Genomic DNA, 451,458 nt, shown 5'->3' on the forward strand with positions numbered 1-451,458 from the left:
CGTTACTTGCCGTACCGCCCGAGGTGGAGCATTTCGAATCGGCCTGAGTGCCTTTGCTCATGACTCATTGCGGCAACCGGAGCGTGATGGTGGCGGCGATGGAGGTCGCCAAGGAGGTGAGGTGCGCGCAGCGATCGTAGCGGGTGCGGATGCGTGGCTCGCCGACGTCGAGACGCGCGGAGGCTGGTCGTGGCTGGTCGCCATACTCGATCCGGCGCCCCGCAAGACCGCGGGCTGGACGCCTGCCCGATGTTCGCCGATCTCGTCGTCGATCCAGTCGTGCCGCGATGCGTCGGCTTGGGCGCGGCTATGCAAGATGTGGGGGCATCACTCTGGCCGCACTGATCGATCGAAGGAAACAGATGATCGGGATATCGGGCACTTCCTGTCAGCCGCCGACGGGAGATCACATCCCGCGCCGAGTCAGGCACGATAGCGCTCGATCGCGTCGCCGAGCGCGTCGCGCAGCGGGCCGAGCCAGCGTTCGAAATGGCGCCACTGATCCAGCCCGTCGCGGAAGATCGGCTGGCGGACCTGCTCGGAACTCGGCGTGCGCACGCTGCGCTGGTTGCGGTGGAACTCCACGCATGCGGGCTCGAAAGCCAGTCCGCAGAAATCGAGAATGCGGCGCACGCTGCCCGCGAGATCGTCGACGACATCCTCATGCTGCACGCGCAGCACATGGCCGGGCAAGGTGGCGTCCCAATGCTCCATCAGATCGAGATAGGTGCGGTAGTAGCGGGCGATATCCTCGATGCTGTAGCTGAACTCCTGCCCGCTCGCGAACAACTGCTTCAGGTTGCTGAAGCAGCAGGACATCGGCTCGCGGCGCGCATCGATGATCTTCGCGTTCGGCAGGATCAGCTTGATCAGCCCGATGTGCCGGAAGTTGTTCGGCATCTTGTCGATGAAGAACGGCGGCCCCGATCGGAAGACGCGCGTATCGTCGACGTACCGGCGGCCGAGCGCGGCACAATCGCCGCGCGCGAGATCGGCCAGCACGCCCGGATAGCGCGGGTTCGCGAAATCAAGCTCGCGACCCTGCAGTTCGTGGACGATGCGCTGGATGTCGGCCAGTTCGTGCGTGCCCTCGACCTGCGAGTGAGACGCCAATATCTGCTCGATCAGGGTGGAGCCCGAGCGGGGCAGGCCGACGATGAAGATCGGATCGCGATCGGCCACGCCCCAGCCTGCCCGCGCGGCGAAGAAGGCCGGGGTGCAGACCGCGCGCTGTAGGCGGGTATTGGTCTCGATTACCTCCGGCCGGTAGCGGCTTTCCGCCCGTTGCAGCGCATTGCCGCGTTCGTAGTAGATCCAGGACTGATCATATTCGCCGCGATCCTCCAGCGCCTTGCCCAAGGCGAAGCACAGGTGGATGCGGTCGATCGTCGTCACCCGGTCGGACGATTCCTCCGCGCGCATCCGGCCGATCTCGTCCTCCTCGAAGCGGTAGCGCTTGAGGTTCGCGAGGCTCCAATAGGCGTCGCCGAAGCCGGGCGCCGCATCCGCCGCCGCCCGATAGGAGTCGATCGCCCGGGGCACCTGGCCGATCGTCTTCAGGGCATGCCCCATCCACAGATGCACCTCCGCCGATCCCGGCCGGTCGGCGAGCACGTCGTCGTAGAGGCCGATCGCCCGATCATAGTCGGCCAGGCCGATCGCGGCGGTGGCGGCCAGCGTGCGATAGTCCACGTTGCGCGGATCGATGGCGAGCAGCCGTTCCGCTTCGTCGCGCGCCGGCGCATATTTGTGCCGCAGCACGAGGCAGCGGGCATATTCGTAGCGCGCCGCGACATGATCGGGCACGAGCGTCAGCACGCTCGCCAGCAACAGCTCGGCATCGTCCAGCACGTCGCGCGCCATGCCGATCTTGGCGAGCAGCCGCATCGCTTCCGGATGGTCGCCGTGCCGGAGCAGGAAGGCGCGGACGATCTGCTCCGCCGGCGCGAGATCGCCGTCGGAGAACAGGGACGTCGCCGTCACCACCTCGGGCGGAAGCGATGCGAGCACGCTGCGATGCCCGGCCGCGCGGGCCGCATTCTCCGCATCGCCGGTCAGGCGGTACACGCCCTCCAGCATCCGCCAGCTCATCGGCAGCGCCGGGTTGATGTTGACCGCGCGCAGCAGGGCATCGATAGCGGCCGGCGCATCCTTGCGGACGACGTGGCACAGGCCGCGCTCCTGATGCATCAGGCTGAGGTTCGGCTGGAGTTCGCCGAGCGTCGCCAGGGTCGCCAGTGCCTGATCGATGCGACCCAGATGACGCTGGGAGATCGCGGCGAGCAGCAGCAGGTCGCGATTTCGGGGATATTCGGCGAGCAGCGGGCCGAGCTGTACCAGAACATCGGCATGGCGATCGTCGGCCGCCCACTGGCGCAGCCGCGCGATCCTCTGTTCGAGCGGCACGGGCGGGGCTTGCGTGTTCATGATCCGATCAACGGCAGGGGATAGAGCGGGCGACACCGTGGGAGAGTCGCCCGCTGATATCCAGCGTTATCGGCAGCCGGATACGATCAGAAATCGTAGCTGAGCCTCAGGCCGTAGGTCGTCGGCCGCACCACTACCTCGGACTTGATGAACTGCGCGGACGAGGTGAAAGTGCTGACATTGCTGTCCGTGAGGTTGTCGCCGAAGATCGAGGCGGTCCAGTTCTCGCCCTTTATGCCGATCTGGGCGTCGAGCAGCGCGTAGCCCTTCATCCTGTAGCGCAGCAGCGTCGTGGTCGGCTTCGTGATGTCGCCGGTGACGATATAATTCTGCGCGTTCGGGATATCGCCCGACGGGTAGGTCGAGGGTTGGCTGAACGTCTTGCCGGTGTACGTCACGCCGCCGGCTACCCAGAAGCCGAGGTTCGATCGTGCCTCCCAGTCATACCGCCCCCGAAGGTTGGCCTGAACCTTTGGCGAGAAGGGCAGCTCCGATCCCTTGTCGCCGAACGGGCTCTGGACCGGAGTGGCGACGCCGGCGCGGAAACGCTGGGTGATGCACTGGCCGAGCGTCGAGGAACCGGGATTGTTCGAGATCAGGCAGGGCGAGGAGACCTGCTTGCTGTCGTTGTAGGTGAAGCCCGCGTTGATGCTGATGCCCGGAAACGGCCGCGCCGAAAGCTGCGCCTCGAAGCCCTTGATGTCGAAGTCCGCTCCGTTCGTGACATAGGCCGTGTTGCCGAAGCCACCGTTCGGATTGAAGAACTGGATCTGCACATCCTTCCACTGCATGTAATAGCCGGAAACATTGAGCGTGACCTTGCGGTCGAACAGATCCGTCTTGATGCCGGCCTCATAGTTGGTGAGGTTGTCCGGACGATAGCTGGTCGGGCGTAAGAACTGGGCGACGCCGTTTGCGCCCGGCAGGATGAGGGCGGAAGACCGGTTGAAGCCGCCCGGACGGAAGCCCTGGCTGAACGTCGCGAACAGGATCATGGACTCGGTCGGCTTGTAGTTCACCGAGAAGCGGCTTTTGAAGCCGCTATACGTCTTCTTGTAGTTCTGGGCATCGATGTTGACGTTGCCCGGATAGGATCCGCCCGTAACCGGATTGGTGAAGTTGCAGACCAGCACCGCCTCGCAGGAGGCGGCCGTCGTCTGGAACTGCGAGCCGGTCTGGAAGGTCTTGTAATGATAGTAGCGCGTGCCGGCGGTGAACGTCAGGTTCGGGAAGAGGTCGAAATCGACCGAGCCGAAGCCGGCATACTGGTCGTAGCCGCGCTGCAGATCCTGGCCGAAGCCGACCTTCGGGCCGCGCGGCCCGGGATCGTTGGCGGTGGTGCCCGGCCCGGTCTGGACGAGACCGAGGCAGCGCCCGCCATTGGCGATCAGTTCCGCCGTGCAGACGGGCGTGGACTTATAGTTGAAGTCCATATTGTCATAGATCTTGAACCGCTCGTAGAAACCGCCCGCGATCACGCGGATACGCTTCTCCGCCGGCGTCGAGAGACGCACTTCCTGCGTCAGGTGGGTATTCCGGGTCTTGTCGGTCCAGTAGCTGTACGGATCGTAGCAGAATGGGGCGCCCGTGCCGATGCCGGTGCCGCTACCCACGCACTGATAATATTCACCGAAGGCACGCGAGTAGTTGGTGTAGTCCTGCCGTGCGTCGAGATGACGCACCATGTAGGCGCCGGTATAGACCGCACGCAGATCACCGATCTTGCCGTTCACGGTCAGGGCCGTGTTCCAGATTTCGTCCTTGCTGTAGCCCGGCACGAAGGTGACGGTCTGGAGCTTCTTCAGGGGCGTGAAATCGGGGCTGCTTGGTTCCTGGGCGAAACTGTTTTCCGTATCGAGCTTCTGGTACAATTGCGAGACGAGGACATCCCAGTCGTCGGTGATCTGCCACTTCGCCGATACGCGGCCACCGACATAGTCTGCGGGATTGTAGTTCTTTTCCGCCGTCGTGGTGTTGTTATACTGCCCCGCATTCGCCTGGTTGGCTGATGTCGGGTTGGGAAGATAGTTGGCATACTGGTCGAACTGCCCACGGGTGAACGTCCCGAAGACGTTGTCGATGTAGCCGCCACGGTGATCGTCGTAGATCACGGCGCGAACCGCCAGCTTGTTCTCGACGATGGGCACGTTGATCGTCGCGTTGAACGAACCATTTGCCGCGCCATGGCGCGTGCCGCCGGCGCTACCCTCGAAATGGCCGCTGAAGGCGTCGAGTTTCGGCTTGTTGGTGATGTAGCGCACCGCGCCGGCCTGTGCGCCGCCGCCGAACAACGTGCCCTGCGGCCCCTCAAGCACCTCGACGCGTTCGAGATCGGCGACATAGATGTCGGCATTGCGCCCGGGGAACTGCATGGACTGATCGTCCAGGTAAAGCGCGACGTTCGGGAAGGACGCGATCGACGCCGACGATTGCGTGCCCGAGAAACCGGTCGAGAGGCCGCGCAGGAAGATCGCGCCGGCACCCGGCCCATTATTTCCGAAAGTCACGTTCGGCGTATATTTGATGAGATCGTTGAAGTTCTTGACGTTGAGCTGTGTCAGCGTCGCGCCGGTGAAGGCCTGGATCGTCAGCGGAACCTTCTGGATGCTCTCGTTGCGCCGGGTGGCGGTCACGATGATGTCGCCCGGGCTCGCCTGCGCATCCTCCTGCGCGACGGTGCCGGCAGCGGGCTCCACTTGTGCCGCATGTGCGGCACTGCTCATCACGGCGGCGATAGCGCAGGATACGAGATAGCGCGATTTCATCTTTTTCCCCCTAAGGCAAAAGAACGCAACCTATTTAGCTGCCGGCCCCCGCCGACTCGCCGCTTTGTGCAGCTTTGATTAACCCACCCACGCTACCCGACGACTTTGAACAGGTCCATGTTGCGCCGCAGGGCGCAAGACTATCATGGAAACTATAAGAAAATCGTATCGAAGGCATGCGAGAGCGCCGCGGACTCGCTCACTGAAACTGATCCTGCGTGGGCGCTGGCGGCTGCGGCTCGGCCGAAGGGCCGGGCCACACCAGCCTGCCTTCCAGCCAGGGCAGTTCCCGCACCAGCGCCACCAGCCGGCTGCCGCGCAGGCTGTCCCGCGCCAAGGTGGCGATGTCCTGCGGCAGCGTGCCGAACTCGCCGCGGCGCGCGACCAGGTGAACCGTCCGCCGGAACTGCGCGCGGCTGATCGGCGCCACCCGGATCCTGGGGAGCAGATCGAGGTGGCTCGCCACGCATAGCGGCGTCGTGATGCTCCAGCCCAGGCCGGCCGCCACGATCGAGAGCTGCTGTTCGGTGGAGTCCACCTCCACCCCGTTCGGCAGGGCCAGCCGCATGCGCGCCAGCTGCCGCTCGATCCGCTGCCCCATCGCCGACAGCAGGGAGAAGCGGACGAAGGGAACGGTCGCCAGCGCCTGCAGATCGTCCAGCGGGCCGGCGTGGTCGGCCGGCGCGATAAGGATGAACTCCTCGGTCAGGATCGGGAAATGCTCCACGTCCGCCGAATTCTCGAGCTGGCTGCTGCCGGTGATGAGCATGTCGATCTTGCGCGTCAGGAACTCGTGATGCTGGAGCAGCGAGATGCCGGAGCGCAGCTGCCACCGCAGCGCGCGTCCGCCGACGCCGAGCAGCAGAGGGGCGGTGAGATGGTTGGCCAGGCTCTCGGCCAGCGCGATCGTCACGCATTCCGCCGGCCGCTGGCTGCCCTCGCGCACCTCGAGGGCAAGGCTTCTGGCGGCCGACAGCAGGCGGGCGCCATCCTGCAGCAGCAGCTTGCCGCTCGGCGTGAGCGCGAGCGGCCGCATCGTGCGGTCGAACAGCTTCACGCCCAGCGCCGCCTCCAGCTTGAAGATGGTCTGCGACACGGCCGACTGGGTCATTCCGAGATGCTGGCCACTCTGCGTCATGCCGCCGAGTTCCGCCGTGAGCATGAAGACTTCGAGCGAGCCGAGATCGAACCCCGTTGGCAGCCTCATGACCTTCCGGAAAGCCCCTCGAACCTGCCGCGCTGCGGCCTCCGGTGATTGCCGCATCCCCGCGGCAGGCACAAGGGGACCGCGCCGTGGCGATTAGAGATACTAATCCTGCATCCGGTCGTCGCGCCGCGCCACGTCTCGCGCTACTCCCGCAGCATGACATTCGATGGCCGCCACCACATACTCCTGTTCGCCTGCGAGGATCGCAAGGGCATCGTCGCCGCCGTGGCGAACTCGCTCGTCTCGCAGGACTGCAACATCGTCGAGAACGCGCAATATGGCGATGCCAGCACCGGCCGCTTCTTCATGCGGGTTCGGTTCGTCGCGCCTGACCGGATGACGCGCGAGATGTTCGCGGACGCCTTCGCGCCGGTCGCGACCGCGTGGCGGCTGGACTGGGCGCTGCACGACGTCTCGGTCAAGGCGCGGGCGATCATCATGGTGTCCAAGGGCGGCCACTGCCTCAACGATCTGCTCTACCGCACCCAGACCGGCCGTCTGCCTATGACCGTGACCAGCGTCGTCTCGAACCATCTCACATGGCAGCGACGCGTGGAGCATGAGGGCATCCCGTTCCACCACCTGCCGATCACGGCCGAGAACAAGGATGAGCAGGAGCGGGCACTGCTCCAGCTGGTGGAGGAGCAGCAGGTCGATCTCATCATCCTCGCCCGCTACATGCAGGTGCTGACGGATGCGCTGTGCCGCCGGCTGGACGGGCGCGTCATCAACATCCACCACAGCTTCCTGCCGGGCTTCAAGGGCGCGAACCCCTATCACCGCGCCTACGATCGCGGCGTGAAGATGGTCGGCGCGACGGCCCATTACGTGACGCCCGATCTCGACGAAGGCCCGATCATCGCGCAGGACGTGTCCATCGTCGATCATGCCGACAGCGTGGACGACCTGATCGCGCAGGGGCAGGATACCGAGAGCCGCGTGCTCGCCCGCGCGGTGAAGGCGCATCTGGAGCATCGCGTGCTGCTGAGCGGCAACCGCACCGTCGTGTTCCGCTGACGGCCGGAGGAGCAGGCGATGCATGACGAACCGGGCCTGCTGGCGGCGCTGGACGCGCTCGGCATCGCTTACGGCAACGTCGCTCATGACGCGGTGTTCACGGTGGAGGAGAGCGAGGAACTGCACCGCGCCATTCCGGGCCTCCACACCAAGAACCTTTTCCTCAAGGACAAGAATGGCCGTTTCTGGCTGGTGACGGTGGAGGCGCATGCCCGCGTCGACCTGAAGGCGCTGCCGGCCGCGATCGGTGCGGCGAAGGTCTCGTTCGGCAAGGCCGAGGATATGGAGCGCCTGCTCGGCGTGTCGCCGGGTGCCGTGACGCCGCTGGCGGCGATCAACGATGCCGACGGCGCCGTCACCGTGGTGCTCGATCCGGCCGTCGCCGGCGCGGCGCGCGCCAACGTGCATCCGCTGCGCAACACCGCGACACTCGGCATCACGGGCGCCGATCTGGTCGCCGCGCTCACCGCCTGGGGCCATGCTCCGGTGATCGCCGCAATTCCGGCGCCTGCCGGATAAGCAAGTTTAATCTCGCCAATCCCGGCATTCGGATTAACAAAACGGCGTGGCGGCCAGCGCCATTCCCAGCGAACGGTGGATCGATCCTTGAAGACGAGCGCGCGCGTGGTGGTCATCGGAGGCGGGGTCGTCGGTGTCGGCACGCTCTACCATCTGGCGAAGATGGGCTGGAGCGACGTCATGCTCATCGAGCGCAAGGAGCTGACGTCCGGCTCCACCTGGCATGCCGCGGGGCTGCTGCCGCTGTTCAATCTCAGCTATTCCGTCGGCAAGATGCACCAATATTCGGTCGGCCTCTATCCTGCGCTGGAGGCGGAGACCGGCCTGACGGTCGGCTTCTCGAACGTCTCGAACATCCGGCTTGCCTGCACGCAGGATCGGCTGGACGAGTATCTCTACTATATGGGCATCGCCCGCACGATCGGCGTGGACGTGGATCTGCTCACTCCGGACGAACTGAAGGCGTTCTGGCCGCTGTGCGATACCGGCGGCGTGCTCGCGGCGATCCGCCACCCGGCGGACGGCTATATCCAGCCCGCCGACCTGACCCAGGCGCTGGCGCGCGGCGCGCGCCAGCTGGGCGCTGCGATCCACCGCAACACCACCGTCACCGCGATCACCCAGCAGCCGAGCGGCGAGTGGCTGGTCTCCACCGACCAGGGTGACGTGCTGTGCGAGCATGTCGTCTCCGCGACCGGCAGCTTCGCCCGTCAGACCGGCGCCATGGTCGGTCTCGACGTGCCGGTGATCCCGGTCGAGCACCAGTATATCGTCACCGAGCAGCACCCCGCGATCATGGAGCGCAAGCGCCAGGGCCTGCCGGAGATGGGCGTGCTGCGCGAATCCGACGCCAGCTACTATATGCGCGAGGAGGCCGGCGGCCTGCTGCTCGGCCCCTACGAGATGGGCGCGCCGATCTGCTACCCGAACGGACCATCCGCCAACTCCGAATATGAGCTGTTCCCGGAGGATCTGGAGCGGCTCGAGCCCTATATGATGGCGGCTATCGCGCGCGTGCCGGCATTCGGGGAGGCGGGCATTAAGCGCGTCTACAACGGCGCCATCGCCTATACGCCCGATGGCAGCCCGATCGTCGGCCCGGCGGCGGGCCTCCGGAACTTCTGGCTCAACGAAGGCCACAGCTTCGGCATCACCGCGGCCGGCGGCGCGGGCTGGCAGCTCGCCCACTGGATCGTCGATGGCGAGCCGACCATCGACATGACCGGGGTCGATCCCCGCCGCTTCGGCGATTACGCCGGCTTCGGCTACCTGAAGGCGAAGAACGAGGAGGCCTACGCCAAGGTCTTCACCGTGCATTATCCGGACGAGGAGCGCGAGGCCGGGCGCGCCCTGCGTCGCGCGCCCTGCTACGATCGGATGAAGGCGCGGGGGGCGGTGTTCGGCACCGTGTTCGGCTGGGAGCGACCGAACTGGTTCGCGCCGGAAGGCTATGCGCTGACCGAGGAGGACATGGGCAGCGGCGAGGTGCTGCTCCAGCACAATTATCCGCTGCCGGACGGCGACGCGCCGGTGCTGGAGAAATGGTCGTTCCGCCGCTCCAACTATTTCGAGCATGTCGGCGCCGAATGCCGCCACGTCACCGCCAAGGCCGGGCTGCTCGACATGAGCGCCTTCGCCAAGTGCGAGATTTCGGGGCCGGGCGCCGCGGCATGGCTTGACGGGCTGCTGACCAACGCCGTGCCCAAGACGGTCGGCCGCGTGACGCTCTCCTATCTGCTCACCGCGCGCGGCGGCGTGCGGGCGGAGTTCACCGTCTACAAGACCGGCCCGCAGCGTTTCTATCTCGTCTCGGCGGGCGCGTATGAGAAGCACGATCATGATTATCTGCGCAAGCTGATGCCGAAGGACGGGTCGGTCAGCTTCGAGCGGCTGACCACGGCGATGGGCGTGCTGGTGCTGGCCGGGCCGCAGTCGCGCGAGATCCTCGGCCAGCTGACGGACACCGATCTGTCCACCGCCGCCTTCCCCTGGCTCACCGGCAAGCGGATCAGCATCGGCGCGGCGCAGGTGGATGCGCTGCGCGTCAACTTCGTCGGCGAGCTGGGGTGGGAGATCCATCACCCGATCGAGATGCAGAACTACATCTTCGACAAATTGTTCGAGGCGGGCGGCGACGACCTGAAGCCGTTCGGCATCCGGGCGATGGATTCGATGCGGCTCGAAAAGGGCTACAAGCTCATCCCGCGCGAACTCTCCGTCGAATATTCCGCCTTCGAGAGCGGGCTCGCGCGGTTCGTCAGCCTCAACAAGCCCGGCTTCTTCGGCAAGGAGGCGCTGCTCGCCCGGCGCGACGCCGGCGAGGCGAACGTGATGGTCACGCTGGAAGTGCACGGCGTTACCGAAGCCGACGCGCGGGGCGCCGAGCCGATCCTGCTGGGCGACGAGATGGTCGGCCGTGCCACCTCGGGCGGCTATGGCTGGCGTACGGGCAAGAGCCTCGCTCTGGCGATGGTGCGCCCCGATCTCGCGAGCGTCGGCACCGAACTCGCAATCATGATCCTCGGCCAGCGGCACGCCGCGACCATCATCCCGGATTCCCCGTTCGATCCCGAGAATGTGGCACTCAGGAGCTAGGCGCCATGTCTGCTTTCGAGAATATCGCCGCCCTGCTGCACAAGGAGCGGCCGGGCCATACCCTGCCCCAGATGCTCTATGTCGGGCAGGAGGCTTTCGAGTTCGACACGCAGGTGCTGCTGAAGTCGGTATGGCTCTACGCCTGCACGGTCGCGCATGTGAAGAAGCCGGGCGACTTCTTCCTGTTCGAGCTCGCCAACAACTCGATCATCATCGTCCGCGGCCGCGATGGCGAGGTCCGCGCTTTCCACAACAGCTGCCGGCACCGCGGCGCGCGCATCTGCCAGGAGCAGCAAGGCAGCACGGCGCGGCTGATGTGCCCGTACCACATCTGGACCTACGGGCTCGACGGGCGCCTGCTCGCGGCGCGCAACATGCCGGAAGGCTTCGACAAGTCGCAGCACGGCCTGCTGCCGGTGGCGATCGAGAATATCGGCGGCCTGCTGTTCGTCTGCCTCAGCGACGACCCGCCGCCGATCGACCGCGCGAAGGCGGACATCGCCGCGCAGGTGGCGATCTACGATCTCGAACACTGCAAGGTGGCGGTGCAGGACGACCTGGTCGAGGATGCCAACTGGAAGCTCGTGATGGAGAATAATCGCGAATGCTACCATTGCGACAGCAACCATCCCGAACTGATCGCCTGCCTGGGCACGAACGGCTTCGGCAAGGGCCTGCCGGAGGATCTTGCCGAGAGTGCGGCTGCCGTCGGCGCGGTGGACGACACCAAGTTCGTCGAGGTGATCGGGGCCGAGCGCGAGGAGTGGAAGCGGCTCGGCCTCTATCATGACCTGATCGAGTTTCCGGACGACTGGTGGCATCGCATCGCGCGGCTGCCGCTCGCCAACGGCGCGGTCTCGCAGACGATGGACGGCAAGGTCGCCAGCACGAAACTGCTCGGCCCGTTCACCGAGCCCAATGCCTCCAGCCTCTCGGTCTGGACCCAGCCGAACAGCTGGCACCATTTCTGCTGCGACCATATCGTCACCTTCTCGCTGACGCCGGTTGCGGCGGACCGTACGCTGCTGCGCACCACTTGGCTGGTGTGCGAGGATGCGGTGGAAGGCGTGGATTACGATGTCGAGGCGCTGACGGCGGTGTGGCGCGCGACCAACATCCAGGACGCCTGGCTCAGCCACATCAACCACCGCGGCATCAGCGGCGACGGCTATCGCCCCGGCCCGTATTCGGTCGAGGAGAAGCTGGTCGAGCGTTTCAAGGAATTTTACACCAGCCGCGCGCGGGCGGCGCTGGTGAGGACCGGGCAAGCGGGATGAACGATCTGAGCCTCCCCGTGGAACGATCGCAGGCGACGCCGCCATCCGCGGATTGGACGCCGGCGCCGGGCTCGCCGGGCTGGTCCGTCCGTGCGCTGCTGGAAGCGCCCGGCCTGTCGACGTCGCTGATGCGGGTCGAGCCGGGCACGATCACCACCCCGCACGCGCACGCGTGGGACGAGCAGGTCTATATCCTCGAAGGCAGCCTGTACGACGATGACGGCACCGAGCATCCGCCCGGCACCTTCATCGTCCGCGGGGCCGGCGCGATCCATTCCGGCGGCAGCCGGGGCGGCGCGACCATGCTGGTATTCTACAGCGAGCCGAGATGACGCGCTTCTCCTTTCCCAATCTCGTCGCCAAGGCGATCGGCCATCACAAGAACTGGCCGGAGCAGTGGCCGGATGCCGCGCCCAAGCCGTCCTACGATGCGGTGATCGTCGGCGCCGGCGGGCACGGGCTGGGCGCGGCTTACTATCTGGCGAAGAAGCACGGCATCACCAATGTCGCGGTGATCGAGAAGGGGTGGCTCGGTGGCGGCAATACAGGCCGCAACACCACGATCATCCGCTCCAACTACCTCTATGACGAGAGCGCCCACCTCTACGATCATGCCGTGAAGCTGTGGGACGGGCTCAGCCAGGAGCTGAACTACAACGTCATGTATTCCAAGCGCGGCGTGATGATGCTCGCGCACAACGTCCACGACGTGCAGAGCTTCAAGCGCCACATCCATTCGAACCGGCTGAACGGCGTCGACAACGAATGGCTGACGGCGGAGGAGGCGCAGGCCTATTGCCCGCCGCTCTCGATCGATTCGAACGCGCGCCACCCGGTGCTCGGCGCGGCGCTGCAACGGCGCGGCGGCACGGCGCGGCACGATTCGGTGGCCTGGGGCTATGCCCGCGCCGCCGCCGCGCTCGGCGTGGACATCATCCAGAATTGCGCCGTCACCGGTATCCGCCGAGGCCCGGACGGCGCGGTGACGGGGGTCGAGACGGAGCGCGGCTTCATCGCCACGAAGAAGGTCGGCGTCTCCGCCGCCGGCAACACCTCCGTGGTGATGGACATGGCCGGGCTGCGCTTCCCGCTGGAGAGCTTCCCCTTGCAGGCTCTCGTGTCGGAGCCGGTGAAGCCCTTCTTCCCCTGCGTGGTGATGTCGAACACGGTGCATGCCTATATGAGCCAGTCCGACAAGGGCGAGCTGGTGATCGGCGCCGGCACCGATGCCTATGTCAGCTATTCGCAGCGCGGCGCGCTTCACATCGTCGAGCATACGCTGGCGGCGATCTGCGAGATCTTCCCCGTCGTCCGCCGCATGCGGATGCTGCGCAACTGGGGCGGCATCGTCGACGTGACGCCGGATCGGTCGCCGATCCTCGGCAAGACGCCGGTGAAGGGGCTGTACGTCAATTGCGGCTGGGGCACCGGCGGCTTCAAGGCCACCCCCGGCGCCGCCGATCTGCTCGCCTGGACGATCGCGAAGGACGAGCCGCACGCGATCAACGCGCCCTTCAATCTCGATCGCTTCCGCTCCGGTCGGCTGATCGACGAGGCGGCCGCCGCGGCGGTGGCGCACTAGATGGCGATTCCGGGATGCTGCTGATCCACTGCCCCTATTGCGACGAGCGTCGCCCCGAGATCGAGTTCGGCTATGCCGGCGAGGCGCATATCGCCCGCCCGCCGAAGCCGGACGAGATGAACGACGCGGACTGGGAAACCTATCTTTTCCAGCGCACCAACGCGCGCGGCCGCCACTATGAGCGCTGGCGCCACATCCACGGCTGCGGCCGCTTCTTCAACGCCGTGCGCGACACGGTGACGGATCGTTTCGAGCGCACCTACAAGGCCGGCGAGCCGCGCCCCGGCGAGGCGGACAGCTGGACCGGCGAGAGCGAGAACATGTCGTGAGCGGCCATCGCATCGCCGGCCGTGGCCGGGTCGATCCCGCCCGGGCGATCGACTTCTCCTTCGACGACACGCCGCTGCGCGGCCTTGCCGGCGATACGCTCGCCTCCGCGCTGCTGGCGAACGGCGTTCGCCTCGTCGGGCGCTCGTTCAAATATCATCGTCCGCGCGGCCTGCTCGGCGCGGGCGTCGAGGAGCCGAACGCGCTGGTGGGCGTCGATCGCGGCCCGGGCCGCTACACGGCGAACGCCCGTGCCACCTCGATCGAGCTGCATGCCGGTCTGAAGGTGGAGTCGCAGAATCGCTGGCCGTCGCTGGGCTTCGATCTCGGCGCCGCCAACAACGTGCTGTCGCCGCTCTTCCCCGCCGGCTTCTACAACAAGACCTTCATGTGGCCCCGTGCCGCGTGGGAGAAGGTGTATGAGCCGGCGATCCGCCGCATGGCCGGGCTCGGCAAGGCGCCCGACGCGATCGATCCGGATCGCTATATGGCGAGCCACGACTTCGTCGACCTGCTGGTGGTGGGCGGTGGCCGGGCGGGCATCGGGGCGGCGCTCGCCGCCTCGGCCAGCGGCGAGCGGGTGATGATCCTCGACGAGCAGGCAGAGCTCGGCGGCAAGCTGCTGGCCGATCCGGCGCGCTGGGGCTGGCTCGAAGGGGCGATGGGGCTCCTGCGCGAGGGCGGCGTCACCTGCCTGCCGCGCACCACCGCGATCGGCCTCTACCATGACGGTTTCGTCGGCGCGGTGGAGCGGCTGACCGATCATCTGCCGCCCGCCGAGGCCGCCGGACCGCGCGAGCGGCTGCACCGCATCCGCGCCGGGCGGATCATCCTCGCGACCGGCGCGATCGAACGGCCGCTCGTCTTCGCCGACAATGACCGGCCGGGCATCATGCTGGCCAGCGCCGCGCGCACCTATCTGCATCGCTACGGGGTCGCGATCGGCCGCAGGGTGGCGCTGCTGGCGGCGCATGACGACGGCTATCGGGCGATCTTCGATCTCGCCGAGGCGGGCGTCGCCATCGCCGCGATCGTCGATGTCCGCCAGACGGTGAAGCCGCAGCTGGCCGCGCAGGCGCAGGCGCTCGGCATCGAACTGCTCGCCGGCCATGTCGTCTCCGGCACGCGCGGCGGCAAGGCGCTGGCCGGCATCACCGTCGCCGCGATCGGCGGCAAGGGGGAGCGTCACATCGCCTGCGACGCGCTGCTGATAGCGGGCGGCTGGACGCCGACCGTGCATCTCTGGAGCCACGGCAAGGGCAAGCTCGGCTGGGATGCCGCGCTCGGCGCGTTCGTGCCCGAAGGCGCGATGGAGCATGTCACCTGCGCCGGCGCCTGTTCGGGCGCGATCGATGCCGGCGACGGGCTGCACCAGGAGGCGCTGTGGAGCCCGCGCGATCCCGCCAGCTTCAAGGCCTTCGTCGATCTCCAGAACGACGTGACCGCCCGCGACATCCGGCTCGCCGTGCGCGAGGGGTTCCGCTCGATCGAGCATATCAAGCGCTACACCACCAACGGCATGGCGACCGATCAGGGCAAGACCTCCAACCTCAACGGGTTGCAGATCGCGACGGCGGCACTGGGCCATCCCGCGCCGATCGGGCACACCACCTTTCGGCCGCCCTACACGCCGACCACCTTCGGCGCGCTCGCCGGGATCGCCAAGGACGCGCTGTTCCAGCCGACCCGCAGGACGGTGATCGACGGCTGGGCGGAGGCGCACGGCGCGGTGTTCGAGAATGTCGCGCAGTGGCGCCGTGCCCGCTACTTCCCGCAGGGCCGCGAGGACATGGACGCGGCGGTGGCGCGCGAATGCCGGGCGGTGCGCGCCTCGGTCGGCCTCTTCGACGCCTCGACCCTCGGCAAGATCGAGGTCGTCGGGCCGGACGCGGCCGAGTTCCTCAACCGCATGTACACGAACCCGTGGAAGTCGCTGGCGCCCGGCCGCTGCCGCTACGGCCTGCTGCTGGGCGAGGACGGCTTCATCCGCGACGATGGCGTCGCCGCCCGCCTCGCCGACGATCGCTTCCACGTCACCACCACCACGGGCGGCGCCGCGCGCGTGCTCGGCATGATGGAGGATTACCTCCAGACCGAATGGCCCGACCTGAATGTCTGGCTGACCTCCACGACCGAGCAATATGCCGTGATCGCGGTGCAGGGCCCACGGGCGCGGGAGGTGATCGCGCCGCTGATCGAGGGTGTCGACCTGTCGCCGCAAGCGCTGCCGCACATGGCGTTCGCCAGCGGCACGATCTGCGGCGTGCCGATGCGCCTGTTCCGCGTAAGCTTCACCGGCGAACTCGGCTTCGAGGTCAACGTGCCGGCGGGCCACGGCCGCATGGTGTGGGAGGCGATCCACGCGGCGGGGCAGGCGTACGGCATCACACCCTACGGCACCGAGACGATGCACGTGCTGCGCGCCGAGAAGGGCTTCATCATCGTCGGCCAGGATACGGACGGCACCATCACGCCCGACGATGCCGGCATGGGCTGGGCTGTCGGCAAGAAGAAGCCCGATTTCGTCGGCAAGCGTTCGCTGGCGCGGCCGGACATGGCGCTGGCGGACCGCAAGCAGCTGGTCGGCCTGCTGACCGAGGATCCGCGGCTGGTGCTGGAGGAGGGCGCCCAGATCGTCGCCGATCCGAACCTGCCGGTGCCGGTGCCGATGATCGGCCACGTCACCTCGGCCTATTACAGCGTCACGCTCGGCCGTTCGATCGCGCTTGCGGTGGTGGCCGGCGGCCGGGCGCGCATGGGGGAGACGCTGTTCGTGCCGATGCCCGGCACAACGCACCGCGTCACCGTGACGGACATGCTGTTCTATGATCGTGAAGGCGCGCGCCTCGATGGCTGATCCCCTGCCTTCCGCCCCCGTCGCGCATCAGGGTGTGACGATCGCCGCCGCGCTGCCGGCCGTGCGCTACAGCCTGCGCACCCGCAACCCGGATGGCCTGCCCGCGATCCTCGTCGCCGCGCCGTTCGCGGGCGGCAACGCGCTGGGGCTGGGACCGGACGAGTGGCTGCTGATCCTGCCGGAGGGATCGCCACCGCCGGCCATCGCGGGCACCCACGCCCTCACCGACATCAGCCACCGCAACGTGGCGTTCCTTGTCGAAGGCCCGAAGGCGGCGGCGCTGATCCAGTGCGGCGTCGCGCTCGATCTGTCGCCCAAGGCCTTCCCGGTCGGCAAGGCCACGCGCACGCTGCACGAGGGTGTGGAGATCATCGTGTGGCGCACCGGCGAGGCCGCCTTCCGCATCGAGACATGGCGGTCCTTCGCCGATCACCTGTTCCGCGCGCTCGATCTTACCGCCGGCGATCTATAGCGCCGGGCAGGCGGGGTTCGCGCAGTCGCTGGCCGATGGCCATGGCGCCGACCGCCATCCAGATCACGCTCGTGAACACCGACGGCAGCGCGCCATGCGACCAGCTGTTCGCGATCATGCCCACCGCACCGCCGATGTTCATCGCCTGGTAGACGAACGACCGCGCGCTCAGGCGTCCGGTGGAGAGGAGCGCGTAGGCGATCAGCATCGTCACCGATCCGGCCCAGCCGACGAACTCAATCAGCATCTTCGCTCCCCGTCAGCGCTGCGTCGTCTCCCAGCCCTGTGCTTCATGATAGCCGGCGTTCGAGGCGGCCAGCATGCCACGTCCCAGGATGTGGTCGGCGCCCTTCTCGCCGATCATGATCGTCGGCGCGTTGAGGTTGCCGGTCGTCACCGACGGCATCACCGAGGAATCCACCACCCGCAGATTGTCGATGCCGTGCACGCGCAGCTCCGCATCCACCACGGCCATCGGATCGTTCGCCCGGCCGATCCTGCAGGTGCAGGAGGGATGGTAGGCGCTTTCGACATGATCGCGCACGAACGCGTCGATCGCCGCATCGCTGACGACGTCGGCGCCGGGCTGCAATTCGCGCCCGGCGAACGGCGCCATCGCGGGCTGGGCGAATATCTCGCGGGTCAGGCGCACGCAGGCGCGCATCTCCGTCCAGTCGTCCGGATGGCTCATATAGTTGAAGCGGATCAGCGGCTTGTCCGCCGGATCCGCGGACTTCAGCCGCACATCGCCCCGGCTCTTCGATCGCATCGGCCCCACATGCGCCTGGAAGCCGTGGCCTTCCGCCATCGTGCTGCCGTCATAGGCGACCGCCAGCGGCAGGAAATGGAACTGGATATCGGGATGGCGGATGCCGGGCCGGCTGCGGATGAAGCCGCAGCTCTCGAAATGGTTGGTCGCGCCCAGCCCGCCGCGCGTCAGCAGCCAGCGCGCGCCGATCGCCGCCTTGGCCAGCGGATTCATCACCGAGTAGAGCGTGATCGGCTGCGTGCATTCCACCTGGAAATAGAATTCCAGATGGTCCTGCAGATTCTCGCCCACGCCGGGCAGATCGTGCACCACGGGGATGTCCAGCGCGCGCAGTTCGGCGGCGGGGCCGATGCCGGAGAGTTTCAGCAGCTGCGGCGAGTTGATCGGGCCGCCGCTCAGGATCACCTCGCGCCGCGCCGTCACGCGATGCTCGGCGCCGCCCTGCCGATAGGCGACGCCGACGGCGCGCCGGCCCTCGAACAGCATCCGGCCGGCGAGCGCATGGGTGACGACGCGCAGGTTGGCGCGCGTCATCGCCGGCCGCAGATAGGCGTTCGCCGCGCTCCACCGTCGGCCCTTGTGGACGGTCATGTCCATGCGGCCGAAGCCTTCCTGCTGGCCGCCGTTGATGTCGTCGGTCAGCGGATAGCCGGCCTGCTCGGCGGCGGCGAGGAAGGCGGCGTGCAGCGGATTGCGCAGCGCGCCGTATTGCGTGTGCAGCTGCCCGCCATCGCCGCGATAGGCGTCGCCGCCCTCTTCGCGCGTCTCGGCGCGGCGAAAATAGGGGAGCACGTCGGCATAGCCCCAGCCGGCCGCGCCCTCGTCCCGCCACCGTTCGAAATCCAGCGGATTGCCGCGCACATAGACCATGCCGTTGATCGAGGACGAGCCGCCGAGCACCTTGCCGCGCGGCGTGTGCATGCGGCGCCCGCCGAGATGGGGCTCCGGCTCGGTCTCGTAGCGCCAGTTGTAGCGATCGCGGTTCATCGGGATCGAGAGCGCGCTTGGCATCTGGATCACCACCGAGCGATCCGATCCGCCATATTCCAGCACCAGCACCGTCGCCGTGCCGTCGGCGCTCAGCCGGTCCGCCAGCACGCAGCCCGCCGAGCCGGCGCCCACGATCACATAATCATATTCCTCGGCCATCAGTACGGACAGTCGATCGGCGCCATGGCGACATAGACGCTCTTGAGGCGCGTATAATGCTCGATCGCCGCCAACCCGTTCTCGCGGCCGATGCCGGATGCCTTGACGCCGCCGAACGGCATCTCGACGGGTGTGACGTTATACTGGTTGATCCAGCAGGTGCCGGCGTCCAGCCGCGCGATCACGCGGTGGGCGCGGGTGATGTCCTGCGTGAACACCCCCGCCGCAAGGCCGAAATCGGTATCGTTCGCGCGCGCTATCACCTCGTCCTCCTCATCGAACGCCAGCACCGTCATCACCGGGCCGAATATCTCGTCCCGCACGATGGCGGCGCGGTCGTCGGTCGCCTCGAAGATCGTCGGCTCGACATAATAGCCGTCGGCGAGCGCGCCTTCGGTCAGCCGCCGGCCGCCGGCGACCAGCCGCACGCCCTCGCCGCGCGCGCGGCCGATATGGCCGAGCACCAGATCCATCTGTGTGCGGGAGATCAGCGGGCCGATCTGCGTCGCCGGATCGAGCGGATCGCCGATCCGCAGCTGCGCCGTCCGCGCCACCAGCCGATCGAGGAAGGCGGCGAGGATCGGCCGCTGGACGAACACGCGCGTGCCGTTCGAGCAGACCTGGCCGGTCGAGTAGAAATTGGCCAGCATCGCGCCGGCGATCGCATTGTCGATGTCCGCATCGGCGAACACGATCAGCGGCGATTTTCCCCCGAGTTCGAGCGTGACCGCCTTCAGGTTGCGCCCAGCCGAGGCCGCCACCGCGCGCCCGGTCGGCACCGATCCGGTCAGCGACACCTTGGCGATCTCGGGATGCTCGCACAATGCGCGGCCGAGATCGCCATAACCCTGCACCACCTGGAAGACGCCGTCCGGCAGCCCCGCCTCGCGAAAGACGTCCTCCAGCTTGGCGGCGGTCAGCGGGGTCTGCTCGGCCGGCTTGAACAGCATGGCGTTGCCGCAGGCGAGCGCGGGCGCGGCCTTCCAGCAGGCGATCTGGAGCGGATAGTTCCACGCGCCGATCCCCGCGACCAGCCCCAGCGGCTCGCGCCGCGTGTAGCCGAACGCGGCCGCGCCGAGATCGAGATGCTGGCCGGCGATGGTCGCGGCGACGCCGGCATAATATTCCAGGCAGTCCGCGCCCGAGATCACGTCCACCGCCTCGGTTTCCTGGATCGGCTTGCCGGTGTTCAGCGTCTCCAGCCGGGCGAGTGCCTCGTTGTCGGCGCGCAGCAGGTCCGCCGCGCGCCGCAGCACGCGCCCGCGCTCGACCGGCGCCAGCGCCGCCCATTCCGCCTGACCGGCCTTCGCGCGCGCGATCCTGGTCTCCAGTTCGTCCAGGGTCGTGACGGGCAGGGTGGCGATCACCGCCCCGGTCGCCGGATTGACCGGTGTCAGTACGCCCGAATGGCGCACGCGCTCGGGGGACGCCTGCGGCAGGCTGGCGATGTGATTGTCGACGAAGCGGGTCAGCATCGCGCGCGCTTGCGTGCTGTCCGTCTCCGTCCAGCCCGAAAGCGCGCCGCGCAGCCACACGCCGTCGATCATCGCGGCGACCATCGCGGCGACCTGCGCCACCTCGTCGGCCGGCACCAGCGCGCGCAAGGCATGACGCAGGTTGGAGAGCATCCGCCGCTGGTAGATCTGCTGGATGCGCAGCAGCCGTGGCGCGTGCAGCACCTGCCCCCAATAGGCCAGCCACACCTTGCTGGTGCGATGATCCACCTCCTGCGGCGCGAGATTGGCGTCGATCACGGCCTGCAACCGGCCGCGCGCATCCTCCGCCTGCGCGAGATAGACGAGCATGCGGTCGCCTAGCCGGGCCGCCAGCAAGCGAAAGGCGGCTTCCAGCAGGCCATCCTTGTCGCCGAAGTAATGCGCCACCAGGCCCGGCGACACATCCGCCCGGCCGGCGACCTGCGCCAGCGTGGTGCCCGTGAAGCCCATCTCGGCCAGGCTGTCGATCGTCATCTCGATGAGCTGCCGCGATCGTGTATCGTCGCCGGAGGCCATGGCTGCTGTCCGCACGAAAGCGTGCTCCTGAATCGTCGTTCAACGCTGGAATAGGCCGGCGGAGTGCCGTTTGGAAGTCTCGACCCGGCATCCTGCTGTTCGGGCTTGCGCAACCGTTTAACTTACCGTCAACTGCGCTTCGGGGCGAGGGGAGCATGCCTATGGCGGTTCGCGGGGCAAGGCGGTGGCGTAGGGCGTGGGCGGTGGTGCTGGCGCTCGCCGCCGTGCTCACCACGCTGCTCGCCGGGCCGGCTCATGCCGCCGATCCGCCTTCCTGCCGCACGGTGCGCTTCTCCGACGTGGGCTGGGCGGACGTGACGGCCACCACCGGGCTCGCCGGCCAGATCGTCGCCGGCCTGGGCTACGAACCGAAGATCACCGTGCTGTCGGTGCCCGTCACCTTCAACGGGCTGCGCAACAAGGATGTCGACGTCTTCCTCGGCAACTGGATGCCGCAGCAGACCGAGGACCGCAAACCGTTCATCGCGGATCGCTCGATCGAGGTCGTTCGCGCGAACCTCGTCAACGCGCAATATACGCTGGCCGTCCCCGGCTACCTCTACGATCAGGGTCTGACCGACTTCAAGTCGATCCAGAAGTTCGCCGGCCCGCTCGGCCGGAAGATCTACGGGATCGAGCCCGGCAACGACGGCAACCGCCTCGTGCTCGACATGATCCGCCACAACACGTTCGGCCTCGGCGATTTCCGGCTGATCGAGAGCAGCGAGACGGGGATGCTCGCCGAGGTCGAGCGCGCGGTGCGCACCAAGGCGCCGATCGTGTTCCTCGGCTGGCAGCCGCACCCGATGAACGATCGCTTCAAGATGCGCTATCTAGAAGGCGGCGACGCCATCTTCGGTCCGAACTACGGCAGCGCCCGGATCTTCACCAACGTGCGCGCCGGCTATCTCCAAGCGTGCCCCAACATCGCCCGGCTGCTGCGCAACCTGTCGTTCGACGTGGCCGACGAGAATGCGCTGATGGAAGGCGTGGTCAAGACCGGCGACCCGGCGACCACCGCGCGGAACTGGATGCGCGCCCACCCGGCCAAGGTGCGCGCGTGGCTGGCCGGCGTCGAGACGTTCGACGGCAAGCCCGGCGCCCCGGCGGTGCTGGCCGGTCTGCGCCCAGCGGGCGGCAGCGGCTTCCTCACCGAACACAAGATCCCCGTCGGCGCGTGGATGAGCGATCTTGTCGATGCGGTGAAGGCGCATCACGGCATATTCGATTTCATCACCACGGCGCTTGGCTCGTCGATCAACGGCCTCACCCGGCTGCTGTCCGCGATCCCGCCGCTGGCGTTCGTGGCGCTCGTGGCGGGGCTGGCCTGGTATCTGCGGCGATCGATCCCGCTCGTGATCTTCGTCGCGCTGGCGCAGCTGTTCATCATCAACCAGGGCTATTGGGCGGCGACGATGGAGACATTGTCGCTGGTGCTGTTCGCCGCCTTCGTCTCGGCGCTGATCGGGGTGCCCGTCGGCATCTGGGCGGGCCATCGGCCGCGCGCCTTCCAGGTCATCCAGCCGGTGCTCGATCTGATGCAGACGCTGCCGACCTTCGTCTATCTGATCCCCACTCTGGTGCTGTTCGGCCTCGGCGTCGTGCCGGGGCTGATCTCGACGATCATCTTCGCGCTGCCGGCGCCGATCCGCCTGACCCAGCTCGGTATCCTCTCGGTCCCCCGACCGCTGATCGAGGCCGGCGAATCGTTCGGCGCCACGCCATGGCAGCTGCTCACCAAGGTGGAGCTGCCCGCCGCCGCCCCCTCGATCATCGCCGGCATCACCCAGTGCATCATGCTGAGCCTGTCCATGGTGGTGATCGCGGCTCTGGTCGGCGCCGGCGGACTGGGTGTGCCGGTGGTGCGGGCGCTGAACACCGTGCAGGTCGGCATGGGTTTCGAGGCGGGTTTCGCGATCGTGCTGGTCGCGATCATCCTCGATCGCATGACGCGCAGCGGAAAGGCCCGCGCATGACGGTCGCTCTCGAATTCCGCGATGTCGCCATCCTGTTCTGCTCGGCAACGGGCCGCCGCCGCCACGCGGACCTCGCCGCCGCGCAGGCACTGGCCGACGCAGGCGCCGATCGGGCGAAGATCAGCAGCGAGACCGGCGTCGTGCTCGGCGTCACCGGCGCAAGCCTGGCAGTGGAGGAAGGCACGATCTCGGTGCTGATGGGGCTCTCGGGCTCCGGCAAGTCCACCCTGCTGCGCGCCGCCAACGGCCTCAACAAGGTGACGCGCGGCCATGTGCTCGTGCGCGACGGAATGGGCGCGAAAGACGTCGCCGACTGTTCGGAGGGCGTGCTGCGCCACATCCGCCGCCACCGCGTGGCGATGGTGTTTCAGCAGTTCGGTCTGCTGCCATGGCGCACCGTGCGCGAGAATGTCGCGTTCGGGCTGGAACTGCGCGGCACCGCTCGCGCGGAAACCGCGCGGATCGTCGATGAGCGGCTCGCGCTGGTGGGGCTGGAGGGTTGGGCGAACCGCTACGCCAGCGAGCTCTCCGGCGGCATGCAGCAGCGCGTCGGCCTCGCCCGCGCCTTTTCCACCGACGCCGACATCCTGCTGATGGACGAGCCGTTCTCGGCGCTCGATCCGCTGATCCGCGCCAAGCTGCAGGACGAACTGCTCAGCCTGCAGCAGCAGGTGAAGAAGACGATCCTGTTCGTCAGCCACGATCTGGACGAGGCGCTGAAGCTGGGCGACCGCGTGACGTTGCTGGAAGGCGGCCGCATCATCCAGAGCGGCACCGCCGAGGACATCGTCCTCCGCCCGGCGACGCCGTATGTCGCCGAATTCGTCCGCCACATGAACCCGCTGAACGTGATGACCGGCGAGACGGTGATGCGCCCGGCGCACGCGCTGGCCACCCGTGACGGGGCGACCCTGCTCGACGACGAGGCGCGCTATCGGATCGCGTCCGCTGGCCCGATCGATACGGTGGCGATCGACGGCGTTCCGCATCCGGTGACGCACTTCACCGATCCCGACAATCAGGCGCAATTCCCGGCCGGGATCGTCGCCTGCCCGGCCGGCGTGTCGGTACGGACCCTGATCCGCGTCCTCTCGACGTCCGACCATCCCATCCTGCTGACCGAAGGTGGCCGGCTGGTGGGCGTCTGCGCGACGCGGGACGTGATGAGGGCGCTGGGGCCCAACGTGGCGCGGCAGTAGGCCAGCCTGCTTCCTTGTCGTCCCGGACCTGTTCCGGGGCGACGGGAGATCAGCCTGCGCCGCTCCTCACTCGCCCCGAACCCGCGGGAAGCGCGCCGAGGCCTCCAGCTCCTCCAGGTCCATGTGGCCGCGCACATAGTCGCGCGAGGCATCGCGGAACGGCTGATAGTCCCAGTGCTTGGCCGCGCCCCTGGACGTCGCCGCCGCGATCAGCCGGCGCCGCCGCTGGTTGGCCAGCACGTCCGCCTCGACCTGCGCAAGATCCCATCGCTCGGCGACCTCGCGACGAAATGACGCCACCTGCCCGGCATGGGCCGGATCCGCCGCCAGATTGTCCAGTTCGTCCGGATCCGCGGCGAGATCGAACAGCTGATCCGGGTCCACCGGCGAGTGGATGAACTTCAGCCTCCCGCGCCGGATCATCACGATCGGCGCGATCGCACCCTCGCCGAGATATTCGCCGATCGCCTCGTCCCGCCCCGCTTGCCCGAGCAGGTGAGGCATGAGGCTGACGCCGTCGGCGCACGGTGCCATCGCCTCCGGCATGTCGCCGCCGGCGAGATCGGCCAGCGTCGGCATCAGGTCGACCAGCGATACGCTGGCCGCCACCCGATGCGGCGCGAAGCGGCCCGGCGCATGCACGATCATGGGCACGCGCGCGCCGCCCTCGAAGAAGTTCATCTTGTACCAGAGATCGCGCTCGCCGAGCATCTCGCCATGATCGCCGATCAGCAGGACGATCGTGTTCTGCGCCATGCCGCTTTCCGCGAGCGTATCGAGCACCAGCCCGATCTGCTCGTCCACGAAGCTGATCGCGCCGTAATAAGCCCGCCGCGCCGCGCGGACCTGATCGTCGGTCACGTCGTCCAGGTCCATGCCGATCACGTGGCGCAGGCGCAGCGCGTGCGGATCCTGGTCCGCCTTGGCGATGCGGACGCGTGGTTCGGGGATGTCGGCGTCGTCGTACAGGTTCCAGTAGCGCGCGGGGATGGCGAACGGATCGTGCGGGTGGGTGAGCGACATCACCATGAAGAAGGGGCGTTCGTCCTTCCCCCGCGCGATCTCGTAGAGCTTGCGGCGGGTGACGAAGCTCACCTCCTCGTCATAGTCGAGCTGGTTGGTGCGCACGCAGGGGCCGGCGGTCAGCACCGAATCCATCGAGTGATACCAGCTCGGCCGATCGGCGAAGCGCGTCCAGTCCGGCGTCCAGCCGAAGTCGGCGGGGTAGATGTCGGTGGTCAGCCGCTCCTCGAAACCGTGCAGCTGGTCCGGCCCGACGAAGTGCATCTTGCCGGCGAGAATGGTGCGATAGCCGCGATAGCGCAGGTCGTGGGCGATGGTCGGCTGATCGGCCGGGAATTCGCAGGCATTGTCATAGGCGCCGATCCGCGACGGCAGCAGGCCGGAGAGGAAGGAGAAGCGGGACGGCGCGCACAGCGGGCTGTTGCAATAGGCGCTGTCGAACACCACGCCTTCCGCCGCCAGCCGCGCGATGTTCGGCGCCTTCACCAGCGGGTGGCCATAGACCGGCAGCGCGCTGGGCGCCATCTGGTCCGCCATCAGGATGAGGATGTTGGGCTGTTCGGAACGGACCACTCGGCATCTCCACGGTGCGTGGCCGATGGGTGCCGCATCGGGGGGCACAGGGGAAGCGACCGGCCTTGATGGCAACCATTAGAAGCGCTTCATATCTCCGCCGATCGATGCCGCGTAAGGAACAAGGCCCTATGCTCGGCGGCGTTTCCATCAGGCGAGGGTCCAGCGACCTATGAAGCACGTCACCGAACCGAGCCGCCGGGTGGATGTCGTCCGCGAGACGGACGTGCTGGTGGTCGGCGGCGGGCCGGGCGGCCTGGCCGCCGCGCTCGCCTCCGCCCGCGCCGGAGTCGAGACGACCCTGCTGGAGCGCTACGGCTGCTTCGGCGGCAACATGACGCAGGTCGGTGTCGAGGGGCTCGCCTGGTATCGCCATCCCGCAACGATCGACAGCGAGGGCATCGGCCCCGAGTTCGAGCAGCGCGCCATCGCGATGGGCGCGGCCCTGCCGGAGCCTCAGTCGACGAGCCACGCACTCGATGCCGAGCTGTTCAAGCATGTCGCGGACGTGCTGGTGCAGGAGGCCGGCATCCACCCGATGCTGCACCGGCTCTGCGTGGCGCCGATCATGGAAGGCGGCGAGATCCGCGGCGTGATCGTGGAGAGCAAGGCCGGCCGCGAGGCGATCCTCGCCAGGCGCGTGATCGATGCGACCGGCGATGCCGATATCGCGGCGCGCTGCGGCGCCCCGGTCCACAAGACGCCGCGCGAGGACATGATGGCGACGTCGGTGATGTTCTCGATGAGCGGCGTCAACAAGGCGCGCTTCATCGCACAGGTGAAGGCCGATCCGCAGACTTACGCCGACTGGGCCGGCAACGGCGAATGGGACATAGAGACCGACGGCAAGGAGGATGCGATGTTCTCGCCCTTTTTGCGCAAGCCGTTCAAGAAGGCGCTGGAAACGGGGCTGCTGCCGGCCAACCTCTCCACCATCGCCGGCACCTGGGGCACCGTGTCGGATCAGGGCGATCTCACCTATCTCAACCTCGTCCATATCGCGAACTGCGACGGCACCGATCCCGACGACCTCACCCGTGGCGAGATGGAGGGCCGCTGGCAGGCGATGATGGCGGTGGAGGCGCTCAAGCGCTTCATGCCGGGCTGCGAGGACGCCAAGCTGCGCAATTTCGGTATGACCTTGGGCGTGCGCGACACCCGCAAGATCGATGCCGCCTACAACATGACCGAGACGGACGTGCGCCAGCAGGGCCGCTTCGACGACAGCATCGGTATCTTTCCGGAATTCATCGACGGCTACGGCCTGCTCATCCTGCCGACCACCGGGCGCTACTTCCATGTCCCGTATCGCGCGATGCTGCCCAGGCAGGTCGGCAACCTGCTGGTCGCCGGCCGGGCGATCGGCGGGGACAGGATCTCGCATGCCGCCGTGCGCAACATGATGTGCTGCGCGGTCGCGGGGCAGGGGGCGGGTACGGCGGCGGCGATCTCGATCAAGACCGGCCAGCCGCTGGATCGGCTCGACATGGGCATGGTGCAGGCCGAATTGAGGCGACAGGGCGCGCGCATCCATTAAGCTGGCATCGTGGGGATCGCCGTGGAGCAGGACAGGCGTTTGAAGTGGCTGGTGCTCGCGCTGGCCAGCATCGCCATTTCCGGCAGCTATTATGCGTTCGATGCGGTGGCGCCGGTCGCCGACATGCTTCGTTCGCAGCGCGGGCTCAGCCAGTCGCAGATCGGCCTGCTGAACGCGGTGATGGGGCTGCCCAATATTCCGCTGGCGCTGGTCGGCGGCCTGATGATCGATCGGTTCGGCGCGTCGCGCGTCGTCGTCGGCACCGCCGCCTTCTGCTTCGTCGGCACCGCGCTCACCGCCGTGGGGGAGCCGTTCGGCCTGATGGTGTTCGGCCGCCTGCTGTTCGGGATCGGGCAGGAGACGTTGCTGATCGCGCTGCTGGCCGGCATCGCCGCGTGGTTCCATGCCGCGCGGGCCGCGCTGGCGATGGCGCTGCTGTTCAGCCTGGCGCGTGTCGGCTCCTATATGGCGGACATCTCGCCGCACTGGGCGCCGGGCCTCTATGCCGGCGGATGGCAGCCGCCGCTCTGGCTGGCGGCGGGACTGACCGGGATCAGCTTCGCCGGCGCGCTGGCCTATCGCGCGCTCGATGTCCGCCACGGGCCGGCCGCCGCCGCCGGCACGCACACGTGGCAGGGCATGTTCGCCTTTGGCGGCTTCGACCGCTCCTTCTGGTACATCCTCGCGCTCAACGTGCTGTTCGCGTCCGTCTTCTTCCCATTCCGCAGCACCTTCGCGATCGTCTACTTCCAGGATGCCAAGGGCCTCTCGCTGGCGGAGGCGGGTCTGCTCAACAGCTGGGTGTTCTTCACCGCCATCTTCGCCACGCCGGTCTTCGGCCGGATCGCCGATCGCTTCGGCCGCCGCGCGATGCTGCTGACCTTGGGCGCGGGCCTCATGCCGCTCACCTTCCTCACGCTCGGCGCGACCCACTGGAGCCTATGGATCTCGACGGTGATGATGGGGCTGAGCTTCTCGGTCGTGCCCGCCGTGATCTGGCCGGCCACGGCGATGCTGGTCGCGCCCAGGCGGCTGGGGACGGCTTTCGGCCTGATCAACATGTTGCAGAGCCTTGGCCTCACCGTCTGCAACATCGCGGCGGGCTGGCTGAACGACGTGAGCCGTGCCGGCCCCGCGCATCCGGCAGGCTATGAACCGATGCTGTGGCTGTTCGGCCTGCTGGCGACGATCGGCTTCGTCGCGACGGCGGCGCTGTGGATCCGCGAATCCGGTCCGCGCGGGCACGGCCTCAATTCCGCGATCCCGGCGACGCCGCACTGATCAGACGGCGAGCAGCGCCTGCTGCCAGAAATGAACCATTGCCGCCGCGTAGCTCGCCGGCACGTAAGCCACGCAGGACTGGTCGCTTTCCACCCACAGGCGCACGGCGACATGGTCGATGATCGTGGCGGCGCTGCATCCAACCGCGAAGGCCGGCGACTCGGCGTCGAACACGCCGCTTTCCATCAGCAAGGTCCGCCAGCCGGAACCGGCGATCCGCACCCGCACGATGCCCCCGCCGATCGCGGTGAGGGCGCCATCGTCGCCGAGGATGGCGGCGACCGGCGCGGCATCCCCCTCGACCAGCCAGACGGTGGGCTCGAACCGGATGAGGGTGACGCCGTCGACCGCGACCGAGTGCCCCATCGGCGGCAAGGCCGTGCCGAGAGCCGCCTCGAACCGCGCGGCGACTTCCTGCGGGCGGGACCAGATCTCCATCGCGTGGAGCGGCGCCGGCGGCAGCGTCTCGATCCTCGGCTCAGCCACGATAGCGCTCCCCGGCCGCATCGTAGAAGTGCGGCGCCGCCACCCGCACGCGCGTCGAGGCGCCGCGCATGGGCGATGACGCGATCAGCGTCTCGCCGTGGCGGGCGCGTCCGTCGCGCAGCAGCGCCAGCGCGATCGAACCCTCGTCCGCAACCCGCCGGCCGGCGGCGGTGACATGGCCGTGCGGCGTTTCGCCCTCGGCCGCTATCAGCATCGCGCCTTCCAGGATCGCGCCGTCCAGCGCCTCCAGCCCAACGAGTTGCAGCCGCCCCGTTTCGCTCAACGCCGGCCGTTGCAGCCCGGCCGCGCCGATATAGCCGCCGGCCTTGTTGAGCATCGTCCGCAGGCCCATATCGTCGGGCGTCGTCCGCCCGTCCACCTCGCCGCCGACGAGGACATGGCCCTTCTCGATGCGCAGCAGGTCCATCGCGTCGAGCCCGTATGGCCCGCCGCCCGCCGCCGCGACGGCCGCCGCGAGGGCGCTCCACACCGGCAGGGCAGCAGTGGCCTCCGCATAGATCTCGAACGCCCGCTCGCCGCTGTAGCTGGCCGCCAGCACCAGCACCGGCACGCCGGCCAGGGTGGCGCGGGCGGCGGACATGTGACGCGGCGGCTCGCCACCGGTCAGCGTCTCGACGATCGCCTTCGCGCGCGGCCCCGCCAGCGCCACCGCGGCATGATGCTCCTGCACGTTCACCACGGAGACGCGCATCTCCGGCCGCAGCGTGTTGCGCACGTAGGAGAGGTGCGTCGCCATCCGGTCCGCACCGCCGGTCGAGCTGGTCAGCAGGTAGCGGTCGTCGGCGATGCGCCACACGGTGCCGTCGTCGAACACCATGCCATCCTCGCGGAGCATGAAGGTGTAGCGCCCGCGCCCGGTCTTCAGCGTCGCCACGGCCGTCGCGCAGACCAGTTCCAGCAGCGCCGCCGCGTCCGGCCCCGACACCTCGAACTTGGCGAGCGTGGAAACGTCGGTGAGGCCCACATGCTGCCTAACCGCCTTCGCCTCGCGCATCGCCGCCGCCGTCGTCGTCTCGCCTTCCAGCGGGTAGGCGCGCGGCCGGAACCAGTGGCCGGTCGGCTGCCACACCGGCTTGTGACGCGCATGCGCGTCATGCAGCGGCAGGCGGCGGACATGGGCGCCGGCGGACTTCGCGGCCGTTCCCGCCAGCACGCCCATCGTCACCGGCGTGTAGGGTGGGCGGAAGGTGGTGACGCCCGCATCGGGCACCGCGACGCCCTGCTTCTCGGCCAGGCGCGACAGGGCGACGATGTTGCTCGTCTTGCCCTGATCGGTCGCCATGCCGAGCGTGGTGTAGCGCTTCAGATGCTCGACCGAGCGATAGCCCTCCTGCCAAGCGAGATCGACATCGGCGAGGGTCACGTCGTTCTGGAAGTCGACGAAGCTCTTCTTCGGCGCGCCTGCCGGCGTGACCGGCGGGGCAGGGGGCGGATCGGCCGCGCCGCCCACGGTGACGCACGCCTGCGCGATGGGGCCGGGCACGAACGCCTGCGCCGCTTCGTTCCAGTCCAGCTTGCCGCCAGCCTGCATGTGCAGGTGGACGACCGGCACGAACCCGCCCGATACGGCGAGAAGATCGGCCTCCCAGCCCTGCTCGCGCCCGCCGACCAGCGCCGTGACCCGCTTCAGGTGATGGCGCGTGCCGGAGACGCCGGCGGGGCGCGCATCGAAGTGGGTGGGGTAGGGGGATGCCGGCCCGCTGCCCGCCGGCCGGGCGTCGAGAATGGCGACGACATCGGCGCCCGCCTCCGCTAACGCGTCGGCCGTGCGATAGGCATCGTCGTTGTTGGTGGCGATCACGACACGCCGGCCCGGCACCACCCCGAAGCGCCGGACGTAGGTGCGCACCGCCTGCGACAGCATGACGCCGGGCCGGTCATTGTCGCTGAACGGGATCGGCCGTTCGAGCGCGCCGGTCGCGAGGATCACCTTGCCCGCGCGGACATGCCAGAGGCGCTGGGCGATGCCATGCGGCGGTATCGCGCCGGGTTCGACAAGCCGCTCGGCCAGGGTGACGAAATTATGGTCCCAGTAGCCGGAAGCCGTGGTGCGCGTCAGGATGCGCCCGCCGAGCGCGCGGATGCGGGCTGCGGCGGCTTCGATCCACGCCGGATCGCGGCCGGCCTCGGGATCGCGGATCAGTGACGCGCCGAGCACCGCGTCCTGCTCCACCAGCATCACCCGCGCGCCGCCTTCCGCCGCATCCAGCGCCGCCTTCAGCCCGGCCGGGCCGGCGCCCACCACCAGCACGTCGCAGAAGCCGGCGCGCTGCGCGAAGCCGTCCGGATCCCGCTCTGCCGGCGCCTTGCCCAGCCCGGCCGCCCGGCGGATCGGCACCTCGTAGCGCAGCCAGCGTTTCGCCGGGCCGAAGAAGGTCTTGTAGTAGAAGCCGGCCGGCAGGGCGCGCGATGCGAGCCCGATCACCGCGCCGGCATCGTGGGAGAGGCTGAGCCAGTGGTTCTGGCTTGTCGCGACCAGCCCGTCATACACGAACAGGTCGGTGGCGCGCGTGTTCGGCTCGGCGCGGCCACCCTCGCCGACCGTGACCAGCGCGTTGGGCTCCTCGACACCCGCCGCCATGATCCCGCGCGGGCGATGATATTTGAAGCTGCGCCCGACAAGGCCGATGCCGTTGGCGAGCAGGGCCGCCGCCAGCGTGTCGCCCGGCCGCGCCTTCAACGGCACGCCATCGAACGAGAAGGAGACGGTCTCTCCGCCATCGGCGGCGCGATATGGCCCCCTCATGGCAGCGCCTCCGGCCCGATCGTCCGCACCGCCGCGATCGCGTGGGTCAGGCGATCGCGTGTCAGCACCAGCCACGCCCGGCAGCCGTAGGTATGGCGCCAGATCTCGTCATCCATGCCCATCGGGTTGGCGCGGGTGAACAGCGTGCCCATCGCCGTCCCTACCGGCCCGGCCGGATCCACGACGGAGTCGGTCGTGCGCTCGTAGGTGAACTCGGCCTGCGCGCGCGGGCCGCAATGGGGGCAGGGGATCAGATACATGTCAGCGGTGGTTCGGCAGCGGGCCGGCGCCCGATTCGTCGATCGTCGCGCCCCGCGCGAAGCGATCGAGCGCGAACGGCATCGCCAGCGGATGCGGCGTGCCCGTCGCCAGCGTGTGCGCATAGGTGAAGCCCGAGGCGGGCGTCGCCTTGAAGCCGCCATAGCACCAGCCGCCGTTCAGGAAGAGGTTGGCGATCGGCGTGGTGCCGATGATCGGCGATCCGTCAAAGCTCATGTCGGTGACGCCGGACCAGGTGCGCAGCATCCGCAGCCGCGACAGCGCCGGCATCAGCGCGATCGCCTGCGCGATGGCGCCCTCGACGATCGTCGGCTGGCCGCGCCGCGCGTAGCTGGGCCAATTGTCCGGATCGCCGCCCATCACGATCCCGCCCTTGTCGGACTGGCTGATATAGCAGTGGATCGAGTGTGACTGGACGACGCTGCGCACCATCGGCTTCACGCCTTCCGTCACCAGCGCCTGCAGGGTCTGCGATTCGATCGGCAGGCGCAGGCCGGCCATGTCCGCCACATGGCCGCTATGCCCGGCGACGCAGATGCCCACGCGCCCCGCGCCGATTCGGCCGCGTGTCGTCTCGACGCCGGTCACTCTGTCGCCGTCGCGGACGAAGCCGGTCACTTCGCATTTCTGGATGATGTCGACGCCCAGCGCATCGGCGGCGCGGGCATAGCCCCAGGCGACGGCGTCGTGCCGCGCGGTGCCGCCGCGCCGCTGGATCAGCGCGCCCTCGATCGGGAAGCGCGCATCGCGCGACATGTCGAGCAGCGGCTCGATCTTCGCCACCTGATCGCGCGTCAGCAGTTCGGCGTCGATCCCGTCGCAGGCCATCGCGTCGCCGCGCTGCGCCAGCACGGTCATGTCCGCATCGGAATGACCGAGCACGAGAGAGCCGCGCGGCGAGAACATCACGTTGTAGTTCAGCTCGTCGCTCAGATGCTCCCACAGCTTGAGGCCGAACTCGAAGAAATCGTGCAGCGGCTTGAGCCGGTAGTTGGAGCGGACCAGGGTGGTGTTGCGGCCGACATTGCCGCCGCCGATCCAGCCCTTCTCCAGCACCGCCACGTTGCGCAGCCCGTGCACCTTCGCGAGATAATAGGCCGTGGCGAGGCCGTGGCCGCCGCCGCCGATGACGATCACGTCATAGGATGCGCGCGGTTCGGCATCGCGCCAGGCGGGTTGCCAATGCTTGTGCCCGCCAATCGCGCCGCGGATCAGGCCGAATGCCGAGTAGCGGTTCATGCCAGCGGCTGCCAGCCCTGCCGCTGCACCCAGTCCGGCGCCAGCCCGTCGAAGCGGGAGAGCGCGAGTTTGCCGAGGTCGGTGAAGGTGCACTCGCCCTCGATCACCAGATCGCGCACCGCGTGACCCGAGGCGGGCGACAGGCCGAAGCCGACGCTGGACATGGTGGCGACGACGACATTCTCGGGATCGCCCATCCGGTCGATGATCGGGCGGCCATCGGGCGTATTCTCGATGACGCCAGCCCAGCTGCGGATCACGTTGAGATGCGCCGCGCCCGGCAGCAGCTCCGCCACCCGACGGGCGAGATTGCGGGTGAGCGGGGAGGTGGGCCGCGCCGCCGGCCCTGCCTCGCCGATCTCGATCCATTCGTGCGGGCCGCCGCCATAAGCGAGATTGCCGCGCAAGGTCTGGCGCCCGTAGAGGCCGTTGCCGTCCACCCCGCCCAGCGGCATCCTCGGCGCGGGCTCGGTCACGATCATCTCCGCGCGCGCCGCCGCCAACGGCACGTTCACGCCGAGCTTGGCCATCAGCAAGCCGGTCTGCGGCCCGGCCGCGACCACCACCGCGTCGCACTCGTACCGCCCGGTCGCGCTCTCCACCGCGACCACCTTGTCGCCGCGTGTCTCGAACCCGCTCACCGGGCTGTGCTGCACGATCCGGCCGCCGAGATCCTGCAACGCCCACGCATAAGCCTGCACCGTGCGCTGCGGGTTGGCGTGGCCGCCGAAGCGGTACTGGATGCCGCCCAGGCAATTGTCGCCGGCCATCGGCACGCGGGCGCGGGCCTCGGCCGCATCGAAGATATCGACGCGGTAGCCCATGCCGACGATCATGGTCGCAAGATAATGATAGGCCGCGAGCTGGCGCTCGGTAACCGCGATGATGATGCGTTCCGGCTGGAATTCCGTGGGATAGCCGAGCAGCGCGTCCATCTGCGGCCACATGCGCTGTTCCTCGTCGAACAGCGGGCTGGCATAATGGGATGCGCCGCCGCCGTTGCGGCCGGAGGCTTCCCAGCCGACGATGAACTTGTCGAGCACGGTCACGTCCACGCCCGAGCGCGCCAGCCACCAGGCCGAGCTGAGCCCGGTGACGCCGCCGCCGACGATGACGACCTTCATCGCGCCCACAGGGTTTCCCCGGCCGTCAGGCGCTCCTGCTCGCGCGGGGTGCCGATATCGCGATAGGGGATCCACTGCGTCGGGATGCCGAACCACACGTCCCAGCCCGCGCGCATCATGTCCGCCTCCTCCCAATCGGCCAGGATCCGCAGCGGCAGCGGCCGGACGGGCGCGCGGTGCGAGGCGAGGGGGATCGCGCCGAACGGCTTGCCCGCCTCCAGCGCGAGGATCATCGCGACCTGATCGCGGCACCGCCGCCCCTGGCAGACGCCCATGGCGGCGCGCGTCAGCCGCTTGATCTGGTCCGGGTGGGGCAGGCCGTCGTCGATCAGCGTGCCGAGCGACCGCGCCGCCATCGCCGAAGGCCGGGCGAGGTAATTGGGCGGCTGCACGCCGATCAGATCGCCCCGCGTCACCTCCTCGCACTGGCACACGATCGTGTCGGCCGGGCTGACCGCCCCCAGTGCCGCCGCCCAGTCCATGCGGTAGGCGACATGGTCGAAGCCGGTATCGGGCAGGCCGGCGCAGTCGCCGACGAACCCGATCGTCTGGTCCGCGGCCGGAATGTAGCCGCCGCGCATCGGGTCGAGCGTCCGCCCGCCGCCCATCGCGTCGAGCAACTCGATACACGGCACGAGCCCGATGCCGAGGCAGATCGTGTCGCACGCGATCTCCGTGCCGGATCGCAGGATCGCCCGCTCGACGCCATCGATGCCGCCTTCCGCGCGCGCCACCACGTCGCCGGTGTGGATCGCGATCTGGGCCGATCGCACCGCTTCCACCAGATCGGCGCGGCCCTGCGGCGCATCGCGCACCTCGATCAGCCCGGCCACCGCGACACCCTTGTCGCGCGCGAGCAGGGCGGTCTCCAGCGCCAGATCGTGCGAGCCCACGAACAGCACGCGCTTGCCGGCGAAAGCATCGTAGCGCGAGAGCAGCATCGTCAGCGCGGCGGCGCCCATCACGCCGGGCTGGTTCCAGCCGGGAAAGCCGATCGCGAGATCACGCGCGCCGGTCGCCAGCACCAGCCGGTCGAAGCCGACCAGCCAGGAGCGGCCCGCATCGGCCAGGCCCACCACCTGCTGCGGCAGCGTGCCGAAGGCGGCGCCGTTGCGATACACGCCCCATGCGCAGGTGCCGAGCAGCAGCTCCACGCCCGCCTCCATCGCCGCCTCCAGCGCGGGCTCGCTCATGAACACCGTTTCCAGCATCCGCTCGGCATTCAGCGTCGCGGGGGTCATGCGTCCACCGAAGAACAGCGGCACGTCGTTGCCCATCGCCGCGCCCGGCACCGGATGCTCGTCGACGAGCAGGACGGAGCGACCCTCGCCTGCTGCCGCCACGGCGGCGGCGATCCCGCTCGGCCCGGCGCCGATCACGACGACGTCATAGTGCGCCTCGGGCGCCGGGAGCTTGCCGTTCAGGGCATGGGGATCGGTCGGTTGCACGGCACCCATCGTCATACTGCCTCAAGCGCTTGGGCCAGATCCGCGATCAGATCGTCGGGATGCTCGAGCCCGATGGACAGCCGCATCGTGCCGTCGGTGATGCCGCCGGCAATCCGCAGATCGCGCGGCACGGCATAATGGGTCGTGCTCGCGGAATGGCAGATCAACGTCTCCGATCCGCCCAGGCTGACCGCCAGCTTCAGCAGCCGCAGCCGGTCGAGCATCCGGAACGACTCCGCTTCGCCGCCGTGGAGATGGAAGGAGAAGGTGGAGCCCGCCCCGGTGCACTGGCGATCATAGACCGCGCGCGCCCTGCTGCCCTCTTCCAGGAAGCCCAGATAGGTGACGCCGGCGACCTTTGGATGTTCGCGCAGCCAGCCGGCCACGGCCCGCGCGTTCAGCATCGCCCGCTCGATCCGCACGCTGGCGGATTCGAGCGAGCGGACGACGAGCCAGGCGGTGAACGGATCGCAATGGTTGCCCCACGTGGTGCGCAGTGCCCGCAGCTTCTGGACCAGCTCCAGCCGGCCGCTGATGCCGCCGGCGAGAAGGTCGCTGTGCCCCGCGCAATATTTGGTCAGCGATGTCAGGCACAGGTCCACGCCATGCGCGATGGGGCGCTGGGCGAACGGACCGAGCAGCGTGTTGTCCACCACGACGAGCGGGCGCCGCCCCTGTCGCTCCGCCACCTCGTTCGCCACCGCGACCATGAGGCGGAGATCGACGAGCGCGGCGGTCGGGTTGGCCGGCGTCTCCGCGACGATCAGGGCGAGCGGCCCCTTGGCCATCGCCGCCGCCGCCGCCGCGCGCACGCCTTCCGGATCGGTGCCGTCGACATAGGTCTCCACCGACGCGCCGAACTCCGGCATCACCGCGCCGTAGAGCATGTCCACGCCGCCGTAGATCGGCCGCCCGTGCAGCACGCTGTCGCCGGGCCGCACGAAGGCGAGGGCGATCGAGGAATGCGCCGCCATGCCGCTGGCGAAGGCCGCTGCCGCCTCCGCCCCGTCGATCGCCGCGAGCCGGCTTTCGAGTATGTCGAGACCGGGATGGCCGAGCCGCGCGTAGATATGGCTGCCGCTGCCGACCAGCGGCCCCTCATTGTCGAAATAGGCGCGGTGGATGTCCTTGGCGTGCTGCGCCGACGGATAGATGAAGGTGGAGCTCAGATAGACCGGCGGCTTGACCGCGCCGAGCGCCTGCGCCGGATCGTAGCCGAAGGAGACGGCCAGCGTCTCCGGCCGGTAGTTCGCAGGGTGTTCAGGCGACATGGGCGAGATATGCCTGCGCGGTGTCGCAATACCAGTCGGTGAAGCGCAGGGCCAGGCTTTCCGCCTCGGCCGAGTAGGGGCCGGGCACGAAGCCGGGGCTGTTGACGCCGCGCTGATTGTTCTCCGCCAGTTCCTTGTCCTGCAGATTGGTGCGCGTCCACAGTTCGATCAGGCTCTCGACATCGTAATCGACGCCCTCGACCGCATCCTTGTGGACATACCATTTGCCGAACACGTGCGTCTCGGTCGGCGAGACGGGCATGGCGCTGAAGATGAAGACGTGATCGGCGGTGGCGTGCATGAAGCAGTGGGGATCGATCGCCAGCCGCATCGATCCGACATAGCCGTCATTATGGTCGCACATCAGCTTGCCGACGACATGCTGCCCCGTCATCGAGAGCGTCACCACATCGGGATTGAGGGCGAAGCGGGCGAGCTGCCACCAGCTGCCCTCGATCGCCTCGCTGGCCAGATCATGCTCCGTCATGGTGTTCAGGAAGGCAAGCAGGCGATCGTCCCCGTCCGCGTCGAAATGCTTCTTCACGCCGACGGGAAAGGTGCGCGCCAGCTCGGGATGGCCGATGGCGCAATGGTAGCATTCGCGGCCATTCTCCATCACCAGCTTCCAGTTGGCCGATTCCGAGATGACGCTGTGATGGGCGAGCTTGGCATTCTCCATCCGCTGCGGCCCGAGATAGACTTCCAGCTTCTCGGCGAAGTCGTCGAACGCCGGCGGCTCCTCCGCGAAACAGACGAACAGCGCGCCGGATACCTGCCGGAGGTGCAGTTGTCGCAGACCGTGCTCGGCCTTGTCGAAATCCTCGCCCATCCGCATCGCGGCGAACAGCGATCCGTCGAGGTCGTAGGTCCAGCGATGATAGGGGCAGACGATCTTCGGCGCGGTGCCGCTGCCCGGCTGGCACAGGATGGAGCCGCGATGCCGGCAGCTGTTGTGGAAGGCGCGGATCTCGCCGTCGCGGCCGCGCACGATCAGGATCGGCCAGGTGCCGATCATCTCGGACAGGTAGCTGCCCGGTTTCGGCAGCTCGCATTCGAAGCCGATCATGATCCAGCTGCGGCCGTAGATGGCCGTCATGTCGAACTCGAACGCCTCGGCGCCATTGTAGAGGCCCTGCGGCAGGCAGTGCCCCTCGCGCCGTTCGGCCACCAATGCGCCTATCCGATTCAGATCGATCATGCCGCCAGATCCTCGCGAGCCGGCCGCTTGGGTGCAGGAAGTGGCCCGCGCCAGCCAATCGGATTTGCTCATGCCCCCATGTGATAAACTGCGGCTGGGGCACCACTGCGAGAAAGCCGCGCGTTTCAGCCACTTCGTCGAGGCTGCGGCCCGTCAACAATCTTCGCCGCGCGAGTGGATTTCACAAAAGCATCACCATAAGCTGCCCGTCGGGCACCGCCGGACCTTTCCGCCGGGCTCGAACCGGATCGGCCCGCGCGTGGATCGGGACGGCACCAGGGGGCAGGTGACGCATGGCAGGCATCAACGTCGCGACCATGGGATCGGCACCTGCCGAAGAGAACACCGCATCGCCCGCGCTGCGCTGGTACGTGCTGTTCGTGATGATGCTCGCCTACACGATCAACATCGCCGATCGCTACGTGATGTCCACGGTGCTGGAAGAGATCCGGCTGGAACTGCACCTGACGGACGGCGGCGTGGCGTTCCTCACCGGCGTGTCGCTGGCCCTGTTCTACGTCGGCATGGGCTTCCCGCTCGCCTGGATCACCGATCGCTACAGCCGCCGCAACGTGCTGGCGGTGTCGCTGGCCGTATGGTCGTTGATGACGACGATGTGCGGCTTCGCGCGCAGCTATACCCAGTTGCTGCTGGCGCGCATCGGCGTGGGCATCGGCGAGGCCGGCGGATCGCCCGCCTGCACCTCGCTCGTCTGCGATTTCTTTCCCGCCGCGCGGCGTCCGATGGCGCTCACCATCTTCTGCCTGGGCGCGCCGCTCGGCGCCTGGCTTGGCGCGGACGTGGCGGGTGCGGCGGCCCACGCCTATGGCTGGCGCGGCGCGTTCCTGGTCCTCGGCGTGCCCGGCGTCCTGCTCGCGCTCGTCGTGCTGTTCACCATCCGCGAGCCGAAGCGCGGCTGCCTCGACAAGATCTCGCCCGAGGAAACGCCGAGCGTCATGGAGACGCTGCGCTTCATCTTCAGCCAAAAGGCGGCGCTTCACGTCTTCATGGCAAACGGCGTGACGACGCTCTGGGGATGGGGGCTGATGTGGTTCACCCCCACCTTCCTCCAACGCTCCTACCATCTCGACGTCGGGCAGGCCGGAAGCCTCGTCGGCCAGATCTACCTGATCGCGGGCGTCGCCGCATCCTTGCTGACCGCATGGATGCTGGCGCGGCCCTTCTTCGTCGACCCCCGGCGCATCCTGTACCTGCTCGCCGGCATCAACGCGATCGCCACCATTCCGTCGATCATCGCCTACTCGACCGACTCGCTTCCCGTGACGACGCTCTGCCTGTGGCTGTTCATCCCGGCGGTCTACATGATCCTCGGGCCGCAATGGGCGCTGACGCAGAACCTGTCGCCACCCAAGATGCGGGCGATGTTCAGCGTGGTCGGGCTGCTGATCGCCAACGTGTTCAACCTGATCGTCGCGCCGCAGGGCGTCGGCCTGCTCAGCGACTATTTCGCGGGCCCGGGCGGCGCCGACGCGGCGTCGCTGCGCACCGCCCTGATGTTCCTCGCGCCGACCGGGTTCTGGGCGGCGATCCACTATGTGCTGGCGGCCCGCACGATCGTCGCGGACCAGAGGCGGGCGATCGGCGGCGCCTGATCGGCATGGAAAGGGTTTGACCGGATTTCGGCCGGCGGGCAGACTGAAGCCCTTCCGGGAGACGCAGCGATAGCCTCCGACCGACCGATCAATCGCCGCTGGCTCCCCCTCAACGCCCTGCGCGCGTTCGATGCGGTGGGCCGGCACATGAGCTTCACGGCGGGCGCGCAGGCGCTCACCGTCACCCAGAGCGCGATGAGCCGGCACATCGGCACGCTTGAGGATCTGATCGGCAAGCCCTTGTTCGAGCGCGGACCGAGCGGCCTGAAGCTCACCGCGGCCGGCAAGACCCTGCTCCCGGTGGTGAACAAGTCGCTGGATCGCATGGAGTTCGCGCTCAACGGCATCCGCGACGAGCAGATCGAGACCCGCCCGCTGCGCGTGCATATCCCGCCATCCCTGCTGTACCAGAACGCGATCACGCTGCTGCGCGATTTCCACGCCGAGCATCCGGACATCCGCATCGACGTCCTGACCTCGAACGTCACCGGCGAGCCGCGCACCGACGTCGACATGGCGATCGTGTTCGATCGTCCGCGCGTGGACGACAAGGTCGCGGATCTGCTGCGGCTGGTGCGGGTGGCGCCGTTATGCTCGCCTGCCACGGCGGCCACGGCGGCCGACAAGTCGCTCGAACACTTCCTCCGCGACGGCGAACTGCTGCACGTCAAGCTGGAGGGCGAGCCGCGCTGCCTGCTGTGGAGCGCCTATGCCGACCAGCAGCGGCTTGATATCGACACGGCGGGCGGCATGGCGTTCGATACCGCCATCTCCGCCGCGCGCTACGCGATGGTCGCCACCGGCGTGGTCCTCGCCGATATCGACATGTTCGCGCAGGAGATTGCGGCGGGCCGGCTCGTCATGCCCTATGATCGGGTCTCGGCGGACGGGTTCGGCTATTATCTGAAGACCAACGTCGAGGATCTGGCGGACCCCGCCATCGTCCTGTTCCGTGACTGGATCATCCGACACTTCCGCGATCGGCCGCTGGACGCCTCGTCCCTCTAGCGACCGGCCGGGTGCCGCACCGGCTCCTTGGCGCGGAAGGCGAAGCGGCGAAGCACCTCGCCATACCCCCGATAGACATAGCCGCCGTTGATCCTGCGCCAGTCCGCACGGCGCTCCCGATAGGCGCGCGGCAGCGCATACCAGGGCAGCCGGGGCTCGGCATGATGGACGGAATGCAGATTGTTGTTCAGGAACAGCAGGCCCAGCCACGATCTCTCGACGATCACGATCCGATGCGCCGGCCGCTCCGCCCAGCGATGTTCGCAGAAAGACCGGACGGCGAGGATCGACAGCGCCAGATAGGCCGCGAGCAGATAGGCCCAGGCCCACATCGCGAAGCCCAGATGCACGATCGCGGCGACGATCGCGAGCCCGATCGCATGATGCGCCCAGGCCAGACGATCCCGGCGCCGCGCCTGGGGATCGGCCCGCCGAGACAGCGCCTTCATGTCCGCCCACAGGAAGGTCGCTGCCCCGATGAGGGGACCGATGACCATCCGGACGCACAGCATGTTGTTCCATGCCAGCAGCCTGCGCACGATCCACGGCAACCGCCGCCAGTCGCTGTGAGCCAGATAGAAGCTTTCCGGATCGTCGAAGGGATCGGTCAGCCGCTCGTCGACATGATGCAGCAGGTGCAGCGTGCGATAGCGGCGATAGGGGACCAGCAGACCGAGCGGGAGCCACACCAGCGCCTCGTTCCAGCCGGCCGATGGCGTGGGATGGCGGTGGATCGCCTCGTGCTGGAGCGAGGAGTGCAGCACGATCGTGATCGCCAGCAGCACCACCGACAGGAACGGCACCGCCGCGTAGAGCAGGCCGGCGACGAGCCACATCGCATGGCAACCGACGATCAGCCCCAGCGTGGGCCACTCGATCGCGGCGACGGCGACTTGCCGGCGGTTCGTGGGTCTCGCGTGCTGCGTGAGTTCGTACATGGTCGCTCGAAGGTCGCAACGTCTCTCCGTTGCATCAACGTGTCTATGGTGACGGGCCGTTGACGATGCGCATCGGGACGATCATCCTGTGACAATAGTCATCAGAGGTGATCTTTGGACAAGCGCGACCTTGCCGGGATATTCAGCCAGCGGCTCACCACGCTGTTCGACCGTTCACGCGGCAGCCAGGCGGCGTTCGCGCACTCCATCGGCATCGATCGTTCCGCATTGTCGCTGCTGCTCTCGTCCAGAACCGCGCGCCTGCCGCGCGTCGAGACGCTGCTGCACATCGCCGAGCGCCACGCGGTCACGCTGGACTGGCTGCTCGGCCTGTCGGAGGACGAGGGCGTCACCGGCGCGATGATCGCGAGCGGGGCGATCGAGACGGGCGAGGATGACGGCGCGAGCCTGCTCATGCGCTGGCATGCCGAGGCGAGCGGCATGAAGATCCGCTACGTTCCGGCCCGCATCCCCGATCTGCTGCGCACTACCGACGTGATCGCCTACGAAGCGTCGGCTTCCCACCAGAGCGCGGCGACCCAGGAGGAGGGGGCGGTCTTCCGGCTCGACTATAATCGCGCACCGGGCACCGACATGGAATCCTGCATGCCCTACCAGACGCTCCAGCAGTTCGCCGACGGTTCGGGTATCTGGAACGGGCTGTCGCCGGAGGTCAGGCGGGCGCAGCTGGACCATATGGCCGCTCTGATCGATGAGCTGTATCCTTCGTTCCGGCTCTTCCTGTTCGATGGACGCGCACGCTTCTCCATCCCCTATACGATCTTCGGATCGGCCCGCGTGGCGGTGTTCGCCGGGCAGATGTATCTGGTGCTGAACAGCGTGGAGACGATCCGCACGATGCAGACGCATTTCGAGGGACTGATCCGCCACACCCACATCCACGCCCATGAGGCGGCGGAGTTCGTGCGGTCGCTCCGTGTCGGCTGAGGCGGGGCCGGCGGGCCGCCTCGTCAGCCTTGCGATGTATGTCGATCCGCCGGCGGTGCGCGCCGCGACCCGGGCATTGTGGGCGCACCTGCGGGATGCCCTTCGGGCAGCCGGGTTCGCCGACGTTCCCGATGCGGCGGACGAGGCGATCGCCTACGATGCGGCGTGGCTCAGCCCCAATCTGCTCCTCGCACAGACCTGCGGCTACCCCTTTGCCACCCGGCTGCGCGGGCGCGTGCGGCTGGTGGCGACGCCCTGTTACGATCATCCGGGCTGCAGCGGGGCCTATGGCGGTAGCTTCATCGTCGTGCGGGCGGAGAACCGGGCCACGTCCGTGGCGGATCTGGAGGAGCGGCGTGCGGCGATCAACGATCGGGCCAGCAACAGCGGCTACAACCTCCTGCGCGCGACGATCGCGCCGTACGCCCGGAACGGCCGCTTCTTCGCCGATGTGATCGAGACGGGCGGACACGCCGCGAGCCTCGCCGCGATCGTGGACGGCGTTGCCGACGTTGCCGCGATCGATTGCGTCACATGGGGCAACATCCGGCGGCACGCGCCCGACCGGCTGGCGCCTCTCCGCATCCTCGCGGAAACCGCGAAGACGCCGAGCCTGCCGCTGATCACCCGCGCCGCCGCCAGCGACGCCGAGGTGACGGCCCTGCGCACGGCGCTGCATGGCGCGGCAGCCGATCCCGCGATGGCGGATACCTGCGCCACGCTCGGCCTGCGCGGCTTCACCGTGCTTGGCGACGCCGATTACGACGTCGTCCTGCGACTGGAGCGGGACGCGATCGCGCTGGGCTATCCCATCGTCGCCTGAGGCATCGCGGCCCGCAGGCGGTCACGTGACCGGTCGGCAGACCATCTACAGGCCGAGGGAGGCTATGGCCGCGGCTCGGTTGGCGTCACAAAAGACGATTTTCATGTTCTCGGCGAGCTTGGGCTCGGTCATGTCGAACATGCCGTTATTGCCCGAGACCCACTGGAAATCATGCTTGATGCGATTGATCTTCCACTCCTGGTCGACGCGCGTGAAATACACGTCGTACCAGCCATGCTGGTTGTACTCGGACGCACCGAGATCGCTCGATTTCCAGTGGCGCGCGGTCATGTAGACGATGGCGAACGCCTTGTCCCCGTCCACGCTGATGTCGAAGTTGGTGAAGACATGGTGTCGGCGCACGGGGGACAGGATCAGCTCGGCGAAGCGGGTCCAGTCGTCCGCATCCACCTGGATCTCCTCGAAACTGGTCAGCCGCTTGAAATCGATCAGGACCAGGTCGGTGAAGGTGGAGCGATAGAGCGGCCAGTCGCCGGTATCAAGCGCGCGGCCGAAGTTCAGCATCGTCTTGGTGATGGCACGCTCGTCCCAGATGAGCGCGAGCTTCTCGGCGTCGGTCATGTCAGTCCTCGATGGTCTTGGGCGTGAAGCGGACGTCGAGCGCGGGCAGGTAGCAATAGTCGCCCCCGCCGAACGCGAAGGGCGGAACCGGCTCCCCGATCGACAGATCGGGCAAAGTGTCGAGCAGCTCCTCCAGCAGAACCTTCAATTCCATCCGGGCGAGCGCCGCGCCGGGGCAGCTGTGGATGCCGAAGCCGAACGCCATGTGCCGGGTGGAGGCGCGATCGATATCGAAGCGGTCCGGCGCCTCGAACTGCGCCGGATCGCGGTTGGCGGCGGCCCAGCCCATATAGACGTCATGACCGGATGGAATGTCCACGCCGTTGACCTCGACCGGGCAGACCGTGCGGCGGAAGAAGCCGTAGAAGGGCGGGTAGAGCCGCAACGTCTCCTCCACCGCCTGCGCGATCAGGCTGCGATCCGCGGCGATGCGATCGCGCAGCGCCGGATCGGAGAAGACCGCCCACACGAGGCTGGCCATCGCCGACGTCGTCGAATGATGCCCCGCGCCGAGAAAAGCGGCGAACAGGACGACGAAGTCCTCGTCGTCCAGCACCCTGCCCTCGACCTCAAGGCCGACGAGGGTTGTCAGGAAATCGTCGCGCGGGCGGGCGGCGCGTTCGTGCACCTCGGTGACGGTCAGCGCGCCGAACGCGGCCTGGCGGTGGCCGAACAGCTCCGGATCGCCCTGCGCCGCGAACATCTCGATCGCGGCACGGCGGATCGCCGGCACCATCTCCTCGTCCACGCCGACGAGATGGCAGATCGTCTCGGCAGGGACGGGCTCGCACAATTCGGCGACGATGTCGCAGCCGCCCGAGGGCGCGAGCCGGGCGAGATGGCGCCGGATGTCGGCGCGGACGAACGGCTCCATCCGCACGTCCGTGCCGGGCGGCAGCGCCTGGCTGAAGATGGCCCGCCACGCGCCGTGGCGCGGCGGATCCATCTCCAGCGCCGGGATCGCCTTGCGCGGCAGCATGGGGCGCAGCACCTGCGGCTCGGACGAGAAGCGGCGATGGTCGGCCATCGCCTTGCGCACGGCCTTGTAGTCCAGCAGCAGGGTGAAGCCGTCATGGGCGTCGCTGTGCGCGACCGGGCAACCGCGCGCGGCCTCGAACAAAGCGAGGCTGTCGGCCGGGGTGGCGGTGTAGCAGCTCCAGTCGCGGAAGCCGGCGGACGTATCGTTCATGTCAGGCGACCGCCACGCCGGCCATCTCGGCCTGCGCGTCGCCCCAGCGGCGATTGCCCTCGACCACCTCGGCGAACACCTCCGCCTGATCGAGATAGGCGCGCTGCTCGCACAGAAGGCGGCCGCGCGTGCGGATCACGTCGCAGCACGGGACGGTGACGACCTTGCCGTCAAGCCGCTCGTAATCGACGTTCGCCTCGACGAAGATGAACTCGCCCGCCTCGGTAAGCCGCCAGATATTGTGGCGCAGCCGCCCGATCATCGTCCAGAAATGGTTGACCACGACGCGGGCATCGTCCTTGCCGATCACCGGCGGTCGCGCACCGAACACGAACCGGTGGTCGTCGGTCAGCATGTCGATGAACCCGTCGATATCCTTGCGATCGACGGCGCGGAACCGCTCCAGCACCCAATGATCCGGCACCATGTCGCTCTCCTGTCTCAGGGCGCGCGGTCCGCTCGCTCGGCGGCTCGCGCGGAGGTTCGGTTCACCAGGCGCGCACGCCGCCATCCACCGCCACGTCCGCGCCGGTGACGTAGGATGCATCCGCGCTGGCGAGAAAGGCGACGACGCTGGCCACCTCCTCCGGCTGGCCCATGCGGTTCATCATCGCGCGGCCCAGCTGCACGCGACTCCACTCGGCATCGTCGAGGATCATGCGCGTCTGGTTGGTCTCGATCGTGCCGGGCGATACGCTGTTGGCGCGGATGCCGTGGTGTCGGCCCTCCATCGCCAGCTGCCGCGTCATCGCCAGCACGCCGCCCTTGGCCGCTGCGTGGGCGAGGCCCGGCAGCCGCTCGATCCCCGCCCACGCGGACAGGGACGCGACGTTGACGATCGCGCCGCGGGTCTTGACCAGTTCCGGCCAGGCCGCCCGCGTCATCAGGAAGACGATGTCGAGTTCCTGGTTGATCGTCTTGTGCCAGGTCTCGTCGTCGATGGTGTCGATCCAGTCGAAATACGCCATCGCGCCATTGTTGAAGATCACGTCCACACCGCCGAACGCCTCGACCGCGGCGGCGATCACCCGCGCGCACTGGGCCTTGTCGGTCAGGTCTGCCGGGTGGATCGAGATCATCGTGCCGCCCCCCGCCTCGACCTGCGCGAGCGTTTCCGCCGCGCCCGCCGCCGCGATGTCGCAGCCGACCACGTTGGCGCCCTCGGCGGCGAAGCGCAGGCAGCTGGCGCGGCCGATGCTGCCGCCGGAGCCTGTGACGATGCAGGTCCTGCCCGCGAGACGCCGGGTGAGGTCCATCAGATCGCCACCTGGAACAAGGGGGCCATGTCGATGACGATCCACAGCCGATCGATCCTGCCCTCGCCCACCCGGCGCAGCTGGCTGGCGACCGGCATCGTCACCTCGCTGCCGTCGTGCCGCTTATACGTGACCTGGCTGAACTGCGCCGCCATCGCGCCATCGACGACCAGACATTCGCGGCCGTGGCGCATCCCCGAGATCGACGACCAGAAGCCGCGGAACGCCTCTTCGGCAGCGGCCTTGCCGACGATCGCCGGCGCGTTGCCGAAGCGGACCTCGACATCGTCGGCGAACCAGCCGACCAGCGTCGGCAGATCGAAACTGTCGGCATCGCGGAAAAAATCCGCCGCCCAATCGTCGGCTAGCACGGTCGCCATCGTCAGATCTCCCCGTCGCGCACCATCTGCCGCACGCGATCGAGCGTGGCGGCGACCGCGCCGATATACGCGCCCTTCATCTCGTCCCCCTTGGCCTTCTCGGCCGCCGATCCGGGCTCGGTGCCCGGGAAGTTCAGGCCGAAGGTGAAGGTGAGCTGCAGGCCGGCGTCGGAATCCGAGATGGTGTTCTGGATGAAGCCGTTCTCGCCCACCCGCTCGAACTGCACCTGCACCGGCTTGTGCAGCAGGATCTTCTCGCGATGCGAGTTGCCGGCGAACGTCACGTCGCGCAGGATCATGTCCTCGCCGCGCTCGACGACCTCGCACTTCGACATGCCGGGCACGAAGGGAAGCGCATTCTCGGCCTTCATCTCCAGCCCGCGCCACACCTGATCGCGGTCGAGCGTCGGCTCCGCCCCGGGCGGGTTGACGGGGATGGCGTGGGAGAGAGCGTACATGGGCAAGCCTCCAGTCAGATCGAGAGATAGCCGCCGTCCACGGCGATCGTGGCGCCGTTCACGAACGACGCCTGGTCGGACAGCAGCCATACCACCGCATCGCCGATTTCGCTCGGCTGGCCGAAGCGATGCATCGAGTGACGCAGCTTCAGCCGCTCGAACGTGGCGGCCAGTTGCGGGTCGCCACTCAGCCGTTCGATCATCGGGGTGGCGGTGATGCCGGGCAGCACCGCGTTCACGCGCACGCCGCGCGCGCCATAGTCCGCGCCCGCGGCGCGGGTCAGGCCGATCACGCCGTGCTTGGCGGCGCAATATTCGCTCGCCCCCGCCAATCCCACCTGGCCCAGCGACGACGCGGTGTTGACGATCGCGCCGCCACCGCCGCCCAGCATCGCCTTCACCTGATGCTTGATGCACAGGAACACGGCGGTCAGATCGATGCGGATCGCCAGATCCCACTCGTCCAGCGTCAGTTCGTCCAGCGGCTTGTTCCGCTGCTCGACGCCGGCATTGTTGAACGCGCCGTCCAGCCGCCCGTACATCTGCACCGTCTTCGCGACCAGCGCGGCGATCGCCTCCTCGGACGCGAGATCCGCCGCCACGAACACCGCTTCCCCGCCCGCGTCGCGCACCGCCTGGGCGGCCGCCTCACCGCTGGCGGCGTTGACATCGCTAAGCACCAGTCGCGCGCCCGCGGCGGCCAGCACCAGCGCGGCCGCCGCGCCGATCCCGCCGGCCGCGCCGGTGACGATGATCGCCTTGCCGTCCAGCGCGCCCATCAGAACTTGAACCCAGCGCGGACGCCATAGGTGCGCGGCGAGTCCAGATAGGCGGTCGCCGGGCCGGGGATGCCGGCGGCGGCGGTGGCGGCGATCACCACCTTGTCGGTCAGGTTGCGCCCCCAGATGCCGGCGTTCCAGCGGCCATCCTCTGAGTAATAGGTGATGCTCGCGTTGATCTTGGCATAGGCATCCTGCCGGGTGCCGGGATTGTGGACGAAATCCGCGAACCACTTGCTCTCGTAGCGCGCGTCCGCTTGCGCGCGGACATAGCCGGAGGTGAAGTGGAAATCGTGGCTGATGCCGCCGTTGATGGTCCAGTCCGCCGCATAGGGGCCGGACAGCCCGTTGTAGCTCACGCCGTCCGGCGTCACGAAATCCTTGTTGCGGTTCCTGATGTAGCTGACGGACAGGTTCAGTCGATCGTCGACCGTCGGCTGCCACAGGATGTCTAGCTGGTTGCCGGGGATCGTCACCTTGCCGGCGTTGAAGATCGGGTTGAACAGCTTGCTGGCGTCATAAGCCTGCTGCGCCAGGTTGCGATATTCGGAGTAGAAGATCTCGTCGTTGATCTGCAGCGTATTGTCGAAGAAGCGCGCCTTGAAACCGCCGGCGATCGCCTTCAGCGTGCCGGTGCGAACGCGGTTGGGCCGTCCGGGCAGATCCGCCACCTCGTTGAAGGTCTGCGGCTGGTAGCCGGTCTGATACTGCACGTAGAGCATGATGCGCGGCGCGACATCATATTGCGCGCCGATCTTGTAGTCGAAGCGCTTGATCGAATCGTTGAAGCGATAAGGTGTTACCTGATCGTCCAGCGCGATGCCGTTCGCATTCACATCGTCGATGCCGTAGCGGGCGCCGCCCGTCACGCGCAGCTGGTCGGTCAGCTCGTACGTCACCTGCCCGAACACCGCCGCGCCGCGCAGCCGGTTGCGCAGCACGTTGCTGGAGTGGAACGGGAACGGCGTGCCGGGGATCGCCGGCCCGCCCGGGCCGACGGCGGTGCCGACCAGCGCCTCGCCGCTCTGCACCGTGCGATAGCCGTAGAGGCCGACGAGGTAGTTGACCCGCCCGATGTCGCCCGCAAGCCGCAGCTCGTGGGTCGTCGCGTGATAGATGTCCTGCTTGTAGGCCGGCAGCACGCCCAGCCAATAGACGTTCACGGTGGAGTTCAAATAGAAGAAGCTGGGTATGTAGGTGAGCGTTGCGCCCTCGCCCAGCTTCACGTCCAGCTGCCCGCCCGTCACCCAGTTCTTATAGTCCTGCGTCGATGGCGTCGGCTGCCCGAACGGCGCGGTCACGGCGAGCGGACCGGGCCGCGAATCGTCGTACGGGTTCGGCCGCAGGAAGGCGTTCTCGTCGTAGGTGAAGCCGGTCAGGTTGCCGGCCGCATCGTAGTTGGGCCGCGAGCCCTTGTTGACCAGGTTGGGCGTATTGCCGTTCTTCTCGGCCGTATAACCCCAGACGTAGAGGGAAACGTCGTCGGTCGGCTGCCACAGGGCGCTCAGCCGCGCGGAGAAATCCTTCCGCGAGTCCGAGCCGCTGGTCATGTAACCGTCGCGATGAGTGTAGTCGATCGCGGCGCGGAACGCCAAGGTGTCGCTGGCGGCCAAATTGCCGACGACGGTGCCGTGGTAGAGATCGTAATTGCCGGCCTCGAACACGCCGCTGACGCCGTTCTTGAATTCGGGACGGGCGAAGCTGACGTTCACCGTGCCGCCGATCGCGCTGCGGCCGTAGAGCGTGCCCTGCGGGCCTGGCAGCGCCTCCAGTCGGTCGATGTCGTAGAGGCCGACGCTGGTGCCCTCGCGCGGGATGAAGATGCCGTTGAAGTTGAAGGCGACCGACGGCTGGACGTTGGCGAAATCGAGGTTCGAGCCCACGCCGCGCAGGAACACCTGCACGGTATTGCCCTCCTGATGGAAGCGCGCGGCGGGCACCAGCTCCTGCGCGGCGGCCAGGTTGGCGATACCGCGCTGGGTGAGTGCGATGCCGCTGACGGCGGTGACGGCGGCGGGGGTCTTCTGCAGGCTCTCGCTGCGCTTCTGCGCGGTGACGACGATGTCGGCGATGCCGGTATCCGCGCTGGCCGGCTCGCCGCCGGCATCGGTGGCGGTCGGCACCGGATCGGCGACGGGGGCGGCGTTGCCGGGCTGCGCCATCGGACCGGCGGTGGGCGGCGCCACGGCCGGCCCCTGCGCTACGGCCGGTGCCGCGGCAGCGAGTGCGCCGATCGCCGCCGTGCCGGCCAGCATGCTTTTGGCGGTGAGTCTCATGCCTGTCTCCCCTTCCTGAACCACGCTCGTCCACGGCGCGCTAAGTGGATACACGTCTGAGGCTTCCCAGTGTGCCTGTCAATATAGGACTTATACGCCCCTCCGCTTTTTCAGACGTGGCACCGTGCGAGGAAGTGGACCAAGCCGGACCGTAGATGCCGACGTAGCTTCGATCATCGGGGAGTTGCCAGCCGCCGCGTCGTGTGAAAGGAAAGCCGGCAAAGGTGTATCCAGCAGGGGGGAGTGATGCGGAACTTTGTATATGCGTGCGCGGTGATCGGATGCGGCACGGCGGCATCCGCGCAGCCATCGGGCGGGGCTGCGGACGCCGCCGCGCAGCAGGGCAGGGTGCCGGCCGAGCAGGTGCCGGCGAGCGACGCTGACGGCGGCATCCAGGACATCGTCGTCACCGCGCAGCGCCGCGCCGAGAATCTTCAGGACGTGCCGATCACGATGAGCGTGCTGGGCGCATCCGAATTGCAGGCCGCCGGCATCGCCAATGTCGAGCAGGTCGCCAGGCTTACGCCGGGTCTGTTCGTCGGCAAGTTCGATACGCTCCGCCCGCAAGTCTATCTGCGCGGCGTCGGCAGCCGCGTGTTCGATCCGGGCTCGGAAGGGTCCGTCGGCATCTTCACCGACGAAAGCTATATGGGCCGCTTCTCCGGCTCGCTCACCGACGTGCTCGATGTCGAGCGGATCGAGGTGCTGAAGGGCCCGCAGGGCACGCTGTACGGCCGCAACACCATCGCCGGCGCGATCAACATCATCACCCGCGCGCCCACCGACACGTTCGAGGGCTATGCCGAGGCGAGCTACGGCAATTACAACCAGTATGACGTGCGCGGCGCGGTGTCCGGCCCGCTCAGCGACACCGTGCGCTTCCGCATCGCCGCCCGCACCGGGCACCGGGACGGCTTCTCGCGCAACACCGCCAGCGGCCGGCGCGGCAACGGCGACGACGGAGACGTCATCCGCGCCCGTCTCGCCGCCGATGTGACGGAGCGTCTGACGGTCGACCTGATCGGCGAGTATCAGCATGCCAGCCTGCCCGGCCTGCTCCAGGAATCGACCGGCTCGCGCCAGTTCCTGCAGGCGGCGTCCTCGCCATCCTACACGCCGACGCCGGACAAATATTCCGAGGCCTATAATATCGACGGCTACAGCCGCCGCAGCATCTACAGCGGCGTCGGCAAGATCGCGTGGCGGGGCGATGCGGTGACGCTGAACAGCATCACCTCCTATCGCCGCAGCACCATCGGCCAAGCCTACGATCTCGACGCGACGCCGCGCAATATATGGACCTTCGACTATCGCGAACGCTCGCGCCAGTTCAGCCAGGAGGTGCGGCTATCCTCGTCCGACGACGGCGCGGCGACCTTCGGCGGCGCGATCGACTGGGTGCTGGGCGGCTATTACTATAACGAGCAGACCCGTCGCGCGGACCACTTCAATCTGGGTGCCGACTCGATCTTCGCGACAAACCAGGCCGCGACCGAGGTGAACACCTACGCCACGCGCATCAGCACGAAGAGTTATGCCGCCTTCGGGCAGATCACCGCGAACCTCACCGACACGCTGCACATCACCGCCGGCGGCCGCTACACGCACGACAGGAAGGCGGCGGTGATCACCACGACCACGACATCGACGATCCCGCCAAGCTACTATCCCGGCTTCACGGTGCGGCCGGGCAAGAGCTGGTCGTCGTTCGATCCGAAGCTGACGATCGATTACCAGCTCTCGCGCCGGATACTGGCCTATGCGACCGCAAGCCGCGGGTTCAAGAGCGGCGGCTTCCAGTATAACAGCACCAACGCCGCGCTGGCGGCGGTGGTGTTCAACCCGGAGCGTGCGTGGACCTATGAGGCGGGCCTGAAATCCCAGTTCCTCGACAACAAGGTGCAGTTGAACGTCGCCGCTTTCTATTACGACTACAAGAATCTGCAGCTGCCGCTGTTCGTGCTGCTGCCGCCACCCGCGCCGGCCGGTTCCGGCAGCAACGTGATATCGAACGCCGCCAAGAGCACGATCAAAGGCATCGACGCGACGACGCTGATCGCGGTCACGCCCGAGTTCACGCTGAGCGGCGGCGTCTCCTATCTCGACGCGAAATATGATCGCTACGTCACCGGCACCGCCAATTATTCGGGCAACCGCATGATCCGCAGCCCCAAGTGGCAGGCCAACGCCGCCGCAAGCTACGAGACGCCGCTGAACGATGCGCTGAAGCTGAAGCTGCGCGGCGACTGGAGCTATACCAGCCGTATCTTCTTCGAGGCGGACGAGGGCGCGCGGCCGTTCACCAGCCAGGAAGGCTTCAGCCTGTTCAACGCGCGCGTCGGCCTGGCGGAGATCGACGATCGCTGGGCGGTGGAGGGCTGGGTCAGCAACATCGCCGACAAGCACTACGTCAACACCGTCTTCTCGGTGCCCGTCACCGTGCTGCAGGTGTGGTCGCTGCCCCGCACCTATGGCGGCACGGTACGCTATCGCTTCTGAGCCGGCCGTCCTCGTCGTCGCCGGGCTAGGCCCTCGGCGACGACGGAGTCCCGATCAGAACGGCCCCTTCGGCTCCAGCCCGAAACGCTCCTGCCCGACCATCGCGTAGATGGCGGGCACGTCGAGGCTGGCGTGGCGCGCAGCCGCGTTGATGTCGCGCCAGTATCGCTGGATCGGGCTGTCCAGCGCCGCCGAAGCCGCGCCCGCCCCCTCGAACAGCAGATTGACCGCGTCGGAGGCGGCGCGCGCGGCGAAGGCGATGTCGCGACGGATGCGGATGCGTGCGGCGTCGCTCGGCGCCTCGCCCGCCGCGACCTGCGCCTCGAACGGCGCGAGATCGGCGAGGAGCAGCGCCATCGCCGCATCGATCAGCGCCGATGCCTGCCCCACACGCTGCTGCGCGTCCTGTCCCTGCGCGACGCCGACCGGCGCACCGGGCTTGAGCGAGGTCTTCACCTTGGCCTTCATCGCCTCCACGAACCAGTCGAGCGCACCCTGCGCCATGCCCAGCAGCGGTGCGACCAGCGTCACCGCGCCCAAGGTGGTGAAGGCGAACTCCGCCATCGGATTGTCCGGCACCGCGCGCCCCGGCATCGTCCGCTTGACCACGTCCGAGAACAGCAGGGTCCGCGCGGCGGGCACGAAGACGGGCGCGTCGGCGACCAGCGTCTTGCTGCCGGTTCCCTGCATGCCGGCCACGTGCCAGCTGTCCTGATCGATGGACAGGGCGTCGCGCGGCACCATGAACCAGCCGACGCCCTGACCCTCCGGCAGCAGGGCGGAGACGAACAGCCAGTCCGAATTGTCGCAATTGCTGGCGAACGGCCAGCGCCCGCTGATCGCGTAGCCGCCTTCGACCGCCGCACACGAGCCGGTGGGCACGAACGTTCCGGTGACGAGGTGATCGGGCGCGCGGCCCCAGATCGCCGCCTGCGCCTCGAGCGGCCAGTAGCAGGCGAGCCACGCGTTGACGTTGGCGATCGAGGTGCACCAGCTGGTGCTGCCGCACCCGCGGGCCAGCTCGAAGCCGACGCGCAGCATCGCGCTCGGCCCATGTTCGTAGCCGCCGAAGCGCTTGGGTTGGCCCAGCCGCAGCAGTCCGGCCTCGCGCAGAAGCGCGATCGTATCCGGCGATACGCGGCGATCGCGCTCGGTCTGCGCGGCACGCTCCGTCAGCACCGGGCGCAACGCGGCGGCGCGCGCGACGAGCTCGTCCACCGTGGGCACGTCGATCTCGATCCGTCGCATCACGTTCATGGCATCCTCCGCATCACATGTCCGAAGACGAGAATGACGCACATGCGGCGCGCTGAAAAATGCGTCGAGCCGATCGCAGCATCGGCAATCTCGATGATTGAGCCGGCTGGCATCGTCGTACAGAATGGCTCGTGGCTGATTTCGATCTCAACCTGCTCCGCCCGCTGGACGCGCTGCTGCGCGAGCGCAGCGTCACGCGCGCGGCGCACCTGCTCGGCATCAGCCAGCCGACGATGAGCGGGATGCTGGCGCGGCTGCGCGAGCAGCTACAGGATCCGCTGCTGGTGCGTGTCGGGCGCGCGATGGAGCTGAGCCCGCGCGCGGCCGGGCTGGCCGACGAGGTGCGGCAGACAATGCTGCGCGTCGGCCAGCTGACCACGCCGCTCACGCCGTTCGACCCGGCCGCGGCACGGCGTCACGTGCGGATCATGACGTCCGAGTTCGGCCTGTTCCTGGTGTTGCCGGACGTGTTCGCCCGCGCGGGCACGCTGGCCCCCGGCGTGACATTCGAGACCGTGCCGATCGATCGCCCGGTGCGTAGCGTCTTCGCCGGCGAGGTCGACCTGTGCCTCACCGGCGACATCCTGCAGGAGGTGGCGGGCGAGATGGCCGACGCGGTCCGCACCCAGGTGCTGGCGGAAGATCGCTTCGTCGCGGTCGTCGACGCGGATCACCCGCTGGACGGGGCCGCGACCCTCGATCAACTGCTCGCCTACCCGCACGTCGCCACGCAATTCCCGGGCAGTCGGTGGACGGTCGAGGACATCGGCATGAGCGGCCTGTCCGAACGGCATCCGCCGCGGGTGCGCGTCGCCAGCTTCCTGGCGATCGGGCGGATGGTGCGGGGGACGGATGCCGTGGGCATCATCCCCGCCCGCCTGGCCGATCTGGCGTTGGCCGGCGGCGGCCTGCGCACGGTGACGCTACCCGCCGGCTTCCGCGGCGTCTCGATCCGGCTGCTGTGGCACGCGCGCCTTGATGCCGATCCCGCGCAGACGTGGTTGCGCGGCCTGATCGTCGCGGCGTGCGCGAACCTCACACGATCGGCGTGATCAGCCTGCCGAGGCCGGCGATCTCGATGACTACCTCGTCGCCCGGCTTCAGATATTCGGGCGGCTTGCGCCCATGGCCGACGCCGGCGCCGGTGCCGGTGGCGATCACGTCGCCGGGCAGCAGCGTCATGATCGCGCTGAGATGCTCGATGATGGCGGCGACGCCGTAGATCATGTGGCGCGTGTTGGTGTCCTGCTTGGTCACGCCGTTGACGGTCAGGTGGACGTCGACATTCTGCGGATCGGCCACGAACCGCGCGGGCAGCAGATAGGGGCCGAACGGGCAGAAGCCGTCGAAGGCCTTGTGGCGCACCCAGTCCACGCCGATCGGCGGACGGCTCGCCAGCCAGTCGCGTGCCGACAGGTCGTTCAAATTGGCATAGCCGGCGATGACGTCCAGCGCCTCGGCCGCGGCCACGTGGCGGCATTCGGTGCCGATCACCACCGCCAGTTCGGCCTCATAGTCCATCAGGCTGACGCCGGGCGGCCTGGCGACGGGGTCGCCGGATCCGCGGATCGTGGTGTTGGCGGGCTTGAGGAAGGCGTAGGGATATTCGGGCACCATCGGGATCGGCATCTCGGCGACGTGATCGTGATAGTTGGCGCCGATGCAGACGATCTTGCCCGGCAGCGCCAGCGGCGCGCGGAACTTCGCCTCCCCGGCGGATCGGCCGCCCGAGAAGTTCGCCGCCGCCACCGCCGCATCCAGCGCCTGCGACGCCGCCGTCCAGTCCTGAAGCAGCGGCATCAGGTCCGTCCCCGCAGCCAGCGCGCCCGCATCCGCGCCCAGCACTTGTGCGAGCGGCAGCAGCCGCCCGCCTTGCTCCACCACGGGCAGCGCGACGCCGCCGTCTTCGATCACGGCCAGTCTGTAGACGTCACTCATATCGCTCCCCCCAAGCGCGCGGTCGCGTGCCGCCGCGCGTGTCTGCGTTCACGGCGGTCAGCCGTCGGCCTTGCTCTTCAGCCCGATGCCCCAATGCTGCGGCTCGACCTCCGTCAGGATCACGCGCACCGACTGTTCCGGCACGCCCAGCGCGTCGATCGCGGCCTGCGCCAGTCCGCGCATCAGGGCGCTCTTCTGATCCGGCGTCCGCCCGGCGAGGAGTTGCACGTTGATGAGTGGCATGGCGTGCTCCCTCAGGCGATGTGGCGCGCGGCGAGCGTGGCGACGTGGCGGCCGAGGAAGCGCGCCCCGTCGAGATCGGCGCTGCCCGGCATCCGGCTGCCGTCCGTATCGGACAAGGTGGACGCACCGTAGGGGCTGCCGCCTTTCACCGCCTCCAGCCCCATCTGCCCCTGGAAGCTGTAGGGCAGGCCGCTGACCATCATGCCGTGGTGCAGCAGGGTCGTCAGGATCGAGAACAGGGTCGTCTCCTGTCCGCCATGCTGGGTGGCGGTGGACGTGAAGGCCGCACCGATCTTGCCGACCAGCGCACCGCGCATCCACAGGCCCCCGGTCTGATCCCAGAATTGCGCCATCTGCGCGGGCACCCGCCCGAAGCGGGTGGGCGCGCCGACGATGATCGCGTCATAGTCCGGCAGTTCGTCCACCGAGGCGAGCGGGGCGGCCTGATCGAGCTTGTAGTGCGACGCCTGCGCCACATCGTCCGACACCAGCTCCGGCACGCGACGCACGTCGACCTGCGCGCCGCCTTCGCGCGCGCCGTCGGCCACCGCGCCGGCCATCGCCTCGACGTGCCCGTAGCTCGAATAATAGAGGACCAGCAGCTTCACCCGACGACTCCCGATAAGTGGACGCACTTTTGCGATGTCGCCTCCGGGCTGTCAAGGTGGCCACGAAGGCGATTCGCCAAGGTTCGGGATACAGAGCGACGATACCCCCTGCCGGTGCTTGACCGACGTGCATCCAGTGGTAGGGTTCTTGCCATGCCGTTGGGACCAGACATCCTCCAGCCGATCGACCGCGCCGACCGCCGCCGCACCGCCGTCGAGGTCTATGAGGCGCTGCAGTCGTCGATCCTCGCCGGGCGGCTGAAGCCTGGCACCGTGCTCAGCCAGGTCGAGGTCGCGCGCCTGCTCAACGTCAGCCGCACGCCGGTGCGCGAGGCGATGCGGATGCTGCAGGAAGGCGGCCTGCTGGTCGGCGAGCCGAACTATCGCAGTCGCGTTCTCGGCTTCGATCCCGAGGACATCGAGGCGCTCTACATGAAGCGCGTCGTGCTGGAGGCGATGGCCGTCTCGATCACGACCCGGCGGATGACGCCCGCCCTCCTCGCGGACCTGAAGGACGTCGTCGCGCAGCTGGAAAGCGACGAGGGCCACGAGGATTTCGAATGCTGGCAGCAGCTGCACCGCCGCCTGCATCATCTGATCGTCTCCGAAGCCGGCACGGCGCTGGTCGAGGAGCTGGCCTCGCTGGAACTGCGCAGCGGGCGCTACCAATCGGCCAGCAAGGGCGCGCACCTGCCGGGCTGGTGGATGCGTGGCGAGGCGGAACACCGCGCACTGCTCGATGCCATAGCGAAGGGCGATGCACTGGCGGCGGGCGAATTGTCGGCGCGTCATCTCGCGCGCACCGCGCTGGAACTGCTGGCCGCGCTCGCCCCGGAATATGATTCGTCGCGGCTGCGCGAGAGCCTGCGTTTCGCGATCAGCGGTGCGGCGGCATCGGGCAAGCGCCACTGAGATGAAATAGGACGTGCACGCACTTTCCAGTTGCGGCCTGCCGTGATGGGACGTATACAACCATTCACGAGAGGGAGAGGTATCCGATGGCGACCAAGACCGCCGAGCCGCCGGCCCACAGCCGTGTTCCGAACGGGCCGACTCTGCTGCGCAACTATATCGGCGGTCGCTTCGTCGATGGCGGCCGGCCGTTCGATGTCGTCGATCCGGCGACCGGCCGCGTGCACGCCATCGCGCACGAGGCGGATCAGGCGATCGTCGATGCGGCGGTGGCGGCGGCGCGCAAGGCGGTGGAGGGTGAGTGGGGGCGGATGACGCTGGCCAAGCGCCGTGCGATGCTGAACGCCGTGGCCGACGGCATCGAGCGCCGCTTCGACGACTTTCTCGAGGCCGAGATCGCCGACACCGGCAAACCGCACGAGCTGGCCCATCATCTCGACATCCCGCGCGGCGCGGCGAATTTCCGTGTGTTCGCCGATGCCATCGCCAACCTCTCCACCGAGACGTTCGAGATGGACACGCCGGACGGCGGCAAGGCGCTCAACTATGCGGTGCGCAAGCCGCTGGGCGTGGTGGGCGTGATCTCGCCGTGGAACCTGCCGCTGCTGCTGATGACGTGGAAGGTGGCTCCCGCGCTCGCCTGCGGCAATGCCGTGATCGTCAAGCCGTCGGAGGAGACGCCGTCCTCCACCACCCTGCTCGGCGAGGTGATGAGCGAGGTCGGCATGCCGGACGGCGTGTTCAACGTCATCCACGGGTTCGGCCCGGAATCGGCGGGCGAGATGCTGACCAGCCACCCCGGCGTGCGCGCCATCACCTTCACCGGCGAGACGCGCACCGGCGCCGCGATCATGCGATCGGCCGCTCCGAGCGTGAAGGCGCTGTCGTTCGAGCTCGGCGGCAAGAACCCGGCGATCGTGTTCGCCGATGCCGACATGGACGCGGCGCTCGCCGGCCTGTCGCGGGCGGTTTTCCTCAACACCGGGCAGGTCTGTCTCGCGCCCGAGCGCATCTATGTCGAGCGGCCGGTATTCGATGCCTTCGTCGCCGGCATGAAGGTGCGCGCGGAGGCGATGAAGCCGGGCCTGCCGCACGACGCGGGCGTCAATTTCGGCCCGCTCATCTCCGCCGAGCATCGCGACAAGGTGCTGGGATATTACAGGTCGGCGGTCGAGGACGGGGCGACGGTCGTCACCGGCGGCGGCGTTCCCGATCTGGCCGGCGAGGCGGCCGGGGGTTTCTTCGTCCAGCCGACGCTCTGGACCGGGCTGGCGCACGACGCGCGCGTCTGTCGTGAGGAGATCTTCGGCCCCTGTGCCGCGATCATCCCGTTCGATGGCGAGGAAGAGGCGGTCCGCATGGCCAACGATACCGAATACGGCCTCGCCTCCTCGATCTGGACCACCAACTTGTCGCGCGCCCACCGCGTCGGCAAAGCGATGGAGGTCGGCATCTCGTGGGTGAACTGCTGGTTCCTGCGCGATCTGCGCACGCCGTTCGGCGGCGCGAAGATGTCGGGCGTCGGCCGCGAGGGCGGCGAACATTCGATCAACTTCTATTCCGAGCCCACCAACATCTGCATCAAACTCTAGGAGACGGCGCGATGGCGACGATCACCGAAGTCCCGGCCAAGGCCGAACCCGTGCTCAAGACCACGCTCTATTCGCACGCCACGCTGGAATGTCGCGACATCGCGCGCACCCGCGCCTTCTTCGACGAGTTTCTCGGCTTCGAGACGGTGCAGATGGCGGCGGTGTCGTTCTGGGCGCGCAAGGGCGGCGACCAGATCATCGTCGTCGTGCAGAGCCCGACCAAGAACAAGGAGACGATGCCGTTCCTCAACCATAACGGGCTCGACGTCGGCACCGAGGCGGAGGTCGACGAGGCGTATCAGCTGGTGAAGCGCGATGCCGAGAAGTGGGGCCTGCACAAGATCACCAAGCCGGTGGTCCAGCACGGCACCTACTGCTTCTACTTCTGGGACATGGACGACAATGCCTGGGAGATCCTCTCCAATCCGCCGGGCGGCTACTCGTGGGGCTTCAAGCTCGGCGACCAGGAGGGGGTCGGCCACATGAGCCGCAAGTTCCAGCGGCCTGAATCCACGCTCACCAAGGGCAGCTGACATGGGGGCAGACCTGCACGACATCCGCTACGTCCGCATCGGATCGGAGGATCTGGACGAGAGCGTGCGCTTCGCGACGGAGATGCTCGGGCTGGAACTCGTCGGCCGCGATGCGAGCGCCGCCTATCTGCGCGGCGACGATCGCGATCACAACGTCGTGTTCACCAAGGGCGGCCGTTCGGGCCATGTCGTCGGTTTCGAGCTGCCGACGATGCAGGCGCTCGACGATGCCGCCGCCCTGTTCGAGCGCGCCGGCGTGGCCGTTCGCCACGGCACGGCCGACGAGCGCGAGCAGCGCCGCGTCCACGGCCTCATCACGATCCAGGATCCGACCGGCAACGTGATCGATCTGGTCGCGCGGCCGGCCGCCAGCGGCACGCGCTACTTCGGCAGCCGCGATGCGGGCATCACCTCGTTCAGCCATATCGGCCTGCGCACCGCCAGCCCGCGGGACGACGAGGCGTTCTGGATCTCGATGCTCAGCGCGAAGGTGAGCGACTGGATCGGCGAGGCGGCGCTGCTGCGCATCGACGAGGTGCATCACAAGATCGCCCTGTTCCCGTCGAGCTATGCCGGCATCCAGCACGTCAACTTCCAGGTGGAGAGCCAGGACGACATCATGCGGTCCTTCTACTTTCTCCAGAAGAACAACGTGAAGATCGTGTTCGGTCCGGGCCGCCATCCTACCTCCGGCGCGCGCTTCCTGTATTTTCAGGGGCCTGACGGGATGATCTACGAATATTCCACCGGCGTGCGGCTGATCACCGCCGAGGACGAGAAGACCTACGTGCCGCGCCAGTTCCCCAAGGCGCAGTCCAGCTTCTGCATGTGGGGGTCTGAACCGGATATTCCCGAGTTCCGCGTGCCGGCGCAGGCAGCGGACGCCGACCTGGCCCGTGCCGCCTGATCCTGCCCGCACGATGCGCCTGGCCGCGCGGGCGATGGGTCGGCACGGTCTCGCCCACGCCTATGGCCATGTCAGCACCCGGCTGGACGAGCAGCGCTTCCTCGTCTCGCCCGCGCAACCGCTCGGCACCGTGCCGGTCGACGCGCCCGGCGTGATCGTGGCGCTGGATGGCGAGTTGCCGGCCGGCGCGCTGCCGGAGGTGCGCATCCACCGCGAGATCTACCGCCGGCGACCCGCGATCGGCGGCGTCGCACGCGTGCAGTCCCCGGCGGTGGTCGCGCTGTCGGCGCTGGGCGAGACACCGCGCGCGCTGCACGGTCTCGGCACCTATTTCGCCCCCGCTCCGCCGCTGTGGCCCTCCGTCGCGCTGGTCCGCGACGACGCGGCGGCGACGCGCGTCGTCGAGATGATGGGCGACGCGGCGGCGATCGTGCTTGCCGGCAACGGCGAGGTCACTGCCGCCGAAACTCTTGAAGAGGCCGCCGCGCTCGCCTTCTTCCTCGAAGACGCCGCGCGGATCGAGCTGGCGCTGCTGCCGGCGCGCGGAGCGGGCCTCGACCCTCGCGAATATACCGCCGACGAGGTCGCCCGCCGCGCCATCAAGGCGGGCGGGCTGTTCGAGCGGATGTGGCATTTCCTTTGTGACGGAGACCCCGAATGGCCAGCCAGCTAGTCCTCGATCAGCCCGTCGGCGGGATCGAGGCGCACGCGGAACGCCTGCGCGCCTGCTATGCCGACGGCCGGCCGATGCCGCCGATCCGAGAGGCATGGCCCGAAGCGACGATCGCCGACGCCTACGCCATCCAGGCCGCCAACACCGCCTTCTGGGAAGCGGAAGGGCGGAGCGTCGTCGGCGCGAAGATCGGCCTCACCGCCAGGGCGGTGCAGGCGCAGCTGGGCGTCGACCAGCCCGATTTCGGCCAGCTGTTCGCCGACATGGCGATCAACGACGGCGACACCGTCGCGCCCGGTCGACTGCTGCAGCCCAAGGTCGAGGCGGAGGTCGCGTTCGTGCTCGGTCGCACGCCCGATCCGGCGCGGCTGACCACGGCCGAGCTGATCGACAGCGTCGCCTATGCGCTGCCCGCGATCGAGATCGTCGACAGCCGCATCGCCGACTGGAAGATCGGCATCGTCGATACCGTCGCCGACAACGCCTCCTCCGGCCTGTTCGTGCTTGGCACCAGCCCCGTGCCGCTCGCCGCGCTGGACCTGCGCCTGTGCGGCATGGTGCTGGAAAAGAACGGGGAGCAGGTTTCGTTCGGCGCGGGCGCGGCCTGCCTCGGCAATCCGCTGCACGCGCTGGGCTGGCTGGCGGCCAAGCTGGCCGAGGTCGGCCGGCCGCTCGCCAGGGGCGACGTCGTCCTGTCCGGCGCGCTGGGGCCGATGGTGGCGGTGGCGCCCGGCGACACGGTGGAGGCCCGCATCGCCGGGCTCGGCACGGTTCGCGTCCGCTTCGGGAAGGAAGACGCATGAAGACGAAGGTCGCGATCATCGGCTCCGGCAACATCGGCACCGATCTGATGATAAAGGTGATGCGCCTGTCCGAGGTGCTGGAGATGGGCGCGTTCGTCGGCATCGATCCCGAGTCCGACGGCCTGAAGCGCGCCGAGCGGCTGGGCGTGCCGATCACGGCGGGCGGGCTCGACGGGCTGCTGGCGTTGCCGGGCTTCGCCGACATCGCGATCGTCTTCGACGCGACGTCCGCCGGCGCGCACCAGCGTCACAGCGAGGTGCTGCTGGCCCACGGCAAGCGCGTGATCGATCTCACGCCGGCCGCGATCGGGCCCTACACCATCCCGCCGGTCAACGGCGACGCCAACCTCGATGCGCGCAACGTCAACATGGTCACGTGCGGCGGGCAGGCGACGATCCCGATCGTGGCGGCCGTGAACCGCGTCGCGCCGGTCCGCTACGGCGAGATCGTCGCCTCGATCGCGTCGAAGTCCGCCGGGCCCGGCACGCGCGCCAACATCGACGAGTTCACCGAGACGACGAGCGACGCGATCGTGAAGGTGGGCGGCGCGGAGCGCGGCAAGGCGATCATCGTGCTCAACCCGGCCGAACCGCCGCTCATCATGCGCGACACGGTCTACTGCCTGTGCGACGATGCCGACCGGGACGAGATCGCCGCGTCGGTCGACGCGATGGTGGCAGAGGTGCGCAAGTACGTGCCCGGCTATCGCCTGAAGCAGGCGGTGCAGTTCGAGCATATCGGCTCGAACCGCCGGCTCCACATTCCCGAGATGGGCGGCAGCTTCACCGGCCTCAAGGTCACGGTCTTCCTGGAGGTGGAGGGTGCCGCGCACTACCTGCCCGCCTATGCCGGCAATCTCGACATCATGACCTCGGCCGCGCTCCGTACCGCCGAGAAGATCGCGCTGCGCACGCGCGAGAGGATCGCGGCATGAGCTTCGATCCCGCCACGACCAAGCTGTACATCCAGGATGTCACGCTGCGCGACGGCATGCACGCCATCCGCCACCAATATGGCCTCGACCACGTCGTCGCGATCGCCAGTGCCCTCGATCGCGCGAAGGTCGACGCGATCGAGGTGGCGCATGGCGACGGCCTGTCCGGGTCGTCGTTCAACTACGGCTTCGGCGCGCACACCGACTGGGACTGGATCGGCGCGGTGGCCGAGGTGCTGGAGCACAGCATCCTCACCACCCTCCTGCTCCCCGGGATCGGCACCATCCACGATCTCAAGCGCGCGTTCGATCTCGGCGTCCGCTCGGTGCGTGTCGCGACCCACTGCACGGAGGCGGATGTCGCCCGGCAGCACATCGAATATGCCCGCAAGCTGGGCATGGACGTTTCCGGCTTCCTGATGATGAGCCACATGAGCGAGCCGGAACCACTGGCACGGCAGGCGCTGCTGATGGAAAGCTACGGCGCGCACTGCGTCTACGTCACCGACAGCGGCGGCGCGATGACGATGGATCAGTATGCCGCCCGGTGCCAGGCCTATGATCGCGTGCTGAAGCCCGAGACGCAGCGCGGCGTGCACGCCCACCACAATCTGTCGCTTGGCGTCGCCAACTCGATCGTCGCCGTGCAGAACGGCGCCATCCGGGTCGACGCCAGCCTGGCCGGCATGGGCGCGGGCGCGGGCAACGCGCCGCTGGAGGTCTTCATCGCCACGGCGGATGCCTATGGCTGGCAGCATGGCTGCGACCTGTTCGCGCTGATGGATGCCGCCGAGGAACTCGTCCGGCCCTTGCAGGACCGGCCGGTGCGGGTGGATCGCGAGACGTTGAGCCTGGGTTATGCCGGCGTCTATTCCAGCTTCCTGCGCCACGCCGAGAAGGCCGCCGAGGAGCACGGGCTGGATACGCGCGCCATCCTGATCGAGCTCGGCCGGCGCAAGATGGTCGGCGGGCAGGAGGACATGATCGTCGATGTCGCGCTCGACATGGCGAAGGCTCGGGAGGGACAGCATGCTTGAGGTGATGGATATCGCGACCCTGCTCGACGATGCCGCCCGCTACGCCCGGGCCACCCCGCAGCTGGATCAGCCGCTGACCCTGGAAGACGCCTATCGCGTGCAGGCCGCCTCGCTCGGCCGTCGCTACCAGCGCGGCGAGATCCGCGTCGGCATCAAGATGGGCTTCACCAGCCGCGCGAAGATGGCGCAGATGGGCATAGACGAGATGATCTGGGGTCGCCTGACCGATGGGATGCTGGTGGAGGACGGCGGCGCGATCGACTTCGCGGCCTATGTCCACCCCCGCGTGGAACCGGAAATCGCCTTCCTGCTCAAGGCCCCCCTCGCCGGGCGCGTCACGCCGGCCGCCGCGCTGGCGGCGGTCGGCGGCGTCGCACCCGCGCTGGAGATCATCGACAGCCGTTACGAGAATTTCAAATTCTCGCTGACCGACGTGGTGGCCGACAACAGCTCGTCCTCCGGCTTCGTGGTCGGGCCGTGGGCCGATCCCGCCACCGATCTGTCGAACCTGGGCATGATCATGGAGATAGACGGCGAGCCGCGGCAGATCGGATCCTCGGCGGCGATCCTGGGCAATCCGATCCGCTCGCTCGTCGCCGCCGCGCGGCTGGCGGACGATGCGGGGGAGGCGCTGAAGGCCGGCGACGTGGTCATGGCGGGGGGCGCCACCGCGGCGGAGCATCTCGCGCCCGGCAACCATGTGCGCCTGGTCGTCCAGACCCTCGGCCGGGTCGAGTTCAGGGTGCGGTCGGGCGCTTGAAAACGGCGGCGGTCCGCGCAACTGTGCCCGACCAAGCGCAGGAAGCTCTCTCGGACATGGATGCCATCGCGGAACGCCTGTCGCACTTCTCCCTGCTGGACGCGCCGGGGCACCTGCTGCGGCGCAATCACCAGAGATCCTATGAGATCTTCGCGCGCATCGTCGGCGACGACGTCACCCGCCAGCAGATCGCGCTGCTGATCGCGCTCGGCAAGCATCCGGGCGCCTCGCAGCGCGAACTGGTCGATCGCACCGGCATCGACAAGAGCACGATGAAGGAGATGGTCGGCCGGATGATCGCGCGCGGCTGGATCGCGCGCGAGAAGGACCGCACGGACAGCCGCGCGTGGACGATGCGGATCACCGAGGAGGGCGGCGCGCTGCTGCTCGATCGGCTGGAGCGGGTGGAGATCGCGCAGCGCGAGATCGTGGCGCCGCTGGACGAACCGGATCGCGTGACGTTCCTGCGCTGCCTGCGCGTGCTGGTCGGCCTCGACGGGTGCAGCGACGACGGCGTCGCCGAACTGCTCGCCACACCCTGACATCAGAGGATCAGCCTTGGCCTTTCTGCAACCTGATCGCCGGCTGCTCGGCATCGTGTCACCGGCCCGCGCCACGCATGGTGATGCCTTCAGCGCATGGCGGGTCGGCCGGTCGGAGCTCGGGGCGCAGGGCAATCCCTTCTTCAATCTCGACCATTTCTCCATGCGCGGCCCCACCTTCCCGCCGCATCCGCATGCCGGCTTCTCGGCGGTGACGTACGTTCTGCCGGAAAGCGCGATCGGCATGACCAATCGGGACAGCCGGGGCGATCGCAGCGCGATCCCGCCGGGCGGCCTGCACTGGACCGCCGCCGGATCGGGCATCGTCCACGAAGAGGTGCCGGACCTGCCCGGCGCGATGGTGGAGGGCATGCAGATCTTCGTCCGCCAGCCGCAGGATCAGGAGGTCGCGCCGCCGCGCATCCACCATGTCGACGCTGACGCCATCCCGCTCGCCTCGCTGCCCGGCGGCGGGTGGCTCCGCATCCTCGCCGGCCGCTACGAGAGCCTGCAGGCGGCGTTCGCGCCGCCCAGCCCGCTGGCGCTGATCGACGTGAAGCTCGCGCCCGGCGGCGGGATGACGTGGCCGGACAGCAGCCCGCAGGCGGCACCCGAGGCCCGCATGCCGTGGACCCTCCTCGTCTACCTGTTCCGGGGCGCCCTCGATCTCGGCGAAGGCTATCCTCGCGAGATCCGCGCTCCCGCCATGCTTATATGGGAGACCGGCCTGTCGCCCGTCGCGCTGCACGCGCTGGAGACGGACGCCCGCTTTCTGATCCTGAGCGGAGAGCCGCTGGATCAGCCGTCGATCGCCAACGGACCGTTCGTCATGTCCTCCGAAGATGCGCTGCGCGACGCCGTCAGCCGCTTCAAGGCCGGGGCGATGGGGCGCATCTAGCCGCTCGCCGGCCGCGCTTTCCACTTCGGCCGATCGCCGGACAGTTACAGCCAAGAGGGGCTTCGTATGATCGATTTCTACTATAACACCGGCCCCAACCCGATGAAGGTGGCGTTGTTGCTGGAGGAGCTCGGCGTGGCGTACCGGCCGGTGCCGGTGGACATGCTGCGCGGCGAGCAGTTCGATGCCGGCTTCGCGCGGATCAACCCCAACAACAAATTGCCGGCGATCGTCGACGAGGACGGGACCGCCGTCTTCGACAGCAACGCCATCCTTCTCCATCTCGCCGACAAGCATCGGCGGTTCGTACCTGTCGGCGTGGCGGAGCGCGGGACGATGCTGTCGTGGCTGATGTTCGTGGCGAGCGGCGTCGGCCCTTATTCTGGCCAGGCCGTTCACTTCCAGCATTTCGCACCCGAGCCGAAGGACTATGCGGTGACACGCTACCTCTTCGAGGCGAGGCGGCATTTCGAGATACTCGACAGGCGGCTGGCGGACAGCCAGTGGATGCTGGGTGACGATTACTCGATCGTGGACATGGCGGTGTGGGGATGGGGCCGCGTGATGGCGCGGCCTCTGGGCGACGATGCACCGGCGCGCTTCCCCAACGTCGCACGCCTCGTCGCGACGATCGATGCGCGCCCGGCGGCCGCCCGCGTCGCGACCCTGCGGGACACGCACGCCTTCTCGCAGCAGTTCGACCAGGCGGCGCAGCAAACCCTGTTCCGCCACCTGGCCCCTCGCGCCGACTGAACCTTCGAACGCTGCACTAAAGCTGTGTGACGGCGGCATTCGGCGGTAGGGCGATCGCATTGCGGACCGATCCAGGTCATCTCCCGGCTACAGCAGGCACCGCGCATTTCGTTTAAGACATCGCCTGTTCATGGCCACGCTCAGTCTGAACCAGGATCGACCGACGTTTCGAAAGTCGAAACAAAATCCTCTATATTATAGTATGACTTCTCCAGCATGTCGCGGAACTGCTCCTTTTCCGCCTCGGAGAAGCCGCCGACCGCCACCGCCTGAAACTTCGCGCGCATCTTGGCGACCTGTTTGCTGGCGGTCTTCCCCTTGCTCGTCAGAAAGACGAGCGCCTTGCGTCGATCCGTCTTGTCCTTCTTCCTGATGACGAGGCCGGCCCTCTCCAGCGCGTCCAGCGCCTTTCCGATCGCGGCGTCCTTGAGGTTGAGCCTGAGGCCCAGTTCGCGCTGGGACATGCCGTCCTCCAGCTGCAGGACGGTCAGGGGATACCAGGCGCTCAGCGAAAGGCCGATGGGCGCGAGCATGAGTTCGACGGCATATATCTCGCGCATGCGGATCATGCGGATAAGATAGTCGATCTCTCGGCGGAACAGCGGGTCGAGCGCCGAGCTGGCCGTCTTGTAGTCGTGCGGCTCGCGGAAGGCGCCGTCTGCCGGCGGTTTACGGAGGTTCGCCATGTTCACCGCACTTTCTTCGCCCCGCCGAGGCACGGCCAGATCCTGCCCGCCCTCTCCCCAAGGTGACTGGCGGGACATGCTCCTCTATCAGGAAGCGACAGCCCCGCAAGGCGGCGCGCCATCCGCGAGACGCAAGGGTCAGCGGGCCGGATCGACGTCCGGCCACGGATAATCCGCCGCGTTGCGCACCCATCGCCGCTTGGCGGAAAAGTCCGCGCGCGGCGGAGCGAAGATGTCGATGAGCCGTGCGTTCCCCGTCGACCAACTGGTGGTGTGGATCATGCGCGGCGGGATGACGACCAGCGAGCAGCCGGCGCATTCGAGGAACCGGTCGGGCCGCCAGGCGGATCGATCGGCCACCCAGGGCGTACGCAGGTAATGGACGAAGCTGCCTCCGAGCGTGAGCGATCCCTGTTCGAAATCGGCATGCTCGTGCGGGCTGAGCCTCGAAAGGTCGCGGGCGGCGGCCGACGGCTCGAAGATGTTGACCATCAGGTTGCTCGAACGAAAGATGCGGCCGAAGCCGACATCTTCGCTGTAGTCGCGCAATCGGTACAGGCGCAGGCGGTAGCCGTCGGGCGGCGGGGGGAGCGGCGTCAGCGGCGCGACATCGTCGACCGCGCCATAGTCGGCCGCGTTGACGGCGAGCGCGGCGAACGGCTCGGCGCGGATCGAGAAGATGCGCACGATCACGCCGCCCGAAGCCGCCACGATCCGCGTATCGCCGGGTGGAAGGATCGCCAGCGCCTCCTCCGTGACCGTCGCCTCATCCCCTGCCGCCGTGATGGCGACCGCGACGGCAGGCGTCAGAAGGAGCATCGATTCGTCGGGAATGCCGTGATGCGCCACGATGTCGCCCGCTTCGACCCGGCTCGCCGCGACGACGAAGTTCGCGCCGCGCGCGATCCACGTCGGGGCGCCGTTCGGCTCGATGCGCTGCGGCTCGCCCTCGAGCAGCTGGGCGAAGGAGGCCAGGCGGCACGGCCTCGCCAGCGAAATGTCGCGGTTCTGGCCGAAGCCGTCGTTCGCCGTCATCCCCTTCCTCCCGCTTGTTCCACCGCACGGAAGGCGCCCAGCTCCGCCACCGCCGCCGTGCGCATCAGGCCCTGGTCCGATCCGACGACGAAGGCGGTGACGCCCAGATCGAGCAGCCACGCGCCCGCCGCCACGCTGGGCGCGGTCGCCATCACCGCCTTGCCCTGCGCGTCCGCCGCGCGGCAGACCTTCTCGGCGGCGGCGCGCAGCACGTGCTGGGCGGGGAAGGGCTCCCCCATGGCGACGGCGAGATCGCCGAGGCCCAGGAACAGCGCGTCGATGCCGTCGACCGCGGCGATCGCCTCGACGTTCTCCAGCGCATCGGGATGCTCGATCATCACAGCCACCGAAACGCCGGCGTCGGCGCGCGCGACATAGTCGTGCAGCCCGACCGCGCCATAGTCGCCCGAGCGCGGGGAGGGCGAGCAGCCACGGGTGCCCCCGCGAAACCGGGCAGCCGCCGCGACCGCCCGCGCGTCAGCGGCGCTATCGACGTGCGGCACGAGGATGCCGTCAGCACCCATATCCAGGGCGGCAAGGATCGAGGCGGGGCCTGCCACGCGAACCATCCCTGCGATCTGGCTCGCCCGCGTCGCCAGCATCAGCAGATCGATCGTGCCGCGGTCAAACGGCCCGTGCTCTTCGTCGACGATCACGAAGTCGAAGCCGATCCCGCCCAATATCTCGATCGCATGGACGCTCGGCGTCTTGATGAAGCTGCCGAGCAAAGGCAGGCGTGCCGCAAGCTGCTCCCTGAACGATCCGAACCGCTTCGTCACCCTGGTTCTCCGGTTCAGAAGAAGGTCGTCAGGTTCTTGAACAGCATCTTGCTCTGATCGAGGAAGATGGAGCGTTTGCGGATCAGGAAGTCACCGCCGTGCGGGCGCAGCACGTCGGTCCGCTTGCCGATGAATAGCCGCACCTCCTCCTCCCGCCGGTTCACGTACACGAGGAAGCGGCACTTGACCGTGATCTCGGCGTCGCTCGCGGCGACGATGCGCAGGTTGGTGACCATGTGCGTACTGCGCGACAGCGGCTCCTCTGCCCAATGGTCGCCACCCTGGAGCTGCATGATCCGCTGGCGCAGCGTCGCCTTGCCCTCGTCGAACCAGGCGGCGTCGACGCCGGGCCGGCTATATTCATCCTGCGGACGGCCATGCTCGAAATTGCGGACCAGCGGCATCCAGTAGTGGATGTCCTCGTCCAGCAGATCCAGCCACGCGTCGAAGCGCCGCTCGTCTAGCAGTTCGGCCTCATGGGCGAGAAAATCCTCGACCCGCTCCTTCAGTGTCGGCGCGGTGGCGACAGCGGTGTCGGCTGGAAGGATGTTCTGACTTGCCTCGCTGGTCATTCCGCCGCCTCCTGCCGGAATGCCTGCGGCGTACCGCTCATCATCTCGGCCCAGCGATCGTAGAAGATGCGCTGGGCATGTTCGGACACGCCCTCGTCCACCAGCGCGCCTTCGCCGATCCATCGCTCCGGCCAGGCCCAGCGAGCATGGTCGCCGAGGCGAAGCTGGTAGTTCATCGGCAGCCGCCGCGCGAGAATGCTGTTCGCCCCGACCTGAGCGGAACCCCAATTCTCGAAATCGTCCTGCTCAACCATGCCGGCGGGGCCGGTGTAGCGGAGCAGGTAGTTGCGCATCGCGTCCTTCACCGCCTGCGGCGCCTTCTTCGGCACGAAGATCCACTTCCACACTTCGGTGCGCGAGGGGCCGCGCGGGATCCAGCTGGTGATCGAGGTGCGGTTCGCGGCGTTGTAGACGAAGTTGGGGAAGACGATGCCGCCGCGGTTCAGCAGCCGCTCCTTCTCGCCCAGCCGCTTCTGCCGCGCATAATGGGCGTCGCGGAAATAGGCGTCCACTTCCGGATCGGCGGCCCATTGCGACTGATAGTCGCGGCCCGGATTTTCGTAGAGGTTGCCGCGCACCGCATGGCCGCCCGCCGGAAAGGTGATGTTGAGCAGCTTGAACTTGGCGGGATCGGCGTCCCACGTGTGCCGCCCGCGCAGCTTGGTGAGCGCAAGGCCGACGCGCTGGACGGACTTGTGGCTGACATCGTGATAGAGATCGCCGGCCGCATTCTCGGCACCGAACTTCCAGTTGCTCGGGATCTCGCACTTGAGGATGCCGTCGACCACCTCCAGCCCGTCATCCTCACCGTCGGGCGCCATCATGAATTCGCGCAGCCAGAAGGCCATGTCTCCCAGGAAATCCTCGAAGCTCGGCGCGGCTTCGTCGAACGTCGCCCAGATCGAGCCGTAGTAGCGCGCGACCCGTGCCTTGATCAGGCCCCACTTGGATCGATCGAGCTGGGCGCCGTAGCCTTCGGCGCGCAACGGCACGCCGGTCAGGTCGCCGTTATTGGCGAAGGTCCAGCCGTGGTAGGGGCAGGTGAAGAGCTTCGCATTGCCGCGATCGTAGCGGCACACGGGCATGCCGCGATGGGTGCAGATGTTGAGGAGGACGTTCACCTCGTCCTTGGCGTCGCGCGTGACGACCACGGGCTCGCGGCCGAGCTGGGAGAGGAAGTAGTCGCCCTTGTCCGGGATCTGGCTCTCATGGCCGACGAACAGCCACGATTTCTCGAACACCTCGGCCATCTCTTTGTCGTAGATTGCCTGATCGGCAAAGATCGCCCGATCGACCAGACCCGAGTCGGTGTCGATCAGGCGCCTGCCCATATCCTCGTAGATCATCTGCCTCCCCTTCGTGGGACCGCCGCCGGCCTCGGCCGAAGCTGTATTGCCATCAGAAGATAAGTTATGCTAGCGCAGCTTTTATTGTCAAGCCACGACGGGAGAGGAACGATGCCGATCGTCGCGGGAGCGGGGCTGAGCTACTCCCCGCTTCTCTATCGGTCGCGCGACGCCTGGCCGCAGGTGGCGCAACTGCTGCGCGGTGACGCGATCCAGCCCCGGCGCGCGGCGGACGAGGACGCAGCGCTGCTCGACGGCTACGCCGCCCGCATCGCCGATGCGCTCGGCACGCTGGACAGGCATATCGCAAGCGCCGCGCTGGACGCGCTGATCCTGATAACCGCGGATCGCGGCAGCCAGTTCGACGTGGCCAACGTGCCGCAGCTTCACCTGCTCTCGGGCGGCGAGGCCTGGGGCGACCCCGCGCTGACCGCGCTTGGCGAGGCGCCGCGACGGACGAGCTTCGCGTGCGAAGGGCCAGTCGCCGCCTTGCTGCTCGAGGAATTGGTGCGCGCCGGCTTCGACGTTGCGGAGGGCAAGGATGTTTTCGCGCCGCAGGGAGATCCGGCGCAGGGCGTTACGCCCGCCGCCGTGGAGGCCATCGCCCGGCTTGCCGGCGGACTGCCGATCATACCGATCAGCATCAACTGTCATGTCGCCCCGCTGATCCCCGGCAAGCGGCTGCTCCGCTTCGGCGAGGCACTGGCGGCCGCCGCCGCGCTCACCGACAAGCGCGTGGGATTGCTGGTGAGCGGCGGCCTTTCGGGCGAGCCGGGCGGCGCGATGGCGGGATGGATCGACGACATATTCGACCGCTGGCTGCTGGCCCGGATCGAGCGCGGCCAGGCAGCGGACATCGCGCGCGCCTGGGCTCTCCCGTCACGCAACCTGCTCGCCGGCACCGCCGAGGCGCGGCTGTGGATGACGGCGGCAGCCGCGTTCGAGCGGGCGGGCTGTCGCGCCCGTGTCCATGACTATCTGGCGGTGCATCATGCCGCCGCCGGTCTCGGCTTCGTCACGTGGGAGGACGGCACATGCCGCTAGTCGCCGGAATGGCCTCGTCGCACTCACCGATCCTCTTCCAGGATACGTACCGGGGCTGGACGCGCTGGTTCGACCTGATCAACCGCGATCTGCCCCGGCCGGCGGCGCTGGCACGGCAGGACGAGGCTTGTGTGACGGCGTGGATCGCGCGCCGCCGCGGCGCTTTTGCCCGGCTGCAGGCGGCGCTGGAGGCGCACCGGCCGCAAGCGCTCATCATCGTCGGCGGCGACCAGTTCGAGTGGTTCTCGGCCGCCAACAATCCCAACATCATGGTTCACGCCGGCACCGAGGATCTCGTCGGCTTTCACAATTACGGCGACTTCGATCGCGAGCCGCTCGCCAAGTTCTGGGAGGAGCCCGATCGCTTCGGCGTGCGCCTGAAGGTGCACAGCGCCCTTGCCGAGCACCTGCTCGGCGAACTGGTCGGCCGTGGCTTCGACGTATCGATCAGCCGGCGGCAGAACCCCGAGGGGCGGCCCCATCTACGGGTGCCGCATGCCTTCACCCGGCCGATCCCGCTGCTGATGCCGAAGCTCGACATTCCCGTGATCCCGCTCGTCATCAAGACAACCGAGCGCACTTCGGCCGCCTTGTCGGGGGACCGCTGCGTCGCATTGGGCCGCGCGGTGGGCCGGATCTGCGCGGATATCGACGTGCCGATCGCGATCTACGGCAGCGGCGGCATGTCGCACGATCCGGAGGGGCCGCTTTCGGGTTGGGTGGACGAGCCGCTGGACGCATGGGTGCTGGACTGTCTGCGCGCCGGCGATCTCGATCGGTTGGACGCACTCTTCTCCTTCCGGTCGGCGGCGACCGATTCGGGAACGGGCGAGCTCCGCACCTGGCTGGTCGCGGCGGGGGCGATGGCCGAAACACGGCCGGCGCCACGCTGCGATGTGGTGGAATATTTTCCCGCGCACATGGCCACGGTGGGCGCGGGATGGGTGCTATGGGACACCAACGCCACTAACGCTATTATAGCATAACTTATGTCTTGATAATTAAAGTTGTCCGGTTCAGGGTGAGGCTCTGGCAAGACAGGGCGCAGGTCGCGGACAGCGGCCGCGCGACAGGGGAGAGCGGAGATGGTGCGAAGCGGGTTTCTGGTGTCGAGCGCGCTGTGGACGATCGTCGTGGCGGTGCCGGGTGCGGCCTTCGCGCAGGCGGGTGAGACGGCGGCGGAGACGCTTGCGCCCGACGAGATCGTCGTCACCGCGCAGCGCCGCGAGCAGAGCCTGCAGGACGTGCCGATCTCCGTGCTGGTCGCCACCGGGGACAGCCTGCGCCAGTCGCAGGTGACGGAACTGGGCGACCTCGGCAACCGGTTGAGCGGGGTGAAGGTCAACAAGGCGGGCGCGTCCGATTCGCTCAACATCCGCGGCATCGGATCGGGCTTCAACATGGGCTTCGAGCAATCGGTGGCTCTGTTCGTCGATGGCGTCTACCTGCCGCGATCGCAGGCGACGCGCGCCGGCTTCCTCGATCTGGAGCGGATCGAGGTGCTCAAAGGTCCGCAATCGACCTACTTCGGCAGCAACGCGATCGCAGGTGCGCTGAGCGCCACCACGCGCAAGCCCACCCAGACCTTGAACGGCTATGCATCCGCCCTCTACGCCTTCACCGATGGCGAATACGACCTGCAGGGCGCGGTGGGCGGCCCGCTGTCCGAGCAGCTTTCCGGGCGGATCGCCGCACGCGTCTCGGGTATGAACGGCTATATCAAGAACCGCCGCTTCGACGAGAAGGGACCGAATAACGACGATGTCCAGGGTCGCGTGGCGTTGCGCTACGAGACGCCCGGCGTACTCGATATCAACCTGAAGGTGGACTACGCCAAGTTCGACGACACCAATTCCGAACTGCAGGAGGTGCTCAACTGTCCACCCGCGCCCGGCTATCCGCTGCGTCCGGGTTGCGCGTCGGTGATCGCGGCGGGCAATGCCGACAACCGGCTGAACTACAAGACGAGCACCGGGCGTTCTCAGTTCAACCTCGAGTCGGTCAGCAGCGCGCTCAACATCGCGCTGACGCTGGGCGACCATACGCTGACCTCGACCACCGGCTTCTACCATCACCGCATCCGCCGCTTCACCGGCAGCCCCCTGCTGGTCAACGCGACCATCCTCGGCCTGGGATCGTCCAGCGGCCTGCCGATCACCCAGCGCGAGCGCTTCCGCTCGATCAGCCAGGAACTGCGCTTGGAATCGGACAAAGGCGGCTTCCTGGAATATACGCTGGGCGCCTATTATGACGACTCGCGGCTGAACGGCGGGCTGTCCTACGGCTTCTACTTCTCGCCCTTCGCGGCGCTGGTGCCTCCGCCCGGCACGATCGCGGCGGGTACTCCGATCGCCGAGCGCGTCGGTGCGATCCAGAACCAGGCGAACCGGTCTGTGTTCGGCGCCGCCACGCTCAACTTCACCAAGGCGCTGCGGCTCAATCTCGGCGCGCGCTACAGCTCGATCCGGAAGACCATCGCACGCAACGCGCTGGTCGGCGTGGGCGACGATTTCGGCGAGATTGCCGCCGGGCGACAATTCTCGCCGACGGCGCAGGCGGCATTCGCCGGCAGCGTCGGCTTTCCGCTTGGGGAATATCCCGTCACGCGGCGTACCGACGACAAGTTCATGCCTTCGGTCAACGTGCAATATGATCTCACGTCGAGCGTCATGGCCTTCGCCTCCTACACCACCGGCTTCAAGGCGGGTGGCTGGGCGATCGGCAACAGCCGCGACGTGTTCGGGCCGGAGACGGTGCGGTCGTTCGAGGGCGGGATAAAGGCGGGCTGGTTCGGCAATCGGCTCACCACCAACGTCGCGCTGTTCAACAGCCGCTACAAGGGGCTGCAGGAATCGACCACCATCGTCACCGCCGCAGGCGTGCCGCAATCGGTGATCGCCAATGTGGGCCGGGCGCGCGTGCGCGGCGTGGATTTCGAGCTGACCGCCCGGCCGGTACGCGGCTTCGACATAACGGCGACGGTCGGCTACCTCGACGCCATCTACCTGGAATATCCCAACGCGCCGTGCACCCAGCTGCAGCTGGTGACGACGCCTACCGGCTGCCGACAGAACCTGTCGGGGCGGACGAAAGCCTATGCTCCGGAGTGGAGCGGCAGCGTCAACGCCAACTACGGCTTCGACGTGACGCCGGATATCCGCGCCAAGCTGGGCTCATGGGTGTATTTCAGTTCGGGCTATTATCAGCAGGCGAGCATCGATCCGCTGTTCTACCAGCCCAACTACGCCAAGCTGGATCTTCGCGCGGCGATCAGCGGGCCGGGCGATCGGTGGGAAGTGGCGGTGATCGGCAAGAACGTGACCGACAGGGTCACCGCCGCCTATCGTTCGGTGATGACCGCCTCGAACGCGGTGACTGCGATCACCGATCGCGCGCGCTCGGTCGCGGTCCAGGTCTCGACCAAATTCTAGGGGCGCAGCGATGCCGAAACGGGAGGCGAGCGTGAACTTCACGGCCGAGATGCGCGACGGGCCGTTCCGCCCGCGGCAGGCGCTGGCGATCGCCGTGCTGGGCCTGCTAATCCTGTTCGACGGAATGGACACGCAGATGCTGGGGCTGGTGGCGCACGATCTGATGCGCGATCTCGGCCTGCCGCTCGCCCGCTTCGGCTTGATCTTCTCGATCGGTCTGCTGGGCGGCGTGATCGGTGCGATGGTGATGAGCCCGCTGGCGGATCGGGTGCTGGGGCGCAAGGCGATCACGGTGGGGGCGATGACCGTCGCCGGGATCGCGACTCTGGCGACGCCGCTGGTGGGCAATCTCCCTGAGCTGATCGCCGTGCGCCTGCTCGCGGGCATGAGCCTGGGCGCGGTGATCCCCAGCATCTTCACGCTCGTGTCCGAATATTCGCCGCAGCGCTACACGCGGCCGATCACGGCCGGGCTGGTGGCCTTCATGCCGCTGGGGTCGTTCATCGGCGGAGTGATCGGGCGGGCGGTGGTGCCGGCGTTCGGCTGGCAGGCCCTGCTCTACGTCGGCGGCGTGCTGACGCTGGGCCTGGCGCTGCTCGCGGCCCTCGCCGTGCCCGAATCGGTTCAGTTCCTGCTGCGGGTGAAGCGCGATGTGCCGCGCGCGCTGGCGATCGCGCGGCGATTGCTGCCGGACCGTCCCATCGCCACCGTCACGATCGACGACGAGGGCGCGGGCGAAGGCAAGCAGCCGATCGTCGCACTGTTCGTCGACGGGTTCTGGAAGTTCACGCTGCTGATCTGGGGCGCCTACGTCATCAACCAGGCGATCATCTATTTCGTGCTGAGCTGGACACCCGCCTTGCTCGCCAGATCGGGCATGGCGACCACGGCAGGGATGGACGCGGCCGCCACCTTCGGGATCGGCGGCGCGCTCGGCACGGCGGCGCAGGGCTGGCTCGCGTCGCGCTTCAACATCTACCGGCTGATGCTGATAGAGATGGCGCTCTACATGGCGGCGATGCTGGCGCTGCCGCTGCTGCTGGGCGACGCCTTGCTCGCGCCGGCGGCGGTATTCTTCATCGCCTTCGGCATCTGCGCCTATCAGTCGGGCTATATCCTGATCCTGGTCGAGACCTATCCCAACCATATCCGCACCACCGGCTTCGGCTGGGCGTTCGGCATCGGCCGTATCGGCGCGACGAGCGCGCCGGTGATCGCGGGCGCGCTGGTGGCGGCGGGCTGGAGCGCGGGCCAGATTTTCGTCGCGGCGGCGCTGCCGGGCGCGCTCAGCGCGCTGGCGCTGATGATCATCGCGATGCTGCTGCGCGCCCGCAGCGCGAGCGAACCCGCCGCGCCCGCCGCCCGCCCCGTACCGGCGCGCTAGGGTCCGGGCGATGCGTGACGCGCCGATCGTGGAAACGGACCAGGGCCGCGTCGTCGGCGCGTCCGCCGCGCCCGAGTGCTGGGCCTATCTCGGCATCCCCTACGCCGCCCCTCCGGTGGGACCCGGGCGGTGGCGCCCGCCCGCGCCTGCGGCGGCGTGGACGGGCATCCGCGACGCGACCGCCTTCGGCCCCGATCCGATCCAGCCGCCGGGCCTGCGGCGCTCACGCGCGCCGGCGATGGACGAGGACTGCCTGTACCTGAACGTCTGGACGCCCAAGGAGCGTCGCACGGGCGGCTGGCCGGTTCTCGTCTGGTCGTGCGGCGGGGCCTTCACCTTCGGCAGTGGCGCCTTCGCCGAGGAGGATCCCGCCCGGCTTGCCGCGCGCGGCGCGGTGGTCGTCTCGTTCAACGTGCGGCTGGGCGTGTTCGGCTTCCTCGCGCATCCCGCGCTCAGCGCAGAGGCGGCGCACGGCACGTCGGGCAATTACGGCCTGATGGATCAGGGTGCGGCGTTCGGCTGGGTGCGACGGAACGTGGCCGGCTTCGGCGGCGATCCCGATCGCATCACCTTTTTCGGCGAATCCGCAGGCGCCACGATGGGGGCGCTGCTGCTTGCCTCGCCGCAGGTGGCGCGGCCCTACGAGCGGGCGATCCTGATGTCGCCGGGATCGTTCAGCGCCTTGCTGCCGCGCGAGGAGGCCGAGCGTCACGGCGCAGGGCTGGGCGCGACCGCCGCGGAGATCCGCGCCATCCCCGCCGAAGCGCTGGCCGAGCGCGCGCGGGGCCTCGCGCCCGTCTCGCCCAGCCTGTGGCTCGCCCGGCCGCTCCGCCCGATCGCCGACGGTTGGTTCCTGCCCGCGGGGACGCGGTTCGCCGCCGGGCGCTTCGCCGCAGTTCCCGCGATCATCGGCACGAACGAGGACGAGGGGCATTTCTTCGGCCCGCGCATGGCGATCCGCACCGTGGCGGAGTATGAGGCGTTCGTCGCCGCGATCTTCGGGCGCAACGCGGGCGCGGCGCTCGCTTGTTATCCGGTGGCGAACGACGCCGAGGTGCCGGCGATGTTCGCGGCGCTCTACGGCGACCGCGGCTTCACCTATCCGGTCGATGCGCTGGCGCGCGCCTTCGCCGCCGAAGCACCGGTCTTCCGCTACGTCTACGCCTACCGCCACGGCCGGAGCGATCGGCCGCCGACCCATTCGGAGCAGACCGGCGTGCTGCTCGACACCCTGCCGCACGAGCGGCCCGAGGATGCGACCATGGCCGATCTGATGGCGCGATACTGGCTGGCCTTTGCTGCGGGCGGCGATCCGAATGCGCCCGGCCTGCCATACTGGCCGCGCTATGCCACCGGCGCGGAAGATCATCTCCGGCTGGACGCGCCGCCGTCGCGCGGGTCGGCATGGCGGGCGGAGGCGGTGCGGTTCATCGCCACGCACGCGACGGATCAGGGAGGGGAGGCGTGATGATGCCACGGCGGGATGTGCTTGCCGGCGCGGGGGCGATGGCCGCATCGGTCGCAACGGGGATGCGCGTGGAGGCACGCACGCCCGATCGCCGGGCGATCGCGGCGCTGCGCGGCCGCCTGTCGGGCGCCCTGTTCCTCCCGGGAGACGCCGCCTACCCCACCGTCCGGCAGGGCAAGGGCACGACGCCGGTGGAGGATCGCCGCCCGGCGGTGATCGTGCAGCCGGATAGCCCTGCCGACGTCGCCCGCGCGCTGGAGTTCGCGCGCACGCAGCAGCTCGGCGTGGCGGTTCGTTCCGGCGGGCACGATCTGCTCGGCGCATCGACGCCGGACGGGGGAGTGCTGATCGATCTGGCACGGCTCGACCGGCTTGCGCTCGACCCCGCGGCCCGCACGCTCCACGCCGGCGGCGGAGCGCGAGCGGGCGCGCTGACCGCGGCCGGCGCGCCGTACGGGCTGGTCCCGACCCTTGGCATGAATCCGAATGTCGGCATCGGCGGGCTGACGCTCGGCGGGGGGGTGGGCTGGCTGAGCGGAACGTGTGGCGCGACCGTGGACAATCTCCTGTCGGTCGACCTTGTCACCGCCGACGGGAGACTGCTGCGTGCGGATGCGGATGAGCATCCGGACCTGTTCTGGGCGCTGCGCGGCGGCGGCGGCAACTTCGGCGTGGCCACCGGCTTCACCTACCGGCTGCACTCCGTGCCGCAGGTGCTGGCGGGCGATATCGGCTTCCGGGCCGATCCCGCGGCGCTCCTGCGCTTCCTGCGGGACTATCTGGCGCGAAGCCCCGACGCGCTGGAGATCGGCGTCCTGTTCACGCTGGGCAAGACCCCGATGGCGATCGTGCGGCTGTGCTGGTCCGGCGAGCTTGCGGCGGGGGAGAAGGCGCTCGCGCCGCTGCGCGCCTTTGCGCCCGCGGTGATCGACACGGTGAAGGCGCAGGGCTTCGCCGCTTTCGCGGGCGCCGCGCCGCGGTTCGACACGATGTTCCTGCGCGGCGGCGAGTTCGCGGGGCTGAGCGAGCCGGTGATCGAGACCTTCGCCGGGATCGTAGCCGCAGGGGGGCCGCAGGACTGCATGATCGGCGTGCTCCACTACATCCATGGCGCGCTATGCCGCGCGCCGGCGGAGGCGACGCCGTTTCTGCGCGCCGAGGGCAACATCCTCTACAACATCGTGGCGCCGTGGCAGGGACGTGAGGCCGTACCCGACAAGATGGCCTGGGCGATCTCCGCCTCCGAAGCGCTGCGTCCGGTGAACGCCGCGCGCATCTATCCCAACTATCTGAGCTACGACGGGGAGGATTATGTGCGGGCGGCGTTCGGGCCGCATTACGACCGGCTCCGCGCGGTGAAGCGCCGCTACGATCCCGCCAATGTCTTCCGCAACAACCGCAACATCCGGGCCTGATCCGAGGAGCATGCCGTGAAGCTGAACGAACAGGACGAGGCGACCGCCACAGCGGCGACGCTGCTGATCGACGGCGCGTGGCGCGAAGCGGCGTCGGGCCAGACCTTCGCCAGCCTGAACCCCGCCGACGAGCGGGTGATCGGGCATGTCAGCGCCGGCGACGCACGCGACGTGGACGCCGCCGTCGCTGCGGCGCGCGCTGCCTTCGAGGAACGGCGCTGGCTCAGCCTGCCGCCGCCGCAGCGGGCGCGCATCCTGCACGCCGTCGCCGACCGGATCGAGATGGAGCTGGACACGCTGGCCGAGAACGAGGTGCGCGAGAACGGGATGCCGCTGACGATGGCACGCGCCACCATCGGTGGCGGCGCGCAGGCTTTCCGCTACTTCGCGGGCTGGATCGGCAAGATCCACGGCCAGACGGGCGAGATGGCCCAAGGCGAGCAATATTTCGGCTACACGCTGAAGGAGCCGGTGGGCGTGGCGGCGCTGATCGTGCCGTGGAACGGGCCGTTCATGATGGCCTGCCACAAGCTTGCGCCCGCGCTCGCGGCCGGATGCACCACCGTGCTGAAGCCGGCCGAGGATACCTCGCTCAACACGCTCAACCTGGTTCGGATCGTCCTGGACGCGGGCGTGCCGGCGGGTGTGGTGAACCTCGTCACCGGGCTGGGATCGGTCGCCGGCGCCGCGCTGGTCGCGCACCCTGATGTCGACAAGGTGAGCTTCACCGGCTCGACCCCGGTCGGCCGCCAGATCGTGCAGGCGGCGGCCGGCAACTTCAAGCGGGTAACGCTGGAGCTGGGCGGCAAGTCGCCCGTCATCGTGCTGGACGACGCCGATCTGGCGCTCGCGGTGCCGGCGGTGCTCAACGGGATCATGGCCAATTCGGGCCAAGCCTGCGTGGCAGGCTCGCGCCTCTATGCGCAGCGCGGCATCTACGACCGGCTTATCGCGGCGGTGGCGGAGGCCGCCGGCAAGCTCGTGATCGGCGACGGGCTGAGCGCGGGCACGCAGATGGGGCCGGTCATATCGGCGAAGCAATTCGAGCGCGTCATGGGCTATATCGAGGGCGGCGTCGCTGAGGGCGCGGAGCTCGTCTCGGGCGGCAAGCGCCGAGGCGAGACCGGCTTCTTCATCGAGCCGACCATCTTCTCGCACGCGCCGCACGACGCGACAGTGATGCGCGAGGAGATTTTCGGCCCGGTACTCTCCGCCACGCCGTTCGACGATCTGGGCTGGGCGATCGCGCAGGCGAACGACACGCGCTACGGGCTGGCAGGCGCGGTTTATACGCGATCGCTGGAGAAGGCGCACACCGTGGCGCGGGCAGTGCGGGCGGGCAATCTCTGGATCAACTGCTACAGCGTGCAGGATTTCTCGCTGCCGTTTGGTGGGTACAAGGAATCCGGCTGGGGCCGCGAACGCGGAGCGATGGGGCTGGAAGCGTTCATGGAGAACAAGTCGGTCGTCGCGCGCCTCTACTAGCGGCCAGTGCGGCGTCCGGCAGGGCCGCGACGCCGCGTTATCCGATCAGCGCATTTCCTGCCGGATCAGGCGGTCCAGCACGCGCCGTGCGAGGATCGCGCCGCTGTCGTTCGACAGGACCAGCGGCTCCATCTCCCAGAAGCCGCGACCGCCCATGTTGGCCTGGACGTCTTCCAGCATCACGCCGTCCTCGCTCTCGAACACCTTGAGCGCGAGCTGGAGCATCTGCTTGCGTTCCGCCTCGCCATTTTCGAAGAAATAGTGGGTCGTTCTGGCGGTCTCCGGCGTCATGATGTGCACGCCGGCTTTCTTCTTCAGCGATGCGGGATCGCCCGCCAGCTGCACCTCGTTGCGGATGATCATCACGCCGGCAGGATACCAGCTCACCTCGAAGCGGGTGTGGACGTCGGCATGGTCACGCAAGGGCCGCTGCAGCACCATGCCCTTCCCCTCGAACGCCCACTCGATGGTCACGGCGTCCCCGTGCAGCCGCGCCTTCGCCGGCGAACCCGCGAGTTCGCCCGCGGTGCCAAGCGTTGCGTGGTGCAGGAAATCCGAGTGGCTGAGATCGAGGATGTTGTCGGAGGCGAGTTGGTAGTTGGCCGGCGTGAGCAGATAGCCGGGGGCGCGATCCGCGGGCGACGGCGTGTCGAGAAACGAGAGGTCCGGAATGCTCGCGGGATCGGCCGCCTCCGCGTCACCCGGCCAGATCCACAGTGCGCCGTGGCGCTCCACCAGCGGATAGCTGTGGACCCGCGCCCGCTCCGCGATGCGGCCGTCGCCGTGCGGGTTGAGCACGCACCGGCCGGCCATGTCGAAGCGCAGACCGTGATAGGGGCACTCCACCAGCCCGTCCTGAAACCGGCCGGCGCTGAGCGATGCGAAGCGATGGGGGCAGACATTGCCGATCGCGGCCGCCCTCTCCTCCTCGTCGCGCATCAGCAGGATCGGGCGATCGAGCAGGATGCGCTTCATGTGCGTGCCCGGCGGAAGTTCGCTGCCCCAGGCCGCGACATACCAGCAGTTGCGCAGGAACGCAGGCGCCGCACCGTTGGCGTGCTTGGCGGAAGGTTGGTCTTTCATGTCCATGGCCATCGACTCGTCCGGGATTAGGGATGCCCGCGTCTGCGGGGGTGGATAAGGATGTGCGATCAGTCCTTGGCAGGGCTGCAGCGACGCTCTCGCCGTCGCCGTCGCGGGTCATGATGCTCGGTCGCGGGATTGCTCTTCCGTTCGCGGTCTTGCGGTCATGCCGCCGCTTCTTCGATCAGCATCGCGGCCAGCTCATCCGGCCGATCGATCATCACCTCATGGCCGCAATCGATCGTCCGCGTCCGCCAGTCGGCGCGATCCACGAGCGCGGCGTGGATGTCGCCCGAGCGACGGCGGGCGCGCAGGGCGTGGATGTAGGTTCGTGGCAGCGTCGGACCGCCGGCATGCTGGAACGATAGTGGCTCCGTGCAGGTCGCGAGCGGCTGCGCGGTCGTCAGGCTGTCTACCCAGGCGCGGTCGTCCGCCTGCTCGATGCCGAAACCTTCGGCGGAAATCGGCGGCACGCGATAGCCGTCCCCCTGCGCCCGCGCCTGGGCGATGACGGCCGCACCATTGCCCATCAGATCGAGGAAGCTCTGCCCGTGCTCGGGAACCGCGGCGTCCAGATAGATGAGACGCCGAACCCGCTCCCGCGCCCGATCCGCCACGCCCGTGATGACCATGCCGCCATAGCTGTGCCCGCACAGGACCGCATCGGTGATCGATTCCCACCGCAGCACATTGACGATGTCGTTGATGTGGGTGGTCAGATCGATGCCGGGCGCGAGCAGGTGAGACCGCTCGCCGAGGCCGGTCAGCGTGGGAGTCCAGACGCGATGTCCATGCCCGCGCAGGATGTCGGCAACCCTGCTCCAGCACCAGCCACCATGGAAGCCGCCATGAACGAGGACGAAGTCAGCCACGGCGGCGATGCTCCACCGTGATCGCGACAGCGGCGGACGCTCGGGCATCCGGCACGTCGAACAGGCGGCATGCTGAAAGGATCGGCATCATCTCCCTTTCTTTCTAGATCACTTGGTCGACCGCGATCTTGGCGTTCATGGTCCCTTCGATGGTCCGCTGCACGCCGGTTGGCACCGTCGCCGGGTGAACGACGCCGACCTCTTGCCGGCCCCGGCTAGCTGCGCATCAGCGCCGCACCCCAGCTGTTCAACGTACGCTCCTCATGCACCCAGTTCTTGATCGGTCTGGCGGCCTCGAGCCGCTCCAGCTCCGCCGAGAATTCCAGCCAGTTCCCGTCCGGATCGTTCACGAAGAAGAACAGGTTGTTGCCGGGGCCATGCCGCCCCGGGCCCCAGCGCAACTGCACGTGGTGGCTTGCGAAGCGATCGGCCCAGTCACGGATATTCGACCACGCCTCGATGTCGAAACAGAGGTGGTCCATGCGCTTGGCCGGTGCGCGGAACAGGGCCAGGCTGTGATGCTCCGGTCCGCAGTTCAGGAACGCTGACGTCAGATCACCGCTCGCGTCGCGTACATAATCCGACGCGGCGAAACCGATCACATCGCAGTAGAAGCGAACCAGATCGACCGTCGCATCGCTCGCGAAGACGATGTGCTGCAAACGGGCGGCGCCTCGCTCCTCGCCTACGGCCGGCGAGGCCGCTGCATACGAACCGAACAGCAGCCGGTTGCCGTCCGGATCGCGGAGCGCGATCGCCGCGCCGAGCCTGTCATCGGCCGCAATCTCCTCGAACGGGATCGACGCGTTCGCCAATCGGCCTCGGAGCCGGCCGACGCCGTCCGCTTCGGAAAGGGCGAATGCGACATGGTCGATGGTGTTGGCACGCCCCTCGACGATGGAAAGCCAGCGGCCGTCCATCCACCCGATCCATCCGCCCTGGTTCCATCCGCCCGAATATCCCATCACCTCGACATAGAACGCCGCTAGCCGCGCGATATCGGGCGAGGTAAGCGCGACGCCTGCGACATGGGCGGACAGGATGGGAGTGGTCCGGCCCGGCAGATCCGCCGCGATCGACACGCCTTCTTCGACCCTCATTCCGCTCTCCCTCACCGCGAACCGCGGCGCTTGACACTATTCACTCTGCTAGCATAACTTATGGCTTGGATGCAATGGTGTGTTGGACACCGATGAGGAGGGGCAAGGGTGCGCTACGCGACAGTGCTTATAGAGGGTCAGGCGCGCTGGGGACGTGTCGTCGACGACAAGATCCTTCTGCTCGATGCGCTCCACCCGACGCTGAAGGCGGCGATCGCCGCGGGGGCGCTGGCATCCGGCGAACTCGATCGCGCGGCGGGCGAAGCGATCGACCTGTCCGCCGTGCGCTTCCTTCCGCCCATAACAGAGCCCGGCAAGATCCTGTGCATCGGCTTGAACTACGAAAATCACCGGCGGGAAACCGGCAGAGCGGAGGTGGCCCACCCGACCGTGTTCACCCGCTTTCCGGATTCGCAGGTCGGGCATGAGGCGGCGATCCTGCGCCCGCCGGAATCGATCAAGCTCGACTATGAGGGGGAGCTCGCGGTCGTGATCGGCAAAGGCGGGCGGCGGATCGCCGCCGTCGACGCGCTGGACCATATCGCCGGCTACAGCTGCTACAACGACGGCTCGGTGCGCGACTGGCAGGCGCACACGATACAGTTCACGCCGGGCAAGAATTTCCCGCAGACCGGCGCGTTCGGCCCCTGGCTGGTGACGCCAGATGAGTTCGGCCCGCCGGCCACGCAGACCTTGCAGACGCGGCTCAACGGTCAGGTGATGCAGCATGCGCGGCTGGCCGACATGATCTTTCCGATCGATCAGCTGATCGCATATTGCTCGACCTTCACGCCGATCGCTCCCGGCGACGTGATCGTGACCGGAACGCCCGGCGGCGTGGGGGCGAAGCGCGATCCGCAGGTTTTCATGAAACCCGGCGACACGGTCGAGATCGAGATCGACGGTATCGGCGTGCTGGCGAACGTCATCGCCGACGAACCCGCCGCCAACTGACACGGGCGACGCGCCGGCCCGAGCGCCAAGGAAGGACTCCGATGTTTCTCCGCAACTGCTGGTATGTTGCCGCCTGGGCCGGCGATCTGCCCGACGCGGGACTGCTCTCCCGCCGCATCCTCGACCAGCCGGTGTTGCTGTACCGCACGAGCACCGGCAGGCCCGCGGCCCTGCTGGATCGATGCCCCCATAGGCTGGTTCCGCTTTCCGCCGGCAAGCGCAGCGGCGATCTCGTGCGATGCGGCTATCACGGGATGACGTTCGGACCCGATGGCGCGTGCGTCCACATTCCCGGCCAGTCGACGATCCCGCCGGCGGCGGCGGCGACCGCCTTCCCCGTGATCGAGCGCTTCGGGCTGATCTGGATCTGGCTCGGAGAGGCTGCCGCCGACGCAGAGCTGATCCCCGAAGTACCCTGGCTCGATTCGCCGGGCTGGGCCGCCTCGCGCGGCTACACGCACGTGGCCGGTGACTATCGCCTGCTCTCCGACAACCTCCTGGATCTCAGCCACGAGAACTACATCCATCAGTCGACGATCGGGAACGAAGAGGAAGAGCCGATCGCCGACTACCCCGTCCGCGTGAGTCTGGACGACAAGGTCGTCCGGGCGCACCGCGACATGCCGGACATCGTGCCGCCCCCGTTCTTCCGCCTCCTTACCGGCAGCGACGCCCGGATCGATCGCTGGCAGACCGCCATCTGGACCGCGCCGGCGATCAACATGACCGATGTCGGCGCACGCCCCGCCGGTCGTCGGGACGGCGCGGCCCTGGTGTCCCGCATCCTCCATCTGCTCACGCCCGAAACCGGGTGCAGCACCCATTATTTCTGGGCCCATACGCGCAATTTCCGGCAGGACGACCACCAGCTGACCGATCAGATCATCGCCGCGCACTATCGGACGTTCGACGAAGACAAGGAGATGATCGAGCTTCAGCAGAAGGAGCTGGACGCGACCGGCTCGTCGGTGCCGAAATTCGCCCTGCGTGTGGACGACGCTCCGCTCCGGGCGCGTCGCCAGTTGACGGGCCTGATCCGGGAGGAGCGCGAAACCAACGGCTCCGTGCTTGCCAAGCGCCAGACACTTCTTCCCAGAGCGGAGACGCCGTCGTCCGTGAACGCCTGACGATCATCTCACTTGCCTGTGACGAACAGGCACGGAAGGCTCTCGCCTGCCGGGTCTTTCGATCGACGTGCCATTCTCCACCAGCCGGGCGTGAGCGGCGGTTGAACGCGCAATGCCGGCATGGCGGCCGCCCTGAAGGAGCGGGCGCACGCGTGAAGACCGCGCTTGAGTTTGACGCGTACAATCTGGAAAAAGGCACTCTCGATCGAGGGTGACGAATGTTCGATGAACTGAGCCTGCCCATCCTCCTTGCGATCTTCGCCGCCTGTGCGGGGGTGATCTGGGTCGCCGGCGTGAAACTCGCCGACACTACTGACATCCTGTCGTCCCGCCTGCATCTCGGCACGGCGCTCGGCGGCATCGTCGTGCTCGCCATCGCGACCAACCTGCCCGAGATCGCCATCACCGTCAGCGCGGCGGTGGCGGGTAATCTCGGGGTCGCGGTCGGCAACATCCTCGGCGGTATCGCCATCCAGACGCTGGTGCTGGCGGCGATGGACGTCGCCATGAAGGAGAAGGTGCCGCTGACCTACCGCGCCGCCAGCCTCACGCTCGTGATCGAGGCGGTGCTAGTGGTGGCGGTGCTGATCGTGTCGATCATGGCGACGCAGCTGCCCGGAACCCTGATCGCGGCGCGATTGACCCCCGGCGCGGTAATGATCGCCCTCCTGTGGCTGATCGGCCTGTGGCTTTCCAGCAGGGCGAGCAAGGGCCTGCCCTGGCACGACGCGAGCGGCACCGCGCCCGATGGACAGGAGGAGCCCAAGGGCCACTCGCAGACGAAGAAGGACGGCGCCTCCAGCACACGCGGCGAGAGCACGGTGCGTGTCGCGCTGATCTTCCTCGCCGCCGCCATCGCGACGCTGGCCGCCGGCGTGCTGCTTGAACTGAGCGGTGACGCCATCGCCGACCATATCGGCCTGAGTGGCGTCCTGTTCGGCGCCACCGTGCTGGCGGCCGCCACCTCGCTGCCGGAACTGTCGACCGGGATCACGTCGGTCAGGATGAAGGACTATCAGCTGGCGGTCAGCGACATCTTCGGCGGCAACGCCTTCCTGCCTGTGCTCTTCCTGCTCGCCGTGGTCATCTCCGGCAAGGCGGTGCTGCCTGACGCGAAGGCAAGCGACATCTATCTCGCCGGTCTCGGCGTGCTGCTGACCTGCGTCTATGCCGCCGGGCTGATCTTCCGGCCCAGGCGGCAGATCCTGCGGATGGGCATCGACTCCCTTGCCGTCCTTATCCTCTATGTGCTGGGCGCGGCCGGCCTGTTCGCGATCTCCAGTACGCACGGCGGCTGACGGGCGGAATACGGCCTCTCCCAATCGTCCGGCCCTAACCGAAACTGAACGATCACCGGAGCCCAGGAGCCGCGATCAGGCTGTGAGTGGCAGAGTTCGGCTCTATCAAGCCGTTTTGCGCCCGCCGCCGCTCTAGCTGGAAGCAACCACCCGCACGGTGCGTTCGGACGGGTCCATGGGGTCGAGAAAGAACGCGCCCGCCTGGCGCTGCGCGACGAGCCAGTCGACGTGCGCGATGGTGATCCGCTGGCCGGGAACGAGGCGTGGAACTCCAGGCGGAGCGGGCGCTATCGTCTCGGCTGCGATGCGCCCGGCGGCATCCTCGATCCGTATCGCTTCGGTCCGCCCGGCAAAGGCACTGCGCGAATCCATCGCCATGTCGATGTCCAGCGTGGCGAGGCCGGGAGCGGTTGGCGCGAGCGGCAGGTCCGTGGTCCCGGCCGCGAGCCCTGCGACCATATCCTCCAGCGCGCGGGTCAACGCCCGCACGTCGGCGCGGCGGGTGCCGAGCGAGACCACCAGCAGCAGATGCCGCGCGTCCGACAGGCCGACGCTGACCCGATGCTTCGCCACCAGCCAGTCGTCGATCGCATAGCCCGACACGCCGAGTGCCGACACGTCGACCAGTATCTTGCTTGCGTCCAGCTCCGCGCCCGTCGGCACGTCACCTGCGTCGAATATGCGCAGGCCGTCGATCGCCGCGAGCCGGCGGCGCAGGTCGGCGGCGATATCGAGCACGTCCGCCCACAGTCGCTCACCGCCGAGCGCGTGGTCCCGCCGCGTGGCGTCCAGCGTGGCGAGGATCGGCACCGATGGGCTGGTCGTCTCGAACAACTCGTAAGACAGCGCCAGCCGCTGGAGATCGAGCACGCCTTTCCTGGCCAGGATCGCCGATCCTTGGGCGAGCGCTCCCATCGTCTTGTGCAGGCTGTAGACCGCCACGTCGGCACCCTTGGTCAGCGGGTCAGCCGGCAGTCGTTCCGAGAAGAAGAACGCGCCGCCCCAGGCGGCGTCGCAGATCAGCGGGATGTCGCGCTCGTGGCACAGGTCGGCCAGCGCCGCGATGTCGCTCGTCACGCCGAAGTAGGTCGGGCTCACTAGCAGGAAGGCCTTGGCGTCCGGATGGTCGGCAAGCGCGCGGGCAAGCGCCTCCGGGCGGACGCCATGCTCGACGTCCCACGCCGCGTCGATCGCGACCGGCACGATGCCGACGTTCAGCCCGCCCACCAGCGCATATGCCCGCTCCGCCTTGTGCGCGTTGGCGGCGAACAGCACCGTATCGCCCGGCCCGGCGACCGCCGCCAGGACGGTATGCAGGCTCTGCGTCGATCCGCCCGTGACGAAGCGGCAGAAGTCCGCGTTCCACGCCTCCGCCGCGATTTCATGCGCCCGCTGCAGCACGTGCGCGCCTTCGGTGCGGTCATCGAGACCCTTCGGCGTCAGTACGTCGGCACGGAACACGCGTTTGCCGAGCAGCGCGCGCGTCCCGCCCGGTATCGCCGCCCCCTGGTGATGCGCCGGCGCACCGAACCCGATCGGCGGACGCCGCTCCATCGCGGCCAGCGCGTCGAGGATCGGGGCTTCGTTCTGGTCCATGCGAATCAAGCGGGTGGCGCGTGCGATCGTTCCCGTGTCTAGCGGCCGACCCATCCGATCCGCGTCTGCGCCGGTCGACGTGTCTCGAGGCGCTGCAAGGCCTCTTCTCGTTCGGTCCGGACGATGGCATGTGCCGCCGGTGCCCCGCCGCATTCCCCAGCTCGCGCACGATCATGCTCCGGCCGGCACCGCGATCGTGCGCGTGGAGCGGATGTCGCCGGCCTTCATCAAATATCATCTCGACGATGGCCGCGCGCTGCATCGGTTCGTCCGGCCCGAACCCCACGCCCATCCGCACGACCACCCCTGGTCGTTCGAGACCACCATCCTGTCGGGCGGCTATATCGAGGAGGTGTTCACGTTCAACGCCGACGGCGGCTGGCAGAGCGCGTTCGTCGAACGGCAGCCGGGCTCGCGTCACCGGATCGAGGCCAGCCATATCCACCGCATCGTGGCCCTGCCGCAGGAGGAGTGCTGGACGATCGTTCGGGCCGGTCCGCATGAACGGAAAACCCTGTTCTGGCGCTTCGGCGACACGGTGCAGCGCCGCGCCTGGAACGTGAGGCGATGGAGCATCTGTCGGCGCCCTCCACGGCAGCATGCGACGGCGAGTGTCCGTCCCTGACTTTCCGGCAAAGGGACTGCCGGGTGACGCGGCGTCGTTCAGACCCGAGCCGTTTCAGGCTCCTATGCCCGTCGGCGCCATCGCGGCCTCTGGAGAAAGCGGGCGTGTTGACGCGCCAAGCGGTTTACCTCACGATCTCGCAATCGCAGCATGAGGATGCCGATTGCGGATCGTGATCGTCGACGACAGCGAATTGCGGGCCACGATCCTGGAGGACGGGCTGCGTGAAGCCGGTTACGGCGACATCAGCGTCGTGGCGCCGCAGGGCGGCTTCGTCGTCCGGCTGGAGCGGATGGCGCCCGACGTGGTGTTCATCAACCTCGGCAACCCCAGCCGCGACACGCTGGAGGAGATGCTCACCGTCAGCCGCGCTTTGGCGCGGCCGATCGCGATGTTCGTCGATCAATCGGACGAGGCGATGATCGGCGCCGCGATCGATGCCGGCGTGTCCGCTTATGTCGTCGACGGGCTGCGCAAGGAGCGGGTGCGCCCGGTGATGGAGCTGGCGATCCGCCGCTTCAACGCCTTCGCCAAGCTGCGCCATGAGCTGGACGAGGCACGCTCCGCCCTCGCCGAGCGCAAGACGCTGGACCGGGCGAAGGCGATCCTGATGACGTCGCGCGGCCTGTCCGAACCCGACGCCTATGCGATGCTGCGTTCCGCCGCGATGAACCAGGGACGCAAGCTGGTGGACGTGGCCGACGCCGTGATCTCGGCAAGCGCGCTGCTGGCGCCGCCCACCGGAGGATCGACGTGACGCCGCTCTCCATCGCCTTCCTGCCGCTGACCGACAGCGCGGTGATCGTCGCCGCGAAGGAGCGAGGATTCGCCGCTGCTGAAGGGATCGATCTCGCGCTCGTGCGCAACACGTCATGGGCCACAGTGCGGGATCGTCTGGTGTTCGGGCAGGTGCAGGCGGCGCACATGCTGGCGCCGCTGGCGGTAGCGGTGACGCTCGGCCTCAGCCAGCATCAGGCGGCGATCGCGGCCCCGTTCAAGCTGAGCGTGAACGGCAACGCGCTGACCCTCGCGGCCGATCTGGCCGCCGCGCTGGATCCCACACCCGCCAACCGCATCGCCGACCCGGTGGCCACGGCGCACGATCTGGCGGCGGCGATCGGGCTGCATCGCCGCAAGCCGGTGATCGGCATCGTCCACCGCTTCTCCAGCCACGCGCTGATGCTGCGCTACTGGCTGGGCTTCGCCGGGATCGATCCGGACCGTGACCTCACGCTGCGCACGTTGCCGCCCTCGCTGATGGTGGAGGCGCTGCGCAGCGGCGAGATCGACGGCTTCACCGCCGGGGAGCCGTGGGGCAGCGTGGCCGTGGCGGCGGGGCTGGGGCAGATGGTGTCGGTCGGCGCGAACATCTGGCAGCGCGGCGTGGAGAAGGTGCTGGGGCTGCGGGCCGACTGGTGCGACGCCAATCCCGATATCGTCGATCGGCTGCTGCGCGCGCTGGCCGCGTCCGCTGCCTGGTGCGAGGATCCGGCCAACCATGCGGCGCTGGCGGCGATGCTGGCGGACGACCGCTATGTCGGCCAGCCGGCCGAGATGATCCTGCCGGCGCTCACCGGGCGTCTGGTTCTGAGCCCCGGCGCGCCGCCCACCGCGGCCGCCGATTTCCTGCTGTTCCACCGCGAGGCGGCGAACTTTCCGTGGCGCAGCCAGGGTCTGTGGATCTATTCCCAGTTCGTCCGCTGGAAGATGATCGAGGCGGGCGCGGCCGCTGAAGGGGCCGCCGCCGAAGTCTTTCGATCCGACATCTACCGCCGCGCACTGGCCGGCACGGGCGCGGCGATGCCAGGCGCCAGTTCAAAGGTGGAAGGCGCGCTCGCCGCGCCGCAAGGCGTTGGATCGCGCGAGGGCGGGCTGACACTGGGTGCCGATCGCTTCTTCGACGGCCGCATGTTCGATCCGCAGGCGATCGCCGACTATGTCGCCGGCTTCGCCCCGGCGGCGGAGTAGATATTTTGCACTTGCGAACAAGATCGGGATAGGACAGACAACAGCGTCCGCGAAGATCGCGGACGAATATCGCTGGTGATTCCATCGGAGGAACCGCCGGCGCCAAATACAGCAAAGCCGCTGTCCGGTCGTCGCTACCACGCGATGGACTGGAACGCGGCTTTTTTCGTGTCTGCGCGCCGCGCGGGCCGGGGGAACCATGATGTCTTGGGGCTGCGATAAGGGATGGGAGACGTGTGCGCCCGGCGTTGAGCCGCTTCGTCCGTCAGGCCGCGCGCACCAGCGTGACGAGCAGGGCGATCGCCAGGGTCAGCGCCACGCCTTGCCAGAAACGCACCGGATGCCGCTCGATCAGGGGCGCGGCGCGGCGCACCGGCGCGGCGCGGGTGCTGCCCTGTTCGAGGCCGTGGATCAGCTCATCGACGTCGCCGAACCGATCCTTCGGCACCCTGGCGACGGCGCGCAGGATGGCGGCATCGAGCCAGGCCGGCAGATCGGGCCGAAAGCGGCTGGGTGGCGCCGGTTCACCGAATCTCGGCCGGCTGAACGCCTCCACCTCGCCGTACGGATAGCGCCCGGTGAACAGGCGGTAGAGCGTGACGCCCAGCGCATACTGATCGGTCGCCGCGTCCCCGACGGCGCCGTCGAACATCTCGGGCGCCATGTAGCTGGGCGTGCCGGGCCGTTCGGCCTCGGCGAAATCCTCGACGCGCGGCAGGCGGGCGACGCCGAGATCGATCAGCCGGCAGCCCGCGTCCGCGCCGACGATGACATTGTCCGGCTTGATGTCGCGGTGGACCAGACCCAGCCGGTGCAGCGCCGCCACGCCGCGCGCGATCTGGATGGCGATCGCGGTGCCGGCGGCGATGCCGATCGGGCTGCGCACCAGCCGCTGCTCCAGCGTCTCGCCGGGGTAGTAGGGCATGGCGATGTAGAGCCGGCTCTGCCGTTCAGCGGGCACCGCGATCGTGCGACCGACGAACGGGCTATCGATCCGCCGGCCGATGAAGCTCTCGCGCAGGAAGGCGGCGCGCGCGCCATGTTCGGACAGCAGGGCCGGCTTGGGGAACTTCATGACGATGGTGTCCGCCCCGTCCTGCGCCACGAACAGGCGGGTGTAGCGGCCGTCGGCCAGCAGGCGATCCAGCCGGTAGCCGTCGATATTGTCGCCGGCGGCGGGCGGCGGCAGGATCGGCAGACGCTCGGCCTCCGCGCCGATGATGTCGTGGTCGATCGCGGTGACGGCCACCACGTCGATCACGATCGCGGTGGCATTGTCGCGCGTGCCGGCAGCGCCCGCCGCGGCGACGATCGCGGCGGCATCGGCCCCGGCGCTCTGCCGCGCCGCCAGCAGCCGGCCGAGCGCGCGATCGTTCAGCACGCCGTGCACGCCGTCGCTCGCCAGCAGCAGGCGGTCGTGCGGCTCGATCGGATGACTGCGCACGTCCAGCCGCACGTCGCGCTCGATGCCGATCGCGCGGTAGAGGACATGGGCGAGATCGGGCTGCGGCAGCACATGATCCTCGGTCAGCCGGGTCAGCACGCCATCGCGGAAATGCCAGCAGCGGCTGTCGCCGACATGCGCCACCACCGCCTCCCGCCCGCGCAGGATGGCGGCGGTGAAGGTGGTGGCGGCGCCGCGCATCTGCGGATCGATTCGGCCGCGCTCGTGCAGCCAGCGATTATAGCCGCGCGCGGCGCGCGACGCTCCGGCGGCAATGCCGATCACCGGGTTCTGCGCACGATAGCCTTCGACGAACTCGCGCACGGCCAGCTCCGCTGCCACGCGGCCGGCCATAGCCCCGCCGACGCCGTCCGCCACCGCCGCGACGACGCCCTGCAGCGCGCGCTCCGTCTCGGTGCCGAGATGGACGCCGCCGAAATCCTGGTTGTCGGGCCGCGGCCCGCATGCGGTGGCGAAGCCGGCCGCGATCTCAAGCCTGCCGTCGCCCATCGCCGTCCTTCCGCTCGCGTCCGTTGTGCGCGGGCCGTCCATGTCGTCAAGTCGTCGGGGGAAAGAGCATGAACAAGAGTTTCTGGAACGCCGGCCACAGGCCCACGCTGATCGCCGCCTTCCTCTACTTCGATCTCGCCTTCATGGTGTGGGTGCTGCTCGGCCCGCTCGCGCCCGACATCGCCAAGGCGCTGGACCTGACGGCGGCGCAGAAGGGCCTGATGGTGGCGACGCCGACCCTGGCCGGCGCGATCCTGCGCGTGGTCAACGGCCTGCTGGTCGATCGCATCGGGCCGAAGCGTTCGGGCGCGATCAGCCAGCTGATCGTGATCTTCGGCCTGCTCTCCGCCTATGTGCTGGGAGTGGACAGCTTCGGCGGCACCCTGGTGCTGGGCGTGATCCTGGGCTTCGCCGGGGCGAGCTTCGCCATCGCCCTGCCGCTCGCCAGCCGCTGGTATTCGGGCGAGCATCAGGGAAAGGCGATGGGCATCGCCGGCATGGGCAATTCGGGCACCGTCTTCGCCTCCCTGTTCGCGCCGACCCTGGCCAAGCTGTTCGGCTGGAACGCCGTGCTGGGCCTGGCCGTGATCCCGCTGACGATCGTGTTCCTGATCTACATGGCGATGGCCAAGGATGCGCCCGGGGCGCCGCCGGTGAAGACGTTCGGCGCCTATCTGGAGCCGCTGCGGCAGGCGGACGCCTGGTGGTTCATGCTGTTCTACGCCGTCACCTTCGGCGGGTTCGTCGGGCTGGCGGCGTCGCTCTCGATCTACTTCACCGATCAGTTCGGCCTGACGGCGATCACGGCCGGCTACTGCACCGCCGCCTGCGTGTTCGCCGGATCGCTGGTGCGGCCGATGGGCGGGGCGCTGGCCGATCGTATCGGCGGCATCAAGACGCTCTCGATCGTCTATGTCGTCGCCGCCGCCGCGCTGGTGGGGGTGAGCACCGAGCCGAGCCACCTGGCGGCGGCGCTCGGCCTGTTCGTCGTCGCGATGCTGGCGCTGGGGACCGGCAACGGGGCGGTGTTCCAGCTGGTGCCGCAGCGCTTCCGCGCCGAGATCGGCGTGATGACCGGGCTGGTCGGCTTCGCCGGCGGGATCGGCGGCTTCTATCTCGCCTCCTCGCTCGGCTTCGCCAAGCAGATCACCGGCGTGTACCAGTCGGGCTTCCTCATCTTCGCCGGCTTCGCGCTGCTGGCGCTGGTGGGCCTCACCGCCGTGAAGCGCCGCTGGCGCACGACGTGGGGCGCCGCGATCCAGGGCGTGCGCATCTGAACCGACGTGTCGCCCTCCCGCCAAGGCGGGAGGGCCTGAGGGGGACGTGAAGATGAGATCGCGATATCTGCTGCCGGCGGCCGCCATGGTCGCCGCCGGGCCCGCATGCGCGCAAGGGATCACGCTGAAGCCGCTGGTCGACGCCCGCCTGCGCTACGAGACCGTGGATCAGGACGGCCTGGTGCGGAATGCCGATGCGCTCACCCTGCGCGTGCGCGGCGGCCTCTCCGCCGCCACCGGCCACTGGTCCGCCATCGTCGAGGGTCAGGGCACGCTGGGCATCGTCAACGACTATAATGATGGCCTGCACGGACCGGCCGACCGGCCGATCGTCGCCGATCCGCAGGATATCGCGCTGTACCGTGCGCAGATCCAGTACAAGTCGAAGGCGCTCACCGTCACGGCCGGGCGGCAGCGGATCGCGCTGGACGACGAGCGCTTCGTCGGCATCGTCAACTTCCGCCAGAACGGCCAGACCTACGATGCGGTGCGGGTGGAGCTGACGCCGCTCGCGAAGCTGAAGGCGGATGTCAGCTACGCGTGGAGCGTCCGGTCGATCTGGGGGATCGACGGGGCGGGCACGCGCCAGCAGGCGATCTCCGGCGACAATGTGCTGGCCAATCTCAGCTACCAGATGCCGGTCGGCACGCTGACGGGCTTCGCCTATCTGGTGGAACAGGACGAGGCGCCGGTCTTCGCCTTCCGCCAGTCGAGCCAGACCTACGGCGTGCGTTTCGCCGGCGCGCGGCCGCTGTCGAAGACGGTGAAGCTCTCCTACCAGGCCAGCTATGCGCGGCAAACGGACTATCACCGCAACCCGAACGACTACCGCGCGGACTATTATCTGATCGACGGCGCGCTCGATATCGCCGCGCTGCGGCTGAACGCCGGCTACGAGGTGCTGGGCGCGGCGGACGGGCGATCGGGCGGCGTGGCGCTCACCAGCTTCCAGACGCCGCTCGCCACCCTGTTCAAGTTCCAGGGCTGGGCAGACAAGTTCCTGACGACGCCGGCCAACGGCGTGCGCGATCTCTACGGCGGGGCCACCTACGGCTTCAGGAAGGTCGGGCCGATCGACCTGCTGTCGTTCCAGGGCGTCTACCACCGCTTCGACAGCGACAGGCTGGACCAGCATTATGGCACCGAGATCGACCTGCTGGCGAGCGCGAAGCTCGGCCGGTACGTCGTGTCGGCGCGCTATGCGGACTATCGGGCGAGGCGCTTCGCGACCGACACGAAGAAGGTCTGGCTGACGTTGGATTATGCGCTGTGACGGCCATGCTGCGCTGCGATAATCGATTGCCGGCGTCTCTGGATTGCGGCATGGTCTCCGCCGATGCACGCGACGCTGCGCGCATCGAACCACGCCGCGCCGCTTCACCGCCGAAGCAGCCGGCGCTCCGCCCCGCCAGCCGGGGCACAAGGAGCAGGCAGAGCCGCCACAGATCGTCCGCAAGGGCGATCCGGGCGGCTTTTTTCGTGTCTGGAGCAGATGCATGACGGGTTCCGACGACAGGCATAAGCGCGAGGTGTGGCTGGTCGGCGCCGGGCCGGGCGATCCCGAACTGCTGACGCTGAAGGCGGCCAGGCTGATCGCGGCGGCGGATATCGTGTTCCACGATGCGCTGGTGGGGCCGGCGGTGCTGGCGATGATCCCACCGGCCGCGCGTCGCGTCGCCGTCGGCAAGCGATCGGGGCGCCATTCGAAGGACCAGCGATCGATCAACGACCTGCTGGTGGAGGCGGGCGTGAGCGGCGCGCGTGTCGTGCGGCTGAAGGGCGGCGATCCTTCGGTCTTCGGCCGTTCGGGCGAGGAGATCGCGGCATTGTCCGCAGCCGGCATCACCGTGCGGATCTGCCCAGGCATCACCACCGCCTGCGCAGCGGCCGCGGCGGCGGGCGCATCGCTGACACTGCGCGGCCTCTCGCAGCAGCTCACCTTCGTCACCGCCCATGCCCGCGCCGGCGAGCCGCTGGAGCTGGACTGGGCGGCGCTGGCGGCGGAGCGATCGTCGCTGGCCATTTATATGGGTCGCGCCGCCGCGCCGCAGGTGGCCCGCGCATTGATCGCGGCGGGGCGTTCGGGCGCCACGCCGGCGATCGTCGCGGTCAACGTGTCGCTGCCGGACGAGCGGACGATCCATACGCGGCTGGATGCGCTGGCCTTCGCAGTGGCGACGATCAGCGGCGATGCGCCGACGATGCTGCTGGTGGGCGAGGCGTTCGGCGACGTGCCCGTCGTCGCCGCCGCGATCAGGCAAGCGGTCGGGGCCTGAGCGCGATGCGCGCCACCGATACCCACTGCCCCTATTGCGCGCTCCAGTGCGGCATGACGATCGTCGAGAGCGACGCGGGCGAGTGGTCGATCGAGGCGCGCGACTTCCCCACCAACAAGGGCGGCCTGTGCCGCAAGGGCTGGACGTCCGCCAAGCTGCTCACCGCGCCCGACCGGCTCACCACGCCGCTCGTCCGCGACGACAAGGACGGCGCGCTGCGCCCCGCCGGCTGGGACGAGGCGCTCGATCGCATCGCCGCCGGCATCATGGCTATCCAGCGCGCCAGGGGCGTGGATGCGGTGGCGGTGTTCGGCGGCGGCGGGCTGACCAACGAGAAGGCGTATCTGCTCGGCAAGTTCGCGCGGCTGGGCCTCGGCACCGCCAACATCGACTACAACGGCCGCTTCTGCATGGCATCGGCGGCGGCGGCGGGGCTGCGCGCCTTCGGCATGGATCGCGGCCTGCCGTTCCCGCTGGAGGATATTCCCGGCGCGGGCGCAGTGCTGATCGTCGGCGGCAATCCGGCCGAGACGATGCCGCCGATCATGCAATATTTCGAGGCGCAGCGGGCGAACGGCGGCAAGCTGATCGTCGCCGATCCGCGCCGCACGCCCACGGCGGAAGCGGCGGACCTGCATCTGGCGCTCACCCCCGGCAGCGATGCGGCGCTGGCGCTGGGCCTGCTCAACGTGGCGATCCGTGATCGGCTGATCGACGACGCCTATATCGCCACCCGCACCAGCGGGTTCGAGGAGGTGCGCCGCATCGCCGCCAGCTACTGGCCGGATCGGGTGGAGCGGATCACGGGCGTGCCGGCGCCGCGGATCCACGCCGCCGCGCACATGCTGGGCGAGTCATCGAGCGCGATGATCCTGAGCGCGCGCGGGCCGGAGCAGCAGAGCCACGGCGTCGACAACAGCCTCGCCTTCATCAACCTCGCGCTGGCGCTGGGCCAGCCCGGCCGCCCGAACGGCGGCTGGGGGTGCCTCACCGGCCAGGGCAACGGGCAGGGCGGTCGCGAGCACGGCCAGAAGGCGGATCAGCTGCCCGGCTACCGCAGGCTCGCCGACCCGGCCGACCGCGCCGCGGTCGCCGCCGTGTGGGGGGTGGAGCCGGACAGCCTGCCGCAGCCGGGCCTTTCGGCGAGCGAACTGCTCGGTGCGCTCGGCGGCCCGATCGGCGGGCTGATCGTCATGGCCTCCAACGTCCTCGTCTCCGCACCCGATACGGACCGGCTGCGCGAGCGGCTGAAGGCGCTCGACCTGCTCGTCGTGGCCGACATCTTCCTGTCGGAGACGGCGGCCCTCGCCGATGTCGTGCTGCCGATCACGCAATGGGCGGAGGAGGACGGCACCACCACCAATCTGGAAGGCCGCGTGATCCTTCGGCGCAGGGCCAAGCAGCCGCCCGAAGGGGTGTGGAGCGATGCCGCGATCCTCGCCGCGCTCGCCGAGCGGCTGGGCACGGCGGATCGCTACGGCCGGCTCGGCACCGCAGCCGCGTTCGACGAGCTGCGCCGTGCCTCGTCCGGCGGGGCGGCCGATTATGCTGGGATCAGCCATGCGCGCATCGCCGACGAGGACGGCGTGTTCTGGCCATGCCCGGACGAGGACCATGCCGGCACACCGCGTCTGTTCGCCGATCGCTTCGCCTTTCCCGATGGCCGCGCCCGCTTCCATCCCGTCCGCCACGGCGAGCCGGCGGAGAGCCCATGCGTCGATTATCCCTTCTGGCTCACCACCGGGCGGGTGATGGCGCAGTATCAGTCCGGCACGCAGACCCGCCGCGTGGCCGACCTGAACGATGCCGCGCCCGAGCCGTTCGTCGAACTGCATCCCGATGCCGCCCGCACGCTCGGAATCGCGCCGGATGTGCTGGTTGAGGTGACGACCAGGCGCGGCACCGCCGTGCTGAAGGCGCGCTACAGCCGCAAGATCCGCCTCGATACGCTGTTCGTGCCGTTCCACTGGGGCGGGCGCGGCAACGCCAACATCCTCACCTCCAACGCGGCGCTCGATCCGGTCTCGCGCATCCCGGAGTTCAAGGTTTCCGCCGCCCGCCTCGCCAGGGCGGCGGCCCCGTCATCCCCAACGAAGGAACAGCGACATGATCGAATCCACGCCCCGGTTCGTACAGGGCATCTTCGCCTTCACCGGCGCCGGCTACGAACGGCCGACCGCGCTGTCCGGCTACACCGTCGCGGCGAACAGGCGCGCGCAGCCCGTCTATCTGCGCGCCGGCAATTCCAGCGACGAGCTCGTCGTGCTGACCCTGAGCAAGGACGGCGCGCCGATGCGGCTGTTCCCGATCGGGGCGCGCTCCGCCGCGCATGTGCCGCTGGCCGTGGTCGAGGACATCGATCCCGACAGCCGCCTCGATGTCGCGATCGCCGGCCCGGCCGGCAGCAGCGGCACGATCATCCTCGATTTCGGCCTCGTCGAAGTCTGATCCCACACATCCAGCGGCAGGAGCGCGAGATGAAGCAGAAGCTCGTCGTCATCGGCAACGGCATGGCAGGCGCCCGCGCGGTGGAGGAAGTCCTCGCCCGCGGCGGCGCCGATCTGTTCGACATCGTAATGTTCGGTGACGAACCCTATGGCAACTACAACCGCATCCTGCTGTCGAACATCCTGAGCGGGGCGCAGGACGCGGCGGACATCTTCATGAACCCGCTGGACTGGTATGCGGCGAACGACATCGTGCTGCACGCCGGCGAGCGGGTGGTGGATATCGATCGCGCGGCGCGGCTCGTCCTGTCGGACAAGGGCACGCGGGCGCATTACGACGTGCTGCTGATCGCCACCGGCAGCCGCGCCTTCATCCCGCCGGTGCCGGGCATCCTCGACGGCGACGGGCTGCGCGCGGGCGTGTTCGGCTTCCGCACGATCGACGATTGCGATGCGATCGTCGCCGCGGCGAAGCAGGCGAGGAAGGCCGTCGTGATCGGCGGCGGCCTGCTGGGGCTGGAGGCGGCGCGCGGCCTCATCAACCATGGCTGCGAGGTGCATGTCGTCCATCTCGGCGCGCATCTTATGGAGGCGCAGCTGGATCAGCCGGCCGGCGCGATGCTGCGCAAGGGGATGGAGAAGATCGGCGTCACCGTCCACCTCGCCAAATCCACCACCGAGGTGCTGCATGGGCCGGACGGGCGGGTGAACGGGCTGGCGTTCAAGGACGGAAGCACGCTGGACTGCGATCTCGTCGTCGTCTCCGCCGGCATCAAGCCCAATGCCGAGATCGGCCGGCAGGCGGGCCTCACCGTGGAGCGCGCGATCGTGGTGGACGATCATATGCGCGCGCTGGACGATCGCCGCGTCTATGTGGTCGGCGAGTGCGCCCAGCATCGCGGGCGCGTCTACGGTCTGGTGGCGCCGCTGTGGGAGCAGGCGAAGGTGTTCGCCGAGCACGTCACCGACACCAACCTCGATGCGAGATATCACGGCTCCAAGCTCGCGACGAAGCTGAAGGTGATGGGCGTCGAGCTGGCCTCGATGGGCATCACCGAGCCGGAGCATCCGCACGACGAGCTGATCCAGTTCACCGAACCCGCCAAGGGCACCTACAAGAAGCTGATCGTGCGCGACGGCCGGCTGGTCGGCGGCATCCTGATGGGCGACATCTCGAAGGCCGCCTATCTGATGCAGGCGTTCGACCGCGACTCACCGCTGCCCGAGGAGCGCCTGTCGCTGCTGTTCGATCTCGGTGCGCCGGCCGAGGCGGTGACGTTGGACGAGATGCCCGCCGACACGCAGGTGTGCAACTGCAACGGCGTGACCAAGGCCGCGATCGGCGCGGCGGTGACGTCCGGCTGCAGGAGCGCCACATCCGTGATGAAGGCGACGCGCGCGGGCATGGGCTGCGGCAGCTGCAAGAAGCTGGTCGGCGAGGTGGTCGATTTCTTCTGCGGCGGCATGGCGGAGGAGGATCCATCGATCCATTACTATGTGCCCACGGTGCCGTTGAAGAAGCCCGACCTCGTGGCGGCGGTAAAGGCGCTGGGCCTGCGCTCGGTCTCGTCCGTGTTCCGCGAGCTGGGCGGCGGCATCGAGGATCCGATCGCCAAGCCCGCGCTCGCCTCGCTGCTCGCGACGATCTGGGCGGCGGACTATGATGACGAGCGGGACGCCCGCTTCATCAACGATCGCGTCCATGGCAACATCCAGAAGGACGGCACCTTCTCCGTCGTGCCGGAGATGGCCGGCGGGGTGTGCACGCCCGACGAGCTGATGCGGATCGCCACCGTGGCGGTGAAGTACAAGGTGCCGCTGGTGAAGCTGACCGGCGGGCAGCGGATCGATCTGGTCGGCATCGCCAAGGACGATCTGCCGGGCGTGTGGCAGGAGCTCGACATGCCGGCCGGCTCCGCCTGGGGCAAGAGCTACCGCACCTGCAAGAGCTGCATCGGCGATGCGCATTGCCGCTTCGGGCTTGGCGACAGCATGGGGCTGGCGCACAGGATCGAGAAGCGCTTCCGCGGCATCGACAGCCCCGGCAAGCTGAAGCTCGCCACCGCCGGCTGCCCGCGCAACTGCTCGGAGGCGATGGTGAAGGATGTCGGCGCCGTGGCGATCGGCGACGGCAAGTGGGAGATCTATATCGGCGGCGCGGCCGGCGCGCATATCCGCAAGGGCGATGTGCTGTGCACGGTGGAAGGCGAGGACGCGGTGATCGCCGTCTCCGGCCGCTTCATGCAATATTACCGCGAGAATGCGAAGTGGAAGGAGCGCACCTACGATTTCGTACCACGCATCGGGCTGGAGACGATCCGCGCGATCGTGATCGACGATGCCGAGGGGATCGGCGCGACGCTCGACGCCAACATGCAGGCCTCGATCGACGCCGCCTACGATCCCTGGAAGGAGGCGCTGGAGCCGAAGACGGCCAACCAGTTCGCCTCGCTCATATCCGAACCGGCGGAAGCGTGATCATGCAGGATGGCTATGACATCGGCCCGCTTGCCCAGATACCGCCGGGGGAGGGCCGGAACTTCTCGGTCGGCGGCACGCGGATCGCCGTCTTCCACACGCAGCAGGGCGAGGTTTACGCCACGCAGCCCGATTGCCCGCACCGCAGGGGGCCGCTGGCGGACGGCCTGCTGGGCGGAACGACACTGATCTGCCCGCTTCATGAGCGCGCCTTCGATCTGCGCACGGGCGAGGAAGCCGGCGCGAACTGCCGGATCCTCACTTACAGCGCGGAGGTGCGCGAGGGTTCCGTCTTCGTGAAAGTATAAGGCAATTATTGTGGAGTGACGCGATCTATAGTCGATTTTTGGCTTATGTCGTACTCGCTTATCGACGGAGGAAATTTAGCTCGTCGGCTTTCTTGTCTTGGCTCGGATAACTGGTGTGGAGTTCTTGTTGCAGCTGGAATTATCGATGCGTCGCCCCGCTCCGATCGAAGTTTCGACGGGGTCGACCGAGAGGCAGTTCGATCTGGCGGAACAGTCGCCGCAACGATGAACACGCGGGAGGTCGGCTCCGCCAGCTTGCCGCGCTTGCGCGGGCGCCTCTTTTCGGTCGCGCACATTCGCCCGTGGACGATGATGCCGACGCCTGGCGGTCACGACTCTCGATGCGCCCCACCTTGCCGCGCGCTTGCCGGAGGGCGCACGGCGAAGCCAGTGCACGCCCGCCTGTCCGCGCGAAGTGGCTGCGCAGTATGCTGCCAGCGGGAATGGTCTCCCTGCGGCTGGCGCTTCGAGCAGGCGGTGACGCGGCTCGGTGCCGGAGCCTCTGCCTCATGCATGTCCGAACGCCGTATGCATCGGTTTTAAGAAAGAAGAACCGGAGTAGTTAATCGGAATGCACATATTGTATAACGGTCGCATAACTCCTTAATTCACGATTATACCTGTATGATAGTCGATACTCTATCTATCTCAAGCAAAAGAGCCGCAACGCAACGCGGAGCATGTGATGATCGGGGTCAATCTTTCGGGTGCCGAGTTCGGCAAGATCGGGCAGAAGTACGGCTACGGCTATGTTTACCCTTCAGCCAGCGATATCAAGTTCTATGCCGATAAGGGCGTCGAACTGTTTCGTCTGCCGGTCAAGTGGGAGCGTCTTCAGCCGACCGCTGGAGGTCCGCTCGACCAGGCCGAGCTTGGTCGCCTCGTCAAGTTCCTGAAGGATGCCGACGCCGCCGGCACCAAGGTGATCGTCGACATCCACAATTACGGCACCTATAGCGGCGACAAGCTGGGCTCGGCCGATCTGCCGAACAGCCAGTTCGCCGATTTCTGGCAGAAGCTGGCGTCCGCGATCAAGGACATCCCGTCCGTCACCGGCTACGATCTGATGAACGAGCCGCACGATCTTGGCGGGCACGACGTCTGGCCGGCCGCCGCGCAGGCCGCGGTGGACGCGATCCGCACGGTGGACACCAAGACCGCCATCTACGTGGAGGGTTCGGGCTGGGCAAGCACGCGCAACTGGAGCTCGAACAACGACAAGCTCGACATCAAGGATCCGTCGAACAACATCGTCTACGAAGCGCATCTGTATTTCGACAAATATGGCGCCGGCATCTACCAGGGCAGCTACGATGCCGAGGGCGCGAAGCCCGACATGGCCGATGCCATGCTGGCGGACTTCGTCAACTGGCTGGACGCCAAGGGCGCCAAGGGCTTCATCGGCGAGATCGCCGTGCCGGACAACGACCCGCGCTGGCTGACCGTGCTCGACAACGCCTACAAGGCGATGGAGAAGAACGATCTGGACAGCACCTACTGGGGCGCCGGCCCGTGGTGGGGCAACTATCCGATGGCGCTGCGCAACAAGGACGGCAGCGACAGCGTGCAGCTGGCCGTGCTCGACAAGGCGATCAAGGCCGAAGCGGCGGCCACCGCCGCCGCTGCTGCCACCAAGGCCGCCGCTACCGATACGGCGGCGACGGTGACGGATCTGGTCCTCACCGGCACCGACAAGCATGACGTCATGCATGGCGGCGCGGGCGACGATCGCTTCATCTTCACCCTGGGCAACGACACCTATGACGGCGAGGGCGGCATCGACACGCTCGATCTCTCCGCCCAGACCGCTTCCGCGGTCGTCGATCTGGCGGCAGGCACGATCAGCGGCGCCGTGGGCAAGGGCGTGGTTCGCAATGTCGAGAACGTCATCGGCGGCGCCGGCGCCGACCGGCTGACCGGAGACGACAAGGCCAACGTGCTGATCGGTGGCGGCGGCGCGGACACGCTGGACGGCGGCAAGGGCGCGGACCGGCTGGTCGGCGGCACCGGCAACGACATCTACGTGGTCGACGATCTCGGCGACGTCATCGTCGAAGTCGATGGCGAGGGTACGGATACCGTCCGCTCTTGGGTGAGCGGCTATACCCTGCCGAACTTCGTGGAGAAGATGGTGCTCATGGGCACCGAGGCGCTGAACGGCACCGGCAACGCGATGGACAACACGCTGACCGGCAACGATGCCGCCAACATCCTCTACGGGATGGACGGCAACGACACGATCGACGGCGGCGCCGGCAACGATCAGCTCTACGGCGGCAAGGGGGTCGACATCCTGCGCGGCGGCCTCGGCGACGACCTGCTCGACGGCGGCGATGACAATGACACGCTGGATGGCGGCGAAGGTGCCGACCGGATGCTCGGCGGTGCGGGCAACGACATCTACTATGTCGACAATGTGGGCGATGTGGTCGTCGAGCTGCTGAACGAAGGCAAGGACACCGTGCGGTCCAGCCTTGCCACCTACACGCTGGGCGCGAACGTCGAGAATCTGGTGCTGCTGCGCGATACCGGCGCGACCGGCATCGGCAATGCGCTGGACAACGTGCTCACCGGCGGCGACGGCGACGACATCCTCTACGGCATGGACGGCAACGACTCGCTGAAAGGCGGGCTGGGCAACGACCGGCTCTACGGCGGCACCGGCAATGACAGCCTTGACGGCGGCGCGGGCGCGGACACGCTCTACGGCGGCACCGGCGACGACATCTATTATGTCGACGACGTCAACGACAAGGTGGTGGAGCTGCTCAACGAGGGCAACGATCAGGTGCGCAGCACCGCCGCCAGCTACACGCTGTCGGCCAATGTCGAGACGCTGATCCTGAACGGCACCGGCGATATCGCCGGCACCGGCAACGAGCTTGCCAACACGATCACCGGCAACGCCGGCGACAACGTGATCCGCGGCATGGGCGGCAACGACAAGCTCGACGGCGGCGCCGGCAACGACAGGATCGACGGCGGCGAAGGCGACGATACGATCATCGGCGGCCTCGGGCAGGACTGGCTGACCGGCGGCACGGGCAAGGACGTCTTCCGGTTCGCCACTATCGAGGACTCGACGGTGCGCGCGCCCGACACGATCACCGACTTCCTCTCTGGCACCGATCGCATCGACCTGTCGGGCATCGACGCGAGCGCCTCCAAGACCGGGAACCAGGCCTTCACCCTGATCGGCACCGGCGCGTTCACCCATGTCGAGGGGCAGCTGCGCTACGAAGTGGGGCGTGCGGCGGACGGCCACAGCTTCACGACCGTCCAGGGCGACGTGAACGGCGATGGCGTGGCGGATTTCGCCATCGTGCTCGACAACTTCAGCGCCGGGCTGAAAGCCCTCGACTTCGTCCTCTGATGTCCCATCGGCCGCCGTCGCAACGCTTGACATACCGCAGCGCAGCGAAGAATGACGGGCGGCGGCCAAAGGACCAGAACGGATGAGACTCGTCGATCCCGGCAACGGGCGCGTGCCGGAAGCGGCGATGGCTCCCCCTGCTCCACCACGCCGCACCTCGCTGAAGCGGGATGCGGCGTGGACCGCTATCGACACCATCGTCTCCGCAGGGCTCGCCTTTCTGTTCCGGCTGGTGATGGCGCGCTTCCTGGTGCCGGCCGAGTTCGGCGTGTTCGCGATGGCGCTGACCACCTTCGCGGTGGTGCAGGTGATCAACGAGTTCGGCATGGCCGCCACCGTGATCCAGCGCGCGGAGGACAAGTTCACCGACGCGGTGGTCGATACCGCCTTCGCCGCCTCCACCTTCGTCTCGCTCGGCCTGTTCGTCATCAATCTGGCGGTGATCGCCCCGATCTCCGCCTGGGTATATGGCAGCGAGCGGGTGGGTATCGTCACCGCGGTGATCGGCATCTCCTTCCTGTTCACGCCCACGGTCAGCATCGCGCGCGCTTTGCTGTTCCGCCGGCGGGACTATCGCGCGGTCACGATCGCCCGCATCGTCTCCACGATCGCCAGCATCGTCGTCGCCTCGATCGTGCTGGTGCTGCTGCGCAACGTGTGGGCGCTGGCGGTGCAGGTTGTGGCATCGCAGGTGTTCCTGGCGATCGCCATGCACTATGTCGGCAACTGGCGCCCCCGCTTCCGCTTCTCCCGCGGCGCCTTTCGCGAGATGATCGGCTATAGCGGGCTGGTGTTCGCGAACGATCTGTTCGTCTCGGTCGCGCGCAATTTCGACGTCATTACGCTGGGCCGGATGCTCAGCCAGAGCCAGGTGGGTCTCTACAGCCTCGCTTTCTATATAACGGACGTGGCGCGGCAGAACCTGATGTCCGTGCTCAACCGCGTCATGTTCACGCACTACGCCACGATCCAGAACGATCCGGCGGCGATGCGCTTCTATTACGTCCGCTCTCTCTTCTATAACTGCCTCGTCCTCTTTCCGGTGATGATTGCGATCATCCTGTTCGGCCCGAGCCTGACGGTGCATTTCCTCGGCGCGAAATGGCAGGCGATGGGCGTCACCCTTCAGATCCTCGCCGTCTCGGTGATGATCCACGCCTCGGGCGGAACCACGTCGACGGTCTACAAGGCTCTCGGCAAGCCCGGCCTCGATCTTGCTCTGTTCGCGCTTACCTCGGTCGTGTTCCTCCTGCCGGCCTTGATCGCGGGCACCTATCATGCCGGCATCATGGGAGCGGCGATCGCGATCGCCAGCAACAAGCTGGTGGCCACGGTCATTCGCCAATTCTACCTGAACCGACTGCTCGGGACGACGACCCACAAGGTCCTCCGCGCCGTCGCCCTGGCTCTTCTCTTCCAAGTGCCGATCGTGCTCCTCGCGCTGATAAGCCGGGCGGCTTGGCCATCCGGAGATTGGCTGCGCGAGCTGCTCGTCGGCGGCGTGGCGCTCGGCGGATATTTCGCGGCTCTTGGGGCCTATCTCTACCGCGCCAAGGGACGTGCCAATGCTTGATCTGCTGCTTGACCAGGCGCGGATCGCCTCCACTCTGCAGCACGCGTCCGGCGCGCTGCTGCCCGGTCGCAACGGTGCCTATGGCCATCCCGAAACGCCCGTACGCAACAGCGCGCACTGGCTGCTGAGCTTCTGCCTCGCGCATCATGCGAGCGGCGAGGCATCGTTCCGCGCCAATGCCGAGCGCGCGTTAGCATTCCTGCTCGCTTGCGTCGATCAGGTTCCGGGCGGCGTGCCGGTGCGCCACGCGCCGGGCAAGGACGTCACGAACGGCGTGCTCGGTCAGGCGCATGTCGTCGAGGCGCTGTTCTATGCCGCCGTCGTGCTCGGCCGGCCGGAGGCGTGGCAGGCGGGAATCGATCTGATCCAACGCCATCGCTTCAACCCGGCATGGCAGGGATGGGATCGGGTGACGCCATCCGGCAAGTATCTGACGCCCGACGACACGTTCAACCATCAGCTATACTTCGCCGCGACGATCGCCCTGTTCGCGATGCACGAACCTTCGCTCCGGCCCGATCTCGACCGTTTCGTCGCGGGGCTGCGCACGAGCCTTCGCATCAGGGACGACGGACGGATTGCGCACATGCTGCTCGAGTCCGGCGGTCTCGCCCGGCAGGCCAAGCGGCGTTTGCGCGAGCCGGCGCACGCGCGCGCCCTCGCGAGCAAGGAGGCCAACTATCACCTCTATAACATGTACGCCTTCGCACTCCTCGCGAGCACCGGCCTGCCGCTGCATCTGGAGGGACGCGCCGACTGGCTGCGCGCAGTGGCGTTCGTCGATGGCGCACAGGTGGCCAAGAGGCTGACGACGGCGATGTGGGCGGATGGCCTTCCCTCTGGCACCGAGACGGCGGCGGCCGACCTCGCTTTCTTCCGCCAGACGTTCGGCGATCCGGCATCCGCCGATCTGGCTTTGGCCGAGGCGCAGTTGCGCTTCACCGCCGGGCCGGACGGCAGCTTCTCGCTCTACTCGCCCGATCCGGTGACGCAGCGGGCACGCAGCTATCGCTACTGGCGCCTGCTGCCGGTCGACCAGGCGGTGCGCGGCGCGGCCGCGTCGTTCGCCGGAGCGGCGCGGTGAGCGCGCTGCGGCGGATCGCGCGGCTGCTGCCGTCGCGCCAGCGGGAGATGGTGCGATCGCGCATTCGCGGCACCCAGCGCTCGGTGCGGGATTTCCTGCTGCGCCGCGCCGTCGCCAACCGCTTCGCCGCCGCCGCTTACTACGCCTTCGCGAACCACGAGCTGCTGCGGGAGTCGCGGGCGGTGGCCGCAGGGCAGTTGCGCTATGCGGCGGACCACAAGAGTGGCGCTTCCAGCTACTTCCTCCTCCGGCGCAACATCCACAGGCTGGAGAAGGGGCTCATCATGCGCCCCCGGCGACCCGTCTTCGCCACCGACTTCATCGACGAGACGGTCGCGACCTTCGATCGCGCGATGACGGCGGCGGCGGGCGAGTGGAACAGCGAGCTCGTATGGGCGGACGATGTGCTGACCGACTATTTCGCCGTCGTCGATACGGCCGACCCTAAAGTGGCCGGCGCCTACGCCCGCTTCGTCGCGGTGGAGAAGGCGATGCGCGCGCCGGCGATGGAGGCGCGCTCGGTGCCCTATGCGCGCGATCTCTCGGGCCCCGCGCCCGTCGCTTTCGACGCATTCATGGCGCTCACCCGCCGCCGCCGGTCTGTGCGCTGGTATCTTGATCGGCCGGTGCCGCGCGATCTGGTCGATCGCGCGCTGGCCGCCGCCGGGCAGGCGCCCAGCGCGTGCAACCGCCAGCCCTTCATGTTCCGCATCTTCGACGATCCCGCGCGCGCGGCGGAGGTCGCGGCCATTCCGATGGGCACGCGCGGCTTCTCGCAGCAGTTGCCGGCGGTGGCGGTGGTGGTCGGCCAGCTGCGCGCCTACCCCTATGAGCGCGACCGCCACGTGATCTACATAGACGGATCGCTGGCGGCGATGAGCTTCATGCTCGCGCTGGAGACTCTGGGTCTCTCCTCCGTGCCGATCAACTGGCCCGATCAGGAGCCGCACGAGAGCCGGATGCGCGCGGCGCTGAACCTGGCCGAGGACGAGCGGGTGGTGATGCTGATCGGCTTCGGCTGGCCCGACCCGGACGGGCAGGTGCCCTATTCCACCAAGCGCCCGGTGCCCGAGATGCGGACCTACGGCTGAGCGGTCGATCGGAATGCGAAGATCGGCGCCGGCGACGCGCATGTGACATCTGGGATCAACACGAACGATTGTCGGCGTTTATGATCTGGCTGAGGTAGCCGCCGCACATGGTAGTGGCGGGTAGCGCGTCACTCGCACCGATCCGGACCATTTGCGCGTCGGCGGAGAGCGGGCTAGACGGGCCGGGACGCGTGGCGGCTTCTTTCGTTTGCAGAGGGACGAGGCGGGGCGTTGCACCGCCGGTTTCGGCATCCTGTGTTCGGGGACGATGATGGAAACTGTCTATGACTGGATTTCGCTTCTTGTCTTCTCGGGACTGGTCGTCCTCTTCCTCCAGCGTTCCACCGCCGACGAGCAGGTCGATACGATCTGGCACTATGCGCCGCCGTCGATCGGCTGCGCGGTGTGCAACTGGCTTGGCAATAACGGTCATGACGTCTTCGCGGTCGCCGTGCTGGTCGCCAGCCTCGCCTACATCTTCCTCGTGCTGAAACCCGTCCTGCCGACGCGCTGACACGGCTCCTGGCGCGGGCGGCGCCGGTCTATCGCCCCCGCGCGTGTCACCGCGGCGGACGACGGACGAGCGTCATGAGCAGCGGGTAATGATCCGATGCGGTTGCCGCCAGCCGCTCCGCCCGCACCCTCGCCCAGCCCGGCCCGGCATAGATCTGGTCGATGGGCAGGATCGGCGGCAGCAGGGTGCGCCAGCCGCCAGCCCGATAGGACGGCCAGGAGAACAGCCCCTGCGTCAGCCGCGTCAGCGGCGCCACCGCCGCGTCCTGCCGCGCCATCGCCACCGACCACGGCGTGAGGTTCATGTCGCCGCCGAGGACCAGATCGTGCTTGTCGACGAAGCGCAGACCCTTCACCAGCTGTCTGCGCTGTCGCTCCTGTCCGAAGCCCGGCAGCGGCCAGGTATAATGCAGGGTGGCAAGCGTCAGCGGCCCGCCGTCCGGCGCTGTGGTGTGCGCCACCACCAGGGTGGGCGCGATCCCGCGGCCGGCATCGTCGCGCACGCGGAAGGCCGTGTCGGTGAACGGCCGCTTCGAGAGGATCACCTCGCCGCAGCGCCGCCAGCATGGCGACTGGAACGGATAGAGGCCGCGCAACGCCTCCAGCCGCGCGCCGACTGCGCCGTCCGCCTCCTGGATCAGCACGACGTCGGCGTTCGCCGCCGCGATCGCCCGCAGCGTCTCGCGCGGCGCGGCATTGTCGCGCCACACGTTGAAGCTGAGCACCCGCAATTCGTTCCGCCTGTCGGCGGCGGCGCTTGGAACCGGCCGCAGATATTCAGGCGCGATGCGTGACGCGGCGGCCGCGATCCCGGCCAGCGTGACGATCGCGACCAGCCTGCGCCGACGGCTGCCGGCCGGCGCCACGCGATAGGCCAGCCCGCCGCTGGCGATCAGCGCCACCCCGAACAGCGGCGCCAGTGTGGCCAACACGTCCAGCGCCGCGCTCCCGCCGCCGCCCAGCATCAGCAGCAGCAGCGTCGCGCAGAGGAAGGCGCTTGCCGTGGCGGCGGCCGCGATCATGCGTCGGTCTCGCAAGATTCAGTCCGCTCCGGTGCAAAGGAGCGGCCTTGGTTGCGCCGCAGCATTGGTCAGGATCCCTCGTGGTGGCGGCCGACCCGCGAAAAACCGCGGCTCGTCCATGGCGGTGTGTGCCGCTTTCGGCCAGCCATGATCGCACCGCAATGAAGATATGGAATGTAAACTGCCGAGCCGATACACAGGCGCCGTCTCCGGCCCGCGCGGCGTGGGTGCCAAGGAAAGAGGATCATATGCGGATTGTCATGATCGGATCGGGCTATGTCGGCCTCGTCTCTGGCGCGTGCTTCGCCGATTTCGGCCACGACGTGACCTGCGTCGACAAGGCGCAGGACAAGATCGAGCGGCTGAACCAGGGCATCATGCCGATCTACGAGCCCGGGCTGGACGCGCTGGTCGCCAAGAACGTGGCGCAGAAGCGGCTGTCCTTCTCGGTGGAGATCGCCGAGTCGGTGCGCGCGGCGGACGCCGTGTTCATCGCCGTCGGCACGCCCTCGCGGCGCGGCGACGGCCATGCCGACATGTCCTACGTCCACGCCGCGGCCGAGGAGATCGCCCGCTACATCACCGGCTTCACCGTGATCGTAAACAAGTCGACCGTGCCGGTCGGCACCGGCGACGAGGTGGAGGCTATCATCCGCCGGGTGGCGCCGGAGGCCGAGTTCGCCGTCGTCTCCAATCCCGAGTTCCTGCGCGAGGGCGCCGCGATCGAGGATTTCAAGCGGCCGGACCGCGTTGTGCTGGGCGTGGAGGACGAGCGCGCCAAGGCCGTGATGAACGAGATCTACCGCCCGCTGAACCTCAATGAATCGCCGATCCTCTACACCGGCCGCCGCACCAGCGAGCTCATCAAATATGCCGCGAACGCCTTCCTGGCGATGAAGATCACCTTCATCAACGAGATGGCGGATCTGTGCGAGGTGGTGGGCGCGGACGTGCAGCAGGTGGCGCGCGGCATCGGGCTGGACAAGCGCATCGGCGGCAAGTTCCTCCACGCCGGCCCCGGCTATGGCGGCTCCTGCTTCCCCAAGGACACGCTGGCGCTGACCCGCACCGCGCAGGAGGCCGGCCGGCCCACGCGCCTGATCGAGACGACGGTGGCGATCAACGGCGATCGCAAGAAGGCCATGGCGGAGCGTATCGCCGCCGCCGCCGGCGGCGACCTGAAGGGCAAGAAGGTCGCGGTGCTGGGCCTCACCTTCAAGCCGAACACCGACGACATGCGCGATGCGCCGAGCCTCGACATCGTGCCCGCGCTTGTCGGCATGGGCGCCACCGTCCACGCCTTCGATCCCGAAGGCCGCAAGGAGGCGGAGCATCTGCTCTCCGGCATCACCTTCTGCGAGGGGCCGTATGAGGCGGCGGATGGCGCGGCCGTGCTCGCCATCCTGACCGAATGGGACCAGTTCCGCGCGCTCGACCTCAAGCGCCTGAAGGCGACGATGGCCGAGCCGGTGGTGGTCGACCTGCGCAACATCTACCGGCCGTCCGAAATGGCCGCCGCCGGCTTCACCTACACCGGCATCGGACGCGGCACCGCGTGATCTGGCCGGCACGCGCCTGACGCGTGCCGGCGGTCGCGCGCCGGAAATGAGGAAAGACGCCTGGCTATCCGCGCGAAGCGGCGGTGCCGGATGGTGCCCAGGGACGGGATCGAACCGCCGACACCGTGATTTTCAGTCACGTGCTCTACCAACTGAGCTACCTGGGCACAGACAGCGTCGGAGGTGCGCCTATAGAGGCGGGTCGCGTTCGCTGTCCACCCCGGTTCGGGGCTTTTCTGCGTCCTCGTCGTCGAACGCGCGACCCGGCACGCGATAGCCTTCGCCGAGCCACTGGAGCAGGTCGCGGTCGCGGCAGCCCTGGCTGCAGAACGGCGTGAATGCGGGCTGGGCGGGCTTGCCGCACACGGCGCAGCGGCCGCGCGCGGATCGGTCAGCGGAGGGGGTGGTCGGCCTGGACATGCCCGGCCGATATGGCGAGCGCGGGATCGGCCCGCAAGGCGAGCGGCGATCCCGTTCGCCTGCGCAATTGCTCCAGCCAGTCCGACCGACGCTCGATCGCGGCCACGATCGCCGGCGCGGCGTGGATCGTGCGGGTGCCGGCGCCGCGCACCCGCTCGGCCCGGCGCAGCAGCGCGCGGGCGGCGGTGCCGGCCGGATCGTCGCGCAGCAGTTCGGGCAGCGACGGGCGGGTGCGTCGGCGCACCGCCTGGAGGAAGCCGAAGCCGTTGACGGCGGTCCGCTCGAAGGGCTGCGGCAGGTGCGCGTCGAAGGCGGCGGCGGCGGCCTGCCGCGCGGCCCTGCTCTCGACGGTCGGCAGATCGATGCCGATCGATCCGCCGATATCCATCCGCCGGATCGCCCGCGCGGCGGCGGCGGCGCCGGCGATGGCGAGCTCGGCCACAGGCAGCGTGCCGTCCACGTCGAACAGCGTCATCGCCGGCGTCAATGACAGGCGTAGGCCGCCGCCGGCGAACGCGATCTCGCCGCCAGCCGCCTCCTCCAGCAGCTCGGACCAGCCGGCTTCCTCCAGCCGGTCGGGCACGTGCGGATCGAGCGTGGTCACGTCGCGGCCCAGCCGGTCGCGCAGGCGCAGCCCCGGGCGCGCGACGGCATCGGCGGCGGCCGGGCGCGCCTTCGCCCGCTTCGGCCGGCCGGGCTCGCCGATCGCCTCGCGCACGATCTCGACGAGCAGGTCGCGCCCCTCGCTCGTCCCCGCCGGGATCGGTTCGAGCAGCGCTTCCGCGCCGTCCTCCAGCCGCACGATGGCGCGGCGGCCCGGCACCAGCACCTTCGCCAGCCGCGCGGGCACGATCGCGCCGGCCCGCGGCCCGCCGCCCTCGATCTCGATCAGCGCCTCCAGGATGACGCCGCGCTCCACCAGCGCCGCCCGCACCTCGCCGATGCCGGCCTCGTAGAGCCACTCAGCCAAGCGCGATCCCGGCGGAGGCGAGCAGCGCCCGCGTCTCGAACAGCGGCAGGCCCACCACGCCCGAGTGGCTGCCCGAGAGGAACCGCACCCAGCCCTCGGCACTGCCCTGGATGGCGTAGCCGCCGGCCTTGCCGCGCCACTCGCCGGCGGCGACATAGGCGTCGATCTCGCGTGCTGTCAGCGCCTTGAACGCCACGATGCTGGTCGACAGGCGATGCCGCGCGGCGGCGCCCGGCACGACGAGGCTGACGGCGGTGTGGACGCGGTGCCGCCGGCCGGAGAGCAGGGAGAGGCACGCCCGCGCGGTCGCCTCGTCCTCGGCCTTCGGCAGGATGCGGGTGCCGGCGGCGACGACCGTGTCGGCCGCCAGCACCGCCGCGTCGGGGTGCCGCGCGGCGGCGGCGGCGGCCTTGGCGGCGGCCAGGCGGCGGGCGTGGGCGATCGGCGCCTCGGCGCGGGCGGGCGTCTCGTCTATGTCGGCGGGATCGACCAGATCGGGAGCGATCCCGATCCGCGCCAGCAGATCGAGCCGGCGCGGCGAGGCGGAGGCGAGGACTAGGCGCGTGGCCCAGGGGCCGCTCACCGGCGATGGCCGGTCATGGGCGGCGGCCGATCACTTGAAGCGATAGGTGATGCGGCCCTTGGTCAGATCGTAGGGCGTCAGCTCGACGAGCACCTCGTCGCCGACGAGCACGCGGATGCGATTCTTGCGCATCTTGCCGGCCGTGTGGCCGAGGATTTCGTGATCGTTCTCGAGACGCACGCGGAACATCGCGTTGGGCAGCAATTCCACCACGCTCCCGCGCATTTCGAGCAGTTCTTCCTTGGCCATCAAATCTCTTTGTTTGAGAGGAATCGCAAAAAATCGCGTCGCCTTAGCGCCAAGTGGCGGTTTTCGCAACCGATCGGCGGGCGGCGGATCGCCCTGCGCGCGGTTGCCCTGCGGTCGCCCGAGCGGCTAAGGCAGGGCCGCCGACTTTCCGCAATCATGGGACGCCCTTGATGATCCAGATCGCCCCTCGCGCTCGGAAGGTCCGCGTGCTGGCCACGCTCGGCCCGGCCAGCGCCGCGCCGGAGATGATCCGCAAGCTGTTCCTCGCCGGCGCCGATGCCTTTCGCATCAACATGAGCCACGGCGGCCACGCCGACAAGGCGGCGCTGGTTGCGGCGATCCGCGCGCTGGACAAGGAGCTCGGCCGCGTCACCACCATCCTGTTCGATCTGCAGGGGCCGAAGCTGCGCGTCGGCACCTTCGCGGACGGCATGGTGACGCTGAAGCCGGGCGAGCCGTTCGTCCTGGACCGATCGACGGCCCCCGGCGACGCCGGCCGGGTGGAGCTGCCGCACCGCGAGATATACGAGGCGCTGGAGCCGGGCACCCGGCTGCTGCTGGACGACGGCAAGCTGGTGTTGCGCGTCACCGCCGTGACAGCGGACCGGATCGATACGCTGGTGGAGGTCGGCGGCGCCCTGTCGAACCGCAAGGGCGTCAACGTGCCGGACGTGGTGGTGCCGCTGCCCGCGCTGACCGAGAAGGACCGCGCCGACCTGGCCTTCGCGCTGGAGCAGGGGGCGGACTGGATCGCCCTCTCCTTCGTGCAGCGGCCGGAGGACGTGGCGGAGGCGCGCCGGCTGATCGGCGGCAAGGCCGCGCTGCTCGCCAAGATCGAGAAGCCGGCGGCGGTGGAGCGGCTGGAGGGCATCCTCGAACTGGCCGACGCGGTGATGGTGGCGCGCGGCGATCTCGGCGTGGAATGCCCGCCCGAGAAGGTGCCGCCGGTGCAGAAGCAGATCATCGAGATGGCGCGGCGGATGGGCCGGCCGGTGGTGGTGGCCACGCAGATGCTGGAATCGATGATCCTTTCCCCCAGCCCGACCCGCGCCGAGGTGTCGGACGTGGCGACGGCGATCTACGACGGCGCCGATGCGGTGATGCTCTCGGCGGAGTCGGCCGCCGGCAGCTGGCCGGAGGAATCGGTCGCCATGATGGACCGCATCGCCATCTCGGTGGAGGCGGACCCCAGCTACGGCGCGCGCATCCACTTCACCCAGACGCGGCCGGATGCGACCACCGCCGACGCACTGGCCGAGGCGGCGGAATCGATCGCGCGCACCGTATCGGCGGCGGCCATCATCTGCTTCACGATGTCCGGCTCCACCGCCCGGCGCATCTCGCGCGAGCGGCCGGCGGTGCCGCTGCTGGTGCTCACCCCCAAGCTGGAGACGGCGAGGCGGATGGGCCTGCTGTGGGGCAGCCACGCCGTCCACACGCGCGACGTGGACAGTTTCGAGGAGATGGTCGGCAAGGCCAAGCGCATGGCGCTGCGCCACAACATGGCGAAGGCGGGCGATCGCATCATCGTGATGGCGGGCGTTCCGTTCGGCACGCCGGGCTCCACCAACGTGATCCATGTGGTTCGCTTGACCGGCAGCGAACTGAAGGGCCGGCGCTGACCTCGGCCACGTGAGTAGATCGCCGTGCCGACTCGATGAAATCCGTCACGTCTGCACGATTCGTGCGGTCATGCCGATTGGTGAGACGGAGCGGCCCGGGGTCGCGACGTGCCGCCCGTCTCGCCGGGCGGATAGCGGAGCCGCCAGAGCCCCACATCACCCGACCGGGTGAGGTCGACGAACCCGCCATTCCGCTACGGAAATGTCGTTTTCTACTTGTAGAATAGGGGTCGGGTACTCGATCAGTTGTGCGTGTCAGCCCACCTGATCGATCCTCGATCCGTAACATATTGTAATGGAGACGAACAGGATCGTCGCGGCCGTTACGCCTCCGAACTGCAAGTGAGAAACATCTTCGACCGTTAGACTCTGGTCGGATGGCGGATCGGGCCATGCTCGCCGGTAACAAAGCCTTTACCCCGATAAGGCGGGGTGCGCCCAGCAACCAGGGATGACACTCATGCTCGACTTTGCTTCTACTTCGATCCGCCCCGCGCTGTTCGCCGCGATTACGGCGATGGGCATGTTCGCGAACCCGGCCCTCGCCGACAGCAGCAGCGGCACGATCGCCGTCGCGCTGAACGTGACCAACGCCTGCGTGGTGAACGGCGCCACCGCCGTCCAGTCCAACGTCGGCGCGCTAGGCACGATCCAGTTCGCCGATCAGCCGGGCATCTTCGGCAATGTCGACGGCCAGCTCGTCGGCGCGCTCGGCACGCTGCAGGTGCTGTGCTCGCCCGGCGTCACGCCGTCGCTCACGATCGGCTCGGGCGCGAACGACGCCGCCGGCAAGCGCTACCTCGCCTCGAACGGCCATACCGTCCCCTACCGCCTCTTCTCGGATGCGGCGCGCACCAGCGAGATCACGATCGGCCAGCAGCTGGCGCTCGGCACCGCCACCACCTCGGCGATCAGCGTGCCGATCTTCGCGCGGGTCAACAGCGGCGGCGCGGTGCTGTCGGCCGGCAGCTATGCCGATACCGTCCAGGTGACGCTGGCCTGGTGAACGGGCGCGAAGGGTCGACCGCGATGCGCCGGATTCTCTGCCTCGCCGTCCTGCTCGCAGGCGCGCCGGCCGCGGCCGAGACCAGCCAGTCCTTCCAGGTCTCGGCCCGGATCGCCAGCGGGTGCGTGATCGCTACCGCCGCCGGCGGCCAGTGGGGCACGATCGATTTCGGCACCGTCTCCGGCGTGGCGCAGGGCAATGTGGAGGCGAACCTCGCCTCCAGCGCGGCGGCCGGCATCTCGATCGAGTGCACGCCCGGCATCACCGCCAGCCTCTCGGCCGATACCGGCGGCAATGCCGCGAACGGCGTGCGCCGGCTGGCGACGACGGGCACCGGCGGCACGCCGATCCCCTACCAGCTGCTGCTCGACAACGGCGCCACGGTGTGGACGACGCAGAGCGTGCCGCTGGCCTTCACCCCCGGCGCCACCAAGCGGGTGCTGCCAATCCGCGGACGGGCGCTGCTCGCCCGTCCGATGGCCGCCGGCGCCTATGCCGATACGGTCCGCGTCACGCTCAGCTGGTGACGCGCCCCTGCATTCCGGAGTGATCGATGAACCGCCTCGTTCCCCCTCTCGCCTTCGCCCTCGCCCTTGCCGGCGTCGCCCGGCCCGATGCGGCCTTCGCCGGCGCCGTCGTGATCTGGCCGGTGGATCCCACCATCGCCGGTACGGAGCAGGCGACCGCCCTGTGGCTGGAGAATAAGGGCGATCAGCCGGTGACGCTGCAGGTCCGCTCGCTGCGCTGGTCGCAGCCTCAGGGCGAGGACGTGCTGGAGCCGCAGGACGAGGTTGTCGCCAGCCCGCCGATCACCCAGGTCGCGCCCGGCCAGCGCCAGCTGGTGCGGGTGATCCGCCGCACCGTCGATGGCGGCGTGCCCGAGCGATCCTACCGCCTGTTCATCGACGAGCTGCCCGCGCCGCCGCCGGCGGATGGCAGCGCCGCGCCGACCGCCCGCCTGGCCGTGCAGATGCGCTATTCGATCCCTCTGTTCACCTATGCCGGCAAGGCGGAGGGAACGACGGCCAAGCTCAGCGTGCGGGTGGTGCCGAGCGCGGCCGGCCAGATGCTCGCCATCGCCAATGCCGGCACGATGCACGCGCGGCTGACGGACTTGCGGCTCGTCGCGAACGGCCGCGAGAGCGTCGTCAAGGCGGGGCTGGCCGGCTATGTGCTGCCCGGCGCCACGTTCCACGTGCCCCTGCCGGCCGGCGGCGGCGCCGGTTCGGTGCTGGTGGGCGTGAACGGCCGTGACACCACCCTCGCCCCCACCTTCTGAGCGGACGCGGCCACGCGATCGCCATGCGCCTTCGCGCTCTCCTCGTCGCGCTCGCGGTCTGTTTCGCGGCGCCGGCTCTGGCCGCGCCGGCGATCCCGGTCTCCGGTGATGTCGCCGGCCCCGCCTCGCTCTTCGTCGAGCTCGTCGTGAACCGGCAGGCGCACGGCGCGCTCGCCAACGTGGTGCAGGATGGCGCGCATCTGTGGATCGAGCCGCAGGCGCTGCGCGACGCGGGCGTGGCGGTGACGGGGGCCGGGCGGATCGATCTCGCCGCCCGCACCGATTTCACGGCCACCTACGATGCGCCCGGCCAGCGCGTGCTGCTGGACGTGCCGGCCGCCCTGCTGCCGACCCGCCACATCGCCGAGCCGCCGCGCGAGGCGGCGACCACGATCGTCGATACCGGCGCGATCCTGAACTACGATCTCTACGTGCAGCGCAGCGGCGGCCGGACCACCGCCTCGCTGTGGACCGAGCAGCGCCTGTTCGGCCGGCTCGGCAGCCTCTCGAACACCGGCGTCGTGCGGGTCGGCGCGCTCGGCCGCAACGGCTATGTCCGCTTCGACACGCGCTTCCGCCAGGTGGACGAGGCGCGCGCGCTGGCCTTCACCGCCGGCGACCTCATCACCCAGGCGCTGCCGTGGACCACGGCGGCGCGGGTGGGCGGCCTGCAGCTGGCGCGCAACTTCCGCGTGCGGCCGGACCTCATCACCGTGCCGCTGCCGAGCTTCGCCGGCCAGGCGACGGTGCCCTCGGGCGTCGACCTGTTCGTCAACGGCTATCGCCAGCAGCAGCAGGTGGACGTCGCGCCCGGCCGCTTCGTGCTGGATAGCGTGCCGGTGGTGAACGGCGCGGGCGAGGCGCGCATCGTGACGACCGACGCCGTCGGCCGCCAGATCGCCACCGTCATCCCCTTCTACGTGGCGCCCGAGCTGCTGCGCCCGGGCCTCACCGACTTCTCGGTGGAGGCGGGCGCGCTCAGGCGTGGCTACGGCGTTCGCGCTTTCGATTACGGCCGCCTCCTCGCATCCGCCTCGCTGCGCCACGGCGCCACCCCCCGGCTGACGATCGAGGCGCATGGCGAGACGGCCGGCGGGATGGTCGAGGGCGGGTTGGGCGCGGCCTGGTCTCCGGGCCTGTGGGGGGCGGTGCACGGCTCGCTCGCGGTCAGCCGGCGGCAGGGCATGACGGGCACGCAGCTGGCGGTCGGCTACGCCTATGCCAGCCGTCGCTTCAGCGTCGGAGTGGAGCATATCCAGCGCAGCGGCGCCTTCGCCGATGTCGCCAGCTTCGATCTGAGGACATGGCGCGGCCGCATGCGGATCGATCGCGTCAGCGGCAGCCTGGTGCTGGGCGGCATCGGCAGCGTCGGCTTGGCCTATATCGACAGCCGCACGCGCGACGGGCGCCGCGCCCGGCTCGCCTCCACCTCGCTGTCGATGCCGGTGGGCCGGCGCCTCTCGGTCTTCGGCGCGGTCGACTATGATTTCGACGCCCGCTCCGCCAGCGCCCAGCTGCGCCTGGTGCTGCCGTTCGGGCGCAACGGCACGGCCGGCGCCGGGCTCAGCCGCCAGCCGGGCGGCGTTCTGCGCGGCCAGGTGAACGTGTCGCGATCCGTGCCTACGGAAGGCGGGCTCGGCCTCTCGGCCGATGCCGCGGTGGACGGGCGGGGCACGTTCGCCGGCCAGGCGAGCGGCATCTGGCGCGCGCAGAGCCACCAGCTGGAGGCCGGCTACGCCCGCGCGCCGGGCGGCAGCTCCACCTGGATCGGGGCGAGCGGATCGGTGGCGATGCTGGACGGCGGCATCTTCCTGGCGAACGCGCTGCCCGATGCCTTTGCCGTCGTCTCGACCGGCACGCCCAAGGTCAAGGTGCTCTACGAGAACCAGTTGATCGGCAGGACAGGCGGCAGCGGACGGCTGTTCGTGCCGCGCGTGACCGCCTATCATCCGGGCCGCTTCGCCATCGACGCGCTCGATCTGCCGGTGGGCGCGCAGGCGCGGCTGGTGGAGACGCGGGCATCGCTGCGCGAGGGCGCCGGCGCCGTGATCCGCATGACCGTGACGAAGACGACCACCACCACCGCCCGCCTGGTCGACGCCGCCGGCGCGCCGCTGCCGCCGGGCACCGGCGTCAGCCTGCCGGACGGGCGGCGCACCGTGGTGGGCTGGGATGGCGTGGTGATGCTGGAGGATGTCACCGGCACGGCCGATCTCGCGCTGAACGGCCCGGCCGGCCGGTGCCGCGCGCATGTCGACGTGCCCGCCAATCCCACGTTGCTGCAGGATCTAGGGGTGGTGCGATGCCGGTGATCCTCCGCCTGCTGGCCGTGCTCGCCGGCCTGCTGCTGGCCGGGCCGGCGCAGGCCGCCTGCACGCTCGCCTCGGCCACCACGGCCATCTTCGCGCCGGCATCCTCCTACGATGTCCGCTCGGGATCGATCGCGACGATCACGGCGCCGCAGTCCTTCGCCTGCAACGGATCGATCATCAGCATCGTCGCGAGCAACTACGCCCGCGCGACGATGACGAGCACCAACGGCTTCAAGCTGCGGAACGCGAGCGGCGACACGATCGGCTACCGGCTGTCGGCCGATGCCGCCGGCACCACCACCTTCAACGGCGGCGCGACGGTGGATTACATGAACCCCACGCTGCTCTCGCTGCTGGGCATCCTGAACGGCGGCTCGTTCGCCCCGCCGATCTACGCCGCGATCGCCGAATCGCCGAACATCTCGGCCGGCGTCTACACCGATACCGTGCAGGTGAACTGGGCGTGGGACATCTGCCACGGCGTCGGCGTGGGCGGGGTGTGCGTGCTGGGCGAGATCGGCACGGGCACCACGACGATGACGGTGCAGCTGACGGTGAGCCGGGACTGTCGCATCAGCGCGCCGGCGGTGAGCTTCGGCACCGCGCCGCTCGTCTCGCAATTCAGCGGCGTGACGCAGGCGGTGGCGGTCGACTGCACGAAGGGATCGGCATTCAACGTGGCATTCACCAGCGGCGTCGCCAACGTGTCGCGACCGTGGCGGGCGATGAAGGACGCCGCCGGCAACGTGCTGCAATATAACATCTACCGGGCGGACGGTACGACCGTGTGGGATCAGCTGAACCCGCTGGTGGCGGCCGCCACCGGCACCGGCGCGATCACCGCCACGCAGATGATCCCCTATGTCGCCCGGATCAACCCGGCCCAGCAGACCCCGCCGGCCGGGCAATATACGGACAGCGTGAGCGTGGTCGTCACCTTCTGAGCCGAACGCCGGCTTTCGTCCGCGAAGACCAAGGCGGGCCGCACCAACGTCTGGCGCGATAATGCACGATGGCTATCATGGCGCGACGACGCGTAAGCCGCCGGCCGGCCTCACCCTGATCCTTTCTCGGATTCCGGAGCAAGGATCGGGGCGCGCCGCCGGTCGCCGGCTGCCACAGGGCTGTCGATCGAGGAGACGACAGATGCATCTTGCCTTCACCACCACGCCCTCGCCTGTCGGCGCGCTGACGCTCGTCGCCGGCGATGCGGGGCTCGCCGCCATCCTGTGGGAGAATGACGATCCGCGGCGGGTGCCCCTGCCGCCCTGCATCGAGGACGCCACCCACCCGATCCTGGTCGAGACGGCGCGGCAGCTCGCCGCCTACTTCGCCGGCGAGCGGCGGGCGTTCGCCGTGCCGCTCGATTTTCGCGGCACCGCTTTCCAGAAGCAGGTGTGGTCGGCGCTGCTCGCCATCCCGTTCGGCGAGACGCGCAGCTACGCCCAGATCGCCCGCGCCGTCGGCCGCCCCGCCGCCGTCCGCGCGGTGGGCGCCGCCAACGGCCGCAACCCCATCTCGATCATCGCGCCCTGCCACCGCGTGATCGGCGCGGACGGCCGGTTGACCGGCTTCGCCGGCGGGCTGTCGGCCAAGGCGCATCTGCTCGGCCTGGAGGGATGCCTGCTCGTCGCCTGACGGGCGCGATCGGGCCGACGCGGCGATGCCGGAAACGGGCCGCGACTCGACTTTCGTGGCGGTCGCGGCGGCGGGCTGGCCTGCGGCGATCTGTGCTGATATCACGATTAAGCATATTGTGTTCGCCGCGGCCGGCGCCGTTCATCCGGGAATGATCCAGCCCTATGTCGAGCTTCGCCGTCGCGGAACGATCCCGGATTCCGGCCGGCGGGCGGGCGCAGGGGGGTAGGGCGCGACAGCGCCGGTTCCTCGCCGGGGCTACCCCGGTCGGTCCATGATCCGGAAGTCGCCCGCCGCCTCCTCGATCGCCACCCAGCGGCTCGTTCTGAGAGCGATCGGCACGGTCGCCTTCGGCGTGGGCCCGGCATGGAGCGTGCGGGCGGAGAGCCTGCCCGAGGCGCTGGCGCAGGCGCTCGACAGCAATCCGGTGCTGCGCGGCGCGCGGGCCGATTTCCTCGCCGTCGCCGCGCGGGAGGATATCGCCCGGGCGGCCGGCCAGCCGAGCCTCTCCCTCGCGGCGCGGAGCGAGCGTTCGATCGGCAACCGCAACGCCTTCTCCGATCCCCGGCTGATCCGCACCGGCGGCTTGGACGTGGCGGTGCCGATCTTCCAGGGCGGGCGCGTGCGCGAGGCCGTGCGCGCCGCCGCGCTGCGGACGGAGGCGCGGGCCGAGCGCCTGCGCGGCGAGGAAGGCGACCTGATCCTGGAGGTGGTGCGCGCCTATCTGGACGCGATGCAGCGCCGGCGGCTTGTCGAGCTGCGCCAAGGGCTGGTCACGGTGCTGCGGGACGAGCTGGCCACCACCGTCTCCCTGAAGCGGCACGCCGAGGCCAGCCGCACGGACGTGCAGCAGGCGCGGGCGCGGCTCGCCGGGGCGGAGGCGCAGCTGGCCCTGGCAGAGGCGGACGGGGTGGCCGCGCAGGAGGCCTATCGGCGCGTCGTCGGCCACCTGCCCGCCTCGCTGGAGGAGCCGCCGCCGCTGCCCGATCTGCCCGCCGCGCCGGACGAGGCGGTGGACATCGCGATCGCCTACGGGCCGGAGATGGCTGAGGCGCGGGCCACCGCGCAGGCGGCCGACCGCGCCTACGCCGCGGCGCGGGCCAATCGACTGCCCAGCCTCGGCTTCGCCGGATCGGTGGACTATGGCAACGCAACGGGCAACGTGCGCGGCGACCATGTCGATGCACGGATCGGCCTGGTGCTGCGGGTGCCGCTGTTCCAGGGCGGCCGCGTGGGCGCGGCGGCGCGGCAGGCGGGCGCGCTGCGGCAGGCGGCGCGCGAGGACGTGATCGGCACGGAGCGCGCGATCGTCTCGCAGGTGCGCACCTCGTTCAGCCGGATGCGCGCCGGGCGGGCGATGATCGCCGCCACCGATGCCGCGCGCGTCGCCGATCGCGAAGCGGTGAAGGACGTGCGGATCGAGCGCAAGGCCGGCTTCCGCGACACGCTGGACGTGCTCGATGCCGAGCAGGAGCTGTTCGAGGCCGAGGCCGCGCACGTCGCCGCCCGCACCAGCACCTATGCCGCCGGTGCCGCCGTGCTGCGCGCGATGGGCCGTGCCGGCGACATCGCCGCGCCGGTGAAGCGGGCGCCCGGCGCGGAACCCGCCCGCAGCGCCGCCGCCGCACCTTCGGAGCGGGTGGATGGCGTTAAAATCCTGCGCGAGGGACTCGCCTTCGATCTGCGCAGCCTGCCGAAGCGGGCGGAGGCGGCGAGCCGGCTGCGGCTGGAATATGAGACGGCGAGCCTGGCGGTCGTCGCGGCGCGGCGGCTGGACTATGATATCGGCGGGCTGGCGCGGCCGGGCTGAGGCGGCGGCAGACCGGCGGCGGCGGCGCGGGCGAGCCGCGCGAACGCCTCGGGCAGGGCGGTTTCCAGCCGCGCGCGCAGCATCGGCAGCAGCATCTCCACCAGCATCGCCTCCAGCGATCCGGGCATGGCGGCGGCGGGCACTTCCGGCAGGATCGCCAGCGCCTGCACGCTGGCCGCGACCGCCTGGTCGGACAGCAGGGCATCGGCCCGCGCCGGTTCCGTCGGCGCCTCCGCCCGCTCGATCTCGCGCAGCGCGGCGGCGGCGGGGGCGATGCCGGCCAGCGCCGCACGGCGCAGCAGCGCCTTCGCGCGGACCGGATCCACTTCCACATGATCCCCGTTGAAGCAGGCGACGCCGAGCATGTAGCAGGCGCGCGGCTCGCCGGCATCGGCGGCGGACGCGATCCACGGCATCGCCGCCGCCCGATCGCCCCGCTCGAACAGACGCAGGCCGATATCGGCCTGCTCCTCCGGGCTCTCCTGACGGCGGGATTGCGTCGCGGCTGCCGTCATCTGCCTCTCGTCCCCTTCGGCGCCGCACCTGCTCGGGCTGGCCGCCGAATCGTAAACGATCCAGCCGCGAAATGTTAACCGTTTCGCGTGTCCGGCTGCGCCAGAGTGTTACGAGCCAATTCACTATCGATCGAAACCGTATCGCATGAGCGACCCGCTTATCGGAGGGCACGCGCCCGCTCCGACAAGAGGTTCCCAACTCGTGGATATTGCTGACGATTCGTCGACGACGGCGCTGCTGCGGGCAGGGGCCGCGATCGAGAGCGAGATCGAGACGGACGGCGACGTCGATCTGGTCCGGGTCGATCTGGCGGCCGGCGCGCACTATCGGTTCGATCTGGGCGGATCGTGGAACGATACCGGCCTCACCCTCGCCGATCCGACCTTGACCCTGCTCGATGCGAACATGATTGTGATCGCCTCGAACGACGATGGCGATGACGGGCTCGATTCGCGGATCGACTTCCTCGCCGCGGCGTCGGGCACCTACTACCTCGCCGCGTCGGCCTTTTCGGGCACGGGCACCTACCGGCTGAGCATGGCCGAGAGCGCGATCGTCGCCGACGATCACGGCCAGTCGCCCGCCACCGCCACCGCATTGGCGCCGAACGGGTCTGCCCGCGGCACGATCGAGGTGGGCGGCGACGAGGACTGGTTCGCCGTCCCGCTGGTCGGCGGCGTCACCTATCGCTTCACGGTCGCTGGCGTCGACGGCGGCGGCGGCACCCTCGCCGATCCGACACTGTCCGTCTACGATGCCGCCGGCACCGCCATCGCCGCGAACGACGATGCGAGCGCGACGACGCAGGATGCCGCGCTCGTCGTGACGCCACAGGCCAGCGGCACCTATTATCTGCGCGCCGCCGGCCATGATGCGGGCATCACCGGTTCCTATCTCGTCACCAGCGCCACGGCCGAGCCCGACATCGCCGGCGGCGCCGATACCGGCGCCACGCTGGCGCTGAACGGCACGATGACGAGCATGATCGACGCCGCCGACGATCGCGATGCCATCCGCGTGCAGCTGACCGCGGGCACGCATTATGTGTTCGACATGGCCGGGGCCGCGCATGATGACGGCCTGACGCTCGCCGATCCGATGCTCGCGCTGCTCGACGGTACGTTGGCCGCGGTGGCCGTGAACGACGACGATGGCGGCAGCCTGGATGCGCGCATCGCCTTCACGCCCACCACGTCCGGCACCTTCTATCTCGCCGCCATGTCGGCCGATCACGGCATCGGCAGCTACCGCGTCTCGCTGCGGCTGGCGGACGACCATCTCGTCGGCACGGCGGGCGACGACATGCTCTTCGGCGACACCGGCAACGACACGCTGGTGGGCGGCCCCGGATCCGACCTGCTGTACGGCGGCGAGGATAGCGATACCGCCGTCTATGCCGCGCTGGCGAGCAGCTATCAGCGGAGCATGTCCGGCGGCCACGGCACGGTGGCGGGCGGGCCGGAGGGCGGGGTCGACACGCTGGATTCGATCGAGACGCTGCAATTCGCCGACGGCTACCAGACCAGCGATGCGGACAGCCACGCCGCCCAGATCGCCCGCCTCTATTATCTGGTGCTGGAACGCGATCCGGACAGCATGGGGCTGAACTCCTGGGTGCACGGGCTGGATGCCGGCGGAAGCCTGATCGCCGCGGCCAACGGCTTCACCGGCAGCCAGGAATTCCAGGCGAAGACGGCGGGCCTCGGCACGGCGGATTTCGTCGAGTTCCTCTACAATGGCGCGCTCGGCCGGGCGTCCGATCCGGACGGCAAGGCCAATTGGATGAACGCGCTGGAGAGCGGCCACCTGACGCGCGGCGAGGTGGTGGTCGGCTTCTCGGAGAGCGCCGAATATCGCTCCGTCACCCACGCGCGCACCGATGCCGGCTTCTTCATCTACGACGAGACCTATGCGGCGATCAGCTCGCTGTACGACGCCTTCGCCGATCGCCTGCCGGATCGCGACGGGCTGGCGAACTGGGTGGCGGCGGCGCAGTCCCACACCCTCAGCCTCGATGCGATCGCCGACGGCTTCGCCGCCTCGGCCGAGTTCCAGGCCAAGATCGCCGGGCTGGACGAGCGCGGCATCGTCGAACAGCTCTACCGCAACGTGCTCGATCGCGATGGCGATCCGACCGGCATCGCGGCGTGGACCAGCAAGCTGCGGGCGGACCATGATCTCGGCGACCTGCTGCTGAACTTCTCGCAGAGCGCCGAGCATCAGGTGCTGATGCAGCCGTGGCTGGCGGACGGCATCATCGTCCTCTGACAGGCCGGCGCGCGGGCGCCCCGATCCCGTCATCGTTCCGAGACTAGGCTGCGCCACCGGGCCGGACCGGAGCGAGGTTGGCCGCATGGACGATACGAGGACGAGTGCGGACCACTGGAACAGGATGGCCGCGCCCGTGGGGGCGACACGCTGGTGGCTGCATCCTGCGATCGTGGCGCACGTCAACCGCCTGATCGGCGGCGTCGCCGGCACCGGCGTGGTGGACGGCGATATCGCGCTGCTGCGACGCCTGTCGCCGGGCGGCTTCCGCCGGGCGGTGTCGGTGGGCGCCGGCGCCGGCGCCAAGGAGATCGCGCTGGTCCGGAGCGGCCTTGTCGATCGGGTCGACATCCACGAGATTTCGGAGGTGCGGGTGGCGCAGGGGCGGCGGGCGGCGGCCGACGCCGAACTGGCCGATCGGATCGTCTTTCACAATGACATGGTGGACTTCGCCGCGCGGATCGCGGTGGATCTGGTCTACTGGAACAACGCGCTGCACCACATGCCTTCCGCTGCCGAGGCGATCGCGTGGAGCCGCCGCGCGCTGGAAGGTGGCGGCACCTTTTACATGAACGATTTCGTCGGCCCCACCCGCATGCAATATCCCGACGCCTGGCTTGATGCGGGGAGCAGGCTGCGCGCCATCCTGCCCGACCGCTTCTTCCGCTGGAGCGACGGCCGGCTAGGCACCATACCGCGCCGGGTGATGCGGCCGGACGAGCAGGCGCTGGTGGCGCTCGACCCGTCAGAATGTGCGGACAGCGGCGCGATCCTGCCCGCGCTCACCCGCATCTTCCCCGCCGTCGCCGTGCGCAACACCGGCGGCGTGCTGTACCATGAGGGGTTGAACGACATTCTCGCCAATTTCACCGGGGAGGACGCGCCGCTGCTCGAAACCATCCTGATGCTGGACGAGGCCCTCGCGGCGCAGGGCATGACCCATTATGCGGTGGCGCACGCGACGGTGTGACGGCGGCGGCGGTGCGGCGCCGGCGGGGTGGGCTATCGCAGCCGCAGCGCCGCCTTGATGTCCGCCCAGCGCACGATCTTGAAGTTCTGCGCGGCGGGCGCGTTGTCGCCGTCCTGCGCGATCATGATGCCGCCACGCCTGTCGCCGCCGAACGGGGCGGTGGCGATCTCGATGCCGTCCGTGTCGCTGGTGCCGCCGATCGTCGCACCCGGGCCGATGCGGAAGCGGCCGACATAGGCGATGTCCGGCAGGCGGTAGACCGCGTAGGCGCTGTCGCCCTGGCTGGAGGCGACGAGCCAGCCGCCGCGCCTGCCTCTGGCGGCGATCGCCAGCCCCTCCGCATCGGCGACCAGCCGCTGGCCGTCCGCCGCGGCGACGAGGTCGCCCGTCACCGCCGCCGTGGGCTCCGCGCCGAAGCGCCAGATGCCGACATCCTCCTCGGCGACGTACAGCGTGGCGGTGCGGTCGTCCGCCACGCAGCCCTCGCTCTGCGTCGCCAGCTTCATCCGCCGCACGATCGGGGCGGCGCTGGCGGCGAGGTCGACGCGCAGCTGGCTCACCAGCCCGTCCTTGTCCACGACGAAGGCGTAGAGCGGCCCGCGCCTCGGCTGGTAGAGACAGAGGCCGTAGGCCTCGCCCACCGCCGCCGGGTAGCGGCCGATCTCGGTCAGGCGGCCGGCCGCCGTGTCGAGTTCGAACAAGGCGAGCTTGCCCGCCGCGCGATCGTTGCGATCGCTGGCGGCGACGATCACGCGGTCGCGCCCGCCGGCGCGGACGACGCGGATATCGACATTGTTCACCCGCCCGGCCGGCAGCGAGGAGATCTGGCGCCCGTCGAGCGCGTAGACGTTGAGCCCGGCCTGCTTGTCGGTGGCGACGATCAGGCTGCGTTCCGGGTGGCGGCGATCGCGCCAGATCGCCGGATCGTCGGCGGCGTCGCGCGCGCTCGCCACCGCCTGCGTCTCGCCGACCGCGCCAACGATCGCCGTCGGCAGGGGTGAAGGCAGCGCCGTGGCGGCGATCGCGGCGGCGAACTGGGCGAACAACATGGCGCATCTCCCACGGCCGACGCGCAGGGCGGATAGGGGCGGGCCGATGCACGCGCAACCGCTAAATGGCCGTCAGAAATGTGGCTGAAAACCGTCATCCCGCTGTCATCGCGACCGCCTAACGGCAGCCGATAATTCATGACAATTTGTTCAGGGGGAACGATCGTGCGCGCCATCGGCGACCGTAACGTCGCGCTCGTCGCATTGGCGACGGCGCTTTCCGCAACGTCCGTGCCGGCGTTGGCGCAGACCGATACGCCCACCACGGCGCCGGTCGAGGCGGATGTCGGCGACCCGCTCGACATCGTCGTGACCGGTCAGCGCGAGGCGGAGATCCGCGCGATCGATGCCAAGCGGGCCGCCAACAACATCCAGGACAGCGTCGCCTCCACCGATGTCGGCAAGCTGCCCGACCAGAACGTCGCGGAGGCGGTACGCCGCCTGCCCGGCATCTCGGTGGCGAACGATCAGGGCGAGGGCCGCTACGTGATCATCCGGGGCGGCGATCCGAACCTCGCCAACGTCACCATCAACGGCCAGACCGCGGCCGCGCCGGAGCCCGAGGGCAGGCAGGTGAAGCTGGACGACATTCCCTCCTCGCTGATCGGCTCCGTCACCGTCGTGAAGACGCTCACCGCCGATCGCGACGCCAACGCCATCGCCGGCCAGGTGGACATCAACACGCTGACCGCGTTCGACCGCAAGGGCACCTTCTTCTACGCGCGCGGCGCATACGGCCTGAACGACCTGAGCGACCGCAAGCCCTATGAGGGCGACGCCACCTTCGGCACCCGCTTCGGCGCGAACCGCGATTTCGGCCTCGTCGTTTCCGGCAATTATTCGCGCCGACCGATCGAGTCCGAGAACGTCCAGGGATCGGTCAACTATCGCGTGCTGAACGGGCAGGTGGTGCCGGACGATTTCCGCCTGCGCGACTACAACCTCACCCGCCGGCGCTACGGCGCGGTCGCCAATCTCGACTGCCGGCCGAGCGACGACACCCAGTTCTTCCTCCGCACGCTCTACTCCGTGTTCAAGGACAATGAGACGCGCGACCAGTTCCGCATCGCCCTGCCGGGCGCGCGCGCCGCCAACGGCAGCGGCACCGGCATCTTCAACCAGGTAGGCGATACCGCCAGCTTCACCGGCGGCCGCGCCACCCGCTTCGTCCGCCGCCGCATCGAGGACGACGACACGCTGACGGTGCAGGGCGGCGGCAAGCTGGGCCTGGGCGGCGGCGCGAAGCTGTCGGTGGAGGGCACCTATTCCAAGGCGACGAAGAAGGATCCGTTGCGTTCCGAATTCCAGTTCCGCACCGGCAACAGTTTGGCGGCGGGCGTCGCCGGCACGATCGACCTCTCCGACACGCTGTTCATCGTCGACCCGACCGGCGCGCCGAACCGCTCCTATGATCCGAGCTTCTTCTCCGCGCTGCAGGTGAACTATGATCGCCGCCGCGCCAAGGAGGAACTCTACCAGGGCCGCGCCGATATCGAGATCCCGCTGGCGTTCGGCGACGACACCGTCATCAAGGCTGGCGGCAAGTTCCTGCGCCGCGACAAGACGAACGACCGGGCCTTCCAGCAGAACGACCTGAACGGGTTCAACCTGTCCGTCGCCGGCGTGAACGACGGCCTGTTCCTGTATGACGGGCGCTACCGTTTCGGGCCGCGCGTCGATTATGATCGCGCGCAGGCCTATGTCACCGCCAACCCCGCGCGCGCCGTCTTCAATCGGCGGCCTCGCTCACCAACAGCCTGATCGCCGATTACGACGTCAGCGAGGATGTCTACGCCGGCTATGCGATGGCGACGGTGAGGCTCGATCGGCTGACGATCATCCCCGGCGTCCGCGTCGAGCATACGGACGGCACCTACAAGGGCAAGTCGATTACCGCCGCCTCCACCGCCACGCAGGGCTTCGACATCGTCGGCCGCAAGAAATATACGGATGTCTTCCCCGGCCTGAACCTGCGCTACGAAGCGACGGACCGGCTCGTGATCCGCGCCGCCGGCACCACCGCCATCGGCCGCCCGAACTATGACGATCTCGCCCCCTTCGTGCAGGTGGATAGCGGCGCCAACACCGTCTCGCTGGGCAATCCGGACCTGAAGGCGCTGAAATCGCAGAATGGCGACGTCTCGGTGGAATATTACCTGCCGGGCAAGGGGCTGCTCTCGGTCGCGGGCTTCTACAAGCATATCGACGATCCGATCGTCGCCTTCAGCCGCGTCGCCAGCGGCACGTTCGGCGGCACGGTGCTGACCAACGCCGGCGTCACCCAGCCGATCAACGCCGGCTCGGCCGAGATCTACGGCGTCGAGGTGAACCTCCAGGCGCCGCTCACCTTCCTGCCGGCCCCGTTCGACGGCTTCGGCGTGAGCCTGAACTACACACGCACTGGCGGCAGCGCGCGCGGCGTACCCAACCGTGCGGGCAAGGTGGACAATTTCCTCCAGTCGAAGAACGTCGCCAGCGCCCAGCTCTACTACGAGAAGGACCGGCTGGCGCTGCGCGTCGCCTACTCCTACCGCTCGGCCTATCTCGACACGGTCGGCGCGACCCGCGCGACCGACCAGTTCACCGACCATAACGGCCAGCTAGACGCGCGCGCGAGCTTCGCCGTGATCCCGGAGGTGGTGCTGTTCGCCGAGGGCTCCAACCTCACCGACGCACCGTGGCGCCGGTACATCGGCAACAGCCGCCAGCTCGTGGAGAATGAGCGTTACAGCTATACGGTGCGCGGCGGCGTGCAGGTGGCGTTCTGAGCGGGCCTCGCCGACCTACGGCTTAGCTGCCACCCCACGCACGAATGAAAACGGCGCGCATCGGCCTCAGCCGATGCGCGCCGCAGATCCAAGCCAGCCGAATCAGCAGCCGTTCTTGGACTTGGTGTTCTTCTTGTCCAGGTGACGGCCGAGCAGGGCGCCGCCGACACCACCGGCGATCGTGCCGATCGTGCCGCCGCCCACGGCATTGCCGATCAGCGCGCCACCCGCACCGCCGGCCACCGTGCCCACGGCGCCGTTGCCGCCATCGCAGCGCCGGCGATAGTCGCGATCGCGGCCCCGATACGAGCGGTCATGCTTGTAGTCGCGGTCATAATGCCGGTCCGCCATAGCGGGGGCGGGCAGGGCGATTGGCCCGGCCACGATGGCGGCGAGGGCGGCGATTGCCAGCTTGTGCTTCATCTCATGATCTCCTTCGCGCACCGAACGCACGATTGCCGATGCGGTTGCCGGCATCGTCGTCCGCCGCGACCGGCCGGGCATGACGCCGGCCAACCGCAGCAGGCATTGCGTGGATTCCCCTGACCGGCGGGATCGGCTAGGCCGGTGGCGATGGCCGATGTCTTCCATGTCCTGAACGTGACCCGATCGATCCTGGGGCAGCCGTGGCGCTGGCGCGGCCTTGGCACCGACGGGCTGGATGCCGGCTTCCGCCCCGACGATCTCGTCACCGGCCTGCTGCTGGCGCGGGGCTGCCCGCGCGAGGGGATCGCCGATCATCGTGCCCCCACCATCCGCGCGTTCATGCCCGATCCGTCCATCTTCCGCGACATGGATCGCGCGGCCGAGCGGCTTGCCGCCGCCGTGCGCGGTGGCGAGCCGATCACCATATTCGGCGACTATGACGTGGACGGCGCCACATCGGCCGCCCTGCTGATCCGCCTGCTCCGCGCGCTGGGCGCGGACCCGCAGGCCTATATCCCGGATCGACTGATGGAAGGCTACGGCCCCAGCGGCGAGGCGCTGGTGCGGATCGCGGCCGGCGGCGCGCGGCTGATCGTCACTGTCGATTGCGGCGCGCAGGCGTTCGAGGCGCTGGCGATGGCGCGCGATGCCGGGGTCGACGTGATCGTCGTCGATCACCACAAGTGCGCCGCCGCCTTGCCCCACGCCCACGCGCTGGTGAACCCCAACCGGCTGGACGAGGCGGAGGGCGCGGCGCACGGCCACCTCGCCGCCGTGGGCGTCGCCTTCCTGCTCGGCGCGGCGCTGCTGCGGCTGCTGCGGCGCGAGGGCTGGTTCGCCACCCGGCCGGAGCCCAGGCTGATCGACCTGCTCGATCTGGTGGCGCTGGGCACGGTGGCCGATGTCGCGCAGCTGAAGGGGCTGAACCGCGCCTTCGTGGCGCAGGGGCTGAAGGTGATGGCGGCGCGGCGCAACATCGGCCTGGCCGCCCTGGCCGAGGCGGCGCGGCTGGAGCGGGCGCCGACCTGCCACGATCTGGGCTTCGCCTTCGGCCCGCGCATCAATGCCGGCGGGCGCGTCGGCAAGTCCGATCTGGGCGTCCGGCTGCTCACCACGGAGGATCCGGACGAGGCGCGGGCGATCGCAGCCGAGCTGAACCGGCTGAACGAGGAGCGGCGGGCGATCGAGGCCCAAGTCGCCGAGGCGGCCGGCGCCGCCGCGCTGGGGCAGGGCAACAGGGCGGTTGCCATCGTCGCCGGGCAGGGCTGGCATCCGGGCGTGATCGGCATCGTCGCGGGGCGGCTGAAGGAGTCGCTGGGTCGGCCGACGATCGTCATCGCGCTGGACGAGGCGGGTGTCGGCAAGGGCTCGGGCCGGTCGATCGGCGGCGTCGATCTCGGCGCGGCGGTGCTAGCTGCAAAGGATGCCGGGCTGCTGGTCGCCGGCGGCGGGCACGCGATGGCGGCCGGCATCACCATCGCGGCGGACGGCATCGCGGCCTTCGCCGACTTCCTCGAACAGCGCCTGGCCGCCGAGGTGGCGCGCGCGCGGGACGAGCGCGCGCTGTTGCTGGATGCGGTGGTGGCGCCGGGCGGCGTCGGCCCCGCCCTCGTGACCGCGCTGGAGGCCGGCGGCCCCTATGGCGCGGGCTGGCCGGCGCCGCGCGTGGCGGCCGGGCCGGTGCGGGTGGTGCGCGCCGACGTGGTGGGCAGCGGCCATGTCCGCGCGATCGTGGCGGGGGAGGACGGCCGATCGATCAAGACGATCGCCTTCCGCCAGGCGGAGAGCGCGCTGGGCCAGGCGCTGCTCGGCGCCGGCGGCACCCGGCGGCTGTGGCTGGCCGGACGCGCGCGGCTGGACGAGTGGGGCGCGCGGCCGGCGGCCGAGATGCATCTGGAGGATGCCGCGTGGGCCGATTGACCGACGCGACGCTTGACCCTGCCGCCCCTTCCCCCTAAGCGCCGCCTTCGCCGGCCCCATCGTCTAGCGGTCTAGGACGTCGCCCTTTCACGGCGAAAACACGGGTTCGAGTCCCGTTGGGGTCACCAGCGTTCAAATCGGTGGATCTTATCCAAGGGCGGTCCGGCCGGAGATTGGCGGCCGCCACACTTTCGGCTGCACCGTGGGCGATCCGACCCGAGAGCGTCGCCGAAGACGCACCCGCCGCCTTCCTCGTCGTCCGGCAAAGCATCACAGGCCTTGACGGTCTCGATCTCTCAGCACGGCAGGGTGCCGGCGGCGAACGATCGACGGGGATCGGAGCGCCTTGCTCACCGGCTCGACGCGGCCGCGACGACGATCGCGCTCAAGCCTGCGGGTGGGATGCCGCTGTCGTAAAATGCGGGTGCGGGTCACACCCGCGCCGGCTAATCGCGATCATCGTCGCGGTCGACGATCCAGCTGTGATTTTCCTCGATGACAGAGCGGACCGGGCGGCCGGTCTCGTCGCGCGAGGGGCGGTAGAAGAAACGCTGCTCGATCAGTCGGCACGTCAGATCGTCGAGCGCGCGGGTGCCGCTCGATCGCTCGACGATGCAATTGTCCACCCGGCCCGTCACCTCCACGCTGTAGCGAACGGAGACGGTGCCGGCGACGCCGGCCTCCCGCATCGCCGGCGGCATGTCGCTGAACTTCAGGCGGCCGCGCACCTGGCGCGGCGGGGTATCGCCGCCGCCGTCTCCCTCGCCGTCACCCCAGCCGCCGTTGCCGCGCCCGTCGCCGCTGCCGCCCGCGCCCTCGCCCAAGCCCGGTCGGTCGGCCGCGCCGGAGGATGGCGCCGTGCCGGTCGCGGGCTTCGCGGCGGCGATCACCGGCGGCACCACGGGCAGCGGGATGACGGGCGGCGGCGCCACCACGGCGCTCGCCTTGTTGCGCAGATTGGCCGGCGCCGCCTTGCCGCTGGGCTTGCCCGACTTGGGTTGGCGCGGCTGGGGCCGGCGCGGTTCGGGCGGCGGCGGCCGTGGCGTGGAGAGGGTGACGAGGGTGAGCGCCTCCTCCACCGGCGCGCGCACGTCCATCCGCAGGCCGGCGATCAGCGCGTAGCCGATCAGCGCGATGACGAGCGCGGTGCCGGATGCACCCGCCAGCCTCTCCTGCACACGTCCGTCCATCGTCCCGCCGTCCGGCCTCCCATGCGCAGAACGCACGGGTCGCCGAACGGTGCGATGCCGCGGGCGGACGGCCCGGCGGGCGCGATCAGCCGAGCTTGTGCTCGCCCTTCACCCAGCGGACGGTGCCGGAACTGGCGCGCATCACCACGCTCTCGGTGGTCATGCAGCCCTTGCGGCGCTTGACGCCGGCCAGCAGCGAACCGTCGGTCACGCCGGTGGCGGCGAAGATCGCGTCGCCCTTCACCAGATCCTCGAGCTGGTAGATGCGATCGAGGTCGGTCACGCCCCACTTGGCGGCGCGGCCCTTCTCGTCGTCGTTGCGGAACAGCAGGCGGCCCTGGAACTGTCCGCCGACGCAGCGGAGCGCCGCCGCCGCCAGCACGCCCTCCGGCGCGCCGCCGGAGCCGAGATAGATGTCGATCGTCGTGTCCGGGTTGGTGACGGCGATCACGCCGGCGACGTCGCCGTCCGGAATCAGCATGATGCCGCAGCCGATCTTGCGCAGCTCGGCGATCAGTTTCTCGTGGCGCGGGCGGTCGAGCACGCAGGCGATGATCTCCTCCGGCTTCACGCCCTTGGCCGCAGCCAGCGCCTGCACGTTCTCGGTCGGCGACTTGTCGAGGCTGACGAGGCCCTTCTCGTAGCCCGGCCCGATCGCCAGCTTGTCCATATACACGTCCGGCGCGTTCAGCAGGCCGCCTTCCTCGGCGATGGCGAGCACGGCGAGCGCGTTCGGGCCGGCCTTGGCGGTGATGGTGGTGCCTTCCAGCGGATCGAGCGCGATGTCGATCTTCGGCCCGGTGCCCTGGGCGCTGCCCACCTTCTCGCCGATGTAGAGCATCGGCGCCTCGTCGCGCTCGCCCTCGCCGATCACGACGGTGCCGTCGAACTCCAGCCCGTTGAACGCCTTGCGCATGGCCTCCACGGCGGCGGCGTCGGCCGCCTTCTCGTCGCCGCGACCCACCATGCGGGACGCGGCGATCGCCGCGGCCTCGGTGACGCGCACCATTTCGAGCACCAGAACGCGATCGAGCGCCTTGCTTGCCGTGACCATCTTTCACCCCTCGTTCGATACGCCCTCGCGATAGGCGAGGCCGGTTGCATTGTCGATAAAGCGTGGCGCGGGCCCGCCGCGCGTCAGATATCCAGTATGTGCATCAGCATCGGCCGGCCGACGATGCTCTGCGATCCGTCCAGCCGGTCCAGCGCATCGGTCACGCAGCGTTCCGGGCAGACGTGGGTGACGAGGGCGAGCAGCACGCTGCCGTCGGTCGCGGCGCCGCGCTGGATCATGCTCTCGATCGAGACGCCGGCGTCGCGCATGGCGGCGGTGATCTCGGCCAGCACGCCGGGCCGGTCGGCCACGGTGAAGCGCAGGTAGAAGCGGCCGCGCCGCTCGCCTACGGGCGCGGCGCCGGGTCGGGCGAGGCTGGCGACCGGCATGGCGAAGGCCGGGCCATATTCGCCGCGCGCGATATCGATGAGATCGGCGACGACGGCCGACGCGGTCGGCCCCTCGCCGGCGCCGCGCCCCTCGAAGAACAGGCGCCCGACGAAATTGCCTTCCGCCACCACGGCGTTCAGCGAGCCGGAGACGTGCGCCAGCGGGTGATCGAGCGGCACGAGGCACGGGTGGACACGCTGGAAGAGGCCCTTGGAGCCCGCTTCGGCCAGCCCGACGAGGCGGACGCGATAGCCCATCGCGGCGGCCTCCGCGATGTCGGCGGCGATCACGTGGCGGATGCCGGCGATCGCGACCGAGCCGAAATCGAGCTCGGTGCCGAACGCCAGGCTGGAGAGGATGGCCAGCTTGTGCGCCGCATCCACCCCGTCGATGTCGAAGCTGGGATCGGCCTCGGCATAGCCCAGCGCTTGGGCCTCGGCGAGCACTTCGACGAAGTCGCGGCCCTCCTTCTCCATCGTCGTCAGGATGTAATTGCAGGTGCCGTTGAGGATGCCGTAGACGTGGCCGATCACGTTGGCCGCCGCCCCTTCGCGCAGGCCCTTGATGACCGGGATGCCGCCCGCCACGGCGGCCTCGTACTTCAGCGCGGTGCCGGTCTTCTCGGCGGTGGCGGCCAGTTCCACGCCGTGATGCGCGATCATCGCCTTGTTGGCGGTGACGAACGCCTTGGCGGCGCCGAGCGTGGCGCGGGCGAGCGTGAGGGCAGGGCCGTCGGCGCCGCCGATCAGTTCCACCACCACGTCGATATCGTCGCGCCGCCAGAGCGTCGCCGCATCGTCGACCCATTCGAACCGGCCGAGATCGATGCCGCGATCGCGCGTGCGATCGCGCGCGGAGACGGCGACGATCTCGATCGCGCGGCCGGCGCGGCGCTCGATCAGGGCGGCGTTGGTGTCGAGCAGCTTCACCACCCCGCCCCCGACGGTGCCGAGCCCGGCCAGTGCGATCCGCAGCGGTTGCGTCATGCTTCGTCCTTCATCTCTGGCCTACGGCCCAAGTCCCTGTGTCGAAGGCAGTCGAGACACGCCTCGCCGCCCTGTGTCGAGCGCAGTCGAGACACGCCTCGCCGCCTTGTATCGAGCGCAGTCGTGATACCGCCCACCAGTGAAGCCGGCCTCCCGCCGCCTATCGTCGCGACAGCGCCCGGCCGGTCCCTCGACTGCGCTCGGGACAGGGAGGTCGCCCCGCGTCACGCGCACCAGTGGATGTCGATCGGCTGCTCGGCATCGGCCAGCACGCGGCCGACCGGCACGGACGAGAGCGGGCCGTCCTTGATCGCCTTCTCCAGCACGGCGCGCTTCTCCTTGCCCTTCAGCGCAATCATGATCGCCCGGGCGGAGAGGATCGCCGCGCGGGTGAGGGTGACGCGCGGCACCGGCGCGTCGGCCGGCAGCGGATCGGGCATCACGCCGATGGCGCGCCTCGCCTTGGGCGCGTTCAGCGCCTCATCGAGATCGGGGCCGGGGAAGATGGAGGCGGTATGGCCATCGTCGCCCACGCCCAGCCAGACGAGATCGGGCGGCCAGTGGAGATCGGCCAGCCGCGCGTCGGCGGCCTTGCCGGCCATCCTGTAGTCCTTGGTCTCGGCCGGCGCGATCGGCAGCACCCGCGCGCCGAGCGGCAGGAACGCCTTGCCGATCATGGCCACGTTGCTCAGTTTGTCGGTCACGGGGACGAGGCGATCGTCGCCGGGGATGATCGTGACGTTCTTCCACTTCAGCGGCTTCTTCGCCAGCAGGGCGAAGACCGGCGCCGGCGTGGAGCCGCCGGGAAAGGCGACGAGGGCCTGGCCGCGCGCATCGAGCGCGCTCTCGATGATGAAGGCGACGTCGCCGGCCACGGCCTCGGCGAACTCCGCCTCGTCGTCATAGTCCCACCATTCGGCTTCGATCATGGCACTCCGCTCCATCGTGACGCGGCCTGCGCGCCAAGCGGCGTCGCTACAGCCTCGCGCACGCGCCGTCACCCCTTTCGCCGCAGTGGCTGCCGGAGAGCGGCCGCGCGCGACGGAGGGTGGAGACGCAAGGGCCGGCTCAGCCCGCCGGCACGTCGCCGCGCGGCAGGCGGCGGGCGAGCACCGGCCACAGCAGGTTGATCGCCAGCCCGGCGAGCACGAGGCCGGCCGCGGCCAGCTTCCACGCCTGCATCGGCTCGCCGAGCCACAGGGTGGAGGCGCCCATGCCGAAGATCGGCACCAGCAGCGCCAGCGGCGTGATGGTGGCGGCCGGGTAGCGCGCGAGCAGCCAGCCCCAGGCGGCGTAGCCGAACATCAGATTCGCCGTGGATTGCCACAGCACCGCGCCCCAGGTGACGGCATCGGCGCGGGCGAGGCCGGATGCGATCGCCGGCCAGCCCTCCACCAGCAGCGCGGCGACGAACAGGGGCGGTGCCGAGAACAGGCTGGCCCAGACGACGAAGGCCAGCATGTTGACCGGCCCGGCGGTGCGCGTCACCTGGTTGCCGCCGGCCCAGCTGGCGGCGGCGAGCAGCACCAGCAGCAGGCCGAGCGGGGTGGTGTGGGCATCGGCGTGCGCCATGATGACGGCGATGCCGGCCGTCGCCAGCGCCAGCGCCAGCCACTGCACCCGGCCCACCCGCTCGCCGGTCGATCGCATCGAGAGCAGGATCGTGAAGAACACCTGGCTCTGCACCACCAGCGAGGCGAGGCCGGGCGTGATCCGCCCGTTCATCGCGTAGAAGAGCAGGCCGAACTGGCCGACCCCGATCAGCAGGCCGTAGTCTGCCAGCCGCCGCCACGGCACGCGCGGGCGCGGCAGCACCAGCGCGAGCGGCAGGAAGGCGAAGCTGAAGCGCAGCGCGGCGAAGAACAGGGGCGGCAGATGATCGAGGCCGATGCGGATGACGACGAAATTGGTGCCCCATACCGCGACCACGGCGATCGCCAGCAGCAGGTGCCGCCAGGGCAGCCCGCCGTTCATCGCCGTCGCCCGCCGTCGCCGCCCGCTCGCCCTCGCGCCATGTCCGTCCGCCCCGCCGTGGAGCGGCGGTTATAGACGGGCGATCGCGCGGACGGAAAGGGCGGCGGCCGGCGCCGTTCGACAAGCGGGCGGCGATGTGCCATCCCTTCGGCATGAGCGAGCGGCCCTCCGACGGCGACACGCCCTCCTTTGGCCGGATGCTCGGCGAGCTGCCGCTGCTCGTCACCGAGCCGTCCTGGTACGGCCGGGTCGATGCGGCCGCCGCGGGGCGGGACGGCCAGGGCCGATCGGTGCTGGTGTTGCCGGGCTTCCTCGCCGGCGATCTGCTGACCAGCCGGCTGCGCCACACGCTGGAGGCCGCCGGCTATCGCGCCCACGGCTGGGGCCAGGGCGTGAACCAGGGCCTTACGCGCATGCTGTTCGATCGCATGCTGGCGCGGGTGGCGGCGCTGCCGGCGCCCGTCTCGCTGATCGGATGGAGCCTGGGCGGGCTCTACGCGCGCGAACTCGCCAAGGCGGCGCCGGCGGCGGTGGACCGGGTCATCACGCTCGGCAGCCCCTTCTCGGGCGATCTCCACGCCAACCGCGCGTGGAAGCTCTACGAGTGGGTCAACGGCCATGCGGTGGATGCGCCGCCGCTGCCGGTGGACCTCGCCGTCAAGCCGCCGGTGCCGACCTGGGCGTTGTGGTCGGCCGAGGACGGCATCGTCTCCCCCGCCTCCTCGCGCGGGCAGGCGGGGGAGGCTGACCACCGGATCGCCGTCGCCTGCCGCCACATGGATTTCGTCTCGGCGCCGGCCGCGATCACCGCCGTGCTCGACGCGCTGGAGGGATAGAGCGGTTTCGAGGCAGGTGGAATCACCTGCCGGCTCGGAAACCGCGACAAACACGGGAAGTCCAGCCGGCGCTTACACGAACCGCGCCGTCACCTCCGGCGGCACGCGCAGCGGGCGGCCCGTCGCCCGGTCGATGATCGCCCACGTCGTCTTCGATCGCACGTGCGGCCGGCCGTCCGCCCCGACGAACTCGATGTGGCGATCGAACCGCGCGCCCTTCGGCGCCTCGCCCACCCAGGTCCGCGCCGTCACCGTGCCGCCCTCGGTCAGGCCGCGCAGATAGTCGATCTCGTGCCGCACGATCACCCAGAGATAGGCCGCGACATGCGCCGGATCGGCCGCCGCGTGCCAGTGCAGGCCGGCGACGTCCTGGATCCAGCGCACCCACACGGCATTGTTCACATGGCCCATCTCGTCGATGTCGGCCGGCTGCGCGGTGATGACCGTCTCGAACGTCCTCATGCGTCCGCCGCCCCGCCTCCCATCTGCGTCAGCACGAAGGCGTAGGCCTCCGCCACCTCGCGCAGCGCCTCGAACCGGCCGCTCTTGCCGCCGTGGCCGGCGCCCATGTTGATCTTCAGCAGCAGGGCGGCATCCCCGGTCTTCGTCGCGCGCAGCCGCGCCGCCCATTTCGCCGGCTCCCAGTAGGTGACGCGCGGATCGTTAAGGCCGCCGGTGATCAGCATCGGCGGATAATCCTGCGCCGCCACATTGTCGTAGGGCGAGTAGGCGGCGATCAGATCGAACGCGGCGGCATCGGTGATCGGATTGCCCCATTCCGGCCACTCGCCGGGGGTGAGCGGCAGCGTGTCGTCCAGCATCGTGTTGAGCACGTCGACGAACGGCACGTCCGCCACCACCGCGCCCCACAGGCCCGGATCGGTGTTGGCGACGACGCCCATCAGTTCGCCGCCGGCCGATCCGCCGTTGATCGCGATGTTGCCCGCGCGCGTGAAGCCGGCATCGATCAGCCCCTTCGCCACGTCGACGAAGTCGCGGAAGGCGTTCCACCTTTTCTCCCGCTTGCCGTCCAGATACCAGCCGTAGCCGAGATCGTCGCCGCCGCGGATATGGGCGATGGCATAGGCGTAGCCGCGATCGAGCAGGCTGAGGCGGCCGGTGGCGAAGCCGGGCGGGATGGCGATGCCGTAGGCGCCGTAGCCGTAGAGGAACAGCCTGCCGGACCCGTCCTTTGGAAAGCCGGCGGGGTAGACGATCGAGACCGGCACCTGCGCGCCGTCACGCGCGCGCACCATCAGCCGCTCTGTGGCGTAGCGCGCGGGATCGTAGCCGGACGGCACCTCCCGCACCTTCAGGGTGGCGAGCGTCCGCGCCTCCGGATCATAGTCGAACACCGTGTCGGGCGTGATCATCGAGGCGTAGGTCAGCCGGTAGGCCGGCGGATCATATTCCGGGTTGCTGGCCAGGGCCGCGGTGTAGCTCGCCTCCGGCAGGGCGATGCGATGCTCGTCGCCGGCATAGGTGCGCAGCCGGATCTGGTCGAGCCCGTCCACCCGCTCGCTGATCGCCAGGTGGCGCGCGAAGCTGGAGACGCCGCGCAGATACACCCGATCCGATCCGGCGATCACCGTGGTCCACGCGTCCGGCGCGTCGACCGTGGCCTGGGCCAAGCGAAAGTTGACGTGATCGTCGTTCGTCAGGATCCAGAGGCGATCGTGCGACGCATCGACGGCATATTGCCGCCCCGCCTGCCGCGCGCTGACCAGGATCGGCGCGGCGGCCGGATCGGCGGCTGGCACCAGCCGCACCTCGCTCGTCTCGTGATCGCCGGTCTGGATGGCGATCCACCGCCGATCCTGCGTGCGGCCGACGCCCACGTTGAAGCCGATGTCGTCAATCTCCTCGTAGAGCGTGGTCGCCGCCGCCGGATCGCCGCCCAGCCGGTGCAGGCGGGCGCGATAGGTGCGCCAATTGTCGTTCACCTCGGTGAACACCACCGCGTCCGATCCGGCGGACCACACCACGCCGCCGTTCGCCACCTCCGTCACCGTCTCCACGTTCGCGCCGGTCGCCAGGTCGCGGATGCGCAGGGTGAAGCGCTCCGCCCCGCTCGCATCGGCCGTCCAGGCGAGGAGGCGTGCGTCCGGGCTCACGGCGATGGCGCCCAGGCGGAAATAGTCGGCGCCCTCGGCCTCGGCCGGCTCGCTCAGGATCAGCTGCGCCTCGCCGCCCGCCACCGGCCGGCGATACCAGAGGCGATACTGCCCGCCGGCCTCGAACGCCCACCAGTAGAGCCAGTCGCCGTCGCGCTGCGGCACGCCGGCATCGTCCTCCTTCATCCGCGCCTTCATCTCGGCGAAGATCGTGTCGATCAGCGGCCGGTGCGGCGCCATCGCCGCCTCGAACCACGTATTCTCCGCCTTCAGGTGATCGAGGATCGCGGCGTCGCCCACGTCCGGATAGCCGGGATCGCGCAGCCAGTGGTACGGATCCTCGATCGTGCGGCCGTGATGGGTCGTGCTGTGCGGCCGTGTGGCGGCGACGGGTGGGCGCAGGTCGGTCAAGGGGAACCTCTCTGGCGCGGGCGGGCGCCGGCGCCTATCTTCGGGGCAGACAGAGATAGAAGGGCTTTGCGCCATGTCCACCTACGAAGACCGGCTGACGGCGTTGCGCGAGGAGCTGGCGCGCCGCCGGCTGGACGGTTTCGTCGTGCCGCTGACCGACGAGCATATGAGCGAATATGTCGGCGCCTACGCCCAGCGGCTGGCGTGGCTCACCGGCTTCCAGGGATCGGCCGGCTCGGCCGTGGTGCTGCCGGCCGAAGCGGCGATCTTCACCGATGGCCGCTACACGCTGCAGGTGCGCGAGCAGGTGGACGGCACCCACTGGAGCTACGAGGCCGTGCCGCAGACGAGCATCGCCGGCTGGCTTTCCGACCATGTCGGCCAGGGCGCGCGGATCGGCTACGATCCTTGGCTCCACACGCGCGGCTGGGTGACGGCGGCGCGCGACGCGCTGGCCGACGTGGGGGCCGAGCTGGTGGCGGTGGAGGCGAACCCGATCGACGCGATCTGGGCCGATCGCCCGGCGCCATCCGCCGCACGGCTGGTCGTCCACCCCGATGCGCTGGCCGGCAAGCCCTCCGCCGAGAAGCGGCAGGAGGTGGCGGACTGGCTGGTTTCGAAGCGGGCCGACGCCGCCGTCCTCTCCGCGCTCGATTCGATCGCCTGGACGTTCAACGTGCGCGGGGCCGATGTCGATCGCACGCCGGTGGCGCTCGCCTACGCGCTGGCCCATGCCGACGGCACCGCCGACCTGTTCGTCGCGCCCGACAAGCTGGCCGACGACGTGGCCCAGCATCTCGGCAACGCCGTGCGCCTGCACCCGCGCGACGCCTTCGCCGCGCACCTGGCCGGGCTGAAGGGCAAGCGCATCGCCGCCGACCCGGAGCGCGCCGTCGCCGCGATCTTCGCCGCGCTGGAGCAGGCGGGCGCCGAGGTGATCGAGGCGCGCGACCCGGTGGTGCTGCCCAAGGCGATCAAGAACCCGGCCGAGATCGCCGGCCACCGGGCGGCGCAGCTGCGCGACGGCGCGGCGCTGACCCGCTTCCTCCACTGGCTGTCGATCGAGGCGCCGAAGGGCGCTCTCACCGAGCTGGACGCCGCCGCCCGGCTGCAGGCCTTCCGCGAGGAGACCGGGCTGCTGCGCGATCTCTCGTTCGATACCATCTCCGGCGCGGGGCCGAACGGCGCGGTCGTCCACTACCGGGTGAGCGAGGAGACCAACCGGCGGATCGAGCGCGACACGCTGTTCCTCGTCGATTCGGGCGGCCAGTATCAGGACGGCACGACCGACGTGACCCGCACCATCGCCGTCGGCACCCCCACCGCCGAGATGAGGGATCGCTTCACCCGCGTGTTGAAGGGCCATGTCGCGCTGGCCCGCGCGCTCTTCCCGCAGGGCACGCGCGGATCGCAGCTGGACGTGCTGGCGCGGCAGTATCTATGGGCGGCCGGGCTCGACTACGCCCACGGCACCGGCCACGGCGTCGGCAGCTACCTGGCGGTGCACGAGGGGCCGCAGCGTATCGCCACCTTCGGCGGCGGCGACGAGCCGCTGCGCGCGGGCATGCTGCTCTCCAACGAGCCCGGCTACTACAAGACCGGCGAGTACGGCATCCGCATCGAGAATCTGGTGCTGGTGGTGGCGCGCGACGTGCCCGGCGCCGAGCGCGAGATGCTGGGCTTCGAGACGCAGACCTTCGCGCCGATCGATCGCGCGCTGATCGACACCGCCTTGCTCTCGCCCGACGAGCGCGACTGGATCGACGCCTATCACGCCGAGGTGCTGGCGCGGATCGGCCCGCAGCTGGACGACGAAGCCCGCGCCTGGCTGCAGGCCGCTACCGCTTGCCTGTGACGTGGAACGGGGGCGGGGGCGGATCGGCGGGCGCGCCTTCCGTTCCCGACTCCGCATCGAGGGAGGCGGCGCGCGCCTGATCCTTGCGCCGGCGCAGATTGGCCCGCAACGCCTCTGCCAGCCTCCGCTCGCGATCCTCCGCCATGACGCCGGCATAGGCCGCACCGCCCGCCCGCCGCAAGCCTTGACGCATGCGCCGGCTTTCTCCATAGCGCCGGCTCCATCGCGGGTCCGCCCGCGATCATGCTGCCGTAGCTCAGTGGTAGAGCGCATCCTTGGTAAGGCTGAGGTCGTGAGTTCAATCCTCACCGGCAGCACCACCCAGTCTCGAGTGCAGAGACGTTTCGCCCGCTAGGGCAGGTGGCGGCGGAAAGCGGCGCAGTTCTGCGGCTTTTTTCAGGCTGGTTGCGACGTGTCAGGACAGAGACGCGGCGTTTGTGGCTGGGTATATGAAGGTTTCGAGCCTGCGTCTCTGCAGGGCACATCGGTGTCCTGACACTTGTCCCAGTCCATAGCTACCGGAACGAAGAGGGGCGCGGCCATCGGCCGCGCCCCTCTTCGGCTGATCAGATCATGCGAAGCCGAGCAGCAGGCGTTGCGCTTGCCACTCCATCGGCATCTCACCGAGCCGCAGCAGCGTTCGGCTGGTCAGCTCGACCGGCTGCCGTCCTTCAAGGATGGCGGTGACGATGTCGGGCGCGAGGAAGCGGAGCCTCGCCAGCCGCGAGAGATGGCTGCGCCGGGTCGCGCTCATGTTTGCCGGGCCTGATTGCAGCCTCTCGTATGCCGCTCGCCCGCTGGCGAGCAGCTGAATCAGCCGGTCGTCACGCTGTGCCGGACGTGCATCGGGCACAGCGTAGATTAGCCGCAGCTCATGACCGCGCCGCTTGAGCGCCACCGGATGGCGAAGCTCGATTGTGTCGGTTCCTGCCGTACCGGTGTGGTCGATGCCGACCAAGCGTGCGAGCCCGCGCGGGTCGAGCAGCAGCGTGACCGTGTTGCTGGAGAGATGCACACGCGCCTCAAGCTGCTCGAGCAGCGCGCGATGGCCATGCGGTTGATCCACCTGTTCGGCGAGCACGGCGCAGCGCTCGATGGTCTGCACGCTTGGGCCATGACGTGATCCCAGCTCGGCACCGACTAGCGCCGGATCGCGCAGGAACCGCAACATGCTCCCGGATACGATAGCGTCGAGATCGCCCGCTGGGATGCGCCAGGCCCGCTCGGGGCTGCCTTCCGGGGGGCGGGAGACATAATAGCGGTACCGCCGCCCCGCCTTGTTGGCGTGCTGGGTCACCATGGCACGTCCGTGCTCGTCATGGAGGATGCCGCCGAGCAGGCTGCGCTCACCGGTGCCTGGACGCGGTGCGTTGCCGGCGAGCAGCACTTGCGCCGTATCCCATAGCTCGCGGGGCACGATCGCCTGATGCTCACCATCGTACACCTGATCGCCGTGCGGCACGCGCCCGGTGTAGAGCACGTTTCGCAGCAGGTAGCCGAGCGCACCCGCGTTGTACGCTGTGCCACCTGTGATCCGCCCATCACGCATCGTCCGCCGCTTGGAGACGACACCTCGCAGCTTCAGATCGGCGGTAAGCGCGTTGATCGACTCGAGCGTCTGATAGCGTTCGAAGATAAGCCGCACCGTCTCGGCCTCGGCCTCATTGACGACGAGCTTGCGCTCGACGACATCGTAGCCGAGCGGCACCGGGCCACCCATCCACATGCCCTTCTTCTTCGACGCCGCAATTTTGTCGCGGATGCGCTCGCCCGTCACCTCGCGCTCGAACTGGGCGAAGGAGAGCAGCACGTTGAGCGTCAGCCGCCCCATGCTGGTGGTAGTATTGAACGCCTGGGTGACCGAAACAAAGCTTGCCCCACGTGCATCGAGCACCTCGACGATCTTGGCGAAGTCAGACAAGGCGCGGGTTAGCCGGTCCACCTTGTAGACGACGATGACGTCGACCCGGCCGCTCTCGACATCGGCGAGCAGGCGCCTGAGCGCGGGCCGCTCCATGTTGCCGCCCGAAAAGCCGCCGTCGTCGTAGACCGCCGGCAGGAGCGTCCAGCCCTCGTGGCGCTGGCTGGTGACGTAGGCGGCGCATGCCTCACGCTGGGCGTCGAGCGAGTTAAACTCCTGCTCCAGTCCTTCCTCGGTCGACTTGCGCGTGTAGATCGCGCAGCGGGTCTGGTGTGCCATGCTGCTGCTGGTTGCGACCGATGTCGCGCGTGGACCACGCTTAGCCATGGGCCACTCCCTGGCGCGGTGGCATGGTCGGTCGCTTGAGACCGAAGAAGCGCGGTCCTGACCAGCGCGCACCCGTAATCGCTCGCGCGACGTGGCTGAGCGAACTGTAGCGATGGTCATCGAACAGCAGCCCGTCATCGGTAACCAGCACGTCGTGCACGGTGCCGTTCCACTCGCGCACCAGCCGGGTGCCGGGCTTAAGGCGGATCTCCATCTCCATTGGCTCAGTACCGGGATCGCGCGCCAGTGCGGCTAGCATCCGCTCGGCGGTCGGCGGCAGCCCGCCATGCGCTTGCTCCTGCAAGCGGTAGCCGATTGTGCGGCGGATCAGCGAGATGGACAGGTCGGGCGCCTCCTCGCCGAACATGTCCTGCCACCGCCGTCGCAGCTCTGCCGGCGACAGTGTCGCCAGCCCACGCAGCTGGTCGTCGAGCCGTGCCATGATCAGGCGACCCCGGCGATGTGGTAGCGGGTGCCGCCCTCACCCTTGCGGGTGACGATGGCGTGGCCCTTCTTGCGCAGGCCGGTCAGCGCCGCCCGGGTCGTGTGCGGCAGCCAGCCGGTAGCAGCGACCATCTCGGCGAGATTGGTGCCGCCCTCCGCGCGCAGCATGTCGAGGACCAGCGCCTGTTTGGTGCGGGCGGAAGGCGGTGCTTCAGGTGTGTCCCGAGCGATCTGCGTATCTGCCGCAGGCGACTCGACGGCGGCAGGCGTTCCTTCCGCCGCTGCCAGCGGCGCATCGCTTGCTCCCTCGGCAGCGATGACCGCACGTCCGGCATCGCTGATGACGACGCCGATGCGGCGCGCGTTCTCCTCGCGCCAGGCAGCGGCGGCATCGGTGACGTCGGCCTCCCGTGCCAGCTCCTGCTTCACCAGCGTGGTGACCGCCTTGCGGATGCGGGAGGCCTGATCGCCCAGACTGGCGGGTGGCGGCAGCAGGCTGCCGTCCTCACGCTGGCAGGCGGTGGCGAGCAGGACAAGCTGCATGTCGGTGAGGCGGGTCATGGATGGTCTCCTTCAAGGAGGCGAGCACCACCGCCGCCTCCCACCACCCACGGCCCCGCCGGTCAGCCGGTCGGGGCCAAGCCACCTCGCCAGCGGCTCTTCCTGAACGCAGCGATTGCTCTGGTTTGCGGCCAAGTCGAATGGAATGTGCAAGGTGAGGGCATTCGGCGCCTTTCTTTAAGGACGCCCCTCGGCGCGCCAAAAAGCTGGGCATGGACTTGCCCGCCGCATTGCGTTTTCGTTGAGCGCATGGCTGAACCATCCTCCGCACCGCCGCACGACGAGCTGCAACGGCAGCTCTTCTACATGCTGACTACGCGCTTCGAAGACGGTGCCGCCATCGCTGCCGAAGGCCAAGCCATCGGTATCGCACCTGACGCGCGTATCGTGCTCGCTAACCGGCTGCACGCGCTTGCGCAGGAAGCGGTCATCGTGGCCGATGCTGTCCTCGCGCTGAGCAGCGCGCTTGGAAAGGATGCCGCCTGACGCTGGCTCGCACTCCCAGCCGTAGCGATGCGCTCACGATGTCCGATTTCGATATCGATCGACGAGACCCTCTGGCTGCTTTCATGATGATCCTGGTGGAAACCGGAACGGCAGCTTCGAAGCGCAAACGTGACGTTTCAGCCTTTCGTTCAGCTGCGCCGTTGCGGTCGCTGTCCGGCTGAACTCAAGCATTCGGAGAGGTTTCCAACCTTGAAGAGCGACTCTCGCGAGTCGAAGGCGCCCATCTTTACTCCCTGGGTGCGCCTCGAACTTGGCGAGCGTTCCCGCCAAAGAGGTCGAGCTGTGAGTCGGGGAGATCGTCGTGGCGATGCGGATCGCTAGCAATCAGCCGCACGCCGGTGCCGTCGAGGGCGGCTGCGACATTAACCTGGCGCCCACCGACAAGCAGCTCTACCTCGGTGGTGTCAAACGACAGAAGCTTCGAGAAGGAGATCAGGGCGCTCGGTCCCTCGACCATGACGACCCCTAGATCGCTAAGGGAGATCGAAGGCTGTCGGTCGTCCGTCATGTCGGGAATCTCGCCGCGATATGGCATCGGCCTCGTTGTCTCAAGAAGGACCGTTTGCTGTTCAAAGCCACCCCGCCTTCCCCGCTTATCGAGCGCGGTTGCGACGATAGTGTCCCAATCGATATCGTTGGTCACCGCTAAGCCACGCACCACTTCGAGTACATCGGCAAGCTCCTCGAGCTTCTGTGCCGGCGTCTTCGCAGTATTCAGCTCCAGTCCCTCCTCAAAGAGCTTCCCAATTAGCGCAACCGAAGCTTCCCCGGGAAGCAGGCGCGCAAAGGTAACGCGCTCACCCTTCGCCTGGATATTCTGCGGAATGGCGTCGCGGACCACCTTATAGTGGCGATGGCGGCCGCGGACGCGAGGGTATTTTGGCTGGGGCACAAGCACGAGGATGCGAGCGCTGCGCAAGCGATAATAAGCGTGCCCAAGGATCGAGCCATCGAGCTCCACGGGCAGGTCCCGCGCGTTCGCGATTGCGATTACCCGGTCTAGGAATGTATCGTCCTCGCGAACCAGCTCGACCTCCGGCGCGACTTGGATGATGAAGCGGCTGGTGTCGCGGTCGAGTTCATCGAGATCAACAAGGTTGCGCGCGCGACTTGTTGGCAGCGCCGGTCTGGCGGCAGGCTCGAAGCCGGCAAACTCCTTCGAGCGGAACCAGGGAAGATGCCGCCCCATGCCCAAACCTTCGGGCAGGTCGCAGAACCACATGATCTGGGCACGATCCTTGATTTTGCGCGCGACGGCGACGGTCTCGAGTGCGAGATGGCGAAGGGCCTCGCGCGAAAGCACCCGATCACGACCATATTGGCGTGCGATTCCGACATATGACCAGCTGCCGTCCTCCTGTTCCTGCAAAACATCGGGTTTGAATCGGATCTGTGCCGCGAGCTCCTCGCCGGTGCGCGCGTCGATCTGCAACGTGTCGTGCGGCAGAAACTGCAGACCATCCGGCAAACCCCATAGGCAATCGACCTGCACATAATCGTCGCCGGGCGAGTAATAGGTCCAAGCTGCGGCTCGGGCGGGAATATAGCGATGGAGTATGATCGCGATCTCGTTTGAGGCGGCTCCCTTGGCTGCCATTACCTTTAGTGTGTTGCGGACCCATCGGGCAGCCGTGGCGCCATCGACGGTGTGTGTGCGCGGCAGGTTGAAGGTGCGAACCGTCACATTGGAACAGTCTGTGCGAAGGACCGCCCTGCCGCCGGTGAGTGCGTTGATCTCCTTTGCGAGCCGGGCGGAACCCCCGCGGCGCGCCAGCACCGCCTCGAGCTGATCGCCGGTCGCGAAGAAGAGGCGATGACGCGGCGGCTCGGCACCGGTCCAGAAATCCCTGACGTTGCGCAGCTTGCGCCAGTCCGGGTCGTCCTGGACGCGGTAGAGCGAAAAAGTCGATGTGGCTGCGATCGCCTCCGCCATCGGCGTTACAGCGTGGGACACAGGCATCAGGTGCGGATTAATGCCCGATGACGTCGGGTGTCAATCGGCCCGGGAAGTTGACCCCGTATCGGCGTGCAAGTTTGACCCCCTTTTCTGATGGCAGCCGGGTTGTCCCGGTAGTCCACAGGAGGGCCCCGCGGCCGGCGCCGCGCGCCGCCACGAGCGCAGGCGGTGACGGCCGTGGAGGTGCCTGTGGACCCACCGGGTCAACCTGGGGATGGGGTCCGGGGAAGGGTTTCAGGCGGCTTCGCGGTTCTTGAAGCGCCAGCTCGTTGCCGGTCTCGACGATGTCGCAGTGGTGGGTGAGCCGGTCGAGGAGCGCGGTCGTCATCTTGGCGTCGCCGAAGACCGTGGGCCACTCGCCGAAGGCAAGGTTGGTCGTCACCACCACCGAGGTCTGCTCGTAGAGCTTGCTGACGAGGTGGAAGAGCAACTGGCCGCCCGAGAGCGCGAAGGGCAGGTAGCCAAGCTCGTCGAGGATGACGAGGTCGAGCCGCGACAGGTGGTCGGCGATGCGCCCGGGGCGCCCGGCACGGGCCTCGGCCTCGAGCTGGTTCACGAGGTCGACGGTGTTGTAGAAGCGGACCCTCGCTCCGCCCCGCACGCAGGCACGGCCCATGGCGATGGCGAGATGCGTCTTGCCCGTCCCGGTGCCGCCGACCAGCACGACGTTGCGCTGCGCTTCGAGGAAGGCACCCGTGCCGAGATCGCGGACCAGGCCTTCGTTGATGCCGGTGCCGGCGAAGTCGAAGTCGGCGAGCTCCTTGGCGAGCGGCAGCTTGGCGGTCGTCATCTGGTAGCGGATGGAGCGGGCCTGCTTCTCGTCTATCTCGGCCTTGAGCAGGTCGCCGACGACGCGCTGAGCGGAGTGCTGCCGCTTCACGGCATCGGCGACGACCTCGTCATAGGCATGGCGCATGCCGACGAGCTTCAGCGTTCCCATCATCTCCAGGATGGCGTGACGTTCCATAAGGCCTCCTCAGGCTGTCGTAGCGGGCGCAGTCGGCGACGGGCTCGCGGGCGAGCCGCAGAGCCTCGGGCGTGGCGATGCTGGCGGGCGCGGCGGTCTGGCGCTGGCGGGTGAGCACGTTGAGCACGACGTCACGGCTGACGGTGCCGCCGGCCAGCGCCTCGGCACAGGCCGCCTCGACGGCGTCCAGTCCGTCCGTCGTCACCGCCGCCAGGATGCCCACCATCTGGCGGTCGCCGTCGGCATGGCCCGCCAGCCTCCGCCTGACGCGTTCCAGCGCCACCGGCAGCGGCCAGTCCTGAAGGGCGCACCGTTCCTCAGCGCACCCGGCTTGCGCTCGAGGACCGGCACATAGTGCCAAGGGTCGTAGACCGTTTGGTCGCGCCCGAAGCGCCGGGCATGCTCGCCGACGACTTCGCCGTCCTGCCGGATGACGATGCGCTCGGCATAGGCGTGCACCTCGACCGGGCGCCCTGCCGCCTTCGCGTGCACCGAGTATTTGTTGTAGTCGAAGCGGACCAGCAGCGTCTTCGACACCGCCGCCGGCAAGGCGTGGAAGCCGTCGAAGGGACCACGGTAGGCGATGAGCGCAGGCTGGTCGGCCGCCTCGAACACCTGCCAGACTGTGTAGTCCCTGAGCTCGGGATGCGCGGCACGCTGGGCATGGGCGGTGCAGCGGTCGAGCAGCCAGGCGTTGAGCTCGTCGTAGCTCCTGAAGCGCAGCCGCGGCGTGAAGAAGCGCTCGCGCACGAGCCCGACCTGGTTCTCGACCTGGCCCTTCTCCCAGCCCGATGCCGGCGTGCACGCCACCGGCTCGACGAGGTAGTGGCCGCACATCTGCTGGAAGCGGCGGTTGTAGCGCCGCTCACGACCGACGAAGATGGCGTCCACCGCGGTCTTCATGTTGTCGTAGATGCCGCGCTGACAGGCGCCGCCGAAGAAGGCGAACGCCCGGTCGTGGGCGTCGAACACCATCTCCTGGCTCTCGCGCGGATAAGCTCGCACGAAGAACATCCGGCTGTGGCAGAGCCGCATGTGCGCAACCTTCACCGTCGTCGTCGCGCCGGCGATGACGACGACCTCGTGGCTCCAGTCGAACTGGTAGGCCTCGCCGGGCGCGAAGCTCAGCGGCACGTAGGCCGCGGCCGTGACCGCCGACCGCTCACGCTGCCATGCCGTGGCATAGCGACGCACGGCATCGTAGCCGCCGCGGTAGCCCAGCCCCTGCAGCTCCTCGTACACCCGGACCAGCGTCAGGCGCTCGCGCCGCTGCTTGCGCTCGTTGGCCTCCAGCAGCCGCTCGAGATCCGCCGACCATGGCCCGAGCTTCGGCAGCGGCTGCACCGTCCGCTCGTAGGAGAAGTCCGTCTCGCCGGACCGCAGCACCTTGCGCACCGTGTTCCGCGACACCCGCAGGTCGCGCACGATCTCCTTGATGCTCTTACCCTTGACGTAGAACTCGCGCCGGATGCGCGCCACCGTCTCCACGACCAGCATTCTCCCCGACCGCTCCTGCGCAAAGCGCCGGGCGTGAACCGCTCAGTTCAGGGGGGTCAATTTTGCACGCCGATCAGCCCCGAACGGGGTCAACATTGCACGCTGATTCACACCTCGTCCCATAGCCTGTCCACCAGCTCCGCGAGAACGGGTCCGCGATCGTCTGATCGACATGGCGATCGCCGCGCATCAGCCCGACATAAGCAAGTGTCGAGTGGGCGGCGTTGAGCAGGCGCAGCTTCGCCCTCTCCCACGAACCGGCATCGTCTACGACCTGAACGCCGGCGGAGCGGAGATCGGGCGCCGCGTGACGAAGCGATCCTCCACCACCCACTGCCAGAAGGGCTCCGTCCAGACCGCGGCTTCGTCGCGTAGCTCCAGCGCTGCTTCGGTTTCGGCGAGCATTGCGGACGTGGTGCCGGGCGTGACCCGATCGGGATCTTGCAAGAAGCGCAGCATGCTACCCGACACGATAGCGTCAAGATCGCCGGCGGGGATCCGCCACGCACGCTCACCGCTCCCCTCCGGCGGCCTGGAGACATAGTAGCGGTAGCGCCGCTCCGCCTTGTTGGCATGCTCGGTCGCCAGCCGATCAAAGCGTCGTTTGAAGATCGAGCATGACCGAACGCTCTACAGGCAGCGCAACCGCATCGAACGCATGCTCGGTCACCTAGAGATCAACCGAGCCATCGCAACCCGCTACGACCAACTCGCCAGCAGCTTCCTCGGCATGGTCCACCTCGCCACCGCCAGATACTGGCCCAAATTTGTCCACGCCGCCTAGCACTACCTTGGCAGACTGAAGGAACCGGGTGGAACTTGCGTTGTCTCTCGTGTGTCAGTGTCGGCTGACGGATCAACGGCGATGGTGGTGGACGAGGGCTGGCGGAGCGATCTGGAGCGATGGCTTGAGCCGTTTCCGGCGGGGCTTTCGCACCCAGCGCGGCGGCGGATGTGCCCGCTGTACATCGCCGGCTTGATCGGCCCCGGCGACCGCAAGAGCGTGCAGCCGATGGCCACCCGGACTGGCGATGTCGGCTATAACCAGCTTCATCATTTCGTTGCCGCGGGCGTGTGGGACAGCGTCTCGCTCGAGGCGGCCTTGTTGAAGGAGGCGAACCGCCTGGTCGGAGATCAGGCTGCCTTCCTCGTCATCGACGACACCGCGATGCCGAAGAAGGGGCGTCACTCGGTCGGCGTCGCGCCCCGATATGCCTCGTCGCTGGGCAAGAACGCGAACTATCAGACGCTGGTGTCGGTGACGCTGCCAGCGCGCGAAGTGCCGGTGATGGTGGGCCGGCGCCTGTTCCTGCCGGAGAGCTGGACCGACGATCCTGAGCGCATGGCGCGGGCCAAGGTGCCCGTCGAAAGGTAGGTCGTTCTGGCCAAACCGGAGATCGCCAGTCAGGAGTTCGACAGGCTCAAGAACGCGGGGGCGCGCTTCGGCTGCATGCTGGTCGATGCCGTCGTAGTTCATCCTGAGCGCCTGCAAGGCAGCCGACGGGGCATGAGCGCGCCGTCCGCGTTGGCGCCGAGGTCGGCGGTCTTCTCGACCCCGTGCATCGTGGGAGCGGCGGCGTTCGACCAAAGGATCGTTCCGGCAGGATCGAGCAGGATGCTGCCGAAGCTGGAGCCGTCGATCAGTTGCTCGAGATGGTGGAGCGTCGCGCTCGTTACGGCACGGGGCAGCGGTAGCTCGGTCATCAATCAGCCCTTCAAATCTGCCACTACAGCGGAGGCGGACGGCGGCAGTTCCGCCACTCGCACTCTGGCGTGAACGATATCGCTCAGTCGGCATAGTGCAAATCTACTCTGCGCAGCTTCCGGTGTCTGGCCCGATTTCGGACACATTCACCCCAGGGCTCGTTTATCGGGTGTACCTCTCAGACCGCGGGAACAGCTGTGCCTTGGCTACCAATCAACTTCGATGCCCGCACTCTCTGATGGCGGGCGGAGCCCCTCCTGAGGGAGAGCGCATTCCTGTGATCCAGGAAGAGGCGCACGTCACGAAGCGTGAGGTCGAGATCGAGCAGGTGCAGGTGCGCACATCGTTCGAGCAGGAGACAGTGACCGTCCGCGATACTGTTTCGCGACACCACGTCGAGATCCGTCGGCTTCCTGTGGAGCGCGAGGTCGCAATCGCGCCGCCGATCCGGGAAGAAGACGGCATCACGATCGTCCCCGTGCTGGAGGAGCGGCTCGTTGTCGAAAAGCGGCTGTTCTTGGTCGAGGAGATCCACCTCGTCCGCCGGCAGTCCACTGAGGAGGTGGCGCTGCTGGTCGAGCTCCGCCGACCGGTGGTCGATGTCGATCGATCGAGCGACAACAACCAAGAGGAAAACGTCTAATGGCAGACCTCAAGCGCACTGATGGAGCGCCGCCCACCCATATCGGCCACGACCTCTCGTCGCATCTTTCGATCGGTCAGCGCCAGGAGCTTGGCCGAGCAGCCAAGGCGTATGGAACGAACGGCGACAACCCGCGACGCCTTATGCCCACGGACTTGGCTCGTGTGTCCGGGCAGCTCAAAGATCCAGCGGTTCCCGTGGCGGTCGCGGGCGCCGCCGCTCGCTACGGAATGGTACCGTTTCTTTGATCCTCCAAGGCGGGTTCGGAAAATGCTGACGTTCGAGCTGCTGCTCGGCCTGCTTGCATTCTGCGTTGCGCTGGCGCTCGTCGCCCGGCGCCTGAACCTGCCGTTTGCGGTGGCGCTGGTGCTCGGCGGCATGGCCATCGCGTTCATCCCTGGATTACCGCAGATCGAGTTCGAGCCGGAACTGGCGTTGGCGCTCTTTCTGCCGCCGCTTCTGCAGCTCAGTGCCTACCGGACGGACTGGCCGGCCTTCAGAACGAGCCTCCGCCCGATCTTGCTGCTTGCGGTAGGGGCGGTGTTCTTCACCGCCGCCGCCGTCGCTCTCGTCGCCAAGTGGCTGGTTCCGGATCTGCCGTGGGGTGCGGCTATCGCGCTCGGCGCCATCGTGGCGCCGCCGGACGCCGTGGCCGCCGCCGCGGTGCTTAAGGACCTTCGGCCACCCAAGCGGATCATCACCGTGCTGGAGGGCGAGAGCCTCCTGAACGACGCGTCATCGCTGGTGCTCTACCGCTTCGCGGTTGCAGCCACTCTCGCCGGCTCGTTCGATCTCCAGCAGGGAGCGCTGTCCTTCTTCTTGTCGGCGCTGGGCGGCGGGATCATCGGCTATGTCGTCGGCCGAATCGCGATGTGGATCTTCGCGAAGCTCGACGACACGCTCCACGATATCACCGTCAGCGTTCTCGCCGGCTTCGCCGCCTACTTCCTCGCGGAGGCGGTGCACGTCTCGGGCGTGTTGGGGGTGGTCGGCTGCGGGCTGGTCCTCGGGCGCCATCAGCACCACGAGTTTACCGCTCGGACCCGGCTTGAAGCAGGCGCCGTGTGGACATTCATCGAGTTCGTGCTCGCCAGTCTCGTCTTCATGCTGATCGGGATGCAGCTACGCGGCATAGTCGAGCGGCTGGAGCATTACGATTGGTGGCAGCTTGGTCTGCTCGCGGTCGCTGTCTCGGCGACGCTGATCATCAGCCGCTTCCTGTGGATCGCTCCGATGACGTGGGTGCCGCGCCTTCTCTCCCGCAAATTGCGGGAGCGCGATCCCGCGTCGCCCGTAGGAGAGCTCATTGTCGTTTCCTGGGCTGGCATGCGCGGTGTCGTCAGCCTCGCCGCGGCGCTCGCCTTACCGACGAACTTCCCGGGGCGCGACATCATCGTTTTCCTCGCCTTCTGCGCGATCTTCGCGACGCTGGTGCTGCAAGGCACGACCCTGGGGCCACTCATCCGCGCGCTGGGGGTGGCCGAACCCGAAACATCTGGGCCGAGCAACGAGCAACTCGCCGTCAGGCGGCAGGTCACGGCGGCCGCCCTCTCGGCGGTCGAGGACCGCCTCGAAGACCCGGAGCATCGCGCGGCGGCTGGCGAGCTTGTCGAGGAGTATCAGGAGCGGGCGGAGCAGGTGACGCGGCTCGACCAGGATGTCGAGGCCGAGACCGAGCGCCTCGGCAAGCAGCTCGAGCTTCGGCTCGCCGCGATCGAGGCGGCTCGCAACAAGCTGATCGAGAACCGGCACGAACATGACGACGAGGCCTCTCGCGCGCTGACGGAGGAGCTCGACCTCGAAGAAGAACAAATCCGCCGTGAACTTGGCGAGCGTTGACGCGCTTTGCAGGCACCCGTCGGCAGTCCTCATGAGGGCATCGGCGGAACGCCCCGCGCTTTGGATGACCCCTTGAGCAGGCATCCCGCCTGCCTCACTTTGGAAGGTCGTTCTTGATGGCGGCGAGTTGCGCAGCTAAGTCGTCATAGTCCGCCTTGGTCGCGAGCACCGTCATGCGACGCCGGCGTCCACCCTCCGGACGCTTGATGAGTACCTCCTGGCGGTTCTTCGCCGTGTCGATCGTTACCAGCACGGCGCCGGGGTGTAGAAGAGAGCATGGTCGGTCGGCCTCCAAGGTGTTGTCGCGACATCAGGGCCAGAGTGCCCTGTGCGAAGAAGTGGGCCATGCTTCGCCACAGGGCCTGCAACTCGGTCGTTCCCAGATGGGCGAGCCTGGTTCGCCGGAAGCGTTCGGTGAGCAGGATCGTCGTTACGGCCGACTCGAGATAGAAAAGGCCCTCGCGCAAGGTCCCCTCATGGGCGTCGGGTATCGCCATCTTCAGCTCCACGAGCATCCGATCGGTGATGAAATCGAAATTGCCAAGCAGGCTCGCGACAAGTGCCTCGTCGAAGACGCTGGCGGAATTTGCCAGGAGGAGGACGTAATAGCGCAGATCACTGTCGGAAGAAAAAGCCGTCTCGAAGAAGAAGCGCAAATATAGGCCGACGCATTCCTCCGCGGAGCGGGGCACCTTTCCAGAAGCGGAGGGCGCGTCGAAAAGGCGCGTGAATTTCTCCTTCAACTGACCATGTCGGCGCATGACGGCCTGTGTGAAGAGCTCGTCTTTGGAACTGAAATAATAGGTCATCAGGCCGCTGTTGAGGCCGGCTTCCTTGAACACCTCCCTGATGGTCGTGGCGTGGAAGCCGCGTTCCGCAAACACCTTCTCAGCGGCATCGAGAATGATCTCCCTGGTGGCTCCTGAGGGGGGTCGTGCTCGATCTGTGGCTCTGGGGCTTCGCATGCCGGGCTTATAGCGCCGGCCGGATACCGGTTCAAATGAGGCGAGCGCTGCGCTCAAACCTGTCCTTTCTGTCAGGGCATCGTTCATGTGTTGCACATATGTGCAATGCAGGGTATCACCTTAGATGCCAAGCAGCCGTTCTGAAGACCGTGATGATCTCTGCGTCCTCGAGGCGATTTGGAAGCACTTGGGATGATTCCAAGTCGCTCTGATGCCGATCAGCTTTGAATGCTGGCGGTTAGGTGTGATCCATGGGAGGGGATAACATGCGTAAGATTATCGTGACGGGTGCGAGTATCACCGTTCTAACTATCGCCATTGGCGCTCATCCGGCCGTCGCGCAGGAAACCGCAGCGGCGGTCGCCGAGCCTGTCAGTGCTGCCAGCGAGGCGGCGCCGGACATTGGCGGCCTTCAAGATATCGTCGTGACGGCACGCAAGCGTGTCGAGAGTCTGCAGGACGTGCCGGTATCGGTAACGGCGCTGACCGGTGAGCAGGTCCAGAAGCTCGACCTCACGAGCATCGAGAAGATCGCCGCGCGGACCCCGGATCTGAATGTCGGCCGCGCCTCCAACGGTTCCGGCGCGCAGCTCACCCTGCGTGGTATCGGCTCCTCCTCCACCTCGATCGGTATCGAGCAGTCGGTCGCCGTGGTGGTGGACAGCGTCTATTACGGGCAGGGCCGCATCATCAACGAGGGCTTTTTCGATCTCGCCCGCGTCGAAATACTGAAAGGTCCGCAGGCCCTGTTCTTCGGCAAGAATGCCACCGCTGGCGTGATCTCGCTGACAACGGCCGATCCGGGCGAAGCCACCGAGGTGATCGCCCGCGCTTATTACGAATTTCGCTCGCAGCAGCTGCAAGGTGAGCTTATCGGATCGACCCCGATCACCGATCGCCTCGGCATCCGTCTGGCGCTGCGCGGCTCCAAGATGTGGGACGGCTATTACCACAACGTCGCCGGGCCGGTGTCGTACAACACGACCGATATTGCAACCGGCGCGCTGAACCTGCACACCGCGCAGCCGGGCTTTCCGGATGGCCCGCACGAGAAGGAATTGCTCGGCCGCCTCACGGTTAAATGGGAGCCGGCCGATACCATCACGAATACGCTGAAGATCTCCGGTGATTACAACAACAACGACAGCTCGTCTTGGAACTACCTTCTCTACAATTGCCCGACCGGATCGAACGCGCTCAATCCCTCCTACAAATGTGGTTATGCGCGCACGACGCACCAGAACCGTATCCCGCAGGACATCGCCGCAGCCTTCCCGAACGCAAAGGCGAGCGGGTTGCTCTACAATGCTTACCGTTCGTTCGCGGCGACCAACACGCTGGCCGTAAAGCTGGACGATATCGGCATCACCAACGTGACCAATTATAACTGGAACCGCAACAGCTTCACCTGCGCGTGCGACTATCAGTCGAGCCCGAACGGAACCTATGCAACCGAGCGCAGCCCGTTCCACTCCTTCTCGAATGAGCTGCGCGTGCTCACCAGCTATGACGGCCCGATCAACCTGCTCGCCGGCATGCTGTATCAGAAGACCAAGCGGGACTATACGCAGGCGGTGATGTTCGCGAACATCGAGGATTCCAGGGCGGCCGCAGGCGATCGCTACCTTGCCTTGCGCAAGGTTTCGAGCACCGCGGGCGAGACGCTGGCGGGGTTCGGGCAGGTGATCTGGAAGGTCGTGCCGACGATCGAGGCGACCGCCGGCGTGCGCTACACGCACGAAACCAAGGACAGCAATTTCACCCAGGCCTATGTCAACGGTGCGCTCACCGGCCTGTTCAGGCCCACCAACGCCGCCGACGGGCTAGGCTTCGTCACCGCCAACCAGACTTTCAACAACTGGTCGCCCGAAGCGACGATCACATGGAAGCCGCAAAAGGGCGTCCTCGTTTACGGCGCGTACAAGACGGCCTACAAGTCCGGCGGCTTCTCGAACGGCGGGCTGAACAGCCAGCTCTCCAGCGATCCGCGCGGCGACCTCGCCTTCAACCCCGAGCGGGCACGCGGTTTCGAGGCCGGTATCAAGACGACTTCGTTCGACAACCAGCTGCGCTTCAACGTCGGGCTTTATACGTATCGATATGCCGATTTGCAGGTCGATTTTTTCAACTCCTCGGTCTTCGCCTTCCAGACGCTGACGGCGCAGGCGCGCACTCGCGGCATCGAGACGGAATTCGAGTTCGCGCCGCGCGCCGTGCCCGGCATCAACCTGCATGGCTCGGTCAACTACAACCGTGCGCGCTACACCAGCTTCATCGGGCCCTGCTATGCCGGCCAGTCGATCGCGGAGGGCTGCAGCATGCAGTTCAGCGCCGCCTCGGGCGGCTTCACGCGGCAGGATCTGGGCGGGACGGCCCTGTCGGTCGCGCCGCGCTGGACTGGCACGCTTGGCGCCTCCTACGACCGGGAGATCGGCGGCGGGTTCAAGGTGGGCGGCACCGTCGATGCGCGCTACAGCGCCAGCTATCTCGCCTCTTCGTTCGGGAACGAGGATTCGCGCCAGCATCGCTATGTCAGCCTCGACGCGAGCGTGCGTCTGGCGAGCGCCGACTATCGCTGGGAGATTGCCGCGATCGGCAAGAACCTGACCGACCGAGCCTATGTGAGCGGCGGCATCGACGGTCCGTCTACCGGCAGCGGCACGGGCACCGCATCCGGCGTTCACGCCGATCAGGCCGGCTTCGGCAATTTGCCGAGGACCGTGCAGTTGCAGGCGACGCTGCGTTACTGACGATAACGAGAGGAGAGCAGGCGATGCGTCGGGTGATCTTTCAGGAAGCCTATTTCGTCAACAGTGTGGAGGAAGCCTCCGCCAAATGGGCGCGCGACTTCGGTGCCGGGCCGTTCTTCGTTGTGCGGAATCAGGGCACCGAGGAGTTCAGCTATCGCGGCACACCGATCGAGGCCGAGGTGAACTATGCCTTCGGTTATCTGGGCGAGATGATGATCCAGTTCATCGACCAGAATAACGACACGCCCTCCATCTACCGCGACATGTTCGCGCGTGGACAGGAAGGCTTTCACCACATCGCCTACCTCGTCTCGGATTTCGCGGCGGAGCGTCAGCGTCTGCTCGATGCCGGCTACGATCTTGCGACCGAGCTGAAGGTGGATGGCGTGAACGCGGCCTATTTCGATACCCGCGAGACGAACCACATCTTCACCGAGATTCATGGCGATCCGCCGCACATGCTCGGCCTGTTCTGGAACTGGCGCCGATTGCACGAACGCCGCCAGCCCGGCGATCCCGCCTTCATGGACGTGCTTGAAATGCCTACCTATCAGGTCGCCCCCATGATGGCTGCGGACAAGACGTTCTCGAATGGAGAGGCGCCAAAGAAGACCCTGCGCTACAGCCTGTGGTGACGGCACTTGCCCAGATCAAGATCAATGGAGAGACGAGATGAACGATATCTTCCGATCGCCGCTGACGATGGACGGCAAGGATCCGTCCAACCTGCGCGGCGATCCGATCGATGCCGAGCGCTATTTCTCGAAAGAGTTCGCGCAGAAGGAATGGGATCATCTCTGGACGAAGATCTGGCACATCGCCGGTCGCACCAACGAACTGCAGGAAGCAGGTGATTATATCGTCCATGACTTCATGCATGAGTCGGTCATCGTCGTGCGGCAGCAGGATGGCGGGCTGAAGGGCTTCTACAATAGCTGCGGCCATCGCGGCATCAGGCTCGTCTCCGGCTCATCCTATGCCGACGAGTTCAAATGCCCCTATCATGGCTGGGCTTGGGCGCAGGACGGCTCGCTCGCTTCGGTGCCCGATGCCGACAATTTCGCGCGCGGCAATCCGTGCGGGAAGATCCGGCTGCGCGAGGTGCGCGTCGGCACCTGGGGAGGCTTCGTCTGGTATACGATGAACCCGGATGCGCCAGAGCTGCTCGACTATCTGGCGCCGTTTCCCAGGCTGTTCGAAGCCTATCCGATGGAGACGCTGATCCGCGTCTACCAGGTGAAGATCGACATGCGATCGAACTGGAAGTTCGCGCCGGACAATTTCTCCGAATCCTATCACGTCCGCACGGCGCATCCGCAGATCCCGAGCTTCATCGATCAGGATCACTGGATCGCCCGGCTGGAGATGTTCCCCAACGGCCATGGCCGCACCGTCCAGCCGTTCCGCCCCTCGCTGCGCGATCGCCTGCCGGATGGCGTAGCCAACCCGTTCGACGGGCTGCTGCGCGAGTGGGACATCGATCCCGCCAGCTATCCGGATTTCGAGACGAAGGTGAGCCAGGGTTGGCTCGACATGAAGGCGCAGAAGCGCAGGCTGTGGAAGGAACGCGGCTTTCGCCATTACGAGCATATGGACGACGAGCAGCTGACCGACAGCATCCACACCACCCTGTTCCCCAACATATCGATCACGTTCAACCCGGATTCCATCTTCCTGATGCGGACGGAGCCCGATCCGGACGATCCCAATTGCAGCACCTTCGATTTCTGGGCGATGGCCTTTCCGGTGGAGGGCGCGACCCATTCCGAGACGCCGATGGTGGGTGACGAGAAGCTGCCGCTGGTGGAGGCGGAGCCGCTGCGTCGCTCCTTCGATCAGGGCCGGGGCGTGCCGGAACTGGCGGGCGGCGTGATCGTGCAGGATCTTTACCTGGCCGAGGATGTGCAGCGCGGCCTGCGCTCGCGCGGTTATCAGGAGCCCTATCTCGCCAATTCAGAGACCCGCGTCGGCTTCTTCCACGAAGTGCTGAACGACTATATCGCCGGGCGCCGCTGAGCGCCCGCAATCCTCATCTAGGAGCGTGAGCATGGCCTTTTCCGGTCCCCTCGAAGATCGTGTCGCCATCCGCGAACTGATGGACACCTATGCCGATGCGGTGAGCCGCACCGATGCCGCCGCCTGGGCCGGCTGCTGGGCGGAGGAGGGCGCCTTGTGGAGCATCACCTTCTATCCGGAAATCGGCACGATCGAAGGCAAGGCGAAGATCGTCGCGACCTGGATCGAGGCGATGAAGACCTTCACCGGCGACAATTTCGTGATGACTCCGGGTTCGATCGAGGCAGACGGCGATCGCGCGAAAGTGACCGCCTGGACGTCGGAGGCCTATGATGTAGGCGAGACGATCTTCCGCGATCGTGGCTATTACGAGGATGTCTGCGTCAAGGTGGACGGACGCTGGTTCTTCAAGGAGCGCGTCTTCTACCTGCGCCATCGCCAAACATCCACGGTGAAGCCGGAGGATCGCCAGTTCACCCATTGAGCTGTGCGGACGGTCCTCGATAGTCGCCCGTGTTTGTTGCACCCGTAGCTCACGACCAAGGATCAGAGCGATGAAGGCCGCTTATTACCGTCATAGCGGAGGCCCGGAAGTTCTCGAATACGGCGACCTGACGGATCCGGCCGTCGGCGCGGACACGGTGCTGATCCGCGTCGAGGCGATCAGCCTGGAAGGCGGCGATCTGCTGAACCGGCGCATCACGCCGCCGCCTGCTAACCCTTATGTCGGCGGCTATCAGGCCGCAGGCACGGTAGCGGCGGTCGGTGACGAGGTCCGTCGGCTCCGGGTGGGGCAGCGCGTTGTGGGCTTCAACTGGGGCGGGAGCCATGCCGCTCTTTTCGCCGTGGCGGAAAACCACGCCTATCCGATCCCGGACGGCATGGACTTGGCGCTGGCGGCCGTGGTGCCGATCGCCTTCGGCACGGCCAGCGACGTCCTGTTCGAGTTCGGCCGCCTGCAGGCGGGAGAGACGGTGCTGGTGCAGGGCGCGGCCGGCGGCGTCGGCCTGGCAGCCGTGCAGCTGGCCAAGCGCGCGGGCGCGCGCGTGATTGCTACGGCTTCGACCGACGAGCGCCTTGACCGTCTGGCAGGCTTTGGTGCCGACGAGGGCATCAATTACCGCGAGGTGGACATCGGCGATCGCGTTCTGGAACTGACCGGTGGCAAAGGGTGCGATCTCGTCGTGGATCTGGCGGGCGGCCACTCGATCGATCAGCTGATGAAGGCCGTCCGCTATCGCGGCCGCTTCGCGGTAGTGGGGGCTTCGAGCGGCGACCTGCCCGCTTTCCGGTTCATCGACATCATCGGCAAGAGCCTGACGCTTTATGGTCCGTTGTTCGGCGCCGAGATGCACGGCCGGCGCGCGCACGATCTGTTGGCGAGGTTGATGGCGGATGTCGCTGCCGGCAATCTGCGGATGCCCATCGCACGCGCCTTTCCGTTGGCCGAGGCATGGGCCGCGCATCACTATGCCGAGACCGGCCATCCGTTCGGACGGGTGGTCCTCAAGGTATCATAGCGCTATCTTTGGGTAGGAACATGGTCATGTATTTTGCGTCCAAAATAGGTGAGCAATTCTCGGATTGTTGCTCCGCTATATCTCCGCGTGAACAACAATGTCTTGCTCTGATATCAAAAGGGTACTCGGATGCGAGAGCCAGTGAAGCTTTGGGGATAACCCGCCATACAGTCCGATTCCATGTTCGTAACATTTGCCACAAATTAAAGGCAATTGTGACTTTTACAAACCCGCAAATGAGTGGAATAGGCCGAGGGCGAGCATTGCGCCGGCGTACACAAAACCGGCGACGCGAGTTGATCCGGCATAGCCGCGGCGGAGAAGTAGCCACACGAGTACCGGCGAAAACACGATCAGGCCAAGCATCAACGGAGCGCTAATCCGGCGAGGCCCTTCCGCGGACCTTTCGCTCACTTGGGCTTTTCCGCTTCGAATGACTCGTTGCCGACGAACCCCATCGGGCCGGAATGAAGGCGTCTAAGCTCGCCAAGTACGCAATCGATCTTCTCGTATTGCGCGGTGCGGCTAGGACGCAGATGGATCGTGCCGCCTCGGTTCTGAAGCCAACGGCAGGGCGAAGCGCAGCGCACCGATATGGCGTCTAGCTGCCGCTGATTTAGCTGGTTTGGCTCCACGCCTGAGTGATCGATCGCGGCGGCCATCAAGACTAGCCAAGCGATCACTCCGGCTTCTCCGGCACCGGCTTCTGCTTCACGAGCTTCCGCACGCGCTCCTTGAAGCGTTCGTCGTCGTCGTCGCACTCTAGAGCGCGAGCGGCTTCCTTGAACTTCTCAACTTGGCTCTTTTCCGGCTCCGGCACGGCGTTTCGCCTTCTTGATGAACAGCTTGAAAAATGCGTCGAGGTCGTCGAGGCTATCCACGCTCATACCCGAGGGGAAGGCGATCTTCACCACCCCTTCATCCACCGTGAAGCGATCCATCTCATCTCCGCTGTCCGCAACAAAGCCGCTGTCCACCTTTGCGGTCAACGGCAGCTTGGGGGCCGTCGGCGGCGGAGCCGCTCCGGCAGGGGCTTTCTCCAGCAGGGCTACATCGGACATAAGGGCACCAGTCTCTGACCCCTCCATGAACACCCACTTGCGTCCATCGTGCTCTTGAATAGCGCGAACGGCGGCCTTCTCAACCACGACCTGTCCGCCCACCTCGACACACACGATGTCCCCAACGGCGATGTCGCCGCCGGGAGGGTCGGCCGCGTCCACCTTTGTACCGTCGCTGTCTTCTTTCTTATCAGACTCGGGCGGCGCTGCATAGCCGATCGTGTCATCATACACGCGGAGGAACCCCTTTGCGCCATCAGAAGTGAAGCCGCGGTCGATGTGCAGCTCGCCGATCGCTATGGCGTCGGCGGGGCGCTCCACACCCCATTTCTCCCAGAACTCCGCGATCAGCTTCGGCTTGAGCGCGGCGAGGGCCAGGGCTTGTTCCTTGGCGCCGGGGCGAGGATCGGCAACGGCTCGATATCCGAGGTCCGAGATTTTCACCTTCCGGTTCTCGCCAACGCCGCTCGCCTCGACTAGGCCGTAAGACAGCAATGCGGCGACCGTTTGAAGTGTCCCGCTGCTCTTCGCACCGAGGCCCCAGGCCGGCTTAGCCGCGTCGACAATTCGCGCATCATGGCGTTTGGCGAAGGTATGCAGGCCTTCTAGACGTTCAAATGCCTTGGTGAGGCCGATGTAGGGGAACGACGGGCTTCGGTCCTGGGGTCGCTTCTCCGGAGCCGCGCTCTGCTCGGGCGTCTGTTCAGGTTCACTCATGACAGCCTGTCTCCGTCAATCGGCAACATCGCCTGACAGGGAGACTGATAGGCTATCAGTCGGCCGTTGACAAGGCCTCCGGCGAATCGTAAGTCGAGCGCCGGAGGTGCAACATGACGATCAGGAGGGTTGCTCTAGCCGCCGTCACGCTCACGGACGCGGCGCGGGCTAAGTAGAGAAGCCGCCAAGCCCCTGGTCCGGGCCGGCGGCTTCGAGGTGGGCCAATAGCGTTGAACCTGCAAACTGGCCGGCGTTGCATATAGCATCGCCGGCCTTTCTTGTGAAACCGTTTCCTTGGCCGGCCGGTGGGGCTTAGTCCGCCAGCGCGAGCCAACCTTCCCCGGCTGGTTGACCGGCTCACCTTCAGGCGTGGAGGTCAGGCCTGCGGTAGGTGATCCGCTTCCCGACGATACCCTTCAGCGCCTGCTCCGATCGCGCCGCATCGTTGAAGCCGGTGCGCTCGCGGTGCGTGTAGCGGAACTCGAACTCGGCGACGTAGCGGTGAAGATGCTTCTTGGCGCAATGCTGATAGGTGCCCTTCATCCCACGCTTGAAAATGGAGAATGCGCCTTCAATGGTATTGGTGTGGATCAGCGGGTTCTCATAGTCGACGTACTGGCCGGCGCTGTGGCGAGTGAAGCCGTGGCCCGCGAAATGCTCGCTAACCTTGCTGTAGTAGCTTGCTTCGTCGGTCATCACGATCGCCTCTTGCGCAATGTTGTCGCGCAGAATTGGCATCAGGTCTTCGCCCTTGAGGCTATCCACAACCATAGAGCGCTGGCGGCCGGTGCTGCGATCGACCAGGGACAGGATTTTGTGCTTATGAGCGAAGCCGCGGCCCTTCTTCTCTCCAGCGGGCTTGATGCTCTTGTCGTGGCCGATGAAAGTTTCGTCGACCTCGACTATGCCGCCGCCGGAACCGAACGGAGCAAGGTCGCCGGAGCGCATCGCTTCGCGGATGCGGTGCGACAGGAACCATGCCGCCTTGTACGAGATTTCGAGCAGCCGAGAGAGCTGGTGCGAGCTAATGCCCTTCTTGCTGCTCATCATCAGGTGGGTGGCCTGAAGCATCTTGTGGAGCGGCATGCGGGCATGCTCGAACACGGTGCCGACCTTGGCCGTGAACTGCTTCCGGCACTCGCCGCATTTCTTCAGGCCGTAGCGGATCGCGCCTTCCGGGTTCTTGGCACTCTTGGAGCCGCGCACGTCCGCCAGGTCATAGACGCGGCCGCGAACGACACCGCAATGCGGGCAGACGGTGCCGTTCGCCCACAGCATTTCTTCCAGAAACTTGAAGGCCGCGCCTTCATCGTGGAACCGGGACTGCGAGAGGGTCGAAACGGACATGACGGCGTGCTCCTTGCCGTCTGACCTACTTAATCAACGTGGGTTTGTAAAGGTCATAATCGCCAAATTAAAGGTAGCCAATCGGTGCGAGGCGATCTTCATAGCCACCAAGGCTGGGATAATTTAATAGTTGATGCCAGAATGCCGTAGACTCGTAAGCACGTAGGCACAGCCGTATTGAGGCAAGTTGGACCATGGTGACCACCGATACCGACACAAGGCCCCGCTCCGCCAGAGTCGGGGGCGTCGTCGCGTCTGGCACCTTTCCGGCCCACATCCACTCCAGGGTCGCGCCGAAGTCGTGACCTCCTAGATACGCTCAGGACGGTGGAGAGCATCACGACGCACGAGATGACAAAGCGGGTGATGCTGGCGCGGCGACTCGACCCTAAGGACGCCAGCGCGTTCTTGTTGATGAACCGCCGGGTCGGTGGAGCGCTCGCCAAGCTGACGCAGCAGCACGATCATATCAGGTCGGCGAAGGAGCCGCCGAATGGAATGAAGCGGTGGCAGACCTTGCCGGGATAGACAACGCGGCAACTCTGTGGATTAGTCGATCGATGATGAAACGGCTTGCAGAGATACAAAGGTTGGATGCTTTAGCGGTTGAGGCCACCAGTTTGGCAGAAGGCCAGCAACTGGCCGCAAGGGCAGACAGCCTGCGCGACGATAGCCGATCGCCGGAGAGGCGTTCGCCGCGGTTTATGCCCGTGCTGAGGAACTAGGCGAAGCTTTGGCGGTGATGGCTGGGGAAGGCCGGCCTGCGCTTTGGACACCAGCAAGCCGTTCTCGAACGTAGCGCTCATGTTCGAGCCGTCGCCGTTCTTCCAGCTATATATCCGGACCACCGCGTCCGGCGTGGGTGAGGAAGCCGACTCCTCTCCGGGCGATCCCATAATCTTCACCGCTTCGTTGTAGCTCATGTCAGTCGAAAGCTGGCCGTACTCCTCAGCGATGATTCGGCCATCTGAGCTGCTGCCGGTTCCGTGGACACGAGGTTAAGCTACCTGCGCCTGCCGCTCGAAGTCCACGGGGGCTGAGGTAGCCCAGGGAGCGCCGTCGGTCCACCAGACCGGCCCACGTTCCCCGAGCCCCCCGCTTCGCCTGGTCGACCGCAGTCTCTCCTACAGCGTCTCTGGTCCGGCGCGTCGTCGCGACAACTCGGCGCGCCGAACGCCAAGGCCGGCTTCACGCCCAACGCCACAGACGAATATGCGATCAGCTATACCCGGCAGGAGGGCCGCAAGAACGCGCCGTTCAACGTAACGGACGATCTGCGCACGACTCCGCGTTTCTGGAGCTGGCCCTATTGGAACATCGAGAGCGTCTATTTCCTCTCGACCACCGCACTGGGCGACCGGGTCACGCTGAAGACCCGCGCCTACCCCAACGAGTTCAACAACCTGCTCCGTTCTTTCGATAACCGAACGCAGACGACGCAGACGCTCGGCCGCGCGTTCCGTCGTGGGTCTCTATATCCTCGGCTTCCACTGCCGCGACATGCGTCGCCAACTTTGCTCTGCTTCTGGCGACCTAGCTAGGGCCGCGAGCCTTTCTAGGCGTTCCGGCTCAGCGGTGCTCGGTTGTAAGCGGCGGACTTGTTAAGTCCCGGCGAGACCATTCTCCCTTGTACACGTCACACGGTATGAATGTGATTGGCAGAAGTTCAATCGAGCGCTGAAGGAAGCTCGGAAGATATTGCGGCCCTGCGAAGTCGGCCGGATAGGCGATGTCGTCCAGCCGATCGACGAGGGCGCGGAACGATGCCGTCATCTCCAAACGAGCCAGCGCCGCGCCGAGGCAATGGTGGATGCCGGAGCCAAATGTCATGTGTGCGCCGGCGTTGCGCCGGTTCAGATCAATCTCCGCCGGGCAGGCGAACACCGCCGGATCGCGGTTGGCGGCGGCCCAGCGCACGTTGATCGCCGTGCCTTTCGCCAGCGCCACGCCATCCAGCACCACATCGCGCGTGCATATGCGGTAGAGACCCTGGATAGGGGTCTCCAGCCGCAGCACCTCCTCCACAAAGTTGCGCATCGCGTCCGGGTCGGCGCGCAGTCGCGCGGCCAGCCCGTCCTGCTCGATCAGGATGCGCATGCCCGAGGCGATCGCGCTCGTCGTTGTCTCGTTGCCGCCAACGAGGATTTCGCTGAGCAACGCGATGATCTCGGCATCGTCAAGCAGCCGGTCGTCCTCAAGCGGCTCGCGGATCAGGTCGGAGATGATGTCGTCGCGCGGGTCAGCCCGGCGGCGGTCGATGATCGCCTTCAGATAGAGCTGCGCCTCCACCGTGACGCGAGTCGCCGCCAGATCCTCCTCGTCGGAGAGCATGTTGCCGATCCGCGCCATGATCGCATCGGACCAGTGGCGGAACAGGTTGATGTCCTCCTCCGGTACGCCGATCTGGCTGGCGATGATGATGCACGGCAGCGGCACGGCGAAGGCGCTGACGAATTCGCATCCGCCGTCCCCCGCGAAGGCGTCGATCAGGCGGTGGGCGATACGATCGACCTCGTCGCCCATCTTGCGGATGCGCGAAGCGGCGAACACCTTGTCGACGAGGGCGCGTTTCTGGCGGTGCAGCGGATCGTCCAGCCGCGACAGCGTCGGATGCTCGTGGAAGCCTTCCGCCGCGATCAGCGCGCGGCTGGCTGCCGGCACGCCGCCGGGGCGCAGCGCCATCCAGTCGATATCGTTCGAATAGGTCGCCGGATCGCGCAGCACCTCGCGCATCGCGGCATAGCCGGTCAGCAGCACCATGCCGATGCCGTCATCGCGATAGACCGGCGCCTCGCGCACCAGCCAGTCATAGGCCGGGTACGGGCATTGCTGCACGGCGGGCGTCATTAGATCGTAGGGCAGGCGCTTCTCGCTGGCCATCATCGTGCCTCCTAACCGATCACGCGCAGGGGATCGGTTCCGTCCCAGTCGCGTGCCGCCTCTTTCATCATATCGAACAGCGCGTGGATCGGCGGGTGGAACGCGCCGACCTCGATCAGCGGCCAGCGCTGCCCGGCGGGGCGAAAATAGATCACCCTGCCATTCTCGCCGATGTCGACGTCGGCGAGCAGTTCGTGCCCGACCTCGCCTAGCGTCACGATCAGGCCGTCCATGTCGTCGGTCGTCGTCAGCACATGGTGGAAGCCCTCCTGGCCATCGTCGAGGAATTCGCGATAGACCGAAGGCTTGTCGCAGCGCTGGACGATCAGCTCGATCTGGAAATCGTTCCAGAAGCCGATCGCCACAGAGAAATCCGCCGTGCCCACGGCGCCGCGGTAGCGCGTGACGGCATAGGTGGAATCGTGGATCGCGAAGAACGGGCCGATGCCCAGCTTCGTCCATGCCGTCACGGCGGCGTCCAGATCCCGCACCACGAAGGCGTTCTGGATGATCGGCCCCAGTCGATCGAGGATCATCGTTTCTTCCTTTGTATGCAAGGCATGAATCACAAACCGGCCGGCAGGCGCTGCACATCCGGAAAGCGGCTGGCGATCGCGTCCGCGACACCGGCATAGACGGACGCGACACGCGGCGGATCGAGATAATAGACGGTGATCGCGGCGATCTTGCCGTCTTCCATGCGAAACGCCTCCACCACGTCGGCCGTTACGCCGTGATCCCGCATCCGCAGCGTCACCAGCACGGTCACATGGCCGTCGCCACTGGTGGCGGCGTTGAGATCCATATCGGTGGGGCCGGCCGCCTCGAAGATGACGGTGTAGAAGGCGCGCAACGCCGCAATTCCGAGATACGTGCCGCCGAACGGGAAGCATTCGGGCTCGCGCAGGGTGAAGTCAGGCGTCACCAGCGCCGCCGCCGCGTTCCAGTCGCCCGCGCCGCCCGCCGCGTAAAGCGCCAGCACCGTCTCCTCGTCAGGGCTTCTCACCATTCCACATCCTCTCGCCTGTTCGCCGGGCCTATCTGGACGCCTTCTTCTGTGCCGTCATCGCAAAACCATGCGCCGCCGTGCGCAGATATTGCCGCACGCCGTCGAGTTCCGCCTGGGTCAGCTCCTCGAAGCGCGGCATCCCGTTCGGCACCAGCGCGCCGTCATGCACCACGCTCTCGAACGCGGCCTTGTCCTGCGGGACAGGCGAGGCGCGCAGATCGGGCGCCAAGCCTGCCGCCTTGACGTCAAGCCCGTGGCAGACGAGGCAGCGCACGCCATAGACCGAGGCGCCAGTCGCCGCGAGACGGGCATCCGCCCTGAATGTCGGATCGGCGATCGGCTGGGCCTTGAACGGGGGCGGGGCGGGCGGCAGCTTGGCCGTGCCGTCCAGCGCGAAGGTGAGCACGCGGCGCAGCTGGGTGCGGGCATCCCAGCCGAAGCGCGCCACCTTCTCGCCGAACAGCGCGCCGCTCGATCCGAAGCCGGCCAGCACGGTGACATATTGCCGGCCGCCTGCGCGGTAGGTGATCGGCGGTGCCAGCACGCCCACCTGCGCGTCGAAGCTCCACAGCGGCTTGCCGGTGGCGGCGGCATAGGCGTTGAAGCGGCCGTCCGCCTGGCCCTGGAAGACGAGATTGCCCGCCGTCGCCATCGTGCCGCCGTTCCAGAAGCCCGGGGTGGGCACGCTCCACACCTGCTTCTGCTTCACCACGTCCCATGCCAGGAGCGCGCTGGTGCCGGCGCCGGGCAAGGTGGAATCGAGGTTGATGTTGACCGCCGCATCGTTGGCCGCGCCGGGAATGCGCTTCCACGTCTTCCCGTCTATCCCGCGATCGTCATAGGTGCCGGGCAGTTCCAGCTTGGGGATGTAGACGACGGCGTTGCGCGGATCATAGGCCATCGGCATCCAGTTGTGCGCGCCGTTGGGACCGGGCCAGAGGATCGTCTGGCTCTTGTCTTCATAGCGCATGTTGGCCACCTCGACCGGGCGGCCGGTGTTCAGGTCGATCCGCGTCGCCCAGTTCACCTTGGCGATCGGCTCCGCCGAGATCAGCTTTCCGTTGGTGCGGTCGATCACGTAGAAGAAGCCGTTCTTCGGCGCCGTCATCAGCACCTGCCGCTTGCGGCCAGCGATCATGAGGTCCGCCAGCTGCATGTCCATCGCGGCGTTATAGTCCCAGCTTTCGCCGGGGTTGGTCTGGTAATGCCATTTGTAGGCGCCGGTCTTGGCGTCCAGCGCGACGATCGACGAGAGAAAGAGGTTGTCGCCCTTGCCGGCGCTGCGGATGCGCCAGTTCCACGGCGCGCCGTTGCCGGTGCCGATATAGACGGTATCGCTGCCGGCATCGTAGGTCATCGCATTCCACACGGTGCCGCCGCCGCCATATTTCCAATATTCGCCGGCCCAAGTCGTGGCCGCCATCTCCATGGCCTTGTCCTCGAACCCGTCGGCCGGGTTGCCGGGCACGGTGTAGAAGCGCCAGAGCATTTTGCCGGTCTCGGCATCGTAGGTGGTCACGTAACCGCGAATGTCGCCGACATCGGCGCCGCCATGGCCGATGATCACCTTGCCGTCGAACACGCGAGGCGCGCCGGAGATGAAGCGGGTATCGTCTTTGCCCACCGTCAGGGCGGACCAGATCTCCTTGCCGCTTTTCGCGTCGATGGCGACGAGGCGACCGTCCTGCGTGCCGACATAGAGCTTGCCGTTCCACCAGGCGAGGCCGCGTATGCCCCAGCCCTGGCGCAATTTGTGGCCGGCGGCCTCGGCGGCGTGCGGATCATATTCCCACAGCAGCTTCCCGCTCGTCGCCTCGAACGCGCGGACTACGCTGTAGCCGGTCGCGGTGTAGAGCACCCCGTCCACCGCCAGCGGGCCGCTCACCGAATTGCCGACCGGCAGATCCGCATACCAGGCCAGCTTCAGCCGCCCGATGTTCGTCTCGTCGATATCCGCCAGCGGGCTGAAATGCTGTTCGCCGAAAGTGCGGCCGAACGCCGCCCAGTCCCGCCCGTCACTGTCATCCAGCAACCGTTCCGCGCCGCGCGGCGCCGCCTGCCCCATCAGCATCGCGAAGCCGACGATCGCGCCGAGCCGGCCGATCCGCCGCACCCGATTCATGCTCCGGCCCATGCGCCATTCCCTTCCGTCGTCATCGTCCCGTCCGCCCAGATCGCCAGCGCATCGAGCGCCTCGATCTCGGTGCCGCTCGCGCGCAGCGGGTTCACCTCAAGCGAGACGAGGTCCGGGCCGAACCCCAGCGCGACATCGCCGATCGCCGCGATCACCCGCGCCAGCGCCGCGCGATCGACCGGCGGCGCGCCGCGATAGCCGTCCAGCAGGCGGGCGGTGCGCAGCTCGCCGAGCATCTCCAGCACGTCCTCCGGCGTCGCCGGCAGCAGCCGCAGGCTGGTATCGCCGAGCAGTTCCACCCATACCCCGCCCAGTCCCACGGCCAGCGCCAGCCCCCATTGCGGATCGCGCACCACCCCGGCGAACAGCTCCACGCCGCCCGCGCGCATCGGCGCGATCAGCACGCCGTCGATCCGTGCCTCGGGCGCGGCGCGTCGGGCACGCTCGATCAGGGTACGGAAGGCGTCGCGCGCCGCCTGCTCGCCCTCCACGTTCAGGATCACGCCGCCGATGTCGCTCTTGTGGAGGATATCCGGCGAGGCGATCTTGCAGGCGGCTGGGCGCCGCAGCCGGGCGACGGCTTCGGCCGCCGCATCGGCATCGGCCACCAGCATCGTCGGCACCACCGGCACGCCGCGCCCGCCGAGGTAGTCGAGCGTCTCGCGCTCGCCGCGCGGCCGGGGGCCGGGCGACAGGGGGACAGCCGCCCGCGCGCCCGGCACTCGATCCAGCCGTACCGACCAGCGAAAGGCGTGGGCGATCGCGGCAAAGCCATGCTCCACGCCGCAGCCCAGGAAGGGCACGCGGCATTCGTCCGCCACCGCCCGCATCGCCGCCGTCACCGGCTTCACCGTGGTGCTCATCACCACGGTGGGAGCCGGGGAGACGGCGATGGCGCCGCCAATACGCCGCAGCACCTCATATTGGATGCCCTCGGGCTGCTCGGGCATGTCGAAGATCACCGTTGCCAGGCCGACATTTGGATCGCGGCCAACGGCGCCGAGCGCACGCCCGAACAGGGCGGGATCGAGCACCGCCGCCCCGGTCACGTCCAGCGGATTGTTGGCGGTGCCGAATTCCGGCATCATGGCCGCCAGTTCCGCCAAGGTCCCGGGCGTGAACTCGGCCATGTGCGCGCCCGCCGCCTCGGCCCGATCGGAGGCGATCTCGCAGATGCCGCCGGAGATGGCGACGATGCCCAGATTGGGCCGGCGCGGCGGTTCGATGCGGGAGATCAGCTCCGCCGTCGCCACCATCTCCTCGATCGAGCCGGCCCGGATGATGCCGTGCTGGTGACACGCCGCGGTGAACACGCCGTCGTCGCCCACCAGCGATCCGGTATGGGCCTGCGCCGCCTTGGCGGTGAGTTCGCCGGCGCCCACCTTCAGCACGACGATCGCCTTGTGGGTGGCGGTGGCGCGCGCCGCCGCCGCGATCAGCGTATCGGTATCGCGCGCGCTCTCCACGAAGGCGGCGATCACCTTAATGCGCGGATCGTCGACGACGAAGTCTATCGCCCGCGCGACGGTGACGTCCACCTCGTTGCCGGTGGAGATGGTGTAGCCGACGCCGACGCCCTGCTGCGCGGCGAAATCGGCGATATAGGAAGCGGTGGCGCCGCTCTGCGAGACGATCGCGACACGGCCCGGAGGGGCCATGCGCAGCGTGCTCGTCCAGATCGGCACACGATCGAGATGGTTGACGAAGCCGAGACAGTTCGGCCCGAGCAGGGTGACGCCGTGGGCCCGCGCCAAGGCGGCGAGTTCCCGCTGCCGTTCCTGCCCGTCCAGCCCCGTCTCAGCGAAGCCGGAGGTTAGGATCACGGCGTTGCGGATGCCGGCCTCGGCAAGATCGGCGAAGCTGTCCGGGATCGCCGCTGTCGGCACCATCAGCAGTGCCGAATCCACCGGCGTGCCGATCGCCGCGCAGCTGGTGGCGGCGGTACGATCATAGATGCGGCCGCCCTTGCGGTTGACCAGATGGACGGCGCCGTCGAAGCCCAGCGACACCAGATTGGCGTGGGCGATGTTCGACCAGAAGGATCGTTCCGTCGCGCCGACGAGGGCTATCGAGCGGGCGCGGAACAGGCCGGCGAGACCGGCGACGGCCGGTTCAGCCACGCGCGACCACCAGTGTCTGCGGGTTGGTGTAGGCGAGCAGGCCGGCAAGGCCGTTCTCCACCCCGACGCCCGATTGCTTGTGGCCGGCGAAAGCCAAATGCGGCGCCAGTTCGTGAATAGTGTTGATCCACACCGTGCCCGCCTCCAGCCGGTCGGCGATCGCCTGCAGCCGCGCCGGATCGCGGCCCCATACCGAGGCGCCGAGGCCGTAGATCGAGGCGTTGGCGCGGGCGACCACCTCGTCGTCCGAACCGAATTTCAGCAGCGGCAGGATCGGGCCGAACGCTTCCTCCGCCACGATCGGCGCATTGTCCGGCGGATTGTCGGCGATGCTGATCGGCGCGAAATAACCCGTGCCGGGCGTGACCGTACCGCCGGCGAGGAAGCGGATGCCGCCGGCCCGCGCCGCATCCAGCATCGCGACGATGCGGCGATATTGCGCCGGGTTCTGGATCGGGCCGATCTGCGTGCCTTCCGCCGCGCCATCTCCTACCACCACGGTGGCGGCATAAGCGATGAGCGCGGCGGCCAGCCGGTCATACACGGCCTCGTGGACGAACATGCGCTTGGTGGCGAGGCAGAATTGGGCGTTGTTGGCGAAGGCGGCCCAGAACAGGCGTGGCGCCAGCGCCTCCACGTCCGCATCCTCGAGCACGATCGCGGCATCGTTGCCGCCCAGCTCCAGCGTGATCCGCTTCAGATCGTCGGCGGCGCTGCGCATGATGGCGCGGCCGGTGGCGGTGGAGCCGGTGAAGCTCACCTTGTCGATACCGGGATGCGCCGTGATCCACGGGCCGAGCCGATCGCCGCCGCTGATCACATTGAAGATGCCCGGCGGCAGGATGTCCCGCGCGATCTCGCCGATCGCCAGGGTGGAGAGGGGGGTGAAGGGGGAGGGCTTCAGCACCAAGGTGTTGCCGGTGACGAGCGCCGGCGCGATCTTCCACGCCGCCAACCCCACCGGAAAGTTCCACGGCACGATCGCGGCGACCACGCCCAGCGGCACGTGCCGCGTCTCGATTCGGCGCTCTGGCGTGTCGGTGACGATCTCGACCGGGACGTCCTGCCCGGCGACCTCGATCAGCCAATAGGCGGCGGCGCCGATCTCTATCCGCGCGTCCGCCAGCGGCTTGCCCTGTTCGGTGGTGAGGATGCGGGCGAGCCACTCGGTCTCCGCGCCGATCCGCTCGCCCAGCCGGCGGACCAGCGCCTGCCGCTCGGGCAGCGCGGTGGCCCGCCAGCCGGGGAAGGCGCGGCGGGCTGCGTCGACGGCCTCGTCTAGCTGCGCCTGCGACGCATCCGGCACGCGGGCGACCGCGGCTTCCGTCGCGGGGTTGATCACGTCGAAATGCTCGGCGGCGTCGGCAGCGCGGCCGTCGATCGTCATCGTGACGGGTTCGTCGCTCATCATAGTCTCCCGGGCGGGGGTCAGGCGGGGCACAGCACCGCCTTGAGCACGCCGCCGGCGTGGCTCTCGGCGATGGCGCGATCGATATCCGCCAGCGGATAGCGGGTGATCAGCCGGTCGAACGGGAAGCGCCCTGCGCGCCACAGGTCGACGAGCCGTGGGATGAAGACCTGCGGCACGCTGTCCCCCTCGATGATGCCGCGCACGGTGCGGCCGGAGAGCAGGCCGGTGATGTCCAGCGACACCTCCGCGCCACAGGGCGCGACGCCCAGCACGCCGCAGGTGCCCGGCACGGTGAGCGCGTCCACCGCCTGCCGCAGCACGGCCGGAACGCCGGTGCATTCCAGCGTGAAATCGGCCCCGCCGCCGGTGATCGCCTGGATCGCCGCCACCGTATCGCCGGCGGTCGCGTCTACGATGTGGGTGGCGCCCAGTTCCCGCGCCAGCGCCAGCCGCTCGCCGCTGCGATCGATCACCACCATCGTCGTGCAGCCCGCGATCACCGCCGCCAGCAATGCCGAAAGGCCGACCGCTCCGGCGCCGAAGATCGCGATGCTGCTGCCCGGCGGCGGCATGAGCGCGTTGAGCACCGCGCCCGCCCCGGTCTGGATGCCGCAGCCGAGCGGACCCATCAGTTCCACCGGCACCTCGTCCGCGATCTTCACCACGCTGCGTTCGGCGGCCAGCGCGTGGCTGGCGAAGGAGGACTGGCCGAAGAAGCGGCCATGCAGCGCGCAGCCGGCGCCGTCATGGATGGCGGCACCGCCAGCCCGCGCGCCGGTGAAATTGCGCTGGTAGAATTCGCGGCAATAAGCCGGCTTGTCGCGGCGGCAATTGTCGCATGTGCTGCAACTGTCGAACGAGAGGACGACATGATCGCCGGGCGCGACGTGGCCGATCGCCGACCCCACCGCCTCGACGATGCCGGCGCCCTCATGCCCCAGCACCGCCGGCAGCGGGAATGGCGCAAGCTGATCGCGCGCGACAAGATCGGTATGGCAGATGCCGACGCCGGCAATGCGCACCAGCACCTCGTGCGGGCCGGGTTCGGCCAGCGTGGCGGGTTCGATCGAGAAGGCGGCCCCGGCGCCACGCATTGCCGCAACGGTGATCGTGCGCGCCGTCATCATCTCTCCTTCGGTCCCCGTTGCGGGGTCTTGTGGCAGGAGTGGGCGAGTGGCCGCGCGTCGTCCAATAAATGTGTTAGGCCACTTATAGAGCCAGGCTATGAGAATATGCTGGCCGGACGCATGAGCGATCAGCGCGCGGAGGGGATGCCGGATGGACATGAGCATGAAGCCGCTGCGCTGCTTCATCGCGGTGGCGGAGCTGAAATCGTTCACCCGCGCGGCGGAGCGGGTGAACCTCACCCAGCCCAGCCTGTCGATCCAGATCAACCAGCTGGAGAAATACTTCGGCTTCCGCCTGTTCGATCGCTCCACCCGCCACGTCACGCTGACGCCGCCGGGCGCCGCGCTGTTCGACGATGCGACGCGCATGGTGCGCGAGAGCGACCGGCTGCTCAACGCGGCGCGATCGCTGCGCGGCGATCTTTCCGGTCGGTTGCGGGTGGGCGCCGCGCTCTACACGTTCGAAATCCCCGAGCGCCGGGCGGTGATCGAGGGCTTCATGGATGCGTGCCCCGAGATCGACCTGAAGGTCGACGCCCATACCCAGCACGAGATCCTCGCCAAGCTGGCCGCGCACAGCCTGGACATCGCGCTCGTGATCGGGCTGGGCATGGCGGACGGCGACTATCAGGCGAGCGATCGTGCGGAGCTGACCTATCCGCTCGGCCTCTCCCGTCTGGTGCTGCGGCGGGAGCGGATCGGCCTGAACGTGCCGGCCGATAGCCCGCTGGCCGCGCATGACGTGATCCCGGCGGCGGCGCTGCGCGGCCAGCGTGTCGTCGTGCCGTCGGAGGAGCATGGCGCCAGCGTCGTCCGCCCGATCCTCGATCTGCTCGCGGCGAACGGGGCGGACCCGATCGTGCCGCCGGAGGCCACCGGCACCGCGACCGAACGCTACGGCTGCAAGTTCCGCCTGCCGGCGATCACCTTCGGCTGGTTCGCCCAGCAGGCGGGAGGCGGCATGGTGCGGCGGCCGATTGCGGGTTTCGATCTCCATACCGAGTTCGCGATCCTCAGCCAGCGATCGGAAGAGGAGGGGGCGGCGGCGCGCTTCCTCAACTTCGCGCGGCGGATTGATAGCGCAACCGCATAGGCGCACCGGATTATCAATTGGCGGGGGTGCGGCGAAGGGCCGATATTGGCCAGAATTGTGCACGCAGGAGGGGAGAGGATGGCTTGTTGCGCGGCGGCGATCTTCGTGATCGTCAACGTCCTCTATGGAGCGAGGCGCGCGCTGGTCTTCCTCTTCGGCCAGCGCCTGTTCGAGAGCAAGCGGGTGTGGCAGCCCAGCGCGAGCGTCACCTGGCAATTCGGCACCAAGCCGGCGATCGCAGGCGCCGCGCCGCGGTTGGGTTTCGCGACGGCCCGCGCGATGGCGCGGCAGCGGCCGGCGGCGGCCGCCTTCGCCTCCACCGCGATGCTGGCGGTCGGCCTGACGGGCTTCTGGTTCCTCACCAAGCCGGGCGTGCCCTCGCCCCTGCCCGAGATCGCCTTCATGCGCGGCATCCACGCTGCGATCTGCGGGCCAAGCGTTGACGCGGCGACGGCGGCGGCGGCGGCGCGCGAGTTCCGCTCCCGCCTGGCGCCCCGCGGTTGAAGCGGACGCGGTCGCGATCCTCGTCGTCCCACCATCTCCGCGTTGGTGCGGGCAGGCTCGTCTGGACGATTGATAATCAAACCGCATGATTGCGGCGCCCTTTCAATTTCACATTCCCCGCCGCGTGGCGCCAGATACGGTCAAGAGTGGCGCCGCTCAGCTGGCTCCCCGCAAAAGCGTGATGTCAGGAGAGATGTCGATGGCGACGATCGCCGATGTAGCCAATGGCGTGCCGACCATAGCCAGCGTGCGCAGCGGGCCGGTGGCGACGTTCCGCCGCCGCACGACCGCCAGCATCTACGTGGCGCTGTGCGCGATCGGCCTCGTCCCCTCGCTGACCGGCGCCTCGCCCGCTTGGCAGGCGGCGGGCCTGGGGCTGTGGCTGCCGGGCGCGGGCTTCCTGGCGCTGGGGCCGTGGGGCCTGCTAGCCACGCTGTTCACCCTCGCTCTCTTCGTCGTCTCGCTGATCGCGTGGTTCGGCGCGGGCATGGTGATCGCACCGCTCGGCGTGTGGCTGGGCGCGCTCGCGCTGGCCGCCGCCGTCGCGCCGGGGGAGGCGTGGCCGGGTGGGGTCTATGCCACCGTGCTGCTGGCCGGCGGTCTCAACGGCTTCATGCTCTACAAGGCGCGGACGAAGCGGGCGGCGGACGTGGCGCAACTGGCCAAGCGCAACGCCTATCTGCCGCAGGCGATGGCGGATCATCGCGAGACGCGCGTGCCGGTGCCCGATGCCGCCGCGCGCGAACTGACGCTCGATCAGCTGCGTTCGCTGCGTTACGCGCTGGATCGCGCGCTCCAGCCGGTCGAGGGCCTCGCCGGCTTCGACAAGGTGGACCAGTTCCAGACGGCGGCGTTGCGCTACCAGATCAACCATCTCGCTTATGCGCTGGCGATGGCGCAATGCCATTATACGCCCAGCTTCCACGGCTATCTCAGCCAGGGCCAGCGCAACCTGATCGAGAAGTATCTGCGGCGCGAGATCTGGAACTACTGGATCTACGAGACGGCGTGGGGCCACCTGAACTTCACCAATTTCGATCCCGCCGGGCGGGACAACGTGATGCTGACCGGCTTCTTCGGCATCCAGGTGGGCCTGTACATGTCCAATACCGGCGACCGGCGCTATGTCGAGCCGGGCAGCCTCACCTTCAAGCTGAACGAGAAGACGCAGTATCGCCACAGCTTCAAGAATATGGCGGAATCGATCATCGAGAATTTCCGGACCTCGGCCTTCTGCCTCTATCCGTGCGAGCCGAACTGGATCTACCCGATCTGCAACCATTACGGCATGACGACGGTGACGTTGTACGACCGGCTCTACGGCACATCGCACGTGCGGGAGCTGCTGCCCAACTGGCTGCACATGCTGGATACCGAGCTGACCGACCAGAAGGGTTCGCCGATCGGCCTGCGTTCCAGCCTGGTCGGATGGACGCCGCCGGTGCCCTCGTTCGACGGGCTGTACGTGCCTTATGCCAATACCTTCGTGCCGGATCGTGCCGAGCGCCTCTGGGCCAATGCGCGCACCGAGATGGGGCCGCTGATCGCCGCCGGGGAGGATGGCCGCGAACGCCTCACCCTGCCAGGCAAGGGCGCGGACTTCGGCAATTACCGCACGGGCCACGGCCTCACCTATGCGCAGCTGATCGCCGGCGCGCGGGAGATGGGCGACTATGGCTTCGCCGAGGCGTGCGAGCTGGCGCTGGACGAGGTGTGCGCGCCGATGATCGTGGATGGCGTGCGCCGCTACGAGAAGGCGTCCAACCTGGCCAACGCCCATATTGCCGACGCGCTGATTCACCGCCGCGAGGATTTCCGCATCGCCGTCCGCGAGGGACCGGCCGAGAGCGCTCTGCGCGGCCCGATCCTGGGCGATGCGCGCTATCCCGACGTGCTGGTGGCGCGCGCGTTCAGCCATGGCGAGGATCTGGAGCTGGTGCTGTATCCGAATGCGGAGGCCGGCCGGCAGATGCTGGGGCTGGAGCGGCTGCTGGCCGGGCGCGCCTATGATTGCGCGGCGGTGGAGGGCGGCCGCTTCTTGGCCGATGCCGCCGGGCGGGCGAGCATCCAGGTGATGCTCGACGGCCGCACCGCCATCCGCATCGCGCCGGCCGGCTGAACAGTGTCACGCGAAGGGGTGTGGCAGGCCGGCGCCGGCAACGGTGCCCGCCACAGGACCCCTGCGCGATACGAAAAACAATTATAAGGCGAGACTATCAATCGTATCGACAATCAATTGGCCGGTAGAGAATAACCGGATTACGAGAAAAGACCTTTCGACAGGGTGCAATAGACGTTCACGCCGGTGCTCGCCGCCGTCCCATGTCCCGCTTCGCGTCGCTTATATCTGAGAACCTGACGGCAGGGTGTGGCGGAATGCGCGCCGGCTCGGCGCAACAACATGATAATCGGAGGTCGACTTCATCAGGAGCGATCCCGCAACAGGGAGCAAGAGGATGTTTCGGATCGGTATGCAGCCCCGCCGTCGCGACTGGCTCGGCGCGAGCGCCTTGTGCCTCGTGCTGGCGGCCACCCCGGCGATCGCGCAGGACACCGCCGCCTCGCCGCCGGGCGATATCTCCACCCGCGAGGTGCTCGACACGCCGGCATCCAGCGGCGACATCATCGTCACCGCGCGCAAGAAGGACGAGCGCCTGCTGGACGTGCCGGTCGCGGTGACGGCGCTCGGCTCGGCCGATCTCAACCGCTATGCCTCCACCAGCCTCAGCAAGATCGGCGAGCAGATCCCGCAGGTGGCGTTTGACAAGGTGGGCGGCGGCGGCAACGGCGCGACCTTCTCGGTGCGCGGCGTCGGCTCCGCGTCCGGCGACAAGGGCATCGAGCAGACGGTGGCGGTAAATATCGACGGCGTCCAGTCCAGCCGCGGCAAGCTCTCCATCCTGTCTTTCTTCGATGTGCAGCAGGTGGAGGTGCTGAAGGGGCCGCAGGCTTTGTTCTTCGGCAAGAACAGCCCGGGTGGCGTGATCTCGGTCCGCTCGGTCGATCCGGGCCGCACGCTGGAAGGGTATGCCCGCGCGGGTTATGAGTTCAAGGCGAACGAGCGCTTCGTGGAAGGTGCGATCGGCGGCCCGCTCAGCGATACGCTCGGCCTGCGCATCGCCCTGCGCGGCAGCAAGCAGCGCGGCTGGATCCGCAACAATGCGGTGGCCGGGCCGAGCCCGTTCGATCCCGCCAACCCGCTGGTGCCGGCCGATCGCTATGCCCCGGCCGAGAAGAACGTGCTGGGCCGGGCGACCCTGCTGTGGAAGCCCACGGAGGATTTCAGCGCCAACCTTAAGGTGTTCCTGGCCGACGTTAAGGAGAATAACGAGACGGCGTGGCAGGTGAAGTGCGGCCCCGGCACCGTGCCGAGCGACTTCGGCGTTCCCGATCCGAACAACGACTGCAAGGTGGACGGGAACCGCTCTGCCGGTGCGCTGCCGCCGGCCGTGGCGCAGGGTTATCCCGGCGCGCGGGACGGCCAGCCTTATGCCGATACGCGCGCGGCGCTTTCGTCCCTCACGCTCAACTATGATGCCGGGCCGCTCGGCGTGACGTCCGTCACCGGCTTCTACATCTTCAACACCAAGCCGTTCGATAATTTTGACGGCACGGTCTTCGCCCGCCAGGTGGGCTTCAATCCGGAGCGGACGCGATCCTTCTCGGAGGAATTGCGCGTCGCCTCCAGCTTTGACGGACCGCTCGACTTCACCGCCGGCGCTTATTTCGAGACGCAGAAGCGGCATTCGGCCGGCTACGGCACCACCGGGGATTTCACCGCCGATCCGCGCAACGGCCAGACGAACACGTGGAGCCGGCTCGATCGCGCCACCACCGATACCTATTCGGTGTTCGGCCAACTGAGCTACGCGATCACCGACACGCTCGATCTCACCGGCGGCGCGCGCTACACCAACGAGCGCAAGAAGCTGAACATCGGCAACGCCTTCATCAACACCGGCCAGTTCCTGGCGCCGGGCGTGCCGGCGGCGGTGCTGTTCCTACCGGAAGGGATTTTCATCGACACCAGCCGATCGGACAACAATGTCTCGCCCGAGGCGACGCTTACCTGGAAGCCGCGCCAGAACCTGATGATCTACGGCGCTTACAAGAGCGGCTTCAAGTCCGGCGGCCTCTCCAGCTCCAGCATCCTGGCGGCTAGCGCCACGCGGGAGAATTTGCGCTTCCGCCCGGAGAAGGCTAAGGGCGGCGAAATCGGCGCGAAGGGCGAATTCTTTGATCGCCGCTTCACGATCACCGCCGCGATCTACCGCTATACCTATACCGATTTGCAATCCACGTCGTTCGATGCGGTGAACTTCGCTTTCCGCATCAAGAACGCCGGTGCGGCCCGCACGACCGGCGCCGAGATCGACCTGCAGCTGCGTGTCAGCGAGGCGCTGAGGCTTACGGCTGCGGCCGGCTATAACCGGGCCCGTTACACCGATTTCGTCGGCGCCGACTGTTATGCCGGTCAGACTGTGGCGCAAGGCTGCATCAACGGTTTGCAGGATCTCACCGGCGAGCAGCTGCCACGCGCGCCCAACTTCGCGGGAAATGCCGGTTTCATTTACGATTCTCCGATCACCGAGGGCATCGGCCTCGGGCTGACCGGCAACGCGGCCTATACCGACTCCTACTGGATCAACACGACCAACAATCCGCTGGCGCGGCAAGGTAATTTCTGGCGGCTGAACGCGAGCGTTCGCTTGCACGAGACGGACGACAAGTGGGAGCTGGCGTTCATCGGCCGCAATCTCACCAACAAATATTATGGCGTTTACGCACCGGACAAGCCGGGCGACGGGGTCGGTCAGGTGCTGATCGGGACGGCTCGACCGCGTGAGTTGCTACTTCAAGGTACCGTGCGGTTCTGATGTGACATCTGTTCGATTAGCTGAAATATAGTGTTGCAATTAAGGTAGCAGGTCGCTGTTCACTCGACGCAGCGGCGTTGCTGCTGAACCGTCCCGGGCTTGTCGGAGGCTCCAACTCCTGAGAAAGGTGGAGCCATGAGCAAGACGACGAACAAGTTTGCGCCTGAGGTTCGCGAGCGCGCGGTTCGGATGGTTTCGACCACGTTCCTCAGACGCTGCATTAGTGGGTGAAGAAGGCCGAGGTCGACAGCGGCAAGCGCGGTGGTGTTCCGACCGAAGTGGCCGACAAGGAGAAGGCGCTGGAGCGCGAAGTCCGCGAACTGCGGCAGGCCAGCGATATCCTCCGCAAGGCATAGGCCCCTGCTCGAACGCGGACAATACGCCGTGTAGCCGCGTTATCTTGTCCATCTCAGGCAAGCAGTTCAGCCGATGCTACCCCGAGCGGCTTTGCGAGCTTCTCGACGATCAGGATGGTGGGATTGCGCGCGCCGCGTTCGATATCGCTGACGTACGTGCGGTGGATGCCGGCTTCATGAGCAAACGCCTCCTGGCTCCAACCCTTCGCTTCGCGAAGTCGGCGCAGGTTTCGTCCGAGGCGCTGCCGTATATCCACGGTAGCCCAGAGACGCGCCTGTCGCTGAACGATCTACAGACGATGAGAGACATTCGAGTTGACTGTGCGCCTGTGCCGAGCAAGGTCGGTGTCACTTATAGACGACAGGATGGTCATGACCGACACCACGCCGACCCACATCGCTCCAGCGAACATCCGCTACATAAAGCTTGGTGCCGGCGGCCGCTGGGAGGCCACCTCCCTGGATGGTGCCCGCATTGACTATGGCTTTGCCACGGACGATCATGCGCGTGCCGCCGCTGGTGACTGGGATGGCCTCAAAGCGACCTATATCGCCGCTGGCGTCGCTGCCGCCACCGCCAGCGGCTACGTCCGCGAGATGCGCGACTTCTACACGCTAGGCACCGACACGCTCTGGATCACGTTCGCGCGCGGCTTCTTGTGGTGGGCCTTCGCCGAAACGGGAGTCATTTTTCGAGGCGATGAGACGCGTACGGAAGGCAGCCGCTACCGTCGCACGATCGGGCCGTGGCGCAACACCGACATCTTGGGCCGGGCGCTCGCCTTGCATGGCCTCAGCACGGTCCTGACGCAGCTTGCCGGCTACCCTCGCACGATATGCAGCGTGGCAGCCTCGGACTATCTGCTGCGGCGGATAAACGCCGCGGAAGAGCCGGCAGTGGCGGCGACGCGTGCTGCGCGTATGTCGCTTATCACCGGCATGGCCGAGCTGATTCGGCTGCTGCACTGGGCCGAGTTCGAGCTGATGGTGGACTTGGTTTTCGCCCGCTCCGGCTGGCGCCGCGTGTCGGTGCTGGGCGGCACGATGACGGACATCGACCTGCTGCTGGAACAGCCCTTTACGGGCGAACGGGCGAGCGTGCAGGTAAAGTCGTCGGCCGATCAGGCGGTGCTGAACGGCTGCCTTGCCGCCTTTGAGGCGAGCCCCCTCTCCTCTCGCTTCTTCTTCGTCTGTCATAGCCCGCACGGCGAGCTGATGGTGCCGCCGGAGCTTGCTGGCCGGGTGCAGGTCATAACGGGCGACACACTCGCTGCGGCAGCCGTCGACGCCGGCCTGATCGACTGGCTGCTCGATAAGGCAGCGTGATGTCGTATTTGCCGGCACGCGGCAGCATAATCCGGTCCTGCGTACGTCTCCACCTCATCGCCGGCGACCATAGAGGGTGGCCTGATCGCTTTGGCTGAGTTGACAAGGGGCATGAGGCGACGTTGCCTCATGCCCCTCTCAGCCGTTTACGTACGGTATGAGAGAATGAAGAAGGTATCTTTCGGTGCGAAGGCATAATCAAGCAGCTGCGAGAGGGCGTCGATCTGATCGTCGTGCGCGCCGTTGGGAAAGCGGCGCACCTCGTTCTGGAACTCCTCCAGCCACGGCGCTTGCGCCGGCAGCAGCACGCGCCCGGCCTCGATCTTAGCCGACTGGATGCGCATGCGGCTCTCCTTGTCGAGCGATCCCGGCTCATAGGCGTTCACCGGATAACCCTCGGCCTTCAGATCCTGGAGAAGGCCGCTGCCGCTGCCCTTGTCCTCGATGAGGATGCGGTTCGGCAGGTACTGTCCGGCAAGATCGATCAGGCTGCGCTTCAGCTCGGGATACTCCACTCGCCGCCGCCAGAGATAATCGAGGTAGCAGCGGTCGTCGACGATGCGCCACACGCCGATCACCGACCAGTCGTTGCGCAGGCCGGCTTTAGAGGCGGTGTCGACGCTGAACACCGTCTCGCCACCCTCCGGCAGCGCGTCGTAGGTACGAAACCAGCTGAGCTTGATCACATCGCCATCGGGGGGCATCGGCGCCTGCTGATACTGCGCCTCGAAGGCCGCCGTCCCCATCTGCCGTTTCAGCCCGCGCAACACCTCCAGCGGCTCGCGCACCGGATCGAGCAGATCGCCAACGCGACGAAGATGGCTGCGCAAGGGCGTGGTCGAGAGAATGAAGCGCTCTTCCGTCACCGCGATCGCGGGCAGGCTGATGTCGAGCCACTCGCCGGTGCGCAGCATGTGGCCCGATAGATCGTCCTCATGCTGCCGCTGCTGCGTTAGGATGATCGAACCCTTGGTCTTCTCGTCGAGGCGGGTAAAGAGTGTCTTCATCGCCCATCCGTACAGCGCATCGCGCGCCGTCTCGGAATAAGCGTCGTCGGCCTTCAGCGGATCGTCGATGATGATGAGATCGCCGCCCTTGCCGGTGAGCGTACCGCCGGTCGAGGTGGCCATCCGCCAGCCTCCCCTGCTCGTGAAATACTGTTCCTCAGCGGCGCGGTTGGGGATGACGGTATCGGGGAACAACCTCCGATACCACGGCGTCTGCATCACTTGTCGCGTCTGACGACTGAAGCTGTTGGAGAGGTTCTGGTTATAGCTGACGACGATGACGCGCTTGGTTGGATCACGGCCGAGGACGAAAGCTGGAAGCGCCACCGAGAGCAGCGTCGACTTCGCCGAGCGCGGCGGAAGGTTGACGATCAAGCGATCGATATCGCCGCCGGCGGCGGCGCGCGCGGCGAAATAGGCGATCGTCTGGTGATGCCAGCCGACGTGAAACTCGCGGTTCGGGTTTATCTCGCGGAACACCCGCTGAGCGAAGGTAAGGAAGTCGGTGCGCATCAGCGCATCGAGCAGGCGATTGGGGGCGATGTTCATTCATCTTCTTCCGGGTTGGGGGTGGGATTGATGATCGCGGGGCCGAGCAAGCCACGAGCAAGTGCATCGGCCAGCAAGCGTGCGTCTTCTTCAAGGAGCGCCGGCATCTGATCGGGCCGGATCTCGGGCGGGCTATATTCAGCCACCTTGTCGAGGAAGCGCTCGGCGGCACGCTGATCGCCCTTGAGGGCCTTCTCGCGCTGCTTGCGGAGCACCGCTTCCACGGTCGATATCCGGCGCTGCCGGTCGTTGATCGTCGCTGTGACGGGCAGCGCCGCCACCTCGCGATAGATTGTTGCGATGTTCTTCGCGCCTTTCGGCCGCCCGGGCCCTGGCCGGTCGCCTGAAAATCGGCTGGCCCTTGAACCGGCGCTCTGGCCACGGCCATCGGGTATGCCGCTGGCGAGCAATTTTGGGGGCTTCGCCATCTTACTCTTCTCCGTCGGCGGCATCGGGGATTGTCAAAGGTTCCGTACTCAGCCGATCGGCGCAGACCTCGGCATAGGTTTGCCCGGTGGCGGCAAGCACCGCGCGTGCCCCGCCCACCGCCTCGAACCGCTCGATCGTGACATCGACGAACATCGGCGACAGCTCGCACAGGAAGGCATCGCGCTCGGTCTTTTCGGCGGCGATCAGCGTGGTGCCGCTGCCCCCGAAGCAATCGAGCACCGCATCGCCGGGGGCCGTCACGTCGAGGATCAGATCCGCGATCATGGCAACGTTCTTCACCGTGGGGTGCATCTTCAGCGCCTTACGCCCGCCCGGCATGCTCATCACGCCGGGATAGCTCAGCACGTTCGAGCGGTTGCGGCCGTAGCGGCCCAGCATCAGGTTGTTGCAGTGCTTGCCCTTGCCGTGCTTGAAGACGGCGACGAGCTCATGGCCTGACCTGTAAAAGCTGCCGAGCCCGGCTGCCGCCTTCACCCAGACCAGCAGCTGCTTATAGGTGAGGCCTGCCATCTGTCCGGCGGCGAGCAGCTCGCCGAGATGGGCATGATCCATAAAGACATAGACGAGCGCGCCATCGGCCAGCACCGGCTGCGCGGCGCCGATGAAGCCGGTCAGGAAATCGGTGAAGGCGGCGGGCTTCATCTCGCCCGCCGCCATCGCGAACGAGGCGTGGCGACCGGTCGTCGAAATAGATCGCACTGGCACATTATAGGGCGGATCCGTCAAAAGCTGCTGCACCGCACGGCCATCAACGAGTTCGGCGATGACGGCGGCATCGATGGCATCGCCGCAGATGATCCGGTGGCGGCCGCACAACCAGACGTCGCCTATGCGGGTGACGGCGATGCGCGCCGGATCTGGCTCGCCGGTATCATCAAGATCGTTCAGCTCCTGCGTCCGCATGCGTCCGGCGAGGGCATCGATCTCGCCGATGGCGAAGCCGCTGTCGGTCAGATCGAGCTCCGGTTCGGTCAGTCGCAGTTCCTCGAACTCGAGGTTCAGCGCGGCATCGTTCCACTCGCTCTCCTCGCCGATCTTATTTTCAAAAATCGCGAAGAGGCGCAGCTGCTCGTCCGTCAGGTGCGCGATGCGGATGGCCGGCACCTGATCGAGGCCGAGTAGCAGCGCCGCGTCGAGGCGGGCCTGGCCCGCGACGATCGTGCAGGCTTCATCCACCAGCAGCGGCACGTTGAAGCCGTGCCGCTCGATACCGGCGGCAAGTTTGGCGATCTGGGCCTTGCCGTGCTGCCTCAGCCGCCGGCTAGCCGGAACGATGCTCCTGGTTGGCAGATACTCGATATGCAGCCGGATCCCGGCGAAGTTCGCTCGCGAGACTACCTTGTCCGACGTTGTAGATAATAGCCTTGCACGCATTCGCCGACCTCCAAAAGGTCGCCTTCACGCGCGGGGACGAGAAAGCGGCCGCTCGAAATCCGGGCACCGGCCAGGATGACAGAAAACGGGAATCTTTCTACGTCCAGTCGAGCCATAGGCCCGACACACGCCATCTATAAAGGACCGGAAGCTGCGGTCAATACTTCTATCGAGACAAAAAAATTTGCAGAACACATCGACGGAGGGTGTTGTCGCTAAGACACACCATGTCATTACGCCTGGAGGGTCGGCTAGTTTACATTCGTTGTTGTCAAGCGAAAGCAAATGACGACCATCCGGCGCGGTAGAGCCCTTGAGGGCATCGACTGGAAGCTGGATGAGCGTCGATGTTTCATGAGATCGTCTGCAAGCGCTGGGTTGAGCGGCGTCGGCCATGCGGCAGCGTTGGAAGCCTGCATCGGTGGGGCGGGCGGCTGAAATCGGCGATACTTGACGAGATCGACGAGGCGGAACCGACCCAACTCATGAATTATAACCAGCCGCGATAGAGCTATGGTTCCGCAAGACACCCGAAACGGACGTTCTCTCCGTTATGACGACGAAGATGGTCGATTCTTGGGGCAGCATGTCCGTTTAGCCGCGCAAGGAAAAGCTTTGTCCGTCTCCAGACTTATCAACGCATTAAGCGTACGCACCACCCGCAGCGCAGATGCCAATTAGCGATTTATCCGTTATTTCCCGTTATAAATGGAGAACGGATCAGCCCGAGACGAGTTCGCAGCCGACTGGGTGGCGCACCACCCAGTACAGAATGTCCAAATAACTCGCCCTTATGGGCGGCGGGTGCCGGAAAGTGGCGCGGTTCTGCGGGTTTTCGCGGACCGATCACTGACGTCGTGGACAGAGACGCCGGGCTGGAACAGTGCTTTAGGCTGTTCTGTCGCGACCGTCTCTTCATGCCCGTTTGGTGTCCACGTTCTCAGTCGGGCGCCGAAACGGAAAACAGCGCGACCTTAGTCGCGCCGTTCGAAAATCGCCGGGTTGGGCGTCAGTCGAAGCCGAGCGCCACCCGCTGTTCATCCCAGGCGATGGGCAGCTCCGCGACCCGGAGCAGCGCGCGGCTGGTCAGTTCAACCGGGTGACGACCTTCGAGGATCGTCGTGATGATGTCGGGTGCGAGGAAGCGGAGCCGGGCGAGTCGGGTAAGATGCCGACGCGTGATCGTATCGTCCTCACCAGTGTTGAGCTGCTCGTAGGCGGAGCGTCCGCTGGCGAGCAGCTGGATCAGACGGTCGTCGCGCCGGGCCGGCCGCGCATCGGGCACTGCATGGATCAATCGCAGCTCATGCCCCCTGCGCTTCAGCGCGACCGGATGGTGTAGCGTGATCGTTGCGTCAGGCCCGACGCTGTCGAGTCTGACCGCTCGCGCGAGTCTGTGCCGATCCAGCCTGATCGTGATGCTGTCGGTAGTCAGGGCCGCCCGGACATCAAGCTGCTCAAGCAGTGCGCGCAACCCGTGCGGCTGTTCGCTCTGCCCGGCAATCTCAGCGCATCGTTCCACGAGCAATGCGCTGGCACGCCCCGTTCCAAGCTCGGCCGCGACCCGATCGGGATCTTGCAAGAAGCGCAGCATGCTACCCGACACGATAGCGTCGAGATCGCCGGCGGGGATCCGCCGCGCACGCTCACCGCTGCCCTCCGGCGGCCTGGAGACATAGTAGCGGTAGCGCCGCCCGGCCTTGTTGGCATGCTCGGTCGCCATCGGCGTGCCGTGTTCGTCTCGGAGGATGTGCCCAAGCAGGCTGCGCTCGCCGGTATGCGGGCGGGGCACGTTGCCGGCGAGCAGCGCCTGCGCCGCGTCCCACAGGTCGTGCGGCACGATCGCCTCATGCTCGCCGTCATACACCCGGTCGCCGTGCGGGATGCGGCCGCTGTAGAGCACGTTGCGCAGCAGATAGCCGAGCGCCCCGGCGCTGTACGGCGTGCCACCGGTGACCCGACCATCGCGCATCGTCCGGCGCTTCGAGACGATGCCGCGTGGCTTGAGGTCGGCGGCCAGCGCGTTCAGCGACTGGAGAATGGTATAGCGCTCGAAGATCAGCCGCACCGTCACGGCTTCGGGTTCGTCGACGATGAGCTTGCGCGCAACGACGTCATAGCCGAGCGGCACCGGCCCGCCCATCCACATGCCCTTCTTCTTCGAGGCGGCGATCTTGTCGCGGATGCGCTCGCCGGTGACCTCGCGCTCGAACTGGGCAAAGGAGAGCAGGACGTTGAGCGTGAGGCGCCCCATACTGGTCGTGGTGTTGAACGCTTGCGTGACCGATACAAAGCTGGCCCCCCTGGCATCGAGCACCTCGACGATCTTGGCGAAGTCAGACAAGGCGCGGGTCAGCCGGTCGACCTTGTAGACGACGATGACGTCGACCCGGCCGCTCTCGACATCGGCGAGCAGGCGCCTGAGCGCGGGCCGCTCCATGTTGCCGCCCGAAAAGCCGCCGTCGTCGTAGACCGCCGGCAGGAGCGTCCAGCCCTCGTGGCGCTGGCTGGTGACGTAGGCGGCGCATGCCTCACGCTGGGCGTCGAGCGAGTTAAACTCCTGCTCCAGTCCTTCCTCGGACGACTTGCGCGTGTAGATCGCGCAGCGGATCTGGCAGACCACGCTACCGGCGGCGTTCGGTGCGGCGCGAGGTCCGCGCTTAGCCATGGGCCGCTCCCTGCCGCGGCGGCATGCTCGGTCGCCTAAGCCCGAAGAAGCGCGGTCCCGACCAGCGCGCGCCCGTAATCGCCTGCGCGACGTGACTTAGCGAGCGGTAGCGCCGATCCTCGAACATCAGGCCATCGTCCGTCACGAGCACCGTATGCACGATGCCGTTCCATTCGCGCACCAGCCGCGTGCCGGGCTTGAGGCGGATCTCCAGCTCCGGCGGCTCGGCGTCCGGGTCACGGGCCAACGCGTCGAGCATGCGCTCGGCAGCGGGGGGCAGGCCGCCGTGCATTTGCTCCTGCAGGTGGTAGCCAATCGCGCGGCGGAGCAGCGAGGCCGGCAGGTCGGACCCCTCCTCGTCGAACGTTTCGCGCCACCGTTGCCGCAGCTCCGCCGGCGCCAGCGTCGCCAGCGTGCGCAGCGTATCGTCGAGCCTCGCCATGATCAGGCGACCCCGGCGAGGTGGTAGCGGGTGCCGCCCTCTCCCTTGAGGGTGACGATGGCATGCCCCTGCTTGCGCAGACCGGTAAGCGCCGCCCGCGTCGAATGCGGCAGCCAGCCGGTCGCGGCCACCAGTTCGGCAAGACTGGCGCCGCCGTTGGCGCGCAGCAGGTCGAGCACCAGTGCCTGCTTGGTCGGCGGCGATGCGGCGGCGACCGCCTCCTCGACCGGCGGCACGTCGTCGCTCAGCGGCGCGTTGCTCGCCTCCTCGGCGGCGATGGCGGCGCGTCCGGCATCGGTGAGGACGACACCAATCCGGCGCGCCTCTTCCTCTCGCCACGCGGCGGCGGCATCGGCGACATCGATCTCCTGCGCTAGCGTCCGCTTGATTAGCGTGATGATGGCCTTGCGGATGCGGGTGGCCTGGTCGCCGAGGCTGCCCGGTGGCGGCAACAGGCTGCCATCAGCGCGCTGGCAGGCGCTGGCGAGCAGGACGAGCTGCATTTCGGTAAGGCGGGGCATGGTGGTCTCCTTGCACGCGAGGCGAGCACCAGCGCCGCCTCCCACCACCCACGGCCCCGCCGGTCAGCCGGTCGGGGCTAGCCGCGTCGTATGCGGCTCCTGTCCTGGACACAGCGATTGCTCTGGTTCGCCCCCAAGTCGAATGGAAAGTGCTAGGCGGACGCCAGGCAGGCGCAAGGTTCTCACCGCGACCGCAACTGTGCTGCTCGAGGCGGCAGCAGCTCCGCGAACATGAGGCCTTCACCCGTCGAAAAGCTGGGTATGGACTTGGCGAACGTCTCCCGGCTTCGTCGGCGCATGGACGAACCATCCCCTGCATCGCCACATGACGAGCTGCTGCGACAGCTCTTCTACCTGCTGACGGCGCGGTTTGAGGATGGCGCCACCCTTGCGGCCGATGGGCAAGCCGGAAGCATCGCGCCAGACGCACGGATCGCGCTCGCCGACAAGCTGCACACGCTCGCCCAGGAAGCGATGATCCTGGCTGATGCCGTGGTGGCGCTTGGCGGGATCTCGCCATTGAGGGGCGAGCGTCGCATCGACTGACATATGGCAGTCGTCAAACATGCCTCAACGTCAGTTCTCGGCACACATCCTTACCTGTCTGCAGCTCCGATCCTCGGGTAAAGCTGGCGGAGGCTGTGTGGAAACGCGCCGATGTGATAGTATCCCGGTGCTGATGGAGGCGCTGGGATGGCCTGTTTCATCGAAGGTCGTAATCTTCGAGAAGGGTTGCTATTTCCGAACTGCATCGACGACTATGTGGGCGAAGACAGCCCGGTGCGGGTGGTCGACGTATTTGTCGATGAGCTGGACCTGACGGCGCTCGGCTTTGATTGCGCGGCGACGACGGGTCGGCCGGGCTATCATCCGGCGACGATGCTGAAGCTCTACGTCTACGGCTATCTGAGCCAGGTGCAGTCGAGTCGGCGGCGGCTGGAGCGCGAGGCGGGCCGCAATGTCGAGCTGATGTGGCTGACCGGCAGGCTGGCGCCCGACTTCAAGACCATCGCCGACTTCCGCCGCGACCATGGGGTTGCGATCCAGGCGGCGTGCGCCGGTTCGTGCTGGTGTGCCGCAACCTTGGGCTCATCGCCGGTGGCACGAACGCGGTGGACGGCAGCCGGCTGCGGGCGGTGAACGCGCGCGATCGCAATTTCACGCCCGTCACGATCCGGCGCCGGATGGAGCAGGTGGACGCCAGCATCGTGCGTTACCTCGGCATGCTTGACCGCCGACCGGCAGGAAGGCAAGGCAGCCGAACTGCGTACCGCAAGGCTGACGACGCGGCTGGGCGAACTCCGCCGGCAGATGCGCGAGCTGGCAGCGATGGAAGAGGCGGTGATGGCCTTGCCCGAGGGGCAGATCTCGCTCACCGACCCGGACGCGCGCGCAATGGCGTCCGCCGGCACCGGAACAGGGCTGGTCGGTCACAACCTGCAGGCGGCGATCGACACCGAGAGCCACATCGTCGTCGTCGTCCACGAGATCCTCAACCTCGGCCATGACCGTACGTCGCTAGCAGCCATGGGCCGGCGAGCATCGGAGGCGACCGGTACGCCCGCGCTCACCGTGCTCGCCGACCGCGGCTACTTCTCAGGCTCGGAGGTGCTCGCCTGCGCGAAGGCCGGCATCACGGCCGTGTGCGCCAAGCCGCTCACCTCCGGTGCTAAGGCGGGCGGACGCTTCGGCAAGCATCACTTCGTCTACCACCCGGAGAGCGACACCTATCGCTGTCCTGCCGGTGGGACGCTGACCCGCCGCTTCTCTACCGTCGCGCAAGGTATGAAGCTGCACGGCTTTGCGACGCCCGCGTGCCGTTCCCGCTGCACCCTCAGGGCGAACTGCACCGCCAGCATCGAACGTCGCATCAAACGATGGGAGCACGAGGAGGTGATCGACACCTTGCAGGCCCGCCTCGACCGCTCGCCCGATGCCATGCGCGTCGACGTCGCACGGTCGAGCACGTGTTCGGCACGCTCAAGGACTGGATGGGCCGGAGCCGCTTCAAGACGCGAACGCTGAACAACGTCGCAATCGAAGCCAGCCTCCACGTCCTCGCCTACAACATCAAGCCATCGCTCTCCTCGGCACTCCCAGGCTGATGGCAGCGATGCAGGCCTGAACCTTCGCCCGCCCGTCCCGTGCAATCACTGCTCAACGACTGTTCTCACACAGCCTCGGTGGTAAGCGGGACGGCCGCTTTCGTCCGAACGTGCACATCCAAGCCGGACATGCATCCGGTTCCATCACCGGCGTAACCTCTAAGGGATCGATCCGCTGGCACGACCAGCGCCGGAGCACGGGCGGATATGCCGCCAAGGCTCAGGGCGGCGATACGCGGTCGCGGCGGATCGAGGCGCACCGGGACACGATCCTGGCGCTGCACGGAGCGCGGCGTGACATCACGCTGGACGAGCTGCGCCGCGAGCTTGGCCAAGCGGGCGTGACGGTGGCGATCTCGACGCTGCATCGCTTCTTTGCCCGCCATGGGATCACGCGCAAAAAAAGGTCGGGCACGCGATCGAGCAGGACCGCGCCGACGTCCTGGGCCAGCGCGAAGGCTGGTTCGACGGCCAGCTCGATCTCGATCCCGAGCGGCTCGTGTTCATCGACGAGACCTGGACCGCCACCAATATGACCCGCAGCCACGGTCGCTGTCGCCGGGGCGAGCGGCTGCGGATGGGCTACCCGCACGGCCACCGCAAGACGACCACTCTCGTCGCTGGCCTGCGAATGACCGGCATGGTCGCGCCGATGGTGCTCGACGGTCCGATCAACGGCGACTGGTTCGAGGCCTATGTTGGCCAGGTGCTCGTCCCCGAGCTCAAGTCCGGCGACGTCGTGATCATGGATAACCCGTCCAGCCACAAGCGTGCCGCCGTCGGCACGCTGATCGAGGCCGCCGGCGCCCGCCTGCTGTTCCTTCGGCCCTACAGCCCCGACTTCAACCCGATCGAAAAGGCCTTTGCCCGTCTCAAGGCCATGCTCCGCAAGGCCGGCGAACGCACCGTCTCCGGCCTTTGGCAGCTCATCGGCAAGCTGGTCGATCTCTTCCAGCCGCAAGAGTGCGCCAACTACTTCAGCTCCTGCGGCTATGATCCGAACTGAAAGGAAACCGCTCTAGACATCCCCGTACTGGCGGCTTTGACTTCAGGAAGAAAGTGACGTTCGAGCCGCGGGTATTAGCATTCTCGCGTCAACCATGCCGGAGACATCAACTTGGGCGATGATGATCCTCGGTTTCGGCACTGTCGGGATCGTGATGCGGGGACGAAAAATGATGCCTCGCCAAGCCGCCTAGCCGGAGGGCTTGCCTCCTAAGATCACTGCAGCGAGGTTTGCAGCCTATCGATCCGGAGCCTTGGTGACGATCGCTGGATTGGCATCGGCAACCTCGCTGTTCGCCCAACACCTTGCAGCGGGTGCTGGATCGCGTCACTATGATCGTCGGCCTCGCCTAGCTGACGTCCTTCAATCGGATCGTTCCGGCCTGCAATGCCGCCGGGTAGATCAGGTCGTTTTCTGTTTGGACCCGCGTTTGCACACGCGGCAGCATCGCGGCCGTCGCCTCACAAAACGCCCTCCAATCGTAGGCAATGGCATCGTGGTGCCAATCCGCCAGGTAGTTCAGCCAATCACGGCTGAGCTCCTGAAATGCTGCCTCTAGGTCGATCGCCAGCGTCGTGAGCTTGCCTTCCGCCTGGAGGGCGATCAGGTCGGTATAGATCGCCCGATCCTCATGGCGCAGATGTTCATCCACCTGTGCCGCGAGATCGAGCAGGAGCATGCTGGCCTCGACCGGCGCCGGTATCGCTGTGCGGCACACATGCTCCAGGCCCCGCATTGTGACCGCAATTTGATCGTGCTCGTCGATTAAACGCTTGTAGCTGAGCATGATTGCACCCCCCCCCCGGTGAATGATCGCTTTGTCAGCCATAGCGGCATGGAGCAAGGTCAGCCAGACAGCAATATAGTGGCAGGTTCAGCCTTGACCTGAGCCCATCAAACTGGTCCAATTTTTGTAAGAAATTCCCGGTTAGGTTTGGCAGGTGCCGGACGAGGGAATCCGCCGATGAAGAAGTCGAGGTTCAGCGAACAGCAGATCGCGTTCATTCTTAAACAGGCTGAGGACGGAACGACGGTCGAGGAGGTGTGCCGGAAGGCCGGCATCTCGATCCAGACCTATTACCGATGGCGTAGCAAATACGGTGGGCTCATGCCGTCGGAAATGAAGCGTCTGAAGGTGTTGGAGGAAAAGAACGTCCGCCTAAAGCGACTGGTGGCCAACCTCAGCCTCGACAAGGAGATGCTGCAGGACGTCATCCGCCGAAGAACGTGGGGCCTGGTCGAGCTCGGGAGATCGTCGGCTATTTGCAGGCGAGCTACCAGGTCAGCGAACGGCGAGCCTGCAGCGCGTTTCCGATCAACCGATCGACCCAGCGCTACCAGTCCCGTCGCCTCGATCAGGCCGGCCTCAAGATGCGGATCAAGGAGTTGGCTGCGACCCGTGTTCGCTACGGGTACCGACGCATCCACGTACTGCTTCGGCGAGAGGGCTGGGAGGTCAACCATAAGCGCACCCACCGCCTGTATCGCGAGCTGGGGCTGCAGCTGCGCAACAAGACACCCAAGCGCAAGGTGAAGGCGAAGCTGCGCGACGATCGGACGACTGCAACGGCACCGAACGAGTGCTGGTCGATGGATTTTCTGTCGGACCAGCTTTTCGACGGACGCAAGATCCGCGTGTTGTCGATCGTGGACAACTTCACGCGCGTGTCGCCGGCGCTCGATGTTCGGACGAGTTACCGTGGCGTCGACGTCGTCGAGACGCTCGATCGAATCGCCGCAGCACATGGCCGTCCCAAACGCATTCGTCTGGACACTGGCCCCGAGTTTATCTCGAAGGACCTCGATCTATGGGCGTATCAGCACGACGTGGTGCTTGACTTCAGCCGACCCGGTATGGGAGTTCGCGGACCGGAACCGCATCAGCTTTCCGCCCTTGGCTAGCGCTCGGCCATTCCCTGGTTCTTCCGGCCCCGTCTCACCGACCGTTGTGCCATACCCTCCTTCGACCGCCTACGTCCCCGACGCCTCTGGCCGCTGTCCCGGCTTACGCCGCGACCGCTGCCGGAGCTCTGTAATCCTCGTTTTTGGTCATGACCGCCCAGGCGATGCGCGCCATCTTGTTGGCCAGCGCCACCGAGACGAGCATGCGCGGCTTGCGCGCCAGCATCCGCTCGAGCCATGAACCTGTCGGCGCGCCGCAGACGGTCGCTGCCTGACGACCGACGAGCCGCCGATAATGAGCAGCCGTCGGATGGTGCGCTCCCCCATCTTCGAGATGCGCCCGAGCTTCTGCCTGCCGCCGGTCGAGTGCTGGAGCGGCGCGAGGCCGAGCCACGCGGCGAAGTCGCGACCCTTCGTGAAGGTCTCGGCCGGCGGGGCGAGCGCGACGATCGCGGTGGCGGCGATCGGTCCGATGCCGGGGATGGTCATGAGCCTGCGCGCGACCTCGTCTTCGCGAGCGCGGCGGGCGATCTCCTTGTCCAGGTCGGCGATGCGTTCGTCGAGCCCGGCGAGCATGTCGGTCATGACGCGCAGCATGGCACGCGCCGCCTCCGGCAGCGACGATGCCATTTCCTCCTCGTCGAGGAGGTCGGCGAGCATCCTCACCTGAGCCACGCCGCGCGGCGCCACCCAGCCAAACTCGGCGAGGTGGCCCCGCAGCGCGTTGATCAACTGCGTGCGCTGCCGGACGACGAGATCACGCGTGCGGAACACCATGCCGGCCGCCTGCTGATCCTCGCTCTTCACCGTCACGAACCGCATGCCCGGCCGCTGCACCGCCTCGCAGATCGCCTCCGTATCGACCGCGTCGTTCTTGTGGCGCTTCACGAACGGCTTGACGTAAGCCGGCGGGATCAGACGCACCTCGTGCCCCATCCGCGTCAACTCGCGCGCCCAGTGATGGGCTCCGCTGCACGCCTCCATCGCGACCAGGCATGCCGGTTGTCGTGCGAAGAAGTCGAGCAGCTTGGCTCGGCTCAGCTTGCGGCTGAACACCATAACGCCGCGCTCGTCGGCGCCGTGTGCGTGAAGAACGGTCTTGGCGATATCCAGCCCGATCGTGGTAGCTTCTGACACGGACGCCTCCCTCAGTGGTGCTTCAACACCTCCACTCTGGCACATCGATGCCGTCGGGGGGCGTCCACCCCATCAGCTTTGATCGAGTGGTTTGGCCGCTATCGCGCGGGTATTTGCAAACTTTATAATGTCCCTTATGATATACTCTCGGCATGGTAGGATCGCATTATGGTCGACCAGTGCACCGATCCCATCCCGCGCGCCGTAACGCTGATGCGCCAAGCGATAATCCTGCTCGATCAGGGAGGGGCAGGGTTGGCCGCCTCCCACCTGCAAATGGCGATCGACATGGCTGAAGCGCCAGGCTGTCGTCGGCCGCATAATCGCGCTTGTGACCGCTGGGAGCTGCCATGACCGCATCGTCCGTCCTGAACATTGCCCGCGTCTCCACCGCCGGACTGCTGATCGATCATGGCGAGCGGGAGGAGCTGGTCCACTGGCAGCGGGTGCAGGACATCTCGGTCGGGACGATGAAGGGCTTTAGCGGCGAAAGCCTGTTCGTCATGGCGATCGAGCTGGCCTGCGGTCGCATCCTGATGTGCCGGGAGGACAGCGGCATCTGGCACGAGCTAAACCTGTATGTGGCCGGGCAATTGCCGGCGGTGGTCCCGTTCGACGCCTGGGGGCCAGCCTTGGTGGCCGCGCCTGGCGCGCCTCTGGTGATCTATACCTTCGGCCCAGTGGGGTCGGCATGAGCCGCGTCCGCACGTTCGAAGGCAGCGTCCGGCTTGCCGCCAACCGGTCGGGGCTTCGTGGCAGGCGGGCTCGCCTGGTCAGCCAGCGCGCTCAGCCGGTAGCCCTCCGCGTGCAGCTGATCGCGTTCGCTCGCATCCGTGGCCTTGGTTGCCGCGAGGTGACAACGCATCGCCTCGAAGCGCAGTTGAACAACATCCATTCCGCACCTCATCGTTCGGCGGGTTTGCTGCTGGCAAGCTGACGGAGCGCCCTAGTAAGGGCCACGCGCCCATAGCGTCGTGACCCGGATCAAGGCCAGAATGGACCAGGTAATTACCGCGCCTGCGTTAAGTCTGCCGACCCTGATCGCTAGCGCTGATCCACAAACGCAATCTCGCTTCCTGGAGTTCTTTGCGGCCAACATCCGCAACCCCAACACGCGGAAGGCCTATGCGCGGGCGACGGCGGCGTTCCTCGCCTGGTGCGACGCACGCGGGCTGGCCTCACTCGCCGCCGTGCAGCCGCTCCATGTCGCGGCCTATATCGAGCAGCTGGGCGGCCGAGTGAGTGCACCCACGGTCAAGCAGAACCTGGCTGCGATCCGTCACCTGTTCGACTGGCTGGTGGTGGGTCAGGTGGTGCCGGTGAACCCAGCCGGATCGGTGCGCGGGCCGAGCCACAGCGTGCGCCGCGGCAAGACGCCCGTGCTCGCCCCAGAGGAGGCGCGGACGCTGCTCGACAGCATCGACGTGACGACGCCGGCGGGTCTGCGCGATCGGGCGCTGATCGCGCTCATGGTCTACAGCTTCGCCCGCATCGGTGCGGCGCTACGCATGCGCGTGGAGGACGCCTACACCCAGCAGCGGCGGCTCTGGGTGCGCCTCCATGAGAAGGGCGGCAAGCGGCACGAGATGCCCTGCCACCATAGCCTGGAGGCCTATCTGCACGCCTATATCGACGAGTGCGGGCTGGCAGCCGATCCTAAGCTGCCGCTGTTCCGCACGATCGGCCGCAGGGGTGAGCTGACATCGACGCCGCTGCCTCGTGACAACGCGTTTCAGATGGTGCGGCGGCGGGCGAAGACGGCCGGGATCGCGACGGCGATCGGGAACCACTCGTTCCGTGCCACCGGCATCACCGCCTACCTTAAAAACGGTGGCACGCTGGAGAAGGCCGCGATGATGGCCAATCATGCGAGCACGCGCACGACCCAGCTCTACGATCGACGATCGGACGACGTCACGCTCGATGAGGTCGAAAGGGTGCAGATTTAATTACGCCCCTCGTTTAAGGAAGCCCCGACCAAAACATGCTTGACCGATATCTAAACGACGATGCCGAAAAGTTCCGCTAGTTTCCTCTCCGTAATAAACTTTTTCACTTACAAGTGGTTAATGTTCCGGGACCACGATGCACGCTGCATCGTCGGCCTTGGGGAGTACCTGATGATGCAGATCAAGTTTATCGCGCTAGCCGCCGCCGCTAGCTCAGCCATCATTATGGCAGCAGCTCCGGCCAACGCAGCCTCCATCATCACAGCAATAGGCGCTGATCTCTCACAATCAGACTATAACTTCACGTACAAGGGAACCTCCTTTACCTTTGGTTTTAATGGAGACTACTTTGGTGGCGGTCCTCTGACGATCAGCACGAATAATGGCGGTGAGTTTAATACGATCTTTGGTCAGCCAACCACAAACTTTGCCGATGGCCGGGGCGGGCCAGTGACTTTCGGCCCGACCATGCAATACGCAGCCTTTGATAGTGCTACGCCAATCCGGTTTACTAATGGCGATAACTTTTTCGGGCTCCGCGCGGTAACGAGTCGCGGCACATTTTATGGCTATGGCTTTTCGTCGAACAATGTTCTCAACAGTATTGGTTTCGAGAGCGTTGCCGACGAGACGATCACCGCAAGGCCCGCGATTGGGGCTGTTCCAGAGCCTGCCACATGGGCGATGATGATCGGTGGCTTTGGTATGATCGGTGCCACGATGCGTCGGCGCAAAACTCGAGCATCGGTATCTTACACCTGATTGCTTGGGCTTACGCATGAAGAGGCAGCGCGGCGCTATCCTTTGACCCACTGGAGCGACCGCGAGCCCGATCCAGCCCAGCAAGCGGGATGGGGTGAATCGCCAAAGTTCTGGGCGCGCTGATCCTCGTGGCCAGCATCGCCCAGTTCGCCCTGTCGCTGGCGGACGTATCTAGGCAGCGAGCTGGCGTCTGGCGGCGATGTGAGCACGAAGCTCGATGGCCGGCATCGGCCTGCCATAGCGATAGCCTTGCACGATCCCGCAGCCGCAAGCCCTCAGGATGTCGGCTTGTGCTTCGGTCTCCACCCCTTCCGCGATCACTTCCACGTCAAGGCTGGTCGCAAGATAAACGAGGGCCGTGACGACGGCCGCATCGACCTTGTCGGCACAGATATCGCGCACGAAGCTGCGGTCGATCTTGAGGCGACTGAGGGGGAAGCGTTTCAGCAGACTGAGCGAGGCGAAGCCGGTGCCGAAATCGTCGAAGGCGATCCCGACGCCGAGTTGGCGTAGGCGCCGCAAGGGCGCCAGCATCAGCTCGTCGTGACGCAGCACGATGTTCTCGGTAATCTCCAGTTCCAGCCCTTGCGGTGGCAGGCCGGTGGCGGTGAGAATATGCTCCACGTCCTGCGCCAGCTGGCCGGTGCGGAACTGGGCACCAAACAGGTTAACCCCCATCACCAAGCCAGGCGTCACCGCTCGGAGATGGATTGCTTCGGCGCAAGCGGTCTTCAGCACCCAGGCACCCACTTCAGGCGCCAGCAAACCGCTCTCGATCGTCGGCAGGAAGCGGTCAGGCGCAAGCAGTCCCTGCTCCGGATGTCGCCAGCGCAGCAGCGCCTCGACGCCTAAGAGAGCACCGTCGGCGATGCGGACCTGCGGCTGGTAAAACAGCTCGAACTCGTTCGCGTCGAGCGCGCGGCGTATCTCACCTTCAAAGGCACGCCGTTTGATCGCGGCATCTCGCAACGGCGCTTCGAAGAACCGGCGGCAGTTCCGCCCTTCGGTCTTGGCTTGGTACATGGCGAGATCGGCAGCTGAGAGCAGGTCCTCGGCGTGCACGCCATCCCTTGGGCTGTTGGCGATGCCGATGCTGACACCAATGTGGATTGTTTGCTCTTCTACAAGGAAGGGTTTGCTCATGGAGGCGATCAAACAGTCGGCCTCCGCGCCGACCATCTGCAATTCAGGTCGACCCGGCATGAGGATCGCAAACTCGTCACCGCCTAGCCGTGCAACGGTGTCAATCGGCCGAATGCAGCGAGTGATCCGTTCGGCTACCTCGCGCAAAACGTGATCGCCGGCGGTATGGCCAAGCGTATCATTGACGTTCTTGAAGCCGTCGAGATCGAGCATGAGGATCGCGATGGGTTCAGACGCGCCCGCGCATTCGGCGATGCGCGCGAGCAACACCGCCCGGTTGGGGAGGCCGGTCAAGCTGTCCCGGTGGGCGAGATTGAACAGGCGGGTTTCATTGGCGCGGCGCTCGCTAATGTCGCGAATAATGGCGCCGAAGCTGGCGCGACCGTTCTCCCGCCACATGGAAAGAGACAGCTCGATCGGGAACTCGGTCCCGGCCTCGTTCGTCGCGTCTAGTTCGACGGTCGTGCCGACCAGTCGGGGTGTGCCGCCATTGGCGACCCGGTGAAGGCCGCCACCGTGACCGCCGCGCATGTGCTCCGGCACGATCAGGTCGATACTCGATCCGATCGCGCGTTCCGCCGAAAAGCCGAACAGCCGCTCGCAGCCGGCGTTCCAGAAGGTGATGCGCCCGTCATGATCGGCGCAAATGATACCGTCCGGCGAGGTTGCGGCGATGTTCTCGAAGCGCGACTGGCTGACAGCACCCGCCACGGCCAGCCGCCGCATTTCTAGGCGATCGACGACGATCCCGGCCAGCGACTTGAGGTCGGCGGCTTCACGGGCAGATAAGCCGTTGCGGGGCCGCTGGTCGATGATGCAGAGCGTTCCGATCGCATGCCCGCTCGGCGCCCGCAGGGGTACGCCTGCATAGAAGCGGATGAAGGGCTCGCCCAGCACCAGAGGGTTGTTTGCAAAGCGTAGGTCGAGCTTGGCGTCCGGAACGACGAAGATGTTCTGCTGCGCAATGGCGTGCGCGCAGAAGGAGATATCACGATCGGTGCCGCAGGCATCGATGCCGACGCGAGCCTTGAACACCTGGCTGTCTCGCTCGACGAGCGATACCAGCGCGATCGGTACGTCGAACATGCGGGCGGTGAGCTGAACCAGTTCACTCAGATCGACATCGTCGGTGCCGCTCAGCAGGTCATATTCCGCGAGGGCGGATAGCCGCGCATCCTCATTGAACAGGTGTGGCGCAGTTCGCATTATTCTAGGACCCATTCCCACCTTCAGCCGCTAGGCGCTAAGCGCGAAGTCTCAATAATTGCTTACTCTTAAAGGTGGCTCGGAGAACCTGGACAGCGGGGATGAGTGGATCGCCGGCCTGACGGTAGCCATGATGGCTGCGAGCAGGAGGCATGATGAGCAAGCGACCCCGCCGGAACCACAGCCCGGCATTCAAGGCGAAGGTGGCATTGACCGCTGTGAAGGGCGAGAAGACGCTGGCCGAGCTGGCGCAGCAGTATGACGTCCACCCGAACCTGATCAACCAGTGGCGGGCGAAGCTGCTGGAGAGCGCGACCGACGTGTTCGGCGTGGAGGCGACCACTGTAGATCGGCGTGGAAAAGGAATCCCGGTAGCGGGGTGATCGGCGTCGAAAAAGGACCCCTCATCCCGGTGGTCTAGGCTGCGCGCTTGGCGGATGTCAGGCGGCGAGATCGGGATGTTGGTATTGGAGACGGTGTTGAAGATCCGCCGCGAGTTCGCGGCGGGGAAGGCCATGAAGGCGATAGCGCGGGACCTGCATCTGTCACGCAAGGTGGTGCGCAAAGCGATCCGAGAGCCGGAGGCGGACTTTACATATCGACGTGTGGTGCAGCCGTTGCCAAAGCTAGGCCCGTTTCAGGCGCGGCTGGATGCGCTGCTGGAGGAAGACGAAGCCCGGCCGCGGCGGGAGAAGCTGCGCGTCACGCGCATCCACGACCTGTTGCTGCGCGAGGGGTTCGATGGTTCGTACGACGCGGTCCGTCGCTATGCTGCGCGGTGGCGGCGGGAGCGACGACGGGACGTGGCGGATGCGCCAGCCTTTATCCCGCTGATGTTCCGACCAGGTGAGGCCTATCAGTTCGACTGGAGCCACGAGGACGTCGAGATCGCCGGCAAGCCGATGCGGGTGAAGGTGGCGCACATGCGGTTGTGCGCGTCGCGCGCGATCTATGTACGAGCGTATCCGCGTGAGACCCAGGAGATGCTGTTCGACGCGCATGAGCGGGCGTTCGCCTTCTTCGGTGGCGTGCCCACGCGGGGCATTTACGACAACATGAAAACGGCGGTGACGACGGTGTTCACCGGCCCCACCCCATCGTGCAGGCACGATGGGGCCCCCAGGGTCAGGAGCGCATCTTCAACCGGCGCTTCCTCGTCATGGCGGGCCACTACATGGTCGAGCCGACGGCCTGCTCGCCAGCGGCCGGTTGGGAGAAGGGGCAGGTCGAGAACCAGGTGCAAACGGCCCGCGGCCGTTTCTTCCAACCCCGGCTTCGCTTTACCAGCCTGGAGGAGCTGAACGGCTGGCTGGAGGCGGAGTGTCGTCGCTGGGCGGAGATGCACCAGCATCCCGAGCAGAAGGAGCTGACGGTCGCCCAGGCCCTAGCTGCCGAGCGTCCGGTGCTCCAGCCCATGCTGGGGCCGTTCGACGGTTTCCACGAGAGCGAACATGCGGTGACCGGCACCTGCCTGATAAGCTTCGACCGCAACCGCTATTCCGTCATGGCCAAAGTGGTGCGCCGGATAGTGCAGGTCCGCGCCGCCGCCTGTCCTGAGCGCCTGCCTTGGCAGGCAGTCGAAGGGCCGACCGCATCGTCGTGCGCTGCGCGGGCGAGGTCGTCGCCGACCATCCCCGGTTTTTCGGCCGCGACCGGACCGTCTACGACCCGTGGCATTATCTGCCGGTACTGGTGACCAAGGCTCTCCTGAGCGAAGTCGAAGGGCCAGGCGCGCTGCGCAACGGAGCACCGTTTCAGGACTGCAATTTACCGCCGGCGCTGGCGCGCCTGCGCCGCAAGCTCGGCACCGGCGACGAGGCCGACCGACGGTTTGTGCGCGTGCTGGCGGCGGTGCTCGACGACGGACTGGATGCCGTCGAAGACGCGGTGCGCGAAGCGCTCGCCGCCGGCACGGCCAGCGACGACGTCATCCTCAACATCCTGGCGCGCCGGCGCGAACCGCCCCGGCCGCTCGCCATCGTCACGCCGGAAGGCCTGGCGCTGCGCGATCCACCCCAGGCCAATTGCAGCCGCTACGACAGTCTGCGAGATCTCCATGCAGCGGCATGAGATGATGGCTGCCATGGCCGAACTCGGCCTGAAAGGCATGGCGGGCGCCTTCGACGAGGCGGTCACCACTGGCCTGCAGCGCAAACGCACGACGATGGAGGTGCTCACCGACCTGCTGCGCGCGGAGGCGACCCACCGCCATGCGGCATCCATCCGCTACCGGATGTCGGCGGCAAAGCTGCCCGCCGTGAAGGACCTCGACGCCTTCGCTTTCGACGGCACCTCCATCAACGAAGGGCTGGTGCGCTCGCTGTACGACGGCTCGTTCCTGGCGGGACGGCGCAATATCGTGCTGGTCGGCGGGACCGGCACCGGCAAGACGCACCTCGCCATAGCCATCACCGCCAACGTCGTGCGGGCCGGCGCGCGGGGCCGCTATTTCAATACCGTCGATCTGGTGAACCGGCTCGAGGAGGAAACCCGGCTCGGCAAGGCCGGCGCGCTCGCGGCCCAGCTCTCCCGTCTCGACCTCGTGGTGCTCGACGAGCTCGGCTATCTGCCGTTCGCGCGCTCCGGCGGACAGATGCTCTTCCACCTTGTCAGCAAGCTGTACGAGCGCACCTCGGTCATCATCACGACGAACCTCGCCTTTGGCGAGTGGCCGACCGTCTTTGGTGACGCCAAGATGACCACCGCGTTGCTCGACCGCATCACGCACCACTGCGACATCGTCGAGACCGGCAACGATAGCTGGCGCTTCAAACACCGCAGCTGACGCCCAGAACGACCGGCAGAAGAATGCCTCGCGCTGCTCGCGCCTCCGGCCGGGCTACGCCCGCCCTACGCCGCAAGCAGCGCGAACGGCACGTCCATCATGTCCGTCACGCCGCTCGACAAAGGGGTCCCTTTTGGACGCCGATTGACAGGCAAATAGACGATTTCGGGTTGGGAAACCGCAGGGTCGCTCTAGACCTTCGGCCCAGCGGCCCTTCAAACCGACGCTTGTCAAAGATGGCTGGCCGTTAACTCCTTCTTTTCTCGTCAGCTTTAGAGTCCATCTGAATGGCGAGTGGATGACTATGCGGCACGATATACCTCAGAAATTAGAGCTGGCGGCGGCCTCATCCTCTCGGATTCTCGAGTCGCTTCATCATCCGGTTCTGGTCATCAATGCCCACAGCGAGATCACCTACGCAAACTCGACCGCTGCGGTCAGCCTGGGCGGATGGATCGTCGGGTTGAAGCTCAACGACATTTTCTCCGATTATCTTCGCCCTGCGCTAATAGACGCAGGGCCTTCGAGTATGAAGCTTACGACGTTGCTGGCCGAGACATTTGACGCGTTGTTCAACCCCATCGGCGATGGCGACGCCTGCATCAGCCTTTGGCCGGTTGCCGCTGCCGTGGATCAGATGCAGCCACAGAATGACGACCTGACGGGGCTCGCCTTGCGGAACACCTTCATGGCCGGGCTCGAATACGCACTCTCCGACATCGAGGGAGCCGGTTCGATCGCAGTGCTTTGCCTCGATCTCGACCGCTTCAAGATTATCAACGACACGTTGGGTCACGGGATCGGCGATCAGCTGCTCAAGAAGGTGGCCGATCGGCTGTCTAAAGTCTCGCGGAAAGACGATCTCGTCGCCAGATTGGGCGGTGACGAGTTCGTCATCCTCCAGCGTGGCGTTCGCTCGCCGCGCGATGCGGAGCTGCTAGCTGAGCGCCTGGTCGACCTGGTCGGACGAACCTACGTGCTGAGCGGGCACACTGTGAACATCGGAGTCAGTGTCGGTGTGGCACTGGCCTCCGGCCCCGTACAGCCGCGCGACCTTCTCCGCAACGCCGATCTTGCACTCTACGAGGCGAAGCGCGCCGGCCGTGGTCGCTACCGCTTCTTCGAGCAGGGTATGGACACGCTGCTCCATGAACGTCGCGAGCTTGAGATTGATTTGCGACGCGCACTCGCGCTCAAGCAGTTCGAGCTTCACTATCAGCCCTTCCTCGATCTTGCCACTGATACGGTGATGGGGTTCGAGGCATTGTTGCGCTGGAACCATCCCATGCGCGGCAACGTGCCTCCGCTCGATTTCATCGCGGTTGCCGAGGAAAACGGGCTGATCGTCAAGATCGGCGAGTGGGTGCTCTTGACGGCTTGCGCGGCGGCCGCGTCCTGGCCCGAAAAGCTCGTCGTTGCGGTCAATGTTTCACCGATCCAGTTCAAGGCGGACAGCCTGCTGGCGTCGGTTTCGCTGGCGCTTGAACGATCGGGACTGGCGCCGGAGCGGCTCGAGATCGAAATCACCGAAAGCGCGCTCCTTGCAGACACGGACAACGTGCTGGCGACGCTGCATGCGCTTCGCGCACTTGGCGTCAAGATCTCGATGGATGATTTCGGCACGGGCTACTCCTCGCTGAGCTACCTGCAGAAGTTTCCGTTCAACAAGATCAAGATCGACCGTTCGTTCGTCGTCGGTGGCGATGCCGACAGCGCGGCGATCCTCAAGGCGGTGTCGGGCCTCGGCACCAGTCTCGGCATGGCGATCACCGCGGAAGGCGTTGAAACAACCGAGCAGCTGGAGCGCATTCGCGACCAGAACTGCACCCACGTGCAAGGGTACCTCACCGGGCGGCCAATGACGCGGGCGAGCGTGCAATCCTTCCTTTCCCCCAAGTTCGAAGGAGACAGCAATGTCCGATGAGATCTACCGCCTGGTATATTACAGCCGCAATCTGACGACGACAGGCCAGGATAGGTTCGCGGCCGAGGTCGACAACATCCTCGACGTGAGCCGCGCCAACAATGCCCGCGATGGCATCACCGGCGCATTGATGTTCAACGCGGGCTGCTTCGCGCAGGTGCTGGAAGGCCCGCTTGGCATGGTGGAAGCCGCGTTCGAGCGCATTCAACAGGACGAGCGGCATGGAGAAGTTTCGCTTCTCGCCTTCGAGCCGATCGCCGCGCGCAGCTTCCCGAACTGGGCGATGGGCTTCGTTGGCCTGGCGGACGAGGATGCGGTTCGTTTCGCTGATGTTGCGTCAGCCAGCGACTTCGATCCATCGCGTTTTAGCGGAGACAAGCTGCATACCATCCTGCGCGATCTCGCGATCGACGAGGAACGTGCAGCGGCTTGATCTTGGAATGAGGCCGATGACGATCTCACCGCAAGGCAGATCTGGTTCGACGTTGGTCCGGAGAGCATGAGGTCGCAGCGGCGAGAAGCTCCTCGACGAGAGTCAGGGGAAAACGCTGTTCGGACCGGCCAGATGTTAGTGACACTGCCGCCAAAGTCTTCCGAAAGATTGATCCCGCGGGTGCGGAAATCGACAATTGAGGCCGGGAGCCCGCCAGAAAATCCAAAAGCGCTCCAAGTCATTAAGCTCTGTCTGGTAAGCATATAGGATGCTTGGCTTTTTCACTGCTGTCTTCGTATGCATGAGAGACATGCACGATGGTCGTATGGTGGCTTTGGCGGCCGTCATTTGCGCAATCGGTACCTATGCGTCGTTTGCCGTAGCTCAGCATGCTGCACGGTCAAAGGGCCAGGCCCGCCTGGTTTGGGGCCTTGTCAGCATCGTATCGAGCGGGTGCACAGCGTGGGCCACCCACTTCATCGTTCTGCTTGCGTTTCGCCCAGGCATGCCCGCGGCGTTCGAACCCGTTCTCACCGCCGCTTCACTGACCTTGGCAATTGTCGGAATCGGCGCGGGCGTCTGGATATCGATCACGAGCCGTCGCACCCGCGTCCAATTTGCCGCCGGGCTCATCGTCGGCCTTGGGATCGCTGCGCTTCATTATGTAGGTCAGGCGGCGTATCTCGTGCAGGGTTCCGTTCATTGGGATTACAGGTTGGTGGTGCCATCCATCATCCTCAGCTTGCCGCTGTGCGGAATGGCGATGGTGGCTACGTCCGGTCGCTCTCGCAAGGCTCGAAGGTTCGCCCCACCTCTTTTACTTCTGTCTATCGGAGTCATGCATTTTTGCGGCATGGCAGCAATGAAACTTAGCTACGACCCCCAAGCGACCTTTCCGTCGAACGCGGTGTCGCCTACCGCGATCACGCCCGTGGTGGCGGGCATTTCTTTGAGTCTCATCGCGTTGGCCGTTGTCGGCTGGCGGTTCAATCTGGCGGCAATCAAGCGTCTTCGTCAGGATCGACAGCGCCTTCGAGAATTGACCGACGTCGCGCTTGAAGGACTGCTGATTTGCCAGGGTGATGTAATCGTCACCGCCAACAGCAGCATCGAGAGGCTGGCCGGCTACGCACCGGGCCAACTCGTTGGCGCTCGCGCCACTGACTTGCTGCCGGGTGCCGACCTGACCGCAATTCCCGAATGCGAGGAGCGGGAGATGGGCCTTACTGCCAGATCGGGGCAGGTCGTCCCTGTCCGCGTCCTTAGGGCCGAGATGGCACTCGGCCACAAGTTGCAGACCGTGATCGCCATCCGCGATCAGCGGGAGCGGCTTCGCACGGAGGCGAAGATCCGCAAGCTGGCCTTCAACGACTCGCTGACCGGCCTGCTCAATCGGGCCAGTTACGTCGACAGGCTACGCCACTATATGGACGAGGGCACTCCGCTCGCACTGCTGAGTATCGATCTCGATCGTTTCAAGGCGGTCAACGATCAGTTCGGCCACGTAGCAGGCGACGAAGTGCTGAGGCAGGTCGGCGCGCGCTTGCGCTCGATCGTCGGGGAGAACAATCTTATCGCTCGGGTCGGCGGTGACGAGTTCGCCGTCATTCTGATCGGGGAGGAAGCGCAGGCCGATGCGGTCGCCAGTGCTCAGCGGATCGCAGATGGTCTCGGAGACCCCTTTTGTACCAATCGAACCGTGGCTTTCACCGGGGCCTCCGTTGGCATCGTCCTGGCTCCCAACGATGCGACCACCACCGGCGAGCTGCGCCAGTGTGCCGATCTCGCCCTATACCGCGCCAAGGAGCAGGGTCGGGGCACCATCTGCTGCTACGATGCGGAGATGGACGCTGCTTCGCGCGATCGCCGCACGTTAGAAAGCGATCTACGCACTGCGATCGGCAACGGAGAGATCGGACTAGTTTATCAGCCGGTGATGTCGACACAAACGGGTCTGATTACGAGCGTGGAGGCACTGGCCCGCTGGAAGCATCCGGTGCGGGGACCGATCTCGCCGGAGCTTTTCATTCCGCTCGCGGAAGAGACAGGCCTGATCGTGCCGCTGGGCGCAACATTGTTGAGAAAGGCGTGTTCCGATGCCGTGTCGTGGTCTTCTGACATCCGCGTGGCGGTGAACCTGTCGCCTCTACAATTTCAATCCGGTGATCTGAGCACAACCGTTGCGAAAGTTCTGCGGGAAACCGGCCTAGAGGCAAACCGGCTTCAGCTTGAGGTTACTGAAGGCCTCGTAATGAAGGATGTAGAACGAACTTTCTCGGAACTCGAACTGCTGAGGGCGCTGGGCATCCAGATTCTCATGGACGACTTTGGCGTTGGCTACTCGTCACTCAGCTATTTTCAGCGCTTCCCCTTCGATAAGGTCAAGATCGACAAATCGTTCATTGATCAAATTACAACTTCTCGCGCCGCTCGTGCGATCATTCAAGCAGTCATCGGGCTCGGCGAAGCGCTCGATATGGGGGTAGTTGCGGAGGGCGTGGAGACTCAGGATCAGATGCGATTGCTGGTCGAAGCCGGTTGTACCCATCTACAAGGTTATCTTTTTAGCATACCGCTGAAGAGTTGGGACTTGGAACGCAGTCTCTCCGTAATGTCCCTTCAAGGCACCAGTGGTACAGACAGGTCTGATAAGCTTGTCGCTTGACAAGTTCCTCCGATGAGTCAGGCAGCGTTTCTAATCTCTCTACGTAGCGTCGATAACGCAAATCATGGAGTCACCTGCTAAGTGACCTACTCCCCGTTTTCAGACCGCTGATAAGTTATGACGTGACTGACGTCCTCCCTGTTTTTTTATCCATGCTGAGTGAGAGTTTTCCGGCCCTTTGAAGCCTTTGGGCAAGGAGCTCGAACATGAAGAAGTCACGCTACACGGAAGAGCAGATTGCGTTCGCGCTGAAGCAGGCGGAGACGGGCACGGCGGTTGCCGAGGTCATCCGTCGGATGGGTGTATCGGAGCAGACCTTTTACCGCTGGAAGAAGGTGTATGGTGGGCTCGGCGTGGGTGAACTGCGCCGGGTCAAGCAGCTCGAGGACGAGAACCGCAAGCTCAAGCAGCTGGTCGCCGACCTCAGTCTCGACAAGCATATCCTGCAGGATGTTCTGTCAAAAAATGTATGGTCCGCCCCCGTCTGGCAAGCGTGAGATGTGGTAGCGGCACAGTCTGCGTAAATGTATCCGGCCTATGTGTGGGACATCTCGATCCCTGGCCATGATGGGATACGCGTCACGATCGGCCTTACAAGCTGGTCCAGCCTATGACGGCTGCATTTTTGGCCAGGCTTTGATCGTGTCACCATCGACTGTTTGCCATCACTCCTCTCGCTGCAGACCTCTTCGTGCGGGTGTCCGGCTCAGGCGGCGATCGGCACGGGCGGCCGATACTCTTCCTGCCGGGCAAGTACCGCCCAACTCATGCGCACGATCTTGTTCGCCAACGCGACAACAGCGACGTTCTTATGGGTTCGGGCTTCGAGCTGATCAAGCCAGGGGCCGAGACCGCGGTCACGCTTCATGTGCATGCTCGCTGACCGGGCGCCGTGGATGAACAGTCGGCGCAGGTGGCTGTTGCCGCGCTTCGACATTCGGAGCAGCATTGGCTTTCCGCCGGTAGAGTGCTGGCGGGGAACCAGGCCAAGCCAAGCGGCAAGATCGCGGCCACGCTTGAAGCCGGTGCCGTCGGCGACTGCCGCGACCAGCGCCGTTGCGACCAGCGGCCCGACGCCGGGAATCGCGAGCAAGCGTCGGCAGCCAACATCCGCGGCCGCGATCGACTCAATCTCCTTGGTCATTGCGGCAACGTCGGCATCAAGTTCGCGCCACTCATCCCATAGCTGTTGCAGGATCATGCGCATGCGCGGCGAGAGTGTGGACCGTTCATCGGTGAACAGCATCGGCATCTCGCGTGCCATGTGCTGTCGGCCGGTGCGGAACACGACCCCACGCTCCAGAAGGAATGCGCGGATCTGGTTGATGACGGCCGTCCGCCGGCTGACCAGCCGCTCGCGCACACGGTGGAGGGCTTGAAGGTCGAGCTGCTCGGCCGACTTGGCCGGCACGAAGCGCATCGTCGGCCGCTGTACGGCCTCGGCGATCGCCTCGGCATCGAGATAGTCATTCTTATTGGATTTGACGAACGGCTTCACGAACTGGGGCGCCATCAGTCGGACGTCGTGTCCCAACGCAGTCAGCTCTCGCGCCAGATGATGCGCACCACAGCACGCTTCCATACCGACGAGGCATGCAGGCATCGATGCCATGTGCCGCATCAGCTGGGTACGGCTGAACTTTTTCTTCCACTGGATCGCACCAGAGCCATCGACCCCGACGAGGTGGAATGAAGTCTTACCGATATCGATGCCAATCACCGCTGCTTCCGTCATGACGGTCCTCCTCAATGAAGGCGGTCAGGATGCTCCCGACCGAGTCGCTCCGTAAGGGGGCGGACCATCCCACAAGCTCTGACGCCAGGACGGCGGCGCGAGATTGTCGCGCACGTCCAGGCGTCCCATGGTGTCAGCGAACGGCGCGGCTGCTTTGCGCTCGGCATCGACCGTTCATCGGTGCGATACGTGTCGCACAAGCCGGACCCCTGCCGCGCCAAACCTCACCGCAGGCGCGCTACATCACCGCCACGCACCCCTGCCGCGCGAGCGGCTTCGTGCACTGGGTCTGATCGCCCACCAGCTCAGGCGAACAGTCGTTGTCGTAGGATCGGTTCGGGCGCTTACCGGTTCTCAACCATCCCAATCCATTCTGTCGGGATGAGCCAAGACCCCGCCAGTCGCCGCGCTCGCTTTCGGAGTTCCATCATGCGGCGTCGTTTCGCCATTCGCGATCTCTCGATAGTCGGTGCCGGTACCCTGGTCGCCCTCTACTGGGTCTATGCCGTCGATGTGTTCGAGAACGCGCCGACCGTGGCGAGGAAGGATGGCTGGATTGAGCTGGACGAGGCACTGCTGGTCGGCGCGATGCTTGCACTGGGGCTGCTCCTGTTCGCCTGGCGCCAGTATGTCCGGCAGCGGCAGGAGACTGCGCGGCGTATCGCGGCGGAGCAGCACGCGCGCGAACTCGCCTATAAGGACGGCCTTACCGGCCTACCCAACCGCCGCCAGTTTGACGAGGCGCTGCGCGAGGCGATCGGCTCGCCACCGCGCGCCGGAGCAGCCCATGGGCTGTTCCTGCTCGACCTGAACGGCTTCAAGCAGATCAACGACGTCCACGGCCACGGCGCGGGCGACGAGGTGCTGACGATCGTCGGCCAGCGCCTGCTGGCGGCGATGCGCGGCGGCGACATAGTGGCGCGGTTCGGCGGCGATGAGTTCGCAGTCCTCGCCAAGCATCTGGTCGGCGGCGAGGCTGCCACCAACGTCGCTATGCGGGTCATCGATGCCCTAGAAACGCCGATCACCGCCGCCGGCGCGGTGCATCGCGTCGGCACGGGCATCGGCATCGCGATGATCCCGCAGGACGCGGACAGCGTCGACGAGGCGCTGCGCATGGCCGATGTCGCGCTCTACCGCTCCAAGGCGGAGCGGCGCTCGGCGTTGCGCTTCTTCGAGCCAGCGATGGACGCGCAGGTCCGCGAGCGATCCGCGTTCGAGGGCGAGCTTCGCACCGCGATCGACGCCGGCGCGATCCGCGCCGCCTTTCTTCCAGTCGTCCATCTCGCCACCGGCGCGATCGCCGGCTTCGAACTGAAGCCGCACTGGCAGCGCGCCGACGGTGGCGACGTTCCCGCCGAGCGCTTCATCCCCGTCGCCGAGGAGACCGGGCTGATCCACGCGCTGGCCGAGGACCTGCTGCGTCAGGGATGCAGCGCAGCGGCGGCCTGGCCGCCGCACGTGACGCTGTCCGTCGATGTGTTCCCGAGCCAGATCAAGGACCAGCTGCTCACCGCCCGGATCGTGCGGGTGCTACACGAGGCGCAGCTAGCGCCTGACCGGCTTCAGCTGGAGGTGACCGAAAGCGCGTTGGTGGCGGATCCCGAAGGCGCCGGAGCTCTGCTGGCGACGATGCGCGCTGCGGGGCTGCGCGTCGTGCTCGACAACTTCGGTACCGGCTATTCGAGCCTCTACCACCTGCGCGCCTTCAAGCTGGACGCGGTCAAGATCGACCGGCGCTTCGTCGAGGCGATGAGCAGCGACAGCGAGAGTGCCAGCATTGTCACCGCGCTGGTTGGGCTGGGCCGCGGGCTGGGAATGAAGGTCATCGCCGAAGGCGTCACAGCGGGCGATCAGGAAAGTGGGCTGCTGGAGCGCGGCTGCGACACGGGTCAGGGCCCGCTGTTCAGCGAGCCACTGTCAGCTTCGGCCACCGCGACGCTGTTCGCGGCTGAGCCGCGACAGGGACAGGTCGCATAGGAGCGTAAAGCAGACACTTAGCCGCCAGTTCTCGGCGACATGGCCCGGCCACAACGTACTCGGCTGTCTGTACAAGCCGACCGGCCTTTCGGGCTTCGAACATGAAGGCGGACCAGGGTAGGCTGACATAGGTGTCCCACTCGCCATCAACCATCATTGACGAGGCGACGATGCCGAAGACGTTGCCATGCCTATCAAAGACGGGACCACCGCTCATTCCGCCCCGGGCTCAAAATTGTTATTGAGCTTGGACAACGCACGGGTAAAATGTGAGGCGTGGCGGCGCGACTTGTATGTTGGTGGCTGCGTCAAGCGGCGCTTTCATTCTTTCATCACGATCTCCCAAAGTGCTTGCTCGAGCATCACCCGTCGGAATCCATGCATCGCGCAGCCAAAGCTTCTCGCCTAGCGCCAGGGCTCTAACCGTTCGATCGCTGGAGGGGACCAACGTCCGGCGAGGACCGGCGGCTTTGGCCGGTACAAGCGCATCATCAGATAAGATGGGCCGGTGGCGATCGGCAGCCAGTTGGCGGCGGGATCGTGCGGATCGTCGGCGGAGAGGATGATCGTGACCGATCCGTCCTTGCCCTTCGCCATAACGGCAGTGCGATCGCCGACCGAATAACGCTGCGCCGGGTTGGGGATCATATGGCCTGCATTGTCATAGGCGGTGACAGACCAGAAGGCGTCCACCGGCGGGAAGGCGCCGGGTGCGAAGCGAATGCGGTAGCGGCATCGGCCGTCGATCGGGCGACCCTGCAAATCCACCCGGCCGATCGGGTAGATCGCCTCCTCCGGGATCGTCACGTAGATCTGGTCCTTGGCCACCGCCGCTCGCAGCAGATAGTCGCCGCCGAAGCGCGGGCCGCGATAGTTGGTCGTCCAGCCATTCTGCTGCACGCCGAGCGTGAGCGACCGTGCGGCGACCAGCGATGTGCCCGCAGCATAGCCCTGCTCCAGCGCGGCGGGCGGCACGCGGCCCGGCGTGAAGCCCTGCCGATTCAATCCTAGAGCCGCGAACGAGCGGACCAGCGCCGCATCGCGCGGCTGCACGACCCAGTCGCGCAGCACCGAGCCCAGCCGGTGATAGAATTGCATCGTCTCGTTGGAGTCCGCCGGCCCGGCATCTAGCCGCTCGCCCCGAACCGGTGCGGCCGGTACGCGCCGCCCGGCCTGCCAATCCTGCCAGTCGTGCAGCGCGATCCTGTCCTGCAGCGCGTTGACCAGCGGGTATTCGGCCGGACCGCGCACCAGGATGCGCCCGGCGATGTTGACGAAGCGGGTGGTGCTCGGCACGTTGACCATGCCCGCCGGGATCGCGCCGCGATACCCGGGTCCGTGGATGAACAGGGGCGGCAGCTGCCCGCCATGGGTGCGCTGCCCCAGCGACTGGTTGCCCGAGGAATCGGCGAGGTTGATCGAGAAGGTATAGTACCGCGAGCCGAAATCGGGCGCGGTGAGGATGATCGGCCCGGCGGCGAGATCGAGCCAGGCGAGTGAGTAGATCGTGTCGTTATTGGGGCCGACGCCCGCCTTCATCTCCGGCCCGGCCAGCTTGCGACGGTGGACAAACCGGTTGAGCGGCGAGGCCGGCATGTCGCCGCCCGGCGAGATGAAGCGCTCGCGGATCCGCGCCGCCTCCACCAGCGGCATGCCCCAAACATAGGCCCGCTCCGCGAGCGCAGCCATGTCCCTCGCCTCACCGGCGAACGGATTCGCGGGTGCGCCCGGCGGAACGGGCGCAGCCTGCGCCGCGGCGGCAGCGCCCAGCAGGGCGGCGGCGAGCGCGAGGCCCCTCATTTCGCGGCCTCCAGACCGAGCGTGCGGATCTCGGGCGGGCGCCACGTGCGATCGAGCATCGGCGCCTTCGGCCCCTGCGCGCGAATCGCGAGATAGAAGGGGCCGTCCGGCGCGGGCAGCCAGTTGGCCCTGCCGCCACCCGTCACCAGCGCGTGCTGAATGCGGACCGTGACGCTACCATCCTTGCCATATACCAGCCCGGGCGTGCGATCATTGACCAGGTATTTGCCGAGCGGGTTGGGCACCAATTCGCGCGTGCGCTGATCGTACATCGTCAGCGACCAGAAAAACTTCGCCGGCGGCGGCGGCTGGAAGCGAATCTCGTAAGCGGCCTTGCTCCCGTCCAGCGTCTTGCCCGCCGCATCGACGAAGGCGGTAAAGGGATAATTCTCGTCCGTCACGTTGGCGCCGGTGCCGAGCGTGTTGACGCTGGAACGATAGAGATAGTTGTAGCCGAAGCGGCCGATGTCGAGCGGTTCCGACCAGGACCCATGGCGCTGACCGTTCTGTGCCATTGCGCCGACGATTACCTTCTGCGCCTCGGCATAACCCTGCTCGATGCCGCTGCGGACATCCGGATCGGCGGTCATTTCGTCGAAGCTGCGTGGAGCGCCGATCCCGATCCCGCGGAAGCGATACACCAGCGCATCCTCGCCGCGCGGGTGGCCGGCCGATCGCATCAAGAAATCGAGGATGCGCATGAAGCCGAGCGCACTCTCGTCGCGCCCGTCGGCCCAGGGGTTGCGCACCGCCGCCGGGCCTTCCGCCAGCGGGATGAGGGTGAAACGGTCCTGCACACCGTTGGCGATGCGCTGGTCCGCCGCATCGGTGACGAACACGCGCAGCAGGATCCACATCAGCGGCGTGGTAACGCGGAACGGCGTGACGCCCGGCGGCACCGTTCCCGTCCAGTCGGTGGTGGCGATCAGGTAGCGTCCGCTCTTCGTGCCGAAGGTCCGCGCGCCGATGTTCGAGGCATTGCCGAAGATGTCGAGCAGGTTGGCGGTATAATAGCGCCCGCCCGTATCGGGCACCTCCAGCAACATCGGCCCGTCGCGCAAGTCCAGATAGGCATTAGAATAGAGTGTGTCCGCGTTGGGCGACTTGAACGGCGCATAGCCGGGCCCCGCCAGCGTGCGCCCATGGGCGAAGCGGTTGAGCCCAACGAAGCCGGGCGCCGCCCGGTCTACAGCCTGACGGTAGAGCTGGCGATATTCGAGCACGGCGGATGTGCCGTAAAGCGTGGCGTCGAACGCCAGGTTCCGCGCCCAGATGCGGCGGGCCTCGGCATCGGCGGGCACGGTATCCTCCAGCCGGGAGGACTGGATCTGATCCGCCTTCGCCATGTCATAGCCGACGATGGGCCTGCCGGGCACGATGTCGGCCGTCGCGCCGCCCGCTGCCGGCACGGCGACACAGGCGGCGGCGATTAGGCCGGCGGAACGAAAGCGCATGGCGATCTCCTAGCGGGTTCGGGGGGCGGGCAGCGGATCAGAAGCGGTAGGTGCCCTGCACCAGCACCTCGCGCGGCCGCCCCGTCGAGGCGGATACCTCGCCGACCGCCCCCAGCGGCTTGTCGGTCGAGGCGACGGCGTACCACTTATTCGTGAGATTACGCCCGATCACCGCCAGCGACCAGAGATCCTCCCGTTGGCCAAAACGCAAGCTTGCATCCAGCAGGGCGTAGTGACGCTGATAGCTGCTCGGATTCTGCGTTTCCTGCGTAAAGTAGCCCGAACTATACCGCGCATCGATCGTCGCGCCAGCCTTGAACATGTCGCCCACGGGTACTTCAGCAGTGGCGCCTCCGGAAAAATTCCAGCGCGGGGCACGGGCAAGGCGCTCACCACTCAGATCCTGGACACCAGCAACGCAGCCCTGCGCCACCGACTGCCCGGTCCAGCAAGGCGAGGTGGCAAAGGAACCATAGCTCGCCTTGTTGTAAGCGCCGCTTCCGCGCAGCGAGAGGACCGGGCTGATCGCCCAGCTCGCGTCGAACTCCGCGCCCTTGGTGCGCGCCGACGTGGCGTTGCGGATTGTATATAGAAACGTAACCGCGTCGAACGAGGTCTGCTGCAGATCGAGAAACTTGTAATTATAAAGCGTGCCGTTCAGCCGCAGCCGGCTGCCAAGCAACTCGATCTTGCCGCCGACCTCGAAGCCGCGCGCCTTCTCCGATCCGAAGCGGGGCGTGTCGCTGTTCCACGTGCCGGGCACGCCGCCTTGAGGGGTAGAGAAACCGCCGGACTTGAATCCCGTCTTGTACGCCACGTACAGCGTGCTGCGCTCGACTGGGTGCCAGCTGAGCGTCGCTTCGGGCGACCAATTGTCCTCGTCATAGTTTGAGGTGAGCGGCAGCCCTTGCGCGCGCCGGGCGGCGGTGCCGGCGAGCGTCGGGTGAACGTAGGTGTTCGCCATCGAGGTAAACTTGGCTTCTCGCGTGTAGCGCACGCCGCCTGCCAGTTCCAAGCTGTCAGCCAAGTTCCATAGCGCCTGGCCGAACAGGGAGTAGGTGCGCCCGCGATTGAAGATCGCCGACTGGCTGGCCAGCCGCTTGCCGGTGGCCGGATCGACCGGGCGGTTCAGCTGGAGGTTGTTCACCTCATTGTTACGATGATTGTACTCGTAGAGGCCACCCGCCGTAAAGTTGATCGGCGTGTCGAACGATGTCGATACGCGGACTTCCTGGGAGTAGGAGCGGTAGGTTTCGAGGAACGATGTCCAAAGGCCGCCGAACGAGCTGAAGGTGAATTCATCGAGTGCGCTGAAGCGGTAGTCGTAGAGACCACTGACGGCAGTGAGATTCACGTTATCGGCAAGCTTGAACTCGTTGGTCCATGAACCGAGCACGAAGCGATTTTTTGAGTAAAGGCTGCCGTCACCCACACGCGGAAAATCGGCGGTGAGCGCCGGCGGAAGCGCCGCGACGGAGCGGACCCCGTTCAGCGTACAGTCGCCGGTGGGATCGGAGTTGCCGAGCGTCCTCGGCCGACCGACGCAGCCGATATTCTCGGCGACCGTCAAGGCATTCTCCCGCCGATAGGCTCCAAAGACGCGCAGAGTGGATTTGATCGGGCCGCCATCGTCGAGTTCTAGCGTGACACGGCCGAGGATTTCATGCCCCGCCGGCTGGCGGCTATTTCCTGCCGTGCCGACGGTCGGGATGCCGGGAAAGAACGGATTGGCCTGCGGCTGTGCGGCATTGCGGACATAGCCCTCATAGTCGCTTGCGCGGACGGCCACGCGGAAGCCGAGCGCGTCGCTCAGCGGGCCGGAGATCGCGGCCTCGACGGCCTTCTCGTCCGTCTTGAACTCGTAGGAGCCGCGGACATAGCCCTCCAGCTCTTTTGTCGGCCCGTTGCTGCGGACCGAGATGACGCCGCCGGGGCTGTTCTTGCCGAAGAACAGTGCCTGCGGACCCTTAAGCACCTCGATCTGGCCGACATCGAAAAAGCTTTGGCCGATCGCGCGACCGCGGCTGAGCTGCACGCCATCGAGATTGAGCGTGACGGTCTGCTCGATCCCCGTGTCGCCCTGCGACGAGCCCACGCCGCGGATGATGAACGATGCGCCCGATCCCGCGCCGCTCGACCGCGCGATGATGACTTGTGGCACCAGCGTGGTGATCTGCGTGAGATCGGTGGTGGCGTAACGCTGGATGTCCCGCGCGGACAAGGCGTTGATGGCGACCGGCACCTCTACAAGGCTTTCTTCGCGCTTTCGCGCGGTGACGATGATCTCGTCGGAAGCGTCTGCTGCGATCGACGGCGCCGACGTCGGCTCGGCGGCCGCCGCAACCGGTTGATCCTGCGCGAAGGCGGGAACGGCTAGGTAGGAACATAGCGCGCCGCCGCAGAATGTGAGCAGCCTAATGGCGCGCGTGGCGCTGGAACCCTGTTTCATCATCCCCCCTTTTCGGCGCCTTGGCGCCTCATGTTCCCCTGACGCAATCTCAAAATTGCATCACCTGATATATTAATGAGGATGCAGAAGCGAAGATGTAAAAAAACTTAGCGCTGTCGACGCATGTTATGGATCACTCGAAACATTTTGAGGTTTGAGCACCAAAGCTGCCTTTTGGGGGCAGCACCGATGCGCGATCCGCACTATGCGGGCTGCAGTGGGTCAACGGATAGCGGCTTAGGGATGACACGGGCGAGCGGTATGACGACGCGGGCCGCGGGGCAGGCGCGCACTCTGCTGACTCAGCGCACCCTCCTCACCGTCGCCGAGCGCTTGTTCGCCGAGCGCGGCATCGACAATGTCTCGCTGCGACAGATCGCCGATGCGGCAGGCATGGTGAGCAATAACGTCGTGCGCTACCATTTCTCGACTCGAGAAAATCTTATAGCCGAGCTGTTGCAATGGCGGGTCCGCTCGCTGGAGCCGGTCCGGACCGCGATGCTGAAGGATGCCGACGCGCGCGGGGTGAGCCATGACATACGGACCCTGATGATGATCCTCTGCGCGCCTCTGCTCGCGATCCGCGACGAGGATGGCGGCCTTGGTTTCGCCCTCTTCCTCTCGCGCTACATGTTCAGTCTGCGCGGACAGGGTATACCGCATCCCTATGATCTAGATGCCGGGTCCGTCCCCGCTCTAACCGAGACGCTGGCGCGCATCGATCGGCGCCTTTACTTTCTCCCGGCGGGGACGATCGAGGTACGCAAACGCACCGGCCTCGGCATGTTCCTAAACAATATCAGCTTCCTCGCCAGCTCAGCCGGGCCGAACCGGCCTGTTCTGATCAGCGACCCGATGGTTGCCGACCTGATGGAGATGATCACTGCGGCGATGCTCGCGCCGCCAGCGGCGATCTGTGAGGATCAGCCGAAAGCATTTAGCCAGGATCAGAAGCCTGTTTAGGTCGTAGGTGACAAGCGCGCAGAGACTGTCCTGCGGCCATATATCCGAAATTTGACCAGCTGGAGCCTGGGGATCAGTCCCTCAGTGGTATTCACAGCCCGAACCAGTGAGGCGTGTCAGAGCGCTGCCGATACGTTGCGCAAAGCGCGTCGGTTGCGATTTCGATCGTGTCACGGACCATAGCTTTAAAGGTTGATTCCTCCCGCTGATCGACCGGCGTATGGTTGCGACGTACCAGCATATTGACAAACATCAGGTTGCACAGTGCGATGCGCGACTGGCCGACCACGAGCGGGACGTAATTGATCCGCTGCGCCACGAGCCCGAGCAGCCGGCGCAGATGCACGGTCGTCGCGAGATCCAGATCGCCGGCATGGCGCAAGCCGATCGGACGGTAGCGCGTGAGATACTGGCTCATGAAGCCGGCATAGGGATAATTGCCGTCCTCATCCTGTAGCGACAGATGCGGCAGGCAGAGGATCTGCATCAGGATTAGGGCATCGCCGAGCAGGCCCGCGGCCTCGGCCTCCTCCATCATCCGCCGGCGCTGATCCTCCATCTGGGCGACGCGGAACTCGAAGATCGCATCGATCAGCCCCGCCTTCGTGCCAAAATGATATTGCACGGCATTGTTGTTGCCATGGTTAGCGAGTGCGGCGATTTCACGTAGCGAGACGGCCTCGATCCCTCGCTCGGCAAAAAGCCGCTCGGCGGCGAACAGAATGCGGCGACGGACCTGCTCCGCCTTGCGCGGCATTGCGGCGTTGATCGGGCGGCTGACGGACTGATCCATGGGTCGTTCCTCTCTCATCCCCTATATAGAATCAACGCAGATGATTAGAAAATTAAAGTCATATGACTCCGTGTTTAGGGTGGAATCTCGAGGAGGATGCGCTGGAGGGACTGATAACAGGCCATGGCGTCAAGAGTCTGGGCTATCGAAAAAGTCAGCTGACCTTTTCCGAAGCCACAACCTACGAGGTCTCTCGCTATGTGGATCCGCCTGTGCGGGCCGAGAGAGGGGGGGCTCGATGAACAAGCGCAGACAGCACGCGACGCACACCGTGAACTTCCGGGCGCTCCGCGCCCGGTTGCTTAACGGTACCGTCCGGTTCGCCCGCCGGCTGGTCAGCGGCACGATCCTGATGGGCGCACCGGCGCTCGCGGCGGCGCAGACGGTCCTGCCGGCACCGCAGCAACCTTGGACACAGAAAGTGGGCCGCTCGTTCGCAGAGTCCGGCCCGCCATTGTGGCCCGCGCAGCAGGCGGCGGCGAAGGGCGCGCCCAACATCCTGCTTATCCTTACAGACGATGTCGGCTTCGGCGCGTCGAGCACATTCGGCGGGCCGATCCCGACGCCGACCTTCGATGCGCTGGCCAAGGCGGGTCTGCGCTACAACCAGTTCAACACGACGGCGCTCTGTTCACCGACACGGGCGGCACTCCTCACCGGCCGCAATCCGCAGAATGTCGGCATGGGTAACGTCACGAACCTGCCGACCGGCTATGAAGGCTATACTAGCGTCATCCCGAAATCGGCCGCGACCGTCGCCGAGATCCTGCGCCAGAACGGTTACGGCACGGCGATGTTCGGCAAGTCGCATCTTACGCCGGAGTGGGAGCAGAGCCAGGCCGGGCCGTTCGATCGCTGGCCGACCGGGCTCGGCTTCGAATATTTCTTCGGTTTCCTTGGCGCCGACACGAACCAGTTCGCCCCCGCGCTGATCGAGAATACGACGCCGATTGAGCCGCCGCACGACGATCCCGCTTACATCTTCGATCGCGACATGGCCGATCACGCGATCAAGTGGATCGATCGCCAGCGTTCGCTCGCACCGGACAAGCCGTTCTTCGTCTATTATGCGCCGGGCACCGCGCACACGCCGCATCATGCGCCCAAAGAGTGGTTGGCTAAGTTCCGCGGCCAGTTCGATCAGGGGTGGGACAAGGAGCGCGAGGAGACGTTCGTCCGCCAGAAGCGGCTCGGCGTGATTCCTGCCAACGCCCAGCTCACCCCGCGCCCCGAGGGTCTACCGGCATGGGATACGCTGAACGCCAATCAGAAGCGCCTCTATGCGCGGTTGATGGAAGCTTATGCCGCCTCACTCGCCTTTGCCGATGCGCAGATCGGCCGCGTGATCGAGAGCATCCGCGCCAGCGGCCAGCTGGACAATACGATGGTCGTCTTCATCCAGGGCGACAATGGCGGCAGCGCCGAGGGTGGCCTGAACGGCCTGATGTTCGAGCAATCGGGCATCACCGGCACCAAGGAGGATTTCGGCTGGGCGCTGAAGAATATCGACAAGATCGGCGGCCCCGAAGTCTATAATCATTATCCCGCCGCCTGGGGTTGGGCGATGAACGCGCCGTTCCCCTGGTATAAGCAGGTCGCCTCGCACGCGGGCGGTACGCGCAACGGCTTGGTCATCTCCTGGCCGGGCGGGATCAAGGACGCGGGCGGCCTGCGCTCGCAGTTCCATTATGTCACCGACATCATGCCGACGATCCTGCAGGCAGCGAAGGTGCCGGTGCCGACGAACGTGAACGGCGCGCCGCAGAAACCGCTCGACGGCATCAGCATGGCCTACAGCTTCACGGCACCCGCGGCCCCCTCGCAACGCCATGTGCAGGTGTTCGAAATGATGGAGAATGTCGGCATCTACAAGGATGGCTGGATGGCCGGCACCCTGCCCAAGCGCAAGGCGTGGGAGGTCGGCTCGGTCAGCGACAAGAAGGCCGAGGGGCTCTCGGTCGATCGGCGGCCGTGGACGCTCTACGATCTGACGAAGGACTTCAGCGAGAATGACGATCTCGCCGCCGCCCATCCGGAGAAGCTGGCCGAGATGAAGGCATTGTTCTGGCAGGAGGCGGCGAAGAGCCACATCCTGCCGGTCCACGACTTCACGCAAGGCTATGAAGGGCGGCCGAGCACGATCGCCGGGCACGATCGCTTCGTCTATCATGCCGGCCTGACACGCGCCTACGAGAAGAGCGTGCCCTCGACGATCGGCCGGTCCTATCGGATCGATGCCGACGTCGTGGTGCCGCAGGGCGGGGCCGAGGGGGTGCTCATCACCCAGGGCGGGCATTTCGGCGGCTGGGGCTTCTACGTCGACAAGGGCCAGCTCGTCTTCCACTATAACGCGCTCGGGCCGCGCCAATATCAGGTGCGCTCGGTGGGCCGCGTTCCGGCCGGCACGCACACCCTCTCTGCCGATTTCCGGCGCGACACGCCGACGGCACGCTCCGGCGGCACGCTGACCCTGGCGATCGACGGCAAGCCGGTCGGCAGCGGGCGGATCGATGCGACGCTGGGCGGCTGGATCAGCCACAATGACGGGCTCGACGTGGGCGAGGATACGCTCACTCCGATCAGCGACGATTATACGATCGCCACGAGCCGCTTCACCGGCACGCTCGGGCAGGTCGTCTTCACGCTCAAATGAGGGGGCGCAGCACGGCCACGCGCGGCGCGCCCGCGAGCCACCGCTACGGGCAGATGATCGCGTTGCCGGGCGGCACCTTCCGCATGGGCTCCGATCGCCATTATCCAGAGGAAGGGCCGTCTCGCCGCGTCTCCGTCTCGCCGTTCGCGATCGATGCGACGCCGGTGACGAACGCTGCCTTCGCCGCGTTCGTCACCGAGACCGGCCATGTCACAGTGGCGGAGACGGCGCCTGATTCGGCCGATTACCCGGGCATCGATCCCGCCCTGATCGTGCCCGCCTCGCTCCTGTTCGAGCGCCCGCAGGCGCCGGCGAGCGACTTCACGATGTGGTGGAGCCTCCGGGCCGATGCCTGCTGGCGCCGCCCCTACGGCCCCGGCAGTTCGATCGCGGGGATCGAGGATCATCCCGTCGTCCACATCGCCTATGGCGATGCGGAGGCCTTCGCGGCCTGGGCCGGCAAGAGCCTGCCGACCGAGGCTGAATGGGAATATGCCGCACGCGGCGGGCTGGACGGCAAGGACTATGCTTGGGGCGACGCGCTCGTCCCCGGTGGCCGGATGCTCGCCAATTACTGGCAGGGCGCCTTCCCCTCCGAGAATCTGCTGCTCGACGGCTATGAGCGTACCTCGCCGGTCGGCGCCTATCCGGCGAACGGCCACGGCCTCTACGATATGATCGGCAACGTCTGGGAGTGGACGGCGGACTGGTTCGCCGATCGCCACCCGGCCAAGCCGGCCGGCTCCTGCTGCGTGCCGGCGGACCCGCGCGGCGGCAGCGAGCGCGCCAGCCGCGATCCTGCCACGCCCGAAATCGCGATCGGGCGCAAGGTGCTGAAGGGCGGATCGCATCTGTGCGCCGCCAATTACTGCCAGCGCTACCGCCCGGCCGCGCGCTACGCCCAGCCGATCGACACGTCGACATCGCATGTCGGCTTCCGCTGCGTCGTCCGCGCGCACGCGAACCAGACCTGATTCAGATCAACGGGGAGGAACCAACATGAACACGAGACAGATCATCGCGGGTGATGCGGCCGTGCGCCGCCGCTGGCTGCTGGGCACGGCGCTCGCCGGCATCGCCCTGTCCGCCACGCCGGCATTCGCCCAGGCGGTCGGCGATCCCGCCGCCGGCACGACGACGGAGCAGCCATCGGCTGCGCTGGCGCAGGGCGCGGTCGCGGCACCGGGCGAGGCGGCCGATACCGGTGGCCTCGAGGACATCGTCGTCACCGCGCGCAAGCGGGTAGAGACGACGCAGGACGTGCCCGTTTCGGTGACGGCGCTCGGGCCGGCGCAGCTCCAGCGCTACGATCTAAGCAATCTCGAGCGGGTCGCCGCCAGCACCCCACAGTTCGTGATCGGCCGCGCGCCGTCCGGCTCGGGCGCGACGCTGGTGCTACGCGGCATCGGCTCGAACACCACCTCGATCGGTCTCGAACAGTCCGTCGCGGTCGTAGTGGACGGCGTTTATTATGGCCAGGGCCGCGTCATCAACGAGGGCTTCTTCGATCTCGGCCGTCTTGAAATCCTGAAAGGGCCGCAATCGCTGTTCTTCGGCAAGAATGCGACCGCCGGCGTAGTCTCGATCACCACCGCCGATCCGACCGACAGGCGCGAGTTCATCGGCCGGCTCGGCTACGAGGTCCGTTCGCAGCAGCTGATCGGCGAGGCGATCGGCTCAGGCCCACTCAGCGATACGCTCGGCATTCGCATCGGCGTGCGCGCCACCAAGATGTATGACAGCTTCTTCAAGAATATCGGCAACGACGTCATCTATCCGACGACCGAGTTCACCTCACGCGTGGTGACGCCGCACGCCTCGGCAGTGGGTCCGCGCGATGCCGGCAAGAGCAAGGACATATATGGTCGCGTCACACTGAAATGGACGCCGACCGACCAGTTCACCGCGACGCTAAAGGCAAATGCAGGCGCCAATGATTCGAACAATCCGGGTGCCAGTTCCGTCCTCTACAATTGCCCGAGAGGCGTCAGCCAATTGAACCCCGCGATCCGCTGCGGCCGCAAGTTCGTCTCTTCGTCGAACCGAGTGCCGGCCGACATTGCTGCGACGCTACCTTTCGCTGGCGACGGCACCACCGGCAACACATACAAGTCCTGGGCGACGACGCTGAACCTCAACTACGAGCTCGACGATGTGACATTCACCTCCGTCACAAATTATAATTCTAATCGCAACACCTTCATTTTCGATGGCGACAGCGTCTCGGCCGGCGGCCCGGTCGGCGTCTATGCAACCGAGCGTTCGTCGTTCAAGGCATTCTCGAGCGAATTCCGCGCGCTCACCACCTATGACGGACCGATCAATGTGCTCGTCGGCGGCTATTATCAGAGCACGAAGCGCGTCTACAACGCCTTCACGGCGTCCGGCGGGCTCGAAAATGTGAACGCGCCGCAGCCGTTCCAGCGCTACCTCGCCAATTCCAAGAATTCGGAGACCGAAGGCGAGACGATCGCCGGCTTCGGCCAGGTGACCTGGAAGATCTTCAAAAATCTTGAGGCCGCCGCCGGCGTCCGCTATACGCACGAGACGAAGGACAGCTATTTCATCCAGCCCTATTCGCATCCGACCCGCGTCGCCCAGGGCATCTTCCTGCCTAACGTGCGCATTGCCGCCGACCAGACCTTCACCAACTGGTCGCCAGAAGCGACGCTCACCTACAAGCCGACGCGTGACCTGACGATCTACGGTGCCTATAAGACGGCCTATAAATCGGGCGGCTTCTCCAATTCAGGCATCCTCAGCCCGTCCGCTGGACTTGACGACTTTACCTTCGATCCTGAAAAGGCGCGCGGCTTCGAGGGCGGCGTGAAATCAACCCTGTTCGATCGCCAGCTGCGATTGAACCTTGGCATCTACACCTACAAGTTCGAGAATCTGCAGCTCGACTTCTTCAACTCGCCGGTGTTCGCCTTCAGCACGATCAACGCCGGCTCGGCGCGCAGCCGCGGCGTGGAACTCGAGTTCGAATATGCCCCGCGCACGCTTGAAGGCCTGAACTTGCGCGGCAGCCTGAACTACAACCGCGCGCGCTACGGCGATACGATCGGCCCCGTCACCGGCACCGGCGGCACCAGCATCGTCGGGCCGAACGCACCGTGCTACACCGGCCAGGCGCCGGCGGCAGGCTGCACAATCCTGATCCCTGGCGCGCGGCCGACGCAGAACCTGAAAGGCCTGGCCACCGCCAACGCGCCGCTGTGGACCGCGTCGCTCGGCGCCAGCTACGACTTCCCCTTATCGGACAATTTAAAGCTCAGCCTCAGCACCGATGCGCGCTACAGCGCCTCCTACATCCCGACAGCCTTCGGCAACCCGAACACGCGCCAGCCAAAATATATCAACCTTGATGCGAGTGTGCGCATCCGCACGGCCGACGACATGCTGGAATTCGCGGCGATCGGCAAGAACCTGACAAACCGCTTCTACGCCACCGGCGGAACCGACGCGCCTTCCACCGGCGCGCGCACCGGCACGGTGACCGGGCTGCTGGCCGATCAGATCGGCTTCATCTCGCTGCCGCGCTCCGTTCAGCTGCAAGTGACGGTGCGTTACTGAGCGCGCCGTCCACCGTCTCCCCCACTGACCTCGCCGGCTCAGCCGGCGGGGTTCTTTCTCCATTAGGAGCGACCCTCAGACGGATAAGAATCAAGTGGCTGGTTTTGTCCGCCGTCTTGTCTGCGTCCGTCGCGTCGGGCGCGGCCGCCATCACCGGCAGATGACCCGAGCGGCTTTGGCGCAGATGCGACTTTGCATGTTGCCGCTGCTCCTCATGCGAGTGTCGTGCGGCGAGATCATGCAGGCGAGTAGCTTCAGTACCACCGAATGACCCTGATGCCTGAAGTGGTTCGCACCGCTGATCCGCCGGTGTTGTCCGTCCACACGGCACCTTGCTGATCGCGATCAGGCGAAGCAGCGCCTTGCGCGGTGCCTGACGGACCAGCCGCGCGTGCAGCCGGGTTGCGGTGAACCTGCAGGAGGCGTTGCGCCCACGAGCAGGCCGCGACGTCAAAGAGGGGTAGGTAACAATCTTGGGCGATCGCGCAGCGGCCCCACGACCAAGATCCACGTTGTCGTCGACGCGCACGGCCTTCCGATCCGGCTCAACGATGATCTTGATGGCACTGGAGGGGACGAGATAGAAGCGGCTCGCCTCAGGGGCTGATGAGCACGACCGGGGTGGTTCCTAACGCCTGAGCGAGTTCGAACAGCGAGACGACCGTCGGATTGCGTCGACCGCGTTCGAGGTCGGAGATATACTGCTGGGTGAAGCCGGAGCGTTCCGCCAGCTGCTCCTGCGACAGCCCGGCCTCATGGCGTACGCGCCGCACATTGTCTCCCACCAGCTTGCGCATATCCATGCGCGCCGAGTTGACTGGTCCGCCGGTCGGAGTTTATCCTCTATAGTATGTACTCCGGAGAAGCACCCGCCACCACGACGCATGATGGAGTCGGCGTCGTGGAGATTATGGCAGCAGCATCGGCTGCAGCATTTGGCAGGCCGCTCGTAACGAACGTGCTGCGAGGCCTGGTGGTCGAAGCGATTGTAGCCGCCGCCCTTTGCCCGTCCTGGCGTTGGTGTTCTCAGGATTATCACGCATGGGACTTCGAGCGAGCGGATGGCCTTCGGCTGGAGGTCAAGCAATCCGCCATGCGCCAGAGCTGGGAGAGCATCAGGCCAAGCCGCTGCGCCTTCGACATCGCGGAACGGACCGGAAGGTGGGATGGAGCCGAGTGGATCGGCGATCGTCGCAGGTGGGCAGACCTCTACATCTTTGCTCTCCACGAAGTTCTGGACGCCTCTGCCGACCACCGCGATCCGCAACAGTGGAGCTTTTATGTGGTGGGAGCGAGCAGACTACCTCATCAGCAGACGATTGGATTGCGAGGCGTACGGCGCCTGGGTGAGCCGTGCCGCATCGACGATCTCGCGAAAGTTGTTCATTGCGCAGCGTCGTCACTTGAGACTTCAGACGGGCAGCCCGCCGCCTAACGGGTGCGCGCGAGCTGGAAGCTCGGCGTCCGGTGCGACCTTACCCACAACAGGAACTGCGAGATGCTGTCGACCTGGTCGTCGAACCGGCCATTCGGGAATTGCGCGAGCTCGGATCGAAGGTCGGCATGCCAGGTGGCTCCCGCTTGAATGTGGACGCGGCCTGCTTCGATCGTTGCCGACTCCGCACTCAGGCGGGATACCTTGTCGAGCTTGGGCGTGTAGGCGATCGGCCGAGGTACGCCGACAATCCTGCCTTCGCCAAGCTGCTGGATCAACGCCGACCCCGACGCTTTGTCTTCGATGACAAGCGAGTCGGTACGCCATTTTCTTGCAAGCGAGATGACTTGCTTTACGAGATCGGGAAACGTCAAGCGCTCTCGATGAAGATCGAGCAGGTAGTATTCGTCTCGAACGATCGCCCACGTCGTGCAGACCGAGTAGTCATTGATCTCCTCCGCTTTCACCGCCACGTCCCAGCTTTGGACTATCCGCCGCTCACCATGCGGAAGCACTTCGAACGGCTTGAACCAGCTCCACTTGACCAGCTCTCCTTCGATTGGAACCGGCTGCTGCTGATACTGGGCGGAGAAGTGATAGCTGCCGAGGGTCTCGCGAATGTCGCTTAGGATGTGCTGCGGCTCGCGAACCGGATGGAGGAGCGCGCCCGCCTTGCGATCATGCCAACGGTCTTCGCCGATCAAAATCCGCTGCGGGTCGACAGCGATGGCGGGCAGCGACAATATGGTCCACCCACCCTGCTGCCGCAGATATCCTGCGAGGTCATCGATATGTAGGCGCTGCATGACCAAAACGATGGCACCGTCCTTCTTGCTGTTAAGCCGCGTAAAAAGGGTGTTGCGGTACCAGTCCTGCAAGGCGGATCGCTTCGCCGCTGAGGACGCATCGTCGGATCGCATCGGCTCGTCGAGGATCATCAGATCCGCGCCGCGACCGGTGAGGGTACCGCCGCTCGATGTGGAATAGCGGTAACCCTGCTGCGCCGTGGTGAACTCAGTTTCTGTGTCCTTGACCGAACCGCATACGCCAGGAAATAGCGAACGATAACGCGAGCTTCGCATGAGCGCGCGGAAATCGTTGGCGAGCTTGATGGCCAGATCGAGTGAGTAGCTTGCCGTGATGATTTTGGATCGCGGGTCCCGACCAAGACAATAAGCCGGGAACGCAACCGAGGCGATAAACGATTTGAGCGACCGAGGAGGTGCTTCGATGATAAGCCGCTTGATCTTGCGGGTACGCACAAGTTCGAGATGATAGCAGATCGCCTCGAGATGCCAATTCCAGTCAAGCACCTCCCCTGGTGCAAAGACCTGGAATGCCGCCCGAGCAAAACTTTCGAAATCGCTCCTCAGGAGGGCAGCCAGCAGCCGCAAGTCAGCTTTCATCTTCTCTGCCCAGCTTGCGCAGGTGAACTGCAAGGAGTTCGGCAAGAAGACGCTCATCTTCCACTGTCAGATCGGCTGTCGGATCCTCGTCTCTTGCGAGTTCACGGCTCAGATCAAGGATCCGCTCGAGTGCGCGGATGTTGCCCGAAAGCGCCATCTTCCTGAGCTGTAAGGCCGCAGCCTCATAAGCGGAAACTCTCCGGGTCTTCTCACCCTCTTTCACAATGATCGGCATAGCGAGGATCTTGCTGATCTCATCGATGGGGGAACGCTTGCGCGCCTTGCCGCGCCGCGGGTTGCCGGATTGACCGGGCTTGAACTGCGTGTGGCGTGGCGGCTTGCAATAGCCGACTTCATACGGCTGCGCGGCCTCTCCACATGATGTGATGTCCACCTGCTCATGTCCCTTGGTCTCAGCCATGGTCTATAGCTCCCCTCGAAGCGTCGCCATCGGTCAACATCGAGCGATCGGTCAGCGTGTCGCCGTTGTCAGCAACCGCCTTCAACCCGCTTTCCTTCTCGAAGCGGCGAATGATCACGTCGCAGTAATATGGGTCGAGTTCGATCATCCGGGCGCGTCTGCCACAGCGCTCTGCGGCAATCAGGGTCGTACCAGAGCCGCCAAATCCATCGAGGATCAGGTCATTGCGGCGGCTCGCATCGAGTAGCGCATCCTGAACCATCGCCACCGGTTTGACCGTAGCGTGCCAGCTCAGCTCCTCTTGTCGGGCGGGCGAAAGGCTGCTGCCGCTGGTGTAGCTCCACAGATTGGACCGGTTCCGCCCGTGCTTTCCCAATTCGATATTGTTGCAGTGAGGGCGGCGGCCACGTTTGAAGATCCCGACGAACTCGTGCTGGCTACGGTAGAATGACCCCATACCGGGCGCGGCCTTTGCCCAGACGCAGATATTCAGGAGGTCGTCGAACACGGCGCGGCCCGCGGTGAGCAGCTCGAATTGATGATGCCAGTCCATGCATATATAATGCAGTGCTCCATCGACACTAGCCTTAGCCATGAGCGTGCAGGCAGTCGTCAGGAACGCTACGAACTCGGCCTCCGACATCTCGCCGGCAGCCATCGCGAAATCATCGTGACGGACGCGACCTTTGCCGGTGATTGCCTTGGCGGGCTGATTGTAAGGCGGATCGACGAAGATCATCCGCGCACGCTCTCGCCCTAAAAGCCGCTTGAAGCTCTCTGGTTTGAGCGCGTCACCGCAGTACAGCTTGTGCTCACCCAGTATCCAAAGATCACCGGGCCGACTACACGCCGGCCGATCACGCTCTGGGGGCGGGATCGGCTTCTGCCTAGCCGGCGCCTGCATGCCTGCGTCCAGCATGAGATCCAGATCGTTGAGTTCAAAGCCGGTTAGTTCGATATCGAAGTCGGGTTCGGTCTCGAGGATGAAAGAGACCTCCTGAGCGAGCAGCTTGCGGTCAAAGCTGCTGCTGTCACCCAGCTTGTTGTCGGCGATGATGTAGGCCCGCTTCTCAGCCTGTGTGAGGCCTGCCAGGCAGATTGTCGGCACCGTCTTCAACCCGGCGAGCTTGGCGGCTGCCAAGCGACCATGACCCGCAAGAATATTACTCTCGCCGTCTATCAGTATCGGGTTGGTAAAGCCAAAGCGCTTAATACTGTCAGTGAGCTGACGTATCTGCTTAGGCTTGTGGACACGAGGGTTCGTCGGATGCGGACGAAGACCTTCAACCGGTAAATGAACTATGCCAGGATGTGCGTTAAACTTACGTTTATCATTCGACATGTTCAACTCCATACCACAAACCCCCGGCGCAAGGCCGGCTAGAAATCAATTTTGTGGTAGGGAGCTCCACCTTTCATCGTGTTACCTCAGGAGTCAAGCGCCCTTTTGATGCTCAGGCTGACGTGGCACCTTTTTTGATTCAGTCTGACCTAGAAGCCGACCCTTCGAAGGACGGGCGGGCTGGAGCGGAAGCAGATTTCAGAAGAGTATCATCGGTATCTTGAAGAGGGCCGAGGCGGGCGCCGTGGTGATGGAGCTGTGCCGCAAGCAGGGAAATTCGAGCGCAGTTTACTATGCATGGAAAGCCAATTTCAGCGGTCCGGAGCCTTCGACGCGAAACGTATGCAGTTGCCAGAGGAAAGACACGCACAGCAGAAACGGCTAACTCGACGCATTGCTTCACCAGCGCTCATGCGCGACGCGGTCGATCTTTGAGCGCGGCTGCACAAAGACGGGGTCACGTTAGGGCAAATGTACGCATCGGGTCACATCTCGTGCGAACGCTGTCCGCCAATGGTGGAGACGTTTCCCTGGTCTTCGACATAGGGATTCGGTCTGAAGCAGCGTCTTTTGGGAGGCTTAGGGGCGGATAAGACCTGCAAACGCGGCTCAGCGCGACGCGTTCAGCCCCGCATAGAAGGCGATCACGGCCTCATCCTCCGCGCGATCGTCGGTTGGCCCGGTGGCGGGAAACGCGTGATCGAGCTCGACAATCTGGATGCGGCGGGCGATCCGCCACGCGCCATCCGCCCGCCGCTCGAAGCGATCGAGATAGCGGCCCTTGACGAACCAATCGCTGTCGGGCGAACTATCGACGCCCGGGCGGCGATGATGGGCGACGAAGTGGCTCTCGCAGCGGGCGCAATCGCCGGCCGGCTCCAGATCGATCAGGATGTTGTGGATCAGATGGGTCATCGCCGGCACGGGCGCCAGCAGCGCCAGCCACTCGCCGATCATCGGGTGGGTCGCGTGTTCGGCGTCACCGATCAGGGTCGTCGCATCGGGATGGAAGGCGGCGCGCAGCAGCGCCTCGTCGCGCCGGTCCCAGCCGCGGGCGTAGAGGTAGAGCGCCTCGGCGATCGCGGCCCGGGCGATCAGACCCTCGACGGCGGTCGTCTCAGGCATAGGCGCGGAGCCCCCGCGCCGCCGCTACGATCCGGTCGACGCTCGGCAGGTAGGCGTCTTCCAGCGAGGGCGAGAAAGGCGAGGGAGTGTGCGGGCAGGTGACCTGCTCGATCGGGCTCCTGAGGAAGCGGAAGCCCTTCTGGGCGACCATGCCGGCGATGTCCGAGGCCATCGAGCAGCGCGGCGGGCTCTCGTCGACCACGACCAGCCGGCCGGTCTTCTCGACGCTTTCCAGGATCGTGTCCTCGTCCAGCGGGGAGGTGGTGCGCGGATCGATCACCTCGCAGTCGATGCCGTCCTTCGCCAGCAGCTCGGCGGCGGCAAGCGCGCGCGGCACCATAGCACTGAACGCCACGATCGTCAGATCGTCGCCGTCCCGCGCCACCTCGGCCTCGCCGAAGGGCAGGCGATAGGGCTCGTCCGGCACCTCGCCCTCCATGTCGTAGAGCAGCTTATGTTCGAGATAGATCACCGGATCGTCATCCCGGATCGCCTCGATCAGCAGCCCCTTGGCGTCATAGGGATTGGCCGGCATGACCACCTTGAGACCGGGAAACATCGTGAACAGCGGGTGCAGCGTGGCGCTGTGCTGGGCCCCGGCGCGCAGGCCGCCGCCGATCGGCGCGCGGATCACCATCGGGCAGCGCGCCTTGCCGCCGAACATATAGCGAAACTTGGCCGCCTGGTTGAAGATCTGATCCATGCACACGCCGACGAAATCGACGAACATCAGTTCGGCAACGGGGCGCATGCCGGTGATCGCGCTGCCGGAGGCCGCCCCGATGATCGCGCTCTCGCTGATCGGCGTATCGATCACCCGATCCGCGCCGAACTCCTGATACAAGCCGGCGGTGAGGCCGAAGATGCCGCCGACCGCACCGGCGCCGCTCGCCGTACCGATGCCGCCGGCGATATCCTCGCCAATCAGGTAGACGTTCGGATCGCGCCGCATCTCTTGGGCGAGCGCCTCGTTGATCGCCTGACGATAAGATTTCCTTGACATCGGCGATCCTTAATATTTTACGTAGACGTCGCGGGTGAGCGCGGAAGCGGCCGGAAAGGCGGCGGCGAGCGCGGTATCGGCCGCCTCCTCCACTTCGGCCGACAACTCGGCGTCGATCGCGTCGAGCGCGGTATCGTCGAGCAGGCCGGCTCCCGTCACCTTCTCACGGAACAGCGGCAGCGGATCGCGGCCGCGCGCGAGGATCAACTCGTCTTTGGTGCGGTACGCCTGCGGATCGCCGATATAGTGGCCGAGATAGCGCGGACAGTCCATTTCCAAGGTGGTCGGTCCGCCGCCGGAGCGGGCGCGTTCCAGCGCGCGCAGCATCGCTTCGCGCACGGTAAAGAAGTCGACGCCGTTCACCTGCTCGGCCGGCATGCCGAAGGCGGCGGCGCGGGCGGCGATTGACTGCGCGCCGACCGAGTAGCTGGCCGGCGTGTGTTCGCCAAAGCCGTTATTTTCGATCACGAAGATCGCCGGCACCTTCAGCACCACGGCGAGGTTCATCGCCTCGAATGTGGTGCCCTGGTTGGAGGCGCCGTCGCCGGCGAAGGCGACCGCGACCTTGCCAGTCTTGCGGATCTTCTGTGTAAGCGCCGCACCCACCACGATCGGCGGCGATCCGCCGACGATCGCGTTGGCACCGAGCATGCCCTTATCGAAATCGGCGATGTGCATCGATCCGCCCTTGCCGCCGCAGATGCCCTCCGCCTTGCCGAAGATCTCGTGCATCATGGCCTTGATATCGCAGCCCTTGGCGATGCAGTGGCCGTGGCCGCGATGGGTGGAGGCGATATAGTCGCTCGCCGTCAGATCGTGGCACACGCCGGCCGCTACCGCTTCCGATCCCAGATAGACGTGGCCGAAGCCGGGTATCTTGCCGGCGGCGAAATCGCGCTCCACCCGCTCCTCGAACAGGCGGATAGCGCGCATGCGGCGATAGGCGGCGAGCAGATCCTCCGGCCCCATCTGCATCGCCCATACGGGCTCGTCGATCTGTGCCGTCGCGGCGGCAGCGCTCAAATCCATGACGGTCTCCTGAAAGGGCACATCAAACGCCCGGATAGCCGGCGATCGCACCGCCATCGATAACATATTCCGCGCCGGTGACGTAGGAGGCGCGGTCGGAGAGGAGGAAGGCGACGAGATCGGCTACCTCGTCCGATCTTCCCATCCGCCCGAGCGGCGAGGCACCGGAGAGGAAGGCGTGCGCCCCCTCCGGATCGCCGGAAGCGGCGATGGCGCGTTCGATGTTCGGCGTGTCGGTGATGCCGGGATGGATGCTGTTGCAGCGGATGTTCAGCCCTTTCCTGGCGCAGTGGACCGCCACCGACTTGGCCAGCAGCCGCACCGCGCCCTTGGTCGCGGTATAGGCCACGTCGTCCGGCAGGCCGACCATCCCCGTCACCGAGGAGTTGATGACGATCGCGCCGGGTGCGTCGCCTTTCGTCTTCCGCATGAGCGCGATGCCGTGCCGGCAGGCGAGCATCGTGCCGGTGCAGTTGACACGGAAGATGCGATCCCACGCATCGATATCGACCGTCTCGATATCGGCATCGCCGGCATTGATGCCGGCATTGGCGAAGACCGCGTGGAGCGCGCCGAAGCGATCCTCGATCGCCTGCATCAGTCCGCCCCAGGCGTGGTGATCGCCGACATCGTGGGCGTGGAAGACGGCGCCCGTCAGATCGGTGACCGCCGCCGCCGCCGCGACATTGCTGCCGGTGAAGACGACGCGCATGCCTTCGGCGGCCAGCCGGTGGACGACGGCCTCGCCTATGCCGGCGGTGCCGCCTGTCACCAGCGCGACACGGCCGGCAAGGCCGCTGCCGATCTCGATCATGCAAACCGCGCCGTGTGCGACGGCAGACCCGGAATGTCGCTGCGGATGCGGACGAGGCCGCCGACGGGGTCGCCGTTCCGCGCCGTCCCGCCGGTCGCGACGAACAGGTCGGCGCGGTCCGGACCGCCGAAGCCGAGCGAGATGATGTGGGGCATCGGCAGGCGGATACGCCGGTCGATCACCGCATCCGGCCGGTAGCGCAGCAGTTCGCCCTCGCGCCAGCGGGCCACCCACACGCCGCCTTCGGCATCTACGGCGAGGCCGTCGCAATCGTCCATGGCGGCGAACATCCTCGGATCGCGCGGCCGCCCGTCCGCATATGCATACGCCCAGACGCCGGCGTTGCACTCGCTGTGGTAGAGGGTGTCGCCGGCGGGGCTGAAGCCGATGCCGTTCGAGACGGAGACGCCCTCGCGGATCACCTCGACGGCGCCATCGGGCGCCATGCGGAAGAACAGGCCGGGCGCGGGCGGCTCGCCGCGATCGAGGATCGCCGCGAAATCGACCGTGCCGCCGTAGAGATTGCCGCTCGCGTCCGCCTCGATATCGTTGATCGCGGCCACGCGCACGCCGGCGATCTCGGACAGCAGGGGCGTGATTACACCAGTGCGCGGATCGACGATGACGAGATCGGCCCCGGACACGATCAGGCGTCCGTCGGCGTTGAGCACGCAGCCGCCGATCCACTTGCGGCCGGGCACCACCGTTTCCGTGCCGCTATTCGCGCGCCAGCCGAACAGGCCGCCGCCGGTAAGATCGCTATAGTAGACCGCGCCGTCCGCGCCTTCGCGCACCGCCTCGCAGAATTGATGGCCGGTGGCGAGAATCTCGAAGGCGGGCTCGGCGAGCGGCGCCAGGATTTCGGCTTCGTCGATCATGCGAGCGCTCTCATCCGCTCGAACTGGGCCATCGTCGCGTCGAAGGAGAGCTTCGCCGCCTCGCGCGGTGCGCGGCTGCGCTGCTCGTCCGACAGGATCTCGACGCCGTAGAGCCCGTCATAGCCGGTGCGGCGGATCGCATCGAGGAACGCGGGTACGTCGAGATCGCCCTCGCCCGGCAGGCGGCGGCGGGTAAGCGTATCCTCCATGATCGTTCCGACGACCATCTCGGCGGCGTCGTCCAGCTCGATATGCTTGATATATTCGGCCGGCACCTGCGCGACCTTCTCGTACGGAATGCCGCCGCGATGCATGTGCCAGGTATCGAGCAGCAGCCCGCCGTTGCGCGCGCCGGCGCCCTGCACGATCGCCAGTGCCGTCTCCAGATCGCGGACGTTCGATGCCGGGAAGATCTCCAGCGCGATCTGCGCGCCCACCTTCGCGGCATCGGCGCAGACACCGGCGAACCCTTCGATCATCCGCTCGATCGGCCAGACATCGCCGGTGATGTCGCCGCCGAGTTTGATCTGATAGGCCCCGAGCGTCTCGACCGCCGCCATGAACCGCGCCCGCATCGTATCGGATGCGGCGCGGCGCTCGCCATCGGCGAACCAGTCGAGCAGCACCTCGAACTCCAGATGGGTCAGGCCGGCGGCCGCGATCGTGCGCCGGATCTCGGCGGCGCCGTGCCGTTCCAGCAGCGCGAACAGATCGTCGCCGAGCAGGCCGATGCCGACATAGCCGGCCTCGGCCGCAGCCTCGGCCCGTTCGCGCAGCGTGTGCGGGCTGATCGCGTTGGGGGCCATCGCCGCGACATCGCCTGCGATCGTAAAATAGCTGGCCAGCAATCGCGGCCGGATCATGCCTTCCATCCGACGTCTCCATACCGAGGCAGCTTCACGCCGCGAGATACCGATCGATCACATCGTGGATGTGCCGCAACCGGGATTCGAGATAGGTGGAATAGGTGCCGTAGCCGACCTTGGAGGCGTGCATGCCCTCGCGCTGCAGCCGCATGATCCGCGTGTCCTGATCGAACAGCGTGGCAAAGCCGGGGTCCATGCCGGGAACCGCCGCATAGGATTCGCCCTCTGTGACGCGCACCGGCTCCGCCGGGGCAGGACGGGTGCCATCCTTCGGCACCGGCCGCATGAACAGGATGTCGAACGTGCAGCGATCCGGATCCATGCCCAGCGGCCGATAGACGTAGAGCACGCGCAGCGAGAAGCCGGCGAAGATGAACAGGTTCGGGAAGACGGTATATTTGATCGAGTCGATCAGCTCGGCGGTGGTGGCGCCGCTGGTGTCGACGCCGAGCCGGTCCATCGTCGCCCGCATGTTGCGCGCCATCACGCTGCGCGCGGTCTCGCCTTCGACCAGCGTTGGCCGGCCGCCGTCGAGGATGCCGCTGTCGCCCATCAGCATCTGGTCCAGGATGTCCTGCTCGCTCGGCGGCACCGGCAGGCTGGGGCTCGGCACCCCGAGCGCCACGAGATCGCGGGAGACATGATCCGAGAAGATGTCGTGCTGGGAATTTATGTCGCCCGAGGTGCCGACGCATTGCGGGTGGACCATGCCGGTATGATAGGCCTCGATAAACGCATCCTGCGCGGCCTTCCAGTTGCAGCCCAGTTCCTTCTGCGCGTGGACGGCGACATACCAGTCATCGAACGTCCAGGCGTGGAAATGATCTGGCAGTACTTGCAGATATTCGTGCAGGCCGGGCCCTTCGTCTGACAGATTGACGAAGATCAGGCTGTTCCAGCTTTCGACCCGCGCCTTTGGCAGCGGCATCGCCGATGTGTCGACATGCGGGAATTCCCATGGGCAGGGCACGTCCAGCAGGGTTCCGTCCAGCCCCCATGTCCAGCCGTGATAGGGGCACTGGATCACGGCGGAACAGCCGCTGCTGGCAGATTCCTTCAGCTTGGTGCCACGGTGGAGGCAGCTGTTGTAATAGGCGCGAAGTCCATCGGCGGTGCGGACGACGATGATCGAACTGCGGCCGATATCGTAGACGTAGTAGTCGCCGATTTCCGGCACATGCTCGTCGCGGCAGGCGAATTGCCACACCTTGCCCCACATCTTCTCCATCTCGCGATCGAAAAAGGTTTGCGAGGTGTAGCGATCGAACGAAACCCGTCCGCCGGCCTGCTTGGGATTGACGTCGAGCGCCAGCACGTCCGCGATGCGACCGCCGTCGGATCGCATGATGTCCTGGTAGGTGGGGGTGGGGCGGCCAGTCCCCAATCTGCTCTGATCGTTCATCGCCGTCAGTCCTCTCCAAGACCATTTGGCTTCCGCACCGCCGGCCTTTGACCGCGCCGATGCTATCAACTGTCACGCTCGGTCACGACGCTTGTTTTGTCAAGCGTCGACATCCAGCGCGGCGCCGGCGGCGGCGAGCCGCTCTTCCAGTTCGGCGTTGCGCAGCACGAGGTCGGCCAGAAAGCGGCGAAGCCGCTTGTTCTCCGTCGCGAGTGCGCCCTCTGGCGTTTCCGACACTGCCGCTTCGGGTGCCGGCGGTCGCAGGATCGAGCGGACCGAGACATGCAGGAGGGCGCGCTGACGACCGGGCGACAGGGCGCCCAGCACCCCATACATGCCGATGCCGGCGACCACCGCCTGCAGCCGCTGCGCGAGCATCTCGATCGCGTCCGCATCGGCATTCTCGCCATGACCGTGCAGATCTATGAGCCCGGCGAAAAGATGACGCCAGACCGTGCCGAACTTCTTCAATTCCGCCTCCAGCGCCGGATCGCTCAGCGCGCCTGCCCAGAAGAAGGTCCATATGCGAACGTCCGCCAGCCGCTCCTCGTCGAGCGGCAGCAGCGTTTCCAGGCATGCGGTGAGATCAAGCCCGGCCTTCATCGCCGCCTTCATCCGCTCGACCGAACGCCCGGATGCCTCGCGCAGCGTGAAGAGCAGCAATTCGCTCTTGCCGTCGAAATAATGCGAGACGACGTGCGTGCTGGAGCCCGCCTCCGCTGCCACTTCCCGCACCGTCACGCCGTCCAGTCCGCCGCGCGCGAGAAGCCGGGAGGCGGCAGCGGCCACCGCCTTGCGGCGGGCGACGAAGGCGGGCGGGGGATCTGCTTCGGCCATGTGCGACATCCGGTTGACAGAACAAGCGCACGATGGTGTCATAACACCCGTTCGGCAACAAGCGCGCGCAGTCGCGCACGCCGGCAGAGGATGCGGGAGCGGCGAGATGGACTTGGGCCTGGCGGGCAAGCGCGCGATCATCTCCGGTGGCAGCAGGGGCATTGGCCGCACCTGCGCCAGGCGGCTGCTGGAGGAAGGCGCGAGCGTCGCCTTCTTCGCGCGGGATCAGGCGGCGATCGACGCCACCGTGGCCGATCTCTCGCCGCTCGGCCCGGTCCACGGCTACTCGGCCGACGCGTTCGACTATGCCGCCGTCGCCGCCTGGGTTGATGTCGCCGCGGAAGCCCTGGGCGGCATCGATATCGTCATCAACAACGCGACCGCCTCCGGTCAGCTGGAATGGGGCCGGCAGGGCTGGCTCGACAATTTCGCGGTAGACCTGATGAGCTGCGTCGCGATGAACGATGCGGCCCTGCCGTGGTTCGAGAAAGCGGGCGGCGGCGCCATCGTGCAGATCGCCACGATCACCGCGATCGAGCATCACGACATGCCCATCTCCCCCAGCTACGGCGCGATGAAGGCCGCGACGATCAACCTTACCGCGCAACTGGCCCAGCGCTGGGGACCGAAGAACGTCCGCGCCAATTGCGTGTCGCCCGGCCCGATCCAGTTCCCCGGCGGCGTTTGGGACAGCGTGCAGATCAGTCACCCGGTCGAATATGAGCGCGATCGCGCGCAACATCCGCTCAAGCGCCTGGGCACCGACGACGAGGTGGCAGACGTTGTCGTTTTCCTGGCGAGCGATCGCGCGCGCTGGGTCAACGGCGCCAACGTCGTGGTCGATGGCGGCTACACCAAGCAGGTCGGCTTCTGAGCCGTTCCGACCCGTCGCGCGGCGAGATCGCCTCCTGCCGAAAGCCGCCTGCGGGCTCTGGGACCCGCTTTGCTCAAGCGGCTGATGGAGGAAGTCGACGGCCGTGAGGCATATGTCGATACAAGCCCCACGAATGAAACGGCTCTCCGCTTCAGATCAGGGATGAGCGCGATCAAGCCGCACACATGGTGACCCCTAAGGGACCCGAACCCGTGTTTTCACCGTGAGAGGGCGCTCTGTCGGCCATCCGCGCACGATCGCGGAACGGCTATCCAAGGCCATTGCTTCACCAGCACTCATGCGCAACGACATCGATGGGTGTCTGGACGAGGTTAGACAAAAGACGGGATCACGTCAGGGCAAACGTACGCATCGGGTCACATCTCATGCGAACGCTGTCCCTCAATGGCGAAGACGTTTCCCTGGTCTTCGACATAGGGTATCGGTCTGAAAGCAGCGTGTTTTGGGGGGCTTAGGGGCGGATAAGGCCTGCAAACGCATCGTTGTCGTGCGCAATTCCCAGTTAATTCCCTCATATCAGGGAATCTGGCGTAGACAGGTTCGCTCCCGACTGGGTGGCGCACCATCTCCGCTCGTATGTAAAACATTTAAAAGTCCCCTTCCGGGGAACAACCCCGTCCGTGCCATATGGTCTGCTGTCCCACCCGGCCGATGCGCCGGTGCCGGCCTTGCGGCCGCCGCCTAGATCGCGGCCTTGCGGCCGATCAGCGTGCCCTTGGTGCTGCCGGGCAGGCGGGCGAAGCGGATGGTGGGCCAGCGCCGCCGCCAGCGGCGGGCGACCAGCCGTTCGCCGGGGCGGGCGGCATCGTCGAGCAGGATCATGCCGCCGGGGCTCAGGCGATCGAACAGCATCTCGGCGGCGCCGCGGATGAAGGGGTGGACCGCCCATGGCGGCCCGTCGATCAGCAGCAGGTCGATCCGCTCGGGCGGGTCGGTCACGTCGTACCAGTAGGCCGGCCAGCCGGGCACGGCGCGGGCGAGGGGGGCGTGGCGGATATCCGCATCCACCCCCTGATCGCGCAGCCAGTCGGCGGCGGCGACGACGAAGTCGGCATGCTGATCGTAGCTGACCAAAGTGCCGCCGCCATGAAGCTCCAGCGCGCGGGCGCAGACGAGGGTGGAGGCGCCGGCGCCGAGTTCCACCACCGTGCGCGGGCGCAGCTCCTCCACGGCGTCGACGATGCGGTGGAGGAAGCCGGCATCGGCCTTCCAGCTGCCGAGATGCGGCAGCGCCCCGTCCGGCAGCGACAGCCGCGCGAGCAGGCGCGCCTTGCTGGCGCGCGAGCCGCCATGCAGGCTCCACAGCAGCCACGGCCAGCCGATCGCGCCGAAGATCAGGCGGTAGATCCAGTCGCTGACCGGGGTGGGCAGGATCGGCGTCGCAACGTCCCGTATCGCCAGAAGGCGCGTCGTCTCACCTGCCGCCACCCGTCACCCCTCCGCCTGCCCTCGGAAGGCGATCTATGTGCCCGATGCGGCGGCCGCTGCCAAGCGGCCGGGATCAGCGCCGATCGTCCAGGATCAGCTCGGCCGCGCGCCAGCCGGCGGCCATGGCGGGGGCGTTGGTGTTGCCGGAGACGTTGGTCGGGAAGATGGAGAGATCGGCCACGCGCAGGCCGTCCACCCCCTCCACCCGCAGCCGCGCATCCACCACGCTGCCCATCGCGCAGGTGCCGGTGGCGTGATAGCCGGGGCCGCCGAGCATGTTGAAGGCGGCGAGGATGTCCTCGTCGCTCTGCACCTGCGGGCCGGGCAGCATCTCCTGCTTGATATAGGGCTTGATCGCCGGCTGCTCGAACATGCGGCGCATCCAGCGGAACATGGCGACGCTGGTGCGGCGATCCTTCTCGTGGCTCAGATAATTGTGCGTGATCTCCGGCACCTCGGCCGGATCGGACGATCGGGCGAGCACGCTGCCCTGGCTTTCCGGCAGCAGGTTGTAGCCGAAGATCTGGCTGCCGGGCACCTTTTCGAAGGTGACGCCCTTGGTCCAGCCCTCCCACGCCGCCATGTCCATCGACAGGGGGTTGGCGATCAGCTGCACGTCCGGCCGGGTGAGCGACGGATCGGTGCGGATGAAGCCGGTATAGTCGTAGCCGGGGCCGGAGAGCACGCCGGTGCGGAGGAGATTGTAGCGCAGGCCGTTGCGCACCAGCCGCCAGCCGGAATATTCGCGATTCTGGCTCCAGTCGACGGTGAGGTGGTGCTGGAGGAACAGCAGCACATGCTCGCGCATGTTGCCGCCCACGCCGGGGCTGTGCCGCACCACGGGCACGCCGATCGCCCGCAGATGCGCCTCCGGCCCCACGCCCGAGCGGTGGAGGATCGCCGGCGACATGATCGCGCCGGCGGAGAGGACGATCTCGCGGGCGGCGCGGTACGTGCGGCGCACGCCTTTCTCCACCGTCTCGACGGCCACGGCGCGGGTGCCCTCGAATCGCACCTTGTCCACCGGCGCCTCGGTGACGATCGTCAGGTTGCGGCGGTGGCGGACGGGATCGAGGAAGGCCACGGCGGCGCTCTGGCGGCGGCCGTGCCTGATCGTGGCGGTGGTGTAGCCGCTGCCCTCCTGCCCGGGCAGGTTCGGCTCCTCGACATGGGGCACGCCCATCTGCTCGGCCGCGGCGATCATGGCATCGACGATCTTCGTGCGGTTGCGGCTGACGATCACGTGCAGCGGGCCGCCGACTCCGCGGAAGTCGGTGGCGCCGAGCTCGTGATCCTCCATCGCCATGAAGATGCGGCCCATGTCCGCCCAGCCCCAGCCGGGTAGGCCCAGGTCGCGCTCCCAATGATCGTAATCCTCGGGGTGGCCGCGCAGATACTGCATGCCGTTGATCGAGGAGGAGCCGCCGAGCATCTTGCCGCGCACCCAGGTTTCCGGCGTGTTCTTGCCGGTTGGGCCGGGGTTGGCGGGCAGATACCAGGTGCGCCGGTCGCTCATCAGCAGCCGGCCGAAGCCCTTGGGCATCGTGACGAACGGATGCTTGTCGCTCGGTCCCGCCTCCAGCAACAGTACCGCGTTGCGCGGATCGGCCGAGAGCCGGTTGGCGAGGACGCAGCCGGCGGCGCCGCCGCCGGCGATGATGTAGTCGTAGGTGTCCGTCACCCGCATCCTCCCGCCGGCCCGCTGGCCGTCGCGGTGGTATAGTGACTGACGAGTCACAGTCAAAAGGCGCGACGCAGGATGGTCTTGACGAACGCGGCCGCCTCACCAAAAGGAGAGGTCATGAGGAAGCTCTACCCAGACGCCGCCGCCGCCCTGGACGGGCTGCTGTTCGATGGCATGACGATCGCCGCCGGCGGCTTCGGCCTGTGCGGCATTCCCGAGAATCTGATCGTGGCGATCCGCGACAGCGGCGTCGGGGGGCTGACGATCGTCTCGAACAATTGCGGGGTGGACGGCTTCGGCCTGGGCCTGCTGCTGGAGACCCGGCAGATCGCCAAGATGGTCTCCTCCTACGTCGGCGAGAACAAGGAGTTCGAGCGCCAGTTTCTCGGCGGCGAGCTGGAGATCGAGTTCAACCCGCAGGGCACCCTGGCCGAGCGGCTGCGCGCCGGCGGCGCCGGCATCCCCGGCTTCTACACCAAGACGGGCGTCGGCACGCAGGTGGCCGAAGGCAAGGAGCATAAGGAGTTCGACGGCGAGACCTACATCCTGGAGCGCGGGATCGTGTGCGACCTGGCGATCGTGAAGGCCTGGAAGGCGGATGCCAGCGGCAACCTGATGTTCCGCAAGACGAGCCGCAACTTCAACCCGCCCGTCGCCACCGCCGGCCGTGTCACGGTGGCCGAGGTGGAGGAGATCGTGGCGGAGGGAGCGCTGGACCCGGAGGCGATCCACACCCCCGGCGTCTACGTGCAGCGGCTGATCGAGGGTGCGTTCGAGAAGCGGATCGAGCAGCGGACCGTGCGCAAGGAAGGGACGGCCTGATGCCGATGGACCGCAACCAGATGGCCGCCCGCGCCGCGCGCGAACTGCGCGACGGCTTCTACGTCAATCTCGGCATCGGCATCCCGACGCTGGTCGCCAACCACATCGCACCCGGCATCGACGTGACCCTGCAGAGCGAGAACGGCATGCTCGGCATCGGCCCGTTCCCCACCGAGGCGGAGGTGGACGCGGACCTGATCAACGCCGGCAAGCAGACCGTGACGGAGGTGCCGCGCACCGCCTTCTTCTCCTCCGCCGACAGCTTCGCGATGATTCGCGGCGGGCACATGAACCTCTCCGTGCTGGGCGCGATGGAAGTGGCCGAGAATGGCGACATCGCGAACTGGATGATACCCGGCAAGATGGTGAAGGGGATGGGCGGGGCGATGGACCTGGTGGCCGGGTGCAAGCGCATCATCGTCATCATGGATCATGTCTCCAAGGACGGATCGTCCAAGTTCCGCAAGGCCTGCACCCTGCCGCTGACCGGGGCTGGCGTCGTCGACCTGCTGATCACCGATCTGGCCGTGTTCGAGCGGACCGACCGGACCGGCCCGTTCCGCCTGATCGAGCTCGCCGACGGCGTCACCGCCGACGAGGTGCGGGCGAAGACCGAAGCCGACTATGTCGAGGCGCTGGCCGGCTGAGGCGTCCGGCCCGCGGGCCTGATCCTCTCGCCCGACATTTGTCGGCCATGCGGCGCAGGGTCGCCGCCCGCGTGGCCTGACCGCGCGCCATTTCCGCGACCGGCGGGCTCACCTTATTATTGGTTTACAGCCGGCGCGCGATGTGACGAAGTCGCCGCGCCAAGCGCCTGCTATCTTGACAGTCCGTCCGCGTTCGTAGGAATGACTGATGGATCATAATTCGAGAAAGCACGGCGCCGCAACGACGTGAGAGGACCGAAGATGGCGAGTGCCGGTGCATGAGTGAGACCTTCCATCGCGCGATCGCGCTGGCCGACCTGCCGGCGGGCAAGCCCGCCGCCGTGGAGCTGAACGGCTGGCCCGTGCTGGTCGCGATCCTGCCGGAGGGGCCGCGCGCGGTGATCAACCGCTGCTCGCACGCCGCCTCCGATCTCGCGTCCGGCCGCATCCGGCGCGGCGCGATCGTCTGCCCGCTGCACGGCGCCATGTTCAAGCTGGATACCGGCCAGTGCATCGCCGCGCCCTACCAGCCGCTCAAGACCTTTGCCGTGCGCACGGCGGACGACTGGATCGAGGTGGAGGTGCCGGACGAGGCGCCGCCGGCCAACATGCTACCGGTGAAGCCGCTGAAGACCTGAGGCCGGCGGCGGACATCACGCCGGCCCCGAGAAGGAGAGGGATGATGAACGCACCGCTGCAGGCGATCGACGGCCGCTGCCCAGGGCCGAGCTATCAGGACATCATGCGTCACGGCGGCGGCGCCGTCTCGGACGTGCTGGCGCGCACGTCCAACCCGCCGCAGGCGAGCGCGGACATCCCGTTCGAGCGCTATACCAGCCAGGCCTTCTTCGATCTCGAGATGCGCAAGATGTGGCGCAAGGTGTGGCAGTTCGCCTGCCGGCTGGAGCAGCTGCCCGAGACGGGCGACTATTTCGTCTACGATATCGGCCGCTACTCGATCCTCATCACCCGCGCCGAGGACGGGCTGAAGGCCTATTGGAACAGCTGCCTGCATCGCGGCACCAAGCTGAAACCCTCCGGCACCAGCGGCTGGTCTCCCTCGATCCAGTGCCCGTTCCACGGCTGGGACTGGAACTTGGACGGATCGGTGCGGAATATCCCCTGCCGCTGGGACTTTCCGCACGTGCAGGACGAGGAGACGCGCCTGCCGCAGGTGAAGGTGGAGAGCTGGAACGGCTTCGTCTTCGTCAACATGGATCCGGATGCCGCGCCGCTGGCCGACTATCTGGAGATCGTGCCCGATCACTGGGCGAAGTGGGACATGACCGGATGGTATGTCCACACCCATGTGCAGAAGGAGCTGCCCGGCAACTGGAAGCTGAGCCAGGAGGCTTTCATGGAAGCCTATCACACGCCGATCGCCCATCCGGAGATGACGCATGTGGTGGGCGACCACAACATGCAGCACGATATCTTCAGCCGCCACGTGAGCCGCGACCTCTGCCCGATGGCGAGCCCGAGCCCCACCTCTACCCGCAACATGAGCCAGCAGGAGCTGCTCGATTCGATGCTGGTCGACCGCATCCGATCCGAGACAGCCGAGAAACTGGTGGTGCCGGAGGGCGGCACGGCGCGATCGGTGATGGCGGCGCAGCTGCGCCAATCGATGCGGGCCGATTACGGCCGCGACTATTCGGGCCATTCGGATCCGGAGATGATCGATTCGATCAAGTACAACATCTTCCCCAACCTGTTCCTCTACGCCAGCGTGGCGCTGCCACTGATCCAGCTATTCCGCCCGCTTGGCAACGATCCCGATCGCTGCCTGTTCGACCAGATGGTGCTGCGGCCGATGCCGGCCGACGGATCGGAGCCGCCGGTCGCGGAGATCGTGCGGCTGAAGGAGGACGAGCATTTCACCTCGGTGGACGGGATGGACCCGTTCCTCGCCAGCGTGCTCGATCAGGATACGGACATCATGCGCTGGCAGCGCGAGGGCATGTACACCAGCGAGAAGGGTGCCCAGACGCTGTCGCGCTATCAAGAATCGCGCATCCGCCACGTCCACGACACGCTGGACGGCTATCTGAACGCCTGAGGAGCCGATCGGCATGACGGCGGCGGTGCGGCGCGAGGTGCATCATGGCCGCGTGACGCTCTGCTATGCGGAGCGGCCGGCGAATCTGGACGCTATGCTGCGCGCGGCGGCGGCGCGGGCCGGCGGCGCCTGCGCGATAGTCGACGGCGCGCTAAGGCTCGACTATCGGGCGCTGGACGCGCGGGTGGAGGCGGATGCGGGGCGGCTGGCGGGCCTCGGCATCGTCGCCGGCGACCGGGTGGCGGTGCTGCTGGAGAACGGCGTCGGCTTCGTCGCGGTCATGCTCGCGGTGGCGCGGCTTGGCGCCATCCTGGTGCCGCTGGGCCTGCGCCTGGCCGCGCCCGAGATCGCGATGATGCTGCGCGACAGCGGCGCCCGGCTGCTGCTGCACGAGGTGGCGGAAGACCGGCTGCCGGCGGACATGGGCGATTGCGCGGCACTGTCGCTCGATCGCTTCGCGGCGCTGGACACCTCCGGCTTCGCCGCGCCGGCGGTGGACGAGGATGCGCCCTGCGCCATCCTCTACACCTCCGGCACCACCGGCCGGCCGAAGGGCGCGGTGCTGACGCACGGCAACGTCGTCCACTCCTGCCTGCATTATGCCGAGCATATGGGGCTGGCGGACGGGGAGCGCAGCATGCTGGCGGTGCCCGCCTCGCACGTCACCGGCCTCGTCGCGATCGTCGCCACGATGCTGCTGGTCGCCGGCCGGATCGTGACGATGCGCGCCTTCCAGGCCCGCCGCTTCCTGGAACTTGCCGAGGCCGAGCGGGCGACGCACACGCTGATGGTGCCGGCCATGTACGCGCTGATCCAGCGCGAGCCCGATATCGACCGGTTCGACCTGACGGCGTGGCGTATCGGCGGCTATGGCGGCGCGCCGATGCCGGTGGCGACGATCGCGGCCCTGGCCGCCGCGTGGCCGGGGCTGGGGCTGGTGAACTGCTACGGCGCCACCGAGACGACCTCGCCCGCCGTCATCATGCCGCCGGGCGAGGGCCGGCTGCGGCCGGACGCCGTCGGCCGGGCGGTGCGCTGCGGCGAGATCGTGGCGATGGACGAGGCGGGCCGCGAGGTGCCGCCGGGCGAGAGCGGCGAACTGTGGATCGCCGGGCCAATGGTGGTGCCCGGCTACTGGCAGCGGGCCGAGGCGGATGCCGCATCCTTCGTCGGCGGCTACTGGCGATCGGGAGACATCGGCGCGATCGACGCCGGCGGGCACGTGCGCATCCTGGATCGCATGAAGGACATGATCAACCGCGGCGGCTTCAAGATCTACTCGGCCGAGGTGGAGGATGTGCTCGCGGGCTTTCCGGGCGTGATCGAGGCGGCGGTGGTGGGCCGGCCCTGCCCGGTGCTGGGGGAGCGGGTGCATGCCGTGATCCGCGCCGATCCACCGGGGAAGGCGGCGGCGGTGCGCGCGTTCGTGGCGGCACGGCTGGCCGACTACAAGGTGCCGGAGACGATCGACTGGTCCGCCGATCCGCTGCCGCGCAACGCCAACGGCAAGCTCGTCAAGGCGTCGCTGCGGGAGGCGGTGGCGCGCGGCTGACTCGCTCAGGCGTCGATCGGCTCGCCCTTGGCGTCCATGTGGATCAGGTGCGTGTCGAAATAATAGGGCTTAACCTCGCACACCTGCTCGCCGCGGAACTCGAACCGCTCGGCGATCTCGATCGGGTAGCGCCGGCCCGTCTTGCGCGAGGTGACGTGCAGGGTGACGATGCCGTAGGCGAACCCGTCGCCGGCGGAGACGCCCGCCAGCTCGACCTCGGGATCGGACCAGAAGCCCATCACGTGCGGGAAGAGGTTCCGCATCGCCTGCTTGCCGGTGAAGAGGCCGCCATAGGGCAGGCTCTCGCACTCGACGATGCGGAAGTCCTCGGTGAAATATTCCTCCGCCGCATCCCAGTTGCCGACGGAGGTCAGCGCGTACAATTCCCTGACGATCTCGGCCATGCGGGTGGCGTCGGGGGCTGCGGCGTCGGTCATCGATACTCTCCGGGCAGGAAAAGGGCCGCTCTCTTGGGGAGAGCGGCCCGGAGGATCACCTCAGTAGCGGAAAGTCGCCTGCACCTGAACCGTGCGCGGCAGCGTGGCGAAGCCGAGCTGATCGGCGTGGACGCCCGCCAGCGTGCCGGTGCCGCTGCCGGTGGACGGGCCATCGACCACGCCGGTCACGTAGAAGCGGTTGGTGAGGTTCTTGCCGATGAGCGCGATCTCGTAGCGGTCGTCCTCGGTGCCGAAGCGGATGCTGGCATCGAGGTTGACATATTTGTTCTGCCGCGAGTCGTCGTTGCCGAAGCCGGAGGCGATGTAGCTGCTGTTGTAGCGCGCATCCACCGACGCGCCGAAGCGGAAGCCGTTGCCGACGACCTTGTCGTACGATGCGCCAAGCGTGCCGGTCCATTCCGGCGCGTTGGCGAGCGGCGCGCCGTTCAGATTCTGGCGGAAGGAGGTGGCACTGATCGGGAAGCACCCCTCGGACGGGCGCTGGCCCGCATAGCAGGGCGCCAGCGGGAAGTTGGTGTAGCGCGCGCGGTTGTAGTTGACCGAGCCGTGCAGGTTCAGGCCGTCGATCGAGCGCGGCGCATATTCGAACTCCACCTCGACGCCCTTGGTGCGGGCGTCGGCCGTCAGCGTCTGGAAGGCGAAGATCGGCGAGTTGAAGAAGTCGACCTGCAGATCCTTATACTTGAACGTGTAGAGGCCGACGTTGAAGCGCAGCTGGTTGTCCAGCAGCGTCGTCTTGGCGCCGAGCTCGAAGCCGCTCGCCTTTTCCGGTTCGAAGGTGAGATCGCCCGAAGGATCGTTCGAGAAGCTGGAGTTGATGCCGGAGTTTGAAAAGCCGCCCGATTTGTAAGCGGTCTTGTAGGCGCCGTAGAACAGCAGGCCGCGCATCGGCTTCCAGCTGATCGTCGCTTCCGGCGACCAGTTGTTGAAGGTCTGGTTGGCGGTGACGATGCCGAGCGGGGCGGTGGCATCGCGGAAGATGAACTGCAACGCGGAAATATTGTAATATTGGCCGAAGATGCTGTCCTTGGTCTCGTGCGTGTAGCGCACGCCGCCGGTGGCCTCGATCGTCTCGGCGAGTTTCCACGTCACCTGGCCGAAGGCGGCGAGCGTCTCGCCGTCGGTCGAGGAGTTCTTGGTGGTGGCGAGATAGCGGTTCTGCGCGGACTGGCTGCTGTCCTCCAGCCCGGCGAACATGATGTACTGCTCGAACTTGCGCTTGGTCTTCTGGTAGAGGCCGCCGACCATCACGTTGATCGGCCCGTCATAGGTGGTCAGCGCGCGCAGCTCGGACGAGAAGGCGTGCCAGGTCGAGTTCTCGGTCGCCCAGGTGCCGGTGTTGCTCGACTGGAAGTCGCAGGCGCAGGTCCACTGGTTGTTGTTCCAATTATAGTTGGTCACGGACGTGAAGGTCACGTCGTCCAGCACGTAGTTGATCGTGCCGGTGGTGCCATAGGACTTGTAGCGATTGTAGAGCGAGCCGTCTTCCTTGGCGAAGGGGAAGTTGGGGGCGATATCAGTCGGGATCTTGTTCTGGTGGGTAACGAAGTGATCCTTGCACTGGTACTTCGGGTTCAGCGTGCTTACGCCACCGCCGTTCTCGCAGTTGAAGTTCACATAGTTCCAGGACGAATTGTTCACCTTGTTATAGTCGCCGGACGCCTTCAGCGTGGCGGTGAGCTGGTCGGTCGGCTCCCACTTCAGGGTGACGCGGCCGAGCAGTTCCTTCTCGCCCGGCTCGTTGCGGGCGGCGGGCTGGGCGACGTGATTGGTCGTCACGCCGTTGACGATGTTGAGCGTCGCATAGTTGACCGGATCGGCGACGTTCTTGAAATAGCCGTCGAACATCTTGGAGCCGCGCACCGCCACGCGCAGGCCAAGCGTGTCGGTGAGCGGGCCGGAGCCGACGAACTCGCCCTGCACCTGCTGCGAGCGGAACTCGTAGCCGGCGCGCGCGCGGAACTCGACCTTGTCGGTGGGATCGGCGGAGGTGATCGAGACCACGCCGGCGGTGGCGTTCTTGCCGAAGAACAGCGCCTGCGGACCCTTCAGGATCTCCAGCCGGGCGAGATCGAAGAAGCCTTCCTGGATGATGCGGCCCTGGCCGTAATAGACGCCGTCCACCACGACCGCGACCGACTGCTCGATGCCGATCGAGGTGGAGGAGGAGCCGATGCCGCGCAGGGTGAGCTGCGCGCCCGAGCCGTTGGAGGCGCGGCCCACGGAGAAGTTCGGCGTGCGCGCGGCGACCTTCTCCAGGCTCGTCAGGTCCTGCCGCTGGATCTGCACCTCGGAGAGCGCGGTGACGGCGACCGGCACGTCCTGCACGCTTTCCGCGCGCTTGCGGGCGGTGACGACGATGTCCTCCAGGCCGCCCTGCTGCTGGGTCGTGTCGTTCACGGCGCTCTGGTTCTGGCCGGGGGCGACGCCGCCCTCAACGGGCGAAGCCGGCACGGTTTCGGCCGGTACGGGCGCCGCCTCGGTGCCGGGCGCGGTGGACTGTGCCTGCGCCTGCGCGGTGAAGAAGAGGGTGGCGGCAACGGCGAAGAGTGCCGACCCGCGGTGCAGGATCGGCTTGTGGATGCTCATGGTCTGTCTCCCTGGGCGATGCCGCTTTATTGCGGCTTATCGTGTGATCGATGGTGGGGCCTCAGCCCCGGTGGATGTTGCGGAAGATGCGGCGCTGGAACACCCAGCGGCCGTCCTCGCGGATGCAGGTATCCTCGTAGGTGCCGCGGTCGCGCTTCACGTTGCCGCCGGCGTCGTTGTAGACTTCCGAAGTATAGGCTGTGACCTTGGCGGTATCTCCGTCCACCTCGATCGATCCGGGATTGGAGACGAAGATCACGCCGGGATAATGCTTCATCGCCTCCACCCAGGTCGCGACGATGTTCTCGCGGCCGGTGGGCGTGCCGAACTCCGGATAGTCCGGCATGCTCCAATATGCGTCCTTCGCCCAGCACTCTCCCCACGCGGCCGCATCGTTGCGGACGACGGCGTCGGCATAGGCATCCAGCAGCTCGCGTATGGCCAGACGATCTTCGGTAGGGCCGGTGAAGGGCATCAATCTCTCCCGCTGCATCGCGCCAGATTGCACGTTATCGGCATAACGGCGGCGTTCCGCGGCGGAGGATAGAAGCCTCCTTTCGGATGATGGCACTACGACATTCGCTAGGCGTGGCGGGGCTGCCACAGTGGATCCGCTTTATGTCGGACGGCGTCAGCCCGGGCGGCGCACCGGCTCATGCTCGTGGCCCGGCTTCTCGTCCGGCACGGCGACCTCGATCCATCCGTCGGCGAGGCGGTGGGCGAACGTCTTGAGCGGGCGATAGGCGCCGCCGATGCACGCGCCGCCCGCCAGATCGAAGCGGGCGCCGTGCAGCGGGCACATGATGGCGCCGCGGCGCACCCGCCCATCGCTCAGCAAGGCATTGGCGTGGGTGCACTTGTCGACGACGGCGAAGATCGCGCCGTCCGCCCGGCAGACGGCCACCGGCCAGCCGTTCAGGATGACGCCCACGGCCTTGTTGTCGCCCAGATCGGCATCGGCAAGGGCGCGGTGGAAGGTTTCGGTCATGATCGTCCCGGCGGGTGCTGCGGTGCCGGCGCCGCCGGCGGGCGCACGCCATAGCCGCAAACGCGCGCGGCAGGGAGGGGCATCCGAACGGCCGTCCGCGCAAAAGGATAGGTGCCAGCCGCCGGGCTCGCCGCCATCGTGCCGGCAACGGTTCCGCGCACGCGGGCCGGACGAGGAGAGGCGGATGGGTCGGGTCGCGGGCAAGGTGTGCATCGTCACGGGCGCGGGATCGGGCCTGGGCGCGGCGGACGCGCGCCGGCTGGCCGAGGAGGGCGCGCAGGTGGTGCTCACCGACGTGAACGCCGCCGCCGTCCAAGCCGTCGCCGCCGGCATCCCCGGCGCGGTGGCGCTGGCGCACGACGTGACGGACGAGGCGCGCTGGGCCGAGGTGGTGGCGGAGACGCTGTCCCGCTTCGGCCGGCTGGACGTGCTCGTCAACAATGCCGGCCTGGTCAAGTTCGCCAGCGTGGAGGCATGCTCGCTGGTCGATTTCCGGCTGCACAATGCGGTGATGAACGAGGGCACGTTCCTCGGCTGCAAGCATGCGATCCCGGCGATGGCGCAAGGCGGCGGCGGATCGATCGTCAACATGGCGTCGGTCGCGGCGACGAAGGGCGTGTCGACGATCGTCGCCTACAGCGCCGCCAAGGGCGCGATCGTGGCGATGAGCCGCAGCATCGCGGTGCACTGCCAGGAGCAGGGCTACGGCATACGCTGCAACGTGCTGGTGCCCGGCGCCCACGACACGCCGATGACGGCGGCGGCGCTGGCGCTGCTGCCGCCGGAATCCGCCGGCCTCGGCCAGATACAGGGGCACGGGCAGGGCAGGCCGGAGGACGTCGCGAACCTCGTCCTGTTCCTCGCATCAGATGAATCGCGGCAGATCACCGGCACCCAGATCGTGATCGACAACGGGGAGACGATGGCGTGAAACCGTTCGACCTAGAGGCGGAGGTGCGCGACCTGTGCGCGCGCCGCGACATCCAGGCGGCCCATTTCCGCTACATGCGCGGGCAGGACCGGCTGCTGCCCGATCTGCAGCGCAGCGCCTTCCACGCCGACGCGTGGGACGATTGCGGCATCATGGCGGGGCCGTATACCGAGTTCGTCGATTTCGCGCAGGGGCTACTGGCCGGCTTCACGTCCAGCCAGCATCTCACCGGCCAGATGGACATCACCGTGGAGGGTGACGTCGCCCATGGCGAGATCTACTTCATCGCGCAGCACCGCATCGTCGAGGATGGCGAGGACAAGGATCTGTTCGTCGCCGGCCGCTACATCGATCGCTACGAGTGCCGCGACGGCGACTGGCGCATCGCCCGGCGCAAGGAACTGATCGACTGGGCGCGCACCGACAAGGCGAGCGACAGCTTCCTCGCATCGGCGGCGGTGCCGGCCGACGCGATGGGCGCGCGCGGCGAAGCGGATTTCAGCACCCACCGCCGCTGGCCGGCCTGAGGGCGGTTCCAACCTCTCACTTTTGCGGATCGGGCGCGCAGGCCGCGCCGTGCTAAGGTTCGCCGCAATGCCTGACGCATGCAGGCCCTGACGAGTGTGGCGGCGCGGCCGCCAGAGGAGACCGGATCGATGACCGTCGAAACCTTCATGGGGAAGCGCCTGGCCGAATATGACCCGCCGATCCGCGGCGATGCGATAACCGGCGACCGCTACTATTCGAAGGAGTGGATGGAGAAGGAGTGGAACGGCCTGTGGACGCGCATCTGGCACGTCGGCGGGCTGATGAACGACCTGCAGGAGCCGGGCGACTATCTGGTCCACAACTTCCTGCGTGAATCGGTGCTGATGATCCGCCAGGAGGACGGTTCCGTCCGCGCGTTCTTCAACGCCTGCCGGCATCGCGGCAACCGCCTCGTCTGGTCCGAGGTGGGCTTCGGCGATGCGATCACCTGCTCCTACCACGGCTGGAAGTGGGGTATCGACGGCACGCTGGTGCACGCGCAGGACGCCGAGGATTTCGCCGGCGGCAATCCGTGCGGCAAGGTGAAGCTGGTCGAGATACGCTGCGCCGTGTGGGGCGGCTTCGTCTGGTACAATATGGACCAGAACGCCAAGCCGCTGGAGGAGTGGCTGGCGCCGCTGCCCGAGCAGATGAAGAACTACCAGATGGAGACGATGAAGCGCGTCCTCTACGTGGAGGCCGTGATCGACTGCAACTGGAAGATCATCCGCGACAATTTCAACGAGAGCTATCATCTGCCGACGTTGCATCCGGAGCTGGCGACCTTCATCGACGACGATTACACCGACACCAGCTTCGAAATGTATCCGAGCGGCCACAATCGCATGGTGCAGAAGGGCTGCTCGCCGTCCAACCGGCTCGACCTGCCGGAGGCGCTGGAGGCGCCGCTGAGCGACATCCTGGCCGAGTGGGGGATGGATCCGGAGGAGTATAAGGGTCGCGCCAAGGAAGCGCGCCTCGCCTTGCAGAAGCAGAAGCGGGAGCTGGGCCGGCAGCGCGGCTTCAAGCATCACGACACGATGACGGACAGCCAGCTGACCGACTATTACCACTACACGCTGTGGCCGAACCTGACCCTGACGATGAGCCCGGACGGCTTCCAGGTGCTGCGGTCGGAGCCGCACCCGACCGATCCAGAGAAGTGCATCTTCCAGCATTGGTATCTGATGCCGCCGGTGGAGGGGCGCGACGAGGTGGTCACGCCCGTCGGCACCGTCCCCTTCGGCGACAACGAGAAGGAGATCGTGATCTACGGCGAGAAGTCGCTCGGCTTCGTCGCGGATCAGGACATGTCGATCGCCATCGGCCAGCAGCAGGGGTTGCATTCGCGCGGCTACACCGGCGGCGTGATCTCCGGTCAGGAGAAGCGCATCCAGCGCTTCCACGAGCTTCTCAACGACGCGGTGGGGCATTGAACGTGGCAGGACGTCTGGAAGGCAAGGTCGCGCTCGTCATCGGTGCGGCCGGCAAGGACAATATGGGGCAGACCATCGCCCGCCGCTTCACCGCCGAGGGCGCGAAGGTGGTGGTCGCCGGCCGCCGCATGGACGAGCTGGAGCGCATCGCCGATGAGATCGGCGGCGTGGCCGCCCGGGTGGACGTGACGAGCAAGGCCGATCTGGTGGCCGCCGCCGATCTGGCGAAGACGACGTTCGGCTTCCTCGACATCGGCCTCAACGCGACCGGCTGGGGGCTGCTGAAGGGCTTTCAGGAGACGACCGAGGCCGAGTTCGACGAGATGAGCGCGCTCCAGTTCAAGGGGCCGTTCCTGTTCATGCAGGCGATGATCGCGGCGATGGACGACAAGGCCGGCGGGCGCGGCGGATCGATCATCCAGATCTCGTCCGCCACCGCCAAGATCATGCTGAACGATCATGCCGCCTACATGGGCGCCAAGGCGGGCACCGATCACATCATCCGCGTGGTGGCGCACGAGTTCGGCATGAACGGCATCCGCGCCAACTCGATCTCGCCGGGGCTGACGGAATCGCCGATGACGTCGGGCCACATGGCCGTGCCGGGGCTGACGGAGAGCTTCCTCAAGGGCTATCCGCTGGGCCGGATCGGCACTTCCGAGGATATCGCCGCCGCCGCCGTGTTCCTCGCATCCGACGAATGTTTCATGACGGGCGAGAATCTGCAGGTGAACGGCGGCCTCACCCTGCGCCGCAACCCCACCCGCGAGGAAACCGCCGAGGCGATCGCCGCCGCCGCGCAACGCGCCGCCGCGTGACGGCCGCAGGCACAGGCGGCGCAGGCGGCCACGCGATCTCGCTCGCGTCCGGGGTGGTGCCGGAATTCGGGCCGATCGAGACGATCGACGCGGCGGTGGCCGGCGGCTTCGATGCCGTCGGCCTGTGGATCGAGCCGGCCGACTGGACGGACGCCACCACGCGGGCGGCGAAGGCGCGGCTCGCCGACGCCGGGCTGCCGCTGCTGGACGTCGAGGTGGTGTGGATCAAGCCGGGGCCGCTGGACCCCGATCATCTGCGCATCATCGATATCGGGGCGGAGATGGGCGCGGCCAACGTGCTGGTCGTCAGCTCCGATCCCGATCAAGGCGCCACGGCCGCGAAGTTTGCCCGGCTGTGCGCCCATGGCGGCGAGCGCGGCATGCGGATCGCGCTGGAATTCGGCATGTTCACCGATGTGAAGACGATCGATCAGGCGCTGGCGGTGATCGCCGCCGCCGGCGATCCGGCGGCGGCGCTGCTCGTCGATCCGATCCACCTCTCGCGCTCCGGCGGCAGCCCGGAGGATGTCGCCGCGGTGCCGCGCCACCTGCTGCCCTACGCGCAGATGTGCGACGCGGTGGCGATCGGGCCGGACCCACACGACTTCGACGGCATCATCCGCGAGGCGGTGGACGAGCGGCTGCAGACCGGCGAAGGCGCGCTGCCGCTGGCGGCGGTGATGCGGGCGCTGCCGGACAGGGTGCCGCTGAGCATCGAGCTCCGCTCCAAAGCGCTGCGCGACGCCTTTCCCGATCCCGGCGCGCGGGCGAAGGCGGTGGCGGATGCGACGCGGCGGTTCCTGGCGACGCTGAACTGACCCCTCCCGCCCGAGACGCGACCCCGAGGATTGCCATGACCCACAACCGCCGCTTCACCCTCGTCCGCCGGCCGCAGGGCACGCCAGTCGCGGAGGATTTCGCCCTCGTCAGCGAGCCGCTGCCCGACCTGGCCGAGGGCGAGGTATTGGTGCGCAACGCCTATGCCTCGCTCGATCCGGCGATCCGCGGCTGGCTGGACGATGCGCCATCCTATCTCCCGCCGGTGCGGCTGGGCGATCCGGTGCGGGCGACGACGATCGGCCGCGCGGTGCGTTCGCGCGATCCGGCGATCGCCGAGGGGCAGTGGATGCTGGGGCTGAACGCCATCGAGGAGTATTCGGTGGCGCGCCCCGGCGGCTTCACCGCGCCGGTGGACGCGTCCGCCGCGCCGTCCGTCACCAACTTCCTCTCGGTGTTCGGCGCGGTGGGCATGACGGCCTATTTCGGGCTGATCGAGGTCGGCCGGCCGCAGGCGGGGGAGACGGTGCTGGTCTCGGGCGCGGCGGGCGCGGTCGGTTCGCTGGTCGGGCAGATCGCCAAGCGGCTCGGCTGCCGCACCGTCGGCATCGCCGGCGGCCCGGACAAGTGCCGCCGGCTGATCGAGGATTACGGCTACGATGCCGCGATCGACTATCGCGGCAGATCGGTGGAGGCGCTTGCCGCCGAGATCGGCAAGGCGGCGCCGGACGGCGTGGACGTGATCTTCGAGAATGTCGGCGGCGACATATTGGACGCCGGGCTGCTGCACATCAACCGCTTCGCCCGGATCGCGCTCTGCGGCCTGATCGCCGAGTATAACAGCGTCACCGGCCCGGTCGGCGCGCGCAACCTGTGGCAGCTGATCGTGAAGACGGCGCGGATCGAGGGCCTGCTCGTCAGCAACTATATCCCGCGCTTTCCCGAAGGCGCGGCGGCGATGGGCAAGTGGCTGGCCGAGGGCGGCCTGCGCGTGGACGAGCATATCGACGAGGGGATCGAGAATGCGCTGCCCGCCTTCCTGCGCCTGTTCGAGGGCAGCAACGAGGGCAAGATGATCCTGAAGCTGGATTAGTCCTGACGATCGCCGGCGCTACCGCCGGCGAAGTTGGCGTAGGAGGCGTCGCCCGGCCCCCGCTCGCCGAACACCCAGCCGGCGAGGGCCGGGCGATCCCATTTGTCGGTGGCGGGCGCCTCCGCATTCCAGTCGAACACGGCGTGGCGGTGGCTGAACCGCCAGGCGCCGTCCCGCCGCTCGAAGCGATCGAGGTAGCGGCCGCCGGCGACCATGAACTGGTCCGGCGCGCCGGCCTCGGCGGCCAGGAAGATGCCGCTCTTCTCCGCCGCGATCAGGTGGTGGGCGATGAAGTAGGTCTCGGCGCGGGCCTGGTCGCCGTCCAGCTCGATCAGGATGTTGCCGATCATGTGCTGGGTAAGGCGCATGTTCGCCAGCACGCCCATCACCCACGGCACGAAATCGGCGGCGGTGCCGCGGAACATGCCGTGATCGTCGGTGGCGTCGGCGTGGAACAGCCCGCGCATCAGATCGGCGTCGCAGCGGTCCACCGCGCGCGCCATGCGATAGATCAGCTCGGTGATCGCCTGCTTGGATACCAGCGCGCGCATCTCCTCGTCGAGCGCGGCGTCCATTAGCCTTCCGCCTCGACCAGCGCCTTGATCTGAAGGCGCAGCTGATCCTTGCGCACCTTGCCGGAGGCCGTGCGCGGGAAATCGGCGACGATCTCGATCCGCTCGGGCCGCTTCTGCTTGGCGAGGCCGTGCTGGCCGACGAAGGCGCCCACGGCGGCGAAATCGGGCGGCGTCTCGCCCCGCACGATCAGGAAGGCGCAGATCCCCTCGCCAAGCCGGTCGTGCGGCATCGAGACGACGGCCGCCTCGGCGATGGCGGGGTGGAGGTGGAGGACGTCCTCTATCTCCTTGGCGCTGATATTCTCGCCGCCGCGGATGATGAGGTCCTTCTTGCGCCCGGTGATCAGCAGCGCGCGCTCCGGCGTCAGCCGGCCGAGATCGCCGGTGCGGAAATAGCCATCGTCGGTCAGCGCCTCGCGGGTCTGCGCCTCGCTGGCATAGCCCATGAACATCGCCGGGCCGCGCGCCACGATCTCGCCTTCCTCGCCGGCGGCCACGTCGTTGCCGGCATCGTCGAGGAAGCGGACGTCATAGTCGACGATCTCGCCGTCGGTGGTGGCGGCAAGCTCCCCGTCCGCCGGCCAGCCGAGCGTGACGAGCGGCACTTCCGAACTGCCGTAGACGCGGAAGGCGGGCGCCTGGGCCAGCGCGGCGTTGGCGCTGCGCACCACCTCCGGCGGCACGGCCGCGCCGCCGCAGGCAAAGTAGCGCAGCGACGGCAGATCGGTGCCGGCGGCGTGCGCCTTCAGGGCGAGCTCCTGAAGGAAGGGCGTCGCCGCGACGGTGCCGACGACATCGTGGCGAACGATCAGGTCGAGCGCCTCGTCGGCGTTCCAGCTCTCCATCAGCACGGTGCGGGTGCCGATGAGGAACGGCAGCTCCAGTCCGTTCGAATAGCCGCTGATATGGGTGACGGGCGAGGGCATCAGGATCGCGTCGCCCGGCTGCACGCCCCAGTGGCGCATGCCCGGCTGCACCGCGCGGGCCAGCGTGTTGTGGCTGTGCAGCACGCCCTTGGGCTTGCCGGTGGTGCCGGAGGTGTAGAGCAGCATCTTCACCGCATCCGGGTCCACGCGCGGCGCGGCCAGCGTGCGCCCGCGCCCGGCGGCGACGAGTTCCTCGTAGCCAAGGCCGCCGCGCGTGCCGCGCACGGTGGCGAGATGGTCCATGTCCGGCAGGTCGGGTCGCAGCCGTTCCGCCATCGCGGCGAAATCGGTGCCGCGGAACGTCTCGGCGACGAACAGCAGGCGGCTGCGGCTGTCCGCCATCATGTGGCGCACCTCGGCGTCGCGGTAGATGATGACGATCGGGTTGACGACGAGGCCGGCGAGCGCGCAGGCGAGATTGATGACGGCCGCCTCGTACCAGTTGGGCGTCTGAAAGCTCACCACGTCGCCGGTTTCGAGGCCGAGGTCGCCGAACGAGACCGCGAGCGCCTCCGCATCGCCGAGCAGGGAGGCATAAGTGGGCGCCGCCGGATCGCCGAGGAAGACGGGCGCGTCCGGCGCGCGTTCGGCCCAGGCGCGGGCGCGGGTGGCGATCGTCTCGTCCTGCCACACGCCGGCGTCGCGATAGCGGGCGAGATGGGAGGCCGGGGGGGCGAGCCAGGCCCACGGATAGGCGCGGGCGGGGGCGGGTGCGATCGTCTGGCTCATGCACCCGACCATGGCGGCGCGTGCGCCCCGTGCAACGCGACATTCTGTTAGGTTCGGCCCGCCACCTGTGACTGATTGCAGGTGACAGGCCCACGCGCCGCACGGTAGCGAACAGCGAAGTTGCACGCGTCTGCCAGTTTGACGCCGGAGCCGGGAAGAGGACCGCGAATATGGATCGTGCCGATCATGGCGACGTCGCCGAGATCCTGCTGGACTATGTGGAGCGCGACGAGACGTTCCAGAGCGACAAGATCCTCTCCGTGCCGACCAGCGCCTACACCGATCCGGCGCTCTGGCAGAAGGAGATGGACGTCATCTTCAAGCGCGTGCCGCTGATGCTGGCGCTCTCCTGCGAGCTGCCGCAGCCCGGCAGCTACAAGGCGATGGACGCGATGGGCCTGCCCATCCTCATCACGCGCGACAAGGCGGGCACGGCGCACGTCTTCCTCAACGTCTGCTCGCATCGCGGATCGCCCGTGGTGCTGGGCGAGGGGCATGGCAATTGCGCGCGGCTCGTCTGCCCCTATCACGCCTGGAGCTTCGGGCTGGACGGCAAGCTGCTCGCCGTGTCCGACCGGGCCAAGTTCGGCGATATCGACAAGTCCACCCGTGGCCTCACCGAACTGCCCTCGCTGGAGAAGGGCGGCATGATCTTCGGCGTGCTGACGCCGGGCGAGGCGATCGACGCGGACGGTTTCTTCCAGGGCATGCTGGACGATTTCGACGATCAGGATTTCGCCAACTGGACCTTCCTGGGCGCGCGCGTGATCCACGGCGCGAACTGGAAGGTGGCCTATGACGGCTATCTCGAAGGCTATCACTTCGCCACCCTGCACCCCAAGACGATCCACCCGCGCACCTTCTCCAACCTGACGCACTATGAATCGTTCGGGCCGCACCAGCGGATCGGCTTCGCCCAGACCAGCATCGCCGAGAAGCTGAAGGCGGTGCCGCGCGAGGAGTGGGCGCGCAAGGAGAATGACGGGTTCGATTTCGTCCGCATCCTGTTTCCCAACGTCTCCGCCTTCCTGGCGCCGGAGATCGCCCAGATCGCCCAGCTGTTCCCCGGGCCGACGCCGGCGGAGAACCGCACCGTGCTGCTCTACGCCCGCCGCGAGGCACCGCGCGACGAGGCGGATCGCGAGCAGCTGGAAAACATGATCAACTTCCTGCGCGACGTGACCTACGAGGAGGATTACGTCATCGGCCTCCAGATCCAGAAGGGGCTGGAAGCGAACGCGCACAAGGACGTGATTTTCGGCCGCAACGAGCGCGGCAACCAGTTCTTCCACGAGGTGGTGGACTGGTATCTGGCGGGCGACACGTCGCGCCCGATGCCGGTGATGTGACTATCGCGAGCCTTTCGGCGCGCTGATCGCGCGCAGCGACGCCTGCCCCTCCCCTGAAAGGGAGGGGCTTTCGTTTCTCGTCAGTGGGCGGTGAAGCCGCCGTCGATCACCATCGACGATGCCGTCATGAAGCTGGCGGCGGGCGAGAGCAGGAAGACGACGCCGTTGGCGATCTCCTCCGGATTGCCCATGCGGCCGATCGGGTGATCGGCGATCGTGCCGGCGCGGCCGACGGCGACACTGGGAATCGCGCCGACATCGACGTAGCGCTGAATGATCGAATCGATCATCGGCGTCTCCACCCCGCCCGGATGCATCGCATTGACGCGGATGTTGTAGCCGAGCGCGGCGAACTCGATCGCGCTGCACTTGCTGAACAGGTTCACCGCCGCCTTGCTGGCGCAGTAGGCCGAGTTGAACGCCGCGCCGTAGAGGCCCCCGACCGACGAGAAATTGACGACCGAGGCGCCGCCGAACCGTGTCTTCCCGCTGGTCTTCAGCAGCGGCAGGGTCGCCTGCAGGCCGATCAGGATGCTTTCCACGTTGATCGCCTGCACGCGGCGCCATGCCGCCAGCGAATTGCTCTCGACCGATTCGACGATCGAGATGCCGGCATTGTTGACGAGGCAGTCGAGCCGGCCGTGCTTCTCCGCGATCATGTCGGCGATGCGCTGCCAGTCCGCCTCGCTCGTCACGTCGTGGGCGATCACGCCCTCGCTCTCGCGCACGTCGGTGGCGATCGCCTCGCCGCCCGCCGCGCGGATCGCGGCGACGGTGGCGGCGCCGATGCCGCCGGACGCGCCGGTGACGAGCGCGACGGATCCTTCGAGCGGGTTGGTCATGGGCGGTCTCTCCTCATGCACGATCGCCGGCCCCGCTCATCCTGAGGAGCCGACGAGCGGGGTCGAAATGGCGTCTCGAAGGACCAGCCCGTCGTGCGTCCTTCGAGACGGGTCTCCGCCTGCGCTCAGCCCCTTCTCAGGATGAGCGGAAGCGCGGGCTTTCTATTGCGCCGTCCAGCCGCCATCCACGGGCAGCTCGATGCCGGTCACGTAGCTCGCATCCTCGCAGGCGAGGAACAGAGCGGCGGCGGCGATCTCCTCCGGTCGGGCGATGCGGCCCATCGGCGTTGCGGCCGCGAGCTGATCGACCAGATCCTGCGCCTTCTCGGCCACGCCCTCGTCCACCCAGCGCTGCATGCCGATGTCCAGCAGCGGCGTCTGCACGAAGCCGGGGTTCAGCGAATTCACCCGGATCGGCGCGCGCGCCTGGGCGAACTCGATCGCCAGCGCCTTCGACATCAGCCGCACGGCGCCCTTGGAGGTGTTGTAGGCCGAGGTCTGGGCGTAGCCGACAATGCCCATGATCGACGACATGTTGATCACGCTGGCGCCGCCGTTCACGCGCGTGCCCTGCGCCTCCAGCATCGTCTTGAACGTCTTGATGCCCAGGAACAGGCCGTCGACGTTGATGCTCATCAGCCGCCGCCAGCGCTCCAGCTCCATCGTCTCCACCGGGCCGACGGCATCGATGCCGGCATTGTTGACGAGGATGTCGATGGCGCCGCCGGCCGCCTCGATCGCGCCGCGCGCCGCCTGCCACTCGCTCTCCTGCGCAACGTCCAGCTTCAGGTAGCTGGCATGGTTGCCGAGCCGGCCGGTCACGGCCGCGGCATCCGCGTCGCCCGCCGCCTTCAGGTCCGCCACCCACACGGTGGCACCCTCCGCGACGAACCGCTCGGCGATGGCGAGGCCGATGCCCCGCAACCCGCCCGTGACGAGCGCCGTGCGCCCCTGCAGCCGATCCGTCATACGCCTCCCAGTCCCGACGTCGATGCGCCGTCGATCGAATATTCCGCGCCGCTGATGAAGGCGGCGTCGTCGGAGGCGAGGAAGGCCACCAGCGCGGCGATCTCCTCCACCTTGCCCATGCGCTTCAGCGGCGAGAGCCCCTCGAAGATCGCCCGCGCCGCCGCCGGATCGGGTGCGGAGGCGATCGCCTCGCGGATCAGCTGCGTCTCCACCACACCGGGCAGGATCGCATTGCAGCGGATGTTGAGGCCGGCGCCCGCGCAGTGCACCGCGATCGACTTGGCGAGGATGCGCAGGGCGCCCTTCGTCGTGGAGTAAGCGACGTTCTGGCCGAGCGCCAGAATGGCGTTCATCGACGAGTTGAGCACGATCGCCCCGCCCGAGCCGCCGGGATTCTGCTTCATCAGGCCGATCGCGTGCTGCGCCGTCAGCATCGGCCCGGTCAGGTTGATCTGCACGATCTCGTTCCAGGCATCGAGGCCGATCTGCTCGATATCCGAATCGCCGCCCTCGATGCCGGCATTGGCGAACGCGAAGTCGAGCCGGCCGAAGGTGCCGCGGATCATCTCCATCAGCCCCGGCCAGGCGCCGGCATCCTCCACCTTGTGGGCGTGGAAGGTGGCGCCGGTGGCGTCCACCACGGCCTGCGCCTTGGCGGCGTTGGAGCCGGTGAAGACCACCTTCGCGCCTTCCGCCACGAGCCGCCGCACCGTGGCGTCGCCGATGCCCGAGGTGCCGCCCGTGACGAGCGCCACCTTGCCGTCCAGTCTCCCCATCCCGATCCCTTGCCTGTCCATGTCCGCAGATCAACCGAGGCTTCGTTGGAGCGTGCCGTGCCGGCGCTGTAAACCTGTGCTTTCGGCAAGGTGCGGTGGGCGGTGGCGGGCCGCATGGTGCCGGCCGCACCGGCGATGTGCCGTCCCCGATCCTGGGCGACGCGCGGCACGGTCGCGCGGCCATGGTTGCCGACTGGCAAAAGCACGAGTTTGAACCGCGCCGCCGGCTGCCTATCTCATGCAGCACGAAGAAGAGTATGTCACAGGAGCGTGCAATGGCGGAACGGGATCCGGCGATCGATGCGGCGGGTGCGGCGCGCTGCCCCGGCATGACGTGGACCGACCTGCTGGACAACGATTCCAAGCCGGTGCCGGAGATCCTGCGCGACGAGCGGTACGAGTATCGCGGGTCGGAGCCGCTGCCTGCCACCGTCTACACCAGCGCCGCGTTCGCCGAGGCCGAGCGGACGAAGATGTGGCCGCACGTGTGGCAGTTCGCCGCGCGTGAGGAGGATCTGCCGGAGGAGGGCGACCATGTCGTGTTCGACAATGCCGGCCGCTCGTGGCTGCTGATCCGGCAGGCGGATGGCGAGGTACGGGCGTTCCACAACGTGTGCCTGCATCGCGGCCGCAAGCTGCAGCTGAAGGATGGCTGGACCTCCGAGCTGCAATGCCCGTTCCATGGCTTCACCTGGAACAATGACGGCAGCCTCAAGCACATCCCGTGCGACTGGGACTTCCAGCACCTGAAGCGGCAGGACATGTCGCTGCCGGAGGCCGAGGTGGGCCGCTGGGGCGGCTACGTCTTCCTGCGCGAGACGCCGGGCGGGCCGAGCCTGGAAGAGTATCTCGCGCCCGTGCCGGAGCATTTCAAGCGGTGGAAGCATGAGGAGTGCGTCACCGCCGTGTGGGTCGGCAAGGAAGTCGCGGCCAACTGGAAGGTGACGATGGAGGCCTTCATGGAGGCCTGGCACACGATCGTCACCCACCCCCAGCTGCTGCCCTTCACCGGCGACGCCAACACCAGCTACAATATTGCCGGCGACAATGTGAACTGGGCGCTGACGCCGTTCGGCATCATGTCGCCCCATGTCGATCCGGCCGACAAGAAGCAGCAGTGGATCGTCGACGAATTCCTGAAATATAACGGTCGCTCAACCGACAATTACGAGAACATGTCCGATCCGTTCGCCGTCAGCGTGCCGGAGGGGATCACCGCGCGCAAGGCGCTGGGCGACAGCATGCGGGCGAACTTCACCGAGACGTTCGGCCGCGATCACAGCGACGTGACGGATGCCGAGGTGCTCGATGCGTTCGTCTACAATGTGTTCCCCAACTTCGCGCCGTGGGGCGGCTTCATGCCGAACATCGTCTATCGCTGGCGCCCCGGAAAGACGCCGGACACCTGCCTGATGGAGGTACGCGTCCTCGTCCGCCAGCCACCGGGCGCGGCGATGCCGAAGGGGCCGGAGATGAAGCTGCTGTCGATCGACCAGCCCTGGTCGGACGCGGCGGAGCTCGGCGTGCTCGGCCATGTGTTCGATCAGGACATGGAGAACCTGCCGTTCGTGCAGGAGGGGTTGCACGCCTCCAAGAACGGCCTCGTACAGCTGGGCGACTATCAGGAGATCCGCATCCGCCAGTTCCAGCAGACCCTCGCCAAATATCTGGCGGCCTGAGGGATGGCGGAGGTGGAGCAGCCGAAGCGGATCGATTGCGTGCTGGTTGCCGGCGGCAAGTATCACGACATCGATTTCGCCCGGCTCGAACTCCTGAAGCTGCTGGCCGAGGACCAGCGGGTGAAGGTGCGCGTGTTCGAGGATTTCGAGAACATCGCGGCGATCGAGGCATGCGACTTCCTCGTCACCTATACGTGCGACGTGGTGCCATCGCTGAAGGCACAGGAAGCGCTGAAGGCGTGGCTGGAACGCGGCGGCCGCTGGTATGCGCTGCACGGCACCAACTCGATCCTGCGGCTGCTGGACAGCGGCCTGTGGGATACGCCGCGCTGGGCGCCGCTGTTCGTCGATCTGCTCGGCAACCAGTTCATCAGCCACCCGCCGATCGAGCCCTATCTGGTGACGGTGGCGGATCCGTCGCATCCGCTGGTCGCCGGGGTCGAGCCGTTCGAGACGACCGACGAGCTCTACCACATGGAGCTGCACGGCGACCTGCACGTCCTGCTGGAGACGGAGTGCACCGGGCCGGGCACCGGCTTCGTGGAGGCGGCGGACGCGCCGGGCACGCACCCGGTATTCTACGTGAAGACGCATGGCGCGGGCGCGGTGCTGTACCTCACGCTCGGCCACTGCCGCGGCCACTACGATCTCCAGCCGCTGCTCGACTGGTGGCCGTCGGTCGATCGCTGCGCCTGGGATCTGCCGGTATTCTACACGCTGCTGCGGCGCGGGATCGACTGGGTGAAGCAGCCCGCCGCCTGACACGCCCGTTTCCGCGCATCAAGGCCGTCCGCCGCGATCCGCCTCATTGCGGATCGCGGCCCCGTGGTCTATTCCTCCTGGCTGAGCACTGTGCCCGATACGACCGGAGTCTCATTCGGCGTCCGAGGAGGGAATGTCGCGACAATGACTAGCACCATGGCTGACATGGCGAGTGTGGCTTCGCTGCGCATCGCCGCGCCGGAGGATGTGCGGCCGGCCGCGGAGAGCCTGCTGAAGCTCACCGCCGATCGCGCCGACTTCCGCGTCGCCACCTGCCACAACATCGCCGTGAAGGAGCCGATGGTGGACGCCTGCGGCGCGATCCTGGCGACCGAGGTGTTCGGCTGGACGACGACCGAGGGCGATCGCTGGTGGAAGAGTCCGCGCCTGGCGCTCGATTCGCCGCTGCCCAGCGCCTGCCGCTACGAGAGCGAGCCGTTCTGGTGCAATTCCGACGGCATCCGTTCCCCCACCGCCAACCCGTTCCTGGACGCGATCGACCTCAGCAATTTCGAGCAGCGGGCGCTGGCCCACGCCGCCATCGTCGTGCCGGTGCACCTGCCGTTCGGCCAGGTGGGCGCGGTGAGCTTCACCCCGCGCGACCCGGCGGTGCGGGATCTGGGCGCGCTGTTCGATCTGCATGGCGACCTGCTCGGCCTCTACGCCCGCACGTTCATCGCCGGCTACGTCCGCATCATGTGCCGCGCGCAGCGGCTGCCGGCGGGCTCGCGCCTCAGCAAGCGCGAGGTGGAGTGCCTGCGCTGGGCGGCGATCGGCAAGACCGACTATGAGATCAGCCTGATCATGGAGCGCAGCCGCGCCACCGTGCGCTTCCACATCCACAATGCCTCGCTGAAGCTGGATGCGGTGAACCGCAGCCAGACCGTCTTCAAGGCCGCGCAGCTCGGCTATATCGGGCTGAACAGCTAGGTACGGTCCGCAACCCTAGCGTTTTGATGGGTTCTAACCGCCGCTCCTTTGCGGCTTAGTGCCGGCTCAATCGACATGGGGCGGCAGGGCAAATGGCCGATCGGCCGATCGCAGACGGACTCTATACCGACGGCCCGGCGCCGCGCCTGATCGGCGGGCGGCGGCTGTCAGACGGCAGGATCACCTTCCCCATGCCGCAAGGCGGCGAGGCGGCCTTCTACGAGCCGGTGGAGCTGGCCACGCAGGGCACGCTGTGGTCGTGGACGGTGCAGCGTTTCCGCCCGAAATCGCCGCCTTATGCCGGGCCGGAGGCGTTCCAGCCCTACCCGGTCGGCTATGTCGAGCTGCCCGGCGAGGTGATCGTCGAGACGCGGCTGGTGGACGTGGCGGTCGAGCATATCCGCACCGGCATGGCGATGGAGCTGGCGATCGTGCCGTTCGTGGCCGATGCGGCGGGCGGCACCGTGACGACCTTCGCCTTCCGCCCGGCCGAAGGAGCCATCGCATGAGCCAGGACGTCTGCATCGTCGGCATCGGCATCCACCCGTTCGGGCGCACCGAGGGCATGACCGGCATGGACATGGGCGTCGCCGCCGTCCGCTCGGCCGTGGCCGATGCCGGCATCGGCTGGCCGCAGATACAGTTCGCCTATGGCGGATCGGACGCGTCGGGCAACGCCGACACGATGGTGGAGCGGCTGGGCCTGACTGGCGTCCAGTTCATCAACGTGAAGAATGGCTGCGCCACCGGCGGCTCGGCATTGTTCGCCGCCTCCGCCTCAATCCGCTCGGGCGAATATGATCTCGGCCTGGCGGTCGGCTTCGACAAGCATCCGCGCGGCGCCTTCGATCCCAAGCCCGCCGACTGGGGACTGCCGGACTGGTATGGCGAGGTGGGCCTGATGCTCACCACCCAGTTCTTCGCGATGAAGATCCGCCGCTACATGGATCAGTTCGGCATCACCGAGCGGACGCTCGGCATGGTCGCCGAGAAGGCGTTCCGCAACGGCCAGCACGCCGAGCACGCCTGGCGGCGCGAGCCGGTGGATCTCGACACGATCCTGACGGCGCCGCTGGTCAGCGATCCGTTCACCAAGTTCATGTTCTGCTCGCCCGCGGAGGGCGCGGTGGCGCTGGTGCTGGCCAGCGAGAAGAAGGCGCGGGAGCTTGGCGTCACCCCGATCCGCCTGAAGGCGGCGGTGATGCGCACCCGGCCGGCGGGATCGTTCGAGGTGTTCGCGCCCTCGCTCTCGGTCGAGCGCGGCGGCTCCGCCACCACCATCGCCGCGCGGGCCGCGTTCGAGCAGACCGGCATCGGCCCGGAGGATATCGACGTCGCCCAGCTGCAGGATACCGAGTGCGGCGCCGAGATCATGCACATGAGCGAGAACGGCTTCTGTGCCGATGGCGAGCAGGAGCGGTGGATCGCCGAGGGCCGCACCGACATCGGCGGCGCGCTGCCGGTGAACACGGACGGCGGCTGCCTCGCCTGCGGGGAGCCGATCGGCGCCTCCGGTCTGCGGCAGGTCTACGAGAATGTCGTGCAGCTGCGCGGCGCGGGCGGCGGGCGGCAGGTGCCGGGCGACCCGAAGACCGCGTACAGCCACGTCTATGGCGCCCCCGGCGTCTCCGCCGTCACCATCATGTCGCGCTGATACGCCCCCGCTGAGAGAGGATCGACCAAGGCCATGCAACATAGTCGCGAGGCGCTGCTGCACGCCTATCGCCAGATGAAGGTGATCCGCGAGTTCGAGGATCGGCTGCACAGCGAGATCCAGACCGGCGAGATCGCCGGCTTCACCCACCTCTATGCGGGGCAGGAGGCGGTCGCCGTCGGCATCTGCGACCATCTCGACGACAACGACAAGATCATCTCCACCCATCGCGGCCACGGCCACTGCCTCGCCAAGGGCGTGGACGTGAAGGGCATGATGAAGGAGATCTATGGAAAGGCGGACGGCACCTGCCAGGGCAAGGGCGGATCCATGCACATCGCCGACATCGACAAGGGGATGCTCGGCGCCAACGGCATCGTCGGCGCCGGCGCGCCGATCGCGGTGGGGGCTGCGATCGCCTGCAAGCTGGACGGCAAGGGCGGCGTCTCGATCGCCTTCTCGGGCGACGGCGCGTGCAACCAGGGCACCACCTTCGAGGCGATGAACCTGGCCGCGGTGGTGAAGGCGCCGGCCATCTTCGTGTTCGAGAACAACCATTATTCCGAGCATACCGGCCCGTCCTACGCCACCGCGACCGCCACCGACATCGCCGGGCGCGCGGAAGGCTTCGGCATCAAGGCATGGCGGGCGGACGGGATCGACTTCTTCTCGGTCTACGACACGATGCGCGAGGTGCTCGACTATGTTCGCGCCGGCAACGGCCCGGCGGCGGTCGAGTTCGATACCGAGCGTTTCTACGGCCATTTCGAGGGCGATCCGCAGCGCTATCGCGGCCCCGGCGAGCTGGACCGCATCCGCGAGGAGCGGGACGCGATCAAGACCTTCCGCGAGCGCGTGACCGGCGCCAGCCTGCTGGACGCGGCCGATCTCGACGCGATCGACGCCGAAGTCGCCACGCTGATCGACGAGTCCGTCGACGAGGCCCGCGCCGCCGCCCCGCCGGATCCGGCCGACGTCATCAAGAACGTCTACGTCACCTACTGATCGGAGCGCGCGAGCAATGGCACAGATGATGTTGCGCGAAGCGATCGTGCAGACGCTTCACGAGGAGATGGCGCGCGACGAGAATGTCGTCGTGCTGGGCGAGGATGTGGTCGGCGGCATGGGCACGCCCGGCGGGCCGGAGGCGATCGGCGGCATCTGGAGCACCTCGACCGGCCTGTGGGGCAAGTTCGGCGACCGCGTGATCGACACGCCGATCAGCGAGAGCGCGATCGTCGGCGCGGCCGCTGGGCTGGCGCTGAGCGGCAAGCGGCCGGTGGCGGAGATCATGTTCGCTGACTTCATCGGCGTCTGCCTGGACCAGATCTGGAACCAGCTCGCCAAGTTCCGCTACATGTTCGGCGGCAAGACGGTGTGCCCGGCGGTGATCCGCATGGCTTATGGCGCCGGCCTGAACGCCGGGCCGCAGCATAGCCAGTCGGCCTACTCGCTGCTCACCGCCATCCCCGGCATCAAGGTGGTGATGCCGACGACGCCGGCCGACGCCAAGGGCCTGCTGACCAGCGCCATCCGCGGCGACGATCCGGTGATCTTCATGGAGCACAAGGCGCTGTACGGCGTGCGCGGCGAGGTGCCGGAAGGCGACCATCTGCTGCCGTTCGGCCATGCCCGGCTGGTGCGCGCCGGCGAGCATGCGACGATCGTGACCTGCGGCTTCATGGTGAGCTTCTGCGAGCAGGCGGCCGACATGCTGGCGCAGGAAGGCATCGCCTGCGACGTGATCGACCTGCGCACGACGAGCCCGATCGACGAGGAGGCCATCCTCGACTCGGTCGAGGCGACCGGGCGGCTGGTGGTGGTGGACGAGAGCCCGCCGCGCTGCAGCCTGGCGGCGGACGTCGCCGCGATGGTGTGCAACAAGGCGTTCGCCAGCCTGAAGGCGCCGCCCGAGCTGGTGACGCCGCCCCACTCGCCGGTGCCGTTCGCGCGCGAGCTGGAGCGCGCCTATCTGCCGCAGCCGAGCGTCATCGCCGATGCCGTTCGCAAGACGCTGGCGTATCGCTGATGGCTCTCCGCGCCTTCACCATGCCCAAATGGGGCATCGAGATGCAGCAGGGCACGCTTGCCGAGTGGCTCGTCAAGGAAGGCGAGCCGTTCGCCAAGGGACAGCTGCTCGCCCTGATCGAGACCGACAAGATCACCAACGAGGTGGAAGCCGAGGCGCCCGGCATGCTGCGCAAGCTGATCGCCCAGCCGGGCGAGACGCTGCCGGTGGGCGCGCTGCTGGGCGTCTACGGCGACGCCGGCGACGATCAGGCGGCGGTCGACGCCTTTGCCGACAGCTTCAAGGCGGCCGATACCAGCACCGCCGTGGGCCGTGGCGCGCCGCCGCCGCCCGCGCCCAAGGCACCCGCCGCTGCTGCCGCCGCGCCGAAGCCGGCCGCCGCCAGGGTCGCGATCCCGGACGATCTGGCGATCAGCCCCGAGGCGCGCCGGCTGGCCGAGGAGGAGGGGATCGACGTCTCCGCCATCGCCGGCACCGGCCGCGGCGGCCGCATCACCCACCAGGACGTCACCCGCGCGCTGCGCGGCCAGGCCGATCCGATCGGCGGAGAGCCGGTGTCGACGGCGGTGGGCACGGAGGGGCTGGACGGCTTCTACGCCTCGCCGCTGGCCAAGCGGTTGGCGGTGCAGCACGGCATCGACCTGGCGGGCATCAGCGGCACGGGGCCGCGCGGCCGCATCTCCAAGGCGGACGTGCTGGCGAAGCTGCCGACGCCGGCAGCCGCGCCTGCTGCCACGGCATCGCCCGCGCCGGCGGACAACACGCCCATGATCGAGCCGATGTCCTCGCTGCGCAAGACGATCGCGCGGCGGCTGACCGAGGCCAAGCAGAGCATCCCGCACTTCTACCTGCGTACCGAGGTGACTGTGGATGCGCTGCTGGCGCTGCGCCCCACCGCCAACATGATCCTGGGTGTGAAGGCGTCGGTGAACGACTATCTCGTCCGCGCGGTGGCGCTGGCGCTGGTCGAGGTGCCGGACGTGAACATCCAGGTGCATGGCGACGCCATCCACCGCTTCCCCCACGCCGACGTGGCGGTGGCGGTGGCGAGCGAGAAGGGGCTGGTGACGCCGATCGTGCGCGGCGCGGACGGCCTGCGGCTGGACGCGCTCTCCGCCGCGATCAAGGCGCTGGTGGCCAAGGCGCAGGCGGGCAAGCTGGCGGCGGACGACATATCGGGCGGCACCTTCACCGTATCGAACCTCGGCATGTTCGGGCTCGATCAGTTCGACGCGATCATCAACCCGCCGCAGGGCGCGATCCTGGCGGTCGGCGCCTCGCGCAAGGTGTTCGCGCCCGGGCCGGACGGCGAGGGCCGGTTCGAGACCCGGATCGCCCTGAGCCTCTCCTGCGACCATCGCGCGATCGACGGCGCGACGGGCGCGAAATTCCTGGCGGCGCTGAAGGCGATCGTCGAGGAGCCGACGCGGCTGTTCTGAGAGACGGACCGTAGAGCGGTCCTGCAAACGGCATCCGGCGTGCGCCGGGATGCCGGAACTAAAAACGCTAGGAGTCGGACTGGCGGAAGCCGGAGCGCCAGCGGCGTGATTACCCGCTCTCCGGGACGCCGACCGATCGCCGGCCGGTTCAGGCGGCCAGCTGGTTGTAGCGGCGCAGTTCCGCGTCGCTGTCGCCGAACAGGGTCGCGAGCACCAGAATGCGCTTGTGGCCGTGGCCGATCACCAGCTCGTCCGATATGCCGATACCGCCGTGGATCTGGATCGACTCCTCGCCGATCCGCACGGCGGCGGCGGCGATGAAGCTCTTGGCGGCGGCGGTGGCGGCGCGGCGATCGTCGGCGGCCTCGGCCGATTTCAGCGCCGCCCGCAGCATCAGCGAGCGGGATTGCTCGACGAGCACATAGGCGTCCGCCAGACGGTGCTGGAGCGCCTGGAAGCTGCCGATCGCGACGCCGAACTGCTTGCGCGTGCGAGCATAATCGAGCGTCGCCTCGAACAGCATCGCCATGATGCCGACCATCTCGGCGCAGGCCGCCAGCCGCGCGCCATCCAGCAGCGCATCAAGCGCGGCGGGGGCAAGGCTGATCGGATCGCTCGCCGCGACGCCCTGCAGGCGCAGCTCCACCGCCAGCGATCCGTCAATCAGGCGGTAGGGGCGGGCGTGCACGCCGGCGGCGTCGGCCGGCACGAGGTAGAAGTCGATCGGCCCGTCGGCGCGTGCGCCCGGCGATCGCGCGGAGACGATGTAGGCGTCCACGCCCGCCCCGGCCAGCACCAGCGTCTTCTCGCCGTCCAGCCGGGCGCCGTCGCCGTCGCGCGTGGCGGTGGTGGCGACATAAGCGAGGTTGAAGCGGGCCTCATGCTCGAAGTGGGCGAAGCCGACCCGCGCCTCACCGGCCATGATGCGCGGCAGCCAGGCGGCCTTCTGCGCCTCGCTGCCGCCCCGTGCGATCAGCGCGCCGGCGAGCAGCAGATCGGGCAGCAGCGGTTCGGCGACGAGTGCGCGGCCTGCCGCCTCCATGACGGTCGCGATCTCGATCGGGCCGCCGGCCAGGCCGCCATCGGCCTCGCCGAACGGCAGGGCGAGCAGCCCGAGTTCGCCCAGCTGCCGCCAATTGTCGCCCGAGAAGCCCGCCGGTTCCGCCTGATAGCGCTGCCTGCGCACCAGATCGTAGCGGTCCTCGGCGAACTTCTCGACGAGATCGCGCAGCATCGTCTGGTCTTCATCAAGCTCGAAATCCACCGAACGCCTTTCCACCTGCTACCCGGCCCGTCGGCGCGGCACGGGGCGAGCGGCTGCCCGCCGCTGCTGCCACAGCGGGATGCGCCACGCACGCTTGCTTGGAACCTAGCAATTTGCGCAGAAGTCGCGCGCGGCCGCTTGGTGTCTAGCTGCTGCCATGCAACATATCGCGCCAGGGAGCGCTGGCCAGCCATGAACTTCGAATTTTCCGCAGACGAGCTGGCCTTTCGCGACGAGGTGCGCGCGTTCCTCGACGAGCGCCTGACCGAGCGGTTGCGCGAAGGCGCGCGCGCCACGCCCACCGTGTTCGCCGAGCCGGACATCAGCCGCGAGTGGCAGCAGATCCTGAACGAGAAGGGCTGGCTCGGCTACAACTGGCCCAGGGAATATGGCGGCACGGGCTGGAGCCCGGTGCAGCGCTACATCTTCGAGAAGGAGTGCGCGCTGGCCGACGCGCCCGAGCTGCCGGTGCTGAGCCTGAAGCTGCTGGCGCCGGTGCTCTGGACGTTCGGCACGCCCGAGCAGAAGGCGCACTATCTGCCGCGCATCCTCTCCGGCGAGGATTACTGGTGCCAGGGCTTCTCGGAGCCCGGCTCCGGATCCGATCTGGCGAGCCTGAAGACGCGGGCGGTGCGCGACGGCGATCGCTACATCGTCAACGGCCAGAAGATCTGGACCACCCACGCCCATTTTGCCGACCATATCTTCTGCCTCGTCCGTACCGACTCGGCGGTGAAACCGCAGGCCGGCATCAGCTTCCTGCTGATCGACATGAACCAGCCGGGCGTGCAGGTGCGCAAGATTCGCGGCCTGGCCGGCGACTATGAGGTGAACGAGGTCTTCCTCGAGGACGCCGTCGCGCCCGTTCACGATCTGGTCGGCGACGAGGGGCAGGGCTGGACCATCGCCAAGTTCCTGCTGGAGAATGAGCGCGGCGGCTCCTGCCACGCGCCGCGCCTGCTGGCCGATCTCGCCCGGATCCGCGCCGCCGCCGGCTCCGAGCCGTCGGGCATCAACGGCGCGCTCGATCACGACCCGACCTTCCTCGGCCGCATCGGCCGGATCGAGCTGGACGCGCTCTCCCTCGAGATGATCGAGCTGCGCATTCTGGCGGAGGTGGCGCAGGGGCGGCCGCCGGGGCCGCAGACGTCGGTGGTGAAGCTGCTCGCCTCAAACGTGCGCCAGCATGTCGATGCGCTGGCGATGGGCAGCTATGGCTATGCCGGCCTGCAGATGTGCGACGAGCGGCCGCTCTACGGCAACGACGTGCCGGAGCCGATCCGCTGCCGCCCGGCGCAGGTGGCGCCGGCGGCCTATCTCAACGGCCGCGCGTGGACGATCTTCGGCGGCAGCAACGAGATCCAGCGCACGATCATCGCCAAGACCGTGCTGGGACTGTAGGCCCGATCGACATTGAGCGGATGAAGCCGGTTTGACTTGGATCTTGTGCGAACCGCTCATCCTGAGGAGCCATTGAGCCTGTCGAAATGGCGTCCCGAAGGATCCTTCGAGACGGGTCTTCGCCTTCGCTCAGCCCCTCCTCAGGATGAGCGGACATGCAAAAGCTGAGTGGCGATACGCACTAGGCGCGGGCCGGGTCGATCGTCCCGTTCCGGTTCCGGCGGCGGCCATGGCGCAAAGGCTAGTTGCGCTGCGGCATGGCGGCCCCCAGATCGAGACGATGATACACACCGATCCCCGCGCTCATGCCGCCGCAGACATACGGGCGCCGTCGCTGCTGCTCGCTTCGCTGGAGATGGCGCGGGCGGCGGTCGAGAGTTCGATGCTGGCCTTCTCGGGTCATCTGCTGGCCAGCGCGCCGCGCGGCGACGGCCATCCCGTGCTGGTGCTGCCCGGCTTCGCGACGGACGACGGCGCGACCCTGGTGCTGCGCGCCTTCCTGCGCCAGCTGGGCTACGACATCCATGCGTGGGAGCTGGGGCGGAATTACGATCACCGCACCGTGGGCCAGAATGGCGAGCATCTCGCCCGCCGCATCGATGCGATCCGCGCGGCGACCGGCAAGCGCATCAGCCTGATCGGCTGGAGCCTGGGCGGCGTGATCGCGCGCGAGACGGCGCGGCGCGATCCGCAGGCGGTGCGTCAGGTGATCACTCTCGGCAGCCCGTTCAGCGGCAACCCGCGCGCGACGAACCTGAACTCGCTGTACGAGCGGATGACGGGCAACGTCGTGGCGACGCCGGCGATGGTCGAGCGGTTCACCACCGGCCACCACCCGCTGGAGGTGCCCGCCACCGCTATCTACAGCAAGAGCGACGGCATCACCGCCTGGCAGAACTGCATCCTGGCGCAGGGCGAGCAGGCGGAGAACGTGCCGGTCTATGCCAGCCACTTCGGTATGGTGCTGAACCCGACCGTATTCTACGCGATCGCCGACCGGCTGGCGCTGGCGGAGGGCGCGTGGACGCCGTTCGACGTGTCCGGCTGGCGATCGATGTTCTACCCGCGGCACGAATGCTGAGCGGGCCTACACCTCGCTGAAGCCGAACGCCTCCAGCTGCGCACGGTGGCGGACGAGATCGAGGCTGAGGATGACGAGGTCGTGCGAGGCGCCGCTGTCGTCGCGCACATAGTCGCGGAACAGCGCCTCGGGGTGGAAGCCCAGTTCCTCGAACACCGCGATCGCGCCCTGCTGGTCCGGCGTCATGCGCGCCAGCAGCTTCTCGATTCCGAGCGACAGCGAGAGCGCCAGCGCGTCCTGCGTGATCTCCCGGCCGAGGCCGTGGCCGCGCGCGTCCGGCGCGACGACCACGCGGCACTCGCCCACGTGCGGCGACCATGAGAGGCCATCCCGCACGATCGCGGCGCAGCCCTGCACGCGGCCGTCCCGCACGGCCAGCACGGTGACGATGTTGCCGGCGGCGATCTGATCGATCCAGGCGGCGACGACGCGCGGATTGCGGATGTCGCGCTGGAGGAACAGCAGGTCGTGGTGCGGCATGCCGGCGGCGAAGGCGAGTACGGCGGCGGCATCGTCCGGCCCCATCAGGCGCAGCTCGAACGTGACCTCGCCCAGCGGAATGAGGCGGGGATAATCATGGGCAGCGGGCATCAGGTGGACCTTCCGGCAAGCCAGGTGTCGATCGTGGGCCACAGGCGTTTCAGCGCGGCGACACCCGCCACCACGCTGACATGGCCGCCCTTCACGACGGTTTCGAAGACCTCGCTGGACGAGATCTTCTGGGTGAGCGGGTGCGCCGCCTCGAACGGCACGACATGATCGTGCTGGGCGATGATGTTGCACACGGGCGCGGTGATCGCGGCGAGGCGGGCGGGCCGGCCGCCAATCTCCAGCGCGTCCTCGTACAGGGCGTTGGCCCACATGAACTGCTTGGTGATGTCGCGGAAGAACTCGCCCGGCAGCGGCAGCGTCTCCGCCGCCCAGCGATCGAACATGCGGTACGACTTGACGAATTCGTCATTCCACATGTTGTTCCAGAGGTGCAGCACGCCGGCGGTGCGGTTGGCCGGGCGCATCAGATCGAAGGCGCCCAGGATCAGATCGCCGGGGATGTTGCCCACCCGGTCGACGAGCCGGTCGACATCGAAGTGCGCCTTGTCTGACCAGGCGCGGAACAGCGTCATCTGCGCGAAGTCGATCGGCGTGGCGAAGCAGACGAGGTTCTTGAGCGGCCCCTCCGGAAACAAGGTGGCGTAGAGTACGGAGAGCGTGCCGCCCATGCAGTAGCCGGCCAGCGACACGTCCGGCTCGCCCGTCGCGGCCAGCACGCGATCGATGCAGTCGGGCAGGAAATCGAGGACGTAATCCTTCAGCGCCAGCGTCTTCTCGTCGCTGCGCGGCGCCGCCCAGTCGATCATGAACACGTCGTAGCCGCGCATCAGCAGGAACTCGACGAGGCTCTGGCCGCGTGCCAGATCGAAGATATAGCCCTTGTTGCTGGGCGCCATCACCAGCAGCACGGGCACGCGATACACCTCGTCCACCAGCGGACGGTAGTGGTAGAGGTTCAGCGTGCCGCGGCGGTGGAGCACATCCTTCTCGCACGCGCCCACCGGCTGGCGCGGCGCGGAGAGGAATTCTAGGCCCTTGATGTTGCGCTGGATCGCGCGCTCCACCTCCAGGCGGACGCGCGCCGCCACGGCATCGGCGGCGGCCGGATCGGCTTCGCTCACGGGCGTCCGGTCGCGGGGGGCGTCTCACCGGTGTCGGTGGCGGGCGGCGGCTGACGGGTGCGGCGGACGGGCGCCGCTGCCTCGCGCGTATCACCCTTCAGATCGGAAACGGCGATCGCCAGCCGGTCGAGCTTCTCCTCCACGGCCAGCAGCCGGTCGCTAAGATCGCTGACTTGCCCCTGGCTCGGCAGGTTCATCGCCTTCAGCACCTTCTCCATCTGCTCGGAGAAGGATTGCTGCACGGCGCGCGACATGGTGCTCGCCTGGTTCATCGTGCTGCCGAATTCCTTGGAGGCGCTGATCTTCGCGGAGAAGTCGTTCACCTCCTGCTCCCACTTCGTCACGAACTGGGACCAAGCCGCCATCGGATCGAACGCGCCCTTCTCGGCCATGATGCTCTCCCTGCCGCAGCGCCCTTGTGGGCGTCACCCGGCAAGGGTCGGCTAATCGGCGGTCGGCGCAACTGACCAGAATGCGAGGTCGCACGTCGCCCGCGCGTCGGGAACGCCGGATCGGCGCCGTCAGCCGGCCCGGATCATGCCCGCTGGCCGCCGCGTGGCACCTGTTCCAGCTGCGCCTTGCGATAGGTCTGCCGCTCGAACATCCAGCCGGGATATTCGGCGGGCAGGCGGCTGATGTCGTCCAGCGTCGCCAGCTCCTCCTCCGTCAGGTCCACCTTGGCGGCGGCGATGTTGTCGGCCAGCTGCTCGATACGCTTGGCGCCCACGATCACGCTCGTCACCGCCGGCTGGTGGAGCAGCCACGCGAGCGCGATCTGCGCGACCGAGACGCCGCGCCGCTCCGCCATGGAGCGCATCGCGTCGATCGCGTCGAAGCCGCGATCCTTGTCGACCGGCGGGAAGTCGAAGGCGGCGCGGCGGCCGTCGCCCTCGGTCGAGCCGTCGCGGCCATATTTGCCGGAGAGGAAGCCGCCGGCCAGCGGGCTCCACACCATCAGCCCCAGCCCCTCGGACCGCAGCATCGGCACGATCTCGCGCTCAAGATCGCGGCCGGCGACGGAGTAATAGGCCTGCAGCGAGGCGAAACGGTGCAGCCCCAGCCGCTGCGCGATGCCGAGCGCCTTGGCGATCTGCCACGCCGCCCAGTTGGAGACGCCGACGTAGCGGACATGGCCGTGCTGCACGAGCGTGTCGAGCGCGCGCAGGCTCTCCTCGATCGGCGTGACCGGATCGAAGCCGTGCAGCTGGTAGAGATCGATGTGATCGAGCTGGAGGCGCTTCAGGCTGGCTTTCACCGCATCGATCAGGTGCAGGCGGGACGAGCCGCGGCTGTTCGGCCCCTCGCCGGTAGGCCCGTAGGCCTTGGTGGCGACGACGATCTCGTCTCGCCGCAGCCCCAGGTTGCGGATCGCCTGCCCGGTAATCTCCTCCGATCGGCCGTCCGAATAGACGTCGGCGGTGTCGATGAAGTTGATGCCGGCCTCTGTCGCCGCGCGAACCAGGCCGTCCGCCTCGTCCTGCTGCACCTGGCCGATCTGCGCCCACATGCCGTCGCCGCCGCCGAAGGTCATCGTGCCAAGGCAGAGTTCGGACACGAAGAGCCCGGTATCGCCTAGCCTGTTCATGCGCATGGAGTGGATCCGTTCCTATCAGAGGAACCACCCCAACGCGCGTCGCGCGGCGCGGTGCCGGAGCGCGGGCCGCCGGGCGCAGAAACGGGACGAGCCCGGAACCGCAGCGGGCTCCGGGCTCGTCTGATGCACGAACAGCGATCGGCTCAGCCGTTCAGCTTGTCCTTCAGCGTCTTGGAGGCGGTGAAGGCGAAACGCTTGGACGCCTTGATCTTCATCGCCTCGCCGGTCGCCGGGTTGCGGCCGTCGCGCTCCGGGCTGTCGGTGACGCGGAATTTGCCGAAGCCGTTGATCGAGACCTCGCCATCCTTCCCGGCGGCATCGGCGATGGCCGAGAAGATGCCCTCGACGAGCTTCTTCGCATCGGCCTTGGTGACGTCCTGGGTGGTGGCGATATGCTCGATCAGATCGCTGTGATTCATGCCTGTTCCTCCTTATTCGGCGAGACGCGCACCGGCCTTGCGGCCGGGGCATCGGCGCCGCCATGCGTTGCCGGAGGGGGCGAAGGCAAGCCTTTAGCGCAGCCGCCCGAGCGTGGCGGCCGCTTGCAACCTTCACGAAAGGACGTGAAAGCGGGCGCATGAGCGTCATCGAGCCCCCGCCTTCCTCCGCCAGCATCCTTGCGCCGGGCGACAATTGCTGGTCGATCGAGCAGGCGAGCCGGGCCGCCGTGCTGATCGATGCCGACGCCTACTTCGCCGCCGCCCGCGCCGCGATGCTGACGGCCAAGCGCCGGATCATGCTGATCGGCTGGGATTTCGACGGCCGGATCGAGCTGACCGGCGTGCGCGGCGCGCCCGATGCGCCGATGCGGGTGGGCGACTTCATTCTCTGGCTGGTCAACCGCACGCCGACGCTGGAAGTGTATCTGCTGCGATGGGATCTCGGCGCGCTGCGCACCCTGTTCCGCGGCACCACGATCTTCACCTTCGTCAAGTGGATGTGGCACAAGCGCATCCACACCCGGCTGGACGGCGCCCACCCGCCGGGCGCGTCGCACCATCAGAAGATCGTCGTGATCGACGATTGCTTCGCCTTCTGCGGCGGCATCGACATGACCGGCGACCGCTGGGACACGCGGGCGCATCGCGATGGCGATCCGGGGCGCAGGCGGCCCGGCGGCGACGCCTACCCGCCGTGGCACGACGCGACGACCGCGCTGGAGGGGGACGCGGCGGCGCGGCTGGGCGAACTGGCGCGCGATCGCTGGCGGATCGCGGGCGGCACCCCGCTGCAGCCGATCACGGACGGCGCGGTGTGCTGGCCGGAGGGGCTGGAGCCGATGTTCCGGGATGTCGCCGTCGCCATATCGCGATCGCGGCCGGTGCTGCCGGATCTGGAGCCGATCCGCGAGATCGAGCGGCTGTACCTGGACATGATCGCCAAGGCCCGCCGGTTCATCTATGCCGAGAGCCAGTATTTCGCCTCGCGCCGCATCGCCGAGGCGATCGCCCGCCGGCTGGACGAGGCGGACGGGCCGGAGATCGTGATCGTCAACCCGCTGACGGCCAATGGCTGGCTGGAGCCGATCGCGATGGACAGCGCGCGCGCCCGCCTGTTCGAGGCGCTGCGCCAGCGCGACACGCACGGCCGCCTGCGCATCTACCACCCCTATACGGCGGCGGGCGAGCCGATCTACGTGCACGCCAAGATCATGATCGTGGACGAGGAGATGATCCGCGTCGGCTCCTCGAACATGAACAACCGCTCGCTGCGGCTGGATACCGAGTGCGACGTGACGATCGACCGCGCCTGCCCGCGCAATGACGGGTGCAGCCCCACCATCCGCGCGATCCGCGACGGTCTGATCGCCGAGCATCTCGGCAGCGACGCGGCGACCGTGGCGGAGATGATCGACGCCTCCGGATCGATCGTCGCCACGATCGAGCGGCTGCGCGGCACGGGCCGATCGCTGCGGCCCTATGAGGTGCCGGATCTCAGCGCCGTGGAGACGTGGCTGGCCGACAACGAGGTGCTCGATCCCGAGGGGCCGGAGGAGATGTTCGAGGCTCTGGGCAAGCGCGGCCTGTTCCGCCGCGCGCGGGACAGGCGACGCGCATGGCGCGCGTTGCGCAAGCCGCCCGGCCGGTCAGGCAAGGCCTGATCGCTACAGCAGGTCGCGATATTCGGGGTGGCGATCGATATAGTCGCGCACGAAGCTGCACTCGGGCACCACCGTCAGCCCCTCCGCCCGTGCCGCATCCAGCGCGCCGCGCACCAGGCGGCTGCCGACGCCGTGGCCGGCCAGCGCGTCCGGCACCTCGGTGTGGGTGAAGACGATGCTCTCGCCCCGCCGCTGGTAGGCGGCGAAGGCCGTGCCGCCGGCCTCTTTCAGCACGAAGCGGCTCTCCGACGGCGCGTCGCGCACGTCGCTCACGCCGCGTGCCTCTGCGGCGCGGACAGACGAGCGACCATGGCCGCGTTGCGCTGCCCGGCGGCGAGCGAGGCGGCGGTGTTGCCGGCGGCGTCCACCGCGTCGCGATCGGCGCCGGCGGCGAGCAGCATGTCCACCTGATCGTCGCGGCCGAACATCGCGGCCATCATCAGCGCCGTCTGGCCGGCCTTGTTGCGCGCGTTCACCGTGCAGCCGGCGGCCACCAGGCGGGCGGCGACCGCGTCATGCCCCTTGAAGGCGGCGCCCATCAGCGCCGTGTTGCCGCGGGCGATATCGCCCGCATCGGGATCGGCGCCGTGCATCAGCAGCAGGTTCAGGGCGGCGAGACGATCATGATAGGCGGCCAGGATCAGCGCGGTATGGCCCTTGCCGTCATGCGCGTCGATCACCGCGCCGTAGACGAGCAGCGCCTCTATCACGTCGCCGCGACCTTCGCGGGCGGCATCGAAGAACAGCATCTGCATGCGTTCCGCGCTGGGCAGGGGATGCGGGGCGGCGGTGGTGTCGGGAAGTTTCATGCGTGGTCTCCACCCGACAGAACGGAGATCGTGCCGGTTCGTTGCGCCGTGCGATGCGATCGCCACGCGCTTCATCGATTCAGTCCGGTCCCGAGATGGGCAGTAGAACCGCGCGGCGGCAATATTCGTGTGCGGCCTACGAACCCGATCGCGGGACCGAATAGACGATTGCCCGCAAAAGGCGGCAAGACAGAAGTCCACGCCGGCGCAGGAGATCGTCCGTTCAGAACCGGGCCTCAGACTCACGCGGATCGATATACGGCATGCTTGCGCGCTTAACCGGGTTATGGCGAACAGGTTAGTATACAGCGTTTCTGTTCGATATTGATCGCATCATGCGACGCTCTATACGGGCCTTGATTGTCGTCACCGGCATTGATCGCAACCGATCGAACAAATCGGACGTTCTGCATTTGAAAAGCATGTTATTCTGGCGTAAAGCGCCATCATTCCGGAGGAAATATATGACTGAACAAGACGCCGATCTCATCACGCTCACCGCCGATATTGTCGGGGCGCATGTCGCGCACAACAACGTCGCCACCGGCGATATCGCCGGCCTCATCCAGAGCGTCCACTCGGCGTTGAAGGGGCTCGGCCAGGCGCCGGAGCCGGTCGCGGAGAAGCAGGAGCCGGCCGTCTCGATCCGGTCGAGCGTGAAGCCCGACCACATCGTCTGCCTGGAAGATGGCAAGAAGCTGAAGATGCTCAAGCGCTATCTGCGCACCAATTACGACATGTCGCCCGACGAATATCGTCGCAAGTGGAACCTGCCATCCGACTATCCGATGGTGGCGCCCAATTATGCCGAGAAGCGCCGGTCGCTGGCGCACAGCATCGGTCTGGGCCGCAAGGCCGCCGATGTGCCGGAGGCGGAGCCCGAGCCCGTAGCCGAGGAGCCAGCGGAGAAGCCGAAGCGCGCGCCGCGCAAGCCCAAGGCGGAAGCGGCGCCGGCCGAGCCGAACGACGAGGCGGCGAAGCCGAAGCGCACCCGCAAGCCGAAGGCGGAGCAGCCCGCCGACAGCACCGAGGGCTGAACCGAACAAAGGGGGTGCGCGCCCGCTTGGGGCGCGCGCCTCCTCGACAATCTGACCGCTTGATTTTGCCGTCATTCCAGCGCCGGCTGGAAACCGTGTCTCCCGTCACGGACACGATGCTGCACGGATGGAGACAGTGGCTGCAGCCTGCGCCGGAGCGACGGAGCGGTCGGCGCGCGGCTCAGCCGGCGCGTGCCTCCGGCGAGGCGACCCAGCGGATCGCATTCTCCACCAGGCGGCGGTAGACCGGATTGTCGTAGGTGGTCCGGTCGTCGCCGGGCTGGAGGTAGACGAGCGGGCTGTTGCCGGCCCGGCGCGTCCAGCCGATCAGATCCGATCCGTCGGGATGGCTCCATCCGTCGTTGCTGAACATGCGGCCCTCGATTGCGGCCGTGGCGGAGTAGAAGCCGCCACGGGTGAAGGCGTGGCGCGCGCGCAGCAGCGGCGTCACCTCGCTTTCGAAGACCTCGCCCAGATACAGCTCGTCGCGCATCGCGAACTCGGCGGGCACGCCGGCCATCACCGGATGCTCGGGCGCGACGACCTCGGCGACATAGTTCACCTCGTGACGATAGCCCGAATCCGGACGCTCGCGGCCGCGCAACGGGCCGGGACGGTAGAGGAAGGTGCCGCCCAGCCGCTCGCCATAGCCGGGCCAGGCCGGCCAGCCGGCGATCGCGTGGTGCAGGGCGACGATGCCCTTGCCCTGCTCCAGCAGCGCATCGAACCCCGCGCGGAATGCCTCGCCCGGATCGACGTAGGCGGGCGCATCCACGGGCGCGGCGAAATCGAGGCCGGGCATGTCGTAGAGCACCAGCGCGTCGAACCCGGCCATCCCCGCCGGGTTCATCAGCAGGGCGGCGGCGGGCTGATCGACCATCGTGGCGGTGATTCCCTCCATCGCCTGGAACAGCGCATCGAAGGCGGTGCGATCGAAGGCGTGGCCGCGCACGGCGACCATCACCTTCAGGGCCGCGCGATACTCGATGATCGGCATCTATCGCGCGCCCCGCCCGCCATCGACGACCATTTCCGTGCCGGTGACGAAGGCGGCGTCGTCCGATGCCAGGTAGCGCACCGCCTCGGCGATGTATTCCGGCCGGCCGATGATGCGCAGCGGCGTGTCGCCGGCGAACTGATCGACCAGCTCCTGCGTGTCGCCCAGGATGTCGGTGAGCATCGGCGTCCAGATCACGCCCGGATGCACGCTGTTGACCCGGATCGGCGGATCCGGCGCGGCGCCCTCCAGCGCGGCGGACTTGGTCATGTGGGTGACGGCGCCCTTCGTGCCGCAATAGGCGATGCCGTTCTCGACGCCGTACAGCCCCTGCAACGACGAGATGTTGACGATCGAGCCGCCATTGCCGGCGCGCCGCATGGCCGCGAAGCCGTGCTTCATCCCCAGCCACGGCCCCTCCACATTCACCCGCTGCATCAGCGACCACTCGTCCTCGCCGGTCTCCTCGATCGGCTTCCAGATGAAGATGCCGGCATTGTTGACGATCACGTCCAGCCGGCCCCACCGGCGCTCGGCCTCGGCGATCACGCCCTCCCAGCTCGCCTCGTCGGTTACGTCGTGATGGGCGAACAGGGCGGTGCCGCCGCCCGCGGCGATGGCGGCGACCACCGCCTCGCCGTCCGCATCCTCGATGCCGCTGACGATCACGCGGGCGCCGGCTTCCGCCAGCAGCAGCGCGGTCGCCCGGCCGATGCCGCGGGTGGCGCCGGTGACGATCGCGACGCGTCCGTCCAGTCTCGCTGCGCCGCCGCTCATTGTGCCGTCATCCCGCCATCGACGATGAGTTCCGCGCCGGTCATGAAGCGCGAGCGATCCGAGGCGAGGAACAGGAGGGCATCGGCCATCTCGCGCGGCTCGGCACCGCGTCGCAGCGGGATCCGCTCCAGCCAGACAGGATCGACCCCCGCCGTCATCGCCGTGTGGGTGAGGCCGGGCAGCAGGGCGTTGACCCGCACCTTGTCCGCGCCGAACTCCAGCGCGGCGGCCTTGGCCATCACCCTGAGGCCGCCCTTCGCGGCCGAGTAGGCGGTGAAGCCGGCGCCGCCGACCTTGCCGATCGTCGAGGAGAGCAGCACGATCGATCCGCCGCCGGCGCGCTTCATCACCGGCGCCACATGCTTGAGGCCCAGGAAGCCGGCGCGCAGGTTCACGTCCAGCTGCCAGCGCAGATCGGCGAGGCTGCCGTCCTCCAGCGGCTGCCAGGCGCCGGCGCCGGCGTTGGCGATCAGGATGTCGATGCGGCCATGTTCAGCCATGGTGCGGTCGACGACGGCCGCCCAGTCCGCCGCGACCGCCACGTCGTGCGGCAGATAGAGCGCGCGGCCGCCGGCGCGGGCGATCGACGCAGCGGCGTCCTCGCCCTCGCCGGCGGTACGGCCGGTCAGCACGATCGCGGCGCCGGCCGCCGCCAGCCGCTCGGCCGCGGCGCGGCCGATGCCGCGCCCTCCGCCGGTGACGATCGCCACCCGGCCCGCCAGCTCCTCCGTCCGCCCGTCCGCCATGCCTGCTTCCGCCATGCCTGCTCCCGCCTCGATCGGCAGCGTTGGTGCGCCCGGCGGCGGCGGCCCGCACCTCGCGCTTGAGCTAGGGCGTCATGTTGCCCGTGCGGGCGGCAGGTGATAGCGCAAGGGCGTGTACCAGGGAGACGGGATCATCGCGACGCAGGCCCAGCACGCGACCGCCGGCCGGCTCGATCTGCCGCCGGATGCTGCGGCACAGGCCACCCTGGCGCCCGATTTCGGCCGCCGCTTCGCAATCTTCGGCGATGCCGAGGAGGAGTTCGACTGGCATCTGCCGCTCGACCGCCATTCCACCGAGACGCGGGCGATCGCCAGCCTGCCGGCGGCCACGCGCCGGTTCAACGCGGCGGGCGTGGTGCCGACCTACCTGGTCGATTATCCGGTCGTCACCAACGTGGCGAGCGCGGCCGCCGTGCGCGGCATGGTGGAGGCGGGCGAGTGCGACGTCGGCACCCAGCTCCACCCGTGGGTCAATCCTCCGTTCGAGGAGGCGGTGACGCGGACGAACAGCTTCACCGGCAACCTGCCGGTGCCGCTGCAGCGGGCGAAGCTGCACGCGCTGACCGACGCGATCGAGGCGGGCACCGGCGTGCGCCCGATCGTCTACCGCGCCGGCCGCTACGGCATCGGCGCGGAGACGGCGCGGCTGCTGGCCGAGGCGGGCTATCGGCTGGACGTCTCGGTGCGCGCCCTGTTCGACTATAGCGACGAGGCCGGCCCCGATTTCTCGCGCCATCCGGTATGGCCGTGGTGGGTGCGCGACGATCTGCTGGAGGTGCCGCTGACCGCCGCCTTCGCCGGGCCGCTGCACCGCTGGCCGGATCTCCACCGGCGCGCCTGGCTGCGCGGCCCGCTCTCCCGCGCGCGGCTGCTGAGCCGCGTGGCGCTGACGCCGGAAGGAATGCCGCTGGCGGAGGTGGTGGCGGCCATCCGCCGCCTGCTGGACGACGGGACGCGGCTGTTCAGCCTCTCCTTCCACACGCCGTCCGTGGAGGTGGGACACACGCCCTATGTGCGCGACGCCGCCGACCTGAAGGCGTTCTGGCACTGGTGGGACACGGTGTTCGACCTTTTCGCGCGCGAGGGCGTGCGGCCGGCCCGCCTGAGCGAGATCATCGCCGCCGCCGGGCCGCCGGCGCGCTGACCCGTCAGGCGGCGCTACGCCGGCGGATCAGCCACCAGATATCGGTCAGGGTGGAGCGGGCGATCAGCAGCACCATCGCGCCATAGGCGACGATGCCGACGCCGACGAGCACAGCCAGCCGCAGCAGCGGCGGATCGAGCGGCAACGCGCGATCCAGCGCATAGACGACCGCCGCCATGACGAGGCTGGCGACCAGCCCCGGCGCGATCGCGCGCGCCAGGGTGGCGGCGCCGATGCCGATGATCGGCATCGCGATCGCCGCCGTGACGATCATCACCAGCGGAAAGGCGGCGAGCCAGGCCCACGCCATGCCGATCGGCCCCCAGTGCACCGCGACGAGGAAGGCGAGCGGCATCACGATCGCGCCGGCACCCGCTGCATAGACCTGCACGCGCGGCCGGCCGAGTGCGGTGGCGGCGGGCGCGAACAGGATCTGGAGGGTGACGAACGGCATCGCCAGCGCCAGCACCCGCACGATCGGCACCGCCTCGATCCACTTGTCGCCCAGCGCGGCGTGGACGAGCGGCCCGGCGGTGACGGCGAGGCCGGCGTAGAAAGGCAGCGCCACGAGCATGATGATCCGCGTCGCCGCCTCGAACGAGCGGACGATCGCCGCCGGATCGCTCTGGATGCGGGCATAGGCGGTAAACGCCACCTCGTTCAGCGGCGGGATGAACTTGCTGGACAGGATCTGCGCCAGGAACAGCGAGGTGGTGTAGAGGCCGAGCAGGTGCGGATCGAGCACGCGGCCGCCGATGAACACGTCCGCCTGGGTCTGCGCGAACCAGAGCAGCTGGCTCAGCGTCATCGCGCCGCCGAAGCGCACGGTGGCGCCGGCGCCCTTGAAGCGGAAGCTGGGCAGCACCAGCAGCCGCGCCGCCACCGTCATGCCGATCGCCCGCGTCCAGAACAGCACCAGCGGCGCCACCACCAGCGTCCACACGCCGAAGCCGGACAGAGCGAGGGTGAGCGCGGTGACGGCGCCGGCCAGCGCCGAGATGAAGTTGACCTTGGCCTGCTTGCGGAAGTCCATCGCCCGGCTGAGCAGCGCCGTGGGCAGCGCGGTGAACGGCGTGGAGAGATAGAGCAGCGACTGCACGCGCAGCATGTTGGCGACGATCGGCTGGTTGAAATAATCGGCGGCAATCGGCGCGAGCAGGATCTGGAGCAGGGCGATGCCGCCGTTGAACAGCAGCATCAGGCCGAATACCTGCGCGATCTGGCGATCGTCGATCGTCTCCGCCTGGATCAGCGCGCTGGCGAAGCCGTAGCCGTTCAGCAGGCTGAACATCACCAGGATGCTCTGCGACATCGCGAACACGCCGTAATCGGAGGGCGCGAGCAGGCGGATGACGAAGAAGGTCGCCGACCACATCACCAGCTGCGCGACGATCTGGCTGCCGGAGCGCCACAGCACGGCGCTGCGCACGCGGGCGCCGAAGCTCGCCTGCTCGGCCGTCCTGCCCTCGCTCGTCGCCGCCGTCGTCATCCCATCCGTTCCACAAGATACCCGTCGCCGTCTCTAGCCGGCCAGTCGTGCATGAAGCATGAAGCGGGATGGCGCCATGCGCCAAAGGTCGTGTGCCACGCGGTTGCCGCTTGTTAACCCTCCACCCCTACGCTCTACCTCCGGAACGGATGACGGGGCTTTAGAGCATGCAGGCAGGCGGCGCTGCGGCAGGGTTGGCGGAACGGCGCGCGCGCCGCCCCCTCGCCATGCCCGCGCCGCCCCCGCCGCGGCGGGGCCGGCGCCGCTCCGCACCGTGACCGGCGCGATCGCCGATGCCGGGGACCGGATCGGCACCGCATGGGACGATCTGGCGGCCCAGGCCGCCGAGCCGAACGCCTTTGCCGAGCGGTGGTTCGTCATGGCCGGCGTACGTCACCTGCCGCTACCCGCCCCGCTGCGGCTGGTGGAGGTGTGGGAGGGGGATGCGCTGATCGGCCTGCTGCCGCTGACGGTGGAGCCGCGCTACGGCCGGATGCCGGTGCGGCATGTCGCGAACTGGCTGCACCATCATAATTTTTTGGGCACGCCGCTGGTGCGGCGCGGGCGCGAGCGGGATTTCTGGGCGGCGGTGCTGGCGGAGCTGGACGCGGCCGCCTGGGCGCCGGGCCTGCTCCACCTGAACGGGCTGGTCGAGGACGGTCCGGTGCATCGCGGGCTGGCCGCGGCGACCGGCGCGATCGGCCGGCGGTGCGACGTCGTCCACCGACTGGTGCGCGCGCAGCTTGATGCGGGGCTGGCGCCCGAGGCCTATTATGAGGCGAACGTCCGCAAGAAGAAGCGCAAGGAACTGAAGCGGCTGGCCGCCCGGCTGGCCGAGCAGGGCCATGTCGAGACGCGGCGGCTGTGCGATGCGGCAGAACTGATGCCGTGGTGCGAGGATTTCCTGGCGCTTGAGCGATCGGGCTGGAAGGGGCGGGCGGGCTCCGCGCTGGGCAGCCGGGCGGATACCGCCGCCTTCTTCTGCGACATGCTGGCCGGCGCCCACGCCGCCGGGCGGCTGGACATGCTGCGGATCGATCTGGACGGGCGCGCGATCGCGATGCTCGTCAACTTTCTGACGCCGCCGGGCGCCTTCTCGTTCAAGATCGCCTTCGACGAGGATCATGCCCGCTTCTCGCCCGGCGTGCTGGTGCAGATCGAGAACCTGCAATTGCTGGTGCGCGGCGACATCGCCTGGATGGACAGCTGCGCGGCCGAGAATCATCCGATGATCGACAGCCTGTGGGGCGGGCGCCGGCCGATCGTGCGCGTATCCGTGCCGCTGGGCGGCTGGCGGCGGCGCGCGACCTTCGCGATCGTGCGGGCGGCGGAGGATGGCTGGGCGCGGCTGCGGCGGCGGGGCGGGCGATGAGCGGCGGCTTCGACGCATCCGCGCTGGCGGCGTTCGGTGCGCTCTATCCGGAGGTGCCGGGGGTGCTGCGCCACGGGCTGGCGGGCCACCCGGCGTTCGAGCTCGACGCCTTGGTGCGGCTGGCGCAGCGGATGCGGCCCGAGGATGTGGAGCAGAATGTCGGCGCGCTGCCGATCGGCATCGATCCGGCGGAGGTGCGCCACAACGGCCTGTCGATCGTCGACACGATCCGGTCGATCGAGGAGTGCGGCGCGTGGATGGTGCTGAAGTTCGTCGAGCAGGACGCCGAGTATCGCGCGCTGATGGACGCGGCGCTGGACGCGCTGATGCCGGTCGTGCGCCCCGCGACCGGCGCGATGCTGAAGCGCGAGGCGTTCATCTTCATCTCCTCGCCCGGCGCGGTGACGCCGTTCCACTTCGATCCGGAGCATAACATCCTGCTGCAGATGCGTGGGCACAAGGTGATGACCCTGTTCCCCGCCGACGACGAGAGCGTGGCGAGCGGGCCGGTGCACGAGGCGTTCCACATGGGCGGCCACCGCAATCTGCCCTATGCGGCGGAACATGCGGCGAAGGGACGGCCGTTCGCGCTGGCGCCGGGCGAGGCGGTGTACGTGCCGGTGAAGGCGCCGCACTGGGTGAAGAACGGCGCGGCGCCTTCCATCTCCTTCTCGATCACCTGGCGATCCGCGTGGAGCTACCGGGAGGCGGACGCGCGCGGGCTGAACGCGCTGCTGCGCAGGGCCGGCCTGACGCCCGCCGCGCCGAAACGCTACCCGGCGCGCAACGGCGTGAAGTCGATCGCCTATCGCGCATGGGGCCGGGCGCGGCGGATGGCGCGGCGGGGATGATCGAGGTGCGGCTGTTCGACGATCTCGACGCGGTCGGGGCCGATGCGGCGCGGGCGCTGGACCGTGCCGGGCAGCCCTCGCTCTACGATCGGCTCGACTGGTTTCGGCTGAACGCGGCGCACGGCGTGGGCGGCGGGCGGCCGCTGGTGGCGCGGGCGCGGCAAAGCGAGGCGGCGGCGTGGCTGTTCCTGGCCGGGCACGGGCGCAAGCGCGGCGGCATCCTGGGTGGCTGGTACACCCTCTCCTTCGCGCCGGTGTTCGCAGGGGCGGCGGACGAGGCGTGTCGCGCGCGGCTGCTGGCGGCGATCGCGGGTGCGCTGCGGGCGCGGTTCGGCCGCATCCTGCTGTCGCCGCTCTCCGAGACGGCGCGGGCGGAACTGGCGCGCGGCTTCGCGGCCGCCGGCTGGGCGGTGGCGGCCGAGGTTGCGAGCGCCAATTGGGTGGCGCATGTCGGCGGGCAGGATTTCGCGACGTACTGGCGGCGGCGGCCCTCGCGGTTGCGCAACACGGCGAAGCGCAAGATGCGCGACGCTGGCCTCGCCATCGAGATCCACGATCGCTTCGACGCGGCCGGCTGGGCGGCCTATGAGGCGGTCTATGCCGCCAGCTGGAAGCCGGAGGAGGGATCCCCGGCCTTCGTGCGCGCGCTGGCCGAGGCGGAGGGCGCGGCGGGCACGCTGCGGCTGGCCATCGGCCGGCGCGGGGGGCAGGCGGTGGCGGCGCAGCTCTGGACGGTGGAAGGCGGCGTCGCGACGATCCACAAGCTCGCTTATGCCGAGGCGGAGCGCGCCCGTTCGCCGGGCACGGTGCTGAGCGAGGCGATGTTCCGCCATGTGATCGACCGAGACCGGCCCGACCTGATCGACTTCGGCACCGGCGACGACGGCTACAAGGCCGACTGGATGGACGAGAAGAGGCCGCTCTATCGCCTGACGCTCTACAACCGGCGCAGCCTGGACGGCTGGACCGGGATCGTGCGGGCGCGGGCGGCGGCGTGGAGGCGGCGCGGCCGATGACGATGGACTATGTGCGCTACGACTGGGCCGGCGGGCGCGAGTGGATGCTCCGCACGGGACCGCGCGAGGGACCGCAGGCGATGATCGTGCCGCCTTTGTTCGAGGAGATGAACTTTCTGCGCGCGCTGACCGTGGCGCTCGCCCGCGATCTGGCGGGGCTGGGCGTCGGCTGCTGGATCGTCGACCTGCCCGGCACCGGCGAGAGCGCGCGGCCGCTGGCGGAAACGAGCCTCTCCGACTGGCGGGCGGGCGCGACGGCGGCGGCGGCGGCGATCGCCGAGGCGGCGGGCCTGCCGCACGTGGCGGCGCTGCGCGGCGGCGCGCTGATCGACGATGCGGCGCAGGCGCTGTCCTGCTGGCGATTCGCCCCGGCGGACGGAGCGGGGCTGTTGCGCCAGATGGAGCGGGCGCAGGCGATCGGGGAGCGCGAGGCGGGGCGGCCGGCGGCGGCGGCCGACGCGCCGACGATCGACCTGATCGGCTACCGCATCGGCCGGCCGCTCTACGATGCGGTGCGCGCCGCCGCCCCGGCGACGCCGCCGTGGCCGCTGCGCGAGGTGCCGTTCGCCGGGCCGGGCGCCGCGCCCTGGCGACGGGCCGAGCCGGCGCCTGACGCGGCGCTGAGCCGCGCGCTGGCCGAGGATCTGGCCGTGTGGATCGCCGCATGCGGCGGCTGACGACCTTCGCCTGCCAGGGCGCGACCCTCGCCGCCTCGATCGATCCGGCGGCGGGCGCCACCGGGCTGCTGATCGTGACCGGCGGCACGCAGGTGCGGATCGGCGCCCATCGCGGCATGATGCAGCTGGCGGCCACGGTCGCCGCCGCCGGCTGCCCCGCCTTCCGCTTCGATCGGCGCGGGGTGGGCGACAGCGAGGGCGACGATCCCGGCTTCGCCGGCAGCGGGCCCGACATCGCCGCCGCCGTGGCCGCCTTCCGCCGCGAATGTCCGCACGTGGAGCGCATCGTGGGCTTCGGCCTGTGCGACGGCGCGACGGCGCTGGCGATGCACCACGCGGCCGCCGGCCTGGACGGGCTGATCCTGGCGAACCCGTGGACGGTGGAGCCGCAGGCCGGCCTGCCGCCCGCCGCCGCGATCCGCCGCCGCTATGCCGAGCGGCTGCTGGACCCCAAGGCGTGGTGGCGGCTGGCGAGCGGCGCGATCGACTATCGCGCGGCGCTGCGCGGGCTGGCCAGCATCGTCCGCCGCCGCGCGCCCGCGCCGCTGGCGCATGCGATGGGCGGCGCGCTCGCCGCCGGCGCCGTACCCGTGGAGATCGTGCTGGCGAGCGGCGATGCGACCGCGATCGCCTTCGACGCGGAGTGGCAGGGGCCGGGCTTCGCCGCCGCGCGCCGGGGCGGGCGGATCGGCATCGTGCGGCTGGACACGCGATCGCACAGCTTTGCCGCCGGCGACGATCCGGACCGGCTGGCGGCGATCTGCGTGACCGCGCTCGCCGGCCTGGAGGCGGCGCACGCCGCCGCCGCGCCGCCGCGCTGACGGATCGCCCGCGCGGTTTCGCCGGGCGGCGGCGGCTTGCGTGCTTCTGCGATCGGGCTATGGCCGACGGATGCGTGCACCTTCCCCGCGATCGATCGACGAGGAGCCCGTCCGGCGAGCCAGCCTGAGCGCCAAGGGCGAGATCCGCCGCTCCCGGATCATGGACGCGGCCGAGGCGATCTTCGCCGAGCGCGGCTATTACGGCTGTTCGCTGCGGGATGTGGCGGCGCGCGCCGAATCCAATCTGGGGCTGCTCAACTATTATTTTCGATCCAAGGAGGATCTGTTCCACGAGATCGTCGATCGGCGGCGGGACTTCCTGTACGCGCTGGTGCGCGACAGTCTGGACGCGTCGCCGCCATCGGATGACCCGTTGACGGCCGTGAGTGGTCTCGTCCGCGCGTTCGTGAAGCCGTTCCTGGATATCTGCGTGGGCGAGGACGACGGCCCGCGCAACTATGTGCGGCTCACCTCGAACGTCATGTCCTCCTACCGCGATCCCGAGTTGCAGGGCTGGCTGACGCGGCTGCAGCCCATCTCCGACCTGCTGATCGATCGGCTGCGCCAGGCGCTGCCCGGGCTGGACGAGCGGAGCCTGATGGCCGGGCTCTACATGCTGGAGGCGGCGCTGATCTTCATGGTGCAGGATCCCGGCTTCGTCGACGATCTGACGTCCGGCGCGCACACCGCCGGGCGCATCGACGGGATGACGGCCTATGTCGCACCCTTCTTCGCCGCGGGCTTCCAGGCGCTGCCGCGTCGACGCTAATTAAAACATCAGTTATAGAAACGGCCGGCAAGCGGTAGCGAGTCGCCGGCGGGCCGAGACCCGGAGGAGAGCGCATGGCCCGATCAGCGAGCGACGACGCGGCGGGCCGGCTGGCCGACATCGACGCGATCGCAACCAACCTCGCCGTGCACAGCCGCGGCGTCGATCGCAACGACCATGACCTGCTGCTCTCCGCCTATCACCCCGATGCCGAGGTGGCTTATGGCAGCTATAACGGCCCGGCCGCCGGCATGGTCCGCTTCCTGACCGACGCGATGAAGGGGCAGCCGGCCACCCTGCACCGCACCGCCAACATGTGGATCGTGCCGCAGGGCGACCGCGCCCGCAGCGAGAGCTACGTGATCGCCTATCTCCGCACGGCCGAGGATGGCGGCGACAGCGCCGGCACCCAGCGGCTGATCGGCGGCCGCTATCTGGACGCGCACGAGAAGCGCGACGGGCGCTGGGCGATCGCGCACCGCCAATATGTTATGGACTGGAACGCCAACTGGCCGGGCAGCGAGGCGCTGGGGCCGGCCGCCGTCGCGCTCTCCGGCTTTCTCTCGCGCGGCGGGCAGGAGGGTAGCGACCCCGGGCGCGGCCTGCTCGCCTACTGGCGCGCCGGTTTCGGGCTGCAGCACAAGGCAGGACAGGACATGACGACAGGCACCGCACCCGATATCGCCAGGCTGGACGCGCGGGCGGCGCTCTACGACCTGCTGATGGCCTATTGCCGCGGCGTGGACCGCGCCGACGCGGCGACGCTGGCGAGCGTGTTCCACGACGACGCGACGATGAACGCGGGCATGTTCAACGGGCCGACGCGCGACTTCGTGCCGATGATCGGGGATGTCGTGCGAGGCTTCAAGAGCTCGTTCCACAGCGTCGCCAACCACTGGTTCGAGATCGACGGCGACGATGCGGTGGGCGAGAGCTACGTGATCGCCCATGTGCTCGCCACGATCGACGGCGAAGACCGCGAGATGCTGACCGGCGGCCGCTACCTCGATCGCTTCCAGAAGCGGGACGGCGCGTGGAAGATCGCGGCGCGCGTGTTCGTGGCGGACTGGAACACCAACCAGCCCTCCACCAGCCGGATGGACGGCATGTATGCCGATCTGGACACGCGCGGCGGCCTGTACCCGAACGATCCCGTCTATCCGTTCTGGACGCGGGGCGAGGGCTGAGCCGATGAGCCGACGCGCCGTGCCGCCTCTGTCTGCCGATGGCGCGCCGCCCCGCCCGGCCGCCTGTCACTCGCGTCGCGCCGCCGCGTGCGCCCGCCGTTCAACCATGGAGAGGATGGTCCGATGACCGAGACGATGCTCCACGACCGCGCGAAGACCTATCCCAGCGTGCCGGAAGCGCGCCTGCTGCCGTTGCGCGGCGACCCGATGACGGGCGACCGCTATTACTCGCGCGAGTTCATGGCACGCGAGTGGGACGGCATGTGGACCAAGGTATGGCACGTCGGCGGCCGCATGGCCGAGCTGGAGGAGGCCGGCGACTTCATCGTCCACAATTTCCGCAAGGAATCGGTGCTGATGGTGCGCCAGCGCGACGGATCGGTGCGCGCCTTCTATAATAGCTGCCAGCATCGCGGAAACCGTCTGGTGTGGACCGGGGCGGGCGGCGTCGATCGCGGCTTCTCCTGCGCCTATCACGGCTGGCTGTGGGGCCTGGACGGCAGCCTGAAGGCGGTGCAGGACGAGGACGATTTCCCGCAGGGCAACCCGTGCGGCAAGCTGACCCTGAAGGAGGTGAAGTGCGCCACCTGGGGCGGCTTCATCTGGTACACGATGGATCCCGACGCGCCGGCGCTGGAGGACTATCTCTACCCGATGACGGTGCTGCTCGCCGGCCGCCGCATGGAGACGCTGACCCGAGTGGTGCGCAAGACGATCACGGTGAACACGAACTGGAAGTTCTCGCCCGACAATTTCAATGAAAGCTACCATCTGCCGACGGTGCACCCGCAGATGGCATCGATGATCGACGAGGATTATCGCAACACCGTGTTCGAGATGTCGGCCAACGGCCACAACCGGATGATCGAGCAGGGCCAGCCCTCGATGCGCTCGCTCCACCCGAACGAGGTGGAGCCGGCGTGGGAGATGCAGCTGCTGGACTGGGGGCTGGAACCGGGCGACTATGCCGGCCGCGCGCGCGATGCCCGGCGCGACCTGCAGCGGCAGAAGCGCACGCTGGGGCCGGAGCGGGGCTATCGCTATTTCGACAGCCTGATGGACGACGAGCTGACCGACTATTTCCACCACACGCTGTTCCCCAACGTGACGATCACCGGCACGCCGGACGGTGTGCACTTCTTCCGCACCGAGCCGCACGAGACCGATCCGGAGTGGTGCACCTTCGACTATTGGTATCTGGCGCCCGGAGTGGAGGGACGCGACGACGTGCCGACCGTCTACGGCATCCGCCCGCTGGCCGAGGCGGAGCTGGAGGAGGCGGTGTTCGGCGAGCAGAATGGCGGGCACATGCTCGGCGACTTCGTCGATCAGGATCTCAGCGTCGCGGTGGCGCAGCAGAAGGGCTTCCACTCGCGCGGCTACGCCGATTCCTATCTGAGCGGACAGGAGAGCCGGGTGCGCCGGTTCCACGAGGTGCTGAACGACTATATCGAGGGGCGGCGCTGATGGCCTTCACCGGGCCGGCGGAGGACCGGCTGGCGATCCGCGAGCTCGTCGCCGCCTATGGCGATGCGGTGTGCCGCAACGACGCGGCCGACTGGGGCGCGCTGTGGGCCGAGGATGCGGTGTGGAGCCTGCCGGAGATCCCCGGCATGGAGCGGATCGAGGGGCGCGACGTGATCGTCTCCACGTGGGTGGAGGCGATGAAGGACTTTCCGTTCCAGGTGAATATCCAGACGCCGGGTGACATCCGCGTGGATGGCGAGGCGGCGACCGGACACACCTACACGTCCGAGCTCGTCCACGACAAGGAGGGCAAGCGCCAGCGGTGGACGGGCCTCTACACCGACGCCTATGTGAAGCGCGGCGGGCAGTGGCTGTTCGCCAGCCGCAGCTTCAGGATCCTCGATATCGGCGTCGCGTGACGCCGGCGCCGATCGCGGCGCCGGCGGTTCGTCGCAACGCTGATGATCGCGCTGGATCCGGCGCCTGCGCCAGAGCGGCGGCCGGCGAGGGCGCCGCCCTCAGCCGGCTTCATCCAGCGTGAAGCCGACCTTCAGCGTGACCTGGAAGTGGGCGACGGCGCCGCCCTCGACATGGCCGCGCGTCTCCACCACTTCGAACCAGCCGATGTGGTGGATCGTCTGGCTCGCGCGTGCGATGGCGTTGCGGATGGCCGCGTCGATGCTCTCGGGCGAGCTGCCGACGATCTCGACGACCTTGTAGATGTTGCTGGACATGGCATCGCTCCCTCGTTTCGGGAAGCCAATGAGCAGGTCGCGCGAAGGTTCCGCGATTTAGGGGATCGCGGCGCCCGCGGCGGCGGCCTGCCGCCGCTCCTCGCGCGCCTGGCTGAGGAACTGCGTGTAGCAGCCGGTCTGCCCGCCGGAGCCGACCGGCGAGCAGCTGTTCGGCGTACCGGCGCGCCCGACATATTCAAGCGTCGCGGCGCGGTTGGTCCACGATTCGCCGGCGGCGCCGGGCTCGGCCCGGCGGAAGCGCTTGGGCACGCGGTAACGCTCGCTCTCCGGCTGGCGCGCGCAGACCACGATCTCGTCACCCTTGCTCTGCGGACAGGGATCGTCGCCATAGACGATCAGGGTGGACATCTTCTCCGGCGGATCGACCGGGATCGGGATCGCCTCGCCTTTCGGCCGCGCCAATGCGGGCGCTGAAAGGCACACCGCCACCGTGGCGGCGAGGAGGACGAAGCGGGGCGTCCGGGCTCTCATGATTGGCGGATCGGCCGTGGCGGCTGAGCGTCGGCTGAACGGATCAGGGCAGCTTCAGCGGGATCGAGGGATCCTGCCCCTTGTCGTGGCTCTCCTGCCGCGCCTGGCGGACGAGCTGCTTGAAGCAGCCGCTCTGCCCGCCGGCGCCGACCGGGGTGCAGGTGTTGACCCCGCCCGCGCCGACATATTCGAGGCTCTGCGCGCGATCGCCCCAGCGTTCGGACAATGCGAGCCCGTCCGCGCCGCGCAGATCCTTGGGGATACGATATCGCTCATTCTCCGGCAGGCGCCGGCAGACGACGATCTCCTCCCCGTTGCTGGTAGGGCAGGGTTCGTCGCCGAAGATGGTCAGCACCTTCTCGCTGCGCTGGGCCATGGCGGGCGCGGCCGGCAGGCCAGCGACCATGGCGGCCAGCAGGCCGGCGAACAGGAGTGAACGTTGCATCATGCCGCCTTTCATGTCGTTCGCGCAATCAACGCGCGATCGCCTGCGAATATCCGCCATCACACCCGGCTGGAAAGCGCGATCGCCGCGCGGCAGCCGAGCCGGATCGCGCCCGCCAGCAGCGGATAGGCGATCGCCTCCTCCGCGCCGGCGGCCAGCGCCAGATCGCGATGCTCCACCTCCTCGGCCTGGAACTCGGTGATGGCCGCCGACAGGGCCGGATCGCTGGTGCCGAGTTCGGCCAGCTGATCGGCATAGTGGCGGTCGATCTCCGTCTCCACGGCGGCGGTGCAGGCCATCGCCGCCTTCGGCCCCATCAGCGCGGTGGCGGCGCCCAGCGCGAAGCCGGCGACGTTCCACAGCGGCTGGAGCAGGGTGGGGCGCACCCGCCGCTCGACGAGCATCGCATCGAGGAAGGTGCGGTGGCGCTCCTCCTGCGCGGCCATGCCGGCGATGGCGCGGGCGGCGGGCGTGTGATCGCCCATCACCGCCAACTGGCCGGCATAGATGCGGGTGGCGCCATATTCGCCGGCCTGATCGACGCGCAGCATCGCATCGCGCGCGGCCTGCGAGGGCGGGATCGTCAGCGGCGGGGATTCAGGCATAGCGCCAGTATCGCCGCTCCGCCGGCCAGTGAAAAGAGCGCATTCCACCCGGCGAGCGAAATGCCGAGCAGCGTCCACTGCGCGACGTCGCAGCGGATCAGCGGCTTGGCCATGATGTCCGCCAGGATGTCGCCGCTGCCCTTGCCCGGCATCAGGCTGCACTGGGTGAGCCCCTCCCACCAGCCATATTCCACGCCGGCGTGGAACGCGCCGATCGCACCCGAGGCGAGGATGCAGACAGCGGCGAGCAGCACGAGCGGCCGGCTCACTCGGCCGGGCGCCGTGGCGAAGGCGGCGAGGGCGAGGACGATCGCGGCATAATGCGGCCACCGCTGCCAGTGGCACATCTCGCACGGATAGAGCCCGCCGAGATATTGCGAGCCGAGCGCCCCCGCCATCAGCGCGGCGGGCAGCAGCAGAGCGAGCAGACGGGCCTTGGCGAGGTTGGTCATGGATGATGCGTATCGGCGTCTCCCCCCGGGTCGGGGAGAGAAGCCTGCTACTTGCTCGCCACCTTGGCGGGCGGCGTGGGGCTGAGGCGGCGGATCGTCTTGAGGGCGTAGTCGAGCTGGAAATCCTCGACGCCCTGCTTCTTCAGCGCATCGGCGGTGGCGGCGAAGCGGGGATCGGGCTTGGTGTCGTCCTCCAGCACGCTGTCGTCCACCTTGGCCTCGTTGATCAGGTGGCGGCGAAGATCGGCTTCGCGCAGGCGCGGGCGATCCTTATAGTCGGCGTCGCTGATCTGCGGCACGAGGATGTCGGGCATGATCCCGCCCTCCTGCACCGACCGGCCGGACGGCGTGTAGTAGCGCGCGGTGGTGAGGCGCAGCGCGGTATCGTCGGTCAGCGGCAGCAGCGTCTGCACCGATCCCTTGCCGAAGCTCTTCTCGCCCATCACGATCGCGCGCTTCTGATCCTGCAGCGCGCCCGCCACGATCTCGGCGGCGGAGGCGGAGCCGGCATCGACGAGCACGACCATCGGCAGGCCGTGGCTGAGATCGCCGGGGCGGGCATAATAACGCTCGATATCCTTCTTCTCACGGCCGCGCTGGGAGACGATCTCGCCGCGATCGAGGAAGGCGTCGCCCACCTCGATCGCCTGATCGAGCAGGCCGCCGGGGTTGGACCGCAGATCGACGACATAGCCGAGCGGCTGGCCGCCGACCGCCTTGTCGATGCCGGCCAGGGCGGCGCGCACCGCCTCGCCGGTATTCTTGTTGAACGTGTTGATGTTGATGATGCCGACGCGGTCCTTGACCTCCCACTTCACCGGCTTCAGCTGGATGATCTCGCGCTTCAGGGTCACGTCAAACGGCTTGTCGCGGCCGGGGCGGACGATGGTGAGGCGCACGGAGGAGCCCGCCGGGCCGCGCATCTTGTCCACCGCCTCGTCCAGCGTGCCGCCGTAGATCAGCGCGCCGTCGAGATGGGTGATAAAGTCCCCGGCCTTCAGGCCGGCGCGGAAGGCGGGCGTGTCCTCGGTCGGCGTGATGATCTTCACCGCGCCATCCTCCAGGCTGACGGTGAGGCCCAGGCCGCCATAGGCGCCGTCGGTCTGCGTCTTGAGGTTCGTGAAGTCGCGCGCGTCGAGATAGCTGCTGTGCGGATCGAGGCTAGCGAGCATGCCGTCGATCGCGCCCTTGATGAGCGTCTTGTCGTCCACCTTGTCGACATATTCGGAGCGGACCCGCTCGAACACGGACATGAACTGGTCGAGATCGCGATAGGTCTGCACGTCGCCGGCCGCCATCGAGGTGCTGACGGCGGGAACGAGGGCGACGGCGCCGACGAGGAGGGCGGAACGCAACAGGAAACGAGCCATGGAGGGCGGTTCTTTCGACAGAGTCTAAGCCGAGGGTATCACAAGCGCCGGCGATGACAAAAGGCGACGATGACAGCCGCATGGATGCAGGCGGATGGATGACGGGCGATGTCAGCCCGCCGCGACGAGCGGGGTGATGTCTACCGGCCGGCCGCCGCGGCGCAGCTCCACCGTCACCTGCGGGCGGGCGCCGGCGGCGCGCCCGATCGGACCGGCGAGATCGACCAGATCGCCGACCTTGACGCTCAGCTGCGCGAGGTTGGTGACGAGGCTGGTCCAGCCGCCGCCATGATCGATGATGACGATGCCGCCATAGTTGCGGAACGGGCCGGCATAGGCGATGCGGCCGCCGGCCGGCGCCACCACCTGCGCGCCCGGCCGCGCCGCAAGGGTGAGGCCGCGCGCGCGGACGCCCGCCTCCGATACCTCGCCCAGGCCTGTCACCACCTTGCCGACCACGGGCAGGCGGTAGCGCAGCCGGTTTGGCGCCGCGCCCAGCGCATCGGCCGCGGGTGCGGCGGCGAGGCCGGGAATAGGCGGGCGCGGCAGCGGCCCCGGCAGGCTCGCCAGCCGCCGCGCCACCTCCGCCTGCTCGCCGATGCGGCCCATCAGGTCGACGATGTCGCGCGCCTGCTCGCCGAGCGCGGTCGCGCGATCCTCCTCCAGCATGGCGCTGTCCGTATAGGTCTGGGCGCGGCCGCGCCGGTCGGCTTCCAGCCGGGCGAGGGCGGTCCGCTCGGCCCGCAGCCGGGCCTGGCCGGCGCGCAGCGTGGCGGCGGCGCGATCGGCCTGCGCCTGCAGGCGGATGCCCTCGTCGACATCCTGCCGCAGCGCCGCCGTGCGCGCCCGCACCAGCGGCATCTGCCCGGCGAGGATCGCGCGCAGGTGGACGAGATCGGCGATCGAGCCGCGCTGCACGAGCGCCAGCGCCGGCGGCCGCCGCGCCATCGTCTGCAACCCGGCGGCGAGGCCGACGATCGGCCCCTGCTTCGCGGCCAGGCGGGCGCGCTGCCGCTCCCGCAGGCGGGCGACGATGCGGATGCGCGCCTCTGCCGCGGTGATGTCCGCCTCCGCCGCCAGGATGCGGCTGGCGACGGCGGCGGCGCGGGCGCGGGCGCGGGCGGCCTCGTCGGCGGCGCGGGCCGCCTGCACCTCCAGCGCGGCGGAGCGCCGCTGCGCCTGCACCGCCTCCCGCTTGGCGCGGGCGAGGGCGTCCGCCTCCGCGCCGAGCGTCTGCGCGGCCAGCGGCGCGGCGAGCAGCGCCAGCAGCGCCACCCCGGCGCGGGCGGCCAGCCGATCGCGAACGATGCGGGCGAGGCGGCCGCGTTCGATCGTCGCGGCGGCGGAGGCAAGGCGGACGGGCGCTGAGACCGGCATCACCCCTCGCGATGATAGGGGTGGCCGGCGAGGATGCTGGTGGCGCGCCACAATTGCTCGGCCAGCATGGCGCGGGCCAGCATGTGCGGCCAGGTAGCGGCGCCGAACGCGAACAACAGGGCGGCGGCGCCGCGCTCGGCCGGCTCCAGCCCGTCCGCCGCGCCGATCAGGAAGCGGGCCTCGCGCCGGCCATCGTCGCGCCAGCGGCCCAGCCGCTCGGCGAAGGCGACTGAGCCGAGCTGCTCGCCCTTCTCGTCCATCGCCACCAGCACCGTGGCCGGCTCCAGCGCCGGCATCCGGCCGCCGCGATCGGGCAGTTCGGTGACGCGCGTCGGCCAGCCGATCCGCTTCAGGTAGCGATCGACGAGCTCGCCTTCGGGGCTGCGGCCGATCCTGCCGCGCGCCACGATGTGGAGCAGCACGCCGCGATCAATCGTCGTCGTCGAGATCGTCGGCCGCGCCGTCGTCCGGCGTGCGGGGATCGGGCGCATCCTCGGCGAGCGTGGGTGACGGGGCGGTGGCCGGCGCCTCGCCGAAGGCCCACATCCGCTCCAGATTGTAGAAGCTGCGCACTTCCGGCCGGAACAGGTGGACGATGATGTCGCCGGCATCCACCAGCACCCAATCCGCCGTCGGCAGGCCTTCGGTGCGGACCGGCTGGCCTGTCTCGGCCTTGATCCGATCCGCCAGCTTGTGCGCCATCGACGCGACCTGCCGGGTGGAGCGGCCGCTGGCGATCACCATATAGTCGGCGATGCTGCTCTTGCCGGCGAGCGGGATGCTGATCGTATCGACGGCCTGATCGTCGTCGAGCGAGCCGAGCACGATCCGCAGCAGCGTATCGTTGGCGGGGGCATCGGCGAGGCCGTGAACGGCGGCGGTGGAAGCGGGCAAAGAACCTCCTAGAGGATGAGACGGCGCGTGACGGCGTCACGCGGGGCGGGCGTGCCGAGGGAGAGATGCCAGCGGGGATGACTCGCCCGCAGGCGGGTGGCGGAAGTGGGATCGGGGCGGAAGCGCAGCAGCACGAGCGCCGGCGGTCTCCATGACGTCCACTCACGCGATCGACCCGGCGGATGGACGAACCGCCCGAGCCAGCCCATCGCCAGACCGGCGCGAGCCCGATCATCATAGCCCGGCCGGGCGATCACGGCAATCGGAACCGTCCGGGCGATCCTGCGCCACTGCCGCCAGAGGGGAAACTGGGCCAGATTGTCCGCACCCATCAGCCAGATGAAGCGCCTGTCCGGATAGAGCCGGACGAGCCGGACCAGCGTGTCCACGGTGAAGCGGGTGCCGAGTCGCCGCTCGATTGCGGTGGGCCGGATCGGCGCCCGCCGCGCCATCGCCCGCGCCGAGGCGAGCCGCGCGGCGAGCGGCGCCATGCCCTCCGCCGGCTTCAGCGGATTGCCCGGCGAGACCAGCCACCAGACCTCGTCCAGCCCCAGCGCATCGATGGCGGCCAGGCTGATGCGGCGATGGCCGCCATGCGCCGGGTTGAACGATCCGCCGAGCAGACCGACCCGCTTCATGGCGCTGGAGACCAGTTGCGGCTGGCATGCTGCACGCGAAGGATCTCTATACGATCGTCCCGGTGCCGATAGAGCAGCAGGTAGGATGTGCCGCGCACGCTCCATTTGCGCGTATCGGCGTCGATGGTGCGGCCGACACGCGGTGCATCCCTCAGGATTTCGGCCGCGTCCTCGATGCTTGCGAGCAAGCCGTCCGCCACGGCCTGGTCGATCGCCCACCAATAGGCGTCGATCTCGGCGAGGTCATCGCGCGCCGGGCGTGTCCATTCGATCGCCCTCACCGCTCAGCGCATCGGCTCCGACGCGCGCGGATCTCGCGGAATACCTCCTCATGCGGAATGAGTTCACCGCGATCGGCCGCGTCGATTCCCTCCTGCACGAAGGCCAGATAGGCGGTTTCCTGCTCTGCCGCGCGCTCGATCGCCTGCGCGGCGAACCACGCGCGCGATCTGCCTTGCGACTTGGCAATGCGATCGACCAGAGCGAGCGTCTCCGCATCGACCCGGGCAGTGATGATGGCTGACTTTGTCATCGCACGAACGTATACATTGTATACGTCGCGTTCAAGGCCGTGTCTGGCCGGTGCCGCGCACCAGCCATTTGTAGGTGGTGAGCCCCTCCAGCGCCACCGGCCCGCGCGCGTGCAGGCGGCCCGTGGAGATGCCGATCTCCGCGCCGAGGCCGAACTCGCCGCCATCAGCGAACTGGGTGGAGGCGTTCCACATGACGATCGCCGAATCTACCCCGGCGAGGAACCGCTCGGCGGTGGCGGCATCCTCGGTGACGATCGCGTCGGTGTGGTGCGAGGCGTGGGCGGCGATGTGCGCCATCGCGCCGGCGGCACCGTCCACGAAGGCCACGGCGCAGATCGCGTCGAGATATTCGGTGTCCCAATCTTCGGCGCTGGCCGGCAGCACGCGCGGATCGAGCGCGCGGGCGGCGGCATCGCCGCGCAGCTCGCAACCGGCATCGATCAGGGCAGCCAGGATCGGCGCCGGCTCCGGATAGGCCCGGTCGAGCAGCAGCGTCTCGGTCGCGCCGCAGACGCCGGTGCGGCGCATCTTGGCGTTCACCGCCAGCGCCGTCGCCTTCGCCGGATCGGCGGCGGCATCGATGTAGAGGTGGTTGATGCCGTCGAGATGGGCGAGCACCGGCACCCGCGCCTCCGCCTGCACGCGGGCCACCAGCGACTTGCCGCCGCGCGGGATCATGATGTCGATCAGCCCCTCGGCGCGCAGCATGGCGCCCACCGCCGCGCGATCGGTGACGCGCACCAGCTGGATCGCATCCGCCGGCAGGCCGGCATCGGCGAGCCCCGCCAGCATCGCCGCGTGGATCGCGCGCGAGGTGTGAATCGCCTCCGACCCGCCGCGCAGGATCACCGCATTGCCCGACATGAGCGCCAGCGCGCCGGCATCGGCGGTGACGTTGGGCCGGCTCTCGTAGATGATGCCGATCACGCCCAGCGGCACGCGCACGCGGGCGAGCTTCAGACCATTCGGCCGCACCGCCTCGTCGATCGTGCGGCCGACGGGATCGGGCAGCGCGGCGACATCCTCCAGCGCGGCGGCGATGCCGGCGAGGCGCTGCGGATCGAGGCGCAGGCGATCGAGCATTGCCGGCGAGAGGCCGTTCGCCTCGCCCGCGGCGACGTCACCGTCATTGGCGGCGAGGATCACGGGCGCGGCGGCGCGGACGCGGGCGGCGGCGGCGCGGAGCGCCCGCGCCTTGTCGGCCGTGGGCGCGGCGGCGAGGATGCGGGCGGCGGCGCGGGCGCGGGCGCCCATGTCCGCGATCAGCGCGGTCGCGTCCAGCGGGCGGTCGAGGATGGTCGTGTCGGTCATGGCGCAAGCGTGCGTAGCAGAAGATACGGCGCGCGTCATGGCGGTGGCGGCATGTCCGCCAAGGCGGTCAGGCCGGGCGATGGATCGGGCGGTTCGGGGCTGCCCCTTTGCCGAATTGCGGGATGACGCTAGACGCAGGCCGATAAGGCCGACAGGCGCAGCAGGATGGATTGCGGATGAGCCCTCTATCGCAGGTGACGTTGACGCAGAACGAAGTCTCGTCGCCGGCTTCGCTGATCGCCACCGCCGTGCGGCTGCGGGATCGCGGTAATATCGGCGGGGCGCTCACGCTGTTCCGCCAGGTCGATCTCGGCGTGTTCGCGACCGTCAGGGCGGACCTCGCGCGGACGTACATCATCGCCGGGGAGGAGCAGCTCGCGCGCGCCGTGCTGGTGGAAGGCGCGGGCGACGCCGCGCACCAGCCGAACGCGCTGGAATATTGCATCCTGTGCCGTGATGTCGGCCTGTACGACGAGGAACAGCGCATCCTGGAGGCTCTGATAGCCGCCGAGCCCGACAATCTGGAGGCGCTCTACCGCCTCGCCTATCTTCTCGCACGGAAGCGGTACGATGTGGAGGCGATCGCCATTCTGGATCGGCTGACCGCCATCGGCTATCATGGCGGGGACGGGGCGTTCGCCCTGGCGATCCTGTACCTTGCCCGCGAGCAGTGGCAGGCGGCCGCGGCGCATTTTGCCGTGGCCTACGGGCAGCAGGCGGGCAGCGCGGCGGACCCGGGGGTGCGGGATGCCTATGCGCAGTCCCACGCCAACCCCAACCGCTTCGCGGCGTTCGAGATGGTCTATGCGGCGTTCCGGGACGATTATTTCCCGCTGCTCGTCGGCGTGAAGTTCACCGCGGCGGAGGCCAGATCCTACGACATCAGCATCACGCGCGCATGGAACAGCCTGCGATCGCGCGAGGCGGCGGCGGCGCTGATCGCGCGGGATCGCGCGGCGAACGGACGATCGGCGACGAACTGCTGCCTCTCCGCCCACGAGGCGTGGCTGGGCGGGGATCGTCTGCTCGCCGATCGGGAGTATCAGGCGGCAAAGGCGCTCTACCACCTGCACGGCGTCATCCCGTTTCATTCGAATTGCGGATCGATGGTCTGGCTTCCGGAGAACGACCTGTTCGCCGCGATCCTGACGGGCAGCGCGCGTTCAGAGGAGGGTGGTGCGGAGTTCTTCTGGCCGGCGCGCCCGACCGGCAAGAACCCGATCACCTTCCTGGTCGCCTGCGATGCCGGCTATTTCTCCTTCTTCCCGTCCTTCCTCGAATCCATCATCCATCTGCAGAACGAGTTCGAGGGCGCGCGGCAGCTGCACGTCCACTGCCATGTCGTCGACGCGACGGACGAGCAGGTCGCGCTGCTCCGGCAGTTGCAGGAGGCTTCGCGCAGGGTGTCCGTCTCGTTCAGCCTGGCGAAGGCCGCGCACCGGGAGCGGGCTTACTATACGTGCCTGCGGTACATCGTCGCCCATTCCGTGATCGAGCATATGCAATGCCCGACGTTCATCATGGATATCGACCTGAGGGTGACGGCCAACTTCCCCGCCGTGGTGCGCGATCTGGCCGACTACGATATCGGGCTGCGCATGGATGGCTTTCCCGGGCAGGGCACCCGGCAGATCCGCGGCGAGCCGTGGACGATCAATGCGCAGAGCATGTATATTTCGGGCAAGGCGCCCGGCATCGAGTTTCTGAGGATCATCCAGGAATATATCGCCGCCGCCTACGATCCGGCCAACCTGTCCAACTGGACGGTGGACCAGTGCGCGATCGCCCAGGCATTCTCATGGCTCAACAGCTACGTGCCCAATTTGCGGACGAAGAACCTCACCTTTGCGCCGGCGCTGTTCGACACGTCGCAATCCTATCCCACGAAGGACGCGTTCCTGCGTGCGAACCCGATCACCTACGAGGGCATATTGGCGCTTGCCGCGGGCGCTGAGGATGGCCGCGCCGCATCGTAGCGCGGCCGGTCGCTGCGGCCCGGCCGGCCACGATCAAAACGGCCGCGCGCATCGAGGGATGCGCGCGGCCGCCGGAACTCGAAAATCGCGAGATCAGGCGCGCTGAGTATCAGGCGCCTTGGGGAGCCGCATCGCCCCAGCCGCCACCCGGGCGGCGGCTCTTGGGAATGGACGATCCGGCGGTGCCGAGGCCCGAGGGACGGCGCGACGCGCTGTCGTCTCGGCCGATGCTCTCGCCCTTTATGACGCGCTTGGACTCATCGCCCGACAGCGTCTCATATTCCAGCAGCGCGCCAGCCAGGCGGTGGAGCTCGTCGAGATTGTCGGTCAGCACCTGGCGGGCGCGGGTCTCGCCCTCCTCGACGAGGCGACGGACCTCGCTGTCGATCAGGCGGGCGGTCTCCTCCGACATGTTCTGCGCGCGGCTGACGGAGTGGCCGAGGAACACCTCGTCCTGATTGTCGCGGTAGCGCAGCCAGCCGAGCTTCTCCGACATGCCATATTCCATCACCATCGAACGGGCCATGTCGGTGGCCTGCTGGATGTCGTTGGAAGCGCCGGTGTTCAGTTCGTCCGCGCCGTAGATCAGCTGTTCGGCGATGCGGCCGCCGAAGCAGAGCGCGAGGCGCGCCTTCATCTGCTTCATCGTCATCGAGTAGCGATCGCGATCCGGCAGGTTCCAGGTGACGCCCAGCGCCCGCCCGCGCGGGATGATCGTGACCTTGTGCAGCGGATCGCAGCCCGGCACGTGCAGCGAGACGAGGGCGTGACCGGCCTCGTGATAGGCGGTCGCCTTCTTCTCGTCCTCGGTCATCACCATCGAGCGCCGCTCGGCGCCCATCATCACCTTGTCCTTGGCCTCCTCGAACTCGCTCATCGCGACGAGGCGCTTGCCCTTGCGCGCGGCGAGCAGCGCCGCCTCGTTGACGAGGTTGGCGAGATCCGCGCCGGAGAAGCCCGGCGTGCCGCGCGCGATGGTGCGCGCGTTCACGTCCGGCGCCAGCGGCGTCTTCTTCATGTGGACCTGGAGGATCTTCTCACGCCCCTCGATGTCCGGGCGCGGCACGACGACCTGACGATCGAAGCGGCCGGGCCGCAGCAGCGCCGGATCGAGCACGTCGGGGCGGTTGGTGGCGGCGACGATGATGATGCCCTCATTGGCGTCGAAGCCGTCCATCTCGACGAGAAGCTGGTTCAGCGTCTGCTCGCGCTCGTCATTGCCGTTGCCGAGGCCCGCGCCGCGATGGCGACCGACGGCGTCGATCTCGTCGATGAAGACGATGCAGGGCGCGGATTTCTTCGCCTGCTCGAACATGTCGCGCACGCGGCTGGCGCCCACACCGACGAACATCTCGACGAAGTCCGAGCCGGAGATGGTGAAGAAGGGCACGCCCGCCTCGCCGGCGATCGCGCGGGCGAGCAGCGTCTTGCCGGTGCCGGGCGAGCCGACCAGCAGCGCGCCCTTGGGAATCTTGCCGCCGAGACGGGCGAACTTCGTCGGATCCTTGAGGAACTCGACGATCTCCTCCAGCTCCTCGCGCGCCTCATCGATGCCGGCGACGTCGTTGAACGTCACGCGACCCTGCTTCTCGGTGAGCATCTTCGCCCGGCTCTTGCCGAAGCCCATCGCGCCGGAGCCGGCGTTCTTCTGCATCTGCCGCATCACGAAGAAGGCGATGCCCAGGATCAGCAGGAACGGCAGCGACTGGTAGAGCATGATCATCCAGAAGCTCGCCTGCTCCTCGGGCTTCGCGCGGAACTCGACGCCCTTGTCCTTCAAGCGATCGACGAGATTCGCGTCGGTCGGCGCATAGGTGCGGAACGACTGGTCGTTGGTGAGCTTGCCGGAGATCACGTTGCCGGCGATCTCGGCATTCTTCACCGTGCCCTCGTCCACGCGGGCGAGGAACTCGGAATACGCGATGCTGCTGCCCTCGGCGGTACGCGAGGAACTGTCGAACATCGACACGAACAGGACGAGGGCCAGCAGGATGCCGACCCAGATGAGCAGGCTCTTCATCCAGGGGTTGGCCTGCGGTTCCTTATCGTCGTTCATGGAAGCTCCGATCCTTCGAGCCAACAAGATAAGCGATCACGGGTTAATGGCAATGCAACGGGGCCGGGGGCGATCATGTTTTCCGGGCGGACCGGCCGGAATCAGCCCGGTACCCCGCCGCGCCGGGGCGGCGCCATCGCAAAGCGCCAGCGCGCGCCCGGCCGCGCGAGGACGTGGCCGAGGGTGGCGGGCGCGCCGCCGGCCAGCCGATCGATCAGGCGGGTGAGGTCCGGCCCCGTGGGCGGCATGGCGCACGCGCCCGCCTGCGCTTCGCCTTCCACCAGCGCCAGCACGCGCGCCACCACCCGCCGCAGCATCTCGGCCGGCAGGTGCGCCGGATCGACCAGCCATTCCGCGCCGTCGGCCGCTCCTCGCGCAAGCGTCGCGTGGTTGGCGAAGGCGAGGTCCGCCGCCCAGGCGAGGGCAGCCTCGGCATCGGCCAGATGGCTGGCGGCGGCGGCGAGTCTGGCCGGATCGAGCCAGTCCGTCGTGGCCAGCAGCCGGCGCGCGCGGGTGCGATCGAAGCGGTCGCTGGCGTTGGAGGGATCGTCCGCCGCGACGAGGCCGGCGGCGGCGACCACCTCGCCTAGCGCCCGCCTGGGAACGCGCAGCAGCGGGCGGACGAGCAGGATCGGCAGCGCACGGCCGTCGTCCGCCGCGAGCGGACGGGCTGCGCGGATCGCGCCGAGCCCGCCGACGCCCGCGCCGCGCGCAAGGCGCATGAGCAGCGTCTCCGCCTGATCGTCGGCATGATGGCCGGTGGCCAGCAAGGCGAGGCCGCGATCGACGCACCAGCCGGCGAGCTGGCGATAGCGATAGGCGCGGGCGGCGGCCTGCAGCCCTTCCGGCGCGTCGCTGTTCCAGACGCCGCTCAGGGTGGCGTGCGGCACGTCCAGGCGGGCGCAGAGCGCGGCCACCATCCGTGCCTCGTCGGCGCCGGCCGGGCGCAGGCCGTGATCCACGGTGGCCGCCTCGATCCGGCCGGGAAAGGCGGCGGCGGCGAGCAGCAGCAGCGCCAGGCTGTCCGGCCCGCCCGACACGGCGAGGCCCAGCCGTTCCGCCGAGGCGAAGGGGTGCAGGGCCGTGAGCGCCGCGTGGAAGCGCGCGACGAGAGCGGGATCGGGGATCAGCGGCTCGTGCGCCGCACGTTTCCCCGGGAGCTCAGGCGCCGCGCGTCTCCCCGGCGGCTCAGGCGCCGCACTTGGCATCGGCGCGCGCCTTGGCGACGCGATCCTTGAGCGGCTGGGCGATCTTCTCGCCATAGACGTCGATCAGCTCCGCATACACCTTGCAGGCGTCGGCCGCCTTGGCGGGCTTGAGGCTCATCAGCGACTGGCCGAGATAATAGAGGCTGTCCGGCGCGCGATCGCCGCGCGGCATCTTCTGGTAGTTGGCATAGAATGCCTCGGCGGCGAGGCCGGGCTTGCCGTCGTCCAGATAGGCGCGGCCGAGCAGGTTCTGCGCGTAGCTGGCGCGGCGATGCTTGGGATATTTGGCGACGACATCCTTCAGCGCGGTCGCCGCCTCGGCGTATTTCTTCTGCTCCCACAGGCGATAGCCGGCCAGATAGGCGTCCTCTCCCGGATCGACCGACGCGCTTTCCGCCGGCGGCGCCGCCGGTTCGGCAGCGGCGCGGCCGGGCGGCGTGGCCGGGGCGACCGGCGTGGCGGCGGACGGGGACTGCCGGCCCGGCGTGATGGCGGTGGGCGGGGCGTTGCCCTCCACCGTGTTCAGCCGCGCATCCGCATCGGCCTTGAAGCGGGCGAACTGCTCCTCCAGCTGGCGGACCTTGTAGCCGTTCTGTTCGATCTGGCCGGTCAGGCGGGCGAGCTCCTGCTCCAGCGAACTCACCCGCGCCGAGAGATCCTCGACCGGCGAGGACGCCGGTACGCCGGTGGGGGTGGGGGTGGCGGCCGGGCGGCCGATATCGGCTTCGAGGAACTGCTGGGTGCCGCCGGGGAACACCTTGCGCTGCACGGCGCGCATCTCCTTTTCCAGCCGGTCGACGCGCTGGCCGACGCCGGCCTCCTGCGCGAACACGGGGGCGGCCGATCCGGCGAGCAGCAGGGCGGCGATCAGGGCGAGGCGCATCCGGGTTCCTTCAGGCGAGACGGGGCGGCTGCATGGCAGGCCCATATGGCAGGGGGTTCCTGTCCCCGCGATTAAGGTGCCGCGGCGGGCGCGGGCGCGGGTGCCGCGCCGCGCGCGAGCAGCGCCTCCGGCCGGAGGCTCACGTCGGCGATGGTCCGCTCGGGCGTGCCGAGCGGCGGGATGACGGTGGCGCCGACGGTGACGCGCACCGCCTGTGGCCGGCCGGTGAGGATCTGCGGATCCTTTGCGGTGGCCGGCACGGTGAACGCCTCGCCGGGGTTCAGCACCTTCTCGATATACCGCTCGCCGCCATTGCCCTCGTAGATGCGCAGCCACACCGCCTCCGTCGCGGTGACGACGACCAGGCCGGCGGCGGCCGGCGCCGGCCCGGCGGCACGGGGCGCGGGCGCGCCGGCCGCGGAGGGGCGCCGGGCGTGGCGGCCGGCACCGTCGCCGTGCCGGCGGCCAGCCGCGCGCGCGCCTCCGGATCCTCGCCGCTCAGCGTGCCGCTGCGCAGCACCGCGTAGCCGCCCGCCAGCAGCACCGCGATCAGCAGCGCCACCGCCGCCAGCAGCCGCGATGGCACGCGCTTGGGATCGGCCGGCTCGAACGGCTCGGCGACCCCTTGCGTGACGGGGGCCGCGCCAAGCTCCGCGCGGAAATCCTGCGCCAGCTTCGCCGCGTCCAGCCCGATCGCCTGCGCATAGGTGCGGACGAAGCCGACGCTGTAGGGCGTGGCCGGCAGATCGGTATGCGCGCCGGATTCGATCACGCGCAGGTGGCGCAGCGGGATGCGGGTGATCGTCGCGATCTCGTCCAGATCGCGGCCCTGCGCCTCGCGGGCCGAGCGCAGCCGTTCGCCGACGCCGGTCGGCAGGAAGGACTGGAACTGGTCTTCGGCCTGACTCATGCGAACTCCCGGCCGCCGGTCCGGTCGAGGTGCGGCCCCCGACCTTGTCACAACAGCCCCCATGCGCTGTCAAATGGTAAACATATGATCGGCGGCGATCTTGGGCTCAGCCGATGTTGACGCCGCGCTCCGCCGCCCACTCGCCGAGCAGCCGGCGCATGTCGGCGTGGCCGGCGGCCAGCCACGCCGGCATCTCGGCCCTGAGCGCCGCCACGTCCAGCGAGCGGATCATCGCCTTGACCGGGCCGATCGCCGCCGGGGTGATCGACAGCCGCTCGATCCCCAGGCCGATCAGCGCCATCGCCTCCAGCGTGCGGCCGCCCATCTCCCCGCAGATGCCGACGGAGACGCCGCCCGCCGTCGCCTGGCCGATGACGCGGGCGAGGAAGCGCAGGATCGCGGGCGAGAGCCAGTCGTACCGCTCGGCCAGCTTCGGGTGGGCGCGATCGGCGGCGAACAGGAACTGGGTGAGATCGTTGGTGCCGATCGAGAGGAAGTCGAGCTTAGGCAGCAGCACGTCCAGCATCTCGGCCAGGGCCGGCACCTCCAGCATCGTGCCGTAGTTGATCGCCAGCGGCACCGGGCGGTTGCGCGCCGCCACCCAGTTGCGCTGGTTTTCGAACAGCGCCTGCGCCTGATCGAACTCCCACGGCTCCGACACCATCGGGAACATGACGTTCAGGGTGCGGCCGGCGGCGGCCTCCACCAGCGCGCGGGCCTGCGCCTTCATCAGCGCGTCGCGATCGAGCGCGAGGCGGATGGCGCGCCAGCCCATCGCCGGATTCTCCTCGCGCTCGCCATCCTCGTCGCCCTTCATGTAGGGCAGCGCCTTGTCCCCGCCGATATCGACGGTGCGGAAGATCACCGGGCGATCGCCGGCGGCATCCAGCACGTCGCGATACAATCGCTGCTGGCGCTCGCGCTGGGGCAGGGTGGCGGAGACGAGGAACTGGAACTCGGTGCGGAACAGGCCGATGCCGTCCGCCCCCGTCACGTCCAGCGCGGCGACGTCGTCGCGCAGGCCGGCGTTCACCATCAGCGTGATGCGCACGCCGTCCCGGCTCAGCGGCGGCAGATCGCGCATGGCGGCGAATTCCGCCCTTCGCTTCTGCGTGACGACGAGCTTGGCGTCGAACGCGTCCTCCATTGTCGCGGTCGGCCGCACGAACACGGCGCCCTGGTTGCCGTCCAGCAGCAGGAAATCGCCCTCCGCCACCATCCGCCGGATCGAGCGGACGCGACCCACCACCGGCACGCCCATGGCGCGCGCGACGATGGTGACGTGGGCGGTGAGCGAGCCTTCCTCCAGCACCACGCCCTTCAGCCGGCGGCGATCATATTCGAGCAGCTCGGCCGGCCCCAGGTTGCGCGCGATGAGGATCGAATCCTGCCGCAGGCCCAGCTGCGCGGCGGTGCCGAGCTGTCCGGAGACGATGCGCAGCAGCCGGTTCGACAGATCCTCCAGATCGTGCATGCGATCGGCCAGCAGCGGATCGCTGATCTCGCGCATCCGCATGCGCGTGCGCTGCTGCACCCGCTCGATCGCCGCCTCGGCGGTGAGGCCGCTGTCGATCGCCTCGTTGATGCGGCGGCTCCAGCCCTCGTCATAGGCGAACATCTTGTAGGTGTTGAGCACGTCCTGATGCTCGCCCGCCACGCCGAACTCGGCCTGGCTGGTCATCCGCTCGATCTGCTCGCGCATCTGGCGGAAGGCGGCGTAGACGCGGTGGCGCTCGGCCTCCGTATCCTCGGCGACGGTATGCTCGATATGGATGCGCGGCTGGTGGAACACGGCGTGGCCGCGCCCCATGCCCTCGACCAGCTTCAGGCCGGAGAGGCGGACGGCGCCCTGACCTCGCGCGGCGGCGGCGCCCCCGCGCGCCTCGTCGATCAGGCCAGCGCCGGCGATCAGTTCCGCCAGCACCATCGCCACCGTCTGCAGCGCCTCGATCTCCACCTCGGCATAGCGGCGCGACGCCTCGTGCTGCACGGCCAGCACGCCGACGGCCTGTTCGCGCCGCACGATCGGCACGCCGGCGAAGCTGTGATAGAGTTCCTCGCCCGTCTCCGGCTTGTAGGCGAAATCCGGATGGCTGGTCGCCTCGTCCAGATTGAGCGTCTCGACCTGCTCGGCGATCTTGCCGACGAGCCCCTCGCCCAGCGCCAGCTTGGTGACGTGGACCGATTCCTGCCGCAGCCCGCGGGTGGCGTACAGCTCCAGCACGCCATCGCGCAGCAGGTAGATCGAGCACACCTCGCTATCCATCGCCGCGCCGATGATCTGCACGACCTGGTTGAGCTTGGCCTGCGCGTTGGTGCGCGCGGCCATCACGTCGTGCAAACGGGTGAGGATCTCGCGCGCGGCGGAGGTCGCCGTGCCGGGGGGCGTCTGGGGCATGAGGCAGCGCTAACAGAAAGGCCGGGCGCTTTCCAATGGCGCTTGCGCCATCGGGCGGCGCGCAGCACCACCGGCGATGAACCACGGCCACACCGCCTGCGCCGTCGTGACGTTCGGATGGTGGACGTCGCGACCTCACCTCGCCGGGCGGGGCAAGCCGAACGGAGGGAGGATCAGGCGGCGCGGCGCTCCAGCGCGGCGGAGGCTTCCGCCAGCAGCGTCGCGACGATCTCGCCCACCGGCTCCTCCCGCGTCACCATGCCGACCGACTGCCCGGCCATCAGCGACCCGTTCTCCACATCGCCGTCAATCACCGCGCGGCGCAGCGCCCCGGCCCAGTAATGTTCGATCTGGAGCTGTGCCTCGGCCATGGCGAGCGTGCCCTCGTCCAGCGCCTGCGCCACCTCCCGCTGCTTGGCGGTGAACAGGTCGGTGGAGGCGTTCTTCAGCGCGCGCACCGGGATGACGGGCAGGCGCGGATCGATCTGCACGCTGGCGACCGCATCGCGCGCGGAGGCGCGGATGAACGCCTTTTTGAAGTTCGCGTGGGCGATCGATTCGTGCGCGCAGACGAAGCGCGTGCCGAGCTGCACGCCGGCGGCGCCCATCTCCAGATAGCCGGCGATCGCCTCGCCGCGGCCGATGCCGCCGGCGACGAACACCGGCAGCGTGGCGGCGATCGTCGGCAGCATCTCCTGCGCCAGCACGCTGGTGGAGACCGGGCCGATATGGCCGCCGGCCTCCATGCCCTCGATCACCAGCGCATCCACGCCGGATCGGATCAGCTTCTTCGCCAGCGCCAGCGCCGGCGCGAAGCAGATCACCTTCGCGCCGGACGCCTTGATCTTCTCGATCGCGCCACCCGGCGGCAGCCCGCCCGCCAGCACGACATGGCCGACGCCGTGCTTCGCGCAGACCTCGATCAGCGCGCCGAGATCCGGGTGCATGGTGATGAGGTTGACGCCGAACGGCTTCGTAGCGAGCGCCCGGGTCGCGGCGATCTCCGCATCGAGCAGGGCCGGCGTCATCGCGCCGCACGCGATCACGCCGAAGCCGCCCGCGTTCGAGATGGCGGAGACGAGGCTCCGCTCGCTGACCCACGACATCGCGCCGGCGAGGATCGCGACGTCGGCCCCGAGGAAATCGGCGCCGCGCGCCATCAGCGCGGCCAGGCGGCGCGTGCCCGCGCTCACGCCGCGTCGGCCTCGGCGGCCGGCTCCGGCGCGTCCAGGCCGTAGGCGGTGTGCAGCACGCGCACGGCCAGCTCGGTATAATCCTCGTGGATCAGCACGCTCACCTTGATCTCCGACGTGGTGATGGCGAGGATGTTGATCTGCCGATCCGCCAGCGACTTGAACATCTGCGCGGCGACGCCCGCGTGGCTGCGCATGCCGACGCCGACGACGGAGATCTTGGTGATGGCGGTATCGTGGACGATGCCGGTGAAGCCGATCACCGGCTTCTCCCGCTCCAGCACGTCCAGCGCGCGGGCGAGTTCGGCCTTGGGCACGGTGAAGGTCACGTCGGTGGCGGCGGGCGCGGCGCCGCCGGCATGCGCCACGTTCTGCACGATCATGTCCACGTTGATGCTGGCATCCGCCAGCGGCGAGAAGATCGTGGCGACCGCGCCGGGGCGATCCGGCACGGCGACGACGGTGATCTTCGCCTCGTTCTTGTCGTGGGCGATGCCGGTGATGAGCTGACGTTCCATGCTTCCCTCTTCGATCTCGTCATCGCCCACGATCAGGGTGCCGCGATGCCCGTCCTCGTCGCGCGCATCGTCGAACGACGAGAGCACGCGGACGCGGACCTTCTCCTTCATGGCGAGCCCCACCGAGCGCGTCTGGAGCACCTTGGCGCCGACCGAGGCGAGCTCCAGCATCTCCTCGTACGTCACCTTGCTGAGCTTGCGCGCGCGCGGCACGATGCGCGGATCGGTGGTATAGACGCCGTCCACGTCGGTGTAGATGTCGCAGCGATCGGCCTTCATCGCCGCCGCCACCGCGACCGCCGAGGTATCCGATCCGCCGCGGCCCAGCGTGGTGACGCGGCCGTGCGCCGTCACGCCCTGGAAGCCCGGAATCACCGCCACCTGGCCGCCGGCCATCGCCGTGCCGAGCGTCTCGGCGTCGATCTGGCCGATGCGGGCCGAGGCGTGCGCATCCGACGTGCCGATCGGCAGCTGCCAGCCGAGCCAGCTGCGCGCATCGACGCCGATCGACTGCAGGACGATCGCGAGCAGGCCGCTCGTCACCTGCTCGCCCGAGGAGACGACGACGTCATATTCGCGCGGATCGTACAGCGGCGACGCCTCCCGGCAGAAGCCGACGAGCCGGTCCGTCTCGCCCGACATCGCCGAGACGACGACGGCGACCTCGTGGCCGGCCTCCACCTCCTGCTTCACGCGGGCGGCCACGTTGCGAATCCGCTCGATCCCCGCCATCGAGGTGCCGCCGAACTTCATCACGATACGGGCCATGAACCGGGTTCTCTCATCCAGCTGAAAGAGCCTTGGGAACCAAGGCGCGGCCCTGATAGGGAGGGGGGATTATGAACGCAAGCATCGCCCCCCAGCCCACGCGATCGCCCGCCCGATCGTCCGCCGTTACGCCCGCCCCGACGATCGATCCGGCGCAGGCCGCCCATTTCGGCCGGCTGGCGGCGGACTGGTGGGATCCGACGGGGTCGTCCGCGATGCTCCACCGGCTGAACCCGGTGCGGCTGCGCTACATCCGCGACGCGGTGGACGCGCACTGGGCGGGCGACGCGGCGGCTTTCCGCCCGCTGGCGGGCAGGCGCGCGCTGGACGTGGGCTGCGGCGCGGGCCTGCTTGCGGAGCCGCTCGCCCGACTGGGGGCGGCGGTGACGGGCATCGACGCGGCGCCGGAGAATGTGGCGGTGGCGCGCGCCCATGCCGAGGGGCAGGGGCTGGCGATCGACTATCGCGCGGGCGAACTGGCGAGCCTGGCCGGCGAGACGTTCGATCTGGTGACGTGCATGGAGGTGATCGAGCATGTCGCCGATCCCGCCGGCTTCGTGGCCGGACTGGCGGCGGCGCTGGCGCCCGACGGGCTGCTGGTGCTGTCGACGCCGAACCGCACGCCCCTGTCGCGGCTGGCGATGATCACGCTAGGCGAGGGGCTGGGCCGCATCCCGCGCGGCACGCACGACTGGAGCAGGTTCCTCACGCCGGACGAGCTTCAGGCCTTGCTGGAGGCGGCGGGGCTGCGCGTGGCGGACGTGACCGGGCTGGCCTTCTCGCCGCTGAAGGGGCTGGTGCTGAGCGACAGTCTGGCGCTGGACTATCTTATGGTCGTGCGGAAGGCCTGACCGCCGGCGCGTGAGGTGCCGGTACTAGGACATTTCGGAGTGGTTGCGGGCGGCGAAAAGCCCCAATCGCCTTATCCGATTGGATCCGGCACGTGGCGCTGGCCGGGCGCCGCGCCACGCCCGGACCGGCGGGGAGACAGGCGATGACCGAGGACGTCAAGTGGGATCTGGAAGCCGACGTCGTCGTGCTGGGTTCGGGCGGCGCGGCGATGACGGCGGCGATCTCCGCCCATGATTTCGGCGCGAAGGACGTTGTCATCCTGGAGAAGACCGGCATGGTCGGCGGGACGACGGCGATGTCCGGCGGCATGCTCTGGATCCCCAACAACCATTATCAGCGCGAGGCGGGCATCGACGAGTCCGACGACGACATCGTCGCCTATCTCGATTCCCTCGCGCCGGGCGCGCTCGATCCCGAGACGCTGGGCGCCTTCATGGAGAGCGGACCGGAGATGATCCGCTATCTGGCGGACAAGACGCCCGTCCGCTTCCACGTGTTCGCCGACTTCCCCGATTATCAGCCGTACATGCCGGGCGCGAAGGTCGACGGCGGGCGCTCGCTGGACAATGAGGCCTTTTCCTTCGACCAGCTCGGCAAGTGGGCCACGCGGGTGAACCCGACCAAGATGGCCTATCCGGTGCGCGGCAGCCTGATGGAGGCGGTGAGCGGCACGCTGGACGAGGCCACCCTCGCCGAGCGCGAGCGGCAGGATTATCGCGGCCTGGGGCAGGCGCTGGCCGGATCGCTGTTCAAGGCGGTGCTTGATCGCGGCATCCCGGTCGAGTTCGAGAAGCGCGCCCGCAGGCTCGTGAAGGACGGCGACCGGGTAATCGGCGTCGTCGCCGAGGATGCCGACGGCCGGGACTTCCGCGTGCGCGCGCGCCGCGGCGTGGTGATCGCGACCGGCGGGTTCGAATGGAACGAGAAGCTGGTGCAGGCCTTCCTTCGCGGTCCCCTGACCGGGCCGGTCAGCGTGCCCGAGAATGAGGGCGACGGCCTGCTGATGGCGATCGAGGCGGGCGCCCAGCTGGGCAACATGCAGCATGCCTTCTGGCAGCAGAGCGTGCTCGAGTCCAAGCCGCAGCACCGCGCCGCCAAGCCCAACTACCTGCTGGGGTCGGACGAGCGGGCGCGCCCCGGCGCCATCCTGGTCAACCGTGCCGGCAAGCGGTTCGTGAACGAGGCGGCCAATTACAACGCGATGGGCAAGGCGCTGCACGCCTTCGACGCCGGCACGCACAGCTACGCCAACCTGCCCTACTGGCTGATCATCGATCAGCGCTACAAGGACAAGTATCCGACGTTCAGCTCGACGCCCGGCTCGCCCATCCCCTCCTACATGATGCAGGCCGAGACGCTGGAGGCGCTGGCCGCGATGGCGGGGATCGACGCCGCCGGGCTGACGGCCACCGTGGCGCGGTTCAACGAGATGGTGCGCAACGGCCATGACGACGACTTCAACCGCGGCGACAACAGCTACGACAATTTCTACATGTGGGGCGATACCGACTTCGATCCGCCGTACCGCACGCTCGGGCTGATCGATCAGGGGCCGTTCTACGCGGTCAAGATGGAGTCCGGCGCCTTGGGAACGGCCGGCGGCCCGAAGACCAACGGCGACGCGCAGGTGCTGGACTGGAGCGGCAACCCGATCCCCGGCCTCTACGCGGCCGGCAACGCCATGGCCGCGGTGCTGGGCGAGGGCTATGGCGGCGCCGGCGGCACGCTGGGGCCGGGCATGACCTTCGGCTACCTGGCGGGCCGGCATCTCGGCACCCACATATCCAATCACTGATCGCGGCGTCGGCGGGCCGCGCGGTGCATTAGCGGGCGAATCCCTAGCGGTTTCGGGCGGCGACGAGACGAAGCGCATCGAGGCGCGGCATCTGACGCGGGCGAGTACGACATCGTCGCGTGGGGCGACATAGCCGCGCGGTGGTCCGCCGCCTCCGTTTTACCAAGCGCCAAACCCTACGATCTTCACGCGGACCCATCCGGCCCGGCCCAGGTCGGACAGACATCCAGCTTTTTGCACGTCCGCTCATCCTGAGGAGGGGCTGAGCGGAGGCGAAGTCGCCATTTCGACACGCTCAATCGCTCCTCAGGACGAGCGGTTTGCACGAACGCCAAGTCAAACCGGCTTCATCCGCTAAATCTCGATACGCCGCAGACCGCCGCATCCCGGACCGACGCGTTGGTTAAAAAAAGTCCGACATGATCGTAACGGGCGACTACGACGCCATCGAGCCCAACTGCCTTTTTCCTTGCCCTCCCGGATCGAAGGCAATAGGCGAGGGGTGGGTGGCGGCCGCGTGATTCATGCGCCGCTCCCGCGAGGTTCTAGTCGGCAACAGCCGAGCAGCCGGAGGGGATTATGAAGGTTTCGATCAGGTCGATACTGCTCGTGGGGTGCGCTGCCGCGGCGGTTTCCCCCGCCACGGCCTTCGCGCAGGAGGCGTTGCCCGCGACGCCGCAGGAGCGGCTGGCCGATCGCCCCGCCGCGGCTGACGACCAGCCCGGATCCAACCAGCCCGGTTCCGATCAGGCGGCCGCGGAACAGTCGCCCGGCGATCTTGTCGTGACCGGCACCCGCATCGTGCGTAACGGGTTCGAGGCGCCCACGCCCGTCAGCGTCGTGACAGCGGCCGAGATCGATCAGTCGGCGCCCGTGACGATCGCCGATTACGTGAACCAGCTGCCGGCCCTCGCCGGATCGGAGACGCCGCGCACGCCGCGCGGCAGCCTCGCCTCCGGTTCCGCCGGCGCGAACTACCTGAACCTGCGTAACCTGGGTGCGCCGCGCACGCTGGTGCTGCTGAACGGCCGCCGCGTGACGCCATCGAACCTGACCGGCGCCGTCGATCTGAACACGCTGCCCAGCGCGCTGGTGAAGCGGGTGGATGTCGTCACCGGCGGCGCTTCCGCCACCTGGGGTTCGGACGCGGTCGCCGGCGTCGTCAATTTCGTGCTCGACACCGATTTCACCGGGCTGAAGGGGCAGCTTCAGGGCGGTACGAGCACCCATGGCGATGCGGAGAGCTTTGGCGGCGACCTGTCGTTCGGCCGTTCCTTCGCCGACGATCGCGGCCACATCACCCTCAGCGGAAACTATTCGAAATCCTATCGCGCCAAATATTCCGATCGCGACTGGTTCAAGGCCTACAAGATAATCAACAATCCGGCGTTCGCCGCCGGCAACGGCCAGCCGGCCCGCCTGATCCTGCCGAACACCTCGCTGAACGTGAACGACGAAGGGTTCGTCGCGAGCGGCCCGTTGCGGGGCTATTTCTTCGATGCCAATGGCGGGCTGGCCGGAACCAACTTCCAGTTCGCGCCGGTCATCAGCGGCATCTACGCGTCCGGCAGCGAGGCGGACTATAGCCGGCTGGACGACCTATCCAAATATGGCGAGTCGAACGTCCCGGTGGAACAGGGCTCGATCTACGGCCGCCTCAGCTACGAACTGACCGACGGGCTGAAGGCGTTCGCCGAGGGTTCGTTCAGCAAGGCGAAGGCCAAAGCGGTGATCGCGCCCTTCTTCCGCACCGGCAACACCAGCATCGGCATCGACAATTTCTACCTGCCCGCGCAGGTGCGCGCCGCGATGGTGGCGGCGGGCGTGACCAGCATTCCGCTTTCCACCACCAACAGCAAGCTGGGCGCGCTACGCACCTCGACCGACCGCGAGGCGATCCGCGCGCTCGGCGGCTTCGAGGGCAAGATCAGCGACAGCTGGTCGTACAGCCTCTCCTATCAATATGGCCGGTCGGACATCACGATCCTGGCGCCGAACAATCCGCGCCCCGCCCGCTATGCGCTGGCGGTCGACGCCGTCGCCAATCCGGCGAGCCCGGGCACGGCCATCTGCCGCTCGACCCTGACGGCGCCCGGCAACGGCTGCGTGCCGCTAAACCCGTTCGGCTCCGCCGGCATCTCGTCGGCGCAGGCCGATTATCTGATCGGCGTCGGCCGGCAGGATCTGGTCTATCGCCAGGATGTCGCCTCGGCGAGCGCCAATGGCGATCTGTTCGCGCTGCCCGCAGGCCCGGTCTCGCTGGCGTTCGGCGTCGATTACCGGCGCGAGAAGGCATCGGCCACGTCGGACGCGGTTTCGCAGGTGAACGGCTTCTACGCCGGCAACTACAAGCCGTTTCGCGGCAGGTTCAGCGTGAAGGAGCTGTTCGGCGAGCTCGCGATCCCGGTGCTGAAGGACAGCCCGCTCGGCACCTCGCTCGATCTCAGCCTGGCCGGGCGCGTCACCGATTACAGCACCAGCGGCACGGTGGAGACCTGGAAGGCCGGCTTCACCTACAAGCCCATCCCCGACATCGACATCCGCTTCACGCGATCGCGCGATATCCGCGCGCCTAACCTGAACGAGTTGTTCCTGGGCGGCACCGTAACGACGCAGAATGTCGCCGATCCGTTCAACAACCGGGCGAACGCCCAATTCCTCCAGACCCTGCGCGGCAATCTGGACCTGCAGCCGGAGAAGGCGAACGCGCTGACCCTGGGCGTGATCTACCGACCCAGCTGGCTGCGCGGCTTCGCCGCATCGGTCGACTATTACGACATCAAGATCGGCGGCGCGATCGCGACCAATTCGTCGCAGCAGATCGTGGATCAATGCTTCGCCGGCAACACCGCTTTGTGCGGCCGCATCACCCGCAACGCCGCCAACGTGATCACCGGCATCCTCCTCCAGCCGTTCAACGCGCGGTCCGAGCGGGCGCGCGGCATCGATTTCGAACTGTCCTACCGCACGGACGTGGGTGCCGGCACGCTCGACCTGCGCACCCTGCTGAACTACACCGACAAGCTGGACATCCTCTCCGCCGGGGCGACGGTGAACCGCGCGGGCGAGGTGGGCAACAATGCCGGCGCCGCGGAAGGCGTGCCGAGCTGGCGCGCCTTCGCCACCGCGACCTACTCGCAGGGGCCGGCCACGGCGCAGTTGAAGGGCCGCTTCATCGGCGCGTCGCAGATCGAGCAGAATTGGGGTCCGCTGGACATCAACCGCAATCACGTGCCGGCGATCTTCTATATGGATGCCTATATCGGCTATAAGCTGAAGATCGCCGGCGGCGACAGCGAGCTGTTCGTGGCGATGGACAACGTGCTCGACAAGGATCCTCCGGTGGTCGCAAGCCAGGACAATGCCAACGTGCTGACCTCCGGCACCAACGTGCTGCTGTACGACATCATCGGCCGCTCCGTGCGCGCCGGCGTGCGCTTCAGCTTCTGATACGGGAGAGCGGCGTGGGCGAGCCGCTCCGGATCCTGATCGCCGAGACCGGGTTCGCGCGTGTCGCGCCCCGTCTCGCCGAGGCAGGGATCACGGTCGATCCGGTCTTCTTCGTGGATCGCGAGCGGGTCAGCTACCGCCGTGCGCTGATGCCCGCCACCCAGGCGGCGCCGACGGGAGCCTGGTTCAGCCTGGACCTGTTCGTGCAGAAGCAGGAGGAGGCGTTCCTCGACACCGTATGCGCCACGCCCTCCCTTCGCTTCATGCAGAGCGGCCGGGCGGGCTATGACGATCCGGCCTTCGTCACCCTCGCCCGTAACGGCGTGGAGCTGGCGATGAGCAAGGGGCCGGCGCCCGCGATTGCCGAATATGTCCTGTCGCACGTGCTCGACCGGTTTCAGCGCGGGCCGGAGCGGCGGGCGGCGCAGGCCGCCGGCGAATGGCGCCAGATGATGTTCCGCGAGGTGCAGGGCAGCACCTGGCTGCTCGTCGGCTTCGGCGCGATCGGGCGCGAGATCGCGGTCCGGGCGCGTGCGCTCGGCGTCACCATCGTCGGCGTGCGGCGAAGCGGCGGCAGCGACGCCGACGCCGACCGGATCGTCACGCCCGAGACGATCGGGCCGGAGCTGGCGGCGGCAGACGTGGTGGTGCTCTCCGTGCCGCTCACCGCGGAATCGACCCGTGCCTATGGCGCGACGTTCTTTGCCGGCGCGAAGCCGGGCGCGCTGTTCCTCAACGTCGGGCGCGGTCCGCTGATCGACGACGATGCGCTGAAGGCGGCGCTGGACAGCGGGCATCTGTCCCACGCGGTGCTGGACGTGACGCAGGTGGAGCCGCTGCCGCCAGGCGAGTGGCAGTGGCGCCACCCGCGGGTGACGCTCACCGCCCATACGTCGGGCGTCGGCTCCGGCCTGCTGAAGCGCACGGACGACATCTTCGTGGAGAATCTGCGACGCTATCGCGACGGTGCGCCGCTGCTGCACCGCATCGATCCCGCATTGCTGCTGGCGTAGAGGAGAGCCGATGACGGATCAGCAAGCCCCGGTCTACGAGACCGATCAGCCGGTGCTCTATGCCGTGGCGGACGGCGTCGCCCGGATCACGCTCAATCGTCCGGCGTTCGGCAATGCCCAGAACGGGCAGATGACCTATGCGATCGACGACGCCTTCCGTCGCGCCGCCGCCGACGACGCGGCGGGCGCGATCATCCTCGCGGGCGCCGGCAAGCATTTCTGCGGCGGCCACGATATCGGCACGCCCGGGCGCGACGTGACGGTGAGCGCGCCCGGCGAGCGGCGCTTCCTGTGGCCCGATCATGCCGGCAAGCCGGGCGCCGAACAGGCCTATGCGCGCGAGCAGGAGATCTATCTGGAGATGTGCCGACGCTGGCGCAGCCTGCCCAAGCCGGTCGTCGCGGCGGTGCAGGGCGCCTGCATCGCCGGCGGCCTGATGCTCGCCTGGGTCTGCGACCTGATCGTGGCGAGCGAGGATGCGTTCTTCTCCGATCCCGTGCTGCGGATGGGCGTGCCGGGCGTGGAGTATTTCGCCCACGCGTTCGAGATGCACCCGCGCGTCGCCCGCGAGTTCCTGTTTCTCGGTGATCGCATGCCGGCGGAGCGGGCGTACCAGCTCGGCATGGTCAACCGCGTCGTGCCGCGCGAAGGGCTGGCGGCGGAGGTGGACATGATCGCCGCACGGCTCGCCGCCCTGCCGCGATTCGGCGTCGCGCTCGCCAAGCAGGCGTTCAACCTGACCGAGGATCTCGGCGGCAAGCGCGGCGCGATGGAGGCGGTGTTCGGCCTCCATCATCTCGCCCATGCCCATAACAGCCTGACGGTGGGTCATGGCAATGGCGGGCTGGACGCCAAGGCGATGGCGGCGCAGGCGCGCGGATAATGCGGATCGCCACGGCGATCGACTATCGTGCGGCAGCGCAGGCGCGGCTGCCGCACTTCCTCTTCGAATATTTCGACGGCGCGCCTTCGCCGGGCAGACGGCGGCGGCCAACCTGGCCGATCTCGCCGCAGTCCGCCTGCGGCAGACCGTTCTGCGCGACGTCGCCACGGTCGATACGGCCACCCGGCTGTTCGGCACCGATCTGGCGCTGCCGCTGATCCTCGGCCCGGTCGGACTGGCCGGCATGGCGGCCCGGCGCGGCGAGGTGCAGGCGGCGCGCGCGGCGGCCGGAGCGGGCATCCCATTCACGCTCTCGGCCACGTCGATCTGTCCGCTTGACGAGGTGGGCCAGGCCGCCCCCTGCTGGTTCCAGCTCTACATGGTGCGCGATCGCGATTTCGCCGTGGAGATGCTGGCGCGGGCGGCGGCCCAGGGCTGCGGCGCGCTGGTGCTGACGGTGGACCTGCCCGTTACCGGCATACGGTGGCGCGATCGTCGATCGGGCCTTGCCGATCCGGGCCTCGCCGGCCGTCTGCGGCGGTTGGCGCAGGCGCTCGGCCGGCCGCGCTGGCTCGCCGACGTCGGGCTGGCCGGGCGTCCCCATGCGCTCGGCAACATCGCCACGATGCTCGGCCCGGCGGCCGGCATGGCGGAGTGCATCGCCTGGACCGCCGCGAACATGGACGCCGGCATCACCTGGCGCGACGTGGAATGGGTGCGCGCCCGCTGGGACGGACCGTTGATCGTGAAGGGCATCATGGAGGCGGGCGATGCGCAGGCGGCGCGATCGGCGGGGGCCGACGGGATCGTCGTCTCCAATCATGGCGGCCGACAGCTGGACGGCGTGGGCTCCACCGCGCGGGCGCTGCCGCGGATCGCCGATGCGCTCGGCGGCGGGCTGCCGCTGTTCGTCGATGGCGGGGTGCGCAACGGTGTCGATCTGTTCCGCATGCTGGCGCTGGGCGCGGACGCGGTGCTGGTGGGCCGGCCATGGCTCTATGCGCTGGCGGCGGCGGGCGAGGCCGGCGTCGCCCGCATGATCGGGATGATGGCCGAGGAACTGCGCGTGGTGATGGCGCTCGGCGGCGTTACCGGCGTCGGCCAGATCGGCCGGCACCTGATCGATGGCTGGCGCCACGCGCCGCCTGGTTGAAGGAGGTTCGTCGCTTGGCAGCGCCGGAGCGGCTCTCGTCAGGCAGCGTAGGAGGGATCGTCGGGAAAGCGGCCGCCGATCCTGCTCAGCCGGGCATAGGGGCCTTCGCCCCACATCGCGGTCGAGGGATCATTCTCGTTCCAGTCCATCACGTAGCGCCGCGTGACGACGCGCCAGCCGTGATCGCCGGTGCGCGCCAGCCGATCCAGATAGCGCCCGCCGACGATCATCCGGCGCGGCCCCCCCGCCGCGTCGAACTGGTGATAGGCCGTGCAGCACGTCTCGGCTGTGGCGCCATCGCCCTCGATCGCGATCAGCATGTTCGACAATGCGTGCATCGTGCGGTTCATCGTGGCGAGGCGGCCGAGAACCTCGGCGCTCCACGCGTCGGCGTCCGCCACGCCGCCGCCATAGTCCACCGTGGCGCCCGGCGCCCAGATGCCGAGCAGCAGCGGCAGATCGCAGCGATCCACCGCGCGGGCGTAGCGGGTGAGCAGGTCGGCGATCTCCTGCCGGTCGATGATGCGCTGAACGGCGTCCGCGCCGGTCATGCCGCATGGTCCCGCAGGCGGTTGCGGCCGGCGAGATAGTAGGTGATCGCACTCGCCAGCGACAGCGGCGAGAGGATCAGCAGCGCATAGCGCAGGCTTTCCGCGCCGAAGCGCGGCACCAGCATGTCGCTGATCGCGCCGACCATCAGCGGCCCGACGCCGAGCCCGGCGAGGGTGCCCAGCATGAAGATCAGCGCGGACGACATAGCGCGCAGATCCGGCGGCACCACGCTCTGCACCGCGGCGATGCTGGGCGCCGAATAGCTGGCGCCCACGCCGTAGCAGATGGCGAAGGTGGCGACGAACAGGCCGAATCCCGGTGCGAACAGGCAGACCGGCAGCAGCACCGCCATGATGAGCATGCCGGCGGCTACCATGTAGAGGGGCGCCGCCGGGTTGATGCGGAACAGACGATCGGAGACCCAGCCGGTCGCGAGGATGCTCAGCGCCGTGACGCCGCCGCCCAGCAGCCCCATGACGACGCCGACCGTGCCGGTGCTCAGGCCGTAGGTGCGCAGGGCGAGCGAGGGCGCCCATGTCAGCAACGTATAGAGGGCCAGGTTGGCGAGCGAGCAGGCCAGGCACAGGCGGCGGAACAGCGGGTAGCGCAGCAGATCGCGCAGCGCGCCGGGCAGGGACCGCTGCGCGCCGCGCGGGATCGCGCCGTCGTGCAGGCCGCGCTGCGGCTCCCGCACGGTGAGCGCCAGCAGGATCGCGAGCAGGACGCCCGGCACGGCGAAGATCAGGAACGTCCAGCGCCAGCCGATCGCCGCATTCACATAGCCGCCGACGACATAGGACAGCATCGTGCCGATCGCCGCCGCCGAGAAGTAGACGCCCAGCTTGGTCGATCGCACCTCCGCCGGGAACAGATCGGCGATCAGCGAGAGGGACGCGGGCTGGCCACCCGACTCACCGATCGCCACGCCCATCCGTGCCAGCAGCAACTGGATGAAATTGCCGACGATGCCGCAGGCGGCCGTCATCACGCTCCACGCGCCCACGCAGATGGCGAGCAGCCGCACCCGGTTCGTCCGGTCCGCCAGATGCGCCACCGGCACGCTGGCCGCCACATAGAGGAAAGCGAAGGAGGTGCCGCTCGCCAAACCCAGCTGCCAGTCGGCGAGGTGCAGGTCGCGCTTGATGTCATTGAGCAGCAGGGTCAGCAACTGGCGATCGACGAAGTTCAGCACGTAAGCGACGTAGAGCAAGGCGAGCACGTAATTAGGCGCCGTCGGCCGGGGAAGCGACAGGGCGAGCGGAACGGGCCTGGTTGACATCGCGCACTCCAACCCTAAAACCATCAAGCAGAACTGTTTTTTTACGGCCTAACGGGTCCGGCGCCGCGCCGCAAGAGCGGGCAGGCCACGAGGAGAGCGGGAGTGGACGCGGCGGTGCGGCATCTGGTGGATCGGCAGGGCATCGCCGACTGTGCCATGCGCTACATCCGCGGGCAGGATCGGCTGGACCGCGCGCTGCAGGAGAGCGCCTTCCATCCCGATGCGACGACGGACTACGGCTTCTTCCGCGGGCCGGCGCGCGAGTTCGTGGCCTTTGCCCAGGATATTCTCCGTCGATACGCGAAGACCAGCCACCTGCTCGGCCAGATGGACATCGCGATCGACGACGGTACGGCCACGGGAGAGATCTACTTCCTCGCTTATCATCGCCGGCACGGCGACGAAGGCCCGGAGGATCTCGTGATCGCGGGCCGCTACCTTGACCTCTACGAGCGGCGCGACGGGGAGTGGCGCATCCTCCACCGACGCGAGGTCGTCGACTGGACCCGCACCGATCCGGCGTCCGACGGCTGGCTGGAGCGCACGCCGCACGCCCTGACCGGCGGGCGCGAGGGCGCCGATCCGAGCGACGTGGCTCTCGTGCGTCCGTCCGCCGGCGATCGCAGCCGCTGAGAAGGCGGATCACATAGTCTCGAACCCTGAATGGAGCGTGCCGATGGAAGCCCTGGATCTTTCGCCCGGTGAGCATCGGTGCCCCGGCCCGAGCACCCGGGACATCATCATCGCCGATCGTCAGCCAGTGCCGGAGGCGCTGCTCGTCGAGGCGCCGGCCTATCTCGGCGACGAGGATATCGGCTATGATCGCTACACCTCACCCGCCTTCTTCGATCTGGAGATGAAGAAGCTCTGGCCCAGAGTGTGGCAATGGGTCGCCCGCGAGGAGGAGCTGCGCGAGGCCGGGGATTACGTCACCTACGATATCGGGCCTTACTCCTTCCTGATCGTGCGCGGCGCCGACGATGTGATCCGCGCCTTCTACAATGCCTGCCTGCATCGCGGCACCCAGCTGCGCGCATCGGACAGCAGTGGCTTCGCCGAGCAGCTGCGCTGCCCGTTCCACGGCTGGACCTGGTCCACCGAGGGAGACCTGCAATCGATCCCGTGTCGGTGGGACTTCCCCCATGTCCGCGACGACATGTTCAAGCTGCCGCAGGTGAAGGTGGCGACGTGGGGCGGCTTCGTCTTCCTCAACATGGATGAGCATGCCGTGCCGCTGGAGGAGTATCTCGGCGTCCTGCCGGCTCACATGAAGGATGGCTGGGATCTCGGCCGCCGGGCCGTCGCCGTCCATATCCAGAAGGAGCTGCCGACCAACTGGAAGGCCGCGCAGGAGGCGTTCCTCGAAGCGTATCACGTCGTCGAGACCCACGCCCAGAACCTGCCCTTCGCCGGCGACGCCAACGCGCAATATGATCTGTTCGGCGAGCATGTCTCGCGCTTCGTCCACACCCATGGCGTGCCGAGCCCGCACTATCCGGAGGCGCAGACCGAACAGCAGATCGCCGACAAGATGCACCTGCCGGCGGGCACGATCGTGCCCGAGGGCGGCACGGCGCGGAACGTGGCGGCGACCTGGCGCCGCGACAATCTCGGGCGGAAATGGGGGCTGGACCTGTCGCATTATTCGGACAGCGAGATGCTCGATTCGATCGAGTATCACCTGTTTCCGAACATGTGCATGTTCCCCGGCGTGTCGCTGCCGATGGTCTACCGCTTCCGCCCGATCGGCATGGATCCGGGCCGCACGCTGTTCGATCTGCTGTTCCTCCGGCCGCTGGCGGAAGGGGAGAGCCATCCCGAGCCGGTCGCCCCCGTGCGTATCGCCGCGCAGGAATCCTATGGCTCCGCGCCCGGGGTGGAGCCGTGGCTGGGCGCCACGTTCGATCAGGATACGAACAACCTGATCCAGCAGTATCGCGGCTTCCACGCATCCAAGAAGCGTGGCGAGACGCTGGGCAATTATCAGGAATCGCGCATCCGCCACCTGCACCAGACGATCGACCGCTATCTGAACGCCTGACGCCGGACTTCGCCGGCTATCACCCACCGCCGAACCGACCTGCTGGCGTAGGCTCCGGCAGGGGCAGGGCGGGCGGAGCACGCGCAAGTGGTTCTTGCAAAAAAACAATCAGGCTTGTCTTTACGCCGGATAGTCGTCACAACGGGCCATGAACAAGCCGGATCGGAGCGGCTTGGTGGAGAGACGCGTGTACGAAGACGATCTCCCCGTGGGCAGACCGGGCGTGGACGAACCGAGCGGCCCCGGCCCAAGCTGGAACAGCCTGGCGCAGGCGGACAGCCGCCGCGTGCCCGACTACCTGCTTGAGACGCACCAGCGCGATCTCGGCTCCGCGCCGCTCGACCCGGCGCGCTACACCGATCCGGCCTTCTTCGCGCTGGAATGCGAGCGCATGTGGCCGAACGTGTGGCAATTTGCCGCGCGCGAGGAGGAGCTGCCGGAAGCGGGCGACTATGTGCTCTACGAGAATGCCGGGCGTTCCTATCTCGTCACCCGCCAGCCGGACGGGTCAGTCCGCGCGTTCCACAATGTCTGCCTGCATCGCGGCCGCAAGCTGCGCACGGAGAGCGGCTGGGCGAGCGAGTTCCAGTGCGCCTATCACGGTTTCACCTGGAACCCGGACGGCACCCTGAAGCGCATTCCGTGCCGGTGGGACTTCCCCCAGCTCGACGGCGAGGATCTCACCCTGCCGGAAGCGCAGGTGGGCCGGTGGGGCGGCTACATCTTCGTCAAGGAGAATGAGGGCGGCCCGACGCTGGAGGAGTATCTCGCCCCGCTGCCGGCGCATTTCGCGCGCTGGCGGCCGGAGGATGCCTATACCTCCGCCTGGGTCGGCAAGGTCATTCCGGTCAACTGGAAGGCGGCGGCGGAAGCCTTCATGGAGGCTTTCCACGTCGCCGCGACGCATCCGCAGATCAGCGGGTTCACCGGCGACGTAAACTCCAAATATAATCTCTACGGCGATCATGTGAACCTCACGATCACGCCGTTCGGCGTACTCTCGCCGATGCTGACGGGCGGCAGCAGCGAGCAGGAGATCATCGACAATTTCCTGCGCTACAATGGCCGCGTGGTCACGCCGGGCATGCGGCTGGACGTGCCGGACGGGCAGACCGCGCGCGCCGCGATGGGCGCGCACAACCGCGCCCGCTTCGCCGAGCAGTTCGGCCGCGATCTCAGCGACGTCTCCGATGCCGAGGTGCAGGATGCGTTCACCTACAACGTGTTCCCCAATTTCTCGCCGTGGGGCGGGGTGCAGCCTACCGTCGTCTATCGCTGGCGCCCATGGCCGGACGTGGGGCACACGCTGATGGAAGTGCGCCTCCTCGCGCGTGCCAAACCGGGAGAGGCGGCGACATGCGCACCGTTCACGCTGATCGAGCCGCATGAGAGTTTCGCCGACCATCTCGGCCAGCTCGGCACGGTGCTGGAACAGGATATGGCGAACCTGCCGCATGTGCAGACCGGGATGAAGGCGTCCAAGAACCGGCGGCTGCACCTTGCCCGCTATCAGGAAAGCCGCATCCGCCACTTCCACCAAACGCTCGACAAGTATCTGGCCCGCGACCCCGGGGCCGCCGATCGGCAGGAGCCTGCCCGATGACCGTAACCGCCATCGAACGACCCGCCGGCGTGGACCTGACGAAGGCGCCGGACCCGATCCTGTCGAACCACCCGATCTCGCCCTCCCGCTACTTCGATCGCGACTTCTGGCGGCGCGAGTGGGACGCGATGTGGACCCGCACCTGGCAGGTCGCGGCGATGGTCAACCAGTTCGAGAAGCCCGGCGACTTCGTGACGTTGCCGTTCGGCAGCGAGGTGATCCTGGCCGTGATGGGGCAGGACGGCAGGATCCGCTGCTTCTACAATGTCTGCCAGCATCGCGGCATGATGCTGGTGCAGCAGGAGGTGGGCAATGCGCGCCGGCTCACCTGCCCGTACCACGCGTGGTCCTACTCGCTCGAGGGCGAGATCCGCACGATCCCGGACGAGCCCGACTTCTCGGCCGAGGCGCGCTGCCGCGACAAGAACCTGGTGGAGATACGCTGCGAGACGTGGGGCGGCTTCGTCTGGTTCAACATGGACGACGACTGTCGACCGTTACGCGAGGCGCTGGCGCCGGTCGTCGATCATCTCGACGCCTATCCGATGGAGCAGATGGTCCGCACCCACTGGGTGACGATCGAGGGCGACTTCAACTGGAAGCTGGTGCAGGACAATTTCAACGAAAGCTACCACGTCTTCCATGCGCATCCGCAGCTGAAATATGTTGCGGAGTTCTCCTACCTCCATTCGCAGTTCGACATGTACGACAGCGGCCATGCGCGCATGCTGATGGCGGGCGGCGCGCCGAGCCGTACCCTGCGCGGCGGCGAGCCGGAGATCATCCGCCAGATGGGCGAACATATCCGCTTCTGGGGCCTCGATCCGGACGACTTCAAGGGCCGGATGCACGATCTGCGGGAGGCGCTGCAGAAGCAGAAGCGCCTTCTGGGCGCCGAGAAGGGCTACGACTTCTCACGCTATGACGATGTGATGCTGACCGACAACTGGCATTATACCCTGTTCCCGAATCTGTCTTTCAGCCTGAAGCCGGATGGCAACATCTGGCTGCGCGCGCGGCCGCACCCCACCGATCCGGAGAAATGCTTCTTCGACATGTGGTATCTCAACCTGTTCCCGGCCGGGCAGACCCAATATTACTCCCCCACCATGCGCGACTGGGTCAGCATGGAGACGCCGGCGCCGCACCAGACGGGCAAGGCGGGCGACTACACGATGGGCCCGACGATCGACCAGGATGTCGCCTTGTGGTCGGATCAGCAGAAGGCGCTGCATTCGCGCGGGTACAGGCGGGAATGCCTGGCGGGGCAGGAATCCCGCGTCCGCTTCTTCCACGACAATCTCGATCGCATGATGGCGCGACACGCGCCGGCCTGACCGCCGCGCGGACCGCAAGGCCGCGGTCAGGCGGCGGCGGTACGCGCCACGGTCTTGCGCGGTCGCGCGACCCTGGGCTTCTTCGGACCCGACGGGCTGGCGAAGGTCAGCGATCCGTCGCGCACCTTCAGCAGCACGGATGCGAGGAACGCGAGCAGCGTCTCCTCCATCGCCGGATCGTCCCAGATGTCGCGGTTGAGCACCATGCCGCTCATCACCGACTGGACCAGGCGGTGCGATCGCGCCAGCCGCTCCTGATCCTCGGCCCATTCGGGGAAGTTGCGCACCAGTTCCTCGCTCCACACGCGATCGTGCCGCTGCGCCTTGGGAATGAACATGGCGCGCAGATCCTCGTCCGTGCGGGCGGCGACGTTCAGCTCCAGATAGGCCTTGTACTCGCGCGAGAGATACAGGCTCCAGTCCATCAGGATGCCGGCATTCTCGCGCGTGCGCTGTACCTCCGTCAGGCTCTGCACCGCCGCGCTGAAGCCTTCCATGTGGCGGAAGAAGGCGTAATCGATCACGGACTCGATCAGATCCTGCTTGGTCGCGTAATGATGCAGCATCGCGCCGCGCGACACGTTGGCGATCTTGGCGATCAACTGCGTGGTGGTGCGCGCGTAGCCGTATTTCGCCAGGCACTCCACCGCCGCGTCGAGGATGGCGACGCGTGTTTCCGAACTCTTGCGCTGTTGCAGGCCGGCCGTCGGCGGCGCCATGCCGGCCGGTTCCAGTTCCGACAGATTGGCGGGCTGCACCTTCTTCAACGCTTACGTCTCCAGACGGATCGGAGTGGGTTTTCGTGGTAGCCGGGCCGATGCGGCCGATCCACAAGATTCCACCGGCGTCGCGGTCGCGATCCGGACGGCCGGGACACGGCCGAAAGGCCGGATTTCAACGCTGTCGCCGGCGGCTCAGTGGCGCAGCCACGCGAGATGCGCGTAGAGCGTGTCCTCACCGTCCCGCTTGCCGAAATCGCGCTCGCTCGCGGGTGAGCGATCCCATCGGTCGCTGCGCGGCTCCATGGCGTTCCAGTCATATACCGCCGCACGATGGCTGAACTTCCACACGCCCTGCCGTCGCTCGAAGCGATCGAGATAGCGGCCGGCCGCCGTCATCCGCATTGCCGCGCCCTCGGCATCGCGGAGGTCGTGATAGGCGACGAAATAGGCTTCGCTCGCGGCGCGATCCCCGGACACGTCGACCAGCACGTTGCTGATCGTGTGCATCGTCCGCTCCATCGTGCGCAGCAGCGGGAACACCCAGTCGGCCAGTTCGCCCGCCGTACCCTTGAAATAGCCGTGATCGTCGGTCGCATCCTCGTGGAACAGCGATCGCAGCAGCGTCTCGTCGCAGCGGTCCAGCGCGCGGGCCAGGCGGAAGATCAGTTCGGTGCAGGCGCGCTTGTCCAGCTCGATCGCAAACGCCTCGTCCATGCCGTGACCCTTCTTCATCCGGTGGTATGCGCCTGCATCGAGCGGACGATCTGCTCCCGCGTCGGATTGGCGCGCAGCGTGAGCCCGCCGTTCACCTGCAGCGTCTCGCCGGTCATGAAACATTCGTCGGAGGCGAGCCACGCGGCCGCGGCGGCGATATCGTCCGAGGTGCCGATCCGGCCGAGCGGGTATGACGGCAGGAACGCCTCGATCATCCCCGGCCTGTCCGCCCGTGCCTGCGTCATCGGCGTCCGCGTGAGCCCCGGCGAGATCGTGTTGGCGCGGATGCCGCGCGCGCCGAACTCGTGGGCCACGATGCGCACGATATGATCGGTGCCGGCCTTGGCGCCCATGTAGGCGGCATGATCGTTGAGCATGATCGTCGACGTGGCGGAGCTGATCTGGATGATCGAGCCGCCCTCCGTCATCGCCTCGATCAGCGCCTGGAACAACAGGAACGGCCCGCGCAGGCTGATCGCCGTGATCCGGTCGAACTCGTCCTCGCTCGTGTCGAGGAAGGGCTTCAGCAGGCCCCAGCCGGTGGCGTTCACGGCCGCATCGAGGCCGCCGAGCCACTTCTTGGCCGCCGCCACCGCGTCGCGGATGCTGCCGCGATCGGTGATGTCGCACCGTACCGCATGGCCGCCGATCTCGCCGGCGAACCGCTCCAGCTCGTCCATCCCGCGCCCGGCGACGACGACCCGGGCGCCTTCGTCGACGAAGCGGCGGGCGATCGTCTGCGCCATGTTGTCGCGGCCCGCCGCGCCCAGCACGAAGGCGGCCTTGCCGTGCAACCGGCCCGCTGCGTGCTCCATCCTCAGTTCACCTTCCGATCGCGGCCGGCCCAGAAAGGTTCGCGCAGCGCGCGGCGGAGGATCTTGCCGGTGGGTCCGCGCGGCAGGCTCTCGACCACCTCGATGCTCTTCGGCAATTTGTAGCCGGCGATCCGCGCGCGCGCCCAGCCGATGATCTCGGCCGGATCCGGCACGGCGCCCGGCGCGGCGACCAGGATCGCCTTCACCTCCTCGCCCCATTTGTCCGACGGGACGCCGATCACCGCCACTTCGGCGATCGCCGGATGACCGTAGAGCGCCTGCTCCACCTCCGCCGGATAGACGTTCTCGCCGCCCGAGACGATCATGTCCTTCACCCGATCCTGGATGAACAGATAGCCGTCGGCATCGAGATAGCCGGCATCGCCGGTGCGGAACCAGCCATCCGGGGAGAGCACGGCGGCGGTCGCATCCGGCTGGCGCCAGTAGCCGGCCATCACCAGCGGCGCGCGGACGGCGACCTCGCCCGTCTCGCCCGCGGGCAGCACCGCCCCCGCCTCGTCGAGGATGCGCAGCTCCACCCCGTCCGCCATCGGCCGCCCGGCGGAGCGCATCCGCGGCGTGCCGTCCGGATGGTGATCGTCGGGCGTCAGGGCGCAGATCGTGCCCGACGTTTCCGTCATGCCGTACATCTGGACAAAGCCGCAGCCGAACACGGCCATCGCCTCGCGCAGCAGTTCGAGGGGGATGGGGGACGCGCCGTACAGGATCGTCCGCAATCGGCCGTAATCGACCGTGCCGGCACGGGGATGGCGTAGCAGCATCTGGAGCGCGGACGGGACGACGAAGATCTTGCTCAGCCGCTCGCGCTCCACGAAGGCGAGCACCTGTTCCGCGTCGAACTCCCGCGCGACGAGGCCGGTGGCGCCGGCTGCCAGCGTCTGGATGCCGTAGCCGGTGCCGCCGATATGGAACATCGGCATCACCAGCAGGCTCACGTCGTCGTCGGTGAAGCGGTTCCAGGCGGGCTGTCGTTCGGGCGGTAGGCTGCGGTAGACGAGCAGGTTGCGGTGGGTGAGCATCGCCCCCTTCGGCCGCCCGGTGGTGCCGGACGTGTAAAGCTGCACCGCGACATCGCCGGGGTCGGCGGGCAGTAGGGGATCGTTCGACGCCTGGGCATCGCGCCAGATCGCATAGTCCGCCAGCGCGACGAGCAGCGGCGCGTCGGCACGCGCCGCCAGCACGGGCGCCAGGCGGGCGGCGAACGCGTCCTCCGCCACGATCACGCGCGTGCAGGCATCGGCCAGCACCCACTCGATCTCGGCATCGGCCAGCCGCCAGTTCACCGGGGTCATCACCGCGCCCGCCTTGGCGGCGCCGAACAGCAGCTCGAAATAGATCGGGTCGTTGCGGCCGAGATAGCTGATCCGCATACCCGGCCGCACGCCAGCCGCGATCAGTCCGTTGGCGATCCGGCTGGCCCGTTCGTCCAGCAAAGCATAGCTGGTGTCGATACCGTCGTGGCGCAGCGCGACCTTGGCCGCGCGATCGCGCGCCTGCTCGCGGATGAGCTGGCCGAGCGTCTCTGCGCCGCTCATGCGGTCAGTTCCTCCGGGCTCTCGATCAGACGGGTCAGATCGGCAAGGAAGCGCGCGCCGACCGCGCCGTCTATCGCGCGATGATCGCAGGATAGGGAGAGCTTGATCCGCGTGGCGAAGGCAAGCGCGTGATCCACCCCGAGCGTCTCCTGTCGCGCCGCACCCACCGCCAGGATGGCAGCTTGCGGCGGGTTGATGATCGCATCGAACGTCTCGATGCCGAACATGCCGAGATTCGAGACGGAGAAGCTGCCGCCCTGGAACTGCTCGGCCTGCAGGCGGCCCGCGCGGGCGCGCTCCGCCAGCGCCTTCACCTCGGCGGAGATCCGCGCGACCGACTTGGTCTCCGCGGCGCGGACGATGGGCGTGAGCAGGCCCTTGTCGGTCGCCACGGCGACGGCGATGTCGGCGTGCGTGTGGCGGTGGATCGCGTCGCCATGCACCTGCACGTTCACGTCCGGATGCGCGCGCAGGGCGAGAGCGCATGCGCGGATCAGATAGTCGTTGATGGAGGGCGCCTCGCCGGTCGCGCGCTTCGCCTGAGCCCGCATCGCCAGGAGCGCGTCCACCTTCGCGCTGTTGCGCAGGTAGAAGTGCGGGATGGTCGCCTTTGAAAAGCTGAGCTGACGCGCGATCGCCTTGCGCATCGGCGACATCGCCACGATCTCGACGCCCGCCTCGGCCGTCGGCGCTGCGGGCGTTTCCGGCATAGTAGGCGGCACGATGCGGCCGAGCACGTCTGCCTTGCCGATCCGCCCGCGCCGGCCGGTGCCGGTGATCGTCGCGAGATCGATATCGTGCTGCAGCGCCAGCCGCTTGGCGAGCGGCGAGGCGAAGTGGCCGTCGAGCTGGGCGGAGAGCGGCGCGATCGACACCGCGCCGGTGTCGCGGGCGGGTGCCGGAGGACGACCGGCCTGCGTGACATCCTGATGCGTGATGCGGCCGTTACGGCCCGATCCGCTGATGCCCGATATGTCGAGCTGCGACGCTTCCGCCTGCGCGCGGGCCGCGGGGCTGATCGCGAGGGTGTCCGGTATGGCGACGCGGGCGTCGGCGCTGAAGAGCGGGGGCGGGGCGGGGGTGGCCAGGGCGGCCGCCTTGCCCCCCGCCGGCGCGAAGTCGGCGATGAACGCCGCTATCTCGGCCGGCGCCGCCTCACCCTCGGAAAAGACGGCCAGCAGCGCGCCGACCGGCCGCATCGCACCCGCCGGCGTGACGATGCGGGCGAGGCGGGCGGGAAACTCCGCCTCCACCTCATTGGTGATCTTGTCCGTTTCGATCAGCGTCAGGATGTCGCCGCGCGCGAAATCCTGCCCCTCGGCCACCATCCATTCGGCGATGGTCCCCTCGGTCATCTCGATGCCCCATTTGGGCATGGTGAAGGCACGCAGCTGGCTCATCCCGCGCTCCGCTCAGCGATATTCGAGGGCGCGCATCACGGCCGTCTCGACCCTGGCTGCCGACGGCAGATACGCCTGCTCCAGCTCGGGCGCGAACGGCACCGGCGTGTGCGGCGGAGTCACCTGCACGATCGGCGCGCGCAGTGAGGCGAACGCCTTGTCGGCCACCAGCCCGGCGATGTCGGCCGCCAGGCCGCAGCGGGGTGGATTCTCGTCGACGACGATCAGCCGGCCGGTCTGCTCGACCGAGTCGAGGATCGCCTCCTCGTCGAGCGGGCTCGTCGTGCGCAGGTCGATCACGTCGCAGGCCACGCCCTGCTGCGCGAGCGCGTCGGCCGCCCCGGCCGCCACATCGACGAGCTGGCCGCAGGTGACGATCGTCGCGTCACGGCCCTCGCGCACCATCCGGGCATGGCCGAACGGGATCAGATACTCGTCGTCCGGCACCTCCCCGCGCGCGGCGTAGAGCGCTTTCGGTTCGAAGAAGAGGACGGGATCGTCGTCGCGTATGGCGGTGGTGAGCAGTCCCTTGGCCTCGGCGGGGCTGGACGGGATCACCACCTTCAGGCCCGGTATCGCCGTCATCATCGCATAGGCCGCCTGGCTGTGCTGCGGGCCGGCGTTGCGGCCGGCGCCGTAGGCGATGCGGATCACCGCCGGACAGCGGCTCATGCCGCCGAACATGTAGCGGAACTTGGCCATCTGATTCCAGATCTGGTCGAGGCAGACGCCGATGAAGTCCGCGAACATCAGTTCCGCCACGGGCCGCTTGCCGGCAAGCGCGGCGCCGGCGGCGCCGATGATCGCGCTTTCCGAAATCGGCGTATCGATCACGCGCCTGTCGCCGAATTTCGCGTAGAGGCCAGCGGTGGTCTTCCAGATGCCGCCGATCGCCTCCGGCCCGCCGGCCGTGCCCATGCCGCCGACGATGTCCTCGCCCAGCACGATGACGTTCGGATCGCGCTCCATCTCCTGATGCAAGGTGAGGTTGATCGCCTCGCGCAACTGCATGATCGCCATCGTCAACCGTTCCGATCAGTAGCTGATATACACGTCGGTCAGGACGTTCGCAGGATCCGGCCTGTCGGCCGCGCGCGCCTCGGCGACCGCCTCGTCGATCAGGCCCATCACCTCGGCGTCGATCGCGTCGATGTCCGCATGCTCAAGCAGCTTCGCCTCCGTCACCTTGGCGCGGAATGCGGCGAGGCAGTCCCGCTCGGCGCGGATGCGATCGAGTTCGCCCGGTCCGCGATACCGCTGCGGATCGCCCTCGAAATGGCCGAAGTAGCGCTCCGTATCGAGTTCCACGGCGGCCGGTCCGTTCCCGGCACGGACATGCTCCAGCACTTCGCGCATCACCGTATCGACCGCGAAATAGTCGCAGCCGTTGCCGCGCCACACCTTCATGCCGAACGCCTCGGCGCGGCTGGCGATGTCGCCCGTGGTGCCCACCGCGTAATCGACGCCGGTATGTTCCGAATAATGGTTGTTCTCGAAGACGAAGATGGCGGGTGCCTTGAGCACGACGGCCATGTTCATCGCCTCGAAGGTGGTGCCCTGGTTGCACGCGCCGTCGCCGGAAAAGGCGATCGAGACGGCGTCGCTCCCGTTCGCCCGCGCGGCGATGGCGGCGCCTACCGCGAGCGGCGCGCCGGCACCGACGATGCCGTTGGCGCCCAGCATGCCCTTGCCGACATCGGCGATGTGCATCGATCCGCCCTTGCCCTTGCAGAGGCCATCGGCGCGCCCGTAAATCTCCTTCATCATGCCCTTCACGTCGCAGCCCTTGGCGATGCAATGGCCGTGGCCGCGATGGGTGGAGACGATGTAGTCGGCATCGGTCAGATTCTCGCACACGCCGACGGCGACCGCTTCCTGGCCGGAATAGAGATGGGTGAAGCCCGCGATCTCGCCGGTCTGGATCTCGGCGTGGGAACGTTCCTCGAACTCGCGGATGATCTTCATCTGCCGATACGCGCGGAGCATCTGCTCCCGGCCGAGCTGCATGGCGTCCCTCCCGTGCCCACTAAAGAAGCAGGCTTGACTGGTTTTTACTAACAGCGGCCAACCGCGCACGCAACCGCAGAAAAAAACAATCAGGCTCGCTTTCAATTGCCGGCTTTGCTATCGCGTGGGGCCTGACGCCGTGCGAAGAGGCGGCAAGGGGAGAATGTTCGTGGACCTGGCCTACTCGCAGGAGCAGACGATGTTCGCCGACATGGTGGAGCGGATGCTCGCCGACCGCTACGGTTTCGAGCGGCGCATGCGGATCGTCGCGTCGCCGGCGGGCTCCGATCCCGACATCTGGGCGGCGCTGGCGGAGCTCGGCTGCTTCGCCCTGCCGATCAGCGAGGCGGACGGCGGTATCGGCGGCAGCATGATCGACATCGCGATCCTGATGGAGGCGCTCGGGCGCCATCTGGTGACGGAGCCGGTGCTGGCGAGCGCGGTGCTGGCCGGGCGGATGGCCGCGCGCGCGGGCGCCGGCGCGCTGGTGGAAGCGATGATCGCCGGCGGCCGCCGCCTCGCCTTTGCCGATGGTCGCCGCGCGCTCGCCGCACACGACGGCGCCGTCACCGGCATGGTGCCGCTGGTGGCGGGCGGGGCGGGGGCGGACACGCTGCTCGTGGCGGTGCCGGACGGCGCCGAGGTGGCGCTGCTGGCGGTGCCGGCGGATGCGCCCGGCCTCTCGATCGTTCCTGTTCGTTTGCTGGATGGCGGTCGCGCGGCGGACGTCACCTTCGCCGACGTGAAGGGCGAGCGGCTGTCCGCCGCCGCCGCCGCGATCGTGACGCGCGGCGTGGCGGAGGCGACGGTCGCGGCCTGCTGGGAAGCCGTGGGATCGATGAACGCGGCACGCGCGCAGACCGCCGCCTATCTGCGCGAGCGTCACCAGTTCGGCCGCGCCCTCGCGGACTTCCAGGCGGTGCAGCATCGTGTCGCCGAGATGACGGTCGCCTGCGAGGAGGCGCGTGCCGCCGCCCTGCTGGCCGCGCTGGCGCTGGATGGCGCGCCGCTTCACCATGATGTGACGCGTGCCGTATCGGGCGCCAAGGTGCGGGTCGGCCGGTGCGCCCGCATCGTCGCGCAGGGGGCGGTGCAGCTGCATGGCGGCATGGGGGTTTCGGAGGAGCTGCCGATCGCCGCCCATTTCCGCACCCTCCTGGCGTTCGAGGCGGCCTGGGGCACGACGACCGAGCATCTCGCGCGCTATGCCGACGCCGTGCTCTCCGCCGGGAGCCATCGCACCAGCGCCGTGCTGGCCGAGGCCGCCTGATGGACCTGCTGCTGACGGAGGCGCAACAGGCCTTCCGCGCCGAGGTGCGCGCCTTTCTCGCCGCCGAACTCACGCCCGCGCTGCGCGAGGGCCAGCAACGCAGCGCCGGCGTGTATCCCGAGCCCGAGATCTCCGGGGCGTGGCAGCGGACGCTTCATTGCAAAGGCTGGGTCGCGCCGACATGGCCGGTCGAGCATGGCGGCACCGGCTGGAACGCGATCGAACGCTTCATCTTTGAATGCGAGTGCGCGCTGGCGGGCGCGCCGATCGTCTACCCGATCGGCATCAGGCTGGCCGGCCCGGTGATCCTCGCCTACGGCACGGCGGAGCAGAAGGCGACGTGGCTGCCGCGCATCCTCTCCGGCGAGGATTATTGGTGCCAGGGCTTTTCGGAGCCGGGCGCGGGATCCGATCTCGCATCGCTCGCCACCCGCGCCGTGCGGGAGGGCGACGACTATATCGTCAACGGCAGCAAGATCTGGACCACCCACGCGCATCATGCCAACCGCATGTTCGCACTGGTGCGCACCGCCGACACGCCGAAGCGGCAGGACGGCATCAGCTTCCTGGTGCTGGATCTCGACACGCCGGGCATCGAGGTGCGCCCGATACGCTCGATCGGCGGCGATCACGACGTCAATCAGGTCTTCTTCACGGATGTCCGGGTGCCGGCCGCACATCGCATCGGCGCCGAGGGGCAGGGCTGGGAGCAGGCGAAATATCTGCTGGAGTTCGAGCGCGGCACCGGCCTGTTCAGCAGCCGGCTGCGCTCGTCCATGAAGCGGCTGGAAGATGCCACGGCGGCCTCTCGCCCCTTCGCCGATCCGCATCTCGCCCGGAGACTGGCGGAGGTCGCGATCGAGATCGACACGTTCGAGATGCTGGAACTGATGACGCTAGGCACGCTGGCGCCCGGCGCCAATCCCGGTCCGGTCTCGTCCGTGCTCAAGCTGCGCGCCAGCCGCCTGAAGCAGACCGTCTCCGCGCTCGGCGTCGAGGCGCTCGGCGCCGAGGCGCTGCGCTGGGAAGGCCACGCCGATCCGCTGGCCGACGTGCTGGTGCCCGACCACCTCAACGCCCGTGCCGCGACGATCTTCGGCGGCGCGAGCGAGATCCAGCTTGGGATCATCGCCAAATCGATTGGCGGACTATGAAGGAGCGATCGTCATGAACCTCGCCACGCCCGTGTTCGCCAAGGGCATCGATCCCGTGGCCGATCGGGAGGTCCGCAGGGAGCTCGCCGCATGCTATCGGCTTGCGCACCACTTCCGCATGACGGATCTGATCGCGACGCACATCTCCGCGCGCCTGCCCGGGCCCGGCGAGCGCATCCTGATCAACCCGTTCGGGTGCCTCTTCAACGAGGTGACGGCCAGCAACCTCGTCGAAGTCGATCTGTCGGGCAACGTGAACTCGCCCGGCGGCGTCATCAACCCGGCCGGTTATCTGATTCACAGCGCGATCCATTCCGTGCGGGAGGATGTCGCCTGCGTGTTCCATACCCACACGGCGGCGGGCGTCGCGGTGTCGGCACAGGAGCATGGCCTGCTGCCGATCAGCCAGCAGGCGCTCGTGATCGGCCGGCGCCTTGCCTATCACGATTATGAGGGCGTCGCCCTGCTGGAGCAGGAGTGCGCCACCCTGCAGCGCGACCTGGGCGAGAAGGACGTGATGATCCTGCGCAACCACGGCCTGCTCACCACCGGCCGCACGATCGGCGAGGCCTTCTGGCTGATGCTCACCGCGCACCGCGCCTGCGAGATCCAGGTGCAGGCGCTGGCCGGCGGATCGAAGGTGCGGCTGCTTTCGCCCGAGATCCAGGATCTCGTCCACCGCCAGGTCCATAATTACGGCGGCAAGCCGAACGGTGCGATGGATTGGGTGGCGCTGATGCGCGAGGTGGAGCGGATCGCCCCCGACTATGCGGACTGATCGACGGAGCATGCGGCGGCGCGGCCGCCGCATGCTCCGTCCCGTCAGAACTGGACGCGCCGGCTCATGCCGCCGTCCAGCACAATGTTCGTGCCGGTGATGAAGCCGGAGGTGGGCGACGCGAGAAACGCGATCGCGCGTGCCACCTCTTCCCCCGTGCCGAGGCGACCGGCTGGGATCTTCGCCGCCGTCGCGTCGTAGATCTCGCGGCGTCCCTGCCTGATCTTGTCCCACGCGCCGCCCTCGACGAAGATCGGGCCGGGCGAGACGGTGTTCACGCGGATGCCCTGCGGCGCCAGCTTCTGCGCGAGCGCCGCGGCATGATGGACGATCGCCGCCTTCATCGCGGCATAAGGCTGCGGGCCGAACGCCGGCTCGATCGCCACCGTCGTGCCGATGACGACGATCGATCCGCACTCGGATCGTTCGAGGAACGGCATGGCGGCATCGATGCCGCGCCACGTGCCCATCAGGTCCACGTCGAACGCCGCCTTCCAGCTATCCTCCGAGGCCGGCGGGCCGCCGGCGGAGGCGAAGGAGACGAAGATGTCGCAGCCGCCGAGCGCGTCGGCCGCCTGTTGCACCCAGGCGCGGTAGGCGGCCGCATCGGTGAGTTCCACGGTGCCGCCATGACCCCTAACGCCTCTGGCCTTGATCGCCGCCACGGCCTCGTCCACCTCGGCCTGGTTGCGGCCGCTGATCGCCACGTCCGCGCCCTCGGCGGCGAGCAGTTCGGCGGTGATGCGGCCGATGCTGCGGGAACCGCTCGCGAGGATCGCCCGCAGGCCCTTGAGCTTCAGATCCATGGTCTATTTCTCCAGATCGGCGATGGGGCCATATTGATGATCCATGAAGACGAGCGTCTCCTTCTCGACATGGCTGTCCAGTTCCACGCGGATGGCGGGGTAATCGGGGTGTTCGCGGAAGATCGCGTATGCGCGATCGAAGTGGCCCATGTCCTCGAGCCCCCAGAGATCGACGATCGTGTTGAGCCGGCCGGTGCGCTGCACGAAGCAGCCGAGCATGTGCCAGCCGCCGGGGCCGCCCATGATCGGGAAGATGCGCTTCGTCAGCAGTTCGAGCATCTGCGGCACGTGGCCGGGCCGTATCTCGATCTCGGCTTTCAGATAGATCATGGCTGGTGCCATCCTGTCAGTTGCGGCCGGCCATCAGCCGGTTGAGGTTGCGATGCCAGTGCTGGAGCGCGATTTCGTTGCGGCCGAGCACCGTCTTGAAGCCTGCGGGTGCGTAAGTGAGGTTCTGCTGCCCCTCGCGCGATACGCTGTAATCCTCGGTGGTGACGACGCGATCGATGAACGCGTGCATCTCCTGCCACTTCTGGATGTCGACCGACTCACCCGCATGGGCGGGCTGATAGGTGGTCATCAGCGTGGTCGAGCGATCGACCGTCTCGGCCGGGAACACGCGCGACACGCCGTAGAACTGACCTACGCCGATGATGCTGTTCACATTGATTATCATGTTGGGGAACAGCATGTAGAGGCCGCCGTAGAAGGTGTGCGGCCACTCCGCCTCGTCCTTGTCGGCATAGTCCATGAATTCGGCGCGCGGAAAGGCGAGACGCGCGTGCAGGCCGTAATTGTCGTAGATCATCATGTTCGAATAAGCGAGCTGGCCGATCGTCTGCGGATGCAGCGTGGCGAAATGATAGCTCTCGCCATAGGTATCGAGCGCGTATTTCCAGTTCGCTTCGGCCGGGATCGTGCTGGAGGCGATGGGCGTCGCCTTCTCCAGTTCCAGATGCGCGATCTCGCCCGCGAAGTCGCCCAGATAGGCATCGACGTCCACCGGATCGCCGTTGGCGGTCGCGCGTACCACGATCAGGCCGTATTTCTCCGCCACCGGCACGGGCACGAGGCCGCGCTCGTCCTTGTCGATGCCCTCGAAGCCCTCCTTGCCGGGCTGGCCGATCAGCTTGCCCTCCAGATCGAACGTCCAGCCGTGAAAGCGGCACGTCATGCGCGTGCGGCGCGAACATTCGGTGACGACCTTCGCCCCGCGATGCGGGCACATGTTGAGAAAGGCCTTCACCTCGCGCGATTTGGTCCGCACGATCAGGATCGACGGGCCGAGCACGTCGAACGTCATCATGTCGCCGGGCTCGGCTATGTCGCGGCTGAGGCCGGCGACGACCGGCATCTCCAGGAAGATCGCCCGCTTCTCGCGACGGAAATAATCGGGATCGGTGTAGACGGACGGATCGATCAGCATCGGCTTCGCGTCGAGATCGGTCGTCTTGCTGCGCATGCGGTCCAGCGTCCGCCGGCGCAGCGCATAGTGCGAGGCATGGCGGGCGACCTGCTTGTCGGGGTCCGCCCGCAGGTGCTGCGGCGCCAGGATCACGTCGTCCATGGTAGCTCCTCTCCCTCTTCCCGCTTCAGGCGGCGGTGAAGAAATCCGCGCGCGGCGTGCCGCTATCGTCGTAGACCGGCTCGTCATGCGCGACGCGGTATTTGCGGCTGGTCGACTTGATCGGGCCGGCGGAACGAAGGTGGGTGCGCATCACGGTATAATTCGGCAGGGTGAAATGGTTGGCGAGCGATGCCTCGTCCCTCCACCGTTCGAACACTTCCACCCGGCCGGGGTGCAGCGGATCGAGCGCCCAGCTGTACGCCTCGCAGCCGGGCTCCGCGAGCGACGCTTCGATCAGATCCTTCGCGTCCAGCACGATGCGCTCCGCATGGGCCGGATCGATCTCCATTGTCGCGTTGATGATGATGGTCACAGATGGATCTCCCTCGAGGTGAATGTGCGCCGGGCGAAGCGCCAGCCATCGGCGGTGCGCCGGGCGACGTCCTGATAGATGCCCGCCTGGAAGCGCGGCGCGCCCTCCACCGGATCGAGATGCTCGAACGTGTGGGTCACGATCGTCGCCGTGTCGCCTGCCAGCGCGATCGATCCGGGAAAGGCCATGAAGACGACCGAGCGGAAGCCCGTCATCGCCTTCGTCCATGTCTCGACGATGGCGGCGCGGCCGCTGATCGTGCCGCTGCGGAACTGCCAGATGCCATCCTCGGCCCATGTCGCGCCCCAGGCGTCCGCATCGCCGCGCATGACGGCATCGCTGTAGCTGTCGATCAGTTCTCGGATGCTCAGCCGATCGCCTTCCGGTCCCTCAAACATGCACCCTCATCCTCGTCGCTCGGCCGCGTGGCGACATAATAAACAGGATTGACGGCTTTTTTAAAGCGGTTTTCACCCGGCCGCTCGCCGACCCGCCGTCGCGGAGGTGGGCGATCCGATGGCCGAGTGCACCGCTTCGCCGGCGAAGAGAGCTTGGCGAGCCCACCCACTGACGCGGGGATCGCACGACCACTTCGCACGAAGTCGCAGCGCATCGATCGTCGTCCAGCCGGCGCCCGACTTACGCGTCCTGACGGGGCGGCGAGGCGATCAGCCTGCCGCAATCGGTTCAATGGATAAGCCGGAGTACGGGACCGCGCGATGTGCTCGCAAGGCCGGCATCAGCGCTGGAGGGCCGCACGTCGCCCGGACTTGCCCGGAGAAGAAGGCGGGAGTGCCTCTCTTCGGCCGGAAAATGGTGCCCAGAAGAGGAAATCTGATGGACACCTAAGCGATTGAGTTCAAAGCGCGATTTTCACCGCCTTCTCGCTGAAAGACAGCTTAGCAGACACAGTCTCGCGCGCAAGCCGCAGTGCAACCCTAGCTTCCAAGCGAACCAGCGAAAAACCTTCGGATACCTTTGCGAGGACTATATCGCCATTAGCCAGGCCTCGCGAGAGATCGATCGAACATGTTAGAGTTTGCTGCCGTGGATGATCGATAGCGCTTCCATTTATCGATCACAATTTTATTGATTCATGATCGATAAATCGCCTATATATCGATCATGACGTGGAATTGGCAGCAGCCGGACTGGCCAAATTTCTCCTGGGATGCGCCTCGGCTGCAGAAGGCCGAAGCCTTATTTCTTGAAGGCGTGGGCATCGCGATCGGCGTATCACGACATCTGGACGAAGCTGACCGCAGCAGCCTTGAGATCGAGTTGATGAGCCATGAGGCCATCGACACCTCGGCGATCGAAGGAGAAACGCTCGATCGCGACAGCGTCCAATCTTCGATCCGCCGGCACCTGGGGCTCGCCGGGGATCAACGACGGGTAAAGCCGGCCGAGGCCGGCATCGCCGAGATGATGGTCGATCTTTACGAGCGTGTCGCCGAGCCGCTGGATCGAGCAACTCTCGACCGATGGCATCGTCATGTCGTCAATGGCCGCACCGATCTTGCAGACATCGGTCGCTACAGAAGCGGCGGTGACCCTATGCAGATCGTATCCGGGCCGATCCATCGACCGAAGATCCATTTCGAAGCGCCGCCTGCGGCGCGGGTCGAAGAGGAGATGGTGGGGTTCCTGACGTGGATCGAACGAAGCCGGCCGGGCGGGTCAACACCGATTACACCGCTGACGCGGGCTGGTCTTGCGCATATCTGGTTCGAGAGCATCCATCCTTACGAAGACGGCAATGGCCGGATCGGTCGCGCCATCAGCGAGAAGTTGCTCGCCCAGGGCCTGCATACCCCGATCGTCACCGGCATGGCGAGCACCCTGCTGGCGCACCGCAAAGCCTATTACGCCGCGCTCGAGCGTGCCCATGGCGCGCTGGAGATCACCGACTGGCTGTTGTGGTTCGCGGCCAAGGCGATCGAAGCCCAGCGTCGGACGCTTCGGCAGGTCGAGTTCGTCCTGGCCAAGGCGCGCGTCATGGAAGGCCTGCGCGGCAAGCTCAATGATCGTCAGGAACGCGCGATGTTACGGATGTTCGCCGCGGGGCCGGATGGCTTTGTCGGTGGCCTCAGCGCCGCCAACTATATGACCATCACCGGTGCTCCGACGGCGACGACGACGCGCGACCTCGCCGCTCTGGTCGGGCTCGGCGGGCTGGTGCGAACCGGCGAGCAGAAAGGGACACGCTATTGGCTCCCCATCGAAACCGCCCCGATCGGTTCTGTCGAGATTGCCGATCTCGCCTGAGTTGGCCGTTGGTGGACGGAAACGGTTCGTGTTCTTCCAACAATCGGTCAATAGTAGCCATAGGGCGGCCGAAAGGCGTGATCATCGTCGTCGCCAAACAGCTTCTGTTTCTCGAACCGCTGCTCGAGTCCGTCGGTCGAAAGCGCCGCTTCGCGTGATGCCGGTCGACGCTCGGCCAGTCCGAGGAATTCGGTGACGCGGCCGGTACTTCCCGACATTTCCTCATCGCGCAAATTCGCGACCAGCCTCCTCAGTCGATCAAGCGAGGCCATCTCTTCGAGCACCTCGTCCAGTGCTTTACCGCGGCGCTCGGCGATATGGTCCCTGCGAAGGGCGAGCTCGCGCAATCGCCGCTCCTCCTCGCGTTGCCGTGCCTGTTCCTCGCGCTTAACCTGATCGTCCTTCTTCGCCGCCGCCAGCACCGCGATGCCGACCGCGATATCGCTGGCCATGTTCTCGATCCGCTGGACCTTCGCATCCTTGAAGGAACGCCGCGGGCTGCCGCCCAGCAGATAGGAGTGCTCCAGTTCGAACACGAGTTGGCCGGTGGGATGATAATCCCATTCGGGACCGCGCAAGGATGAGAAGCTGAAATCGTCGTCATCCCAACTGCCGGGGTTGTTCCAGCGGCGCGCTCGGCGCTTTCGGGCCGCCTCCTGCTCGGCGAGCTCCTTCTCGGTCGGCACATGCTTTTCGCGTCGAACACCCTCGCTGATCGAAAAGCCGATCGTCTCACCCTCGCATTGGAAGCTCGCGGACTTCTCGCCTCGCACCAGCTTAATCCCCAGCGCTTCCGCTGCCGCCGCGATACGGCCGAGCGCTAGTTCCAAGCGGTCGATCGAGGCCGGCGCGACGTTGACCTTGACCACGTTCAAACCTTCGACCGTGACGAGCCCGTTGATTGACGAAGGCTTCGCCTTGCGGAGCTGGGAGATCGTCCGATCGACGATCGGGTTTGTTGGCAAGACCGCCTCCGCGTCGATGGACGATGCGAGCAGTCGTGCGTTCTCACGTGTGGTCGCGATCAACTCGGGCTCGGGCCGAAGTTCGCCAGCCGCAATCGTAATTCTGTCCGATATCCCAGCCTTCGCTTTTGGCAGCGGAGTTTGCTTGACCGTCTTGCCCGCGGCCTTCTTCGCCCACCATCCCAGCGGCGGGTTCGGGATATCATGCTTCTTGCAGATCTTGTGGAGGGCAACGTCTGAGAGCGCGAACTCCTTCGCCAAGTGGGTGATGGGTTTCGACCACACCAGATCGTAGAATTCCTGCCGGGTAAACACCCTCGACATTGATTAGACTGTCAATCGGCTCGGGAAGTTGACCCCGTATCGGCGTGCAAGTTTGACCCCCTTTTCTGATGGCAGCCGGGTTGTCCCGGTAGTCCACAGGAGGGCCCCGCGGCCGGCGCCGCGCGCCGCCACGAGCGCAGGCGGTGACGGCCGTGGAGGTGCCTGTGGCCCCACCGGGTCAACCCGGGGGATGGGGGTCCGGGGGAAGGGTTTCAGGCGGCTTCGCGGTTCTTGAAGCGCCAGCTCTCGTTGCCGGTCTCGACGATGTCGCAGTGGTGGGTGAGCCGGTCGAGGAGCGCGGTCGTCATCTTGGCGTCGCCGAAGACCGTGGGCCACTCGCCGAAGGCAAGGTTGGTCGTCACCACCACCGAGGTCTGCTCGTAGAGCTTGCTGACGAGGTGGAAGAGCAACTGGCCGCCCGAGAGCGCGAAGGGCAGGTAGCCAAGCTCGTCGAGGATGACGAGGTCGAGCCGCGACAGGTGGTCGGCGATGCGCCCGGGGCGCCTGGCACGGGCCTCGGCCTCGAGCTGGTTCACGAGGTCGACGGTGTTGTAGAAGCGGACCCTCGCTCCGCCCCGCACGCAGGCACGGCCCATGGCGATGGCGAGATGCGTCTTGCCCGTCCCGGTGCCGCCGACCAGCACGACGTTGCGCTGCGCTTCGAGGAAGGCACCCGTGCCGAGATCGCGGACCAGGCCTTCGTTGATGCCGGTGCCGGCGAAGTCGAAGTCGGCGAGCTCCTTGGCGAGCGGCAGCTTGGCGGTCGTCATCTGGTAGCGGATGGAGCGGGCCTGCTTCTCGTCTATCTCGGCCTTGAGCAGGTCGCCGACGACGCGCTGAGCGGAGTGCTGCCGCTTCACGGCATCGGCGACGACCTCGTCATAGGCATGGCGCATGCCGACGAGCTTCAGCGTTCCCATCATCTCCAGGATGGCGTGACGTTCCATAAGGCCTCCTCAGGCTGTCGTAGCGGGCGCAGTCGGCGACGGGCTCGCGGGCGAGCCGCAGAGCCTCGGGCGTGGCGATGCTGGCGGGCGCGGCGGTCTGGCGCTGGCGGGTGAGCACGTTGAGCACGACGTCACGGCTGACGGTGCCGCCGGCCAGCGCCTCGGCACAGGCCGCCTCGACGGCGTCCAGTCCGTCCGTCGTCACCGCCGCCAGGATGCCCACCATCTGGCGGTCGCCGTCGGCATGGCCCGCCAGCCTCCGCCTGACGCGTTCCAGCGCCACCGGCAGCGGCCAGTCCTTGAAGGGCGCACCGTTCCTCAGCGCACCCGGCTTGCGCTCGAGGACCGGCACATAGTGCCAAGGGTCGTAGACCGTTTGGTCGCGCCCGAAGCGCCGGGCATGCTCGCCGACGACTTCGCCGTCCTGCCGGATGACGATGCGCTCGGCATAGGCGTGCACCTCGACCGGGCGCCCGCCGCCTTCGCGTGCACCGAGTATTTGTTGTAGTCGAAGCGGACCAGCAGCGTCTTCGACACCGCCGCCGGCAAGGCGTGGAAGCCGTCGAAGGGACCACGGTAGGCGATGAGCGCAGGCTGGTCGGCCGCCTCGAACACCTGCCAGACTGTGTAGTCCCTGAGCTCGGGATGCGCGGCACGCTGGGCATGGGCGGTGCAGCGGTCGAGCAGCCAGGCGTTGAGCTCGTCGTAGCTCCTGAAGCGCAGCCGCGGCGTGAAGAAGCGCTCGCGCACGAGCCCGACCTGGTTCTCGACCTGGCCCTTCTCCCAGCCCGATGCCGGCGTGCACGCCACCGGCTCGACGAGGTAGTGGCCGCACATCTGCTGGAAGCGGCGGTTGTAGCGCCGCTCACGACCGACGAAGATGGCGTCCACCGCGGTCTTCATGTTGTCGTAGATGCCGCGCTGACAGGCGCCGCCGAAGAAGGCGAACGCCCGGTCGTGGGCGTCGAACACCATCTCCTGGCTCTCGCGCGGATAAGCTCGCACGAAGAACATCCGGCTGTGGCAGAGCCGCATGTGCGCAACCTTCACCGTCGTCGTCGCGCCGGCGATGACGACGACCTCGTGGCTCCAGTCGAACTGGTAGGCCTCGCCGGGCGCGAAGCTCAGCGGCACGTAGGCCGCGGCCGTGACCGCCGACCGCTCACGCTGCCATGCCGTGGCATAGCGACGCACGGCATCGTAGCCGCCGCGGTAGCCCAGCCCCTGCAGCTCCTCGTACACCCGGACCAGCGTCAGGCGCTCGCGCCGCTGCTTGCGCTCGTTGGCCTCCAGCAGCCGCTCGAGATCCGCCGACCATGGCCCGAGCTTCGGCAGCGGCTGCACCGTCCGCTCGTAGGAGAAGTCCGTCTCGCCGGACCGCAGCACCTTGCGCACCGTGTTCCGCGACACCCGCAGGTCGCGCACGATCTCCTTGATGCTCTTACCCTTGACGTAGAACTCGCGCCGGATGCGCGCCACCGTCTCCACGACCAGCATTCTCCCCGACCGCTCCTGCGCAAAGCGCCGGGCGTGAACCGCTCAGTTCAGGGGGGTCAATTTTGCACGCCGATCAGCCCCGAACGGGGTCAACATTGCACGCTGATTCACAATCAGGGTCGAATCACCCTGTATCACGCCCCCGGATGGGTCAAGATCGAACGCCATGAAACGGTAACGGCGCCTCTGGGACCAAGGAGTAGCTCGTGCTGCGACCACCCGCCGCATCCCGCTCAAGGATGCCCCGCGCGACAAGATCGTTGATGTCGCGCAACGCCGTATCGGACGACGCCTTGGTGATCGCCGCCCATTTGGCGTTGGTCAGCTTGCCCTCGAAACCCTCCAGCAGCCGGTTGACGACCTTCCGCTGCCGATCGTTCAACGACTGCCCCGCCATCGAGTCCCAGAAACGAGCCTTGCGCATGACGTTCGCCAGGATCGTCTCGGCCCCGTCAAAGGCGCGATCGAGGCAGCCGATGAACCACAGGAGCCACGGCGTGATGTCCAGGCCGCCTTTCTGCGTCGATTCCAGCGTATCGTAATAGGCCTTCCGCTCGGTGCGGATTTGCGCGGACATGCTGTAGAAACGCTGGGCGGTGCCTTCGGCGCGGGCCAGCGCCAGATCAGCGATGGCCCGCGCGATGCGCCCGTTGCCGTCATCGAAGGGGTGGATGGTCACGAACCACAGATGCGCGACTGCCGCCTTCACCACCGGATCGGGCGTCGCCGTCTCGAACCAATCGAGAAAGCGGGCCATTTCCTCGTCCATCCGCTCCGATGCTGGGGCCTCATAATGGACGCGTTCGCGGCCGATCGGGCCGGAGACGACCTGCATCGGGCCGCCCTCAACGCCCCGCCATGCGCCCACGGTGATGCGGCTCATGCCACTGCGCCCGGTCGGAAACAGCGCTGCGTGCCAACCAAAAAGCCGTTCGGCGGTCAGCGGCTGGGTATAGTTCTGCGTGGCGTCGAGCATCATTTCCACAACGCCTTCGACATTGCGATCAGACTCGACCAGCCCGCCAATGTCCATGCCGAGGCGACGGGCGATGGACGAACGCACCTGCTCGCGGTCCAGCACTTCGCCTTCGATCTCACTGGATTTCAGGACATCCTCGGTCAGCGCGTGAAGCACGGCCTCCGCGCGGAGCGGGAAGCCAAGCGCCTCCATATGGCCGATCAGCCGCCCCTGCCGATGGCGCACGGCGGCGAGCAGTTGAGCGAGCGCCGCATCGCTCCACGTGAGTTCGGGCCAGTCCTGTAGCTCATGGATGTAAGTCATAATCACCGCTTCCTCTGCGGTTTTATGGCAGCCAATCACTGCACACGCAAAGATATTTGCCGCATAATATGCAGTGAATAGGCGCTTCAATCGCCGCCTCTCACCATCACATAAAAGCCGACGTTAGAAAGGCGACGACCATGGGTTTGGAATAGTGGCGCCGTCGCGGTCAGCACCCAATCGCCCCACTTCCAATTTCGTTTTGGAGCCTTATCTTGCCAGGAACAAATGGGGGTCATAATGCTGTTATCTCAGGCCTTAGGTATCAATATCAGCCAGCCTATGCTGGATTTTGTTGACATTGATCTGCACAAAGATTTCCAATTATACATTGATCCTGTTGGATTTCTTGAGCCGAAAGAGCCGTTCGCGCAGGAATGCCAAGACGATTTGAGGGACTTTTTTGAAGCGGTTCTTCAAACCATCATGGCTGGCGACATGGCCAAGGGTGAAGCGCTCCTTGCTGCTCTCCAAGAGCCAAATGAAACCCATCTAGGCGTTTCGGATGGCGAGCCTCGTGGCAGGGGCATCGGTCATCAGCAGGCCCAACAACTGCTTCAAAACCTTGCGAGCAGTCCCGCCGCGAAAACTGGCCTTTTGCGCGATTTGACGGACTGCGCTTTGTTCATCGACAACATCGGCGCAGACAAAATTTCTGACATAACAACGAATATCATTCGGCGAAATCTGATCGAATACACGCAACAGCAATTCGAATTTCATAACATTCCCTTGAACACCAATCTGCCCACCGGACGACTTTGGGTGCGAGGCGAGAGCAGATGGGAGACTGGGACCTTCGACCGGATACCCTTGGTTGAGGGCAAGCGGGTTCTTCTCATACCCAAGCGCTATGTCCGTTGGCGCGGAGGGATGCAGCAGCTCGCAACGCACTATTACACGCACTTCGTCACCAATTTTGTCCGCGACGAGCAACTTCGAACGAACGGCCATCTCGTAAAGGTGATAAAGACCAAAAAAGGAGAGAAAAAAGAGGTTTATAAGAAAGATATCAAAAAGGATATGCCGCCAACCAAGCAAAATCTGGCTCGATTCTCGGTTGAGCATCCGCAAGAATATCGGAAATTCAAAGAGGTCATTCAACGCAAAGGGTCCATTGGCCTTCGTAAGCTCGTGGAGCTTGATAGCACTCAATTCAACGAGGGCGATTTCAACAAGGGCCTACAAGAATTACTGCAAGCGCTACCGACCGGGCGGCAAAACGCCACAAACTATCATCACCTTATATCTGGCGTGCTGACCTACCTTTTTTATCCACACCTCATTACTCCAACCATAGAGTTGGACATCAATCAGGGCCGGAAACGCATCGACATTGCGTTCGCTAATGCAAGCCAAGCGGGTTTCTTCGCAGACCAACGCGGCGACCCGTTTTTACAGGCCCGAGAAATCATGGTGGAATGCAAAAATTATGCGGAGGATTTAGCGAACAACGAGATAGATCAGATGATTGGCCGCTTCGACCCGAGGCGGGGTAGGCTAGGCATTATCGTCTGTCGTTCAATCCTAGACCCGCAGCGGCTGCTTGAGCGATGCCGTGATGCCTTCCGTTCCCAACAGGGCGCCATATTGGTCTTCACTGACGACGATTTCCAGACACTTTTGAATGCTCACGACATTGCGCGTGAACCGGCATTACAAACAATGTGCCGGGCCAAATTTCGCGAGTTGTTGCATTGAAGATCGGCAAATCTATCCTCGCTCCTGACGCGCTTGCGCAGAGTTCGGCCAGAAATATCAAACCGGCGGACTCTCATTCTGTCGGATCAGCAGGGCCATTGCCGGATCATAGATATACTCAGTGATCGTGCCGTCCTTAATCCGCTCCACCGCATCGTCGATTACGAACAGTGGCACCAAGAACCATTCGCGCGGCACAACGGGACTGCCAAACCTGTCCTTGATCTCGATGTCGAGCCGGGCCGGATCGAAGATGCGATGAATCAGGTTTTCGAGCTTGGTCCGGCTGATGTTGAACAGCTTGTAGGTAGCCACGATTTCCACCTCGTCGAGGAGGAAAGTCGGGTCCAGCCTGGCGTTGGCGACACGCTTGGCGACATCGCCTCCAGTCACGCCAATCTTGTGAACGAGGTTGCGATTGGCGGTGACGATTGGATTATCCGACTGGCTGCGCAGCACATAGATCGTGCCGCTGGCGAGGTCGTCGGCCTCGTTCTCGCTGGCAAAGAGCGGCCCGGCATTTGGCTCTGACAGACTCCGGCTACTTTCGTCCTTGTAGAGCGCGCGTTGCAAGGAACGGAGCAGCAAATTGCTCTCCGTGCCGTTGGAGTAGATGACGCGGAGGCGAGCATCGCTTTCGCCATTGGGTGCCTTGAAGGCGTCGCCGACCTCAGCGACATAGGCGACCTGACCGCCGAGAATGAAAAACTCCCCGGCCCGGATGTCGGTTTTCAGGAAGCCGGCATCCTTGCGGATCGACTGGGTAATACGGGCGCCGCTGTCGATGTCGGCCTGCGCGGCATCCAACAAGGGCTTGTAGCGGTCAAAATCCTCGCACCGTTCCCGGTTGGCGATCTCCTCCGCCGCGCGCTTGTCCGCAGCGGAGCGGACGTGCCGCAATTCGGTGATGTCGTTGGCGGCGGTGTCCACGCCGAGCTGCTCCAGCAATTCCTCATCGCTGATGTCGTCGTCAGGGTCCGCCAGGCTCTGCTCTACGCCCGCCATCAATCCTTGGTCGTCGAGCGGCTCCAGCAACGCGCGGCAATCGGCCTGCGCGCGCAGACGATCGAGCCGCACGGCGTAAAGCCGCTCGAAAATATCGCGATCCTCGCCATGCTGCGGGGTGTGACCGTTTTTGGCCACGAAACGCTGAATATCCTCGAAACCGGCGATGATCCGCTCTTCGCGCGGGGTCCGCGCGGCGGCCTTCTTCGTCTCGACCTCGATGCCAAGCTCCGCGAGAAGCGCGTCGTCCTCGTCGGTGAAGCCGTTAGCCACGCTCGGCCTCCGCCTTCATCCGGGCGAGAAAGGCGATTCCCTCGGCCATGCGCTTTTCCCAGGCATCGGACGATGTGATGGACGGGAGGCGCCCGCGCTCCTGCTTGAACGTCAAGGCTCGCTTGGCCAGCTTGCGCGCCTCTTCCACGGTCATGGTCACGCGCTTGCCGGAAATGACGGCGGCAACCTGCTTCAAGCTCTCCTCGGTCATCGCCTTGGAGAGGATGGCATAGGCCTCCCCGAACGGATTGATCCGGTCGATCAGGTCGATATCGAGTTCGCGCACGTCCATTGCGAAGCGGCGCACGCCCTCGATGAAAGCGGTGTTCGGGCTCTTCTCGCCATCGTCACCGCCAAGCGCGACCTCCTTGGCCTTCTGCGTGAGGTTGAGGGCGGCGATGGCGTGCTGGCGGACCGCCTCCTGATCCTCCTCGTCCAGCTCCGGATATTTATCCTTGATGATCTTGCCCATGCGGAGAACGGTCAACTCCTCCGGCACAAGCTCCTGATCGAAAAGCCCGCGCTCGATGGCGGTCTTGTCCTGCACGAAGGCCGCGATCACCTCGTTCAAGTCCTGCTGACAGATGCGAGTCGCTTCTTCGCTCTTGGGTTCGGTCAGCCCCTTGATCTCGATCTGGAAGGTACCGCGCTCCTCGTTGAAGCCGACATTGCACTTGTCCGGCTGATAGCCGTCGTCGCCATAATTGAAGCCCGGCGTGGCCTCGTTGGCCGGATTCTTGGGCTTAAACTCGAAGCGGGGCGCCAGCACCTGCTCCATTAACAGACTGGCGGCGATGGCTTTCAGCGTATCGTTGACCGCCTCGGTCACGGCCTCCTCGGACGCATCCGGCTCGGCGATCAGGTTGGTGAAGCGGGCGCGCGCCTTGCCCGGCGCATCGCGAGTGGCGCGGCCGATGATCTGCACGATCTCGGTCAGGCTGGAGCGATAGCCCACGGTCAGGGCATGCTCGCACCAGATCCAGTCGAAGCCTTCCTTCGCCATGCCGAGCGCGATGATGATGTCCACATGATCGCGGTTGTTTTTCTGGCCGGCGTCCTTCAACGCGGCGGACACGCGATCGCGCCGGTTAGCATCATCGTCCACCAGGTCGGCAATCCGCAGCAGCTTGCCGTCCGGCGTCTGTACCAACTGGAAGCCGGTGGCGGGATCGATCCCCTGCCAGTCGCCCAGCGCGGACAGGATATGCTCCACCTCCCTGATCTTGTCTTTCGTGCTCTCGCGCGAGTTGACACTGGGGATGTGGATGATCGTCTTCTGCGCCGGATCGAGCACCTTCAGAATGTCATCGGCATAAGAGCCGGAATAGAAGAAATAGCCGATGTCGAGCTGCTTCAGATAGCGATAGCCATTGAGCTGCTCGTAATAGGTGTAGGTGACGCTATCGAACTTGGCCTCGTCCTGCGGAGCCAGCACCGCCTCGGCGTCGCCCCGGAAATAGGAGCCGGTCATGGCGACGATATGCACCTTGTCGCGCGCGACGAAGGCGCCGAGGTGCTGACCCAACTTGTTGTCCGGGTTGGCGGAGACGTGGTGGAACTCGTCCACCGCGATCAGGCGATCGTCGAAGGCCTCCACGCCGAACCTGTCCACCGCGAAGCGGAAGGTGGCATGGGTGCAGACCAGCACCGCGTCGCTGCTCTCCAGAAAGGCGCCGACGCTGTTGACCTTGCCGCCATCGGTGCCGGGCGCGTCGCAGAGATTCCATCGCGGCTCGACCCGCCAGTCGGCCCAGAAACCGAACTGGCTCAGCGGTTCGTCATGGAAGCTCGCACCGATGCTGCGTTCCGGCACGACGATGATCGCCTGCTTCAGCTCCTGGTTGGCCAGCTTGTCGAGCGCGACGAACATGAGGGCGCGGCTCTTGCCCGATGCCGGAGGCGACTTGATGAGGAGATATTGCTCGCCGCGCTTCTCATAGGCGCGCTCCTGCATCGGGCGCATCCCCAGGGCGTTGGCCTTGGTGGAACTGCCGTTGCCGGCATAGGAGACCGAAACGGAAGGAACGGATTGTCTGTCGTCGCTCATGGGCACCGCTGGTTGCTCTTTTCTCAATTCTTCCGCCGTGATGTGCACGGGTTTGCCGTCCTTCACGATGACGATTTCCGTGTTGGTCTGAATGGCGGTGCTGCGCGCCATCGCCGCCGCTCGGCGCATGGCGGCCAGCGACGCGCGCAGATCGGGATTTTTCGCGTTGGACAAATCCCGCTGTGTCATTGCTTCTCTCCCCATTCCAGCATCACGGGTTCGGCACCTGCACTGTCGTAAACCGCCCAATCGTCCACGACCTGCCGGTAGTGCTGACGGAAATTGCTCCAGCCCGCCTCGAAGCGGCGGCGGATAACGGCTTCCGGGATGTTGTGACCACCTTGGCGCACGCGCGTCGCCACACGGGCGATGGCGGTTTCGGCATCCGGAAGCGTCAGAAAAAACAGGCTGACCCGAAAGCCCTGCGTCTGCCATTCGGCGATATGGCGCAGATATGAGAGGCCGGACAGCGTGGTTTCGAAGGCGAAGCTCTCACCTCGCCGCGTACAGTGCTCGATCTCCTGCAACATCAGACGCCCGGCCTTCAGCGCGGCGGTTTCCGGCGCGAGGGGCGCAAGCCCGGCGGCGATCTGATCCGCATTGATGAAGCGCGGAAGCTCCGCCTCACCCGGCAGGAAGGAACGGGCGAAAGTGGTTTTCCCGGCGCCGTTAGGGCCGGCGAGGATCATGATCTTCCGGGGCGAGGATGCCGCGCTCACGCCTTCGCTCTCCGCGCCGTCTTTGCGCTGGTGGTCGTTCCCGCCATCTTGGTATAAAGCTCGAACAGTTTCTCCAGCCGCTCCGTGTCGTTACGGAAGCGGCGGCCGATATAGATGCGCTCCGATACCTCATCGTTGCGCTCATGGGCTTCGCGTAGGTCAGCAGGCATAGCGTCGGGATCGTACAGGTCGGCGATGGTCGCAGGGAAATGTGCCTCGCGTGCCAGCACGATGTCCTCGGCGCAACGGGTCAAGTCATCCTTCATTTTGCTGGTTAGTGCTGGCACCGGGAAAGTGTTCCAACCAATCGTATTAGTATAGGAAAAATCGGTCCGCATTGTTGTGCATACAGCCCTGATCCATACCAAATGCAGGCGAGAAATAATTAATGCCATATTCCAAATAGGAGCATCGTACAGCGCGTAGCATTTGTTCGATACAACCGTGGTTGGTGGCAGCAATCCACAGGGCAAATAGGGCCTGCGCTCTGACGACACGCTTGGTATAACAATAGTGTGGATTTTTCCGGAAATGGTTCTTTCAAACTTATAGGGGGTATCGAGCCCCATCCGTCCGCGCTCACTTCCATTTAAGCGATAATCTCGAACGCGCATAATGCGCTCTGCAATTTCCGGTATGGCATTTGCAGAATGCGCTTGCGAGTCGCTTATCCAAAGGCAATATCTCTCTAAGCCATTGATGAACTCGCTTGACCCCAATATCGGTCGCAGGAAAGATTGCGCCTCTGGATAGGAAGATACCAAATCTTTAGCTTCATTTGTCGTTAAAATAAGATTTCCTTGATCGCGCGGAATGTTTCCACCAAACATTATGGCGGTATCAGAAATTGGTTCGGACGATCGCTCCACAATGACGTTTTTGCCGGACGTGAGGTAATAGTTTATATTATCAACGTCCTTGCGCTCGTCTCCATCAAATATGTGCTTTGGCTTTACTTCGGTAGCCGCTACGCCAACGATAATGCACGTAACTTGTGCATTCTTTGCAGCACTGTTCCCCCACAAAAAGTCCTTATGGCAAAAAAATATCCCTTGGCCGATTGCAGAAATTCTCGGCCAAATCAGAGAAACCTGAATCCCTTGGCAAATTGAATTTGTAGAAACAAAAGCAAATTTTCCACCATTATTTATATATTCAGAGGCCTTCCAGAACCAGCCTGCGATGTAATCAATAGCCTTTATCCCTTTTCCGGCTAATGCTGCCAGGTCATCCTTCTGAGATTGGCTTTGGTATTTATCGCCTACATACGGCGGATTCCCGCAAATATACGTCTCCCCACCCTCATTCTCGAAGTCGATCTGCGTCTGATCCAACGGCGTCTGAAACAGGTCGTCACCCACCAGCTTCACACCCGTCCCGGTCGGTGGGCAAATGCTCAGCCAGTCGAGCCGCAGCGCATTGCCGCAAGTGATCCAGTTTTCCGCGTTAAGCGGCAGGAACTCAGCCAGCGCCAGTTTCTGCCCGCGATACAGCACATCACACTGAAATTCCGCGATGATGAGCGCGAGCCGTGCGATCTCGGCGGGGAAGTCGCGCAGCTCGATCCCACGAAAATTGGTCAGCGGAATGTCGGATACGCGCTCGATCTCACCGCGCCGCGCATTAATCTCAGCCTCGATCGCCCGCATTTCCTTGTAGGCGATCACAAGAAAATTGCCGCTGCCGCAGGCTGGATCGAAAATCCTGATCCGCGCCATGCGTCGCCGCAGGTTCAACAACATCCGACCATTGTCGCCGGCCTCGGCCAGCCGGCCGCGCAGGTCGTCCAGAAACAGCGGATTCAGAACTTTCAGGATGTTGGGGACGCTGGTGTAGTGCATCCCTAGCGCGCCACGCTCCTCGTCATCGGCGACGGCCTGGATCATCGAGCCGAAAATGTCTGGGTTGATCTTCGTCCAGTCGAGATTGCCGATGCTGATGAGGTGCGCGCGCGCGATCCTGCTGAAACGCGGGACCTCCAGGCTGCCGGAAAACAGTCCACCATTGACGTAGGGGAAGCCGTCCGCCCAGCGCGGGATTTTTGCCGCCCGCCGATGGCGATCGTCCAATTGCCCATTATGCTTGGTCGGCGTGTTCATCGCGCGGAATATTGCGCCAATGACCTCGTGCGTGTTGGAGCTATCCCGCTCGCTCATCTGCTCCACCTTGGCGGTGAAACGATGGCTGGGGTGGAAGATGTCGGTATCCTCGGCGAAGAAGCAGAAGATCAGCCGCGCCATGAAATGATTCATTTCCGGGCGGCGGTCGGCGGCGCTCCAATCAGCGTTGGTGCTCAACAACTCGACATAGAGCTTGTTCAGCCGGCTGGTCGCACGGATGTCGAACGAGCTGTCGCGCACCTGCTTGACTGTGCTGATGCCCGCCAGCGCCAGGAAGAAACCGAAATGATCGGGGAAATCAGCGTAGACGCAGGCGACTGTTTCGCCGGTTTCCATGTCCTCCGCCTCGAACGTGTCACCGTCCGTGGCCAGCACGAACTTGGCCCTTGCCTTCGCGGTGGCGGGGCTGGCGCGCAGTGCGGCGAGTGTCTGTGCTACCTCGCCGGAATCGGCGACGGCTATATGGATGTTGTTCCGTTGCAGCACGCCACCCGGCAGGTCGGAGGCGTTGGTCGATCCCTTACCGGCGCGCAGCCGCTTGATCGTAGTTTCCTTGTTGCCGAACGCCGCGAGGAAGGCGAACGGAAACGCCTCCCGGTCAAAGGGGAGTTCCGCAAGCGCGGATACGGCTTCTTCAATCTCGACGGCATTCATGCGGGGCAGTCCATTTTATTCGTTAATCCGGTCAGGCCGAAGCGCGCGGCTGTGCCGGCTTGCGCTGGAACGGCGCGACCTTAATGTCCCCGGCGCGCTTGCGGGTCTGTGCGATGTCGTAGCTGCTCTGCATCTGCATCAGCGTGTCCATCGACACGCCGAACGCCTTTTCGACGCGCAGCGCCATTTCCGGCGAGAGATGCGCGCGCTCGTTCAGCAGGGTCGAGAGGGTGGCGCGGGTCACGCCCAGTGCCTCGGCCGCCGCCGTGACCGACAGCCCGAGCGGCGCGATGACTTCATGCTTGATGAAGCCGCCGGGATGGGCCGGCTTTTGCAAGCGTATGTCTGACATCGAAGCCATAGCCACCTTCCCTTCGCACCGTGCGCCGTCACGTGACGCTATACAGATAGGAGGGCACGGACAAAGGCTATCTTCATCCCAGCCCGGCTCCCGCCGCCTTGTCGGCCGATGGTCCGGGCATGGCCGCCTGAACGATGGCGGTCTGCACCAGCCCGGCGCGTTCGTTGATGGCGGATATGAGCTTGCCGCGATCGTTGGTGACGATCGTAGCGGACTGTTTGGCCCTGGAAATTTCGACATAGAGGGATTTCTGATCGACCAGATTGGTCGCGCCGCTGTCGGCATGGACGATGACATGATCGGCCGTGCGGCCCTGCGCCGCGAAGGCGGTTTCGACATAGGCATGGCGGATATGCTGGTCGCGTGCCGCATCGATCCGCAATGTCTCCGGCCCGCCCTGTGAAGTCTGGATGATGGCCGTGCGGCTCCGTTCGTCGATGGCGATCACCTCGCCAAGCTGGCCGTTGATTCGTCCCGCCTCCCGATCGTTGCGGGTGAACTGGATGCTATCGCCCGCCTTGAGTTCCAAGGGGTGCGGTGCGAAGCTCTGGACCTTGCCCGCGCCCCATTGCCGCAAGCGCCAATCGACCTCGCGCCCATCCTCCGATCGGAGGGTGATGGCCGCCTTGGCCTGATCGATGCGCTCGACCCGATAGGCCCCGCCGCGCGTAACACCCTTGTCGGCGAAATCGCGGGTGAAGCGGACCACATCGCCCCTGTCATAGCTCATCGGATCACGCGCTTCCGCGCGGGTCAGTCCCTTGTTGGTGAGGCTTTGCATGGCGAGGCCGGGGCCAGTCAGCGCGCCGGAGCGGGTGAGCGCGGCCCGAATGTTATCGGTCAGCGCATCGCGTCCCTCGCGCGACGGCTCGATGACGAGGGTGCGGGCGCGGTCCCCTTTGTCCAGCCCGGCATAATGCTCGGCTATGGCGGTGAAGCGGTCGGCGCGATCGGCCTTCTCGATAATCTGGCCGCCGCCGCGATCGAGCGCCGCCAGCGCCTTTTTCGCATCGCCCTCAATGGATGCCAGCACGGCCTCTCTGGTGGCATCGTTGGTCTGCCGCACGATCTCGGCCAGCCGGGCGGTTTCCATGCCCGCGCCCTGCAATTGCTCGAAGGCCGCACCCGCCTCGACTGACCCCAACTGCTTCACGTCGCCGACGAGGATGACGCGGGCATTATGCCTGTCGGCCAAATCGAACAGGCGGGCGGTGTCGCGTGCCGACAGCAAGGATGCCTCGTCCACGATCCAGGCGGCCGGTCGATCCGGCTGCGGTCGCTCGGGCGAGAGAAGATGCCGGGCGACCGTATCCCCGCGCGCGCCGAGCGCCTGCCCCAATACCATCGACGCCGACGCGGTGGGCGCGAGCGCGATCACCGATATACCCTGCGCTTCTGCCTCGCGCGCGAAGGTCGCCAGCACCGTCGTCGTCTTGGCCGTGCCGGCATAGCCCTGCACGGCGGTGACGCGATTGCGGCTGGTCAGAAGCTGCTCGGTCGCGGCACGCTGATCCGCGTTCCAGGCGAAACCCGTCCGTTCGGCCTGCGCCGATGCGCTGACGACGGCCTTGGCGGCAGCGAGCGGCGACGCGATGGGCGCAAAGATGCCGCGCCCGTCCGCCTCGATGCTCAGCATCCGGGCTTCGGTTTCGACATTCTGGCGTGTGGTGAAGCCTGAGAAATCCGCGCCGCGCCGATCAACATGCGTGCGGTCGATCAAATCGCCGCGCGCGGTTGCCGTCTCGATGGCAGCACCGATCTGCGCATGGCTTATCCTGCCGAGGCCTATCCGCCCGGCCTCCTCCTGCAAGGCGGCGGCGGAAAAGACCGATTGCCGTTCGCTCAACTTGCCGGCGGCCTGGGCGACGAAACGCTCCGCCATCTGCTCAGGCCGTAGCATATCGGCGTGTCGAGACAGTATGGCGGCCCTGATCTCGGCCTGCTCGATCATTGCCAATCGCGTTGCGCGGCTCGAGGCTGCGCCATGCGCCGTCCTCGCTCCTGGTCGCGTTCATGATGACATTGTGGGTGTGAAGCTGAGGGTCTTGGGCGCGGCTGGTGCCGTGCTGGAAACTGGCGATCACGAGATTGCCCGTCGCCTCCCGGCCGACGGTGCCGCCGTCGCGGATGCGGGTGGCGGCCATATGCCTTTCGACGTGGGTCATTGCGGTTTTCACCGCCTTGCCATGCGCGGCGATCAAACGCCGATCGCCGGCCACCTCGGCCATGATGGAGACAGATTTGGGCGCGCTCAACGTCACGTCCCAGCCGGGGCGATGCTCAAGCTGGCCGTCGCGAAACGTGCCGAGCTGCTCGCCCGCTATCTTGCCGTCGAGCAAATCGCGGAATTTGTCTCGGTCCACCTCACCAGACAGACTCAGCGCCTCGGCACCGGCTCCCTGCCATTCCGAAGGGGAGAGGCCGCCGTCCGCATAGTAGTCGTCGGCCTCGTAATAGCTGCTGGCCTGCGCCGAACTGGTCAGCGCGGACACCGATGCGACCATCAGACCGGCCCCTGGCTGTCGGGAGCCGATGGCGGAGGCGATGCCGGCGTCGCCGTGCGCGCCACCTGATTCCAGAGCGTGGTTTCGGGATTGCCGGCGACGAATGCCGGCTGACGGGGTGGCCCACGCCGTGCGACATGATCGGCTGTCAGCCTGATCCTCGCCACCGGCAGGCCATCGGCAAACAGGAGATAGCCCTCAAACTTGGGGAGGCGAAGCTCGCTTTCGAGGATCGCGGGGCGCGTCTTCCGTGTCTTGCCGAGCGTGGTCATAGGTTTGTCGTCACCCTCGGCCAGCGCGTCGGTCATCGTCTGGATTTCGACCTCGCATTCGCCGATCGTTTGGCTGGCCCATTGGCGAGTCTCGCTGTCGATGGTTTGCAGGAACAGCTTGGTGTTGCAGCAACCCAGCATCGATTCGGCGATCTGCGGCCCATAGCGATGGCGCATCTGCCCCAGCGCCTGAAAGGTCAGCACGACCGCCGCGCCGAACTTGCGCCCCTCGGGCAGGAGCCGCGCCAGATTATCGACGCGCGGCAGGTCGGCCAGTTCGTCCAGCACGAACCAGATGCGTCGGTCGGGCGACGGGGGCAGGCCCAGCACGGCGCTGGCGGCACATTCCAGCCAACAGGCCAGCAGCGGCTTGGACCCCTCGAAATAATCCTCCTTGCGCGGCACGAATATCCAGGGCTTCGCGCCGGGGCGATCGTCCAGCCCGTGGATGAAATCGCGGAAGGCGAAGGGCGCGCCGCCGCTCTCCTCCGTGCGGAGGAACTGGATCAGGTTCGCCGCCTTGGCGAGCATGAACAACACGCTGCCGGTCGCCCGATCGGCATCATCGGCAAAGGTGCGCGCCGACGAACTGTTGCCCAGCCACAGCTTCAGCTCGTCCTTGCTGCGATCCTGCAAGGCATCCAACAAGGCGGACAAGGTGCCATTGCCCTCCCGCCACAAGGCCCGCAGCATGTTCGCGACGAGGATGCGGCTGGTGTCCAGCCACACGTCGCTATCATGTTGCCCGGTCTCGGTGATGAGTTGATGCGCGATCCGGTCGGCATCGGCGGGATGGGCGATCTCGGCGAAGGGCGACCAGGTCGCGCAGCGGGCATCGAAGGGATTGAGGATCACGTCGCCGCGCTCAGGCCGATAATAATGCGCGATGAACTCGCCGCTGGTGTCATAGACCAGGGCTGCTTCGCCGCGGGTCTCGATCCCGTCGAGCAACTGGCGGAGCGCGGTTGTCTTGCCGCTGCCGGTCGTCCCGATCATCGCCATGTGCCGGGTTTCCAGACGTGACGGGATCGGCACCGTGCCGAGCGTCAGCGGTCGGCCGCCCGCACCGCGCCGGTCAGCGTGGCGAGCCGGCCTTCGGTCGTGACGAGCGTTCCCGCGATGACGCGATCCCGCAAGGCGCGCTCGCGGCGTCGCGCCGTTGCGCCGCGCAGGAGAAACAGGCTGGCGACCCACAGCGCGAAGCCCAGACAGCCGCCGCGCAGTCCATCGGCGAGCATGATCTGTGCTGCCTCTCGGTAGTACGGGGCGTCAGCAATGGAGCGGGCCGGCACATTATAAGCATGCCCGGCATAAGTGATCCGTACCGTTGGATAGGCGTAGGTGCCTTTGGCTAGCCACACCACGCTATTCGCTTGAACGTAGATGGCCGTGGCCCGCACGGTCTGCGGAGTGAGCAGCATATAAGGTGCAGCCACCCCGCCCAGCGCGACAGATGCCAGCATGGCCCCGGCCTGGCGCTTGAAGCGCAGAAAGGCATTGTCGCGCTCCTGTCGGCGCAGGGCATCGGCATGGATGCGGCGATCATGCGATTGGGTCATGGTCGCGCCTCCCGCGAGAGGCGTCGTTGCCGATCATAGGCCGCATTGATCTCGACGGTGATCGCCTCGTCGGTCTTGTGTGCGTTCATCGCCGCGCTGCGCGCATAGCAATAGGCGGCACAGGCGGTGAACAAGGCGCGGTCCAGCGTCCGGTCAAGATCGACGACCGCCACGCTGAGCGACGCCAGTTCCGCGATGATCTCCTGCGGCGTCGTGTCCGGCGTGGCCGGGTTGGCAAGAGCGGTGACACCCGTTGCCACGCTGCGCTGGAGCATCGCGTAAACGCTCATGCCATTGCGCTCGGCAAGCCCGCGCAGCGCCTTGTCGAGCGCCACCGGCAGGCGGACGGAGTGATGAACGGGCCTCATGCCACCATCTCCGCGAGGGTGCACGGCGCGACCTCGGATCGAGCGGAAAATGCGCGATTTTCGCGCGGCACCGATCTCGCGCACCCGATCCGCACTCGCGAAAAACGGCGGAAATGCTGGATGCACCCGTGCGTGAGGTGTGTATCCTTATTGTTGGCTCGATGCGTAGCATCGCAGCCCCTTGTCCTGGCCCCAAAGCCAACCGGATCAGTCATGGTCCGATCCCTTCCTACACGCGGCGCACATAGCCCCGGCTGGCTCGTCCAGGCAGCAGCCATCCGGTCGGCTGGTGCTTTCTTCCTTCCAATCCGCGATCATGTCCTTGGCAGCACGATCGGCGGAGGCGCGGTCATATTCGGAAACGACGGGCGGGCTGTCGTATAAGGCATGTTCCGTGGCCCAGCCGACGATCTCCCGCTCGATCGCATCCTGAATACGGCGGCGGATGGCATCTGCATCGAAGGGCGTGAGGTGGGCGGTGACGCCGGGTGTTTCGATAAGGCCACCCAGGGGCAGAAACCAGCCGTGGGAATAAGCGGCCGGAGCATCCTGCAACGGTCCATCGATCTGACAGAGGCTGACACTTCCAAGATAGCGCTCCAGCGGTGGCCGGCCCATGTGATGCCAATGCGCGATGGCACACCGATATGTTTCGCCGTCCTCGTCATCAGCGAGCAGCTTTCGGATCAGCGGCAACGCATAGCGAGCGGTGCGCGCGTCGGCTCGGAGGTGGATGGTGACGTTACCTTCCAGCAAAAGCCGGTGGCGCAGTCGGGCGATGATGCTGCGGAAAACGGGCATGGGGCATCCTTTCGTGAAACTCACGATTGCCGGAGACGGGCGTGGGGTAGCCGCTGACGCGGAGCGGCCCGCCAATCAAAAGGCTGGGGCCGCGTAGTGTCAGCGGATCAGGCGTAACGCTGCGTGGGGAGGTCCTGGAGCCAATGCTCGATCTCACCGGATCGCCACCGAACCCGGCCGCCGCCGATGAGAACTGGCGCGGGACAACGGTTCTGACGGACGAGGCGATAGATGCTGGATCGGCTCCGGTAGCCGGTGAGGCGCATCACCTCGTCGATGGTAAGCAACAATATCGGGGCGTCGGGCGGCATCGGTATCCTCCTGTATGAAGTCGATGCAACCGGGCTAATCCGCGCTGAAACCGCGCAAAACCGCCGTATCCAATTATATCCGGCCTTTTGTGGAGCCGTCAGGTGTCCGGGGCCGCGAAATATCTTTTGATATCCGTTCCGGCGTAATTGCCCTGGAGAAGCTGCTTGATGAGATGTTTCGACTCGCCGCCTCTCGGTCCCAGATTGTTACCCAACTCGTCCTGTATGACGGCAATGGCCCGCGTTTGTGCGCCCTGTTGCCGACCCTTCCGCATTTCGCGGCGACCGACAGTTAGAACAGTGCGAAACCAATCCGCGTTGTGCGGGGGAATACGCTCGGCGATGAAGGCGTCTCTCCCAGCCTTAAAATCCCGGAAGACGCCCGCGACCAGCCACTGATCGCGAGCATCATTATTATGGGACGGAGCCTCTTCGTCCGATTTCCCGACTTCCTCTCGCACGACGTAGATCGATCGGCCCAAGCCTTTGCCCCAAGGCATCCAGAGGATCGTATGCTTCGCTGGATCGGCCAGCAGAAGAATTGGCGCAAAGCGGTTGGCGAACGTGCCAGCAACAAGCTCCGTCTCGAATATCTTGCCATCGACAGAGCGAAGGGCGCTTGTGCTGACCGCCCCATATTCGACCGGCATCATCGCGCGCAGCCGCCCCGTCGCGAGGTCGCGAAGCACCGCGACCAATTCAGACGGTAGGCGGGCATCATATGGCTGTGCGGCAAAAAGGCGCTTTCGGCGCTGGATCAATCGCCCGCTGAGCCAACTCGCCATCACGACGGCTGTGCCAAACGCTACGAACGCTTCCGCCAACCACGCGGTGGCATGAGGAGGTGCGTGGAACGCGGCAGCCATGCCTCCGGCCGCCATCAAAGCGCCCAGTGATCCGAGAACCGAGCGCGCCACATTGAAGAAGGTCAGCCGACGATACAGCCGGGTCGCCACGGTGTCGATTTGCCGATACCCTGCCGCGATATCGTGCGGGGAGAGACGGCGCGCGGCGATATCTCGTAGTGGTTCGACTTCGATCATTCAGCCGACTGCTCCGGACGCGGCGTACAATGATTCGCCCAGGCATCCATCAAGTTGCGCCGCTTCTCCAGCAGATTGCCGCGCCGATACGCGGCCTCCACCTTGTTTTCGATCGTATGCGCCAGCGCCATTTCTGCGACGGCCCCGTCGAAATCGGTTTCCTCGGAGACCCAATCGCGGAAGCTGGACCGGAAGCCGTGCGGCACAGCCGCGACTTCAAGGTCGCGGCATATCTTGGTCAGCGTCATGTCCGACAGCGGCCTGCCATAGTGCTGGCCGGGAAACACGAGATCGTTGCGGACTTCGCGATAGGTTTCCGCCCGCTTGAACACGCTGAGAACGGCATCGGACAGCGGCACGACATGCTCGCGATCCGCCTTCATACGTTCCGCTGGGATCGTCCAGAGCTTCTTGTCGAGATCAAGCTCGCTCCACAGCGCGCCGCGTATCTCGCCCGAACGCCCCGCCGTCAGCACCAGAGCCTCGAAGGCGAGGCGGCCGACCGATTCGCGCTGGCGCAGCTTGACGAGGAAGGCGGGAACGTCCGCATAGGGTAACGCGGTGTGATGGGCCGGCTTGGCCTTCACGCGGGGCAGCGATTTGTTCATCGCCGCTACGGCAAGGCTGTTGTCCCGATAGCCCTTGGCGACGGCCCAATCGATCACCGTGACGATACGCTGGCGCACCCGACGCGCCGTCTCCGGCTTTTCCAGCCAAATGGCGACCAGCGCATCGCGCACCTCCGGCCCCTCCACCTTGCTCACCGCCGTGTCGCCGAAATGCGGAAAGGCATATTTGGTGAGGGTCGCCAGCCATTGATCGCGGTGCTTGGCGTTGCGCCAATTCTTCTTGTTCTCGGCAAAGACGATGGCGGCGGCTTCACGGAATGTGGGAATGCCCGCTTCCTTGCGGCGCTCGGACACGGGATCGAGGCCGGCCTCAACCTGACTGCGCACCTTGCCCGCCCGTTCGCGTGCCAGCGCAAGCGAAACTTTCTTCGCGCTGCCGAGGCCGATGTCGCGCCGCTTGCCGTCTTTCTGCACCCGGCAGACCCAGGAGCGCGTGCCGGTGCGCCCGATCAGCAGATACAGTCCGTCGCCGTCGCCATAGCGCCCTGGCAGCTTGGCCGCCTTCACCGCCGTGGCCGACAAACGGCCCACAATCTGCTCCCACATTTATTACCACATGATGTGTGGGATACCATGCAATTCGATTGATCGCAATCAAACAGCCGGATACGAAAAAACGCCGGAAATTCGGCGTTTTTGGGACGATTTGAGTCTGGATGAAATAGGTAAATGGCGGAGCGGGAGGGATTCGAACCCTCGATACACCCAGGAAGTCCCAACCGGTCCTTATTGGTCCCTATCGAACCGGCGAGATCGTAATCGTCGAAGGTGCCAGGCGGCCATCACGATCCCGTCGTTCTGTCGGTCGGGGTAATCAGGACGCACCAAGATTCCGGATGACCCCGGAAAGGTACTCCGCGTCATCGAACAGTGTCTAATCACATCATGATTTCTCGGCCAAACTCGTCGTCGCAGAGATGCGTCAGCGGGTTCTGGCGCCGACGGTCGAGGTGAAGATGATTGAGCGGGGCTGGGAAAAAAAGATTGAGCCTCTCACCGTCCGGATAGCGACCGCGGTGCGGATCACGGGGTTAAGTCGGTCCCGGATCTATGAACTGATCCAGTCAGGTGATCTGGAGACGGTCAAAGTCGGCAGGGTAACGCTTATTCAGTTCGAAAGCCTGAAGGCGCTCACCACCGGCAGCCGCGCCATTCAGAGATGAAGCGGACAAGGTTGCCCTGCGGGACATAGATCGGACCTATGTCCCGCAGGGTACGCTCACTACCTCCTTGGGCGAACGCGCGGCCGCCCCGCCTTCGATCTTTGCAACTTAGGCTTCTTACGCACAGGAGCCGCGGGTCGGGGCCCTTCTGCAGCCTCGCGCAACTCGTCGAGATAGTCCGACCAGTGCTGCATCATCAGCACTCGTTCGTCCCAATATTCGCCGCGGGCATAGGCGCGCCGTACGGATGATGCCTCTTGGTGGGCAAGCTGCCGTTCAATCGCATCGGGGTTCCATCGGCCCATTTCATTGAGCAGCGTTGCGGCCATTGCCCGGAAGCCATGTGCGGTCATTTCGCTACCCTCGTATCCCATTCTTCGCAGCGCCTGGTTCACGCCATTCTCAGACATCGGTCGCCTAGGGCTGCCCATGCATGGGAAGAGATGTTGGCGATGCCCGGTGAGTTTGCGAAGTTCTTCGATGATCGCTTGCGCCTGGCGGGACAACGGTACCCTATGGGCACGGCGCATCTTCATCTTCTCGACAGGGATGCACCAGATTCCCTTGTCGACGTCGATCTCGGACCATTCTGCCTGCCGAAGCTCGCCCGGACGGACAAACAGGTGTGGGGATAACCGCAGAGCCATGCGGGTGACGTCCTGCCCGGGATAATCATCAATCGACTTCAGAAGGACTCCGACCCCGATCGGATCGGTGATTGCCGCGTGGTGCGAGGTTCTCGGAGTCGTAAGTGCGCCACGCAAATCGGCAGCGACATCGCGGTCGCAGCGAGCAGTGGCAATGCCGTACCGAAACACTCGACTAAGGACGCTCCGCATCCGTCGGGCGCTTTCGTAGCGGCCTTTTGTCTCTACCTTACGCAACACCGCCAGCGCCTCGGTCGGAGTGATGGCGTTGATCGGGTGGGAGCCGATCAGTGGGTATGCCATACCAAGCAGCCAGCGAATCTTGTCGATGGTAACCTCGGCCCGTCCTTCGCGCTCGCATTTCGCGATCCACTCGAGCGCGACTTCCTTGAAGCTTGTTGCCACGGAGAACTTCGCGGTGACCTTTGCCCGCTTCTTCTCAAGGATAGGGTCGTGCCCAGCGGCGATGGCCTTTCTAGCCTCGCGACATTTCTCGCGGGCGTCGGCGAGGGAGACAGTCGGCCAAGGCCCTATGTGCAGGGTCTTGGCTGTGCCGCCGTATCGGTAGCGGAAGCGCCAGAGTTTTGCCCCTGACGGCTGTACGAAAAGAGCTAGCCCTTGCCCATCAGCGAGGGTGTAGGGTTTGGCCTTTGGTTTCGCGGCGGTGATTTGGAGTTGAGTCAGCATCATCGTTTTCCCGGGTTTTCCGGGTCGATCCAGCAGACACAGGAAGAGACACGTTTTGTGTATCTTCTGCTGGAATCCACTGGATCAACCCGGACAGTTGCCAGCGATCGTCGATGAAATTGTGCTTTGAAACCAGCCGCTTGCTGGACGTCCCCGGACGTTGCCGGGGAGAACAAATGGTGCCCAGAAGAACACTACTATAGGTCACCCAAGAAGCTGAATTCCCTCACGTATCTGCAGCAGGAAAACGCCGCCACCATCAATAGCACCAACATGTGGTCCCGAAAAGGGTGGACGTCCTCGGACACGCCGGTTTGCATTCTCCGATGACGGCTTAACAGTAGCCATATGGCGGGCGGAAGGCGTGATCATCATCGTCGCCGAACAGCTTCTGCTTCTCGAAACGCTGCTCCAGACCTTCGGCCGAGAGAGCCGCCTCGCGCAAGGCCAGTCGACGCTCCGCGAGCGCCAGGAGCTCGGCGACGCGGCCGGCGCTTCCCGCCATGTCCTCACCACGCAAGCCCGCTACCAGTCGCTTAAGTCGATCGAGTGCCGCTACCTCGTCGAGCACCTCATCTAGCGCCTTCCCGCGGCGCTCGGCGATGTGGTCATTCCGAAGGGCAAGCTCACGCTGGCGCCGCGCCTCCTCCTGCTGCCGCGTCTGCTCTTCCCGTTTGAGGCCGTCGTCCTTCTTCGCCGCAGCCAGCACGGCGATGCCAACCGCGATGTCGCTCGCCATGTTCTCGATCCGCTGGACCTTCGCGTCCTTGAAGGAGCGCCTCGGGCTGCCGCCGAGAAGGTACGACTGCTCCAGCTCGACCGCGAGCAGGCCGGTCGGGTGGTAGTCCCATTCCGGCCCGCGCAATGATGACCAGTTGAAATCGTCATCATCCCAGCTGCCAGGGCTGTTCCAGCGACGCGCGCGTCGCTCTCGGGCCGCCTCCTGCTCAGCGATTTCCTCCTCGGTCGGCACATGCTTCTCGCGTCGAACACCCTCGCTGATCGAGAAGGCGATCGTCTCGCCATCGCAGATGAATGCGGCAGTCTTCTCGCCCCGTGCCAGCTTGATCCCGAGCGTGGCTGCGGCCGCCGAGATGCGATTGAGCGCAAGTTCGAGACGATCGATTGAGGCCGGCGCCACGCTCGCGTTGATGACATTCATGCCGGCGACCGTGAGGAGACCGTTGGTCGCAGATGGTTTGCCCTTGCGCAGCTGGGCGATCGTCCGCTCGACGACGGGGTTTGGCGGTAGGGCCGCGCCCCCGTCGATGGACGATGCGAGCAAGCGGGCGTTTTCGCGCGCGGTTGCAATCAGCTCGGGTTCGGGCCGAAGCTCGCCGGCCGCGATCGTGATCGTGTCGGCGATGCCGGCCTCCGCTTTGGGCAAGGGCGTCTTCTTAACGAGCTTGCCGGCTGCCTTCTTCGCCCACCAGCCAAGCGGCGGATGCGGGATGTCGTGCTTCCTGCAGACCTTGTGCAGTGCCACGTCGGATAATGCGAACTCTTTCGCGAGATGGGTGAGAGGCTTCGACCACACCAAGTCGTAGAATTCGGCTCGCGTGAACACCCTCGACATTCGGCAACCCTGTAGTGGCTCTGCACAGTGAAGTAACGGCGATTGGCGACTTAGCCGATCCGTACAAGGTATGGGCCGCAGCGCGACTTCTCTGCCGAGCCGGATCACACGTCGTGCTTGCGCTCACTGTCCCGCGTGAACAGCCTTCCTCACCGCTGGCATATCTCTGTGTATCAGTCGTGAGAGGGTTTACCGCGCCAATGTGGATTGACCCTCCCACCTTGACGGCAAGCACCATATGACGTATATCATCGCGTCAGGAGATGCGCGTATGACCAACGTCGTTCAGCTGCATGGACCGGTAGCAGAGGCTGGCAATCTTCAGACCTTTGCCGTTGAGGCCGATCGCTCGCGGCTGACAGCTCCGGCAGTCAAGGCCGTGTTGCGGCTTATTGATGCGTGGGACGGCAGCAATGCCGAAGGCGCCGCGCTGCTGGGGGTCTCCGAAAGCACCTGGGACCGGATGAAAGCAGGCAGGTGGGAAGGCGTTCTCAGCCAGGATCAGCTGACCCGCGCATCTGCGCTCGTCGGCGTGTTCAAGGGCCTGCACCTGCTGTTCGCCGACGGCATGGCCGACCGGTGGCCACGGCTCCCCAATCGGGGGCCGATCTTTGATCGGTTGTCACCGATCCAGGCGATGATCACCGGCGGCATTCCCCGCATGCTGGAAACCCGACAGTATATCGACGCGCTACGTGGCGGTCTCTGAGGACGGATCGATCGATGGCGTACCGCTGGTCAGGGAGGGGTTTCCTCGAACGGTACGTCTCGTCGCCAGCGCGAGGCTCCGCGAGGCGGTCATGGCACCGCTCGTCGACAACGAGGACGAGCTCGCGCTGCTTGCCGAGATCGAGGGTGCGACCAGCGGCCGCCTGATTGCTGAGGAACGAGGCTCCAGCGGGCTCCGTGCTGTCGAGCTGGTGCATGGCGTACCGCATGCCAGGTTCATCAACGCGAGCTTCGCCTACGCCAAGCCGCGAGAGCCTAACCGCTTCAATCCCGCGGAGCGCGGCGCCTGGTATGCCGCTCTAGCCGTCGAGACCTGCATCGCCGAGGTCGGGCACCACCTCACCAAGGCGTTGGCGGATACAAGCGACTTCAACGCGGTCGTCGAGTACAGCGAGATGCTCGCGAGCATGGCCGGCGTGTTCGTCGACCTCCGGAATGTCCCCGCGCACCCCAGCCTCAATCCCGATCCCGCCGCCGGCTACCCTGCCGGCAACGCCTTGGCTGCGGCGGCACGAGCCGCCGGCCACAACGGCATCATCTACCCCTCCGTCCGTCACGCCGGCGGGACATGCATCGCTGCTCTATGGCCGAACGTGGTTCAATCTGTGGTGCAAGGTGCGCTGTATCGCCTGACCTGGGCTGGCACCGCCGACTATCGAGCGGAAGTCATCACGACATGATGCCCATCTCGTGCCCTTTTCGTCTTGTGGTGCAGCCGAACACAGGATCGGCAAGTCCCTCGAAACGGTGACGACGTCGGCGCGCGCGCCTTGCGATCGAGTGACAGCGTGGATTGGATCCGCCCGTAGCGCAACAGCGTGAGATCGCAGGCGGCCAAGTCCCGGCAACTCGACCGAACGGCCGTCGACCGCAACAGGTTGCCGAGCGTCAGGAAGGCGCCTGCGCCGGCAGTAACATAACGAGCTTGTGATCGGGATGGCCGACCGGCGAGAAGGTCATCTGCTCGGCACGAATCAGCCCATGCTCGGGGTGATGGAACAAGCGCAAGCCCCCTTCGCGTGCCAGCACGCGATGGCTGCCCCACAGCTGGCGGAAGTCGGCGCTCGCCTCTGTCAGCTCCGCGATCAGCTCCGCGGTGCCGGGATCATCGGGCCGATGCGCGGTCTCGGCGCGAAACTCGGCGAGCAGTCGGCGGGAGCGCTCCTCCCAGTCGCAGATGAATGTGCGGGCTGAGGGGGCCAGGAACATGTAGCGCAGCAGGTTCGTGTCGCTCGCGATCAGCCAGGGTCGCAGCAAGTCGCCCGCCGCGGCATTCCAGCACCGCGCGTGCCACAGCCGGTCGATAACGTAAGCCGGACAAGTCGCGGCATCGACGAGAACGCGAAAGACCGCGGGTAGATCAGTCTGGCGGGAGGGAACCGGCGCTTGCGGGTCGCGATGGCGGCTCAGCTCGAACAGATAGGCGCGCTCGGCACCGTTCAACGCGAGCGCCTCGGCGAGGCGCGAGAGCGCTGCGGCCGACATGGATATGTCGCGCCCCTGCTCCAGCCAAGTGTACCACGTCGTGCTGAGTCCGGCGAGTTGCGCGACCTCCTCGCGGCGGAGGCCCGGCGTTCGCCTGCGGCCGTGCGTGGGCAAGCCGAGCGGCCCTGGCGAGAGCGCCTCGCGCCGGGTCCGCACGAATCCACCGAGAGCCGCACGCTGGTCGGAAGGGATCTGCATGGCAGACTTGATACCAGGATAAATGCCAATCTTGTACCAGTTTGCAGCCGAAGTAACTGGCGCGCAGGAGGTGCTGTTCATGACGGTCGACCAACATCAGGAAACCATCGGGCATTACGGCCCTCGCGCATCGGCCTATGTCGTCAGCGCCGTGCATGCGAGCGGCCCCGACCTTGACCAGCTGGAGGCGCTTCTGACCGGACGCGGGTCCGATCGGGTGCTGGACCTCGGCTGCGGCGGCGGGCACGTCAGCTACCGCGCCGCGCCACATGTCGGGCAAGTGGTCGCGTGCGACGTGACGCCGGCGATGATCGCAGCCGTTCTGACGGAGGCGGCCGAGCGGGGCATCGGCAACATCGTCGGAGAGGTCGCTCCCGCCGAGGCCCTGCCGTTCGACGACGCGAGCTTCGATGCCGTGCTATGCCGATTTACCGCGCATCACTGGAGCGATCTGCGTGCCGGCCTCGCCGAGGCGCGGCGGGTGTCAAAGCCGGGTGCCTTGCTCGTCTTCATCGACACGGTCGCGCCCGATGATCGCGCATCCGACACGCATCTGCAGGTCGTCGAGTATCTGCGCGATCCCTCTCACGTCCGCAACTATAGCGTCGCGGAACTCGCCGATGGCCTGTCGCAAGCGGGCTTTGCCGTGGAAAGCAAGATGGTGCGGTCATTGCACATGGATTTCGCGGTGTGGACACAGAGGACGAACACGCCGCCCGACAACGTCGCCATGCTGCGCCGCCTCCAGCACGAAGCCGGAGCGGAGGTGCGCCGCCAGCTGGCAATAGGGAAGGACGGCAGCTTCGATCTGGAGGCTGCAACGTTCACCGGGTCTGCGCTGTGATTGACGATCCGCGGCAGTTCGCGCCAGACTGGGTGGCCGACTGGAACCGGCACGATATCGAGGCAATCCTCCGGCACTTTCACGAGGACGTGGTCTTCGCCTCGCCCATCGCGCGTGCCGTCATTCCGGAAAGCGCGGGCATCGTCCGAGGCAAGGCAGCCTTGCGTGACTACTGGAGGCGCGCGCTGGCCAAGGTACCTGACCTCCATTTCACACTCATCGACGTCTACGTCGGGGTAGGTGCCATCGTCATCCACCACCGCGATCAGCGCGGCGGAGAGGCGAACGAGGTGCTGACCTTCGAGGGCACGCAGGTGCGGCAGGGCTTGGGCACCCGACCGCAGGTTTAGACACGCGATCCGATTGCCGCACACGCAAGCACGTTATATCTCGCTGCCACCCCTGCGGCGATTAGGGGGGCTGCCTCGGTCCGCAGCTCAGGCCGTTTGAAAGTCACCAATGACGTTTCGTTATCAGCGGGAGCAGGTTGCAGCGTCTCAATTTGCAGACGTGCTCAATCGTTCTGGCCTCGGAGGTCGGCGGCCAGTTGATGATATACCGCGTCTGCAAAGGATGTTGGACGGTGCCAGTCTCGTGATCACCGCGCGTACTATCGACTCGGGGCAGCTCGTCGGGATAGCCCGTTCGCTGACTGACTGGTCCTATGCATGCTACCTGTCTGATCTGGCCGTCGACAGAGACTTTCAAGGCAGGGGGATCGGCAGGCGCCTGATAGCGCTTACTCGGGAGCATGCCGGTCAAGAGAGTATGTGCCTGCTTGTATCGGCGCCCGAGGCTAAAGCATTTTATCGCCGGATCGGCATGCCTGCCATCGACAGCGCGTTCCTCTATCCCCGCGCCCGATGAGCGTTCCGCGCCGTTGGTCCGCGATCGGGCATGTCCGTAAACCGCCTCCGTCCTCGATCTGATCTGAGGCGCATTATTGGCTAGCAGCGGGCTGGCCCGCCCTCTTCGAAGAGGTCGACAATTGCTCGCCAATAACGCTCCGCATGTTTCGGGTGATAGCCAACACCTGGCACGGTCGCCTGAACATGACTTGGTCCTTCGGCCAATGATCCATCTGCTCTTGTAGGCCGGGACCAAAACGCGTGCTTGGCACCGCCATAGATGCTTACACGCCAATCAACTCGCGCGTCCTGCAGCGCGCCGCCAAACGCAAGAAGTTGGGCGGGAGTGCAGATAGGGTCCTCGGAGCCGGTGCAAAGAAGGATCGTGCTACTCACATCGCGCCAGTCGCAGGCATCGGGTTCGGGCAGGCTGGGATGAACCGCCGCGACAGCCTTGAAGGGTACGCCTGTTTTCGCAAGTTCAAGGACGATATGACTGCCAGCACCGTAGCCGAGGGCGAAGAGCTGGTTGGCGTCAACCGCAGGTATCGCGAGCAGAGTGTTCAGCGCTACGCGGCCAATGGCTCGCATCCGTTCAGCGTCGGCCAGCAAAGGCAGGGTTCGAGCCAACATTGCTTCCGGCCGGCCAAAAAAGGTCTGTCCGCCATGAAAGTCCATGGCGAGCGCGACATAGCCGTGCGCGGCGAGATCATCAGCGCGGCCCCGCTGGTAGTCATCAAGACCAACGCCGTCGTGTCCGATGAGGACTGCAGGCCAACGATCTCCGCCGAGGGGCCGTGCTAGATGGGCGGTCATCTTCAGACCGTCTGCGTCGTAGGAAATCTCGTTCGCTGTGATCTCGTACATACCTTATCGCTCACTATTTATTTCGACGAGACGGCCCGGCCCAACAGCAAAGGTAGAACCACGGCCTTTCCACTTAACGGCGCTGGGGCGAACGTCTGCCGCAGACAGGGGTCAGCCCGCTAGCTTAGCGCCGTAGCCGCCCGCAGTCGCTTGCACCAAGAACGCTGACACCACAGCGCCCAGCTGCTCGGGCTTGTCATAAGGCAGGCCGTGACCGGCATCAGGGATCAGCTCGTAGCGCAGCGATGAATCGACGCGCTGCAACTCCCAAGCGGTCTCGGGCGAAACGACGCCGCGATCACCTGCCACGAGCAGCACGGGAACATCGATGTCTTTCATCAGCTCTCGCCAGTCCGGATTTGGCGGGGTGAGAATATCGAAGGCCCTCAACCTAGTATGAAGCCTCGCGTCCACCAGATGTTGGATCATTTCCTCCGAACGGGCCGGATTTCTGAGGCGAGCCTGGGCAAGCAAGTCCTCTCTTGTCATCTGGACCATCTGCTGATGCTCGGTCGCCACACCGCTTTCGTAAACCTCCCGTTGCCATTCCGGACTGATGAACGTCGGATCGATAAGGGCGACCGCGCGAATGTCGGACTTATGCTCGGTCGCAACAACTGCCGCGGTCATTCCGCCCATCGAATGTCCAGCCAGCAGCGGCGCTTCCAGCTTCAGCGCCTCTATCAGCGCAGCGACATCGCTGGCCAGATCGCGATAGCGATAGCCGTTGCCGGGAGCGCTGGAGCCTCCATGCCCACGGGCGTCGGGCAGGATGACATCGAACCTGTCCTCCAAGGCATGGGCCAGAGGCAACAAGCATGCGCCGCTTCCGATCAGGCCATGCAGAATTACAAGCGGCGGTTTGTCACCGCCTATTCGGCGGTAGTGGATATCAATGCCGTTGGCGAGGATGGTGCCGCCGCCGCCCTCGGCGGCACGTTGCGTGGCGGGATTGCTCATGGCGGCGTTCATCACCTGCCGGTCAGCCTCCCAAACCGACGAGGATCTCGTCCAGCTGCTCGAACTGCTGGCCCCAGCCACTCGTGCTGCCAGAGGCCAGCGCCTCGTCGAGAGCTTCCTTCGAGGGGTAGAGCTCGTGCACGACGACAAGCGTCGCCCCGGCTTGGTCTTCGAAGGTCACTGTGGTGACCGCACCATCCTCGTCGGCCTCGTCATTGGTCCAGACGAGGCGGGAGGGCGGCCTCACCTCGATGTACCGGCCGAAGAACGCCATGGACTGCTCTGAGGAAGCGTGACCCATCTCGAGACGGTAGGTGCCGCCGGTGCGGACATCGGCCTCGTACGAGATGATGGTCAAGCCGAACGACTTGGGCGCCCACCATCGTCGGAACAGCTCAGGCTTGGCCCATGCCTCGAACACGAGGCGCGTCGGGCCGTCGAAGGTTCGCGTGACCACGAGCTCGCGATCGGACTTCCGTTCGATCGTCGTGCGGTTCTGCGTGACGGGCTTGCTACCGCTCTCATTCATCGGGTCTCTCCTTGCGCTTCAATTCCTCGACCACCGCGTCGAGCGCATCGAAGCGGGCATCCCAGTGCTGGCGGTATGCCTCGATCCAAGCCGCCTCCGCCTCCAGGTCGCGAAGGCCAAGCTTGCAGGTTCTCACGCGCCCCACCTTCTCGGTGGTGACGAGGCCTGCCTGTTCCAGGACGCTGACATGCTTCCTCATGCCCGTGAGGGTCATTTCGAACCTCTCGGCCAGGTCCGTGATCGAAGCGTCCGCACGTGCGAGTTGCTCAAGCACGCCGCGTCGGGTGGCATCCGACAGCGCGGCGAACGACGCATCGAGATGTGGACGGCTACACTGAACCATATGGTTCAGTGTCTAGTCTGCTGACGATCGAAACGCAAGCCGATAGCGCGTTCGCGTCCACCATCCCCACCGGCTGAAGCCGGTTCCTGCCCGCCGGCAAATATCTCGGTTCTACCTAGCGGCGCTCCACGCGATCTGGGGATCGCGTACGATCGACAGATAGAAACAAACGTGGCGATCGCGAAACGGCGCAGCTTGCCGCCAACTCGATGGCGCAAATCGATGGAGAAACGTCCTTTGCCGTGATGGTCCGTCTGGCGATAATTCGCGACGTGACGAGGGTCTCGATTGGTCTTTGTCTCTCAAGACCATCAAGGACAACAACTGCTTTGGGTAGTTACACTCAACTTATAGATGGTGCGAAAGTTCATAGATGACTTTTAACAATGCCGTCTAGTGGGCTGCAATATCTGTATGCAAGATGATCAAACAGCATCGGATACGACAGACCATTTAAGACCATGCAGCATGCTCCGTGAGGGCGGGAAGACTATCGGTGCGCCTCATAGACAGCATAAGCCACGCCCCCCGAGCCAGGATTGGAGAGGATAGAACCGGACGCCGGTATCCGCTTCCCGGAGTCGGTGTCCGCTCGTCCGACATCGAGAGCTGCCGCCTCCGGTACATGCTCGACCCCGCCGCATCGCAACAGTGCTGCGACTTGATAAGGACTCAACCCGACCTGTTCGAACCCGACAACCCGCTCTTACGAATGCCGGCTGATCGGTTCTGGCTGGAGTGGTTCGAAGAGCCGGATCCCACCGCTCCTCCCGGTACTCTGACCAACACGCGCATGGCCGTGCTCGTAGAAGCTTCGGCGAGTGGCAGGCAGGCGGCGCTGACGCGGTTCTCCGAAGACTCCGCCGGCAATGTGGATCTAGCGCCCGGGACGCTATCGTTCGATCTCGACCACCTTGCGGTCGTGCCGAAGGGTTCCGAGAGCTCCTTCCGTTTGCGTCATGGGGAACTCCCCCATGTTACCGCCCTGCTGCGGCACGCCACTCTGCACATGGATCCGGCGTGGACCGCGGCCTTTCAGAGGTGCACACGCGCCGAATATCAGACCTTCGTGGCGAAGGCTGCGGCAGCGATGTGGTTCGTTATGCCCTTCACACTCGCGTTCGCAGCGCTTCTGAACTCGCGGACTGTCCTGCGCGAACAACATACCGATCTGGACCGTCTCAACTCGGCACGCGTGAAGCGCGGTCGAGTCCCTCTGATGGACCATATCGAAGTGGGCCTGCGGCTAGGCGAGCGCCTGATGCCGGCCCGGAGAAACGCCACCGGCTCCACGCGCTCCACGCCTCGTCTGCACTTCGTGCGAGGACATTCAGTCAACCGGGCCGGAAAGACGTTCTGGCGCGCTGCTCACTTCCGCGGCAATGGTGACATGCCCATCGTTTCGAAGACCGTGAATGTGTCGGCGGCGCGGCAGCATTTATCCACCCCCGAAGCACGAACGCCGTGACCCGAACACCTCCGAGTTTAGCGAACGGGCAATAGCCGTACGATCGCTATCCCACGCTCACTGCACTGCCGCACTTTGCGACGCATGAGTACGACTTACCCGCCGGATAGCCTGCGGAGCCTGTCCGTACGCTCGGATGAATGCCTGTCGCATCTGCTCCGCGTCGTAGAAGCCAACGGAGCGTGCGATGGCTTCCAGGGACTGGCGCCCTTCCTCGACGAGGGGACGCGCAGCCTCCGCCCGCAGCCGCTCGATCGCTCTTGCCGGCGTGACGCCCGTCTCGGCTCGAAATGCCCTCCCGAATTGCCGTTCGCTCAAGCTCGCTTCGTCTGCAAGGCGCGACACCGGCAGCGGTTCACGAAGATGCTCACGCGCGAACGCCAGCGTTCGGCGAATGCGGTCCGAGGGTGGATCGAGCTCCAGCAGGGCAGAATATTGCGACTGCCCGCCGAGGCGACGGTGGTACACCACGAGGCCCCGCGCGATGTGTCGGGACACGGCAATCCCGAGATCCTCCTCCACCAGGGCAAGCGCGAGGTCGATCCCGGCCGTTCCTCCGGCAGAGGTCCAGACAGGCCCATCGTTGACGAAGATACGATCTACCTCGACCCGAGCATTGGGAAACCTGCTTTGCAGCTCGGTCGCGAAACGCCAATGAGTGGTGGCTCGGCGACCATTCAACAGACCCGCGTGGCCGAGCAGGAATGCTCCTGTGCACGTGCTCGCGATGCGCCGGGCAGAACCGGCCTGGTCACATATCGATCCGAGCACATGAGCTGGAGGCTGGCGGATTACATCGGGCGCGCCACCGAGGACGATCAGCGTGTCAACGGGGTCTCCGTCGTATGCCACGGTGTCGACCGATACGCCGCTCGAACTGACCACCTGTCCTGCCGACGCGGAAACAACCTGCCGATTGTAGGCGCCATCCTGAGCGGAGTTTGCGTGCGCGAACACAGACACAGTTCCGGCGAGGTCGAGGATGTCGAAACCGGGATAAACATGGAAGGCGACGCGGCGGGGGATGGCCGGATTCATCGGGAAAACGTCCTTTCCGCCATCGCGTCTGACAGCCAGATGCTGAAGTCAAGCCACTCGCGGGGCGTGAGGGATGCGATTTCAGGTTGCGAGAAGCGAATATCATCCTCTCGGGTGAGACACCGCGCCCGAAAAGAAGATCGGATGGCGACGGCATCCGCTCGCTGCACGTATGTGACGCCGTACGACAGGAATTTGGATGTCTCCTGATGCTGCAACGGCGCTACTCGTCGTAGATCTGCAGGAAGGTTTTCGCGATCCCGTCTTGGGGCGGCGCAACAATCCGACTGCAGAACAACGGGTCGCCGAGCTCTTGGCCGCATGGCGCCGCGCCGGCGCTCCAGCTCTCCACGTGCAGCACGATTCTCCAGGAACCGATGGCTTGTTCCGACGGGGAACGCCGGGCAATCTGCCCATGCCCGAGACTGCGGCGATCGAAGGCGAGCGCGTTTACCGCAAGATCGTCAGCAGTGCCTTCATCGGGACGAAGCTGGAGGCGGACCTGCGGGCCGCCGGAATAGAAGCGTTGGTCATCGTCGGGCTGACGACCAACCATTGCGTGTCCACCACCGCCCGAATGGCCGGCAATCTTGGTTTCCGCACGTTCGTCGTCGAGGATGCTACCGCGACATTCGATCGCATCGGGCTGGATGGGCGTGTTCGACCTGCAGCGGAAGTCCATGCCGCAGCGCTCAGTGATCTCGACGAGGAGTTCGCCACGATTGTAACGACAGCGACCATCCTCGACACCCTGTCGAAAATCACAAGGCGCAATCGCGATGGAGCGCGCTGAACCAAGTCCGAGAGAGACTGATGCATTTCCCGGACGCGGCGGCGTCCGTGACTGACTGGCGATGTTTCGGGCGTGCTTCAATCACCAAACCATTCCACAGAGCTCCTGGCGAGCGCCGGGATGATCGGAGAACAAGATCCGCGCTGACCATTGTCGCTGCTGCTGAGTGATAGAGGGGCTCGCTTCAGCGAAGCAGCAGGCCCAAGGCGAGCATCAACATGATGACCGCGACCGCTCCGTCCAACACTCGCCAGGCGATCGGTCGCGCCAGTAGTGGGCCGAGCAGTCTCGCGCCGTATCCGAGCGCGGCGAACCAGGTGCCGCTTGCGGTTGCGGCGCCGGCGACAAATGCCCAGCGCCCAACACCCGGCTGAGCGGCGCCGATCGATCCCATCAGCACCACCGTGTCCAGGTAAACATGCGGGTTGAGGAACGTGAAAGCGGCGGTCTTGCCCGCGATGGCGCGCAGCGAGGAAGGGGGTTGTCCGGATGTGGGCTGCAAGGCGCCCGGCTCGAGGGCCCGACGCAGCGCGCCGACGCCGTACCAGGCGAGGAACGCCGCACCCCCCAGAGCGAGCGCGCGGCTGAGCGCGGGTGCCCGCCCCAGCACGGCGCCAAGCCCGGCGACGCCTACCGCAACCAACAGAGCATCGGCACAAGCGCAGATCAGGACTACGGTGCCGACATGCTCGCGCTTCAGCCCTTGCCGGAGCACGAACATGTTCTGTGCACCGATCGCTGCAATGAGAGCTCCGGAGACCGCAAAGCCGGTCACGAACGAGGAGGCATGAGCGCCCAAGATCATCCTGCAGCCGGGTCCGGCAGGCTCATCGTTCCGTGTCCCTGACCTGCGCATGCCCGGCAAGAACCGGCACGCAGCGTCCGGCAACGGTCGCACGGATGCCGTCGGCACGCCGGCGCGCGGTGACGATGAGCAGGCTCGGACGTCCCATCTCCACGCCCTGTCGGACCTCGAACTCGGCGAAGTCGGCTGATCCGAGCGAGAGCAGGAGCGCGCCCAACGGGGCATTCGCGCTCCCCGTCGCCGGGTCCTCCCATGTGCCGGCGAGCGGCGCGAACATGCGCGCGCGCAGCCGACTGCCGTCGCCCGCATAGACGTGCAAAGAAAAACGGCCGGCCATCGAGGGGTGCGCGTCCTGGGCGGCCCGGAACTCGGAGACGTTCGGAAGGCAGCGGCTCAACGCTTCTTCCGTGACCTGCGCGAGCACGAACAGATTGCCGACCGAGGCGACGACCGGCTGGTGGGCAGAGACCACGACGTCCTCCACGGCCAGCCCGAGACAGGCAGCGATCGTCGCGGCCGGGATGGTCTCGCCCGTCGTCAGCGGCTGTGGAGCCGAGATGAGACCGCCGACAGCGCGGCCATCCTCGTCCGTCTCGATCTCGACGCGGACGAGACCTGCGGGAACCTCGAGCGTCAGTATCCCATCGCGTGCACGCCCTCGTTTCGCCAGCACGTAGCCGGTTCCGATGCTGGGATGACCCGCGAAAGGCATCTCGGCGGTACGGTTGAAGATGCGCACCCGGGCTGTGTTCGCCTCGTCTTCGGGCGGCAGCACGAAAGTCGTCTCGCTGAGGTTGAGCTCGGCGGCGAGCGCCTGCATCTCGGCCGCGGATAGACCTCGAGCATCCGGGAACACCGCCAGCGGATTGCCGCCGAACCGGCGATCGGTGAACACGTCGACCGTCTCGAACTCGTACATCAGACGCCCCAGCTACACGATCTGGAATGGAAATCGGTCATGCTCGGACCGTCGCGACGGAGAAATGGCGGGCACCAGCGACGCAGGCGATGACCGAGAGGAGGGCGACGACCATCCCCCAGCCGACCTGCTCGTGAAGCAGCAGCGCGGCCAGCCCGAGGCCGAAGAGCGGCTGGACGAGCTGGAGCTGCCCCACCGCCGCGATGCCCCCGAGCGCAAGCCCGCGATACCAGAACATGAAGCCGATCAGCATGCTGAACAGCGAGACATAAGCGAGCCCGATCAACGCCGGCACGCCGACGGTGGGCCAGTTCGGCCGCGCCGCGACGCCGAGTGCCAGGAGCGCGACCGGCAGGGTCAGAACCAGAGCCCAGCAGATGACCTGCCAGCCTCCGAGACGGCGCGACAGCACCGCACCCTCGGCATAGCCGAGCCCGCACAGGATGATCGCCGCCAGCATCAACATGTCGCCGGACAGGTGAGACAAGGCCGAGGGTGACCACGCATAGCTCCCGACACAAAGTCCGCCGAGCACCGCGAACAGCCAGAAGCCCCGCGCTGGACGCTCCCGCGCGCGCCATACCGCGAAGATCGCGGTCGATAGCGGCAGCAGCCCCGTGAAGATGATCGAGGAGGCGGCGTTCATCCGCTGCAGCGCCAAGGCCGTCAGCAGCGGAAATCCGAGAATTACGCCCAGCGCTACGATCAGCAATGATCTCACGTCGGCCTTCTTCGGAAGCGGCTGGCGGGACAGCGCGAGCACCACGAAGCCGATAACCCCGGCGATGGCAGCCCGCACGAGCGTCAGGAACACCGGGTCGAGATCGGTGACCGCCAGACGAGTGGCTGGCAGCGAGCCACTGAAGATCAGCACGCCGATCAGGCCGCATGTCCATCCTTCGAGCGTCTTGTTCATGACTCCTCTTGCCGCAAAGACAGCGTTCAGCGACAGAGACAATCCAGTAAGGTTGAAGCAAACTGTACCGGTCCGAGGAGCAGCAAGGTGTCGAACATGGCCGGCTCAGGAGGCGGAACTCTGGTCCAGCGGATCATCGACGGCGTCCATCGCCAGATTGCTTCGCGCGCCCTGCAGCCGGGAGCCAAGCTGCCTTCGATCCGCAGCGCCGCTGAGGCAGCGCAGGTCTCCAAGTCGACGGTGGTAGAGGCCTACGACCGGCTCGCGAGCGAGGGGGTCATTCTCTCGCGGCGGGGATCGGGCTTCTTCGTTGCCAGGCAGGGAGAGCCCCTGTCGCTCGCCGACATCGCGCCTCGCCTGGACCGCGCGGTGGATCCGCTCTGGGTGTCGCGCCAGTCGCTGGAGACGGGCGACGACGTCCTCAAGCCGGGCTGCGGCTGGCTGCCACCCGACTGGCTGCCCAAGGGAGAGGTCCGGCGAGCGTTGCGCACGCTTGCCCGCGCCGACGATGGCGCGCTCGCCGACTACGGCACACCGCTGGGCCTGCTTCCGCTCCGTCAACTGCTGGCGCGGCGACTAGGCGAGCGCGGCATCCATTGCAGCCCCTCGCAACTCATGCTGACCGAAAGCGGCACCCAGGCGATAGACCTGCTCTGCCGGCTACTGATCGCGCCGGGTGACGTCGTGCTGGTCGACGATCCCTGCTACTTCAATTTCCACGCACTTCTGCGCGCCCACCGTGCGACGATCATCAGCGTGCCGATGACCGCGGAAGGGCCGGATATGGCCGCGTTCGAACAAGCCCTGATCGACCGGCAACCGCGGCTCTACATCACCAACTCGGGCGTGCACAATCCGACCGGCGCGACGCTTTCGCTGACGACGGCGCATCGTCTGTTGCGGCTCGCGGACAGGTATGACCTGACGATCATCGAAGACGATATCTTTGCCGACCTCGAGGACGAGCCGGCCCCGCGGCTCGCGGCGCTGGACGGGCTGGAGCGGGTCATCCACATCGCCAGCTTCTCGAAGACGCTCTCGGCCGCGGTCCGCTGTGGCTACATCGCGATCCGGTCCGACTGGCTGGACCGGCTTGTCGACCTCTCGATCGCGACCATGTTCGGCGCGGGCCGGCTGTCCAGCGAGCTGGTGTTGCATGTCCTCCAGGACGGAAGTTACCGCCGTCATCTTCAAGGGCTTCGGGCGCGCCTCCGCGTCGCCAGAGGGGAAACCGCCCAGCAGCTCGGCGAACACGGCGTCGTGCCATGGATCGAGCCACGTGCGGGGATGTTCCTGTGGTGTCGCTTGCCAGACGGTATGAACGCTGCCCAGTGTGCGCGCCGGGCGCTGGACAAGAACATCGTCTTGGCGCCTGGCAATGTGTTCAGCCTCGCCCAGTCCGCGACCGGCTTCATGCGCTTCAACGTCGCCCAATGCGTCGGCCCAGGCGTGTTCGATCTTCTGCGAGAGGTGCTTGTCCAGGATTGACTTGCCCGCCCACCATATTTAACGCATCGGTTAAATTCCAGAGTCCCCGTCGCCCGCTGGGTTGCCGGGCAGCTTGCAGGCGATCGTCCCGCAAGTCGAAGACGATCCGATGGTCGGGGCTGTGCATGCCAGGGCGACGCCCGCTGGAGGAGCAGGATCGAATGCGTTTTTCCGCAGCGGTGACGGCAGTCCTTCTAAGTCCTGCGTTGCTCGGCAACGCTTGGACTGGTGCCGATCGAACCGAGCAAGCGCGGTCGAACTACGAAGAACTTATGAACGGTCATAAGCAACTTCATCAGCTCACGCCGCAAGAGCAGGCTGATGTCCTTGCTCTCGACAATGCACTCCATCCGCGCGACACACGCACTCGCTCGCAGCGCTGCGTGGACGAGGAGTTCAAGCGTGTCGGTGGCTCGCCGAGCAATCTCGAGCGTCGCGTGATCGACATGAAATGCCGAGAACCCTGGGACTAGGTCCCAGCTGCGGCAGGACTGTGCGCACGTACGGGAAGGCGAGATGCTCGAGCTACTGGAAGAGCGGAACCGAGCCGCGAGCCCATCGCCGCGCATCCACGGGCGATCGCGCGCCCTGCCATACACCGCATGCCGCAGTGTCTGCCCGAGATGATCCAGGGTCGTCGTAATCCGCCACGAGGACCACGAACGCCGAACCATCACCATCGAGCAATGCCCGCCTTGCGCGCCTGAGACGTACGCCCGTAAAGACATGCGACGTTTGCCCGGTCCGATAGGCACCGAAATCGGCGGTCCATGGTGACACTGGGAAGCCGCGTTGCCCTTCACCGGGAATGCCGAGGGGTCGACCACCCGGCGACGCGTGGGTCGCATCACATCGCCCCACCGAACGCATGACAAACCTGTGCAATCCCAGCGATCTTCCCACGGGAGCCTCGATGTTCACGAACACGTACAGATCGTGGCCCTTCATGGCCGCGTAGGCTCGTCCGACCTCCTTGCCATCATTATCCCTGAGCAGTGCTACGGCAGCAGTGTCTTGCGCGGCGGGTGAGGAACGCCCCACTCCCATGCAACCGCCGAGGCTCAGAACGCCCAGGATCGGCAGCCATCGACGCAAACAAGAAATCATAGACTACCCTCTCGCGGACGCCGCTCTGTTGGCATCTGTCTCCTCCCCGATCCTGCCGACCGGAGATGTTCCGCCCCGCAGGCTCCTCCCGCGCGCTCCCCGCCCTACCGCGTCAAATGATTCGAGCAGACGCGAGCGTTGTCGGTTGACTCACAAGGCCCGCTTACTTAACATACTCGTTAAATAAGAGGAAGCCGATGGCCGAAGATCTCTTGAACGAGCGCTTTGCAGCACTTGCAGACCCGACGCGGCGTGCCATCCTCATGCGCCTCAGCCGAGGCGTCATGTCCGTGAACGAGCTCGCGCAGCCGTTCGCCATGAGCTTGCCGGCGATTTCACGGCATCTGAAGGTTCTGGAGAGATCGGGGCTCATCAGCCGAAGCAAGACTGCCCAGCAGCGTCCGGCTCGCTTCGAACCGAAGGCGATGCGAGCTGTCGCCGAGTGGGTCGATCAATATCGCGTCTTCTGGGACGCAAGCTTCGATCGCCTCGACGAGTATCTCAAAGACATCAACGGCGGCGACGGCAATGGCGACTGATCCGATTGTCGACGATCGTCCGACGCTTCACATCCGACGGCTGTTCGACGCCCCGCGAGCGCTGCTCTGGGCCGCATGGACCAGGCCGGAGATGATCGTGCGCTGGCTCGGGCCAGTCGAGTGGCCTGCAGTCAGCGCGACGTCCGACCTGAGGGTCGGCGGTCGCTGGTCAGCGACGCTGGAGTCCGCCGATGGCAGCCGTTCACTGCGCCAACATGGCGTGTACCTCGAGATCGTCCCCGAAGAGCGCCTGATCTTCACGTTCAGGTGGGAAGGCGACCACGAGGATGGGGCACCGGTCGATACGCAAGTCACGGTCGCGCTGGATGACGCCCCGGGCGGCCGGACGAGGCTCGACTTCACCCATGCCGAATTGAAGTCCGCCCAGAGCCTCGCGGGCCACCGCCACGGTTGGGAGAGCTCATTCGGCCGGCTGGATGCCTGGCTTGCATAACGATCGAAGGAGTCCTGTTCATGAAGCTTGTCACGAACCTGTTATTCAATGGCCAGTGCCGGGCGGCTTTCGAGCGCTACGCCGCGATCTTCGGTGGCAAGATCACGACGATGATCACCTTCGCGGACGCGCCGGAAGGCGCGGTTCCGGACTGCGCCCGGGCGACGGACGGCATCATGCATGCCTGGCTCGAAGCAGGCGACCAGGCGATCATGGGGTGCGATACACCTCCGGAATTCGGTCGGGAGATGGCCGGCTTTTCGGCAAGCTTCCACACGGGCGACGTCGAGGACGCGCGCCGCGTGTTTGAAGCGCTCGCTGAAGGCGGAACCGTCACCATGCCTTTCGACACGTCCTTCTGGTCACCGGGATTCGGCATGCTGACCGACCGCTTCGGCACGCCGTGGGTCATCAATACGAACCCGGAGATGCCGAACTGATGGCGCTCTTCCCTGTTCGAGCTCGCATCTTGGAAGCCAGGCCCTGAGCCATGGCGTCCGAGTTCGATGACATCGCATTCTCGCAAGCTTGGGTCGCAGCGTGGAACGCCCACGACGTCGACGCCGTCCTGAGGCATTTCCATGACGAGGTGATCTTCACATCGCCTGTTGCGGTGCACATCGGGTTCGCGCCCGACGGCGTGGTGAAGGGCAAGGATGCGCTTCGGAGCTATTGGCTCGAAGCCCTGCGCCGCAACCCCGGACTTCATTTCGACCTCACCGCATGCTGGCGCGGCGTGAACACAGTCGTCATCGGCTACCGTAATCAACTCGGCCACGATCGCGTGGAGGTGCTGACGTTCCTCGGTGCATTGGTCATCGAAGGGCACGGCCTGTTCGGCCGGCCGTTGGCAGTGTCCGAAGGCGTCGAGCGGTGATGCCGACCAGTTCGATCATCGCTTGCGGAACGGATGCCGTAGACCCGGCACTCGCCGTTTTCTCGTGCCCAATCGAATATGAAAATCGCTATTCCGCGGCAGATCATCTGCCTCTCTTCAATCCCGCAGGCACCAAAGAACGACGTGCCCGCATGTCCGCACAATAAGGGTTATTCCATGAAGCTGTTGAACTCGTTCGTATCTCCATTCGCCGCGAGGGTACGGTTGGCGATCTACGCTTACGACCTGCGGGTCGAGATAGCGCCTTCCGGCCAGTGGCTGCCGGACTTCCAGAAGTCACCGGACTATCTGGCGATCAATCCCATCGGGAAGGTGCCGACGCTCGTGCTCGACGACGGCACCGGGCTTCCGGAGTCGACGGTCATCGTCGAATACCTCGCCGACGCGTTTGCAACCGGCTTGCGACCGCGAGACGCGCAGGCGGCCGCTCGGGCTCGCCTGCTCGCCCACCTCATGGAAATCTATGTGCAGGAGCCCGGCAGCCCACTCATCGGGCAGATCTTCTCCGGTGAACGGAACGCTGGACGCATTGAGGGCTGCATCGCTGCCATTGATCAAGGCTTGTCGCACGTCGATCACTTCATTGCCGCCGGAACTTCGGCGACGACGCGCGAGATCACCATCGCCGACTGTGCGCTGGTTCCTTATCTCTACTTCTTCGTGGACAAGATGGTGCCCGCGGTGGGCGGGGCACCGCTCATTAACAAACATCCAGCGGTCGCCGCCTACTGGGAACAGATGCAGGAAGTGCCGACCGTGCAGAAGGTGCTGGGCGAGATGCACACGGCGATCGCCCAGTCGCCGCTCAAGAAGCTTCTGTCCGCGTCGGACTGACGTCGCCGGCGCTCGACCCTATCGCGAGCGCGCCGGCGGCGCGCTTCAAAACGAAGCGGACGGACACAGAGTAGAGGGACGGCAAGGAACGAGAGACCTGCTGATTGCCGCGGGATACGCTCCTTGAGGAGTGAAGGCGGATGGCACTTCGGGCCAACGGGATGGAGCTTGGCCTCGCTTCCAGTGTGGCCACGACCGACGCCATTCTGCGCGCCCTGGCCGCCGTGCGCACCCGGGAAGAGCTAGCCGGCCTCATGGATGAAATCACCCATGAACTAGGGTTTCGGCATTACGCTCTCGTTCATCACGCTGATCTTCGTGGCAACCCAGTCGGCCGGGTCCGGCTGACCGACTATCCCGCAATCATCGAGGCACGTCTCATTGACGAAGGGATGTGGCGTCGCGACCCGGTAATCAGGGGCTGCATATACGCACGGCAGGCGTTCTGCTGGTCAGACTTGCCGGGTTTGATGGAACTGAACCGCGACGATCGGGAAAGCTTCGCACAAGGCGCGAAGTTCGGTCTCCAGGAAGGCATCACAGTGCCATGCCTGGCCCTCGGCGAACCGAACGGTTCCTGCACGTTCGCCGGCAGCATCGCTCCCGAACGCGCAGCGCATCGGCTCGGCATGGCTCACATGATCGGCATCTTCGCCTTCCAGGCAGCCAGGCGCGTTCTCAACGCCACTGCCCAGCCTCCTGCGCCCAGGAAAAGGCTCCATCCTCGTCCTCGTGATTGCGTCGTCCTGGCTGGACGCGGCTTCTCCAACAAGGAGATCGCGCGCGCCTTGCACCTGACTCCGCGCACGGTGGATGGCTATCTCCGCGATGCCAGAAATCTCTTGGACGCTCATGATCGCACACAGTTGGTGATCTCCGCGCTGCTCGCCGGCGAAGTCGGGCTTGACGAAGTACAGCGCAGTCAACCCGCGTAATTACGCGGTCTAGAGCCCGCGGCCCCGCGATGCTCCCTTAGGCGTGCAAGACACGCATGGGAGCAAGCCAATGATCCAGATCATCGAAGGCAATCGCGGCAAGCCGTTTGACCGCCTGATCGAGTCCATGTTCGCGGATCGAAAGCGCCTGTTCGTCGACCTGTTTGGCTGGGACGTGCCCGTCGTCGCCGGCAACCTGGAGATCGACCAGTTCGACCGGGAGGGCACCGTCTACGTGGTCGCGGCATCGCCGGACGGCAAGCACGAAGCATCCCTGCGCCTGATGCCGAGCGAGGGGCCCCATATGCTCGCTGACCTGTTCCCCGGCCTTTGCCCCGGCGGCGTACCGGTTGGCGATGCCACATGGGAGAGCACGCGGCTTTGCCTCCCTCAGCGGCATGGCGCGGCGCGTCGCAAGGAACTGCGCAACGCGCTCATCTCCGCGATGGTGGACTTCTCTCTGGAACGCGGCATCGAGCGCATCACGGGCATTCTCCCCGAAACCTTCCGCAAGGAAGTCCTGTCGATGGGGTGGCTCGCCGAAGCGCTCGGACCTCCCGTCCGGATGGCCGGCGGGCCCGTGGGTGCATTCGCAGTCCATGTGCGCGCCGATACGCCCGATCGCCTGCGCTGGAACGGCGTCTACGTCGACGCGCGCGCCGATCCCGACGTGCGGCAGCCCCTGGTTGGTCAGGAGTGCTTGTCATGAGCTGGCCGATGGGCCGGTTGGCAGTCGACCTCCACCGCGATGGCTGGACCGTCATGCCGGGAGCCATCGATCCGGCGATCATCCGTGATCTCGAGGACGACCTTTCCCCGCGCTTCGTCGCCACGCCGATGTCGCGCGGTGCCTTCTACGGCGAGCGCACGAAACGGTTCGGGGCGCTCCTATCGCGCTCAAGGCTTGTCTCGGGCTTGGTCATGCATCCAACGGTGCTGGGGATTGCCGACATCGTCCTGTCACCCTGGTGCGACCGCATCGCCCTGAACCTCACCCAGGCGATCGAGATCCATCCCGGAGCACTGCCGCAACTGCCGCATCGCGACCAAGACATGTGGCCCGGACCCAAGGGCGGCATGGAATATCTGGTCAACGTCATGTGGCCGCTGACTCCGTTCACACGCGCGAATGGCGGCACGCGGCTGTGGACAGGAAGTCACCTGGACCAGAACAATCCCGTCCTGCCAGAGGAGAACTCGGTCGTCCCCAGCCTATATCCGGGGGACGCACTGATCTTCCTTGGCTCCACCTTGCACGGCGGTGGCGGAAACGTGAGTGTGAACCCGCGTCGCGGGATCGTCATCAGCTACTGCCTGGGCTGGCTGAAGCCGTTCGAGCTGCAATGGCTCGTCTACCCGCCCCAGGTCGCGCGCAACTTCTCGCCGGAACTCGCCGGGCTCGTCGGCTATGCCCAGCACCGTCCCAACCTCGGAAACGTCGAGGGGCAATGCCCTTCCATCCTTCTTCGTGAGAACGTGCCGGACAACCGGCCGGCGATCGATGCGCTGCGACCCGACCAAGCCGAGGCCGCCGGGATGTTCGTCCGGTCCCAACAGGGCGCGGCCGGCTGATCGCTCGCCATGGTGATGCGCGACCCGCTCGCCTACCAGGCGATCATCCGCCACGGACGACCCGCGCTCGCATGGGAAGTGCTTCGTCGCGATCCCGCGTACCGTGCGGCCTTCTGCCGGGCGAGGATGCCCGAGCCGGGCTTTGCGGCCGACGAGCGCTTCGTGGCCGATTGGGGGCTTCACTTTCCCTGAGGATCCAGCCCGGACTTGCGCCTCCGTCCTGCCGATGTGGTCGGCAGCCCTGGACCCGTGCGTGCTCGCGGCACGCGCGGCGCCGGCGGTTGCGGGAGGCGCGCGTTTGTGGGACGCACGATCCGACGTCACGCGAATGCTGCGAGGAGCGGGCGTCGAGCATTGGCAGGTCGTTCGCGGCGGCACGGTTGTTCGCCTCGATTTGGCCAACGGTAGGACGGCGGCCGGGCCCGTCATGCTCCGCTTCGATCTGGCGGATGATGACCGCCTCGTCGCGCAGGTGGCAGCAATTAGGGCCTTGCGGGAGCCAAGGCTTAGCGGGCAGGAGAGCCTTCGTTTGGCGGCCAAGCTGCTTGCATTAGAGGCTGTCGATGCGCGAAGCGACGGTGCCAGCCTGAGGGAGACAGCTGCCTCAATCCTCGGACCCGGTGATTGGCCGGGCGATGGCGAGCACAGGAAATCTTATGTGAGAAGGTTGCTGAAGATCGGGGAGCAAATGATCCGGGCGGGCCCGCGAGCTATTCTCGATCAGTTTTGAGTATCTCCTGGATCCGTTGCTTGGTCTCTTCGCTAGCGAGAAATCACGACTTTATAAGATTACACGCTTCCGTGTTCAACGCCTCAGCGAGCTTTCCGAGAATTGTTACACTTGCAGACACGCGTGCTCGTTCGATCGAGCCAATATATCGTGAACTCAGACCAGTCAGGTCTGCCACATCTTCTTGCGTCAGATTGCGCTCATGGCGAACTCGACGAAGATTCGTCGCCAGAACGTGCTTCAGATCCATCCCGCTTGGATCAGGGGACAGGAACGAAAGTTCTAGGAACGATAGTTCCTATTCGCTATCGGTTGGCTCTCTGGAGGGACTTCTATGAGCTTGATCGACCGATTGGCGCCAACGGAAAGCACGATGGTCGAGTATGATCGCCGTAATCTGGCGCTCTACGCTGCGTTGTTGGATGCTGACAATGCTGGCTGCGATTGGCAGGACACCGCCTCTTCCGTTCTGCGGCTCGATGTCAGCGATGACCATGCCAAAGCGTGCTGGCGTTCCCATCTCGAACGTGCACGATGGATAGTTGGCGAGGGACTTGCAAACGCGCTGCTGGCCCTGAACGAACGGCCGCCTCTAACTTAGATCGATAGAGGGCGCCTCGCACGGCTGTGCGACCGCGCTCTACTCCGACCGGCGCCAAGGCGCCGATCTACGCCAAGCCCCGTGCCGGGTCTTGGCCGTCCGGCGACGATCGCTGGCGTCATTGTGGACGCCGCGCCTCGCCGCGGCGGCGTTGCCTGTGCCTCTCCCGGTACGGCGGGTGCGGGCGGCGCTCCCGGCTAGGTCCGTCGCGACCTGCGGCAACCCCTTCGCCTGGCTTCGGGGTGCTCCACTTCGTTTCGCCCTGACGGTGCCGCCGGCCGCTGGAGCCGGACCTTTTGGTCGCGTTTCGCCGCCCACCCCCGCCTTCCGGGGAGGCTTTGCTTTTCGGGGTGGCGATGGAGGATAGCGATGCGAGAAGCCGCCAGTCGTCGTGCCAACCGCAAGGTTTCGGGCGATGATCGTCAGACCGACAACCGGGTGAGCCTCTATGACGAGGTGACCGCGCGGATCGTTTCCGAGTTGGAGGCGGGTCGCCTGCCTTGGGTCCAGCCGTGGGGATCGACCGGCAGCGCGGGTCCGGGCCTGCCGCGCAATGCGCTCACCGCGCGCAGCTATTCGGGCGTCAATGTACTGATCCTATGGGGCGCGGTCATCGAGCACGGCTTTCCGTCGCAATCGTGGCTGACCTTCCGGCAGGCGCAGGAAGCGGGCGGGTGCGTCCGCAAGGGCGAGCATGGCGTCACCGTCGTCTTTGCCGACCGCTTCACCCCCGAGGCCGAGAAGGAACGGGCCTCGCGCGAGGGTGGCGACCCCAAGGCGGTGCCGTTCCTCAAGCGGTTCACCGTCTTCAATGTCGCGCAGTGCGAGGGACTGCGCGCCGGGCTGGCGTCCGATCCCGCGTCGCTGCCCGAGCGCGAGATCGTGCCCGTCGCCGAGGAGGTGATCGCGGCCTCAGGCGTCGACTTCCACATCGGCGGCGACCGCGCCTTCTATGTCCCATCGCTCGATTTCGTGCAGGTGCCGCCGCAGCCCGCCTTCTTCGAGCAGGTCAACTATTACCGGACCTGCCTGCACGAACTGACTCACGCCACCGGCCACGCCAAGCGGCTGGCCCGCGACCTGACCAACGGCTTCGGCAGCAAGGACTATGCGCGGGAGGAACTGGTCGCCGAAATGGGATCGGCTTTCCTCTGTGCCGCGCTCGGCATCATGCCGACCGTGCGCCACGCCGACTATGTCGGCTCATGGCTGGACGTGCTGCGCGAGGACAACCGCGCGATCTTCCGCGCGGCCAGCGCCGCGACCAAGGCGGCCGAATGGCTGCTCGCGCGGCATCGCGAGGCCCAGGACGAGAGGATCGCGGCATGATCCTCTTGCTCCCCGAAACCCGCTTCGCGCTGCGCGCCAACGAAATCAACCGGCGCGCCGCCGCGTCCGCAGAAAGGGCTGAACCGGACCCGGTGCCGGTGCTCAAGCTGTTCAACCCGCTCGGCGCGGCGACATGGCTGGCGACCGAACTCGGCGACGACGGAGACACCCTGTTCGGCCTTGCCGACCTCGGCTTCGGCTGTCCGGAACTCGGCTATTTCAGCCTGTCCGAGATCGCCGGCGTCCGGCTACCGTTCGGCATGGTGATCGAGCGCGACCTGTCGTTCGAGAGCGCTTTCCCCTTATCCGTCTGGGCCGATACCGCGCGCCGCGCCGGTCCAATCCTCGGGGCGCAAACCCTCTTGTACCGGGCCGTATCGCCGCCCGGTGCCGATGAGCTTCCGCTGTCTGGCGGATGACGTGGCGGCGCGTTTCGCCGCTTGAGTAGCCGGTCCGCCGACCCCGGAAAGAGTGACGGACCGGCACTCCCGAAGGAGTGAAAAGCATGAAACTCGACTTTATCGACCTTGGCAAGCTGTCGGTCAGCAAGGTCAACATGCGCTATGCGAAGAAGGCCCCGGACGTGTCCGACATCCTTCCCACCGTGCGCAAGCGCGGCGTTCTCGTGCCCTTGATCGTCCGGCCCAATTGCAGTCCCGGCGCCTTCGAGATCGTCGCGGGCGCGCGGCGCTTCACCGCCGCCAAGATCGTGGCGGAGGAAAAAGGCGACGCCGAGCCTCAAGAAACCATGTTGCCCTGCGCCATCCTTGAGGACGGTGACGACGCCGACGCCATCGAGGCGTCGATGATCGAGAACATGGCCCGACTGGACGCCGACGAGGTCACCCAATGGGAGAACTTCGTCCGTCTGGCGAAGGAAGGCCGCACCATCGAGGATATATCCGCGACCTTCGGGCTGCCCGACCTGATGGTCCGGCGCGTCCTCGCGCTCGGCAACCTCATGCCACGCATCCGCGATCTCTACCGCAAGGAGAAGATCGACGCGGCGACCGTGCGGCATCTCACCCTCGCCAGCAAAAGTCAGCAACGTGCGTGGCTGACTTTGTTCGACGACCCCGACGCCTATGTTCCGACCGGGCGGCAACTGAAGTCGTGGCTGTTCGGCGGGCAGGAAATCAGCACCGACAAGGCGCTGTTCGCGCTGGACGTCTACAAGGGCCAGATTATCGGTGACCTGTTCGGCAAGGAGCAGTTCTTTGCCGATAGCGATGCGTTCTGGACCGCGCAGAACGCCTTGATCGCGGCGCGCAGCGAGGCTTATCTCGAGGCCGGATGGTCGGACGTGGTGGTTGTTCCGCCCGACACCCATTTTCACGTCTACGAGCTGACCAAGGCCCCGAAGCGCAAGGGCGGGCGCGTCTATATCGACGCGCGCGCCAGCGGCGAGGTGACGTTCCACGAGGGTTATCTGACCGCCAAGGAGGCGAAGCGGCTCGAACGCGGCGACATGCCGGACAGCGCCGCCAAGTCCACGCGGCCCGAGGTGACGAGCACGATGCAGACCTATATCGACCTGCATCGCCATGCCGCCGTGCGCGCCGCGTTGACCGGCCATCCCAAGGTTGCGCTGCGCTTGATGGTGGCGCACGCCATCGTCGGCTCGCATCTGTGGAGCGTGAAGCCCGAGCCGCAGACCGCACGGCAAGCGGAGGTGCGCGAGAGCTTCGAGACGTGCCGGGGCGAGGCCGACTTTGACGAGAACCGCCGCGCCGTTCTGGCGCTGCTCGACTTCTCGGCCGAGGAACCCACGGTGACCGGCGGCAACGGCGACGACTATAGTCTGGCGGGCGTATTCCTGCGCTTGCTCGACCTGCCCGACCGTGCGGTGATGGACGTGATCGCCGTCGTCATGGGCGAGACGTTGGCCGCTGGCAGCGCCGCCGTCGAGGCGGTGGGGATGACCATCGGCATCGACATCGCGTCCTACTGGCGAGCCGACGATGCGTTCTTCGAGCTTCTTCGCGACAAGGAGGTGCTGATTCGGATCGTCGCCGAGGTGGCGGGCGAAACGGTCGCCGCCGCCAACGCGAACGAAAAGGGCAAGGCCTTGAAGCGCATCGTCGCCGACCATCTGGCGGGTGAGAATGGCCGGACGAAGGTCGACAAGTGGGTGCCGCGCTGGATGGCGTTCCCGCCATCAGCCTACACGACGCGCGGCGGCGTCGGGACGGTCAAGGCTTATGCCAAGGTCGAAGCGGCGCGGCCTCCCGAGCTTGACCCCACCAGCCCCGGTCCTGTGCTGGCGCTGCCCGCGCCCGAGCCGGATCACCAGTCGGTGCCGCTCGCGGCGTGACGACAAGGCGGGCGGCGGCGTCGCCGCCGCCCGTTTCCTCCTCTATTTTCTTTTGCGCCGCCGCTCGTCATCGACGCGAAAATCGCGCCGCGTGGCCTCCGCCTTCAGGCGTCGGCCACGCGGCGAGCGATCCCAGGCTTAGACGTTGAGGCTCTCGCCGAGCGCGGCCTCGATCATCATGCGCCACGCAGCAACATCAGCTCCGGCCGGAGCCGCAGAGCGGATGGCGTCGAGTAGCGCGCGCGCCTGCGGCACATAGCTCTGCCACATCGGCGCGCCCTCGAACCTGATGTTCTCGGCATGTCCGTCAAACTTGCAGAGCGCGCGGGCAGCTCGTTCGATCGTCTTCATGGGATGATGACCGTCGCTGAATGGGGCACCCTCAACCTAGTCTCTGACGATGCCCGATCAACCCGAAATCAAGACGCGTGCCCGCACCAGACCGGCTTTGGACGACCGCGCGGCCAGCGTGCCGCGACGCCGATGCGAACCAGCTCGGTGCCGAGGTCATGGCCGTCGAGAATGACGGTGGCGACGGTGCGGTTATAGCTGCGGCCGACGCGATGGAAGGTCACGTCGCGCCCTGCAAGCAGCGCCGTGGCGCGGCCCTTCGCGCGCAGGCCGAGCGTCACCTCGCCTGCGCATCTGGCCTGGTCGCGGTGCGTTTCCGGGGCATCTATCCCTGCGATCCTGATACGCTCTCCGCCTACCAGCCGGAACGTGTCACCGTCCGTCACCCAGGCCACGCGGCCCGAACCGTCATCGCCGGGTTGGGCGGCGATCGGCGCTGCCGCCGTCGTGGCGGCAAGGGAGAGGATCGAAAGAAAAACGCGGCGCATGGTAGCGATTATCGCCCCGCAGGAAGTCAATTGTCGAGGCTGGACCGCATCTGTCGCCAACCTCCAGCATATCGACCGCCGCCCTGAACGGACCTCTCTCTCGGCGGGTCTGGCGGGGTCGGCCGGTTCCGCAACGGCGTCGCCGACCTTCTTCCCCGGCTTGGTTCCCTCGCCTTCCTCGCGAGGCAAGAAGCCCGGCTTTGGCCGTCCTCCGCTGCGCTTCGGCCCCCACCCATCGCGCGAGCGCGACGGGACCCCAAGCTGGGTGCGGGACCGTCCTCCGCCCGCCTGATCGACCGCCTGTCGAGGCCGCATCGGGCGGCGTCGCATCACTTGAAGGAGGTTATCATGGCACAGATTGGCAGCTTCACCCGCGGCGACAACGGCGTCTACACCGGCGAGATCCGGACCCTGACGCTTCGCGTCAAGGCGACGATCCGCCCCTGCGAGCGCGACAACGAGAAGGCCCCCGACCACCGCGTCAGCGCCGGCGGGACCGAATTCGGAGCTGCCTGGACTAAGGCGGCGCGCGAGACCGGCGCGGAGTATCTAAGCCTCAAGCTCGACGATCCGTCGTTCCCGGCGCCGATCTACGCGACGCTCAGCCAGGGCGACGACGGCGAGCATAAGCTCATCTGGTCGCGCTGAACCGGGAGCCCCGCGCGCCACCACGCGCGGGGCACGAGCGGTGAGCCGGATTGCCATAGCTTGCGAGAGACCTGCAGGCGGAGCGTCTGTACCGCCCAATTTGTGTCGCATTGGGATCAAAAAGCCCGTGCCATCCGGCATGGCCCGCATCGCTTTTCCCGATCCAACCGAACCCCCGCGCGCTGCGGTGCGCGGGGGATTTCCTCCCTCCGTGCGGGGGTGTGTCGAAAACGGGGGCGGCGATTCCGACACTCCCCGGCCGGTGTCGCGCCCGTCATTCCCGGGGCCGCCGACGGCAGCTTCGCCGCCGTTTCGATGCACCGGAAAGCCAGATGGACAGCGACGACGACATTTCCCGCGCGAACCGCGCGAAGCGCGGCTCCCCCTATCTCAATACCGACCAGGCGGCAGCCTATCTGAAGTTCTCGAGCCGCCTGTTGAAGCGGTTGCGGCGCGCTGGGAAAGGCCCGGCATTCCGTCTCCACAGCCGCTTCGTCCAATATCATATCGACGATCTCGACGCCTGGTCGAAGGCCCAGTCGATGGGAGGGGCCGACCATGAATAGGCGCTCCCATCGCGGCACGGGAATGCCGTTGCTCGACTGGGGCGACCAGCTCCGCGCCGAGAAACAGCGCCGCCGCGTCGTCGGCCGCCGCGTAGCCGCGATCGGCATCGGCATCGCCCTGGTCGGCCTGACCATCGCCATTCCACCGGCCCCGCGCCTGGTGTGGAACGCGAGCGCCAGTGCGCCGATCGGCCTCTATTCGGTGACCCCTGGTGCGTCGGTCGACACCGGCGACATGGTCATCGCGCGGGTGCCCGATCCCTGGCGGACGCTCGCCGCGAAGCGTCGCTACATTCCCGCCAACGTGCCTCTGGTGAAGCATGTCGCCGCGGCGGCAGGGGATGAGGTCTGCGCGCTTGGGGCGCAGGTTTTCGTCAACGGCAGGCTGCTGGCAAGCCGGCGCGTTGCCGATGCCGCCGGCCATCCAATGCCGTGGTGGAGCGGGTGCGTCAGGCTGCGCGAACGCCAGCTCTTCCTGCTGATGTCGGACAGTCCTGCATCGTTCGACGGCCGCTATTTCGGGGTGACCGAAGGCGGACTGGTCGTCGGCAAGGCGCGGCTTCTATGGGCGCGCTGACCCGGCTGATCCCGGCCGTGCTGCTGCTGATCGCCACGCCGGCCCGGGCCGACGAGGTCGATCGTTGGCGGCCGATGATCGAGGAAGCGTCGGTGCGGTTCAGCATCCCGACGAGCTGGATCGAACGCGTGATGCGGGCCGAGAGCCGGGGTCTCACGATGCTCAACGGGCGGCCGATCCGCAGCCGCGCTGGCGCGATCGGGCTCATGCAGCTCATGCCGGCGACCTGGGCCGAGATGCGGTCGCGCCTCGCCCTCGGCACCGATCCCGACGATCCGCGCGACAACATCCTCGCGGGGACCTTCTTCCTGCGCCTGATGTATGACCGCTTCGGCTATCCCGGATTGTTCGGCGCCTATAATGCCGGGCCGGGCGCCTATGCCGGTTATCTGGCGGGCACGAGACGGCTTCCCGGCGAAACGATAGCCTATCTCGGATCAGTGGCTGGTGCGCCGCAGGCAACTTCTCTGCCGCCGCAGTCGTCGGCGCCTCCGTCGCTCTTCGTCGTGCGCCGCGAAGTCTCTACCGATCGATCCTCCGACGTAGCGAGTGAGCCGCAGGGCTTGCTGTTCGCGGTTCAAAAGGTCGGTCCATGATCGCGGGCGTTGGAGGGGCTCGTCTCGACAAGCCCAGCATGACGGCTGGCGGAGCGGCTCTCAAGGCCCGCGGGCGCCCCCCAATTTGCTCCGCAAATCGGTTCCCCCCACGTCCGCTTCGCGGCGCTCCGCGTTGCTCCGCGGCCCTGACAGCCGCTCCGCCACCCGTCTTCTTCACGATGTTCTCGATGAGGAGAACAGAAGCGAAGGGGATGATCATGGGCATGTTTCAACCCATTTCGGCGGCGTCAGATCGCGTGATGGCGGCACTGGTTTCGGGACTGGAAGTCGAGTTTGGCCACGGTGCCGGGGAGGCTCTGGCGCATCGGTTTCTGAAGGCCGAGGAGACCGATTTCTTATGGGAAGCACGAGATGAGGAGCGCTGGATCGGCACTTATGAGAGCATGGACGAGGATGAATTCGACCTGGATCGGGTTCGGATCGTCGGGCGACTGGATGGCAAGTGGTTCGTCGCGGTGATGATCGTCGATGGCGATGGACACCCGCACGGTCTGATGGGGAAGCGCGAATTCGGACGGCAGCACGAGGCATTGACGGCGTTCGCGGATGCCTGACTGTCGCATCATTTCACGCCGGGTCGCGGTGCCAGATCGGCATCGTGGCCCGGCTATCTTTTTGAGCCGAGGGGAAGGAGATCAGGGAGAGGAAGAGAAAAGCGAAAGCAAGAGAAAGGCAATGTCCCGTGGACATCGCTAAGTGGTTGTCTGCACATCGCTTTTTCCAGAGACATCGCGCCGCTAGCGCGAGACAGTTTTGTTGAGAATGGCGGAAAACCGCCATCCCTCCGCCTTCCCGGCGAGACTCTGCCTTTCCGTCGGCCACTCCGATGAGCGACGATGACGAGTTCAAGCCGCGGGTCGGCAAGCCGCGCCACCAGAGCGGCAAGAAGGCCCGCCGCTATCTCGGCCGCGTGATCGGCGCGGCGATCCGATCGGCGGAGAAGGGTGCGGTGCGCAGCCGCCGGTTCGACGGCAGCCGGATCGGACGCGGCGCGAGCATGGGACGGTTGCTGTCGAGCCGCGATCGGTTCGGTGGGATGCGTGCCCGTCGCGCGGTCGTGAAGACCCGCCTGGTCCGTATCGGCAGCAAAGGGATGCCGGCAGCGCGCGCCCACCTACGCTACATCCAGCGCGACGGCGTCACGCGCGAAGGCAATCCCGGCGAGCTATACTCGGCTGATCGCGACGCCGCCGACGGCAAGGTATTCGTCAACCGGTGCGACGGCGACCGTCACCAGTTCCGCTTCATCGTCTCGGCCGAGGACGGCTCGGAATATCCCGACCTCAAACCCTTCACGCGCCGGCTGATGGCGCAGATGGAAGCCGACCTCGGCACGAGGCTCGATTGGGTCGCGGTCGATCATTTCAATACCGCCCATCCGCATACCCACATCATGCTCCGGGGGGTCGATGATACCGGCCACAATCTGATCATCGCCCGCGAGTATATATCGCACGGTATTCGCAAACGCGCCGCCGAACTGGTGACCCTCGATCTCGGCCCGCGCACCGATCAGGAAATTGAGGCGCGGTTACGCCACGACATTGGCGAAGAGCGAGTGACGGCGATCGACCGCCGTCTGATCAGGTCGATGGATGCCGATCGGCTGGTCGTATCGGCCGATCGGGACGCGTTCCAGCAGTCGCTGCGCGCCGGTCGGTTACAGAAGCTCGCCAGCATGGGCCTGGCCGACAACGTCGGCGGTGGCCGCTGGCAACTCGCCGAGGATCTCGCAGGCACGCTGCGCGTGCTCGGCGAGCGCGGTGACATCATCCGCACGATGCAGCGCGAATTGTCGGCCTGGAAGCTGGAGCGGCCGTGGGTTGGTCGCTCGATGTTCGGGGGCGGTGACATTGACCCGGAGCCGATCGTTGGCCGCGTCCTCGGCCGCGGTCTCGCCGACGAGCATCGTGACCGCCATTATCTGCTGGTCGACGGGGTCGATGGTCATGCCCATTACGTCGACATCGGACGTGGCGATGCGGTCGCACCGATCCCGGAGGGCGCGATCGTCCGCATCGCCGCCCGAACCCTGGAAGTGCGCGATGCCGACCGCGTCGTTGCCGAGGTCGCCGCCGCCAATGGCGGGCGCTACTCGACCGACCTGCATCTGAGGCATGATCCGTCGGCGACGCAGGCGTACGCCGAAACCCATGTTCGCAGGCTTGAAGCAATGCGGCGAGCCGGTGTCGGCGTCGAACGTGATCCGGACGGAAGCTGGACCATCGCGCCCGACCACGTCGACCGGGCCGCAGCCTATGAAGCGCGACGCCACCGCGATCAGCCTGTCGAAGTAGCGACGCTGTCGTCGAGACCGATCGATCAGCTTCCCGGCGCCGACGCTGCCACCTGGATCGACCGCGAGCTGGCGTCGAACACGCCGATACCGATCCGCGATGCCGGTTTTGGGCGGGAGGTTCGCGCTGCGATGGCGGCGCGTCGACAATGGCTGGTCGAGCAGCAACTTGCTGACGGCAATGGTGACAGAATTCGGTTGCGCGCCAATGCGATCATGATGCTCCACCGCCGTGAACTGCTCCGCGAAGGCAAGGCGATGTCGAGCGAGACCGGCAAGGCGTTCGTCGAATCCAAGGTTGGTGATCGGATCGAGGGCACGGTAACCCGCAGACTGGAGCTCGCCGGCGGTCGCTTCGCGGTGGTCGAAAAGTCGAGGGAATTCACATTGGTGCCGTGGCGGCCGGTGCTGGAAAATCAGATCGGCAAGACAGCCTCCGGCATCATGCGCGCTGATGGCGTGAGCTGGCGGCTCGGGCGTGGGAGATTGGGGCCGGAGATTTCATAATAATGTGCGGCCCGCTGGACCTTGTGGACTTTCCGGATTCAAGGCCGAGCCGGCAATAGACTGCCGTTGCGCTCGGCACATCCGCAGCGTCGTGTAGCCCAGGAGCCGCCGTTCGCACTGCCGAGCGGCTCTCCGAATCTGACGCTGGATCATCAAGAGCATAGGTCATTGCGGCGTGCCGAGCCGGCCGGTCGGAACCACCTGGACGGCGATATGGCGAGACGGCCGCGGACAATGTGCACCAGTCGCTCGTCTAGGCTGCCACGCCTTCATGCGAGCGGTTCATGGCGCGCTTGTAGGCGTCGCGAGCCGTGGTGCGGGCAAGGTAGGCCTGTTCGGCGTCGCCGAGGACGAACCCGGCGTGGTTCGCGCCCAGGTTCAGCGCGTAGGTGACCGAGATGTCAGCGGCCGTGAACCTGTCGCCGGCCATGTAGGGCGCACCCGCGAGCTGCCGCCTCACGAGCAGCAGCCGTCGCTCGACGCACGCGCGCGCCCAGCGGGCACCCCAATTATCCGCTCCGCCTCGGGCGCGATGAAGCCGCTCACCAGCGGCACCATCATCAACGTCGCCAAGCCCGCTTCGCCCATATGGAGAAACTGCTGATAGGTCGGGAAGGCCGCATCGTCGGGCGACGGCTGCAGCGGCGTGGGCCCGTAGCGGCCCATCAGATACTCCATGATCGCCACGGACTCGACCATGGTGACGTCGCCGTCCTGGATCGCGGGCAGGAAGTCGCCGGGATTGACGGCGAGCCACGCCTGGTCCTTCTCCGCGGCCAGCATGTCCACCTGCCGCACGCGGTAGGGCAGGCCCATCTCCTCCAACACCCAGACGGCCCGGATCGATCGCGAGGTCTGTCCGCCCCATACGGTGATCATCGTTTTGGTTCTCCATCCGAGAGTAATGCTTTTTGCGCATCGCCTCTGCATGAGCCTAGCCACAGAAGTAGACCAGAGCAGCAGCAAAGGTGTTTGGCGGCGCATCCATGCACACCAGTCGAACGGCGGCTGCAATCGGAGCTACCGCTCAAGTCCCCCCGCGCTCCCCTTCGAACCCGTAAACGGATATAGCAGCGACCCCAGCAAAACAAACGATGACAGGTCTGCTTCGGCATGAAGGGCACTTGGAAAAGATGAGTCAGGACGTGTCGCTTCTCCGCCGGCTGCTGCGTGCGAGGGACCGCATGGACGCTGCCTCGCACGAGCAGTGGCCGGTCCGCAGGCTCGCTGCCGTAAGCGGCGCTTCCGAAGCGCACTTCGCCCGATCGTTCAAAGCCGCCTTCGGCGTGCCGCCCCACCGTTACTTGCTCTCCCGCCGTATCGAGCGGGCGAAGGCGCTGCTGCGCGACACGGACCTGCCAATCATCGACATCGCCTTCCGGACCGGGTGGGAGAGCCTGGGCACGTTCGGTCGCGTCTTCCGCGACATCACCGGCGAGAACCCGACGGACATGCGCGCTCGCGAGCGGACCGGGACCCACCAGCTCGAGGAGGTGCCGCACTGCTTCGTGAGCGCCGCGCACCGGCCCAATCTCACAATCGCAGTTTCGGAGAAGAGGCGTCGTGACGAGGCGGATAGGTGAAAGCCATCACGACAGGAGGATAGCCATGGAACAGGGTGTGGGGGTCGCGGGCATCTACGTGCGCGATCAGGATGAGGCGGTCGAGTTCTACGTCGGCAGGCTGGGCTTCGAGGTACACACGGACGCGCGCAACGGCGGCTACCGCTGGCTGACAGTGCGGCACCCGGACCAGCCCACCTTCCAACTCGGGCTGTTCAGACCACAGCCGCCGACGGTGGACGAGGTCACGGCTCGCACGCTCGACGAGGCCGTTGCCAAGGGCGCTATGCCGCCGCTCGTCATGGTGGTCCCGGACTGCCGCGCCGCCCACGAGCGCTTCGCCGTCGCGGGTGTCGAGTTCACGCAGGAGCCGATTGCCCGCTTCGGCTCCGTCGATGCCAGCTTCCGGGATCCGTCCGGGAACGGCTGGAAGCTGGTGGAGGCGCGCTGATGGGGGCGGAGTTCTTCTCGATCACGCCGCAACCGGCGCCCGACCCCGGCACCCGCACCCGCAGGCGGAACGGCATGGGACCGCGCCCCCGGCAGGTGCATCGCTGGATGTCCATCGTCTTCACCCTGACCGTGGTCGCGAACTTCGCGGCGATGACACGCGGCCCGGTGCCGGCTGGCATCACCTACTCGCCGCTGCCGCCGCTGCTCTTCCTGACGGTCACCGGGCTCTACATGTTCGCGCGCCAATACGGTTTCGGGCGTCGGCGCCCCGCCCTCACGCCAATCGAAAGGCTAATCGGATGATCGATCCCGTGGACGCAAAGATCGCGAGCCTGAACGATTGGCGGGGCGCTCTGCTCACGCGAATCCGCAGGCTCTTGAAGGACGCCGTTCCAGGAGTCGTCGAGGAGGTAAAGTGGCGCAAGCCGAGCAACCCGCTCGGCGTGCCAACATGGTCTCACGCCGGCATCATCTGCACCGGCGAGAGCTACAAGGACAAGGTAAAGCTGACCTTTCCCAAGGGGAGCGCGCTGAGCGACCCGCATGGCCTGTTCAACGCCAGCATGACCGGCGTTCGCCGCGCGCTCGACATCCGCGAAGATGACGAGCTGAATGAAACGGCGCTGCAGGATCTCGTTCGCGAAGCCGCAGCGATGAATGCGGCTACCGTCCGACGCTGATCATCTGCAGCTCGTCCGACAGATCATCGCTAAGGCGAGGCGACCGAAACCTAGACGTTCAGGGCCACCGGCAGAAGGTCGAGGCCGTTCGAGAAGCCCATCCACACCTTCAGCGGGTCAGGAGCGACACCATAGGGGTTGATGCGTCCAGTCATGTCGGCAGTCCTTTCGTGGGGATCTGCAGGCATGACGAGACAGCACACCGCTTTGTGACACCGCATCTGATTATCTTTTTCAGTGAGGGCGTCCCCGTCGACACAGAAGCAGACATTCATCGCCGCTTTGCAGGCTCCTCGAAACAGGCTCTCGTTCCACCAGTCGTTGCAGGCGCGTGGCGCACGCGATCGCGCTTCCAGGATGCTCACCAATGGGCGTGATGCGAGAATGAGATGCCATCCAGCAGGGAAGCGGACGTTCTCCAAACAGCAAGATCGGTCGAGCACGTCTTGGCCTGAGTAGTTAGTTGGTGCTGCCACGGGGATACGATGACAGCAGCGATCGACCACTATCAGGCGCGGATGCAGCGGGTGTTGGACTATATAGACCAACACCTCAGCGATGACCTGGATCTGGAAACGGTAAGCGGTGTCGCCGCCTTTTCCAAGTTCCATTTCCAGCGGCAGTTCACGGCGACGTTCGGATTGTCCCTGCACCGGTACGTGCAGCTGGCCCGGCTGAAGCGCGCCTCGCGCCAACTGGCGGCAGAGCGCGGCCGGCGTGTCACGGACATCGCGCTGGAGGCCGGATACGAGGCGCCAGATGCCTTCGCACGGGCCTTTCGGGCGCGGTTTCGTCAATCGCCTTCGTCGTTCCGGAAGTCGCCCGATTGGGCGCCGTGGCTCGCGGCCTTCGGGCCCTTAAACAACGCGAGGAGCAAGCTCATGAAGATCTACTACGAAGCCGAAGACGTGACCATCCGCGACGTGCCGCAAACGCCGGTAGCTATCCTCGAGCATCGCGGCGATAGGGCAACCTTGGGCGACACATTCGAGCGGTTCATTGCCTGGCGGAAGGCCTCCGGCTTGTCGCCCGACAAGAACCCCACCTTCAACATCTTTCGATCCGAGCGCACACCCGCCAACCCGGCCGACTACAGCATGGATCTATGTGTCGGAACCGACCAGCCGATCGACCCAAACGACCCCGTGATGAAATCAGGCGTGATCCCTGCGGGGCGCTGCGCAGTGCTGCGCGTCGTCCACAACACCCAAAATCTGGAGGCACCAGCGCTCTTCCTCTACCGCGACTGGCTTCCGGCGAGCGGCGAGGAGGTGAGGGACTTCCCGCTCTTTGGCCGGCGATACTTCTCCTACTTTCCTGACGCGCCGGTTCAGGATGTCGTCGTGGAACTGTATCTACCCCTAAAGTAAAAGGAACGGCTCAACGGCAAAAGCACTCTTCGGGTGGTCAGCCCCGCTCTGGTGGCATCCCTCCTGCGAGAGCGCCCGCGGAAGGCTCTGAGTCGGAGGGCGGGGCCCAAAGTTCGTGACGGGTCGAGGAGCAGCAGGCCTCCGAACATCGTCATAATGCTCCCAGACGACGTACCACGCTGGCGCCAGTCAGCTAGCCGCCGCAGCCGTAAGACCCTACTTCTGATAATTCAGCGCACCCAGACCCTCCCCGAAGCAGCCGCTTGTTAAGTGCGGATGGCGACGCGAACGGCGGACGGGTTGTTGTCTGGGGCGACGTTCGTCTGTTACGCTGGGCCATGGCCACGCAGCAACGCACGATTGATTATCTGATCAAACAGGCGACTAGCGCAGGCACAGTGTCGGCCAACCGATGTTTGGCGAATACGGCGTGTACGTCGACGGCAAGATGATCGGGTCGGTCTGCGACGATCAGCTTTTTGTGAAACCGACGGCATCGGGCCGCGTCCATGCCGAACCGGTGTCGGACGCACCCCCCTATCCGGGTGCCAAACCGCAAATGCTGATAGAGGCCGACCGATGGGACGATGCCGAATGGCTCAGCGAACTGCTGCGCGTCACGGCGGCCGAGCTGCCGGCAGCCAAGCCGCGGAACCGAAGCGGGGCACGTAAGCAGCCGCGGCGGAACGACCCATTCCCAGACGTTCGCGTAGCGACTCACGCTTCCCAACTTCCGCTATTCGTTCACTGCAGCCAAACGAATATTCTCGCGCAGGGCATTTGGGAGCTGAAGGGCACGACCTAGTGTACCGCGCATAAGGCCGGTTCCGAACGCTCCCGCTCCTGTTGTGGGCATCGAAGCGGCCCCGCTGACCGCCACAGGACCGTGAGCGCGAGATCGCGTTCCAATTCAATGGGCCAGAGGCTAGTCTCGCTGAATGGTAGCCGACTTCAGCTTCATCCATGCGGCCGACGTTCATCTCGACAGTCCACTTGCTGGCCTGGCGGCGAAGGACGAGGCCTTTTCGCAGCTGGTGCGCGGCGCGACGAGGCGCGCCTTGGCAAACGTCATCGACCTGGCAATCGCGGAAGGCGTGAGTTTCGTCGTGATCGCCGGCGATCTCTACGATGGGACGTGGAAGGACCACGCGACGGGGCAGTTCGCCGTTGCGCAGCTCGCCCGTCTGACGAGGGCCGGAATCCGCGCCTTCATTGCATTCGGCAACCACGACGCGGAGAGCCGCGTCACCCGCCACCTCACCATGCCGGATGGCGTGTATTCGTTCTCGAACCGCAAGTGCGAGACCGTCGACCTGCCGGAGCTCGGCGTTGCGATCCATGGCCGGAGCTACAAGGAGGCGGCGACGTTCGAGAACATCGCGTCGACCTACTGTCCGCCGACGAAGGGTCGGCTCAACCTGGCGATCCTGCACACCGCCCTCGAGGGCGCTGAAGGTCACGCGCGGTATGCGCCCTGCAGCGTCGACGAATTGCGCGCGGCGGGCCACGACTACTGGGCGCTGGGGCATGTGCACGAGGCGTCGATCCGATCGACCGATCCGCACATCGTGTTTCCCGGAAACACGCAGGGTCGCCACGTCCGCGAGACCGGAGCCAAGGGGGCGATGATCGTGCGGGTGGAGGACGGCGTCGTCCGCAGCGTCGAGCCTCGCGCGTGCGACGAGGTGCGATGGGCGCGGGCATCGATCGACGCGGGCGGTGCACGCGACATGACCGAGCTCCTGTCGGGAGTCTCAGAGGTGCTGCGGGGGTCGATCGCCGATGCCGGCGACCGACCCACCGCGACGCGACTGAACGTGACGGCCGCCGGGCCTCTGCGCAACGCGCTCCTCTCGAATCCCGACTGGTTCTCCGCGGAGGTGCGGGCCCAGGCGTCCGCCGTCTCGGACTCGCTGTGGCTGGAGAAGATCCGGATCGAGGCGCCGCTCGTCGATGCGCCGGTCAGGCTGCCCCCCGAGATCTCTGATCTGCTGGCGGAGGCGCTTGACGACCCCGACTGCGCGAAGGCGATCGACGCCGCGATCGCGCCGCTGCTCGGCAAGCTGCCTTCCGACATCGGCGATGCCGACACGTCGCCGCTCCTCGCGGCCGCCAGGGCCCGCGACGTCAGGGCGCTGATCGGCGATGCGCGGAGCAGGGTCGCTGCGCGCTTCGAAGGCGAGGCCGACTGATGCGCTTCAGGACGCTGGAGCTCGTGCGCTACGGGGCCTTCGCGGACCGGGTGGTCGACTTCGGCGACGGGACAGTCGATCTCCATCTCGTCGTCGGCCGCAACGAGGCAGGCAAGTCGACGATGCTCCAGGCGGTCGGAGACTTCCTGTTCGGTCTCCATTCCCAGAGCACGCAGAACTGGCGGTACGACTATGGGGCGCTCGGCATCCGGGCGGTGATCGAGCACGAGGGCCGGACGATCGAGCTCACGCGGCGCAAGGGCAACAAGAACACGTTGCTGCGTCCGGACGGGAGCGCGGCGCCCGACGACACCGTCTCCACGATGCTGGGCGGAATGGATCGCACGTCGTTCGAGCGCATGTTCGGCCTCGACCACCGGAAGCTCCGCGAAGGTGGGCAGGCGATCCTGGATGGCCGCGACGACGCGGCGCGCGTGGTGCTCGAGGCGGGGACCGGCCTCAGCGGGATCGGAACGGAGCTGAAGCGCCTAGACGGCGAGGCCGCCAGGCTGTTCAAGCCGAGCGCGCAGAACCCGCTGGTCAACCGTCTCATGCGCGAGCGCGAGGAGGCGAGGTCCGAAGTCCGCAATGCGGCGCTGACCGAGTCCGACTGGAAGGCGGTCCAGGAGAAGCTGGCGGCCGCGACGGGCCGACGGGCCCAGCTCCTGGACGAGGCTCGTGGGCTTGCGGCCCGTTCCGCGATGCTGGAACGCCTGACCAGGGTGCGGCCCTCTCTCGCCCGGCTGGCCGCCGTGGAGGACGAACTGGCGTCCCTAGGAGAGGTCGCCATCCTCCCGGAGGACACGGCGTCCCGTCTGGCGACCGCCGTTTCCAACCGCAAGACCGCCGAAGCGCTCAGCGTACAGCACCGGAGCGCGCGAGACAGAGCCAGGGAGGCGACATCCGCCGTCACGGTTGACACGCTTCTGTTGTCGCACGGCGATCGCGTGGCCGAACTTGAGGAACGCCGTCCGGTCGTGGAGAACGCGATCCGCGACCTCGAGCTGCGTCGCGCGGACCTGGACCGGGTAGATGCCTCGATCGGCGCCGCGCGTGCCGAAGCCGGGCTTCCGGTCGACGCGCCGCTTCCGGGCGCCGGCTGGGTGGAGAGGGCGCGGCGACACCTGGACAACGTCCGCCTTCTCGATGCGGAGGAGGGCCGGCTCGAGATCGCCCGTTCGGAGCTGACCGTCAGATTGAGCCGTCTTCCGACCACGGACGCGGCGGCCGGCGGTGTGGATACAGCACCGCTAAGGGCGGCCGTCGCGGCGGTGCCCGGCGATCATTCCGCGCGGCTGCGCGATGCCGAGGACCGCCTCAAGCAGGCCGCCGGTCGCCTCGGACCGGCACGGGCGGCGCTCGCGCCCTGGCGCGGCGAGCCGTCCGATCTCCCCACCCTCGCGCTTCCTCCCGAGGCCGTCGTCACCGAGCACGCCGAGGAGATCGATGCGGCGCGGCGCGGTATCGCGGCGGCCGAAGCTGAGATCGTCACGGCGGAGAAGCGGGCGATAGAATCATCGGCTGATGTGGACCGCCTGGTGGGTGCTGGCGACCTTCCGACGCCCGAAGCGGTGGCGGCCTCGAGGTCGACTCGCGATGGCTTCATGAACGAGGTGCGCCATCGTCTGGCCGGCGAACGACGGCTCGACGATGGCGGCGTCGCAGACGATCTCGCAGCGGCGATCGGTTCCGCCGACGCTCTGGCGGACCGTCGCGACGCGGACTCGGCCCGCGTCGCGCAGCATGCGATCGCATCCGCGGATCTCGCGAAGGCCCGCAACCTTCGCCAGGAAGCGGCGGACCGACTTACGGCCGCGACCGGAGCGTTGACCGCGGCGCAGACGCGATGGGCCGAGACGCTCCGCCCTCTGGGCTTCGACGGCGCCCTTCCACCGACGGGCATGGCCGCATGGCGCGCCGAGCGCGAGCGGACCATGACCATTCTCGCCGACGCCGAAGCGGCCGAGCACGCCCTCGCCCGCCAGCGTGAGGAGGGTACGGCGTTTGCTGAGGCGCTCGTCGACGCGTTACGGGTTGTCGGCGTGCAGACGGCCGAGCCGACGCTCGCCGGGCTTCTTCCCGTCGCCCGGCGCACGTTGGAGAAGCTGGAGGCGGAGGCCAGGGATGCCGAACGCGGCACGATGCAGCGCCAGGCTCTGGCTACTGCGTCCGAGGACCTCGAACGGGACGAAGCTCGGCTGGCGGCGGGAAGGCGCGCCGCCGCCGAGGTGTCGGGCGCCCTGCTCTCCGAGGCCGCGCTGCCGGCCGGCGGCGGGGACGTGACGCTGATCGACGCCGTCGCGGCGATGGAGACGATCGGCGGACAGAGTGGCGCAAGGGCCGGTCTCGCCAGACAGGTGTCCGGCATGGAGCGCGACATCGCGGCGTTCGAACGGGAGGTGTCGTCCCTCCTCGGCGATCTTCAGCGGCCGGCGGGCGAGTCCCCGCAGATGGTCCGCGCCCTGGCGGCGGAACTTCGAATCGCCGTCGCGGCCGATGCGGAGCTCGGACGGCAGGAGAAGCTCGCGGAGGAGGCGGCGGAAGCTCTTCGTCAGGTCGGGGGAGGCGTGGCGGCGGCCGACGAGGAGATCTCGGAGCTGATGCGGGCGGCCGGGGTCGGAGCGATCGAGCTGCTCGAGACCGCCATCGCCTCCTCGTCCCGGGTCGTCGCGCTTCGGGGGACGGGGGATACGTTGGCGACCGAGCTGGCGTCGCTCGGGGACGGGATCGCGCTCGACGCGCTTCGGGAGGAGACCGCAGCCATAGGGCCCGACGAGGTCGCGGCTGAACTCGAGGGTATCGCCGAACGCCGGAGTGCTCTCGAATCCGAGCGGGAGGCGGTGGGGCGTGAGCTCGCCGAGGCCGAGGCCGCGACCAGGGCCGCCTCGACCGCGGCGGCTGCGGCCGAGGCCCAGCAACGCTTCGTGGACGCCTCCGCCCTTCTGGCGGACGCCGCCGAGGAGCACGTCGGAACCGTCGCGACGGCCGCGCTTCTCCGGTGGGTGGTCGAGCGCAACCGTGCGTCCCGGCAGGCCCCCCTAATGCAGCGCGCGTCCGAGATCTTCTCGAACGTCACGCGAGACGCGTTCACCGGCCTGGCGCTCCGCTATTCCGACAACGACGAGCCGACCATCCGAGCGCTGCGGTCGACGGGAGACCCGGTAGGCGTGGAGGGCCTTTCCGAAGGCACTAGGGATCAGCTCTACCTGGCGCTTCGTCTGGCCTCGATCCGCGACCGTGCCGGCGTCGCGCTCCCGCTGATCTGCGACGACCTTCTGATCACCGCCGACGATGCACGGTCGGCAGCGATGCTCGAGGTGCTGGCGGCTGCGTCCACCTTCAATCAGGTGGTATTATTCACGCACCACGAGCACATCGTCGAGGTCGCTCGACGTGCGATCGGTGAAACCGCATTCCGACTGCATCGTCTGGAGCCGGTGGATTTCGCCACCCGGGCGGCCTGATCCCTGGTCCCGAGGTCGATCGTCGGCTGCGACCGTCAGCCTTGCGCCTGCTGGGCCTTCGGCGCCTCCTCCGGATAGGAACCAATTCGGACGCTCGGTTTGACCCAGTTCTGGCCGTTCGGCAGCCACCATCGCCTTCCCAGCTTCGGACACTGGTTCATCTTCAAAAAGGCGACGACGGAGCGCATCCTGACGGCGACATTGTCTCGACGGATAGAACCTGACTCCATTACCCTCAGTCCGAGGCTCGTACCGGCCCGGCGTCTTCTGCATACTTGTGGGCCAAACCGGCGATCAACGTGACGTGCTCCTCGGTTCCGAAATTGGCCTCGACGAAGGCCCGTTGCGATAGATCGGTCGCGCCGACGTACTCGGTCGCCCGCCGGACCACCGCCCGGTTGGCACGGTGGACGAATTCGTTGCGGGGCATCGCCATCATGGTCGTCGCCAGCGTGGGCTGCTGAACCGCGCAGAACATCCGGCGCGGCGCGATCGGCATCGTCAAGTAGCCGGCCTTCGTGAAGATTCCGGGTCCCATCTGGAGCAGCACGTCCGAGACCAGCAGGTCGTGTCCACCGTCGATGTCGCGCACGAACCAGTGCATGTTGTTCAGACGGTGCCCGTTCTTCGGGTCGTCCATCATCTTCATCATCAGCTCGAGCGCGGCCTGCTCGGCGAAGTGGGGGTTGAGCTCCGCGACGGCCTCGCTGAACATGCCGGGGAAGCCGTCCTTCTTGAGCGCCTCATACTTGGCCGCGATGTCCGGATCGTCCTTCGACAGCAGCGTCGCCATCGCCTGCTTGAAGTAGCCAACACCCTCGGGAGTCCGGAACCACTGCGACATGATGAACCGGCTCCAGGCGCTCCGCTGCTTCTGCGGCATGGCGATCTTGCCGGCGAGGATTAGCTTGTGCGCACCGGCCGCCTGCTCGTCGAGCGCCGACATGAACTTCTGCTCGATCACCTGCATCGTTTCGGGCGATGCGCCCGGGATCGCGTAGAGGTGCTTCTCGTAGCCGATCTCCGCGGTCGCCACGCGCTTCCTGGCGATCTTGCCGGGATGCGGACTGGTGAAGCGCCACAGCTTGCCATCTTCGCCCGTCCACCCGCTCAGCAGGAACTGCGGCGTGTAGTGGTGCTTCACGGGCGGATTGCCGCTCATTCGAAGAGGCTGTTGTCCGCCGCCTCGCGCTCGTCCCAGCGCGCGATGTTGGCCTCGATGCGCTCCCCAGCAGCGGCTGCCCATTCCCTGACCGCGGCATTGTCGTGCTTCGCCATCGCCGCCACCAGCGGCCGCCTACGCACGAAGCGCAACGAGAAGGGTCCGCTGCCGCCGCCGGAGAAGAAGCGGCCCTCGTAGGTGAGCAGGACGGCCACCGGGTCCGGGCTCAAGGCGAGTAGCTCCAGTGCGATGGGAGACCAGTCGAGGCTGGTGCCGTCGGCATGCTTGGTCGAATAGGGGATGAAAAAGGCCAGCTTCACGGCGCGTTCGGCTGGTGCCTCGCGGACCCAGTCGAACAGGACCTTCTCGTCGAGCGTTATCTCGCCCGGCTCGAAGTCCTCGTCGTTGCGACGCCAGTCGCCGAAGAACCGGCCGATCAGGTGGTCGTTGTCGGACTTGGCGAGGATCTCGTCGAGGACGACGCGCGGATGATGGCGCATGATGGTGGAACAGATCTTGCCGAAGTCCGGGTAGGCATGGGGGTGGCGCTGCTCGGCGGCGCGCATCGCCCGGCAGATGCGCTTGGCGGCCTCTTCCCCGCCGTCGCCGCGCAACGCCACCTTGGCGATGACGTCGATGCCGTGGTCCTGTCGCGCCGTCTCGGAGGTGTAGATGCGAGGGTCGGCGAGCATGTCCCGCCCGAGTTCGATGAGGGCTGGATCAACCTCGCGTCCGTCACTGCGATCGCCGAAGATGCGCATGTGCAGCACCTGGAGGGCCGGTAGCACGCCCTCGTCGAGGGCGAACAGTTCACGCAGGAACCTTGCCAGCGTCGCTCCCTCGATGGGCTTGGTCACGCTCCCCATCATCAGCAGGGCGAAACGGTCCGGCGCGGTCGTGCCGTCGGCCAGGGCGCGGCGGAAGCGCTCTACCGCGGCTTCGTCGAGCGGCACGGCGGTCTGCAGCTCGACCAGATGCTCGCCGAGCAACGGATCCTTCACGACGGCGTCCAGCTTGCCGGTGACCCATTCGGGATCGCGGGCCTTGGCGCCGCGGAGAATGCCGTCGAGGACCGCCGGAGTGCGCTCCCGCACCGGAAGCGCCTCGAAGGCGCGATAGGCCTGTTGCCAAAGGCCCTCCAGATCGCCGGTCGTCCGGGCGAGCCCAGCGCCGAACGACGCCGAGCTGTTGGCGCCGCTCCGCCGGGTCGCGCGTTCGAGGTAGGGGCTGACGTCCGAACCCTGCCGAATGAGACAGCGACCCGTAGCGCGCGCGAGCAGTCCGACATTGCGGATCGAGGATTTCTCGCGTCCGCTGGGGTGCCAGTGCCGCCAAGGCTCGCCCATGACGAAGGCCTCGAAGAGATCGTTGACCGAGCGGGGTCGGAGGTCACGCTCGAGCGCAATCAGTAACGCCCGTCCCGTGTCCCCGTCGCCGCGCTGCGCGAAGTGCAGGGCGTCGTTGACGTCGCGCCAGCCTGCCTCCCAGAACCCGTTCCCGCGCACCTGCCGCATGGCATCCATCGCTAGGCCGGAGAAGCCGACAGAGACCTGCTCGCGAAAGTGCTGGGACACGATCTCGCGCGCCCGCTCCGCCGGCTGACCCGCTCCTCGCGCCACCCTGACGAGGCGGTCGTAGGCGGCCTTGAACCACGGTTCGTAGCCGTCGCCGTTGTAGGGCCGCCATTCCGTCAGCAGCGCCCGTGCGCCGAACTCCAGGTTCAGTGACGAGTTGAAGTGGCCGGAGTCGAGCATGTGGTCCAGCGCCTCGACCCCGAGCAGGACGACGTCCTCATCGGGATTAGCGAGCATGGCGTCCAGCGTCGGCAGCCGCTGCGCCTGCGTCGCCAGCGTGAACGAGAGGATCGGCCAGAAGCGCTCCAGAAGATGGCCGCGCGCGCGCAGTTCCTCTCGGACGTCGCCGTCAGCACGCGCGAACTCGACGAGAACGGCGACGGCGCGCGCGAAGAAGCGTGCGTCGTGTGCGATCAGCACGAGCAGCTGTGCGTAGTCCCGACGCCGCTCGTCGGGAATCAGCAGCTTCGCGCGGTCCGGGCCGGTCAGCTCGCGCTCGATCGCCGCCAGCGCCGATCCCGGGTCGGCGGGAGCGGCCCGGACGAACGCCTTGCTCATAAGATCGCCGAGCGACGCGGGTCGTCCGAGAGGACCGCCTGCATCGAAGAGGAGCCGCGCGATCTCGACTGCGGCGGGTTCGTCATGCAGCTGACCGATGCGACGAGCGAAGGAGCCGAAGAGCCGCTCAGGACCGGCGACGAAGCGAGCCACGAGCATCGAGGGATCGCTCTGCCGTATGAACGGCGCCGCCAGCATGTTGGCGAGAGGCTGGGGCATCACAGCGCGCTGCGGGCCCCGCATTTGGGCGACGCCCCAGTCGAGGAAGATCGACACGTTGCGGTAGAAGGACTCGGGTGTGACCCCCGCCACCTCGGCGAGCACGGGATACTCGGCTTCGCGGCCCTCGTGCGCCTTCGCGTAGAAGGCGAAGACCAGGGATGCGGCGGCCGCGCAGTGCCTGGCGGAGCCGTCCATGTCCTTGCGACCGGCCTGGAAGAGTCGGTCGAGCAGCTCGTTGTCCTTCAGCTTCGACAGATCGACCTGCGGACCACTCGCCTCGGCGATCTTCAGCGCGATGCGCGCATTGCCGCCGGAGAACTCGGCGAGGTGCCGGCGCTCCGCCTCGCTCAGATCGGGAAAGCGCTGTGACAGCAGATCGCGCAGGACGGGCTCGCTGTTCTCGCCGAGCAGCACCAGCAGTCCCGCTGTGCCCTCTCCATCGACGTCGTAGTCTATGGTCAACACGCTCGCGCGGCTGTGATCCTGCTTCACGATCTGCGCCAACTGCCCGTGCAGGCGCTGGGCGCAGTTGTCGACGACGATCACCGCCTCGGTGCGGCTGGCCGTAATCTGCTCGGCGAGCAGCGCCGGGCTTATCGCGGGCCCGAGACCGGCATCGGCGTAGATCGCGCGCGTCGGCGGAAGGGCGGGCCCGGCGTCAAGGCGCTCGTCGAACAAGGCCTCGGCGAGCCTGGTCTTTCCCATCCCCGACAAGCCGATCAGGCGCACCGCTCCGCCGGGTCTCGTCAGCTCCGCCCGCATCCGCGCGACGGCTTCCCCCAGCGGAACGAAGGTGCCTCCGACATTTGCGCGACTGGTGTCATCTAGCAGGAACGCCGCATCGGGTGCGGTCGCCGCCGACCAATTCCCATGTGGTTGCCAGCCGCCCCGCGGACGCCCGAGAACACCGAGCAGCCAGGTCGCGATGCCCACGTGCTGGTTGGCCCAGCGCGCGATCTTGTCGGCACCATAGAAGTCGAGCGCGATCCGGTCGCCGGCGGGAACGTCGGACACCGCGGCGCGCATAGCCGCGATCCGAGAAGCGTATGCGGACGCGGACGGATCGTCGGTGGAGAAGATGACGTAAGCACCGCGCTTGCGCGCCAGCTCGGCAAAGATCTCGCGCGGCTTGTCCCCGGGACGCATCTCCTTGGCGATCTTGCCCGCGGCCATAGTCTCGGCCTTGGACTGGAAATAGATCGTCCGGCGCGGCAGCCACCCACCGGGTTCCGGCTTTGCTGTCCAGGCAACGGATCCGTCGACGCCACCATCGCCCGCCGTCTGGTTGCCGCCGACGGCGATGCCTGCTGGAGAGATGCCGACGGCTTTAGCCTCTGCCTCGAGCAGCCTTCGCAAAAATTCGCGAAGACGTTCGTCGGACAAGCCGGCGACGCATTCCTTTGTGATCTCGAACGGTCCCATCAGGCGCGCTGCACCCGCACAAAGTTTGTCACCGCGATCACGTCCCGCTCAATTTAATCTAAAGCCTCTGATGCGCTGTTACCGCAGTCGAGCGCGCCAGTATCAGCTTACCTATCGTTACTCTCTGAGGCATCGATAGAAATCGGGCGGGCCGATGCCGCTTAAGGGAGCCGCTTGGGTTCGACCCACTTCCGGCCGTTCGGGACGCCGCTGACGCTTCCCAGAACCTGCCTTTCATTCACCTGCGACAACGACGCGATCAACGCCTACCGTTCAGCTGCCGACAGCTTGTTTTTGCGCGATTATCCTAGCGAACAACGGTAGGGTCTCCCCTGCTCGGTCCACGTCCGGCTGCGCGGCAGGATGACGACGATCATGGGCAACATGCGATTTCTGGGAGCCAACGGCGAGGTCTCCGCTCTTATGCGGCAGCGCGACTGGGCCGCGACGCCGATCGGACATCCAGAAGGCTGGCCGCAGCCGCTGCGCACCACGCTGGGCCTGATGCTCGACAACGGCCACGGCATGTTCGTGGCCTGGGGACCGGAGCTGACCTTCTTCTACAACGACGCTTATGCTCCCTTCCTCGGGTCGCGGCATCCAACTGCGCTCGGCCATTCGTTCCCGGAGGTCTGGGCGGAGCTGTGGCCGGACCTTGCGCCGCTCGTTGACCGCACGCTCGCTGGGGAGACGATCTGGGAGGAGGAACGACTCCTTGTGATGACCCGCAACGGCTATCCCGAGGACACTTGGTTCAGCTTCTCGTATAGCCCCGTCCGGGACGAGGACGGCGAGGTCGCCGGCATGATCGGCGTCGTCAACGACATGACGGCCAACGTTCAGGCCGAACGTCGCGCCAAATCGGAGCGCGATCTGCTCACGACCGTGTTCGAAGCGACTGACACCTGCATCATGGTCGCTGATCTCGATTATGTCATCCTGGCGATCAACCCGGCCAATGCGGACGCGTTCGAGGCGGCCTATGGGATCAGGCCGAAAGCTGGCGACAACATGCTCGACCTCCTCAACGATCAGCCCGAACACCGCGAGGAGGTCCGGCTCGGATGGGGGCGAGGCCTCTCGGGCGAGGAGGTCACCTTCGTCCAGGAGTACGGCAATCCCGACCACAGTCGCGTAGCGTTCGAGATCAAGTTTCGCGCGCTGAGGAACGAAGTCGGCGAGCGGATCGGCGCCTACCAATTCGTGACCGACATCTCCGAGCGGATCCGGAGCGAGGGCCTGCTCGCCACAGCGCGGGAGCAGCTACGCCAGAGCCAGAAGCTGGAGGCGATCGGCCAGCTAACCGGCGGCGTCGCGCACGATTTCAACAACCTGCTCACTGTGATCCGCGGTTCGGTCGACCTGCTGCGCCGGGACAATCTGTCGCCGGACAAGCGCGCCCGCTACATCGATGCGATCGGCGACACCGCGGATCGTGCCGCCAAGCTCACCGGACAGCTGCTGGCGTTCGCGAGGCGGCAGGCGCTCAAGGCCGAGCTGTTCGACGCCGGCGTGTCGCTGGACGAGGTCGCCTCGATGATCCGGACCATGACCGGGTCGCGCATCGAGCTGGACATTTCGGTGCCCGACGCGCCGTTCTTCATCTCGGCGGACCGGAGCCAGTTCGATACCGCCATCGTCAACATGGGCATCAACGCCCGCGACGCGATGGGCGGCGAAGGCCGGCTGACCATCGCCACCGGGCCCGTATCCGGCATTCCCGCCATTCGGGGTCATGCCGCCGTTGCCGGTGACTTCGTGGCCGTCACCATCACCGACACCGGCAGCGGCATTCCGGCCTATGCGATTGATCGCATCTTCGAGCCCTTTTTCACCACGAAGGGCGTGGGCGAAGGAACGGGGTTGGGTCTCAGCCAGGTGATCGGCTTCGCCAAGCAGTCGGGCGGCGACATCCGGGTCGACAGCAGGCCCGGCGAAGGCACGACCTTCACACTCTACCTGCCCCGGGCCTATCCCGATGGTGCCGCAGCAAGCGATGAGCCTGCCGACGAGCGCGTCGATGGTGAGGGCGTATGCGTGCTGGTGGTGGAAGACAACGAGCAGGTCGGCGCCTTTGCGACCGCGGCGCTCAAGGAGCTCGGTTACGACACGATCCTGACGACCGACGGCCACGCCGCCCTGCGTCTGCTAAGCGACGACTGCTCACGGTTCCACGTCATCTTTTCCGATGTGGTGATGCCGGGCATGGGCGGGATCGAACTCGGCGCGGAGGTACGCCGCCTCTACCACGACATCCCGGTGATCCTCACCAGTGGTTACAGTCACGTGCTCGCTCAGAACGGGCAGCACGGGTTCGAGCTGCTGCACAAGCCGTATTCGGTGGAACAGCTGTCGCGAGTTCTGCGCAAGGCCGTTGCATGGCAAGCTCAGCGCCTAACGGCGCGGCGGAAATTGCCGACCTGAACGAAGCAGTAAACCAAGATTTTCTGCTCCGGCCTCGGAAGTCGCATTTTCGAAGCCGGGAGTTCGTTCACATAGGCTAATGCTCGAGCCCGTTCTGTCTTTAAAGACGTTGCGTTGGTTCAGTCGCTTTTCCGATCCTGGCGGAGCCCCTGCTTAGACGGAGAAGACATATGCGCGCACTATGCTGGCACGGTAAGGGCGACGTCCGCGTCGACACCGTCGCGGACCCCGAGATCAAACACCCGCGCGATGCGATCATCAAGGTCACCGCTTGCGCGATCTGCGGGTCGGATCTCCACCTGCTCGACGGCTACCAGCCGACGATGGAGGCGGGCGATATCCTTGGCCACGAGAATATGGGCGAGGTGGTGGCACTCGGGTCCGAGGTCACCAATCTGAAGATCGGGGACCGCGTGGTGGTGCCGTTCACGATCAGCTGCGGCGACTGCTGGTTCTGCCGGAAGGGTCTGTTCGCGGCCTGCGACCGGACGAATCCCAATGCCGAGATGGCCGCCAAGGCGATGGGGCACTCGCCCGCCGGCCTGTTCGGCTTCAGCCACATGCTGGGCGGCTATTGCGGCGGCCAGGCCGAGTACCTCCGCGTGCCGATGGCCGATATCGGCCCAATCAAGATCCCGGACAATGTCACGGACGATCAGGCGCTGTTCCTGTCCGATATCTTCCCGACCGGCTACATGGCCGCCGAGAACGCGCAGATCGAGCATGGCGACATCGTCGCCATCTGGGGCTGCGGCCCAGTCGGCCAGTTCGCCATCCGCTCCGCGCTGATGATGGGTGCAGGCCGCGTGATCGCGATCGACGAGGTGCCCGAGCGCCTCGCCATGGCCGAAGCCGGCGGCGCCGAGACGATTGACTTCAGCAAGACCGACGTCTTCGACGAATTGCAGGCGCGCACCAAGGGACGCGGCCCTGACAGCTGCATCGATGCGGTGGGCTGCGAGGCGGCCGGGCACGGCGCGGCCGACGCCGTCATGGACAAGGTGAAGGCAAGCATGATGCTCGCCACCGATCGCGTCCATGTGCTGCGGCAGGCGATCATGAGCTGCCGCAAGGGTGGCACGGTCTCCGTGCCCGGCGTCTATGTCGGCATGGGCGACAAGCTGCCGATCGGCGCGGCCATGAACAAGGGGCTGACCATCAAGCTCGGACAGACCCACGTGCAGCGCTATACCAAGCCGCTGCTGGAGAAGATCGTGGCCGGCGAGATCGATCCCAGCTTCGTGATCACCCATCCGGCCAGCCTTGAGGACGCCCCCGAAATGTACGCCAAATTCCGCGACAAGGAAGACGGCGTCATCAAGGTGGTGATGCGCCCGCACGGCTGAGCCGCGCATCTCGGATCAGGAGAACGTCGTGTCGGACCAGTCAAGCAAGCGTCGGCAACATGACGGTGCTCCTCTATCGGTTAAGGTAGGAGGGTGGGTCTTGCCGGCCGGGGGCATGGCGATACTCATCGCCAGCTCTCTGGCTGTCTGGCTGCGCTCGCGCCGCACTCAGCCTACCATCGACGCCCAAACGGCGCGGCGCCTCTCCCCGCGGAGCGGGCCAGCGGATCATCGCGCAGCGTCTGCCTCGGACATCATCATCGGGGAGCCGGCTGATGCGCGTTCATCATCTTAACTGCGGGACCTGCTGCCCGGCGGGCGGCAGGCTGTTCGATGGCACAAGCAACGGTCCGCTCGGTCACCTCGTCTGCCATTGCCTGCTGATCGAGAGCGATGCCGGTCTAATCCTGGTCGATACCGGCTTCGGCACCCGCGACATCGATCACCCCCACCGCCGGCTGTCGGAGTTCTTCCTCAAGCTCAACAATATCCAGCTCCGTCCCGAGGAAACTGCCATCGCGCAGGTGCGTGCGCTCGGCTTCTCGCCCGCGGACGTGCGCCATATCGTCGTGACCCACCTCGACTTCGACCATGCCGGCGGGATCGAGGATTTTCCGAACGCAACCGTTCATCTCACCGCGCGGGAGAAGGAGGTTGCCGATGGCCGACGCGGCGGCACGTTCGTCGGCACGCGGCGCTATCGCCCTGCTCAATGGAACGACGTATCGGACTGGCGCCTCTACCCATTCGGCGGCGGCGAGCCGTGGATGAGGTTCGACGCGGTACGCGACCTCGATGGACTGCCGCCCGAGATCCTGCTCGTGCCGCTTGCCGGCCACACCTGGGGGCATAGCGGGGTCGCGGTCCGTGAGGACGACGGCAATTGGCTGCTTCATGCCGCCGACGCCTATTTCTACCGTGGCGAGATCGGGTCGGAGACGTATCGCTGCCCGCCCGGTCTGCGCGGATACCAGCGGCTGATGGAAGTCGACCGCACGGCGCGCCTGAGCAATCAGGCACGGTTGCGTCGGCTCTCGCTCGATCGGACCGACGTACGCATCTTCTGCGCGCATGATGCCGTCGAGTTCGAGCTTCTCGCGGGCAAGGCTTCGTGAGGGTTTCGGCAGCTGGAAAGCTGCGCAAGCAGCGAACGCGACGGCGTTCGACATGAAGTCCATGCTGCGGATCGGCGACCGGGCGACACCGCACACCCGCCATCTCCACGCCGTGCAGATACCGTCCGTAACGCCGGGCGGGGAGGTGGCGCCACGCACGAGCCGTAATCATCGCCGTTCCTGGTAAAACAAAGTGGCACGAGATGCACCAGATCAAGCGCGGCACCGGCCGCAAGTTGCTGCTCATCCATGGTCTCGGCGGAAGCTCGCAATCATGGAGTCCCATTCTGGATTCGCTCAGCGTCAGCCGAACGGTGATCGCGATCGACCTGCCGGGACATGGCGCGACGCCGGCGCAACACGATAGTGGGACTTTTGACGGTCTGGTCGGCAGCGTCGAGCGCTACATCATGGACAACGCGCTGGCCGGGATCGATGTCGTCGGCAGTTCGATGGGCGCGCGGATGGTGCTCGAACTTGCTCGACGCGGCGTCGTCGGCAACGTCGTTGCGCTTGATCCGGGTGGGTTCTGGCGTGGGTGGGAGCGCACCTTCTTTAAGACCACCATCGGCGTCTCGGGCCGCTTGCTGCGGGCGATCCGCCCGGCCCTGCCGATGCTGAGCCGTAACGCGGCATCGCGCACTGCACTTCTGGCCCAATTGTCTGCGCACCCGTGGGCGCTTGATCCGCAGATCGTAACGATCGAGCTGCTAAGTCTCAGTACGACACTGACATTCGACGCGCTGGTTCATGACCTTGCTACAGGACCTGAGCAGAGCGGGCCGGCTGCCGGTAGCACCGGCCGGATCGTGATCGGATGGGGCAGACATGACAGGCTCTGCCTGCCGAGACAGGCGGCGCGCGCGAAAGCTGCGTTCCCGTCCGCAGAATTGCACTGGTTCGAGTCTAGCGGCCACTTTCCGATGTGGGACATGCCGGAGGAGACAGTCGACGTCATCCTCGGCACTACGCAGTAAGAAGAAGCGGACCAGCCCGACAAGCTGCCTGGGGCTTGGGTCGGCGTAGCCGCTACTCTTCGACTAGCCGCTTACTCTTGATCTACGCACAGGAAGACTCACTTCCAGACATTCGGAGCGCCACAACAGCCTCCAAGTTTCCGCCGTTCGTTCATGCCATCATCGGCCGCTCTCGGCGATAAAAGGGCAAGCGGCTAGCCCCGCATGACAGCAAGAGTTCGCGAGAGTGGATGTCTGCGGTTGCCAACCGCTCTCCGGCGTTGCAGTTTTCCTCATCCCGGCGCGTGACGGGGCCGGGGGATGGATGGCAGGGGTTGATTCAGGATCAGGGAAGGATGCAGCCGGGCTGCGCTCGCTGCCGACCGATCCGAAGCTGGACACGTCGACGGATCAACTCATGGCACGGCTCTACGTGCCGGCGCTCGCGCGCTCGGTGTCGTACGACCGCGGCGTCGGCTTTTTCACCTCGGCGTGGATGCGCCTGGCGGCATCCGGGCTTCATGGACTCGCCGAGAATGGCGGGGTGGCGAGGATCATCGCCAGCCCGATGCTGGAACCGGGCGACGTGGCGGCTTTGGCCGAGGGCAGCGACGCGCTCCGGGACGAAACGCTCCGGGCCACCCTCCAGCGCAGCCTCGACGAGCTGGAGGCAGCGCTGGAGACCGACACGCTTTCCGCGATCTCCTGGATGGTCGCGGACGGGCTGCTCGAGTTCAAGGTCGCCTCGCCCGCAAACGGTCTGGACGGCGACTTCCACGACAAGTTCGGCATCTTCACGGACCGTGCGGGCGACGGCATCGCGTTCCACGGCTCGCCCAACGACAGCGCGAAGGCCTTCCGCAACTACGAGTCCGTCAGCGTCTTCTACTCATGGATCGACGAGCGCGAAGGACAGCGCGTGGCGGCCGAGCGCCGCCGATTCGAGCTCCTTTGGGAGAATGCCGATCCGAACGTGCGGACGTTCGCTATGCCGGAGGCGATCAGGCGCAACCTGATCCAGTTCCGCGACCGTGCGCCGCGACCGTATAGCCCACCCGAGCGTCCGCGCGAGGACCCGCGGTGGCGTCACCAGAAGCAGGCACTCGCGCGGTTCCTCGAAGAGCGGCGCGGCGTGCTGGAGATGGCGACGGGCACGGGCAAGACGCGGACCGCGATCAGCATCATGGACGAGCTGTTCGAGCGCGACGCTGTCCGGACGTCGGTCATCGCCGCCGCCGGCACCGACCTGCTCGACCAGTGGTATGGGACCCTTGGGGGCGGATCGCGCCCGGTCTACCGAGCCTACGAGCGCCACCACGAGGCGCAGGCGTATCTCAACGATCCCGAGGATGCGGTGCTGCTGACGTCGCGGCTCAACCTCGCGTCCGTCCTTCCACGGCTTGCGCCCAGACTGGTGCGCGATGGCCTCATCGTGTGCGACGAGGTCCATGGCATGGGCGCGCCGTCCATGGTCGAGAACCTGCCGGGGCGGATTGAGCCATTTGGATGGAGGCTTGGCCTCAGCGCCACGCCCGAGCGCGAATATGATCAGGAGGGCAACGACTTCGTCGAGCGCGAGATCGGGCCGGTGATCTTCGAGTTCGGCTTGGAGAAGGCAATACGGCGCGGGATCCTGTGCGAGTTCGACTATCTCGAGCTAGAATACGAGTTCTCGCCCGACGACAAGGCGGCCGTCCGTCAGGCGATCAAGCGATATCATGCCCGCGCCCGGATGGCGGACGCGCCGCCGATCGAGAGCCTCTACCAGGAGATCGCGCGGATCAGGAAGCTGTCGAAAGAGAAGCTGCCGCCGTTCGCCGACCTAGTCGCGGAGAGGCCGGAGATCCTCCACCGCAGCCTGATCTTCGTCGAGACCGCCGAGTACGGCCTGCTGGTGCAGGACATCCTCATGTCGACTGGCATCGACTTTCACACCTACTACGCGGACGACGACCGGGCGAACCTGGGACGGTTCGCGCGCGGCGAGCTTGACTGCCTGATCACCTGCCACCGCATCTCCGAGGGCATCGACATCCGGTCTGTCGGCACAATCGTGCTCTTCGCGTCTGCCAAGGCGCAGCTGGAGACGGTGCAGCGGCTGGGGCGGTGCCTTCGCGTCGACCCGGCCGATCCCGGCAAGCGCGCGCTGGTGGTCGATTTCATCAGGACCGACGACGTCGCGCACGACGACGTGGGTGGCGAGGCGTCGGCCGACATTGGGCGGCGGGACTGGTTCAGGGCGCTGAGCGCCGTGCGGAGGGAGGAGTGATGGCGAACGGCGACGGCAGGACAGACGGCCTCGACCCCGGCATCGTGGCCGCGCTCGACGAGGTGCTGTCGGCTGCGAACGGCGACGATGCCGCGCTGCTCGGACGCGTGCGGGCGCTCGTGGAGAACTGCCTAGCCGACAACTATGACCCGACCGACGTCAAGTCCGTGATCGAGCTCGCGGTGAGCCTGGACGGGGGGGGCTCCGATGGAGCTTAGGGTCGTCGGTTGGCGCTATGAGAACATCCGCGGCGGCATCCGGAACGTGTCGGTTGCCCTCGACGAGGGACCGCGGTGGACGCTCGTCCAGATGCCGAACGGCACGGGCAAGACGACGACCATGACGCTGATGCGGGCCGCGCTGACCGGCGCGGACTTCAAGCCCGACGAAGTCGCCGCGCTGCGCGCCGACGATGATGCGGAGCAAGGCCTGTTCGAGCTACGCCTCGTCATCGACGACAAGCCCTACCGCGTGGAGCTGCACCTCGACTTCGTCGGGCGCCGCGCGAGCTACACGACGACGCGCGCGCAGCTGCAGGGCGGAGGCAGCGAGGAAGGGTGGCAGCTGCCGCCGCTCCTGCGCCGACTGCTCACGCCCGAGTTCACCAAGCTGTTCGTATTCGACGGCGAGTTCGCGAAGGACATCAGGTCGGAGGGCAAGAATCGCACGACGCGCGCCATCCGGACGCTCTACCGGCTCGACCAGCTCGACACGCTGAAGACCGAGATCGCCAAGCTAGTGACGAAGGAGCAGGAGAGCGCCGCCGCGCTGACGAGTGCGAAGGAGCAGAAGGGCGTGACTCGGCTGGCGAACGCGCTGGCCGACGCGGAGGCTTCGCTCGCCAAGCTGAAGGCGAAGCTGAAGTCGCACCGCGCCGAGAGGTCCAGGCTGGTCGCGCGCCAGGAGGAGATCGGTGGCCGGATCGCCGACCGCACCGCCCAGGACGAGAAGTTCGCCGCCCGCAAGTCGAGGCTAGACGGCGAGCTGTCTACGCTGACGATCCGCATCGCCGAGCTGTCCGCCGACAGTCTCGCCGCGGTGCGCTCACCGGCCAAGGTCAGCCCGCTGCTACTCGCCCGCCTTCGCGGCCTTGGTCAGCGGCTGACGACGCTGCAGCTGCCGAAGACGATCTCCCAGGAGTTCTTCCACGAGCTGGCGCACGCCACCCATTGCGTGTGCGACCGAGAGATCGGCGAGAAGGAGAGTGCCGCCATTGTCGCCGGCGCCAAGAAGTATCTGGCCGAGGACCAGATCACGATCATCAACCGCATGAAGCGCAACGTCCGCGAGAGCGAGGCGACCGGCGCGGAGTTCGCGGACAGCGCCGGTGAGCTCAAGGCGAAGCTGCGCGAGCGGCGGTCGGTAAACCAGCAACTCGAACAGCTGCAGCAGGAGCAGATCGCGTCCGGCGACGACGAGCTGAAACGGCTGGTCTTAGAGCAGCGGCAGAACGAGCTCAGGCTCGAGACGCTGGACGCCGAGGTCGCCCAGCTGAACACGTCCGACAAGCTGACGCAGATCCTGGAGAAGCTGGGGCCGCGCAACAACATCCCGCTGTGTCAGGCCGAGGCCGATCTCGCCAAGCGCCGCCTTGCCGCAGCCACGCAGACCGTGAAGTTCACAGGCGCCGCCGACCGCATCTCCGCCCTCGTCGACGCCGTCGCCGCGCAGGCGCTCGACAACCTGCGCGAGAGCGTGCGCGTCGCGACCAACGAGAAGCTGGCGCGGCTGGTGAAGGGAGAGCCGCTGCGCGTCGCACGGATAGGCTCGTCGCTCGAACTCGCCTCGCGGGGCGTAGCGAGCAAGGGTGGGGTCAGCGAGGGCCAGAGCCTGTCTGTCGCCTACGCGTTCATCACTTCCCTCCTGGGTGCCGCGCCGTATCGCCTTCCCTTCATAGTCGACAGCCCAGCGGTTTCGCTCGACACCCGCGTCCGGCGCGAGGTTGGGGACGTGATCCCGACGCTGTTCGAGCAAATGATCATGTTCGTGATCTCGAGCGAGAAGGACGGCTTCGCGGATGCCTTCTATCCACGCGAAGACGTCCGCTACGTGACGATCTGGCAGGACCACGGCGAGGAGTCGCAGATGCGCGACGGCCTCGACGAGTTCCGCCGCTTCCACGCGGTCGAGCCCGGGGAGGCGTCGGCATGAACTTCACCCTGCCCGGAAAGGCGCGGCCTTTCTTCAAGACGGTGACCGAGCGCACGCCCAAGTACCTCATGTTCGACAGCTGGTATCTCTGCACCCTCATCGGCCTGCGCGAGAGGACCCTCGGCGCGAGGGACGAGCTCGAGGACGAGTATTTCATCGACCACTATCCGGAGGACTTCAAGGCTCAGGCCGACTTCCTGGCTGGGCTGCTGATCGACGCCGAGCTCGACCGAAACAGGATAGACGTAAACGACAAGGCGAGCGTCGAGCGAGAGATGATCCTGTTGCTCGACCCCTCCAGGACGACGGGTCTGAGCGAGTCGGGCGTCGAGATTTTGAACAGGTATGCCGTGGGCGGCTTCGCCAAGCTGGAGGATGCGATGTTGCCGCCCGCGAACGTGGAGGACCTTCTGGTGAAGTATGCGGAACTGTGGGGAGGCCAGGACTGATGGCGGCGGCTCCAACTGGAGGGTGGTCAGATTTCCGTTCGGACCTTGCGAGGCGGACAAGGATTCCGTTCGCGCACGTCACTTTCGTGATCTACTTCGTGGCCAGCATCGTGCTGATCGGCGGGCTCGGCCTGTGGGTCGAGCTCATCAACTACGCTCGTTCCACCGGTCCGGGCGACCTCACCTCGGTCAGGACGGCCGTCGCCACGTTCTTTCCAGCGTTGATTGGCTCGACATGCCTGCAGGTACAGATAGGCAAGTTCCAGAAGCAGGCCCGGGCCGTCTCGTTTCTCTCGATGCTGATCTTCGCGGTGGTTGGCTTCTGGCTGATCTTCGATCGCGGTCTGGCGGATTGCACCGTCCTGGCGGTCGGCACGCTGTGCTCGCTGTTTTCCCTGTGGTTCTGGTGGGTCGCCAACGCTGACAACGTGGACCTGTATGACGACGAACCGCCGAACGCGGCGACTGGCGGCGAGGACACCGGTCGGCCGCTCGGTGGCGACCTGACGGAGTTTCAGGCATGACCGCGCCCACATTCACCTTCCCTCATCGCGTCAAGGCGCTGCATGTGCGCCAGGAACTCGCAGACTGCTGGGTGGCGGCTCTTCCGGCGGCCCTCCTGCTGGACGTCTGCTTCACCGACCGGCTGCGCGCGGAGCACACTGGGGATCCGAGGTCCCCCTATCTGCTCGACGGGATTCAGCGCGAGTTCCAGGAGAAGCGGCTCCGGGAGATCGGCGCCTATATCGACCGTGACGATACCGCGTTTCCCAACTCCATCATCTTGGCGGCGAACGCCCGGCCCTCGGATGGCTTCAGCGAGGACGACCCCGAGGATCAGGCGGCAGAGGATGCCGCCGCGCTTGCGGACGGGGATCCTGCCGTCGACGATGCCCCGGATCCCGACCATGCGCCGGCTGAGGTTGATAGGCGGTGGCGGGTCGAGTTGGGCGACGACGGCTGCTACGAGCTCGTCATACCGACGGCCGACAAGCTCGCGGCGATTGTGGATGGTCAGCACCGTCTGTTCGGGTTCGCCAAGGCGAAGGTCGTCGACCGGCTGTCGATGGAGATGATCTGCGCGATCTACTTCGACCTGCCGAAGCCTTTCCAGGCGCAGGTCTTCGCGACGATCAACTCGAACCAGAAGCCCGTCGGCAAGAGTCTCACCTATGAGATGTTCGGCTACAACATCGACGACGAGGAGCCTGCGTTCTGGAGCCCTGACAAGCTCGCCGTGTTCCTCACCAGAAGGCTGGGGAGCGACACCGACTCGCCTTTGAGGGGGCACATCTCGATCGCGCCCAAGAAGGACGACGAGTTGACCGCGCTTACGAGCGAAGCCGAATGGAAGGTCTCGACGGCTGTGATCGTGGAGGGCATCGCCCGCCTGATCACGAGCAATCCCAAGTCGGACTCGAACAACTTGCAGACGCCGACGCGACTGACCCGCTCTGAGCTGGAAGTGAAGCGCAAGGACCGCTCGCCGCTTCGCGACGCCTACCTAGGCGGCCAGGACGTGGTCATCTACACAATGGTGCTCAACTACCTGAAGGCGTGCGACGAGCTTTTCTGGAAGATCGCTCCGCTCGACTCTTTTATTCGGAGGACGGTGGGGGTCCAGGCTCTTCTGGATATTCTGCGGAGGCTCGCTCCGGAAGCCTACAGGAGAAAGGTTATTTCGGCCGCCCACTTCCACCAGATCCTCGAGCCAGCCAGGGGCCTCGACTTCTCCGCCGACAGGTTCCGGAACGCCTCCGGTTCCGGGCGTAGCATCATCCGCCGCGCCATCGAGGCCGAGCTTGCGCGTGCCGATTTAGGACTGCCGTCATGATGGGATGGGAGTCCGATGTGCAGTCTCGCGGCCGGGCAATCCGACCTTGAATCGAACCCTGGCCATGGACGTGAGGAGCGCCACGTGGCCACGTCGCGGACCACCCGACTTCCCGGCGACGTTCCAACGTGGCCAGTCTTCCTACGACCTCGATGTGCCCGGCATGCTGCTGCTGCTCGGCTTTCTGACCACGCCGACGTCCTCGACGGGCGTCTCGCTCAGCGAGTTTTGGGCGTGGGTGCGCTATCTCGCCGCCGTAACCGCGGACGACGATCTGCGCTTGACGCGCAGCTTCGCCGACCTGGACGCACATCAGAAGACGATCCTCAGCGACGACTTCGGGATGGGTGTGCCCATGCTCTGGCTGAACGAGCGGCTCGCGTTCGACCGTATATGCGACGGCCGCTACTTCATGCAGCGCTTCGCGGCCGATATCGGCGCCACCGCGCGGCGGACTGCCAAGCGGGGACCGAACAAGACCCCAGACTTCGTCGGCCGGGATGCGGCCGGCGTGTGGCACGTCGTCGAGTGCAAGGGGACGCAGTCGGGCCCGGAGTATTCCGAGAACCAGCTCGGCGATCCATGGCCGTTCGCTTCCGGTGGCGTCGCGCAGAAGCGCTCGATTGTGTTCCCGCGCGCCTACACAGGGCAGCGACTGGTCTGCGGACTCGCTATCGGCGTTCAGGAGGGCAAGTTCGCCAGCCGGCTTACCATCGTGGACCCTGAGCCGGAGGATCCGTTCGAGGTGCGATCGGACCAGATGTATGCGGCGGATGATGCCGTGACCCGCGCCGTGGTATCGAAGGTCCTTCGCCTGAGTGGCTTCGAGATCTCGGCCGAGGCGACGGCGGCTCCCTTGGGCCGCTTTCCCTACAGTGTCCGCTCGAAGTCGCGGCGCTTCGACGAGGCGCGCCAAGCTGGCGTCGACGACCGGGACCAGCGGGCGAGGGACGAACTAGGTGCGACCGTCCGGGGTCGTGATGCGACAGCGTTCGAGGGGCGGTTCCGAGGCCGCGAAAGGTTCTTCGACCTGCCGCGCCCGATACTGATCAACGGCGAGGCCGTGACGCGCGCCATCATCCGGCAGGGCGTCGATCAGGACGTGCTTCTACAGCTGCGCGAGCGCCCGACTATCGACGAGCCCTTGGCCGAGAGCGGTGCCGACTGGACGCAGTCGCTGGGCCAGACCGTCGTGAAGGGCGACGAGCGTAGCTCCTCCATGACGATCGGCGAGCTCTACCGGTCAGAGCTTATTCTAGACTAAGGGTGGATGGCGCAGCCAAGGACCTCAGGCCGCGTAGCGCCGCAGGTCGACGACCGCCTCGACGAGCGTCTCCCCGAACGTCCTCATCTCTTCAGCCGCCGTGAAGCGGCCGGGCGACACGCGGAAGGCCTGGCGTGCGCGGGCCGTGTCTCCGAACATCGCGATCAGCACCGGGCTGGTCTCCACCTTCTCGGTCGCGCAGGCGCTGGATGCCGAGAAGCTCGCCACGCCGTTCAGGCGGTGGATTAGCGCCAGCGGCTCCACGCCGTCGATCGACAGCGACAGGTTGCCCGCGAGGCGTTCGGTCGGGTGACCGTTGCGCTGCACGCCGTCGACGGCGGCGCGCAGCTGGGCGAGCAGCGCGTCGCACATGGCCCGCAGGCGCACGTCGTCGGCTGCTCCTTGCCGCGTCGCGATTTCGAGCGCCTTGCCGAGGCCGACGACGAGCGGCGTCGCGACCGTTCCGGGTCTGAGGCCCCGCTCCTGTCCTCCGCCGAATGTGATCGGCACGAGTTTGGGCCGGGGCGAGCGCGATCGGACGTAGAGCGCGCCGACGCCCTTGGGTCCGTAGGCCTTGTGGCCCGACACGCTGGCGAGGTGGATGTGCTCGGCTATAACGTCGACCCGGCGGTGGGCCATCACCTGCGCGAGGTCGGTGTGGAACAGCACGCCGCGCTCTTCGCAGGCCGCCCCGATCTCGCCGATCGGTTGAAGGGTGCCGACCTCGTTGTTACCGCCCATGACCGAGACCAGGCCGGTGTCGTCCCGGATCGATTCGGCGACGGCGGCTGGATCGACCCGGCCGTGCTCATCGACGCCGATGACAGTGACCTCGAAGCCCTCGCGCTCCAGCTGCCTGAACGGCTCGATCACGGCGGGGTGCTCGACCGCGCTGGTCACGAGGTGCCGCTTCTCGGGCCGCGCCCGCGCCGCGCCGAGGATCGCGATGTTGTCGGCCTCGGTGCAGCTTCCGGTGAACACGATCTCGTTGTCGCGCGCGCCGAGCGCCGCGGCCACTTGGGCGCGCGCCGTGCCGACCGCCTGCTGGGCGCGGTTGCCGTGGACATGCTCGACGCTCGACGGGTTGCCGAACACCTCCTCCAGGTAGGGTCGCATCGCGTCGGCTACACGCGGGTCGACCGCGGTGGTGGCGTTGTTGTCGAGGTAGACCGGGCCCCGCGCACCAGCTGCGCTCATGCGCCCACCGCCAGCCGTCCCAGGTCAACGACGGACTTCGCGCGCACACTGAGCGTGCCGACCCCGCGGTGGATGTGGGCGCGGAGGCGCGCGACCATCTCGTCGTCGCCCAGCGGAGGCGACTGGCCCTCTGTCTCCTCGACGTGTCGAAGCATCGCGCCGATCATCGCGGTGTGGTCGCCAGTCAGCGTGTACGAGTTGAACTCGGGCCCCTTCTCGTCGGGTGCGGGGACGCGGATCGGCCCCTCCTCCAGCGATATCATGATCGCCACCCGGATGAGGAGGTTCGGTGTCACGCCAGTCCGCTGGCGGATCGAGCGCAGCCGACTGTTAGCGTCCTCGGAGATCCTAAGCTTGTTGTAGCGCACGCTCGTCCTCCTGACCGAAATAGCCGGGGGTGGCGGTGGTCGAACGCGTCTCGGGGTCGTAGTCGAGTCGGTAGGAGTGGCTGACGTTCGGCGACAGGCGCGCCAGCAACTCGTCGTCGACCTCGGTGTCGGTCGACAGCACGATCACCTGGTGGCTGGCCTCCGCGAAGTATCGCTCGACGATGGTCGCCCGATGCTCGGAGTCGAGGCGCGCGAGCGGCGTGTCGATGATCATCGGCAGCGCCCGGCCGCTGGTGCGAGCAAGCGCCCACAGCATGGCGATCGCGTAGATCTGCTTCTCGCCGGCGGACAGGCTGGACTTGCGGATCTCGGTGCCGGACCGGTCGATCAGCGTCGCGTCGAAGGTCGTGGGGTCGATCCGCACATCCGCGACGAACTCGCCCTTGCGCGCGAGGTGGTTGAAGCGGTCGACGAACTCGGTGCGCAGCTGGGCCAGCTTATGTTGGAGGAGACGTTCCTCGTACTGCTGCAGCACGCGGCCGACCCGAGTGGCGATCGCCGCCCTCTGCTCCCCGGCGGCGACCTCGTTCTGGGCGTTGACGAGCCGCTTCTCCTCGCGCTCCAGAATGAGCTTCTGGTATTCGAGCTGCTTCAGCTCCTCGCTGCGGGCTTTGAGCTCCGCTTCGGCTGCGCCAACGTCCTTCTCGGACAGCAGCAGCTCGTCGAGCACAACGGTCGTGCCCTTGCCGGCGGCCCGGACGAGTTCGGCCTCGAGCGGGCGGATCCGGCGCTGCAGCGCGTCGAGGTCCCGGACGAGCAGGCCGACGCGTGCCGGAACGGCGTCCCGCGCGTCGGCGACTTTGGCGGCGAGCCGTCGGCGTTCGGTCGCATCGAGGCCTGCCAGTGGTCCGGCCGCGCCCGGGGCCGCGTCGGCATCAGCCGCGAAGAAGGCTTCGAGGTCCCGCCAGTGCGCGTCCTTCCAAGAGGCTTGGCGCGAGGGTTCGCCGGCCGCGCGCCAGCCCAGCAGCCGCGTGCGGAGCGCCTCGGCCTCCTCGCGCCGTCCGGTCTCGCCCGTCTGGGCGAGCGCGGTGGCGAAGCGCCGCAGCAGCCGCGGGGCGGCCGCGAAAGGGAGCAGGCCGTTCGCGAGGTCGCGCAGCTCGGCCTCGCGCTGGGCGATCTGATTGCGGACCTCGTTGCGCTCAGCCTCGGTCGCGGCGCGCCGGTCGGCCGCGTCGCCGCCCTCCGCGGTGAAGCGCAGCCGCACGTTGTTGGCCGCGCGCTCGAGCGATGTGTGCCTAGTCCTGAGCTCGGCCACGTGCTCGGCCATGTCGCCGATTCGCTTCTGCACGGCCGCCCGATCGCGGACTACCGCCTGTAGCCGCTCCGCACTGCCGCCGTCGTCCTTGCGGTTCCGCCGGGCGAGGAACAGCCCGATGTCGGTGCGTAGGCGTCCGACCAACTCGATGCCGAGCAGGCCGCGCACTGCCTCCGCAAGCCCCTCGTCGGGGTCGTCGCGCGCAATCTCGGCGATCTTCTCGCCGTCGAAGAAGAAGAGCTGCGACACGCCTGGCGGGATCAATTCCTGCAGGAACCCGTGCCACTCGTCGCGGGGGACCGCGTCGACGGGCGACCCGTCCTTCTCCAGGGTGAGCGTCTCCACGACCTTCGCGCCCCGCACCGTCCATCTGCGCGACACGCGGTAGTGCTGGACGATGCCCGCCTCCGCGTAGTCGAACTCGAGCCCGACGGAGGCGACCGCGCTCCCGCGGCCGTCGGCGTCAACGTGCACGCGGTTGCGCAGGTACTCGTCGTATTCGGACTGGCCGACGCGCGCGCCCAGCGCCCGGCGCCCATAGAGCGCGAGGCGCACCGCCTCAAGCAACGTGGTCTTGCCGGCGCCGTTCCGGCCGCCGAACAGGACGACCGGACGGTCGCGCGTCGGCATCAGGTCGAGCCGCTGGCGGCCGGCGTACAGGCCGAAGTTCTCGAGCTCGATGCTTCGGAGGATCATTGGCCGACCTCCTCGTCCGCGTCGAAGCCCAGCTCCGCCTCGGCCACATCCGGCATCTCGTCGTCGATGCCGAGGTCGCGCCGGCGCTCGTCGACAATCACGTCGAGGTCCCGCCAGTCTAGCCGAAAAGCGTCCTCGATCCGCGTGTGGACAGCGTGGCGGCGCTTCAGGCCGTGCGACGCGCGCTCGATGTCTAGGAGTTTCATGACCAGCTCCGTCGGCACGTCGTTCTCGGCGCAGATCGAGTCGAGCAGTTCGCCGTCGTCGGATGTGAACGCGACCGAGTCCTCGGCGATCCAGTCGAGATCCTTGCCGAGCGTTTCGCGCACGATCCGGGGCACGCTGTCCGCCCAGTCGCCGCGCTCGGTTCGCCAAAGGCGCCGGATCTCGTGCAGCTCCTCCTCCTGGATGAGCAGCGGGGCCTCGCCAATCGGCGCCTCGCGGGCGACCTGGACCTGTGTCTCGAGTAGCTGGCGCAGGATCTCGCGGCAAAACTCGAGCTTGTAGGGTCCGGGCATGACCCGGTCGGTGTCTTTGATGAAGGAGATATGCCCCGTCCGTCGGCGGAAGTCGCGGAAGTCGCGCTTGCGGGCCGGGTCCTGGGTCGCCGACAGCTTGTCGCGGAAGTCGAGCAGTGGCGTCAACCATTCCTCGCCGCTGTCGATCATCGCCTCCATCGCCTTGTCGCGCTCGACGACGGTGCAGACCCAGCAGCCGAAGCGCGAGTTGCCGCACGAGGGCGTGGAGGTGTCGACGACCAGCGGACACTCGCCCGACGACGCGTTCCTGTACATCGCAACGAGGTCGCGGTTGTCGTTGCCCCATGGGGATGGGTTCTGCAGCAGGTAGGTCCAGACGTCGTCGGTCGAGAACGCTGCGATCGGCGCGTAGACGAAAGCGTTGAGCAGCGACGAGTGGCGCGAGAGACGTGAGCCGGGGATGCGGTGCAGCGACATCACCTGTGCGCGCGTCGCCGACTCTTGCGAGCGCACGCCGAGGACCATCACGACCTCGCCGAACTCCGCGACCCGGCTCTTGATGAAGTCGTTGGCCGGCTCGATCTTCAGCCGCTCGGTGCACCAGCGGAAGCGGCGCGAGGGCGCCGGGTAGCCGCGGCCGATCATATTGACCCAGAAGCTCTTGTCGACCTCGGGAACCACCTTGTGCGCGACGATGGGCATGCACTGCTCGGCGGCGGCAACTGTGATCTTCTCGAGCGTCTGGTCGATGTAGCGGGAGACTACCGGCGTCTCGACCAGCGTGTCGGAGCTGATGACATAGATCGGCTTGGTGCGCCGCTCCGGGGGCAGCGCGATGAGGGATGCCCAAATCAGCTGCAGCGCGGTGGTCGAATCCTTACCGCCCGAATAGCCCACTACCCAGGGACGGTCGTCCTCGAGGTAGATCTCCCGCACGTCCTCCATCAGCCGCGGCAGCAGGCCAAGCCCTTTGGGTGCCTCGTCCCCGATTTTCAGCTCGTCCATGTTCATGGCGCCAGACTAGTCCAAGTGACGGTCGGCGTCAGCATCGTTCGTGCTCCGTTCATCGGATGTGATCGCGCGGTGGATCGCGTCCGCCGTCAGCAGCACGCTGGTACGCGACCGGTTGATGCGGCCGCCGAGCAGCGCGCGCCCCTCCCACTGGGCGGCGTTCGCCCGGTCCCAGTCGATGCCACCAAGGCGGCCGAGCGCCTCGCGCCAGCCGTCCGGCCGCTCATTTATCACCCGGGCGCCGGCGATCGCGATCGCCTCCAGCGCGACGCCGTGCGCGTGGACCCGGTCGCGTCGCAGTTCGGCGGCAGCGAGCTGGCCGCGGCCGGCGAGTCGCCACTCGGGCATTCCGTCCACGACCGCACGCCAGAAGTCCACAGCTTGGTCCGGCGTTTCGTGCGTGACCTTAAGCCCGGCGTCCTCGATCAGCACGGACGTCGCGGTGTGCAGGTTGCTGAATGCAAACAGCTTGCGCGATCCAGCCGTGAGGTTGGTCCGCGTAAGATCGGTGAGGTCGCGGAAGAGCGGGACCGCCTCGACTACGGCCCGCGTAACGCGCGCGGCTTCGTCGCGCGCGTCGTAGAACAGGCGCAGCGATCGCGATGGCTTCACGCCGTGCTGATTAAGGTCGACGAACATCTGCTGCGATCGCGCGAGGCCCTCGTCCGGAAACAGAGTCACGGCGATGGTCTCGTCGCCAAGATGGGGCCGCTCTCGCAGCGCTTCGACGATGCCCGCCCTGCGGTGTTGGCCGTCGTTGATCACGATGGTGGCCGCCATGTCGATCAACAGCGTGCCGATCGAGCGCTCGCCGGGCACGGTCTGGAATCTCAGCGCTCCGTCGATCGTCGCAGACAGCGCGGACAGCACGTACTCTCCCGCATTCTGCGTCAGATATCGGGCGATCGCCGGAATCCGCGTCTTGTTCAACTCGCGCTGGGCCCGGAGTTGCGGCGGAAGTTCCGCCTCGTCGAAGCGAAACAGCCTTTCCACAGTCTTCAGCGGCACCATGGCGACGTAGTAGGCTCTTCCCGCCTGAACCCCTCGTATCGCGGCGAAACTGTAGCTGTTGGCCATCTAGTTGCCTCTTTCAATTCCATTCCTACGATGCGCAGAGCAAAGCGAAAGTGTCAATAAGCCGGGGATATATATACCGTGGACGATCTCCTGTCTGACGTGCACGGTCCCCAAATGGCTCTGTCGCTCCAGAAGGATTTTGGCGAACGTATGCGGGCGCTGCGCGTTGAGGCAGGACGATCGCAGGAGGAGTTCGCGGCCTTGGTGAACATCGACCGTGCCACTTACGGGAAGTTGGAGCGCGGCGAGATCAATCCAAGTTTAATCACGCTTGCCCGCATCGCGGTCGCCCTCGACACGAGCCTGTCCAGCTTGCTCAATGGCATCACGCTCGACGCAGACGAAGTACGCAAAATCCCCCGACTAGCACGTGGACCTACCCCCATTTCCGAACGGCTTCGGCAGGCTAAACCAAGGTCGGACTAACATGAGTGGTTACTGTCACGGCTGATATGGAAGCTATGCATCTTAGACGTACAACACCGCGTGAGCAGCTTTCCATGCACCTGAACGAACGGGAGAGAAGACCCTGCGGGTGCTCCAAAGCGGCCGTTCCGGTTTCCACCAAAGTTGATCATGACAGCCCACTCACGAATGATGAATGTACAGCAGCGTGCAGTCGCGTCAGTCAGGGGCACCTATCGCCGCCATGTCGGCGGAAGCTGAAATTCCCCCGATAGGTACCTAGTGACACCGGCAGGGCTCTGACGCGAAGAAGGCGGTTCGTCGAAATTAACGGCCGAACCCGTAGAGACTGATTCTCATGCGGGCGGAGGCCTGCATGACCCCGACCAAACTGCTTATCGGACAGGTCATTGTCGTGTTTGCCGTCGTCCTGGTGGGCGTCTGGTTCGCGACTCAATGGGCTGCCGCAGCACTGGCCTACCAGCCGCAGCTTGGTCCCCCGTGGTACGTCGCCTTCGGTCGGCCGATTTACGCGCCCTGGGCGCTTTTCCTCTGGTGGTTCTCATTCGAGGCCTACGCGCCGGTCATCTTTGAGAAAGCTGGGGCGATGGCCGCCGCGAGCGGCCTTGCCGGCTGCGGCGCAGCCATCTTCGGATCAGTGTGGCGCGCGCGTCAGCGCGCTAATCTTACCACATACGGCTCTGCCCGTTGGGCGAGCGCAAAGGATATCCGCGCGGCGGGGCTGTTGACCGAAGCCGGTGTATTCCTCGGTCGGACCGGTATCCGCTACCTTCGCCATGATGGCCCCGAGCACATCATGGCCTTTGCCCCCACCCGCAGCGGCAAGGGCGTCGGGCTGGTCGTACCGACATTGCTCGGCTGGTCGGGCTCGGCGGTCATCCACGACATCAAGGGCGAAAACTGGCAGCTGACCGCCGGCTGGCGGCAACGCTTCTCACACTGCCTGCTCTTCAACCCGACGGACACCCGCTCGGCGCGCTACAATCCGCTGCTCGAGGTCCGCCGTGGCACCGACGAGGTTCGCGACGTCCAGAACATCGCCGACATCCTCGTAGACCCCGAAGGCGCGCTCGAACGCCGCAACCACTGGGAGAAGACCAGCCACTCCCTGCTGGTCGGCGCGATCCTCCATATTCTCTATGCTGAGGAAGAGAAGACGCTCGCCCGCGTGGCCTCTTTTCTGTCCGACCCGCAGCGACCGTTCACCGCCACGCTGCGCCGGATGATGACGACCAACCATCTCGGCACGACAGGCGCGCCGATCGTGCACCGAGTCGTCGCGTCAGCGGCGCGCGAGGTGCTCAACAAGTCCGAGAACGAGCGCTCCGGCGTGCTGTCGACGGCCATGTCGTTCCTTGGTCTCTACCGCGACCCCACCGTCGCGATCGTTACGTCGCGATGTGACTGGCGCATTGCCGATCTGGTCGAGGGTAAGTCGCCGGTTTCGCTCTATCTGGTCGTGCCGCCGTCCGACATCAGCCGCACCAAACCGCTGATCCGCCTCGTACTCAACCAGATCGGCCGTCGCTTGACCGAGCATCTGCACGCCGAGAACGGCGCCAAGGCCGCTGGCCGCCACAAGCTGCTGATGATGCTCGACGAGTTTCCCGCACTCGGGCGACTGGACTTCTTCGAGACAAGCCTCGCCTTTCTGGCGGGCTATGGCGTCCGCGCCTTCCTGATCGCGCAGAGCCTCAACCAGATCGAAAAAGCTTACGGCGAGCACAACGCCATCCTCGATAATTGCCACGTCCGCATCGCCTTCGCGACCAACGACGAGCGGACGGCGAAGCGCATCTCCGACGCCCTCGGCACCGCGACCGAGCAGCGCGCGATGCGCAACTATGCCGGTCACCGGCTCGCGCCCTGGCTCGCGCATGTCATGGTCAGCCGACAGGAGACCGCGCGCGCGCTGCTGACCCCCGGCGAGGTCATGCAGCTGCCGCCGACCGACGAGCTGGTGCTTGTCGCCGGCACGCCGCCGATCCGTGCCACCAAGCTGCGCTATTACGAGGACGGCACGTTCAAGGAGCGCCTCCTCCCGCCGCCCGTGCTCACGGATGGCGACTATGTCGATCGACCGGCATCGCGCCTCGATGATTGGGCCGGCATCGTCCGCGGCACCGACGCGCGGCTCGCCGCTGCCGGGGATGAAGACGAAAACGATGCCGGCGGCGGACTCGAACAGGCCCGCCATCCCGGCCACGAGTCCGCTCGCCCGCTCGCACCCGATCCCGCGACCGCAGATCCGCTGGGTCTCGGCGCAGACGACGATGATGTCACGGCCGACCAGCGCGCCATGGACCAGGCACGCGCGCTCGGCACCGCCCGCACTGTTTATGCCGTCGACGCCGCTGACCACCGGCCCGGCGACTTGCAACTGGGCCTCTGAGCGTGGCCGAGAAAATCCGCCACCAACTGTTCTTGCCGAAGCCGGTCAGCGACCGTCTCGAAGCACTCGCCGCAAAGCCTGGCGCATCCAAGTCTGCGATCCTGACCGATGCCGTGACCGCCTGGCTTAACCGGCGCGGCGCGTCCGAGCTTGAGGATCGGTTCGGACTCCGGCTCGATCGCATGACCGCGGCAATCGGCAGGCTCGAGCGAGACGGCCATATCCAGCTCGAAACTCTGGCGCTGTTCGTGCGCTACGAACTGGCGATCCAGGCGCCTCTCGCCGAGAACGACCAAGCCGGCCGTGCCATCGCCGCCAAAAGGTTCGAAGCCTTCGTCGCCCAGGTCGGACGGCAGATCGCGGCCGGTCGCCGAACGCTTGCTGACGGGTTCGGCGCCGGCACGGAGTCCGGCCGATGACTGCCGGCATCTCCGCGGACCGACGCCGCGCCATGCTGCGCACGGCGATGGGGCCGGCGATCGCCGGAGCGCTGGCCGATCCTCGCGTCATCGAGATCATGGTCAATCCCGACGGCGCGCTGCGGCTCGACCGGCTCGGCGAAGGCCGCACCGACACCGGAGTCCGTATGGAAGCCGCGCAGGTCGAGCGGATCATCCGACTTGTTGCCTCGCACGCCCGTGCCGAAGTCCACGGCGACGCGCCCATCGTATCGGCCGAGCTTCCGCCGAGCATGGAAGGCCGTGCCGGCGAGCGGTTCGAAGGCGTGCTGCCGCCGGTGTCGACGGCGCCCTGCTTCTCGATCCGTAAACCCGCGGAGCGCCTCTACAGCCTCGACGACTATCTGACCGACGGCATCATGGGGCAGGCCGCCGCTGACCGGCTGAAAGCCTGCGTCACCCAGCGGTACAACATCCTCGTCGCCGGCGGCACCAGCTCAGGCAAGACCACGCTAGCCAACGCGTTGCTCGCCGAAATGGCCTGGGTCGACGAGCGCGTCATCCTGATCGAGGACACGCGCGAGCTGCAGAGCCCGGCGGCTGACACCGTCGCACTGCGCACGCGGCCGGGCGTCGTCACCATGGCGGATCTCGTTCGCTCGACGCTCCGCCTCCGCCCAGATCGCATCATCGTCGGCGAGGTGCGCGGTCCTGAAGCGCTCGACATGCTCAAGGCGTGGAACACCGGCCACCCCGGCGGCATCGCCACAGTGCACGCCAACAGCGCGATGTCCGCGCTCTACCGGATCGAAGGGCTGGTGCAGGAGGCGGTTGTCACCGTGCCGCGTCGACTGATCGCCGAGGCAATCGACATCATCGTCTTCATCTCCGGCCGCGGCCTGCAACGCCGAATAACCAGCATCGCGCGCGTCGCCGGGCTTGATCCCGACACCGGCAGCTACGCGCTCGCCGACCTCCTCAACCCTCCCAACCCTCAAGGAGAATGACCATGCAGCTTGCCAAGATTCCGTCTCGCGGATCGACCTTCCTCGTCGGCGCCGCCATCGGACTGAGCCTCGCCGTCAGCAACAGCGCCCAGGCGGCCGGCTCGGGCATGCCCTGGGAGCAGCCGCTCCAGCAGGTGCTGGAATCGGTGCAGGGGCCGGTCGCCAAGATCGTCGCCGTGATCGTCATCATCACGACCGGCCTGACGCTGGCGTTCGGCGAGAGCAGCGGCGGCTTCCGGCGGTTGATCCAGATCGTGTTCGGCCTGTCGATCGCCTTCGCCGCATCGAGCTTCTTCCTCAGCTTCTTCAGCTTCGGCGGCGGAGCGCTGATCGCATGATCGGCACCGGCCAGCATCTGGAAGGCTTCGAGGCCCCCATCCACGAGAGCCTCGGATCGCCGATCCTGCTCGGTGGCGCGCCACGCGGGATCGCGATCGTCAACGGGACGCTCGCCGCGGCGGTCGGCCTTGGGCTCCAGCAGTGGCTGGCCGGTCTCGTGCTGTGGGCGGTCGGGCACAGCATCGCCGTGTTTGCCGCCCGCCGCGACCCAGACTTTGCACCGGTCCTGCTCCGCCACATCCGCCAGAAGGGCTATCTCGCGTGCTAAACCTTGCCGAATATCGTCACCGGTCCGACCGGCTGGCGGACCATCTGCCCTGGGCCGCGCTGATCGCGCCCGGCGTCATCCTCAACAAGGATGGCAGCTTCCTGCGCGTCCTGCGCTTCCGCGGACCCGATCTTGAGTCCGCCACGGAGGGCGAGCTCATCTCGGCCTGCGCCCGCGCAAATAATGTGCTGAAGCGGTTCGGCACCGGCTGGGCACTGTTCTTCGATGCCGAACGGCGCGAGGCGACTGCCTATCCCGACAGCGACTTTCCCGACGCCGCGTCTTGGCTGGTCGACCAGGAACGCCGCGCGACTTTCCTCAGCGAAGGCGAACATTTCGAAAGCCGCTATCATCTGACCCTGACCTGGTTGCCGACGCCGGACAGCGCCGAGGCGGCGGGGCGGTCGCTGGTCGAGCGCCCCGCCGCCGAAAAAGGCCGCGACTGGCACAGCGCGCTTGCGAGCTTCATCGCCGAAAGCGACCGTGCGCTCGACCTGTTCGCAAGCTTCATGCCGGAGATTCGTGCGCTCGACGATGGCGAGACGCTGACCTTCCTGCACGGCACGATCTCGACGCGCCCGCACCGTGTCGCGGTTCCCGACACGCCGATCTATCTCGACGCGTTGCTCGCCGACACGCCGCTGACCGGCGGGCTCGAGCCCCGGCTTGACGACACGTATGTCCGGACACTGACTGTGCTCGGCTTCCCGAGCATGAGCCGGCCGGGCATCCTCGACGCGCTGAACCATCAGGATTTCGCCTATCGCTGGGTCACGCGCTTCATCGCGCTCGACAAGGGCGACGCGACCAAGGCGCTGACGAAGCTGCGCCGCCAGTGGTTCAACAAGCGCAAGTCGATCTCCGCGTTGCTGCGCGAAATCATGTACAACCAGCCTTCGCAGCTGCTCGACACCGACGCCGACAATAAGGTGGTCGATGCAGACCTCGCGCTGCAGGTGCTCGGCGGCGACCATGTCGCGTTCGGCTATCTGACGACGACGATCACGGTGACCGACACCGACCGAGGCCGGGTCGAGGACAAGGTCCGCCAGGTCGAGCGGATCGTCAACGGGCTCGGCTTCACGACGATCCGGGAGGGCGTCAACGCGGTCGAGGCATGGCTGTCGTCATTGCCCGGACAGACCTACGCCAATGTCCGACAACCGCTGGTCCACACGTTAAACCTCGCCCACCTGATGCCGCTTTCGTCGGTCTGGGCGGGACCAACCCACAACGCGCATCTCGGCGGACCGCCGCTGCTCCATGCTAGCACGGCGGGA

At 67.1% G+C, this 451,458-nt stretch carries 410 protein-coding genes, 3 tRNA genes and 16 pseudogenes (2 of these 429 cut by a window edge); 223 read left to right on the forward strand and 206 right to left on the reverse strand.

All coding sequences use genetic code 11. The features are described 5' to 3' along the window. A protein-coding gene (locus GNT64_RS17770) for a putative quinol monooxygenase (RefSeq protein WP_197277075.1) crosses the window boundary here: on the forward strand, positions 1-47 show its 3' end. 238 nt of this gene lie to the left of the window's left edge; only the last 47 of its 285 coding nucleotides appear in the window; its start codon lies off the left edge, out of view; its stop codon occupies positions 45-47. 376 nt (positions 48-423) lie between these two features. On the opposite strand, the gene GNT64_RS17775 is transcribed toward GNT64_RS17770, so the two are convergent. The 3 genes from GNT64_RS17775 to GNT64_RS17785 form a co-directional block, all read right to left on the reverse strand. Then, on the reverse strand, positions 424-2,427 hold the full coding sequence (locus GNT64_RS17775) for a tetratricopeptide repeat-containing sulfotransferase family protein (RefSeq protein ID WP_156680731.1): 2,004 nt from the start codon (positions 2,425-2,427) through the stop codon (positions 424-426). 86 nt (positions 2,428-2,513) lie between these two features. Continuing rightward, a complete protein-coding gene (locus tag GNT64_RS17780; protein ID WP_231639081.1) occupies positions 2,514-5,150 on the reverse strand; it encodes a TonB-dependent receptor in 2,637 nt (878 codons plus the stop codon). A gap of 241 nt (positions 5,151-5,391) precedes the next feature. Continuing rightward, a complete protein-coding gene (locus GNT64_RS17785; RefSeq protein WP_156680733.1) occupies positions 5,392-6,399 on the reverse strand; it encodes a LysR family transcriptional regulator in 1,008 nt (335 codons plus the stop codon). Positions 6,400-6,555: 156 nt separating this feature from the next. Here GNT64_RS17785 and purU point away from each other — a divergent pair, with 156 nt between their 5' ends. From purU to GNT64_RS17830, 9 genes are all read left to right on the forward strand, one after another. Then, positions 6,556-7,416 carry a formyltetrahydrofolate deformylase gene (purU, locus tag GNT64_RS17790; protein ID WP_156680734.1) on the forward strand — a complete coding sequence of 287 codons (861 nt, stop codon included), beginning with the start codon at positions 6,556-6,558 and terminating at the stop codon, positions 7,414-7,416. 18 nt (positions 7,417-7,434) lie between these two features. Then, on the forward strand, positions 7,435-7,935 hold the full coding sequence (locus tag GNT64_RS17795) for a prolyl-tRNA synthetase associated domain-containing protein (protein ID WP_156680735.1): 501 nt from the start codon (positions 7,435-7,437) through the stop codon (positions 7,933-7,935). Between the two features lie 105 nt (positions 7,936-8,040). Then, positions 8,041-10,530, forward strand: a complete 2,490-nt coding sequence (locus GNT64_RS17800; RefSeq protein ID WP_231639082.1) for a GcvT family protein — start codon at positions 8,041-8,043, stop codon at positions 10,528-10,530. A gap of 5 nt (positions 10,531-10,535) precedes the next feature. After that, positions 10,536-11,807: an aromatic ring-hydroxylating oxygenase subunit alpha gene (locus GNT64_RS17805; RefSeq protein ID WP_156680737.1), complete on the forward strand. Its 1,272-nt coding sequence runs from the start codon at positions 10,536-10,538 to the stop codon at positions 11,805-11,807. 17 nt (positions 11,808-11,824) lie between these two features. Beyond that, positions 11,825-12,139 carry a cupin domain-containing protein gene (locus GNT64_RS17810; RefSeq protein WP_231639083.1) on the forward strand — a complete coding sequence of 105 codons (315 nt, stop codon included), beginning with the start codon at positions 11,825-11,827 and terminating at the stop codon, positions 12,137-12,139. Then, positions 12,136-13,389 carry a sarcosine oxidase subunit beta family protein gene (locus GNT64_RS17815; RefSeq protein ID WP_156680739.1) on the forward strand — a complete coding sequence of 418 codons (1,254 nt, stop codon included), beginning with the start codon at positions 12,136-12,138 and terminating at the stop codon, positions 13,387-13,389. The genes GNT64_RS17810 and GNT64_RS17815 overlap by 4 nt, the downstream gene beginning before the upstream one ends. A gap of 14 nt (positions 13,390-13,403) precedes the next feature. After that, entirely contained in the window at positions 13,404-13,718 is a 315-nt protein-coding gene (locus GNT64_RS17820; protein ID WP_156680740.1) for a sarcosine oxidase subunit delta, read from the forward strand. Then, on the forward strand, positions 13,715-16,573 hold the full coding sequence (locus tag GNT64_RS17825) for a 2Fe-2S iron-sulfur cluster-binding protein (protein ID WP_156680741.1): 2,859 nt from the start codon (positions 13,715-13,717) through the stop codon (positions 16,571-16,573). Before GNT64_RS17820 ends, GNT64_RS17825 begins: the two co-directional genes overlap by 4 nt. Continuing rightward, positions 16,566-17,045, forward strand: a complete 480-nt coding sequence (locus GNT64_RS17830) for a sarcosine oxidase subunit gamma (RefSeq protein WP_197277076.1) — start codon at positions 16,566-16,568, stop codon at positions 17,043-17,045. Before GNT64_RS17825 ends, GNT64_RS17830 begins: the two co-directional genes overlap by 8 nt. Here GNT64_RS17830 and GNT64_RS17835 read toward each other — a convergent pair. Genes GNT64_RS17835 through betB form a run of 3 tightly spaced genes read right to left on the reverse strand, consistent with a single transcriptional unit; the run spans position 17,026 to position 20,990 of the window. Further along, positions 17,026-17,292, reverse strand: a complete 267-nt coding sequence (locus GNT64_RS17835; RefSeq protein WP_156680743.1) for a CBU_0592 family membrane protein — start codon at positions 17,290-17,292, stop codon at positions 17,026-17,028. The genes GNT64_RS17830 and GNT64_RS17835 overlap by 20 nt on opposite strands. Positions 17,293-17,304: 12 nt before the next feature. Further along, entirely contained in the window at positions 17,305-18,963 is a 1,659-nt protein-coding gene (gene betA, locus GNT64_RS17840; RefSeq protein WP_156680744.1) for a choline dehydrogenase, read from the reverse strand. Continuing rightward, entirely contained in the window at positions 18,963-20,990 is a 2,028-nt protein-coding gene (gene betB / locus GNT64_RS17845; protein WP_231639084.1) for a betaine-aldehyde dehydrogenase, read from the reverse strand. Before betB ends, betA begins: the two co-directional genes overlap by 1 nt. Before the next feature lie 146 nt (positions 20,991-21,136). On the opposite strand from betB, the gene choW reads away from it, so the two are divergent. Next, complete coding sequence (gene choW / locus GNT64_RS17850; protein ID WP_156680745.1) at positions 21,137-22,951, forward strand: choline ABC transporter permease subunit; 1,815 nt, start codon at positions 21,137-21,139, stop codon at positions 22,949-22,951. Further along, complete coding sequence (choV, locus tag GNT64_RS17855; RefSeq protein WP_156680746.1) at positions 22,948-24,150, forward strand: choline ABC transporter ATP-binding protein; 1,203 nt, start codon at positions 22,948-22,950, stop codon at positions 24,148-24,150. Before choW ends, choV begins: the two co-directional genes overlap by 4 nt. Positions 24,151-24,216: 66 nt before the next feature. Here the strand turns inward: choV and betC are convergent, their stop codons facing one another. Continuing rightward, positions 24,217-25,746, reverse strand: coding sequence for a choline-sulfatase (betC, locus tag GNT64_RS17860; RefSeq protein WP_231639085.1), 1,530 nt, complete (start codon positions 25,744-25,746; stop codon positions 24,217-24,219). A gap of 172 nt (positions 25,747-25,918) precedes the next feature. On the opposite strand from betC, the gene GNT64_RS17865 reads away from it, so the two are divergent. Both GNT64_RS17865 and GNT64_RS17870 read left to right on the forward strand, forming a co-directional pair. Next, positions 25,919-27,283 (forward strand): FAD-dependent oxidoreductase, encoded by a 1,365-nt coding sequence (locus GNT64_RS17865; protein ID WP_156680747.1) that lies wholly within the window; start codon positions 25,919-25,921, stop codon positions 27,281-27,283. 9 nt (positions 27,284-27,292) lie between these two features. Continuing rightward, positions 27,293-28,564, forward strand: coding sequence for an MFS transporter (locus GNT64_RS17870; RefSeq protein ID WP_197277077.1), 1,272 nt, complete (start codon positions 27,293-27,295; stop codon positions 28,562-28,564). Here the strand turns inward: GNT64_RS17870 and GNT64_RS17875 are convergent, their stop codons facing one another. From GNT64_RS17875 to GNT64_RS17910, 8 genes are read right to left on the reverse strand one after another with little or no spacing between them, the layout of a single operon-like run. Further along, a complete protein-coding gene (locus GNT64_RS17875) occupies positions 28,565-29,050 on the reverse strand; it encodes an aminomethyltransferase family protein (protein WP_197277078.1) in 486 nt (161 codons plus the stop codon). Further along, complete coding sequence (locus GNT64_RS17880; protein WP_156680750.1) at positions 29,043-31,817, reverse strand: 2Fe-2S iron-sulfur cluster-binding protein; 2,775 nt, start codon at positions 31,815-31,817, stop codon at positions 29,043-29,045. Before GNT64_RS17880 ends, GNT64_RS17875 begins: the two co-directional genes overlap by 8 nt. Next, on the reverse strand, positions 31,814-32,077 hold the full coding sequence (locus tag GNT64_RS17885) for a sarcosine oxidase subunit delta (RefSeq protein WP_156680751.1): 264 nt from the start codon (positions 32,075-32,077) through the stop codon (positions 31,814-31,816). The genes GNT64_RS17880 and GNT64_RS17885 overlap by 4 nt, the downstream gene beginning before the upstream one ends. Position 32,078: 1 nt before the next feature. Then, positions 32,079-33,335: a sarcosine oxidase subunit beta family protein gene (locus tag GNT64_RS17890; RefSeq protein ID WP_156680752.1), complete on the reverse strand. Its 1,257-nt coding sequence runs from the start codon at positions 33,333-33,335 to the stop codon at positions 32,079-32,081. Continuing rightward, complete coding sequence (locus GNT64_RS17895) at positions 33,332-34,459, reverse strand: NAD(P)/FAD-dependent oxidoreductase (protein WP_156681737.1); 1,128 nt, start codon at positions 34,457-34,459, stop codon at positions 33,332-33,334. The genes GNT64_RS17890 and GNT64_RS17895 overlap by 4 nt, the downstream gene beginning before the upstream one ends. Beyond that, the gene (locus tag GNT64_RS17900) at positions 34,456-35,916 is read right to left on the reverse strand and encodes an NAD(P)/FAD-dependent oxidoreductase (RefSeq protein ID WP_156680753.1); all 1,461 of its coding nucleotides are present in this window, start codon (positions 35,914-35,916) and stop codon (positions 34,456-34,458) included. Before GNT64_RS17900 ends, GNT64_RS17895 begins: the two co-directional genes overlap by 4 nt. A gap of 2 nt (positions 35,917-35,918) precedes the next feature. Beyond that, positions 35,919-37,178, reverse strand: coding sequence for a cystathionine gamma-synthase family protein (locus tag GNT64_RS17905; protein WP_156680754.1), 1,260 nt, complete (start codon positions 37,176-37,178; stop codon positions 35,919-35,921). Further along, positions 37,168-38,376 carry an aromatic ring-hydroxylating oxygenase subunit alpha gene (locus GNT64_RS17910; protein WP_156680755.1) on the reverse strand — a complete coding sequence of 403 codons (1,209 nt, stop codon included), beginning with the start codon at positions 38,374-38,376 and terminating at the stop codon, positions 37,168-37,170. The genes GNT64_RS17905 and GNT64_RS17910 overlap by 11 nt, the downstream gene beginning before the upstream one ends. 293 nt (positions 38,377-38,669) lie before the next feature. Here GNT64_RS17910 and GNT64_RS17915 point away from each other — a divergent pair, with 293 nt between their 5' ends. Together GNT64_RS17915 and GNT64_RS17920 are read left to right on the forward strand one after the other, a co-directional pair. Further along, positions 38,670-39,989, forward strand: a complete 1,320-nt coding sequence (locus tag GNT64_RS17915) for an MFS transporter (protein WP_231639086.1) — start codon at positions 38,670-38,672, stop codon at positions 39,987-39,989. Between the two features lie 117 nt (positions 39,990-40,106). Continuing rightward, positions 40,107-40,997 (forward strand): LysR family transcriptional regulator, encoded by an 891-nt coding sequence (locus GNT64_RS17920; RefSeq protein ID WP_156680756.1) that lies wholly within the window; start codon positions 40,107-40,109, stop codon positions 40,995-40,997. Here GNT64_RS17920 and GNT64_RS17925 read toward each other — a convergent pair. Continuing rightward, positions 40,994-41,935: a fatty acid desaturase gene (locus tag GNT64_RS17925; RefSeq protein WP_156680757.1), complete on the reverse strand. Its 942-nt coding sequence runs from the start codon at positions 41,933-41,935 to the stop codon at positions 40,994-40,996. The genes GNT64_RS17920 and GNT64_RS17925 overlap by 4 nt on opposite strands. 114 nt (positions 41,936-42,049) lie before the next feature. Here GNT64_RS17925 and GNT64_RS17930 point away from each other — a divergent pair, with 114 nt between their 5' ends. Beyond that, the gene (locus GNT64_RS17930; protein ID WP_156680758.1) at positions 42,050-42,883 is read left to right on the forward strand and encodes a transcriptional regulator; all 834 of its coding nucleotides are present in this window, start codon (positions 42,050-42,052) and stop codon (positions 42,881-42,883) included. Continuing rightward, a complete protein-coding gene (locus GNT64_RS17935) occupies positions 42,873-43,706 on the forward strand; it encodes a phosphate/phosphite/phosphonate ABC transporter substrate-binding protein (protein WP_197277080.1) in 834 nt (277 codons plus the stop codon). The genes GNT64_RS17930 and GNT64_RS17935 overlap by 11 nt, the downstream gene beginning before the upstream one ends. Positions 43,707-43,751: 45 nt before the next feature. Here GNT64_RS17935 and GNT64_RS17940 read toward each other — a convergent pair whose 3' ends face one another. From GNT64_RS17940 to GNT64_RS17975, 8 genes are all read right to left on the reverse strand, one after another. Further along, entirely contained in the window at positions 43,752-44,288 is a 537-nt protein-coding gene (locus GNT64_RS17940; protein ID WP_156680760.1) for a nuclear transport factor 2 family protein, read from the reverse strand. A gap of 1 nt (position 44,289) precedes the next feature. Next, positions 44,290-45,477, reverse strand: coding sequence for a cytochrome P450 (locus tag GNT64_RS17945; RefSeq protein ID WP_156680761.1), 1,188 nt, complete (start codon positions 45,475-45,477; stop codon positions 44,290-44,292). 1 nt (position 45,478) lies between these two features. Then, on the reverse strand, positions 45,479-45,904 hold the full coding sequence (locus GNT64_RS17950; RefSeq protein WP_197277081.1) for a nuclear transport factor 2 family protein: 426 nt from the start codon (positions 45,902-45,904) through the stop codon (positions 45,479-45,481). Positions 45,905-45,965: 61 nt separating this feature from the next. Next, on the reverse strand, positions 45,966-46,733 hold the full coding sequence (locus GNT64_RS17955; RefSeq protein WP_197277082.1) for an SDR family NAD(P)-dependent oxidoreductase: 768 nt from the start codon (positions 46,731-46,733) through the stop codon (positions 45,966-45,968). Then, positions 46,733-47,113 carry a nuclear transport factor 2 family protein gene (locus tag GNT64_RS17960; RefSeq protein WP_156680763.1) on the reverse strand — a complete coding sequence of 127 codons (381 nt, stop codon included), beginning with the start codon at positions 47,111-47,113 and terminating at the stop codon, positions 46,733-46,735. The genes GNT64_RS17955 and GNT64_RS17960 overlap by 1 nt, the downstream gene beginning before the upstream one ends. 2 nt (positions 47,114-47,115) lie before the next feature. After that, positions 47,116-47,571 carry an SRPBCC family protein gene (locus GNT64_RS17965; RefSeq protein WP_156680764.1) on the reverse strand — a complete coding sequence of 152 codons (456 nt, stop codon included), beginning with the start codon at positions 47,569-47,571 and terminating at the stop codon, positions 47,116-47,118. Positions 47,572-47,585: 14 nt separating this feature from the next. Further along, positions 47,586-48,350: an SDR family NAD(P)-dependent oxidoreductase gene (locus GNT64_RS17970; protein ID WP_156680765.1), complete on the reverse strand. Its 765-nt coding sequence runs from the start codon at positions 48,348-48,350 to the stop codon at positions 47,586-47,588. Next, complete coding sequence (locus GNT64_RS17975; protein ID WP_156680766.1) at positions 48,350-50,626, reverse strand: TonB-dependent receptor; 2,277 nt, start codon at positions 50,624-50,626, stop codon at positions 48,350-48,352. The genes GNT64_RS17970 and GNT64_RS17975 overlap by 1 nt, the downstream gene beginning before the upstream one ends. Before the next feature lie 246 nt (positions 50,627-50,872). Between GNT64_RS17975 and GNT64_RS17980 the strand changes: the two genes are divergently transcribed. Beyond that, positions 50,873-53,125: a TonB-dependent receptor gene (locus tag GNT64_RS17980; RefSeq protein ID WP_156680767.1), complete on the forward strand. Its 2,253-nt coding sequence runs from the start codon at positions 50,873-50,875 to the stop codon at positions 53,123-53,125. Between the two features lie 54 nt (positions 53,126-53,179). Here the strand turns inward: GNT64_RS17980 and GNT64_RS17985 are convergent, their stop codons facing one another. Continuing rightward, on the reverse strand, positions 53,180-54,382 hold the full coding sequence (locus GNT64_RS17985; RefSeq protein ID WP_156680768.1) for an acyl-CoA dehydrogenase family protein: 1,203 nt from the start codon (positions 54,380-54,382) through the stop codon (positions 53,180-53,182). Between the two features lie 131 nt (positions 54,383-54,513). Between GNT64_RS17985 and GNT64_RS17990 the strand changes: the two genes are divergently transcribed. Then, entirely contained in the window at positions 54,514-55,434 is a 921-nt protein-coding gene (locus GNT64_RS17990; protein ID WP_156680769.1) for a LysR family transcriptional regulator, read from the forward strand. Here GNT64_RS17990 and GNT64_RS17995 read toward each other — a convergent pair. The 3 genes from GNT64_RS17995 to wrbA are packed head-to-tail and all read right to left on the reverse strand — an operon-like array spanning position 55,418 to position 57,123. Beyond that, complete coding sequence (locus GNT64_RS17995; RefSeq protein ID WP_156680770.1) at positions 55,418-56,320, reverse strand: fumarylacetoacetate hydrolase family protein; 903 nt, start codon at positions 56,318-56,320, stop codon at positions 55,418-55,420. The two genes, GNT64_RS17990 and GNT64_RS17995, sit on opposite strands and share 17 nt — an antisense overlap. A gap of 57 nt (positions 56,321-56,377) precedes the next feature. Next, positions 56,378-56,563: a tautomerase family protein gene (locus GNT64_RS18000; RefSeq protein ID WP_156680771.1), complete on the reverse strand. Its 186-nt coding sequence runs from the start codon at positions 56,561-56,563 to the stop codon at positions 56,378-56,380. 11 nt (positions 56,564-56,574) lie between these two features. Beyond that, the gene (gene wrbA / locus GNT64_RS18005) at positions 56,575-57,123 is read right to left on the reverse strand and encodes an NAD(P)H:quinone oxidoreductase (protein WP_231639575.1); all 549 of its coding nucleotides are present in this window, start codon (positions 57,121-57,123) and stop codon (positions 56,575-56,577) included. Between the two features lie 201 nt (positions 57,124-57,324). On the opposite strand from wrbA, the gene GNT64_RS18010 reads away from it, so the two are divergent. From GNT64_RS18010 to GNT64_RS18065, 12 genes are all read left to right on the forward strand, one after another. Beyond that, complete coding sequence (locus GNT64_RS18010; protein WP_156680773.1) at positions 57,325-58,083, forward strand: GntR family transcriptional regulator; 759 nt, start codon at positions 57,325-57,327, stop codon at positions 58,081-58,083. Positions 58,084-58,169: 86 nt separating this feature from the next. After that, the gene (locus GNT64_RS18015; RefSeq protein WP_156680774.1) at positions 58,170-59,675 is read left to right on the forward strand and encodes a 2-hydroxymuconic semialdehyde dehydrogenase; all 1,506 of its coding nucleotides are present in this window, start codon (positions 58,170-58,172) and stop codon (positions 59,673-59,675) included. 11 nt (positions 59,676-59,686) lie between these two features. Beyond that, positions 59,687-60,208: a VOC family protein gene (locus tag GNT64_RS18020; protein WP_156680775.1), complete on the forward strand. Its 522-nt coding sequence runs from the start codon at positions 59,687-59,689 to the stop codon at positions 60,206-60,208. A 1-nt stretch (position 60,209) separates the two neighbouring features. Next, entirely contained in the window at positions 60,210-61,115 is a 906-nt protein-coding gene (locus GNT64_RS18025; RefSeq protein WP_156680776.1) for a VOC family protein, read from the forward strand. Positions 61,116-61,128: 13 nt separating this feature from the next. Beyond that, positions 61,129-61,788 (forward strand): class II aldolase/adducin family protein, encoded by a 660-nt coding sequence (locus GNT64_RS18030; RefSeq protein ID WP_156680777.1) that lies wholly within the window; start codon positions 61,129-61,131, stop codon positions 61,786-61,788. After that, on the forward strand, positions 61,773-62,591 hold the full coding sequence (locus GNT64_RS18035) for a 2-keto-4-pentenoate hydratase (RefSeq protein WP_197277083.1): 819 nt from the start codon (positions 61,773-61,775) through the stop codon (positions 62,589-62,591). The genes GNT64_RS18030 and GNT64_RS18035 overlap by 16 nt, the downstream gene beginning before the upstream one ends. Next, positions 62,588-63,526 (forward strand): acetaldehyde dehydrogenase (acetylating), encoded by a 939-nt coding sequence (locus tag GNT64_RS18040; RefSeq protein ID WP_156680778.1) that lies wholly within the window; start codon positions 62,588-62,590, stop codon positions 63,524-63,526. The genes GNT64_RS18035 and GNT64_RS18040 overlap by 4 nt, the downstream gene beginning before the upstream one ends. Continuing rightward, positions 63,523-64,563, forward strand: a complete 1,041-nt coding sequence (gene dmpG, locus GNT64_RS18045; protein WP_156680779.1) for a 4-hydroxy-2-oxovalerate aldolase — start codon at positions 63,523-63,525, stop codon at positions 64,561-64,563. Before GNT64_RS18040 ends, dmpG begins: the two co-directional genes overlap by 4 nt. Beyond that, positions 64,556-65,323: a 2-keto-4-pentenoate hydratase gene (locus GNT64_RS18050; protein ID WP_156680780.1), complete on the forward strand. Its 768-nt coding sequence runs from the start codon at positions 64,556-64,558 to the stop codon at positions 65,321-65,323. The genes dmpG and GNT64_RS18050 overlap by 8 nt, the downstream gene beginning before the upstream one ends. 56 nt (positions 65,324-65,379) lie before the next feature. After that, positions 65,380-65,865 (forward strand): MarR family winged helix-turn-helix transcriptional regulator, encoded by a 486-nt coding sequence (locus tag GNT64_RS18055; RefSeq protein ID WP_156680781.1) that lies wholly within the window; start codon positions 65,380-65,382, stop codon positions 65,863-65,865. A gap of 16 nt (positions 65,866-65,881) precedes the next feature. Next, entirely contained in the window at positions 65,882-66,763 is an 882-nt protein-coding gene (locus tag GNT64_RS18060) for a pirin family protein (protein WP_156680782.1), read from the forward strand. Between the two features lie 66 nt (positions 66,764-66,829). Then, on the forward strand, positions 66,830-67,516 hold the full coding sequence (locus GNT64_RS18065) for a glutathione S-transferase family protein (RefSeq protein ID WP_156680783.1): 687 nt from the start codon (positions 66,830-66,832) through the stop codon (positions 67,514-67,516). Positions 67,517-67,656: 140 nt separating this feature from the next. Here the strand turns inward: GNT64_RS18065 and GNT64_RS18070 are convergent, their stop codons facing one another. The 5 genes from GNT64_RS18070 to GNT64_RS18090 are packed head-to-tail and all read right to left on the reverse strand — an operon-like array spanning position 67,657 to position 71,934. Continuing rightward, positions 67,657-68,280, reverse strand: a complete 624-nt coding sequence (locus GNT64_RS18070; protein ID WP_156680784.1) for a MarR family winged helix-turn-helix transcriptional regulator — start codon at positions 68,278-68,280, stop codon at positions 67,657-67,659. Positions 68,281-68,340: 60 nt separating this feature from the next. Beyond that, the gene (locus GNT64_RS18075) at positions 68,341-69,237 is read right to left on the reverse strand and encodes a cupin domain-containing protein (protein ID WP_156680785.1); all 897 of its coding nucleotides are present in this window, start codon (positions 69,235-69,237) and stop codon (positions 68,341-68,343) included. After that, on the reverse strand, positions 69,234-70,016 hold the full coding sequence (locus GNT64_RS18080; protein ID WP_156680786.1) for an HpcH/HpaI aldolase family protein: 783 nt from the start codon (positions 70,014-70,016) through the stop codon (positions 69,234-69,236). The genes GNT64_RS18075 and GNT64_RS18080 overlap by 4 nt, the downstream gene beginning before the upstream one ends. 14 nt (positions 70,017-70,030) lie before the next feature. After that, positions 70,031-70,588: an aromatic-ring-hydroxylating dioxygenase subunit beta gene (locus GNT64_RS18085; protein WP_156680787.1), complete on the reverse strand. Its 558-nt coding sequence runs from the start codon at positions 70,586-70,588 to the stop codon at positions 70,031-70,033. Next, complete coding sequence (locus GNT64_RS18090) at positions 70,585-71,934, reverse strand: aromatic ring-hydroxylating oxygenase subunit alpha (RefSeq protein WP_156680788.1); 1,350 nt, start codon at positions 71,932-71,934, stop codon at positions 70,585-70,587. The genes GNT64_RS18085 and GNT64_RS18090 overlap by 4 nt, the downstream gene beginning before the upstream one ends. A gap of 111 nt (positions 71,935-72,045) precedes the next feature. Here GNT64_RS18090 and GNT64_RS18095 point away from each other — a divergent pair, with 111 nt between their 5' ends. The 7 genes from GNT64_RS18095 to GNT64_RS18125 all read left to right on the forward strand — a co-directional run bounded on the left by GNT64_RS18095 (position 72,046) and on the right by GNT64_RS18125 (position 82,161). Next, positions 72,046-72,978, forward strand: coding sequence for a DODA-type extradiol aromatic ring-opening family dioxygenase (locus GNT64_RS18095; protein ID WP_197277084.1), 933 nt, complete (start codon positions 72,046-72,048; stop codon positions 72,976-72,978). A gap of 8 nt (positions 72,979-72,986) precedes the next feature. Continuing rightward, positions 72,987-73,964 carry a DODA-type extradiol aromatic ring-opening family dioxygenase gene (locus tag GNT64_RS18100; protein WP_197277085.1) on the forward strand — a complete coding sequence of 326 codons (978 nt, stop codon included), beginning with the start codon at positions 72,987-72,989 and terminating at the stop codon, positions 73,962-73,964. 99 nt (positions 73,965-74,063) lie between these two features. Next, positions 74,064-76,409: a TonB-dependent receptor gene (locus tag GNT64_RS18105; RefSeq protein WP_156680791.1), complete on the forward strand. Its 2,346-nt coding sequence runs from the start codon at positions 74,064-74,066 to the stop codon at positions 76,407-76,409. Positions 76,410-76,419: 10 nt separating this feature from the next. After that, on the forward strand, positions 76,420-77,793 hold the full coding sequence (locus GNT64_RS18110) for an MFS transporter (RefSeq protein ID WP_156680792.1): 1,374 nt from the start codon (positions 76,420-76,422) through the stop codon (positions 77,791-77,793). 10 nt (positions 77,794-77,803) lie between these two features. Further along, entirely contained in the window at positions 77,804-79,261 is a 1,458-nt protein-coding gene (locus GNT64_RS18115) for a carboxylesterase/lipase family protein (RefSeq protein WP_156680793.1), read from the forward strand. Then, entirely contained in the window at positions 79,261-80,676 is a 1,416-nt protein-coding gene (locus GNT64_RS18120) for an FAD-binding oxidoreductase (RefSeq protein ID WP_197277086.1), read from the forward strand. The genes GNT64_RS18115 and GNT64_RS18120 overlap by 1 nt, the downstream gene beginning before the upstream one ends. A 15-nt stretch (positions 80,677-80,691) precedes the next feature. Next, entirely contained in the window at positions 80,692-82,161 is a 1,470-nt protein-coding gene (locus tag GNT64_RS18125) for an aldehyde dehydrogenase family protein (protein WP_156680795.1), read from the forward strand. A 45-nt stretch (positions 82,162-82,206) separates the two neighbouring features. Here the strand turns inward: GNT64_RS18125 and GNT64_RS18130 are convergent, their stop codons facing one another. From GNT64_RS18130 to GNT64_RS18140, 3 genes are all read right to left on the reverse strand, one after another. After that, positions 82,207-83,244 carry an aromatic ring-hydroxylating dioxygenase subunit alpha gene (locus tag GNT64_RS18130; protein ID WP_197277087.1) on the reverse strand — a complete coding sequence of 346 codons (1,038 nt, stop codon included), beginning with the start codon at positions 83,242-83,244 and terminating at the stop codon, positions 82,207-82,209. 164 nt (positions 83,245-83,408) lie between these two features. Next, entirely contained in the window at positions 83,409-84,164 is a 756-nt protein-coding gene (locus GNT64_RS18135; RefSeq protein WP_231639087.1) for an alpha/beta fold hydrolase, read from the reverse strand. Positions 84,165-84,331: 167 nt separating this feature from the next. Further along, positions 84,332-85,198: a VOC family protein gene (locus tag GNT64_RS18140; RefSeq protein WP_197277088.1), complete on the reverse strand. Its 867-nt coding sequence runs from the start codon at positions 85,196-85,198 to the stop codon at positions 84,332-84,334. A 126-nt stretch (positions 85,199-85,324) separates the two neighbouring features. Here GNT64_RS18140 and GNT64_RS18145 point away from each other — a divergent pair, with 126 nt between their 5' ends. The 3 genes from GNT64_RS18145 (at position 85,325) to GNT64_RS18155 (ending at position 88,595) form a co-directional block, all read left to right on the forward strand. Continuing rightward, the gene (locus GNT64_RS18145; RefSeq protein WP_156680798.1) at positions 85,325-86,170 is read left to right on the forward strand and encodes a fumarylacetoacetate hydrolase family protein; all 846 of its coding nucleotides are present in this window, start codon (positions 85,325-85,327) and stop codon (positions 86,168-86,170) included. Positions 86,171-86,211: 41 nt separating this feature from the next. Continuing rightward, on the forward strand, positions 86,212-87,297 hold the full coding sequence (locus tag GNT64_RS18150) for an aromatic ring-hydroxylating oxygenase subunit alpha (RefSeq protein WP_156680799.1): 1,086 nt from the start codon (positions 86,212-86,214) through the stop codon (positions 87,295-87,297). Positions 87,298-87,515: 218 nt separating this feature from the next. Then, positions 87,516-88,595 carry a sodium:calcium antiporter gene (locus GNT64_RS18155; protein ID WP_156680800.1) on the forward strand — a complete coding sequence of 360 codons (1,080 nt, stop codon included), beginning with the start codon at positions 87,516-87,518 and terminating at the stop codon, positions 88,593-88,595. 132 nt (positions 88,596-88,727) lie between these two features. Here GNT64_RS18155 and GNT64_RS18160 read toward each other — a convergent pair whose 3' ends face one another. Next, positions 88,728-90,191 (reverse strand): aminotransferase class I/II-fold pyridoxal phosphate-dependent enzyme, encoded by a 1,464-nt coding sequence (locus GNT64_RS18160; RefSeq protein WP_156680801.1) that lies wholly within the window; start codon positions 90,189-90,191, stop codon positions 88,728-88,730. Positions 90,192-90,321: 130 nt separating this feature from the next. Between GNT64_RS18160 and GNT64_RS18165 the strand changes: the two genes are divergently transcribed. From GNT64_RS18165 to GNT64_RS18175, 3 genes are all read left to right on the forward strand, one after another. Then, on the forward strand, positions 90,322-90,816 hold the full coding sequence (locus GNT64_RS18165; RefSeq protein WP_156680802.1) for a hypothetical protein: 495 nt from the start codon (positions 90,322-90,324) through the stop codon (positions 90,814-90,816). Between the two features lie 163 nt (positions 90,817-90,979). After that, positions 90,980-91,573, forward strand: coding sequence for an ANTAR domain-containing response regulator (locus tag GNT64_RS18170; protein ID WP_156680803.1), 594 nt, complete (start codon positions 90,980-90,982; stop codon positions 91,571-91,573). Next, a complete protein-coding gene (locus GNT64_RS18175) occupies positions 91,570-92,784 on the forward strand; it encodes a CmpA/NrtA family ABC transporter substrate-binding protein (RefSeq protein WP_156680804.1) in 1,215 nt (404 codons plus the stop codon). The genes GNT64_RS18170 and GNT64_RS18175 overlap by 4 nt, the downstream gene beginning before the upstream one ends. 265 nt (positions 92,785-93,049) lie before the next feature. On the opposite strand, the gene GNT64_RS18180 is transcribed toward GNT64_RS18175, so the two are convergent. Beyond that, entirely contained in the window at positions 93,050-94,738 is a 1,689-nt protein-coding gene (locus GNT64_RS18180; RefSeq protein ID WP_156680805.1) for a bifunctional protein-serine/threonine kinase/phosphatase, read from the reverse strand. Positions 94,739-94,806: 68 nt separating this feature from the next. Between GNT64_RS18180 and GNT64_RS18185 the strand changes: the two genes are divergently transcribed. The 10 genes from GNT64_RS18185 to GNT64_RS18235 all read left to right on the forward strand — a co-directional run bounded on the left by GNT64_RS18185 (position 94,807) and on the right by GNT64_RS18235 (position 111,159). Continuing rightward, complete coding sequence (locus tag GNT64_RS18185; RefSeq protein ID WP_156680806.1) at positions 94,807-96,015, forward strand: nitrate/nitrite transporter; 1,209 nt, start codon at positions 94,807-94,809, stop codon at positions 96,013-96,015. 52 nt (positions 96,016-96,067) lie between these two features. Then, complete coding sequence (locus GNT64_RS18190) at positions 96,068-97,288, forward strand: alginate export family protein (RefSeq protein WP_156680807.1); 1,221 nt, start codon at positions 96,068-96,070, stop codon at positions 97,286-97,288. Between the two features lie 223 nt (positions 97,289-97,511). Beyond that, positions 97,512-98,291, forward strand: a complete 780-nt coding sequence (cobA, locus tag GNT64_RS18195; RefSeq protein ID WP_156680808.1) for a uroporphyrinogen-III C-methyltransferase — start codon at positions 97,512-97,514, stop codon at positions 98,289-98,291. Positions 98,292-98,296: 5 nt separating this feature from the next. After that, positions 98,297-103,216, forward strand: coding sequence for a nitrite reductase large subunit NirB (gene nirB / locus GNT64_RS21640; protein ID WP_197277089.1), 4,920 nt, complete (start codon positions 98,297-98,299; stop codon positions 103,214-103,216). 2 nt (positions 103,217-103,218) lie between these two features. Then, positions 103,219-103,524, forward strand: coding sequence for a Rieske (2Fe-2S) protein (locus tag GNT64_RS18210; RefSeq protein WP_156681742.1), 306 nt, complete (start codon positions 103,219-103,221; stop codon positions 103,522-103,524). A 685-nt stretch (positions 103,525-104,209) separates the two neighbouring features. Then, positions 104,210-106,897, forward strand: coding sequence for a cellulase family glycosylhydrolase (locus GNT64_RS22215; protein WP_156680810.1), 2,688 nt, complete (start codon positions 104,210-104,212; stop codon positions 106,895-106,897). An 82-nt stretch (positions 106,898-106,979) separates the two neighbouring features. Next, the gene (locus tag GNT64_RS18220; RefSeq protein ID WP_156680811.1) at positions 106,980-108,470 is read left to right on the forward strand and encodes a lipopolysaccharide biosynthesis protein; all 1,491 of its coding nucleotides are present in this window, start codon (positions 106,980-106,982) and stop codon (positions 108,468-108,470) included. Further along, positions 108,463-109,554, forward strand: coding sequence for a hypothetical protein (locus GNT64_RS18225; RefSeq protein WP_156680812.1), 1,092 nt, complete (start codon positions 108,463-108,465; stop codon positions 109,552-109,554). The genes GNT64_RS18220 and GNT64_RS18225 overlap by 8 nt, the downstream gene beginning before the upstream one ends. Further along, positions 109,551-110,645, forward strand: coding sequence for a nitroreductase family protein (locus GNT64_RS18230; RefSeq protein WP_156680813.1), 1,095 nt, complete (start codon positions 109,551-109,553; stop codon positions 110,643-110,645). Before GNT64_RS18225 ends, GNT64_RS18230 begins: the two co-directional genes overlap by 4 nt. Positions 110,646-110,913: 268 nt before the next feature. Continuing rightward, positions 110,914-111,159 (forward strand): XrtV sorting system accessory protein, encoded by a 246-nt coding sequence (locus tag GNT64_RS18235; protein ID WP_231639088.1) that lies wholly within the window; start codon positions 110,914-110,916, stop codon positions 111,157-111,159. A gap of 46 nt (positions 111,160-111,205) precedes the next feature. On the opposite strand, the gene GNT64_RS18240 is transcribed toward GNT64_RS18235, so the two are convergent. Further along, complete coding sequence (locus GNT64_RS18240; protein ID WP_156680815.1) at positions 111,206-112,180, reverse strand: endonuclease/exonuclease/phosphatase family protein; 975 nt, start codon at positions 112,178-112,180, stop codon at positions 111,206-111,208. Between the two features lie 248 nt (positions 112,181-112,428). Here GNT64_RS18240 and GNT64_RS18245 point away from each other — a divergent pair, with 248 nt between their 5' ends. Then, complete coding sequence (locus GNT64_RS18245) at positions 112,429-113,739, forward strand: UDP-glucose dehydrogenase family protein (RefSeq protein WP_156680816.1); 1,311 nt, start codon at positions 112,429-112,431, stop codon at positions 113,737-113,739. Positions 113,740-113,830: 91 nt separating this feature from the next. Here GNT64_RS18245 and GNT64_RS18250 read toward each other — a convergent pair. The 5 genes from GNT64_RS18250 to infA form a co-directional block, all read right to left on the reverse strand. Further along, positions 113,831-113,906, reverse strand: a tRNA-Phe gene (locus GNT64_RS18250). A 22-nt stretch (positions 113,907-113,928) separates the two neighbouring features. Beyond that, complete coding sequence (locus tag GNT64_RS18255) at positions 113,929-114,159, reverse strand: DNA gyrase inhibitor YacG (RefSeq protein ID WP_156680817.1); 231 nt, start codon at positions 114,157-114,159, stop codon at positions 113,929-113,931. Next, the gene (locus GNT64_RS18260; RefSeq protein ID WP_156680818.1) at positions 114,131-115,129 is read right to left on the reverse strand and encodes a ribonuclease; all 999 of its coding nucleotides are present in this window, start codon (positions 115,127-115,129) and stop codon (positions 114,131-114,133) included. The genes GNT64_RS18255 and GNT64_RS18260 overlap by 29 nt, the downstream gene beginning before the upstream one ends. Beyond that, complete coding sequence (locus GNT64_RS18265; protein WP_156680819.1) at positions 115,122-115,712, reverse strand: Maf family protein; 591 nt, start codon at positions 115,710-115,712, stop codon at positions 115,122-115,124. The genes GNT64_RS18260 and GNT64_RS18265 overlap by 8 nt, the downstream gene beginning before the upstream one ends. A 30-nt stretch (positions 115,713-115,742) precedes the next feature. Continuing rightward, positions 115,743-115,961, reverse strand: a complete 219-nt coding sequence (infA, locus tag GNT64_RS18270) for a translation initiation factor IF-1 (RefSeq protein WP_107967729.1) — start codon at positions 115,959-115,961, stop codon at positions 115,743-115,745. Between the two features lie 170 nt (positions 115,962-116,131). Between infA and pyk the strand changes: the two genes are divergently transcribed. The 8 genes from pyk to GNT64_RS18315 all read left to right on the forward strand — a co-directional run bounded on the left by pyk (position 116,132) and on the right by GNT64_RS18315 (position 125,628). Beyond that, entirely contained in the window at positions 116,132-117,583 is a 1,452-nt protein-coding gene (gene pyk / locus GNT64_RS18275; protein WP_197277092.1) for a pyruvate kinase, read from the forward strand. Positions 117,584-118,043: 460 nt separating this feature from the next. Then, positions 118,044-118,589, forward strand: coding sequence for a Csu type fimbrial protein (locus GNT64_RS18280; protein ID WP_197277093.1), 546 nt, complete (start codon positions 118,044-118,046; stop codon positions 118,587-118,589). A gap of 23 nt (positions 118,590-118,612) precedes the next feature. Continuing rightward, positions 118,613-119,116, forward strand: a complete 504-nt coding sequence (locus GNT64_RS18285) for a Csu type fimbrial protein (RefSeq protein WP_156680822.1) — start codon at positions 118,613-118,615, stop codon at positions 119,114-119,116. Between the two features lie 26 nt (positions 119,117-119,142). Next, entirely contained in the window at positions 119,143-119,868 is a 726-nt protein-coding gene (locus tag GNT64_RS18290) for a fimbrial biogenesis chaperone (RefSeq protein ID WP_156680823.1), read from the forward strand. Between the two features lie 23 nt (positions 119,869-119,891). After that, a complete protein-coding gene (locus tag GNT64_RS18295) occupies positions 119,892-122,180 on the forward strand; it encodes a fimbria/pilus outer membrane usher protein (RefSeq protein WP_156680824.1) in 2,289 nt (762 codons plus the stop codon). Further along, positions 122,171-123,124: a Csu type fimbrial protein gene (locus GNT64_RS18300; RefSeq protein ID WP_156680825.1), complete on the forward strand. Its 954-nt coding sequence runs from the start codon at positions 122,171-122,173 to the stop codon at positions 123,122-123,124. Before GNT64_RS18295 ends, GNT64_RS18300 begins: the two co-directional genes overlap by 10 nt. Positions 123,125-123,326: 202 nt before the next feature. Further along, the gene (locus tag GNT64_RS18305; protein ID WP_156680826.1) at positions 123,327-123,818 is read left to right on the forward strand and encodes a methylated-DNA--[protein]-cysteine S-methyltransferase; all 492 of its coding nucleotides are present in this window, start codon (positions 123,327-123,329) and stop codon (positions 123,816-123,818) included. 274 nt (positions 123,819-124,092) lie between these two features. Continuing rightward, a complete protein-coding gene (locus tag GNT64_RS18315; RefSeq protein WP_156680828.1) occupies positions 124,093-125,628 on the forward strand; it encodes a TolC family outer membrane protein in 1,536 nt (511 codons plus the stop codon). Here the strand turns inward: GNT64_RS18315 and GNT64_RS18320 are convergent. Beyond that, positions 125,595-126,143: an SEL1-like repeat protein gene (locus GNT64_RS18320; protein ID WP_156680829.1), complete on the reverse strand. Its 549-nt coding sequence runs from the start codon at positions 126,141-126,143 to the stop codon at positions 125,595-125,597. The two genes, GNT64_RS18315 and GNT64_RS18320, sit on opposite strands and share 34 nt — an antisense overlap. Before the next feature lie 202 nt (positions 126,144-126,345). Between GNT64_RS18320 and GNT64_RS18325 the strand changes: the two genes are divergently transcribed. Both GNT64_RS18325 and GNT64_RS18330 read left to right on the forward strand, forming a co-directional pair. Beyond that, complete coding sequence (locus tag GNT64_RS18325; RefSeq protein WP_197277094.1) at positions 126,346-128,412, forward strand: DUF4214 domain-containing protein; 2,067 nt, start codon at positions 126,346-126,348, stop codon at positions 128,410-128,412. A gap of 85 nt (positions 128,413-128,497) precedes the next feature. Next, positions 128,498-129,382 carry a class I SAM-dependent methyltransferase gene (locus GNT64_RS18330; RefSeq protein WP_156680831.1) on the forward strand — a complete coding sequence of 295 codons (885 nt, stop codon included), beginning with the start codon at positions 128,498-128,500 and terminating at the stop codon, positions 129,380-129,382. Positions 129,383-129,414: 32 nt separating this feature from the next. Here the strand turns inward: GNT64_RS18330 and GNT64_RS18335 are convergent, their stop codons facing one another. Then, complete coding sequence (locus GNT64_RS18335; RefSeq protein WP_156680832.1) at positions 129,415-130,431, reverse strand: phytase; 1,017 nt, start codon at positions 130,429-130,431, stop codon at positions 129,415-129,417. A 165-nt stretch (positions 130,432-130,596) separates the two neighbouring features. On the opposite strand from GNT64_RS18335, the gene GNT64_RS22050 reads away from it, so the two are divergent. Next, on the forward strand, positions 130,597-132,192 hold the full coding sequence (locus GNT64_RS22050; RefSeq protein WP_231639089.1) for a TonB-dependent receptor plug domain-containing protein: 1,596 nt from the start codon (positions 130,597-130,599) through the stop codon (positions 132,190-132,192). A 44-nt stretch (positions 132,193-132,236) separates the two neighbouring features. Further along, entirely contained in the window at positions 132,237-133,199 is a 963-nt protein-coding gene (locus GNT64_RS22055; RefSeq protein WP_338420392.1) for a TonB-dependent receptor domain-containing protein, read from the forward strand. Positions 133,200-133,301: 102 nt separating this feature from the next. Here the strand turns inward: GNT64_RS22055 and GNT64_RS18345 are convergent, their stop codons facing one another. Further along, positions 133,302-133,622: a hypothetical protein gene (locus GNT64_RS18345; protein WP_156680833.1), complete on the reverse strand. Its 321-nt coding sequence runs from the start codon at positions 133,620-133,622 to the stop codon at positions 133,302-133,304. Positions 133,623-133,772: 150 nt separating this feature from the next. On the opposite strand from GNT64_RS18345, the gene recJ reads away from it, so the two are divergent. Both recJ and GNT64_RS18355 read left to right on the forward strand, forming a co-directional pair. After that, complete coding sequence (gene recJ, locus GNT64_RS18350; RefSeq protein WP_156680834.1) at positions 133,773-135,545, forward strand: single-stranded-DNA-specific exonuclease RecJ; 1,773 nt, start codon at positions 133,773-133,775, stop codon at positions 135,543-135,545. Between the two features lie 52 nt (positions 135,546-135,597). Next, positions 135,598-135,673: transfer RNA gene (locus GNT64_RS18355), tRNA-Glu, on the forward strand. 318 nt (positions 135,674-135,991) lie between these two features. Here GNT64_RS18355 and GNT64_RS18360 read toward each other — a convergent pair. The 5 genes from GNT64_RS18360 to GNT64_RS18380 all read right to left on the reverse strand — a co-directional run bounded on the left by GNT64_RS18360 (position 135,992) and on the right by GNT64_RS18380 (position 141,139). After that, complete coding sequence (locus GNT64_RS18360; protein ID WP_197277095.1) at positions 135,992-136,735, reverse strand: energy transducer TonB; 744 nt, start codon at positions 136,733-136,735, stop codon at positions 135,992-135,994. Positions 136,736-136,820: 85 nt separating this feature from the next. Then, positions 136,821-137,789, reverse strand: coding sequence for a class II fructose-bisphosphatase (gene glpX, locus GNT64_RS18365; RefSeq protein WP_156680835.1), 969 nt, complete (start codon positions 137,787-137,789; stop codon positions 136,821-136,823). Positions 137,790-137,872: 83 nt separating this feature from the next. Then, the gene (locus GNT64_RS18370) at positions 137,873-139,165 is read right to left on the reverse strand and encodes a homoserine dehydrogenase (RefSeq protein WP_156680836.1); all 1,293 of its coding nucleotides are present in this window, start codon (positions 139,163-139,165) and stop codon (positions 137,873-137,875) included. Positions 139,166-139,389: 224 nt separating this feature from the next. Beyond that, positions 139,390-140,094 carry a 6-phosphogluconolactonase gene (gene pgl / locus GNT64_RS18375; RefSeq protein WP_156680837.1) on the reverse strand — a complete coding sequence of 235 codons (705 nt, stop codon included), beginning with the start codon at positions 140,092-140,094 and terminating at the stop codon, positions 139,390-139,392. Between the two features lie 139 nt (positions 140,095-140,233). Further along, positions 140,234-141,139 carry an EamA family transporter gene (locus tag GNT64_RS18380; RefSeq protein WP_156680838.1) on the reverse strand — a complete coding sequence of 302 codons (906 nt, stop codon included), beginning with the start codon at positions 141,137-141,139 and terminating at the stop codon, positions 140,234-140,236. 152 nt (positions 141,140-141,291) lie between these two features. Between GNT64_RS18380 and GNT64_RS18385 the strand changes: the two genes are divergently transcribed. Next, complete coding sequence (locus GNT64_RS18385) at positions 141,292-141,975, forward strand: alpha/beta fold hydrolase (RefSeq protein ID WP_156680839.1); 684 nt, start codon at positions 141,292-141,294, stop codon at positions 141,973-141,975. A gap of 72 nt (positions 141,976-142,047) precedes the next feature. Here the strand turns inward: GNT64_RS18385 and GNT64_RS18390 are convergent, their stop codons facing one another. After that, positions 142,048-142,437, reverse strand: a complete 390-nt coding sequence (locus GNT64_RS18390) for an acyl-CoA thioesterase (protein ID WP_156680840.1) — start codon at positions 142,435-142,437, stop codon at positions 142,048-142,050. Continuing rightward, on the reverse strand, positions 142,434-144,500 hold the full coding sequence (locus tag GNT64_RS18395; protein ID WP_231639090.1) for a S9 family peptidase: 2,067 nt from the start codon (positions 144,498-144,500) through the stop codon (positions 142,434-142,436). The genes GNT64_RS18390 and GNT64_RS18395 overlap by 4 nt, the downstream gene beginning before the upstream one ends. 73 nt (positions 144,501-144,573) lie before the next feature. Between GNT64_RS18395 and GNT64_RS18400 the strand changes: the two genes are divergently transcribed. After that, the gene (locus GNT64_RS18400) at positions 144,574-146,355 is read left to right on the forward strand and encodes an aminopeptidase P family protein (protein ID WP_156680842.1); all 1,782 of its coding nucleotides are present in this window, start codon (positions 144,574-144,576) and stop codon (positions 146,353-146,355) included. On the opposite strand, the gene GNT64_RS18405 is transcribed toward GNT64_RS18400, so the two are convergent. Further along, positions 146,339-146,548, reverse strand: coding sequence for a hypothetical protein (locus tag GNT64_RS18405; RefSeq protein WP_156680843.1), 210 nt, complete (start codon positions 146,546-146,548; stop codon positions 146,339-146,341). The genes GNT64_RS18400 and GNT64_RS18405 overlap by 17 nt on opposite strands. A 52-nt stretch (positions 146,549-146,600) precedes the next feature. Between GNT64_RS18405 and GNT64_RS18410 the strand changes: the two genes are divergently transcribed. Then, positions 146,601-146,675, forward strand: a tRNA-Thr gene (locus GNT64_RS18410). Positions 146,676-146,926: 251 nt separating this feature from the next. On the opposite strand, the gene GNT64_RS18415 is transcribed toward GNT64_RS18410, so the two are convergent. The 3 genes from GNT64_RS18415 to GNT64_RS18425 are packed head-to-tail and all read right to left on the reverse strand — an operon-like array spanning position 146,927 to position 149,608. Continuing rightward, positions 146,927-148,603 carry a recombinase family protein gene (locus GNT64_RS18415; RefSeq protein WP_231639091.1) on the reverse strand — a complete coding sequence of 559 codons (1,677 nt, stop codon included), beginning with the start codon at positions 148,601-148,603 and terminating at the stop codon, positions 146,927-146,929. Beyond that, a complete protein-coding gene (locus GNT64_RS18420; protein ID WP_156680845.1) occupies positions 148,596-149,045 on the reverse strand; it encodes a DUF2924 domain-containing protein in 450 nt (149 codons plus the stop codon). The genes GNT64_RS18415 and GNT64_RS18420 overlap by 8 nt, the downstream gene beginning before the upstream one ends. Positions 149,046-149,047: 2 nt before the next feature. Further along, positions 149,048-149,608 carry a DUF3489 domain-containing protein gene (locus tag GNT64_RS18425; protein WP_156680846.1) on the reverse strand — a complete coding sequence of 187 codons (561 nt, stop codon included), beginning with the start codon at positions 149,606-149,608 and terminating at the stop codon, positions 149,048-149,050. 249 nt (positions 149,609-149,857) lie between these two features. On the opposite strand from GNT64_RS18425, the gene GNT64_RS18430 reads away from it, so the two are divergent. Next, positions 149,858-150,094, forward strand: coding sequence for a hypothetical protein (locus tag GNT64_RS18430; RefSeq protein WP_156680847.1), 237 nt, complete (start codon positions 149,858-149,860; stop codon positions 150,092-150,094). 38 nt (positions 150,095-150,132) lie between these two features. After that, on the forward strand, positions 150,133-150,276 hold the full coding sequence (locus GNT64_RS18435) for a hypothetical protein (protein WP_156680848.1): 144 nt from the start codon (positions 150,133-150,135) through the stop codon (positions 150,274-150,276). Between the two features lie 65 nt (positions 150,277-150,341). Here GNT64_RS18435 and GNT64_RS18440 read toward each other — a convergent pair whose 3' ends face one another. The 5 genes and pseudogenes from GNT64_RS18440 to GNT64_RS18460 form a co-directional block, all read right to left on the reverse strand. Then, complete coding sequence (locus GNT64_RS18440) at positions 150,342-152,048, reverse strand: nucleoside triphosphate pyrophosphohydrolase (protein ID WP_156680849.1); 1,707 nt, start codon at positions 152,046-152,048, stop codon at positions 150,342-150,344. 258 nt (positions 152,049-152,306) lie between these two features. Beyond that, a pseudogene (gene istB, locus GNT64_RS18445) lies at positions 152,307-153,039 on the reverse strand (IS21-like element helper ATPase IstB). Further along, a pseudogene (istA, locus tag GNT64_RS18450) lies at positions 152,972-154,536 on the reverse strand (IS21 family transposase). The pseudogenes istB (GNT64_RS18445) and istA (GNT64_RS18450) overlap by 68 nt, the downstream one beginning before the upstream one ends. Before the next feature lie 73 nt (positions 154,537-154,609). Beyond that, on the reverse strand, positions 154,610-154,870 hold the full coding sequence (locus GNT64_RS22320; protein WP_197277096.1) for a mannitol dehydrogenase family protein: 261 nt from the start codon (positions 154,868-154,870) through the stop codon (positions 154,610-154,612). Then, a complete protein-coding gene (locus GNT64_RS18460; RefSeq protein WP_156680850.1) occupies positions 154,804-154,995 on the reverse strand; it encodes a hypothetical protein in 192 nt (63 codons plus the stop codon). Before GNT64_RS18460 ends, GNT64_RS22320 begins: the two co-directional genes overlap by 67 nt. 199 nt (positions 154,996-155,194) lie before the next feature. Here GNT64_RS18460 and GNT64_RS18465 point away from each other — a divergent pair, with 199 nt between their 5' ends. Both GNT64_RS18465 and GNT64_RS18470 read left to right on the forward strand, forming a co-directional pair. Continuing rightward, positions 155,195-155,320: a hypothetical protein gene (locus GNT64_RS18465; protein ID WP_231639092.1), complete on the forward strand. Its 126-nt coding sequence runs from the start codon at positions 155,195-155,197 to the stop codon at positions 155,318-155,320. An 81-nt stretch (positions 155,321-155,401) separates the two neighbouring features. Then, positions 155,402-156,001 (forward strand): annotated as a pseudogene (locus GNT64_RS18470) (IS701 family transposase); the annotation flags it as partial. A gap of 8 nt (positions 156,002-156,009) precedes the next feature. On the opposite strand, the gene GNT64_RS21645 reads toward GNT64_RS18470, so the two are convergent. Continuing rightward, a complete protein-coding gene (locus tag GNT64_RS21645) occupies positions 156,010-156,240 on the reverse strand; it encodes a PAS domain-containing protein (RefSeq protein WP_197277446.1) in 231 nt (76 codons plus the stop codon). Between the two features lie 278 nt (positions 156,241-156,518). Here GNT64_RS21645 and GNT64_RS18475 point away from each other — a divergent pair, with 278 nt between their 5' ends. Genes GNT64_RS18475 through GNT64_RS18480 form a run of 3 tightly spaced genes read left to right on the forward strand, consistent with a single transcriptional unit; the run spans position 156,519 to position 158,723 of the window. Continuing rightward, positions 156,519-156,884, forward strand: a complete 366-nt coding sequence (locus GNT64_RS18475) for a YsnF/AvaK domain-containing protein (protein WP_197277098.1) — start codon at positions 156,519-156,521, stop codon at positions 156,882-156,884. Further along, entirely contained in the window at positions 156,884-157,132 is a 249-nt protein-coding gene (locus GNT64_RS21650) for a hypothetical protein (RefSeq protein WP_197277099.1), read from the forward strand. The genes GNT64_RS18475 and GNT64_RS21650 overlap by 1 nt, the downstream gene beginning before the upstream one ends. Before the next feature lie 22 nt (positions 157,133-157,154). Next, positions 157,155-158,723 (forward strand): Na+/H+ antiporter, encoded by a 1,569-nt coding sequence (locus GNT64_RS18480; protein ID WP_197277100.1) that lies wholly within the window; start codon positions 157,155-157,157, stop codon positions 158,721-158,723. A gap of 115 nt (positions 158,724-158,838) precedes the next feature. Here the strand turns inward: GNT64_RS18480 and GNT64_RS22400 are convergent. Further along, positions 158,839-159,001 (reverse strand): annotated as a pseudogene (locus GNT64_RS22400) (IS110 family transposase); the annotation flags it as partial. Between the two features lie 504 nt (positions 159,002-159,505). Beyond that, positions 159,506-159,775: pseudogene (locus GNT64_RS22405) on the reverse strand (helix-turn-helix domain-containing protein); the annotation flags it as partial. Between the two features lie 179 nt (positions 159,776-159,954). Here GNT64_RS22405 and GNT64_RS18490 point away from each other — a divergent pair. The 6 genes from GNT64_RS18490 (at position 159,955) to GNT64_RS22325 (ending at position 166,354) form a co-directional block, all read left to right on the forward strand. Further along, on the forward strand, positions 159,955-162,438 hold the full coding sequence (locus tag GNT64_RS18490; RefSeq protein WP_156680854.1) for a TonB-dependent receptor: 2,484 nt from the start codon (positions 159,955-159,957) through the stop codon (positions 162,436-162,438). 23 nt (positions 162,439-162,461) lie between these two features. Further along, positions 162,462-163,073: a VOC family protein gene (locus tag GNT64_RS18495; RefSeq protein ID WP_156680855.1), complete on the forward strand. Its 612-nt coding sequence runs from the start codon at positions 162,462-162,464 to the stop codon at positions 163,071-163,073. Between the two features lie 37 nt (positions 163,074-163,110). Beyond that, on the forward strand, positions 163,111-164,454 hold the full coding sequence (locus GNT64_RS18500; protein WP_156680856.1) for an aromatic ring-hydroxylating oxygenase subunit alpha: 1,344 nt from the start codon (positions 163,111-163,113) through the stop codon (positions 164,452-164,454). Between the two features lie 31 nt (positions 164,455-164,485). Next, entirely contained in the window at positions 164,486-164,938 is a 453-nt protein-coding gene (locus tag GNT64_RS18505; RefSeq protein WP_156680857.1) for a nuclear transport factor 2 family protein, read from the forward strand. 70 nt (positions 164,939-165,008) lie between these two features. After that, positions 165,009-165,974: a quinone oxidoreductase family protein gene (locus GNT64_RS18510; protein WP_156680858.1), complete on the forward strand. Its 966-nt coding sequence runs from the start codon at positions 165,009-165,011 to the stop codon at positions 165,972-165,974. 26 nt (positions 165,975-166,000) lie between these two features. After that, positions 166,001-166,354 (forward strand): LuxR C-terminal-related transcriptional regulator, encoded by a 354-nt coding sequence (locus GNT64_RS22325; RefSeq protein WP_197277101.1) that lies wholly within the window; start codon positions 166,001-166,003, stop codon positions 166,352-166,354. 30 nt (positions 166,355-166,384) lie between these two features. On the opposite strand, the gene GNT64_RS18520 is transcribed toward GNT64_RS22325, so the two are convergent. The 4 genes from GNT64_RS18520 to GNT64_RS18530 all read right to left on the reverse strand — a co-directional run bounded on the left by GNT64_RS18520 (position 166,385) and on the right by GNT64_RS18530 (position 169,099). Next, positions 166,385-166,636, reverse strand: a complete 252-nt coding sequence (locus GNT64_RS18520; RefSeq protein ID WP_156680860.1) for a hypothetical protein — start codon at positions 166,634-166,636, stop codon at positions 166,385-166,387. A gap of 17 nt (positions 166,637-166,653) precedes the next feature. Continuing rightward, entirely contained in the window at positions 166,654-166,794 is a 141-nt protein-coding gene (locus GNT64_RS21655; RefSeq protein WP_197277102.1) for a hypothetical protein, read from the reverse strand. Beyond that, positions 166,766-167,752 (reverse strand): hypothetical protein, encoded by a 987-nt coding sequence (locus tag GNT64_RS18525; RefSeq protein WP_156680861.1) that lies wholly within the window; start codon positions 167,750-167,752, stop codon positions 166,766-166,768. The genes GNT64_RS21655 and GNT64_RS18525 overlap by 29 nt, the downstream gene beginning before the upstream one ends. 363 nt (positions 167,753-168,115) lie before the next feature. Beyond that, positions 168,116-169,099, reverse strand: a complete 984-nt coding sequence (locus GNT64_RS18530) for an IS1595 family transposase (RefSeq protein WP_156680862.1) — start codon at positions 169,097-169,099, stop codon at positions 168,116-168,118. A 327-nt stretch (positions 169,100-169,426) separates the two neighbouring features. On the opposite strand from GNT64_RS18530, the gene GNT64_RS18535 reads away from it, so the two are divergent. Beyond that, positions 169,427-169,627, forward strand: coding sequence for a hypothetical protein (locus GNT64_RS18535; RefSeq protein WP_156680863.1), 201 nt, complete (start codon positions 169,427-169,429; stop codon positions 169,625-169,627). 71 nt (positions 169,628-169,698) lie between these two features. Here the strand turns inward: GNT64_RS18535 and GNT64_RS18540 are convergent, their stop codons facing one another. The 8 genes from GNT64_RS18540 to GNT64_RS18575 all read right to left on the reverse strand — a co-directional run bounded on the left by GNT64_RS18540 (position 169,699) and on the right by GNT64_RS18575 (position 179,777). Continuing rightward, complete coding sequence (locus GNT64_RS18540; protein ID WP_156680864.1) at positions 169,699-170,022, reverse strand: hypothetical protein; 324 nt, start codon at positions 170,020-170,022, stop codon at positions 169,699-169,701. Positions 170,023-170,668: 646 nt separating this feature from the next. Next, entirely contained in the window at positions 170,669-171,982 is a 1,314-nt protein-coding gene (locus GNT64_RS18545; protein ID WP_156680865.1) for a cytochrome P450, read from the reverse strand. An 8-nt stretch (positions 171,983-171,990) separates the two neighbouring features. Next, positions 171,991-172,515: a VOC family protein gene (locus tag GNT64_RS18550; protein ID WP_156680866.1), complete on the reverse strand. Its 525-nt coding sequence runs from the start codon at positions 172,513-172,515 to the stop codon at positions 171,991-171,993. Between the two features lie 29 nt (positions 172,516-172,544). Then, the gene (locus GNT64_RS18555; RefSeq protein WP_156680867.1) at positions 172,545-172,988 is read right to left on the reverse strand and encodes a nuclear transport factor 2 family protein; all 444 of its coding nucleotides are present in this window, start codon (positions 172,986-172,988) and stop codon (positions 172,545-172,547) included. A gap of 28 nt (positions 172,989-173,016) precedes the next feature. Then, positions 173,017-175,122, reverse strand: coding sequence for a PQQ-dependent dehydrogenase, methanol/ethanol family (locus tag GNT64_RS18560; RefSeq protein WP_231639093.1), 2,106 nt, complete (start codon positions 175,120-175,122; stop codon positions 173,017-173,019). Next, on the reverse strand, positions 175,107-177,242 hold the full coding sequence (locus tag GNT64_RS18565) for an acetate--CoA ligase family protein (protein WP_156680868.1): 2,136 nt from the start codon (positions 177,240-177,242) through the stop codon (positions 175,107-175,109). Before GNT64_RS18565 ends, GNT64_RS18560 begins: the two co-directional genes overlap by 16 nt. Then, positions 177,235-178,650: an aldehyde dehydrogenase family protein gene (locus GNT64_RS18570; protein ID WP_338420393.1), complete on the reverse strand. Its 1,416-nt coding sequence runs from the start codon at positions 178,648-178,650 to the stop codon at positions 177,235-177,237. The genes GNT64_RS18565 and GNT64_RS18570 overlap by 8 nt, the downstream gene beginning before the upstream one ends. Positions 178,651-178,670: 20 nt before the next feature. Beyond that, on the reverse strand, positions 178,671-179,777 hold the full coding sequence (locus GNT64_RS18575) for an NAD(P)-dependent alcohol dehydrogenase (protein WP_156680870.1): 1,107 nt from the start codon (positions 179,775-179,777) through the stop codon (positions 178,671-178,673). A gap of 154 nt (positions 179,778-179,931) precedes the next feature. Between GNT64_RS18575 and GNT64_RS18580 the strand changes: the two genes are divergently transcribed. The 5 genes and pseudogenes from GNT64_RS18580 to GNT64_RS18600 all read left to right on the forward strand — a co-directional run. Beyond that, the gene (locus GNT64_RS18580) at positions 179,932-180,873 is read left to right on the forward strand and encodes a LysR family transcriptional regulator (RefSeq protein ID WP_156680871.1); all 942 of its coding nucleotides are present in this window, start codon (positions 179,932-179,934) and stop codon (positions 180,871-180,873) included. Between the two features lie 78 nt (positions 180,874-180,951). Continuing rightward, positions 180,952-181,377: a hypothetical protein gene (locus GNT64_RS18585; RefSeq protein ID WP_156680872.1), complete on the forward strand. Its 426-nt coding sequence runs from the start codon at positions 180,952-180,954 to the stop codon at positions 181,375-181,377. Positions 181,378-181,576: 199 nt separating this feature from the next. Beyond that, complete coding sequence (locus GNT64_RS18590; RefSeq protein WP_156680873.1) at positions 181,577-183,496, forward strand: linalool dehydratase/isomerase domain-containing protein; 1,920 nt, start codon at positions 181,577-181,579, stop codon at positions 183,494-183,496. A 337-nt stretch (positions 183,497-183,833) separates the two neighbouring features. Further along, positions 183,834-186,254, forward strand: a complete 2,421-nt coding sequence (locus GNT64_RS18595; RefSeq protein WP_156680874.1) for a TonB-dependent receptor — start codon at positions 183,834-183,836, stop codon at positions 186,252-186,254. 135 nt (positions 186,255-186,389) lie between these two features. Further along, positions 186,390-186,607 (forward strand): annotated as a pseudogene (locus GNT64_RS18600) (transposase); the annotation flags it as partial. Positions 186,608-186,663: 56 nt separating this feature from the next. On the opposite strand, the gene GNT64_RS18605 reads toward GNT64_RS18600, so the two are convergent. Further along, entirely contained in the window at positions 186,664-186,867 is a 204-nt protein-coding gene (locus tag GNT64_RS18605) for a helix-turn-helix domain-containing protein (protein WP_156680875.1), read from the reverse strand. A gap of 115 nt (positions 186,868-186,982) precedes the next feature. Between GNT64_RS18605 and GNT64_RS18610 the strand changes: the two genes are divergently transcribed. Continuing rightward, on the forward strand, positions 186,983-187,936 hold the full coding sequence (locus GNT64_RS18610) for a restriction endonuclease (RefSeq protein ID WP_156680876.1): 954 nt from the start codon (positions 186,983-186,985) through the stop codon (positions 187,934-187,936). A 146-nt stretch (positions 187,937-188,082) separates the two neighbouring features. Here GNT64_RS18610 and terL (GNT64_RS18615) read toward each other — a convergent pair whose 3' ends face one another. The 7 genes from terL (GNT64_RS18615) to GNT64_RS21660 form a co-directional block, all read right to left on the reverse strand. Further along, positions 188,083-189,492 carry a phage terminase large subunit gene (gene terL / locus GNT64_RS18615; protein ID WP_156680877.1) on the reverse strand — a complete coding sequence of 470 codons (1,410 nt, stop codon included), beginning with the start codon at positions 189,490-189,492 and terminating at the stop codon, positions 188,083-188,085. Beyond that, a complete protein-coding gene (locus GNT64_RS18620; protein WP_156680878.1) occupies positions 189,489-189,920 on the reverse strand; it encodes a DUF5681 domain-containing protein in 432 nt (143 codons plus the stop codon). The genes terL (GNT64_RS18615) and GNT64_RS18620 overlap by 4 nt, the downstream gene beginning before the upstream one ends. A gap of 1 nt (position 189,921) precedes the next feature. Then, positions 189,922-191,316, reverse strand: coding sequence for a DNA modification methylase (locus tag GNT64_RS18625; protein ID WP_156680879.1), 1,395 nt, complete (start codon positions 191,314-191,316; stop codon positions 189,922-189,924). Positions 191,317-192,325: 1,009 nt separating this feature from the next. Continuing rightward, positions 192,326-193,984, reverse strand: coding sequence for a recombinase family protein (locus tag GNT64_RS18630; RefSeq protein WP_156680880.1), 1,659 nt, complete (start codon positions 193,982-193,984; stop codon positions 192,326-192,328). Further along, complete coding sequence (locus tag GNT64_RS18635) at positions 193,977-194,426, reverse strand: DUF2924 domain-containing protein (protein WP_156680881.1); 450 nt, start codon at positions 194,424-194,426, stop codon at positions 193,977-193,979. The genes GNT64_RS18630 and GNT64_RS18635 overlap by 8 nt, the downstream gene beginning before the upstream one ends. 2 nt (positions 194,427-194,428) lie before the next feature. Next, complete coding sequence (locus GNT64_RS18640; RefSeq protein ID WP_156680882.1) at positions 194,429-194,947, reverse strand: DUF3489 domain-containing protein; 519 nt, start codon at positions 194,945-194,947, stop codon at positions 194,429-194,431. A 240-nt stretch (positions 194,948-195,187) separates the two neighbouring features. Further along, the gene (locus tag GNT64_RS21660) at positions 195,188-195,514 is read right to left on the reverse strand and encodes a hypothetical protein (protein ID WP_197277104.1); all 327 of its coding nucleotides are present in this window, start codon (positions 195,512-195,514) and stop codon (positions 195,188-195,190) included. Between the two features lie 126 nt (positions 195,515-195,640). On the opposite strand from GNT64_RS21660, the pseudogene GNT64_RS18650 reads away from it, so the two are divergent. The 3 genes and pseudogenes from GNT64_RS18650 to GNT64_RS22330 all read left to right on the forward strand — a co-directional run bounded on the left by GNT64_RS18650 (position 195,641) and on the right by GNT64_RS22330 (position 198,251). Continuing rightward, positions 195,641-197,072 (forward strand): annotated as a pseudogene (locus GNT64_RS18650) (IS1182 family transposase). A 147-nt stretch (positions 197,073-197,219) separates the two neighbouring features. Continuing rightward, positions 197,220-198,058, forward strand: a pseudogene (locus GNT64_RS18655) (IS630 family transposase); the annotation flags it as partial. A gap of 94 nt (positions 198,059-198,152) precedes the next feature. Then, positions 198,153-198,251, forward strand: coding sequence for a PEPxxWA-CTERM sorting domain-containing protein (locus tag GNT64_RS22330; RefSeq protein ID WP_156680884.1), 99 nt, complete (start codon positions 198,153-198,155; stop codon positions 198,249-198,251). A gap of 156 nt (positions 198,252-198,407) precedes the next feature. On the opposite strand, the gene GNT64_RS18665 is transcribed toward GNT64_RS22330, so the two are convergent. Then, positions 198,408-198,845 (reverse strand): hypothetical protein, encoded by a 438-nt coding sequence (locus tag GNT64_RS18665; RefSeq protein ID WP_156680885.1) that lies wholly within the window; start codon positions 198,843-198,845, stop codon positions 198,408-198,410. A 177-nt stretch (positions 198,846-199,022) separates the two neighbouring features. Here GNT64_RS18665 and GNT64_RS22060 point away from each other — a divergent pair. Next, a pseudogene (locus GNT64_RS22060) lies at positions 199,023-199,912 on the forward strand (IS3 family transposase); the annotation flags it as partial. Positions 199,913-200,063: 151 nt separating this feature from the next. On the opposite strand, the pseudogene GNT64_RS18680 reads toward GNT64_RS22060, so the two are convergent. After that, positions 200,064-201,097: pseudogene (locus tag GNT64_RS18680) on the reverse strand (IS110 family RNA-guided transposase). A 350-nt stretch (positions 201,098-201,447) separates the two neighbouring features. Here GNT64_RS18680 and GNT64_RS18685 point away from each other — a divergent pair. The 4 genes and pseudogenes from GNT64_RS18685 to GNT64_RS22335 form a co-directional block, all read left to right on the forward strand. Next, the gene (locus GNT64_RS18685) at positions 201,448-201,792 is read left to right on the forward strand and encodes a hypothetical protein (protein WP_156680888.1); all 345 of its coding nucleotides are present in this window, start codon (positions 201,448-201,450) and stop codon (positions 201,790-201,792) included. Then, positions 201,789-202,034: a hypothetical protein gene (locus tag GNT64_RS18690; RefSeq protein WP_156680889.1), complete on the forward strand. Its 246-nt coding sequence runs from the start codon at positions 201,789-201,791 to the stop codon at positions 202,032-202,034. The genes GNT64_RS18685 and GNT64_RS18690 overlap by 4 nt, the downstream gene beginning before the upstream one ends. Positions 202,035-202,092: 58 nt before the next feature. Continuing rightward, the gene (locus GNT64_RS18695) at positions 202,093-203,046 is read left to right on the forward strand and encodes a tyrosine-type recombinase/integrase (protein WP_156680890.1); all 954 of its coding nucleotides are present in this window, start codon (positions 202,093-202,095) and stop codon (positions 203,044-203,046) included. A gap of 657 nt (positions 203,047-203,703) precedes the next feature. Continuing rightward, positions 203,704-203,808 (forward strand): annotated as a pseudogene (locus GNT64_RS22335) (PEPxxWA-CTERM sorting domain-containing protein); the annotation flags it as partial. Between the two features lie 171 nt (positions 203,809-203,979). On the opposite strand, the gene GNT64_RS18705 reads toward GNT64_RS22335, so the two are convergent. Continuing rightward, the gene (locus GNT64_RS18705) at positions 203,980-206,157 is read right to left on the reverse strand and encodes a putative bifunctional diguanylate cyclase/phosphodiesterase (RefSeq protein ID WP_156680891.1); all 2,178 of its coding nucleotides are present in this window, start codon (positions 206,155-206,157) and stop codon (positions 203,980-203,982) included. A gap of 155 nt (positions 206,158-206,312) precedes the next feature. Here GNT64_RS18705 and GNT64_RS18710 point away from each other — a divergent pair. The 7 genes and pseudogenes from GNT64_RS18710 to GNT64_RS18740 form a co-directional block, all read left to right on the forward strand. Continuing rightward, a pseudogene (locus GNT64_RS18710) lies at positions 206,313-206,495 on the forward strand (transposase); the annotation flags it as partial. 120 nt (positions 206,496-206,615) lie between these two features. After that, positions 206,616-208,227: pseudogene (istA, locus tag GNT64_RS18715) on the forward strand (IS21 family transposase). After that, entirely contained in the window at positions 208,214-208,942 is a 729-nt protein-coding gene (istB, locus tag GNT64_RS18720; protein WP_156680892.1) for an IS21-like element helper ATPase IstB, read from the forward strand. The pseudogene istA (GNT64_RS18715) and the gene istB (GNT64_RS18720) overlap by 14 nt, the downstream one beginning before the upstream one ends. A gap of 298 nt (positions 208,943-209,240) precedes the next feature. Continuing rightward, positions 209,241-210,866: a putative bifunctional diguanylate cyclase/phosphodiesterase gene (locus GNT64_RS18725; RefSeq protein WP_156680893.1), complete on the forward strand. Its 1,626-nt coding sequence runs from the start codon at positions 209,241-209,243 to the stop codon at positions 210,864-210,866. Continuing rightward, positions 210,856-211,299, forward strand: a complete 444-nt coding sequence (locus GNT64_RS18730; RefSeq protein WP_156680894.1) for a BLUF domain-containing protein — start codon at positions 210,856-210,858, stop codon at positions 211,297-211,299. Before GNT64_RS18725 ends, GNT64_RS18730 begins: the two co-directional genes overlap by 11 nt. A gap of 301 nt (positions 211,300-211,600) precedes the next feature. After that, positions 211,601-213,964, forward strand: a complete 2,364-nt coding sequence (locus tag GNT64_RS18735) for a bifunctional diguanylate cyclase/phosphodiesterase (RefSeq protein WP_197277105.1) — start codon at positions 211,601-211,603, stop codon at positions 213,962-213,964. Positions 213,965-214,170: 206 nt separating this feature from the next. Beyond that, positions 214,171-214,428 (forward strand): annotated as a pseudogene (locus tag GNT64_RS18740) (transposase); the annotation flags it as partial. Between the two features lie 242 nt (positions 214,429-214,670). Here GNT64_RS18740 and GNT64_RS18745 read toward each other — a convergent pair. Beyond that, positions 214,671-215,699: an IS110 family RNA-guided transposase gene (locus tag GNT64_RS18745; RefSeq protein WP_156680895.1), complete on the reverse strand. Its 1,029-nt coding sequence runs from the start codon at positions 215,697-215,699 to the stop codon at positions 214,671-214,673. Between the two features lie 72 nt (positions 215,700-215,771). Between GNT64_RS18745 and GNT64_RS21665 the strand changes: the two are divergent. After that, positions 215,772-215,906, forward strand: a pseudogene (locus GNT64_RS21665) (IS3 family transposase); the annotation flags it as partial. A gap of 381 nt (positions 215,907-216,287) precedes the next feature. After that, positions 216,288-217,679: a putative bifunctional diguanylate cyclase/phosphodiesterase gene (locus GNT64_RS18750; RefSeq protein WP_231639583.1), complete on the forward strand. Its 1,392-nt coding sequence runs from the start codon at positions 216,288-216,290 to the stop codon at positions 217,677-217,679. A gap of 405 nt (positions 217,680-218,084) precedes the next feature. On the opposite strand, the gene GNT64_RS18755 is transcribed toward GNT64_RS18750, so the two are convergent. Genes GNT64_RS18755 through GNT64_RS18765 form a run of 3 tightly spaced genes read right to left on the reverse strand, consistent with a single transcriptional unit; the run spans position 218,085 to position 223,382 of the window. Then, entirely contained in the window at positions 218,085-219,479 is a 1,395-nt protein-coding gene (locus GNT64_RS18755; RefSeq protein ID WP_156680897.1) for a DUF1254 domain-containing protein, read from the reverse strand. After that, positions 219,476-220,933 (reverse strand): DUF1254 domain-containing protein, encoded by a 1,458-nt coding sequence (locus tag GNT64_RS18760; RefSeq protein WP_156680898.1) that lies wholly within the window; start codon positions 220,931-220,933, stop codon positions 219,476-219,478. Before GNT64_RS18760 ends, GNT64_RS18755 begins: the two co-directional genes overlap by 4 nt. 37 nt (positions 220,934-220,970) lie before the next feature. Continuing rightward, a complete protein-coding gene (locus GNT64_RS18765) occupies positions 220,971-223,382 on the reverse strand; it encodes a TonB-dependent receptor (protein WP_197277106.1) in 2,412 nt (803 codons plus the stop codon). 261 nt (positions 223,383-223,643) lie between these two features. On the opposite strand from GNT64_RS18765, the gene GNT64_RS18770 reads away from it, so the two are divergent. Continuing rightward, the gene (locus tag GNT64_RS18770) at positions 223,644-224,345 is read left to right on the forward strand and encodes a TetR/AcrR family transcriptional regulator (protein WP_197277107.1); all 702 of its coding nucleotides are present in this window, start codon (positions 223,644-223,646) and stop codon (positions 224,343-224,345) included. Positions 224,346-224,436: 91 nt separating this feature from the next. On the opposite strand, the gene GNT64_RS18775 is transcribed toward GNT64_RS18770, so the two are convergent. Next, positions 224,437-225,138: a TetR/AcrR family transcriptional regulator gene (locus tag GNT64_RS18775; RefSeq protein WP_197277108.1), complete on the reverse strand. Its 702-nt coding sequence runs from the start codon at positions 225,136-225,138 to the stop codon at positions 224,437-224,439. Positions 225,139-225,376: 238 nt separating this feature from the next. Here GNT64_RS18775 and GNT64_RS18780 point away from each other — a divergent pair, with 238 nt between their 5' ends. From GNT64_RS18780 to GNT64_RS18790, 3 genes are read left to right on the forward strand one after another with little or no spacing between them, the layout of a single operon-like run. After that, positions 225,377-227,791, forward strand: coding sequence for an arylsulfatase (locus GNT64_RS18780; RefSeq protein ID WP_231639095.1), 2,415 nt, complete (start codon positions 225,377-225,379; stop codon positions 227,789-227,791). Positions 227,792-227,844: 53 nt separating this feature from the next. Continuing rightward, on the forward strand, positions 227,845-228,765 hold the full coding sequence (locus GNT64_RS18785; protein WP_156681749.1) for a formylglycine-generating enzyme family protein: 921 nt from the start codon (positions 227,845-227,847) through the stop codon (positions 228,763-228,765). 25 nt (positions 228,766-228,790) lie between these two features. Beyond that, positions 228,791-231,367, forward strand: a complete 2,577-nt coding sequence (locus GNT64_RS18790; protein ID WP_156680902.1) for a TonB-dependent receptor — start codon at positions 228,791-228,793, stop codon at positions 231,365-231,367. Positions 231,368-231,963: 596 nt separating this feature from the next. On the opposite strand, the gene GNT64_RS18795 is transcribed toward GNT64_RS18790, so the two are convergent. Next, a complete protein-coding gene (locus GNT64_RS18795) occupies positions 231,964-232,170 on the reverse strand; it encodes a helix-turn-helix domain-containing protein (protein ID WP_156680903.1) in 207 nt (68 codons plus the stop codon). A gap of 98 nt (positions 232,171-232,268) precedes the next feature. Here GNT64_RS18795 and GNT64_RS18800 point away from each other — a divergent pair, with 98 nt between their 5' ends. Next, positions 232,269-232,802, forward strand: coding sequence for a hypothetical protein (locus GNT64_RS18800; protein WP_156677946.1), 534 nt, complete (start codon positions 232,269-232,271; stop codon positions 232,800-232,802). On the opposite strand, the gene terL (GNT64_RS18805) is transcribed toward GNT64_RS18800, so the two are convergent. From terL (GNT64_RS18805) to GNT64_RS18815, 3 genes are read right to left on the reverse strand one after another with little or no spacing between them, the layout of a single operon-like run. After that, positions 232,799-234,265: a phage terminase large subunit gene (terL, locus tag GNT64_RS18805; protein WP_156680904.1), complete on the reverse strand. Its 1,467-nt coding sequence runs from the start codon at positions 234,263-234,265 to the stop codon at positions 232,799-232,801. The genes GNT64_RS18800 and terL (GNT64_RS18805) overlap by 4 nt on opposite strands. Further along, complete coding sequence (locus GNT64_RS18810) at positions 234,198-234,629, reverse strand: DUF5681 domain-containing protein (protein WP_156680905.1); 432 nt, start codon at positions 234,627-234,629, stop codon at positions 234,198-234,200. The genes terL (GNT64_RS18805) and GNT64_RS18810 overlap by 68 nt, the downstream gene beginning before the upstream one ends. Further along, the gene (locus GNT64_RS18815) at positions 234,622-235,971 is read right to left on the reverse strand and encodes a site-specific DNA-methyltransferase (RefSeq protein WP_156680906.1); all 1,350 of its coding nucleotides are present in this window, start codon (positions 235,969-235,971) and stop codon (positions 234,622-234,624) included. The genes GNT64_RS18810 and GNT64_RS18815 overlap by 8 nt, the downstream gene beginning before the upstream one ends. A 217-nt stretch (positions 235,972-236,188) precedes the next feature. Here GNT64_RS18815 and GNT64_RS22340 point away from each other — a divergent pair, with 217 nt between their 5' ends. Next, complete coding sequence (locus tag GNT64_RS22340; protein WP_422396642.1) at positions 236,189-236,356, forward strand: transposase; 168 nt, start codon at positions 236,189-236,191, stop codon at positions 236,354-236,356. 224 nt (positions 236,357-236,580) lie between these two features. On the opposite strand, the gene GNT64_RS18825 is transcribed toward GNT64_RS22340, so the two are convergent. The 8 genes from GNT64_RS18825 to GNT64_RS18860 form a co-directional block, all read right to left on the reverse strand. Beyond that, entirely contained in the window at positions 236,581-237,096 is a 516-nt protein-coding gene (locus GNT64_RS18825) for a nuclear transport factor 2 family protein (protein WP_156680907.1), read from the reverse strand. Beyond that, positions 237,089-238,099, reverse strand: coding sequence for an alpha-ketoacid dehydrogenase subunit beta (locus GNT64_RS18830; protein ID WP_156680908.1), 1,011 nt, complete (start codon positions 238,097-238,099; stop codon positions 237,089-237,091). Before GNT64_RS18830 ends, GNT64_RS18825 begins: the two co-directional genes overlap by 8 nt. Positions 238,100-238,108: 9 nt before the next feature. Next, complete coding sequence (locus GNT64_RS18835) at positions 238,109-239,128, reverse strand: thiamine pyrophosphate-dependent dehydrogenase E1 component subunit alpha (protein ID WP_231639096.1); 1,020 nt, start codon at positions 239,126-239,128, stop codon at positions 238,109-238,111. A 22-nt stretch (positions 239,129-239,150) separates the two neighbouring features. Further along, a complete protein-coding gene (locus tag GNT64_RS18840) occupies positions 239,151-239,942 on the reverse strand; it encodes an SDR family NAD(P)-dependent oxidoreductase (protein WP_156680909.1) in 792 nt (263 codons plus the stop codon). Then, entirely contained in the window at positions 239,939-240,820 is an 882-nt protein-coding gene (locus GNT64_RS18845; protein WP_156680910.1) for an SMP-30/gluconolactonase/LRE family protein, read from the reverse strand. The genes GNT64_RS18840 and GNT64_RS18845 overlap by 4 nt, the downstream gene beginning before the upstream one ends. Then, on the reverse strand, positions 240,817-241,692 hold the full coding sequence (locus GNT64_RS18850) for a sugar phosphate isomerase/epimerase family protein (RefSeq protein ID WP_156680911.1): 876 nt from the start codon (positions 241,690-241,692) through the stop codon (positions 240,817-240,819). Before GNT64_RS18850 ends, GNT64_RS18845 begins: the two co-directional genes overlap by 4 nt. Positions 241,693-241,717: 25 nt before the next feature. Next, on the reverse strand, positions 241,718-243,088 hold the full coding sequence (locus tag GNT64_RS18855) for an aromatic ring-hydroxylating oxygenase subunit alpha (protein ID WP_156680912.1): 1,371 nt from the start codon (positions 243,086-243,088) through the stop codon (positions 241,718-241,720). Between the two features lie 99 nt (positions 243,089-243,187). Continuing rightward, entirely contained in the window at positions 243,188-243,877 is a 690-nt protein-coding gene (locus tag GNT64_RS18860) for a TetR family transcriptional regulator C-terminal domain-containing protein (protein WP_231639097.1), read from the reverse strand. Between the two features lie 154 nt (positions 243,878-244,031). On the opposite strand from GNT64_RS18860, the gene GNT64_RS18865 reads away from it, so the two are divergent. Next, the gene (locus tag GNT64_RS18865; RefSeq protein ID WP_156680914.1) at positions 244,032-244,799 is read left to right on the forward strand and encodes an SDR family NAD(P)-dependent oxidoreductase; all 768 of its coding nucleotides are present in this window, start codon (positions 244,032-244,034) and stop codon (positions 244,797-244,799) included. A 702-nt stretch (positions 244,800-245,501) separates the two neighbouring features. Here the strand turns inward: GNT64_RS18865 and GNT64_RS18870 are convergent. Then, a complete protein-coding gene (locus tag GNT64_RS18870) occupies positions 245,502-246,248 on the reverse strand; it encodes a class I SAM-dependent methyltransferase (RefSeq protein ID WP_156680915.1) in 747 nt (248 codons plus the stop codon). 73 nt (positions 246,249-246,321) lie between these two features. Continuing rightward, entirely contained in the window at positions 246,322-247,929 is a 1,608-nt protein-coding gene (locus GNT64_RS18875) for a GMC family oxidoreductase (protein ID WP_231639098.1), read from the reverse strand. 120 nt (positions 247,930-248,049) lie between these two features. Here GNT64_RS18875 and GNT64_RS18880 point away from each other — a divergent pair, with 120 nt between their 5' ends. From GNT64_RS18880 to GNT64_RS18900, 5 genes are all read left to right on the forward strand, one after another. Continuing rightward, complete coding sequence (locus tag GNT64_RS18880) at positions 248,050-248,754, forward strand: CoA transferase subunit A (protein ID WP_156680917.1); 705 nt, start codon at positions 248,050-248,052, stop codon at positions 248,752-248,754. Continuing rightward, a complete protein-coding gene (locus GNT64_RS18885) occupies positions 248,754-249,401 on the forward strand; it encodes a 3-oxoacid CoA-transferase subunit B (RefSeq protein ID WP_156680918.1) in 648 nt (215 codons plus the stop codon). The genes GNT64_RS18880 and GNT64_RS18885 overlap by 1 nt, the downstream gene beginning before the upstream one ends. Positions 249,402-249,679: 278 nt before the next feature. Continuing rightward, a complete protein-coding gene (locus GNT64_RS18890) occupies positions 249,680-250,039 on the forward strand; it encodes a Rieske (2Fe-2S) protein (protein WP_156680919.1) in 360 nt (119 codons plus the stop codon). A gap of 44 nt (positions 250,040-250,083) precedes the next feature. Beyond that, positions 250,084-251,460 (forward strand): aromatic ring-hydroxylating oxygenase subunit alpha, encoded by a 1,377-nt coding sequence (locus GNT64_RS18895; protein WP_156680920.1) that lies wholly within the window; start codon positions 250,084-250,086, stop codon positions 251,458-251,460. A 13-nt stretch (positions 251,461-251,473) separates the two neighbouring features. Next, positions 251,474-253,012: a class I adenylate-forming enzyme family protein gene (locus GNT64_RS18900; RefSeq protein ID WP_156680921.1), complete on the forward strand. Its 1,539-nt coding sequence runs from the start codon at positions 251,474-251,476 to the stop codon at positions 253,010-253,012. A gap of 5 nt (positions 253,013-253,017) precedes the next feature. Here the strand turns inward: GNT64_RS18900 and GNT64_RS18905 are convergent, their stop codons facing one another. From GNT64_RS18905 to GNT64_RS18920, 4 genes are all read right to left on the reverse strand, one after another. Beyond that, a complete protein-coding gene (locus GNT64_RS18905; protein ID WP_156680922.1) occupies positions 253,018-253,449 on the reverse strand; it encodes a nuclear transport factor 2 family protein in 432 nt (143 codons plus the stop codon). A 60-nt stretch (positions 253,450-253,509) separates the two neighbouring features. Then, entirely contained in the window at positions 253,510-256,059 is a 2,550-nt protein-coding gene (locus GNT64_RS18910) for a TonB-dependent receptor (protein WP_156680923.1), read from the reverse strand. A gap of 61 nt (positions 256,060-256,120) precedes the next feature. Further along, the gene (locus GNT64_RS18915; RefSeq protein WP_156680924.1) at positions 256,121-256,534 is read right to left on the reverse strand and encodes a nuclear transport factor 2 family protein; all 414 of its coding nucleotides are present in this window, start codon (positions 256,532-256,534) and stop codon (positions 256,121-256,123) included. A 156-nt stretch (positions 256,535-256,690) separates the two neighbouring features. Beyond that, positions 256,691-257,047: a Rieske (2Fe-2S) protein gene (locus GNT64_RS18920; protein WP_156680925.1), complete on the reverse strand. Its 357-nt coding sequence runs from the start codon at positions 257,045-257,047 to the stop codon at positions 256,691-256,693. 184 nt (positions 257,048-257,231) lie between these two features. Here GNT64_RS18920 and GNT64_RS18925 point away from each other — a divergent pair, with 184 nt between their 5' ends. The 6 genes from GNT64_RS18925 (at position 257,232) to GNT64_RS18950 (ending at position 262,630) form a co-directional block, all read left to right on the forward strand. Continuing rightward, positions 257,232-257,978, forward strand: a complete 747-nt coding sequence (locus GNT64_RS18925) for an SDR family oxidoreductase (RefSeq protein ID WP_156680926.1) — start codon at positions 257,232-257,234, stop codon at positions 257,976-257,978. Continuing rightward, entirely contained in the window at positions 257,975-258,505 is a 531-nt protein-coding gene (locus GNT64_RS18930; RefSeq protein WP_156680927.1) for a nuclear transport factor 2 family protein, read from the forward strand. The genes GNT64_RS18925 and GNT64_RS18930 overlap by 4 nt, the downstream gene beginning before the upstream one ends. A gap of 129 nt (positions 258,506-258,634) precedes the next feature. After that, the gene (locus GNT64_RS18935) at positions 258,635-259,942 is read left to right on the forward strand and encodes an aromatic ring-hydroxylating oxygenase subunit alpha (RefSeq protein WP_156680928.1); all 1,308 of its coding nucleotides are present in this window, start codon (positions 258,635-258,637) and stop codon (positions 259,940-259,942) included. A gap of 2 nt (positions 259,943-259,944) precedes the next feature. Then, positions 259,945-260,760 (forward strand): SDR family NAD(P)-dependent oxidoreductase, encoded by an 816-nt coding sequence (locus tag GNT64_RS18940; RefSeq protein WP_156680929.1) that lies wholly within the window; start codon positions 259,945-259,947, stop codon positions 260,758-260,760. After that, the gene (locus GNT64_RS18945) at positions 260,757-261,578 is read left to right on the forward strand and encodes a sugar phosphate isomerase/epimerase family protein (protein ID WP_156680930.1); all 822 of its coding nucleotides are present in this window, start codon (positions 260,757-260,759) and stop codon (positions 261,576-261,578) included. The genes GNT64_RS18940 and GNT64_RS18945 overlap by 4 nt, the downstream gene beginning before the upstream one ends. A 35-nt stretch (positions 261,579-261,613) precedes the next feature. After that, positions 261,614-262,630 carry an NADP-dependent oxidoreductase gene (locus tag GNT64_RS18950; protein ID WP_156680931.1) on the forward strand — a complete coding sequence of 339 codons (1,017 nt, stop codon included), beginning with the start codon at positions 261,614-261,616 and terminating at the stop codon, positions 262,628-262,630. On the opposite strand, the gene GNT64_RS18955 is transcribed toward GNT64_RS18950, so the two are convergent. Continuing rightward, entirely contained in the window at positions 262,627-263,205 is a 579-nt protein-coding gene (locus GNT64_RS18955; RefSeq protein WP_156680932.1) for a nuclear transport factor 2 family protein, read from the reverse strand. The genes GNT64_RS18950 and GNT64_RS18955 overlap by 4 nt on opposite strands. Next, entirely contained in the window at positions 263,205-264,860 is a 1,656-nt protein-coding gene (locus tag GNT64_RS18960; RefSeq protein ID WP_156680933.1) for an AMP-binding protein, read from the reverse strand. Before GNT64_RS18960 ends, GNT64_RS18955 begins: the two co-directional genes overlap by 1 nt. A 170-nt stretch (positions 264,861-265,030) precedes the next feature. Here GNT64_RS18960 and GNT64_RS18965 point away from each other — a divergent pair, with 170 nt between their 5' ends. Further along, positions 265,031-266,209 (forward strand): aromatic ring-hydroxylating oxygenase subunit alpha, encoded by a 1,179-nt coding sequence (locus GNT64_RS18965; protein ID WP_156680934.1) that lies wholly within the window; start codon positions 265,031-265,033, stop codon positions 266,207-266,209. A gap of 80 nt (positions 266,210-266,289) precedes the next feature. Here the strand turns inward: GNT64_RS18965 and GNT64_RS18970 are convergent, their stop codons facing one another. The 3 genes from GNT64_RS18970 to GNT64_RS18980 all read right to left on the reverse strand — a co-directional run bounded on the left by GNT64_RS18970 (position 266,290) and on the right by GNT64_RS18980 (position 268,796). Further along, entirely contained in the window at positions 266,290-267,051 is a 762-nt protein-coding gene (locus GNT64_RS18970) for an SDR family oxidoreductase (protein ID WP_156680935.1), read from the reverse strand. Positions 267,052-267,213: 162 nt separating this feature from the next. After that, positions 267,214-268,020, reverse strand: a complete 807-nt coding sequence (locus GNT64_RS18975) for an SDR family NAD(P)-dependent oxidoreductase (RefSeq protein ID WP_156680936.1) — start codon at positions 268,018-268,020, stop codon at positions 267,214-267,216. Further along, positions 268,017-268,796: an SDR family NAD(P)-dependent oxidoreductase gene (locus GNT64_RS18980; protein WP_156680937.1), complete on the reverse strand. Its 780-nt coding sequence runs from the start codon at positions 268,794-268,796 to the stop codon at positions 268,017-268,019. The genes GNT64_RS18975 and GNT64_RS18980 overlap by 4 nt, the downstream gene beginning before the upstream one ends. Before the next feature lie 275 nt (positions 268,797-269,071). Between GNT64_RS18980 and GNT64_RS18985 the strand changes: the two genes are divergently transcribed. The 8 genes from GNT64_RS18985 to GNT64_RS19020 all read left to right on the forward strand — a co-directional run bounded on the left by GNT64_RS18985 (position 269,072) and on the right by GNT64_RS19020 (position 277,289). Next, entirely contained in the window at positions 269,072-270,475 is a 1,404-nt protein-coding gene (locus GNT64_RS18985) for an aromatic ring-hydroxylating oxygenase subunit alpha (RefSeq protein ID WP_156680938.1), read from the forward strand. A gap of 3 nt (positions 270,476-270,478) precedes the next feature. Next, positions 270,479-271,237: a ThuA domain-containing protein gene (locus GNT64_RS18990; RefSeq protein ID WP_156680939.1), complete on the forward strand. Its 759-nt coding sequence runs from the start codon at positions 270,479-270,481 to the stop codon at positions 271,235-271,237. A 165-nt stretch (positions 271,238-271,402) separates the two neighbouring features. After that, a complete protein-coding gene (locus tag GNT64_RS18995; RefSeq protein WP_156680940.1) occupies positions 271,403-272,167 on the forward strand; it encodes a helix-turn-helix transcriptional regulator in 765 nt (254 codons plus the stop codon). Between the two features lie 92 nt (positions 272,168-272,259). Continuing rightward, positions 272,260-272,676 carry a Zn-ribbon domain-containing OB-fold protein gene (locus GNT64_RS19000; protein ID WP_156680941.1) on the forward strand — a complete coding sequence of 139 codons (417 nt, stop codon included), beginning with the start codon at positions 272,260-272,262 and terminating at the stop codon, positions 272,674-272,676. Further along, positions 272,673-273,821: a thiolase family protein gene (locus GNT64_RS19005; protein ID WP_156680942.1), complete on the forward strand. Its 1,149-nt coding sequence runs from the start codon at positions 272,673-272,675 to the stop codon at positions 273,819-273,821. Before GNT64_RS19000 ends, GNT64_RS19005 begins: the two co-directional genes overlap by 4 nt. Positions 273,822-273,854: 33 nt before the next feature. Beyond that, complete coding sequence (locus GNT64_RS19010) at positions 273,855-274,826, forward strand: thiamine pyrophosphate-dependent dehydrogenase E1 component subunit alpha (RefSeq protein WP_156680943.1); 972 nt, start codon at positions 273,855-273,857, stop codon at positions 274,824-274,826. 16 nt (positions 274,827-274,842) lie between these two features. Further along, positions 274,843-275,850 carry an alpha-ketoacid dehydrogenase subunit beta gene (locus tag GNT64_RS19015; protein ID WP_156680944.1) on the forward strand — a complete coding sequence of 336 codons (1,008 nt, stop codon included), beginning with the start codon at positions 274,843-274,845 and terminating at the stop codon, positions 275,848-275,850. Continuing rightward, complete coding sequence (locus GNT64_RS19020) at positions 275,850-277,289, forward strand: 2-oxo acid dehydrogenase subunit E2 (protein ID WP_338420394.1); 1,440 nt, start codon at positions 275,850-275,852, stop codon at positions 277,287-277,289. The genes GNT64_RS19015 and GNT64_RS19020 overlap by 1 nt, the downstream gene beginning before the upstream one ends. A gap of 148 nt (positions 277,290-277,437) precedes the next feature. Here GNT64_RS19020 and GNT64_RS19025 read toward each other — a convergent pair whose 3' ends face one another. After that, entirely contained in the window at positions 277,438-278,553 is a 1,116-nt protein-coding gene (locus GNT64_RS19025; RefSeq protein ID WP_156680945.1) for an acyl-CoA dehydrogenase family protein, read from the reverse strand. 192 nt (positions 278,554-278,745) lie between these two features. On the opposite strand from GNT64_RS19025, the gene GNT64_RS19030 reads away from it, so the two are divergent. Together GNT64_RS19030 and GNT64_RS19035 are read left to right on the forward strand one after the other, a co-directional pair. Beyond that, on the forward strand, positions 278,746-279,954 hold the full coding sequence (locus tag GNT64_RS19030) for an acyl-CoA dehydrogenase family protein (protein WP_156680946.1): 1,209 nt from the start codon (positions 278,746-278,748) through the stop codon (positions 279,952-279,954). Positions 279,955-280,183: 229 nt separating this feature from the next. Continuing rightward, complete coding sequence (locus tag GNT64_RS19035) at positions 280,184-281,035, forward strand: esterase/lipase family protein (RefSeq protein WP_197277112.1); 852 nt, start codon at positions 280,184-280,186, stop codon at positions 281,033-281,035. A 6-nt stretch (positions 281,036-281,041) separates the two neighbouring features. On the opposite strand, the gene GNT64_RS19040 is transcribed toward GNT64_RS19035, so the two are convergent. The 5 genes from GNT64_RS19040 to GNT64_RS19060 form a co-directional block, all read right to left on the reverse strand. After that, positions 281,042-281,626 (reverse strand): GNAT family N-acetyltransferase, encoded by a 585-nt coding sequence (locus GNT64_RS19040; RefSeq protein ID WP_156680947.1) that lies wholly within the window; start codon positions 281,624-281,626, stop codon positions 281,042-281,044. Then, positions 281,626-282,708, reverse strand: coding sequence for an alpha/beta fold hydrolase (locus GNT64_RS19045; RefSeq protein ID WP_156680948.1), 1,083 nt, complete (start codon positions 282,706-282,708; stop codon positions 281,626-281,628). Before GNT64_RS19045 ends, GNT64_RS19040 begins: the two co-directional genes overlap by 1 nt. Continuing rightward, a complete protein-coding gene (locus tag GNT64_RS19050; protein WP_156680949.1) occupies positions 282,705-283,100 on the reverse strand; it encodes a hypothetical protein in 396 nt (131 codons plus the stop codon). Before GNT64_RS19050 ends, GNT64_RS19045 begins: the two co-directional genes overlap by 4 nt. 143 nt (positions 283,101-283,243) lie before the next feature. Beyond that, the gene (locus tag GNT64_RS19055; RefSeq protein ID WP_156680950.1) at positions 283,244-284,299 is read right to left on the reverse strand and encodes an aldo/keto reductase; all 1,056 of its coding nucleotides are present in this window, start codon (positions 284,297-284,299) and stop codon (positions 283,244-283,246) included. A 146-nt stretch (positions 284,300-284,445) separates the two neighbouring features. Next, positions 284,446-284,721 carry an HU family DNA-binding protein gene (locus GNT64_RS19060; RefSeq protein WP_156680951.1) on the reverse strand — a complete coding sequence of 92 codons (276 nt, stop codon included), beginning with the start codon at positions 284,719-284,721 and terminating at the stop codon, positions 284,446-284,448. 158 nt (positions 284,722-284,879) lie between these two features. Between GNT64_RS19060 and GNT64_RS19065 the strand changes: the two genes are divergently transcribed. Then, positions 284,880-286,403 (forward strand): phospholipase D-like domain-containing protein, encoded by a 1,524-nt coding sequence (locus GNT64_RS19065; RefSeq protein ID WP_156680952.1) that lies wholly within the window; start codon positions 284,880-284,882, stop codon positions 286,401-286,403. A 3-nt stretch (positions 286,404-286,406) separates the two neighbouring features. Here GNT64_RS19065 and GNT64_RS19070 read toward each other — a convergent pair whose 3' ends face one another. Beyond that, on the reverse strand, positions 286,407-286,676 hold the full coding sequence (locus tag GNT64_RS19070; protein ID WP_156680953.1) for a GNAT family N-acetyltransferase: 270 nt from the start codon (positions 286,674-286,676) through the stop codon (positions 286,407-286,409). After that, positions 286,673-287,212, reverse strand: a complete 540-nt coding sequence (locus GNT64_RS19075; RefSeq protein ID WP_156680954.1) for an ankyrin repeat domain-containing protein — start codon at positions 287,210-287,212, stop codon at positions 286,673-286,675. The genes GNT64_RS19070 and GNT64_RS19075 overlap by 4 nt, the downstream gene beginning before the upstream one ends. Before the next feature lie 464 nt (positions 287,213-287,676). Between GNT64_RS19075 and GNT64_RS19080 the strand changes: the two genes are divergently transcribed. Further along, the gene (locus GNT64_RS19080; protein ID WP_156680955.1) at positions 287,677-288,249 is read left to right on the forward strand and encodes a Ros/MucR family transcriptional regulator; all 573 of its coding nucleotides are present in this window, start codon (positions 287,677-287,679) and stop codon (positions 288,247-288,249) included. Between the two features lie 181 nt (positions 288,250-288,430). Here the strand turns inward: GNT64_RS19080 and GNT64_RS19085 are convergent, their stop codons facing one another. The 3 genes from GNT64_RS19085 to GNT64_RS19095 are packed head-to-tail and all read right to left on the reverse strand — an operon-like array spanning position 288,431 to position 290,784. After that, a complete protein-coding gene (locus tag GNT64_RS19085) occupies positions 288,431-289,246 on the reverse strand; it encodes a ThuA domain-containing protein (RefSeq protein ID WP_156680956.1) in 816 nt (271 codons plus the stop codon). Then, a complete protein-coding gene (locus GNT64_RS19090) occupies positions 289,247-290,023 on the reverse strand; it encodes an SDR family NAD(P)-dependent oxidoreductase (RefSeq protein ID WP_156680957.1) in 777 nt (258 codons plus the stop codon). It lies immediately after the preceding gene. Next, a complete protein-coding gene (locus GNT64_RS19095) occupies positions 290,020-290,784 on the reverse strand; it encodes an SDR family NAD(P)-dependent oxidoreductase (RefSeq protein WP_156680958.1) in 765 nt (254 codons plus the stop codon). The genes GNT64_RS19090 and GNT64_RS19095 overlap by 4 nt, the downstream gene beginning before the upstream one ends. 115 nt (positions 290,785-290,899) lie before the next feature. On the opposite strand from GNT64_RS19095, the gene GNT64_RS19100 reads away from it, so the two are divergent. Continuing rightward, on the forward strand, positions 290,900-291,931 hold the full coding sequence (locus tag GNT64_RS19100) for a polysaccharide deacetylase family protein (RefSeq protein WP_231639099.1): 1,032 nt from the start codon (positions 290,900-290,902) through the stop codon (positions 291,929-291,931). A gap of 4 nt (positions 291,932-291,935) precedes the next feature. On the opposite strand, the gene GNT64_RS19105 is transcribed toward GNT64_RS19100, so the two are convergent. Next, complete coding sequence (locus GNT64_RS19105) at positions 291,936-293,420, reverse strand: lipopolysaccharide biosynthesis protein (protein ID WP_156680959.1); 1,485 nt, start codon at positions 293,418-293,420, stop codon at positions 291,936-291,938. Between the two features lie 274 nt (positions 293,421-293,694). Between GNT64_RS19105 and GNT64_RS19110 the strand changes: the two genes are divergently transcribed. From GNT64_RS19110 to GNT64_RS19150, 9 genes are all read left to right on the forward strand, one after another. Continuing rightward, on the forward strand, positions 293,695-294,792 hold the full coding sequence (locus GNT64_RS19110; RefSeq protein WP_197277113.1) for a GNAT family N-acetyltransferase: 1,098 nt from the start codon (positions 293,695-293,697) through the stop codon (positions 294,790-294,792). After that, positions 294,789-295,643: a cupin-like domain-containing protein gene (locus tag GNT64_RS19115; RefSeq protein WP_156680961.1), complete on the forward strand. Its 855-nt coding sequence runs from the start codon at positions 294,789-294,791 to the stop codon at positions 295,641-295,643. The genes GNT64_RS19110 and GNT64_RS19115 overlap by 4 nt, the downstream gene beginning before the upstream one ends. Beyond that, a complete protein-coding gene (locus tag GNT64_RS19120) occupies positions 295,607-296,659 on the forward strand; it encodes a GNAT family N-acetyltransferase (protein WP_156680962.1) in 1,053 nt (350 codons plus the stop codon). Before GNT64_RS19115 ends, GNT64_RS19120 begins: the two co-directional genes overlap by 37 nt. After that, positions 296,656-297,336, forward strand: coding sequence for an alpha/beta hydrolase family protein (locus GNT64_RS19125; RefSeq protein WP_156680963.1), 681 nt, complete (start codon positions 296,656-296,658; stop codon positions 297,334-297,336). Before GNT64_RS19120 ends, GNT64_RS19125 begins: the two co-directional genes overlap by 4 nt. Further along, positions 297,324-298,157 (forward strand): hydrolase 1, exosortase A system-associated, encoded by an 834-nt coding sequence (locus GNT64_RS19130; RefSeq protein ID WP_156680964.1) that lies wholly within the window; start codon positions 297,324-297,326, stop codon positions 298,155-298,157. The genes GNT64_RS19125 and GNT64_RS19130 overlap by 13 nt, the downstream gene beginning before the upstream one ends. Before the next feature lie 70 nt (positions 298,158-298,227). Next, positions 298,228-298,926, forward strand: a complete 699-nt coding sequence (locus tag GNT64_RS19135) for a TetR/AcrR family transcriptional regulator (RefSeq protein ID WP_156680965.1) — start codon at positions 298,228-298,230, stop codon at positions 298,924-298,926. A gap of 74 nt (positions 298,927-299,000) precedes the next feature. Next, the gene (locus tag GNT64_RS19140; protein WP_156680966.1) at positions 299,001-300,113 is read left to right on the forward strand and encodes a nuclear transport factor 2 family protein; all 1,113 of its coding nucleotides are present in this window, start codon (positions 299,001-299,003) and stop codon (positions 300,111-300,113) included. Between the two features lie 123 nt (positions 300,114-300,236). Continuing rightward, a complete protein-coding gene (locus GNT64_RS19145) occupies positions 300,237-301,580 on the forward strand; it encodes an aromatic ring-hydroxylating oxygenase subunit alpha (RefSeq protein ID WP_156680967.1) in 1,344 nt (447 codons plus the stop codon). Next, on the forward strand, positions 301,580-301,999 hold the full coding sequence (locus tag GNT64_RS19150) for a nuclear transport factor 2 family protein (protein WP_156680968.1): 420 nt from the start codon (positions 301,580-301,582) through the stop codon (positions 301,997-301,999). Before GNT64_RS19145 ends, GNT64_RS19150 begins: the two co-directional genes overlap by 1 nt. Positions 302,000-302,098: 99 nt before the next feature. Here GNT64_RS19150 and GNT64_RS19155 read toward each other — a convergent pair whose 3' ends face one another. The 13 genes from GNT64_RS19155 to GNT64_RS19215 all read right to left on the reverse strand — a co-directional run bounded on the left by GNT64_RS19155 (position 302,099) and on the right by GNT64_RS19215 (position 310,431). Then, positions 302,099-302,314 (reverse strand): dodecin, encoded by a 216-nt coding sequence (locus GNT64_RS19155; protein ID WP_156680969.1) that lies wholly within the window; start codon positions 302,312-302,314, stop codon positions 302,099-302,101. A gap of 57 nt (positions 302,315-302,371) precedes the next feature. Then, positions 302,372-302,806, reverse strand: a complete 435-nt coding sequence (locus GNT64_RS19160; protein ID WP_156680970.1) for a hypothetical protein — start codon at positions 302,804-302,806, stop codon at positions 302,372-302,374. Positions 302,807-302,849: 43 nt separating this feature from the next. Further along, positions 302,850-303,251: a hypothetical protein gene (locus tag GNT64_RS19165; RefSeq protein WP_231639100.1), complete on the reverse strand. Its 402-nt coding sequence runs from the start codon at positions 303,249-303,251 to the stop codon at positions 302,850-302,852. Positions 303,252-303,310: 59 nt separating this feature from the next. Further along, positions 303,311-303,856, reverse strand: coding sequence for a demethoxyubiquinone hydroxylase family protein (locus GNT64_RS19170; protein ID WP_156680972.1), 546 nt, complete (start codon positions 303,854-303,856; stop codon positions 303,311-303,313). Further along, a complete protein-coding gene (locus GNT64_RS19175) occupies positions 303,835-304,308 on the reverse strand; it encodes a disulfide bond formation protein B (protein ID WP_156680973.1) in 474 nt (157 codons plus the stop codon). The genes GNT64_RS19170 and GNT64_RS19175 overlap by 22 nt, the downstream gene beginning before the upstream one ends. 47 nt (positions 304,309-304,355) lie before the next feature. Further along, the gene (locus GNT64_RS19180) at positions 304,356-305,678 is read right to left on the reverse strand and encodes a S41 family peptidase (RefSeq protein WP_156680974.1); all 1,323 of its coding nucleotides are present in this window, start codon (positions 305,676-305,678) and stop codon (positions 304,356-304,358) included. A gap of 111 nt (positions 305,679-305,789) precedes the next feature. Continuing rightward, complete coding sequence (locus tag GNT64_RS19185; protein ID WP_156680975.1) at positions 305,790-307,055, reverse strand: murein hydrolase activator EnvC family protein; 1,266 nt, start codon at positions 307,053-307,055, stop codon at positions 305,790-305,792. Beyond that, entirely contained in the window at positions 307,055-307,477 is a 423-nt protein-coding gene (locus GNT64_RS19190) for a 23S rRNA (pseudouridine(1915)-N(3))-methyltransferase RlmH (RefSeq protein ID WP_156680976.1), read from the reverse strand. The genes GNT64_RS19185 and GNT64_RS19190 overlap by 1 nt, the downstream gene beginning before the upstream one ends. A gap of 7 nt (positions 307,478-307,484) precedes the next feature. Beyond that, positions 307,485-307,949 (reverse strand): ribosome silencing factor, encoded by a 465-nt coding sequence (gene rsfS / locus GNT64_RS19195; protein WP_156680977.1) that lies wholly within the window; start codon positions 307,947-307,949, stop codon positions 307,485-307,487. 8 nt (positions 307,950-307,957) lie between these two features. Continuing rightward, positions 307,958-308,587 carry a nicotinate-nucleotide adenylyltransferase gene (locus tag GNT64_RS19200; protein WP_156680978.1) on the reverse strand — a complete coding sequence of 210 codons (630 nt, stop codon included), beginning with the start codon at positions 308,585-308,587 and terminating at the stop codon, positions 307,958-307,960. Beyond that, positions 308,584-308,868: a type II toxin-antitoxin system RelE/ParE family toxin gene (locus GNT64_RS19205; RefSeq protein ID WP_156680979.1), complete on the reverse strand. Its 285-nt coding sequence runs from the start codon at positions 308,866-308,868 to the stop codon at positions 308,584-308,586. Before GNT64_RS19205 ends, GNT64_RS19200 begins: the two co-directional genes overlap by 4 nt. Next, positions 308,865-309,119: a CopG family ribbon-helix-helix protein gene (locus tag GNT64_RS19210; protein WP_156680980.1), complete on the reverse strand. Its 255-nt coding sequence runs from the start codon at positions 309,117-309,119 to the stop codon at positions 308,865-308,867. The genes GNT64_RS19205 and GNT64_RS19210 overlap by 4 nt, the downstream gene beginning before the upstream one ends. A 31-nt stretch (positions 309,120-309,150) precedes the next feature. After that, the gene (locus GNT64_RS19215; RefSeq protein ID WP_156680981.1) at positions 309,151-310,431 is read right to left on the reverse strand and encodes a glutamate-5-semialdehyde dehydrogenase; all 1,281 of its coding nucleotides are present in this window, start codon (positions 310,429-310,431) and stop codon (positions 309,151-309,153) included. A gap of 200 nt (positions 310,432-310,631) precedes the next feature. On the opposite strand from GNT64_RS19215, the gene GNT64_RS19220 reads away from it, so the two are divergent. Then, positions 310,632-312,407, forward strand: a complete 1,776-nt coding sequence (locus tag GNT64_RS19220; RefSeq protein WP_156680982.1) for a tetratricopeptide repeat protein — start codon at positions 310,632-310,634, stop codon at positions 312,405-312,407. 109 nt (positions 312,408-312,516) lie between these two features. On the opposite strand, the gene ftsH is transcribed toward GNT64_RS19220, so the two are convergent. The 8 genes from ftsH to GNT64_RS19255 all read right to left on the reverse strand — a co-directional run bounded on the left by ftsH (position 312,517) and on the right by GNT64_RS19255 (position 322,341). Then, the gene (gene ftsH / locus GNT64_RS19225) at positions 312,517-314,463 is read right to left on the reverse strand and encodes an ATP-dependent zinc metalloprotease FtsH (RefSeq protein WP_156680983.1); all 1,947 of its coding nucleotides are present in this window, start codon (positions 314,461-314,463) and stop codon (positions 312,517-312,519) included. Between the two features lie 101 nt (positions 314,464-314,564). Next, positions 314,565-315,671 (reverse strand): tRNA lysidine(34) synthetase TilS, encoded by a 1,107-nt coding sequence (gene tilS, locus GNT64_RS19230; RefSeq protein WP_156680984.1) that lies wholly within the window; start codon positions 315,669-315,671, stop codon positions 314,565-314,567. After that, complete coding sequence (locus GNT64_RS19235) at positions 315,652-316,554, reverse strand: YbgF trimerization domain-containing protein (RefSeq protein WP_156680985.1); 903 nt, start codon at positions 316,552-316,554, stop codon at positions 315,652-315,654. The genes tilS and GNT64_RS19235 overlap by 20 nt, the downstream gene beginning before the upstream one ends. Positions 316,555-316,625: 71 nt before the next feature. Further along, positions 316,626-316,892, reverse strand: a complete 267-nt coding sequence (locus tag GNT64_RS21670) for a RodZ domain-containing protein (RefSeq protein WP_197277115.1) — start codon at positions 316,890-316,892, stop codon at positions 316,626-316,628. After that, the gene (locus GNT64_RS19240; RefSeq protein WP_197277116.1) at positions 316,835-317,464 is read right to left on the reverse strand and encodes a helix-turn-helix domain-containing protein; all 630 of its coding nucleotides are present in this window, start codon (positions 317,462-317,464) and stop codon (positions 316,835-316,837) included. The genes GNT64_RS21670 and GNT64_RS19240 overlap by 58 nt, the downstream gene beginning before the upstream one ends. A gap of 106 nt (positions 317,465-317,570) precedes the next feature. Continuing rightward, positions 317,571-319,862, reverse strand: a complete 2,292-nt coding sequence (gene ptsP, locus GNT64_RS19245; protein WP_156680987.1) for a phosphoenolpyruvate--protein phosphotransferase — start codon at positions 319,860-319,862, stop codon at positions 317,571-317,573. 173 nt (positions 319,863-320,035) lie between these two features. Then, the gene (locus tag GNT64_RS19250) at positions 320,036-321,022 is read right to left on the reverse strand and encodes an NAD(P)H-dependent flavin oxidoreductase (protein WP_156681755.1); all 987 of its coding nucleotides are present in this window, start codon (positions 321,020-321,022) and stop codon (positions 320,036-320,038) included. Between the two features lie 29 nt (positions 321,023-321,051). Then, positions 321,052-322,341 (reverse strand): aspartate kinase, encoded by a 1,290-nt coding sequence (locus GNT64_RS19255; protein ID WP_156680988.1) that lies wholly within the window; start codon positions 322,339-322,341, stop codon positions 321,052-321,054. Between the two features lie 71 nt (positions 322,342-322,412). Between GNT64_RS19255 and ubiG the strand changes: the two genes are divergently transcribed. The 6 genes from ubiG (at position 322,413) to GNT64_RS19285 (ending at position 331,487) form a co-directional block, all read left to right on the forward strand. Then, entirely contained in the window at positions 322,413-323,192 is a 780-nt protein-coding gene (gene ubiG, locus GNT64_RS19260; protein ID WP_156680989.1) for a bifunctional 2-polyprenyl-6-hydroxyphenol methylase/3-demethylubiquinol 3-O-methyltransferase UbiG, read from the forward strand. A 143-nt stretch (positions 323,193-323,335) separates the two neighbouring features. After that, positions 323,336-324,988: an FAD-binding protein gene (locus tag GNT64_RS19265; protein ID WP_156680990.1), complete on the forward strand. Its 1,653-nt coding sequence runs from the start codon at positions 323,336-323,338 to the stop codon at positions 324,986-324,988. 579 nt (positions 324,989-325,567) lie between these two features. After that, positions 325,568-328,438 (forward strand): TonB-dependent receptor domain-containing protein, encoded by a 2,871-nt coding sequence (locus tag GNT64_RS19270; RefSeq protein WP_156680991.1) that lies wholly within the window; start codon positions 325,568-325,570, stop codon positions 328,436-328,438. Between the two features lie 14 nt (positions 328,439-328,452). Continuing rightward, on the forward strand, positions 328,453-329,451 hold the full coding sequence (locus tag GNT64_RS19275) for an NAD(P)-dependent oxidoreductase (protein WP_156680992.1): 999 nt from the start codon (positions 328,453-328,455) through the stop codon (positions 329,449-329,451). Positions 329,452-329,461: 10 nt separating this feature from the next. After that, a complete protein-coding gene (locus GNT64_RS19280) occupies positions 329,462-330,334 on the forward strand; it encodes an enoyl-CoA hydratase (RefSeq protein WP_156680993.1) in 873 nt (290 codons plus the stop codon). Then, positions 330,282-331,487, forward strand: coding sequence for an L-lactate dehydrogenase (locus tag GNT64_RS19285; RefSeq protein ID WP_422396603.1), 1,206 nt, complete (start codon positions 330,282-330,284; stop codon positions 331,485-331,487). Before GNT64_RS19280 ends, GNT64_RS19285 begins: the two co-directional genes overlap by 53 nt. A 38-nt stretch (positions 331,488-331,525) precedes the next feature. Here the strand turns inward: GNT64_RS19285 and GNT64_RS19290 are convergent, their stop codons facing one another. Both GNT64_RS19290 and GNT64_RS19295 read right to left on the reverse strand, forming a co-directional pair. Continuing rightward, positions 331,526-332,038, reverse strand: a complete 513-nt coding sequence (locus tag GNT64_RS19290) for a nuclear transport factor 2 family protein (protein ID WP_156680994.1) — start codon at positions 332,036-332,038, stop codon at positions 331,526-331,528. Continuing rightward, positions 332,035-333,318: a spinster family MFS transporter gene (locus tag GNT64_RS19295; protein WP_197277117.1), complete on the reverse strand. Its 1,284-nt coding sequence runs from the start codon at positions 333,316-333,318 to the stop codon at positions 332,035-332,037. Before GNT64_RS19295 ends, GNT64_RS19290 begins: the two co-directional genes overlap by 4 nt. A 102-nt stretch (positions 333,319-333,420) precedes the next feature. Here GNT64_RS19295 and GNT64_RS19300 point away from each other — a divergent pair, with 102 nt between their 5' ends. The 4 genes from GNT64_RS19300 to GNT64_RS19315 all read left to right on the forward strand — a co-directional run bounded on the left by GNT64_RS19300 (position 333,421) and on the right by GNT64_RS19315 (position 338,299). Continuing rightward, entirely contained in the window at positions 333,421-333,951 is a 531-nt protein-coding gene (locus tag GNT64_RS19300) for a nuclear transport factor 2 family protein (protein WP_231639101.1), read from the forward strand. A gap of 43 nt (positions 333,952-333,994) precedes the next feature. After that, positions 333,995-335,359: an aromatic ring-hydroxylating oxygenase subunit alpha gene (locus GNT64_RS19305; RefSeq protein ID WP_231639102.1), complete on the forward strand. Its 1,365-nt coding sequence runs from the start codon at positions 333,995-333,997 to the stop codon at positions 335,357-335,359. 223 nt (positions 335,360-335,582) lie between these two features. Continuing rightward, complete coding sequence (locus tag GNT64_RS19310) at positions 335,583-336,962, forward strand: aromatic ring-hydroxylating oxygenase subunit alpha (RefSeq protein ID WP_231639103.1); 1,380 nt, start codon at positions 335,583-335,585, stop codon at positions 336,960-336,962. Continuing rightward, positions 336,959-338,299, forward strand: a complete 1,341-nt coding sequence (locus GNT64_RS19315) for an aromatic ring-hydroxylating oxygenase subunit alpha (RefSeq protein WP_156680998.1) — start codon at positions 336,959-336,961, stop codon at positions 338,297-338,299. Before GNT64_RS19310 ends, GNT64_RS19315 begins: the two co-directional genes overlap by 4 nt. A gap of 26 nt (positions 338,300-338,325) precedes the next feature. Here the strand turns inward: GNT64_RS19315 and GNT64_RS19320 are convergent, their stop codons facing one another. The 7 genes from GNT64_RS19320 to GNT64_RS19350 all read right to left on the reverse strand — a co-directional run bounded on the left by GNT64_RS19320 (position 338,326) and on the right by GNT64_RS19350 (position 345,513). Continuing rightward, entirely contained in the window at positions 338,326-339,057 is a 732-nt protein-coding gene (locus tag GNT64_RS19320) for a TetR/AcrR family transcriptional regulator (RefSeq protein ID WP_231639587.1), read from the reverse strand. 156 nt (positions 339,058-339,213) lie between these two features. Further along, complete coding sequence (locus GNT64_RS19325; protein WP_231639104.1) at positions 339,214-339,735, reverse strand: nuclear transport factor 2 family protein; 522 nt, start codon at positions 339,733-339,735, stop codon at positions 339,214-339,216. 14 nt (positions 339,736-339,749) lie between these two features. Continuing rightward, positions 339,750-340,550, reverse strand: coding sequence for an SDR family oxidoreductase (locus GNT64_RS19330; RefSeq protein WP_156681001.1), 801 nt, complete (start codon positions 340,548-340,550; stop codon positions 339,750-339,752). 2 nt (positions 340,551-340,552) lie between these two features. Beyond that, complete coding sequence (locus GNT64_RS19335; RefSeq protein WP_156681002.1) at positions 340,553-342,106, reverse strand: fatty acid--CoA ligase; 1,554 nt, start codon at positions 342,104-342,106, stop codon at positions 340,553-340,555. Further along, entirely contained in the window at positions 342,103-343,506 is a 1,404-nt protein-coding gene (locus GNT64_RS19340) for a dihydrolipoamide acetyltransferase family protein (protein ID WP_156681003.1), read from the reverse strand. Before GNT64_RS19340 ends, GNT64_RS19335 begins: the two co-directional genes overlap by 4 nt. A 12-nt stretch (positions 343,507-343,518) precedes the next feature. Further along, positions 343,519-344,526, reverse strand: coding sequence for an alpha-ketoacid dehydrogenase subunit beta (locus GNT64_RS19345; protein ID WP_156681004.1), 1,008 nt, complete (start codon positions 344,524-344,526; stop codon positions 343,519-343,521). Between the two features lie 15 nt (positions 344,527-344,541). After that, the gene (locus tag GNT64_RS19350; protein ID WP_156681757.1) at positions 344,542-345,513 is read right to left on the reverse strand and encodes a thiamine pyrophosphate-dependent dehydrogenase E1 component subunit alpha; all 972 of its coding nucleotides are present in this window, start codon (positions 345,511-345,513) and stop codon (positions 344,542-344,544) included. Positions 345,514-345,682: 169 nt separating this feature from the next. On the opposite strand from GNT64_RS19350, the gene GNT64_RS19355 reads away from it, so the two are divergent. From GNT64_RS19355 to GNT64_RS19365, 3 genes are read left to right on the forward strand one after another with little or no spacing between them, the layout of a single operon-like run. Beyond that, complete coding sequence (locus tag GNT64_RS19355) at positions 345,683-346,783, forward strand: acyl-CoA dehydrogenase family protein (protein WP_197277119.1); 1,101 nt, start codon at positions 345,683-345,685, stop codon at positions 346,781-346,783. Further along, a complete protein-coding gene (locus GNT64_RS19360) occupies positions 346,783-347,937 on the forward strand; it encodes an acyl-CoA dehydrogenase family protein (RefSeq protein ID WP_156681006.1) in 1,155 nt (384 codons plus the stop codon). The genes GNT64_RS19355 and GNT64_RS19360 overlap by 1 nt, the downstream gene beginning before the upstream one ends. Before the next feature lie 13 nt (positions 347,938-347,950). Beyond that, entirely contained in the window at positions 347,951-348,715 is a 765-nt protein-coding gene (locus tag GNT64_RS19365) for a class II aldolase/adducin family protein (RefSeq protein WP_156681007.1), read from the forward strand. A gap of 44 nt (positions 348,716-348,759) precedes the next feature. On the opposite strand, the gene GNT64_RS19370 is transcribed toward GNT64_RS19365, so the two are convergent. From GNT64_RS19370 to GNT64_RS19390, 5 genes are read right to left on the reverse strand one after another with little or no spacing between them, the layout of a single operon-like run. Then, positions 348,760-349,521, reverse strand: coding sequence for an SDR family NAD(P)-dependent oxidoreductase (locus GNT64_RS19370; protein WP_156681008.1), 762 nt, complete (start codon positions 349,519-349,521; stop codon positions 348,760-348,762). 3 nt (positions 349,522-349,524) lie between these two features. Next, entirely contained in the window at positions 349,525-349,851 is a 327-nt protein-coding gene (locus tag GNT64_RS19375) for an NIPSNAP family protein (protein WP_197277120.1), read from the reverse strand. Between the two features lie 16 nt (positions 349,852-349,867). Then, positions 349,868-351,088: an aromatic ring-hydroxylating oxygenase subunit alpha gene (locus GNT64_RS19380; protein ID WP_197277121.1), complete on the reverse strand. Its 1,221-nt coding sequence runs from the start codon at positions 351,086-351,088 to the stop codon at positions 349,868-349,870. Positions 351,089-351,113: 25 nt separating this feature from the next. Further along, entirely contained in the window at positions 351,114-351,461 is a 348-nt protein-coding gene (locus GNT64_RS19385; RefSeq protein WP_156681011.1) for a putative quinol monooxygenase, read from the reverse strand. Beyond that, positions 351,458-351,859, reverse strand: a complete 402-nt coding sequence (locus GNT64_RS19390; protein ID WP_156681012.1) for a nuclear transport factor 2 family protein — start codon at positions 351,857-351,859, stop codon at positions 351,458-351,460. Before GNT64_RS19390 ends, GNT64_RS19385 begins: the two co-directional genes overlap by 4 nt. A gap of 727 nt (positions 351,860-352,586) precedes the next feature. Between GNT64_RS19390 and GNT64_RS19395 the strand changes: the two genes are divergently transcribed. Continuing rightward, a complete protein-coding gene (locus GNT64_RS19395) occupies positions 352,587-353,729 on the forward strand; it encodes a Fic family protein (RefSeq protein WP_156681013.1) in 1,143 nt (380 codons plus the stop codon). Positions 353,730-353,776: 47 nt separating this feature from the next. Here the strand turns inward: GNT64_RS19395 and GNT64_RS19400 are convergent, their stop codons facing one another. From GNT64_RS19400 to GNT64_RS19415, 4 genes and pseudogenes are all read right to left on the reverse strand, one after another. Further along, positions 353,777-355,018 carry a hypothetical protein gene (locus GNT64_RS19400; RefSeq protein WP_231639105.1) on the reverse strand — a complete coding sequence of 414 codons (1,242 nt, stop codon included), beginning with the start codon at positions 355,016-355,018 and terminating at the stop codon, positions 353,777-353,779. 212 nt (positions 355,019-355,230) lie between these two features. Beyond that, on the reverse strand, positions 355,231-355,965 hold the full coding sequence (istB, locus tag GNT64_RS19405; protein WP_156677992.1) for an IS21-like element helper ATPase IstB: 735 nt from the start codon (positions 355,963-355,965) through the stop codon (positions 355,231-355,233). Continuing rightward, positions 355,898-357,462 (reverse strand): annotated as a pseudogene (gene istA, locus GNT64_RS19410) (IS21 family transposase). The gene istB (GNT64_RS19405) and the pseudogene istA (GNT64_RS19410) overlap by 68 nt, the downstream one beginning before the upstream one ends. Positions 357,463-357,613: 151 nt before the next feature. Beyond that, positions 357,614-358,744 (reverse strand): Fic family protein, encoded by a 1,131-nt coding sequence (locus GNT64_RS19415; protein WP_156681014.1) that lies wholly within the window; start codon positions 358,742-358,744, stop codon positions 357,614-357,616. A gap of 240 nt (positions 358,745-358,984) precedes the next feature. On the opposite strand from GNT64_RS19415, the gene GNT64_RS19420 reads away from it, so the two are divergent. Continuing rightward, positions 358,985-360,445: a hypothetical protein gene (locus tag GNT64_RS19420; RefSeq protein ID WP_197277122.1), complete on the forward strand. Its 1,461-nt coding sequence runs from the start codon at positions 358,985-358,987 to the stop codon at positions 360,443-360,445. A gap of 57 nt (positions 360,446-360,502) precedes the next feature. Here GNT64_RS19420 and GNT64_RS19425 read toward each other — a convergent pair whose 3' ends face one another. The 14 genes from GNT64_RS19425 to GNT64_RS19480 all read right to left on the reverse strand — a co-directional run bounded on the left by GNT64_RS19425 (position 360,503) and on the right by GNT64_RS19480 (position 375,642). Next, positions 360,503-361,723 (reverse strand): GIY-YIG nuclease family protein, encoded by a 1,221-nt coding sequence (locus GNT64_RS19425; protein ID WP_156681016.1) that lies wholly within the window; start codon positions 361,721-361,723, stop codon positions 360,503-360,505. Further along, complete coding sequence (locus tag GNT64_RS19430; RefSeq protein ID WP_479683736.1) at positions 361,716-363,959, reverse strand: DEAD/DEAH box helicase; 2,244 nt, start codon at positions 363,957-363,959, stop codon at positions 361,716-361,718. Before GNT64_RS19430 ends, GNT64_RS19425 begins: the two co-directional genes overlap by 8 nt. Then, positions 363,956-364,489: an ATPase gene (locus tag GNT64_RS19435; protein WP_197277123.1), complete on the reverse strand. Its 534-nt coding sequence runs from the start codon at positions 364,487-364,489 to the stop codon at positions 363,956-363,958. The genes GNT64_RS19430 and GNT64_RS19435 overlap by 4 nt, the downstream gene beginning before the upstream one ends. Next, positions 364,486-367,263: a class I SAM-dependent DNA methyltransferase gene (locus tag GNT64_RS19440; protein ID WP_156681017.1), complete on the reverse strand. Its 2,778-nt coding sequence runs from the start codon at positions 367,261-367,263 to the stop codon at positions 364,486-364,488. The genes GNT64_RS19435 and GNT64_RS19440 overlap by 4 nt, the downstream gene beginning before the upstream one ends. Before the next feature lie 31 nt (positions 367,264-367,294). Further along, positions 367,295-367,600 carry a HigA family addiction module antitoxin gene (locus GNT64_RS19445; RefSeq protein ID WP_479683737.1) on the reverse strand — a complete coding sequence of 102 codons (306 nt, stop codon included), beginning with the start codon at positions 367,598-367,600 and terminating at the stop codon, positions 367,295-367,297. 97 nt (positions 367,601-367,697) lie between these two features. Then, on the reverse strand, positions 367,698-369,575 hold the full coding sequence (locus GNT64_RS19450) for an ATP-dependent DNA helicase (protein WP_231639106.1): 1,878 nt from the start codon (positions 369,573-369,575) through the stop codon (positions 367,698-367,700). Further along, positions 369,511-370,128: a MobF family relaxase gene (gene mobF, locus GNT64_RS22075; RefSeq protein WP_231639107.1), complete on the reverse strand. Its 618-nt coding sequence runs from the start codon at positions 370,126-370,128 to the stop codon at positions 369,511-369,513. Before mobF ends, GNT64_RS19450 begins: the two co-directional genes overlap by 65 nt. Continuing rightward, entirely contained in the window at positions 370,128-371,402 is a 1,275-nt protein-coding gene (locus GNT64_RS19455) for a type IV secretion system DNA-binding domain-containing protein (protein WP_338420421.1), read from the reverse strand. The genes mobF and GNT64_RS19455 overlap by 1 nt, the downstream gene beginning before the upstream one ends. Positions 371,403-371,446: 44 nt before the next feature. Then, positions 371,447-371,959 carry a hypothetical protein gene (locus tag GNT64_RS22080; protein ID WP_231639108.1) on the reverse strand — a complete coding sequence of 171 codons (513 nt, stop codon included), beginning with the start codon at positions 371,957-371,959 and terminating at the stop codon, positions 371,447-371,449. Next, entirely contained in the window at positions 371,956-372,294 is a 339-nt protein-coding gene (locus GNT64_RS19460; RefSeq protein WP_231639109.1) for a hypothetical protein, read from the reverse strand. The genes GNT64_RS22080 and GNT64_RS19460 overlap by 4 nt, the downstream gene beginning before the upstream one ends. 240 nt (positions 372,295-372,534) lie before the next feature. Continuing rightward, positions 372,535-373,128 (reverse strand): hypothetical protein, encoded by a 594-nt coding sequence (locus GNT64_RS19465; RefSeq protein ID WP_197277124.1) that lies wholly within the window; start codon positions 373,126-373,128, stop codon positions 372,535-372,537. A gap of 107 nt (positions 373,129-373,235) precedes the next feature. Next, on the reverse strand, positions 373,236-373,439 hold the full coding sequence (locus GNT64_RS19470; protein WP_156681019.1) for a helix-turn-helix transcriptional regulator: 204 nt from the start codon (positions 373,437-373,439) through the stop codon (positions 373,236-373,238). Positions 373,440-373,537: 98 nt separating this feature from the next. Beyond that, on the reverse strand, positions 373,538-374,482 hold the full coding sequence (locus GNT64_RS19475) for a hypothetical protein (protein WP_156681020.1): 945 nt from the start codon (positions 374,480-374,482) through the stop codon (positions 373,538-373,540). Next, entirely contained in the window at positions 374,479-375,642 is a 1,164-nt protein-coding gene (locus tag GNT64_RS19480) for a tyrosine-type recombinase/integrase (RefSeq protein ID WP_156681021.1), read from the reverse strand. Before GNT64_RS19480 ends, GNT64_RS19475 begins: the two co-directional genes overlap by 4 nt. Before the next feature lie 386 nt (positions 375,643-376,028). Between GNT64_RS19480 and GNT64_RS19485 the strand changes: the two genes are divergently transcribed. Beyond that, positions 376,029-376,274: a helix-turn-helix domain-containing protein gene (locus tag GNT64_RS19485; protein WP_422396604.1), complete on the forward strand. Its 246-nt coding sequence runs from the start codon at positions 376,029-376,031 to the stop codon at positions 376,272-376,274. A gap of 59 nt (positions 376,275-376,333) precedes the next feature. On the opposite strand, the gene GNT64_RS19490 is transcribed toward GNT64_RS19485, so the two are convergent. Then, entirely contained in the window at positions 376,334-377,608 is a 1,275-nt protein-coding gene (locus tag GNT64_RS19490) for a tyrosine-type recombinase/integrase (RefSeq protein WP_156681022.1), read from the reverse strand. Between the two features lie 334 nt (positions 377,609-377,942). Next, positions 377,943-379,184, reverse strand: coding sequence for a hypothetical protein (locus GNT64_RS19495; protein ID WP_231639110.1), 1,242 nt, complete (start codon positions 379,182-379,184; stop codon positions 377,943-377,945). Between the two features lie 271 nt (positions 379,185-379,455). On the opposite strand from GNT64_RS19495, the gene GNT64_RS19500 reads away from it, so the two are divergent. Together GNT64_RS19500 and GNT64_RS19505 are read left to right on the forward strand one after the other, a co-directional pair. Continuing rightward, positions 379,456-379,893 (forward strand): antitoxin Xre-like helix-turn-helix domain-containing protein, encoded by a 438-nt coding sequence (locus GNT64_RS19500; protein WP_156681023.1) that lies wholly within the window; start codon positions 379,456-379,458, stop codon positions 379,891-379,893. A gap of 91 nt (positions 379,894-379,984) precedes the next feature. Then, positions 379,985-380,593 carry an RES family NAD+ phosphorylase gene (locus GNT64_RS19505; RefSeq protein WP_231639111.1) on the forward strand — a complete coding sequence of 203 codons (609 nt, stop codon included), beginning with the start codon at positions 379,985-379,987 and terminating at the stop codon, positions 380,591-380,593. Between the two features lie 208 nt (positions 380,594-380,801). Here the strand turns inward: GNT64_RS19505 and GNT64_RS19510 are convergent, their stop codons facing one another. Then, positions 380,802-381,677 (reverse strand): helix-turn-helix transcriptional regulator, encoded by an 876-nt coding sequence (locus GNT64_RS19510; RefSeq protein ID WP_197277125.1) that lies wholly within the window; start codon positions 381,675-381,677, stop codon positions 380,802-380,804. Between GNT64_RS19510 and GNT64_RS19515 the strand changes: the two genes are divergently transcribed. The 3 genes from GNT64_RS19515 to GNT64_RS22345 all read left to right on the forward strand — a co-directional run bounded on the left by GNT64_RS19515 (position 381,676) and on the right by GNT64_RS22345 (position 383,307). Continuing rightward, a complete protein-coding gene (locus GNT64_RS19515; protein WP_156681024.1) occupies positions 381,676-382,440 on the forward strand; it encodes a class I SAM-dependent methyltransferase in 765 nt (254 codons plus the stop codon). The two genes, GNT64_RS19510 and GNT64_RS19515, sit on opposite strands and share 2 nt — an antisense overlap. Beyond that, the gene (locus tag GNT64_RS19520; RefSeq protein ID WP_156681025.1) at positions 382,437-382,790 is read left to right on the forward strand and encodes a YybH family protein; all 354 of its coding nucleotides are present in this window, start codon (positions 382,437-382,439) and stop codon (positions 382,788-382,790) included. Before GNT64_RS19515 ends, GNT64_RS19520 begins: the two co-directional genes overlap by 4 nt. 223 nt (positions 382,791-383,013) lie before the next feature. Next, positions 383,014-383,307, forward strand: a complete 294-nt coding sequence (locus GNT64_RS22345; RefSeq protein ID WP_422396643.1) for a GNAT family N-acetyltransferase — start codon at positions 383,014-383,016, stop codon at positions 383,305-383,307. Positions 383,308-383,387: 80 nt separating this feature from the next. Here the strand turns inward: GNT64_RS22345 and GNT64_RS19530 are convergent, their stop codons facing one another. The 4 genes from GNT64_RS19530 to GNT64_RS19545 form a co-directional block, all read right to left on the reverse strand. Next, complete coding sequence (locus GNT64_RS19530; protein ID WP_156681027.1) at positions 383,388-384,155, reverse strand: dienelactone hydrolase family protein; 768 nt, start codon at positions 384,153-384,155, stop codon at positions 383,388-383,390. A gap of 111 nt (positions 384,156-384,266) precedes the next feature. Then, positions 384,267-385,127 carry an alpha/beta fold hydrolase gene (locus GNT64_RS19535; protein ID WP_197277126.1) on the reverse strand — a complete coding sequence of 287 codons (861 nt, stop codon included), beginning with the start codon at positions 385,125-385,127 and terminating at the stop codon, positions 384,267-384,269. Positions 385,128-385,137: 10 nt separating this feature from the next. After that, positions 385,138-385,644, reverse strand: coding sequence for an SRPBCC family protein (locus GNT64_RS19540; protein WP_197277127.1), 507 nt, complete (start codon positions 385,642-385,644; stop codon positions 385,138-385,140). Further along, the gene (locus GNT64_RS19545) at positions 385,637-385,987 is read right to left on the reverse strand and encodes an ArsR/SmtB family transcription factor (RefSeq protein ID WP_156681028.1); all 351 of its coding nucleotides are present in this window, start codon (positions 385,985-385,987) and stop codon (positions 385,637-385,639) included. The genes GNT64_RS19540 and GNT64_RS19545 overlap by 8 nt, the downstream gene beginning before the upstream one ends. A gap of 625 nt (positions 385,988-386,612) precedes the next feature. Between GNT64_RS19545 and GNT64_RS19550 the strand changes: the two genes are divergently transcribed. Then, positions 386,613-387,455 carry a hypothetical protein gene (locus GNT64_RS19550; protein ID WP_156681029.1) on the forward strand — a complete coding sequence of 281 codons (843 nt, stop codon included), beginning with the start codon at positions 386,613-386,615 and terminating at the stop codon, positions 387,453-387,455. 57 nt (positions 387,456-387,512) lie between these two features. On the opposite strand, the gene GNT64_RS19555 is transcribed toward GNT64_RS19550, so the two are convergent. Then, complete coding sequence (locus GNT64_RS19555) at positions 387,513-388,493, reverse strand: GlxA family transcriptional regulator (protein WP_156681030.1); 981 nt, start codon at positions 388,491-388,493, stop codon at positions 387,513-387,515. Positions 388,494-388,692: 199 nt separating this feature from the next. Here GNT64_RS19555 and GNT64_RS19560 point away from each other — a divergent pair, with 199 nt between their 5' ends. Then, a complete protein-coding gene (locus GNT64_RS19560) occupies positions 388,693-389,286 on the forward strand; it encodes a cysteine hydrolase family protein (RefSeq protein ID WP_156681031.1) in 594 nt (197 codons plus the stop codon). 184 nt (positions 389,287-389,470) lie between these two features. On the opposite strand, the gene GNT64_RS19565 is transcribed toward GNT64_RS19560, so the two are convergent. From GNT64_RS19565 to GNT64_RS19575, 3 genes are read right to left on the reverse strand one after another with little or no spacing between them, the layout of a single operon-like run. Then, positions 389,471-390,091 (reverse strand): LysE/ArgO family amino acid transporter, encoded by a 621-nt coding sequence (locus tag GNT64_RS19565; RefSeq protein WP_156681032.1) that lies wholly within the window; start codon positions 390,089-390,091, stop codon positions 389,471-389,473. 22 nt (positions 390,092-390,113) lie between these two features. Then, entirely contained in the window at positions 390,114-391,010 is an 897-nt protein-coding gene (locus tag GNT64_RS19570) for a PhzF family phenazine biosynthesis protein (RefSeq protein ID WP_156681033.1), read from the reverse strand. Positions 391,011-391,047: 37 nt separating this feature from the next. Then, complete coding sequence (locus tag GNT64_RS19575) at positions 391,048-391,926, reverse strand: DMT family transporter (RefSeq protein ID WP_156681034.1); 879 nt, start codon at positions 391,924-391,926, stop codon at positions 391,048-391,050. 96 nt (positions 391,927-392,022) lie between these two features. Here GNT64_RS19575 and GNT64_RS19580 point away from each other — a divergent pair, with 96 nt between their 5' ends. The 12 genes from GNT64_RS19580 to GNT64_RS22350 all read left to right on the forward strand — a co-directional run bounded on the left by GNT64_RS19580 (position 392,023) and on the right by GNT64_RS22350 (position 400,483). After that, complete coding sequence (locus GNT64_RS19580; protein ID WP_156681768.1) at positions 392,023-393,414, forward strand: aminotransferase-like domain-containing protein; 1,392 nt, start codon at positions 392,023-392,025, stop codon at positions 393,412-393,414. 161 nt (positions 393,415-393,575) lie between these two features. Beyond that, positions 393,576-393,887, forward strand: a complete 312-nt coding sequence (locus GNT64_RS19585) for a hypothetical protein (RefSeq protein WP_156681035.1) — start codon at positions 393,576-393,578, stop codon at positions 393,885-393,887. Positions 393,888-394,718: 831 nt separating this feature from the next. Continuing rightward, positions 394,719-395,060 (forward strand): ArsR/SmtB family transcription factor, encoded by a 342-nt coding sequence (locus GNT64_RS19590; RefSeq protein ID WP_156681036.1) that lies wholly within the window; start codon positions 394,719-394,721, stop codon positions 395,058-395,060. Beyond that, the gene (locus GNT64_RS19595; RefSeq protein ID WP_156681037.1) at positions 395,050-395,514 is read left to right on the forward strand and encodes an SRPBCC family protein; all 465 of its coding nucleotides are present in this window, start codon (positions 395,050-395,052) and stop codon (positions 395,512-395,514) included. The genes GNT64_RS19590 and GNT64_RS19595 overlap by 11 nt, the downstream gene beginning before the upstream one ends. A gap of 20 nt (positions 395,515-395,534) precedes the next feature. Further along, positions 395,535-395,954, forward strand: coding sequence for a VOC family protein (locus GNT64_RS19600; protein ID WP_156681038.1), 420 nt, complete (start codon positions 395,535-395,537; stop codon positions 395,952-395,954). 50 nt (positions 395,955-396,004) lie between these two features. Further along, positions 396,005-396,391: a nuclear transport factor 2 family protein gene (locus GNT64_RS19605; protein ID WP_156681039.1), complete on the forward strand. Its 387-nt coding sequence runs from the start codon at positions 396,005-396,007 to the stop codon at positions 396,389-396,391. Positions 396,392-396,568: 177 nt separating this feature from the next. After that, complete coding sequence (locus GNT64_RS19610; RefSeq protein ID WP_231639112.1) at positions 396,569-397,246, forward strand: glutathione S-transferase family protein; 678 nt, start codon at positions 396,569-396,571, stop codon at positions 397,244-397,246. 140 nt (positions 397,247-397,386) lie between these two features. After that, positions 397,387-398,181, forward strand: coding sequence for a LuxR family transcriptional regulator (locus tag GNT64_RS19615; protein ID WP_231639113.1), 795 nt, complete (start codon positions 397,387-397,389; stop codon positions 398,179-398,181). Between the two features lie 70 nt (positions 398,182-398,251). Next, positions 398,252-398,890 carry an acyl-homoserine-lactone synthase gene (locus tag GNT64_RS19620; RefSeq protein WP_156681041.1) on the forward strand — a complete coding sequence of 213 codons (639 nt, stop codon included), beginning with the start codon at positions 398,252-398,254 and terminating at the stop codon, positions 398,888-398,890. Next, positions 398,887-399,753: a phytanoyl-CoA dioxygenase family protein gene (locus tag GNT64_RS19625; RefSeq protein WP_156681042.1), complete on the forward strand. Its 867-nt coding sequence runs from the start codon at positions 398,887-398,889 to the stop codon at positions 399,751-399,753. Before GNT64_RS19620 ends, GNT64_RS19625 begins: the two co-directional genes overlap by 4 nt. Positions 399,754-399,762: 9 nt before the next feature. After that, entirely contained in the window at positions 399,763-399,945 is a 183-nt protein-coding gene (locus GNT64_RS19630; protein ID WP_156681043.1) for a transcriptional regulator domain-containing protein, read from the forward strand. Positions 399,946-400,180: 235 nt separating this feature from the next. Then, positions 400,181-400,483, forward strand: coding sequence for a DNA -binding domain-containing protein (locus tag GNT64_RS22350; RefSeq protein WP_422396644.1), 303 nt, complete (start codon positions 400,181-400,183; stop codon positions 400,481-400,483). A gap of 43 nt (positions 400,484-400,526) precedes the next feature. Here the strand turns inward: GNT64_RS22350 and GNT64_RS19640 are convergent, their stop codons facing one another. Further along, positions 400,527-400,733 (reverse strand): helix-turn-helix domain-containing protein, encoded by a 207-nt coding sequence (locus GNT64_RS19640; RefSeq protein WP_156681045.1) that lies wholly within the window; start codon positions 400,731-400,733, stop codon positions 400,527-400,529. An 84-nt stretch (positions 400,734-400,817) separates the two neighbouring features. Between GNT64_RS19640 and GNT64_RS19645 the strand changes: the two genes are divergently transcribed. The 4 genes from GNT64_RS19645 (at position 400,818) to GNT64_RS19660 (ending at position 404,727) form a co-directional block, all read left to right on the forward strand. Continuing rightward, positions 400,818-401,084 carry a hypothetical protein gene (locus GNT64_RS19645; RefSeq protein ID WP_156681046.1) on the forward strand — a complete coding sequence of 89 codons (267 nt, stop codon included), beginning with the start codon at positions 400,818-400,820 and terminating at the stop codon, positions 401,082-401,084. Positions 401,085-401,453: 369 nt separating this feature from the next. Continuing rightward, complete coding sequence (locus tag GNT64_RS19650; protein WP_156681047.1) at positions 401,454-402,413, forward strand: ArdC family protein; 960 nt, start codon at positions 401,454-401,456, stop codon at positions 402,411-402,413. After that, entirely contained in the window at positions 402,410-402,832 is a 423-nt protein-coding gene (locus GNT64_RS19655) for a DUF2958 domain-containing protein (protein WP_156681048.1), read from the forward strand. The genes GNT64_RS19650 and GNT64_RS19655 overlap by 4 nt, the downstream gene beginning before the upstream one ends. Before the next feature lie 86 nt (positions 402,833-402,918). Next, entirely contained in the window at positions 402,919-404,727 is a 1,809-nt protein-coding gene (locus tag GNT64_RS19660) for a ParB/RepB/Spo0J family partition protein (RefSeq protein WP_156681049.1), read from the forward strand. A gap of 138 nt (positions 404,728-404,865) precedes the next feature. Here the strand turns inward: GNT64_RS19660 and GNT64_RS19665 are convergent, their stop codons facing one another. Then, positions 404,866-405,078 carry a hypothetical protein gene (locus GNT64_RS19665; protein ID WP_156681050.1) on the reverse strand — a complete coding sequence of 71 codons (213 nt, stop codon included), beginning with the start codon at positions 405,076-405,078 and terminating at the stop codon, positions 404,866-404,868. Positions 405,079-405,146: 68 nt separating this feature from the next. Next, on the reverse strand, positions 405,147-405,566 hold the full coding sequence (locus tag GNT64_RS19670; RefSeq protein WP_156681051.1) for a thermonuclease family protein: 420 nt from the start codon (positions 405,564-405,566) through the stop codon (positions 405,147-405,149). A 348-nt stretch (positions 405,567-405,914) separates the two neighbouring features. On the opposite strand from GNT64_RS19670, the gene GNT64_RS19675 reads away from it, so the two are divergent. The 6 genes from GNT64_RS19675 to rlxS all read left to right on the forward strand — a co-directional run bounded on the left by GNT64_RS19675 (position 405,915) and on the right by rlxS (position 410,777). Next, the gene (locus tag GNT64_RS19675) at positions 405,915-406,214 is read left to right on the forward strand and encodes a DUF736 domain-containing protein (RefSeq protein ID WP_156681052.1); all 300 of its coding nucleotides are present in this window, start codon (positions 405,915-405,917) and stop codon (positions 406,212-406,214) included. 332 nt (positions 406,215-406,546) lie between these two features. Then, positions 406,547-406,780 carry a helix-turn-helix domain-containing protein gene (locus GNT64_RS19680; protein ID WP_156681053.1) on the forward strand — a complete coding sequence of 78 codons (234 nt, stop codon included), beginning with the start codon at positions 406,547-406,549 and terminating at the stop codon, positions 406,778-406,780. Further along, a complete protein-coding gene (locus GNT64_RS19685; protein WP_422396605.1) occupies positions 406,773-407,357 on the forward strand; it encodes a S26 family signal peptidase in 585 nt (194 codons plus the stop codon). Before GNT64_RS19680 ends, GNT64_RS19685 begins: the two co-directional genes overlap by 8 nt. Continuing rightward, a complete protein-coding gene (locus tag GNT64_RS19690) occupies positions 407,345-407,953 on the forward strand; it encodes a lytic transglycosylase domain-containing protein (RefSeq protein ID WP_156681055.1) in 609 nt (202 codons plus the stop codon). The genes GNT64_RS19685 and GNT64_RS19690 overlap by 13 nt, the downstream gene beginning before the upstream one ends. A gap of 212 nt (positions 407,954-408,165) precedes the next feature. Continuing rightward, positions 408,166-408,528, forward strand: a complete 363-nt coding sequence (locus tag GNT64_RS19695; RefSeq protein ID WP_231639114.1) for a hypothetical protein — start codon at positions 408,166-408,168, stop codon at positions 408,526-408,528. A gap of 272 nt (positions 408,529-408,800) precedes the next feature. Next, on the forward strand, positions 408,801-410,777 hold the full coding sequence (rlxS, locus tag GNT64_RS19700; RefSeq protein ID WP_156681057.1) for a relaxase/mobilization nuclease RlxS: 1,977 nt from the start codon (positions 408,801-408,803) through the stop codon (positions 410,775-410,777). Between the two features lie 253 nt (positions 410,778-411,030). On the opposite strand, the gene GNT64_RS21675 is transcribed toward rlxS, so the two are convergent. Beyond that, a complete protein-coding gene (locus GNT64_RS21675) occupies positions 411,031-411,207 on the reverse strand; it encodes a glutathione S-transferase family protein (protein WP_197277129.1) in 177 nt (58 codons plus the stop codon). A gap of 26 nt (positions 411,208-411,233) precedes the next feature. Then, a complete protein-coding gene (locus tag GNT64_RS19705) occupies positions 411,234-411,656 on the reverse strand; it encodes a glutathione S-transferase family protein (protein ID WP_197277130.1) in 423 nt (140 codons plus the stop codon). 215 nt (positions 411,657-411,871) lie between these two features. Here GNT64_RS19705 and GNT64_RS19710 point away from each other — a divergent pair, with 215 nt between their 5' ends. The 8 genes from GNT64_RS19710 (at position 411,872) to GNT64_RS19745 (ending at position 420,498) form a co-directional block, all read left to right on the forward strand. After that, positions 411,872-412,360, forward strand: coding sequence for a helix-turn-helix transcriptional regulator (locus tag GNT64_RS19710; protein WP_156681058.1), 489 nt, complete (start codon positions 411,872-411,874; stop codon positions 412,358-412,360). 25 nt (positions 412,361-412,385) lie between these two features. Then, positions 412,386-412,790, forward strand: a complete 405-nt coding sequence (locus GNT64_RS19715; RefSeq protein WP_156681059.1) for a VOC family protein — start codon at positions 412,386-412,388, stop codon at positions 412,788-412,790. Beyond that, a complete protein-coding gene (locus GNT64_RS19720) occupies positions 412,790-413,095 on the forward strand; it encodes a hypothetical protein (protein ID WP_197277131.1) in 306 nt (101 codons plus the stop codon). Before GNT64_RS19715 ends, GNT64_RS19720 begins: the two co-directional genes overlap by 1 nt. Beyond that, positions 413,092-413,472 (forward strand): DUF1801 domain-containing protein, encoded by a 381-nt coding sequence (locus GNT64_RS19725; protein WP_156681060.1) that lies wholly within the window; start codon positions 413,092-413,094, stop codon positions 413,470-413,472. The genes GNT64_RS19720 and GNT64_RS19725 overlap by 4 nt, the downstream gene beginning before the upstream one ends. 485 nt (positions 413,473-413,957) lie before the next feature. Continuing rightward, entirely contained in the window at positions 413,958-414,842 is an 885-nt protein-coding gene (locus GNT64_RS19730) for an AraC family transcriptional regulator (protein WP_156681061.1), read from the forward strand. A 412-nt stretch (positions 414,843-415,254) separates the two neighbouring features. Beyond that, positions 415,255-415,647: a TfoX/Sxy family protein gene (locus GNT64_RS19735; protein WP_197277133.1), complete on the forward strand. Its 393-nt coding sequence runs from the start codon at positions 415,255-415,257 to the stop codon at positions 415,645-415,647. A gap of 133 nt (positions 415,648-415,780) precedes the next feature. Beyond that, positions 415,781-417,034: a metallophosphoesterase family protein gene (locus GNT64_RS19740; protein ID WP_156681062.1), complete on the forward strand. Its 1,254-nt coding sequence runs from the start codon at positions 415,781-415,783 to the stop codon at positions 417,032-417,034. Continuing rightward, positions 417,034-420,498, forward strand: coding sequence for a YhaN family protein (locus GNT64_RS19745; protein WP_156681063.1), 3,465 nt, complete (start codon positions 417,034-417,036; stop codon positions 420,496-420,498). Before GNT64_RS19740 ends, GNT64_RS19745 begins: the two co-directional genes overlap by 1 nt. A gap of 35 nt (positions 420,499-420,533) precedes the next feature. Here the strand turns inward: GNT64_RS19745 and GNT64_RS19750 are convergent, their stop codons facing one another. From GNT64_RS19750 to GNT64_RS19760, 3 genes are read right to left on the reverse strand one after another with little or no spacing between them, the layout of a single operon-like run. Continuing rightward, positions 420,534-420,686, reverse strand: coding sequence for a hypothetical protein (locus GNT64_RS19750; RefSeq protein ID WP_156681064.1), 153 nt, complete (start codon positions 420,684-420,686; stop codon positions 420,534-420,536). 47 nt (positions 420,687-420,733) lie between these two features. Then, positions 420,734-421,660, reverse strand: a complete 927-nt coding sequence (locus GNT64_RS19755) for a DUF4238 domain-containing protein (protein WP_197277134.1) — start codon at positions 421,658-421,660, stop codon at positions 420,734-420,736. Then, the gene (locus tag GNT64_RS19760; RefSeq protein WP_156681066.1) at positions 421,657-425,436 is read right to left on the reverse strand and encodes an ATP-binding protein; all 3,780 of its coding nucleotides are present in this window, start codon (positions 425,434-425,436) and stop codon (positions 421,657-421,659) included. Before GNT64_RS19760 ends, GNT64_RS19755 begins: the two co-directional genes overlap by 4 nt. 363 nt (positions 425,437-425,799) lie before the next feature. Between GNT64_RS19760 and GNT64_RS19765 the strand changes: the two genes are divergently transcribed. The 11 genes from GNT64_RS19765 to GNT64_RS19815 all read left to right on the forward strand — a co-directional run bounded on the left by GNT64_RS19765 (position 425,800) and on the right by GNT64_RS19815 (position 439,244). Continuing rightward, positions 425,800-427,860, forward strand: coding sequence for a hybrid sensor histidine kinase/response regulator (locus GNT64_RS19765; RefSeq protein ID WP_197277135.1), 2,061 nt, complete (start codon positions 425,800-425,802; stop codon positions 427,858-427,860). Positions 427,861-428,030: 170 nt separating this feature from the next. After that, on the forward strand, positions 428,031-429,206 hold the full coding sequence (locus GNT64_RS19770) for a zinc-dependent alcohol dehydrogenase (protein WP_156681067.1): 1,176 nt from the start codon (positions 428,031-428,033) through the stop codon (positions 429,204-429,206). A gap of 275 nt (positions 429,207-429,481) precedes the next feature. Then, positions 429,482-430,321 carry an MBL fold metallo-hydrolase gene (locus GNT64_RS19775; RefSeq protein ID WP_156681068.1) on the forward strand — a complete coding sequence of 280 codons (840 nt, stop codon included), beginning with the start codon at positions 429,482-429,484 and terminating at the stop codon, positions 430,319-430,321. A gap of 203 nt (positions 430,322-430,524) precedes the next feature. Then, positions 430,525-431,298, forward strand: coding sequence for an alpha/beta fold hydrolase (locus GNT64_RS19780; RefSeq protein ID WP_156681069.1), 774 nt, complete (start codon positions 430,525-430,527; stop codon positions 431,296-431,298). Between the two features lie 226 nt (positions 431,299-431,524). Then, positions 431,525-433,546: a DEAD/DEAH box helicase family protein gene (locus GNT64_RS21685; RefSeq protein WP_197277136.1), complete on the forward strand. Its 2,022-nt coding sequence runs from the start codon at positions 431,525-431,527 to the stop codon at positions 433,544-433,546. Then, a complete protein-coding gene (locus tag GNT64_RS19790) occupies positions 433,546-433,764 on the forward strand; it encodes a hypothetical protein (RefSeq protein WP_156681070.1) in 219 nt (72 codons plus the stop codon). The genes GNT64_RS21685 and GNT64_RS19790 overlap by 1 nt, the downstream gene beginning before the upstream one ends. A gap of 46 nt (positions 433,765-433,810) precedes the next feature. Then, entirely contained in the window at positions 433,811-435,697 is a 1,887-nt protein-coding gene (locus tag GNT64_RS19795; RefSeq protein WP_197277137.1) for a coiled-coil domain-containing protein, read from the forward strand. Further along, complete coding sequence (locus tag GNT64_RS19800; RefSeq protein WP_156681072.1) at positions 435,694-436,146, forward strand: hypothetical protein; 453 nt, start codon at positions 435,694-435,696, stop codon at positions 436,144-436,146. Before GNT64_RS19795 ends, GNT64_RS19800 begins: the two co-directional genes overlap by 4 nt. Positions 436,147-436,232: 86 nt before the next feature. Beyond that, positions 436,233-436,670 carry a hypothetical protein gene (locus GNT64_RS19805; RefSeq protein ID WP_156681073.1) on the forward strand — a complete coding sequence of 146 codons (438 nt, stop codon included), beginning with the start codon at positions 436,233-436,235 and terminating at the stop codon, positions 436,668-436,670. Continuing rightward, positions 436,667-437,980, forward strand: a complete 1,314-nt coding sequence (locus tag GNT64_RS19810) for a DGQHR domain-containing protein (RefSeq protein WP_156681074.1) — start codon at positions 436,667-436,669, stop codon at positions 437,978-437,980. Before GNT64_RS19805 ends, GNT64_RS19810 begins: the two co-directional genes overlap by 4 nt. Positions 437,981-438,143: 163 nt before the next feature. Continuing rightward, on the forward strand, positions 438,144-439,244 hold the full coding sequence (locus GNT64_RS19815) for a hypothetical protein (RefSeq protein WP_156681075.1): 1,101 nt from the start codon (positions 438,144-438,146) through the stop codon (positions 439,242-439,244). Positions 439,245-439,268: 24 nt separating this feature from the next. Here the strand turns inward: GNT64_RS19815 and GNT64_RS19820 are convergent, their stop codons facing one another. The 5 genes from GNT64_RS19820 to dndB are packed head-to-tail and all read right to left on the reverse strand — an operon-like array spanning position 439,269 to position 445,348. Beyond that, positions 439,269-440,441 (reverse strand): cysteine desulfurase family protein, encoded by a 1,173-nt coding sequence (locus GNT64_RS19820; protein ID WP_156681076.1) that lies wholly within the window; start codon positions 440,439-440,441, stop codon positions 439,269-439,271. After that, the gene (dndE, locus tag GNT64_RS19825) at positions 440,438-440,809 is read right to left on the reverse strand and encodes a DNA sulfur modification protein DndE (protein WP_156681077.1); all 372 of its coding nucleotides are present in this window, start codon (positions 440,807-440,809) and stop codon (positions 440,438-440,440) included. The genes GNT64_RS19820 and dndE overlap by 4 nt, the downstream gene beginning before the upstream one ends. After that, the gene (gene dndD, locus GNT64_RS19830) at positions 440,790-442,781 is read right to left on the reverse strand and encodes a DNA sulfur modification protein DndD (protein WP_156681078.1); all 1,992 of its coding nucleotides are present in this window, start codon (positions 442,779-442,781) and stop codon (positions 440,790-440,792) included. The genes dndE and dndD overlap by 20 nt, the downstream gene beginning before the upstream one ends. Next, complete coding sequence (gene dndC, locus GNT64_RS19835) at positions 442,778-444,271, reverse strand: DNA phosphorothioation system sulfurtransferase DndC (protein ID WP_197277138.1); 1,494 nt, start codon at positions 444,269-444,271, stop codon at positions 442,778-442,780. Before dndC ends, dndD begins: the two co-directional genes overlap by 4 nt. A 9-nt stretch (positions 444,272-444,280) precedes the next feature. After that, a complete protein-coding gene (gene dndB, locus GNT64_RS19840; RefSeq protein WP_156681079.1) occupies positions 444,281-445,348 on the reverse strand; it encodes a DNA sulfur modification protein DndB in 1,068 nt (355 codons plus the stop codon). Positions 445,349-445,426: 78 nt separating this feature from the next. Between dndB and GNT64_RS19845 the strand changes: the two genes are divergently transcribed. The 7 genes from GNT64_RS19845 to trbE all read left to right on the forward strand — a co-directional run. Continuing rightward, the gene (locus GNT64_RS19845; RefSeq protein WP_197277139.1) at positions 445,427-445,774 is read left to right on the forward strand and encodes a helix-turn-helix domain-containing protein; all 348 of its coding nucleotides are present in this window, start codon (positions 445,427-445,429) and stop codon (positions 445,772-445,774) included. A gap of 355 nt (positions 445,775-446,129) precedes the next feature. Next, positions 446,130-448,166, forward strand: coding sequence for a conjugal transfer protein TraG (locus GNT64_RS19850; protein ID WP_156681080.1), 2,037 nt, complete (start codon positions 446,130-446,132; stop codon positions 448,164-448,166). 2 nt (positions 448,167-448,168) lie between these two features. Next, entirely contained in the window at positions 448,169-448,585 is a 417-nt protein-coding gene (locus GNT64_RS19855) for a CopG family transcriptional regulator (protein ID WP_156681081.1), read from the forward strand. Beyond that, the gene (gene trbB, locus GNT64_RS19860; RefSeq protein ID WP_156681082.1) at positions 448,582-449,571 is read left to right on the forward strand and encodes a P-type conjugative transfer ATPase TrbB; all 990 of its coding nucleotides are present in this window, start codon (positions 448,582-448,584) and stop codon (positions 449,569-449,571) included. Before GNT64_RS19855 ends, trbB begins: the two co-directional genes overlap by 4 nt. Continuing rightward, on the forward strand, positions 449,568-449,909 hold the full coding sequence (locus tag GNT64_RS19865; RefSeq protein ID WP_338420395.1) for a TrbC/VirB2 family type IV secretion system protein: 342 nt from the start codon (positions 449,568-449,570) through the stop codon (positions 449,907-449,909). The genes trbB and GNT64_RS19865 overlap by 4 nt, the downstream gene beginning before the upstream one ends. After that, complete coding sequence (locus GNT64_RS19870; RefSeq protein WP_156681084.1) at positions 449,906-450,178, forward strand: VirB3 family type IV secretion system protein; 273 nt, start codon at positions 449,906-449,908, stop codon at positions 450,176-450,178. The genes GNT64_RS19865 and GNT64_RS19870 overlap by 4 nt, the downstream gene beginning before the upstream one ends. Continuing rightward, positions 450,172-451,458, forward strand: the 5' portion of a protein-coding gene (gene trbE / locus GNT64_RS19875; protein ID WP_156681085.1) for a conjugal transfer protein TrbE. 1,161 nt of this gene lie beyond the right edge of the window; the window shows 1,287 of its 2,448 coding nt (coding positions 1-1,287); its start codon is at positions 450,172-450,174; its stop codon lies beyond the right edge, outside the window. Before GNT64_RS19870 ends, trbE begins: the two co-directional genes overlap by 7 nt.

This window comes from Sphingomonas profundi (genome assembly GCF_009739515.1).
In the GTDB taxonomy this organism is placed as follows: Bacteria; Pseudomonadota; Alphaproteobacteria; order Sphingomonadales; family Sphingomonadaceae; genus Alterirhizorhabdus; species Alterirhizorhabdus profundi.

Excerpts from the sequence above, each read along its gene's own strand:
- GNT64_RS17775 (WP_156680731.1), bottom strand. The coding sequence starts at position 2,427 with ATGAACACGCAAGCCCCGCCCGTGCCGCTCGAACAGAGGATCGCGCGG.
- GNT64_RS17780 (WP_231639081.1), bottom strand. The coding sequence starts at position 5,150 with ATGAGCAGTGCCGCACATGCGGCACAAGTGGAGCCCGCTGCCGGCACC.
- GNT64_RS17785 (WP_156680733.1), bottom strand. The coding sequence starts at position 6,399 with ATGAGGCTGCCAACGGGGTTCGATCTCGGCTCGCTCGAAGTCTTCATG.
- purU (WP_156680734.1), top strand. The coding sequence starts at position 6,556 with ATGACATTCGATGGCCGCCACCACATACTCCTGTTCGCCTGCGAGGAT.
- GNT64_RS17795 (WP_156680735.1), top strand. The coding sequence starts at position 7,435 with ATGCATGACGAACCGGGCCTGCTGGCGGCGCTGGACGCGCTCGGCATC.
- GNT64_RS17805 (WP_156680737.1), top strand. The coding sequence starts at position 10,536 with ATGTCTGCTTTCGAGAATATCGCCGCCCTGCTGCACAAGGAGCGGCCG.
- GNT64_RS17815 (WP_156680739.1), top strand. The coding sequence starts at position 12,136 with ATGACGCGCTTCTCCTTTCCCAATCTCGTCGCCAAGGCGATCGGCCAT.
- GNT64_RS17820 (WP_156680740.1), top strand. The coding sequence starts at position 13,404 with ATGCTGCTGATCCACTGCCCCTATTGCGACGAGCGTCGCCCCGAGATC.
- GNT64_RS17830 (WP_197277076.1), top strand. The coding sequence starts at position 16,566 with ATGGCTGATCCCCTGCCTTCCGCCCCCGTCGCGCATCAGGGTGTGACG.
- GNT64_RS17835 (WP_156680743.1), bottom strand. The coding sequence starts at position 17,292 with ATGCTGATTGAGTTCGTCGGCTGGGCCGGATCGGTGACGATGCTGATC.
- betA (WP_156680744.1), bottom strand. The coding sequence starts at position 18,963 with ATGGCCGAGGAATATGATTATGTGATCGTGGGCGCCGGCTCGGCGGGC.
- choW (WP_156680745.1), top strand. The coding sequence starts at position 21,137 with ATGGCGGTTCGCGGGGCAAGGCGGTGGCGTAGGGCGTGGGCGGTGGTG.
- choV (WP_156680746.1), top strand. The coding sequence starts at position 22,948 with ATGACGGTCGCTCTCGAATTCCGCGATGTCGCCATCCTGTTCTGCTCG.
- GNT64_RS17865 (WP_156680747.1), top strand. The coding sequence starts at position 25,919 with ATGAAGCACGTCACCGAACCGAGCCGCCGGGTGGATGTCGTCCGCGAG.
- GNT64_RS17880 (WP_156680750.1), bottom strand. The coding sequence starts at position 31,817 with ATGAGGGGGCCATATCGCGCCGCCGATGGCGGAGAGACCGTCTCCTTC.
- GNT64_RS17885 (WP_156680751.1), bottom strand. The coding sequence starts at position 32,077 with ATGTATCTGATCCCCTGCCCCCATTGCGGCCCGCGCGCGCAGGCCGAG.
- GNT64_RS17890 (WP_156680752.1), bottom strand. The coding sequence starts at position 33,335 with ATGAACCGCTACTCGGCATTCGGCCTGATCCGCGGCGCGATTGGCGGG.
- GNT64_RS17895 (WP_156681737.1), bottom strand. The coding sequence starts at position 34,459 with ATGAAGGTCGTCATCGTCGGCGGCGGCGTCACCGGGCTCAGCTCGGCC.
- GNT64_RS17900 (WP_156680753.1), bottom strand. The coding sequence starts at position 35,916 with ATGGGTGCCGTGCAACCGACCGATCCCCATGCCCTGAACGGCAAGCTC.
- GNT64_RS17905 (WP_156680754.1), bottom strand. The coding sequence starts at position 37,178 with ATGTCGCCTGAACACCCTGCGAACTACCGGCCGGAGACGCTGGCCGTC.
- GNT64_RS17910 (WP_156680755.1), bottom strand. The coding sequence starts at position 38,376 with ATGATCGATCTGAATCGGATAGGCGCATTGGTGGCCGAACGGCGCGAG.
- GNT64_RS17915 (WP_231639086.1), top strand. The coding sequence starts at position 38,670 with ATGGCAGGCATCAACGTCGCGACCATGGGATCGGCACCTGCCGAAGAG.
- GNT64_RS17925 (WP_156680757.1), bottom strand. The coding sequence starts at position 41,935 with ATGTACGAACTCACGCAGCACGCGAGACCCACGAACCGCCGGCAAGTC.
- GNT64_RS17940 (WP_156680760.1), bottom strand. The coding sequence starts at position 44,288 with ATGACCGACGCCGAGAAGCTCGCGCTCATCTGGGACGAGCGTGCCATC.
- GNT64_RS17945 (WP_156680761.1), bottom strand. The coding sequence starts at position 45,477 with ATGAACGATACGTCCGCCGGCTTCCGCGACTGGAGCTGCTACACCGCC.
- GNT64_RS17950 (WP_197277081.1), bottom strand. The coding sequence starts at position 45,904 with ATGGTGCCGGATCATTGGGTGCTGGAGCGGTTCCGCGCCGTCGATCGC.
- GNT64_RS17955 (WP_197277082.1), bottom strand. The coding sequence starts at position 46,733 with ATGGACCTCACCCGGCGTCTCGCGGGCAGGACCTGCATCGTCACAGGC.
- GNT64_RS17960 (WP_156680763.1), bottom strand. The coding sequence starts at position 47,113 with ATGGCGACCGTGCTAGCCGACGATTGGGCGGCGGATTTTTTCCGCGAT.
- GNT64_RS17965 (WP_156680764.1), bottom strand. The coding sequence starts at position 47,571 with ATGTACGCTCTCTCCCACGCCATCCCCGTCAACCCGCCCGGGGCGGAG.
- GNT64_RS17970 (WP_156680765.1), bottom strand. The coding sequence starts at position 48,350 with ATGGGCGCGCTGGACGGCAAGGCGATCATCGTCACCGGCGCGGCCGGC.
- GNT64_RS17975 (WP_156680766.1), bottom strand. The coding sequence starts at position 50,626 with ATGAGACTCACCGCCAAAAGCATGCTGGCCGGCACGGCGGCGATCGGC.
- GNT64_RS17980 (WP_156680767.1), top strand. The coding sequence starts at position 50,873 with ATGCGGAACTTTGTATATGCGTGCGCGGTGATCGGATGCGGCACGGCG.
- GNT64_RS17985 (WP_156680768.1), bottom strand. The coding sequence starts at position 54,382 with ATGAACGTGATGCGACGGATCGAGATCGACGTGCCCACGGTGGACGAG.
- GNT64_RS17995 (WP_156680770.1), bottom strand. The coding sequence starts at position 56,320 with ATGAGTGACGTCTACAGACTGGCCGTGATCGAAGACGGCGGCGTCGCG.
- GNT64_RS18000 (WP_156680771.1), bottom strand. The coding sequence starts at position 56,563 with ATGCCACTCATCAACGTGCAACTCCTCGCCGGGCGGACGCCGGATCAG.
- wrbA (WP_231639575.1), bottom strand. The coding sequence starts at position 57,123 with ATGGCCGGCGCGGTGGCCGACGGCGCGCGCGAAGGCGGCGCGCAGGTC.
- GNT64_RS18010 (WP_156680773.1), top strand. The coding sequence starts at position 57,325 with ATGCCGTTGGGACCAGACATCCTCCAGCCGATCGACCGCGCCGACCGC.
- GNT64_RS18015 (WP_156680774.1), top strand. The coding sequence starts at position 58,170 with ATGGCGACCAAGACCGCCGAGCCGCCGGCCCACAGCCGTGTTCCGAAC.
- GNT64_RS18020 (WP_156680775.1), top strand. The coding sequence starts at position 59,687 with ATGGCGACGATCACCGAAGTCCCGGCCAAGGCCGAACCCGTGCTCAAG.
- GNT64_RS18025 (WP_156680776.1), top strand. The coding sequence starts at position 60,210 with ATGGGGGCAGACCTGCACGACATCCGCTACGTCCGCATCGGATCGGAG.
- GNT64_RS18030 (WP_156680777.1), top strand. The coding sequence starts at position 61,129 with ATGCGCCTGGCCGCGCGGGCGATGGGTCGGCACGGTCTCGCCCACGCC.
- GNT64_RS18035 (WP_197277083.1), top strand. The coding sequence starts at position 61,773 with ATGGCCAGCCAGCTAGTCCTCGATCAGCCCGTCGGCGGGATCGAGGCG.
- GNT64_RS18040 (WP_156680778.1), top strand. The coding sequence starts at position 62,588 with ATGAAGACGAAGGTCGCGATCATCGGCTCCGGCAACATCGGCACCGAT.
- dmpG (WP_156680779.1), top strand. The coding sequence starts at position 63,523 with ATGAGCTTCGATCCCGCCACGACCAAGCTGTACATCCAGGATGTCACG.
- GNT64_RS18050 (WP_156680780.1), top strand. The coding sequence starts at position 64,556 with ATGCTTGAGGTGATGGATATCGCGACCCTGCTCGACGATGCCGCCCGC.
- GNT64_RS18055 (WP_156680781.1), top strand. The coding sequence starts at position 65,380 with ATGGATGCCATCGCGGAACGCCTGTCGCACTTCTCCCTGCTGGACGCG.
- GNT64_RS18065 (WP_156680783.1), top strand. The coding sequence starts at position 66,830 with ATGATCGATTTCTACTATAACACCGGCCCCAACCCGATGAAGGTGGCG.
- GNT64_RS18070 (WP_156680784.1), bottom strand. The coding sequence starts at position 68,280 with ATGTCCCGCCAGTCACCTTGGGGAGAGGGCGGGCAGGATCTGGCCGTG.
- GNT64_RS18075 (WP_156680785.1), bottom strand. The coding sequence starts at position 69,237 with ATGACGGCGAACGACGGCTTCGGCCAGAACCGCGACATTTCGCTGGCG.
- GNT64_RS18085 (WP_156680787.1), bottom strand. The coding sequence starts at position 70,588 with ATGACCAGCGAGGCAAGTCAGAACATCCTTCCAGCCGACACCGCTGTC.
- GNT64_RS18090 (WP_156680788.1), bottom strand. The coding sequence starts at position 71,934 with ATGATCTACGAGGATATGGGCAGGCGCCTGATCGACACCGACTCGGGT.
- GNT64_RS18095 (WP_197277084.1), top strand. The coding sequence starts at position 72,046 with ATGCCGATCGTCGCGGGAGCGGGGCTGAGCTACTCCCCGCTTCTCTAT.
- GNT64_RS18100 (WP_197277085.1), top strand. The coding sequence starts at position 72,987 with ATGGCCTCGTCGCACTCACCGATCCTCTTCCAGGATACGTACCGGGGC.
- GNT64_RS18105 (WP_156680791.1), top strand. The coding sequence starts at position 74,064 with ATGGTGCGAAGCGGGTTTCTGGTGTCGAGCGCGCTGTGGACGATCGTC.
- GNT64_RS18110 (WP_156680792.1), top strand. The coding sequence starts at position 76,420 with ATGCCGAAACGGGAGGCGAGCGTGAACTTCACGGCCGAGATGCGCGAC.
- GNT64_RS18115 (WP_156680793.1), top strand. The coding sequence starts at position 77,804 with ATGCGTGACGCGCCGATCGTGGAAACGGACCAGGGCCGCGTCGTCGGC.
- GNT64_RS18120 (WP_197277086.1), top strand. The coding sequence starts at position 79,261 with ATGATGCCACGGCGGGATGTGCTTGCCGGCGCGGGGGCGATGGCCGCA.
- GNT64_RS18130 (WP_197277087.1), bottom strand. The coding sequence starts at position 83,244 with ATGAAAGACCAACCTTCCGCCAAGCACGCCAACGGTGCGGCGCCTGCG.
- GNT64_RS18135 (WP_231639087.1), bottom strand. The coding sequence starts at position 84,164 with ATGCCCGAGCGTCCGCCGCTGTCGCGATCACGGTGGAGCATCGCCGCC.
- GNT64_RS18150 (WP_156680799.1), top strand. The coding sequence starts at position 86,212 with ATGTTTCTCCGCAACTGCTGGTATGTTGCCGCCTGGGCCGGCGATCTG.
- GNT64_RS18155 (WP_156680800.1), top strand. The coding sequence starts at position 87,516 with ATGTTCGATGAACTGAGCCTGCCCATCCTCCTTGCGATCTTCGCCGCC.
- GNT64_RS18160 (WP_156680801.1), bottom strand. The coding sequence starts at position 90,191 with ATGGACCAGAACGAAGCCCCGATCCTCGACGCGCTGGCCGCGATGGAG.
- GNT64_RS18180 (WP_156680805.1), bottom strand. The coding sequence starts at position 94,738 with ATGGGCGACGGCAGGCTTGAGATCGCGGCCGGCTTCGCCACCGCATGC.
- GNT64_RS18185 (WP_156680806.1), top strand. The coding sequence starts at position 94,807 with ATGAACAAGAGTTTCTGGAACGCCGGCCACAGGCCCACGCTGATCGCC.
- GNT64_RS18190 (WP_156680807.1), top strand. The coding sequence starts at position 96,068 with ATGAGATCGCGATATCTGCTGCCGGCGGCCGCCATGGTCGCCGCCGGG.
- cobA (WP_156680808.1), top strand. The coding sequence starts at position 97,512 with ATGACGGGTTCCGACGACAGGCATAAGCGCGAGGTGTGGCTGGTCGGC.
- nirB (WP_197277089.1), top strand. The coding sequence starts at position 98,297 with ATGCGCGCCACCGATACCCACTGCCCCTATTGCGCGCTCCAGTGCGGC.
- GNT64_RS18210 (WP_156681742.1), top strand. The coding sequence starts at position 103,219 with ATGCAGGATGGCTATGACATCGGCCCGCTTGCCCAGATACCGCCGGGG.
- GNT64_RS22215 (WP_156680810.1), top strand. The coding sequence starts at position 104,210 with ATGATCGGGGTCAATCTTTCGGGTGCCGAGTTCGGCAAGATCGGGCAG.
- GNT64_RS18220 (WP_156680811.1), top strand. The coding sequence starts at position 106,980 with ATGAGACTCGTCGATCCCGGCAACGGGCGCGTGCCGGAAGCGGCGATG.
- GNT64_RS18225 (WP_156680812.1), top strand. The coding sequence starts at position 108,463 with ATGCTTGATCTGCTGCTTGACCAGGCGCGGATCGCCTCCACTCTGCAG.
- GNT64_RS18235 (WP_231639088.1), top strand. The coding sequence starts at position 110,914 with ATGATGGAAACTGTCTATGACTGGATTTCGCTTCTTGTCTTCTCGGGA.
- GNT64_RS18240 (WP_156680815.1), bottom strand. The coding sequence starts at position 112,180 with ATGATCGCGGCCGCCGCCACGGCAAGCGCCTTCCTCTGCGCGACGCTG.
- GNT64_RS18245 (WP_156680816.1), top strand. The coding sequence starts at position 112,429 with ATGCGGATTGTCATGATCGGATCGGGCTATGTCGGCCTCGTCTCTGGC.
- GNT64_RS18255 (WP_156680817.1), bottom strand. The coding sequence starts at position 114,159 with ATGTCCAGGCCGACCACCCCCTCCGCTGACCGATCCGCGCGCGGCCGC.
- infA (WP_107967729.1), bottom strand. The coding sequence starts at position 115,961 with ATGGCCAAGGAAGAACTGCTCGAAATGCGCGGGAGCGTGGTGGAATTG.
- pyk (WP_197277092.1), top strand. The coding sequence starts at position 116,132 with ATGATCCAGATCGCCCCTCGCGCTCGGAAGGTCCGCGTGCTGGCCACG.
- GNT64_RS18280 (WP_197277093.1), top strand. The coding sequence starts at position 118,044 with ATGCTCGACTTTGCTTCTACTTCGATCCGCCCCGCGCTGTTCGCCGCG.
- GNT64_RS18285 (WP_156680822.1), top strand. The coding sequence starts at position 118,613 with ATGCGCCGGATTCTCTGCCTCGCCGTCCTGCTCGCAGGCGCGCCGGCC.
- GNT64_RS18290 (WP_156680823.1), top strand. The coding sequence starts at position 119,143 with ATGAACCGCCTCGTTCCCCCTCTCGCCTTCGCCCTCGCCCTTGCCGGC.
- GNT64_RS18295 (WP_156680824.1), top strand. The coding sequence starts at position 119,892 with ATGCGCCTTCGCGCTCTCCTCGTCGCGCTCGCGGTCTGTTTCGCGGCG.
- GNT64_RS18300 (WP_156680825.1), top strand. The coding sequence starts at position 122,171 with ATGCCGGTGATCCTCCGCCTGCTGGCCGTGCTCGCCGGCCTGCTGCTG.
- GNT64_RS18305 (WP_156680826.1), top strand. The coding sequence starts at position 123,327 with ATGCATCTTGCCTTCACCACCACGCCCTCGCCTGTCGGCGCGCTGACG.
- GNT64_RS18315 (WP_156680828.1), top strand. The coding sequence starts at position 124,093 with ATGATCCGGAAGTCGCCCGCCGCCTCCTCGATCGCCACCCAGCGGCTC.
- GNT64_RS18320 (WP_156680829.1), bottom strand. The coding sequence starts at position 126,143 with ATGACGGCAGCCGCGACGCAATCCCGCCGTCAGGAGAGCCCGGAGGAG.
- GNT64_RS18330 (WP_156680831.1), top strand. The coding sequence starts at position 128,498 with ATGGACGATACGAGGACGAGTGCGGACCACTGGAACAGGATGGCCGCG.
- GNT64_RS18335 (WP_156680832.1), bottom strand. The coding sequence starts at position 130,431 with ATGTTGTTCGCCCAGTTCGCCGCCGCGATCGCCGCCACGGCGCTGCCT.
- GNT64_RS22055 (WP_338420392.1), top strand. The coding sequence starts at position 132,237 with ATGGCGACGGTGAGGCTCGATCGGCTGACGATCATCCCCGGCGTCCGC.
- GNT64_RS18345 (WP_156680833.1), bottom strand. The coding sequence starts at position 133,622 with ATGAAGCACAAGCTGGCAATCGCCGCCCTCGCCGCCATCGTGGCCGGG.
- recJ (WP_156680834.1), top strand. The coding sequence starts at position 133,773 with ATGGCCGATGTCTTCCATGTCCTGAACGTGACCCGATCGATCCTGGGG.
- GNT64_RS18360 (WP_197277095.1), bottom strand. The coding sequence starts at position 136,735 with ATGGACGGACGTGTGCAGGAGAGGCTGGCGGGTGCATCCGGCACCGCG.
- glpX (WP_156680835.1), bottom strand. The coding sequence starts at position 137,789 with ATGGTCACGGCAAGCAAGGCGCTCGATCGCGTTCTGGTGCTCGAAATG.
- GNT64_RS18370 (WP_156680836.1), bottom strand. The coding sequence starts at position 139,165 with ATGACGCAACCGCTGCGGATCGCACTGGCCGGGCTCGGCACCGTCGGG.
- pgl (WP_156680837.1), bottom strand. The coding sequence starts at position 140,094 with ATGATCGAAGCCGAATGGTGGGACTATGACGACGAGGCGGAGTTCGCC.
- GNT64_RS18380 (WP_156680838.1), bottom strand. The coding sequence starts at position 141,139 with ATGAACGGCGGGCTGCCCTGGCGGCACCTGCTGCTGGCGATCGCCGTG.
- GNT64_RS18385 (WP_156680839.1), top strand. The coding sequence starts at position 141,292 with ATGAGCGAGCGGCCCTCCGACGGCGACACGCCCTCCTTTGGCCGGATG.
- GNT64_RS18390 (WP_156680840.1), bottom strand. The coding sequence starts at position 142,437 with ATGAGGACGTTCGAGACGGTCATCACCGCGCAGCCGGCCGACATCGAC.
- GNT64_RS18400 (WP_156680842.1), top strand. The coding sequence starts at position 144,574 with ATGTCCACCTACGAAGACCGGCTGACGGCGTTGCGCGAGGAGCTGGCG.
- GNT64_RS18405 (WP_156680843.1), bottom strand. The coding sequence starts at position 146,548 with ATGCGTCAAGGCTTGCGGCGGGCGGGCGGTGCGGCCTATGCCGGCGTC.
- GNT64_RS18415 (WP_231639091.1), bottom strand. The coding sequence starts at position 148,603 with ATGGCTAAGCGTGGTCCACGCGCGACATCGGTCGCAACCAGCAGCAGC.
- GNT64_RS18420 (WP_156680845.1), bottom strand. The coding sequence starts at position 149,045 with ATGGCACGGCTCGACGACCAGCTGCGTGGGCTGGCGACACTGTCGCCG.
- GNT64_RS18425 (WP_156680846.1), bottom strand. The coding sequence starts at position 149,608 with ATGACCCGCCTCACCGACATGCAGCTTGTCCTGCTCGCCACCGCCTGC.
- GNT64_RS18430 (WP_156680847.1), top strand. The coding sequence starts at position 149,858 with ATGGCTGAACCATCCTCCGCACCGCCGCACGACGAGCTGCAACGGCAG.
- GNT64_RS18435 (WP_156680848.1), top strand. The coding sequence starts at position 150,133 with ATGTCCGATTTCGATATCGATCGACGAGACCCTCTGGCTGCTTTCATG.
- GNT64_RS18440 (WP_156680849.1), bottom strand. The coding sequence starts at position 152,048 with ATGGCGGAGGCGATCGCAGCCACATCGACTTTTTCGCTCTACCGCGTC.
- GNT64_RS18460 (WP_156680850.1), bottom strand. The coding sequence starts at position 154,995 with ATGCTGCGCTTCTTGCAAGATCCCGATCGGGTCACGCCCGGCACCACG.
- GNT64_RS18465 (WP_231639092.1), top strand. The coding sequence starts at position 155,195 with ATGCTCGGTCACCTAGAGATCAACCGAGCCATCGCAACCCGCTACGAC.
- GNT64_RS21645 (WP_197277446.1), bottom strand. The coding sequence starts at position 156,240 with ATGACCGAGCTACCGCTGCCCCGTGCCGTAACGAGCGCGACGCTCCAC.
- GNT64_RS21650 (WP_197277099.1), top strand. The coding sequence starts at position 156,884 with ATGGCAGACCTCAAGCGCACTGATGGAGCGCCGCCCACCCATATCGGC.
- GNT64_RS18480 (WP_197277100.1), top strand. The coding sequence starts at position 157,155 with ATGCTGACGTTCGAGCTGCTGCTCGGCCTGCTTGCATTCTGCGTTGCG.
- GNT64_RS18490 (WP_156680854.1), top strand. The coding sequence starts at position 159,955 with ATGCGTAAGATTATCGTGACGGGTGCGAGTATCACCGTTCTAACTATC.
- GNT64_RS18495 (WP_156680855.1), top strand. The coding sequence starts at position 162,462 with ATGCGTCGGGTGATCTTTCAGGAAGCCTATTTCGTCAACAGTGTGGAG.
- GNT64_RS18500 (WP_156680856.1), top strand. The coding sequence starts at position 163,111 with ATGAACGATATCTTCCGATCGCCGCTGACGATGGACGGCAAGGATCCG.
- GNT64_RS18505 (WP_156680857.1), top strand. The coding sequence starts at position 164,486 with ATGGCCTTTTCCGGTCCCCTCGAAGATCGTGTCGCCATCCGCGAACTG.
- GNT64_RS18510 (WP_156680858.1), top strand. The coding sequence starts at position 165,009 with ATGAAGGCCGCTTATTACCGTCATAGCGGAGGCCCGGAAGTTCTCGAA.
- GNT64_RS22325 (WP_197277101.1), top strand. The coding sequence starts at position 166,001 with ATGTATTTTGCGTCCAAAATAGGTGAGCAATTCTCGGATTGTTGCTCC.
- GNT64_RS18520 (WP_156680860.1), bottom strand. The coding sequence starts at position 166,636 with ATGGCCGCCGCGATCGATCACTCAGGCGTGGAGCCAAACCAGCTAAAT.
- GNT64_RS18525 (WP_156680861.1), bottom strand. The coding sequence starts at position 167,752 with ATGAGTGAACCTGAACAGACGCCCGAGCAGAGCGCGGCTCCGGAGAAG.
- GNT64_RS18530 (WP_156680862.1), bottom strand. The coding sequence starts at position 169,099 with ATGTCCGTTTCGACCCTCTCGCAGTCCCGGTTCCACGATGAAGGCGCG.
- GNT64_RS18540 (WP_156680864.1), bottom strand. The coding sequence starts at position 170,022 with ATGAGCTACAACGAAGCGGTGAAGATTATGGGATCGCCCGGAGAGGAG.
- GNT64_RS18545 (WP_156680865.1), bottom strand. The coding sequence starts at position 171,982 with ATGATGGCCAGCGAGAAGCGCCTGCCCTACGATCTAATGACGCCCGCC.
- GNT64_RS18550 (WP_156680866.1), bottom strand. The coding sequence starts at position 172,515 with ATGATCCTCGATCGACTGGGGCCGATCATCCAGAACGCCTTCGTGGTG.
- GNT64_RS18555 (WP_156680867.1), bottom strand. The coding sequence starts at position 172,988 with ATGGTGAGAAGCCCTGACGAGGAGACGGTGCTGGCGCTTTACGCGGCG.
- GNT64_RS18560 (WP_231639093.1), bottom strand. The coding sequence starts at position 175,122 with ATGGGCCGGAGCATGAATCGGGTGCGGCGGATCGGCCGGCTCGGCGCG.
- GNT64_RS18570 (WP_338420393.1), bottom strand. The coding sequence starts at position 178,650 with ATGAGCGACGAACCCGTCACGATGACGATCGACGGCCGCGCTGCCGAC.
- GNT64_RS18575 (WP_156680870.1), bottom strand. The coding sequence starts at position 179,777 with ATGACGGCGCGCACGATCACCGTTGCGGCAATGCGTGGCGCCGGGGCC.
- GNT64_RS18580 (WP_156680871.1), top strand. The coding sequence starts at position 179,932 with ATGGACATGAGCATGAAGCCGCTGCGCTGCTTCATCGCGGTGGCGGAG.
- GNT64_RS18585 (WP_156680872.1), top strand. The coding sequence starts at position 180,952 with ATGGCTTGTTGCGCGGCGGCGATCTTCGTGATCGTCAACGTCCTCTAT.
- GNT64_RS18590 (WP_156680873.1), top strand. The coding sequence starts at position 181,577 with ATGGCGACGATCGCCGATGTAGCCAATGGCGTGCCGACCATAGCCAGC.
- GNT64_RS18595 (WP_156680874.1), top strand. The coding sequence starts at position 183,834 with ATGTTTCGGATCGGTATGCAGCCCCGCCGTCGCGACTGGCTCGGCGCG.
- GNT64_RS18610 (WP_156680876.1), top strand. The coding sequence starts at position 186,983 with ATGACCGACACCACGCCGACCCACATCGCTCCAGCGAACATCCGCTAC.
- terL (WP_156680877.1), bottom strand. The coding sequence starts at position 189,492 with ATGAACATCGCCCCCAATCGCCTGCTCGATGCGCTGATGCGCACCGAC.
- GNT64_RS18620 (WP_156680878.1), bottom strand. The coding sequence starts at position 189,920 with ATGGCGAAGCCCCCAAAATTGCTCGCCAGCGGCATACCCGATGGCCGT.
- GNT64_RS18625 (WP_156680879.1), bottom strand. The coding sequence starts at position 191,316 with ATGCGTGCAAGGCTATTATCTACAACGTCGGACAAGGTAGTCTCGCGA.
- GNT64_RS18630 (WP_156680880.1), bottom strand. The coding sequence starts at position 193,984 with ATGGCTAAGCGCGGACCTCGCGCCGCACCGAACGCCGCCGGTAGCGTG.
- GNT64_RS18635 (WP_156680881.1), bottom strand. The coding sequence starts at position 194,426 with ATGGCGAGGCTCGACGATACGCTGCGCACGCTGGCGACGCTGGCGCCG.
- GNT64_RS18640 (WP_156680882.1), bottom strand. The coding sequence starts at position 194,947 with ATGCCCCGCCTTACCGAAATGCAGCTCGTCCTGCTCGCCAGCGCCTGC.
- GNT64_RS21660 (WP_197277104.1), bottom strand. The coding sequence starts at position 195,514 with ATGTTTGACGACTGCCATATGTCAGTCGATGCGACGCTCGCCCCTCAA.
- GNT64_RS22330 (WP_156680884.1), top strand. The coding sequence starts at position 198,153 with ATGCCGGAGACATCAACTTGGGCGATGATGATCCTCGGTTTCGGCACT.
- GNT64_RS18665 (WP_156680885.1), bottom strand. The coding sequence starts at position 198,845 with ATGCTCAGCTACAAGCGTTTAATCGACGAGCACGATCAAATTGCGGTC.
- GNT64_RS18685 (WP_156680888.1), top strand. The coding sequence starts at position 201,448 with ATGACCGCATCGTCCGTCCTGAACATTGCCCGCGTCTCCACCGCCGGA.
- GNT64_RS18690 (WP_156680889.1), top strand. The coding sequence starts at position 201,789 with ATGAGCCGCGTCCGCACGTTCGAAGGCAGCGTCCGGCTTGCCGCCAAC.
- GNT64_RS18695 (WP_156680890.1), top strand. The coding sequence starts at position 202,093 with ATGGACCAGGTAATTACCGCGCCTGCGTTAAGTCTGCCGACCCTGATC.
- GNT64_RS18705 (WP_156680891.1), bottom strand. The coding sequence starts at position 206,157 with ATGCGAACTGCGCCACACCTGTTCAATGAGGATGCGCGGCTATCCGCC.
- istB (WP_156680892.1), top strand. The coding sequence starts at position 208,214 with ATGCAGCGGCATGAGATGATGGCTGCCATGGCCGAACTCGGCCTGAAA.
- GNT64_RS18725 (WP_156680893.1), top strand. The coding sequence starts at position 209,241 with ATGACTATGCGGCACGATATACCTCAGAAATTAGAGCTGGCGGCGGCC.
- GNT64_RS18730 (WP_156680894.1), top strand. The coding sequence starts at position 210,856 with ATGTCCGATGAGATCTACCGCCTGGTATATTACAGCCGCAATCTGACG.
- GNT64_RS18735 (WP_197277105.1), top strand. The coding sequence starts at position 211,601 with ATGAGAGACATGCACGATGGTCGTATGGTGGCTTTGGCGGCCGTCATT.
- GNT64_RS18745 (WP_156680895.1), bottom strand. The coding sequence starts at position 215,699 with ATGACGGAAGCAGCGGTGATTGGCATCGATATCGGTAAGACTTCATTC.
- GNT64_RS18750 (WP_231639583.1), top strand. The coding sequence starts at position 216,288 with ATGCTTGCACTGGGGCTGCTCCTGTTCGCCTGGCGCCAGTATGTCCGG.
- GNT64_RS18755 (WP_156680897.1), bottom strand. The coding sequence starts at position 219,479 with ATGAGGGGCCTCGCGCTCGCCGCCGCCCTGCTGGGCGCTGCCGCCGCG.
- GNT64_RS18760 (WP_156680898.1), bottom strand. The coding sequence starts at position 220,933 with ATGCGCTTTCGTTCCGCCGGCCTAATCGCCGCCGCCTGTGTCGCCGTG.
- GNT64_RS18765 (WP_197277106.1), bottom strand. The coding sequence starts at position 223,382 with ATGAAACAGGGTTCCAGCGCCACGCGCGCCATTAGGCTGCTCACATTC.
- GNT64_RS18770 (WP_197277107.1), top strand. The coding sequence starts at position 223,644 with ATGACGACGCGGGCCGCGGGGCAGGCGCGCACTCTGCTGACTCAGCGC.
- GNT64_RS18775 (WP_197277108.1), bottom strand. The coding sequence starts at position 225,138 with ATGGATCAGTCCGTCAGCCGCCCGATCAACGCCGCAATGCCGCGCAAG.
- GNT64_RS18780 (WP_231639095.1), top strand. The coding sequence starts at position 225,377 with ATGAACAAGCGCAGACAGCACGCGACGCACACCGTGAACTTCCGGGCG.
- GNT64_RS18785 (WP_156681749.1), top strand. The coding sequence starts at position 227,845 with ATGATCGCGTTGCCGGGCGGCACCTTCCGCATGGGCTCCGATCGCCAT.
- GNT64_RS18790 (WP_156680902.1), top strand. The coding sequence starts at position 228,791 with ATGAACACGAGACAGATCATCGCGGGTGATGCGGCCGTGCGCCGCCGC.
- GNT64_RS18795 (WP_156680903.1), bottom strand. The coding sequence starts at position 232,170 with ATGGATATGCGCAAGCTGGTGGGAGACAATGTGCGGCGCGTACGCCAT.
- terL (WP_156680904.1), bottom strand. The coding sequence starts at position 234,265 with ATGAGCGTCTTCTTGCCGAACTCCTTGCAGTTCACCTGCGCAAGCTGG.
- GNT64_RS18810 (WP_156680905.1), bottom strand. The coding sequence starts at position 234,629 with ATGGCTGAGACCAAGGGACATGAGCAGGTGGACATCACATCATGTGGA.
- GNT64_RS18815 (WP_156680906.1), bottom strand. The coding sequence starts at position 235,971 with ATGTCGAATGATAAACGTAAGTTTAACGCACATCCTGGCATAGTTCAT.
- GNT64_RS18825 (WP_156680907.1), bottom strand. The coding sequence starts at position 237,096 with ATGCCTGAGACGACCGCCGTCGAGGGTCTGATCGCCCGGGCCGCGATC.
- GNT64_RS18830 (WP_156680908.1), bottom strand. The coding sequence starts at position 238,099 with ATGTCAAGGAAATCTTATCGTCAGGCGATCAACGAGGCGCTCGCCCAA.
- GNT64_RS18835 (WP_231639096.1), bottom strand. The coding sequence starts at position 239,128 with ATGGATTTGAGCGCTGCCGCCGCGACGGCACAGATCGACGAGCCCGTA.
- GNT64_RS18840 (WP_156680909.1), bottom strand. The coding sequence starts at position 239,942 with ATGATCGAGATCGGCAGCGGCCTTGCCGGCCGTGTCGCGCTGGTGACA.
- GNT64_RS18845 (WP_156680910.1), bottom strand. The coding sequence starts at position 240,820 with ATGATCGACGAAGCCGAAATCCTGGCGCCGCTCGCCGAGCCCGCCTTC.
- GNT64_RS18850 (WP_156680911.1), bottom strand. The coding sequence starts at position 241,692 with ATGGAAGGCATGATCCGGCCGCGATTGCTGGCCAGCTATTTTACGATC.
- GNT64_RS18855 (WP_156680912.1), bottom strand. The coding sequence starts at position 243,088 with ATGAACGATCAGAGCAGATTGGGGACTGGCCGCCCCACCCCCACCTAC.
- GNT64_RS18865 (WP_156680914.1), top strand. The coding sequence starts at position 244,032 with ATGGACTTGGGCCTGGCGGGCAAGCGCGCGATCATCTCCGGTGGCAGC.
- GNT64_RS18880 (WP_156680917.1), top strand. The coding sequence starts at position 248,050 with ATGAGGAAGCTCTACCCAGACGCCGCCGCCGCCCTGGACGGGCTGCTG.
- GNT64_RS18885 (WP_156680918.1), top strand. The coding sequence starts at position 248,754 with ATGCCGATGGACCGCAACCAGATGGCCGCCCGCGCCGCGCGCGAACTG.
- GNT64_RS18890 (WP_156680919.1), top strand. The coding sequence starts at position 249,680 with ATGAGTGAGACCTTCCATCGCGCGATCGCGCTGGCCGACCTGCCGGCG.
- GNT64_RS18895 (WP_156680920.1), top strand. The coding sequence starts at position 250,084 with ATGAACGCACCGCTGCAGGCGATCGACGGCCGCTGCCCAGGGCCGAGC.
- GNT64_RS18900 (WP_156680921.1), top strand. The coding sequence starts at position 251,474 with ATGACGGCGGCGGTGCGGCGCGAGGTGCATCATGGCCGCGTGACGCTC.
- GNT64_RS18905 (WP_156680922.1), bottom strand. The coding sequence starts at position 253,449 with ATGACCGACGCCGCAGCCCCCGACGCCACCCGCATGGCCGAGATCGTC.
- GNT64_RS18910 (WP_156680923.1), bottom strand. The coding sequence starts at position 256,059 with ATGAGCATCCACAAGCCGATCCTGCACCGCGGGTCGGCACTCTTCGCC.
- GNT64_RS18915 (WP_156680924.1), bottom strand. The coding sequence starts at position 256,534 with ATGCCCTTCACCGGCCCTACCGAAGATCGTCTGGCCATACGCGAGCTG.
- GNT64_RS18920 (WP_156680925.1), bottom strand. The coding sequence starts at position 257,047 with ATGACCGAAACCTTCCACCGCGCCCTTGCCGATGCCGATCTGGGCGAC.
- GNT64_RS18925 (WP_156680926.1), top strand. The coding sequence starts at position 257,232 with ATGGGTCGGGTCGCGGGCAAGGTGTGCATCGTCACGGGCGCGGGATCG.
- GNT64_RS18935 (WP_156680928.1), top strand. The coding sequence starts at position 258,635 with ATGACCGTCGAAACCTTCATGGGGAAGCGCCTGGCCGAATATGACCCG.
- GNT64_RS18950 (WP_156680931.1), top strand. The coding sequence starts at position 261,614 with ATGACCCACAACCGCCGCTTCACCCTCGTCCGCCGGCCGCAGGGCACG.
- GNT64_RS18955 (WP_156680932.1), bottom strand. The coding sequence starts at position 263,205 with ATGGACGCCGCGCTCGACGAGGAGATGCGCGCGCTGGTATCCAAGCAG.
- GNT64_RS18960 (WP_156680933.1), bottom strand. The coding sequence starts at position 264,860 with ATGAGCCAGACGATCGCACCCGCCCCCGCCCGCGCCTATCCGTGGGCC.
- GNT64_RS18965 (WP_156680934.1), top strand. The coding sequence starts at position 265,031 with ATGGATCGTGCCGATCATGGCGACGTCGCCGAGATCCTGCTGGACTAT.
- GNT64_RS18970 (WP_156680935.1), bottom strand. The coding sequence starts at position 267,051 with ATGACCAACCCGCTCGAAGGATCCGTCGCGCTCGTCACCGGCGCGTCC.
- GNT64_RS18975 (WP_156680936.1), bottom strand. The coding sequence starts at position 268,020 with ATGACGGATCGGCTGCAGGGGCGCACGGCGCTCGTCACGGGCGGGTTG.
- GNT64_RS18980 (WP_156680937.1), bottom strand. The coding sequence starts at position 268,796 with ATGGGGAGACTGGACGGCAAGGTGGCGCTCGTCACGGGCGGCACCTCG.
- GNT64_RS18985 (WP_156680938.1), top strand. The coding sequence starts at position 269,072 with ATGGCGGAACGGGATCCGGCGATCGATGCGGCGGGTGCGGCGCGCTGC.
- GNT64_RS18990 (WP_156680939.1), top strand. The coding sequence starts at position 270,479 with ATGGCGGAGGTGGAGCAGCCGAAGCGGATCGATTGCGTGCTGGTTGCC.
- GNT64_RS18995 (WP_156680940.1), top strand. The coding sequence starts at position 271,403 with ATGGCGAGTGTGGCTTCGCTGCGCATCGCCGCGCCGGAGGATGTGCGG.
- GNT64_RS19000 (WP_156680941.1), top strand. The coding sequence starts at position 272,260 with ATGGCCGATCGGCCGATCGCAGACGGACTCTATACCGACGGCCCGGCG.
- GNT64_RS19005 (WP_156680942.1), top strand. The coding sequence starts at position 272,673 with ATGAGCCAGGACGTCTGCATCGTCGGCATCGGCATCCACCCGTTCGGG.
- GNT64_RS19010 (WP_156680943.1), top strand. The coding sequence starts at position 273,855 with ATGCAACATAGTCGCGAGGCGCTGCTGCACGCCTATCGCCAGATGAAG.
- GNT64_RS19015 (WP_156680944.1), top strand. The coding sequence starts at position 274,843 with ATGGCACAGATGATGTTGCGCGAAGCGATCGTGCAGACGCTTCACGAG.
- GNT64_RS19020 (WP_338420394.1), top strand. The coding sequence starts at position 275,850 with ATGGCTCTCCGCGCCTTCACCATGCCCAAATGGGGCATCGAGATGCAG.
- GNT64_RS19030 (WP_156680946.1), top strand. The coding sequence starts at position 278,746 with ATGAACTTCGAATTTTCCGCAGACGAGCTGGCCTTTCGCGACGAGGTG.
- GNT64_RS19035 (WP_197277112.1), top strand. The coding sequence starts at position 280,184 with ATGGCGCAAAGGCTAGTTGCGCTGCGGCATGGCGGCCCCCAGATCGAG.
- GNT64_RS19040 (WP_156680947.1), bottom strand. The coding sequence starts at position 281,626 with ATGCCCGCTGCCCATGATTATCCCCGCCTCATTCCGCTGGGCGAGGTC.
- GNT64_RS19050 (WP_156680949.1), bottom strand. The coding sequence starts at position 283,100 with ATGGCCGAGAAGGGCGCGTTCGATCCGATGGCGGCTTGGTCCCAGTTC.
- GNT64_RS19055 (WP_156680950.1), bottom strand. The coding sequence starts at position 284,299 with ATGCGCATGAACAGGCTAGGCGATACCGGGCTCTTCGTGTCCGAACTC.
- GNT64_RS19060 (WP_156680951.1), bottom strand. The coding sequence starts at position 284,721 with ATGAATCACAGCGATCTGATCGAGCATATCGCCACCACCCAGGACGTC.
- GNT64_RS19065 (WP_156680952.1), top strand. The coding sequence starts at position 284,880 with ATGAGCGTCATCGAGCCCCCGCCTTCCTCCGCCAGCATCCTTGCGCCG.
- GNT64_RS19075 (WP_156680954.1), bottom strand. The coding sequence starts at position 287,212 with ATGAAACTTCCCGACACCACCGCCGCCCCGCATCCCCTGCCCAGCGCG.
- GNT64_RS19080 (WP_156680955.1), top strand. The coding sequence starts at position 287,677 with ATGACTGAACAAGACGCCGATCTCATCACGCTCACCGCCGATATTGTC.
- GNT64_RS19085 (WP_156680956.1), bottom strand. The coding sequence starts at position 289,246 with ATGCCGATCATCGAGTATCGCGCGGCCCTGAAGGTGATGGTCGCCGTG.
- GNT64_RS19090 (WP_156680957.1), bottom strand. The coding sequence starts at position 290,023 with ATGAGCGGCGGCGCAGCGAGACTGGACGGACGCGTCGCGATCGTCACC.
- GNT64_RS19095 (WP_156680958.1), bottom strand. The coding sequence starts at position 290,784 with ATGGCGGAAGCAGGCATGGCGGACGGGCGGACGGAGGAGCTGGCGGGC.
- GNT64_RS19105 (WP_156680959.1), bottom strand. The coding sequence starts at position 293,420 with ATGACGACGGCGGCGACGAGCGAGGGCAGGACGGCCGAGCAGGCGAGC.
- GNT64_RS19115 (WP_156680961.1), top strand. The coding sequence starts at position 294,789 with ATGAGCGGCGGCTTCGACGCATCCGCGCTGGCGGCGTTCGGTGCGCTC.
- GNT64_RS19120 (WP_156680962.1), top strand. The coding sequence starts at position 295,607 with ATGGGGCCGGGCGCGGCGGATGGCGCGGCGGGGATGATCGAGGTGCGG.
- GNT64_RS19125 (WP_156680963.1), top strand. The coding sequence starts at position 296,656 with ATGACGATGGACTATGTGCGCTACGACTGGGCCGGCGGGCGCGAGTGG.
- GNT64_RS19130 (WP_156680964.1), top strand. The coding sequence starts at position 297,324 with ATGCGGCGGCTGACGACCTTCGCCTGCCAGGGCGCGACCCTCGCCGCC.
- GNT64_RS19135 (WP_156680965.1), top strand. The coding sequence starts at position 298,228 with ATGCGTGCACCTTCCCCGCGATCGATCGACGAGGAGCCCGTCCGGCGA.
- GNT64_RS19140 (WP_156680966.1), top strand. The coding sequence starts at position 299,001 with ATGGCCCGATCAGCGAGCGACGACGCGGCGGGCCGGCTGGCCGACATC.
- GNT64_RS19145 (WP_156680967.1), top strand. The coding sequence starts at position 300,237 with ATGACCGAGACGATGCTCCACGACCGCGCGAAGACCTATCCCAGCGTG.
- GNT64_RS19150 (WP_156680968.1), top strand. The coding sequence starts at position 301,580 with ATGGCCTTCACCGGGCCGGCGGAGGACCGGCTGGCGATCCGCGAGCTC.
- GNT64_RS19155 (WP_156680969.1), bottom strand. The coding sequence starts at position 302,314 with ATGTCCAGCAACATCTACAAGGTCGTCGAGATCGTCGGCAGCTCGCCC.
- GNT64_RS19160 (WP_156680970.1), bottom strand. The coding sequence starts at position 302,806 with ATGAGAGCCCGGACGCCCCGCTTCGTCCTCCTCGCCGCCACGGTGGCG.
- GNT64_RS19165 (WP_231639100.1), bottom strand. The coding sequence starts at position 303,251 with ATGCAACGTTCACTCCTGTTCGCCGGCCTGCTGGCCGCCATGGTCGCT.
- GNT64_RS19170 (WP_156680972.1), bottom strand. The coding sequence starts at position 303,856 with ATGCCTGAATCCCCGCCGCTGACGATCCCGCCCTCGCAGGCCGCGCGC.
- GNT64_RS19175 (WP_156680973.1), bottom strand. The coding sequence starts at position 304,308 with ATGACCAACCTCGCCAAGGCCCGTCTGCTCGCTCTGCTGCTGCCCGCC.
- GNT64_RS19180 (WP_156680974.1), bottom strand. The coding sequence starts at position 305,678 with ATGGCTCGTTTCCTGTTGCGTTCCGCCCTCCTCGTCGGCGCCGTCGCC.
- GNT64_RS19185 (WP_156680975.1), bottom strand. The coding sequence starts at position 307,055 with ATGCCGGTCTCAGCGCCCGTCCGCCTTGCCTCCGCCGCCGCGACGATC.
- GNT64_RS19200 (WP_156680978.1), bottom strand. The coding sequence starts at position 308,587 with ATGAAGCGGGTCGGTCTGCTCGGCGGATCGTTCAACCCGGCGCATGGC.
- GNT64_RS19210 (WP_156680980.1), bottom strand. The coding sequence starts at position 309,119 with ATGACAAAGTCAGCCATCATCACTGCCCGGGTCGATGCGGAGACGCTC.
- GNT64_RS19215 (WP_156680981.1), bottom strand. The coding sequence starts at position 310,431 with ATGACCGACACGACCATCCTCGACCGCCCGCTGGACGCGACCGCGCTG.
- ftsH (WP_156680983.1), bottom strand. The coding sequence starts at position 314,463 with ATGAACGACGATAAGGAACCGCAGGCCAACCCCTGGATGAAGAGCCTG.
- tilS (WP_156680984.1), bottom strand. The coding sequence starts at position 315,671 with ATGCCAAGTGCGGCGCCTGAGCCGCCGGGGAGACGCGCGGCGCCTGAG.
- GNT64_RS19235 (WP_156680985.1), bottom strand. The coding sequence starts at position 316,554 with ATGCGCCTCGCCCTGATCGCCGCCCTGCTGCTCGCCGGATCGGCCGCC.
- GNT64_RS19240 (WP_197277116.1), bottom strand. The coding sequence starts at position 317,464 with ATGAGTCAGGCCGAAGACCAGTTCCAGTCCTTCCTGCCGACCGGCGTC.
- ptsP (WP_156680987.1), bottom strand. The coding sequence starts at position 319,862 with ATGCCCCAGACGCCCCCCGGCACGGCGACCTCCGCCGCGCGCGAGATC.
- GNT64_RS19250 (WP_156681755.1), bottom strand. The coding sequence starts at position 321,022 with ATGGCGCGCGGCGCCGATTTCCTCGGGGCCGACGTCGCGATCCTCGCC.
- GNT64_RS19255 (WP_156680988.1), bottom strand. The coding sequence starts at position 322,341 with ATGGCCCGTATCGTGATGAAGTTCGGCGGCACCTCGATGGCGGGGATC.
- ubiG (WP_156680989.1), top strand. The coding sequence starts at position 322,413 with ATGAACGCAAGCATCGCCCCCCAGCCCACGCGATCGCCCGCCCGATCG.
- GNT64_RS19265 (WP_156680990.1), top strand. The coding sequence starts at position 323,336 with ATGACCGAGGACGTCAAGTGGGATCTGGAAGCCGACGTCGTCGTGCTG.
- GNT64_RS19270 (WP_156680991.1), top strand. The coding sequence starts at position 325,568 with ATGAAGGTTTCGATCAGGTCGATACTGCTCGTGGGGTGCGCTGCCGCG.
- GNT64_RS19280 (WP_156680993.1), top strand. The coding sequence starts at position 329,462 with ATGACGGATCAGCAAGCCCCGGTCTACGAGACCGATCAGCCGGTGCTC.
- GNT64_RS19285 (WP_422396603.1), top strand. The coding sequence starts at position 330,282 with ATGGCAATGGCGGGCTGGACGCCAAGGCGATGGCGGCGCAGGCGCGCG.
- GNT64_RS19290 (WP_156680994.1), bottom strand. The coding sequence starts at position 332,038 with ATGACCGGCGCGGACGCCGTTCAGCGCATCATCGACCGGCAGGAGATC.
- GNT64_RS19295 (WP_197277117.1), bottom strand. The coding sequence starts at position 333,318 with ATGTCAACCAGGCCCGTTCCGCTCGCCCTGTCGCTTCCCCGGCCGACG.
- GNT64_RS19305 (WP_231639102.1), top strand. The coding sequence starts at position 333,995 with ATGGAAGCCCTGGATCTTTCGCCCGGTGAGCATCGGTGCCCCGGCCCG.
- GNT64_RS19315 (WP_156680998.1), top strand. The coding sequence starts at position 336,959 with ATGACCGTAACCGCCATCGAACGACCCGCCGGCGTGGACCTGACGAAG.
- GNT64_RS19325 (WP_231639104.1), bottom strand. The coding sequence starts at position 339,735 with ATGGACGAGGCGTTTGCGATCGAGCTGGACAAGCGCGCCTGCACCGAA.
- GNT64_RS19330 (WP_156681001.1), bottom strand. The coding sequence starts at position 340,550 with ATGGAGCACGCAGCGGGCCGGTTGCACGGCAAGGCCGCCTTCGTGCTG.
- GNT64_RS19335 (WP_156681002.1), bottom strand. The coding sequence starts at position 342,106 with ATGAGCGGCGCAGAGACGCTCGGCCAGCTCATCCGCGAGCAGGCGCGC.
- GNT64_RS19340 (WP_156681003.1), bottom strand. The coding sequence starts at position 343,506 with ATGAGCCAGCTGCGTGCCTTCACCATGCCCAAATGGGGCATCGAGATG.
- GNT64_RS19345 (WP_156681004.1), bottom strand. The coding sequence starts at position 344,526 with ATGGCGATCATGCAGTTGCGCGAGGCGATCAACCTCACCTTGCATCAG.
- GNT64_RS19350 (WP_156681757.1), bottom strand. The coding sequence starts at position 345,513 with ATGCAGCTCGGCCGGGAGCAGATGCTCCGCGCGTATCGGCAGATGAAG.
- GNT64_RS19360 (WP_156681006.1), top strand. The coding sequence starts at position 346,783 with ATGGACCTGCTGCTGACGGAGGCGCAACAGGCCTTCCGCGCCGAGGTG.
- GNT64_RS19365 (WP_156681007.1), top strand. The coding sequence starts at position 347,951 with ATGAACCTCGCCACGCCCGTGTTCGCCAAGGGCATCGATCCCGTGGCC.
- GNT64_RS19370 (WP_156681008.1), bottom strand. The coding sequence starts at position 349,521 with ATGGATCTGAAGCTCAAGGGCCTGCGGGCGATCCTCGCGAGCGGTTCC.
- GNT64_RS19375 (WP_197277120.1), bottom strand. The coding sequence starts at position 349,851 with ATGATCTATCTGAAAGCCGAGATCGAGATACGGCCCGGCCACGTGCCG.
- GNT64_RS19380 (WP_197277121.1), bottom strand. The coding sequence starts at position 351,088 with ATGGACGACGTGATCCTGGCGCCGCAGCACCTGCGGGCGGACCCCGAC.
- GNT64_RS19390 (WP_156681012.1), bottom strand. The coding sequence starts at position 351,859 with ATGTTTGAGGGACCGGAAGGCGATCGGCTGAGCATCCGAGAACTGATC.
- GNT64_RS19395 (WP_156681013.1), top strand. The coding sequence starts at position 352,587 with ATGACGTGGAATTGGCAGCAGCCGGACTGGCCAAATTTCTCCTGGGAT.
- GNT64_RS19400 (WP_231639105.1), bottom strand. The coding sequence starts at position 355,018 with ATGTCGAGGGTGTTTACCCGGCAGGAATTCTACGATCTGGTGTGGTCG.
- istB (WP_156677992.1), bottom strand. The coding sequence starts at position 355,965 with ATGGAACGTCACGCCATCCTGGAGATGATGGGAACGCTGAAGCTCGTC.
- GNT64_RS19415 (WP_156681014.1), bottom strand. The coding sequence starts at position 358,744 with ATGACTTACATCCATGAGCTACAGGACTGGCCCGAACTCACGTGGAGC.
- GNT64_RS19420 (WP_197277122.1), top strand. The coding sequence starts at position 358,985 with ATGCTGTTATCTCAGGCCTTAGGTATCAATATCAGCCAGCCTATGCTG.
- GNT64_RS19430 (WP_479683736.1), bottom strand. The coding sequence starts at position 363,959 with ATGACACAGCGGGATTTGTCCAACGCGAAAAATCCCGATCTGCGCGCG.
- GNT64_RS19440 (WP_156681017.1), bottom strand. The coding sequence starts at position 367,263 with ATGAATGCCGTCGAGATTGAAGAAGCCGTATCCGCGCTTGCGGAACTC.
- GNT64_RS19450 (WP_231639106.1), bottom strand. The coding sequence starts at position 369,575 with ATGATCGAGCAGGCCGAGATCAGGGCCGCCATACTGTCTCGACACGCC.
- mobF (WP_231639107.1), bottom strand. The coding sequence starts at position 370,128 with ATGGTCGCATCGGTGTCCGCGCTGACCAGTTCGGCGCAGGCCAGCAGC.
- GNT64_RS19455 (WP_338420421.1), bottom strand. The coding sequence starts at position 371,402 with ATGGCGATGATCGGGACGACCGGCAGCGGCAAGACAACCGCGCTCCGC.
- GNT64_RS22080 (WP_231639108.1), bottom strand. The coding sequence starts at position 371,959 with ATGACCCAATCGCATGATCGCCGCATCCATGCCGATGCCCTGCGCCGA.
- GNT64_RS19465 (WP_197277124.1), bottom strand. The coding sequence starts at position 373,128 with ATGCCCGTTTTCCGCAGCATCATCGCCCGACTGCGCCACCGGCTTTTG.
- GNT64_RS19470 (WP_156681019.1), bottom strand. The coding sequence starts at position 373,439 with ATGCCGCCCGACGCCCCGATATTGTTGCTTACCATCGACGAGGTGATG.
- GNT64_RS19475 (WP_156681020.1), bottom strand. The coding sequence starts at position 374,482 with ATGATCGAAGTCGAACCACTACGAGATATCGCCGCGCGCCGTCTCTCC.
- GNT64_RS19485 (WP_422396604.1), top strand. The coding sequence starts at position 376,029 with ATGCGTCAGCGGGTTCTGGCGCCGACGGTCGAGGTGAAGATGATTGAG.
- GNT64_RS19490 (WP_156681022.1), bottom strand. The coding sequence starts at position 377,608 with ATGCTGACTCAACTCCAAATCACCGCCGCGAAACCAAAGGCCAAACCC.
- GNT64_RS19495 (WP_231639110.1), bottom strand. The coding sequence starts at position 379,184 with ATGTCGAGGGTGTTCACGCGAGCCGAATTCTACGACTTGGTGTGGTCG.
- GNT64_RS19500 (WP_156681023.1), top strand. The coding sequence starts at position 379,456 with ATGACCAACGTCGTTCAGCTGCATGGACCGGTAGCAGAGGCTGGCAAT.
- GNT64_RS19505 (WP_231639111.1), top strand. The coding sequence starts at position 379,985 with ATGGCACCGCTCGTCGACAACGAGGACGAGCTCGCGCTGCTTGCCGAG.
- GNT64_RS19515 (WP_156681024.1), top strand. The coding sequence starts at position 381,676 with ATGACGGTCGACCAACATCAGGAAACCATCGGGCATTACGGCCCTCGC.
- GNT64_RS19510 (WP_197277125.1), bottom strand. The coding sequence starts at position 381,677 with ATGAACAGCACCTCCTGCGCGCCAGTTACTTCGGCTGCAAACTGGTAC.
- GNT64_RS22345 (WP_422396643.1), top strand. The coding sequence starts at position 383,014 with ATGTTGGACGGTGCCAGTCTCGTGATCACCGCGCGTACTATCGACTCG.
- GNT64_RS19530 (WP_156681027.1), bottom strand. The coding sequence starts at position 384,155 with ATGTACGAGATCACAGCGAACGAGATTTCCTACGACGCAGACGGTCTG.
- GNT64_RS19535 (WP_197277126.1), bottom strand. The coding sequence starts at position 385,127 with ATGAACGCCGCCATGAGCAATCCCGCCACGCAACGTGCCGCCGAGGGC.
- GNT64_RS19540 (WP_197277127.1), bottom strand. The coding sequence starts at position 385,644 with ATGAATGAGAGCGGTAGCAAGCCCGTCACGCAGAACCGCACGACGATC.
- GNT64_RS19545 (WP_156681028.1), bottom strand. The coding sequence starts at position 385,987 with ATGGTTCAGTGTAGCCGTCCACATCTCGATGCGTCGTTCGCCGCGCTG.
- GNT64_RS19550 (WP_156681029.1), top strand. The coding sequence starts at position 386,613 with ATGCTCGACCCCGCCGCATCGCAACAGTGCTGCGACTTGATAAGGACT.
- GNT64_RS19555 (WP_156681030.1), bottom strand. The coding sequence starts at position 388,493 with ATGAATCCGGCCATCCCCCGCCGCGTCGCCTTCCATGTTTATCCCGGT.
- GNT64_RS19560 (WP_156681031.1), top strand. The coding sequence starts at position 388,693 with ATGTCTCCTGATGCTGCAACGGCGCTACTCGTCGTAGATCTGCAGGAA.
- GNT64_RS19565 (WP_156681032.1), bottom strand. The coding sequence starts at position 390,091 with ATGATCTTGGGCGCTCATGCCTCCTCGTTCGTGACCGGCTTTGCGGTC.
- GNT64_RS19570 (WP_156681033.1), bottom strand. The coding sequence starts at position 391,010 with ATGTACGAGTTCGAGACGGTCGACGTGTTCACCGATCGCCGGTTCGGC.
- GNT64_RS19575 (WP_156681034.1), bottom strand. The coding sequence starts at position 391,926 with ATGAACAAGACGCTCGAAGGATGGACATGCGGCCTGATCGGCGTGCTG.
- GNT64_RS19580 (WP_156681768.1), top strand. The coding sequence starts at position 392,023 with ATGGCCGGCTCAGGAGGCGGAACTCTGGTCCAGCGGATCATCGACGGC.
- GNT64_RS19585 (WP_156681035.1), top strand. The coding sequence starts at position 393,576 with ATGCGTTTTTCCGCAGCGGTGACGGCAGTCCTTCTAAGTCCTGCGTTG.
- GNT64_RS19590 (WP_156681036.1), top strand. The coding sequence starts at position 394,719 with ATGGCCGAAGATCTCTTGAACGAGCGCTTTGCAGCACTTGCAGACCCG.
- GNT64_RS19595 (WP_156681037.1), top strand. The coding sequence starts at position 395,050 with ATGGCGACTGATCCGATTGTCGACGATCGTCCGACGCTTCACATCCGA.
- GNT64_RS19600 (WP_156681038.1), top strand. The coding sequence starts at position 395,535 with ATGAAGCTTGTCACGAACCTGTTATTCAATGGCCAGTGCCGGGCGGCT.
- GNT64_RS19605 (WP_156681039.1), top strand. The coding sequence starts at position 396,005 with ATGGCGTCCGAGTTCGATGACATCGCATTCTCGCAAGCTTGGGTCGCA.
- GNT64_RS19610 (WP_231639112.1), top strand. The coding sequence starts at position 396,569 with ATGAAGCTGTTGAACTCGTTCGTATCTCCATTCGCCGCGAGGGTACGG.
- GNT64_RS19615 (WP_231639113.1), top strand. The coding sequence starts at position 397,387 with ATGGCACTTCGGGCCAACGGGATGGAGCTTGGCCTCGCTTCCAGTGTG.
- GNT64_RS19620 (WP_156681041.1), top strand. The coding sequence starts at position 398,252 with ATGATCCAGATCATCGAAGGCAATCGCGGCAAGCCGTTTGACCGCCTG.
- GNT64_RS19625 (WP_156681042.1), top strand. The coding sequence starts at position 398,887 with ATGAGCTGGCCGATGGGCCGGTTGGCAGTCGACCTCCACCGCGATGGC.
- GNT64_RS19630 (WP_156681043.1), top strand. The coding sequence starts at position 399,763 with ATGGTGATGCGCGACCCGCTCGCCTACCAGGCGATCATCCGCCACGGA.
- GNT64_RS22350 (WP_422396644.1), top strand. The coding sequence starts at position 400,181 with ATGCTCCGCTTCGATCTGGCGGATGATGACCGCCTCGTCGCGCAGGTG.
- GNT64_RS19640 (WP_156681045.1), bottom strand. The coding sequence starts at position 400,733 with ATGGATCTGAAGCACGTTCTGGCGACGAATCTTCGTCGAGTTCGCCAT.
- GNT64_RS19645 (WP_156681046.1), top strand. The coding sequence starts at position 400,818 with ATGAGCTTGATCGACCGATTGGCGCCAACGGAAAGCACGATGGTCGAG.
- GNT64_RS19650 (WP_156681047.1), top strand. The coding sequence starts at position 401,454 with ATGCGAGAAGCCGCCAGTCGTCGTGCCAACCGCAAGGTTTCGGGCGAT.
- GNT64_RS19655 (WP_156681048.1), top strand. The coding sequence starts at position 402,410 with ATGATCCTCTTGCTCCCCGAAACCCGCTTCGCGCTGCGCGCCAACGAA.
- GNT64_RS19660 (WP_156681049.1), top strand. The coding sequence starts at position 402,919 with ATGAAACTCGACTTTATCGACCTTGGCAAGCTGTCGGTCAGCAAGGTC.
- GNT64_RS19665 (WP_156681050.1), bottom strand. The coding sequence starts at position 405,078 with ATGAAGACGATCGAACGAGCTGCCCGCGCGCTCTGCAAGTTTGACGGA.
- GNT64_RS19670 (WP_156681051.1), bottom strand. The coding sequence starts at position 405,566 with ATGCGCCGCGTTTTTCTTTCGATCCTCTCCCTTGCCGCCACGACGGCG.
- GNT64_RS19675 (WP_156681052.1), top strand. The coding sequence starts at position 405,915 with ATGGCACAGATTGGCAGCTTCACCCGCGGCGACAACGGCGTCTACACC.
- GNT64_RS19680 (WP_156681053.1), top strand. The coding sequence starts at position 406,547 with ATGGACAGCGACGACGACATTTCCCGCGCGAACCGCGCGAAGCGCGGC.
- GNT64_RS19685 (WP_422396605.1), top strand. The coding sequence starts at position 406,773 with ATGAATAGGCGCTCCCATCGCGGCACGGGAATGCCGTTGCTCGACTGG.
- GNT64_RS19690 (WP_156681055.1), top strand. The coding sequence starts at position 407,345 with ATGGGCGCGCTGACCCGGCTGATCCCGGCCGTGCTGCTGCTGATCGCC.
- GNT64_RS19695 (WP_231639114.1), top strand. The coding sequence starts at position 408,166 with ATGATCATGGGCATGTTTCAACCCATTTCGGCGGCGTCAGATCGCGTG.
- rlxS (WP_156681057.1), top strand. The coding sequence starts at position 408,801 with ATGAGCGACGATGACGAGTTCAAGCCGCGGGTCGGCAAGCCGCGCCAC.
- GNT64_RS21675 (WP_197277129.1), bottom strand. The coding sequence starts at position 411,207 with ATGGCCGGCGACAGGTTCACGGCCGCTGACATCTCGGTCACCTACGCG.
- GNT64_RS19705 (WP_197277130.1), bottom strand. The coding sequence starts at position 411,656 with ATGATCACCGTATGGGGCGGACAGACCTCGCGATCGATCCGGGCCGTC.
- GNT64_RS19710 (WP_156681058.1), top strand. The coding sequence starts at position 411,872 with ATGACAGGTCTGCTTCGGCATGAAGGGCACTTGGAAAAGATGAGTCAG.
- GNT64_RS19715 (WP_156681059.1), top strand. The coding sequence starts at position 412,386 with ATGGAACAGGGTGTGGGGGTCGCGGGCATCTACGTGCGCGATCAGGAT.
- GNT64_RS19720 (WP_197277131.1), top strand. The coding sequence starts at position 412,790 with ATGGGGGCGGAGTTCTTCTCGATCACGCCGCAACCGGCGCCCGACCCC.
- GNT64_RS19725 (WP_156681060.1), top strand. The coding sequence starts at position 413,092 with ATGATCGATCCCGTGGACGCAAAGATCGCGAGCCTGAACGATTGGCGG.
- GNT64_RS19730 (WP_156681061.1), top strand. The coding sequence starts at position 413,958 with ATGACAGCAGCGATCGACCACTATCAGGCGCGGATGCAGCGGGTGTTG.
- GNT64_RS19735 (WP_197277133.1), top strand. The coding sequence starts at position 415,255 with ATGTTTGGCGAATACGGCGTGTACGTCGACGGCAAGATGATCGGGTCG.
- GNT64_RS19740 (WP_156681062.1), top strand. The coding sequence starts at position 415,781 with ATGGTAGCCGACTTCAGCTTCATCCATGCGGCCGACGTTCATCTCGAC.
- GNT64_RS19745 (WP_156681063.1), top strand. The coding sequence starts at position 417,034 with ATGCGCTTCAGGACGCTGGAGCTCGTGCGCTACGGGGCCTTCGCGGAC.
- GNT64_RS19750 (WP_156681064.1), bottom strand. The coding sequence starts at position 420,686 with ATGCGCTCCGTCGTCGCCTTTTTGAAGATGAACCAGTGTCCGAAGCTG.
- GNT64_RS19755 (WP_197277134.1), bottom strand. The coding sequence starts at position 421,660 with ATGAGCGGCAATCCGCCCGTGAAGCACCACTACACGCCGCAGTTCCTG.
- GNT64_RS19760 (WP_156681066.1), bottom strand. The coding sequence starts at position 425,436 with ATGGGACCGTTCGAGATCACAAAGGAATGCGTCGCCGGCTTGTCCGAC.
- GNT64_RS19765 (WP_197277135.1), top strand. The coding sequence starts at position 425,800 with ATGACGACGATCATGGGCAACATGCGATTTCTGGGAGCCAACGGCGAG.
- GNT64_RS19770 (WP_156681067.1), top strand. The coding sequence starts at position 428,031 with ATGCGCGCACTATGCTGGCACGGTAAGGGCGACGTCCGCGTCGACACC.
- GNT64_RS19775 (WP_156681068.1), top strand. The coding sequence starts at position 429,482 with ATGCGCGTTCATCATCTTAACTGCGGGACCTGCTGCCCGGCGGGCGGC.
- GNT64_RS19780 (WP_156681069.1), top strand. The coding sequence starts at position 430,525 with ATGCACCAGATCAAGCGCGGCACCGGCCGCAAGTTGCTGCTCATCCAT.
- GNT64_RS19790 (WP_156681070.1), top strand. The coding sequence starts at position 433,546 with ATGGCGAACGGCGACGGCAGGACAGACGGCCTCGACCCCGGCATCGTG.
- GNT64_RS19800 (WP_156681072.1), top strand. The coding sequence starts at position 435,694 with ATGAACTTCACCCTGCCCGGAAAGGCGCGGCCTTTCTTCAAGACGGTG.
- GNT64_RS19810 (WP_156681074.1), top strand. The coding sequence starts at position 436,667 with ATGACCGCGCCCACATTCACCTTCCCTCATCGCGTCAAGGCGCTGCAT.
- GNT64_RS19815 (WP_156681075.1), top strand. The coding sequence starts at position 438,144 with ATGCTGCTGCTGCTCGGCTTTCTGACCACGCCGACGTCCTCGACGGGC.
- GNT64_RS19820 (WP_156681076.1), bottom strand. The coding sequence starts at position 440,441 with ATGAGCGCAGCTGGTGCGCGGGGCCCGGTCTACCTCGACAACAACGCC.
- dndD (WP_156681078.1), bottom strand. The coding sequence starts at position 442,781 with ATGATCCTCCGAAGCATCGAGCTCGAGAACTTCGGCCTGTACGCCGGC.
- dndC (WP_197277138.1), bottom strand. The coding sequence starts at position 444,271 with ATGAACATGGACGAGCTGAAAATCGGGGACGAGGCACCCAAAGGGCTT.
- dndB (WP_156681079.1), bottom strand. The coding sequence starts at position 445,348 with ATGGCCAACAGCTACAGTTTCGCCGCGATACGAGGGGTTCAGGCGGGA.
- GNT64_RS19850 (WP_156681080.1), top strand. The coding sequence starts at position 446,130 with ATGACCCCGACCAAACTGCTTATCGGACAGGTCATTGTCGTGTTTGCC.
- trbB (WP_156681082.1), top strand. The coding sequence starts at position 448,582 with ATGACTGCCGGCATCTCCGCGGACCGACGCCGCGCCATGCTGCGCACG.
- GNT64_RS19865 (WP_338420395.1), top strand. The coding sequence starts at position 449,568 with ATGACCATGCAGCTTGCCAAGATTCCGTCTCGCGGATCGACCTTCCTC.
- GNT64_RS19870 (WP_156681084.1), top strand. The coding sequence starts at position 449,906 with ATGATCGGCACCGGCCAGCATCTGGAAGGCTTCGAGGCCCCCATCCAC.